The 390,996-nt window shown below is 66.5% G+C and carries 347 protein-coding genes and 3 tRNA genes (1 of these 350 running past the window's edge); 191 read left to right on the top strand and 159 right to left on the bottom strand.

Features of this window, described 5'->3' with window-relative positions; all coding sequences use genetic code 11:
- Window positions 1-266 precede the first annotated feature (266 nt).
- A complete protein-coding gene (locus BMX36_RS13995; RefSeq protein WP_093066295.1) occupies window positions 267-1,733 on the top strand; it encodes a lipopolysaccharide biosynthesis protein in 1,467 nt (488 codons plus the stop codon).
- A 6-nt stretch (window positions 1,734-1,739) separates the two neighbouring features.
- Here BMX36_RS13995 and BMX36_RS13990 read toward each other — a convergent pair whose 3' ends face one another.
- The gene (locus tag BMX36_RS13990; RefSeq protein ID WP_093066293.1) at window positions 1,740-2,168 is read right to left on the bottom strand and encodes a CBS domain-containing protein; all 429 of its coding nucleotides are present in this window, start codon (window positions 2,166-2,168) and stop codon (window positions 1,740-1,742) included.
- A 39-nt stretch (window positions 2,169-2,207) separates the two neighbouring features.
- On the opposite strand from BMX36_RS13990, the gene BMX36_RS13985 reads away from it, so the two are divergent.
- A complete protein-coding gene (locus tag BMX36_RS13985; RefSeq protein ID WP_231731702.1) occupies window positions 2,208-2,549 on the top strand; it encodes a hypothetical protein in 342 nt (113 codons plus the stop codon).
- 337 nt (window positions 2,550-2,886) lie between these two features.
- On the opposite strand, the gene BMX36_RS13980 is transcribed toward BMX36_RS13985, so the two are convergent.
- The 4 genes from BMX36_RS13980 to hisS form a co-directional block, all read right to left on the bottom strand.
- Window positions 2,887-3,720: a DUF4167 domain-containing protein gene (locus tag BMX36_RS13980; protein ID WP_066775944.1), complete on the bottom strand. Its 834-nt coding sequence runs from the start codon at window positions 3,718-3,720 to the stop codon at window positions 2,887-2,889.
- Between the two features lie 277 nt (window positions 3,721-3,997).
- Window positions 3,998-4,840, bottom strand: coding sequence for a peptide chain release factor N(5)-glutamine methyltransferase (gene prmC, locus BMX36_RS13975; RefSeq protein WP_093066291.1), 843 nt, complete (start codon window positions 4,838-4,840; stop codon window positions 3,998-4,000).
- A complete protein-coding gene (gene prfA / locus BMX36_RS13970; RefSeq protein ID WP_093066289.1) occupies window positions 4,833-5,906 on the bottom strand; it encodes a peptide chain release factor 1 in 1,074 nt (357 codons plus the stop codon). Before prfA ends, prmC begins: the two co-directional genes overlap by 8 nt.
- The gene (gene hisS / locus BMX36_RS13965) at window positions 5,903-7,153 is read right to left on the bottom strand and encodes a histidine--tRNA ligase (protein ID WP_093066287.1); all 1,251 of its coding nucleotides are present in this window, start codon (window positions 7,151-7,153) and stop codon (window positions 5,903-5,905) included. Before hisS ends, prfA begins: the two co-directional genes overlap by 4 nt.
- 109 nt (window positions 7,154-7,262) lie before the next feature.
- Between hisS and BMX36_RS13960 the strand changes: the two genes are divergently transcribed.
- Both BMX36_RS13960 and ppa read left to right on the top strand, forming a co-directional pair.
- Window positions 7,263-9,179: a M61 family metallopeptidase gene (locus tag BMX36_RS13960; protein ID WP_093066285.1), complete on the top strand. Its 1,917-nt coding sequence runs from the start codon at window positions 7,263-7,265 to the stop codon at window positions 9,177-9,179.
- A 48-nt stretch (window positions 9,180-9,227) separates the two neighbouring features.
- Window positions 9,228-9,806, top strand: coding sequence for an inorganic diphosphatase (ppa, locus tag BMX36_RS13955; protein WP_066775952.1), 579 nt, complete (start codon window positions 9,228-9,230; stop codon window positions 9,804-9,806).
- 64 nt (window positions 9,807-9,870) lie between these two features.
- Here ppa and BMX36_RS13950 read toward each other — a convergent pair whose 3' ends face one another.
- From BMX36_RS13950 to BMX36_RS13940, 3 genes are all read right to left on the bottom strand, one after another.
- Window positions 9,871-10,188 carry a DMT family transporter gene (locus BMX36_RS13950; protein ID WP_066775957.1) on the bottom strand — a complete coding sequence of 106 codons (318 nt, stop codon included), beginning with the start codon at window positions 10,186-10,188 and terminating at the stop codon, window positions 9,871-9,873.
- Between the two features lie 99 nt (window positions 10,189-10,287).
- Entirely contained in the window at window positions 10,288-10,767 is a 480-nt protein-coding gene (locus BMX36_RS13945) for a GNAT family N-acetyltransferase (RefSeq protein WP_093066283.1), read from the bottom strand.
- Complete coding sequence (locus BMX36_RS13940; RefSeq protein ID WP_066775961.1) at window positions 10,764-11,672, bottom strand: DMT family transporter; 909 nt, start codon at window positions 11,670-11,672, stop codon at window positions 10,764-10,766. The genes BMX36_RS13945 and BMX36_RS13940 overlap by 4 nt, the downstream gene beginning before the upstream one ends.
- Window positions 11,673-11,895: 223 nt before the next feature.
- On the opposite strand from BMX36_RS13940, the gene BMX36_RS13935 reads away from it, so the two are divergent.
- Together BMX36_RS13935 and BMX36_RS13930 are read left to right on the top strand one after the other, a co-directional pair.
- Window positions 11,896-12,402 carry a Ros/MucR family transcriptional regulator gene (locus BMX36_RS13935; RefSeq protein WP_066775963.1) on the top strand — a complete coding sequence of 169 codons (507 nt, stop codon included), beginning with the start codon at window positions 11,896-11,898 and terminating at the stop codon, window positions 12,400-12,402.
- A 5-nt stretch (window positions 12,403-12,407) separates the two neighbouring features.
- On the top strand, window positions 12,408-13,250 hold the full coding sequence (locus BMX36_RS13930) for an oxygenase MpaB family protein (RefSeq protein WP_256210805.1): 843 nt from the start codon (window positions 12,408-12,410) through the stop codon (window positions 13,248-13,250).
- A 27-nt stretch (window positions 13,251-13,277) separates the two neighbouring features.
- On the opposite strand, the gene BMX36_RS13925 is transcribed toward BMX36_RS13930, so the two are convergent.
- Complete coding sequence (locus BMX36_RS13925; RefSeq protein WP_093066281.1) at window positions 13,278-14,546, bottom strand: dicarboxylate/amino acid:cation symporter; 1,269 nt, start codon at window positions 14,544-14,546, stop codon at window positions 13,278-13,280.
- 163 nt (window positions 14,547-14,709) lie between these two features.
- Here BMX36_RS13925 and glmM point away from each other — a divergent pair, with 163 nt between their 5' ends.
- The gene (gene glmM, locus BMX36_RS13920; RefSeq protein WP_093066279.1) at window positions 14,710-16,050 is read left to right on the top strand and encodes a phosphoglucosamine mutase; all 1,341 of its coding nucleotides are present in this window, start codon (window positions 14,710-14,712) and stop codon (window positions 16,048-16,050) included.
- A 76-nt stretch (window positions 16,051-16,126) separates the two neighbouring features.
- Here glmM and nadA read toward each other — a convergent pair whose 3' ends face one another.
- From nadA to BMX36_RS13885, 7 genes are all read right to left on the bottom strand, one after another.
- Window positions 16,127-17,125: a quinolinate synthase NadA gene (nadA, locus tag BMX36_RS13915; protein ID WP_093066465.1), complete on the bottom strand. Its 999-nt coding sequence runs from the start codon at window positions 17,123-17,125 to the stop codon at window positions 16,127-16,129.
- A gap of 32 nt (window positions 17,126-17,157) precedes the next feature.
- Complete coding sequence (locus BMX36_RS13910) at window positions 17,158-17,943, bottom strand: hypothetical protein (protein WP_256210804.1); 786 nt, start codon at window positions 17,941-17,943, stop codon at window positions 17,158-17,160.
- Window positions 17,944-18,255: 312 nt separating this feature from the next.
- Window positions 18,256-18,963 carry a DUF4230 domain-containing protein gene (locus BMX36_RS13905; RefSeq protein ID WP_093066277.1) on the bottom strand — a complete coding sequence of 236 codons (708 nt, stop codon included), beginning with the start codon at window positions 18,961-18,963 and terminating at the stop codon, window positions 18,256-18,258.
- Window positions 18,953-19,816, bottom strand: coding sequence for an MBL fold metallo-hydrolase (locus BMX36_RS13900; protein WP_093066275.1), 864 nt, complete (start codon window positions 19,814-19,816; stop codon window positions 18,953-18,955). Before BMX36_RS13900 ends, BMX36_RS13905 begins: the two co-directional genes overlap by 11 nt.
- A 58-nt stretch (window positions 19,817-19,874) precedes the next feature.
- Entirely contained in the window at window positions 19,875-21,518 is a 1,644-nt protein-coding gene (locus BMX36_RS13895) for a M56 family metallopeptidase (protein WP_093066273.1), read from the bottom strand.
- Window positions 21,515-21,883: a BlaI/MecI/CopY family transcriptional regulator gene (locus BMX36_RS13890; protein ID WP_093066271.1), complete on the bottom strand. Its 369-nt coding sequence runs from the start codon at window positions 21,881-21,883 to the stop codon at window positions 21,515-21,517. Before BMX36_RS13890 ends, BMX36_RS13895 begins: the two co-directional genes overlap by 4 nt.
- Before the next feature lie 210 nt (window positions 21,884-22,093).
- Window positions 22,094-24,403: an FtsK/SpoIIIE family DNA translocase gene (locus BMX36_RS13885; protein WP_066775978.1), complete on the bottom strand. Its 2,310-nt coding sequence runs from the start codon at window positions 24,401-24,403 to the stop codon at window positions 22,094-22,096.
- Between the two features lie 227 nt (window positions 24,404-24,630).
- Here BMX36_RS13885 and BMX36_RS13875 point away from each other — a divergent pair, with 227 nt between their 5' ends.
- From BMX36_RS13875 to BMX36_RS13845, 7 genes are all read left to right on the top strand, one after another.
- A complete protein-coding gene (locus BMX36_RS13875; RefSeq protein WP_093066267.1) occupies window positions 24,631-25,239 on the top strand; it encodes a ribonuclease HII in 609 nt (202 codons plus the stop codon).
- A 177-nt stretch (window positions 25,240-25,416) separates the two neighbouring features.
- Complete coding sequence (locus tag BMX36_RS13870) at window positions 25,417-26,556, top strand: site-specific DNA-methyltransferase (protein ID WP_093066265.1); 1,140 nt, start codon at window positions 25,417-25,419, stop codon at window positions 26,554-26,556.
- A 162-nt stretch (window positions 26,557-26,718) separates the two neighbouring features.
- On the top strand, window positions 26,719-27,765 hold the full coding sequence (gene folP / locus BMX36_RS13865; protein ID WP_093066263.1) for a dihydropteroate synthase: 1,047 nt from the start codon (window positions 26,719-26,721) through the stop codon (window positions 27,763-27,765).
- A 110-nt stretch (window positions 27,766-27,875) separates the two neighbouring features.
- The gene (locus BMX36_RS13860; protein WP_093066261.1) at window positions 27,876-28,580 is read left to right on the top strand and encodes an NRDE family protein; all 705 of its coding nucleotides are present in this window, start codon (window positions 27,876-27,878) and stop codon (window positions 28,578-28,580) included.
- 158 nt (window positions 28,581-28,738) lie between these two features.
- Window positions 28,739-29,314: an alpha/beta hydrolase gene (locus BMX36_RS13855; protein WP_093066259.1), complete on the top strand. Its 576-nt coding sequence runs from the start codon at window positions 28,739-28,741 to the stop codon at window positions 29,312-29,314.
- 151 nt (window positions 29,315-29,465) lie between these two features.
- Window positions 29,466-29,942 (top strand): 5-(carboxyamino)imidazole ribonucleotide mutase, encoded by a 477-nt coding sequence (gene purE / locus BMX36_RS13850; RefSeq protein ID WP_066776003.1) that lies wholly within the window; start codon window positions 29,466-29,468, stop codon window positions 29,940-29,942.
- Window positions 29,939-31,009, top strand: coding sequence for a 5-(carboxyamino)imidazole ribonucleotide synthase (locus BMX36_RS13845; protein ID WP_093066257.1), 1,071 nt, complete (start codon window positions 29,939-29,941; stop codon window positions 31,007-31,009). Before purE ends, BMX36_RS13845 begins: the two co-directional genes overlap by 4 nt.
- 746 nt (window positions 31,010-31,755) lie before the next feature.
- On the opposite strand, the gene BMX36_RS13840 is transcribed toward BMX36_RS13845, so the two are convergent.
- The 18 genes from BMX36_RS13840 to BMX36_RS13755 form a co-directional block, all read right to left on the bottom strand.
- Window positions 31,756-32,874, bottom strand: coding sequence for an OmpA family protein (locus BMX36_RS13840; protein ID WP_093066461.1), 1,119 nt, complete (start codon window positions 32,872-32,874; stop codon window positions 31,756-31,758).
- Between the two features lie 111 nt (window positions 32,875-32,985).
- On the bottom strand, window positions 32,986-33,495 hold the full coding sequence (locus BMX36_RS13835; RefSeq protein ID WP_093066255.1) for a DUF2793 domain-containing protein: 510 nt from the start codon (window positions 33,493-33,495) through the stop codon (window positions 32,986-32,988).
- A gap of 21 nt (window positions 33,496-33,516) precedes the next feature.
- A complete protein-coding gene (locus BMX36_RS13830) occupies window positions 33,517-35,640 on the bottom strand; it encodes a phage tail protein (protein ID WP_093066253.1) in 2,124 nt (707 codons plus the stop codon).
- Window positions 35,640-36,035: a hypothetical protein gene (locus BMX36_RS13825; protein ID WP_093066251.1), complete on the bottom strand. Its 396-nt coding sequence runs from the start codon at window positions 36,033-36,035 to the stop codon at window positions 35,640-35,642. The genes BMX36_RS13830 and BMX36_RS13825 overlap by 1 nt, the downstream gene beginning before the upstream one ends.
- Window positions 36,032-36,832: a DUF2163 domain-containing protein gene (locus BMX36_RS13820; RefSeq protein WP_093066249.1), complete on the bottom strand. Its 801-nt coding sequence runs from the start codon at window positions 36,830-36,832 to the stop codon at window positions 36,032-36,034. Before BMX36_RS13820 ends, BMX36_RS13825 begins: the two co-directional genes overlap by 4 nt.
- Window positions 36,829-39,093, bottom strand: a complete 2,265-nt coding sequence (locus tag BMX36_RS13815; protein WP_093066247.1) for a DUF2460 domain-containing protein — start codon at window positions 39,091-39,093, stop codon at window positions 36,829-36,831. Before BMX36_RS13815 ends, BMX36_RS13820 begins: the two co-directional genes overlap by 4 nt.
- Window position 39,094: 1 nt before the next feature.
- Window positions 39,095-39,661: a tail tape measure protein gene (locus BMX36_RS13810; RefSeq protein ID WP_093066245.1), complete on the bottom strand. Its 567-nt coding sequence runs from the start codon at window positions 39,659-39,661 to the stop codon at window positions 39,095-39,097.
- A complete protein-coding gene (locus BMX36_RS13805) occupies window positions 39,654-39,848 on the bottom strand; it encodes a phage tail assembly chaperone (protein ID WP_093066243.1) in 195 nt (64 codons plus the stop codon). Before BMX36_RS13805 ends, BMX36_RS13810 begins: the two co-directional genes overlap by 8 nt.
- Window positions 39,845-40,168, bottom strand: a complete 324-nt coding sequence (locus BMX36_RS13800) for a gene transfer agent family protein (RefSeq protein ID WP_093066241.1) — start codon at window positions 40,166-40,168, stop codon at window positions 39,845-39,847. Before BMX36_RS13800 ends, BMX36_RS13805 begins: the two co-directional genes overlap by 4 nt.
- A complete protein-coding gene (locus BMX36_RS13795) occupies window positions 40,165-40,572 on the bottom strand; it encodes a phage major tail protein, TP901-1 family (RefSeq protein WP_093066459.1) in 408 nt (135 codons plus the stop codon). Before BMX36_RS13795 ends, BMX36_RS13800 begins: the two co-directional genes overlap by 4 nt.
- Before the next feature lie 2 nt (window positions 40,573-40,574).
- Window positions 40,575-41,003, bottom strand: coding sequence for a tail completion protein gp17 (locus BMX36_RS13790; RefSeq protein WP_177179144.1), 429 nt, complete (start codon window positions 41,001-41,003; stop codon window positions 40,575-40,577).
- A complete protein-coding gene (locus BMX36_RS13785; RefSeq protein ID WP_093066457.1) occupies window positions 41,000-41,569 on the bottom strand; it encodes a head-tail connector protein in 570 nt (189 codons plus the stop codon). The genes BMX36_RS13790 and BMX36_RS13785 overlap by 4 nt, the downstream gene beginning before the upstream one ends.
- 61 nt (window positions 41,570-41,630) lie before the next feature.
- Window positions 41,631-42,647: a phage major capsid protein gene (locus BMX36_RS13780; protein WP_371262900.1), complete on the bottom strand. Its 1,017-nt coding sequence runs from the start codon at window positions 42,645-42,647 to the stop codon at window positions 41,631-41,633.
- Window positions 42,648-42,749: 102 nt separating this feature from the next.
- Window positions 42,750-43,133 (bottom strand): HK97 family phage prohead protease, encoded by a 384-nt coding sequence (locus tag BMX36_RS13775; RefSeq protein ID WP_371262898.1) that lies wholly within the window; start codon window positions 43,131-43,133, stop codon window positions 42,750-42,752.
- Entirely contained in the window at window positions 43,121-43,429 is a 309-nt protein-coding gene (locus tag BMX36_RS13770; protein ID WP_093066237.1) for a DUF6127 family protein, read from the bottom strand. Before BMX36_RS13770 ends, BMX36_RS13775 begins: the two co-directional genes overlap by 13 nt.
- The gene (locus BMX36_RS13765; protein ID WP_093066453.1) at window positions 43,426-44,529 is read right to left on the bottom strand and encodes a phage portal protein; all 1,104 of its coding nucleotides are present in this window, start codon (window positions 44,527-44,529) and stop codon (window positions 43,426-43,428) included. Before BMX36_RS13765 ends, BMX36_RS13770 begins: the two co-directional genes overlap by 4 nt.
- Window positions 44,530-44,699: 170 nt before the next feature.
- Window positions 44,700-46,001 carry a DNA-packaging protein gene (locus tag BMX36_RS13760; RefSeq protein WP_093066235.1) on the bottom strand — a complete coding sequence of 434 codons (1,302 nt, stop codon included), beginning with the start codon at window positions 45,999-46,001 and terminating at the stop codon, window positions 44,700-44,702.
- On the bottom strand, window positions 45,998-46,690 hold the full coding sequence (locus BMX36_RS13755) for a hypothetical protein (protein ID WP_218142171.1): 693 nt from the start codon (window positions 46,688-46,690) through the stop codon (window positions 45,998-46,000). Before BMX36_RS13755 ends, BMX36_RS13760 begins: the two co-directional genes overlap by 4 nt.
- A 219-nt stretch (window positions 46,691-46,909) precedes the next feature.
- Between BMX36_RS13755 and BMX36_RS13750 the strand changes: the two genes are divergently transcribed.
- A complete protein-coding gene (locus BMX36_RS13750; protein ID WP_093066231.1) occupies window positions 46,910-48,136 on the top strand; it encodes an NAD(P)/FAD-dependent oxidoreductase in 1,227 nt (408 codons plus the stop codon).
- A 180-nt stretch (window positions 48,137-48,316) separates the two neighbouring features.
- Here BMX36_RS13750 and lpdA read toward each other — a convergent pair whose 3' ends face one another.
- A complete protein-coding gene (lpdA, locus tag BMX36_RS13745; protein ID WP_093066229.1) occupies window positions 48,317-49,711 on the bottom strand; it encodes a dihydrolipoyl dehydrogenase in 1,395 nt (464 codons plus the stop codon).
- Window positions 49,712-49,804: 93 nt separating this feature from the next.
- Between lpdA and BMX36_RS13740 the strand changes: the two genes are divergently transcribed.
- Window positions 49,805-51,037: an acyl-CoA dehydrogenase family protein gene (locus BMX36_RS13740; protein WP_093066227.1), complete on the top strand. Its 1,233-nt coding sequence runs from the start codon at window positions 49,805-49,807 to the stop codon at window positions 51,035-51,037.
- Between the two features lie 229 nt (window positions 51,038-51,266).
- On the opposite strand, the gene BMX36_RS13735 is transcribed toward BMX36_RS13740, so the two are convergent.
- The 3 genes from BMX36_RS13735 to BMX36_RS13725 all read right to left on the bottom strand — a co-directional run bounded on the left by BMX36_RS13735 (window position 51,267) and on the right by BMX36_RS13725 (window position 53,035).
- Window positions 51,267-51,845, bottom strand: coding sequence for an opacity protein (locus BMX36_RS13735; RefSeq protein ID WP_093066225.1), 579 nt, complete (start codon window positions 51,843-51,845; stop codon window positions 51,267-51,269).
- 147 nt (window positions 51,846-51,992) lie between these two features.
- Entirely contained in the window at window positions 51,993-52,364 is a 372-nt protein-coding gene (locus tag BMX36_RS13730) for a tRNA-binding protein (RefSeq protein ID WP_093066223.1), read from the bottom strand.
- Window positions 52,364-53,035, bottom strand: coding sequence for a glutathione S-transferase family protein (locus BMX36_RS13725; protein ID WP_066778278.1), 672 nt, complete (start codon window positions 53,033-53,035; stop codon window positions 52,364-52,366). The genes BMX36_RS13730 and BMX36_RS13725 overlap by 1 nt, the downstream gene beginning before the upstream one ends.
- Window positions 53,036-53,173: 138 nt before the next feature.
- Here BMX36_RS13725 and BMX36_RS13720 point away from each other — a divergent pair, with 138 nt between their 5' ends.
- Both BMX36_RS13720 and BMX36_RS13715 read left to right on the top strand, forming a co-directional pair.
- Entirely contained in the window at window positions 53,174-54,019 is an 846-nt protein-coding gene (locus BMX36_RS13720; RefSeq protein ID WP_066778280.1) for an enoyl-CoA hydratase-related protein, read from the top strand.
- Between the two features lie 83 nt (window positions 54,020-54,102).
- The gene (locus BMX36_RS13715) at window positions 54,103-55,140 is read left to right on the top strand and encodes a sensor histidine kinase (RefSeq protein ID WP_177179142.1); all 1,038 of its coding nucleotides are present in this window, start codon (window positions 54,103-54,105) and stop codon (window positions 55,138-55,140) included.
- A 55-nt stretch (window positions 55,141-55,195) separates the two neighbouring features.
- On the opposite strand, the gene BMX36_RS13710 is transcribed toward BMX36_RS13715, so the two are convergent.
- Window positions 55,196-55,969 (bottom strand): class II aldolase/adducin family protein, encoded by a 774-nt coding sequence (locus tag BMX36_RS13710; protein ID WP_066775651.1) that lies wholly within the window; start codon window positions 55,967-55,969, stop codon window positions 55,196-55,198.
- Window positions 55,970-56,008: 39 nt separating this feature from the next.
- Window positions 56,009-57,043 (bottom strand): alcohol dehydrogenase family protein, encoded by a 1,035-nt coding sequence (locus tag BMX36_RS13705; protein ID WP_066775649.1) that lies wholly within the window; start codon window positions 57,041-57,043, stop codon window positions 56,009-56,011.
- Window positions 57,044-57,261: 218 nt separating this feature from the next.
- On the opposite strand from BMX36_RS13705, the gene clpB reads away from it, so the two are divergent.
- Window positions 57,262-59,841, top strand: coding sequence for an ATP-dependent chaperone ClpB (clpB, locus tag BMX36_RS13700; RefSeq protein ID WP_093066219.1), 2,580 nt, complete (start codon window positions 57,262-57,264; stop codon window positions 59,839-59,841).
- Between the two features lie 245 nt (window positions 59,842-60,086).
- On the opposite strand, the gene BMX36_RS13695 is transcribed toward clpB, so the two are convergent.
- On the bottom strand, window positions 60,087-60,947 hold the full coding sequence (locus BMX36_RS13695; protein ID WP_093066217.1) for an inositol monophosphatase family protein: 861 nt from the start codon (window positions 60,945-60,947) through the stop codon (window positions 60,087-60,089).
- 64 nt (window positions 60,948-61,011) lie between these two features.
- On the opposite strand from BMX36_RS13695, the gene BMX36_RS13690 reads away from it, so the two are divergent.
- Together BMX36_RS13690 and BMX36_RS13685 are read left to right on the top strand one after the other, a co-directional pair.
- The gene (locus BMX36_RS13690) at window positions 61,012-61,554 is read left to right on the top strand and encodes a peroxiredoxin (protein ID WP_066775645.1); all 543 of its coding nucleotides are present in this window, start codon (window positions 61,012-61,014) and stop codon (window positions 61,552-61,554) included.
- A gap of 104 nt (window positions 61,555-61,658) precedes the next feature.
- Window positions 61,659-62,717, top strand: a complete 1,059-nt coding sequence (locus BMX36_RS13685; RefSeq protein WP_093066451.1) for a GGDEF domain-containing protein — start codon at window positions 61,659-61,661, stop codon at window positions 62,715-62,717.
- A gap of 366 nt (window positions 62,718-63,083) precedes the next feature.
- Here BMX36_RS13685 and BMX36_RS13680 read toward each other — a convergent pair whose 3' ends face one another.
- Window positions 63,084-63,716 (bottom strand): YbhB/YbcL family Raf kinase inhibitor-like protein, encoded by a 633-nt coding sequence (locus BMX36_RS13680; protein ID WP_093066449.1) that lies wholly within the window; start codon window positions 63,714-63,716, stop codon window positions 63,084-63,086.
- A gap of 66 nt (window positions 63,717-63,782) precedes the next feature.
- Here BMX36_RS13680 and BMX36_RS13675 point away from each other — a divergent pair, with 66 nt between their 5' ends.
- Both BMX36_RS13675 and BMX36_RS13670 read left to right on the top strand, forming a co-directional pair.
- Window positions 63,783-64,202 carry a DUF1810 domain-containing protein gene (locus tag BMX36_RS13675; RefSeq protein ID WP_066775642.1) on the top strand — a complete coding sequence of 140 codons (420 nt, stop codon included), beginning with the start codon at window positions 63,783-63,785 and terminating at the stop codon, window positions 64,200-64,202.
- Window positions 64,203-64,277: 75 nt separating this feature from the next.
- Window positions 64,278-65,738, top strand: coding sequence for a S41 family peptidase (locus BMX36_RS13670; RefSeq protein WP_256210803.1), 1,461 nt, complete (start codon window positions 64,278-64,280; stop codon window positions 65,736-65,738).
- Between the two features lie 64 nt (window positions 65,739-65,802).
- Here BMX36_RS13670 and pepN read toward each other — a convergent pair whose 3' ends face one another.
- A complete protein-coding gene (gene pepN / locus BMX36_RS13665; RefSeq protein ID WP_093066215.1) occupies window positions 65,803-68,397 on the bottom strand; it encodes an aminopeptidase N in 2,595 nt (864 codons plus the stop codon).
- Between the two features lie 231 nt (window positions 68,398-68,628).
- On the opposite strand from pepN, the gene BMX36_RS13660 reads away from it, so the two are divergent.
- From BMX36_RS13660 to BMX36_RS13650, 3 genes are read left to right on the top strand one after another with little or no spacing between them, the layout of a single operon-like run.
- A complete protein-coding gene (locus BMX36_RS13660; protein ID WP_093066213.1) occupies window positions 68,629-70,263 on the top strand; it encodes a M28 family metallopeptidase in 1,635 nt (544 codons plus the stop codon).
- Between the two features lie 15 nt (window positions 70,264-70,278).
- Entirely contained in the window at window positions 70,279-71,559 is a 1,281-nt protein-coding gene (locus BMX36_RS13655; protein ID WP_256210802.1) for a M48 family metallopeptidase, read from the top strand.
- A complete protein-coding gene (locus BMX36_RS13650) occupies window positions 71,556-72,374 on the top strand; it encodes a Rossmann-fold NAD(P)-binding domain-containing protein (RefSeq protein ID WP_093066209.1) in 819 nt (272 codons plus the stop codon). The genes BMX36_RS13655 and BMX36_RS13650 overlap by 4 nt, the downstream gene beginning before the upstream one ends.
- Here the strand turns inward: BMX36_RS13650 and BMX36_RS13645 are convergent.
- The 4 genes from BMX36_RS13645 to nadB form a co-directional block, all read right to left on the bottom strand.
- Window positions 72,284-73,204 carry a DMT family transporter gene (locus BMX36_RS13645; RefSeq protein ID WP_093066207.1) on the bottom strand — a complete coding sequence of 307 codons (921 nt, stop codon included), beginning with the start codon at window positions 73,202-73,204 and terminating at the stop codon, window positions 72,284-72,286. The two genes, BMX36_RS13650 and BMX36_RS13645, sit on opposite strands and share 91 nt — an antisense overlap.
- 70 nt (window positions 73,205-73,274) lie before the next feature.
- Window positions 73,275-74,276 carry a threonine aldolase family protein gene (locus BMX36_RS13640; protein WP_066775635.1) on the bottom strand — a complete coding sequence of 334 codons (1,002 nt, stop codon included), beginning with the start codon at window positions 74,274-74,276 and terminating at the stop codon, window positions 73,275-73,277.
- Window positions 74,277-74,322: 46 nt separating this feature from the next.
- Window positions 74,323-75,444, bottom strand: coding sequence for a serine hydrolase (locus BMX36_RS13635; RefSeq protein WP_093066205.1), 1,122 nt, complete (start codon window positions 75,442-75,444; stop codon window positions 74,323-74,325).
- Window positions 75,445-75,565: 121 nt separating this feature from the next.
- On the bottom strand, window positions 75,566-77,146 hold the full coding sequence (gene nadB, locus BMX36_RS13630) for an L-aspartate oxidase (RefSeq protein ID WP_093066445.1): 1,581 nt from the start codon (window positions 77,144-77,146) through the stop codon (window positions 75,566-75,568).
- Window positions 77,147-77,350: 204 nt separating this feature from the next.
- Here nadB and BMX36_RS13625 point away from each other — a divergent pair, with 204 nt between their 5' ends.
- Window positions 77,351-79,153, top strand: a complete 1,803-nt coding sequence (locus BMX36_RS13625; protein WP_093066203.1) for an aminopeptidase P family protein — start codon at window positions 77,351-77,353, stop codon at window positions 79,151-79,153.
- A gap of 59 nt (window positions 79,154-79,212) precedes the next feature.
- Here BMX36_RS13625 and BMX36_RS21730 read toward each other — a convergent pair whose 3' ends face one another.
- Window positions 79,213-79,365, bottom strand: coding sequence for a hypothetical protein (locus BMX36_RS21730; protein ID WP_177179141.1), 153 nt, complete (start codon window positions 79,363-79,365; stop codon window positions 79,213-79,215).
- Between the two features lie 88 nt (window positions 79,366-79,453).
- Here BMX36_RS21730 and BMX36_RS13620 point away from each other — a divergent pair.
- Window positions 79,454-79,528 (top strand) — tRNA-Thr (locus BMX36_RS13620).
- 12 nt (window positions 79,529-79,540) lie between these two features.
- On the opposite strand, the gene BMX36_RS13615 is transcribed toward BMX36_RS13620, so the two are convergent.
- The 5 genes from BMX36_RS13615 to purD form a co-directional block, all read right to left on the bottom strand.
- Entirely contained in the window at window positions 79,541-79,990 is a 450-nt protein-coding gene (locus BMX36_RS13615; protein ID WP_218142170.1) for a PaaI family thioesterase, read from the bottom strand.
- Window positions 79,991-80,152: 162 nt separating this feature from the next.
- Window positions 80,153-81,670 (bottom strand): lipopolysaccharide biosynthesis protein, encoded by a 1,518-nt coding sequence (locus BMX36_RS13610; RefSeq protein WP_256210800.1) that lies wholly within the window; start codon window positions 81,668-81,670, stop codon window positions 80,153-80,155.
- A gap of 299 nt (window positions 81,671-81,969) precedes the next feature.
- Window positions 81,970-84,738 (bottom strand): DNA polymerase I, encoded by a 2,769-nt coding sequence (polA, locus tag BMX36_RS13605; protein ID WP_093066201.1) that lies wholly within the window; start codon window positions 84,736-84,738, stop codon window positions 81,970-81,972.
- A 113-nt stretch (window positions 84,739-84,851) separates the two neighbouring features.
- Entirely contained in the window at window positions 84,852-85,622 is a 771-nt protein-coding gene (locus tag BMX36_RS13600) for a hypothetical protein (RefSeq protein WP_093066199.1), read from the bottom strand.
- Between the two features lie 122 nt (window positions 85,623-85,744).
- The gene (purD, locus tag BMX36_RS13595; protein ID WP_093066197.1) at window positions 85,745-87,010 is read right to left on the bottom strand and encodes a phosphoribosylamine--glycine ligase; all 1,266 of its coding nucleotides are present in this window, start codon (window positions 87,008-87,010) and stop codon (window positions 85,745-85,747) included.
- Here purD and xseA point away from each other — a divergent pair.
- From xseA to BMX36_RS13580, 3 genes are read left to right on the top strand one after another with little or no spacing between them, the layout of a single operon-like run.
- Window positions 87,009-88,376, top strand: coding sequence for an exodeoxyribonuclease VII large subunit (xseA, locus tag BMX36_RS13590; protein WP_066776422.1), 1,368 nt, complete (start codon window positions 87,009-87,011; stop codon window positions 88,374-88,376). The genes purD and xseA overlap by 2 nt on opposite strands.
- Before the next feature lie 11 nt (window positions 88,377-88,387).
- Window positions 88,388-88,588 (top strand): DUF2093 domain-containing protein, encoded by a 201-nt coding sequence (locus tag BMX36_RS13585; protein ID WP_066776425.1) that lies wholly within the window; start codon window positions 88,388-88,390, stop codon window positions 88,586-88,588.
- Window positions 88,585-89,487 (top strand): M23 family metallopeptidase, encoded by a 903-nt coding sequence (locus BMX36_RS13580; protein WP_093066195.1) that lies wholly within the window; start codon window positions 88,585-88,587, stop codon window positions 89,485-89,487. Before BMX36_RS13585 ends, BMX36_RS13580 begins: the two co-directional genes overlap by 4 nt.
- On the opposite strand, the gene BMX36_RS13575 is transcribed toward BMX36_RS13580, so the two are convergent.
- A complete protein-coding gene (locus BMX36_RS13575) occupies window positions 89,488-90,312 on the bottom strand; it encodes an HTD2 family dehydratase (protein WP_093066193.1) in 825 nt (274 codons plus the stop codon).
- 120 nt (window positions 90,313-90,432) lie between these two features.
- Here BMX36_RS13575 and BMX36_RS13570 point away from each other — a divergent pair, with 120 nt between their 5' ends.
- On the top strand, window positions 90,433-90,666 hold the full coding sequence (locus BMX36_RS13570) for a hypothetical protein (RefSeq protein ID WP_093066191.1): 234 nt from the start codon (window positions 90,433-90,435) through the stop codon (window positions 90,664-90,666).
- A 52-nt stretch (window positions 90,667-90,718) separates the two neighbouring features.
- A complete protein-coding gene (locus BMX36_RS13565) occupies window positions 90,719-92,572 on the top strand; it encodes an AMP-binding protein (RefSeq protein WP_066776438.1) in 1,854 nt (617 codons plus the stop codon).
- Window positions 92,573-92,803: 231 nt separating this feature from the next.
- Here BMX36_RS13565 and BMX36_RS13560 read toward each other — a convergent pair whose 3' ends face one another.
- Entirely contained in the window at window positions 92,804-93,631 is an 828-nt protein-coding gene (locus BMX36_RS13560) for an arylamine N-acetyltransferase family protein (RefSeq protein WP_093066189.1), read from the bottom strand.
- Window positions 93,628-95,310, bottom strand: coding sequence for an acyl-CoA dehydrogenase (locus BMX36_RS13555; protein ID WP_093066187.1), 1,683 nt, complete (start codon window positions 95,308-95,310; stop codon window positions 93,628-93,630). The genes BMX36_RS13560 and BMX36_RS13555 overlap by 4 nt, the downstream gene beginning before the upstream one ends.
- Window positions 95,311-95,347: 37 nt before the next feature.
- Between BMX36_RS13555 and BMX36_RS13550 the strand changes: the two genes are divergently transcribed.
- Window positions 95,348-96,277: an L-threonylcarbamoyladenylate synthase gene (locus BMX36_RS13550; protein WP_177179140.1), complete on the top strand. Its 930-nt coding sequence runs from the start codon at window positions 95,348-95,350 to the stop codon at window positions 96,275-96,277.
- Window positions 96,278-96,279: 2 nt separating this feature from the next.
- Here the strand turns inward: BMX36_RS13550 and BMX36_RS13545 are convergent, their stop codons facing one another.
- Entirely contained in the window at window positions 96,280-96,585 is a 306-nt protein-coding gene (locus tag BMX36_RS13545) for a hypothetical protein (RefSeq protein WP_093066183.1), read from the bottom strand.
- A 4-nt stretch (window positions 96,586-96,589) separates the two neighbouring features.
- The gene (gene msrA, locus BMX36_RS13540; protein ID WP_066776447.1) at window positions 96,590-97,135 is read right to left on the bottom strand and encodes a peptide-methionine (S)-S-oxide reductase MsrA; all 546 of its coding nucleotides are present in this window, start codon (window positions 97,133-97,135) and stop codon (window positions 96,590-96,592) included.
- A gap of 63 nt (window positions 97,136-97,198) precedes the next feature.
- On the opposite strand from msrA, the gene galE reads away from it, so the two are divergent.
- The 4 genes from galE to BMX36_RS13520 all read left to right on the top strand — a co-directional run bounded on the left by galE (window position 97,199) and on the right by BMX36_RS13520 (window position 102,200).
- Entirely contained in the window at window positions 97,199-98,200 is a 1,002-nt protein-coding gene (galE, locus tag BMX36_RS13535; protein ID WP_093066181.1) for a UDP-glucose 4-epimerase GalE, read from the top strand.
- Window positions 98,197-99,033 carry an HpcH/HpaI aldolase/citrate lyase family protein gene (locus BMX36_RS13530; protein WP_093066179.1) on the top strand — a complete coding sequence of 279 codons (837 nt, stop codon included), beginning with the start codon at window positions 98,197-98,199 and terminating at the stop codon, window positions 99,031-99,033. Before galE ends, BMX36_RS13530 begins: the two co-directional genes overlap by 4 nt.
- A gap of 249 nt (window positions 99,034-99,282) precedes the next feature.
- Window positions 99,283-100,440 carry an acyl-CoA dehydrogenase family protein gene (locus tag BMX36_RS13525; RefSeq protein ID WP_093066439.1) on the top strand — a complete coding sequence of 386 codons (1,158 nt, stop codon included), beginning with the start codon at window positions 99,283-99,285 and terminating at the stop codon, window positions 100,438-100,440.
- Window positions 100,441-100,568: 128 nt separating this feature from the next.
- Window positions 100,569-102,200: a long-chain-fatty-acid--CoA ligase gene (locus BMX36_RS13520; RefSeq protein WP_093066177.1), complete on the top strand. Its 1,632-nt coding sequence runs from the start codon at window positions 100,569-100,571 to the stop codon at window positions 102,198-102,200.
- A 207-nt stretch (window positions 102,201-102,407) separates the two neighbouring features.
- On the opposite strand, the gene BMX36_RS13515 is transcribed toward BMX36_RS13520, so the two are convergent.
- Window positions 102,408-102,932, bottom strand: a complete 525-nt coding sequence (locus tag BMX36_RS13515) for a helix-turn-helix domain-containing protein (RefSeq protein ID WP_177179139.1) — start codon at window positions 102,930-102,932, stop codon at window positions 102,408-102,410.
- Between the two features lie 185 nt (window positions 102,933-103,117).
- On the opposite strand from BMX36_RS13515, the gene BMX36_RS13510 reads away from it, so the two are divergent.
- From BMX36_RS13510 to phbB, 3 genes are read left to right on the top strand one after another with little or no spacing between them, the layout of a single operon-like run.
- Entirely contained in the window at window positions 103,118-105,328 is a 2,211-nt protein-coding gene (locus tag BMX36_RS13510) for a xanthine dehydrogenase family protein molybdopterin-binding subunit (RefSeq protein ID WP_093066173.1), read from the top strand.
- Window positions 105,325-106,332 carry a ferrochelatase gene (hemH, locus tag BMX36_RS13505; protein WP_093066171.1) on the top strand — a complete coding sequence of 336 codons (1,008 nt, stop codon included), beginning with the start codon at window positions 105,325-105,327 and terminating at the stop codon, window positions 106,330-106,332. Before BMX36_RS13510 ends, hemH begins: the two co-directional genes overlap by 4 nt.
- A gap of 32 nt (window positions 106,333-106,364) precedes the next feature.
- Window positions 106,365-107,087, top strand: a complete 723-nt coding sequence (gene phbB, locus BMX36_RS13500) for an acetoacetyl-CoA reductase (protein ID WP_093066169.1) — start codon at window positions 106,365-106,367, stop codon at window positions 107,085-107,087.
- Between the two features lie 60 nt (window positions 107,088-107,147).
- Here the strand turns inward: phbB and BMX36_RS13495 are convergent, their stop codons facing one another.
- Window positions 107,148-108,341 carry a hypothetical protein gene (locus BMX36_RS13495; RefSeq protein WP_093066167.1) on the bottom strand — a complete coding sequence of 398 codons (1,194 nt, stop codon included), beginning with the start codon at window positions 108,339-108,341 and terminating at the stop codon, window positions 107,148-107,150.
- Complete coding sequence (locus BMX36_RS13490; protein WP_093066165.1) at window positions 108,338-108,640, bottom strand: PadR family transcriptional regulator; 303 nt, start codon at window positions 108,638-108,640, stop codon at window positions 108,338-108,340. The genes BMX36_RS13495 and BMX36_RS13490 overlap by 4 nt, the downstream gene beginning before the upstream one ends.
- Before the next feature lie 264 nt (window positions 108,641-108,904).
- On the opposite strand from BMX36_RS13490, the gene BMX36_RS13485 reads away from it, so the two are divergent.
- The 3 genes from BMX36_RS13485 to BMX36_RS13475 all read left to right on the top strand — a co-directional run bounded on the left by BMX36_RS13485 (window position 108,905) and on the right by BMX36_RS13475 (window position 111,133).
- Window positions 108,905-109,963: an NAD(P)H-dependent flavin oxidoreductase gene (locus tag BMX36_RS13485; RefSeq protein ID WP_093066163.1), complete on the top strand. Its 1,059-nt coding sequence runs from the start codon at window positions 108,905-108,907 to the stop codon at window positions 109,961-109,963.
- A 416-nt stretch (window positions 109,964-110,379) separates the two neighbouring features.
- Window positions 110,380-110,664: a hypothetical protein gene (locus BMX36_RS13480; protein WP_066776532.1), complete on the top strand. Its 285-nt coding sequence runs from the start codon at window positions 110,380-110,382 to the stop codon at window positions 110,662-110,664.
- Between the two features lie 124 nt (window positions 110,665-110,788).
- Window positions 110,789-111,133, top strand: coding sequence for a hypothetical protein (locus BMX36_RS13475; protein ID WP_066776534.1), 345 nt, complete (start codon window positions 110,789-110,791; stop codon window positions 111,131-111,133).
- A gap of 115 nt (window positions 111,134-111,248) precedes the next feature.
- Here BMX36_RS13475 and BMX36_RS13470 read toward each other — a convergent pair whose 3' ends face one another.
- Together BMX36_RS13470 and gmd are read right to left on the bottom strand one after the other, a co-directional pair.
- Window positions 111,249-112,199, bottom strand: coding sequence for a GDP-L-fucose synthase (locus BMX36_RS13470; RefSeq protein WP_093066161.1), 951 nt, complete (start codon window positions 112,197-112,199; stop codon window positions 111,249-111,251).
- Window position 112,200: 1 nt separating this feature from the next.
- Window positions 112,201-113,268, bottom strand: a complete 1,068-nt coding sequence (gene gmd / locus BMX36_RS13465; RefSeq protein WP_093066159.1) for a GDP-mannose 4,6-dehydratase — start codon at window positions 113,266-113,268, stop codon at window positions 112,201-112,203.
- Window positions 113,269-113,567: 299 nt separating this feature from the next.
- Here gmd and ahpC point away from each other — a divergent pair, with 299 nt between their 5' ends.
- The 15 genes from ahpC (at window position 113,568) to topA (ending at window position 130,758) form a co-directional block, all read left to right on the top strand.
- Window positions 113,568-114,131, top strand: a complete 564-nt coding sequence (gene ahpC, locus BMX36_RS13460; protein ID WP_066776277.1) for an alkyl hydroperoxide reductase subunit C — start codon at window positions 113,568-113,570, stop codon at window positions 114,129-114,131.
- Window positions 114,132-114,467: 336 nt separating this feature from the next.
- Window positions 114,468-116,045, top strand: coding sequence for an alkyl hydroperoxide reductase subunit F (gene ahpF / locus BMX36_RS13455; RefSeq protein ID WP_093066157.1), 1,578 nt, complete (start codon window positions 114,468-114,470; stop codon window positions 116,043-116,045).
- 181 nt (window positions 116,046-116,226) lie between these two features.
- On the top strand, window positions 116,227-117,207 hold the full coding sequence (locus BMX36_RS13450; protein ID WP_093066155.1) for an NAD-dependent epimerase/dehydratase family protein: 981 nt from the start codon (window positions 116,227-116,229) through the stop codon (window positions 117,205-117,207).
- Window positions 117,208-117,417: 210 nt separating this feature from the next.
- Complete coding sequence (locus BMX36_RS13445) at window positions 117,418-117,957, top strand: glycoside hydrolase family 108 protein (protein WP_093066437.1); 540 nt, start codon at window positions 117,418-117,420, stop codon at window positions 117,955-117,957.
- Window positions 117,958-117,969: 12 nt separating this feature from the next.
- Complete coding sequence (locus tag BMX36_RS13440; protein ID WP_093066153.1) at window positions 117,970-118,377, top strand: holin family protein; 408 nt, start codon at window positions 117,970-117,972, stop codon at window positions 118,375-118,377.
- A gap of 209 nt (window positions 118,378-118,586) precedes the next feature.
- Window positions 118,587-119,132, top strand: a complete 546-nt coding sequence (gene hslV, locus BMX36_RS13435; RefSeq protein WP_082746191.1) for an ATP-dependent protease subunit HslV — start codon at window positions 118,587-118,589, stop codon at window positions 119,130-119,132.
- Window positions 119,133-119,376: 244 nt separating this feature from the next.
- Entirely contained in the window at window positions 119,377-120,765 is a 1,389-nt protein-coding gene (locus tag BMX36_RS13430) for an amidohydrolase (protein WP_177179151.1), read from the top strand.
- On the top strand, window positions 120,762-122,054 hold the full coding sequence (locus BMX36_RS13425) for an amidohydrolase family protein (RefSeq protein ID WP_093066149.1): 1,293 nt from the start codon (window positions 120,762-120,764) through the stop codon (window positions 122,052-122,054). The genes BMX36_RS13430 and BMX36_RS13425 overlap by 4 nt, the downstream gene beginning before the upstream one ends.
- A 368-nt stretch (window positions 122,055-122,422) precedes the next feature.
- Complete coding sequence (locus BMX36_RS13420; RefSeq protein ID WP_093066147.1) at window positions 122,423-124,381, top strand: heme lyase CcmF/NrfE family subunit; 1,959 nt, start codon at window positions 122,423-122,425, stop codon at window positions 124,379-124,381.
- On the top strand, window positions 124,378-124,905 hold the full coding sequence (locus BMX36_RS13415; RefSeq protein WP_093066145.1) for a DsbE family thiol:disulfide interchange protein: 528 nt from the start codon (window positions 124,378-124,380) through the stop codon (window positions 124,903-124,905). The genes BMX36_RS13420 and BMX36_RS13415 overlap by 4 nt, the downstream gene beginning before the upstream one ends.
- 77 nt (window positions 124,906-124,982) lie before the next feature.
- Window positions 124,983-125,366 (top strand): cytochrome c-type biogenesis protein, encoded by a 384-nt coding sequence (locus BMX36_RS13410; RefSeq protein WP_093066143.1) that lies wholly within the window; start codon window positions 124,983-124,985, stop codon window positions 125,364-125,366.
- 73 nt (window positions 125,367-125,439) lie between these two features.
- Window positions 125,440-126,234, top strand: coding sequence for a glutathione S-transferase family protein (locus tag BMX36_RS13405; protein ID WP_093066141.1), 795 nt, complete (start codon window positions 125,440-125,442; stop codon window positions 126,232-126,234).
- 14 nt (window positions 126,235-126,248) lie between these two features.
- The gene (locus BMX36_RS13400) at window positions 126,249-127,604 is read left to right on the top strand and encodes a cytochrome P450 (protein ID WP_093066139.1); all 1,356 of its coding nucleotides are present in this window, start codon (window positions 126,249-126,251) and stop codon (window positions 127,602-127,604) included.
- Entirely contained in the window at window positions 127,604-127,984 is a 381-nt protein-coding gene (locus tag BMX36_RS13395) for a hypothetical protein (protein ID WP_218142169.1), read from the top strand. The genes BMX36_RS13400 and BMX36_RS13395 overlap by 1 nt, the downstream gene beginning before the upstream one ends.
- A gap of 236 nt (window positions 127,985-128,220) precedes the next feature.
- Complete coding sequence (gene topA, locus BMX36_RS13390; RefSeq protein ID WP_093066137.1) at window positions 128,221-130,758, top strand: type I DNA topoisomerase; 2,538 nt, start codon at window positions 128,221-128,223, stop codon at window positions 130,756-130,758.
- 437 nt (window positions 130,759-131,195) lie between these two features.
- Here the strand turns inward: topA and BMX36_RS13385 are convergent, their stop codons facing one another.
- On the bottom strand, window positions 131,196-132,485 hold the full coding sequence (locus BMX36_RS13385) for a WcaI family glycosyltransferase (RefSeq protein ID WP_093066135.1): 1,290 nt from the start codon (window positions 132,483-132,485) through the stop codon (window positions 131,196-131,198).
- Between the two features lie 271 nt (window positions 132,486-132,756).
- Between BMX36_RS13385 and BMX36_RS13380 the strand changes: the two genes are divergently transcribed.
- The 4 genes from BMX36_RS13380 to BMX36_RS13365 all read left to right on the top strand — a co-directional run bounded on the left by BMX36_RS13380 (window position 132,757) and on the right by BMX36_RS13365 (window position 137,228).
- On the top strand, window positions 132,757-135,015 hold the full coding sequence (locus tag BMX36_RS13380) for a TonB-dependent receptor (protein WP_093066133.1): 2,259 nt from the start codon (window positions 132,757-132,759) through the stop codon (window positions 135,013-135,015).
- A 102-nt stretch (window positions 135,016-135,117) separates the two neighbouring features.
- The gene (locus BMX36_RS13375; RefSeq protein WP_143058571.1) at window positions 135,118-136,191 is read left to right on the top strand and encodes a cellulase family glycosylhydrolase; all 1,074 of its coding nucleotides are present in this window, start codon (window positions 135,118-135,120) and stop codon (window positions 136,189-136,191) included.
- 1 nt (window position 136,192) lies between these two features.
- Window positions 136,193-136,591: a hypothetical protein gene (locus BMX36_RS13370; protein WP_093066128.1), complete on the top strand. Its 399-nt coding sequence runs from the start codon at window positions 136,193-136,195 to the stop codon at window positions 136,589-136,591.
- A 181-nt stretch (window positions 136,592-136,772) separates the two neighbouring features.
- Window positions 136,773-137,228: an Lrp/AsnC ligand binding domain-containing protein gene (locus tag BMX36_RS13365; protein ID WP_066778753.1), complete on the top strand. Its 456-nt coding sequence runs from the start codon at window positions 136,773-136,775 to the stop codon at window positions 137,226-137,228.
- Between the two features lie 46 nt (window positions 137,229-137,274).
- Here the strand turns inward: BMX36_RS13365 and BMX36_RS13360 are convergent, their stop codons facing one another.
- Together BMX36_RS13360 and BMX36_RS13355 are read right to left on the bottom strand one after the other, a co-directional pair.
- A complete protein-coding gene (locus BMX36_RS13360; protein ID WP_093066127.1) occupies window positions 137,275-139,002 on the bottom strand; it encodes an amidohydrolase family protein in 1,728 nt (575 codons plus the stop codon).
- A gap of 41 nt (window positions 139,003-139,043) precedes the next feature.
- Window positions 139,044-141,518 (bottom strand): TonB-dependent receptor, encoded by a 2,475-nt coding sequence (locus tag BMX36_RS13355; RefSeq protein WP_256210799.1) that lies wholly within the window; start codon window positions 141,516-141,518, stop codon window positions 139,044-139,046.
- A gap of 261 nt (window positions 141,519-141,779) precedes the next feature.
- On the opposite strand from BMX36_RS13355, the gene BMX36_RS13350 reads away from it, so the two are divergent.
- Window positions 141,780-142,262 carry a GNAT family N-acetyltransferase gene (locus tag BMX36_RS13350; RefSeq protein ID WP_093066123.1) on the top strand — a complete coding sequence of 161 codons (483 nt, stop codon included), beginning with the start codon at window positions 141,780-141,782 and terminating at the stop codon, window positions 142,260-142,262.
- 39 nt (window positions 142,263-142,301) lie between these two features.
- On the opposite strand, the gene BMX36_RS13345 is transcribed toward BMX36_RS13350, so the two are convergent.
- From BMX36_RS13345 to BMX36_RS13335, 3 genes are all read right to left on the bottom strand, one after another.
- The gene (locus tag BMX36_RS13345) at window positions 142,302-143,021 is read right to left on the bottom strand and encodes a glycosyltransferase family 32 protein (protein ID WP_093066121.1); all 720 of its coding nucleotides are present in this window, start codon (window positions 143,019-143,021) and stop codon (window positions 142,302-142,304) included.
- A gap of 224 nt (window positions 143,022-143,245) precedes the next feature.
- Complete coding sequence (locus BMX36_RS13340) at window positions 143,246-144,451, bottom strand: DmpA family aminopeptidase (protein WP_256210798.1); 1,206 nt, start codon at window positions 144,449-144,451, stop codon at window positions 143,246-143,248.
- Between the two features lie 85 nt (window positions 144,452-144,536).
- Window positions 144,537-145,310, bottom strand: a complete 774-nt coding sequence (locus tag BMX36_RS13335; RefSeq protein ID WP_093066119.1) for an SDR family NAD(P)-dependent oxidoreductase — start codon at window positions 145,308-145,310, stop codon at window positions 144,537-144,539.
- Window positions 145,311-145,540: 230 nt separating this feature from the next.
- Between BMX36_RS13335 and BMX36_RS21335 the strand changes: the two genes are divergently transcribed.
- The 4 genes from BMX36_RS21335 to BMX36_RS13310 all read left to right on the top strand — a co-directional run bounded on the left by BMX36_RS21335 (window position 145,541) and on the right by BMX36_RS13310 (window position 151,940).
- The gene (locus BMX36_RS21335; RefSeq protein ID WP_177179137.1) at window positions 145,541-146,329 is read left to right on the top strand and encodes a DUF1206 domain-containing protein; all 789 of its coding nucleotides are present in this window, start codon (window positions 145,541-145,543) and stop codon (window positions 146,327-146,329) included.
- A 46-nt stretch (window positions 146,330-146,375) separates the two neighbouring features.
- Complete coding sequence (locus BMX36_RS13320) at window positions 146,376-146,843, top strand: YaiI/YqxD family protein (protein ID WP_093066117.1); 468 nt, start codon at window positions 146,376-146,378, stop codon at window positions 146,841-146,843.
- 122 nt (window positions 146,844-146,965) lie between these two features.
- Complete coding sequence (locus tag BMX36_RS13315) at window positions 146,966-149,650, top strand: ATP-binding protein (protein ID WP_371262895.1); 2,685 nt, start codon at window positions 146,966-146,968, stop codon at window positions 149,648-149,650.
- A gap of 325 nt (window positions 149,651-149,975) precedes the next feature.
- Complete coding sequence (locus tag BMX36_RS13310; protein ID WP_093066115.1) at window positions 149,976-151,940, top strand: S9 family peptidase; 1,965 nt, start codon at window positions 149,976-149,978, stop codon at window positions 151,938-151,940.
- A 59-nt stretch (window positions 151,941-151,999) separates the two neighbouring features.
- On the opposite strand, the gene BMX36_RS13305 is transcribed toward BMX36_RS13310, so the two are convergent.
- From BMX36_RS13305 to BMX36_RS13285, 5 genes are all read right to left on the bottom strand, one after another.
- The gene (locus BMX36_RS13305) at window positions 152,000-152,392 is read right to left on the bottom strand and encodes a DUF983 domain-containing protein (RefSeq protein WP_093066427.1); all 393 of its coding nucleotides are present in this window, start codon (window positions 152,390-152,392) and stop codon (window positions 152,000-152,002) included.
- A 199-nt stretch (window positions 152,393-152,591) separates the two neighbouring features.
- Window positions 152,592-159,695: an autotransporter outer membrane beta-barrel domain-containing protein gene (locus BMX36_RS13300; protein ID WP_093066113.1), complete on the bottom strand. Its 7,104-nt coding sequence runs from the start codon at window positions 159,693-159,695 to the stop codon at window positions 152,592-152,594.
- A gap of 286 nt (window positions 159,696-159,981) precedes the next feature.
- Window positions 159,982-160,194 (bottom strand): hypothetical protein, encoded by a 213-nt coding sequence (locus BMX36_RS13295; RefSeq protein ID WP_093066111.1) that lies wholly within the window; start codon window positions 160,192-160,194, stop codon window positions 159,982-159,984.
- Between the two features lie 96 nt (window positions 160,195-160,290).
- The gene (locus BMX36_RS13290) at window positions 160,291-161,016 is read right to left on the bottom strand and encodes a response regulator (protein ID WP_093066109.1); all 726 of its coding nucleotides are present in this window, start codon (window positions 161,014-161,016) and stop codon (window positions 160,291-160,293) included.
- Window positions 161,013-163,661: a hybrid sensor histidine kinase/response regulator gene (locus tag BMX36_RS13285; protein ID WP_218142168.1), complete on the bottom strand. Its 2,649-nt coding sequence runs from the start codon at window positions 163,659-163,661 to the stop codon at window positions 161,013-161,015. Before BMX36_RS13285 ends, BMX36_RS13290 begins: the two co-directional genes overlap by 4 nt.
- Window positions 163,662-163,825: 164 nt before the next feature.
- On the opposite strand from BMX36_RS13285, the gene BMX36_RS13280 reads away from it, so the two are divergent.
- Window positions 163,826-165,049 carry a class I SAM-dependent methyltransferase gene (locus BMX36_RS13280; RefSeq protein WP_256210797.1) on the top strand — a complete coding sequence of 408 codons (1,224 nt, stop codon included), beginning with the start codon at window positions 163,826-163,828 and terminating at the stop codon, window positions 165,047-165,049.
- 204 nt (window positions 165,050-165,253) lie between these two features.
- Here the strand turns inward: BMX36_RS13280 and BMX36_RS13275 are convergent, their stop codons facing one another.
- Window positions 165,254-168,268, bottom strand: a complete 3,015-nt coding sequence (locus BMX36_RS13275; RefSeq protein WP_093066423.1) for a TonB-dependent receptor — start codon at window positions 168,266-168,268, stop codon at window positions 165,254-165,256.
- A 970-nt stretch (window positions 168,269-169,238) separates the two neighbouring features.
- On the opposite strand from BMX36_RS13275, the gene BMX36_RS13270 reads away from it, so the two are divergent.
- From BMX36_RS13270 to BMX36_RS13255, 4 genes are all read left to right on the top strand, one after another.
- Window positions 169,239-171,605 carry a TonB-dependent receptor gene (locus BMX36_RS13270; protein ID WP_256210796.1) on the top strand — a complete coding sequence of 789 codons (2,367 nt, stop codon included), beginning with the start codon at window positions 169,239-169,241 and terminating at the stop codon, window positions 171,603-171,605.
- Between the two features lie 2 nt (window positions 171,606-171,607).
- The gene (locus BMX36_RS13265; protein ID WP_093066105.1) at window positions 171,608-173,011 is read left to right on the top strand and encodes an MFS transporter; all 1,404 of its coding nucleotides are present in this window, start codon (window positions 171,608-171,610) and stop codon (window positions 173,009-173,011) included.
- Window positions 173,012-173,022: 11 nt separating this feature from the next.
- Window positions 173,023-173,961, top strand: coding sequence for a TauD/TfdA dioxygenase family protein (locus tag BMX36_RS13260; RefSeq protein ID WP_066778388.1), 939 nt, complete (start codon window positions 173,023-173,025; stop codon window positions 173,959-173,961).
- A gap of 150 nt (window positions 173,962-174,111) precedes the next feature.
- Window positions 174,112-175,791: an arylsulfatase gene (locus BMX36_RS13255; protein ID WP_305825947.1), complete on the top strand. Its 1,680-nt coding sequence runs from the start codon at window positions 174,112-174,114 to the stop codon at window positions 175,789-175,791.
- Between the two features lie 469 nt (window positions 175,792-176,260).
- On the opposite strand, the gene BMX36_RS13250 is transcribed toward BMX36_RS13255, so the two are convergent.
- From BMX36_RS13250 to BMX36_RS13225, 6 genes are all read right to left on the bottom strand, one after another.
- Window positions 176,261-177,505, bottom strand: coding sequence for an acyl-CoA dehydrogenase family protein (locus BMX36_RS13250; RefSeq protein ID WP_066778387.1), 1,245 nt, complete (start codon window positions 177,503-177,505; stop codon window positions 176,261-176,263).
- Window positions 177,506-177,605: 100 nt separating this feature from the next.
- Window positions 177,606-178,484: a LysR family transcriptional regulator gene (locus BMX36_RS13245; RefSeq protein ID WP_256210814.1), complete on the bottom strand. Its 879-nt coding sequence runs from the start codon at window positions 178,482-178,484 to the stop codon at window positions 177,606-177,608.
- A 26-nt stretch (window positions 178,485-178,510) separates the two neighbouring features.
- Window positions 178,511-179,176, bottom strand: coding sequence for a flavin reductase family protein (locus tag BMX36_RS13240; protein ID WP_093066101.1), 666 nt, complete (start codon window positions 179,174-179,176; stop codon window positions 178,511-178,513).
- A gap of 189 nt (window positions 179,177-179,365) precedes the next feature.
- The gene (locus BMX36_RS13235) at window positions 179,366-180,196 is read right to left on the bottom strand and encodes an alpha/beta fold hydrolase (protein WP_093066417.1); all 831 of its coding nucleotides are present in this window, start codon (window positions 180,194-180,196) and stop codon (window positions 179,366-179,368) included.
- Window positions 180,197-180,468: 272 nt separating this feature from the next.
- Entirely contained in the window at window positions 180,469-180,984 is a 516-nt protein-coding gene (locus BMX36_RS13230) for a hypothetical protein (protein ID WP_093066099.1), read from the bottom strand.
- A complete protein-coding gene (locus BMX36_RS13225; protein WP_093066097.1) occupies window positions 180,981-181,556 on the bottom strand; it encodes a hypothetical protein in 576 nt (191 codons plus the stop codon). Before BMX36_RS13225 ends, BMX36_RS13230 begins: the two co-directional genes overlap by 4 nt.
- Before the next feature lie 459 nt (window positions 181,557-182,015).
- On the opposite strand from BMX36_RS13225, the gene BMX36_RS13220 reads away from it, so the two are divergent.
- A complete protein-coding gene (locus BMX36_RS13220) occupies window positions 182,016-183,215 on the top strand; it encodes an MFS transporter (RefSeq protein WP_371262893.1) in 1,200 nt (399 codons plus the stop codon).
- Here the strand turns inward: BMX36_RS13220 and glpK are convergent.
- The gene (gene glpK / locus BMX36_RS13215) at window positions 183,205-184,701 is read right to left on the bottom strand and encodes a glycerol kinase GlpK (RefSeq protein ID WP_093066095.1); all 1,497 of its coding nucleotides are present in this window, start codon (window positions 184,699-184,701) and stop codon (window positions 183,205-183,207) included. The genes BMX36_RS13220 and glpK overlap by 11 nt on opposite strands.
- Before the next feature lie 95 nt (window positions 184,702-184,796).
- Between glpK and BMX36_RS13210 the strand changes: the two genes are divergently transcribed.
- From BMX36_RS13210 to BMX36_RS13195, 4 genes are all read left to right on the top strand, one after another.
- A complete protein-coding gene (locus BMX36_RS13210; protein WP_256210794.1) occupies window positions 184,797-186,347 on the top strand; it encodes a glycerol-3-phosphate dehydrogenase in 1,551 nt (516 codons plus the stop codon).
- Window positions 186,347-187,126, top strand: a complete 780-nt coding sequence (locus tag BMX36_RS13205; RefSeq protein ID WP_093066091.1) for a DeoR/GlpR family DNA-binding transcription regulator — start codon at window positions 186,347-186,349, stop codon at window positions 187,124-187,126. Before BMX36_RS13210 ends, BMX36_RS13205 begins: the two co-directional genes overlap by 1 nt.
- A gap of 345 nt (window positions 187,127-187,471) precedes the next feature.
- Window positions 187,472-188,707, top strand: coding sequence for a molybdopterin-dependent oxidoreductase (locus tag BMX36_RS13200; RefSeq protein ID WP_093066089.1), 1,236 nt, complete (start codon window positions 187,472-187,474; stop codon window positions 188,705-188,707).
- Complete coding sequence (locus tag BMX36_RS13195) at window positions 188,707-189,099, top strand: hypothetical protein (RefSeq protein ID WP_093066087.1); 393 nt, start codon at window positions 188,707-188,709, stop codon at window positions 189,097-189,099. The genes BMX36_RS13200 and BMX36_RS13195 overlap by 1 nt, the downstream gene beginning before the upstream one ends.
- A gap of 41 nt (window positions 189,100-189,140) precedes the next feature.
- On the opposite strand, the gene BMX36_RS13190 is transcribed toward BMX36_RS13195, so the two are convergent.
- Window positions 189,141-189,404: a cytoplasmic protein gene (locus BMX36_RS13190; protein ID WP_093066085.1), complete on the bottom strand. Its 264-nt coding sequence runs from the start codon at window positions 189,402-189,404 to the stop codon at window positions 189,141-189,143.
- A gap of 261 nt (window positions 189,405-189,665) precedes the next feature.
- Between BMX36_RS13190 and BMX36_RS13185 the strand changes: the two genes are divergently transcribed.
- Together BMX36_RS13185 and BMX36_RS13180 are read left to right on the top strand one after the other, a co-directional pair.
- A complete protein-coding gene (locus BMX36_RS13185) occupies window positions 189,666-190,697 on the top strand; it encodes a LacI family DNA-binding transcriptional regulator (protein ID WP_093066413.1) in 1,032 nt (343 codons plus the stop codon).
- A 40-nt stretch (window positions 190,698-190,737) separates the two neighbouring features.
- On the top strand, window positions 190,738-192,012 hold the full coding sequence (locus BMX36_RS13180) for an MFS transporter (protein ID WP_371262892.1): 1,275 nt from the start codon (window positions 190,738-190,740) through the stop codon (window positions 192,010-192,012).
- 583 nt (window positions 192,013-192,595) lie between these two features.
- Here the strand turns inward: BMX36_RS13180 and BMX36_RS13175 are convergent.
- Window positions 192,596-193,021, bottom strand: coding sequence for a hypothetical protein (locus tag BMX36_RS13175; RefSeq protein WP_093066081.1), 426 nt, complete (start codon window positions 193,019-193,021; stop codon window positions 192,596-192,598).
- Window positions 193,022-193,242: 221 nt separating this feature from the next.
- Window positions 193,243-195,711 carry a TonB-dependent receptor gene (locus BMX36_RS13170; RefSeq protein ID WP_093066079.1) on the bottom strand — a complete coding sequence of 823 codons (2,469 nt, stop codon included), beginning with the start codon at window positions 195,709-195,711 and terminating at the stop codon, window positions 193,243-193,245.
- Between the two features lie 157 nt (window positions 195,712-195,868).
- Here BMX36_RS13170 and BMX36_RS13165 point away from each other — a divergent pair, with 157 nt between their 5' ends.
- The 7 genes from BMX36_RS13165 (at window position 195,869) to BMX36_RS13135 (ending at window position 204,814) form a co-directional block, all read left to right on the top strand.
- The gene (locus BMX36_RS13165) at window positions 195,869-196,777 is read left to right on the top strand and encodes an aldo/keto reductase (RefSeq protein WP_066780886.1); all 909 of its coding nucleotides are present in this window, start codon (window positions 195,869-195,871) and stop codon (window positions 196,775-196,777) included.
- The gene (locus BMX36_RS13160; RefSeq protein WP_093066077.1) at window positions 196,774-197,850 is read left to right on the top strand and encodes an LLM class flavin-dependent oxidoreductase; all 1,077 of its coding nucleotides are present in this window, start codon (window positions 196,774-196,776) and stop codon (window positions 197,848-197,850) included. The genes BMX36_RS13165 and BMX36_RS13160 overlap by 4 nt, the downstream gene beginning before the upstream one ends.
- Window positions 197,851-197,991: 141 nt before the next feature.
- Window positions 197,992-198,576, top strand: a complete 585-nt coding sequence (locus tag BMX36_RS13155) for an NADPH-dependent FMN reductase (protein WP_093066075.1) — start codon at window positions 197,992-197,994, stop codon at window positions 198,574-198,576.
- A complete protein-coding gene (locus BMX36_RS13150; RefSeq protein WP_093066073.1) occupies window positions 198,573-200,567 on the top strand; it encodes an alpha-glucosidase in 1,995 nt (664 codons plus the stop codon). The genes BMX36_RS13155 and BMX36_RS13150 overlap by 4 nt, the downstream gene beginning before the upstream one ends.
- A 56-nt stretch (window positions 200,568-200,623) precedes the next feature.
- Window positions 200,624-201,661 (top strand): YeiH family protein, encoded by a 1,038-nt coding sequence (locus BMX36_RS13145; RefSeq protein WP_256210793.1) that lies wholly within the window; start codon window positions 200,624-200,626, stop codon window positions 201,659-201,661.
- 484 nt (window positions 201,662-202,145) lie between these two features.
- Window positions 202,146-203,246: a helix-turn-helix transcriptional regulator gene (locus BMX36_RS13140; protein ID WP_093066071.1), complete on the top strand. Its 1,101-nt coding sequence runs from the start codon at window positions 202,146-202,148 to the stop codon at window positions 203,244-203,246.
- A gap of 107 nt (window positions 203,247-203,353) precedes the next feature.
- Window positions 203,354-204,814, top strand: coding sequence for a lactonase family protein (locus BMX36_RS13135; protein ID WP_143058569.1), 1,461 nt, complete (start codon window positions 203,354-203,356; stop codon window positions 204,812-204,814).
- 164 nt (window positions 204,815-204,978) lie between these two features.
- On the opposite strand, the gene BMX36_RS13130 is transcribed toward BMX36_RS13135, so the two are convergent.
- The gene (locus BMX36_RS13130) at window positions 204,979-206,034 is read right to left on the bottom strand and encodes an acyltransferase family protein (RefSeq protein WP_177179135.1); all 1,056 of its coding nucleotides are present in this window, start codon (window positions 206,032-206,034) and stop codon (window positions 204,979-204,981) included.
- 541 nt (window positions 206,035-206,575) lie between these two features.
- Between BMX36_RS13130 and BMX36_RS13125 the strand changes: the two genes are divergently transcribed.
- The 6 genes from BMX36_RS13125 to BMX36_RS13100 all read left to right on the top strand — a co-directional run bounded on the left by BMX36_RS13125 (window position 206,576) and on the right by BMX36_RS13100 (window position 214,949).
- Window positions 206,576-208,903 (top strand): TonB-dependent receptor, encoded by a 2,328-nt coding sequence (locus BMX36_RS13125; protein ID WP_177179134.1) that lies wholly within the window; start codon window positions 206,576-206,578, stop codon window positions 208,901-208,903.
- 24 nt (window positions 208,904-208,927) lie between these two features.
- Complete coding sequence (locus tag BMX36_RS13120; RefSeq protein WP_093066063.1) at window positions 208,928-210,472, top strand: acyl-CoA synthetase; 1,545 nt, start codon at window positions 208,928-208,930, stop codon at window positions 210,470-210,472.
- Window positions 210,469-211,893, top strand: a complete 1,425-nt coding sequence (locus tag BMX36_RS13115) for a spinster family MFS transporter (RefSeq protein ID WP_256210792.1) — start codon at window positions 210,469-210,471, stop codon at window positions 211,891-211,893. The genes BMX36_RS13120 and BMX36_RS13115 overlap by 4 nt, the downstream gene beginning before the upstream one ends.
- A 79-nt stretch (window positions 211,894-211,972) precedes the next feature.
- Window positions 211,973-213,361, top strand: coding sequence for an acyl-CoA dehydrogenase family protein (locus BMX36_RS13110; RefSeq protein WP_093066061.1), 1,389 nt, complete (start codon window positions 211,973-211,975; stop codon window positions 213,359-213,361).
- A 159-nt stretch (window positions 213,362-213,520) separates the two neighbouring features.
- Window positions 213,521-214,561: a phosphotransferase family protein gene (locus BMX36_RS13105; RefSeq protein ID WP_218142167.1), complete on the top strand. Its 1,041-nt coding sequence runs from the start codon at window positions 213,521-213,523 to the stop codon at window positions 214,559-214,561.
- Between the two features lie 4 nt (window positions 214,562-214,565).
- Complete coding sequence (locus tag BMX36_RS13100; RefSeq protein WP_093066059.1) at window positions 214,566-214,949, top strand: DUF6285 domain-containing protein; 384 nt, start codon at window positions 214,566-214,568, stop codon at window positions 214,947-214,949.
- Between the two features lie 16 nt (window positions 214,950-214,965).
- On the opposite strand, the gene BMX36_RS13095 is transcribed toward BMX36_RS13100, so the two are convergent.
- Complete coding sequence (locus BMX36_RS13095) at window positions 214,966-215,658, bottom strand: TetR-type transcription factor C-terminal domain-containing protein (protein ID WP_177179133.1); 693 nt, start codon at window positions 215,656-215,658, stop codon at window positions 214,966-214,968.
- A gap of 370 nt (window positions 215,659-216,028) precedes the next feature.
- A tRNA-Ser gene (locus BMX36_RS13090) sits at window positions 216,029-216,118 on the bottom strand.
- 176 nt (window positions 216,119-216,294) lie between these two features.
- Between BMX36_RS13090 and BMX36_RS13085 the strand changes: the two genes are divergently transcribed.
- Together BMX36_RS13085 and BMX36_RS13080 are read left to right on the top strand one after the other, a co-directional pair.
- Window positions 216,295-217,089, top strand: coding sequence for a DUF1134 domain-containing protein (locus tag BMX36_RS13085; RefSeq protein WP_093066057.1), 795 nt, complete (start codon window positions 216,295-216,297; stop codon window positions 217,087-217,089).
- A 143-nt stretch (window positions 217,090-217,232) separates the two neighbouring features.
- Window positions 217,233-218,249: an LLM class flavin-dependent oxidoreductase gene (locus BMX36_RS13080; RefSeq protein WP_093066056.1), complete on the top strand. Its 1,017-nt coding sequence runs from the start codon at window positions 217,233-217,235 to the stop codon at window positions 218,247-218,249.
- A 105-nt stretch (window positions 218,250-218,354) separates the two neighbouring features.
- Here the strand turns inward: BMX36_RS13080 and BMX36_RS13075 are convergent, their stop codons facing one another.
- Window positions 218,355-220,067: a class I adenylate-forming enzyme family protein gene (locus tag BMX36_RS13075; RefSeq protein WP_093066054.1), complete on the bottom strand. Its 1,713-nt coding sequence runs from the start codon at window positions 220,065-220,067 to the stop codon at window positions 218,355-218,357.
- A 65-nt stretch (window positions 220,068-220,132) separates the two neighbouring features.
- On the opposite strand from BMX36_RS13075, the gene lgt reads away from it, so the two are divergent.
- Window positions 220,133-221,014, top strand: a complete 882-nt coding sequence (gene lgt / locus BMX36_RS13070) for a prolipoprotein diacylglyceryl transferase (RefSeq protein WP_371262891.1) — start codon at window positions 220,133-220,135, stop codon at window positions 221,012-221,014.
- 175 nt (window positions 221,015-221,189) lie between these two features.
- Here the strand turns inward: lgt and BMX36_RS13065 are convergent, their stop codons facing one another.
- A complete protein-coding gene (locus BMX36_RS13065) occupies window positions 221,190-222,485 on the bottom strand; it encodes a hemolysin family protein (protein WP_093066052.1) in 1,296 nt (431 codons plus the stop codon).
- Between the two features lie 131 nt (window positions 222,486-222,616).
- Here BMX36_RS13065 and BMX36_RS13060 point away from each other — a divergent pair, with 131 nt between their 5' ends.
- The gene (locus tag BMX36_RS13060) at window positions 222,617-223,303 is read left to right on the top strand and encodes a YiaD family glycine zipper/OmpA-like lipoprotein (RefSeq protein ID WP_066779261.1); all 687 of its coding nucleotides are present in this window, start codon (window positions 222,617-222,619) and stop codon (window positions 223,301-223,303) included.
- Window positions 223,304-223,383: 80 nt separating this feature from the next.
- On the opposite strand, the gene BMX36_RS13055 is transcribed toward BMX36_RS13060, so the two are convergent.
- Together BMX36_RS13055 and BMX36_RS13050 are read right to left on the bottom strand one after the other, a co-directional pair.
- The gene (locus tag BMX36_RS13055) at window positions 223,384-223,812 is read right to left on the bottom strand and encodes a nucleoside deaminase (RefSeq protein ID WP_093066405.1); all 429 of its coding nucleotides are present in this window, start codon (window positions 223,810-223,812) and stop codon (window positions 223,384-223,386) included.
- Between the two features lie 123 nt (window positions 223,813-223,935).
- Window positions 223,936-224,175 carry a hypothetical protein gene (locus BMX36_RS13050; protein ID WP_066779264.1) on the bottom strand — a complete coding sequence of 80 codons (240 nt, stop codon included), beginning with the start codon at window positions 224,173-224,175 and terminating at the stop codon, window positions 223,936-223,938.
- A gap of 141 nt (window positions 224,176-224,316) precedes the next feature.
- Here BMX36_RS13050 and rpmB point away from each other — a divergent pair, with 141 nt between their 5' ends.
- Window positions 224,317-224,622, top strand: a complete 306-nt coding sequence (gene rpmB, locus BMX36_RS13045) for a 50S ribosomal protein L28 (protein WP_066779267.1) — start codon at window positions 224,317-224,319, stop codon at window positions 224,620-224,622.
- Between the two features lie 188 nt (window positions 224,623-224,810).
- On the opposite strand, the gene BMX36_RS13040 is transcribed toward rpmB, so the two are convergent.
- Window positions 224,811-225,767, bottom strand: a complete 957-nt coding sequence (locus BMX36_RS13040; RefSeq protein ID WP_218142166.1) for an esterase-like activity of phytase family protein — start codon at window positions 225,765-225,767, stop codon at window positions 224,811-224,813.
- Between the two features lie 138 nt (window positions 225,768-225,905).
- On the opposite strand from BMX36_RS13040, the gene BMX36_RS13035 reads away from it, so the two are divergent.
- Together BMX36_RS13035 and thrS are read left to right on the top strand one after the other, a co-directional pair.
- Window positions 225,906-226,262: a glycine zipper 2TM domain-containing protein gene (locus tag BMX36_RS13035; protein WP_066779270.1), complete on the top strand. Its 357-nt coding sequence runs from the start codon at window positions 225,906-225,908 to the stop codon at window positions 226,260-226,262.
- 690 nt (window positions 226,263-226,952) lie between these two features.
- Complete coding sequence (gene thrS, locus BMX36_RS13030) at window positions 226,953-228,947, top strand: threonine--tRNA ligase (protein WP_093066403.1); 1,995 nt, start codon at window positions 226,953-226,955, stop codon at window positions 228,945-228,947.
- Window positions 228,948-229,347: 400 nt separating this feature from the next.
- Here thrS and BMX36_RS13025 read toward each other — a convergent pair whose 3' ends face one another.
- Genes BMX36_RS13025 through crtY form a run of 4 tightly spaced genes read right to left on the bottom strand, consistent with a single transcriptional unit; the run spans window position 229,348 to window position 233,552 of the window.
- Complete coding sequence (locus BMX36_RS13025) at window positions 229,348-230,295, bottom strand: phytoene/squalene synthase family protein (protein ID WP_093066048.1); 948 nt, start codon at window positions 230,293-230,295, stop codon at window positions 229,348-229,350.
- Entirely contained in the window at window positions 230,292-230,873 is a 582-nt protein-coding gene (locus BMX36_RS13020; protein WP_066779273.1) for an LOG family protein, read from the bottom strand. Before BMX36_RS13020 ends, BMX36_RS13025 begins: the two co-directional genes overlap by 4 nt.
- A 37-nt stretch (window positions 230,874-230,910) precedes the next feature.
- Window positions 230,911-232,395: a phytoene desaturase gene (locus tag BMX36_RS13015; protein WP_093066046.1), complete on the bottom strand. Its 1,485-nt coding sequence runs from the start codon at window positions 232,393-232,395 to the stop codon at window positions 230,911-230,913.
- Window positions 232,392-233,552, bottom strand: coding sequence for a lycopene beta-cyclase CrtY (crtY, locus tag BMX36_RS13010; protein WP_093066401.1), 1,161 nt, complete (start codon window positions 233,550-233,552; stop codon window positions 232,392-232,394). The genes BMX36_RS13015 and crtY overlap by 4 nt, the downstream gene beginning before the upstream one ends.
- 125 nt (window positions 233,553-233,677) lie before the next feature.
- Between crtY and BMX36_RS13005 the strand changes: the two genes are divergently transcribed.
- The 4 genes from BMX36_RS13005 to pdeM all read left to right on the top strand — a co-directional run bounded on the left by BMX36_RS13005 (window position 233,678) and on the right by pdeM (window position 236,599).
- Entirely contained in the window at window positions 233,678-234,472 is a 795-nt protein-coding gene (locus BMX36_RS13005; protein ID WP_177179131.1) for a sterol desaturase family protein, read from the top strand.
- Window positions 234,411-234,827 carry a DUF2141 domain-containing protein gene (locus tag BMX36_RS13000; RefSeq protein ID WP_066775546.1) on the top strand — a complete coding sequence of 139 codons (417 nt, stop codon included), beginning with the start codon at window positions 234,411-234,413 and terminating at the stop codon, window positions 234,825-234,827. The genes BMX36_RS13005 and BMX36_RS13000 overlap by 62 nt, the downstream gene beginning before the upstream one ends.
- Before the next feature lie 73 nt (window positions 234,828-234,900).
- The gene (locus BMX36_RS12995; protein WP_066775549.1) at window positions 234,901-235,764 is read left to right on the top strand and encodes a MipA/OmpV family protein; all 864 of its coding nucleotides are present in this window, start codon (window positions 234,901-234,903) and stop codon (window positions 235,762-235,764) included.
- A gap of 172 nt (window positions 235,765-235,936) precedes the next feature.
- Window positions 235,937-236,599, top strand: a complete 663-nt coding sequence (pdeM, locus tag BMX36_RS12990) for a ligase-associated DNA damage response endonuclease PdeM (RefSeq protein WP_093066044.1) — start codon at window positions 235,937-235,939, stop codon at window positions 236,597-236,599.
- An 18-nt stretch (window positions 236,600-236,617) separates the two neighbouring features.
- Here pdeM and BMX36_RS12985 read toward each other — a convergent pair whose 3' ends face one another.
- Entirely contained in the window at window positions 236,618-237,577 is a 960-nt protein-coding gene (locus BMX36_RS12985) for a helix-turn-helix transcriptional regulator (protein WP_093066042.1), read from the bottom strand.
- A 75-nt stretch (window positions 237,578-237,652) separates the two neighbouring features.
- Between BMX36_RS12985 and cysD the strand changes: the two genes are divergently transcribed.
- From cysD to BMX36_RS12970, 3 genes are all read left to right on the top strand, one after another.
- The gene (gene cysD / locus BMX36_RS12980; protein ID WP_093066397.1) at window positions 237,653-238,561 is read left to right on the top strand and encodes a sulfate adenylyltransferase subunit CysD; all 909 of its coding nucleotides are present in this window, start codon (window positions 237,653-237,655) and stop codon (window positions 238,559-238,561) included.
- Between the two features lie 166 nt (window positions 238,562-238,727).
- Window positions 238,728-240,641 carry a sulfate adenylyltransferase subunit CysN gene (gene cysN, locus BMX36_RS12975; RefSeq protein ID WP_093066040.1) on the top strand — a complete coding sequence of 638 codons (1,914 nt, stop codon included), beginning with the start codon at window positions 238,728-238,730 and terminating at the stop codon, window positions 240,639-240,641.
- 5 nt (window positions 240,642-240,646) lie between these two features.
- Entirely contained in the window at window positions 240,647-241,387 is a 741-nt protein-coding gene (locus BMX36_RS12970; protein ID WP_093066395.1) for a 3'(2'),5'-bisphosphate nucleotidase CysQ, read from the top strand.
- A gap of 78 nt (window positions 241,388-241,465) precedes the next feature.
- On the opposite strand, the gene BMX36_RS12965 is transcribed toward BMX36_RS12970, so the two are convergent.
- Window positions 241,466-242,167 carry a dienelactone hydrolase family protein gene (locus tag BMX36_RS12965; RefSeq protein ID WP_093066038.1) on the bottom strand — a complete coding sequence of 234 codons (702 nt, stop codon included), beginning with the start codon at window positions 242,165-242,167 and terminating at the stop codon, window positions 241,466-241,468.
- Window positions 242,168-242,289: 122 nt separating this feature from the next.
- Between BMX36_RS12965 and BMX36_RS12960 the strand changes: the two genes are divergently transcribed.
- Genes BMX36_RS12960 through BMX36_RS12935 form a run of 6 tightly spaced genes read left to right on the top strand, consistent with a single transcriptional unit; the run spans window position 242,290 to window position 247,816 of the window.
- Window positions 242,290-242,526: a DUF6489 family protein gene (locus tag BMX36_RS12960; protein ID WP_093066036.1), complete on the top strand. Its 237-nt coding sequence runs from the start codon at window positions 242,290-242,292 to the stop codon at window positions 242,524-242,526.
- On the top strand, window positions 242,526-243,797 hold the full coding sequence (gene mnmE, locus BMX36_RS12955; RefSeq protein ID WP_093066034.1) for a tRNA uridine-5-carboxymethylaminomethyl(34) synthesis GTPase MnmE: 1,272 nt from the start codon (window positions 242,526-242,528) through the stop codon (window positions 243,795-243,797). Before BMX36_RS12960 ends, mnmE begins: the two co-directional genes overlap by 1 nt.
- Window positions 243,798-243,805: 8 nt before the next feature.
- Window positions 243,806-245,521 carry a tRNA uridine-5-carboxymethylaminomethyl(34) synthesis enzyme MnmG gene (gene mnmG, locus BMX36_RS12950; protein ID WP_093066393.1) on the top strand — a complete coding sequence of 572 codons (1,716 nt, stop codon included), beginning with the start codon at window positions 243,806-243,808 and terminating at the stop codon, window positions 245,519-245,521.
- Window positions 245,518-246,138, top strand: a complete 621-nt coding sequence (locus BMX36_RS12945) for a 16S rRNA (guanine(527)-N(7))-methyltransferase RsmG (protein ID WP_093066032.1) — start codon at window positions 245,518-245,520, stop codon at window positions 246,136-246,138. The genes mnmG and BMX36_RS12945 overlap by 4 nt, the downstream gene beginning before the upstream one ends.
- A complete protein-coding gene (locus BMX36_RS12940) occupies window positions 246,135-246,917 on the top strand; it encodes a ParA family protein (RefSeq protein ID WP_066775563.1) in 783 nt (260 codons plus the stop codon). The genes BMX36_RS12945 and BMX36_RS12940 overlap by 4 nt, the downstream gene beginning before the upstream one ends.
- Window positions 246,914-247,816, top strand: a complete 903-nt coding sequence (locus tag BMX36_RS12935; RefSeq protein WP_093066030.1) for a ParB/RepB/Spo0J family partition protein — start codon at window positions 246,914-246,916, stop codon at window positions 247,814-247,816. The genes BMX36_RS12940 and BMX36_RS12935 overlap by 4 nt, the downstream gene beginning before the upstream one ends.
- A 255-nt stretch (window positions 247,817-248,071) precedes the next feature.
- Here the strand turns inward: BMX36_RS12935 and holA are convergent, their stop codons facing one another.
- Genes holA through BMX36_RS12915 form a run of 4 tightly spaced genes read right to left on the bottom strand, consistent with a single transcriptional unit; the run spans window position 248,072 to window position 252,562 of the window.
- A complete protein-coding gene (gene holA, locus BMX36_RS12930; protein WP_093066028.1) occupies window positions 248,072-249,088 on the bottom strand; it encodes a DNA polymerase III subunit delta in 1,017 nt (338 codons plus the stop codon).
- Complete coding sequence (lptE, locus tag BMX36_RS12925) at window positions 249,085-249,597, bottom strand: LPS assembly lipoprotein LptE (protein WP_093066026.1); 513 nt, start codon at window positions 249,595-249,597, stop codon at window positions 249,085-249,087. Before lptE ends, holA begins: the two co-directional genes overlap by 4 nt.
- Window positions 249,594-252,116 carry a leucine--tRNA ligase gene (gene leuS / locus BMX36_RS12920; protein WP_093066024.1) on the bottom strand — a complete coding sequence of 841 codons (2,523 nt, stop codon included), beginning with the start codon at window positions 252,114-252,116 and terminating at the stop codon, window positions 249,594-249,596. The genes lptE and leuS overlap by 4 nt, the downstream gene beginning before the upstream one ends.
- Window positions 252,117-252,124: 8 nt before the next feature.
- On the bottom strand, window positions 252,125-252,562 hold the full coding sequence (locus BMX36_RS12915) for a DUF3576 domain-containing protein (RefSeq protein WP_066775600.1): 438 nt from the start codon (window positions 252,560-252,562) through the stop codon (window positions 252,125-252,127).
- Window positions 252,563-252,790: 228 nt separating this feature from the next.
- Between BMX36_RS12915 and BMX36_RS12910 the strand changes: the two genes are divergently transcribed.
- Window positions 252,791-253,492: a hypothetical protein gene (locus BMX36_RS12910; RefSeq protein WP_066775573.1), complete on the top strand. Its 702-nt coding sequence runs from the start codon at window positions 252,791-252,793 to the stop codon at window positions 253,490-253,492.
- A 55-nt stretch (window positions 253,493-253,547) separates the two neighbouring features.
- Here the strand turns inward: BMX36_RS12910 and BMX36_RS12905 are convergent, their stop codons facing one another.
- Window positions 253,548-254,039, bottom strand: a complete 492-nt coding sequence (locus BMX36_RS12905) for a thiamine phosphate synthase (protein ID WP_256210790.1) — start codon at window positions 254,037-254,039, stop codon at window positions 253,548-253,550.
- A gap of 58 nt (window positions 254,040-254,097) precedes the next feature.
- Between BMX36_RS12905 and BMX36_RS12900 the strand changes: the two genes are divergently transcribed.
- Together BMX36_RS12900 and BMX36_RS12895 are read left to right on the top strand one after the other, a co-directional pair.
- The gene (locus BMX36_RS12900; protein ID WP_093066022.1) at window positions 254,098-254,757 is read left to right on the top strand and encodes a YggS family pyridoxal phosphate-dependent enzyme; all 660 of its coding nucleotides are present in this window, start codon (window positions 254,098-254,100) and stop codon (window positions 254,755-254,757) included.
- The gene (locus BMX36_RS12895; RefSeq protein ID WP_093066020.1) at window positions 254,754-255,419 is read left to right on the top strand and encodes an HAD family hydrolase; all 666 of its coding nucleotides are present in this window, start codon (window positions 254,754-254,756) and stop codon (window positions 255,417-255,419) included. The genes BMX36_RS12900 and BMX36_RS12895 overlap by 4 nt, the downstream gene beginning before the upstream one ends.
- A gap of 90 nt (window positions 255,420-255,509) precedes the next feature.
- Here BMX36_RS12895 and ribA read toward each other — a convergent pair whose 3' ends face one another.
- The 7 genes from ribA to hemE form a co-directional block, all read right to left on the bottom strand.
- Window positions 255,510-256,559 (bottom strand): GTP cyclohydrolase II, encoded by a 1,050-nt coding sequence (gene ribA, locus BMX36_RS22150; RefSeq protein WP_093066018.1) that lies wholly within the window; start codon window positions 256,557-256,559, stop codon window positions 255,510-255,512.
- Window positions 256,556-257,338 carry an exodeoxyribonuclease III gene (locus BMX36_RS12885; RefSeq protein WP_093066016.1) on the bottom strand — a complete coding sequence of 261 codons (783 nt, stop codon included), beginning with the start codon at window positions 257,336-257,338 and terminating at the stop codon, window positions 256,556-256,558. Before BMX36_RS12885 ends, ribA begins: the two co-directional genes overlap by 4 nt.
- A gap of 232 nt (window positions 257,339-257,570) precedes the next feature.
- Window positions 257,571-258,179, bottom strand: a complete 609-nt coding sequence (locus BMX36_RS12880) for a LolA family protein (RefSeq protein ID WP_093066014.1) — start codon at window positions 258,177-258,179, stop codon at window positions 257,571-257,573.
- Between the two features lie 127 nt (window positions 258,180-258,306).
- Window positions 258,307-259,035, bottom strand: coding sequence for a TerC family protein (locus tag BMX36_RS12875; RefSeq protein ID WP_066775602.1), 729 nt, complete (start codon window positions 259,033-259,035; stop codon window positions 258,307-258,309).
- A 217-nt stretch (window positions 259,036-259,252) separates the two neighbouring features.
- Window positions 259,253-260,509, bottom strand: coding sequence for a transcription termination factor Rho (gene rho, locus BMX36_RS12870; protein ID WP_066775586.1), 1,257 nt, complete (start codon window positions 260,507-260,509; stop codon window positions 259,253-259,255).
- A 222-nt stretch (window positions 260,510-260,731) separates the two neighbouring features.
- Window positions 260,732-261,190, bottom strand: coding sequence for a CopD family protein (locus BMX36_RS12865; RefSeq protein ID WP_093066012.1), 459 nt, complete (start codon window positions 261,188-261,190; stop codon window positions 260,732-260,734).
- Complete coding sequence (gene hemE / locus BMX36_RS12860) at window positions 261,190-262,251, bottom strand: uroporphyrinogen decarboxylase (RefSeq protein WP_093066010.1); 1,062 nt, start codon at window positions 262,249-262,251, stop codon at window positions 261,190-261,192. Before hemE ends, BMX36_RS12865 begins: the two co-directional genes overlap by 1 nt.
- Window positions 262,252-262,532: 281 nt before the next feature.
- On the opposite strand from hemE, the gene BMX36_RS12855 reads away from it, so the two are divergent.
- From BMX36_RS12855 to BMX36_RS12750, 22 genes are all read left to right on the top strand, one after another.
- Window positions 262,533-263,375 (top strand): pyruvate, water dikinase regulatory protein, encoded by an 843-nt coding sequence (locus BMX36_RS12855; protein ID WP_066775590.1) that lies wholly within the window; start codon window positions 262,533-262,535, stop codon window positions 263,373-263,375.
- The gene (locus BMX36_RS12850) at window positions 263,372-263,962 is read left to right on the top strand and encodes a Maf family protein (protein ID WP_093066008.1); all 591 of its coding nucleotides are present in this window, start codon (window positions 263,372-263,374) and stop codon (window positions 263,960-263,962) included. The genes BMX36_RS12855 and BMX36_RS12850 overlap by 4 nt, the downstream gene beginning before the upstream one ends.
- A gap of 17 nt (window positions 263,963-263,979) precedes the next feature.
- Complete coding sequence (gene aroE, locus BMX36_RS12845; RefSeq protein WP_256210789.1) at window positions 263,980-264,831, top strand: shikimate dehydrogenase; 852 nt, start codon at window positions 263,980-263,982, stop codon at window positions 264,829-264,831.
- 75 nt (window positions 264,832-264,906) lie between these two features.
- Window positions 264,907-265,500, top strand: a complete 594-nt coding sequence (gene coaE, locus BMX36_RS12840) for a dephospho-CoA kinase (RefSeq protein ID WP_066778405.1) — start codon at window positions 264,907-264,909, stop codon at window positions 265,498-265,500.
- A gap of 8 nt (window positions 265,501-265,508) precedes the next feature.
- Window positions 265,509-266,195, top strand: a complete 687-nt coding sequence (gene dnaQ / locus BMX36_RS12835; RefSeq protein WP_093066004.1) for a DNA polymerase III subunit epsilon — start codon at window positions 265,509-265,511, stop codon at window positions 266,193-266,195.
- 51 nt (window positions 266,196-266,246) lie between these two features.
- A complete protein-coding gene (gene hpf, locus BMX36_RS12830) occupies window positions 266,247-266,843 on the top strand; it encodes a ribosome hibernation-promoting factor, HPF/YfiA family (protein ID WP_066778449.1) in 597 nt (198 codons plus the stop codon).
- A gap of 13 nt (window positions 266,844-266,856) precedes the next feature.
- Window positions 266,857-267,336 (top strand): PTS sugar transporter subunit IIA, encoded by a 480-nt coding sequence (locus tag BMX36_RS12825; protein ID WP_066778409.1) that lies wholly within the window; start codon window positions 266,857-266,859, stop codon window positions 267,334-267,336.
- A complete protein-coding gene (locus BMX36_RS12820) occupies window positions 267,326-267,778 on the top strand; it encodes a PaaI family thioesterase (RefSeq protein ID WP_066778410.1) in 453 nt (150 codons plus the stop codon). Before BMX36_RS12825 ends, BMX36_RS12820 begins: the two co-directional genes overlap by 11 nt.
- Window positions 267,775-268,101 carry a DUF1491 family protein gene (locus BMX36_RS12815; RefSeq protein WP_093066002.1) on the top strand — a complete coding sequence of 109 codons (327 nt, stop codon included), beginning with the start codon at window positions 267,775-267,777 and terminating at the stop codon, window positions 268,099-268,101. Before BMX36_RS12820 ends, BMX36_RS12815 begins: the two co-directional genes overlap by 4 nt.
- A gap of 202 nt (window positions 268,102-268,303) precedes the next feature.
- On the top strand, window positions 268,304-268,885 hold the full coding sequence (locus BMX36_RS12810; protein ID WP_231731780.1) for a cell wall hydrolase: 582 nt from the start codon (window positions 268,304-268,306) through the stop codon (window positions 268,883-268,885).
- A 79-nt stretch (window positions 268,886-268,964) separates the two neighbouring features.
- On the top strand, window positions 268,965-269,456 hold the full coding sequence (locus BMX36_RS12805; protein ID WP_093066389.1) for an MmcB family DNA repair protein: 492 nt from the start codon (window positions 268,965-268,967) through the stop codon (window positions 269,454-269,456).
- 111 nt (window positions 269,457-269,567) lie between these two features.
- Window positions 269,568-271,028 carry a carboxyl transferase domain-containing protein gene (locus BMX36_RS12800; RefSeq protein ID WP_093066000.1) on the top strand — a complete coding sequence of 487 codons (1,461 nt, stop codon included), beginning with the start codon at window positions 269,568-269,570 and terminating at the stop codon, window positions 271,026-271,028.
- Window positions 271,021-271,812, top strand: coding sequence for an enoyl-CoA hydratase-related protein (locus tag BMX36_RS12795; protein WP_066778417.1), 792 nt, complete (start codon window positions 271,021-271,023; stop codon window positions 271,810-271,812). The genes BMX36_RS12800 and BMX36_RS12795 overlap by 8 nt, the downstream gene beginning before the upstream one ends.
- 51 nt (window positions 271,813-271,863) lie before the next feature.
- Complete coding sequence (locus BMX36_RS12790; RefSeq protein ID WP_093065998.1) at window positions 271,864-272,250, top strand: lysozyme inhibitor LprI family protein; 387 nt, start codon at window positions 271,864-271,866, stop codon at window positions 272,248-272,250.
- Entirely contained in the window at window positions 272,187-273,242 is a 1,056-nt protein-coding gene (gene bioB, locus BMX36_RS12785) for a biotin synthase BioB (RefSeq protein ID WP_093065996.1), read from the top strand. Before BMX36_RS12790 ends, bioB begins: the two co-directional genes overlap by 64 nt.
- 41 nt (window positions 273,243-273,283) lie before the next feature.
- The gene (locus BMX36_RS12780; RefSeq protein ID WP_093065994.1) at window positions 273,284-275,263 is read left to right on the top strand and encodes an acetyl-CoA carboxylase biotin carboxylase subunit; all 1,980 of its coding nucleotides are present in this window, start codon (window positions 273,284-273,286) and stop codon (window positions 275,261-275,263) included.
- Window positions 275,264-275,360: 97 nt separating this feature from the next.
- On the top strand, window positions 275,361-276,833 hold the full coding sequence (locus BMX36_RS12775; protein WP_093065992.1) for an efflux transporter outer membrane subunit: 1,473 nt from the start codon (window positions 275,361-275,363) through the stop codon (window positions 276,831-276,833).
- The gene (locus tag BMX36_RS12770) at window positions 276,833-278,200 is read left to right on the top strand and encodes an efflux RND transporter periplasmic adaptor subunit (protein WP_093065990.1); all 1,368 of its coding nucleotides are present in this window, start codon (window positions 276,833-276,835) and stop codon (window positions 278,198-278,200) included. The genes BMX36_RS12775 and BMX36_RS12770 overlap by 1 nt, the downstream gene beginning before the upstream one ends.
- The gene (locus BMX36_RS12765) at window positions 278,197-278,910 is read left to right on the top strand and encodes an ABC transporter ATP-binding protein (RefSeq protein ID WP_066778431.1); all 714 of its coding nucleotides are present in this window, start codon (window positions 278,197-278,199) and stop codon (window positions 278,908-278,910) included. Before BMX36_RS12770 ends, BMX36_RS12765 begins: the two co-directional genes overlap by 4 nt.
- Before the next feature lie 51 nt (window positions 278,911-278,961).
- Window positions 278,962-280,170, top strand: coding sequence for an ABC transporter permease (locus BMX36_RS12760; RefSeq protein WP_093065988.1), 1,209 nt, complete (start codon window positions 278,962-278,964; stop codon window positions 280,168-280,170).
- A 48-nt stretch (window positions 280,171-280,218) separates the two neighbouring features.
- The gene (locus tag BMX36_RS12755; RefSeq protein ID WP_093065986.1) at window positions 280,219-282,966 is read left to right on the top strand and encodes a [protein-PII] uridylyltransferase; all 2,748 of its coding nucleotides are present in this window, start codon (window positions 280,219-280,221) and stop codon (window positions 282,964-282,966) included.
- Between the two features lie 79 nt (window positions 282,967-283,045).
- Window positions 283,046-283,423 (top strand): VOC family protein, encoded by a 378-nt coding sequence (locus BMX36_RS12750; protein WP_093066387.1) that lies wholly within the window; start codon window positions 283,046-283,048, stop codon window positions 283,421-283,423.
- Window positions 283,424-283,544: 121 nt separating this feature from the next.
- Here the strand turns inward: BMX36_RS12750 and BMX36_RS12745 are convergent, their stop codons facing one another.
- Both BMX36_RS12745 and infC read right to left on the bottom strand, forming a co-directional pair.
- Window positions 283,545-286,316, bottom strand: coding sequence for a TonB-dependent receptor (locus BMX36_RS12745; RefSeq protein ID WP_093065984.1), 2,772 nt, complete (start codon window positions 286,314-286,316; stop codon window positions 283,545-283,547).
- 234 nt (window positions 286,317-286,550) lie between these two features.
- Window positions 286,551-287,084: a translation initiation factor IF-3 gene (infC, locus tag BMX36_RS12740; protein WP_066778440.1), complete on the bottom strand. Its 534-nt coding sequence runs from the start codon at window positions 287,082-287,084 to the stop codon at window positions 286,551-286,553.
- A 289-nt stretch (window positions 287,085-287,373) separates the two neighbouring features.
- Between infC and BMX36_RS12735 the strand changes: the two genes are divergently transcribed.
- Window positions 287,374-288,789 (top strand): hypothetical protein, encoded by a 1,416-nt coding sequence (locus tag BMX36_RS12735; protein WP_093065982.1) that lies wholly within the window; start codon window positions 287,374-287,376, stop codon window positions 288,787-288,789.
- Between the two features lie 36 nt (window positions 288,790-288,825).
- On the opposite strand, the gene BMX36_RS12730 is transcribed toward BMX36_RS12735, so the two are convergent.
- The 3 genes from BMX36_RS12730 to BMX36_RS12720 are packed head-to-tail and all read right to left on the bottom strand — an operon-like array spanning window position 288,826 to window position 291,468.
- Window positions 288,826-290,004: a glycosyltransferase gene (locus BMX36_RS12730; RefSeq protein ID WP_093065980.1), complete on the bottom strand. Its 1,179-nt coding sequence runs from the start codon at window positions 290,002-290,004 to the stop codon at window positions 288,826-288,828.
- A gap of 1 nt (window position 290,005) precedes the next feature.
- A complete protein-coding gene (locus BMX36_RS12725; protein ID WP_093065978.1) occupies window positions 290,006-290,551 on the bottom strand; it encodes a DUF2141 domain-containing protein in 546 nt (181 codons plus the stop codon).
- Window positions 290,521-291,468: a hypothetical protein gene (locus tag BMX36_RS12720; protein WP_093065976.1), complete on the bottom strand. Its 948-nt coding sequence runs from the start codon at window positions 291,466-291,468 to the stop codon at window positions 290,521-290,523. Before BMX36_RS12720 ends, BMX36_RS12725 begins: the two co-directional genes overlap by 31 nt.
- Window positions 291,469-291,534: 66 nt before the next feature.
- Between BMX36_RS12720 and BMX36_RS12715 the strand changes: the two genes are divergently transcribed.
- Window positions 291,535-292,641 carry a glycosyltransferase gene (locus BMX36_RS12715; protein WP_256210787.1) on the top strand — a complete coding sequence of 369 codons (1,107 nt, stop codon included), beginning with the start codon at window positions 291,535-291,537 and terminating at the stop codon, window positions 292,639-292,641.
- Here BMX36_RS12715 and maiA read toward each other — a convergent pair.
- The 6 genes from maiA to pyrE are packed head-to-tail and all read right to left on the bottom strand — an operon-like array spanning window position 292,628 to window position 297,028.
- Window positions 292,628-293,257, bottom strand: coding sequence for a maleylacetoacetate isomerase (maiA, locus tag BMX36_RS12710; RefSeq protein WP_093065972.1), 630 nt, complete (start codon window positions 293,255-293,257; stop codon window positions 292,628-292,630). The two genes, BMX36_RS12715 and maiA, sit on opposite strands and share 14 nt — an antisense overlap.
- A complete protein-coding gene (locus tag BMX36_RS12705) occupies window positions 293,254-294,327 on the bottom strand; it encodes an AI-2E family transporter (RefSeq protein WP_256210786.1) in 1,074 nt (357 codons plus the stop codon). Before BMX36_RS12705 ends, maiA begins: the two co-directional genes overlap by 4 nt.
- Window positions 294,324-295,286 (bottom strand): signal peptidase I, encoded by a 963-nt coding sequence (gene lepB / locus BMX36_RS12700; protein WP_082745902.1) that lies wholly within the window; start codon window positions 295,284-295,286, stop codon window positions 294,324-294,326. The genes BMX36_RS12705 and lepB overlap by 4 nt, the downstream gene beginning before the upstream one ends.
- Window positions 295,283-295,687 carry a holo-ACP synthase gene (gene acpS / locus BMX36_RS12695; protein WP_093065970.1) on the bottom strand — a complete coding sequence of 135 codons (405 nt, stop codon included), beginning with the start codon at window positions 295,685-295,687 and terminating at the stop codon, window positions 295,283-295,285. The genes lepB and acpS overlap by 4 nt, the downstream gene beginning before the upstream one ends.
- Window positions 295,684-296,412, bottom strand: a complete 729-nt coding sequence (locus tag BMX36_RS12690; protein WP_093065968.1) for a pyridoxine 5'-phosphate synthase — start codon at window positions 296,410-296,412, stop codon at window positions 295,684-295,686. The genes acpS and BMX36_RS12690 overlap by 4 nt, the downstream gene beginning before the upstream one ends.
- Window positions 296,413-296,443: 31 nt before the next feature.
- Complete coding sequence (pyrE, locus tag BMX36_RS12685; RefSeq protein WP_093066383.1) at window positions 296,444-297,028, bottom strand: orotate phosphoribosyltransferase; 585 nt, start codon at window positions 297,026-297,028, stop codon at window positions 296,444-296,446.
- 197 nt (window positions 297,029-297,225) lie between these two features.
- On the opposite strand from pyrE, the gene coxB reads away from it, so the two are divergent.
- Entirely contained in the window at window positions 297,226-298,386 is a 1,161-nt protein-coding gene (gene coxB / locus BMX36_RS12680; protein WP_093065966.1) for a cytochrome c oxidase subunit II, read from the top strand.
- A 2-nt stretch (window positions 298,387-298,388) separates the two neighbouring features.
- A complete protein-coding gene (gene ctaD, locus BMX36_RS12675; RefSeq protein WP_093065964.1) occupies window positions 298,389-300,071 on the top strand; it encodes a cytochrome c oxidase subunit I in 1,683 nt (560 codons plus the stop codon).
- A gap of 142 nt (window positions 300,072-300,213) precedes the next feature.
- Here the strand turns inward: ctaD and BMX36_RS12670 are convergent, their stop codons facing one another.
- Complete coding sequence (locus tag BMX36_RS12670) at window positions 300,214-300,897, bottom strand: DUF2490 domain-containing protein (RefSeq protein ID WP_093065962.1); 684 nt, start codon at window positions 300,895-300,897, stop codon at window positions 300,214-300,216.
- Between the two features lie 79 nt (window positions 300,898-300,976).
- On the opposite strand from BMX36_RS12670, the gene BMX36_RS12665 reads away from it, so the two are divergent.
- From BMX36_RS12665 to BMX36_RS12655, 3 genes are all read left to right on the top strand, one after another.
- Window positions 300,977-301,942, top strand: coding sequence for an alpha/beta fold hydrolase (locus BMX36_RS12665; RefSeq protein ID WP_093065960.1), 966 nt, complete (start codon window positions 300,977-300,979; stop codon window positions 301,940-301,942).
- Between the two features lie 135 nt (window positions 301,943-302,077).
- Window positions 302,078-303,382: a polysaccharide biosynthesis protein gene (locus BMX36_RS12660; protein ID WP_093065958.1), complete on the top strand. Its 1,305-nt coding sequence runs from the start codon at window positions 302,078-302,080 to the stop codon at window positions 303,380-303,382.
- Window positions 303,372-304,412: a glycosyltransferase family 4 protein gene (locus BMX36_RS12655; protein WP_093065956.1), complete on the top strand. Its 1,041-nt coding sequence runs from the start codon at window positions 303,372-303,374 to the stop codon at window positions 304,410-304,412. Before BMX36_RS12660 ends, BMX36_RS12655 begins: the two co-directional genes overlap by 11 nt.
- Here the strand turns inward: BMX36_RS12655 and BMX36_RS12650 are convergent.
- Window positions 304,379-305,677 carry a hypothetical protein gene (locus tag BMX36_RS12650; RefSeq protein ID WP_093065954.1) on the bottom strand — a complete coding sequence of 433 codons (1,299 nt, stop codon included), beginning with the start codon at window positions 305,675-305,677 and terminating at the stop codon, window positions 304,379-304,381. The two genes, BMX36_RS12655 and BMX36_RS12650, sit on opposite strands and share 34 nt — an antisense overlap.
- Window positions 305,678-305,980: 303 nt before the next feature.
- Here BMX36_RS12650 and BMX36_RS12645 point away from each other — a divergent pair, with 303 nt between their 5' ends.
- Genes BMX36_RS12645 through BMX36_RS12625 form a run of 5 tightly spaced genes read left to right on the top strand, consistent with a single transcriptional unit; the run spans window position 305,981 to window position 310,612 of the window.
- A complete protein-coding gene (locus tag BMX36_RS12645; RefSeq protein ID WP_066775080.1) occupies window positions 305,981-306,559 on the top strand; it encodes a putative colanic acid biosynthesis acetyltransferase in 579 nt (192 codons plus the stop codon).
- Window positions 306,556-307,524 (top strand): glycosyltransferase family 2 protein, encoded by a 969-nt coding sequence (locus BMX36_RS12640; protein ID WP_218142165.1) that lies wholly within the window; start codon window positions 306,556-306,558, stop codon window positions 307,522-307,524. The genes BMX36_RS12645 and BMX36_RS12640 overlap by 4 nt, the downstream gene beginning before the upstream one ends.
- Window positions 307,521-308,693 carry a glycosyltransferase gene (locus BMX36_RS12635; protein ID WP_093065952.1) on the top strand — a complete coding sequence of 391 codons (1,173 nt, stop codon included), beginning with the start codon at window positions 307,521-307,523 and terminating at the stop codon, window positions 308,691-308,693. Before BMX36_RS12640 ends, BMX36_RS12635 begins: the two co-directional genes overlap by 4 nt.
- 57 nt (window positions 308,694-308,750) lie before the next feature.
- Window positions 308,751-309,185 carry a hypothetical protein gene (locus BMX36_RS12630; protein ID WP_143058567.1) on the top strand — a complete coding sequence of 145 codons (435 nt, stop codon included), beginning with the start codon at window positions 308,751-308,753 and terminating at the stop codon, window positions 309,183-309,185.
- The gene (locus tag BMX36_RS12625) at window positions 309,182-310,612 is read left to right on the top strand and encodes a GDSL-type esterase/lipase family protein (protein WP_093065948.1); all 1,431 of its coding nucleotides are present in this window, start codon (window positions 309,182-309,184) and stop codon (window positions 310,610-310,612) included. Before BMX36_RS12630 ends, BMX36_RS12625 begins: the two co-directional genes overlap by 4 nt.
- A 35-nt stretch (window positions 310,613-310,647) precedes the next feature.
- Here BMX36_RS12625 and BMX36_RS12620 read toward each other — a convergent pair whose 3' ends face one another.
- Window positions 310,648-311,190: a hypothetical protein gene (locus BMX36_RS12620; RefSeq protein WP_093065946.1), complete on the bottom strand. Its 543-nt coding sequence runs from the start codon at window positions 311,188-311,190 to the stop codon at window positions 310,648-310,650.
- Between the two features lie 239 nt (window positions 311,191-311,429).
- Here BMX36_RS12620 and BMX36_RS12615 point away from each other — a divergent pair, with 239 nt between their 5' ends.
- Window positions 311,430-314,492, top strand: a complete 3,063-nt coding sequence (locus tag BMX36_RS12615) for a TonB-dependent receptor domain-containing protein (RefSeq protein ID WP_093065944.1) — start codon at window positions 311,430-311,432, stop codon at window positions 314,490-314,492.
- A 306-nt stretch (window positions 314,493-314,798) separates the two neighbouring features.
- Here the strand turns inward: BMX36_RS12615 and BMX36_RS12610 are convergent, their stop codons facing one another.
- A complete protein-coding gene (locus BMX36_RS12610) occupies window positions 314,799-315,809 on the bottom strand; it encodes a hypothetical protein (protein WP_093065942.1) in 1,011 nt (336 codons plus the stop codon).
- Window positions 315,810-315,883: 74 nt separating this feature from the next.
- On the opposite strand from BMX36_RS12610, the gene BMX36_RS12605 reads away from it, so the two are divergent.
- The 3 genes from BMX36_RS12605 to BMX36_RS12595 all read left to right on the top strand — a co-directional run bounded on the left by BMX36_RS12605 (window position 315,884) and on the right by BMX36_RS12595 (window position 317,732).
- Complete coding sequence (locus BMX36_RS12605) at window positions 315,884-317,059, top strand: aspartyl/asparaginyl beta-hydroxylase domain-containing protein (protein WP_093065940.1); 1,176 nt, start codon at window positions 315,884-315,886, stop codon at window positions 317,057-317,059.
- A 27-nt stretch (window positions 317,060-317,086) separates the two neighbouring features.
- Window positions 317,087-317,329: a hypothetical protein gene (locus BMX36_RS12600; protein WP_093065938.1), complete on the top strand. Its 243-nt coding sequence runs from the start codon at window positions 317,087-317,089 to the stop codon at window positions 317,327-317,329.
- Window positions 317,330-317,495: 166 nt separating this feature from the next.
- Window positions 317,496-317,732, top strand: a complete 237-nt coding sequence (locus BMX36_RS12595; RefSeq protein ID WP_066775106.1) for a hypothetical protein — start codon at window positions 317,496-317,498, stop codon at window positions 317,730-317,732.
- Between the two features lie 44 nt (window positions 317,733-317,776).
- Here the strand turns inward: BMX36_RS12595 and BMX36_RS12590 are convergent, their stop codons facing one another.
- Window positions 317,777-319,891, bottom strand: coding sequence for an AsmA family protein (locus tag BMX36_RS12590; RefSeq protein WP_093066379.1), 2,115 nt, complete (start codon window positions 319,889-319,891; stop codon window positions 317,777-317,779).
- Between the two features lie 154 nt (window positions 319,892-320,045).
- Between BMX36_RS12590 and rpmI the strand changes: the two genes are divergently transcribed.
- The 8 genes from rpmI (at window position 320,046) to BMX36_RS12550 (ending at window position 329,261) form a co-directional block, all read left to right on the top strand.
- Window positions 320,046-320,249, top strand: a complete 204-nt coding sequence (gene rpmI / locus BMX36_RS12585; protein WP_066775110.1) for a 50S ribosomal protein L35 — start codon at window positions 320,046-320,048, stop codon at window positions 320,247-320,249.
- Between the two features lie 20 nt (window positions 320,250-320,269).
- Entirely contained in the window at window positions 320,270-320,635 is a 366-nt protein-coding gene (rplT, locus tag BMX36_RS12580) for a 50S ribosomal protein L20 (protein ID WP_066775113.1), read from the top strand.
- Window positions 320,636-320,907: 272 nt separating this feature from the next.
- A complete protein-coding gene (gene pheS / locus BMX36_RS12575) occupies window positions 320,908-322,014 on the top strand; it encodes a phenylalanine--tRNA ligase subunit alpha (protein WP_093065936.1) in 1,107 nt (368 codons plus the stop codon).
- Window positions 322,015-322,232: 218 nt separating this feature from the next.
- Entirely contained in the window at window positions 322,233-324,701 is a 2,469-nt protein-coding gene (gene pheT, locus BMX36_RS12570) for a phenylalanine--tRNA ligase subunit beta (RefSeq protein WP_093065934.1), read from the top strand.
- 125 nt (window positions 324,702-324,826) lie between these two features.
- A complete protein-coding gene (locus BMX36_RS12565; RefSeq protein ID WP_093065932.1) occupies window positions 324,827-325,702 on the top strand; it encodes an aldose 1-epimerase family protein in 876 nt (291 codons plus the stop codon).
- Window positions 325,699-326,583, top strand: coding sequence for an RsmD family RNA methyltransferase (locus BMX36_RS12560; RefSeq protein ID WP_093065930.1), 885 nt, complete (start codon window positions 325,699-325,701; stop codon window positions 326,581-326,583). Before BMX36_RS12565 ends, BMX36_RS12560 begins: the two co-directional genes overlap by 4 nt.
- Before the next feature lie 58 nt (window positions 326,584-326,641).
- Window positions 326,642-327,037 (top strand): peptide-methionine (R)-S-oxide reductase MsrB, encoded by a 396-nt coding sequence (gene msrB, locus BMX36_RS12555; protein WP_093065928.1) that lies wholly within the window; start codon window positions 326,642-326,644, stop codon window positions 327,035-327,037.
- Between the two features lie 91 nt (window positions 327,038-327,128).
- Window positions 327,129-329,261, top strand: coding sequence for a transglycosylase domain-containing protein (locus BMX36_RS12550; RefSeq protein ID WP_093065926.1), 2,133 nt, complete (start codon window positions 327,129-327,131; stop codon window positions 329,259-329,261).
- Here BMX36_RS12550 and BMX36_RS12545 read toward each other — a convergent pair.
- The 3 genes from BMX36_RS12545 to BMX36_RS12535 are packed head-to-tail and all read right to left on the bottom strand — an operon-like array spanning window position 329,219 to window position 330,961.
- Window positions 329,219-329,911, bottom strand: a complete 693-nt coding sequence (locus BMX36_RS12545; protein ID WP_093065924.1) for a M48 family metallopeptidase — start codon at window positions 329,909-329,911, stop codon at window positions 329,219-329,221. The genes BMX36_RS12550 and BMX36_RS12545 overlap by 43 nt on opposite strands.
- Before the next feature lie 40 nt (window positions 329,912-329,951).
- On the bottom strand, window positions 329,952-330,383 hold the full coding sequence (locus BMX36_RS12540) for a YcgN family cysteine cluster protein (RefSeq protein ID WP_177179130.1): 432 nt from the start codon (window positions 330,381-330,383) through the stop codon (window positions 329,952-329,954).
- The gene (locus BMX36_RS12535; RefSeq protein ID WP_066775141.1) at window positions 330,380-330,961 is read right to left on the bottom strand and encodes an SCO family protein; all 582 of its coding nucleotides are present in this window, start codon (window positions 330,959-330,961) and stop codon (window positions 330,380-330,382) included. Before BMX36_RS12535 ends, BMX36_RS12540 begins: the two co-directional genes overlap by 4 nt.
- A gap of 61 nt (window positions 330,962-331,022) precedes the next feature.
- Between BMX36_RS12535 and BMX36_RS12530 the strand changes: the two genes are divergently transcribed.
- Entirely contained in the window at window positions 331,023-331,619 is a 597-nt protein-coding gene (locus BMX36_RS12530) for an ankyrin repeat domain-containing protein (protein ID WP_331710368.1), read from the top strand.
- Between the two features lie 88 nt (window positions 331,620-331,707).
- On the opposite strand, the gene BMX36_RS12525 is transcribed toward BMX36_RS12530, so the two are convergent.
- Window positions 331,708-332,292: a TetR/AcrR family transcriptional regulator gene (locus BMX36_RS12525; RefSeq protein WP_066775145.1), complete on the bottom strand. Its 585-nt coding sequence runs from the start codon at window positions 332,290-332,292 to the stop codon at window positions 331,708-331,710.
- A gap of 244 nt (window positions 332,293-332,536) precedes the next feature.
- Between BMX36_RS12525 and BMX36_RS12520 the strand changes: the two genes are divergently transcribed.
- Window positions 332,537-333,871, top strand: a complete 1,335-nt coding sequence (locus BMX36_RS12520; protein ID WP_093065921.1) for an MFS transporter — start codon at window positions 332,537-332,539, stop codon at window positions 333,869-333,871.
- A gap of 12 nt (window positions 333,872-333,883) precedes the next feature.
- Here the strand turns inward: BMX36_RS12520 and BMX36_RS12515 are convergent, their stop codons facing one another.
- Complete coding sequence (locus BMX36_RS12515) at window positions 333,884-334,213, bottom strand: hypothetical protein (protein ID WP_066775156.1); 330 nt, start codon at window positions 334,211-334,213, stop codon at window positions 333,884-333,886.
- 165 nt (window positions 334,214-334,378) lie between these two features.
- Here BMX36_RS12515 and BMX36_RS12510 point away from each other — a divergent pair, with 165 nt between their 5' ends.
- Genes BMX36_RS12510 through kynU form a run of 3 tightly spaced genes read left to right on the top strand, consistent with a single transcriptional unit; the run spans window position 334,379 to window position 338,633 of the window.
- A complete protein-coding gene (locus tag BMX36_RS12510; RefSeq protein ID WP_177179129.1) occupies window positions 334,379-336,529 on the top strand; it encodes a DUF3857 domain-containing transglutaminase family protein in 2,151 nt (716 codons plus the stop codon).
- Window positions 336,530-336,570: 41 nt separating this feature from the next.
- Window positions 336,571-337,395: a tryptophan 2,3-dioxygenase gene (locus BMX36_RS12505; RefSeq protein WP_066775162.1), complete on the top strand. Its 825-nt coding sequence runs from the start codon at window positions 336,571-336,573 to the stop codon at window positions 337,393-337,395.
- Window positions 337,392-338,633 carry a kynureninase gene (gene kynU / locus BMX36_RS12500; protein WP_371262882.1) on the top strand — a complete coding sequence of 414 codons (1,242 nt, stop codon included), beginning with the start codon at window positions 337,392-337,394 and terminating at the stop codon, window positions 338,631-338,633. The genes BMX36_RS12505 and kynU overlap by 4 nt, the downstream gene beginning before the upstream one ends.
- A 177-nt stretch (window positions 338,634-338,810) precedes the next feature.
- Here kynU and BMX36_RS12495 read toward each other — a convergent pair whose 3' ends face one another.
- From BMX36_RS12495 to BMX36_RS12470, 6 genes are all read right to left on the bottom strand, one after another.
- Window positions 338,811-339,314, bottom strand: a complete 504-nt coding sequence (locus tag BMX36_RS12495; protein ID WP_093065917.1) for a hypothetical protein — start codon at window positions 339,312-339,314, stop codon at window positions 338,811-338,813.
- 11 nt (window positions 339,315-339,325) lie between these two features.
- On the bottom strand, window positions 339,326-340,303 hold the full coding sequence (gene egtD / locus BMX36_RS12490; protein WP_066781442.1) for an L-histidine N(alpha)-methyltransferase: 978 nt from the start codon (window positions 340,301-340,303) through the stop codon (window positions 339,326-339,328).
- Window positions 340,304-340,369: 66 nt separating this feature from the next.
- The gene (egtB, locus tag BMX36_RS12485; RefSeq protein ID WP_093065915.1) at window positions 340,370-341,623 is read right to left on the bottom strand and encodes an ergothioneine biosynthesis protein EgtB; all 1,254 of its coding nucleotides are present in this window, start codon (window positions 341,621-341,623) and stop codon (window positions 340,370-340,372) included.
- 160 nt (window positions 341,624-341,783) lie between these two features.
- Window positions 341,784-342,020, bottom strand: a complete 237-nt coding sequence (locus BMX36_RS12480) for a twin transmembrane helix small protein (protein ID WP_093065914.1) — start codon at window positions 342,018-342,020, stop codon at window positions 341,784-341,786.
- Window positions 342,021-342,029: 9 nt separating this feature from the next.
- Window positions 342,030-342,860 (bottom strand): tRNA glutamyl-Q(34) synthetase GluQRS, encoded by an 831-nt coding sequence (gene gluQRS / locus BMX36_RS12475; protein WP_093065912.1) that lies wholly within the window; start codon window positions 342,858-342,860, stop codon window positions 342,030-342,032.
- Window positions 342,861-343,178: 318 nt separating this feature from the next.
- Window positions 343,179-343,970 (bottom strand): enoyl-CoA hydratase/isomerase family protein, encoded by a 792-nt coding sequence (locus BMX36_RS12470; protein WP_093065910.1) that lies wholly within the window; start codon window positions 343,968-343,970, stop codon window positions 343,179-343,181.
- A gap of 99 nt (window positions 343,971-344,069) precedes the next feature.
- Here BMX36_RS12470 and BMX36_RS12465 point away from each other — a divergent pair, with 99 nt between their 5' ends.
- The 10 genes from BMX36_RS12465 to BMX36_RS12420 all read left to right on the top strand — a co-directional run bounded on the left by BMX36_RS12465 (window position 344,070) and on the right by BMX36_RS12420 (window position 353,601).
- The gene (locus BMX36_RS12465) at window positions 344,070-344,639 is read left to right on the top strand and encodes an HNH endonuclease (protein WP_066781449.1); all 570 of its coding nucleotides are present in this window, start codon (window positions 344,070-344,072) and stop codon (window positions 344,637-344,639) included.
- Between the two features lie 22 nt (window positions 344,640-344,661).
- A complete protein-coding gene (locus BMX36_RS12460) occupies window positions 344,662-345,069 on the top strand; it encodes a penta-EF hand family protein (protein ID WP_066781451.1) in 408 nt (135 codons plus the stop codon).
- 32 nt (window positions 345,070-345,101) lie between these two features.
- Complete coding sequence (ppc, locus tag BMX36_RS12455) at window positions 345,102-347,771, top strand: phosphoenolpyruvate carboxylase (RefSeq protein WP_093066374.1); 2,670 nt, start codon at window positions 345,102-345,104, stop codon at window positions 347,769-347,771.
- 231 nt (window positions 347,772-348,002) lie between these two features.
- Complete coding sequence (locus BMX36_RS12450) at window positions 348,003-348,629, top strand: PepSY-associated TM helix domain-containing protein (RefSeq protein WP_256210813.1); 627 nt, start codon at window positions 348,003-348,005, stop codon at window positions 348,627-348,629.
- A 17-nt stretch (window positions 348,630-348,646) separates the two neighbouring features.
- On the top strand, window positions 348,647-349,117 hold the full coding sequence (locus tag BMX36_RS12445) for a DUF2271 domain-containing protein (protein ID WP_066781453.1): 471 nt from the start codon (window positions 348,647-348,649) through the stop codon (window positions 349,115-349,117).
- An 11-nt stretch (window positions 349,118-349,128) separates the two neighbouring features.
- On the top strand, window positions 349,129-349,977 hold the full coding sequence (locus tag BMX36_RS12440; protein ID WP_093065906.1) for a DUF4198 domain-containing protein: 849 nt from the start codon (window positions 349,129-349,131) through the stop codon (window positions 349,975-349,977).
- A 9-nt stretch (window positions 349,978-349,986) separates the two neighbouring features.
- On the top strand, window positions 349,987-350,982 hold the full coding sequence (locus BMX36_RS12435) for an FAD:protein FMN transferase (protein WP_093065904.1): 996 nt from the start codon (window positions 349,987-349,989) through the stop codon (window positions 350,980-350,982).
- A 69-nt stretch (window positions 350,983-351,051) separates the two neighbouring features.
- On the top strand, window positions 351,052-352,122 hold the full coding sequence (locus BMX36_RS12430; protein WP_093065902.1) for a DHH family phosphoesterase: 1,071 nt from the start codon (window positions 351,052-351,054) through the stop codon (window positions 352,120-352,122).
- On the top strand, window positions 352,119-353,279 hold the full coding sequence (gene uvsE, locus BMX36_RS12425; RefSeq protein ID WP_066781459.1) for a UV DNA damage repair endonuclease UvsE: 1,161 nt from the start codon (window positions 352,119-352,121) through the stop codon (window positions 353,277-353,279). The genes BMX36_RS12430 and uvsE overlap by 4 nt, the downstream gene beginning before the upstream one ends.
- Window positions 353,280-353,319: 40 nt before the next feature.
- A complete protein-coding gene (locus tag BMX36_RS12420) occupies window positions 353,320-353,601 on the top strand; it encodes a hypothetical protein (protein ID WP_143058565.1) in 282 nt (93 codons plus the stop codon).
- Window positions 353,602-353,620: 19 nt separating this feature from the next.
- Here BMX36_RS12420 and BMX36_RS12415 read toward each other — a convergent pair whose 3' ends face one another.
- Window positions 353,621-355,372, bottom strand: a complete 1,752-nt coding sequence (locus BMX36_RS12415) for a PAS domain-containing protein (RefSeq protein WP_256210785.1) — start codon at window positions 355,370-355,372, stop codon at window positions 353,621-353,623.
- Between the two features lie 143 nt (window positions 355,373-355,515).
- Between BMX36_RS12415 and BMX36_RS12410 the strand changes: the two genes are divergently transcribed.
- The gene (locus tag BMX36_RS12410) at window positions 355,516-357,540 is read left to right on the top strand and encodes an amidohydrolase family protein (RefSeq protein WP_093065900.1); all 2,025 of its coding nucleotides are present in this window, start codon (window positions 355,516-355,518) and stop codon (window positions 357,538-357,540) included.
- A gap of 168 nt (window positions 357,541-357,708) precedes the next feature.
- On the opposite strand, the gene BMX36_RS12405 is transcribed toward BMX36_RS12410, so the two are convergent.
- On the bottom strand, window positions 357,709-360,030 hold the full coding sequence (locus tag BMX36_RS12405; RefSeq protein ID WP_093065898.1) for a GH92 family glycosyl hydrolase: 2,322 nt from the start codon (window positions 360,028-360,030) through the stop codon (window positions 357,709-357,711).
- 247 nt (window positions 360,031-360,277) lie between these two features.
- On the opposite strand from BMX36_RS12405, the gene katG reads away from it, so the two are divergent.
- Both katG and BMX36_RS12395 read left to right on the top strand, forming a co-directional pair.
- Window positions 360,278-362,527, top strand: a complete 2,250-nt coding sequence (katG, locus tag BMX36_RS12400; protein WP_093065896.1) for a catalase/peroxidase HPI — start codon at window positions 360,278-360,280, stop codon at window positions 362,525-362,527.
- A 115-nt stretch (window positions 362,528-362,642) separates the two neighbouring features.
- Window positions 362,643-363,236, top strand: coding sequence for an exopolysaccharide biosynthesis protein (locus BMX36_RS12395; protein ID WP_066781471.1), 594 nt, complete (start codon window positions 362,643-362,645; stop codon window positions 363,234-363,236).
- 217 nt (window positions 363,237-363,453) lie between these two features.
- On the opposite strand, the gene BMX36_RS12390 is transcribed toward BMX36_RS12395, so the two are convergent.
- From BMX36_RS12390 to ubiG, 7 genes are all read right to left on the bottom strand, one after another.
- Window positions 363,454-364,149: a peptidylprolyl isomerase gene (locus BMX36_RS12390; RefSeq protein ID WP_093065894.1), complete on the bottom strand. Its 696-nt coding sequence runs from the start codon at window positions 364,147-364,149 to the stop codon at window positions 363,454-363,456.
- A gap of 132 nt (window positions 364,150-364,281) precedes the next feature.
- Window positions 364,282-364,788: a pantetheine-phosphate adenylyltransferase gene (gene coaD, locus BMX36_RS12385; protein WP_066781475.1), complete on the bottom strand. Its 507-nt coding sequence runs from the start codon at window positions 364,786-364,788 to the stop codon at window positions 364,282-364,284.
- A gap of 2 nt (window positions 364,789-364,790) precedes the next feature.
- The gene (locus BMX36_RS12380; protein ID WP_093065892.1) at window positions 364,791-365,687 is read right to left on the bottom strand and encodes a polyprenyl synthetase family protein; all 897 of its coding nucleotides are present in this window, start codon (window positions 365,685-365,687) and stop codon (window positions 364,791-364,793) included.
- Window positions 365,684-365,920, bottom strand: a complete 237-nt coding sequence (locus BMX36_RS12375) for an exodeoxyribonuclease VII small subunit (RefSeq protein WP_066781481.1) — start codon at window positions 365,918-365,920, stop codon at window positions 365,684-365,686. The genes BMX36_RS12380 and BMX36_RS12375 overlap by 4 nt, the downstream gene beginning before the upstream one ends.
- A 127-nt stretch (window positions 365,921-366,047) precedes the next feature.
- The gene (locus BMX36_RS12370) at window positions 366,048-366,254 is read right to left on the bottom strand and encodes a hypothetical protein (protein WP_066781482.1); all 207 of its coding nucleotides are present in this window, start codon (window positions 366,252-366,254) and stop codon (window positions 366,048-366,050) included.
- Window positions 366,255-366,376: 122 nt separating this feature from the next.
- On the bottom strand, window positions 366,377-368,470 hold the full coding sequence (locus BMX36_RS12365) for a S9 family peptidase (RefSeq protein WP_256210784.1): 2,094 nt from the start codon (window positions 368,468-368,470) through the stop codon (window positions 366,377-366,379).
- Window positions 368,471-368,624: 154 nt separating this feature from the next.
- Window positions 368,625-369,386: a bifunctional 2-polyprenyl-6-hydroxyphenol methylase/3-demethylubiquinol 3-O-methyltransferase UbiG gene (ubiG, locus tag BMX36_RS12360; RefSeq protein ID WP_066775746.1), complete on the bottom strand. Its 762-nt coding sequence runs from the start codon at window positions 369,384-369,386 to the stop codon at window positions 368,625-368,627.
- A 54-nt stretch (window positions 369,387-369,440) separates the two neighbouring features.
- Between ubiG and BMX36_RS12355 the strand changes: the two genes are divergently transcribed.
- Window positions 369,441-370,727 (top strand): aspartate kinase, encoded by a 1,287-nt coding sequence (locus BMX36_RS12355; RefSeq protein ID WP_066775747.1) that lies wholly within the window; start codon window positions 369,441-369,443, stop codon window positions 370,725-370,727.
- A gap of 4 nt (window positions 370,728-370,731) precedes the next feature.
- Here the strand turns inward: BMX36_RS12355 and BMX36_RS12350 are convergent, their stop codons facing one another.
- Window positions 370,732-372,213, bottom strand: a complete 1,482-nt coding sequence (locus BMX36_RS12350) for an ABC1 kinase family protein (protein ID WP_093066371.1) — start codon at window positions 372,211-372,213, stop codon at window positions 370,732-370,734.
- Window positions 372,214-372,218: 5 nt separating this feature from the next.
- On the bottom strand, window positions 372,219-372,635 hold the full coding sequence (locus BMX36_RS12345) for a secondary thiamine-phosphate synthase enzyme YjbQ (RefSeq protein ID WP_066775788.1): 417 nt from the start codon (window positions 372,633-372,635) through the stop codon (window positions 372,219-372,221).
- Between the two features lie 119 nt (window positions 372,636-372,754).
- On the opposite strand from BMX36_RS12345, the gene BMX36_RS12340 reads away from it, so the two are divergent.
- Window positions 372,755-373,741 (top strand): NAD(P)H-dependent flavin oxidoreductase, encoded by a 987-nt coding sequence (locus tag BMX36_RS12340; RefSeq protein WP_093065888.1) that lies wholly within the window; start codon window positions 372,755-372,757, stop codon window positions 373,739-373,741.
- A 49-nt stretch (window positions 373,742-373,790) separates the two neighbouring features.
- Here BMX36_RS12340 and glsA read toward each other — a convergent pair whose 3' ends face one another.
- Window positions 373,791-374,747: a glutaminase A gene (gene glsA / locus BMX36_RS12335; protein WP_093065886.1), complete on the bottom strand. Its 957-nt coding sequence runs from the start codon at window positions 374,745-374,747 to the stop codon at window positions 373,791-373,793.
- A 193-nt stretch (window positions 374,748-374,940) separates the two neighbouring features.
- On the opposite strand from glsA, the gene BMX36_RS12330 reads away from it, so the two are divergent.
- From BMX36_RS12330 to pal, 7 genes are all read left to right on the top strand, one after another.
- On the top strand, window positions 374,941-375,861 hold the full coding sequence (locus tag BMX36_RS12330) for a hypothetical protein (RefSeq protein ID WP_093065884.1): 921 nt from the start codon (window positions 374,941-374,943) through the stop codon (window positions 375,859-375,861).
- Window positions 375,862-375,917: 56 nt separating this feature from the next.
- Window positions 375,918-376,385, top strand: coding sequence for a tol-pal system-associated acyl-CoA thioesterase (ybgC, locus tag BMX36_RS12325; protein WP_093065882.1), 468 nt, complete (start codon window positions 375,918-375,920; stop codon window positions 376,383-376,385).
- The gene (gene tolQ, locus BMX36_RS12320) at window positions 376,382-377,074 is read left to right on the top strand and encodes a protein TolQ (protein WP_066775756.1); all 693 of its coding nucleotides are present in this window, start codon (window positions 376,382-376,384) and stop codon (window positions 377,072-377,074) included. Before ybgC ends, tolQ begins: the two co-directional genes overlap by 4 nt.
- A gap of 50 nt (window positions 377,075-377,124) precedes the next feature.
- Window positions 377,125-377,550, top strand: coding sequence for a protein TolR (gene tolR, locus BMX36_RS12315; RefSeq protein ID WP_177179128.1), 426 nt, complete (start codon window positions 377,125-377,127; stop codon window positions 377,548-377,550).
- Window positions 377,551-377,555: 5 nt separating this feature from the next.
- Complete coding sequence (locus tag BMX36_RS12310) at window positions 377,556-378,602, top strand: cell envelope biogenesis protein TolA (RefSeq protein ID WP_093065880.1); 1,047 nt, start codon at window positions 377,556-377,558, stop codon at window positions 378,600-378,602.
- Between the two features lie 147 nt (window positions 378,603-378,749).
- Complete coding sequence (gene tolB / locus BMX36_RS12305; RefSeq protein ID WP_256210783.1) at window positions 378,750-380,168, top strand: Tol-Pal system beta propeller repeat protein TolB; 1,419 nt, start codon at window positions 378,750-378,752, stop codon at window positions 380,166-380,168.
- Between the two features lie 44 nt (window positions 380,169-380,212).
- Window positions 380,213-380,728: a peptidoglycan-associated lipoprotein Pal gene (gene pal / locus BMX36_RS12300; RefSeq protein ID WP_093065878.1), complete on the top strand. Its 516-nt coding sequence runs from the start codon at window positions 380,213-380,215 to the stop codon at window positions 380,726-380,728.
- A gap of 380 nt (window positions 380,729-381,108) precedes the next feature.
- Here pal and BMX36_RS12295 read toward each other — a convergent pair whose 3' ends face one another.
- The 8 genes from BMX36_RS12295 to BMX36_RS12260 all read right to left on the bottom strand — a co-directional run bounded on the left by BMX36_RS12295 (window position 381,109) and on the right by BMX36_RS12260 (window position 388,300).
- A complete protein-coding gene (locus BMX36_RS12295; RefSeq protein WP_093065876.1) occupies window positions 381,109-381,321 on the bottom strand; it encodes a Trm112 family protein in 213 nt (70 codons plus the stop codon).
- The gene (locus BMX36_RS12290; RefSeq protein WP_093065874.1) at window positions 381,318-381,935 is read right to left on the bottom strand and encodes an LON peptidase substrate-binding domain-containing protein; all 618 of its coding nucleotides are present in this window, start codon (window positions 381,933-381,935) and stop codon (window positions 381,318-381,320) included. Before BMX36_RS12290 ends, BMX36_RS12295 begins: the two co-directional genes overlap by 4 nt.
- Window positions 381,932-382,828, bottom strand: a complete 897-nt coding sequence (locus tag BMX36_RS12285) for a tetratricopeptide repeat protein (RefSeq protein ID WP_093065872.1) — start codon at window positions 382,826-382,828, stop codon at window positions 381,932-381,934. Before BMX36_RS12285 ends, BMX36_RS12290 begins: the two co-directional genes overlap by 4 nt.
- A gap of 129 nt (window positions 382,829-382,957) precedes the next feature.
- Window positions 382,958-383,806 (bottom strand): TorF family putative porin, encoded by an 849-nt coding sequence (locus BMX36_RS12280; protein ID WP_093065870.1) that lies wholly within the window; start codon window positions 383,804-383,806, stop codon window positions 382,958-382,960.
- Between the two features lie 157 nt (window positions 383,807-383,963).
- Window positions 383,964-385,493 (bottom strand): SulP family inorganic anion transporter, encoded by a 1,530-nt coding sequence (locus BMX36_RS12275; RefSeq protein WP_066775773.1) that lies wholly within the window; start codon window positions 385,491-385,493, stop codon window positions 383,964-383,966.
- Entirely contained in the window at window positions 385,493-386,191 is a 699-nt protein-coding gene (locus tag BMX36_RS12270) for a carbonic anhydrase (RefSeq protein ID WP_066775775.1), read from the bottom strand. The genes BMX36_RS12275 and BMX36_RS12270 overlap by 1 nt, the downstream gene beginning before the upstream one ends.
- Window positions 386,192-386,258: 67 nt before the next feature.
- The gene (locus BMX36_RS12265) at window positions 386,259-387,593 is read right to left on the bottom strand and encodes an ATP-binding protein (protein WP_093065868.1); all 1,335 of its coding nucleotides are present in this window, start codon (window positions 387,591-387,593) and stop codon (window positions 386,259-386,261) included.
- Window positions 387,590-388,300 (bottom strand): response regulator transcription factor, encoded by a 711-nt coding sequence (locus BMX36_RS12260; protein ID WP_066775790.1) that lies wholly within the window; start codon window positions 388,298-388,300, stop codon window positions 387,590-387,592. The genes BMX36_RS12265 and BMX36_RS12260 overlap by 4 nt, the downstream gene beginning before the upstream one ends.
- Before the next feature lie 139 nt (window positions 388,301-388,439).
- Between BMX36_RS12260 and BMX36_RS12255 the strand changes: the two genes are divergently transcribed.
- Window positions 388,440-388,514, top strand: a tRNA-Gly gene (locus tag BMX36_RS12255).
- Window positions 388,515-388,677: 163 nt separating this feature from the next.
- On the opposite strand, the gene BMX36_RS12250 is transcribed toward BMX36_RS12255, so the two are convergent.
- Window positions 388,678-389,862 carry a TetR family transcriptional regulator gene (locus tag BMX36_RS12250; protein WP_177179127.1) on the bottom strand — a complete coding sequence of 395 codons (1,185 nt, stop codon included), beginning with the start codon at window positions 389,860-389,862 and terminating at the stop codon, window positions 388,678-388,680.
- A gap of 200 nt (window positions 389,863-390,062) precedes the next feature.
- Between BMX36_RS12250 and BMX36_RS12245 the strand changes: the two genes are divergently transcribed.
- Window positions 390,063-390,996, top strand: the 5' portion of a protein-coding gene (locus BMX36_RS12245) for a TonB-dependent receptor (RefSeq protein ID WP_256210782.1). It continues 1,718 nt past the right edge of the window; the window shows 934 of its 2,652 coding nt (coding positions 1-934); its start codon is at window positions 390,063-390,065; the stop codon falls past the right edge of the window.

The following is a 390,996-nucleotide window of genomic DNA, read 5'->3' as shown; positions in this document are numbered from 1 at the left end:
ATGTCCCTTCATCTAAACCAACAATGTCAAAGAGCGACAAAAACCGACGCCCAGTCCAATCCCTCTTTCGTGGGACGACCTCGGCGCCTGGATTTCGATGACCACCGCGGCAACCGTTCCGGCCACCGCTGCGGTGACACCCATCTAGGGCGACCGCCCAATACCGTCAAACACTTTTTGCAACTTTCTTACAGTCCCACCCAAAATGCCCGGATTTCCGCCACTTTTAACTTGTCGTGAAGTCACACACCTGTAGCCCAAACACCATGCCTCCCGCCCCCTCCAACACGAATCAGACCCAGTCCCTCACCCAACAAGTCCGAAACGCCGTCATCTGGCGGTCAGGCTCACAAATCGCCGCCCAGATTGTGCAATGGGCATCCACGTTTCTGGTGATCCGGATCCTCGCGCCGAGCGACTATGGCCTCTTTGCGCTCACCGGCGTGGTGATGGCGTTCCTCAACATGCTGAACGGATATGGGCTGGCGAGCGGGCTGGTTCGCGAGGCGGAGCTTACGACGCATCAGATCCGCCAGGCGTTCGGCATGCTGATCGCGCTGAACGTAGGACTTGGCGCGATTCAGCTGGGCCTGGCTCCCGCCGCTGCCGCTTACTACCGCCAGCCTGAGGTGGCGGCGCTACTTCGCGTCCAAGCGCTGATTTATCTGTTCACGCCCTTCATCGCCCTGCCCCAGGCGCTGCTCAGCCGCAGCATGGACTATCGCCGCCAAGGGCGCATCAACATCATCTCATCGGTTGTTGGCGCCGGCACCGCGCTGGTTGGCGCGTTCTCCGGCTGGGGCGTGTGGACCCTGGTGATCGCCCCCATGGCACTCTTCGCCACACGCGCCGTCGGCATGACCGTGGCGGCAGGGTCGATCATGATGCCCTCGTTCGACTTCAGAGGCGCGGGATCACTCGCGCGATTCGGCGGGGTCATGGCCGCAGGACAGCTCTTCTGGTTCATACAAAGCCAGATCGACGTGTTCATCGCGGGGCGGCATTTGGATCTTCATGATCTTGGTATTTATACGACCAGTCTGTTTCTGGCGCAGATCTTCGTGTCCAAGTTCGTTCCGCCGCTGAACGAAGTGGCCTTCTCGGCCTATGCGAGGATCCAGCACGATCGCGCCGCGACGGCCGCCGCCTTCACGAAAGGCGTGCGGATCGTGATGCTGGCCGCCCTCCCCTTCTATTTCGGACTGGCCGTCACAGCGGACCCGCTAGTGCGGGTCATGCTGGGCGAGCAATGGGCCGATGCCGCGATCATTGTTCGACTGCTGGCGATCGCCATGCCGTTCATGACCCTTCAAGTGCTGTTCTCCCCGGCGTGCGACGCGCTGGGCCGACCAGGCGTGGGCGTTGCGAATGGCGCGGCGGGCTCGGCGATCCTCGCCGCCGGGTTCCTCGTCGGCATCCAATGGGGCCTGATCGGCATCGCCGCCGCCTGGATCGTCTGCTATCCCGTCTACCTGGCCGTAAGCTGCTGGCGCGCCCTACCGGTGATCGGGGCGCGTGCACGCGACGTTGCCGCGGCCGTTGCGCCGTCACTCCTGGCCGCAGCGGCGATGGCGATCGCAGTTACAGCATTGGATCATTCGATGGTTCTCGCGCCGCTTCCCCGCCTCTGCCTGCTCGTCACGGCCGGGGCAGCGGTCTATGCGGGATGGCTGGCGCTATTCGCCCGGGGCGTCGTGCAGGAGACGCTCGCCCTGATCCGCAACCGGCGATAGCTGCGGTCAGACCTGCTGGATGTAATCCCGCATGGCGGCCGCATCGGCCTCCACCCGCTCGATGCGGTATTTGACAAGGTCGCCGATCGAGACGAGCCCGATCATCCGCCCGTCCGCGACCACAGGAAGGTGGCGGATACGACGCCGGGTCATCAGCGACAGCGCCCCCATCACCGGATCATCGGGAGAGACAGTCAGCGCCGGCGCGGTCATGACATCCTGCACGGGGCGGTCGAGGACACCCGTATCCCCAGCCTTCAGGCAGTAGATGAGGTCGCGTTCCGAGAAGACGCCGAGCACCCTTTCTCCGTCGACCACCGGCACCGCCCCGATCCGGCGCTCCGCCAGCAGCGCCACTGCCTGGCGGACCGTATCGCGCGGAGCCACCACGATGGTTTCATGGCCCTTGCCGCGCAGGATTGCCGCGATCGTCATCGCCTCTCTCCTCATTTCAGACCCTGCCGCCGATCAGCCGTGAAGGTCACGGCGGCGTTGTTGCTGGAAGAATGCGCCATTCCACGGCAGATGGAAAGCATGAGCCGGCTCGACGATCCTGAATATGCGCGATTCGCCTGGAAACGCTTCCGGCGCCTGCTCGCATGGAGCGGGCTGGTCGGCCTGGTCGCGTCCGCTCTCGCCGTGTGGCTGGTCGGGCGATCCTATGGCGCTCTGGACTGGGTGGCGACCGTGGCGATGATCGGCGGGGTCACGGGATCGGTGCTGATGGCAGGCGCGCTGATGGGGCTGACGTTTCTGTCCTCCGGTACCGGACATGACGAAGCGGTGGACACCCGGGACTTCGACGACCTTCGCTGAGGCGGCACAGGCGCGGGAAATCCACGCCTCAACATCTTCCAAGTTTTAAGCGACGGCGCTCGCGACAGGCCTTGTTAGAGTCTGATCCAGCTGGATTGATCCGCTTCCCCGGCGAAGGCCGGGGTCCAGCTGCTCAACGAAGCTGGAAGGCACACCCGCTTTTCCAACGCTTTCCCACCTGGACCCCGGCCTTCGCCGGGGAGGTGCTTCAAGGGACCGGGATCAAACCCTGGCCAAGGGAAAAGTAACCCGTCTGCGACAGCGCACAAACGAACGGGCCGGCTTCGCATTTGGCGAAACCGGCCCGTTTCTGTTCAGCCAAAGCTGAAAACGTCTTTTACGCTTCGACCTCTGCCGGTGCAGCAAGGGTGCGACGACGCCGCGGCTTTGGTGCCGCTTCCTCCGCCACAGCCTCACCACCAATCGACGGCGGCAATGCGCTGGCGTCAAAGCCGAGCTGCTCAGCCGCATCCACCGGCGCCTTGCGCGGCCGACCGCGACGCTTCGGAGCGGCGACGTCCACATCGCCATTCATTTCAGGCGAAGGATGTGCCGCAACGGTCTGGGCGGTTTCGACAGGCACCGTTTCGCCGTTCACGGGCGCGGCTGCACGCTCCTCCCGACGATAGTCGCCACGGGCGTTCGAAGAACGCTGCCGGCGATCCTGGCCATCCCGCTGGCGCGGCTCACCACCATCGGCACGCGTGCCTTCCGCCCGAGCACCCTCGTCGCGATCGGACCGGCTACGCCCGCCATCCTGCTGGCGATTGCCGTCATACTGGCGATTGCCGTCGCGTTCCGCACGCTCGTCGCCGCCGCGGCCCTGCTCCTCGGCACGGATCGGCTCACCTTCGTCGCCGTAATCCTCGTCGAGATCGAAATCGTTCTGCGGACGACGCTCCCGCGCCTGATCCTCATAACGGCCGCGCTGATCGGCGAGGACGCGGAAGTAGTGATCGGCGAACTGGAGGTAATATTCCGTGTTGACGCGATCGCCCTGCCGCTGCGCGTCCGACGCCATGTTCTTGTACTTTTCGTAAAGCTGGCTGGCGTTGCCACGTGCCCGGCTGTCGATCCGATTGCCATTGTCACGCTGGCCCTGGCTGCTTCCGCCCTGCGAACGCTGCCCACCACGGCCACGACGGCGACCGTTCTGACGGTTGTTGATCAAAATACTGTCCTCGTCCTCAAACCAAAAACGGCCTTGCTCCCGGAACAATCGGTGCAACAACCCCCGGGCTTCGGCGGGTCGGCGCAGATACGCCTTGCCTCCAAAAGCCTGCCATGACCGCCGGACTGCAGCGGTTGATGACGAAGGGTGGGCAAGCCGCCCAAAACTCAACCAAAAATGTTGATTTTGCGTGCCCCTGCGCTTGCCATAGCCGCTGAAGGGGCATTCTCAAAGAGAAATATTGGGTAAAATTCGCTGATTTCAAGGTGTGACGACTTCAAGATGTCACCACAAGGCACCGGTCCCGTCCGCCAAGATCCCGTCGCACCGTCACGTTCAAGCCCGCCGCCATGAACAGCGCAGCCGCCGATTGCCCCTGTGATGCCCCGATTTCCACGCAAGCCACGCCGCCAGGTGCGATCTGCGACGCGAGGAGGGGTGCGATGGCGCGGTAATCGTCCAATCCGTCGCGGCCGGCGTAAAGGGCACTCTGCGGCTCCCATCGCGCCACCTCATCCGGCACGGCTTCGCCCGTCGCCACATACGGGGGATTGCACAAAATCAGGTCGAACGCCGCGCCGGTACCCGCCCAATCGCCCAAGCGGATCTCGGCCCGTCCCGGCGCGATCCGTTCCGCATTGCGGCGGGCGATCGCCAGGGCCTGCGGCGACGCATCGATCCCGACGCCGCTCGCCCCTGGCCATTGATCCAGCGCAGCCAGCAGCAGGGCGCCAGAACCGGTGCCCAGGTCAAGAATTGTACCTGGGCCAGGACCGGCACCGAAATGGTCGATCGCCGCCTCGATGAGGGTTTCACTGTCGGGGCGGGGGATCAGCACACCAGGGCCCACATCAAGGTCGATCGTCCAGAACGCCCTGCTTCCCGTGAGATAGGCGATCGGTTCATGCCGCTCCCGGCGCGCCACCAGATCGGCAAACGTCGCGGGCACCGGCTGGTCGCCAAGCGTCAGCAACAGTCGTTCACGGCTGATCCCCAGGGCATGGGCAAGAAGCAGCTCGGCATCGAGCCTCGGCGTTTCCGAGAAACCGAACCGCGCCGCCGCCGCGGTCAGCGCCGCACGAGCCACGCCCACCCCGGCGGGTGCCAGGTGATCAGCCATCAAGCGTCGCTAACCGCTCGGCCTCGTCCTCCGCGATCAGCGCGCCGATCAGTTCATCCATGTCACCGGCCAGGATTTCCGGAAGACGATGCAGCGTCAGGTTGATGCGATGATCGGTTACGCGCCCTTGCGGGAAATTGTAGGTCCGGATTCGCTCCGACCGGTCGCCGCTGCCGACCATCGACTTGCGTGCGCCCGCCCGCTCGGCATGGAGACGCTCGCGCTCCATCTCATAGAGGCGGGTGCGCAGGACCTTCAGCGCCTTGGCCTTGTTCTTGTGCTGGGACTTTTCGTCCTGCTGAATCACCGTCAGCCCCGTCGGGATATGAACGATGCGCACGGCGGAATCGGTCGTGTTTACCGATTGCCCGCCCGGACCTGACGAACGGTAGATGTCGATCCGCAGATCCTTGTCGTCGATCTGCACGTCCACATCCTCGGCCTCGGGCAACACCGCCACAGTGGCCGCCGACGTGTGGATCCGGCCACCGCTCTCCGTCACCGGCACGCGCTGCACCCGGTGCACGCCGCTTTCGAACTTCAGCTTGGCGAACACACCCGAGCCGGTGACGGAGGCGACCACTTCCTTGTAGCCGCCCGCATCGCTGTCCGACGCGGAGATCAGCTCCACCCGCCAGCCCTGATTTTCGGCATAGCGCTGATACATGCGGAACAGGTCGCCGGCGAACAGCGCGGCCTCGTCACCCCCGGTGCCGGCGCGCACTTCCAGCATCGCCGAGCGTTCGTCCGCCGCGTCGCGCGGCAACAGCGCCAGCGCGAGCTTGCGGTCGGCCAATTCCAGCGCGGCTTTGTTCTCGCGCAACTCCTCCTCGGCCATGGCGCGAAGCTCGGCATCGGCATCGCCGGTCATGAAGGCGAGACTGTCGGCCTCCTGCCGCAGCCGGCGCACCTCCGCCGCGGCCTGAGCCACGGGCTCAATCTCGGCATATTCCTTCGACACCGCTACGAAGCGATCGCCGGGAAGATCCCCGGTGGCCATCTGCGCGGCAAGCTCGTCCCGCCGCGCCTCGATCTGGCGGATGCGTTCAAGCGAAATGGCGGTCATTGCTGCGCGACGACCATCGGTTCCACGATCGCGCGGACGCGATCAAGCGCATCCTGATCCGCGCCATAAGCCCGCTGGGCATGGGTGAGCGCGCCATCCCGCAACGACAGGCTGTACGTCTGCGACGGCTTGCGCTTCAGCGCCTTGTCGAAGCGCTTGCGCGGGCTGCCCTCGATCGTGGCCTCCGCCGCGATACCGGCGCGGCGCAGCGCCGCCACGGCTGCCGTCGCCGCCAGCTCGAGGCCGGCACTTTCGGCAATGACATTGACCGGCCCATCGAACGCGGGCTCCTCCAGCAGCATGGCGAGCCGCTCCACACCCGCCGCCCAGCCGACGCCGGCCGTGGCAGGCCCGCCCAGGCTTTCGATCAGCCCGTCATAGCGGCCGCCGGCGAGCACGGTGCCCTGCGCGCCCAGCCGATCGGTGACGAACTCGAACGCTGTGTGGCGATAATAATCAAGCCCGCGCACCAGCCGCGCGTTGCGCGTCCAGGCGACGCCGGCGGCCTCCAGTCCCCTTGTGACGCTCTCGAAGAACGCACCGGCATCCGCGGTGAGAAAGTCATCGATTCCCGGCGCCGCATCGGCCACGGGCCGATCGCGCGGGTCCTTGGAATCGAGGATGCGCAGCGGGTTCTTGTCCAGCCGGGCGAGACTGTCCTCGCTCAACTCGCCCCGATGCTGCTCGAAATGCGCGACAAGCGCGGCGCGCCACGCGTCGCGGGTCGCAGCGTCGCCCAGCGTGTTCAGCTGGAGCGTCACGCCCTCGGCAATGCCAAGTTCGTGGAGCAGCTGGTCCGCCAGGGTCAGGAGCTCGACATCCGCCGCCGGTTCGGGCGCGCCCAGGATCTCTGCGTCGATCTGGTGGAACTGACGATAGCGTCCCTTTTGCGGGCGTTCGTAGCGGAAGACCGCGCCGCTGGTGGCAAGCTTCAGGGGCGCAAATTGTTGCCATCCCTCGGTAAGATAGGCGCGCGCCAGGCCGGCGGTGAATTCCGGCCGCAGGGTCAGCGAATCACCGCCACGGTCGGGAAAGGTGTACATCTCCTTGGACACGACATCGGTCGTCTCACCAATGGAGCGCGCGAAGACCTCGGTTGCCTCGAACACTGGGATCTCGACGCGCTGGAAGCAATAAAGCTTGCGCACCCGGTCGAAGGTGTCGAGCACGTGCGCGAAGCGGCGCTGTTCGCTGCCGAAGATGTCCTGCGTGCCGCGCACGCGGTTGGGAGTCTGTATCCGGGCCATTGCGGGCGCATCTAGGCGCCACGTTCGAAAGCGGCAATGCAGTGATGTGGCAGCGATGCGGGCGCCAGGTCATTGAGCTTCGGGCAGACGCTCGCTAGCGGGGCTAGCCATGATCCGTTTTGCCTTTGCGAGCGTCCTGCTCGCTTCCGCCGCCGTCGTCACGGCCCAGGTACCCGCCGGAAACTCCGCGCCGCAGCCCGCGCCCTTCGCGAGCTCCATCCCCGATCCGGTCGATCAGCCCTATCCGGGCACGATCGCGCTCAATGTTGACGCCACCGACGTGGCGCGCGGCATCTTTCGTGTCAGCGAGACGGTTCCGGTCGCCAAGGACGGGCCGCTGGTATTGCTCTATCCGGCCTGGCTGCCGGGCAATCACGCCGCGCGCGGGCAGATCGAGAAGCTGGCGGGGCTGGTGATCAAGGCGAATGGGCGGACGATCCCCTGGACGCGCGACCCGGTGGACGTTCACGCCTTTCACATCGACGTCCCCACCGGCGTGCGCGAGATCGAGGCGAGCTTTCAGTTCATCTCGGCGACGAAGTCGGATCAGGGCCGGATCACGATGACGCCGGAGTTGCTAAGCCTTCAGCCGAACTCGGTCAGCCTCTACCCGGCCGGCTATTTCACCCGCCAGATCCCGGTGAAGATGACGGTGAAATATCCGGCCGGCTGGACAGCAGCGGGCGCGATCCCCGCAACGGTGAGCGGATCCACCTATTCCTATGCGCGGTCGAACTACGAGGTGCTGGTCGATTCACCGATCCTGGCCGGTCGCTATGGCAAGACGTGGCAACTCACGCCGCGGGTGTCGCTCGCGGTTTACGCCGACACGCCCGCCGAACTCGCCGCGACCCCGGCGCAGATCGATGCGCACAAGCGGCTGGTCGAACAGTCAGTGAAGGCGTTCGGCAGCCAGCACTACGACAAATACACCTTCCTGCTGTCGATCAGCGACAATCTTGGCGGCATCGGGCTGGAACATCATCGCTCCAGCGAGAATGGCGTCACGCCGGGCTACTTCACCAAGTGGGACGAGGGACCCGGCCGCCGCAACCTCCTGCCGCATGAGTTCAGCCACAGCTGGAACGGCAAGTTCCGGCGCGGCGCGGATTCGTGGACGCCTGACTTCCGCACGCCGATGCGCAACTCGCTCCTGTGGGTGTATGAAGGGCAGACGCAATTCTGGGGTTATGTGCTTCAGGCGCGATCGGCATTGGTGTCGAAGCAGGACACGCTTGATCAGCTCGCGGCCATTGCCGCACTCTACGACAGCCAGCCGGCACGCCAGTGGCGCGACCTGATCGACACCACCAACGATCCGATCATTTCCGCGCGCCGACCCAAGGGCTGGGCAAGCTGGCAGCGCAGCGAGGATTATTACAACGAGGGCCTGCTCGTCTGGCTCGAGGTCGATTCTCTCCTGCGGCAGCTTTCGGGCGGCAAGAAGTCGATCGATGATTTTGCCCGCGCGTTCTTCGGCGTGCGCGACGGCGACTGGGGCGATCTGACCTACACGTTCGACGATGTGGTCGCGACGCTGAACGCCGTTCAGCCGCATGATTGGCGCGCCTTGCTGACACAACGGCTGACCGAACATGGCAAGGGCGCGCCGCTCTCCGGCTTCGAGCGCAATGGATATCGCCTCGTCTATACCCCGGATGCACCGGCATCCTTCCGGCATGGCGAGAAGACGCGCAAGGTAGCAGACCTTACCTATTCCGGTGGGTTCGTCGTCGGATCGGGCGCTGAGATCACGTCCGTCATCTGGGGATCGCCGGCATTCGACGCGGGCCTGACGGTGGGTACCACGATCGTCTCCGTGGGCGGGATGGCCTATTCGGACGATCGACTGAAGGCAGCGATCGCCGCTGCGAAGGAAAACAAGACCCCGGTTCAAATGTGGGTCAAGAAGGGCGAGCGCTATTGGCAAGTCTCGCTCGACTGGCAGGGCGGCCTGCGCTACCCGCGCCTCGAAAAGATCGGCACGGGAGAGGCCGGTCTCGATCGGTTGCTTGCGCCGCGCTGACCCGCGGCACGAGTCTTCACTTCGTCATACAAAGCAAAGGGACCGAACATGCGCATCGACAAGGTGCCGACGGGTGACAATCCGCCGCACAGCCTGAACGTCATCATTGAAGTGCCCACCGGTGGCGAGCCAGTGAAGTACGAGTTCGACAAGGCCAGCGGCGCGCTGTTTGTCGACCGCATCCTGCACACGCCGATGCGCTACCCGGCGAACTACGGCTTCGTACCGCACACGCTGTCGCCGGATGGCGATCCACTCGACGCGCTGGTCGTCTCGCGCTCGCCCTTCATCCCGGGGTGCGTCGTGCGCGCCCGGCCGATCGCGGTGCTGAACCTGGAAGACGAAGCCGGCGGTGACGAGAAGCTGGTCTGCGTGCCGGTCGACCAGACCTTCCCCTATTATTCCAACGTCGGCGAGAAGGACGACCTGCCCGAGATCGTCTTCCAGCAGATCGAGCACTTCTTCACCCACTATAAGGACCTGGAAAAGAAGAAGTGGGTTCGCATCGGCAAGTGGGGCGGCGCCGACGAAGCGCGGCAGATCACCGTTGAAGCGATCGAACGCTACAATGACGCCAAGGCAAAGGGCGAAGAGCCGCACGACCATGACGTGCCCGGCCGCGACTGAGGGATGATTGCGCCGCCCGTCATTTCCGCCTGATCGGAAATGACGGGCGGCGCCCCTTCGCCCCTCAATGCGCGGTGAGCTTCAGCCCCGCGATGCACAGCACGACACCGAAGATCAGCGCAATGCGCACCGGCGTCGCCGGCTCGCCATAAAGGGCGATGCCCACCAGCACCGTTCCCAAGGCGCCGATGCCGCCCCAGACCGCGTAGGCGGTGCCCATCGATATGGAGCGGGAGGCGAATTCCAAGAGCCCCATCGACAAGGTGACGGACAGCAGGAAGCCCGCCGTCCAGCCAAGGTTGCGGAATCCCTCCACATGGCGAAGACAGGTGGTGAAGCCGACCTCGAACAGACCACCAAGCACGAGCCAGAACCACGCCATCAGTCGCACCCCACGTGCGGACGACAGACAGGTCCAGGCGTTGGCACGGTTCGGCTCAACATCGGCTCATGATCCCTTTCACATTCTGCCCGGCGCCCTTCACCGGCCGGCCAGCATGCGGAGCGCCGTGCCGGTGACGCGCTGGGTCGTCCATTCGTCCTGCGGAAGTGCGCCCTTGGCCCGATAGAATTCAATGGCAGGCGTATTCCAGTCGAGCACCGTCCATTCAAGGCGCGGGCAATCGCGATCGATCGCGATTGCCGCCAATTGCCTCAGGAGCGCCGTCCCCCCACCGGCACCTCGCGCCTCGGGCGTGACGTACAGATCCTCCAGCCACAGGCCGCGCCGCCCCGTCCATGTCGAGAAGGTGTGGAAGAACAAGGCAAAGCCGACGCTCTCCGCCTCGCGTTCCGCGATCAGCGCTTCCGCAGCGGGCTCAGGGCCGAACAGCGCCGCTTGGAGCATCGGCTCCGTCGCCTCAACGGCGTCCGGCTCGCGTTCGTAAGCGGCGAGCTCACGGATGAAGCGCAGGATGGTTGGAACGTCGTTCGGTGTCGCCGGCCGGATGGCAATGGTCATGCAGCTTGCTCCAGCGTCTGCGCCGCGATGTCCCGGCGACGCGCGGCATAGACGCAGGCCGCGACGATGACGATGGCGCCGATCAATGTGTAGCCGGAGACGCGCTCTCCGAAGACCAGGAAGCCGAGCACGGCGGCATAAACAAAGGACGTATATTCCGTCATCGCCAGATAGCCCGCCTCACCATGGGCATAGGCCCAGGACAGGAGCATCATCGAGACAAAGGCCAGCAGCGCCGCGCCGCCCAGCGGCAAAATGGTCGCCGCGGGCGGGATCACCGCAAGCCAGGGAGCAGCCATGCCCAGCAGGCACAGGATGACGAGCGACTGGAGGCAGGCAGTCTCCGCGGGCCGGGCGGCGAGCGACTGAAGCCGAGTAAGGATCAGGTTCACGGCGTAGAGGACGGCCGACGCAAGGATTGCGATTGCGCCATCGAACGCGTCGGGCCCGAGCGCCGCCTGCGCCTGCCCGATGAAAATGGTCATGATGCCGAGGCTCGCCACCAAAACCGCCATGACCGTTCGCAGCGAGACCCGCTCCTTTAGCCACCAGGCGGCCAGGATCAGCGCAAGGATCGGCGCAATATAGGACAGGGCAATTGCCTGCGCCATCGGCACCCGTGCGAGCCCCCAGAAGAACAACAGGGCCATTGCACAAGTTACCGCGCCGCGCGTGAGGTGAAGCACCAGCGCTCGTCGGGTCGGACGGCGGATGCCGATGGTCGCCCATGCGATCCCACCCAGGGCAACATTGCCGAGCGAGCGCCACAGCATCGTGTTGTACACGCCGAGCGCCAGCACCAACCCTTTCATGACGGCGTCCATCACGGAAAAAAGGCCAATGCCGAGCGCGCCGATCAGAAAAGCGACACCGACAGGCACCATCTCACGCGAAGAATTGGTCATTTCAATGCATTAGATCGTTAAAGCTGCGTTGGCGAGCATTGAGCAGCCTTCCGTCAGGTTAATACCGTATGAACAATGGGCATTGGTGTTGACAGGCAAGCAAAGCGATAGATCGAAAAAATCGCAGCGCGACATCGGTTTAATAAACCGTCATAACAACAGGCGCGCCAGTTGACCTGCACAGACGCCACGCTAAAGCAACGGTAAATGTAAGGAGCGTCGCATGACTGAAGATACCGTTGACACCAATGCCGTTGAGCTGGCTACCGAGCTGACCATCGCATGGCTGTCAAATCCCAATACCCGCGCGTCCAGCGATGAGGTACCGGGATTTCTGCATAAAATGCATGAAGCGGTAAATCAGCTGTCGACCAACACCCAGCCAGTCTCGGACGAAGAGCCGGCAGGCGATTACACGCCGGCGGTTTCTGTCCGTAAGTCACTTGCGTCAAAAGATCATATTATCTCGATGATCGACGGCAAGCCTTACAAGACGCTGCGGCGCCATCTCGCCGGCCATGGACTGACGCCGACTGAATATCGTCAGCGTTATGGTTTGAAGCCCGATTATCCGATGGTTGCAGAAAACTATTCGGAAGCGCGCCGTGCCATGGCCAAGAAGATCGGCCTGGGCCGCAAGCCCGGCATGACCCGCAAGGGTTCGGACGAGGCAGCACCGGCCAAGCGCGGCCGCAAGGTCCCGGCGATGGCGGGAGCCGGGGAGGAATAAGTCGCATGGCGCGGGCGGCCCCATCGCTGCCCGATATGCGAAGTGCAATCGGCGGGCGCATTCGTGCGCTCGTCGGTTCCGGATCGGTCGACCTGTCGCGGCCGCCGGGTGATCCGGGCCTGTTCGGTCCCGGATCCATGGCATGGCGGGTCCATGCCGATTTTTCCGCAATGATGATCGGGGGCGTGTCGGCCCTGCTGCTTCAGATGCTCCATCCCCTGGCGCTTGCCGGCGTTTGGGATCACAGTGACTTTCGCCGCGATCGACTTGGCCGTTTGCGCCGCACGGCACAGTTCATCTCCCTAACCACCTTTGGCAGCACCAAGTCCGCCAATGCCGCGATCCACCGGGTGCGCGCGATCCACGAACGGGTGACGGGCACTCTGCCGGACGGCACGCCCTATATGGCGAGCGACCCGGCCCTGCTCACCTGGGTGCATGTAGCGGAGGTGGACAGCTTTCTGCGCGCCTATGTCCGTTATCGCGAGCCGGGCCTGCCGGGCGCGGAGCAGGACCGATATCTTCGCGAGACGGCGATCATCGCCGAGAGGCTTGGCGCACACGAGGTGCCGAAAACGCGCCGGGAACTTGAGAGCTATTTTCGTGATGTCCGACCGCAGCTTTCCTACGACAATCGTACCCGCGATGTCGCCGCGGCGCTTTTGGCGAGCGGCCCCGATGCGCTGACGACCGGCGCGCTGGCAATCGTCACGCCGGCCGCGCTTGAACTGCTGCCGCCGTGGGCCGCGGCGATGCACGGCCGCACACCCAGCGCGATCGGCCGCCCCGCCATCCGACTGGGCGCGCGCGGGATGAGCAATGTGCTGCGCTGGGCACTTCGGCGCTGAGCCGCAGCATCAGCCCCAGCCTCAGCCTCAGCCGGTCAGCCCTTCCGACGGCTCCGCATCGCTCGCAGGATCGACCCGCTCGCGCCGCGACAGCGTGATCGTGGTGGCGAGGTCCCACATCACATTGCCCAGCGTCCGCATGATGTCGGGCAGCGTCTCGACGGCGACCAGCAGCCCCAGCGGCGCGGCCGGCGCGCCGATCGTTGCGCAGACTGGCGCGATCGAACTGACATAGCTCACGGTGCCCGGCAGGCTCACTGCGCCGAGCGAGGTCAGCGCCGCCACCATCGTGCCAACCGCCAGCGTGCCGAAGGACAAAGGCACGCCAAACCAATGCGCAATATAGATGGCCACCGCGAAATTCATCGCCGGCCCCGTCGCGCGCAGCAGCGCCACTGCCAGCGGCAGCGTGACGCCAGCCGTGGCGACCGGCGTTCCAAGCGACCGTGCCCCCGCCAGCATCGCCGGCAGCGATGCCAAGGACGATTGCGTCGATACCGCCACCGCCTGGCTGGGCAAGGCGGCCCGGGAAAAGCGCGCCAGAGACACGCGGCCGCCGATGATCGCCATCGGATAGGCACAAAGCGTGACGATCAAGCCGACACCCGCGACGATCAGGATATAGTGGACAAGCGCGTGGAAGGCTCCGCTCCCGGCCTTCGCCCCAACCACGATGGCGAGTGCAAACACGCCGAGCGGGCCGATCCACAAGACCCAGCCGATCACGACGAGCATGGTATCGCGCACCGCCGTGAAGAGCCGCACCAGCACCTCCCGCAACCCCGCCTCGATCCGCATGAGAGCAAAGGCGAAGATCAGCGCAAAGATGATCATCGACAGGAAATTGCTTTCGGCCGTGGTCCTGACGATGTTGCTGGGGATGATCCCCGCGAGGAACTCACCGAGCGGTGGCACTGGCGGATTGGGGCCGACGCCGGTCAGCGCCGCCCGCAGTGCGGCGGCGGAATCGACCGGCAACGGCGCGAGCTCCAGCAACAATGGTGTCAGGAACGCTGCCGAGACCGCTGAGGCGACCATCACCGCGACATAGAGGCCGACGGCACGACCGGCGAGCCGCCCGGCCTGTGCCGCCGCCGCCGTCGCCGCCACGCCCGTTACCAGAAGCGAAAAGACGAGGGGGACGATCGTCATCTGCAGGGCATTGAGCCACGCCTGGCCGATCGGCTGCGCAATGGCAACCGTCGGCTCCACCGACGCGGGTGCATAGGCAGCGATCAGAATGCCGGCGACCAGCCCCACCACCAGCGCCACCAGAATACGAGTAGATTGGGACATCACGCCTTTCGAACTCTTCGTCACCCCGGACTTGTTCCTAAGTCCGCCAAACGGCAAGAGCTAAGGCAACATGGTTGTGCGGCACCACCGGTGCCTGAGCAAGCCGCCTGCGGCGTATCCGATCGGCGCCGGGCGGGAACATTGAACGATTTGGAGGTTGTCAGTGGCGCGCAAATACTTCGGCACCGATGGCATTCGCGGCCTGACCAATATCGCGCCGATGACGGCCGAGATGGCGATGAAGGTCGGCATGGCCGCCGGCGCCTATTTCGTGCGCGGCGACCATCGCCACCGCGTGGTGATCGGCAAGGATACGAGGCTGTCCGGCTACATGCTGGAAAACGCGCTCGTTGCCGGATTCACGGCAGTGGGGATGGATGTGGTGCTGGTCGGGCCCATGCCGACGCCGGCGGTGGCGATGCTCACCCAATCGATGCGCGCGGACATCGGCGTGATGATCTCCGCCAGTCACAACCCCTTTGCCGACAATGGCATCAAATTGTTCGGCCCCGATGGGTACAAGCTGTCGGATGAGGCGGAACTGGCGATCGAGGCACTGATCGACGGTGAAGTGGCGCTCGCCGCGGCCGGTGACATTGGCCGCGCGCGCCGGGTGGAGGATGCCCGGGGGCGCTACATTCACTTCGCCAAGTCCACCTTCCCCGCCGACCTGCGGCTCGATGGCATGAAGGTGGTGATCGATTGCGCCAATGGCGCAGCCTATCAGGTGGCGCCTTCCGCCCTTTGGGAGCTCGGCGCAGAGGTGGTCGCAATCGGGGTCGAACCCAACGGCAAGAACATCAACGACAAGGTTGGATCCACCGCGCCGCAGACGCTGTCGGAAACAGTGGTCGCCAGCGGCGCCGCGATCGGCATTGCGCTGGACGGGGATGCGGACCGGCTGATCGTGGTGGATGAACTGGGCCGCATTGTCGACGGCGACCAGCTGATGGCCACCATCGCCACCGGCTTCGCGCGGCGCGGGGCGCTGGCCGGCGGCGGGCTGGTGGCGACCGTAATGTCGAATCTGGGACTGGAGCGGCACCTGTCGGCGCAGGGGCTAGGGCTGGTGCGGACCGCCGTTGGCGACCGCTACGTCCTGGAAGCCATGCGCGCGCGTGGCTTCAATGTCGGTGGGGAGCAATCGGGGCACATCATCCTGTCCGACTATGGCACCACCGGCGACGGGCTGGTCGCGGCGTTGCAGATCCTGGCCGAGGTGAAGCGCGCCGGCGCACCGGCAAGCGAGGTACTGCACCGGTTCGAGCCGCTGCCGCAGCTGCTCAAGAACGTGAAATACGCCCGTGGCGGCAAGCCGCTGGAAAGCGACAGCGTGCGCCGGACGATTGCTGCGGCCGAGGCGGAACTGTCAGGCATCGGCCGGCTGGTGATCCGACCGTCCGGCACCGAGCCGGTGATCCGCGTCATGGCAGAGGGCGATGATGCGGCGCAGGTGGAGGCGGTGGTGGACCGCATCTGCGACGCCGTGCGCGCCGCAGCCTGAGGGCAGCACCTCTCGCGACGAGGCCAGGAGGCAGCGCGGGGCTCCGGATCCTATCCGGGGCGCCCGCGTCGGCGGCTCAGTCGCCTGTCACCTTGGCGGGGCCCAGATCGCCCTGCCCTACCGTGCCGCTGGCCATGGCGAGCATGGCATCAAGGCTCTTCTTCGCCTTGATCCGCAGATCCTCGTCCATCTCGATCCTGGGGCTAAGGTCGCGCAGCGCGAGGTAGAGCTTCTCCATCGTGTTGAGCGCCATGTACGGGCAGATATTGCAATTGCAGTTTCCGTCCGCGCCCGGCGCACCGATGAACGTCTTGTTCGGCAGCGCCTTCTCCATCTGGTGGATGATGTGCGGCTCGGTCGCGACGATCAGCGTGTCGCCCGACATCGCCATGGCATATTCCAGGATGCCGCGGGTCGAGCCAACGTAATCGGCATGATCGAGAATCACCGGCGGGCATTCCGGATGCGCGACGATCGGCGCGGAGGGGTGCTGCGCCTTCAGCTTCAGCAGCTCGGTCTCGCTGAACGCCTCATGGACGATGCACACGCCAGGCCACAGGATCAGATCACGCCCGGTCTTGCGCGCGAGATAACCACCCAGGTTACGGTCCGGCCCGAAGATGATCGGCTGATCCTTCGGGATCTGCGACAGGATCTTCTCCGCCGAGGACGAGGTGACGATCACGTCGGAGAGCGCCTTCACCGCGGCGGAACAGTTGATATAGGTCAGCGCGATCGCATCCGGGTGCTGCGCGCGAAAGGCCGCGAACTGCTCCGGCGGGCAGCTGTCTTCCAGCGAACAGCCCGCATCCATATCGGGCAGGATCACCGTCTTCTCAGGAGAGAGGATCTTGGCCGTCTCGGCCATGAAGCGCACGCCGCAGAAGGCGATCACATCGGCGTCGGTCGCCTGCGCCTTTCGGCTGAGATCAAGGCTGTCGCCGACGAAATCGGCCAGATCCTGAATCTCGGGCTTCTGATAATAATGGGCGAGGATCACCGCATTCCGCTCCTTGCGAAGGCGATTGATCTCGGCGCGGATATCAACGCCCGTGAGGTTCTGCGGCTGTTCCATGCCGGTGCAGATGGCCCGGCCCGGCGCTTCGATCAAGGCACCGGTGCAAAGGGCGGCGGAAATGGCGGGTAGGCGAGCGGATCGAGCCGCGCGCCGGGTGACCCCGACGTGACGAAAGCATAGAAACCGGTGCCGAGCGGGCTGATCGTGATCACGTCCATTGCCACCTGCATGGCGACAAGAAGCGCGCTGCCAACCCACCACGCCGGGTGAACCCGCCCATAGCGGCGTGTGTCATGAACCATGCCGGTCAGCGGAAACAACATGGTTGCAGCGAAGATGCCCCAGGCGGCCCAGGGGATCATCAGCGGGCCGGGCAGCAATCGGCCGAAGGCCGGCCCCATGATCGCGGTCATCGCCACCATCACCAGCCGGCGGTGCCAGTGGGTACGCCGCCGCCACGCCACTGCCCACCACAGCACACCGGCAAACACCAGCACGGACAGCGGGTTCATGACCAGAAAATAGCCCGGCATGAAGAAGAACGGGGCGCGCGCGGCGCGAACCATCGCAACCGTGGCGGCGATCCCCAGCACCACCATCAATGCCGCCCAGCCAGCCCCGAGCCAGCCGAGCAGCCGGTGCTGGTTGATCCGGCCGTTCGCCACCAGCCACGACTGGAATACGAAGAAGCCGATCCAGCCCATGAAGGCTAGGGCATGGGCATGGACCAGCGCCGGCGCGCCGAACGTGGAACGTCCCATGGCAAACTGAAGCCCGAAACAGAAGACGTTGGTGAGCGCCATCGCGACTGCAAGACCAAAGAAAAAGCCGCGATCATCACGGATGCCGACACGCGACGGTGCAATGCTGGCCATGGGGACTCCCCTTCCCGATGGAGAGTTATTGTAGCAGAAGCGGGTCCAGCATAGAACAGCGGCGTGCCATTACTGTCGCACGCTGCGTGCCGGCCGAAGATTCAACTACTTGACGACACCGTTCCGAGGCACGGGCCAGCCCACATCAGGCAAATATCTTATGATGTTCGCGGGAGAATTCGCCGGAGACCGGACGCAACAATCATCGGAGCCGGTTCGAGTCGCGAAGCGGCGAAACACGTCGCTCATGCCAACGGTCATCAGCCTTCCGGCGCGCTCGGCTCTCGAAACCAGGCCGGGCAACGCTGCGCCTTAACGCTGGTTGCCCAGCACCTCCTCGAGACTTCGGCTCATGTCCCACCGCTCGCCGTCCGACCCGCCTGGATCGCCGGCGAACCGCACCTCGACGCGCACCGGCAATCCTGCTGCGCCCAACGCGCCTCCAAACAGCCGCTCGATCGCGCGCCGGCCATTGTCGCGTGCCTTGGCCAGATTTTCTGGATCGCGCGCCCGTTCCGCGACGACGTTGCTGGCCGTTCCCGCGACGCGCCGCTGCAGTTCCGCCATGGCATCGCGCGAGACATAGACGCCGGAGGTCTGATCCAGCGTGACCCGCGCGTGATCTATATTGGGCCGGCCGACCACCACGTCAGGCACCTCGACGGAAAGCGTGCGCGCGGCCGGATCATAGCGGAAATCGGCCGTATCGAGCCCGCGGACATCCACGAAATAGTCCACCTCGAAGGGCGCCTTGACCACGCGGCTCGATTTCAGCCAGCCCCACAGGCGGCTCGTCGCCCCCGTGGCCTGCACCGTGCCGGTCAGCCGGCTGACGCGAAGGTCGGCGCTGGTGTGCAACGTCGCCGCAACCACACGCGCCACTGCTAGGCCGCTGTCGTCCGTCTCGACAACATGGCGATCGTTCCACCAGCGGTAAGCCGCAACCGTCGCGACGATGATGGCAAACGCAACAGCGATGCCAATTGCTGCGGTCGCCACCGACCGGCCGTCAGGCCGCATCCATGCTTTCCCACACGTCGCCAATCGGGCGGACCAGCGCCCGCCGCTCCAGATCGATGAGGTGCGCCAGCACCGAGCGCTCGGCGGCGGGATAGAGCCGCGGATCGACACCGACGTACATCTTCTCGACCATCGCGGGGATCACGCCCGTACCCGCACGAAGCAGGCGCAGGATCTGCCCTTCGCGCTGCTTGCGATGGCCGAGCAACCCGCGCACCAGCCGTTGCGGTCGCTCGATCGCTTCGCCATGCCCCGGATAATAGATCCGGTCGTCGCGACCGATCAGCTTCTCAAGGCTGGACATATAGGCCGTCATGTCCCCGTCCGGGGGCGAGACGACGCTGGTTGCCCAGCCCATCACATGATCGCCGGAGAAAAGCGCTTTTGTTTCCGGCAAGGCGAAGGCGAGATGGTTGGACGTATGGCCGGGCGTCGCGATCGCCTCCAGCGTCCAGCCTTCGCCGGCCAGCGTCTCTCCCTCCGCCATCACGCGATCGGGCGCATAATCGTGATCGAAGGATGCGTCGGATTGTGGGCCGTCATCCTCCAGCGCAAATGGCGCTGCGCCGACGATCGGCGCGCCAAGCTCCGACGCAAGCCGGGGCGCGCCCGGGCTGTGATCCCGGTGATGATGGGTGATGACGATCGCGCGCACCGGGCGGCCGGCGACCACCGCCAGCAACGCGGCATGATGCGCCTCGTTCGCCGGGCCGGGGTCAATGATCGCCAGGTCGGCGATACCAACGATATGCGTCTGCGTACCCGTATAGGTGTAGGCCGAGGCATTGGGCGCCAGCACACGTGTGACCAGCGGCTCGAGCTCGATCGGAACTCCGGTGGGCGGTGCCTCCATGCGATGCCAGATGGCCGGTTACTTCCGGGATGGCAAGGGCACCAGGCGCCGCCGCCGATCAGTGCTGGCCGTCATCGTCGATCCGCCTGGCTTCGCGATCGAGCGCCGCCAGGGCGTGTTCGCGCTCGGCGGGCGTGAGATGGTCAATGTCGCGAAGGGCGGCGCGCGCGGAGCGGATGCCGGCGCGGGCGCTCACCATGGCGAGCTGGCGCGTCTTTTCGGCCTGGCGCAGCGCGACCTCGACGCGTGCCTGCGCCTGAGCCTGAGCACGCGCGCTGCGACGCTCGATCCGATCGGTGCAGATCGTGATCCGCCGACGCCCATGATCGGTATCATGCACAACGGTCGGCTCCACCACATCGCCGGTGCAGGTGGCGGACCGGACTTCCGGCACCATGACGGAGACATGGCCATCGTGCGTCCAGGTGGGAGGTGCCGGTGGTGTGGGCGGCGTGGGCGGGGTTGGCACGGCAGCCTCAGCCGAAGGCGCGACCGCGGGGAGAGGGACCGGTGGTGCCGCGGGCGCTTCGGGAGAGGCCGGCTCTGCTGGTAGCGGAGGCTCGGGTGGTTGCGGCGGCTTAGGCAGCGGGTTTGCCTCCACCCAGGCGCGGGCAGCCTCGCCCTCAAGCACCGTGCGCTTGCCATCGCGCTCCACTACGACCCGCACGTCCTTGGCAGCCGGCGCCATGGCCGGAACCACCGCCGGGATCGCCGCCTTGGCCGCCGTCTCGACACTTGCGCGCATCCGTTCCGCCGCCTGTGTGCCCGAAGCGGTTAGGCCGAGCGCGCCCGCACCGGTGGCGAACACGGCGGCAAGCCCCACCAGTGCGCGCGGACGCGAGATCCGCCCCATGCCCAGCATCCGCAAGCGTCCCTTCAGATCATCCACGGTATGCAGGTGGCAGGCGGCCGCGATCGCGCCGCCATGCGCCGCCTTCACGATCGCGCAGGCATAAGCGTGGCGCGCGTCCGCTCCGAGCCGCGCAAGGACACGCGCGTCATTCGCCATCTCCTGATCGGCGCGGAACGCGCGGAAGGCATACCAGGCCAGCGGGTTGAACCAGTGCAGCGCGAGTACCGCCAGCGCGAACCAATTGGCGACGAGGTCCCCGCGGGCATGGTGGCCAAGCTCATGCGCCAGCGCCAGCCGCTGCTCATCGGCATCATAACGCGCGGCGAAATCGCGCGGGAAGGCCACGAAGCGGCGAAGGACGCCAAACGCAAGCGGCCCCGCCGCTGCCGCACTTTCCACGATGGTGACGCCATCGACCTCGTCGACGACGCCCGCCCCCGCCAGCAGGCGATGGCGAAAGCGACGATAGGCAAGCATGTGCCACAGGATGAACGCCGCCGCGCCGATCCCCCACAAAGCGGCAAGGGAAAAACCGAGCGTGAGGAACGACGGCGCGGCAGCGTCGCCAGCGGCAGGCACGATCAACACCGTGACCTGTCGGCCGACCTGGGTGATGGGAGTGGCAAGCGCACCGGAGATGGGCGCTGTCACCTGTTCGCGGACCGTTTCCGGAAGGGGCGGCAGCACCAGTCGGAGCAGCGGCAACGACCACAGCGCATAAGCGACCGGCGCGCCGAACGCCCGCCGGACCGGGGCACGCACCAAAAGGACCAGAAGGATCAGGAGAGCGGAGGCGGCGAGCGCCTCGACCATCCAGGAGACGCCCGTCCACTCACCGCCGGCGCTCATTGTTTCAGCGCCTTCAGTAGCGTTTCGATTTCCGCAATGTCTTGCGCGGACAGCTCATCACGCTCGGCCAGATGCGCGACCAGCGGGGTGAGTTTGCCACCGAACAGGCGATCGATCAGCCGCCGCGATTCACCGGTGACATAATCGCCGCGCTCGACCGCGGGCCGGTAAAGATAGCGGCGCCCATCCTCCTCATGCGTGATCGCATTCTTGGCGAGCAGCCGCCCCAGCAGCGTCTTGACCGTGTTGGTGCTCCAGCCACGCTCGGGATCAACCCGCTCGGCCACGTCCTGAGCGGTGAGCGGGCTATCGTCCCACAGCACCTCCATCACCGCATGTTCGGCATCGCTGATCCGCTCGGCCACGATTCGACTCTCCTGCAACTACACCTGTGGTCGCAATGATTACGAACGTAGTCAATAGCGGTGCGACGAACCGGCGACCTGTTCCGGGCTGAGCTTGCAGAGGATCAATTAGCGAGGCGCCCGGCCGACACCCTCCGACAAGCTCCGGGCGTACTGGTGGTGCGTTCGAGAGGGCGGAAGCCGGGTGAAACCCGGCGTCACGCCAAAGCCTCAGACCGGGTGACCTTCCGTGTCGCGCAACACCTCGCGGCGACCGACGTGATCGGGTCGGCTGACGATGCCGTCCTTTTCCATCCGCTCGATCAGCCGCGCCGCGGAATTGTAGCCGATGCGCAACTGGCGTTGGAGCCAGGAGGTCGACGCCTTCTGGCTCTCGCATACCAACTGGATCGCGGCGCGATATTGCTGGTCCTCGGCCGAATCCTCGCCGGTCGGCGCGCCCTCGATCTCGAAGCTCTGCTCCGGCTCCTCGGTGACGGACGAGATATAGTCCGGCGTACCCTGCGACCGCCAATGGTCGGTGACGCGCTGCACTTCCTCGTCGCTGACAAAGGGGCCGTGGACGCGCACGATGCCCTTGCCGCCGGGCATATAGAGCATGTCGCCCTTGCCCAGCAGCTGCTCGGCGCCCTGTTCGCCCAGGATGGTGCGCGAATCGATCTTCGAGGTAACGTGGAAGCTGATGCGCGTCGGAAGGTTCGCCTTGATGACGCCGGTGATCACGTCCACCGACGGCCGCTGCGTCGCCATGATAAGGTGGATGCCCGCCGCACGCGCCTTTTGCGCAAGGCGCTGGATGAGAAATTCGACTTCCTTGCCAGCGGTCATCATCAGGTCCGCAAGCTCGTCGACGATCACAACGATCTGCGGCAGCACCTGATAGTCGAGCTGCTCCTCCTCATAGACCGGGCGCCCGTTCTCGTCCCAGCCGGACTGGACCTTGCGGCCGAGCGGCGCGCCCTTGGCCTTGGCGGCGCGCACCTTCTCGTTGAAGCCGCCGAGGCTGCGCACGCCGAGCGAGGACATCTGGCGATAGCGATCCTCCATCTGCTCCACCGCCCATTTCAGCGCGCGCACCGCCTTGGCGGGATCGGTGACGACGGGGGAGAGGAGATGCGGAATGTCGTCATACATCGACAGTTCTAGCATCTTGGGATCGATCATGATCATCCGGCACTGGTCGGGCGTCAGCCGGTACAGCAGCGACAGGATCATGCCGTTGAGGCCGACCGACTTGCCCGATCCGGTGGTACCCGCGACCAGCAGGTGCGGCATGGGCGCAAGGTCCGCGATCACCGGATCGCCGGCGATGTTCTTGCCAAGGATCACCGGCAGCTGCGCATTCTGGTCCTCGAATGCCTGACTGCCGATCAGCTCATGCAACGAGACTGTCTCGCGCTTCGCGTTGGGCAGTTCGATGCCGATCACGGTGCGGCCGGGGATGGTGGCGACGCGGGCGGAGATCGCACTCATGTTGCGGGCGATGTCGTCGGCCAGGCTGATGACCCGCGTCGCCTTGATGCCCGGCGCGGGTTCCAGTTCATACATGGTGACCACCGGCCCTGGGCGGACCTCGACGATTGATCCCTTGACGTTGAAGTCGTCCAGCACCGTTTCCAGCAGCCGCGCGTTGCGCTCCAGCGCGGTCTTGTCGATCTGTGCATTCTGGGAAGGCGGCGCTGGCGTCAGCATTTCCAGCGTCGGCAGCTCGTAATCGTCACGCAGGGCAAGCTTTGTCTGGCGCGGTTCCTTCGTGCCGCTGCCGGTGGCCGGCGGCGCGGTGCGATCGTTGATGACGGGGGCCGGGCGATTGTCGGGCGCCGCCACCGCGCGCGGTGGGACCGCCTTGCGCGGCAGATCGGCGGCCGCTTCATCATCTGCCCCGTCCCACTGATCGTCGCTGCCAGCGGGCGCGAGCCTCGGCCGCCGGCGCGGGATCCAGCCGCGTGGCAGATCCACCTCCAGGCTGCGCCCCCAGACGATCGCACCGGCAAGCCCCGCCACCACGCCCAGCGCGACGATGCTCCACCATGTCACTTGTGGATTGTTCGCGAACGAGAGCGCCCAGCGTGCGGCCGCGACGCCACCCAGGCCGATTGCGCCGCCCCAGCCGAACGGCAGCGCCAGCACCGCATCGTCGGACACACAGGCCAGCGCGACCGCCATCAGCGCCACGCCGAGCAGCGCTTGGCGCAGCATCCGCTTCCACGCACCCGCCGGCTGATCGCGCCACAGGCGCAAGCCGATGACCGGGCCGATCGGCAGCAACAGCGCCACTGCGGGACCGAAGATGGTAAGGGCGAGATCGGCGAACCACGCGCCCGGCACGCCGAGAAGATTGCCCGCCACGCCCGACGATGCGGTGTTGAGCGACCCGTCGCCCGGTCGGTAGCTTGCCAGTGCGAGCGCCGTCAGCACGGTGACAGCGAACAGCACCATCGCCGTGGCCAGCGCACCGCTGCGGATTGCTCCCGCCTTCACCGTCTCGCGCCACAAGGACGTTTGCGCCCTGCTCGCCATGCCTACAACGCCCCCGAAAATGTCATGAAATCAGCTGCTGGATAATCTGCCCCGGCGAGTCCGGCGTCAAGCGGCGCGCCCGATGCGCCCGCGCGTTCCCGGCGCAAGTGTGACGGCAAGGGCACGCCATCGCCGATCAGGCGACCGCGTGCCGCGACAATCGGCCATTCTGCCTGGCAGCGCACCTTGCTAAAGGCCGGCATCACCGTTGAGAGCGCCGACCACCAATGCCCGGATTGAAGCACGAACGCCTGTACCTCGCGCCCGTCGTCGGCGTGGACGAGGCAGGTCGTGGCCCGCTTGCCGGCCCGGTCGTGGCGGCGGCGGTGATCCTGCCGGCGCGCGGCGTGCCGCGCGGCATCGACGATTCGAAGAAGCTGCCGGCCGGCGAGCGGGAACGGCTGTGCAGGCGGATCAGGGATTGCGCCATGGTGGGCGTGGGGATCGTGGAAGCGGACGAGATCGACACGCTCAACATTTATTGGGCGACGATGAAGGCGATGACGCTGGCGGTGGATCAGGTCGCGGCCGCGCTTGGCTGCGCTCCCGGCCACGTGCTGGTCGATGGGAATCGCCTGCCCCGCTGGGGCTATGCCGCGACGCCGATCGTCGGCGGTGATGCGCAAAGCCGCTCCATCGCCGCCGCCTCCATCGTCGCCAAGCACACGCGCGACACCATCATGCTGGCGCATCACGAATCATATCCGCACTACGGCTGGGCCTCCAACAAGGGTTATGGCTGTCCCGCGCACCGCCGCGCACTGGCCGAACATGGCCCCTCACCGCTCCATCGGCGTAGCTTCGCACCGGTCGCACAGACGGTTCTTCCGTTCTGAGTCTTTTGCGCCACACCCCACCGATTGAGTCAATGGCCCCGGGCAGACTCAATATCTGGGATGGTGCGCGAAATGTTCCGCCCGGCGAACGAAATGGCTCGCGGCGGTACTATTCACTGAACGCTTGACGGCGAGTCCACCCCGAAGCGACGGTCGCGTGCGAGAAGGGGGAAACGCATGAGTGTCATTGAGAAAACGCGCGTGCGTCGGGCCCGGGCAGCTGCGCCGGAAGAGACGGTCGTGCTGCCGCTGAACGAGATCCTGATGGGGGATTGCATCGCGCAGATGCGCGCGCTTCCGGCGAAGTCGGTGGACATGATCTTTGCCGATCCACCGTACAATCTGCAGCTCGGGGGCGAGCTGTTCCGACCAGACGGCAGCCATGTCGATGCCGTGACGGACGATTGGGACAAGTTCGACACGTTCGCCGCCTATGACGCCTTTACCCGCGCCTGGCTGGCGGAGGCGAATCGCATCCTGAAGGACGACGGCACGATCTGGGTGATCGGCAGCTATCACAACATCTTCCGCGTCGGCGTGGCGGTGCAGGATCTGGGCTTCTGGATCCTCAACGACATCGTTTGGCGCAAGAACAACCCGATGCCCAATTTCCGCGGCACGCGCTTCACCAACGCGCATGAAACGCTGATCTGGGCGTCGAAGGGCGAGAAGGCGAAATACACCTTCAACTATCGCTCGATGAAGACGCTGAACGACGAGTTGCAGATGCGCTCGGACTGGGAATTCCCGATCTGTGGCGGTCAGGAGCGGCTGAAGGGTGCGGACGGGCACAAGGTGCATCCGACGCAGAAGCCGGAGGCCTTGCTGTACCGCATCCTGCTCGCCTGCACGAAGCCGGGCGACGTGGTGCTCGATCCGTTCTTCGGCACCGGCACGACTGGCGCGGTGGCCAAGCGGCTGGGGCGCCGCTGGATAGGGATCGAGCGCGAGAACGTCTATATCGATGCCGCCCGCGCCCGGATCGCGGATGCCCTGCCGCTCGATGAATCGGCGCTCACGACCATGCAGAGCCCGCGACAGCAGCCCAAGGTTGCCTTTGGCGTGCTGGTGGAAAATGCCTTCCTGCCGGCGGGCAGCGTGGTGACCGACGCCAAGCGCCGTTACCGTGCGACGGTGCGCGCCGATGGCAGCCTCGCCAGCGACTGTGGCTCGGTCGGATCGATCCACAAGCTGGGCGCGACCTTGCAGGGCGCGCCGGCCTGCAACGGCTGGAGCTTCTGGCATTACGAGACGGAAGGCGCGCTGAAGCCGATCGATGCCCTGCGGCAGACCTATCTGCTGGCGACGCAGGTCTGAGCAGCTTTGGCGACTCCAGGTCCGGCCGTTCAAGCGAAGCCGGCCGGGCATCATGGGTCGCCAAGGTGCGTCACGATCCTGCACAAGGGCGCACCCTGCCCGCCTTGCGCGGGTGACGCACCTGCGCCACACGCCTGAAGCGTCGCAATCCGAAGGCCCCCCATGCATCTCCGCCCGATCCACTTCGTCGACGCGCCATTTGCCTATCCGGACGGCGCGGTCGCCCGGCTCGCTGGCGGCATGCAGTGGTTCGCCGACTATGAGGTGAGCGAAGGGGGCAGGAGACGCGCCGTTCCGGTCGCCGATGTCACCAGCCTTGGCGCCAGAGCAGCCGAGCTTCACCGGCGGATCACGACGGCACGACCTTCATGGACGCTGGGCTCACGGACGCTCCGGTTCGATCAGCCGGTCGTCGCCGGCATCCTCAACATGACGCCGGACAGCTTTTCCGACGGCGGCGTCCACCGCGACGATCCGGCCGCTGCCGCCTCGGCCGGGATGATCATGGCGGGCGCCGGCGCGGGCCTGATCGACGTGGGTGGTGAGTCCACCCGCCCCGGCGCGGCGACGGTGTGGGAACAGGACGAGGCCGAGCGCGTGGTGCCGGTGATCGAGCGGCTCGCGTCCGCCGGCGCGCTGGTGTCCATCGACACGCGCAAGGCGCTGGTGATGGAGCGCGCGCTAGCGGCCGGAGCGGCCATCGTGAACGATGTTTCCTCGCTGCTGTGGGACAAGCGTGCATTGGACGTCGTGGTGCGCACTGGCGCCCCGGTCATCATCATGCATTCGCCGGATCCGGAGAAAGGCGGTCACGGCAGCGGCGGCTACCGCGATGTCGTGACCGACGTCTTCGACTGGCTGGAGGCGCGCATAGAAGCGCTGGTGGGCGGCGGCGTGGCACGTGACAGGATCTTGGTGGATCCCGGCATCGGCTTCGGCAAGTCACTGCAGGACAATCTGGCGCTCATCAACGGCCTTGCGATGTTCCATGGCCTGGGGTGCCCCATCATGCTCGGCGCCAGTCGCAAGCGCCTGATCGGCGCGCTGTCGAACGAGGCACCCGTTGGCGAACGGCTGGGCGGGTCGGTGGCGCTTGCGCTGAAGGGTGCCGAGGCGGGCGTGCAGCTGTTGCGGGTTCATGACGTGGCCGAAACGGTGCAAGCGGTCCGGGTCTGGCGAGGCCTGCGCGACCGCGCGTTGGTCGGCTGAAGCTGTGGCCGCCTCCATCAGGTGCATGAAGCCCCATCGCGGGAGTTCCCGGAGGCGCGCGAAAGAAGGTAAGGGCGTCGGATGATCCTTTTCCTACCTCGACGCGGCTGATGTGTGTCGTTGCGCTCGCGCTGGCGGCTAGTCCACGCTGGCACCTCGTGGTTGCAGGCAATCGCGACGAGTTTCATGCACGCCCCTCGGCGCCGTTGATGCGGTGGGACGATGCGCCTCACTTCCTGGGCGGGCGCGATCTCGTGTCCGGCGGCGGCTGGATCGGCGTGTCCGAACAAGGCCGTTTCGCTGTGGTGACCAACGTCGCCGGTTATCCCCGCGGTGGAGCAGCCCCATCCCGCGGCGCGCTGGTGGCGGACTATCTGCGCACGGGCGACTTGCCCGATGATGCCGCGCTGGACGCGTTCGGCGGTTTCAGCCTGATGACGATTGGCGATGATGCGGCATTCCGCAGCAACCGCCCCGCCCTGGTGCATCAGCCGCTCGCACCCGGGCTGCACGGCATCTCCAACGGCCCACTCGATCCGCCCTGGCCACGTACGCGGACGCTTACCCAGGCGCTCGGCGCATGGCTTACGCAGGATCGCGCGCCCGAGGACCTGCTCGGTCTGCTTGCCGACGAGCAGGCCACCGTGGAGGGAGAGCGACCAGTCTTCATCCGCGACAGCGTTTACGGAACGCGCTGCAGCACCGTGATTGCCATCGCTGCCGATGGAACAGGCGTGATCATCGAACGGAGCTTTGCTGCGTCGGGGATGGTCGATGGCGACACACGGCTGGATTTCGCCTGGAGCCGCGCCTGACCGCGCATCTCGACCGGGTGATGGCTCAGCCTTGCGGATTTCACGGCTAGCCCGTGCCCGCGCGGCGGCCAACCCCTAAGGGGTGGTCACGCAACCCATTGCCGCGGCCTCACCGTTGATGGCATGATCCGATCACACAGGACTCGGAGAAGGTCGCCATGTCGATCGCCACGGCCATCATGCCTGACCGTTTCTCGATCATCACGATCGGCGCCCCCGGTGTGGAGTCGCCGGCGTGGAATGCCCGCTTGCGCTGGCCGAGCCAGGGTGACGAGCACGTCATCCTCGAGGGCGGCGAACGGCGCAGCATCTGGGCAGCGCAGCTCGATGCAGCAGTGATGCGCGCTGATCGCGCCGTGGTGCTCGTGGCGGAAGGGATCGGGTGTCACGCCGCCTCGTGGTGGGCGCGCTTGTCGCCGGCGTCCTATGTGTCCCGCGTCGCCGGCGCGCTTCTGTTCGATCCGCCCGCCAACCAGGCGGACAAGCCAGACGCCTTTGCCTCTCCTGCGATCGCCCTGCCCTTTCCCTCGCTGGTGCTTGCGCAGGATATTCCGAGCGCCACTGGCCCGGCGATCGAAAGCTGGGGCAGCCGCTTGATCGATGGGCACCGCCGTCGCGATGGCGAGTTGCGCCCGTGGCGCAGCGCGCACCGCTTGATCGAGCGGGTTACCAGCCGCGTCATTGAGCGGGATGTGGCGCGCGTCCTGGCGTTGAACCCAAATTCATACCGCTAGCACCGCCTGACCTCAGCGTCTTCCGCGCGCCAACATAATGCGCGGTGCCCTCAGGCCGGCATGGCGGCAAGTGACAGGTAACCGCCTCTCCTCGCCGCCACGGCGGCAGCTTCCTGTTGCCCTCGCCATTGTCCCTCGCTAACCGCCGGAAATGGCGCACGTCGGCATCATCATGGGCTCGACCTCCGATTGGGAAACGATGCGGCATGCCGCCGAGACGCTGGAGGCGCTCGGCGTGCCGCATGAAACCCGGGTCGTCTCCGCGCATCGCACCCCGCAACGCTTGTATGATTATGCCGCTCAGGCAGCCGATCGCGGCCTGAAGGTGATCATCGCGGGAGCGGGCGGGGCTGCGCACTTGCCCGGCATGACGGCGGCGATGACACATCTGCCGGTGCTCGGCGTGCCGGTAGAATCAAAGGCGCTGAAGGGCATGGATAGCCTGCTGTCGATCGTTCAGATGCCCGGTGGCATTCCGGTCGGCACGCTCGCGATCGGCAAGGCTGGCGCGATCAACGCTGGCCTGCTTGCCGCCGCGATCCTGGCCGTCAGTGACGAAGCACTGGCCGACCGGCTGAAGCAATGGCGCGCGGCGCAGACCAACAGCGTCGCGGAGCTGCCGGCATGACGCCGCTGCCTCCCGGATCGACCATCGGCATCCTGGGCGGCGGCCAGCTCGGGCGGATGATCGCTGCCGCTGCGGCGCAGCTCGGCTATCGCACCCATGTGCTCGCGCCTGATCGGGAAAGCGTGGCCGCCCAGACGGCCTCGTCGCTGACCAGGGCCGATTACCACAACCGCGTGGTGCTGGCCGACTTCGCCGCGCAATGCGATGTGATCACCTACGAGTTCGAGAATGTCGCCGCGGAGCCGGTGGAGTGGCTCGCTGAGCGCAAGCCGGTTCATCCTTCCCCCGCCAGTCTCCGCGTTGCGCAGGATCGGCTGGCGGAGAAGGCGTTCGTGGCCGAGCTGGGCGGCACGCCGGCACGCTGGGCGGCCGTGGCGACGCGTGAGGCACTGGACACCGCCGTTCACGAGATCGGCACGCCTGCCGTGCTCAAGACGACGCGCATGGGCTATGACGGCAAGGGACAGGCGCGGCTGTCGACGCCGGCAGATGCCGATCAGGCATGGGCCACGGTCGGCGGAGCCGCCGTGCTCGAGGCGTTCGTGACCTTCAGCCACGAGTTTTCCATCGTGCTCGTGCGCGGGCAAGACGGCTCCATGGTCAGCTATCCGCCGCCGTGGAACGAGCATGCGGACGGCATCCTGGCCCGATCCACCATCCCCGCACCTTCGCCGATTGCAGCGCAATGGACGCAGGCCGCGGCGTTGACCGGGCGGATCGCAGACGCGCTCGACCATGTCGGCGTGCTGACATGCGAGTTCTTCGCCACGCAGAACGGTCCGGTGTTCAACGAAATGGCGCCGCGGGTCCATAATTCGGGGCATTGGACGATCGAAGGCGCAGTGACTTCGCAGTTCGAGAACCACGTCCGTGCGATCTGCGGCCTGCCGCTCGGGGACACTGGCCTGACTGGTTCGGGCGTGACGATGGAAAATCTGATCGGCCACGACGTGGATCGCTGGGCTGATCTGCTCGGCGAACCCGGCGCGCACGTTCATCTCTATGGCAAGCGCGAGGTGCGGGCTGGCCGCAAGATGGGGCATGTCACCCGGATAACTCGGCCGTAGGTCTCGGGTTCGCCCCTCCAACGACGTAAGAGCGAGCACGGCCGGAGTTACATCGCAATCATGTGCATGAGCTGCGCTGCATAATCCGACGCCTGAAAGCAGAAGCATCCGTCGAACAGCCAAGGGCTGGCTGCTCTGAGCGTCAGCCAGAGCCGGCTGAGGCGCGCCTGAAGCGTATCCACTTGCCCACGCACCCAGACATGAGGTCACACGAGGGCAGTCTGGCCACGGTTCGGACGACCTTCGGCAAGGAAAGCCGGTCTGCGCGCGTTGAAGCACAGGAACGTGACTCGCCGCCATGATCGGCGTGGCGCAGACAGACAGGTTATGAGATGCATTAGCGCGGCCGGTTGCGGGCGGCACGCTCCTGCGCCTCGGGCGCTGCTGGGGCGGGGTGCATCGAGTATCCGCCTGCCGAGAATGACCTGAAGCCGCCTTCGAAGCTCCGAGCCACCCGGCTGAGATCCTGAAGCGCGACCGGCACGGCAGTCGCCGCGGCACGCTGATGCTCCGGCGTCAGGGATGTATGACCGAAGCGTAACGCCAGCGAGGAACAATGCACCGCAGCGCGCGCTGCCTCTGGCCTGTGAACGGACCTAGTCGAAGGCCACCGGCTGACGAGCGCCAGCCACCCGACGGTAATTTGATCCATCCATTCGCCGCGACGGTCGATCGCCCGCGCCCATAAACAAAGAGGGGCCGGAAATATCCGACCCCTCCCAGTTCGTCTGGTGAGACGAAAGGTCTTACATGCCCGAACCCGGACCGTAGGTGACCTCCACGCGACGGTTCTGAACCTCGCGGACGCCGTCTGCCGTGTCGACGCGCGGGCGGCTTTCGCCGAACGCTTCGGTCGAGATCACGGTTTCCGGGATCGCCTTCGAGGTCAGGTAGCCCTTCACCGCGTCGGCACGGCGCTGCGACAGGCCGACGTTGTAGGAGGCCGCACCCGAACGGTCGGCGTGGCCGGCCAGCATTACCTGCGCGTTGCCGCACGACTGGTACTGCGTAACCGCGTTGTCGAGGATCGACGCTGCTTCCGGCGTGATGTCCGACTTGTCCCACTCGAAGAAGACAATGAACGGACCCGGCGAGCACACCACCTCAGGCGGCGGCGGCGGCGGCGGCGGGGGAGGCGGCGGCGGCGGCGGCGGCGGCGGCGGCGGCGGTGCCGGCGGCTCGCCGAAGTTGTAGGTCAGACCGCCGAGGATGCTGTGCGACCGGAACCGGCCTTCGTAGCCGCGGTTCGAGAAGTCGACGAGCTCGACGTTGCTGGCGTTGAAGAAACGATACTTCAGCGTCGCGTCCAGGTTGTCGGTCAGCGGCGCACGAACGCCGGCGATGCCCTGCCATGCGAAGACCGTATCCGAGTCGTTCAAGAAGCTACCGCGCTGGTTGATCGCGATGCGGTTCTTGACGCGCGCCACACCGGCACCACCGCCGATGAAGCCCTGGATGCCGTCATCGTCACCGAAGTCGAGCATACCATTGACCATGAAGCTCAGCGCGGTCGAACGGCCGCCTGCATAGTCGAAGGTACCCGGAGCAACGTTCACGACGCCGCCTGCGGTGCCAACCGGAACGCCAACGGTCGACGTATAGCTGTCGACAGTCGCGGCCTTGTAGGCAACTTCGGCCTCGAGGCGGAAGCCACCGAAGTCATAGCCAGCAACGGCGCCGCCGTCATAGCCATAATCGTGGTCGACCGTGCTGGTGCCAGACGTCACCGACGAGATATCGTAGTCGATGTCCTCGACGATCATACCACCGAACTCGACGCCGACGTACCACGCGTTATCGCGGGCAAGTGCAGGCGAGGCGAGAGCGGTAGAAGCGAGCGCCAGAACTACGGCAAGCTTCCGCATCATATTCCCCTTTCCATGGTGTCACTACGGACAGCGCAAACTCACTATCGAAAGGAAGGTTTCCGTGCAAGGCGACAAAAAGAGGCGACTGTTGCGCAGAAAACACACTTTTTAGCGCCCGATCAGATGGTGATTCCGCAACGTTTCCAACACTGCTTCAAGCACTTCGCGCGCTTCGAGGTCGATCGTGGAACCTCCTGATGCACCGGCGATCGGCGACTGCTGGGCGGCAAGCATCGGCGATCCCGCGATTACGAGGCTGGAGGCGCACAGTTCGCCGATCCGCCACGCCGCATCCTGATAACGGGCAGTCAGGCCATCCTCGATACGCCACACCGTCATTCCCGGATGGGGAGCAAGGAAGCGCCAGCCGCCGGCCGTCCAGCCCGCCAGTGATCGAGCCTGGCCGGCCCATGCGCCCACCGGTGCGTCGCCAACCACCCAGCAGGCGCCCTCAGCGGGCTCAGCCGGCGGCAAATCGGCGCCCATCGCCGTCACCGCCGGCTGCACCGCCATGTCGAGCAGCGCCAACGCTTCATTATGGTCTATTTCCTTCTGCGCCTGCCCTGCATGAAGCAGCGGCAGGCGCCAGCGCGCCGTGGCATTTTCCATCGTGCTCATGATTGTTCTTCTGCCCTTTCGTCAGAGGTGCAGCGTTGCCGCTTCGGATAGGCCGTGGGTCCCGATCTGCTGCACCGCGACATGAACGGGGGCGCCGCCGATTGCCGCCAGCGGCGTTGCGAGATGCGGATCGCCGGTCACCAGCGTGGTGCGCCCGCCCGCCGCGTCGATCGTAACCTGATATCCCTCGCGTTCTTCGATCAGCGCCGCATCGACGCCATCGCGCCAGCGCCAGTCGGCGCGGCTGCGACGCCGCCACGTACAGTGCAGGACATGGTCGATGATGCGGCCGGTCAGGTGCACCGGCGCGGGCGGGACCAGGGAGCGCCCGGTCAGCCGGCATATCGCCTCTGCCGGCTGCGCGTCGCCAACGCCATTCGCCATCACCAGCACCGGCTGCGTCAGGGCGGCGTCGGCCGGAAAGCTTACAACACTGTTACCGTCGAGCAACACGAACGGAGCGTCATCGTGCAACAGGTTTCCCGACGTGCCGAACTTGCCGCGACGCAGCAGCGTGAGGCGCCAGGTTCGCTCCCCTAGTTTGGCCGCCTCGCCGAACTGCAGAAGCTCCTCCCCGACCAACGCTAGATTGGCACCCGCGTCGAGCGCACCTGCATCCGCCGCCCTCAGATGCATGCCCCCATGCGCCAGCTCGACCTCCAGGTTGTGGACGCGGTCGATCAAGGTGCTTGGCGCTGGTCCGCACGGGCTGATGACGCGGCCGATCACGCCAGGCGCAGCGGTGGCGCCGGCGGCGGTCCAGCTCGCCCCGCCATCCAGGCTGTAGTGCAATGCCGCGCGTCGCCAGCCGGGCGATGTTCCAGCGGCGACCACTGCAACCCGCGGGCGCGAGGCGTATTCACCCGAAAGGTCCGGCAATTCGGCCGCGTGAATAACAGTGCTTCCGGCCGGCGCATCCGCTTCGCGCAGCAGCCGTCCGCCACTCGCGCTGGTCGGCAACGGCGGCGGTGCCAGCGCCACCAGATCCAGCGTCACGCCAAAGCGTTCCACCGCGACCGCTACGACGCGCCAGGCGGCGCCTTGCGCCTCGCCCTCGATCGCGATCACGGCCCCCGGCGCGATGTCGATCGCGGATGCGTCGAGCACCAACTGGCAGCGCGTACGCCCGGCCTCAGCCCGCGCCAGCATGGCGGTGGCAATCGTCTTCGCCGCCGATGCGGAGATCGCGGCGGGCAGCTCGATGGTGGCGGCGGCATCGCCCGCGCCGGGCCGCACCGCGCGCTGCGCGCCCGCCTGCCAGTCACGCGCCGGATCATAATGGGAGACGAGCATGGATCGCGGCACGCGCTCGGCCGGTGCCAGGCGGCGCGATCGTCCGTCGTCCGGCACGGTGCGTGTCGGAGCCGTGTCCGCCCGCATCGATACGCCGTGGCCTGCCGGCGCAAACCAGGCGCCTGACACCTCGGCCAGCGTCTCGATCACGCCGCGCGCACTGTCGCCATAGGCCGAAAAGCCGTCGAGAAGCTGCTGCGGCCCCGCGCCCGTCAAGGCACCGCCGCCAAGCGCATGCGCGATGCTGCCGACCGACACCGGCCCTGCATCGGCGATCACCTCGAAGGTGAGCGAGGGAATGCGGTTGCCAAATTGCTCCAGCGGCAGGTTCTCGAACACGGCATAGGCAAGCCCGCGATACGCCGGCGCGAGGTCCAGCCCCTCGGCGCTCGCGATCATCGGGTCGGGCGCCTGTTCCTCGTCGCCGTGGTACAGGCGAAATCCCGTTGCGACCTTCCAGTCGCCGGCCGCTCCGCGCAGCAGGTTTCCATCCGCCCAGATGCGCCCGACATCAAGGATCGGGCGGCTGGAAAGAGCGACGGCGAAGCTTGCGGAATAGGAGAAGCTGGTAAGGCTCGGCTGCCCCTTTCCGCCGCCCTGCTGCTGCCGGTGCTCCACCAGGTCCGCCGCCCAGATCACCTGCCCCGCCACCCGCATCCGCCCGAACAGTTGCGCGATCGGCTGGCCGTAACTCGACGTCTGCACCGACAATTCGGTCAGCCGCGGCCCCTGCCGTCCCTTGGGCTTGAACAGGACGTTTCGGTCGACGGCCTGCCCGATCATGCCGCCAAGTGCGGCGCCGATCGGGCCGCCCACCAGCCCGCCGACGGTTGTCAGCACCAGAGTTGCCATCAGCTTTCCCCTATTCGCCAGGCCATGAGCACGGGCCAGGGCAGCGCCCCCGGTCGCTCCACCACGCGCCTCAGCCCCGCATCGGCATGTACGACGCCGGCAGGCGTGCGGACCGCGAGGTGCAGCTGGCGCGGCCCTGCCAGGCAGAGCAGCACGTCGCCGGGGCGGCTCCCGTCCGCGTCCGCCAGCCCGGCCCAGCATGATCGATAGCGCGCGGCATCGCCGCATCGCAGGCCATAGCCCGCCGGCACCGGCCCTTCATGGCCGCCCGCCGTCAGGGACAGGGCCACCACGCCGACGCAGTCGAGGCCGCTCTCCGGATCGCGCCCCTGCAAGCGGAACGGCACGCCGACGGCCGCCTGCGCCGCCGCCGCCACGCGATCTGCCGGGCTCATGCGCCGGGATATCGCGTCAGCAGGTCGATACCCGGCAGATAAGGCTCGCCGCGAAAATTCGCGACATTGGCGAACCGTGCGCGGCAGGTGGCAACGCTCTTGTCGCAGCCTTCGGTGATCTCCACCAAAGTGCCCGGCGCAACCGGAAACGCGGGGGTCATCCGCAAGGTCAGCATGGCACCGGCCGACTGGCTGATCGCGCCCTCCAGCCCGCGCCCCTCCCCGCTCATCCAGCGCAGCCGTCCGCCGCCATAGGCATCCGGCGTCGGCTCCACGCTATCCAGCGTCAGCGTCATGCCACTCACCTCCTGCACTCGGGCGAGGCGCCGCCGGCCCGCCATCGGCACACGGCACCGCCGATCCCCCAGCGCGGCGCGACACTCCGCGCTGGTTTCCTCCGTAACCGCTCGCTCAAGAGCCGCGGCAGGACCGCGCAATTGCGCCGTGAAGCCGCGATCGTCGATCTCGATCTCGCCAATGGTTCCGCCGCTCAACACGCTCGGCGCGCCGCCCGCGCTCCAGTCAGCCACCGCCACGGTGATGCGGGCGCCGTCCCATCGACCCGCGAGCAGATCGCGCTCGGTGACGGCCGCATGGGTCAACGCCCCGCTCGCCTCGGTCACGGCGGGGTCCAGCCCGTCGCCGCGCTCTATCGCCGCCGGTGTCATCCCGGGCGCCGCGCGATACACGCGCCCGTCGATCACCAGATCGCGATCATGGTCGGTCAGCCCGATCGTCACGCCGTCACGCCGCTCCAGCAACCAGAGCAGCGCCAGAGTCGTCAGCCGGTCGCTCATGCCTCGCGCACCTCGATCAGCGGAACGGAAGGCGCGGCGCCCGCCAGGAACGTGGCGCGCGATACGGTCAGCCGGTCCTCCGCAAAGCGCACCGGCACGTCGAAGGCGAAGCTTGCCGTTACCGCCACGCCCGCTCCAGGCGGCACGTCAAGCACGACGATGCCGAGCGGCTCCAGCGAAAAGCCCTGCGTCGCCGCGCCGTTCAGTCTCACCACCAGCGTGCCGGCGACCGGCCGGGTGATCCGCCGCGCCGCGCCGCCATAATGTTTCACCAGGTCGAACCGGCGGTTGATGCCATCGCCCGCCCCGATCGCCTCGTCGTTCGCTTCGGCGTCAAACGGATCGCGCAGGCGAAATGCCCGCGCCGGGCCTCGTTGTGCGCGAAAGAAGCCGATCAGCGTCGCAATATCCGCCTCGCTGCGCACCCCCGGCCCCGCATCATAACGGGTGCGCGCTTCCGCCCAGCTCGCGTTGCGGCTTTCGTGCCCGCCAGCGCCCGTCATCACCGCCGTGGAAAACTCCGGCGTCACCTCCGCCTCCGCTCCCAGCGCCAGCGGGAACAGCACATCATCGAACGCGTCCACCGCATCCTCCCCCTCTTCCAGCGATCCCCAGTGTACGAAGCCGTCGCGCATCACCTGCGGCAGCGCCCAGACATGAACACCGCGCACCCCGCGCCCCAGCGCCGTCACGGCCGCCGCATCGATCGCGCGCCACTGCGCCCTGTCGCTCGGCCGCAGGACGAAGCCGCTGAGGTAATCCTGCCGCTCCGGCGGATAATTCAGCCGCGCCTCGGCCAGCGCCACCCCATCGCGCGTCGATGCCGTGTCGCCGGCCGTGACCCAGTCGTAATCCTCCAGCTGAAGCACATCGAATGCCGGGCTGGCCCAGCCCAAAGGCATGTTCATCCGCTTGGCCTCGGGCGCGCGTGCGTCGAGCACGGTCGGCAGATAGGTGAGCAGGTGCGTTTCGCAGCCCGGATGATCCTCGCGGACGGCCGCGCACAGCGCCGCCGTCGATGCCGCCAGCATCGCGCCCGCCGCATCCAGCGTGGCACGCTGCTCCCCTGAAAGGACACCTCGGACGGTCGGGATCGGCACCGGGTCGAACGCCGCCACGGCTTGGGCATCATACAGGCACGGCTGCCCGTCCGCCGTCACCCACCACCACGGCTCCCCCACCTGGAACCGGGGCGCAAGGCCCGCCGCGGTGCCGATCGCCACAAAGGCGCGCGCGATCGTCTGGAGATAGGCCATCGCCGCTTCATTGGCGGGGGACAGCAAGGTGGAGGGCGGCTCCCACCCGGTCAGCGCCGGCGCACCGTCCGCCCGCCGCTGCTTCCAATCTTCCGGGCAGTGCGCGTCGAACAACTCGTAGGACAGCGACCAGATCACGTCCTGGCCCAGCGCCTGCGCCTGTTCGGCGAAGGAGCGATGCCACGCCTGACACGGCAGGTTCAGCCCGTCCGCCACCTTGAGCATGCCATTGAGCCGGAAATAATGGCTCATGCCCACATAATGGACGATCGCCCCGCGATAGCCGAGGTGAAGCACGTTGCGCAGCAGCCGTGCCGGCGTCAGGTGATAACTGTCGTCATAGCCGCTCGCGATCTTCAGCGCATGTTCCGGCAGCACCGCATCCCCGATGCCGATCACCGATCCCGGCCCGGTGCACCGGATCTCGCTCAGCTCGGCCCAGCCCTCTGCCAGCGCCTCGAGCATGGCGTCGCTCCCGTCATAGTCCGGCGCCACCAGAGAAATGAACATGCGATCCACGTCGCCCGCCCACACCGGATCCGCCTCGTCCGGCAGCAGGAATCCGCCGGTCACATCGGCGAAATCGATCGTGATCAGCGCATCGTTCGGCGTGCCCAGGGCATAATTCCACAACCGCACATACCAGGATCGCGGCAGGCCGGACGCGTCCCGCCCCTCGATCGTCAGCACCGGGCCATGTCGCGCATCCAGCGCCCGCACACCGGCCGATCGCCAGCGAAACAACAGGCGGCATGTTCGGAAGTCCCGCTCCGTGTCATAGGCGAGCAGCGGATGGTCGTGCCGGTCCTCCGCCTCCCAGATCAGGCCGGCGAGATCGCTCTTGCGGTAAAAGGCGCAGTCCACGCGCAGCGCATCGGGCGCGATGGTCGTCACGGCCGCCATCGTCGGGCGCGGAAAGTTGACCGTCCAGAAACGTGGGTCGAACCGCGAGATCACGTCCGATACGTGATGCGGCTGACGCTGCGGCACCAGGCAATGCGCCATGTCAGTCCTCCATGCCGGCAAGCGCCGCCTTCACCGCACGCGCCACCTGGCGACTGGAGCGTGCCAAAGCGGCCGGGGCCGCGTCGCTCGCGGCATTCACGTTGATCGTCACACGCACGTCGCGGCTGCTGCCGGTGGGCGTCGGCAGCACCGTCCCGCTGGCGGTCGGCACGAACAATTCCGGTCCGCGCTCACCCACCCAGAACGGGCGGCCAGGAGAGACCGGGCCCCCGGTCGCCCTGCCCGGTGCGCCCAGCGCGGCGAGCAGCGCTTGGGTGATGCCGCCGCCAGCCGGCGCCACATTGCCCAGCAGACTGCCGATCCCTGCCCGGAGCGCGTTGCTGGCGATGTCGCCAAGCGCCGACAGTGCGACATTGCGCAGATCCTCGAACCCCAGCTTGCCCGTTCGCACGGCCCGCGCCAGCGTCGTCTCGATCGCTCGTCCGGCGCGCTCCGCTCCCGCACCCAGCGGCCCTTCCAGTGCCGCGCGCATTTCCGCCACGTCACGGGCAAAGCCGGCGGTGTCGGCGCGCACGCTCACCACCGTGCGCTCCCAATCGTCATCCATCAGGAAAAGCCTCCTTCAACCGGGCGATCGTGCCGGCATCCGGCACCGCGATCGGATCTTGCGCGGTAAGCGCGCGGACCAGCGCGCCCAGTTCGGCCGGCGTGGCCCGCCAAAAGGCGTCCGGGGCCCAGCCGAACGCCACGCCGGCGCAGCCTGCCAGCCGCGCGGCACTCTCGGCGAAGGTCATCGCCCCGCCAGTATCTGCCCCAGCAGCACCTTCAGCGCGGGCAGCGCGGCGGTCAGTCCCTGCGCCGCCACCGCATCGCCAAACGCATCGCGCGTCAGCGCCTCCGGCCGATCGCGCAGGCAGTGCCAGAACAGCGCCACCATCTCACCAAGCGCCAACCGCCCCTCGGCGGCCCGCTCGACCAGCGCGAACAGCGGCCCCAGTTCGGTTTCGGCAGCAACCAGCGCCGCGAAGCTCGGCCGCAGCACCAGCGCTTCGCCACCGATCCGTATGGCCGCCTCGCCGCGCGCGGCATTGGCGACATGCTGCGTCCCGCTCATGCCGCCACCACCGGGCCGGAGCTCTCAAGGTTCACCGTGTAGCTGCGCTCACCGTTGAAATCCCCGGCATAGTCCAGCCGCGTCACCAGGAACCGGCCGGTCAGCATCTCCCCGCTCTCGAAGCTCAGCCGGTAATCGTCGATCGTGCCGGCCAGCGCATTGTTCTTCACCCGCGTCTCTGCCGCCGATCCGGTGAACACACCCGCCGCCGACACGCTGACGCTGCGCACGCCCGCGCCGGACAGCAGGTCGCGCCAGCCGCCCGATCCCTTGTGCGTCACCACCACTGCCTCGCCGTTGATGCTCAGCTGCGTCGTGCGCATGCCCGCCACTGTCGCGAATGCCGGCGTCGCCGCGCCGTCGCCTACCTTCAGCAGGAAGGCCGAACCTTTCTCCACCGCCATCGTCATCCCTCCCGATACAATTTGACCGCAAATTCCCGCGTCGCCGTCCAGCGATCCCCGACACCACCGCTGCTGCCGCCGCCGCTGCGTTGTGTCCGGCCGCCAAGCAGCCGCACCGCCACCACGCGCCACCCCTCCCCGATGTCACCCGCCAGCGCCGTCGCGGCGCCTTCAACAGCGGCGCTCGATGCGCGCAGCCGCGCCGGCCGCTCGCCCGCATCGTGCAGCACGATGCGCACGCGCCCCTCGCGCCCGTCGATGCCCGTTCCGCCCCAGCGCGCGAGCACCGCATCCTCCACCACGGCATAAGGCAGCGCCCCGCGCACCGGCGGCGCGTCGAACGCCCTCGCCACCCCCTGAACCGCCGCCAGCAGCGCGGCCTGCAACAACACGGCCGGCTCCCCTGCCCCGCTCATCGCCCCCCCGCTCATTGCCCCCTTCCCCATTGATGGGCCTCTGCCATCAGGCGCATTCGCCGGTACGGCCGCCACAACGCCGCCACCGCCGCCGGCGGCGCGCGGCCTGCGTCACGGTCGTTGAACAGATGCGCGATCAGCATCGCCACGCCCTGCGCCAGCGGCGGCGGCAGCGCGGCCCAGGTCGCCCCCAGACCGGCGGTGTAGCTAACGGCCACCCGCCCCGCCGCGCCGGCCGCAATCACCCGCACCCAGCCGCGCGCATCCGCGTCGACATCCACGGCATAGACGCTCGGGGGCAGCACGAAGGGCGCACCCTCCGCCGGCAGACCGGTCATCCCGCCGATCGCCACCACTGGCGCCGCCGCCAGCAGCTGCCAGCCCTGCGTGGTGGCGGGCAGCACATCCTCCACCGTTCGCGTCACCAGCAATGTGCCGGTGAACGCCTCCGCCAGCGCGATCGCGCTCGCGGCCAGGCGCTCCAGCAGCGCCTGTTCCGCCTCTCCCTCCAGCCGCAGATACGCGCGCGCCTCCCCCACCGCCGCGGCGATCGCGGCGGGCGACACCCCCGAAACCGTCATCATCCTCTCCCTTTCGCGCACCAGACGCCCCTCCCGCTTCGTGGGAGGGGCGAAGGAAGGATCACGACGCGGCGAACTTCATCACCTTGATTGCCTCGCTGTTCGAAACGCAGCCACCCACGCGCTTGGTGGCGTAGAAGCTGACAAACGGTTTGTTGGTGTAGGGATCGCGCAGGATCGCCGTCTCGCTGCGCTCCGCGATCAGATATCCGGCCTTGAAGTTGCCGAAGGCGATTGCCGGCGCGTTGGCCGCGATATCGGGCATGTCCTCCGCCTCGATCACCGGATAGCCGAGCAATGTCGCCGGCTGCCCCGCCGCCAGGCTCGGCTGCCACACAAAGGCGCCGTCGCTGGTCTTGAACTTGCGGATGCGCGCCAGCGTGGCCGCGTTCATCACGAACACCGCGCCCTGGCGATAGGGTGCGCGCAGCGACTGGACCAGGTCGATCAGTCGTTCCTGCGGGTTGCTGCCAAAGTCACCCGCTGCGCCTGACAGGATATGCTGCAGCGTGCCGAACGGGCGCGTCGTATCGCCGGTCGCCGCCGTCGCCTGCTGCAGGAAACCCTTTGGCCGGTTGGTGCCATTGCCGCTCACGAAGGCCGCGCCTTCCGCCTTGGCGAATTCCGCCGCAATCTCGCCTGCCAGCCATTCCTCGACGTCGAAATGGGCGTCGTCCAGCATCGCCTGTGTCGCGGAGGGATTGGCGAACAGCTCGCCCATAGGCGGCGCGATCTCCACCATGATCGGCGTGCCCGTCTCGGCCCGGCCTTCGGTTTCCGCGGCCCAGCCCGATGGCGTGCCGCCCGTCGTCACCAGCTTGCGATAGCCGGCGCTGCCGACCTGCACGACATTGGCGATGCTGCGGATCGGCGACGCGGCCTTCAGCGTCGCGTCGATCACCGCATCAATCTCCTTCGGCACGGCATAGCCGCCCGCATCGCCCGTCACGCCGGAAAACGCCTTCATCTCCAGCACCGCGCCGCTGCGCACGAAGGCGCCGAACGCCGCGTCGCGCCCCGCGCCCACGATTGCCGACGCCCCGTCCAGCACCGGCCGTGCCATCATCATCTCACCCATGTTCTTCTCCCACGCGAAAAATCCTCCCCAAGCTCGCTTGGGGAGAGGGACCATCCGGCACATGCCGGATGATGGAGGGGCAGCGCCGCGCCGCCCGACCCTTCAGATCTCGATCACCGTCTCCACCCGGGCCGCCGCCTGCATCGGCACCGTCACCAGGCTCACCTCCGCCAGCGCGGCGCGCAGCACCTCGCGCCGCGCGCCCTGCCGTGCCGCCAGCGCGCGATAGCCCACCGAAAGACCGCGCAGCGCGCCGCACCGCGCCAGCCGCGCGACCTCCGGGTCCGTCACGCACGCCTCGATCCACAGCCCTCGCGCGTCCTCGCCGATTGCCCAGATCTCCCCCACCGGGCTGCCGCGATGCTGCATCAGCAATGGCACCGGCACGGCGTCGGCGAACACGCCCGCGCGAAACACGTCCCCCGCCCGGTCGACCCGGTCGAAGACCGCCGCATAGCCCTGGATCCGCAGGCTCAATTCACCCACTCCCCGAACCCCAGCTTCACCGCCATCAGCGCCAGGAACAGCGCCGCCGCCCAGCCGGCGAACGCCTTCCACGCGCTGCGCTTCGCATCGCGCCACGCGGTCAGCAGCTCGCGCAATTCCGCCAGGTCGCGCGATGCCGCATCGTCCGACAGGCCCAGCCGCGTGATCGCCCGCGTCGCGCCGAGCTCCCCCGCTTCCTCGGCGATCGCGCGCAGCGTCGCCATGTCCGCTCCCGCTGCCGCGCCCTGCGCGATCAGCTGCGCCAGAACATTTCCCGTTCCCGAAGAACTGGTCATTGCGCCCACCCCACCATCTGCCGCTTCTCGTCGGCGGAAATGAAATCGGCTGCGGACACCATCGCCCACAGCCGCTCACGATCCTCCACCAGGGCCGGCACGCGATCGGGATCGATCTCGATCCGCGCCTCGGGAAACCACGCCCGCAGCCCCGCCGCCAGCGCGCCGAACACCGCATCCGCCAGCGGCAGCACGGTCAGGCGCCACAGCGCCCGGTTCGCCTCGCGATAATTGGCGTAGGTCGCGTCGCCCGGCAGGCCGAGCAGCATCGGCGGCACGCCAAACGCCAGCGCGATCTCCCGCGCCGCCGCCGATTTCAGCCCCACGAAATCCATGTCGGCGGGCGACAGGCTCAGCGCCTGCCACTTTAGCCCGCCTTCCAGCAGCATCGGCCGTCCGGCATTGCCCGAACCGGCAAACCCCGCCTCCATCTCCTCGCGCAATCGGCGGAACTGCTCCGGCGACAGCGCGGAGCCATCGCCCGGGTCATAGACCAGCGCACCCGACGGCCGCGCCGCATTGTCGAGCAGCGCCTTGTTCCACTTGCCCGCCGCATTGTGCACCGCGATCGCGCCAGACGCTGCGCCCAGGCACCCCAGCCCGTAATGATCGTCCAGCGGGTGAAACCCCCGCACATGAATCACCGCGTCAGGCCCGAGGTCGCTCACCCGCCCGCCGACCGTATAGCGATAGCCGGCCGGCCAGCCGCCCGCGTCCAGCACCACGCTCACCCGCTCGGGACGCAGCGGATAGAGTTCCGCCACCGTCCCGTTCTCGTCGCGCAGCACCTGGATGAAGGCGTTGCCGTGCAGCAGCACTTGCGCCGCCACCACTTCCGCCAGCCGCCCGCCGCCGGCCCTGGCCGTGACAAGCGCCAGCAGCGCGGGATCGCTCGCGTCCAGCGGCGCGGATCCCACCGCCTCCGCCACCAGCCGCACCGCCCGCTGCGCCACCGCATTGCCAAGGTAACCGGCGCGCACCTGCGCATCATAACCGACCGGCCATTCGCCCTGCGCCACGCCGGGGCCCCACCGGGCTCCCGATTGCGACAGCGCCGGACGCGACGCGTCGCGCCCGGCCTTTGAGCCGAACCATTTCATGATCATCTCTCCCGAAAAAGCGCGTCCGAAGACGCCAGCTCAGGCGACCCGCCAGCCTCCCCCGAACCGTCATCCCAGCCCCGCGCCGGGCTCCAGCCCGCCCCGCCTGCTGCGCTCAGCCGATCAGGCGGGACACTCGCCACCCACCGGCACCGTCCGCCGCGCGTCCATCACAATGCCCGCACCCCCGCCGGCCCACGCGCGCCCAGCATCAGCTCGGTCATCGCCCACACCAGCGCATCCGCCCGATCCGGCGACCGCCCCGGTCCCTCGTAGCCGCCGCCCGTGATCAGCCCGCACAGCTCGTCCTCCAGCATCGGAAACACGCCCGCATGGCGCACGCGCCCCGCTTCGTAGAGCGCCGCCACCGGCTCCGCCCGGGCGACCTTGCCGCGGCTCGCATGGACCAGCCGCACCGGCAGCCGCATATCGGCCGCGCGAAGCACCGATCCCACCATCTCCCCGCCCTGGTTCGCTTCCGCGACGATCCGGTCAGCGCCATGCCGTGCCGCGCAGCCTGCCACCGCCTGTGCCCAGCCTTCGGGCGTGGCGCCGGTCACGCTGGCATCCTCGATCACATGGCCGACGCCATCCGCGCCCAGCCCCGCCGCCACGATCCCGCAGGCGTCGCCCCCCACGCCCGCCGGCGGATCGACCCCCACCACCACGCGCACCAGCACCGGCGCGGCCGGCACCCGGCAGGCCTCGATCGTCGCGCGCGTCCACAGCGCGCCCGCGACCGTCTCGATCATGTCGCCGTCCAGCTCCTGCCGGCCGAGCGCCGTCCCGCCATAGGTCTCGTTCATCGTGTCGACGAACGCCGCCGGCAGGTGGATATTGTCCCCCGTTCGCCCGGTCGTCTGGTGCAGCCCCGGCAGCGTCATCACCCGCCGCATCAGCGTGGTCGATCGCGGCGTGGTCGTCACCATCACGCGCGGCTGACTGCCCAGCCGCATGGTCATCATCAGATTGTCCCACGCTGCCTCGCCGCGCCGCCACTTGGCCAGCTCGTCACACCAGGCGGCGTGATGCTCTGGTCCGCGCAGCCCCTCGGGCGCATCCGCCGAATAGACCGTCGCCACCGCGCCGCCCGGCCAGCGTACCTCTCCCTTGCTCGCCGTCCAGACCGGCCGCACGTCCAGCCGCGCCGTCGCGATCACGCCGCTCGGCCCCTCCACCATCACGCGCCGCGCCTCTTCCGCCGTGGCGCCGACCAGCGCGATCCGCGCGCCGGGAACCTCGCGCGCGATCTCGTTGACCCACTCGGCTCCCGCACGCGTCTTGCCGAAGCCACGCCCCGCTCGGATCAGCCACACCCGCCAGTCCTTGTCCGGCCGATATTGCCCCCCGTGCGCAAACGTGTGCCAGCGCCCGGCCATCTCGACCTTCATCGGCACCGACATTTTCGCGATCACCCGGTCGCGCTTTTCCGGCGGCAGCAGCGCCAGTTCCAGTAGGAGATCGCGCTTCATGACGACTTCCCCCGCCGGGCCAGCCCGTCCAGCGCGCGCTTCAGCGCGGCGTCGGTTTCCGCCTCGGTCGGCATCTTGATCGGCAGAACCTCCGTCCGGCGCCCGCCACCGGACGCACGATGCCGCTGCAACATGCCGACCGCCAGTTGCAGGTCGCCGTTGCTCAGGCTTGCCCCGGCCGCCGCGCCCGCGATGCCGTCGATCTTGGTCAGCGCATAGACCAGCAGTGCATTCTCGAGCCGGTCGTAACCGATGTTCAGCGCCTCGTCCCACGCCGCGGCGAAGGCGGCATCCACGCTGCGCCAGCGATACACGGTCGCCATGGTTCGCCCCGCCGCCGCTGCCGCCAGCGACACGTTGCACGTTTCCGCCAGCACCTTCGCGAAACGCAGCTGGCGCAGCCGCGTGGTATGACCCGCAATGCGCTCGATCCCCCGCGCGCCGCCGGACAGCGCCGCCGCCATTTGGCTGTCGGTGGATGCCATGTCCTCAAGATCCTGCCCCGCCGACGTGTCCGCCTTTTGCGTGCAACCGTCGCTCGCCCCTGCTCGCCCTGCCCGCCCCGCCGTCCGCGCCGGTCGTCCGCTCGCCGCCTCATCAGCCGCGCGCTCACCCGTCACGCGGCTCTCTGCTCCCGCTGCGCCCTGCTGCATCGCGCCCTCTCCCCCGCTGCCCTGGACGCCCGCCACCGGACAGGCCCCCAAACGCCGACGGGCCGGGAACGACAGGGTTGCCCCCGCGCTCACCGGCCCGTCACCGCATCGAGCCGGCGGCGCTGCCCTCGCGCCTGCACTTCCTCGATGTTCCTGTTTTGTACCTAAAGAGCGTCGCGCTGTCAAGCGCCTTTCGCTTGCCCTTGTGCGCTCGCCTCGTCAGTGATCCCGCCGAACGGTTCTTGGGGAGGATCAATGAGCAGCTACGACGTGGTGATCGTTGGTGCGGGCCATGGCGGGGCGCAGGCTGCGATCGCGCTGCGCCAGGCCAAGTTCGAGGGCTCGATCGCGGTGGTCGGCGCCGAACCCGAACTGCCCTATGAGCGCCCGCCTCTGTCGAAGGAATATCTCGCCGGCGACAAGGCGTTCGACCGTATCCTGATCCGCCCGGCGGCCTTCTGGCAGGAGCGCAATGTCGACATGCTGCTCGGCCGCGAGGTCACCGCCGTCGATCCCGCCGCGCACATTGTCACCACCGCCGATGGCGAGAGGATCGGCTATCGCCACCTGATCTGGGCCACCGGCGGCAGCCCGCGCCGGCTCAGCTGCGCCGGCCATGATCTCGCCGGCGTCCACACCGTACGCACCCGCGCGGATGCCGATCGCATGATGGCGGAGCTTCCCGGCGTCACTCAGGCGGTCGTCATCGGCGGCGGCTATATCGGGCTGGAGGCCGCCGCCGTTCTCGCCAAGTTCGGCAAACAGGTCGTGCTGCTGGAGGCGCTCGACCGCGTCCTCGCCCGGGTCGCCGGTCCTGACCTGTCGCGCTTCTACGAGGCGGAGCACCGCGCGCATGGCGTCGACGTGCGCCTCGGCGTCGCGGTGGACTGCATCATCGGAGAGAACGGGCAGGCCAGCGGCGTGCGCCTCGCCGACGGCAGCGTCATCCCGGCGCAGCTCGTCATCGTCGGCATCGGCATCATTCCCGCGGTCGAGCCGCTGATCGCCGCCGGCGCGGCGGGCGGCAACGGGGTCGCGGTGGACGCGCAATGCCGCACCAGCCTGCCCGACATTTTCGCGATCGGCGACTGCGCGCTCCACGCCAATGCCTTCGCGGACGGTACCGAGATCCGGCTTGAGTCGGTGCAGAACGCCAATGACCAGGCCAACGTCGTCGCGAAGACGATCACTGGCCAGGACGCCGCCTACCACGCCGTTCCATGGTTCTGGTCCAACCAATATGACCTGAAGCTGCAGACGGTCGGCCTCTCGATCGGCCATGATGCCACCGTCCTTCGCGGCGATCCCGCGGCACGCAGCTTCTCGATCATCTACCTCAAGGCCGGCCGCGTCATCGCGCTCGACTGCGTCAACGCGGTCAAGGATTACGTCCAGGGCCGCAAGCTCGTCGAAACCGCCGCCACGCCCGATCCGGCCCGGCTCGCGGATGCGACGATCCCACTGAAGGAACTCACCGCCTGACGAGCAGGCGCGCACCTCACCCGAAAGCACCCGTCATCCCGGACTGATCCGGGATCCAACGTCCCGCACGCACCAACACACCTGGTGCGGCACAACGCCACCGCGGATCTGAAGGCTCGCGCAACAAAAAGGGGCGCCAGCGATGTCCGCCGGCGCCCCCTTTCTCATCCCGATAGTCGATCAGATGTGGATCGGCTTGCCCTGCACTGCCATCGCCGCTTCCTTCACTGCTTCCGAATGCGTCGGGTGCGCGTGGCAGGTGTAGGCAATGTCCTCGCTGGTCGCGCCGAACTCCATCGCCTGCGCCGCCTGGGCGATCATCGTGCCCGCGACGGTGGCGATGCACCATACGCCCAGCACGCGATCGGTCTTGGCGTCGGCGATCACCTTCACGAAGCCGTCGGGCTCATGGTTGGTCTTGGCGCGGCTGTTGGCCATCATCGGGAACTTGCCGACCTTCACCTCGCCCTTTTCCTTCGCGGCCTCCTCGGTCAGGCCGACGCCCGCGACTTCCGGCCAGGTGTAGACCACCGACGGGATCACATCATGGTTCACGATGCCATGCTGCCCGGCGATATTCTCGGCGACGGCAATGCCCTCGTCCTCGGCCTTGTGCGCCAGCATCGGGCCGGGGATCACGTCGCCGATCGCCCATACGCCGGCCACTGACGTACGGAAATCATGATCCGTCCCGATCTGCCCGCGGTTGTTGAGCTCCAGCCCGATCTTCTCCAGCCCGAGCCCCTCGACGTTGGGCTTGCGCCCGATCGACACCAGCACGCAATCCGCATCGATCGTCGACGCTTCGCCGCCCGCGGCCGGCTCGACGGTCAGCGTCGCCTTGCCACCGTCGACGGCAACGCTCGTCACCTTGGTCGACAGCTTGAACTCGATCCCCTGCTTCTTGAAGATCTTGTTGGCTTCCTTGCGCACGTCGCCGTCGAAACCCGGCAGGATCTGGTCGAGGAACTCGACGCACGTCACCTTCGCGCCCAGTCGCCGCCAGACGCTGCCCAGCTCCAGCCCGATTACGCCGCCGCCGATCACGACCATATGTTCCGGCACCTTGGGCAGCTCCAGCGCGCCGGTCGAATCGACCACCACCTGCTGGTCGATCGTCACACCCGGCAGCGGCGTCACGCTCGAACCGGTGGCGATCACCACGTTCTTCGCCGTCACCTTCTGCTCGCCGACGCTGACGGTGTGCGCATCCTCGAAGCTGGCGCGGCCCTTCAGCCACGTCACCTTGTTCTTCTTGAACAGGAATTCGATGCCCCCGGTCAGCCCCTTCACCGAGTCGCGACGCTGCGCATGCATCGCCTCAAGGTCCAGTTCCGGCGTCACCTTGATGCCCATCTTGGCCATCGTGCCGTTCGCTGCCGCATCGAAATATTCGCTCGCGTGCAGCATCGCCTTGGACGGGATGCACCCGACGTTGAGGCAGGTGCCGCCCAGCGTCTCGCGGCTTTCCGCGCACGCCACCTTCAGGCCAAGCTGCGCCGCCCGGATCGCCGCGACATAGCCGCCCGGACCGGCACCGATCACGAGAACGTCATAATCGAATTCGTCAGCCATCGGGTGCACTCGCCTTGCGGATATGGGAAACGGCTGCGACATAGACCCTCATGACGGGGGTGCAACCCCGCGAAGGACATAAGGAGAGGCCGAATGGACCTGAAGTGGAGCCCGGAGGAACAGGCGTTCGAGGCGGAAGTCCGTGATTTCCTGCAAACCAGCCTCACCCCCGATCTTCAGCGCGCCGGTCGCCTCTCCACCAGCGTCTATGCCGATCACCACGCCAGCATGAAGTGGCAGGAGATCCTGGTCGCCAAAGGCTGGGCCGCGCCGCACTGGGCGCCCGAGCACGGCGGCACCGACTGGACGGTCGCGCAGCACTACATCTGGAATCGTGAGCGAATCGCCGCCGGCGCCCCGGGCCTCTCGCCGATGGGCATTTCGATGGTGGCCTATGTCATCATGAAATACGGCACGCCCGAACAGCAGCAGTTCTTCCTCCCCCGCATTCTCTCGGGAGAGATCTTCTTCTGCCAGGGCTATTCCGAGCCTGGCTCCGGCAGCGACCTCGCCAGCCTGCAAACCAGCGCGGTCAAGGACGGCGACGATCTCATCATCAACGGCCAGAAAGTGTGGACCACCCACGCCAGTGAGGCGAACTGGATCTTCGCCCTCGTCCGCACGTCAAAGGAAGGTCGCCCGCAACAGGGCATCACCTTCCTCCTCATCGACATGACGACGCCGGGTGTCGAGGTCCGCCCCTTCACCATGTCTTCGGGCGAGCAGATCCAGAATGCTGTTTTCTTCACCGACGTGCGCGTGCCCAAGGCGAACGTCATGGGAGAGATCGACCGCGGCTGGAGCGTCGCCAAATACCTCCTCGAATTCGAACGCGGCGGCAACGCCTATGCCCCCGCATTAAAGGCGCGCGCCGACGCGATTGCCCGTCACGCCGCGGAGACGATCGGCAGCGACGGCCGGCCACTGATCGACGATCCCGTCTTCGCCACCAAGCTCGCGCGCGCGCGCATCCGCGCCGACGTGCTGGAAATCATGGAACTGCGCCTGCTCTCCGCCGCCGACGGTGACGGCAGCGTCGGCGCTTTGTCGTCGATGATGAAGATCATGGGCACCGAACTCGCCGGCACGCTCACCGAACTGACGATGGAAGCCGCCGGCGACCGCGGCCTCGTCTATCAGCCCCACGCCACCATGCCGGGCGGCCCCGTCCCGCGTCACACACCGCCGGCGGACGGCTACGTGTCGGGCGAGGAATGGCACGCCCTCGCGCCGCTGCGCTACATGAACGAGCGCGCCGGCCCGATCTACGCCGGCTCCAACGAAATCCAGCGCAACATCATCGCGAAACAGGTGCTGGGGCTTTAGGCGACGGCGCCAAACCCACCTCCGTCATTCCCGCGAAGGCGGGAATCCATAGACGCTGCCGCCGCTTGCTCTCACGACGGCCAGCGTTTCTGGATCCCCGCCTCCGCGGGGATGACGGTCGACAAAGAAAGTTGCGCCCGCCGCGTTCGCCAATCGACCTTGCTCGGCCCCAACAAAAAAAAGGCCCCGGCAATCGCCGGAGCCCCTCTCTTTCACCGATCGCAACCGATCAGAAGTGCCCGACGATACCAATCATCGGCCGCACCGATTCAAACTCGCCCTGCGTGGAGACTTCGGCGCGGAAGCGGATGCCTTCCTTCTTGACCAGGCCATCAAGGCCGATCGCCGAAGGACCGAACTCGCCGCCGATGCCGTAGGAGATGTCGCCAAAGTCACGGCTGTCGGGGCCATAGCGGTCGAAGTTCGTCCACATATAGCCCGCCTTGACGTAGATCAGACCGGTTTCGCCGGCACGCGCACCGACCCGGCCGTGCACGCCATATTGCCAGTCGATGTCGCCGGTGAAGCCCTTCGCGGCATTGCCTTCGACGCCCACGAAGAAACCACCGAGCGGCACGTTGACACCCGCGACGCCCTCGACCAGCCCGCCCTTCAGGCGATCGCCGCGCACCGACGGGGGGATGCCGCCGCCCGGGTTGCTCTCGAAACCTTCATATCCGCCCATCACGCCGACATAGGGGTCGATCCCGAACGCACGCGAACCGTCGGTGGTGGTGTCCTGCGCAGATGCGGCGGCGGCGGGGAACACAAACGCGGCGGCAACGGCCGCCATAAGCAACTTCTTCATAACGATACCTTTTACAAGGCCGCGTGTGATGCGCGGTCCGGGGTTCGAACCCGCGTCGCTCCGGCTTGTTGCCCGCCGGGCGAAGTAAAATGATTGTGTTGCGTCGCAGCAACAGTCAGCGGCGGGCTGCCAAGCGGCCCTTGCTGGCTAGAACAGGCGCCCGCCGTCCGGCACTTTCATCACCGGCGCGGCCAGCACCACCTTGCCCGTCTCATCAGGAAATCCCAGCGTCAGTACCTCGCTCATCACCGGCCCGATCTGCCGCGGCGGGAAATTCACCACCGCCATCACCTGCTGGCCGACGAGCTGCTCGACGGCATGATTTTCCGTGATCTGCGCCGACGATTTCTTGCGCCCGATCACCGGCCCGAAATCGATCACCAGCTTCAACGCCGGCTTGCGCGCCTCGGGAAAAGGCTCGGCGGAAACGATGGTGCCGACACGTATGTCAACCTTCAGAAAATCGTCAAAGGCGATCGTTTCGGCGGCCGGGGCGCTGGCGTCAGGCGTGGCGTGCATCAGAAATCCGGGTTCTCGTAATAGTTCGGCGGCTCGATCCCGCTCATCCGCTCGGCCAGAAGCGGGCGGAAGCTGCGACGGCTCTTGAACGCCGAATACCATGCCTTGGCATGGGTATGCCCGGACCAGTCGATCCCACCCAGGTAGTCCGCCACCGAAATATGTGCCGCCGCGGCGAGGTCGGCGAGGCTGATCGTCGCGCCCGCCATCCATTTGCGATGATCCAGCAGGTAATCGATGTAATCGAGGTGCCCGATCGCTGACTTCATTGCTTCGCGCAGCCGCGCCGCATTGGGCGACTGGCGCAGCACCAGCCGCTTCACCATGCGTTCCTCGATCAGCGGCTGGCTGACGTCGCGATAGAATTGCGAATCGAACCACGCGACCAGGCGCCGGATCTCGGCGCGATTCGCCGCCGATCCGTTGATCATCGCCGCGCGATCCACCGTTTCCTCAAAATATTCGCAGATCGCCATCGAATCGATCAGCACGGTGCCGCGCTCGCCATCGACCATCACCGGCGTCTGCCCGGCGGGGTTCATGTCGAGGAACTCGTCCCGCCGCGTCCACGGGATCTCCCGTACCAGCTCATAGCCGACGTCCTTCTCGCCCAGAAGGATGCGAACCTTGCGCGTGAAGGGGCACAAGGGAAATTGGTAGAGCTGCCACATGCCCCCTCGTTAAGCTGCGCGGGCGATAGGGGAAAGCCGCTTTGGCGATGCCGGCGCACCGCATGGCGCATGGCGGCGGGACAGGTTATGCGCTGGAGAAAGCGGACGCATCATGATCCGCGAGCCAAGGAGAGGCAGATGACCTTTGAACAGATCCGCTTCACGATCGACGGGCCGATCGCGACGATCATGCTCGCCCGTCCCGACAAGCTGAACGCCTATACCGCGGTGATGGGCGCCGAACTTGCCGAAGCAGTGCGCAAGGCGGGCAAGGAGGAAAAGGTCCGCGCCATCATCCTGACGGGCGAGGGCCGCGGCTTTTGTGCCGGCGCGGACATCTCGGGCGGCGCCGACAGCTTCGGCAGCGGCGGTCCCAATTTCGCCGCTGAGGGCAAGCCGCGCCAGGACGGCGGCGGCTTCGTGGGCGCCTTGTTCGACAGCCCCAAGCCGGTCATCGCCGCGATCAACGGTGCTGCGGTCGGCGTCGGCGCGACGCTCACCCTGCCGTGCGACATCCGCATCGCTGCGGACAGCGCGCGCTTCGGCTTCGTCTTTGCCCGCCGCGGCCTGGTGCCGGAGGCGGGCAGCGCCTGGTTCCTGCCGCAGATCGTGGGGCTCCCCCAGGCGCTGCGCTGGTGTCTTTCCGGCAAGATCTTCGACGCAGCCGAGGCGCTGTCCGGCGGACTCGTCAGTGAGGTCGTGCCCGCCGACAGGCTGCTGGAGAAGGCGCAGGAAATCGCGCTAGAAATCGCCGAGAACACCGCCCCCGTCTCCATCGCGCTCACCCGGCAGATGCTGTGGCGCTTCGCAGGAGAGGCATCGCCGACCGCCGCGCTGAAGGTGGATGGCGGATTCGCTATGGCACTGGGCGCCGGCCCGGACGTCCGCGAAGGGGTTGCGGCCTTCCTGGAAAAGCGCGCGCCGGCCTTTCCCGGCCGGATCACGCGGGACATGCCGCCCGGCTATCCGTGGTGGGGCCATTGATCGGTCCTGCCGCCTAAGCGCCTGCGAACACGGCGGTCCTCCCTCTCGACCTGAATGGCTTTGCCCTCTAATGCTTGGCGAAGGTGGATCGCCCACCTTCGCTTCAAGGGTCTTTTCTGCCGCTAGATCGCCTTCCGCTCACTGTTCGTCCGCCCGCCGCATGGGCGGCAACAGGTGTCGCTGTCGGCGTCGCGTTCTGGATCCGCCATGCCGCGGATGGCACGCTGCCGCCCGGTTTTCCGTTCCTCACCTTCTTCCCCGCCGTGATCCTGGTGTCGGTGCTGTTCGGCGCGCGCTACGGGTCGGCGGCCGCTGCATTGGGTGGGCTTCTCGCCTGGTATTTCTTCATCCCGCCGAGAAACGCGTTCAATCTCGATCTCGGCTCGCTTTCGGCGATGGGCTTCTACACGCTGGTCGTGGCCACCGATGTGCTGATCATCCACTGGATGCAGCGCGCCAACGGTCACCTGGCGCAGGAACGCGAGCGGAGCGCAGCGCTGGCCCGCACCCGCGCGCTGCTATTCGATGAGCTGCAGCACCGCGTCTCGAACAATCTGCAGGCGGTTGCCGGGCTTCTGGCGCTGCAGCGACGCCGCCTCGCCGATCCCCTGGCTGCGGCCGCGCTGGCCGAGGCCTCCCAGCGGGTCGCGCTGATCGGGCGGATCAGCCGCCGGCTCTACGATGCCGATGAAAGCGGCAAGGATCTTGCCGCCTTCCTGACGGCATTGCTCGACGATGTGGTGGAAGCGAACGGCCGCAGCGACATTGCGCGCCGGGTCGATTGCCCGTCCGACCTGCGCCTCTCGATGGAACAGGCGCTGCCCGTGGCGCTGGTCGTGGCGGAATCGATCGCCAACGCGATCGAGCACGGCCTACCTGATCATCGTGCCCCCGCCATCGCCATTGAAGTGCGTGCCGCTGGCGGGCAGCTCAGCATCAGCGTTGTCGACAACGGCGGCAGGCTGTCCGCCGACTTTTCCGCCGAGGGCATCAGCAGCCTGGGGCTTTCCATCGCGACCATGCTCGCCCGGCAGACGGGCGGAAGCTATGATGTTTTGGGCGGCCCCCAGACCCGAGCCTGCCTCACCCTGCCACAGGTCGAGGCGCGGCGGATCGAATAGCCCCGCCGCCCGCCGCCTGACGAGCGGCGCGGCGGACTGAGCGGGGCCGCCGCGCTCAGTTGCGGAAGCTGGGATCGATCCGGTCGAGCTTGCGCAGCAGCGCCGGCCACGCCAGCTTCTCGGCCAGCTTGCCCATCCCCGCCGGTGCGCTCTGCCCGGCAACCTTCTCCTCCACGCCCTGCGGCGGGTTGTTGAGGTTCTCGCGCCCGGCAGACAGCATCAGCACCTGCGCCTCGCACGCGCGCTCCAGGAAGTAGAGCCGAAGAAAACACGCGCCGACGCTCTCGCCCACCGCCAGCGTGCCATGGTTGCGCAGGATCATCGCGTGCTTCTCGCCGAGATCCTGCACCAGCCGCTCGCGCTCATCCAGGTCGGTCGCGATGCCTTCATAGTCATGATAGGCGACATTGTGCTGCGCGATCATCGCCGTCTGGGTGTGCGGGAGGAGGCCGAACTCCATCGCGCTCACCGCCTGGCCGTGCGGCGTATGGAGGTGCATCACCGCCGCCGCATCCTCGCGCGCCATGTGGATCGCGGAGTGGATCGTGAAGCCCGCCGGGTTCACCGGATGGTCGGTATGGCCGACCGGATTGCCCTCCACGTCGATCTTGACCAGCGACGAGGCGGTGATCTCCTCGAACATCATGTCGTACGGGTTGATGAGGAAATGATGCTCCGGCCCCGGCACGCGGGCCGAAAGATGGGTGAAGATCAGGTCGTCCCAGCCGTACAGCGCGACAAGGCGATAGGCGGCGGCGAGATCGACCCGCGCCTCCCACTCGCCGGGGGCATATTGGTTGGTATTGTCGACCGATGCCAGCGTGGCCATGTCTCTCTCCATTCTCGTGATTTGCCGCCACTCATACCCTCAATCGGGCGTCATCACCACCTTCAGCGCCTCGCGCCGGTCGAGGATGGCATAGGCTTCGGCACCCTGTGACAGCGGCAGGCGGTGAGAGATGTAGCGTTCGGGGTGAAGCTGCCCCTTCTGCACCATCGGGATCAGTTCCTGCCACCAGTGCGGGACCGAGCAGGTGCCGGTGCGGAACGTCAGCCCACTGGCGAACGCGCGCTCCATCGGAAAGGGGAAGCGCCGCGTCTGGTTGACGCCCAGGCATGAAACCGTGCCCCATTTGCCGACAAGCCGCAGCGCCATGTCGATCGTCGCGTCGGCACCGACCGCCTCGATCACGCTGCCGCACATCCGCCCCTTGGTGTCCTCGCGGATCGTCTCCACCGCCATCGCTGGATCTACGCCGATCGCGCCCAGCCCTTCGGCCAATGCGCGCCGTTCAGGGACAAGATCGATCGCATAGACGCGCCCCGCGCCCATCGCGAAACAGCCTTCCACCGCCATCAGCCCGATCGGGCCCAGGCCGACCACCGCGACGCTCGCGCCCGGCTTGATGTCTGCATTGCGCACCGCCATCCAGCTCGTCGGCAACGCATCCGTCAGCATCAGCGCCTGTTCGTCGCTGATGCCGTCCGGGATGCGCCGGGCATTTACGTCGCCGGCGGGCACGCGCACCGCTTCCGCCTGGCTCCCCTGCAAGGCGGCGCTGAGGCCATAGCAGCCCGAACCATTGTTCTCGCATTCGTGGACGCGGCCCATCAGGCAGCCGGGGCAAGCGCCGCAGCCGACCGCGGCGGAGATCATCACCCGGTCGCCCGAGCGCAGGTTGCGCACCGCACGCCCCGTCTCCACCACCTCGCCGACCGCCTCGTGCCCGACGCAGAAGCCGGTGTCCTGCGAAAAGCCGTGGCCATGATAGATATGCAGGTCGCTGCCGCAGATCGCGCAATGCTTCACGCGGACCAGCACGTCCCGATCGTCCTGCAAGGTCGCATCGTCGGTCGATCCGTACTGGATGTCGCGCGCGCCGAAATAGCGCAATGCCTTCATGATCCGCTCCTTTTTTGTTCCCCGGCGGAGGCCGGGGTCCAACTAGGGCCGGCTCAATGCTGGGCCCCGGGCTTTGCCGGGAATGGGATGGGAGCCGATCACGCGATCGCCGTCAACCTCTGGACGGCGCCCTAGGCCATCGCCATCTTTCTCGTGCCAGCACCCTTGTGTTGCCATTTAGCAACACCAAATGATGCTCGAAGGAAACAGGGACACCTATGAACCTCGAGAAATTCACCGATCGCGCCAAGGGCTTCCTCCAGTCGGCGCAAACCGTCGCGATCCGCATGAGCCACCAGCAGATCGCCCCCGAACATCTGCTGAAGGCGCTGCTTGAGGATGAGCAGGGCATGGCGGCAGGCCTCATCCAGGCGGCCGGCGGCGATGCGCGTCGTGCGACGACCTATGTCGATGCGCAGCTTGCCAGGCTGCCCGCCGTCACCGGCTCGGGCGCGCAGTCGACGCCGGGCCTCAACAACGACAGCGTCCGCGTGCTCGATCAGGCGGAGCAGATCGCGCAAAAGGCCGGCGACAGCTTCGTCACCGTCGAACGCCTGCTGCTCGCGCTCGCGCTGGCGACGAACACCCCGGCTGGACAGGCGCTCAGCGCCGCCGGCGTGAAGGCCGACGCGCTTAACAGCGCGATCAACGACCTGCGCGGCGGCCGCACCGCCGATACCGCGTCCGCCGAGGATCGCTATGACGCGCTGAAGAAGTTCGCGCGCGATCTCACCCAGGCGGCGAAGGACGGCAAGCTCGATCCGGTGATCGGCCGCGACGAGGAGATCCGCCGAACCATCCAGGTGCTCGCGCGCCGCACCAAGAACAACCCCGTCCTCATCGGTGAGCCGGGCGTCGGCAAGACCGCGATTGCCGAGGGCCTCGCGCTGCGCATCGCCAATGGCGACGTGCCCGATGGTCTCAAGAACAAGACGCTGATGGCGCTCGACATGGGCGCGCTGATCGCTGGCGCGAAGTATCGCGGCGAGTTCGAGGAGCGGCTGAAAGGCGTCATCGACGAGGTGAAGGCCGCCGAGGGCGACATCATCCTGTTCATCGACGAGATGCACCAGCTGATCGGCGCGGGTAAATCCGAAGGCGCGATGGACGCGGGCAATCTCTTGAAGCCGGCGCTCGCCCGTGGCGAACTGCACTGCGTCGGCGCGACGACGCTCGACGAATATCGCAAGTATGTCGAGAAGGACCCCGCGCTCCAGCGGCGCTTCCAGCCGGTGTTCGTCGGCGAGCCCACCGTCGAGGACACGATCTCGATCCTGCGCGGGCTGAAGGAGAAGTACGAGCTGCACCATGGCGTGCGGATCACCGATGGTGCGCTCGTCTCCGCCGCGACCTTGTCGAACCGCTACATCACCGATCGCTTCCTGCCCGACAAGGCAATCGACCTGATGGATGAGGCCGCGAGCCGCATCCGCATGGAAGTCGAGTCGAAGCCCGAGGAGATTGAGACGCTCGATCGCCGTATCCTGCGCCTCAAGATCGAGCGCGAGGGGCTGAAGCGGGAGACCGACGCGGCCTCGGTCGACCGGCTGGAGAATCTGGAAGGCGAACTCGCCAACCTCGAACAGCAGTCGGCCGAGCTGACGCAGCGCTGGCAGGCCGAGAAGGACAAGCTCGCCGGCGAGGCGAAGCTCAAGGAACAGCTCGACGCCGCCCGGCTCGAGCTGGAACAGGCGCAGCGCCAGGGCGATCTCGCCAAGGCGGGCGAGCTTTCCTACGGCCGCATCCCCGCGCTGGAAAAGCAGCTTGCCGAGGCGCAGGGCGCAACGGCGAACGCGATGCTGCGCGAGGAAGTGACGCCGGAGGACATCGCTGCCGTCGTCGCACGCTGGACCGGCGTGCCGGTCGAGCGGATGATGGAGGGTGAGCGCGACAAGCTGCTCCGCATGGAGGAAGTGATCGGCAAGCGCGTGATCGGCCAGGCCGATGCCGTGCGCGCCGTCTCCACCGCCGTTCGCCGCGCGCGCGCCGGGTTACAGGATCCGAACCGGCCGCTGGGCTCGTTCCTGTTCCTCGGCCCCACGGGCGTCGGCAAGACCGAGCTCACCAAGGCGCTCGCCGAATTCCTGTTCGACGATCCCAACGCGATGGTGCGCATCGACATGAGCGAATTCATGGAGAAGCACGCTGTCGCGCGGCTGATCGGCGCCCCTCCCGGCTATGTCGGCTATGAGGAAGGCGGCGTGCTGACGGAGGCTGTGCGGCGCCGGCCGTACCAGGTCGTGCTGTTCGACGAGGTGGAGAAGGCGCACGGCGACGTATTCAACGTGCTGCTCCAGGTGCTGGACGACGGGCGGCTGACTGACGGTCAGGGCCGCACGGTCGATTTCTCCAACACGCTGATCATCCTGACGTCGAACCTCGGCTCGCAGTTCCTCGCCAATCTCGGCGAGGGCGAGGATGTCGAAACGGTCGAGCCGCAGGTGATGGACGTGGTGCGCGCACACTTCCGCCCCGAGTTCCTGAACCGGCTGGACGAGATCATCCTCTTCCACCGCCTGGGTCAGGCGCACATGGGCCCGATCGTCGACATCCAGGTCGCGCGGGTCGGCAAGCTGCTTGCCGACCGCAAGGTGACCCTCGACCTCACCGACGCCGCGCGCGCATGGCTCGGCCGAGTCGGCTATGATCCGGTCTATGGCGCCCGCCCGCTGAAACGCGCGGTGCAGCGCTACCTGCAGGATCCGCTCGCCGACCTCATCCTGCGCGGCGAGGTAAAGGACGGCGCGACCGTGCGGGTGGACGAGGGCGACGGAAAGCTGGCTCTGTCGGTCGGCTGACACCCAGCCGCTCCCGTCATGCCGGCCTCCGTGCCGGCATCCCGCCATCCGGGCGTTCCAACGCATGTGAGGCCCGCGGCGGCCTGGATGCCGGGACGAGCCCGGCATGACGATTGAAGGCTCCGCCCCTTTACGCCGTTCGTCCTGAGCCTGTCGAAGGACGTGCCACAAGCGCGCCGCGCTTCAGGACACGCACTTCGACAAGCTCAGTGCGAACGGTTCAGGGGATAAGCCCAGCTGGGGCCTCAATGCCCATGCCCATGCCCGTGCCCATGCCCATGCCCATGCCCATGCCCATGATCGTGCCCGCCCGCCACCGCGTGCAGCGCCTCCAGCACCTCATCCATCCGCGCCGGATCGCCGATCGCCAGCACCTGACCCGTGCTCGCTTCGGTCAGCGGATCGCCGTTCCAGTCGCACATCCGCCCGCCGGCACCCTCCACGATCGGCGCCAGCGCGGCAAAATCGTGCAGCGCCAGCCCGCCCTCGCACACGATGTCCAGGTGCCCGCTCGCCAGCAGTCCATAGTTGTAGCAGTCGCCGCCATAGACCGGCCCCTGCCGCGCATGGCCGCCAGAAACCGCCGCGACCAGCGCCAGGAAGTGGGGCACTTCATCGTCGTTGAAGGCATGCGGGCTCGTCGTCGCCAGGATTGCGCCTTCCACTTCGCGGCATGCGCGCGTCCGCGCCGGGGCACCGTTGAACAGCGTCGGGCGGCCGGCGGCGCCGATCCAGCGTTCCCGCACTACCGGCTGGTCGATCACGCCCATCACCGGCCAGCCATCCTCGACCAGCGCGATCAGCGTGCCGAAAATGGCGCGCCCCACGGTGAAGCTGCGCGTGCCGTCGATGGGATCCAGCACCCAGCGGCGGCCGGTCACGCCATCCTTGGCGCCATATTCCTCGCCATGCACCGCATCGCCCGGCGCCTCGGCATCCAGGATCCGCCGCATCGCCGCCTCCGCCGCGCGGTCGGCGAGCGTCACGGGCGAGTGATCGTCCTTCATCTCGGTGCCCAGCTCCCCGCGAAAATAGGGGCGGATCGCCTCCCCCGCGGCATCGGCGAGGCGGTGGGCGAGATCGAGGTCGGCTTGTCGGATCGGCATCCGCCAGCCCTATCGCCCCGGAACGCGCAACGCTAGAATGATGCCTTCTTTCGGGAGAGCCCCCATGCGCCACGTCCTTGCCGCTGCCGCCGCCATCGTCTCGCTTGCCGTTGCCGGGCCGGTCGGCGCCACGCTCCCGGTCGGGGCCAAGGCGCCCGATTTCACCACGCGCGGCGCCGTCGCCGGCAAGGTGGTGACAGTGAGCCTCGGGCAGCAGCTCAAAAAGGGGCCGGTGGTGCTCTATTTCTTCCCCGCCGCCTTTACCGCGGGCTGCAACGCGGAGGCGCGCGCCTTTGCCGAAAACATCGCCGCCTTCCGCGCCGCCGGTGCGACGGTGATCGGCATGTCGGCCGATACGGTGGAGGATTTGACGAAATTTTCGGCCGCCGAATGTGCGGGCAAGTTCCCCGTCGCGAGTGCGGGTCCCCGTGTCGTCGCCGGTTATGACGTGGCGCTTGGCCGGCAGGTCAAGGGGCGCGATGCCACCCGCCGCACCAGCTATGTCATCGATCGCACGGGCCGGATCGCCTATGTTCACGATGACCTTTCCGCGGATCGCCACGTCGCGCTCACGCTGGAAGCGGTGAAGAAGCTGCCCCGTTCCTGAGCTTGGTGACGGACGGCAACGGATTTTTAGCTTCTGCCGCCGACAGTGAGGCTTCAAACGTGCGGCGCCGGGTGAACGCCGGGTCGATACGGGGCGCGGGATGGATGATTGAGTTCCCCAGGCAGAAGGAAGACGAGCTGTTCGCGGCAGTTGGTCAATTCCTGGCCGATCACAGGCTGGGCGTGGAGCCGGCCAATTATGCCTTTGCCTATAGGGTGCTGTCCGATCCTGGCGGGGCGCTGGCGCAATCGGTCGCGACACTGACCGATGGCGGCATCCGCCTGACGGCGCAGGACATTGCGGATCTGGGTGGCCCGACCGTCGGCAGCGTGGCGCCACGACCTGACCTGCCCGATGGGCCCGATGGGCCTGACCCGCAGCAGCCGCCCGAGGCGGCCGAGCTTCACGCCCAGGCTGATGAGATGATTGCGCGTGCGGAAATGCAGATGGCGCAATTCTCCGACGCCGTACGTTCCATTCACGAGGAAACGAGTGGCTTTGGCCGCGATCTCGCCGCCAGCGCGGCCGCCATGCGCCAGGCCGATGCGACAACGGGCATGGACGAGGTGTCCCGCCTGACGGCTGCGATGATCGACCGTGCCCATGTTGCGGAGCGTCGGATGGCGGCGGCAGAGCAGGAGGCGGCCGCGCTGCGCAGCGCGCTGGTCGAGGCACGCGGCACGGCACGGCTCGATCCGCTCACCGAACTGGCGAACCGCCGTGCCTTTGACGAGGCCTATGACGCGCTGCCGCCCGGCACCCCGGTGGCGCTGGCGCTGTGCGATATCGATCACTTCAAGCGCGTGAACGACGAATTCGGACATGCGGTCGGCGATCGCGTGCTGCGTGCCGTTGGCCTGACCATCGCCAGCGAAAGCGGCGGGGCCGTGGTCGCGCGTTATGGCGGGGAGGAGTTCGCCCTCCTGTTCGTCGGGGTCGACATCGACGCCGCCGTTACCCTGGTCGACCGTGCGCGCAGCGCCGTCGCTGCCCGCCGCTTCCGCTCGCGCAAGACGGATGCGCCGATCGGCGTGGTGACGATTTCGGGCGGCGTGGCGGCGGGGACAAGCGATGATCCGCGCGAGGCGCTCTATGCGCGCGCCGATGCCGCGCTGTACCGGGCCAAGGCGGCGGGTCGGAACCGGGCATTTTCCGCCGCTTGATGGCGTGATCTGCCATACGGTTGTGGCGCCACGCGCCGATCTTCACGCCACGCGTCGCTAAGTCGTTCAAATTCCTTGATCCCGCAAAACTGGCACGCCGCCTGCAATGCTTCTGGCATCGGCGGCGGATGGTCCGGCGCCGACATCAAGGAGATCCACCATGGCCTATCGTCTGAACCAGCTTCAACTGCATGTCGCCAGCTTCGTCGGCGCCGTCGCTTTTGCCGCCCTGATGGTCGGCGCAGCCGTTCCGGTCGTGCCGATCGCCTGATCGCCGCCTCACCTCATCAGCCAAGGTCAACCAATCATGATCCGCTCTGCCTTTGCCGCGTTCGGCGCCATCATCGGCGCCTCAGCCCTGCTGGCCTATGTGGATGTTGCCGCCACCGTCGTTTGAGCGTGCCCGGTCAGGGCCTCCTCGCCCCGCGAATAGGTGCCGATCAGCAGCCCGGCAGCCAGCACATGCCCGGCCATAGCCCGCACCAGGGCTGAACGGCCGGGCGACGGGCCCGGATCCTCGGCCGCAGCGTCCAGCGCGAACAGCTGGAACACATAACGATGCTCTCCATGGCCGGTCGGCGGGTCAGGCGGAAGCCACCCTTCGCCCAGATAGGAGTTGCGCCCCACGTCTCCCGTGTCGGCCAGGCCAGCGCCATCGGCAACGATCGCGCCCTCCGGCAATCGCCCCGCATCCGCCGGGATGCCCCAGATCACCGCATGAACCAGCGGCTGCGGCGCGGGCGCATCGGCATCCTCCACCAGCAAGGCGAGCGTGGCCGTCCCGTCCGGCAGCGCGCCCCAGACGAGCGGCGGCGATATGCCTTCCCCATCCGCCGTGAAGCGCGGCGGCAGGCGCGCGTCCTGGGCGAACGCCGGGCTGGAAAGATCGATCGGTTCGAAACGTCCGCCAAGTTCGGGCTGCACGATCGCAAGCTTGCTGGCGCCGGCGCGCACATTGCCCAGGCTGCGCCCCAGCCAGGCGGGGATATGTTCAAGCATGGCCACTCCTTCTGCGCATCCAACGCACCAGCGGCATCTGCGATGCGCCCCATGCGTTGATGGCGTGTGACAGACCCTTTCGATCTCGCCCGCTTCGTGGAAGCGCAGGAACACAGCTATGCCGATGCGCTCGCCGAATTGCGACGCGGGCGAAAGACCAGTCACTGGATGTGGTTCGTCTTTCCCCAGCTGCGCGATCTCGGCCAGAGCCCGACGGCGAAGCATTTCGGCATCGCGTCACTGGCCGAGGCGCGCGCCTATCTCGCGCACCCCCTGCTCGGCCCCCGGCTGATCGCCGCGTGCGAGGCGCTGATCGGCGCCACTGGAGATGCCACGGCCATTCTCGGCGGCGTGGACGCCATGAAGCTCCGCTCCTCCATGACCCTCTTCGCCGCTGCGGCCGATGATCCGGCGCCGTTCACCGCGGTTCTTTCCCGCTTTTTCAACGGCGAAGGCGACAGGCTGACGATCGACCTGCTCGGCTGAGCAATCCCGTTCGGTTCTGCTGGCCTCCATCGCGCAACCTGCTACCTCCATTGCAAACAAGGGGGTCTTGGGTTCGTGACACGTCGCTTTACCGCAGCAATATGCCTCATCGGTCTTCTCGCCGGCTGCGGCGGTGATGGTGGCGGCAGCGGCGGAAGCGCGACGGGCGTCTCGCCCACACCGACCCCAACTCCGACGCCCACACCCACCACGGTGGCGGGCTGCTCGCTTGGCGAGCGCCAGGCCTGGGCAGCGGCCGAGCTTCGCGAATGGTATCTCTTTCCCGATACGCTGCCGGCCAGTCTCGACCCGTCTGGCTATGCCGGGGTCACAGAATATATCGATGCGCTGACCGCGACAGCGCGGGCGCAGAACAAGGACCGTTACTTCACCTATCTGACCTCGATCGCCGAGGAGAATGCCTATTATGCGTCAGGCTCCAGCGCCGGCTATGGCTTTCGCCTGGGGATCAATCCCGGCGCCGGGCGGATGTTCGTCATCGAAGCGTTCGAAGGCACGCCCGCGCTGGAGGCAGGTATCGATCGCGGTAGCGAGATCGTCGCGATCGGTCGCCCGGGCGGCACGCTGCGCACCGTCTCCGCGCTGTTTGCCGAGGGCGGGGCGCAGGCGATCAGCGATGCGCTGGGCGGATCCGTCGCTGGCGACACTCGCGTGCTGCGCGTCCGCGCGCTGAGCGGCAGCGAACGGGACGTGACGATCGCCCCGCGCGAATTCGAGCTCACGCCCGTCTCGTCGCGCTATGGCGTCAGGATCCTGGAGGATAGCGGCCGGCGCGTCGGCTATATCAACCTGCGCACCTTCATCTCCACCGCCGATCAGTCGCTGCGCGACGGCTTCGCCCAGCTGCGCGCCGCCGGCATTACCGAACTGATCGTCGACTTCCGCTACAATGGCGGCGGGCTGGTTTCCACCGCGCGGCTGATGAACAACCTCCTGGGCGGCAATCGCCAGGCCAGCGAGGTGATGGGCTACACCACCTATCGCCGCGAAAAATCGTCCGAGAACGTGACCGACTATTTCTCGCCCCAGCCGCAGTCTGTCTCCCCGACCCGGATCGCCTTCATCGGCAGCGAGGGCACGGCCTCGGCCAGCGAGCTCGTGATCAACGCCATGATCCCCTATCTGCGCGGCAAGGTCGCGCTGATCGGCACCAACACTCATGGCAAGCCGGTCGGCCAGATCGCGCGCGACAAGCCGTCATGCGACGATCGCCTGCGCCTCGTTGCCTTCGCGACGCAGAATGCCGAGCGGCAGGGCGATTACTACAACGGCCTGGCGCCGTTCATGCCGGCGACCTGCCAGGCGACGGACGACATCTCCTATCCGCTCGGCGATCCGCGCGAAGCCTCGGTGCAGCAGGCGCTGGCGTTTCTGAACGGGCGCAGCTGCACGCCGATCGGCGGCGCCAGCGCCTCGGCGTCGGCAGCGCGGGTGAAGGACACGGCGACGAAGCGCACGCTGCTTACGCCCGCTCGGCCCGGCACGTTCCAGCGCGAGGCGCCCGGCGCCTTCTGATCGTGCCGCCCCGCTGCCGTCGCGGCGGCGGGGCGCACATCCCGGCCAGCCAGCCCGGTCGGCCTTATCCCTCCAGGCTCTTGGACGCCTGTTCGAACAGGTCCTTCGACAATCCCGCCGTCCCCACGATCCGCTCCAGCTCGGCCCGCATCAGCGCCGAGCGGGCGGCATCGAACCGGCGCCAGCGGCCCAGCGGTGGCAGCAGCTTGGCCGCCGTCTGCGGGTTCAGCCGGTCCAGCGCGATCAGCTGGTCGGCAAGGAAGCGATAGCCCGCGCCATCGGCCTGGTTGAACGCCCGCTGGTTCACCGCAAAGGCACCGATCAGGCTGCGCGCGCGGTTCGGATTGGCCAGCGTGAAGCTCGGATGCTCCGCCAGCGCCTTGACCGCCGCCAGCGTATCGTCACGGGTCGACAGCGCCTGGGTCTGGAACCATTTGTCGAGCACCAGCGCATTGCCAGAATAACGATTGTAGAAGATGTCCAACGCCGCCTCGCGCAGATCGCTGCTGCCGTTCACCAGCGTGCCGAGCGCGCCCTGCCGGTCGGTCATGTTATCCGCCCGCTCGAACTGGCGGAATGCCAGTTCCGCCGCGTCGCGCGCGCCGGACGCCGCGATATAGCCCAATGCCACGTTGCGGATCCGGCGCGATCCCTTGGCCGCCGGCGTATAGGCATAAGGCGCGCCGCTGCTGTTCACGTCGTAAAGGTCGCGCCAGCGCTCTTCCAGCGCGCGCCCGAGATCGGCGCGCAGCGCCTCGCGCGCGGCATAGATCGCTTCCGGATCGACCACGCTCAGTTGATCGCCGACAAAGCTTTCGGATGGCAGCAGCACCGCTTCGGCGATGAACGCGGGGTCGAGCGCCGGGTCGTCCAGCGTGTCCGCCACTGCGTCGATCACCGCGCGATGGTCCGCGCCGCCCTCCACCGCTCCCGCCACCAACGTATCCAGCATCAGCTGCTGCATCGCCTCGTAGCGTGCGAACGGATCGTCATCGTTTCGCGCCAGAAAGGCGAGGTCTGCCGCCGTCCGATCGCTTTCGATCGTCACCGGGGCCGAAAAGCCGCGGTTGATCGACAGCACCGGCCGCTCCGCGACGCCCTCGAACACGATCGACTCGCTCGCCTCGTCGAGCAGCACAAGCTGTTCGGGCCCGAGCGGCTGGCCCGTTTCCGCGCCGAACAGCCGGATGCGCAGCGGCAGGACCATCGGCTCCTTGCCCGACTGGCCGGGCGTCGGCGGCACATGCTGCGCCAGCCGAAGCGTTGCCCGCCCGCCCTCATGATCCAGGCTTGCCGACACGCGCGGCGTGCCCGCCTGGCTGTACCACAGGCGAAAGCGCGACAGATCGACCCCGCCGCCCTCTTCCATGCACGCCACGAAATCCTCGCAGGTCGCGGCGGTGCCGTCGAAGCGATCGAAATACAGGTCGCACGCCGCCCGGAACCGCTCAGGCCCCAGGATGGTCGCCATCATGCGAATGAGCTCGGCGCCCTTGTTGTAGATGGTCGAGGTGTAGAAGTTGGAGATCTCGATGTAGCTTTCGGGCCGCACCGGATGTGCCAGCGGCCCTGCATCCTCGGGAAATTGGCTGGCGCGAAGCCCGCGCACGTCCTCGATCCGCTTGACGGCGGCGGAGCCCTGATCGGCCGAAAAGCCCTGATCGCGAAAGACGGTGAAGCCTTCCTTCAGCGAAAGCTGGAACCAGTCACGGCAAGTGATCCGGTTGCCGGACCAATTGTGGAAATATTCGTGCGCCACGACCGCGGCGATGGCGTCATAGTCGTAATCGGTCGCGGTGTCGGGATCGGCCAGGATGTAGCGGCTGTTGAAGATGTTCAGCCCCTTGTTCTCCATCGCGCCGAAGTTGAAATCGTCCACCGCGACGATGTTGAACACGTCCAGGTCATATTCGCGGCCATAGACCCGCTCGTCCCATGCCATGGCGGTCTTCAGGGCGTGGAGCGCGTGATCCGTCTTGGCGAGGTCGGTTGCGCGCACCCAGATGCCAAGCTGCACCTCCCGGCCCGATCGCGTGGTGAACGTTCCCGCATTGCAGGCAAGATCGCCCGCCACCAGCGCGAACAGATAGCTCGGCTTGGGGAACGGGTCGTGCCACTCGGCCCAGTGCGTGCCATCGTCATTGTCGCCGCGCGCGATCGGATCGCCATTGGCCAGCAGCACCGGATAGCGCGCCTTGTCCGCCGTCATCCGCACCCGATACGTCGCCAGCACGTCCGGCCGATCCGGGAAGAAGGTGATCCGGCGAAAACCTTCCGCCTCGCACTGCGTGCACAGGTTCCCGCCCGACGAATACAGGCCCATCAGCTGCGTGTTCCGGTCGGGCGCGATCTCCACCTCGGTTTCGATCACATGCGCGTCGCCGGTCAGCGGAATGATCAGCTGGTCATCCTCCATCCGCCAGTCGTTCACCGCCACGCCGTCCACCGTCACGGCCAGCGGCGTCAGCCCGTCGCCGTCCAGCTGCAGCGGCTCGCGCGCCGTTCCGTTGCGCAACACCTCCAGCCGGGCGCGAACCCGCGTCGCGCCCGGGTCCAGCGCAAAGTCGAGCGCCACGTTCGGCACCAGCCAGGCAGGCGGGCGATAGTCCTGGCGGCGCTTGATCGCCGGAGCGGCTGGGGCGGAGAGAACATCGAGCATGAAGAGAGATATAGACGGCGCGGCTTGTGGTTCCATCGCTAATGCTTGCGGCGAAGCTCTTGGCTGCTACGTCTGGTCATCAGGTCCACTCCCCTTCGTTCCTGTCGAGTGCGGTGGAGACGTGTCGCAAGTATCTCGCTTGCCGCGCTTCTTCGGCGATGGCTGCCGTGATCCTGTGGTTCGGCACGCGATCGGCGCCCCGGTGGGAAGGAAGACCAACTGGAAGCACGAATGCGTCGTTTGATCCTGGCCCTTTGCCTCACGTCTCTCCCCGTCGCCGTCATCGCCCAAGACACTGCCCCGCCCGCGACGCCAGCATCGCTGTCGCCCGAGGCCGCTGCCATCAAGTCCCATGTGATGTTCCTCGCCTCCGATGCGATGCGCGGGCGTGAGGCGGGCAGCCCGGAATATGACATCGCCGCCGAATATGTCGCCGCGCAATTCTTCGCCGCCGGTCTGAAGCCGGGCGGGGACAAGGGCGGCTATGCGCAGGCGGTGCCGCTCGTCGCCTACAAGCCGGATGGCCAGGGCACGCTGGCCATCACCGGCCCCGCCGGCCAGAGCGCGCTCACCTTCGGCGCCGATTACATTCCCTCGCCCAATGCCCGCGCCACCGAAACCAAGGTGTCCGCGCCCGTGGTCTTCGTCGGCTACGGCATCGTCGCGCCGCAATATGGGCGGGACGATTACCGCGGTCTGGACGTGAAGGGGAAGATCGTCGCCTTTGTCAGCGGCTCGCCGTCCAGGATGACGGGCGAGGAGCGCGCCTGGCTCGGCTCACCGACTACGAAGGCACGGTTCGCCGCCGAGCGCGGGGCGGTCGGCACGATCACGCTCGTCACGCCGCGCTCGGACAAGCAGCGCCCCTTCGCCCGGCTGGTGGAGGCGAACGGCCACACCCGCATGACCTGGGCGAATCCGGACGGCACCGGCCATGTCGAGGAAGGCGGTGTCCCCACGCTCGCCACGCTCAGCCTCACCGGCGCGCAGAAGCTCTTCGCCGGCGCCCGCACGTCCTGGGCGAAGGTCGCGCGGGAGGCGGAGAAGGCTGACGCCAGCTTCAAGGCGGAGGCGCTGCCAGCCACGTTGTCGGTGGCAACCAAAACCATGTTCGACAAGGCGCGCTCGTCGAACGTCGTCGGCGTGCTGCCGGGCAGCGATCCGGCGCTGTCACGCGAAGTGGTGGTCCTGTCGGCGCACCTCGATCACGTCGGCGTCAGCGGCAAGGCGGAGGACAAGATCCACAATGGCGCGCTCGACAACGCCATTGGCATCGCCAGCCTGATCGAGGAGGCAAAACGCTTTCAGAAGCAGGGCCCGACCAAGCGCACCATCCTCTTCCTCGCCGTCACGGCAGAGGAAAAAGGCCTGATCGGCAGCGACTATTTCGCCAATCATCCGACCGTGCCGGCGAATTCGATCATCGCCAATGTCAATCTCGACATGCCGATCCTCACCTATCGGTTCGAGGACATGGTGGCGTTCGGCGGCGATCGCTCGACGCTCGGCCCGATTATCCGCCGCGCGGTGGAAGGGGCCGGCGTCGCTCTCTCGCCCGATCCGATCCCGGACGAGGGCATCTTCGTGCGCTCCGATCACTTCCGCTTCGTGCAAAAGGGCGTGCCTTCGGTGTTCCTGTGGCCGGGTCAGAAGGGACCGGGCAAGGCGGCGGTCGAGCATTTCCTCTCGACCAATTACCACAAGCCCTCCGATGACCTCTCCCAGCCGATCCAGTGGCAGGAGGGCGTCCGCTTCGTCGACGTGAACTACCGCATCGCCCGCGAAATCGCCGACGCCCCCACGCGCCCGGTGTGGAACAAGGGCGATTATTTCGGCACCTTGTTCAAGGGGCCGATGGCTCCGTAACCGGGGGAACAGGGGATGAGACAAGTTATGGGGGCAGCGCTGCTGGCGGCGGTGGCGCTGGTGCCGGGATTCGCCGAGGCTCAGGTGGCTAACCCGAGCTTTGATGTCGACGCGGCGACCCGCGCCTATCTTGATCTTCTGCAAGGGCCCGCCCGGGCGAAGTCAGACGCCTATTTCGAAGGCGGCTACTGGCTGATCCTGTGGAATGCCGTGGTGGCGGTGCTGGTCTATGGCGCGCTGCTCGCCAGCGGCGTCTCCGCCCGGCTGCGCGATCTGGCGGGGCGGCGCGTCAGGCGCTCCTGGCTCGTCCCCGGCCTCTACGGCGTGCTGTTCACCTTCGTCACCTTTCTCCTGTTCCTGCCGTGGAGCATCTACACCGGCTTCGTGCGCGAGGCGCGATATGACCTGATGAGCCAGACCTTTGCCGCCTGGCTTGTCGACCAGCTCAAGCTGCTGGGCGTGTCGTTGGTAGTGAATGCGCTGCTGTTCACCGCGATCTACGCCGTCATACGCCGCTTTCGTCGCGGCTGGTGGGCGGTGGGAACGGCGGTGTTGATCGGTTTCCTTACCTTTGGACTGCTGCTCGGGCCGGTGTTCATCGAGCCGATGTTCAACCGCTACACCGAAATGCCCGCCGGCCCGCTGCGTGACCGGATCGTGGCAATGGCCGCGGCGCACCATATTCCAGCGGAGCACATCTATGTCTCCGACGCCTCGCGTCAATCGAAGCGGATCTCCGCCAATGTCGCGGGGCTCGGCCCCACGATCCGGATCGCGCTCAACGACAATCTGCTGAACCGCACCTCACCGGACGAGGTCGCCGCGGTGATGGGGCACGAAATGGGCCATTATGTCCTGAACCACATCTGGTGGCTGCTCCTCTGGTTTGGCCTCGCCGTGCTGATCGTCTTCGCGGCCGTCGCGGCGATCGCTCCGCGGCTGATCGCGCGCTTTCCCCGATGGGGTGTTCGCGACGTGGCGGACCCCGCCGGCGCGCCGCTGCTGCTGGCAATCGCCAGCGAGCTGGGCGCGCTCGCCACCCCCTATGTCAGCAGCGTGACACGCTGGGAGGAAAGTGAGGCGGACCGCTTCGGCCTCGATGCCGCGCGGGCGCCCGATGGCTTTGCGGCGGTGGCGATCCGCCTGTCCGAGTATCGCAAGCTCGAACCCGGCCGCCTCGAAGAAGGGCTGTTCTTCGATCACCCTTCCGGCGCGACGCGCGTTCGGATGGCCATGCAGTGGAAGAAAGATAACGTGCCCGGCGCCACCATGATCAAACCAACGCTCGGCAATTGAGCCGCCTCTTCATCTTCGGTCTCGGCTATGCCGCCAGCGCCATCGCCGACGCGAGCGGCTGGCCGGTCCTCGCCACCACCCGTGACGGCCGCGCCGGCACGATCCGCTTCGACGACGACCAGGCGGTGCGCGCAGGCGTCGCCGCCGCGACGCACATCCTCTCGTCCGTGCCGCCGGACGAGGGCGATCCCGTCCTCGCCCGCTACGGCGATGCGCTGGACGGCCGCTGGCTCGGCTATCTTTCCTCCACCGGCGTCTATGGCGACGCTGGCGGCGCATGGGTGGACGAAAGCGCACCGATCCGCGGCCGCCGCCCCGCGCGCAACGCCGCCGACGCCGCCTGGCTCGCGCAGGGCGCCCGTGTCTTCCGCCTGCCCGGCATCTACGGCCCCGGTCGCTCGCCGCTTGACCGGGTGGCCGCCGGCACCGCCCATCGCACCGGCCTTGCCGATCAGGTGTTCAGCCGCATCCATGTGGCCGATATCGCCAGCGGCGTCGTCGCCGGCTTCACCGCGCCCTCCGGCGCGTACAATCTCGCCGATGATCTTCCGACCAGCCAGGATCGCGTGATCGAACATGCCGCCGCGATGCTCGGGCTCCCGCCGCCCCCGGTCGTGGGGCTGGACACGCTGTCCCCCGCCGCGCGCGCCTTTTATGCCGAGAACCGGCGTGTCGCGAACAACAGGGCGAAGCGGGTGCTCGGCTGGCAGCCGCGCTACCCCGACTACCGGTTGGGCCTGCGCGCCGTCAGCGCGATGACCAGCCCAACCGCCGCCAGCAACGCGCCCCCGACCGTCAGCGGCGACCAGCGATAACCCTCGAACACCGTTGAAAGCGCCATGGCGATCACCGGCACGATGACGCTCGAATAGGCCGATTTGGCCGGCCCGATGATGCGGATCACCCCGAAGTACAGCGGGAAAGCCAGCGCCGAGGCAGCGAGCCCGAGGTACAGGATCCCTGCGACATAGCCGATCCGCCACTCCATCACCGGCGGCCCGACGGTGAACCACGCCCACAAGGCATCGAACGCCCCGCCCATCAGCATCGCGATCGCCGTGGTGCGCAGCATCGGATAGCGTTTCGCCGTCGCCGTGCCCTGCATCACATTGGCGCTGGACGCGGACAGGATCGCGCAGAGCGTCAGCCCGATTCCGGTCAGCGCGCGAACCGGCCCGTGTGAATCGCTGCGCACTTCGTGAAGGAACAGCAGCGCCACCCCCGCCATCGCCACCGCGGAGCCGATCACGAGCTGCCGCCCCATCCGCTGGCCGAGGAAGATGCGCCCGAACAGCGAATTGGGAATCAGCAGCAGCGCAAACACCACCGCGACCAGGCCGGAGGTGATGAACTGCTCGGCCCGGTAGACGAAGTTGAAGTTGAGCACGAACTGCGCGAGCCCCAGCGCCGCCGCGAAGGCATAACCGCGCGTGTCGATCCTGCCCGGCTCGCGCCGGATCACCGACCAGGCAAGCAGCGCCACGCCGGCGACCAGGAAGCGATAGCTCACCGACCAGGACGGCGGCACGACGCCAAGCTGGTCGCGGATCACCAGCCACGTCGATCCCCAGATCAGCGTCACGATCCCGAACGGGACCAGCACGCGGGCACGGGTCGATTGCGGCGGCGGCGGCTGGGCGGTCATGATGGTCGCGTAGTGCGGATTTCAACCGCTTACCACCGCCACATATGATCCCGTTCTCGCACGCCTTGCGTCACAGAGCGGCGATCGCCTCCGCCAGCGGCGCGATATCCGCCGCCCGCTGGTTCCACGACACCACCAGCCGCGCCTCGCCGACACCCCAATCGTAGAAGTCGAACCCCTTCGCCCGCAGCGTCGCGGCTTCCTCCGCCGTGACGCGCAGGAACACCTCGTTCGCCTCCACCGGATGGACCAGCCGCCCGCCTGCCGCCGCCGCGATCAGCGCCGCGCCGTCGTTCGCATTGCGCGCATTTGCCAGCCAGCGATCCTCCTCCAGCAGCGCCAGGATCTGCGCCGCAAGATAACGCCCTTTGGAAAACAGCAGCCCCGCCCGCTTGCGGCGATAGCGGCTCGCCTCGATCAGCCCGCGTTTGAAGAAGACCAAGGCCTCCGCGCCCATGCCGCCGTTCTTCACGAAGCCGAAGGAGAGCGCCGTCACGCCCGCGCGCCACGTCATGTCGGCCGGCGAGCAGCCGGCATGGACCAGCGCATTGGCGAAGCGCGCGCCGTCCATGTGCAGCGCCAGACCACGCTCTGCCGCCAGCGCCCCGATCGCGGCGACCTCGGCCGGTTGGTACACCAGACCATATTCGGTCGCGTTGGTGATGGAGATGGCGTGCGGCTGCACCTGGTGAACGGCGACCCGGATCGTTGCCAGCAGGGCGGACAGGCTCTCCGGCGTCAGCTTCGCGCCCTCGCCATCGGCCAGCAGCAGCTTCGCGCCATGGGTGTAGAATTCGGGCGCGCCGCATTCGTCATTCTGGATATGCGCGTCATGGTGACACAGCACCGCGCCATGCGGCGGGCAGAGCGCGGCGAGCGCAAGGCAGTTCGCCGCCGTGCCCGTGGGCACCCACAGGACCTCCACCTCCGTCTCGAACAGCGCGGACAATCGGTCGTCCAGCATCCCGGACCAGCGATCCCCGTCATAAGCCGTGTCGAGCACATCCGCCTCGGCCATGGCCGCGAGGACCGCGGGGTGAACGGGGGCGGCGTTGTCGGAGAAGAAGCGCATGGCCGGCCCCTTGCTGTGGCCGGTTCACCCCGTCAACCGATGCAGATCAGCTTTCCGGCGACTCCTCCTCGCGCGCGGCGATGGAGGGCCCGCGATAGCCGGTGACGGTCGCCGCCACGGCCTGGATCAGCTGCTGCCGGTCACGCATCGGGCGCTGCGTATCGCCGATCATCACCGCCACCGCATAGCGACGGCCATCGGGCGCGGTCAGCAGGCCGACATCGTTGAACCCGGCATTGCGCCGGCCAAGTTCCTGCCCGGTCCCGGTCTTGTGCGCGAGGGTCCAGCCCGGCGCCGCGCCCGCCTTCAGGCGCGCGCGCCCGGTGCGGCTGGATTCCATGGTGGAAATGAGCAGCCGGGTCGATGTCTCGGACAAGAGCTCACCGCGTGCCAGGCGCGCCAGTGCATCGGCAATCGCCAGCGGCGCCGCGCCGTCGGGCGGATTGTCGATATAGGCCTGCATCGCCGCCGCCCGCACCGCCGGGTCGAGCCGGGCGCGCATCACGGCAAAGGTATTGCCGACACTCATCGACTGGTCCCAGGTTAGCCCCGCCGTTTTCGCCTGCAGCAGCCGCTCGCCCGGCCCGAAGCGGATCTCGCCCAGCTGCTTGCGTTCGATAAACGCCCGCACCGCCGATGGCCCGCCGACCAGCGTCAGCAGCCGGTCATTCGCTGTGTTGTCGCTCTGCGTCAGCGCGCGGAACAGAAGGTCGCTGACCGTCGTGTTCCAGATGCCATTCCGCACCAGAAAGGCGCTCGGCTGGTGAAAGAGCGTGAGATCGGCCGGCGTCAGCGAAACGGCGTCCGTCAGCCGCAAGCGGCCGGAATCGCGCTGGTCCAGCACCGTCATGGCCACCCACAGCTTGCTGACGCTTTGTTGCGGCAGCGGGCGGCGGCCGCCGGCCTCCACGGTCCAGCCCTCGTCCACGGCACGAACCGCGACGCCAGCGATGCCGGGAAATTCGCGAACGAGCTGGCTGATCGAGGCTTCCAGCGCGCGCGGCGCGCGATTGATCCGCAGCGGCGTCGGCTTGGGCACCGGAATCGCGACAACATAGGACGGCGCGGCGGCGGCAGCAGCCGGCGCGGCGCTATGTGCGGGCCGCTCGTCCACGCCGCAGCTGCTCAAGGAGAGCAGCGCCACTCCAGCGATCAACCGTCCGATCATCGTCCGCCATGCCCCCGATCAGTCGTCGGCAAACAGGCTATCCCAAAAGACACCATTGAAAACCGGTACTTATCGCCTCTGCGATGAACAGGGCCTTGCGCACGACCAGACGAGTCCGGCGTCAGGGAACCAGCACGGTATCCACCGGCTGCTCTAGCGTCTGCGGCCAGTCGAGCGTATAATGCAGCCCGCGGCTCTCCTGGCGGTGAAGCGCGGAGCGGACGATCAGGTCCGCCGTCTGCAGCAGGTTGCGCAGCTCGATCAGGTCCGGGGTCACGCGGAAATGGCCGTAATAATCCTCGACCTCGGCCGTAAGCATCTTGATGCGGTGTTCCGCGCGCTGCAGCCGCTTGGTGGTCCTGACGATGCCGACGTAGTTCCACATGAAGCGCCGGATCTCGGTCCAGTTCTGCTTGATCACCACCTCTTCATCGGAGTCGGTGACGCGGCTTTCGTCCCACGGGCGGATCGGCGGAACGGGCGACAGGCTGTCCCAATGCGCGGCGATATGGTTCGCCGCCGCCTCGCCAAATACGAAACATTCCAGCAGGGAATTGGACGCCAGGCGATTGGCCCCGTGCAGCCCGCTTTCGGTGCATTCCCCGGCGGCATACAGGTTGGGCAGGTCGGTGCGCCCGTCGCGATCCACGATGATCCCGCCGCAGGTATAATGCTGCGCCGGCACCACCGGGATCGGCTGGGTCGTCATGTCGATGCCCAGGCTCATCAGCTTGTCATAGATGTTGGGAAAATGCCCGCGCACGAAATCGGCCGGCTGGTGGCTGATGTCGAGGTGGACGTAATCGAGGCCGTATCGCTTGATCTCCGCGTCGATCGCGCGCGCCACCACGTCGCGCGGCGCCAGCTCCAGCCGCTCCGCGTCATAATAGGTCATGAAGCGCTTGCCGGTCTGCGGGTTGATCAGCCGCCCGCCCTCGCCGCGCACCGCCTCGGTGATGAGGAAGTTCTTGACGTCCAGATTGTAGAGGCAGGTCGGGTGGAACTGCATCATCTCCATGTTGGAGACGCGCGCGCCCGCCCGCCACGCCATCGCAATGCCGTCCCCCGTCGCGCCGCGCGGCGCGGTGGAGAACAGATAGGTCCGTCCCGCGCCTCCGGTGGCAAGGATCGTCGCTCGCGCGGTGTGGAGGTTCACCCGCCCCGTCTTGCGATCCACGGCATAGACACCCCACACGTTGCCCGCGCCCGAATAGCGCTCCTCGTGCCGGCTGGTGGCAAGGTCGATCGCCACCTGATCGGGCACGAGCGTGATGTTGGGATGCGCCTCCGCCGCCTTCTGCAGCGCCTCCTGCACCGCCCAGCCGGTCGCGTCATCGACATGCACGATGCGGCGGTGCGAATGCCCGCCCTCGCGCGTCAGGTGCAGCGCGCCGCCGTCCTGCGCGAACGGCACGCCCAGCTTCTGCAGCTGGGCGATCGCGGCCGGCGCATTCTCGACCACGAACTCCACGATCTCGCGGTCGTTGAGGCCCGCGCCGGCGACCATCGTGTCCTCGACATGATTCTCGAACGTATCGCCCGGTTCCAGGACGGCGGCGATCCCGCCCTGTGCCCAGGCCGTCGACCCTTCGTTGATCGCTCCCTTGGCAAGCACGGTCACGTTGAAACGATCGGCCAGGTTGAGTGCCGCGGTGAGGCCGGCGGCGCCCGACCCGACGATAAGGACGTCGCTGCTGGTCATGCGCGGCTCTGGGGAGAGAGGATCATCGCGGTTGCATGGCACGAAGCGTTCGCATCTGCCATATCGGCGCGAAATCTCTCCCCCGTTCGACCTGAGCTTGTCGAAGGGCGTGCCAGGAACGCCACCGCCCGTGGCACGTGCTTCGACAAGCTCAGCACGAACGGAAAAGGGGAGATGCGCGGAACCGAAGTTCAAGGGAGTCCCATGTCCACCTACACCGCCCGCCTCGCCGCCCTGCGCGACCAGCTCGCGAGCCAGCAACTCGACGGTTTCGTCGTCCCGCTGACGGACGAGCATATGAGCGAATATGTCGGCGCCTATGCCCAGCGGCTCGCCTGGCTCACCGGCTTTCATGGATCGGCCGGAACGGCGGTCGTCCTGCCCGCCGAAGCCGCGATCTTCACCGATGGCCGGTACACGCTGCAGGTGCGCGAACAGGTTTCGGGCGACGATTGGCAGTTCGTCGGGGTGCCGGAAACCAGCGTTTCGACCTGGCTTGCCGGCCATGCCAAGCAGGGCGCGCGGATCGGCTATGATCCCTGGCTGCACACCCGCGCCTGGGTCGATGAAGCCTCCAAGGCGCTCGCCGCGATCGACGCGACGCTGGTGCCGGTCGATACCAATCCGGTGGATGCCGTCTGGCCCGATCAGCCCGCCCGCTCCGATGCGCAGCTCAGCGTGCACGACGATGCCAATGCCGGCCGCTCCTCCGCCGACAAGCGGGCCGCCGTTGCTGACTGGCTCGCCGGGCAAAAGGCGGAGGCGGTGGTGCTCGCCTCGCTTGAATCGATTGCCTGGCTGCTGAACGTGCGCGGCGGGGACGTATCCCGCACGCCGGTCGCCCTGGCCTATGCTCTGGTGAACGCGGATGGCACGGCCGATCTGTACGTCGCCCCCGAAAAGATGACCGGCGCCGTGGCGCAGCACCTCGGCAATGCCGTGCGCGTGCATGATCGGAGCGAGTTCCAGGCAGCGCTCGGCCGGTTCGCCGGAAAGCGCGTGGCGGTCGATCCCTCGCTGTCGGTGGCCGCCATTCCGCTCGCCATCGAGGCCGCCGGTGGCGAGGTGCTGGCGTTGCGCGATCCCACCGTGATCCCGCGTGCGACCAAGAACGCGGTCGAGCAGGCCGGCCATCGCGCGGCCAGCATCCGCGATGGCGCCGCGCTGTCGCGCTTCCTGCGCTGGATCTCGATCGAGGCGCCCAAGGGTGGCCAGACCGAACTCACCGCCGCGGCGAAGCTGGAGGAGTTCCGCCGCGAGACCGGCGTGCTCAAGGATCTGTCCTTTGACGCCATTTCCGCCACCGGCCCGCATGGCGCGATCCCGCATTACCATGTGACCGAGGAGTCGAGCCTACCGATCGAGCCCGGTCAGCTCTACCTGATCGACTCGGGCGGCCAATATGTCGACGGCACCACAGACGTGACCCGTGTGGTGCCGATCGGGGCGCCGACCGCGGAGATGCGGGATCGCTTCACCCGCGTGCTGAAGGGGCATATCGCGCTCGCCACCGCCGTCTTCCCGCATGGCACGACCGGCGCCCAGCTCGACGCGCTTGCGCGTCTCCCCTTGTGGCAGGCCGGCCTCGATTTCGCCCATGGCACCGGCCATGGCGTCGGCAGCTATCTTTCGGTGCATGAGGGGCCGGCACGCATCGCCAAGCCCAGCTACCCTGGCAGCGGCCCGTCAGAGCCCCTGCTCGCGGGCATGATCCTCTCCAACGAGCCGGGCTATTACAAGGCCGGGGAATACGGCATCCGCATCGAAAACCTGCTGCTGGTGGAGGAGCGGGACATCAAGGGTGGCGAGGCCGCGATGCTGGCGTTCGAAACGCTCACCCTCGCGCCGATCGACCGCGACCTGATCGATCCGGCGCTGCTGACGCGCGACGAACTCGCCTGGCTCAACGACTATCATGCCCGCGTGGCAGAGGCGCTTGCCCCGGTGCTGGAGGGCGACGATCGCGTCTGGCTCCTTGAGCGGTGCGCGCCGATCGACGCGGCCTGAACGCGGCGGGTGCGGTGGCCGGCGCCGCTATCCCGGCCGCCGCACGGTCGGCCCTGCAACTACTCGGTCGGCGCCTCCTGCGGCGCCGGCCGGCCCGGCTCACCTTCACCCGTTGCCGCCTCGGCAGAGCCACGCGCCTGCGCCTTGCGCCGCCGCAGATTGGCGCGCAGCGCGGCGGCCCGGCGCGCGTCCCGTTCGTCCTTGCTTTCCATGAAAGCCGCTATCGCCTCGTCATAACGCCTTGACAATCCGCTCCCGCTCGTCTCTAGGGCGCCCTCGCCTGCGAACAGCGGGCCGAGTGCTGCCGTAGCTCAGTGGTAGAGCGCATCCTTGGTAAGGCTGAGGTCGTGAGTTCAATCCTCACCGGCAGCACCATTTTTCTCCTGGTCAGCCTTGCTGGCCGCTTTCCCGGATCTTGTTGATCTTCTTGATCACGCCGGAAAAGCTCATCACCGCCTCGCCCGCGTCATCGATCGTCCCGCGAACGAAGATCAGGCTGCGGCCGGCCTTCACCACCTCGCCGCGTGCGGTCAGCAGCCGGCCGGGCCGCGCGCCGCCGACGAACTCCGCATTCAGCGTCGCCGTGACTCCGTGGAACTCGGGCAGCACTGCCGATGCGATCATGAACAAGGAGAAGTCGGCAAAGGTCAGCAGCGCGCCGCCATGCACGTTGCCGCCGCCGTTGCGGTTCTTCGCGTCCGGGCGGAAGCCGCACGCGATCGTGCCGTCCGCGTCATAACGGGCGAAGAAGGGCCCGGTGTGATCCTCGAACGGGTCGGTGCCGGGCCAGCGCAGCCAGCCCTGCCATACACCTTCCGTCACCGGCGTCAGCTTCACGCCTTCGGTCGTGGTCGTATCCAGGGTAGGTCTCCTCTGCCGCGCCAATGGGCTCAGCGGGGCAGAAGAGGAAAGCGGCGGGCGCGGTCAAGCCTGCCGCTTGGCCCCAAGGGTCTGCGGGAGGCGGGATCTGCGGGAGGCGGGGTCAGCGGGGAGGCGGGGTCAGCGGGCAGGCGCGCCCACGTTCGGCAGCGTCGCCTCGTCGGCGGACGGCATCTTGCCGAACAACGCCCGGTCCGCCGGTCCGAATGCCCAGCGCCACAGGATGAACAGATACACGCCGGCGATCGCCGGAATGCCGATGACGATCTCCACCCATTCGAACCGGTGAGGGAGTGAGGTGAAGCCGGCGCCCACGATGATCGCCGCCAGCGTCGCCCATACCAGCGGCCAGCGCAGCGGCGACACGGGCGCGGAAAGGATTCGCCCCAGCAGCCAGGCCTTGATCACCGACGTCAGCGCGAGGCTGGCCATCAGAGCGATCGCCGGGCCGGCCGCCTGATAGGCCTCCGGCCAGCCGAGCGCGCGCATCCACAGGATCAGCGCGAAGCTCAGTCCGATCTGGAACGCCAGCATGATGGCCGAGATGATGAGATTGCGGTGCCGCGCCGTATAGACCAGCGCCGTTTCGCAAACCGCGCCGGTGGAGGCGAGCACCTCGGCCGTGAGCAGGAAGACAAGCGCCGCGGTGCCGGCCACGAACTGCGGCCCCACGATCCCCATCACCGCTTCGCCGGGGATCGAGCCCATGAGCGTCAGGCAGCCCTGTGCCGCGATGATCCAGAACGCCACCTGCCGCACCTGCCGCGCGATCGCCGGCAGGTCATTGGCGGCAAGGCTCTGCGTGATAACCGGCCCCAGGATCGGGTCGAACGATGTCTTCAGCTTCTGCGGCAGGCTCGCGACCTGCTGCGCCATGTAATAGATGCCGACGATCTTGGGCTCGAACATCACGCCCAGGATGAACCGGTCGACGTTGCGCGTGCCCCATTCGAACGCATCTGCGCCGGCGAGCGGGATATTGTCGCGGATCATCGCCAAAAGGTCGGTGAGGTGCGGCACCCAGCCCCGCGGCAGGCCATAGCTGCGCACCAGCGGGACGATGGAGGCAATCAGCGCCGCCGTCATGGACGCGACATAGCTCAGCACCAGCCCGTCGCGCGTGGTGAAGAAGGAGAACGCCCAGGCCGCGATCGAGATCGTCCACGGCTCCACCACCGCCCGTGCGGTGACGGCTGCCTTGACGTTCAGCCGATAGGCGAGCGCCGCCAGGCTCACGTCCGACCAGGCGATTGCGAGCACGATCAGCCCCAGCCAGCGATCGAGCCCGACGATCGGCGTATTGGGGTACATGATCTCCGGGAAGGACCAGAGCACCGCGCTCGCTGCCAGCGACAGCAAGGCGGCGACGACCAGCCCGTCGGCGACGACATGGACATGCGGCCGGGTGGTACGCGAAAGCGCCTGCGCCAGCCCTCGCTTCAGCCCCAGCGTGGCGACCAGCGCGGCCAACTCCACCACCACGACGGCGATGGCAAACCGCCCCACGAGGTCCGGCCCGTAGAGCCGCCCGGCGATGAACAGGAACGGGATGCGCGCCGCCAGCCGCAGGATGAACCCCGCAACATTGGTGCGCCCGCCCTTGGCCAGCTGCGCGATGTCCTGCGTGGTTTCAGCCACGGATCGCCGCCACAACAAACATCGTCATGCCGGCCTCGTGCCGGCATCCAACCGTCCGCGAACCCCACGAACGGTGGATGTGCGGACCAGTGGATGCCGGGACAAGCCCGGCATGACGAGGACGGTTCGTCCCAAACCAACTGTCACCCCGGCCCTGCGCCGGGGTCCAACGTGCAGCGAACGCTGACGTGCAAAGTCGAAGCGCAGCGCCCGCGGAGCCTCGGACACCGGCGCAAGCCTGTCCTGAGCACCGCCGAAGGGGCCGGGGTGACGCAGCGAGTAAGTCGAACGGCCACCCACTAGTGCGCCGCCCCCCAGCTCGCACCGGTCCCGATCTCCACCGCCAGCGGCACGTCCAGCTTCACCGCCGGCTCCGCCGCGGTCGCCATCACCCGCTCGATCACCGGCTTCGCGGCCTCGACCTCGCCCTCGGGCACCTCGAACACCAGTTCGTCGTGCACCTGGAGCAGCATCCGCGTCCCCGTCAGCCCGGCTTCGGCGAGCGCCGGCTCCATCCGTGCCATCGCGCGCTTGATGATATCGGCGCTCGTCCCCTGGATCGGTGCATTGATCGCCGCGCGTTCGGCGCCCTGCCGCTCGTGCTGCACCTTCGATTTGATCCGCGCGAAATGCGTCTTGCGGCCGAACAAGGTCTCGGTGAACCCCTGCTCGCGCACCGCCTGGAGCGTCTCGGCGATGTACCGGTTGATCCCCGGGAAGCGCTCGAAATAGCGGTCGATCATCGCCTGCGCCTCGTCCGCGCTCACATCCAGCCGCCCGGCCAGTCCCCAGCGGCTGATGCCGTAAAGGATCGCGAAGTTGATCGTCTTGGCGCGCCCGCGCGTGTCGCGATCGACCGTGCCGAACAGCTCCTGCGCGGTCAGCGAGTGGATGTCGTCCCCCCGCGCGAACGCTTCCTTCAGCGCCGGCACGTCGGCCATGTGCGCCGCCAGCCGAAGCTCGATCTGCGAATAGTCCGCCGCCAGGATCACATTGCCCGGCTCCGCCACGAAGGCATCGCGGATCTGCCGCCCGGTCTCGGTGCGGATCGGGATGTTCTGCAGGTTCGGATCGGTCGAGGACAGCCGCCCGGTCTGCGCGCCGGTCAGCGAGTAGCTGGTATGCACGCGGCCCGTGGCCGGATTGATCTGCTCCTGAAGCGAGTCGGTATAGGTGGACTTCAGCTTCGACAGCTGCCGCCAGTCGAGCACCCGCGCGGCGATCTCCTTGCCAGGCGAATCCTTATCCGCCGCGATCCGCTCCAGCTCGTTGACGTCGGTGGAATAGACCCCGCTCTTGCCCTTGCGTCCGCCCTTGATGCCCATCTTCTCGAACAGCACGTCGCCGAGCTGCTTGGGGCTGCCGATCGTGAACGGCGCGCCCGCGATCGCGTGGATCACGCCCTCCAGCTCGGCCATCTGCCCGGCAAACTCGGTGGAGAGGCCCGCCAGCCGCTCGCGATCGACCTTGATCCCGTGCCGCTCCATCCGCGCGATGACGGACACCAGCGGCCGGTCGACCATCTCATACACCCGCGTCGCGCGCTCCACCGGCAATCGCGCGCGAAACCGCCGCCACAGCCGAAGCGTCACGTCGGCATCCTCGGCGGCGTAGCGGGTCGCGGCCTTCAGATCGACTTCGTGGAAGCCGATCGCCTTCTTCCCCGTCCCCGTCACGTCCTTGTAGGCGATGCAGCTGTGCGACAGATGCGTCGCCGCCAGCTCGTCCATGCCATGCCCGTGCAAGCCGGCATCGAGATCGAAGCTCATCACGATCGTATCGTCATACGGCGCCACCGTGACACCCAGCCGCGCCAGCACGATCAGGTCGTACTTCAGATTATGCCCGATCTTGAGCACCGCCGGGTCCTCCAGCAGCGGCTTCAGCTTCGCCAGCGCCACGTCGCGGTCGATCTGCACCGGCTTTTCGGCGAACATGTCGCTGCCGCCATGCGCCAGCGGCACATAGCATGCGCGGTTCGGCGCCAGCGCCATGGACACGCCGACCAGCTCCGCCAGCATCGGATCCTTGGCGGTCGTCTCCGTATCGATCGCCACCCAGCCCTGGTGCCGCGCCGCCGCGATCCATTCGTCCAGCGCCGCCTCGTCGACCACCGTCTCATAGCCGTCGTGGTTGCACGGCGGCTCTTCCTCCTGCGGCACGCCGGTCGGCTCTGCCGGGGTCGGATCGACCCCCTCGTTCTGCTCCGCGGCAAGCTTGGCGAGCAGCGACTTGAACCCGTGATGCTCCAGGAACGCGCGCAAAGGTGCCTCGGGAATGCCGTCGAGCGCCATTTCCTCCAGCGGCTGGGGCAGCGGCACGTCGCACGCCAGCTCAACTAGCTTGCGCGACAATCGCGCCATCTCGGCATGCTCGATCAGATTGTCGCGCAGCTTGCCCTTCTTCATCTCGGGCGCCGCGGCCAGCACGCCCTCCACGCTGCCATGCTCCAGGATCAGCTTCGCCGCGGTCTTCGGCCCCACGCCCGGCACGCCCGGCACATTGTCCACGCTGTCGCCCATCAGCGCCAACACGTCGCCGAGCTTGTCCGGCCCGACGCCGAACTTCTCCACCACTTCCGGCGGGCCGAAACGCTTGTCCTTCATGGTATCGAGCATGTCGATGCCCGGCTCGGTCAGGAGCTGCATCAGATCCTTGTCGGAGCTGACGATCGTCACCTGCCAGCCCTGCGCCAGCGCGGCCTTGCTGTACGACGCGATCAGGTCATCCGCTTCCCAGCCCAGTTCCTCGATGCACGGCAGCGAAAAGGCGCGAGTCGCATCGCGGATCATCGGGAATTGCGGCTTCAGATCCTCCGGCGCGGGCGGCCGCTGCGCCTTGTACTGGTCGTACATGTCATTGCGGAACGTATGCTCCGACTTGTCGAGGATCACTGCAAGATGCGTCGGCCCATCCGCCTTGTGCAGGTCGTTGGCGAGCTTCCACAACATGGTGGTATAGCCATAAACGGCGCCGGCCGGCTCGCCGTGCTTGTTGGTGAGCTTCGGCAGCACGTGATATGCGCGAAAGATGAAGCTGGAGCCATCGACGAGATAGAGATGCGGCATGGTGGCCGCTTAGCGGATCGTGCGGCGGCTCACAAATTGCGGAAGCACCGGTCCGGCGCGCACGCCGCCGCCGCTGGTCCGTCGGCCATGCGCGGGGCGAACGGCGCGGGTGACTACAGCTTGCCGAAGCGCTCCTCGAAGCCCTTGATGTCGCCGGCGGCCAGCAGCTTGGCCTGTTCCAGCCAGCGGTCGCGGCCCATGCGGCCGGTGAACGGCCCGAGACGCGCATCCAGATCTTCCGCGGCGCGCTGATCCAGCGCGGCAAGCTCGCCCACGGTGACGATGCCCATTTCCGCCAGCATCGAAGCCACTTTCGGGCCCAGGCCCTTGATCTGCGTGACCGGCGCTTCTCCCGGCGCAGGCCCCGCCGGCACGGCTGGCGCGACGGTCGGCGCGGGTGCCGGCGCCGGCGCCTGCTCGGGTGCCGGTTCGGCAGCGGCGCCGGTCGGGCTCGCCGGCATCGGCTGCGCTTCGGCGGCTGGGGACGCCTGCAGCGGCGCGGCGGCGGCCACGGGCTCGTCGGTCAGCGGCGCTGGCGCATCGGCGAGCGGCGCGGCCGGCGCGACCTCGGGCATGTCGGTCAGCGGCGGGGGTGGCGGCGCGACCGGAACGGGCGTGGCGGGCGCTGCGATCGGGGCAGCGGGCGTTGAAGCCGGACGGGCCGGTGCCGACGCGGGCGGCACGTCCGTGGCGTCATCGTCGTTCAGCGGGCGATCGGTGGCGGGGCGCTCCGCCAGCCGGGCGTTCTCCGCCGCATCCGCTTCCCGGCGCGCGTTTCTCTTGCGAACGCCCACCAGAATGGCGACGATCGTCAGCACCGCGGCAATCGCGATGACCACCAGCACGATGCTGGTCATGGTATTGTCCACCGTGGTGGGCTGCATGAAACACTCCGCTACGCCAGGCGCCAAGCCTTAGGCGCGGTGCATGGTTCCCGCAACGGGCGGGAGTTTGCGTAATTCACCGATTGGCGGCGGACGATTGGCCCGCCGCCGCGCCGCCTTCCTTATGCGATCGCGCGCCACCCGATGTCGCGGCGGCAGAAGCCGGTCGGGAAATCCAGCACGTCGACGGCCGCATAGGCACGGCGCTGCGCCTCGGCAACGGTGCTGCCCGTCGCGGTCACCGCCAGCACGCGCCCGCCGGCGGAAACCAGCTGCCCGTTCGCTTCGCGCGTGCCCGCCTGGAATACCACCGCGCCCGTTGCCTCGGCCGCATCCACGCCGCCGATCGCCCCGCCCGTCTCGGGCGTGCCCGGATAGCCGTTCGCTGCCATCACCACCGTCAGCGCGACCGCCTCGGCGAAGGCGGGCGCGGGCGCATCGGCCAGCCGCCCTTCCGCCACCGACAGCAGCGTCTCCAAGAGGTCGCCTTCGAACCGCGCCATCAGCACCTGGCATTCAGGATCGCCGAAGCGGACATTATATTCGATCAGCTTGGGCCCTTCGGTCGTCAGCATCAGCCCTGCGTAGAGAACGCCGATATAGGGCGTGCCCGCTGCCGCCAGCGCATCGATCGTCGGGCGCACGATCTCGCCCAGCGCCCGCTCCTCCAGTTCCGGGGTGAGCACGGCGGCAGGAGAATAGGCGCCCATGCCGCCGGTATTGGGCCCGGTGTCCCCGTCGCCGACGCGCTTGTGATCCTGCGCGCTGCCGAAGCTTGCGATGCTGGTGCCGTCCGACAGGACGAAGAGGCTCGCCTCCTCACCCTCCAGGAACTCCTCGATCACCGCTTCCGCCGGTCCGCCGGTGAACAGCGCGGCGATCGCGGCCTCCGCCTCGGCGCGGGTCATTGCCACCACCACGCCCTTGCCGGCCGCCAGCCCGTCCGCCTTGATGACACAGCGCAGCTGCTCGCCGTCCGCGAAATCGTCCAGGCAGGCAAGCGCCCCGTCCTTGGACGTCACACGGAAATAGCGCGCCGTCGGAATGCCGACGCGCGCGCACAGATCCTTGGTGAAGCCCTTGGATCCCTCCAGCTTCGCCGCCTCGCGCCCGGGTCCGAACACCGGCACGCCGACGGTGCGGATATTGTCGGCCAGTCCTTCGACCAGCGGCGCCTCGGGGCCGACCACGACCAGCCCGATCTGGTGCCGCCGGATGAAGTCGATCACCGCGCGGTGATCCGACACGTTCAGGTCCGGAACCGTCGCATGCTGCGCGATGCCGGGGTTGCCGGGCGCGGCATAGAGCGTATCTATGCGTTCAGATTGCGCGAGTTTCCATGCCAGAGCGTGCTCGCGCCCGCCCGATCCGATCAGCAGGACGTTCATGCCCGACCCCTTTTTCGACGTTTCCGCGCGGCTGGTAGCGGACCCGACCCCCGGGGACAACGCCGCCGCCATGTCGGTGGGCGAGCTTTCGTCCCGGCTCAAGCGGGTGGTGGAGGGCGAATTCAGCCATGTCCGCCTGCGCGGCGAGATTTCCGGCTACAAGCGGGTCGCCTCCGGCCATTGCTATCTCTGCCTGAAGGACGACGCTGCCGTGATCGACGGCGTCATCTGGAAGGGGCAGGCGGCCGGCCTCGCCTTTCGCCCCGAGGACGGGATCGAGGTGGTCGCGACCGGCCGCCTCACCACCTATCCCGGCCGATCCAAATATCAGATCATCATTGAACGCATGGAGCTGGCCGGCGCCGGCGCGCTCATGGCGCTGCTGGAGCGCAACAAGGCCCGCTTCGATGCCGAGGGTCTGTTCGCCAAGTCAAAGGCGCGTGCGCCGCTCCCGTTCATGCCACGCCGCATCGGCGTCGTCACCTCGCCCACCGGCGCCGTGATCCGCGACATCCTCCACCGGCTGGAGGATCGCTGCCCCAGCCATGTGCTGGTCTGGCCGGTGAAGGTGCAGGGCGATGGTGCCGCAAACGAAGTGGCCGCCGCGGTGCGTGGCTTTGACGCCTTGCCCGATCACCTTCGCCCCGATCTCGTCATCGTGGCGCGCGGCGGCGGCTCGATCGAGGATCTCTGGGCGTTCAACGAGGAGGCGGTGGTGCGCGCCGTCGCCGCCTGTTCGATCCCGATCATCTCCGCCGTCGGGCACGAGACCGACACCACCCTTTGCGACCACGCCGCCGACCTGCGCGCGCCGACGCCGACTGCGGCGGCGGAGCTGGCTGTGCCGGTGCTGGCCGATCTGCGCTTCACTGTTGGCGCGCACGGCCAGCGGATCGAGCGCTGTGCGCGGCGCTATGTCGAGCGCGGGCGCGAGCGGCTCGACGCGATGGCGCGGCTGCTGCCCAGCCGGGATCGCCTGCTCGGCCCCCAGCGGCAGCGCGTGGACGATCTTGGCGCGCGGCTTGATCGCGGCCTCGAACGGCGCGTCGTGCGGGCGCGCGGCGAGCTTGACCGCACCGGCGCGGTCCTGCGCCCCGCTTTGCTCCAGCGCCGGCTGGAAGGCGCGCGTCAGCGGCTGGAGGATCTCGGCCGGCTGCTCGCCTCGGTCGATCCCGATGCGCCGCTTGCCCGCGGCTATGCCCGCGTGACCGATCGCGCCGGCGCGACGCTGACCAGCGCGGCGGCTGCCAGGGCGGCGGGCGCGCTGACGCTGAAGTTTGCTGACGGCGCCGTGGAGACAAAGGTTGAGGGCGCCCGTGCGCGCTCCTACTCCCCGGCGAAACCCGAACAGCCGACGCTGCTTTAGGAAGGTTGAATATGTTGATGTCGAAAACCGATCGCCCTGCGCGGATCCACTACATGGCCAATGGCTTTCGTGTGCTCACCCCCGGCGATCATGTGGTCTGCGGCGTGAGCGGCGCGCGCATTGCGATCGAGGATCTGCGCTATTGGGACGTTGCCACGCAGCGCGCCTTTGCCAGCGCGGCCTTGTCGGCGGAGGCGATGGCGCCGCAATGAAGCCGGCCCTGCCGGCAGCATTGCTCCCGCTCGTTCTTGCCGCTTGCGTCGCGCCGGCGGCGAGCGCGCCCGAACCGCTGCCGGCGGTGCGGTCGGCGCCGGTCGCGCCCCCTGCGCCAGCACCCGCTCCGCTCCCGCCCCCGCGTTTCGCGATCAGCGGCACCGCCAGCCAGGGCGGCCTGATGCTCGGCACTGCGCCTGTTGGAACGGTGGAACTGCTGAAGGACGGCACGCCCGTCACGATTGCCGCCGACCGCCGCTTCGTGATCGCCTTCGACCGCGATGCCGGCCCCGCATCGGTGCTGACGGCGCGCCTCAGTGATGGCCGGACCGCGACTCACCATCTGTCGGTGGCCCCGCGCGCGTGGCGCATCGAACGGCTGGATCGTGTCGCCAAATATCCCGTGCCCAGCGCGGACTTTCAGCGCCGCCGTCCGGCCGAACTTGCCCAAATAGAGGCCGCGCGAGGCCGGATGGAGGCCGCGGAAGGCTGGCGTCAGCGCATCATCTGGCCGGTGACGGGCCGGATCTCCGGCCTGTTCGGGGCGCAGCGCATCTATCGGGGGGAGCCCGGCTCCTACCATTCGGGCGTCGACGTGGCGCGTCCCACCGGAACGCCGGTCGTGGCGCCGGCGGACGGCGTGGTGGTTCTCGCCGCCGACGCGCCCTTCACGCTGGAGGGCAATCTGCTGATCATCGACCACGGCATGGGCCTGAACAGCGCCTTTCTTCACCTGTCCCGCATCGACGTGCCGGTCGGCACGCGCGTTCGCCAGGGGCAGGTGGTCGGTGCGATCGGCGCCACCGGCCGGGCCTCGGGGCCGCACCTCCACTGGGCGATGAAGTGGAAGGATGCCCGGATCGACCCGCTGCTGATCGCCGGCCCGATGCCTGATTGATCAGGCCAGCCGCGCCTCCGCTTCCATGCAGGCGCAGCCGTCCTGATCCGTCGTCCACAGCGACACTTGCCCTTCGCCCGCAAGGTTCAGCGCCGCCACGCGATCCACGAACAACGGCCGCGCGCCGCGGAAGGAAAAGTGCGTCAGCCGCGCGCCCGGGCGGCTGCGCAGCAGGTGATCGGCCAGCAGCATCGCCTGATATGGCCCATGCACCACCAGGTCCGGGTACAGTTCCTCCGCCACCGCATAAGGACGGTCGTAATGGATGCGGTGCGCGTTGAAGGTCAGCGCCGAGAAACGGAACAGCGCGGTCGCATCGAACCGCACCTCTCGCCGTACCTCCGCCATGCGCGGATCGGCGGGCGCTGCCGGCGGCGTGCCGTTGCCTGCTCCGCGAAACACCAGATCCTGCTCCTCGACCACCGCGATCGCGCCATCCACGGTAACGTCATGCCGCACCGTCACGAAGGTTAGCTGCCCGGATCGCCCGTCCTTCACCTTCACGTCGGTGACGATGCTGCGCCGCGTGGCCTGCGCGCCGATCGGCAAGGGCGCGTGAAAGCTGAGCCGCCCGCCCGCCCACATGCGGCGCGGTGCCTCGATCGGCGGCAGGGCGGCGCCGCGCGCGGGATGCCCGTCCACGCCGATCGTGGATTGCGGCGCTTCGGGCAGGAAGAACAACCAATGCGCCAGCGGCGGCAGTTCGCCACCGGGCCAATGCGCACCGTCATGATCGAACAGGGCGGCCAGCCGGCGCAGCGGCGCCGCGACCAGATCGTCCTGCTGCTCGGTCGCGACCGGCGACCAGCCCTCGATATGCTCCATTCACCTCGCTCCCGCTTTTTGTCCGGCCTGCCGTAATGCCGAGATCATGGTCCGTCACCCTGCCCGGCTGACGGGCGCGCAGCGGTTGAACCTCCAACCCAGCCGCAGCGTTACCGGCACATGGCTGGCACATTGATCCACCCTGTGTCGCGGGTCGGCGCCGCCGCTCCGATTCATCACCGCGCGCGTGCGACGATCCGGCTGGGCAAGCGCCACCGCCTGGACGCGCGGATCGAGGTGACGAGCGGCGGGCTGCTCGCGATCGGCGGGCTCGTTTCCTCGATTCTCCTGTCCACCGCCGTTCTGGTCCATGTGGCGGTGCGGGACGGCGGTAAGGCGCACAATCAGCGCTAGGCGAACGTAATACGGCTGGCTTATATCGGGACAAACTTCAGGAGAGACCCCGATGGCGACTGCGCCGGCCATGACAAATCCGCCTCCCTTCCGCCGCCTGCCGCAGAAGGGGCCGGACATTTCCGTCGAGCATCGCCCGGATGGCGCCATCCTCGTCAGTTCGAACCACGCCATGGGCACGCCGGCCCGCTCGATCCCGCACGTCATGGCCGAGAAGGCGGCGCTTCATCCCGATCGCCCGTGGCTGATGCAGCGCGCACCGGGCCATGGCCCGTGGCAGGGCGTCACCTATGGCGAGGGAAAGAAGGCCGCGGACAGCGTTGCGCAATGGCTGCTCGATCGCGGGCTCGGCGCCGGCGATGCCGTGATGTGCATCAGCGGCAATTCGGTGGCGCATGGCATCCTGATGCTTGGCTGCTTCACCGCCGGTGTGCCGATCGCACCACTCAGCCCGGCCTACAGCCTGGTCTCCACCGATCACGCGAAGCTGAAGCATTGCTTCAACACCGTGCGCCCGCGCATCGTCTTCGCCGAAAACTCGGAAACGTTTGCCCGCGCGTTCGAAACGCTGCGGGAGCTTGATCCCTCGCTCACCTTTGTCACCATTGACGGCGGCGCTGGCACCATTCCCTTTGCCGAGCTGACCGGCACCGTCGCCACGCCGGCGGTGGATGCGGCGCGTGAGGCGCTGACCCATGACACGGTCGGCAAATACCTTTTCACCTCCGGCTCCACCGGCATGCCAAAGGGCGTGCCGCAGCATCAGGGCATGTTCGTGAACCTGATCGCCGCGTCCGAGGGGCTGCGCGACGATCCCGATCCCGTTGATCACCCGATCTCGCTCGATTGGATGCCGTGGAATCACATCTCAGCCGGGACCATCCACTTCAACGCCAATATCGCCGGCGGCGGCACGCTCTACATCGACGAGGGCAAGCCGGTACCGGGTCTGTTCGAAACGACCATCGCCAACCTGCGCGAGGTATCGCCGATGAGCTTCGGCTCCGCGCCGGTCGCCTTCGCCATGCTGGCCGATGCGATGGAGCGCGATGCGACGCTCAGGCAGGCGTTCTTCAAGAACCTGCGCGGCATGGGCTATGGCGGCGCGACGCTTTCCGATGACCTGTATGATCGCATGCAGGCACTGGCGGTTGCCGAAACGGGCGAGCGCATGCCCTTCACCACCATGTATGGCGCGACCGAGACGCTGGGCGTCACCGTGGTCCACTGGGCGTCCGAGCGCGTCGGCCTGATCGGGCTTCCGCTGCCGGGATCGACGCTGAAGCTGGTGCCCAACGGCGCCAAGCTGGAGGTGCGCGTAAAGGGCCCGACCGTCACCACCGGCTATCACAACGATCCTGAAAAGACCGCCGCTGCCTTCGACGAGGAAGGCTATTACATGCTGGGCGACGCGGCGAAGTTCCTCGATCCCGATCGGCCGGAACTCGGCCTCGTGTTCGACGGGCGCGTCACGGAGGATTTCAAGCTGTCCACCGGTACCTGGGTGTCGGTCGGCACGCTTCGCCCCGATATCTGCGCCGCCTGCTCGCCGTACATCCAGGATGTGGTGATCGCCGGTCAGGACAAGCCGTTCATCGCCGTCCTCGCCTGGCCCTCCCCCGCAGCGTTGCAGACCCTGGCGGAGGCAGCGCCCGGCTCTGATCCGATCCCGGCGCTGGAGGGACTGGTGAAGGAGAGGCTGGAGGCGTTCAACGCCACCGCCGGCGGCTCGTCACGCCGCGTCCGCCGCTTCGCCGTGCTGCGCACGCCGCCGTCGATCGACGCGGGCGAAATCACCGACAAGGGCTATGTGAACCAGCGCGCCACGCTCACCGCCCGAGACGACGTGGTGAAGGCGCTGTTCGCGGACGAGCTCAGCGACGGCGTGATCGAGGTGGAGGCGTAAGGCCAAACCACCCGTTCGCCCTGAGCCTGTCGAAGGGCGTGCCACGCCCATGTGCTTCGACGGGCTCAACACGAACGGGGGAGGACTGCCCCGCTCACCCCTCCAGCCACCGTCATTCCCGCGAAGGCGGAAATCCATAAGCGCTGACGTCGCGAGCCCATCGTACCGACAGCGCCCATGGATCCCCGCCTCCGCGGGGATGACGGACTTGTGTGGGAACGCCTACTTCGCTCAGAACAACCCGAGCGCCGCGACCTCTTCCTTTGACAGGTCGATGCCGAACATCATGCTCAGGCGCATGCGATAGACGCGTGGATCCTCGATCACCGCCGCCGTCTCTTCTTCGCCCGCCCGCCGGCGATATTGCCGGTCGGTCAGCGTGGCGAAACCGTGCGGCAGGACGATGCTCACCACCTTCAGCGTGGTAAAGCGGGTGTCCGGCGCCGTGGAGGTCCAGCGGTTCGACACCTCCAGATCCGCCGTCCACACGGTATCGGTCGTGAAGCTGTATTGCGGCTGGTATCCCTCGCCCCCGCCCCGTCCGTCCGTCGTGGCGCTATGTCCGTCGCGCATCAGCATCCAGCCATGCGCGGCCTCACGCACCAGCCGGAACGTCGCGCCATCGGGCGCCACGGCTTCCGCGCCCTCCACCAGCGGCATGGGCGGCGTATAGCTGCCGCCAAAGCCCGGATCGGCGATCCATTCTTCCCCATCGATCGTGACGAGGCTCAGCGTATGCGTCTTGGGCGGCACGTCGCCGCCGTTGAGCCACACCCGCGCCAACAGCGGCCGCGCCTCGAACCCCAGCGCTGCCAGCGCGTCGAGGAACAGCCGGTTATGCTCGAAGCAATAGCCGCCACGCCCGCCGACGACGAGCTTGCCGAATACCGCATCCGACGAGATGTTGATCCCGCGTCCCAGCGCGACGTCGAGATTCTCGAATGGGATCGCCAGCCGGTGCGCGCGCTGCACGGCGGCAAGCCCGTGATGATCGACCGTCACGCGCGCCGGCAGGCGGATACGCTCCAGATAGGCCGGCAGGTTGAAAGGCACGCTCATGCGGCAAACGCCTCCGCCTCGAGCGCATAGAGCGCCGCCGCGGGCGCTTCGGCTGCGGCGCGCAAGCCCAGCGCCTCCGGCACGATCTGGTCGAGGTAGAAGGTGACCACTGCCTTCTTCGCCCGCCCGAACGCATCGTCGCCAGCCGCCGCTGCCTCGCGCTCCAGCAGCCAGCCGCAGGTCGCGACCGACAGCATGGTCAGGAAGGGATAGCTCGCCGCTAGCCGATCATCCGCGTCCGCCGACTGCAAGCGCCGGCCGACCGAGTCACACGCGGCCACCAGTTCGCCGAGCGCCGGATGCGCCGCCCCACGCAGATCCTCGATCAGCGTCGCGAACGCCGCGCCGTTGGACAACGACAGCTTGCGCCCTACCAGGTCTGCCGCCTGAATGCCGTTGGTGCCTTCATAGATCGGAGTGATCCGCGCATCGCGGAAGAACTGCGCCGCGCCCGTCTCTTCGATATATCCCATGCCGCCGTGCACCTGCACGCCGATGCTGGCGACTTCGTTGCCAAGGTCGGTGCCATGCGCCTTGGCGAGCGGCGTCGCGATCTCCAGCCGGTCGCGCGCCGACGCGTCGCCCATGGTCGCACGATCCACCTGGCCCGCGGCATAATAGACCAAGGCGCGCGCCGCCTGCGTCTGCGCCTTCATCCGCATCAGCATGCGGCGCACGTCGGGATGCTCGATGATGGCCGCGGCCTTGCCCTCGCGCGCGCCCTGCACGCGCTCGCGGGCATATTCCACCGCCTTCTGCGTCGCCGCCTCGGCCACCTGCACGCCCTGAAGCCCGACGTTGAGGCGAGCGTTGTTCATCATCGTGAACATGGCGCGCATCCCGCCGAACTCGGGGCCGATCAGCTCGCCGACGCAATCGTCATGGTCGCCGAAGGAAAGCACGCAGGTCGGCGAGGCATGCAGCCCCATCTTGTGCTCGATCGACACCACGCGAACGTCGTTCGGCGTGCCGTCGCTGCGCACCTTGGGCACCAGGAAAAGCGAGATCCCCTTGGTCCCCTTGGGCGCATCCGGCGTGCGGGCAAGCACGAGGTGGACGATATTGTCGGCGAGGTCATGGTCACCGAACGAGATGAAGATCTTGGTGCCCTTGATCGAGAAGGTGCCATCGCCGCGCGGCGTGGCGGTTGCGCGCAGCGCGCCGACATCGCTGCCCGCCTGCGGCTCGGTGAGGTTCATCGTGCCGGTCCATTCGCCCGTCGCGAGCTTGGGCAGCCAGGTCGCCTGCTGCTCGGGCGTCCCGTGGTGCTGCAGCGCCTCGATCGCGCCCACCGACAGGATCGGCGCCAGCGCGAAGCCCATGTTGGCGCTGCCCAGCGTCTCCAGCACGGCGCACTGCACCGCGAACGGCAGGCCCTGCCCGCCGAACGCCTCGGGCACGCCGATCGTCCCCCAGCCGCCCTCGACATACGTGCGATATGCCTCGCGATACCCTTCCGGCATTACCACGCCGTCCGGCGTCCACTTGGCGCCGACCGTGTCGCCCGCCCGTGCCAGCGGTGCCCATTCACCTTCAGCCAATTGCCCGATTCCCTCAAGCACCGCGTCGATCACGTCGGGGCTGGCGGCGGCGTAGCGATCCGTAGCGGCAAGCTCGTCGATCCGCACGATTTGCTCGAGCACGAACCGCTGCTCGGCGATCGGGGCAGTGTAAGGCATGTTCTTCTCCAGTCTCGCGCCGCTATACCGTCCGGCGATGACGGCTCAAATCCCTCGAATCCTGAACTTCGGCGACGCCGCGATCGCGGAGGCGGCGGCGCTGATCCAGGCAGGCGGGATCGTCGCCGTGCCGACCGAGACGGTATATGGGCTTGCCGCGGACGCGACCAATGCCGATGCGGTCGCGCGCATCTATGCCGCCAAGGGGCGTCCCAGCTTCAACCCGTTGATCGTCCACCTGCCCGATCTCCAGGCGGCGGAGCGAATCGCGCATGTCGACGCTGCCGCGCGCGCCTTGGCGGAGCGCTGGTGGCCCGGCCCGCTCACCCTCGTCCTGCCGCTCCGCCCCGATATGGGCATCGCCGGCCTGGTCACCGCCGGCCTCGATACGATCGCGCTCCGCGTCCCGGCGCACCGCGCGATGCAGGCGCTGCTCAGCGCATCGGGCCGCCCGCTCGCCGCTCCGTCCGCCAACGCCAGCAACGCGATCAGCCCCACGCGCGCGGCGCATGTCGCCGCCAGCCTGGGGACCCGCGTGCCGCTGATCCTGGACGATGGCCCGACCACCGCTGGCCTCGAGTCCACCATTGTGGGCTTCGGGGCCGGAAGTGGCGCGATCCTGCGTCCCGGCCCGATCACCGCCGACCAACTCGGTCTGCCCGCCGCGCCCAAGGACGACCGCATCACCGCGCCCGGCCAGCTCGCCACGCACTATGCGCCCGCCAAGCCGCTTCGCTTGGACGCGCGTGAACGTCAGGGCGACGAATGGCTGATCGGTTTCGGCGCCATCACGGGAGACGACACGCTGTCGGCCGCCGGCGATCCGGTCGAGGCCGCCGCCCGCCTCTTCGATGCGCTCCACCGGGCCGATGCGGCCCAGCCGCCGCGCATCGCCATCGCACCGGTGCCCGGCGAGGGCATCGGCGAAGCGATCAACGACCGCCTGCGCCGCGCCGCACACCGCTAGGTTCAGGCAAGCCGGTACGGCGACGGATCGCCACGCTCGGCCACCAGTTGCGCCCGCGCTTCCGCAGCGCTCTGGCGGTAGTCCAGCTCCAGCGCCTCGAATGCCAGACCCCGTGCCTGTGCCAGTTCCGCGACGATCATGGCGTCATCCGCCCGAACGATGCGTGCGACCAGCGCCTCTGGCTCCGCCCCGATCCGCGCCGCCAGCAAGCGCATCGTCCGCGCCCGCAGCCGGAACTCGAAATCCACCAGCCGCGCGGTCTCGACCTCCGCCTTTTTCAGCAGCGCCGCGCGGAGGTCGAATGTCATGGCGTCAGGCGGCGACCGTCGCCGCCTTGGACCGCGCCGCGAAGCTCTTGCGCAGCTTCTGCAGCTTGGGCGGGATCACCGCCAGGCAATACGGGTTCCGCTGCCCTTCGCCGTCCCAATAATCCTGGTGATAATCCTCCGCCGGATAATATTCGTCGGCCTGCTCGATCGTGGTGACGATCGGCTTGTCATGGTCAGCCTGCGCCCGGGCGATCGCCTGGTTTGCCTGCTCTTCCTGCATCACCGTCATCGGGAAGATGGCCGAGCGATATTGCGTGCCCACGTCATTGCCCTGGCGGTTCAGCTGCGTCGGATCATGCGTGGCAAAGAAGATGTCGAGCAGGTCGGCATAGCTCACCTGCTCCGGATCGAAGCCGACACGGATCGCCTCGGCATGGCCAGTGTCGCCGCCGCAGACCTGCTTGTAGGTCGGATTGGGCACCGTGCCGCCGATATAGATGCTCTCGACGCTCTCGACGCCGATCACGTCCTTGAACACGGCCTCGGTGCACCAGAAGCAGCCACCGGCCAGCGTCGCATATTCGGTCATGGGGAAGGTCTCCTTTGCCGCTTATGTAGGAAGCCGCTAGGGCGCGCGCAAAGGAGCACACGCATGGCAGCATTCGACGGCAAGGTGATGGTAACGGGCGGGGCCGGATACATCGGCAGCCATGCGGTGCTGGCGCTGCTCGATGCCGGTTACCAGGTGGTGGTGATCGACAATCTCGTGACCGGCTTCGATTGGGCCGTCGACCCGCGCGCCGCCTTCGTCAACATCGCCGTCGAGGATGCTGGCGTGCGCGACGTGATCCGCGAACATCGCGTGCAGGCGATCATGCACTTCGCCGGCTCGGTGGTGGTGCCGGAGTCGGTCAGCGACCCGCTCAAATATTATCGCAACAACACCGCCGCGACGCGCAGCCTGATCGAAAGCGCGGTGGCGGAAGGCGTGCCGCACTTCATCTTCTCGTCGACGGCGGCGACCTACGGCAACCCGACCAAGGTTCCGATCACCGAGGGCGATCCGCAGGCGCCGATCAACCCCTATGGCATGTCGAAGCTGATGACCGAGGCGATGCTGCGCGATGTGTCGGCGGCACATCCGATGAACTATGGCGCGCTGCGCTATTTCAATGTCGCCGGCGCCGATCCTAAGGGGCGCAGTGGCCAGTCCACCGTTGGTGCAACGCACCTCATCAAGATCGCGGTCGAGGCGGCGACCGGCAAGCGCCCAGCCGTCGGCGTGTTCGGCACCGATTTCGCCACCCGCGACGGCACCGGCGTGCGCGATTACATCCACGTCTCCGACCTCGCCGACGCGCATGTCGCCGCATTGAAGCAGCTGATCGCCGCGCCCACCGAGAGTTTCACCTTCAACTGCGGCTACGGCCGCGGCTTCTCGGTCCTCGAAGTGCTCGACGCGGTCGATCGCGTCACCAACATGACGATCGAGCGCCGCATCGAGGGCCGCCGCGCCGGCGACCCGGCCGAGCTGGTGGCGGACAATAGCGCGATCCTTGCCGCGCTCGACTGGCAGCCGAAGCGCGCCGATCTCGACGGCATCGTGCGCGATGCGCTCGCCTGGGAACGCAAGCTGGCGGAGATGGGCAAGTGAAGCTGCGCTCGCTCCTGTTCGTCCCCGGCGACCGTCCGGAACGCTTCCCCAAGGCAGTCGCGACCGGCGCCGACGCGCTGATCCTCGATCTCGAGGACGCCGTCGCCCCCAATCGCAAGGCCGAGGCACGCGCCGCCGTCCGCGCCTGGATCGAGGCGCCGCGCGATGGCGGCCCGGCGATCTTCGTGCGCATCAACCCGATCGACAGCGATGAGGTCGCCGCCGATCTGGAGGCGCTCGCCGGCCTCTCGCTCGACGGCATCGTCCTGCCCAAGGCGGAAGGCGCGTCATCCGTCGACACCCTCACCAATCGCCTGCCGGGCGATTACGTCATCCTCCCCGTCGCCAGCGAGACGGCGGCGGCGGTGTTCCAGCTCGGCACCTTCGGCAGCGTCGCCGGCCGCCTCGCCGGCGTCACCTGGGGCGCGGAGGATCTCCCCGCCGCCGTGGGCGCGGCCACCGCGCGTGAGGAGGACGGCAGCTACACCGATCCCTATCGCGTCGTTCGCGCACTCACCCTGTTCGGCGCCCATGCCGCCGGCGTTCCCGCGATCGAGACGGTGTTCCCCGACTTCCGCAACCTCGACGGCCTCGCCGCTTATGCCGCGCGTGGGCGCCGCGACGGCTTCACCGGCATGCTCGCGATCCACCCGACGCAGGTGGCCGTGATCAATCACGCCTTTACCCCCAGCGAAGCCGAACTCGCCCACGCCCGCGCCGTCATCGCCGCCTTTGAGGCCAACCCAGGCGCCGGCGCGCTGCAATTGGACGGCAAGATGATCGACGCCCCGCACCTGAAAAGCGCGCGGCGGCTGCTGGCGCTGGTCGACTAACCCACAACGTCATGCCGGGCTTGTCCCGGCATGACGAAGAAGGGAGCCGCTGCCTCCACTCGCCCCGTCATCCCGGACTTGATCCGGGATCCAACCCTCCTCCCACGCTGCGCTCATGCCTCCAGCGACAGCATCCGCGGCACCTTGGATCCCGGCGCAAGGCCAGGATGACCATCGAATAAAACTGGCGACACACAACGAAACACGACAAAGCCACCCCCATCTGACAACAATCATGCGGGAATGGGGATGACGAGAGGCCAGGAGATCGCCGCCAAGGTCGAGGCGTTCGTGCGCGAGCGGATTGTGCCCTATGAGCGCGATCCGCGCTGCGGGACGCACGGGCCATCCGACGCGCTGGTGCAGGAGATGCGCGGGCTCGCGCGCGAGGCGGGCGTGCTGACGCCGCACATCCTGCCCGACGGCGGCCACCTGACGCATCGCGAGACGGCGGACGTGCTGCGCGCCTCCGGCCTCTCCCCGCTCGGCCCGCTGGCGGTCAACGTCATGGCCCCGGACGAGGGCAACATGTATCTCCTCGGCCAGAGGGCAAGCCCGGAGCTCAAGGAGCGCTTCCTCAAGCCGCTGGTCGCCGGCGAGGCGCGCTCGGCCTTCTTCATGACCGAGCCCGCCACGGATGGCGGCGCCGGCTCCGACCCGTCGATGATGCTGACCACTGCGGTGCGCGATGGCAATCACTGGGTCATCAACGGCCGCAAGACGTTCATCACCGGCGCGGACGGGGCGAAGGTCGGCATCGTCATGGCCAAGGCTGACGAAGGCGCGTCGATGTTCCTGGTCGACCTGCCCGATCCCGCGATCCGCATCGAGCGCGTCCTCGACACGATCGACAGCTCGATGCCCGGCGGGCATTCCGTGGTCACGATCGACAATTTGCGCGTGCCGGCCGACCAGATGCTCGGCGACCCGGGTGATGGCTTCAAGCTCGCGCAGGTCCGCCTCGCGCCCGCCCGCCTCACCCACTGTATGCGCTGGCACGGCGCCTGCGCCCGGGCGCATGAGATCGCGACCGATTACGCCAACCGCCGGCACGCCTTCGGCAAGCCGTTGGTCGACCACGAAGGCGTCGGCTTCATGCTGGCGGAAAACCTCATCGATCTGAAGCAGGCGGAGCTGATGATCGACTGGTGCGCCGACGTGCTCGACACCGGCGTGCTGGGCACGGTGGAGAGCTCGATGGCAAAGGTCGCCGTGTCGGAGGCGCTGATGCGCATCGCCGACCGCTGCGTCCAGGTGATGGGTGCGACCGGCGTCAGCGGCGACACCATCGTGGAACAGGTGTTCCGCGAGGTGCGCGCCTTCCGCATCTACGACGGCCCCACCGAAGTCCACAAATGGAGCCTTGCCAAGAAGGTGAAGCGGGATTGGAAGGCGGCGCAGGGTTGACCCGTCGGCGCACCGTCGTGCCGGGCTTGTTCCGGCATGCCGGGTGCCGCAAACCTGACGGCCGCTGAGTACGCGGATGACTGGATGCCGGGACAAGCCCGGCATGACGGAAGATGGAGAGGATACCAATGCTGGGCCTGATGCAGTCGGGGCAACTGACGGTCGACACGTTCCTTGATCACGCCGCTACCTGGTCGCCGACCCGTGAAATAGTCTCCCGCGACTGGACCGGCGCCGTCACCCGCACCGACTATTCCGCCGTCCACGCCATGGCGAAGCGCGTCTCCGCGGCGCTCGCCCGCGCCGGCATCCGGCAGGGCGACCGCGTCGCGACGATGGGCTGGAACACCCATCGCCACCTCGCCGCCTGGTATGGCGCAACCAACATGAGCGCGGTGCTTCACACGCTGAACCCGCGCCTGTTCCTCGAACAGATCGCCTATATCGCCAATCATGCCGGCGATCGCATCCTGCTCGTCGATCCGAATTGCGCCGACATCGTCGCGCAGCTGCTGCCGCAGGCGCCGGGCATCGAGCGGGTGATCTTCCTGTGCGATGCGGCGTCCATGCCGGCGACGGACTATGCCGCCACCGCCTTCGACGATTGGATCGCGGGCGAGCCGGCGGAATATGCCTGGGGCGGGTTTGACGAGAACCTCGCCTGCGGCCTCTGCTACACCAGCGGCACGACCGGCAATCCGAAGGGCGTGCTCTATTCGCACCGCTCCAACTATCTCCACACGATGCTGACGCTTCAGGCCGATGCACTGGCGCTGTCCGCACGCGATACGGTGCTGCTCGTTGTGCCGATGTACCATGCCAATGCCTGGGGCGTCGTCTATTCCGCCCCGGCGGTCGGCGCGAAGCTGGTGCTGCCCGGACCGCGAATGGACGGCGAGTCCATCTGTGATCTGATCGAATCCGAAGGCGTCACCTACTCGGCCGCGGTGCCCACCGTCTGGCAGGGTTTGCTCCAGTATCTGCGCAGCTCCGGGCGGCGGATCGACTCGCTCCAGCGCGTCACCATTGGCGGTTCTGCGGTGCCGGAAATGCTCGTCCGCGCCTTCCGCGACGAATTCGGCGTGGAGGTCACGCAGGGCTGGGGCATGACGGAGACCTCCCCCCTCGCCACCCTCTCATCGCCCAGCGCGGACGTCGCCGCGATGGATGATGACGCGCAGGTCGCCTACAAGATCAAGCAGGGCCGCCTGATGTGCGGGCTGAAGTTCAAGCTGACCGACGATGATGGCCATGTCCTGCCGCACGACGGCGACACCTTCGGCCATCTGAAAATCAAGGGACCGACGATCGTCTCCTCCTATTTCGGCGGCGAGGGCGGCGACATCCTGGATGAGGAGGGCTTCTTCGATACCGGCGACGTCGCCACCATCGATGCGCGCGGCTATATGCAGATCACCGATCGCGCCAAGGATGTGGTGAAGTCGGGCGGCGAGTGGATCAGTTCGATCGAGATCGAGAATATCGCCATCGGCCACCCGGCCGTGGCGCTCGCGGCGGTGATCGGAGTCGCGCATCCCAAATGGGACGAACGGCCCGTCCTCCTGTGCCAGCTGAAGCCGGGCGCATCCACCACCGGAGAGGATCTGCTCGCCTTCCTGCAAGGCAGGATCGCCAAATGGTGGATGCCCGACGACGTTGTTTTCGTTGAAGAGATCCCGCTCGGCGCCACGGGAAAGATAGACAAGAAACTGATCCGTCAGCGCATGGAAGGCTATGTTCTGCCGGGGTCACCGGGCTGATTAAATAGTTAGGATTGCTAAGGAACAAAATTTCTGGCAATCCGCTATTCCGCCATGGGCGCCCAATTGAAAGAGGTCACGGCGGCCGAATGCACGGCGATGTTGCGCCTTGTGCTCGACTGTCTGGATCGTACCTCGCCGGAAAAAAATGGTCCCGATGCGCAGGCCTTGTCGCTTGCCGCACTTCATGTGCAGCAAGCGATTGACCTAATTGACCATCCGCACGCACTCGATTCCTAGCTGGCGATTGCTCTCGATCGTATCGTCCAGCGCGCGCTCGACCCGCGCGATGGCTTCGGGTGTCAGTTGCGCATAGCTCTTGCGCTTGTCGAATGGATCCGCCTCACGGATCACCAACCCGCGCTTTTCCAGAAGCGCGACCCAGCGCAGTCCGGTGCTGGGCGGCACTTTGGCGGCCAGGCACAATGACGTGATGGACGTGGCGGTGCGCTGCCGGTGGTGGACGTAGAGCTCCAGCAGAATGCTCCACGCCGGATCAAAGAACAGATCGTCCCCGAATGCGCGGTCGCGACAAGCGCGCGATCGGATCCAGCCGATCGCGACATTCAGCCGAGCGGCGGCGATCGACGCGGCAGGGGCTGACGGCGCGGTCGCTTCTATCGCCGCTACCACATCGGCATTGGGAGGGATGGGCGGAGTGGAGATCGTTTTGGAAAGCTCGGCCAACACCTTCTCGATTCGTTCAAGAATAGGATTATCGTCGGCTCCCATGGCCATCTCCGAACTCCCCTTGTGCCGGCGTGTTTCCGCCGGATGCTCCCAGCCCTACGCTTGAACAACATATCCGTTCCGGCAACAACCCGTGTCAAAACAGTTTTTCTGGTCTTATCATAAAGTTAACCACATCGGCCGCGTAGCATCATGACGCAGCGTCCGACGCGCGCTAAGCGGGCGGGATGATTTCGCGCCGATCCTTGCTGGTCACGGGCGGGGCCGGCCTTGGCCTTGCCGTCGCCTGGGCTGCCTGGCCGCGCCGCTATGCCGTAGATCTGGCGCCGCAGCGCGGGGAAACGCCGATCGGGTCGTGGCTGAAGATCGCGGAAAGCGGCCGCATCACGGTTGCCGTGCCACAGGCGGAGCACGGCCAGGGTGTCTACACCACCCTCCCGCAAATCGTGGCGGATGAGCTTGGCGCAGACTGGCGGACGATCGGTGTCGAAGCCGCGCCGCTGAACCCGGTCTATGCCAATCCCCTGGCGGCCAAGGCGCTCTTCGATGGCGGCCTCGCACACGTGCCCGATGCGATCCGGCGCGAACACTGGGTTCGTTCCGCCCTGCTGCTGACCGGCGGCTCCACCTCCGTGCGCATGTTCGAGGATGCGCTTCGAGAGGCAGGCGCCGCCGCGCGCGTGCTGCTGGCCAAGGCGGCGGCGGCGCGCTGGGAAATCGATTGGGAGCAGTGCGAAACCAGCGACGGCATGGTGGTCAGCGGCAATCGCCGCCTGCGCTTCGGGGAGCTGGCGGCCGCAGCGGCCGGTTTCGATCTGCCCGACGAGCTGCCACTGCGCATCGGCGATGAAGGGCGGCTTGCCGGCCAATCGCTGCCGCGGCTGGATGCGCCGGCCAAGGTGGACGGGTCGGCGAACTTCACCGCTGACGTGCGCCTGCCCGACATGGTGTTCGCCAGCATCGCGCAGGGGCCCGCAGGCGGCGCGAGCCGGCTGGTGCGGGTCGACAAGGCGGCGGCGGACCAGGTCCGGGGCGTTCTCGCTGTCGTGGAGAACGAACATTGGGTGGCCGCGGTCGCCAACAATGGCTGGGCCGCGATCCAGGGCGTGGCGGCGCTACGACCGCGCTTCGAGACGCGCGGCATGCTGGCCGATAGCGCGGCGATCGCCCGTGCGCTCGATGCCGCGTTGCAGGTCGAGGGCGATCGGCACGCCGGCGTCGGCGACATTGCGGATGTGCTGCGCGGCGATGTCGCCCGCGTCGATTATTCCGTCGGCATCGGCATGCACGCTGCGCTCGAAACGCCGACCGCCACTGCCTGGTGGCATGGTGATCGGCTGGAACTGTGGATCCCCACCCAGGCGCCGGGCCTGGCGCGTGCCGCAGCGGCGCGGGCGCTCAGCGTGGCCGAAAGCGCCGTGACGATCCATCCGATGCTGGTCGGCGGCTCGTTCGGCCAGTCGCTGGAACATGATGCTGTCGTGCAGGCCGCGATGATCGCGCTGTCCGTCAGGCGCCCGGTCCAGCTCACCTGGTCGCGGCGGGAGGCGATCCTGCATGATCGTGTCGGTGCCCCTGCCAAGGCCCGCATGGCCGCCCGCCTGTCCAGCGATGGGCGCATTCTCGGCTGGCATGCGCGGATCGCCACGCCGGCCACCGGCGCCGCTTTGACAGAACGGCTGCTGCACGCCGATCCGCTCGCCCGCATGACCAGCGCCCTGCCCCGCCGGGCGGATGGTTATGCCATGTCGGGCGCGGTGCCGGCTTACGGGCTTCCGGCGCTCGCCGTGGATCATCACCGCGCGGACATCGCCCTGCCGGTTGGGCATCTTCGCGGCAGCGCCGATCGGGCGAACGCCTTCTTCACCGAATGCTTCATCGATGAACTGGCGCACCGTGCCGGCGCGGAGCCGATGTCGTTCCGTATCGCCATGCTCGGGCACGACGCACGCCTCGCCCGCTGTCTCACCACCGCAGCGTCGCTTGGCGGCTGGGACGGCGGGCGGCCCGGCGGCGGACAGGGGCTTGCCTGCCACGCCATGGCCGGCAGCATGATCGCCGTGCTGGCCGAGGCACATCATGACGCCACCGGTCGTCCGGCGGTATCGCGCGTCGTCGCAGCGGTCGATTGCGGCCGCGCGATCAACCCGGATATCGTGCGTCAGCAGGTCGAGGGCGGCATCATGTTTGCCATCGCGCTCGCCACCGGCCGCTCGCCATCTTTTCAGGCCGGGATCGCCGACGCTCGCACGCTGGGCGATCATCGCCTGCCGCGCTTGGCCGACACGCCCGAGATTACCGTGGAGCTGATCCCGAGCGCCGCCGATCCGGGCGGCGTCAGCGATCTGGGCGTTCCCGCCGTCGCGCCTGCCATTGCCAATGCGCTTGCGTCCGCCACCGGCAACCGGCCGCGCCATCTACCGTTTGGACCTGCATGAAAAAACCAGCCGATCACCCGCCGATACCGCCACGTCGCGTGGGTGTGCTCCTGATCAACCTCGGCACGCCGGACGCGCCCGACGCGCCGGCGGTGCGCCGCTATCTGGCGGAGTTCCTGTCCGATCCGCGCGTGGTGGAATTGCCCAAATTGCTCTGGCAGCCGATCCTGCGCGGCGCGGTGCTGACCACCCGGCCAAAGAAGTCCGCTCACGCCTATCAACAGGTCTGGCGCGAGGATGGATCGCCGCTCGCCGCCATCACCCGCGCCCAGGCCCATGCGCTGGGGGGCGCGTTCGGGCCGGACGTCACGGTCGATTATGCCATGCGCTACGGCCGTCCCGCCATTGGCGATCGCGTCCAGGCGCTGAAGGATGCCGGGTGCGAGCGGATCCTGCTTGCTCCGCTCTATCCGCAATATTCCGGCGCCACGACGGCCACCGCGAATGACAAGGCGTTTGCCCGACTTGCCGTGATGCGCTGGCAGCCGGCGGTGCGCACCCTTCCGCCCTATCACGACGATCCCGCCTATATTGACGCGCTCAAGGCGTCGATCGAGGGCAGCCTCGCCGCGCTCGACTTCACGCCCGACGCGCTGCTGACCAGCTTTCATGGCATGCCGGAGCGTACGTTGCGGCTCGGCGATCCCTACCATTGTCATTGCCACAAGACGGCGCGCCTGGTGCAGGAGGCGCTTGGCCGCGAGGTGATGGTGACGTTCCAGTCCCGCTTCGGCCGCGCCAAGTGGCTGGAGCCCGCGACGGATGTGGTGCTGCAGGAACTGCCCGCCAAAGGCATCCGCAAGGTCGCGATCGTCGCCCCAGGCTTCTCCGCCGACTGCCTAGAAACGCTGGAGGAACTGGCGATCCGCGGGCGTGAAACGTTCATGGAGGCGGGCGGCACACACTTCGCCTATCTCCCCTGCCTCAACGACAGCGCGGTCGGCATGGATTTGTTGCGCACTCTCCTCGCCCGGGAGCTTGAAGGCTGGGTGGCGCTTCCCTAGCCTCGCCGGGCCTGAGCGAGGGAGAACGGAGCATGACACGGGTAGCGATCGTCACCGGCGGCACGCGCGGCATTGGTGAAGCGATCAGCCTCGCGCTGGAGGACTTGGGCCTGACCGTCGCGGCCAATTACGCCGGCAACGACGCGGCGGCTGCCGACTTCACCGAACGCACCGGCATCAAGGCGTATAAATGGGACGTGAGCGACCATGAAGCCTGCCTCTCCGGCGTTGCGCAAGTGGCGGCGGATCTCGGCCCGGTTGATGTGCTGGTCAACAATGCCGGCATCACGCGCGACGGCACGATCCTGAAGATGACCTATCAGATGTGGAAGGAGGTCATGGACACGAACCTTGGCGGCTGTTTCAACATGGCCAAGGCAGTGTTCCCCGGCATGCGCGAGCGCGGCTGGGGCCGGATCGTCAACATCGGCTCGATCAACGGCCAGGCGGGGCAGTACGGCCAGGTAAATTATGCCGCGGCCAAGAGCGGCATCCACGGCTTCACCAAGGCGCTGGCACAGGAGGGCGCGCGCGTCGGCGTGACGGTAAACGCCATCGCGCCTGGCTATATCGACACCGACATGGTGGCTGCGGTGCCCGCCGACGTGCTCGACAAGATCGTCGCACGCATCCCCGTCGGCCGCCTCGGCCAGGCGCATGAGATCGCCCGCGGCGTGGCGTTCCTCTGCTCGGAGGAAGGCGGCTTCGTGACCGGCTCGACGCTCAGCATCAACGGCGGCCAGCATATGTATTGAGCGGCGCAGGCGCGCCGCCGCCGCGAGGACGGGGCCTTTATTGGACCGTCTGCCACCGGGTCAGGCCATTCCGACGCGCAGATGCCGGTCCGGCAGCGTCGCCGCCACCTCCGCGCGCGCCTGGCGGACCGTTTCGGAAGTCGCGCCGCAGCGTCGCGGCAGCCCCACAAGGCTGAGCGCATAGCCGATGATCGCACTGCCCCCGTAACCCACAACCGGCGTCGGATAATTGCCCAGCGCGGCGGCCACGATCGTGGCGAACCAGATTGCGCCGAACACCGCATAGGTCGCCCGATTGTCCGCATCGCGGCGCCACCCGATGATCGCCGGGATCAGAAGCAGCGCCAGCCCAATCCATATCGCCAGGCCCGCACCGGCGTGCACGTCGAACGACGAATAGAGGATCTGGTCGACATACGGGACCGCGATCAGCGTGTCGGCCCGGACCATGGTTGCGCCAAAGGCCGCGACACCGGCGAACAGCGCCACCATGACGTGGCGATCGCGGCTGGTAGCCGCCAGCGCGGCGAGGCCCAGCGCAAGAATTCCCGCCATTGCCCGGTCGGGCTGCAGCGCCACGGCAGCAGCGGCAGCGACGATGCCAGCCGTGGCCAGCACGCTACGGGCGCGCGAGAAGGCGACCAGCATGAGCGGCACCAGGATCGAGCTTGGTTGAACGGCCAATCCACCCAGGCTCACCCAGCGCGCGGCACCATCCGCCCGCGCGCCGAGGAGCGCCGTCGCGAGCAACGCCGCTGCCATCGCCGCAATGGCTGCGCCGATCACCTGCCGCCCGGCCGTCTGGATCTGCCCGAGCAGCGCCAGCATCGTCAGCCCGATCGCCAGCGCCCCGGCGTTGATGCCCAGATAGCGCCCCGGCGCGCCGGCCACCGCCATATAGGCTAGGCCGAGAATGACGGCACCGATCGCACAGGCGATGCCAATCGTACGCGGGCGACGTGTCAGGGCGTCATTGATGTTCATGGCAGTGGAACCTCCGGCGAACGGATCGCCATCGCCGAGCCGCGAGGCGAAAGGCTGGGACAGATGCGATGCGATTGCCTGCGGGATGAGCCCGCACAGGCTGTGGATCGCGAACAGAAGGGCCGTGGTGTCGTTGGCGATGCCCGATGTCTCGCACCGGATCGCCCAGCCCCAGGATTGCAGCGCCGGCGGCAGCATCGCTTGAAGCGCCCGGCAGACGAGATCGGCAAGACGGCGGCGCAGCCCCGCATCGCCAGGCGTGAAACTCATATGATGGCCTCGCGGCGCTTCGCGGCCGGCGTTGTTGCCGGCACCGGCGGATTGGCGCGGGCAAGCTCCACCCCGCTGGCGGTCAGCCGATAGGCATGTCGCGGCGGGCGCCCGCCTTCGCTCGGCTGTTGCCATTCCGCTTCAAGGAAGCCTTGCGCCTCGAGCCGTATCAGGAGCGGGTAAAGCGTGCCGGATTTCACACCGGCAATCCGCGCCAGTTCATAGCCGTGCGACCAGCGGCCGCTGGCATCGAGCAAGACGGCCAGCACCGTTCGCGCATGAGGGGAAAGGGCACGCATACGCAACTTCTCTACCTAGGTAGACTATAAGTCAAATGATGATTTTGCTTCAGCAGGTTGCCGGCTGCGCCAACGTCACGGACGGACGGCAGCTTCCGCGAGCAAATGCCGCCTGCAGGGGCAAAGTAGGCCGGTGGTGGTGCCGCTTGAGACGGGCAGTCGCGTGAACCATTCAGTGCGATCGGCGGCCTGCTCGCTTCCTTGCAAGCACGGGAGCGGCAAGCCCCTTCCAACCGGCGCACTGCAGCGCCTACACCCTAGCCCATGTCGCTTGCCGATCGCTTTCACCTCGCATTGCCGTTGATCCAGGCGCCCATGGCTGGCGTGTCGACGCCGCTGCTCGCGGCCGAGGTGTCGGAGGCGGGCGGGCTGGGGTCGATCGGCGTGGGTGCGACTGACGCGGCCGGTGCGCGCATGATGATCGAGGAGGTTCGCGCGCGCACTGCCCGCGCCTTCAACGTCAACCTGTTCGTTCACGGTCCCGCATTTCCGGATGACGCTCGGGAAGCCGCATGGCTGGCGGCGCTATCGCCACTCTTCGCCGAGTTTGACGCGACCCCGCCCGCGCACCTCCGCACGATCTATCAGAGCTTTGCCGACGATCCGGACATGCTCGCGATGCTGCTCGAGGTGGCGCCGCCCGTTGTCAGCTTCCACTTCGGCCTGCCGCCTGCAGATATGCTCTCGGCGCTGCGCGGGCGCGGCATTTATCTCATGGCCACGGCGACGAGTCTCGCGGAGGCACGCGCGATCGAGGCCGCCGGGCTCCACGCCGTGGTGGCGCAAGGCTTCGAGGCGGGTGGTCATCGCGGTGTCTTCGATCCGTCCGCCCCCGACGATTCGCTCGGCACAATGGTGCTGACACGATTGCTGGCGCGGCAGGCAAGCCTGCCGGTGATCGCGGCGGGAGGGATCATGGACGGCGCCGGCATCGCGGCCGCGCTCGACCTCGGGGCCGCTGCGGCGCAGCTTGGCACCGCCTTTGTGGCCTGCCCCGAATCTGCGGCGGACGAGGGCTATCGCCGCGCCCTGACCGGCCCTGGTGCCTGTCACACGGCGATGACGTCGCTGATTTCGGGTCGACCGGCACGCGCGCTCGCCAACCGGTTTACCGCCTTGGCCGATCGGCTCGCCCACCTTCCGCCCCCCGATTATCCGATCGCCTATGATGCCGGAAAGGCGCTGCACGCGGCCGCCAAGGCCACGGGCGAGTTCGGCTTTGGCGCGCAATGGGCCGGCCAAGGTGCGCCGCTTTGCCGGTCCATGCCCGCCGCAGACCTGGTCCGAACGTTGAAGGAAGAATGGCAACGCGCGCGATCCTGACGGCTGCACCATGCACCGGGGCACCCGCCGGCTGCGACTTGCCCCACCCTGCGAGCAGAAAGTAGCGTGGCAGCCCGCCCGGTCGCGCCGAATGCATCACGCTCGGGGTAGCCGCCCGCTACGCCTTACCCGCGCCGGGCGAGCAGAAGAAGGGGTGGCGGCGCGCGCTGCCCGGACGGATGCATCATGCACCGGGGCACCCGCCGGCTGCGCCTCGCCGCCCGTGGGAGCAGAAGAAGGAGCGGCAGCGCGTGCGGTCGCGCCGAATGCATCACGGCCGAGCTAGCCGCGGCTACGCCTTACCCGCGCCGGGCGAGCAGAACGTAGAACGGCAGCGCGCGCGCCTGACGGATGCACCACGCTCCGAAATTAGCCAAAAGCCGACGTTGCTGATGGGATCGTGCAAAGAGGCTCCTATGGCGAGCATCGGGCAAGAGTTCACCGACACATTGGATGGACAGCTTAGTGGCGATCCGAAGCGGAAATGGATGGATCTCAAGCCGCTCATGGGGCTTCCGCTGTTCCCCGGGTTCGTAATTGTAGCTTGTATGCCAACAGCATCAATCGCGGCGAACACGGCTATGACCATCACCATCATTGTCGATTTGGCGTGGCTGGTACTCATCTTCAAACGATGGAAGGTCAAAGCGGCAGCATTCACTCCGGCCACTCGCTTTTCACATGATCCCGCCGGCTACTAAGCGACAAAGCAGTGTCCGCTAACCACCAGTTTCGGCCGCTCACGATCGCGGTGCAGGCACCCGAAAGCGGACAGGCTGCTCGCGCCCAATTGCAGACGCCGCCCGGTCATGGGATCATGTCCGAATGGAGGCGACCATCTTGAAGGGTGACACGGTGTTGGGAACCGGCGTTATCCAGCATCTTGACCCGCCAATGGGCGTGGCGTTTGGACCGTTCACCCCATCCAGGCGATACAGCGCATACCTTCATGCGAACACGATGGACGGCGAATACCTCGGGGATAAGGCCACCGACTTCAATGCGCTCGTGGATGGTGCCCCCGTTCAGGCAGCCGCCATCGCTATTGAAGATTGGTCGAAATCGCTGGGCGAGTTTCATTTCACGATCTGGTTTCGCGAGGGCAAGGAGTATGATCCTCTCTTCCGGGATCACGCGGACTTCAAAGCCTACTATCCCGACGCTCGATAGGTCCGCTTCCTCCCAATTCCGGCCATCCGCGCTCACGTTGGCGGCACCGGAAAGCGGACTGGCAGCAAACGCCCAATTGCCCGCGCGTTGCCCGCTCAGGGCGAGCAGATCCCCGTCAGCGCCCTTCGCTATTCTCCAGAAACCAGCGGTACGTCGCCGCGATGCCCTCGCGCAGGCTGATCCGCGGCTGCCACCCCATGTTCATCAGCATTCGCGAGTCCATCAGCTTGCGCGGTGTTCCGTCGGGCTTGCTCGTGTCGCGCACGATCTCGCCACCGAAGCCGACCGCCTCGGCCACCATCTGCACCAGTTCAGCTATGGTCACGTCATCGCCGAAGCCAACGTTGACGTGGCTCTCGCCCGAATAGGTGCGCATCAGGAACACGCAGGCATCGGCCAGATCATCGACATGGAGGAACTCGCGCCGCGGCGTGCCCGAGCCCCAGATCTCCATCCCCGTCGCGCCCGCCAGCTTCGCCTCATGCGCCTTGCGGATCAGCGCTGGCAGGACATGGCTGGATTGCAGGTCGAAATTGTCGCCCGGCCCATAAAGGTTGGTCGGCATGGCGGAAATGAAGTCCCGCCCGTGCTGCTTGCGATAGGCCTGCGCCAGCTTGATCCCGGCGATCTTGGCGATCGCATACCATTCGTTGGTCGGCTCCAGCGGCCCCGTCAGCAGCGCATCCTCGCCGATCGGCTGGGGCGCGAACTTGGGGTAGATGCACGAGGAGCCGAGAAACATTAGCTTCTCCACCTCATGAACATGCGCCGCCTCGATGATGTTCGCCTCGATCATGAGGTTGTCGTAAAGGAAGTCGGCCGGATAGCTGTCATTGGCGAGGATGCCGCCGACCTTGGCCGCGGCGAGAAATACGGCCTGGGGTCGGTGAGCGGCGAACCAGGCGCGCACCGCCGCCTGATCCTTGAGGTCGAGCTCCGCGCGGCTGGCCGTCAGAACGTCGCAATTCTCGTCGGCAAGCCGCCGCACGATTGCCGAGCCCACCATGCCACGATGCCCGGCGACGAACACCGTCTTGCCAGCAAGGTCGAAGGGCTGACCGGTCATTTCAGGCGTCCTTTGCGATCGGCGCGGTTTTCATCTCTTCGAGATCGGCCAGCACCATCTCGCGGGCCAGATCGCGCACTGGCGTCTCGTGCGTCCAGCCCAGTTTCGCCTTCGCCTTGGCCGGATCGCCGATCAGCAGGTCCACTTCGGTCGGACGGAAATAGCGCGGGTCGATCTCGACCAGGCAATTGCCCGTTTGCGTGCAATAGCCCTTCTCGTCCACCCCTTCGCCCTCCCAGCGCAAGGAGATGCCGACATCGGCGAACGCCCATTCCACGAAGGTGCGTACCGGCGTCGTCTCGCCGGTCGCCAGCACGTAATCGTCGGGTTCGTCCTGCTGCAGCATCAACCACATGCCGCGGACATATTCGCGCGCATGGCCCCAGTCGCGCCGCGCGTCGAGGTTGCCGAGCCACAGCCGCTCCTGCCGCCCGAGCTTGATCGCCGCCGCCGCGCGGGTGATCTTGCGCGTGACAAACGTCTCCCCGCGCAGCGGGCTTTCGTGATTAAATAGGATGCCGTTCGACGCGTGCATGCCATAGGCCTCGCGATAGTTCACGACGATCCAAAAGCCGTAGAGTTTCGCAACGCCATAAGGCGATCGCGGATAGAAAGGCGTGGTCTCGCGCTGCGGCACCTCCTGCACCAGGCCGTACAGCTCCGAGGTCGACGCCTGATAGAAGCGCGCCGTCTTTTCCATGCCCAGGATGCGAATCGCCTCCAGCAGCCGCAAGGTGCCGACCGCATCGGCATTCGCGGTATATTCCGGCGTCTCGAAACTCACCGCGACATGGCTCTGGGCGGCGAGATTGTAGATCTCGGTCGGCTGCGTCTGCTGGACGAGGCGGATGAGGTTGGTCGAGTCCGTCAGATCGCCGTAATGGAGGTGGAAGCGCGGGTCCTCATCATGCGGGTCCTGATAGATATGCTCGATCCGCCCCGTGTTGAACGACGACGAACGCCGCTTCACGCCATGAACCTGATATCCCTTCGCCAGCAGCAGCTCCGCCAGATACGATCCGTCCTGCCCCGTCACCCCCGTGATCAGCGCGACTTTCCGCTCCGTCATGTCATCCCTCCCCCAGGTGAGACGATGCTAGGGCGTGGCCATGTGGGCAACAAGGCGAGCGGCCATGGGTTTGATCCATAATGGGCCTATGTCGCGCTAGTGCAACGCAGCGGACCTGATGCTCGCAGCGCAGCAACGAAGAACCGCGCGCGGCGTTGACCCTCTCGAAGCGCTGGCGCACAGCGAGCGCCAGATGGATGCAGTGATCGAAGAAATCGATCACACTGACCTAATGTAAACGGTTCAATCGTTTGCTGCGGCGCACTATCTGGAGCCAGCACTTACGCAAGGAGATACGCATGTCGCTTATCGGCACGACCATCAAGCCGTTCGAGACCCAGGCCTATAAGGAAGGCAAGTTCGTGACCGTCACCGACGCGGACACGCGCGGCAAGTGGGCGGTGTTCTTCTTCTATCCGGCCGACTTCACCTTCGTGTGCCCGACCGAACTCGAGGACCTCGCCGATCATTACGAGACGTTCCAGAAGATGGGCGTCGAGATCTATTCGGTGTCGACCGACACGCACTTCAGCCACAAGGCATGGCACGATACCTCGCCGGCGATTGGCAAGATCAAGTTCACCATGCTGGGCGACCAGAACCACACCATCTCGAACAACTTCGACATCCTGCGCGCGGGCCAGGGCCTGGCCGATCGCGGCACGTTCGTGGTTGATCCCGATGGCGTGATCCAGCTGATGGAGATCACCAGCGAGGGCGTCGGCCGCAACGCGGTGGAACTGCTGCGCAAGATCAAGGCGGCGCAGTATATCGCGGCGCACCCGGGTGAGGTCTGCCCGGCGAAGTGGGAAGAGGGTGAAACCACGCTCGCCCCGTCGCTCGACCTCGTCGGCAAGATCTGAGCCTAACCGCTCCGATGACGGACGGGGCAGCGTATCCGCCCCGTCCACACCGCTACGTCATGCCGGGCTCGTCCCGGCATCCAGACCTCCGCAGGCGCATCAAGCGTTGAGTGCGCGGAACCCTGGACCCCGGGACAAGCCTGTCTTGAGCGCCTGCCTTGGCAGGCAGTCGAAAGGCCCGGGGTGACGGCGTGAATGGTGGCAAGCGCCACCCCCCACCAACCACCTACCTTCACACCAGCGGTGCGGCGTCGCCCCCCCCTGCGCTCCCCTCCCCCCCTTGGCGCAGGGCCGCACCGCTGATGTGAAGGCAGCCAGCAATCACAGGAGGGCTAGATGCTCGACAATAATCTGAAGACCCAGCTCAAGGGCTATCTCGCCAACATTCGCCAGCCGATCGAGCTGGTCGCCTCCGCTGACGATCGCGCCAAGTCGCGCGAGATGCTGGAGCTGCTGGACGAGATCGCCGCCCTCTCCGATGACGTCACCGTCATCCGCGCCGATGACGACCAGCGTCGCCCCTCTTTCCTCATCCGCCGCACCGGCACCGACGTCGCCGTGCGCTTCGCCGGCGTGCCGATGGGCCATGAGTTCACGTCGCTCGTCCTCGCCCTGCTCCAGGTCGGCGGCCATCCGTCGAAGCTGTCGCAGGAGGTGATCGCGCAGGTCCAGGCGCTCGACGGCGACTATCAGTTCGAAAGCTATTTCTCCCTTACCTGCCAGAACTGCCCGGACGTGGTGCAGGCGCTGAACCTGATGAGCGTCCTCAATCCCCGCATCCGCCACGTCGCGATTGAGGGCGGCGCGTTCCAGGGCGAGGTCGAGGCGCGGCAGATCATGTCGGTGCCGGCGATCTTCCTCAACGGCGAGCCGTTCGCTCAGGGGCGCATGGATGTGGAGCAGATTCTCGCCAAGCTCGACACCGGCGCTGCCGCGCGTACCGCGGAAAAGATCGCCGCCAAGGAGCCGTTCGAGGTTCTGGTGGTCGGCGGGGGCCCCGCCGGCGCGGCGGCGGCGATCTATTCGGCGCGCAAGGGCATCCGCACCGGTATCGCGACGGAGCGGTTCGGCGGCCAGGTGCTCGACACCATGTCGATCGAGAATTTCATCTCGGTCAGCCACACAGAAGGCCCGAAGCTGGTCGCGCAGCTCGAGCAGCATGTCGGCGACTATGACGTCGACGTGATGAACCTGCAGAAGGCGGCGAAGCTTGTTCCCGCGGCCCGCGAGGGCGGCCTTCACGAGGTGACGCTGGAAAGCGGCGCGACGCTGAAGGCGCGCACGGTGATCCTGTCGACCGGCGCACGCTGGCGTCAGATGAACGTGCCGGGCGAGGACGCCTATCGCAACAAGGGCGTGACCTACTGCCCGCACTGCGACGGCCCGCTGTTCAAGGGCAAGCGCGTCGCGGTGATCGGCGGCGGCAACTCGGGCGTCGAAGCGGCGATCGACCTTGCCGGCATCGTCGCGCACGTCACGCTGATCGAGTTCGATCGCGATCTGCGCGCGGACGCGGTACTCCAGCGCAAGCTTGCCAGCCTGCCGAACGTGAAGGTCATCACCTCCGCGCTCACCACCGAGGTGAAGGGCGACGGCAGCAAGGTGACCGCGCTCTCCTACAAGGATCGCAATCACGACACGGCGCACGAAATCGAGCTGGAAGGCGTGTTCGTCCAGATCGGCCTCGTGCCCAACACCGAATGGCTGAAGGACGCCGTCGCGCTCTCCACGCGCGGCGAGATCGAGGTGGATCATCGCGGCGAGACTTCCCAGCCGGGAATCTTCGCCGCCGGTGACTGCACCACTGTGCCCTACAAGCAGATCGTGATCGCCATGGGCGAAGGCTCCAAGGCGTCGCTCTCTGCCTTCGACTATCTCATCCGCCTGCCGGCCGACCTCGCCGAGGCGGCCTGACCGCTCCGGCCCGATGCCACCACCGGCATCGGGCCACTGCCGGTCCGCCCTTTGCCCCGATATTACCGACGACGGCGCCTGCCAGTCGGTACTTCCGATGCGCCCGTCCCCCATCCTCCCTTGTCATGACGGCGCCGTAATGCTCCTGCCATAAGCGGGGCGACAGAAGGGGAGCGACACCATGACCTATCTCGTCACCGGCGCGGCCGGCTTCATCGGCGCGGCCGTGGCGCACCGGCTGCTGGACCGTGGCGAGACGGTCGTCGGGATCGACAATTGCAACGATTACTACCCCGTGCAGCTCAAGCGGGATCGGCTGGCGCTGCTGACGGCGCGGCCGGGATTCACCTTTGCCGAAGTCGACATCGCCGATAACGCCGCGCTCACCGCCGCGCTGGCGCCGCACCGGATCACCCACATCATCCATCTCGCCGCGCAGGCGGGCGTGCGCTACTCGCTCACCAACCCGCATGCCTATGTGCAGTCGAACCTGGTCGGGCAGGTCAACATGCTCGAATATGCCCGCAGTCTCGATGGCTTGGTGTCGATGAGCTACGCCTCGTCCAGCTCGGTCTATGGCGGCAATACCAAACTGCCCTTTGCGGAAGACGATCGGGTGGACGGCCCCATCTCGCTCTACGCCGCGACCAAGAAGGCGGACGAGCTGATGGGCAATGTCTATGGCCATCTCTACCGCCTGCCGCTGACCGGCCTCAGGTTCTTCACCGTTTATGGCCCGTGGGGGCGGCCGGACATGGCGCTGTGGCTGTTCACCGACGCGATTCTGAAGGGCAAGCCGATCCGGGTGTTCAACAACGGCGACATGAGCCGCGACTTCACCTTCATCGACGATATCGTCTCGGGCGTCGTCGCGGTAACGGACAGCCCGCCCGTCGATGACGGCACCAGCCCGCCGCACCGCGTCTACAATATCGGCAACAACAAGCCCGAACAGCTCCTGCGCATGATCGACGTGCTCGAGGATGCGATCGGCATCAAGGCGGTGCGCAGCCTGGAGCCGATGCAGCCCGGCGACGTGCCCGCGACCTATGCCGACATCACCGCCATTGCCCGCGACCACGGCTTCGCGCCGACCACCCCAATCGAGGTCGGCATCCCGCGCTTCGTGGACTGGTTCAAGGAATATTACGGCCTGAACTGAGCCGGACCAGCCGTATCATCCAAACCGTCATCCCGGACTTGATCCGGGATCCATGGTTCCGCGCACACTGACGCCGAAGCGGTCGCGGCATGTTGGATCCCGGATCAAGTCCGGGATGACGGCCGGCACGTGGCAAACGACCGCTTCTCATCGCTGTCCTACACGCCTCCCACCCATTATGTTCCCCATACGTTCTCACAACGGAGGGGCATCATGATCGACGATCTTATCCACGCCGTGATCGACCGCGAGGGTGGCTACAGCAATCACCCGGCCGACCGCGGCGGCGCGACTCGCTGGGGCATCACGGAAGCGGTCGCCCGCGCCAACGGCTATGCTGGCGAGATGCGCCATTTCGCGCGCGAGGCCGCCGCCGCGATTTACCGCCGCATCTATTGGCAGCGGCCGCGCCTCGACGATGTCGCGGAGCGTGCGCCGCTGATCGCCGCGGAACTGTTCGACACCGGGGTCAACATGGGTCCGGCCGTCGCCACCGGCTTTCTCCAGCGCGCGCTCAATGCGCTCAATCGCGGCGCGCGTGATTACCCCGACGTGCTGCTCGACGGTCGCATTGGCCCGCAGACGCTGGCCGCGCTGGACCGCTTTCTCGTCATCCGCGGCGCGGCCGGCGAAACCGTGCTGCTCAAGGCGATCGAGGCGCTACAGGGCGAACGCTACCTCTCGCTTGCCGAGCGCCGCCCCGCCAATGAGGCATTCCTCTACGGCTGGCTCGCCAACCGCCTCGGCTGAAGGAGAAGGTCCATGGCATTGCTTGATGCGATCATCGGTCCCGTCGCCGGGCTGATCGACAAGATCATTCCCGACCCCGCGGCGCGCGAGGCGGCGAAGCTCGAATTGCTGCGGCTCGAGGGCTCGCAGGAACTCGAACGGATCAAGACCCAGATGGCTGCGGTGCTGGCGGAGGCCGGCTCGCCCGATCCCTGGACCAGCCGCGCCCGACCGAGCTTCCTGTACGTCATGTACGTGCTGCTGCTCTGGTCGATCCCCATGGGGATCATCGCCGCGGTCAGCCCGGTCACCGCGCGGACGATTGCGGGCGGCATGAACGCCTATCTCGCCGGCATCCCCGAGCCACTCTACGCGCTCTTCGGCACCGGCTATCTCGGCTACACGGTCGCGCGAGAATGGGGAAAAGCGAACGGGCGGTAACTTGATCCCTTTTGTGCGCGAGGTTCGTGAAGTTTGACGTGGATTGCCACCACACACCCCGTTCGTCCTGAGCTTGTCGAAGGACGTGTCCCAGACGATGCGCCTGGCTACGCGCACGTCGACAGGCTCAGTGCGAACGGAGGAGAGGGAACGCTGTTGCGCCGCTTACCTGGCACCCTACATCCGCTTCCATGAGTGAACAAAGCAGCATGCCGGTGTGGCACGGCACGACGATCCTTTCGGTGCGGCGCGGTGGCAAGGTGGTCGTCGCGGGAGACGGCCAGGTTTCGATGGGGCAGACGGTGATGAAGCCGAATGCGCGCAAGGTCCGCACGCTCGGTCCGGAGGGAAAGGTGATCGGCGGTTTCGCGGGCGCCACCGCCGACGCCTTCACCCTGTTCGAGCGGCTCGAGGCGAAGCTGGAGCGCCACCAGGGCCATCTGATGCGGGCCGCGGTGGAGCTGGCCAAGGACTGGCGCACGGACAAGTATCTGCGCAACCTGGAGGCGATGATGATCGTCGCCGACAAGGATGTGTCGCTGATCCTCACCGGCAATGGCGACGTGCTGGAGCCGGAGGCGGGCATTGCCGCAATCGGTTCGGGCGGCAATTACGCGCTCGCCGCGGCGCGGGCGCTGGTTGATTACGAACAGGATGCCGAAACGATCTGCCGCAAGGCGATGGGCATCGCGGCCGAGGTCTGCGTCTATACCAATGACCGGCTCGTGGTTGAGACGCTCGACAGCGCGAGCTGAGCCCAGCAGGGCGAACATCCTTCTCCGTTCGCCCTGAGCTTAGCACGACGAGCTTCCTTCTCCGTTCGCCCTGAGCCTGTCGAAGGGCGTGTCCCAAGCGACTCCGCCCGCGGCACGTGCTTCGACCCGCTTGGCACAAACGGACGGGGGCAATTCACGGCAAACGCTAAGCGCTTGTCTTTGCCCCCGTGTCCGTCCAATCACGGCGCCCATGATCCTTCGCACTTCCACCGCCGGGCGCTGGATGGCGGCCGGCGTCGCGGCGCTGTCGCTTGTCGCCTGCTCGCAGGGTGACGCCCGTCCCAAAACGGCCTCTTCCAAGGCACCGCCGCAGCCTTATTCGCGCGATCCCTATCCTTCCACCTACCGCGCCTATCCCGGCGTGCCGACGGTGGTGCGCAACGTCACCATCTTCGATGGCGAGGGCGCGCGGATCGACAATGGGCAGGTGCTGTTCGCCGACGGCAAGATCGTGGCGGTCGGCACGAGCGTGAACGCACCGGCGGACGCACAGGTGATCGACGGCACCGGCAAGTGGGTGACCCCCGGCGTCATCGACATCCACAGCCACCTTGGCGATTACCCCACCCCCAGCGTTCAGGCGCACAGCGACGGCAACGAGGCGACCGGTCCGATCACGGCGGATGTCTGGGCCGAGCATAGCGTATGGCCGCAGGATCCCGGCTTCAGCCGCGCACTGGCGAACGGCGGCGTCACCACGCTGCAGATTCTGCCCGGCTCGGCGAACCTCATGGGCGGTCGCTCGGTCACGTTGAAGAACGTCTATTCGCGCACCATGCAGGGCATGAAGTTCCCCGGCGCGCCTTACGGCCTGAAGATGGCGTGCGGCGAGAATCCGAAGCGCGTCTATGGCTCCAAGAACCGCCAGCCTTCCACCCGGATGGGTAATGTCGCGGTCGACCGCGCGACCTGGGCGAAGGCGCAGGATTATCGCCGCAAGTGGGACAAGTATGAGGCCGATGGCGGTGAGCCGCCGTCGCGCGACATCGCCATGGATACGCTGCGCGGCGTGCTCGCGGGCGAGATCCTGATCCAGAACCACTGCTATCGCGCCGACGAAATGGCGATCGTCGAGGATATGGCGAAGGAGTTCGGCTACAAGGTCACCGCCTTCCACCACGCCGTGGAAGCGTACAAGATCGCCGATATCCTGAAGGCGAACGGTACCTGCGCCGCCGTCTGGGCCGATTGGTACGGTTTCAAGATGGAGAGCTATGACGGGATCGGTGAAAATCTCGCGATCCTGGAAAAGGCCGGCGCCTGCGCCATGATCCATTCGGACGACGAGAACGGCATCCAGCGGCTGAACCAGGAAGTGGCCAAGGTGCTCGCCTCCGGCCGCCGTGTCGGCATCGACATCGCGCCCGAAGTCGCGTGGAAGTGGCTGTCGCTCGGCCCGGCGAAGGCGCTCGGCATCGCCGACCGGACCGGCAGCCTCGTGCCCGGCAAGATGGCGGATGTGGTGCTGTGGAACGGCAATCCGTTCAGCGTCTACACCCGCCCCGACAAGGTCTGGATCGACGGCGCGCTGCTGTACGACGCCCATGATCCCAAGCGTCGCCCGGTGAGCGACTTCGAACTTGGCCAGCCCGGCTCGGGAGACGTCAAGTGAAGCGCGCCCTGCTCCTGCTCGCCACCATGCTGGCGACGCCCGTGGCCGCGCAGACGGTGGCGATCACCAATGCGACCGTCGCGATCGGCGATGGCTCTGCCCCGATCGAGGGCGGCACCGTCGTGTTCCAGAACGGCCGCATCGTCGCCGCCGGCGCCGGCGTCGCGGTGCCTGCGGGCGCTGAAGTGATCGACGGGCGCGGCAAGTGGGTCGCCCCCGGCTTCGTCGCTGGCTTCAGCGACCTTGGCATCACCGATGCCGCGGGCGTGCAGGAAAGCAACGATGCCGGTGCCCGCACCGCGCCGTTCAACGCCGCGATCGATGTGTCGGTGGCGATCAATCCGGCCGAGGTGAAGATCGCCAATGAGCGGCTCGGCGGCGTCACCCGCGCTTTGGTCGCGCCGGAGGCCGCCGGATCGATCTTCGCCGGCCAGGGCGCGGTGATCGACCTGGGTGATGATCCGCAGGCGGTGTTGCGCCCGCGTGCCTTTCAGTTCGTGGAACTGGGCGAGGGCGGCGGGCGGCTCGCCGGCGGCTCCCGCCCGGCGGCCTATGCAGCGCTGCGCGACGCCTTCACCCAGGCGCAGGACTATCGCCGCAACCCCGCCGGCTTTGGCGGGCGCGAGAAGGAATCCCTGGTCAAGCGCGGCGATGCCGAGGCGCTGCTGCGCGTGCTCGACGGCGCCGTGCCGCTGGTCGTCCATGTCGAGCGCGCCAGCGACATCTTCACGGTGCTTGCGCTGCCACGCGACTACCCCAAGCTGAAGCTGGTGCTGACCGGCGTCAGCGAAGGCTGGATGGTCGCGCGCGAGATCGCCGCCGCGCGCGTGCCGGTGATCGCCGCTGCGCTTGCCGATCTGCCCGCGCACTTCGAATCGCTCGGCGCGACGGAATCCAACGTCGGCCGCATGCGCGCCGCCGGCGTTCAGGTGGCGCTCGCCTCGACCGGCAACAACGGCGGTGAGCACAATCTGCGGCAATATGCCGGCAACCTCGTCGCGATCACGCAGATACCCGGCCATACCGGGCTGAACTGGGGCGACGCGCTGGCGTCGATCACCTCCGGCCCGGCGGCGGCGCTTGGCATGGATGGGGAGATCGGCTCGCTGCGCGTCGGCCGCCGCGCCGATGTGGTGCTGTGGGATGGCGATCCGCTGGAGATTTCCTCCGCGCCCACCGCGGTATGGATCGATGGCCGGGCGCAGCCGATGCGCTCGCGCCAGCTTCAGCTGCGCGACCGGTATCTCGTGCCCACCGAGGGCGCACTGCCAAAGGCATATGAGCGCTGAGGATTTGTGACGTTTAGCCGCTCCGTCATGCCGGGCGCGTCCCGGCATCCACCTGACCGTGCATTTGCCGGCGTCGGGCTCGCGGCACGGTGGAGGCCGGCACAAGGCTGGCATGACGTTGTGCGATTGGCTCGCTCCACACCCCTGCGTTATCCCGGACTTGATCCGGCATCCAACGTGCCGCGTAGGCTGTCGCCTCGGCGTTCGCGCAAGCATGGACCCCGGATCAAGTCCGGGATGACGATCTGGATAGGCTTGCATCCCCGGAGTAATGTTCGCCCTGAGCTTGTCGAAGGGCGTGCCCCGGCCGAGCCGCACGGGACACGTGCTACGACACGCTCAGCACGAACATTGATGGGATTGCCCGCGTGACCGCCGAGATCGGCCTCATCGCGCTTTGGCTCGCGGCGGCACTTGCGGCGATGCAGCTCGCGCTGGCCGCCATCGCCGTCCGTCGCGGCGATGACGTGATCGCCACCGCGGTTCGGCCGGTGGCGGTGGTCCAGGGCGGTCTGGCGCTGCTTGCCATGGCAGCGCTGGTCCGCGTGTTCCTGTTGTCGGACATGTCGGTGGCGCTGGTCGTCGCGAACAGCCATTCGGCCAAGCCATGGCTTTACAAGTTCGCCGGCGCGTGGGGAAACCATGAAGGCTCGATGCTGCTGTGGGTCACGATCCTCGGATTGGCGGGCGGCGCGGTGGCGCTGCTGGAACGCCGCTTGGCGGAGCGGACGCTGACGGCAACGCTCGGCGCGCAGGCCGCCATCGCGCTCGGCTTCTACGCCTTTCTGCTCTTTTCCTCGAACCCCTTCGCGCGCCTCGGCGATGCGCCGCCCGACGGACAGGGCCTCAACCCCCTGCTGCAGGATCCCGGCCTCGCCTTCCACCCGCCGACGCTCTACGCCGGCTATGTCGGCCTGTCGGTTGCCTTCTCCTTCGCTGTCGGCGCGCTGGTCACGCGCGACGTTGGGCCCGCCTTCGCCCGCGCAATGCGCCCGTGGGTACTCGCCGCCTGGGTGTTCCTGACCGTTGGCATCACGGCCGGCAGCTATTGGGCCTATTACGAGCTCGGCTGGGGCGGATGGTGGTTCTGGGATCCGGTCGAGAATGCCTCGCTGATGCCCTGGCTCGCCGCCACCGCGCTGCTCCATTCGGTCAGCGTGCTGGCGACGCGCGACGGCCTTCGCGCCTGGACAGTGATGCTGGCAGTGGTCGCCTTTTCCATGTCGATGCTCGGCACCTTCCTGGTCCGCTCGGGCATCCTGACCAGCGTTCACGCCTTTGCCGTGGATCCGGAGCGCGGCACCTTCATCCTCATATTGCTGGCAATCTACATCGGCGGCGCGCTGGCGCTGTTCGCGGCGCGGATTGGCCTGGTACGCGCCGGCAACACATTCGAGCTGGTGAGCCGCGAGGGGAGCCTTGTCGCGAACAACCTGCTCCTGTCCGTGATCCTCGGCATCGTCCTGATCGGCACCTTCTACCCGATCTTCGCCGCCGCCATGGGCACGCAGCTGTCGGTCGGCCCTCCCTTTTTTGAAAAAGCCGCCGGCCCGATCGCTTTGGGGCTGGTCGTGGTCATGGCGGCGGGCCCGCTGCTCCGCTGGCGGCGGGACAGCATGGCGGCGGTGGTGAAGCGCATGGGCTGGCCGATCGCCATCACCGGGGCAAGCGGCGTCGCGCTCGCCCTGCTAGCGGGCTGGTTCGGGCTGTTGCCGATGATTGGCCTCGCCCTCGCCGCAGGCCTCGCGGTGGCCAGCGTCGTGCCGCTCCTCGGGCGCAATCTCCTGCGCACACCTTTGTTCGTTTACGGCATGGTGCTGGCGCATCTCGGCATCGCCGTCAGCCTCGCCGGCATGGCGGCCTCCAGCGCCTTCACCAGCGAAACACTGGTGGCGAAACGCATCGGGGAGAGCGCCGGCGTGGGCCCGTATCGCGTCACCCTGCGCGGCATCCGGCCAGTGATCGGCGACAATTGGACCGCGCTCGAAGCACGGCTGGAGGTGCAGCGTGGTGACGGCGCGCGCGGCGTGCTGGCGCCGCAGTCTCGCTTCTTCTCCAACCCGCCCACTACCACCAGTGAGAGCGCCATTCTCACCGCGCTCGACGGGCAGCTCTACACCGTGCTCGGCCAGTCCGATGGTCAGGGTCGCTGGCAGCTTCGCTTGTGGTGGAAGCCATGGGTCACGCTGATCTGGTTCGGCGGCATGATGATCGCGCTGGGCGGCGCGCTGTCGATCCTTGGACATTGGTTGCGCGACCGGCGACAGAAACGGCGCGCGCAGGATCTAGCGGATCAGCTCGCCGGCGCGGAGGGTTGGGCGGCATGAGGCGCTGGCTGCTCTGGTTGCCGCTCGCGGTCTTCGCGATCGTGATCGTCTTCGCGGTGCGCGAGCTGCGCAAGCCGAGCGACCGGACGGTCTATTCGGCATTGGTCGGCAAGCCGGTCCCCTCGTTCGATCTGCCCCCCGTCGTCGCCGGCAAGCCCGGCCTCTCGGCGGGCGACCTGCGCACCGGCCAGCCGCGCCTGCTCAACATCTTCGCCAGCTGGTGTGTGCCCTGCATCGCAGAGGCGCCGCAGCTGATGAAGCTGAAGGCCATGGGCATCCCGATCCACGCCGTCGCGATCCGCGACAGCGAGGTCGCGATCGCGCAGTTCCTGAAGCGGCACGGCGATCCCTACGCCCGCATCGGCGATGATCGCGACAGCCGCGTCCAGCTGTCGCTAGGCTCGTCGGGCGTCCCCGAGACATTCGTGGTCGACGGACGGGGAATCATCGTGAAGCAGCATGTTGGCGACATCCGAGAGGAGGACGTCGCCGCGCTCGCCCAGGCATGGCGGGACACGCGATGAGCCGCAGGAGCCCGCCCCGCGGCAGGAGCGTGCGTCGCGGTACGGGCGTGCTTCGCGGCAGCGCCTGGCTGTTGTGCATGGCCCTGCTGGCCGTGGCCGCGCCCGCTCCCTCTCAGCGCCCGCCCGCCGATTACGCCAACGTCCAGCTGCCCGATCCCGCCAAGGAAGCGGAGGCGACTGCGCTGATGGCCACGCTGCGCTGCCTCGTCTGCCAGGGACAGGCGATCGTCGACAGCGATGCCGACATGGCCGGCGACATGCGCAGCCTGGTGCGGCAGCGGATCGCCGCCGGTGACAGCGCCGATGAGGTGCGCGACTGGCTGATCGCCCGCTACGGCGATTACGTCACTTATGATCCGCCGGTCAGCGCCGTCACGCTGCCCCTGTGGCTGGCGCCGATCGTCCTACTGGCCTTCGGCCTGTGGATCGCGCGGGCAAGCTTTCGCCGCCGGAACAAGTAGCGAAAAAGGACTGGATTCTGTCGTGAGCCCGGCATAGCTTCCCCAGAACAAAAGTTATGGGGGAGGGTGCGGCATGGCCGTGACGCTTTGGGATCACCCGCTGTCGCCTTATGCGCAGAAGGTGAAGATCGCGCTGCGCGAGAAGGGCGTGGCTTATGAAACCGCGGTGCCGGGCGGGATCGGCGTCGGCGGCGCGGCGGGGGATTTTGTCACCGCCAACCCCCGCGCGGAGGTTCCCGCGCTGATCCATGACGGGTTCGGCATCTTCGATTCCACCATCATCCTCGAATATATCGAGGATGCCTGGCCGGAGCCGTCACTGCTCCCGGCGAGCCCTGTTGATCGCGCCCGCGTCCGCATGATCGAGGAAGTGGTCGACACCCATCTGGAGGCGGTGAACTGGGGCCTGTCGGAATTGCGCTGGTTCCGCCGCGCCGAAGGCCCGCTGGGCGAGGAATTGAGCGCCCGCGCCGGCGGACAGGTGCGTGGCTATTTCGCCTGGCTGGAACGCGAGCTTGGGGATCGCGAATGGTTCAACGGCGACGGCTTCGGCTGGGGTGACCTGTCGGTCGTGCCTTATGTGAACGGGTCCGTCGGCCATGGCATCGCGCCGGAGCCGGGCTCCCGCCTCGCCGCCTGGCTGGCGCGCGCGAATGATCGTCCTTCCGTGCGCGAAACCGTGGCTGAGGCAGCTGCCGTCGCCTCCACCGGCGGCATGGGCGATGTCGCCAAGCTGCTGGAACAGGGCCTGTTCAAGCGGGAATATCGCGATCACCGGCTCGAATGGATGGTGAAGTCCGGCGGGCTGGAGGTCGTGTCGCAGGGCATGGCGCGCGGCAACATCCGCTTCACGCCAGACCTCGCCTGAATTCGGAGCAGCAGATGCATCTCGTCAGCGACCATATCATCGAAGGGCGCGAAGGCCCGACGTTCGACCGCGCCTATCCGATCCTCAAGGATGTCGACCTCACCGACATCCGCCGCTTCACCGCCGGCCAGCCATGGGACGATTACGCCCGCATGCGGGCCGACGCGCCGGTGATGTGGCATCCCATGCCGCGCGATGGCGTCGGCTTCTGGGCCGTCACCAGCTTCGAAGGGGTGAAGCGCGTCAACGGTGATCCGCAGACCTTCAGCAGCGAAAAGGGCGGCATCCTGATGGCATTGGGCCCGCAGGAGACGCGCCACCCGATCCTCTTTTCCGCTTCCACCAATTCCATGATCAACCTGGACGCCCGCCCGCATCGCGAGCTCCGGCGCGAACACATGCCCTATTTCACCGCCACCTATATCAAGGGGCTGCGGGATCGCGTGTCGGCGGAGGTGACCCGCCTGCTCGACACCATGGCGCCGCTCGGCAAATGCGACCTCGTGGAGAAATTTTCGCAGCGGCTGCCGATCTTCACCTTGTGCGAAATGCTGGGCGTGCCGGAGGCGGATCGCGAGAAGTTCATCGGCTGGATCCACTTCCTCGAAATGGCGCAGCAGATCGCCACCGAGCAGGCCGAGCAGATGGCCGGCGGCGGGGAGCTCAATCCGCAGATCGCCGCCTTTATCGAGCTGTTCAACAAGAACGTCGGCGAGATGTTCGAATATGGCCGTTACATGCTGGCCAAGCGCCGCGCCGATCCGCAGCCCGATCTGATGAGCGCCATCGCCAATGCGGTGGTGGAGGGCGAGCCGCTGCCCGATCCGTATCTCGACGGTGCATGGCTGCTGATCGTCTTCGCCGGCAACGACACGACGCGCAATTCCATCTCCGGCGCCATGAAGCTTTTCACCGAAAATCCGGCGCAGAAGCAGAAGCTGCAGGCCGACGGTAGCCTGCTGACCAATGCCGTGCATGAGATCACGCGCATGGTCTCCCCCGTCATCTACATGCGCCGCACCGCCACCGCGGACACCGAGCTGGAGGGACAGCGGATCGCCGAGGGTGAAAAGGTGATCATGTATTATGGCGCGGCCAACCGCGATCCTGCCATGTTCCCCGATCCCGACCGTTTCGACATCACGCGCGCCAATGCCGAACGGAACATCGCCTTCGGCCATGGCCCGCACATCTGCATCGGCCGCATGACGGCGCAGCTTCAGCTCGAGGAAGCCTATCGCCAGATCTTCGCCCGCTTCCCGGACATCCGCTGGACGGGCGAAATGGACATCGCGCCCAACAATTTCGTCCATGCGGTGCGCCGACTGGAGGTGGAGTTCACCCCGGAGCGCGCGGCCCGGGCGGCATGATGGCGGCGATGGGCGCGCCGCGCTGGGTGACGCTGTGGTTCCGCGGCGCGGCGATCTTCGGCCTGCTGGCGCTGCTGCCGCAATATCTGCTGCCGCAACCCGCCGGCGCCGAGCTTGTCGCTTACGGCTTCATCGGGACGGCGGCGGCGTTTCAGCTCGTCTTCTGGGTCATCGGCGGCGATCCCGTTCGCTACCGCGCGTTGATGCTGCCGTCGGTCGCGGAGAAGCTGGCGTTCGGCGTGCCCGCGGTGATCCTGTTCCTGTCGGGCAAGGTTCCCGCGCCCGTCCTGCTGTTCGGCGGGATCGATCTGGCGCTCGGACTGGGTTTCCTGCTCGCCTGGCGCGCGACGCCCGCGGCCCCTGCGCCGCTGGCGGGGTAGCGCGGCCGGAACAGGCTGACGGCGCGCTGGTCGCGGCCGATGATCGCCGCTCATGACCGCAAATGGCGGCCGGATCGCGCCATATCGACACGGCTGCCGGCCGCGCGTGCTCTTGTCCTCGCGGTGAAGCTGAACGACACTATCGGCTGATTGCGACGAGGCGCCGGCGGCTTGACGGCACCTTGCCGTGCCCCTCACCCTCGCGCGTACGTGTGAGACTTCCTAGTTAGGCGCCAATGCAACTCGTCATCGTCGAATCGCCCGCCAAGGCGAAGACCATCGAAAAGTACCTGGGCTCGGACTATCGCGTCCTTGCGAGCTACGGTCACGTTCGCGACCTGCCGGCGAAGGATGGCTCGGTTGATCCCGATGCCGGCTTCACGATGGAATGGGAAAATTACGCTGACAAGGCGAAGCAGCTGAAGGCGATCGCCGATCTCGCCAAGGATGCCGATCGTCTGATCCTGGCCACCGACCCTGATCGTGAGGGCGAGGCGATTTCATGGCACGTGCAGGAGGTTCTGGCGAAGCGCCGCGCGCTGCCCAAGAAGGTCGATCGCGTGACCTTCAACGCCATCACCAAGCCCGCGGTGACGCAGGCGATGGCCAATCCGCGTGAACTCGATACCGACCTGATCGACGCTTATCGCGCCCGCCGCGCGCTCGATTATCTCGTCGGCTTTACCCTCTCGCCGGTGCTGTGGCGCAAGCTGCCCGGCGCCAAGTCGGCGGGGCGCGTGCAGTCGGTCGCGCTTCGCCTGATCGTCGATCGCGAGCGTGAGATCGAGGCGTTCCGCGCACAGGAATATTGGTCCGTCACGGCCGCCATGGAGCAGGACGGCACGCCCTTCACCGCTCGGCTGGTGCAATGGGACGGCAAGAAGCTCGATCGCCTGTCGATCGGCAATGAGGGCGACGCGCTGAAGGCCAAGGCCGCGGTCGAGGCCGGCCGCTTCGCCGTCGAGCGCGTCGAGACCAAGCCCGCAACGCGCAATCCGCCGCCCCCCTTCACCACCTCGACCTTGCAGCAGGAGGCGGCGCGCAAGCTCGGCTTCTCCGCCGATCACACGATGCGGATCGCGCAGCAGCTCTACGAGGATGGCGCGATCACCTATATGCGGACGGACGGCGTGCAGATGGACGGCAGCGCCATCGATGCCGCACGCGGCGCGATCGCCAACCGCTATGACGCGAGCTACGTCCCGGATCGCCCACGCCAATATCAGACCAAGGCGAAGAATGCGCAGGAAGCGCACGAGGCGATCCGCCCGACCGATTTCAGCCGCGATCGCGTCGGCTCGGGCGACCACGCCCGCCTCTATGACCTCGTCTGGAAGCGCGCGCTCGCCAGCCAGATGGCGTCGGCCCGCATGGAACGCACCACGGTCGACATGGCCGACGGCACGGGTCGCAACGTCCTGCGCGCCACCGGTCAGGTCGTGCTCTTCCCCGGCTATCTTGCGCTCTACGAGGAAGGTCAGGACGACAGCGCCGACGAGGACGCAAAGCGCCTGCCGCGCCTGCGCGACGGCGATTCCCCGGCCAAGAAGTCGGTCGACGCCGAACAGCATTTCACCCAGCCGCCGCCGCGCTTCTCCGAAGCCTCGCTGGTCAAGCGGATGGAGGAACTGGGGATCGGTCGCCCGTCGACCTATGCCTCGATCATCAAGACGCTGAAGGATCGCGCCTATGTGCGCGTCGAGAAGAACCGCTTCTTCGCCGAGGAAAGCGGGCGTCTGGTGACGGCGTTCCTCGAACGCTTCTTCGAACGCTATGTCGCTTATGACTATACCGCCGAGCTCGAGGAGGAGCTTGACGACGTGTCCGGCGGCCGCGCGCAATGGCAGGCGGTGCTCGAGGCATTCTGGCGGGATTTCAAGCCGCGCACGGCAGAGGTCATGGACTTCAAGCCGAGCGAAGTGACCGAGCAACTCGACGCCTTTCTCGCGCCCTATCTGTTCCCCGATCGCGCCGATGGCACTGATCCCCGCCTCTGCCCGAGCTGCGCCACCGGCAAGCTCGCGCTGCGCGGCGGCCGGTTTGGCGCGTTCATCGCCTGCTCCAACTATCCGGAATGCAAATACACCCGCCGCTTCGCGCAGGCGGGCGCGGAAGGCGGCGATAGCGGTGAGCCGGAACAGCTTGGCCAGGATCCCGAAACGGGCCTTCCGGTGGAGCGCAAGTCAGGGCGGTTCGGCCCGTACATCCAGCTTGGCGAGGGCAAGGACGCAAAGCGCGCCTCGATCCCGAAGGACGTGGGCGAGCTGGATCTCGAAATGGCGCTGAAGCTTCTCAGCCTGCCGCGCACGATTGGCCAGCACCCGGAAACGGGCAAGGACATCGTCGCTTCGATCGGCCGTTATGGCCCGTACCTTCAGCATGACGGCAAATATGCGCGCTTGCAGAGCACGGCCGACGTGTTCGAAACGGGCATGAACGCCGCCGTCGTGAAGCTCGCCGAGGCAGCCGCCGGTGGCGGGCGCCCGCAGCGGGGCACGCGCGAGCCGCTCAAGGTGCTGGGCAAGCACCCGCGTAGCGAGGCGGAGATCAAGCTGATGGAGGGGCGCTACGGCCCCTATGTCACCGATGGCGAGACTAACGCGACCCTGCCCAAGACGATCGCGCCCGATCAACTGACGCTCGAAGAGGCCGCTCAGCTGATCGACGCGCGGGCGGCGATGCCCAGCAAAGGAAAGACCGCCAAGAAGAAGCCCGCCGCCAAGAAGCCGGCGGCAAAGAAGGCCGTACCGAAGAAAGCGGCGGCAAAGAAGTAACGCTCGCCCCCGCGCGGGACGACGGCGCCAGGCGCCGTTCCCGCGCGGCCGGGCGCCAGCTCGCCATCAACGGAGCAGGCGATCAGCCCTTGTTCCACCTGATCTGGCGCATCTCGCCGGCAAGAGCGGGGAGGCCTTGGCTGAAGCCTGTCGGCACACCACTCGCCCTCCATCACGGCCGCCCGGTGAGACCTCGGGCGAACCGTTACGTCATGCCGGGCTTGTCCCGGCATCCTCCAGGCCGCACACCTCAACCAATCGTATTCGCGGAACGGTGGATCCCGGTAAAATACCGGATGACGAAGCGGGCACATGCCGCAGCGGATCCTGCCGCCCCCGCAAGCCTCGGCTTCGTTGAACGCGTACTCCACCCGACGTCGATCAGGCTGGGGATCAAGCCGACTGCCCCGGTCCCCGCCAACCCCCCACCCCCAAGCTCACGCCCCTGCCCGCCAACCCTTCTGCCCGATGCGATGCGTTCCGGGCGACAGGTCGTGCCCGGTCACAACAGCGCTCAGCTCGCGCTCGAACCCCTCCAGGATCGCCTGCTTGTTCCACCGCGCCGCCGCTCGCTCCTGGGCATTCTCACCCAGTCGCGCGCGCAGCGGTACGTCCTCGATCAGCCGGATGATGGCATCGGCAAAGGCCGGCGCATCATGCGGCGGCACGATCAGCCCGCAGTCGCTGAGTTCGCGGCCAAGATCCGTGTGCGGCGCGACCGTGGCCACCACCGGGCGTCCCGACGCCAGCATGTTCGGCAGTTTGGACGGCAGCACCAGATCGGCCACCCCGGCAATCTGTGGCAGAAGGTGGATCGTCGCCAGTCCCAGGAGATCGCCGAGCCGCTCCGCCGGCTGCAGGTCGAAGAACCTCACGTTGTCACAGTCGCCAATGCTGTCGACCAGTTCCTGGCGCCGCGGGCCATCACCGCAGATCACGAACATAAGGTCGTCGCGGTGCGCCAACAGGCGCGCCGCCTGCGCGATGATCTCCACCCCCTGCTTGGCGGCGATATTGCCCGAATATAGCGCGACGAACGGCCGTTCGATCTGCCATTCCACGCGATAGGAGGACGGCCGCTCGATCGGCGTCACATCGGGCCGCGCCCAGTTGGGAAACTCGACAATGCCCTGCGGCGAAGCGCGCGCCATCGCCAGATGCCGGCACATGGCGGGCGAGATGCTGCTTACCCGATCGCCACGCAGCGCTAGCCGCTGCACGGCCTGCGCCAGGCCCTTCACCCATAGCGATCGGCCGATCTGGCCCGTAGCGATCGCCATTTCCGCTTCAAGGTCCTGCACATGAACCCAGAGCGGGAGCCGGAAAAGCTTGGCACAGATGCTGGCGCCCGCCGCCGCCAGTGCGGATGGAATGATCGCCACCATTGCGTCGGGTCGCCGTCGCACCATCAGTACGCCGACGATCAGCAGGGCCAGTACGGCAAAGCTCAACAAATGAACCACGCGCCGGATGGTTGTTGGTACAGACGGCACATAATAGGGCAGGCGAATAACTCGGACGCCATTTTCGACCGTCCGCCATATTCGCAGTCGTTGATAACGCGACGTGACTTTCCAGTGCGGATATGAAGGTACGCCACACACCACGCGCACCTCATATCCTGCCTGCGCGAGAGTCTCGGCCATGCCGGTGGTACATGGACCGACCCCTATTGGCTCTGGCGCATAGTTCGGCCCGACGATCAATATACGATGCCGTTTCGTCATGGCCTTAGAGCCGGAATTACGTCCGGGTTGATACTTAGATACCCCGTTGAAGCCCCCTTCTTCATCGGTTCTCCCCCCATATTCGCTGTTTTTTATACGAACATCTATCGTTCTTCCTGTTTGCTTAAGACATGTCTATCCGGCATTTACTAATCCAGATCAACAAAAAGCATTGAGGCGGCAGGGATAAAGCTCAGTCGACGCGTGCTGCTTGACCCGGAAACAGGATCTCCATAGCGGCCTGCCGCTTCGTGGGTCGGCAGGGTCGGGGATGATCAGGACGTCAGTGTTGATGATCATGGCATGCGCCGCCAGCGCCCCTGCCTGGGCGCAAAGCCGTGATCCCGCTCCCGATCAGCAGGAGACTGCCGACATTCTGGTCACGGCGGAACGGCGGGAGGAGCGCGCCCAGGACGTGCCGATCGCGCTTTCGGTCGTGACCTCGGACACGCTGGAACAGCAGGGCATGGCCAATCTGGACCGGATCGGCGCGGCGGTGCCCAATCTTTACCTTGCCCGCAACTTCGGCACCAGTTCGGGCGCGCTCGTCTTTCTGCGCGGCGTTGGTGAAGGAGATTCGATCTTCACCAATGATCCGCCGGTCGGAATCTATGTCGACGACGTGATCCTGCCGCGCTCCACCGGCTCGTTGCTCGATCTGGTGGATGTGGAACGGGTGGAGGTGCTGCGCGGCCCGCAAGGTACGCTGTACGGGCGCAACACCAGCGGCGGCGCGATCAGGCTGGTGATGAAGCGGCCATCGCTGGACCGGGCAAGCGCGGTCGCCGACATCGCAGTGGGAAGCTACGGCCGCACCGACGCCAGAACCGCCGCGAACATTCCGGTGACGGATACGATCGCGCTGCGCGTCTCCGCCATCGCGCGCCACCAGCAAGGCTGGGGGCGAAATCTGACGAACGGTGCGCGGGTGAACGGCCAGGATCTTCTGGGCGCGCGCGCCGCGATCCTCTGGGCGCCATCGCCCGCGGCGACGATCTACGCGACGCTTGATCTCACGCGTGATCGATCCGGTCCCCGCTTCCCGCAGCGCTTCGCGCCCGATCCCGAGCGGCCGGGGCGGTACACGAACACCTTCCTGGCGCCGGAGGGCGACATCGACGCCTTCCCGTCCGCCGATACCGATCCGCTCAACAGCACCGACACCGGCGGCGTGTCGCTGCGGGCCGACTATCGCTTCGCCGGCGCGACGCTTACCGCGATTACCGGCTATCGCTGGCTGCAATCGCGCATCGGCTTCGATCAGACCGCCAATCCGCCGGGCAGCGGCGCGAACGTGATCCTGCTGCAGGATCAGGATCAGCACAGCTTCAGCCAGGAGGTGCACCTGGCCGGCGACGCCCTCGCCCACCGGGTCGAATGGCTGGTCGGCGCATATTATTTCAGCGAGCATAACGATCAGCTCACCGGGATCAGCCTTGCCACCCCCACCGGTCCGGACGCGCGCTTCCGCAAAGCGGATTTCTTCAATGCGCCCTCGCGCGGCGCCGGCTCGAGCGGCAATTGGTCGCCCTATGAGCCGCGGCTCGACACCAGCAGCTATGCCCTGTTCGGCTCGGCCACCATGGCGCTGGGCGATCGCACGCGGGTTACCGCCGGCCTGCGCTACACCAACGAGAGCAAGCGCTATGCCGTGTCCTTTCTGTCCGCGCCGGATGTCGTGCTGGCGCTGCCCGATGGCCGCCCGGCGCGGCGCCGCATCGCCAGCCGCTGGACCGATCTGTCGCCCCGCCTGACGGTGGATCATCGCCTTGAGATCGGCGGAGCCGCGGGCGAGGCCATGATCTACGCTCTCGCCTCCAAGGGCTTTCGCAGCGGCAGTTTCGACGGGCGCGCGCGCAACGTAGACTTTGTGATGAACCGTCAGGGCGCGATCGCCCCGGAAACCGTGTGGAATTACGAGGCCGGGGTGAAATCGGATTGGCTGGATCGCCGCCTGCACCTCAACGCCACCTATTTCGTCAACGATTATACCAACATCGCCTTTTCAGCGTCGCGCACCACGGCCGGCCCGCCCGACATCTTTCGCCAGAATGTCGGCGACGCGCGGATTCAGGGTCTGGAAGTGGAATGGAGCGCGCGGCCATTGCCCGGGGTGGAGATCGGCGGCTGGGTGGCCACGCTGGCCGATCGGTTCACCCGCCTCGCTTCCAGCCCCGGCTGCACCGCCTTCGTGCCGGACGAGCGGGATCTGGACCTGCGCTTCACTCCTGCCCTGCGCTATCAGGTGCGGGCAAGCGTCACGCAGCAGGTCGGCGCCGCGCGCCTGCGGGTGGGCGGGGATTATAGCGCATCCTCCCCCTATTCGATCGCATTGTGCAACGAGCCGCAGCACCGCGTTACCAATGCATCGCAGATCAACGTGCAGGTGGACCTCGACTGGCGCGACTGGGGCGTGCAGGTCACCGCCACAAATCTGGCAGACCGTCGCTACAACACTGGAAGTGTCGGATCGATCGGCTATCCGGCCGCGCCCCGCGAATGGATGCTGCGTATCAGCCGCGAATTCTGATCGCAGCCGAAGATCGCTAAACGGCCGTTTGTCAACTCAGGTATAATACCTACGTCGAAAACCGTATGACTCGAGAAACAATCGACTCGTCGCTAAGTGATTGTGACGAATCGCTTCTTTTTCCCTTGCGCGCTGGCCACGAGCAAAGGGGTCAATATGCGCGTTTTAACTTCTGCGGTTTTCTTGCTTCTCGCCACACCGGCAATGGCTGGACCGGTCAAGTCTTCGGCATCTAAGAATATCAGTCTGAGCCGCAGCCCGTTAATGGGCGTTAACCTTTCGGGTTGTGAGTTCGTGGATAATGGGGCGCTTTGCCCCACGGTTTCGGCAATCAACACCTATATCGACAAAGGCTTTAATGCTTTCCGTATTCCGTTCCGCGGAAAGCAGGCCAGTAATCCCGCCGTCATCGCCAGGATCAAGGCTGCCGCCGATGCGGCTGCCGCACGCGGCGCCTATGTCATTCTGGACCGCCACGATTACGGCAACACTTTCGACGCGGCCGGCGCGGCTTGGTGGGCCGGAGTGATGAAGAACTTTCCGGACTATCGCCACGTCATGGTGGACACGATGAACGAGCCGAAGACCGGCCGTTCCTATGAAAAGGACTCCAAGGGCAAGTCCTACGCCACCGACGTGAACGAAGGCATTGCGGCATTCCGCAAGGCCGGCCTCAAGCATGTGCTGCTGATCGAATGGCGGCACTGGGCCGGCATGCAGAACTTCAACAAGAACGAAGCGTCGAACAAGCCGTGCAGCAGCCCGGCCTGCTCGTTCGACCGCGCCGGCGGGCTGAAGGATCCGCTGGGTCGCACGATGATCTCGGGCCACCGCTATCCGGATTCGGACGGCTCGGGCACCAGCGCAACGTGCGTCAACACCACCGCTTCCAAGCTGATCGGCAACACCACGGCGGCGGCCCAGGCGCGTGACCTGAAGGTGTGGGTCGGCGAATTCGCCTTCGGCAACGCGAAGAGCATGAGCTCGACGTGCAAGGCGGTCGGCCAGGACATGGTCCGCTACATGCGCTCCCTGCCCAAGACCTATGTCGGCGTCAGCTGGTGGGGCGGCGGCAACGGTTGGAAGGAAGACTATCACTACAAGGTAGAGCCCAAGAAGGGCACTTTCGCCTCCGCCGCCGACAGCGATTACCTGAAGGTGCTGGTGGGCAAGTAAGGTGGCAATCACCCTGTCCGTCACTGGTCCCGGCGCGCGCGCCGGGGCCAGGTCCGTCCGTCCCAATCTGATACTCGCCGCGCTGGCATCGGCAACATTGCTGGCCGGCTGCGGGAGCCAGAGCGAATTGCCCGAGCGCCAGGGCATTGTCGTGGTGCGCGGCGCAAGCGCGCTGGCGTCCAGCCCGCAAGGGCAGGTCCAGGCCGCGGACGCCGGTACGGCGGCCTTCGCCTTCTCCGATCTCGGCGGCACTGACGTCGCCGAGCCGTTGGTCCCGGATGTGCCGGCGGTCGAGGATGCAGCGCAGGAGGCGGCGGTCGCCGCCGTCCGCGATGCCGATCCCTATCGCATGGAAGCGGTGGATCCGGCGGCGCTGGCGGAGGCCGAGGCGGCGGGGTGAGCCACTGGTGTGCGGGCGGGGCTTATGCTCCGCCCAAACATCGCCCCGGATGGCACGGCGGCGTGGCACGGCGGCGCGGCTGCCATGCCGGATCGCCATGGCGTACAGGACGATCTTTCGTTGTGCGCGCCCGCTATCCCGGTAGCTTCGGTTGGCAGAATAGCCAGCCGGAGAACCGACGATGCTCGATCATATCGACCGGAACATTCTTCGGGCGCTCCAGCGCAATGGCCGCATCACCAATCAAGAGCTAGCGACCCAGGCCGGCATTTCTCCCTCGGCCTGTTTCGATCGCCTGCGCAAGCTGCGCGAGCAGGGATATGTCAGCGACATCGTCGCTTTGCTCGACCCGCAAAAGCTCGACCGCGCGCTTCTCGTCTTCATCGAGGTGATGCTGGATCGCACCACCAGCAACGTGCTGGAGGATTTCGCGGCGGCGGTGCGCGACATGCCGGAGATCCTTGAATGCCACATGGTCGCCGGCGGGTTCGACTATCTGCTGAAGGCGCGGGTGGAGGACATGGCCGCCTATCGCACCTTCCTTGGCAATTCGCTGTTCCACATGACGGGGATCCGCGAAACGCGCACCTTCGCCGTGCTCGAGGAGGTGAAATACACCACCGCGCTGCCGATCTGAGCGCCCCGGTAACGAGGCGCCCGGACCGGGCGCGCCGATGTTGGCGTCAGGGCGCCGTGGACGGCTGGGCCGCGGTGGCGAACGGCGGCTCCTGCGGGATCACCGGCGGGGACACCGGCGTCGGCACCACCTGCTTCTCGCGCTCCACCATCGCTGCCACGTCGGCGAGCAGCTTGGGAGCGTCATACACGATGCCGTCCTTGATCGTGTAGCGCACGCCGCCGATCCGCTCCTGCTTGTTGGTCTGCGAATTCAGCCGGACGTAGCCGGTGCCGTACAGCGTCTTCAGGTTCGCCAGCGGATTTTCCGGCACGATCACCAGATCGGCCAGCATCCCGCGCCGCACCGCGCCAAACTCCGGCTCCAAACCCTTGGGCTCCATCAGCGTCTTGGCGCCATTGACGGTCGCCGCGCGGAAGATTTCCAGCGGCGTCAGCCCGGCTTCCTGGTACAATTCCAGTTCCTCGACATAGGCGAAGCCATATACTTTGTAGATGAAGCCGGAGTCGGTGCCCACTGTCACCCGGCCGCCGATCTGGTTGTAATCGTGGATCAGCTGAAAGAAGTTCTTGTAGAAGCCCTTCCAGTTGGTCTCGATCTGGCTGGTCCAGTCGAAGAAATACGAACCATGATTATCGCGGGTGGACTGGAAATAATTCCACAGCTGCGGCGTGGTATATTTTCCCTGCCAGTCGGCGTTGCGGGCGCGCATCAGATCGCGCGACGCGGCATAGATGTTGAACGTGGGGTCGAAGGTGACGCCGTTTTCCTTCTGCTCCTTCAGGTAATCCCACCATTCGGGGGAGCCGACATCATAGATCTCGTCCTTGATGTCCGCGACCTGTGCGAAACGGTGCAGCTCGTTGTAGAAATTATAGTCGGGCGTGAACTTCTGGATCGTGTGATCCTTCAGCAGCGATTCCATGTGCCCGTAGAAATGGGTGATCGTGTCGAGCCCGGCGCGCCCGGCGATGATGCCGTTGAAGTTCGACACCCCCGTCTGGCTCAGGTGCGCCACGGTGCCCATCTTGTTCTTGTGCGCCTCGTCGATCGCGGCGGTCATCACCGCCGGCGTCTCGTCCTCGCGCCCGAAGAACTTGATGCCGTCGATGTCGTTCTTCGCCGCCCAGCGCACCCATTCGCGCGCCTTTTCGGGGCTGGAGATGCGCCCGCCGGACCAGCCGGCGCCCAGCGTCTGGTAATTGAAGATGCGGGGCGCCGCGATCTCGTTGCGCGCCGACCGTGCCTTTTCGCTGCTGGTGAAGGACGGTGCCGCGAGCGAGACGCCGCGCACCGTGGTCACGCCATGCCCCAGCCACAGCTTATAGGCATAGGAGGCGTCAGGCGCCTTGTCCTTGCCGGGCAGGTGGGTGTGCAGGTCGACGAAGCCCGGCAACACATACATGCCGGTGGCATCGATCTCCTGGTCGAAATCCTGCGGCTCGCGGTTTTGCGCCGCCGGCATGCCCGGCCAGCCGGCCTGGCGGATGTCGGCGATGCGATTGCCTTCGATCACGATGTCGACCGGCCCGCGCGGAACCGATCCGGTCCCGTCGATCAGCGTGACGCCGCGGATAACAAGGCGGCGGAACGGCCCTGCGCCCTCGCCGGCCGCGCGCGCCGGTGCTGCGCCCGGCTGGTTCCCGGCGGGCGCGACGGCGGCGGCGCCGCGCGGCGCCTTTTCCTCATGCGCCAGCGCCGGGCCGGACAGCGCGACGCCGGCGGCGGTGGAAAGCATCAACAGGCGGGTGGTGAATCGGCGGAACAATGCCATGGTCGATCCTTGAGAAATTGGCTGGGTCATGGCGCGGCGCATCAGAAGCGCCGCATCAGGTTGAGCCCATAGGTGCGCGGCGCGAGGCTCACGGCATTGGTGATGCCGCCGGAATTGGCGCTGGAGCTCATCTGGTTGATGGCGGTGTCGTCGAACAGGTTGTTGGCGAACAGATACACCCCCCAGTCACTGTCCACGCCCTCGATGCCGAAGCGCAGGTTGACGATCTCATAGGACGGGATCTTGCGGCGGTACACGTCCGTCGGGCTCAGCGTGCTGTAGAAGGAGCCGACGTGGCTCGCATCGAGGCGGGCGGTGCCGGTCAGCGTGTCGGACAGAGGCCGCTTGTAATCCAGCGAGGCGGATGCGGTGATCCGCGGCACGTTCGGTATACGGTCGCCGCGCCGGCCGGTCGCCACCACGAAGTCGCTGACCTGGTCCTCCGACAGCTTCGCATCGGTATAGCCGAGCGCACCGCTCAGGGAGAGCCCCTGCAGCAGGTTCGCCGAAAGCTCCGCCTCCGCGCCCCAGACGCGCGCCGCGCCGGCGTTGGAGATCAGGCCGAACACCGATCCGGTGCCAGCCGTGCGCGCGGACACCTGCAGATTGTCCCAGTCGATGCGATAGCCGGCAAGGTTCAGGTACACGCCGCGTGCCAGCGTGGTCTTCGCGCCCAGTTCGTAATTCCAGAGGCTGTCGGACGTATAGGCTGCGCGCTCCGCCGGCAAGCCGATCACCTGGTTCACGCCGCCGGGACGGAAGCCCTGCGCCGCCTGCGCATAGAACAGGAGGCGCGTGGTCGGCTGCCACGACACGTTGAACTTGTAGATCAGTCCGTCTTCTTCGTAATTCGCCTCGGTATAGGGCGTCACGCGCGAGCTGTAGTGGATCTGCCCGACGTCGATCCGCCCGCCGACCTTGCGCTCGAAATTGAAATAGCGCGCGCCCGCCGTCAGCGTCAGCTGGTCGGCCAGTTTGTAGCTGAGCTCGACATAAGCGGCCTTCTGGCGCAGCTCGTCATTGATCGTGCGGTCATAGGCGATCGCGCCCGGCGTCGACGTGCCGTACACCGCGCCCGTCTCCGGGCTGGCGACCAGCAACAGCGATCGCACTTCGGTGTCGCGGCTCTCCAGGAAGCCGCCCACCGTCCACTGGAACGGGCTGTCGTTGGTGGAGCTGAGGCGCAGCTCGTGCACCCAGTTGCTCAGCGACTGCGGCTGGTACAGCGCAGATGATTGCAGCGGCACCGTGGCGTTGAAATATCCGGTGAGCTGGTCCGCGCTGCACTGCGTGGTGTTCGCCGCCGAGGTGATGCCCAGCAGGTAGCGGCGGCACCCCTCGCGCGTGCCGGTGGAGTTCAGCACGTTGACGAAGCGGCCGTCGGCATTCTGCACCGTGCCGACGCGGCCGTTGAACGTATCGCTCACGTCATAGGTGCGGATGAAGTCGCGATCGACATAGCTGGTCGATCCCGTGACGCTGAAGGCGCCGAAATCGTAGCGGATCGTGCCGTTGAAGATCCGGTTCTCGTCCTCGTTGATATTATCCGCATGCATGTTGCTGGCGAAGTCGAAGCCATTGGCACGCGAGAAGTCCGGCCGCCACAAGGGGATTGGCGCATCGACATGTTCGTAGCTGGCCGAGAAGTCGACGGTCAGCTCCTCGGTCGGGGTGATGCGCAGCAGCGCCCGCCCGCCATAGCTTTCGCCGTCGTTGATGTTCTTGACGTTGCGCAGGTAGCGCGGGTCCGCGCTGGTATCCACAACATTGCCCGCGTTGGGATCGTCGGTCAGGATGATGTTGTCGACGTATCCGGCGAACTTGTTGTAATTGCCCACCACGCGCAGCGCGATCTTGTCCTCCACGATCGGCAGGTTGATCATGCCGTCGAGCGAGAAGCCCTGGCCGCCACCTTCGACGGTGGTCATGTTGCCGCTGAACGCCGCCTCCAGCCGATCGGCCTTGGGCTTTTCGAAGATGATGCGCAGCGTGCCGCCCATCGATCCCGATCCGAACAGCGTGCCCTGGGGCCCGCGCAACACTTCGGCGCGCTCCACGTCGAACAGGCGGAAGTCGGGCGTGCTGCCGCCGGAATCGGAAGTGGTGCCGACCGATCCGGAGACCGGCGTTTCATCATAATAGACGCCCACCGTCGGTTCGCCGGCGGAAGTGATGCCGCGGATCAGCACGCGCCGGCTGCCCGGCCCGCTATCCACGATGCGCAGCGACGGCGCGGTGCGCGTCAGCTCGGTGAAGCTGGTGGTGCCGGACGCGGCCAGCGCCTCGCCGGACGTCGCCGAAATGGCGATCGGCGTATCCTGGATGCGCGTGTTGCGGCGAAGCGCGGTAACGACGATCTCGCCGTCCGCCCCCGCTTCCTGCGCCGCAGGTGCCGCCGCGGCGGTGTCGGGCGCGTCCTGCGCCGCGGCCAGCGCCGGTGTGAAAGCCATCGCTCCACAAAGCAGGAAAGCGCGCGCGCCCGACAGCCGCCGGGCGGCCCTGTTCGATGCCACCATGTAAACCCCCTTTCCAGCCCCGTCGCACCGGCTTCGCGCCTTGGTTTTCTGCAACGATGCTACGCAGCCTATGCCGAACGCGACCGAAAGTGCTGCGTTTTTACATCCATTCAAACGAATTATTGCGTTTGGCATGTCGTTTCGGCGAAAGAATGTTCGCTTCTGCAATGGCCGACCGGAAAACTGTCGCTCCTTGGGCCCAAGCACGGCAGGATCGCCGGAAAGCCTCGCAGTCGCGCGGCGAGCGAAGGGAATGCAGCCATGTTGATCCGTGATGTCCGGCAGGAGGACGGCCCCGCGATCGCCGCGATCATCATGCCCACCATTGCCGAGGGCGCGACCTATACGCTCGATCGCGACCTCAGCGAGGCGGACGCGCTTTCCTATTGGCTGGGCGCGGACAAGGAGACGTTCGTGCTGGAGGACAATGGCGACGTCATCGGCACCTTCTACATCCGCGCCAACCAGGCGGGCGGCGGGCGGCATGTCTGCAATTGCGGCTATATGACCAGGGGCGATGCCGGGGGCCGGGGCGCCGGCCGGTTCATGTGCGAACAATCCATGATCATCGCCCGCGCGCGCGGCTTCCGCGCCATGCAGTTCAACTTCGTGGTCAGCACCAACGAGGGCGCCGTCCGGCTGTGGCAGCGCCTGGGCTTTGCGGTCGTCGGTCGCCTGCCTGGCGCCTTCGATCACCCGCGCCATGGCTTCGTCGACGCGCTGGTGATGTTCCGCGACCTTTAGCCGCGTCGCCGGGCGGAGCCTGGAGCGGAGCGGGGAGGTTCAGATCAGCGCACCGGCGATCCGCCGCATCCGGTTCCTGATCGTGACCGAAACCCGCTTGTCGCGCCACGATCCCCAGCAAAGATGAATGCCGATGGTCCCTTGGTCGATGTGGTGCAGCAACCCCTTCGCCTTTGCATCGGGAAAGAAGACGGACTGGTCCTTCACCGTCACGTCGGGATAGCGGCCTTCATGATCGCGCAGAAAGCGTGACAGGCCATGCGGGCCGCTGATCTTCATCAGCTCATATTCGGTCATTCGCCCGTCCAGCACCTGGGCGAAGATGTGCCGGATCATGTCGCCGAACAGGGGATAGCCCTGCGCCGCGGCGAAAAAGGCATTGCCGACGCGAAACGGCTGGTCGGCCGTCAGGCGCCCGTCGCGCATCGTCCCGACCTCCAGCCCGAAAAGGCAGCGCGTCTGCATCAGCGCGTCGCCAAGGGGCCGCAGCAGCTTGTAGTCGGTGTCCATGTACACGCCGCCATGCACATGCATGTACGCCAGCCGCGCGATATCGGCCTTCATCACGCCGCGCTTGATCGCGCGATAGGCGTGAGCATGTTCGGGAAAGTGGCGGACGATCAACGCCTCGTTATTGGCATCGTCCCACAGGCGCAGGTCCCATCCGGGCAACAGCCGTGCGGCGCGCCTCACCAGATGGCGTTCCTCCCAGCTGATCTGCCGGGTCCGCGCCGTCTGGTGAAGGATCTTGGGGATCATCACCGTCTCTCCGCGATGAAGTGCCGCGCCTCTCCTGCTGGCGTTGTGCAGCCGGCCTCCGGCGGCGCGCGCACCTTGCCGGTTCGCGTCTTCCGCGCAGCGGGCGCTGGCCCGCCGCCACCGACATGCTGGCCTGATCCTGAAGCGCCGCGCGGCCGGATGGTAGCGCGCAGGAATACCTAGGGTGGCGTATCGCGAAGCCGGGCTGCCGCCGCGCCGGGGCGCTAGCGCTCGGCCCGCCGCGCCTCCCGCCACATCGCCAGCACCTTGTCCACCGGCAGCTGCTCGATCGTGCCGCGATGCCCCTTTACCGTCCGGCCGGCGAACAGCGAATTGACGACGGCTTCCTCCGTCGCCTCCGTCACCGCCTGGAAGAGCGGCGTCATCTGGTCGTTGCCGATATCGGGGTAGCTGCTGGCGGCGGCGCGGCGGGCGGCCGTACGCCGCGCATCGGCATGGGTGGAGAAAGCGATCGCATAATCGCCCGATCCATTGGTCATCGGCGATCCCGTGCGGCCGATGCCGATGAAGGCGCGGGCCGCCAGCCGCTTCAGATTGCGATCGGACAGCGGCGCATCGGTGGCGATCACCACGATCACCGATCCGTCGCCCTGCTTGCGGTCCACCGCACCCTCCAGGAGATAGCCGCCCAGCCGCTGGCCCACGGGCAGGCCTGCGATCGTCAGCACACCGCCGTAATTGCTTTGCACCAGCACGCCGACGCGATAGCCGCCCAGGCTCGTCGGCAGCACGCGGGAACTGGTGCCGATGCCGCCCTTGAAGCCGAAGGCGACGGTGCCGGTGCCCGCGCCAACGGCGCCTTCCGCCACCGCGCCGGGCCGGGCTGCGTCAATCGCCTGCCGCGCCGTGGCAATCGTCACGGTTCGGGCGCGAATGTCGTTCAGGAAGGAATCGTTGGTTTCGCCGACCACCGCATTCACTGATTGCACCTGCTCGTTGCCGGGCTGCTCCAGCGTCCATTCGATCGCGGCGGCGGCGGCTTCGGGGACGGACAAGGTGTTGGTGAGCAGGATCGGCGTCTCTACCTCGCCCAGTTCCTCCACCTGCGTGCTGCCGGCGAACTTGCCGAAGCCGTTGCCGACGCTGAACCCCGCCGGCACCTTGTTCTGGAACAGATTGTCGCCGTGCGGCAGGATCGCCGTCACGCCGGTATGGACGCGCGTTCCGTCGATCAGCGTGGCATGGCCGACGCGAACGCCGGCAACGTCGGTGATCGCGTTCAATGGCCCGGGCGTCAGGATACCGAAGCGAAGCCCGGCCTCGCGTGCGCGCGTTGCTGTCTGCCCTGCCTTGGCCGCCGGCGGCGCCTCTTCGATGCCATCGGCGCGTGATCCGGTGCTGATCGCCATCATCCCCCCGCTCAGCATGGCCCATCCGATCAACCGGGCGATCCGCCCCCGCTTCGCCATTGCTCGCTCCCCACCAATCGTGCCGGCGGGTCTGCGCACATCGGCACTTGCTGTCCAGCGCCGATCCCGCCACGCGCTTGCGCGGTCAGCGATCCTGCCCGCCGTCCACCGGCACGATCGCGCCAGTGACGAAGCTGGCCAGCGGGCTCAGCAGAAAGGCCGCCACGCTGCCGATCTCCTCCGGCTTGCCGAAGCGCTGCAGCGGCACCTCCCGCCGGATCCACCGCCACCAGCTTTCCGCCCGCGCGCCGGTTGACCGTTCTTCCCAGTCGCCGCCCGGGAAGATGATGTTGCCCGGCGCAATGGTGTTGACCCGAACGCCCTTTGGCCCCGCGATCACGGCAAGCTCTTTGGCCAGATGGCCCATCGCCGCCTTGGCCGTGCCATAGGTCAGCGGCGTGCCAAGCGCCGCGAGCCCGGCGATCGAGCCGATCATCAGCAAGGAGCCTTCGCCGCGCGGAATCATGCGGCGCAGCACCGCCCGCGCCAGGAAAAAGGCGGAATCGAGGTTCTGCGCCATGCCGCCGCGCCATGTCGCATCGTCCACCTCGATGCCCGGCGGGCAGGGATGCAACCCCACATTGGCCACCGCGCCCCACAGCGGCCCCATGGTGGTTTCCGCATTGCCGATGATCGCCTCGACCTGTGCGGGATCGGTCATGTCGCCCGCCGCGCTCCAGATCGCATCGGCGCCATGGCGATCCGCCAGCCGGGAATGGGTGGCGGCCAGCGCCTCCGCGCCGCGCGCCGTGATCGCCACGCGCGCGCCCTCGGCGAGGCATGCCTCGACGATGCCAAGGCCGATGCCGCGGCTGCCCCCCGCCACGAAGATCGTCTTTCCGCTCAGCTGCAGGTCCATTCGCCTCTCTCCTGTTCCGCCCTCCTGTCGTCGGGCCGGCCGTGCGGCGCGCCGGATCGCCATGTCCCTTGCGCTGTTCCGCCAGCTCTGGTGATGGCAGGCACGCCGCGGCCGTGCACCGGAAAAATCACCGCGGTCGCGACATTAATCCCCACGCTCCCCGCCGATCCTGCCGCAGCCGGAACGAACCGCGCGATCCGGCGGTTTGCCCGGTCGAGAGGACTATTCGCATGAACGCCAGCGCACGGCTCACCACCCTCACCCGGCTCGGCTTCGCCACGCGCGGCCTGCTGTACCTCGTCATCGCTTTCCTGATCCTGCGCACCGGCCGGGCGGAGGATCCGGCGGGCGCGCTTCGCTACCTTGGCGAAAGCGGGGGGCAGTTGCTGCTTGGCGTGATGGCCGCCGGGCTGATCGGCTATGGCATCTGGCGCTTGTCGGACGCCGCCTTCGATATCGAACGCCACGGCACCGACCGGCACGGCACGCTGGAACGCGTGGGCGCCGCCGCCAGCGGTGTGGTGCACCTGTTCCTGGCGTGGCAGGCGATCCGCCTGATGCAGGGCGCGGCCTCGTCCGGCGACACCACGCAGGAGGGCGCGCAGACCGCGCTGTCGCTTCCGGGTGGCAGCTTTCTGGTCATGCTCGGCGGGCTGGTGCTGGTCAGCGTCGGCATCCTACAACTGGTAAAGGCGGTGAAGGCGAAGTTCCTCGAGTATCTGGACCCCGCCGTGGCGCGTCAGCCCTGGGCGCAGTGGAGCGGGCGGATCGGCTATGCCGCGCGCGGGCTCGTATTCATGATCACCGGTTATTTCCTGCTGCGCGCCGGGTTTGAGGAACAGGGCGAAGCAGCGGGCGGCATGGACAAGGCGCTCGCCTGGCTGTCCAGTCCGTGGGACGTCGTGGTGGCGGTCGGGCTGCTCGGCTTCGGCATCTTCGGCCTTGTCGAGGCCCGCTATCGCCGCCTTCACGATGCGCCGGTCGACGGCATGGTGCGCCGCGCGATGGGCCGCGCCTGACACGGCCTCGATGTGCCATGGCGGCGCGCTGTGCCATGGAAGGGCGATGAACCCGATCAGAATCGTCGTCGACGCGGATGCCTGCCCTGTGAAGGAGGAGATCTACCGCGTCACCTATCGGCTGGAGGTGCCGGTCACGATCGTCAGCAACGCCTATCTGCGCGTGCCGCAGCACCCGCTGATCAGCCGCATCGTCGTGGACGGCGGGTTCGACGCGGCTGACGACTGGATCGCGGCGCATGTGGATGCGGCAAGCGTCGTCGTCACCGCCGACATCCTGCTCGCCGATCGCTGCCTGAAGGCCGATGCCGGCGCGGTGATCGGCCCCAACGGCCGCCCCTTCACCACCAGCTCGATCGGCAATGCGGTGGCCGTGCGCGCGATCATGAGCGATCTGCGCGCGGGCGGCGACCGGGTCGGCGGCCCGCCCCCGTTCGGCAAGGAGGATCGTTCCCGCTTCCTGTCCGCCCTGGACGAGGCGGTCACGCGCCTGCAGCGGCTGCGTCGCGGCTGACGGGCAGGGATCGCGGCAGCGCGCTCGGCCGCGATCGGGCCGGCGTCCGGATCCATCGGGTGTCGCTGGCATTCATGACAGTCGGGCGCTAGGCGCCGGGTTGCGCAGTCGGAGCCAGCATATTGTCGATCGAAGTTTCCGCGAATGAAGCCTTTTCGGACGTCTTCGTCGGCGACAGCGAAATGGCGCAGCTCATGCGCTCGCACGATTGGGCCGCCACCTCGCTGGGAACGCCGGATCGCTGGCCCACCGCGCTCAAGGTCGCGCTTCGCCTCCTGCTCACGTCGCGCTTCGAAATGTGGCTCGGCTGGGGCCCGGACATCAATTTCTTCTACAACGATGCCTATCGCCCGACGCTCGGCACCAAGCATCCCCGCTCGCTCGCCGTTCCGACGCAAACGCTCTGGGCCGAGATCTGGGACGACATCAAGGACCGGCTCGCCACCGTTTACCAGACGGGCGAGTCAACCTGGGATCGCGCCCTGCTCCTGCTGCTGGAGCGCAACGGCTATACCGAGGAATCCTACCACACCTTCTCCTACAGCCCGCTGATCGGCGATACCGGCCGGGTCGAGGGCGTATTCTGCGCCGTGTCGGAGGAAACCAACCGCGTCATCAGCGAACGGCGCCTCGCCGCCCTGCGGGAGCTCGCCTCCGGGCTGGCCGCCGCGCAGGAACAGGCGGAAGTGTTCGCCGCCATCGGCGCCGCTTTGTCGTACAACGACCGCGATCTGCCCTTCAGCCTCGTTTATCTGTTCCAGGACGATGCCGCGCCCGCGCTGGTGGCGTCCGCCGGCATCGCCCCGAATCATCCGCTGGCCGCCGCCGATCACTGGAACCTCGCGCGCGCATCTGCGGGCAAGGGTGCGATCGTGGAGGAGGCGCCCGCCGGCGATCTGCCGCACGGCGCCTGGACCAGGCCGCCCCGCCACGTCGCCATCGTGCCGCTCGCCGGCCGGCGTAATCACCGCCCGCGCGGCGCCATCGTGGTCGGGCTTAATCCCTATCGTCCGGCCGACGACGATTATCTGAGCTTTCTGGAGCTGCTCGCCGGCCAGATCGCCTCCCGCCTCGCCAGCCTCGAGGTGATGGAGCGCCGCACCCGCGAGCGGGACCGGGTGCACGAACTGTTCCGTCAGGCGCCCAGCTTCATGTGCATCCTGGCGGGGCCGGAGCATCGCTTCGAACTGGTCAATGATGCCTATCTGCGGCTCGTCGGGCACCGCGACCTGATCGGGCTGCCCGTCCGCGAGGCGCTTCCGGAGATTGCAGGGCAGGGCTTCTTCGAACTGCTCGACGGCGTGTTCGCCAGCGGGGAGCCGTTTGTCGGGCGGAACTTGCCGGTCGCGCTTCAGCGTACGGCCGGCGATGCGTCGGAGGAGCGGTTCGTCCACCTCGTCTATCAGCCGACCTTTGACTCGAACGGCGCCGTGACCGGCATCTTCGTCGACGGCTATGACGTCACCGACCAGAAAAGCGCCGAGGATCAGCTGCGCCAACTCAACGATACGCTGGAACAGCGCGTCGCCGAGCGGACGGAGGAGCTGCGCATGGCGCTGGAGCAGCTTCACCGCGAGGCGCGCGAGCGCGAAACGGTTGAACAGGCGCTGCGGCAATCGCAGAAGCTGGAGGCGCTGGGCAAGCTCACCGGCGGAGTCGCCCATGATTTCAACAATCTGCTTCAGGTGATCAGCGGCAATCTCCAGCTGCTGACGCGCGATGTGGCGGGCCAGCCGCGCGCGGAAAAGCGCGTGGAAAATGCCATGGCGGGCGTGATGCGCGGTGCGAAGCTCGCCTCGCAGCTCCTCGCCTTCGGCCGGCGCCAGCCGCTCGAGCCCAAGGTGCTGAACCTCGGCCGGCTCGTCGGCAGCATGGACGATCTGCTGCGCCGCTCGCTGGGCGAGGATGTGGAGATCGAGACGATCATCGCCGGCGGACTGTGGAACACGCTGATCGATCCCGGCCAGATCGAGAACGCCATCCTCAATCTCGCGATCAACGCGCGCGATGCGATGGCGGGCGGCGGCCGGCTGACGATCGAGGCCCGCAACGCCTATCTCGACGACGATTATTGCCGCCAGCATGATGATGTGCAGCCGGGGCAATATGTGATGATCGCCGTGACGGACACGGGATCGGGCATCCCGCGCGACATCCTCGATCAGGTGTTCGAACCGTTCTTCAGCACCAAGCCGGAGGGCAAGGGCACCGGGCTCGGCCTGTCCATGGTCCATGGCCTGGTCAAGCAGAGCGGCGGCCATGTGCGGATCTACAGCGAGGTGAACGAAGGCACCACGATCCGCCTGTACCTGCCGCGCGCCGTTCAGGACGAGGATCTGATCACCGATACCAGCGCTGCGCCGGTACGCGGCGGCTCGGAAACCGTGCTGGTGGTGGAGGATGATGACGGGGTGCGCGACACCGCCGTCGCCTTGCTGACGGAACTTGGCTATCGCGTGCTGAAGTCGCGCGACGCGGCGAGCGCGCTCAGCGTGATCGAAAGCGGCATTCCGATCGACCTGCTGTTTACCGATGTGGTGATGCCCGGCCCGCTGCGCAGTCCCGAACTGGCGCGCAGGGCGAAGGAGCGCCTGCCGCAGCTCGCCGTGCTCTTCACCTCCGGCTATACCGAAAACGCCATCGTGCATCACGGCCGCCTCGATCCGGGCGTCGAGCTGTTGTCCAAGCCCTACACGCGCGAGGCACTGGCGCGTAAGGTCCGCCACGTCTTGGGCAAGGATGACGAGGCAGGCGCAACCCCGCTCCGGAGCGATCCGGCGCCCGAACCGCCAGCGCAGCCTTCGTGACCTACCAACAAAGACCGCTGCTCCCCGGCAAAGGCCGGGGCCCAGTCGGGAAAGCGCCAAGCCCTCCTGCACATCCCCGCCTCAGCGAACCGCGCACGAACCTGAAGCCTTCCCCTCGATCCGTTCGCCCCGGGCCAGGGCCACACAAGCTGCGTCATCCCGGCCCTGCGCCGGGATCCATGGCTCCCCGAACGCAACGGCTAGAGATGAGCGCACCCTCCCTGCCGGAAACGCCTGTCCCCTGCCACCGCGGCAAAGAGCGACCCCCACCCACCCCGCGCTTGCCGCTTGACGCGGCAAGCATCCACGGCCGATCAAGACTGCCATGTTCAAGCACTTCGCCACCTCGCTCACCCTGGTCGCGCTTGCCGCCGGGGCCTCTGCTCAGACGACCAGCCCCGAACAGACCAGCCCCGCACCGATCGGCAAACGCCAGGTGGGCACCGCCACCCTCTCCGGCGTGCCTGAGATACCGGCCGACGTGCGTGAGGCGGTGCAGCGGTATCAGAACAGCCGCGCCGCGCAGTTCGAGGATTGGCTGCCCGATGGGTCGATGCTGATCGCCACCCGCTTCGGCGCGACGCAGCAGCTTCATCACGTGGCGAAACCCGGCGCCGCGCGCACCCAGGTCACCTTCGGGGCGGAGCCGATCGCCAGCGCCACAATGATCCCCGGTACCGACCGTTTCGTCATGATGCGCGACACCGGCGGCGACGAATGGTTTCAGCTCTACACGCGCGGCCTGACCGGCACGGCGCAGCAAGTGACTGAGCCCGGCACGCGCAACCAGTCTGCCGTGTTCAGCAAGGATGGCACCCTTCTCGCCTGGGCGCGCGCCACCAAGGGGAGCGCCGCCTATACGATCCTCGGGCTGGATCCCAAGGCCGGCGGCACACCGCGCACGCTGTATCAGGCCGACGGCGCCGTGGGCCCGGCCGACATCGCGCCCGACAAGTCGCGCCTCGTCTTCGTGCGCAGCCTGTCGAACCGCGAGGACCAGCTGTTCGAGCTCGATCTCGCCACCGGCAAGGCGCAGCGCATCGCGCCCAAGGCGGCGGCTGCGGTCTATCAGGAGCCGCGCTACCTGCCCGGCGGCAAGTCGCTGATCGCCATCTCCGATGCCGGCAGCGACACGCGCCAGCTGGTCGAGATCGACATCGCGACGGGTGCGCAGCGCGTGCTGACGCCGGGGCTGAAATGGGATGTGGAAAGCTTCGACCTCACCGATGACGGCCGCGTGCTCGCCTATGCGGTGAACGAGGACGGCTTTTCGCGTGTGGTGGTGCAGGATCGCGTCACCCGCCGCGCGCTGCCGCAGCCGACCGTGCCCAAGGGCGTGCTGACGGCGCTGAAATTCTCGCCCGATGGACAGCAGCTCGCGATCGGCCTCACCTCCGCCACGTCTGCCGGCGACGTATGGAGCTGGGACGTCACGGGCGGCGCGCTGACACGCTGGACCAGCTCGGAGCTGGGCGATCTCGATCCGGCGACGCTCGCCGAACCGGAACTGATCCGCTTCAAATCGTTCGACGGCCTCTCCGTCCCCGCCTTCGTCTATCGTCCGAAGGGCGTGGCGCCGGGCACGCGCACGCCGGTCATCATCGACATTCACGGTGGACCGGAATCGCAGACCCGCCCGATCTGGAATTATGGCGCGCAATATTTCGCCGATGTGCTGAAAGCGACGGTGATCCTGCCCAACGTTCGCGGCAGCGACGGCTATGGAAAGCGCTATCTCAATCTCGACAATGCCGAGAAGCGCGAGGATTCGGTGAAGGACATCGGCGCGCTGCTCGACTGGATCGGCCAGCAGCCGACTCTCGATGCGAAGCGCGTCGCCGTTTATGGCCAATCCTATGGCGGCTACATGAGCCTCGCCGTGATGACGCATTATTCCGATCGCCTGGTCGGCGGCGTTGAGCGCTACGGCATCAGCAACTGGATCACTTTCCTTGAACGGACCGAGGCCTATCGCCGCGACAACCGCCGCGCCGAATATGGCGACGAGCGTGATCCCAAGATGCGCGCGGTGCTGCAGCGCGTGTCGCCGATCGCCAGCGTCGATCGCATCAGCAAGCCGATGCTGGTGATGCAGGGCGCCAACGACCCGCGCGTGCCTCAGCTCGAATCCGATCAGATCGTGGAAAAGCTGCGCGCGAACGGCAATGAGGCCTGGTACGTCCTCTTCGCCGACGAGGGTCATGGCTTCCTGAAAAAGCCCAACAACGATCTGCGCCGCGAGGTCGAGACGGTGTTCCTGCGCCGCCTGTTCGACCAGCAGTCGCGCTGAGCGACACTGCGGCGCGGTTCTCGAACGACCCGCGCCGCTCGTCCGCCATCCCCAAAACTCTATTGGTCGAAGTCGCTTCGGCCCGGATCGGTGCCGTGCAGCTGCGCCCACAGCTTGCGCGTCCCCGCCTCCTGCGCGCGGTTCACATATTGCGACGCGACCAGCCATCCCTTGATCGGCCGCAGCGGCAGCAAGGTGCCGAGCGCCATGAACGGCACCGATGTGAGAAGGTGCACCCAGGCCGGCGGATCGAACGCCACCTGCACCCACACCACGAAGGCGATCAGCGGCAGCGCGCATATGCATAGTGAAAAGAACGCCGGCCCGTCGTCCGGTGCAGCAAAACGATAATCGAGGCCGCACGCGTCGCAGCGATCCACAATCGTCAGCCAGGATCGGAACATCTTCCCCTGCCCGCAACGCGGACAAAGTCCCCTCCAGCCGCATCGCATGATCCAGCGAAACTTGGCGCCATCCGTGTCGTGATCGGGCGGGGCAGAATGATCGTGTTCCACATCGCCGACATAAGCCACCTGTCCCACGACAGAATTGGACAAATTGTCCCTGTGCCGTGCCGGAGCTGACCGGCAGGGCTCACGGCGCAGCAATCATCATGCTGCGCCGTGAGGCCCGATCCGTCGCCGCCTTCGATCAGAAGCGCAGGCGGACGCCGGTGGTGATCGCTTCCTGATGATCGTCCCGGCCGGTCTGGGCGGATGCGGTGCTGAACAGGTCCAGCCCGCTCGTCAGGCGATAGGTCAGCCCCGCCGATACGGTGCCGACCGCGCGTGCACGCGACGCACCATAGGCCGTCAGCGACAGCGGCCCGCCGGCATAGCCCGCCACCGCGTCGCTACGTCGCCCCTCGATCTGATAGCGCACGCCCAGCCCGACGAACGGGCGGAACGCTGCGGTCGAGGCGTCGCTCCGCGCCACCGTCAGCCCACCGTCGATGAAGCCCGCAACATGCCGGTCGCGCGCCACCTGAAGCGCGAATGCGCCGCCATCCTCGTCCACGCCATCGCGCGTGGTGCGCAGATAGGTAACGCCCGCGCGTGGACGCAGCGACCATTCGGCATCCATGTCGATCGCATAGCTGACCGACAGGTCCGCGGCAAAGCTGCGCAGATCATAGCGCCCGCTCGCCCGCGATGCGCCCGGCAGGGCACGCGTGGTCGTGGCCTCGCCCCCGTCATAGAGCAGCGACGCCGTCAGGCCGAGACCGTTTGCCGCATAGCGCGCATGAACGCCGCCGACGAAGCCGTCATTCTCGGTCTGCGCACCCAGCGCGCCGATCGTCTGGCGCGAATCCAGATAGCCGCCAAACACACCGACCGAGAAGTCGGCATTGCCGTAGCCGACGCCGCCGAGGAAACCGTAGCCGCGCGTGCGCGCCGCCGCCGTCCCCTCGTCGGTGTTCGCGCCCAGCGAATGCCATTGCCCGACGATCTGGCCGAAGGTGAAGGGCCCCGCGTCCTCCCGGGCAGTAGCGAACGCCGGCCCGCGTGCGGCACTCGCCAGCGTCAGCGCATTGTCGACGCCGGCCTGCGTTGCAGAGGCATAGGCCTCCGGCGTCAGCTGGGCGAAGGCGCGCGGATCGGATGCGCCACCGGCGGCGAGCAGCGCGGGAAGCGCCGCGAACAGGTCGCTGGTCGCCGGCTGCACCTGCAGCGTGGCGTTGGCATAGTTGATCGATCGCGCCACCTGCGGCGTGAAGCCAGCACCTCCCAGGAACTGTCCGAGCAGCTGGATGCGATCCGCCCGCTGGATGACGAAGCCGAACAGGTTGTCGGGCTTCAGCACATTGCTGTAGCTGCCGGTGATCCCCCCGCTTGCAACGATCAGGTCATAGGAGACGCCGGGGCGGATCGTGCCGCTGGTCGCCAGCTGCAGTGTCGCGCCCGCAGCGATGTTCAGCGATCCGTTCACCTGCAGGCGATCGGCGCTGGTGGACGCGATCTCGAACAGCGAAACCGACCCGGCGGCGAGCGCCACATTGCCGTTGACCGTCATCGTGCCGATGCTGGCGCCTGGGCTGAGCGTGCCGGCAACGGTGACGTTGCCATTGACCGTTCCGGCCGAACCGAAGGTGGCGCCGGGCGCCACCGTGATCTGCCCGGCATTGATCGTCGATCCTGCCAGGCCCGCCAGGCGGCCGCCCGACAGGTCCGCGATGCCGAGCCCGGCGACGCCAGAGATGGTGACGAAGCCGCCCGTCTGGACATAGCGCTCGATGCCGCTGACGCTGCCGAACGCCACCGGCGCAGCCGCGCTGCCGCCCGACACGCTGATCGTGTCGTTCCCTGCGCCGCCATCGACGCTGCCGATGAAGCGACCGGCGATCGTGAACCGATCGTCGCGCGCGCCAAACTGCACGTTGGCCGCGCTGACCATCGCGTCGCTCGCCAGCGTCAGGTCCGTCGCGCTTTCGATGCGCTGATAGGCATGGGTGCCCGCCAGCGTCAGCGTGCCCGTGCCCTCGCTTGCGAGCAGTTCGAAGTCGGTAAGCGTGCCGCCCGCCAGCGTGCGGTCGCCGGCCATCTCAACTGTGGCGATGTCCATGCCGGCACCGCCCGATACGCTGCCCGCCACCAAAGTGCCGACAAGCCGCAGGCGATCGTCGCCCGCGCCCAGATCGATCGCACCGACCAGCCGGCCGCTGGCCGCGAGCGTCAGTTGCTGCGCCCCGTCGCCGAAGGTCAGCGGGCCGCCTTCGGAGCCTGCCAGCGTGCCCGTGACGATCATCGATCCGCCCGTCAGTTCGAGCTGCTCGAAGCCGGTTGCCGTGCCCGCCAGCAGGATCGGCCCGTCGGCCGTGAAGCGCAGCGCGTCGTTCCCTGCGCCGCCCGTGTAGCGCCCCGCGGCTTGCGCGACGCCCAAGGCGAGCCGGTCGTTGCCGCCGCCAAGGTCCACCGCGGCAAGATCGCCGTCGACGGTGAGCGTTTCGGCGAGATCGCTGCCCGTCACCTGCCCGATGCCATAGCCGCCGAGCGTCAGGTTCACCCCGGCTCCGGACAGCGCCAGATCGTCGAACTGCTGATCGAGCGCGAGCGTCAGCGTGCTATTGCCCTCCACGGCCAGCCGTTCGAAGCCGGTGCGCTGGGCAATGCCGCTGCGATCGCCCGAGAGGACGACGCGATAGAGATCGCTTCCAGTGCCCCCGTCAACACTCACGACGCTGCTGCCGGCGTGATCGACATAGACGTCGTTGCCGCCGCCCAGCACCGCCGTGCCCAGGATCGTGCCACGATTGTCGAGCGTTTCGCCCGCATCGCTGCCGGTGATGGTGACCGCGCCGTCGCTTTCCAGCGTCTGGCCCTCGGCGACGGTGATCGTGCCGCCGGACAGGCCGATGGTGTCGAAACGGAACGTCCCGGCATACGTGACGTTGCCGTCGCCCATTTGCGAGAAGCGCTCGAAATTGACGAACTGGTTGCCATTCACGGTGCCACCGCCGGTGGCATCGACGATCAGGCTGTCGCTGCCGACGCCGCCGTCCACCGTGCCCGTCAGGATCGCGCTCGCACGCTGCAGGAAGGTGTCGTCGCCCGCCCCCAGGAACACGTCGCCATCGATCCGGCCGTAATTCTCGATCCGGTCGTCGCCCGCACCAAGTGCAATGGACCCTGTGATCGTGCCGGTGTTGACCACGCGATCACTGCCGGTGCCGGTCGTCTGGATCGCGCCGGCCAGATAGGTATTGCCGGACGACAGCGCGAGACTGTCGTTCGCGGCAAGCACCGTCCCCGCCCCGCCGGTGATCGTGCCGCTGTTGGCAAGGTCAAGCGCCACCTCGCGGCCCATGATCGCGACCGATCGCTCGCCGGTCGACTCGATCGTGCCGGCGTTGGTGATCGTGGCGATCGTTGAGTTTTCGCCCGGCATGCCGATGTACGTTGGAAGCCCGTCAAGCCACAGCGCTGCGGCAGGGCTGGTGTAGCGATAGGTGTCGCCATACCAGTCAACATAGCTGCCCTCGCTACCCCCGCCGTTGGCGCGCATCGTGCCGGCATTGCTGACCTCGATCGCCGCAGTACCGGGCTGGCCGTAATAGTCGGTAAACCCGACATAGGCACCCAGCCCGCCCTGACCCGTGGCCTCGATCGTGCCGCTGTTGTCGAGGACCGCACGGCCAGCAACGCCGTTGGACGCGTCGACACTGATCGACACACCCGCCGCATACAGGCCGTCCGCGGTGATCACGCCGCTGTTGGTCAGCGACGCGGTGCTGGTCGCAATTGGTGATTGTTGGTCGGGGAAGAGATAATTCTGTTGCAGGGCAACGCTGATCCCGCCGGTGATCGTACCGCTGTTGATCGCGTCTACAGCGCTGGCGTAAGAGCCGGTCAGCCCCACTGCCGGCGCGCCGCTGGCAGTATCCGACGCCGCGATCGTGCCGCTATTGTCGAATGCCAGCGTATCGGACGACCACACCGAGACGGCATAATTGTCCGGCACCGTGCCGGTAATCGCGCCCGTGTTGGCGAAGCTGCGCGCACTGCCGTTGAAGCCGCCTTCGATCGTACCTTCGTTGGTAAAGGCGATCGGACCGATCAGGTCAGCGCTGGTGAAATCGTATCCGTAGTAATTGCTCGTGCGTACAACACCCGTGACCGTCGCTGTATTGACGATCATGCCATCGCCCGACAGCGTCAGGTCACCCACAAACGGCGCCTCGGCGCGCACCGTCACCTGCGTATCGCTGCCCAGTGCGCGCACGCCGAGTGCATCGAACGTCGGCACAGTGATCCCGCCCAGGGTGACCGTGCTGCTTTCGCGGCGTGCATGGATCAGGGTGTTTGTTCCCGTCCCCGCATCGATCGTGCCGCTGATCCCCGTCTCGTCACCGAACAGGATCAGCGTGTCGTCACCCATGCCGAAGCGCAGGTCGCCCGTCAGCGTTCCGCCGTCGGCGACGTAGATCATGGAGCCGTAGGAATAGGTGGCCGCCTCAACGTTGCCGATGATCGCGCCACGATTGACCAGCGTTGCCGGGCCGGACATCTGCACCGCCGTCGCGCCGCTGATCGTGCCGCCCGCTTCGTTGGTCACCGTGCTATAATAGCCAGCGACGATGGCCGTCGCGAGCTGGCTCTCGATGGTGCCGCTGTTCGTCACCTGCGTCCGGGAGCCATAGCCGCTCTGCACCGCCACTCCGTCGGCCCGGATCGTGCCGCTGTTCGTCAGGGTGACGAAGTCGCTGACGCCCGTGGCGGTCGCCGCCGTACCAGACGCGGTGATCGTGCCGCTGTTGATCACGTCTTCCGCGCCAGTGATCGCCGCGCCACCGCCCGTCACGCTGATCGTGCCGCTATTGGTGACGCTCGCCCCGCCGAAGATCCCCACGGCGGGATAATAGATGCCCGGCGCGTTGATGACCGTGATCGTGCCGTTGTTGGTCACGTCGGTCGTGCTGCTGGGATAACCCGATCCGGCGAAGATCGCCGCGGTCAGATTGTAGCTGTAGTTCTGCGCACTCGTGGTCAGCGTCAGATCGCCGTTGTTGACGATCGCCAGATCGTCCTCCAGCTCATCTCCCTCACCCGTCAGCTGCGCGGTGCTCAGGATCACGGTGCTGATCAGCGAGCGATCGGTGGTCGAGATCGCGCCGTTCAGCGTCACCGTGCCGACGCCGGTCAAGCCGATCGTGGTGGTGATCGGGTTTGCGGCGGTCAGCGTCAGCTTGGCGTCATCCGCCAGCTCGTACGCCAGCCCCTCGAAACCGCCGGTCAGCGTGAGCGCCGCATCGGCGTCCGCATTCACGCGGTAGCGCAGCGTGTCATAGCCGGCGCCTGCGTCCACGCCGCCGGTCGCGCCGGCCAGCGGCCGCGCCGGATCGGCGCCCATCGTCACGACCAGCTCGTCGTCGCCCCCGCCCAGCCGGATCGCGCCGGTAACGGTTCCGCCATCGTCGACGAAGAGGTCGCCGGTGGAATCATACGGGGTGGTCGCGGCGAAATCGACCGTCCCGTTGATGGTGCCCGCATTGAGGAGGCGCGCCGCGCCGTTGCCGCGAGCGACTGCGGCGGTGCCGCCGGTGATTGTGCCGCTCGCGCTGTTGATCAGCGTTCCGCCCAGCGCGACGCCGACGCTGCCACCTGTGATGGTGCCGTTGTTCGTGAACCTGCCGCCCGACATGGACACGCCGGTCGTCGCCCCGGCGATGTCGCCGTCATTGACCGTTTCATAGCCACCCGAATAGCCGATGCTGACAGCCGTCCCGGCGGTGGAGCGGATCGTGCCGGTGTTCGTCAGCGAGCCGTTGGAATCGAGCAGCACGCCAGTGCCGCTCGCAGTAATGGTGCCGCTGTTCTCGACCGCGCCGTAAGACCGCACCGCGCCGCCGTTGACCGCCGTGATCGCGCCCGTGTTGCGCACCGTCTGCGGCGTGCCCACCGCGAATTGCTCAGCCCCGCCTGCCGCATCGAAGGTTGCGGTGATACTGTTTTCGTTGACGATCGTCTGGCCGTAGGTTGACAGGCTGCGGATCGCCGGCCCGCGCGTCACCAGTGCCGCCTGGTTGATCACGGTTCCCGCGCCCGAGACGGAAAGCCCGCTGCCGCTGGCGAAGCTGGCTGCGATTGTGATCGTCGGATCGTTGGTGAGATCGAGGCCGAGCAATTCGAAGTTCGTCGGCAGCACCGCCGTGGCCAGCGTCGCATCCGCATCGATCCCGATCGACAGCGTGTCGGTGCCGGCGCCGCCATCGATCGCGCCGGTGATCGAGGCAACCTGGCCGGTCGCCGGATCGAATCGCGCGCGCAGCAGGTCGTCGCCCGCACCGAGGCGAAGGTCACCGTTGATCGTGCCCTGACGGGTATCGATCGTGCTGCCCTGGCTGGCCGAGCCAGTGGAGATCACCGCTCCGTTGATCGTGCCCATGTTGGTCAGCACAAGCATGCCGCTGGTGGTGATCGCCACCGCGCTGCCGCCGATCCTCCCGCCGGCATTGTTGGTGACGCCCAGATAACCGGTGCCGCTCAGCGTCGCCGCCGTGCCGCTGGAAACGATCGTGCCGCTGTTCACGATGTTCGCGCCGCTCTGGGTCGTGGCCAGGGCGGAGCGGCGGCCTCCATTAATCCGGCCATCGTTGGTCAGGTAGGAAATCCGGCCGGAGATCCCGCCGCCGATCGTTCCCGATGCGCTGTTTCTGATGGTGATGCCGTCCACGCCGCCACCTTCGGCCAGGATTGCCTCGCCTGCCGTGCCTGTGATCGTGCCGGCATTGTTGATCGATCCCGAGACCGATCCGTCAAGGGCGGACGCACGGCGGAACACGATCGCATTGGCCCCCGTCACCGTACCGCCGCTCTGCACGGAAATTGCGGCGTTGCCGGGCCGGGGATAGGTGACGGTGGTGCCCGGCGTGCAGGTGCCCACCGACGCGCCCGCATAAGGATCGCATGGACCGACGACCGAAAGTCCGCTGGTCACGAGGATGCCGGTCTTCGCCTGCCCGTCGACCAGGCCAGCGATCTGGAGCGCCGTATCGCGGGCCTGGCTGGTGATCGCCGCATCCGCCGCGCCCGGCCGCACCGTGCCGCCGGCCGTCACCAGAACGCGCACATTATCGGTCGCGACGGTCAGGCCGTCGGTATCGGTGCCGGCACAGGTGACAGTGCCGTTCGGGGTTGCCGGATCCGGCACGCATTGCGCCGCCGCCGGCCCGCTGACCATGATCCCCAGCACGATCGCGCTCGTTCCCAGCGCATAAGCACGCACTCGCCGCCGACGCGACGCAACCCCCAGATACATGAATTCCCCCCACTTTACCGCCGCACGGTTAGGGGCACACCAGCAACCTGTCCAGTTGTTGTTCGCGCAGAACTTGAGCATCTCTGATGCGGGTGCAAAAACAACTAACCGAACTATAACGGGACACCTAACGGGGCGCCCCGCGTGGAACAACGAACAGTTCCCGTCGATGCACGCGGCGCCGATCTCGCGTTCGATTATCAAAAATCACATCTGCCCAGCCGAGCGGCGGCTCGCCAACAGCCGGGCCATTCATGACGACCCGGCTGCCCCGGCGCTCCCCCATTCAGGCGATCCCGTCGATCGCCGGAACGGTGGGCCGCTGCGCGGTCAGCGCGCGTTTCGCATCGTTCACGTCATCCGGCGGCGCGACGGCCACCAGCATGCCGCTCGTCATCAGCACGGCCGCCAGCGCGCTGGCGAAGGTGCCGCGGCCGCGCCTGTGTCCGGCCGGTGCCTCGTTCCGGCTGCCGCCGGGTTCTTCGATCAACCTCGTCATCCTGCCTTCTCCCCAGATTGGGCAAGGGCTGGTGTAGCGGCGGCGCGTCACAGCCGAATGTCTCGCCGGCGCCATGTTCGTCAGGATTGTAACAGGTCAGCGCGTCGCACCCGCCGGCACGAAGATATATCCGGCACCGCGCACCGTCTTCAGCGCCTGGGGAAACCGCGGATCCAGCTCCACCTTTCGCCGCAAGCGCGCAACACGCATGTCGATGGAGCGGTCGAACGGTGTCATCTCCGCCTGGTGGGCAAGATCAAGCAAACGGTCGCGCGTCAGTACCCGCCCGGGATGCTCGACAAAGGTTCGCAGCAGATCGAATTCCATGGCGGTGATCGCCACCTCCTCGCCCTGCAGGTCGTACAGCTTGTGGCTGTCCAGGTTGAGCAGGCAGCGGCCGATGCGCACCTCATGCGCCAGCGTCGCCGTTTGCGCCTGCGCCTGCGCGGTACGTCGGAGCACCGCGCGAATGCGGGCGAGCAGTTCGCGCAGGTCGAACGGCTTGGGCACATAATCGTCCGCCCCCACCTCAAGGCCGACCACACGATCCACCGTGTCGCGATTGGCGGTCAGCATGATGATCGCCACCCCGCCCCGGTCGCGCAGATAGCGCGCGATCGACAGGCCGTCCTCGCCCGGCATGTTCACATCGAGCAGAACCAGATCCACCGCGCGTTCGGCCATCAGCGCGCGCAGCGCCGCGCCATCCGCCGCCACGCTGACGGCAAAGCCCTGATCGGCCAGATATTCCCGGACGCCCTCGCGCAGATCGGGCTCGTCATCCACGACGGCGATATGCGCGCCCGGCGTCGCTTCGCTCATGGCGACACTGCCCTGGCGTCCGCCTTTCCGGGCGCGTGCAACGCGTGGAGCAGCCCGCGCAGGCTTTCCATGTCATACGGCTTTTCCAGCACCGGCCTTCCCGCCCGCGCCAGGAAGCTGCGGCTGCTGGCGCCCAGCGTATCGCCGGTCACGAACGCCAGCCGCGCAAGCTGGTCGGGCAATTGATCGGTCATCCAGTCGAACAGCGCGCGGCCGTCCATGTCCGGCATGCGCAGATCGCTCAGCACCGCGTCATAGCGGCGCTGGCACAGGCGGGTCTTCGCCTCCTGTCCGGAACAGGCCAGCTCGACATCATAGCCCTCGTCCGCGAGCAGCTCGGCAAGCGCCTCCCCCACGTCGCGATCGTCATCCACCACCAGCGCGGACGCGCGATCATTCGGCGGCACTATCGGCGACGGCGCTGCGACCTTCGGCATGGCGCCGGTCGCCGCGGGCAGCTCGGCGACGAAGCAGGCGCCCTGCCGCCACGGCGCGTCCTCCACCAGTCGCAGCGTGCCACCATGCGCCTCCACCACGCCCAGGCTGAAGGCGAGCCCGATGCCGGTCCCCACGCCCTGTGGCTTGCTGGTGAAGAACGGTTCGAAGATGCGGTGGCGGATTTCCGCAGGCACGCCCGGGCCGTTGTCCGCAACGGTGATGCGCACCATGCCGCGCCGGCGGTCATTGCCATGGGCACCCACGGCTTCAGTGGAGATAACAAGCGTCCGCGTGCCATCGCTTTCCTCCAGCGCATGCTGTGCATTGACGATGAGGTTCAGCAGCACCTGACTCAGCTGGTCGCTGTCCACGTCGAGCGGCGGCAACGCCGGGTCGAGCCGCTGCACCACCTCGATGCCGGCCGTCCGCAGGCCGTAGCTCGCCAGGTCCAACGCCGCGTGGATAAGCTCGTTGGCATCGACCCGCGTGCGGACCGGCGCCTTCTGGCGCGCCATGGCGAGAAAGCTTTGCACGATCCTGGCGCAGCGGCCCGCCGCCGCCCGGATCTTCGCGGCACGCTCGCCCAGCGGCGTGCCCTGGGCCTGCGCCTCGAGCAATTGCGAAAGGGTGAGGATCACGGACAGCGGGTTGTTCAGCTCATGGCTGACCCCGGCGAGCAGCGATCCCAACGCCGTGAGCTTTTCCGACTGGAACACCATCTCGCGGGACCGGGCGAGTTCGGCTTCCGCGCGCTTGCGTTCTGAAAGGTCGATGTCGAACCCGCCGATGCGCGCCTGTTCCCCTTCGACCAGCACGGGAAAGCGCACCACCAGCGACCAGCCGTAAGCGTCGAGGTCCGGCAGGAATTCCTCCACGCGTTCGGGCATCCTGCGCTCCAGGATGCGGCGATCGTGCGCCGCGATCATCGTCGCCTGCTCCGCGCCGAACAGTTCCGCGGCGGTGCGGCCGATCACCTCGTCGATCGGGCGGCCGAAGACCTTGGCCATTTCGGGGTTGAGCATGAGGTAGCGCCCTTCGGCATCCTTCAGATACATGCCGACTGGCGCGTTCTTCATGAAGCCGGCGAGCAGGGCCTCGCTGGCGCGCAGCCGCTCCTCCGCCGCGTGCCGCTCGGTCACGTCGCGGGTGACGGCGAGTTGCTGCATGGTGCCGTCCGGCGCCGGCAGCGGCACCGCGTGCGTTTCCATGCGGCGGCGATTCCCCTGAAGCCCGACGACATCGAACTCCCAGGCCGCCGCCTCGCCGGCGCAGACCCGCCGGTGCTGCTCCATCCAACGCGCGCGATGGTCCGCCGCCACCAGCGCCGGCACGTGCAGGCCGGACGCCTGCTCCGGCTCGGCATCGATCATGCGCAGGCCGGCGCCGTTCATGTACAGCAGCGTGCCGTCCTCGGCGACGATCTTCACGCATTCGGGGGTCGCCTCCACGATCGCCCGCTGCCGTGCCTCGCTCTCCCGGCGCGCACGTTCCGCCGTCGCGCGCTCCAGCGCCGCCCAGGTCCGCTCCACGGCTTCCTCGATCAGGCGCAACTCGGTTGGCCGCCACGCGCGCGGCGTGCCGGTGCGGATGTGAAAAGTGGCCGCCACCGCCCCGTGCGTGAACAGCGGGATGCGGATGCCGCCGTCGACGCCGGCGCCATCATCCTCCTCGACATCGATGATGGCGATCCCCTCCACACCCAGGTGGCCACGGAGCAGCGCATCCACCGTCTGTTCGATGCGGGCCGCGTCGAGCTCGTCGCGCAGCGCATCGTTCAGCGCGATCAGGATGCGCTGGTCTCGCTCCGCCTCCCGTTGCTCGGTGATGTCGGTCATCGTGCCCAGCCAGCAGGAAATCTCGCCTTCCGGTGTCCGCACTGGCTCCGCCCGGGTCAAAAACGGCCGGAACTCGCCGGAACCGCTCCGAATGGAGATCACGGCGTCGCCGGCAAGGCCGCTTTTCACCGCCTCGTGCCAGCGTTCCCGGATATCGGGCAGGCTGACGGGATCATGGACCTGCGGCCATGCGCGCTCCGGATCGGCGTCGCGCGGCACACCAGTGAAATCGTGCCAGCGGCGATTGCACCACATGATGCGCCCGTCGCGATCGGCGATGAAGCACAAGGTCGGCAAGTGATCGGCAAGCTGCCGGAACGGCGCCTCGCTCAATACTTCCCCGCGCGATCGGCTTTTTTCCCCTGTGGTCATTGCAGCGTTCATGGCCTCCCACAAGCAACGCCATAATACAGCGTCCCGCGCCGCCGCTCCAGCGCTCCGGGCCAGGCTGTTACAATTGTGGCAATAAAGGCCGCGCCGCGACGTCGGACTGATATGCGCCGATCGCATGCTTGCGCTCGGAAGGAGATACTCTCTTGCCCGACTTCGAACAGCCCGGTGGCAATCGGCGGCTCACCCGCTGGGATCGGCGCTTCGCCGAGCTGTTTGATCGTTTCTGGTCCCCCGCCCCCGGCGGGGCGGTCCCGCAACCGCACTTCCATCCTCCGCACAAGGAACAGGTCATGCAACAGGCAACGCCAACCAGCATCAATGAGACCCGGCTGAATGCGCTCATGAATCAACTCGTTATGGACGCCGCCGCAACCGCCACCGCGCCGCTGGTGCTGCTTGGCGACCGGCTCGGGCTCTACAAGGCGATGGCCGGCGCCGGCCCGATCACGTCAGCAGAACTCGCTGATCGGACCGGCACGCACGAACGCTATGTGCGCGAATGGCTCTCCGCGCAGGCCGCCGCCGGCTATGTCAATTTCGACGCGGCATCGGAGCGTTTCACCCTCACCCCCGAACAGGCGATGGCCTTTGCCGACGAGCATGGCCCAGCCTTTTTCGTCGGCGCATTCGAAACGATGGGATCGGTCTTTCTTGACCGGGAAAAGATCGAGCAGGCATTCCGCACCGGCAAGGGCGTCGGCTGGCACGAGCATGATTCCAGCCTGTTCTGCGGCGTGGAGCGCTTCTTCCGCTCGGGCTACACCGCTCATCTGGTGCAGGACTGGCTGCCCGCGCTCGACGGCGTGACGGACAAGCTGCGGGCCGGCGCACGGGTTGCGGATATCGGCTGCGGCCATGGTGCCTCGACCATCCTCATGGCACAGGCCTTTCCGCAATCGCAGATCACCGGCTTCGACTATCACCAGGAATCGATCACCCAGGCGCGCGCGGCGGCCGCACGTTCGGGGCTGGACGGCCGCGCGCGGTTCGAAACGGCTACCGCCAAGGATTTCCCGGGCGATGGCTATGATCTGGTGACGATTTTCGATGCGCTTCACGACATGGGCGATCCGGTCGGCGCGGCGCGTCACGTGCGCGAGGCGCTGGCGCCGGATGGCGCATGGATGATCGTGGAGCCGCTGGCGGGGGACAATCTCGCCGCAAACCTCAATCCGGTGGGCCGCCTATATTATGCCGCGTCCACCATGATCTGCACGCCCGGCTCGCTGGCGCAGGAGGTGGGCCTTGGCCTCGGCGCTCAGGCCGGCGAAGCACGGCTGCGCGATGTGCTGCAGGAAGCGGGCTTCACCCGCGTGCGCCGGGCAACCGAAACCCCCTTCAACATGGTGCTGGAAGCGCGCCCGTAGCGGATCCGACGTCAGCAGAGCGGCGCGACAGCGATCCGTGTCCTGTCGGGAAAAAACTGCATCCGCCCCCGTGCGATACGATTACTGCCGGGAGCGGATGCAAGGAGGGTCAGTTGATCCTCTGGTTCCCCTGCCTCACGCCCGCCGAACCGGGCGCCCGCGCGTGGAACGAAGGGTGGCGCGCGATCGGGCGGGCCTTGTCCATCAGAACTTGAACCCTGCCGCCACGCCGTACCGGCGGGGTTCCAGCGTGAAGATGTTGGTGAACAGGCCGGAGGACTGGTCGGTCAGGTACAGGCCCGTGGTCGCGCTATTGTCGAAGATGTTCTGGATAAAGCCGCGCACGAACCAGCGCTCGTCCGCCCCGTTCAGCTGGATCTGCGCATTGGCCTGTTCGTAACCCTCGATCCGGTTGATCCGGCCGTTGAAGATGTTGCCGTAGCTTTCGCCCGTGTAAGTGAGGTCGAACCGCGGAACGAGGGTCATGCCGTTGGCGAAGTCGAAGGTCTTCTGCACACCGGCGGAGAACTTCACCACCGGTGCCTGGGGCAGCTCATTGCCCTTCAGGCTGACGCCGATGCCTTCGAGCACCGAAATCGCGCCGGCGGTATTTGCCGCCGCGCCGGTCAGCACCGAACACAGGCCGAACGCGCCCGTCGCCGCGCCGACATTGGCGTCCGACGGGAAGGCCTGCGGCCCGCGCAGGCCGAGCGCGGAGTTGACGCCGGCAACAAACGCCTGCGCCGCCGCTGCTCCACCGGTGTTGGCGCGAACAACGCAGTTCGATGCGTTGCCGATGTCCTTGATGATGACCGTATCGGGATTGCCGCCGGACACGTCGCGCTGGTTGATGAACGGGGCATCCGACGTCACCTTGGTGTTCAGGTAGCTAGCCCCGAAGTTCACGACCCAGCCCTCACCCGGGCGCAGCGACGATTCGGCTTCCACACCCCAGATGTCGGCGTCGATATTGTCGTTGATTGACGTGCGCGCGACAATGCGGCTGAGCTGCAACCCCTTGTACTTGTAGTAAAAACCGGTGAGGTTCAGGGTGAATTTGCCATCGGCGAAGGTATTCTTCGAACCAACCTCGAATGCGCTGATGATTTCCGGCTGGAACGCGTCGGGCACCGTCAGGCCCGGCACCTGCACCGGCGGGTTGAAGCCGCCCGATTTGTAGCCGCGCGAGTAGGAGGCATAGAGCAGATTGTCTTCCGTGACCTTGTAGTCGACGACGGCGCGGCCGGTGATCTCGTCAAAGGTACGATTGCGCACGGCATAGTCCTGGATGCCGGGCACGACGGGATCGGCGTCATACAGCGCGGCGCGCGGCGCATCGAACGCGCTGCCCGTCTGCGTATAGGGCACGGCGAAGCTCGCCAGGGTGGAGCGCGAACGGACGAACTTCTTGTCGTTGTTGTACCGCGCGCCGAGCGTCAGCTTCAGGCTGTCCGTGAACTGGAAGTAGGTTTCGCCAAAGATACCATAGGATTTCAGCCGGAACAGATCGGTGTTGCTGCGGAAGAACGGCGTCGCCGAAAATTCCGGCGGTCGGCCGGCGCCGAGCGCGCCGACGCTCCCCAGAATGCCGGTCACATAGTCGATCGCGAACGCGTTCACGTAATAATCGCCGTCGCGGATCTTCCCGTCGACATAGATGCCGCCGAGCAGGAAGTTGAACAGGCCGTCGAAGTCGGACGAGATGATCGCCTCGGCAGACCAGTCGCGCGTCCGCTGGACCGAACGGTCATAAGCGTTGGGGATCGGGCCGCACCGGCCGAACCCGCCATAGACGCCAAGCCCGGACTTTTCCGGCAGCGAGGTACACAGATCGCCCTGCGGCCCATTGGGAATGATCGCCTGCGCGATTGGCTGGAAATAGGCCGCTGGCAGGGTCGGAATACCGCCCGCCGCCGCCGCGGCCAGCGTGTTGAGCGTCGGCTGGAGCAACGCGCGATTGCTGACGCCCAGGTTATAGTCCTGCGACGAATCCACCGACGTTTCATGGTAGAAACCGGTCAGCTGCGCCCTTACCGGCCCGAAATTATGTTCGATCCGCCCCTGCACCGTCAGCTCGTCGGTTTTATAGGTGGGGTTGAACGCGGTATAGACTTCGCGCGGATCGCTCAGCACCGGGTTTCCGGCATAGGCATCCGGCCCGTAGAGGCTGCCTAGCCCCAGGGCATTGCCAAGCGTGGGATTGGCAAAGGCGATCGACAGGAACTCGCGGCTGCCCAGCGTGCCGGTGAAGGTCGAGTTGGTGTTGGTGCGCCCGGCGTCGCGGCGATTGGCGAGGCAGCCCAGAACGCCGGTCGGATCGGTCTGACACAATTGCTTCTGGATGCGCAGGCGATTGTCGTCCTCCCGGAAATAGGAAGCGAGCAGGTCGACCGTCGTATCAACCGAAGGCTCCCAGCGGATCGAGCCGCGTACCGAATACATGTCGCGCCCGTCGATACGGCTGTTGTCGAAGGTGTTGAGCGTATAGCCGTCGCGATTGAGGTAGAATCCGGCGACGCGAACGGCCAAAGTCTCGCCCAGCGGGATGTTCACCATCGCCTTGGCGCGAATGGAATCGTAATTGCCATATTCCGCCTCGGCCGACGCCATGAACTTGTCCGTTCGCGGCTTGGCGCTGATGAAATTGACCACGCCCGATGATGCCGAGCGGCCAAACAGGGTGCCCTGAGGTCCGCGAAGCACCTCGACGCGTTCAAGATCGAAATATTCGGTTTCGAAGATGCGGGTCGCCAGCAGGGGCGAACCGTTGAGGTGGATGGCCGTTGCCTGGTCGCACGAAATGCCCACGCACAGGTCGCCGATGCCGCGGATCGTGAAGCTGGACCCCGAGAAATTGCCTTTCGAGAAGGTGACGTTGGGCAAGGTCAGCTGAAGATCCGAAGCATTGTCGATCTGCTGCGATTCAAGCGCGGCGGCCGAAAAGGCACTCACCGCGATCGGCACCTCCTGCAGGGTCTGGGACTGACGCTGCGCCGTGACGACGATGTCGGCAAGGTAGCCGCTGTCCTGGTCGCGCGCCGATTGCGCCTGTGTGGCCGCCTGCGAAGCCGCCTGTGTTGCCGCCCCTGTTGCCGCCGGCGTTTGCGCTTGCGTCTGCGCCTGCGCCTGCGCCTGCGCCTGCGCCTGCGCCTGCGCTGGCGCTGAATAGCCGAGAACGAGCGCGAGCGCAGTGGCTCCGAACAATTCGAACTTTCTCATCAGCATCCTCCCGGGCCCTCACTGCCGGCTGATGCCGATCTAGATAAGCCCGGATCGGATCTTGTGACGCTTAGTTGCTTGCGTCAAATTGTTTTTGAAACATTCGTGTTTTACGTAGCAATTAAATAAACTGTAACGCGTTCCAGCCAGCGGGCAGCTAGGTGTGATGTGCAGTGACATCGACTACACAGACAAATTAGAACGTAGTTTGCTTTTTGAAGAACGCCGATTTGTTTGATGCTTGTTCAGCGTACCGACGCGTTGCCAATATCCCTCCCCATCGTTGCTAGGGGTGTTGCACATGAAGATGCCAGGGCGCCGATCGAGCGCGCCCGAAATCCCGAAGCCCCGAAATCCCGAAACCCGAAATCCCGAACCGCTAAACGCTCGAACCCTCTCCATCTTCATGTAGCGCCGCTGGCACCGCGCTACGGCCCGCTGCTCGTTCGGCTTGGCACTGCAAGAGCCATGACACGCACGGGCATCGGAACCGTCCGCTCGGCGCGCCGCCCACGACACTCGCGGCCGGAACCGATGCTCCCCGGCTTACGGGTCAAAAGCCTTTGCCTGATCGAACTCGGCACAGCGCGTGGTCGCCAGAAGCATGCCTTCGCCACAAGCAACAATCTCTTCTTTTCTAATTCCCATCGAAAGAGTAGGTATTGAGTCGCAGCGCGCCATGGCGCCTGTTCAACAAAGGGCGAACAGAAGCGCGATGACGAGGAACCACGGTCACGATCCGCCGCCCCCGGGCAGCGCGGCACCTCCGCTGAAAAGAGGCGGTTCAGGCTGATCTGAAGGCTCGGTCGCCGTCCAGGGGACGGAGCCGGCCACAGGCACGTGCTGCTGGTTCGGCAGCGCGGGCGGCGCCGCGCGCCTGCTGAAGGTCGAACGAATCTCGAAGCACCCAGGGCATGGAAAGGACTTCCAGGCAGTGACGACGCACGTCTATCGTTTTCGGAACCTGTTGATGGCCACCGCCGCGGCGGTGAGCATGCCGTTCGCAGCAGCCGCACAGGCGCGGTTTGCCGAGCCGGCCGCCGATGGCATTACAACTGGAAGCACCGTCGCCGCGCCCGAGGCGGATGTCCCGGCCGCCGAAGCCGAAATCGTCGTCACCGCCCGCCGGCGCGAGGAACGCGCGCAGGACGTGCCGATCGCGCTCAGCGTCGTCAGCGGAGAGCAGATCGCGCAGCGCGGCGATTACCGCCTCGATCAGGTGCAGCAGACCGTGCCGTCGCTTCAGGTGTTCAGCTTCAATCCGCGCAACACCAACATCAACATTCGCGGGCTCGGCTCCAACGTCGCGCTGACCAACGACGGCATCGAGAATGGCGTCGGCATGTATATCGACAACGTCTATTACGGGCGTGTCGGGCAGAGCCAGTTCGACCTCGTTGACCTTGATCGGATCGAGGTGCTGCGCGGCCCCCAGGGCACGTTGTTTGGCAAGAATACCACCGCCGGCGCGATCAACATCACCTCGCGCCTGCCCAGCGATGCGCCCGAGTTTCGCGGGGAGGCGACGATCGGCGACTGGGGCTATCACCAGGTGCGCGGATCGGTGAGCGGGCCGATCGGCGATGGCGTCGGCGCGCGGCTCAGCATTGCGGACACCCACCGCGATGGCTTCATCTACAATTACACCACGCGTCGCTGGGTACACGATTACGACAATTTCACCGCACGCGGCCAGGTATATGCCGAATTCGCCCCCGGTCTCACGGTGCGACTGATCGGCGACTATTCCAAGCAGACGCAGGAATGCTGCATCAACCTGCCGGTCAGCGCCTTCGCCAGCTATGACAATGGCGCGCCAATCGCCAACAACTTCATCCAGCGCTTCGCACGGCTCGGCTACACGCCCTTGCCGCTCGATCCATTCGCGCGGCGCACCGATGCCAATTCGCGCTTCCAGGCGAACATGAACACCTGGGGCGTGTCTGGCGAGGTAAATTGGGATCTCGGCCCGGTCACGCTCACCTCGATCACCGCGTCGCGCAAGTGGAACTGGTATCCGGGCAACGACAGCGACTACACCGCGCGCTCAGTCCAGCTGCAAAGCCAGCAGCAGAATTTCCAGCGTCAGTTCAGCCAGGAACTGCGGCTTGGCTCCAACGGGTCGAACGCGGTCGACTGGGTCATCGGCGGCTATTATTTCTGGCAGAAGGTGCTCGGCAAAGGCACCAGCGAATGGGGGTCCGACGCTGCGCTTGCGCTGTATCCGACCGATGCATTCGCCGTGGCGAGCGCCGCGACCGACGGCTTCCTCTCGCGCTCGCAATCCGATCCCCACACCCGCAGCCTCGCCGCGTTCGGCCAGGGCACCTGGCACATCACCCCCGCGCTCGATCTGACGGCGGGCCTACGCTTCACGCATGAGGACAAATGGGGCTCGTATCGCTCGGCGCAGGTCGCCGGCCCCTCGTTTGCGGGGCTGACCGCCGCGCAGGCGGCACGCGCTCAGGCGATCCGCAACGCCCTTGCGCCGCAGCAGAGCTACAGCGTCGAGGCGAAGGACGACAGCTTCTCCTGGCTGCTGACGCTCGGCTGGAAACCGGCCGATGATGTGCTGACCTATGCCACCTGGTCGCGTGGCACCAAGTCGCAGGGGCTGAACCTCACCAACGTACCCGCCGGCGTGGACCCCGCGATCGATCCCGAAAGCGTCGACAATTACGAAATCGGGCTGAAGTCGCAGTGGCTGAACCGGACGGTGACGTTCAACCTCGCCGCTTACTGGACCGATGTCACCGATTACCAGACGACCATCGTCCAGCAGGTGATCGGCACCAACAATTACATCAACTACATCGCCAATATCCCCAGCGTGCGCAGCCGCGGGTTCGAGGGCGATGTGGCGTGGCAGGCGAACGATTACGCCAGCTTCACCGGCGCCCTGTCCTACACCGATGCGACCTATCGCGATTATGCCGGTGGCCCGGCGCCGGTGGAGGAGCTGCCGAACGGCCAGCTGAAGGACCTGACCGGCGCGACGCTGGCTGGCGTGCCGAAATGGTCCGCCTCGCTCGGCACCGACCTTCAGGCACCGGTGAACGACCGGCTCCAGGCCTATGCCCATGCCGATTGGTCGTACCGGTCGGAATATTACACCGCCGCCAGCAACAGCCGCTACGCGCTCGTCCCCGGCTATGGGATCGTCAACGCGCGTCTCGGCGTGAAGGTGGATGACGGGCGGCTCGACCTGTCGGTCTGGGCGCGCAACCTGTTCGACAAGAACTATTTCCAGACGCTGAGCGTGGTCAATTACGGCCTCGTCACCGCGATCCTCGGTGATCCGCGAACGATCGGCGTCACCCTCCGGACGAGGATCTGACGATGGCGACGCTCGCATTCGACGCGTTTGAGCAGGCCCGCGCGACGCGCATCGATCGCGGCCTGCCCGCAGGCAGGCTGATCGCGTTCGGGTCGCTGGCGATCCCGATTGCCGGCGCGGGCCTGCCGCTCGCGCTGTTCGTGCCGCAGCTCTACGCGACGCACTATGGCCTGTCGCTCGCGGCGATCGGGCTGGTGTTCCTGATCGGGCGATTGTGGGACGTGGCGTCCGACCCGATCGTCGGCGCGCTCAGCGATCGCACTCGCACCCGCTGGGGCCGGCGCCGGCCGTGGATCGCGGCGGGCGGGCTCGCCTTCGGGCTGGGCGCCGCCTTGCTGTTCTTCCCCCCGGTCGCGCCGTCGGCGCTGTATCTCGGCCTTGTCCTGTTCGTCTTCTACGCCGGCTGGTCGATGATCGAAGTGCCCTTCTCCGCCTGGGGCGGGGAGTTGTCGGGGCAATATCATGAGCGCACGCGCGTGGTGACCTATCAGGGCACGCTGCGCGCGATCGGGCTGCTGCTGGTTTTGGTCATCCCGACGATCCTGGAACAGTTCCGCCCGGACGACATCGCGCTGAAGATGCAGATCGTCGGCGGCTTTACGCTGCTGACGTTGCTGCCGGCGCTCCTGCTGACGCTCACTGCGCTGCCAGAGCCGCCGCGCCCCGCGCAGGAGCCCGCGTCGGACGGCTTCTGGCGCACCACCACGCTGATCGTGCGCGATCGCCTGCTGCTGCGCGTGCTCGCCTCGGACGCCGCCGTTACCGCCGGGCAGTCGGTGCGCGCCGGGCTGATCGTGTTCTTCGCCGTGCACTATATGGGCCTGCCGACCTGGGCGAGCGGGCTGTACCTGTTGCAGTTCCTGTTCGGCGTGGCTGCGGGGCCGATCTGGCTGGCGATCGGCCGCCGCTGGGGCAAGCGCCGCACCGCCATTGCCGGCGAACTGGCGCAGGCGGCGATCAATCTCGGGCTGCTGTTCGTGTTCCCCGGCATGCTGCCGCTGCTGCTGGCGCTGACGATCGCGCAGGGGCTGACGCAGGGCTCGGGCAATCTGATGCTGCGCGCAATGGTCGCCGACGTGGCCGACGCGCACGAGTTGCGCACCGGGCACAACCGCACCGGGCTGTTCTTCTCCGTCTTCAGCCTGTCCGCCAAGGCCGGGCCGGCGATCGGCGCGGGTATCGCGCTGCCGCTGGTCGCCTGGCTCGGCTTCTCGGCCAGGGGCGGCAATGCGCCCGAGGCACTGGAGGCGCTGAAATACGTCTTCGCGCTCGGCCCCGCGATCGCCCACGTCATCGCCGCATCGATCATCTGGCGCTTCCCGCTCGACGAGGCGCGCCATGCCGACATCCGCCGCGCGCTCGATGCGCGCCGCGCCACCCCCACCGTCCCAACCAACGTTGCATGAGGAGAAGTGAGATGAGTGTAGACCTGAAAGAACGTGTCACCACCGGCATCGAACTCGACATCGCGCCGGTCGGCGGCCGCATCGGCGCGGAAATCCGCGGCGTTCGCCTCGGCGGCGACCTCGACGACCTCACCATTGCGGCAATCCGCGCCGCGCTGGTCGAGCACAAGGTGATCTTCTTCCGGAACCAGGGCCATCTCGACGACGAAAGCCATGAAGCGTTCGCCGGCCGGCTCGGCAAGCCGCTCGCTCACCCGACGGTGCCGGTCGCCGAAGGATCGCAATTCCTGCTGGAGCTGAACTCCAAGGAAGGCGAGGCGGCGTCGTCCTGGCATACCGACATCACCTTCTTGCCGGCTTTCCCCGAAGCCTCGATCCTGCGGTCGATCATCATTCCGCCATCCGGCGGCGACACGACCTGGGCCAACGGCGCCACGGCTTATGATGAACTGCCCGAGCCGCTGAAGGCGCTCGCCGACAATCTGCGCGCCGTCCACACCAATGCCTATGACTATGCCGCCAGCCGGCCGGAGGCGACCTCCGATCAGATCAAGCGGCACCGCGACGTGTTCGCCTCCGTGGTGTACGAAACCGAGCATCCCGTGGTCCACGTCCATCCCGAGACGGGCGAGCGCGTGCTGCTGCTCGGCAATTTCGTGAAATCCTTCGTCGGCATCAACCGCGACGATTTCGCCAGATTGTTCAGCCTGCTGCAGGATCACATCACCAAGCCGGAAAACACCGTGCGCTGGCGCTGGCAGCCCGGCGACGTGGCGATCTGGGACAATCGGGCGACGCAGCATCGCGCGGTGGCGGACTTCGGCAAGCAGCGCCGCCTGCTCCGCCGCGCGACCATCGCCGGCGAGGTGCCGGTGGGGATCGACGGCCGGCCCAGCCGGGTGATCAAGCCGGAGCCGGTCATCCAGGTGCAGCTGGAAGCGGCGGAATAGCAGTTCGCCGCACACACGATCGTCACCCCGGCCTTGCGCCGGGGTTCATGGCGCCGCGCGTGCTGTGCCTCGTTGTGGGCCGAAGCGCGCGGCGCACCATGGATCCCGGGTCAGGTCCGGGGTGACAGGAAGAAACAGGGGACATCACGAATGACGAACTGGATGAAGCTGCTTGCCGCCAGCACCGCGCTGATCACCGCCAACCTTGGCGCTGAGGCCATGGCCCGGCCCCGGGCCGCCCCGGCCGCGCCGGCACCGCAGCCGGCCAGGCAGCCAAACATCCTCGTCATCGTCGCCGACGATCTCGGCTTTTCCGATCTTGGTGCCTTTGGCGGCGAAATCCGCACGCCCAATCTTGACGCCATCGCGCATGAGGGCCTGCGCCTCACCGGCTTCCATACCGCACCGACCTGTTCGCCGACCCGGTCGATGATGTTGTCGGGCACAGACAATCACCTTGCCGGCCATGGCAGCATGGCCGAACTGCTGGCGCCCAATCAGCGTGGCCAGCCCGGCTATGAGGGCCATCTGCCGAACGACGTTGCCACGCTCGCGGATCGGCTGCGCGGGCTTGGCTATGCGACGCTGATGTCGGGCAAGTGGCACCTCGGCACCACCGCCGATCAGCAGCCCGCCCGGCGCGGCTTCGATCGCAGCTTCGATCTGGCGCAGGGCGGCGGCAATCACTTTGGCAAGGACATCGCCAGCAGTCCCGCGGCGAGGGGCACCACCTATTGGCAGGATGGCCAGCAGCTCGCATCGCTGCCGGCAGGATTCTACTCCTCCGATGCCTATGCCGATCACCTCATCGAATTTCTGAAGGCAGGCGACACCGGCCGGCCATTTTTCGGCTACCTCACCTTCACCGCGCCGCACTGGCCGCTGCAGGTGCCCGACGAGGATCTGGACCGTTACAAGGGCCGCTACGCTGCCGGGTTCGAGGCGCTGCGGCAGCAGCGACTTGCGCGTCTGAAGTCGCTCGGGCTCGTGCCGCCGGATACCAGCGCGCACGATCCGCTGTTCAAGCCCGGCCTGTCGTGGCGCGAACTGACCGGCGAGGAGCAGGCGAGGCAGGTGCGCGCCATGGAAATCTATGCCGCAATGGTCGAGCGGATGGACCGCAGCGTCGGGCGCGTGATCGCGCATCTCAAGGCGACCGGCCAATATGATAACACCATCATCCTGTTCACCTCGGACAATGGCGCGGAGGGCACCGATCTCGCCCGCAGCGAGAACCCGGAGTTCAAGGCCCGGGTTTCCGCCGCGGACAACCGGCTGGAGAATTTCGGCAAGGCGACATCGTACATCGGCTACGGCCCCGGCTGGGCACAGGCGGCGACCGCGCCATCCTTTCTTTACAAGGGGCTGACGACGGAGGGCGGCACGCGCGTCGCGGCGTTCATCCGCTGGCCCGGCTCGGCGCGCACGGGCATCAGCAATGTTTATGGCAACGTCATGGACGTGCTGCCGACTCTTGTGGAGGCGGCCGGGGGTGAGTGGCGCGGGGCAAGCCATGACGGGCGTGCCGTACGTGCGGTCCGCGGCGCAAGCTGGAAGCCCTATCTCGACGGCCGCGCCGAGCGCGTCCACGCGCCCGAGGAAGCGATCGGCAGTGAGCTGTTCGGCCGTCGCGCGCTACGTCAGGGCGACTGGAAATTGGTCGACCTCGGGCAAGGCTGGCAATTGTTCAACATTGCAACCGATCCGGGCGAAACGCGCGATCTCGCCGGACAGGAGCCGGGCCGGGTCAAGGCGCTGGTTGCCGCCTGGGACCAGTATAGCAAGGAGACGGGCGTCGTGATGCCCTCAACCGCTCCTCGCTTCCCGTGACCCGCGCCAAGCGAGGCATGAGATAATCCAGTGGCGCCGGACGCCGGACGAAACGTCCGTGGTCACTGGGCTCGTCCCGGCATCGACCGGCTCGCAAACCTTGAGCCATCGCGTGCACAGGCAGGGTCTCGGCGCAGGCCGAGAGCGCCGCAAAACTTTCCGCGTCATGCCGGGCCCGTCCCGGCATCCACCGGGCCGCAAACCTGAAGCCATCGCGTGCGCGGAACGCTGGATACCGGCTCGCGGCCAGTATGACCCAGCCTTTGGGGCAATCAAAAGGCTTCGCAGAGCTCTCGCCCACGCCGGCGCCCATCGGGAAACCGTAGGGTAACCGGCTCCGCCCCCGCCGGCTCGGTTCCGCATCAAGGTGCCGGCTTCGCCAAGAAGGCGACCCGACAACCGGCGGAGCGTGCAGGAACGATCCCTTCCTTACGCCCCGCTTGCGTTGCGCCCGGTCAGGGCCGCGGCGTCAGTGCAGCGCCAGTTCGTTGCGGCCCACCACCATGTGGTGCACCTCGTCCGGCCCGTCGGCGAAGCGCAGGTGGCGCACGTCGGCATATAGCTCTGCAAGCGGGGTGAACTGGCTCATGCCATAGGCGCCGTGGATCTGGATCGCCTGGTCGATGATCTGGCAGGTCTTCTCCGGCACCATCGCCTTCACCATGCTGACCCACACGCGCGCCTCGCGGTTGCCCAGCACGTCCATCGCCTTGGCCGCCTTCAGCACCATGAGGCGCATCGCCTCGATTTCGATCCGGGCGCGGCTGACCAGCTCGATGTTCTTGCCCAGCATGATCAGCGATCGGCCGAACGCCTCGCGCGAGGTGCCGCGCTTCACCATCAGGTCAAGCGCGACCTCCGCCTTGCCGATGGTGCGCATGCAATGGTGGATCCGCCCCGGCCCGAGCCGCACCTGCGAGATCTCGAACCCGCGACCTTCGCCCAGCAGGATGTTCTCGCGCGGCACGCGCACGTTGTTGAACTTGAGGTGCATGTGCCCGCGCGGCGCATGATCCTTGCCGAACACTTCCATCGCGCCGATAATCTCGACACCCGGCGCGTCCATCGGCACCAGGATCTGCGACTGCTGCTGCGACGATGGCGCATCGGGGTTGGTGCGCACCATGGTGATCATCACCTTGCAGCGCGGGTCGCCGGCGCCCGAGATATAATGCTTCTCGCCGTTGATAACCCATTCGTCGCCCTCGAGCCGGGCCGCGCAGCGCACGTTCTTCGCGTCGGACGAGGCGACATCCGGCTCGGTCATCGCATAAGCGGAGCGGATCTCGCCGGCGAGCAGCGGCTCCAGCCACTGCTTCTTCTGCTCGGGCGTGCCGACCCGCTCCAGCACTTCCATGTTGCCGGTATCGGGCGCCGAGCAGTTTAGCGCTTCGGACGCGAGCGGCGACTTGCCGAGTTCGGCGGCGATATAGGCATAATCGAGGTTCGACAGCCCCTCGCCGGTCTCAGCGTTGGGCAGGAAGAAATTCCACAACCCCGCCGCCTTTGCCTTGTCCTTGGCGCCCTGCAGCAGTTCGAGCTGCCCCGGTGCGAAGCTCCAGCGCTCCTTGCGCTCCTCGCCCAGCCGCTCGAACTCGGGATAGATCGGGTCGACATGGTCGCGGATGAAGTGCTTCACCGCTTCGAAAAGCGGGCGCACGCCTTCGGACATGCGCAGGTCGTCAAGTTCGGGGATCGTGAAGATGTTCGACATCGGGGCCCACCCTGGTGCTGGAAAGCCTCATCCTAGATCGTTCGCGATCATCGGCGGTAATGATCATCTGCGATCGCACCCATGAGGATCATGCATGACCTCACGTGCCCTCGACATGCTCCTGCACCAGTCGCCGGAGCCAGACATTGCCGGGATCGCGCTCCGCGGCCGGGTGCCACAGCAGTTGCAGCGGCCGCGGCGCGATTGCGAACGGCACCGGCAGGATCTGGTTGTCCGCGACCGGCAGCAGCGTCGCGGCATGCGTGCCCAGCAACGTCAGCACCAGATCGGATTGCGCCACGACCTGCCACGCGGACCAGATGTTCTGACAGCGGATCGCGACCCGCCGCGCCTTGCCCAGCGCCGCCAGCCCCTCGTCCTCCAGCCCCGGCCCGGACCGGCGCGGCGACGCCTGCACGTGGTCGGCGGCAAGATACGTCTCGAGATCGATCGCACCATGGATGCGCGGATGTCCCCGGCGCGCGGCGACGACCATCGTATCGGTCTGCAGCGGCACCGCATGAAGCCCGGTCGTGGCGTCGCTCGCCACGTCGATCGCAAGGTCGAGGTCGCCCCGCGCCAGTTCCTCCGCCACCTCGCTGCGGCGGAAGTTGACGCTGGCGAGCGTCACGCCGGGGGCCGCGCGCACCATCTGCGCGACGATGCCGGCGAACACCCGCGCCTCGTTCGCCTGGCGCAACCCGATGCGAAACGCGCGCGTCGAGGTCGCCGGGTCGAAGCGTGTCGCGGTGACCAGCGCCTGCTCCACCCCCTGCAACGCATCGCGCACCGGATCGATGATCGAGCGGGCGAGCGCGGTCGGCACGATGGCATTGCCGACCCGCACGAACAGCTCGTCGTCGAACGCCAGGCGAAGCCGCGCCAGCGCATGGCTGACGGCGGATTGCGACAGATACAGATGCCGCGCCGCCGCCGTCACCCCGCCCTGCGAGTAGATCGCCTCGAACGTGCCGAGCAGGTTCAGGTCGATGCGGCTGATCGGCCTTATCGCGCCTCTCCCCCCGCCGGATCCAGCCGCGCCGGGTCCAGCCGCGCCGGGTCGAACGCCGGCCGCGTCATGGTGAAGGTGTCGCTGTTGCGCAGGTATGTCCCCGCGCCGTGCATCCGCCCGATCAGCCGCATCGCCGCGGTGTCGATGTGCAGCTTGTCGGGATCGGCGATGAACTGGTCGCGGATATGCGTCACCAGTATCTCACCCACGGCGATCACCTGCCGCGGCCCGATCTCCAGCAGTTCGCGCTTCACGCATTCGAAGCTCACCGGCGCGGTCGCGATCAGCGGCGGCGCCACGCGCGCCGCCGGCGTGGTGGCGATGCCGGCATAATCAATCTCGCTCACGTCGCGCGGCGCATCGACGCACGACTGGTTCATTGTCTCGGCGTCGCTTTCGGACACAAGGTTCACGACGAACTCGCCTGTTTCGATGATGTTGGTCGCGGTATCCTTGTCCGCGCCATTGGCGTCCTTCAGCAGGCCGAGCACCAGCAGCGGCGGATCATCGCCCATCGCGTTGAAGAAGCTGTACGGCGCCGCATTCACCACGCCGTTGCGCCCCCGCGTCGTCACCCAGGCGATCGGCCGCGGCGTCACGGTGGAAACGAGCAGCTTGTAGCGCTGCCGCGGCGGCAGATCGGCCATCAGGAACTTCATGGCCACTGCCTTTCACCAAATGCGCGCAAAGGGAAGATCGCAGGCGCCGTGGATGGCGGGAAGGTTCAGTCCTGAGCTTCGCTGGAGGGCGCGGCATGGCGAAGGTGGTCGCGCAGAGCTCCCCACCTTCGCAGCAAAGTTCATCCGCGCCGGTTGAACCGCGTTGCGAGACCCGATCGCGCCTGCGGATCAGCTTTTGATGAACGCCAGCAGATCCGCGTTGGCGATATCCGGGTGGGTGGTGCACATGCCGTGCGGCAGGCCGGCATAGGTCTTGAGCGTGCCATGCTTCAGCAGCTTCGCCGAGAGCGGCGCGGAATCGGCATAAGGCACGATCTGATCGTCATCGCCGTGCATCACCAGCACCGGCACGTCGATCGCCGTCAGATCCTCGGTGAAATCCGTCTCGCTGAACGCCTTGATGCAATCGTGATGCGCCTTGGCGCCGCCCATCATGCCCTGGCGCCACCAGTTCCAGATCACGCCCTGGTCGATCTTCGCGCCCGGCCGGTTGTAGCCGTAGAAGGGGCCGGTCGGCACATCGAGGTAGAATTGCGCGCGATTGTCGACCAGCGCCTTGCGGAAGCTGTCGAACACTTCGATCGGCAGCCCGCCGGGGTTCGCATCCGACTGCACCATGATCGGCGGCACCGCGCCGATCAGCACCGCCTTGGCCACCCGCCCGGGCTTCGCGCGTGCGACATAATGCGCCACCTCGCCGCCACCGGTCGAATGGCCGACATGGATCGCACCGCTGAGGTCCAGCGCATCGGTCAGCGCCGCGACGTCGGCGGCATAAGTGTCCATCTCATTGCCGGTATCGGTCTGCGTCGACCTGCCGTGCCCGCGCCGGTCGTGCGCGATGACGCGATAACCCTGCAGCAGGAAGAACATCATCTGATTGTCCCAGTCATCGGCGGACAATGGCCAGCCGTGATGGAAGACGATCGGGGTCGCATCCTTCGCGCCCCAATCCTTGTAGAAGATTTCGGTGCCGTCGCTGGTGGTGATGAAAGCCATGGGTGCAGCCCCTTCGCTCGTGATGACGAAGCCGGCAGCGTCGGTCTCGCCGCCGGTTACGCGGACGCTCACAACAAGGCGCGGCATACAACACAGCGCCGCCGCCTCATCATGTCACAGCCGAACGATTCGCCGTAGGGGCACCGCCGCTTCACCGGATCACTGAGGCGGCTGCTCGAGCGACGCGCGCGGATCGCCATCCACCATCCGGGCAACGCCAGTCAGGACGCGCGCGCCAGCATCGGGAGAGGCCGTGGCCGCCACGCTGTCCGTCAATTGCTCCGGCGGGCCTTGGGGCGAGACTGGGATGGCTTGATCGCGGTCGCTCCTGCCGGGGGCAGCTTCGTGAAAGCTTTTCCGGTCCATCCCCAGCTTTCTGATCCCTCGGTCACGTCGAGGGTGAGAATGGGCCGGCTCTGGCGCATCCGGATGCGCGGCGTCAGGCCGTAGAAATCAACTCCTGAAAGGTAGCCGGCAGCATTGGATATGTAGACTGACTGCATGCATCCCGCCGATCCGCAATATCCTGCGGAGGCCGTGCTGCAGGTCGGCATCCCCCAATCGATGACATAATCCTGTTTGCCGTCCCCGTTGAAGTCTGCCTGCTGCACGAAGCCTTCGTTGAAGGTGACACGGCCGCCAAACGATCGACAGCTTTGCTCGATTTCCGCCAGGATCGTGCGCGCCTCGCCGGGAAGATTGGATGGCGCCTGGGCATAGGCGGGGCACGGACCGATCAACGCCACCATAGCAAAGATGGTCCAGGTGTTTCCCCACCGCTGGCTCATATGGAAGCTCGCGATTTGAAGAGATCCCGGCTCAGATCCTCCAGGAGGTTTTGCGCCGTGACGACGTCGAGCCCGTCAACGACAGTATCTGTCTGGTTCCCATGGTCCAGCTGAACACCCCAGCAGTGTTTTTCTACGGCCGCATGAGACTCAGCTGCCAATTGGGCATGAGCGGCACTATAATCGTAGGCGACTGGCGCCATATCGCTTGCCGTGTTGAAGTATCGCAGTCTGCGGATCGCTGCGCGCGGCACGACAACGGATCGCAAACCCCTTTTGATGCTAACGTCGCCATCACCTATGGTGACAAGCGAAGTCGACCGACTGCCATATCCCCTCGCCGATCGGCGGTACATCAGAAATCCGACCAGACCGACGAGGACATAATAACCTGTCCAGCCCAGATCGTAATGGAAGATCCAAAGACCTACCCACAATGCACCCCCGACGAGCAAGGCTGAGAACCCGATCCCGAATAGCGAAAAGGATCTCCAGCCCAGAAGCGCCACAGGAGAGATGCTATATACGATCTGATCGTCCGCGACATCGCGCCTGAAATGAGCCTTCGCCAATCCGCCCTCCCTAGCGTACCAGCTTCGATTGAGATGGTATTACGCAATCGAAAGCTACTGCGTGCGCTTGGTGTCTGCACGAATCGCGACCTGTCTTAATGTAGATCATTACACTTCAAGTGTTCAATAGAATTTGGCCAGGCTCTCACGAATTAGTGCATACTTGAGTTAACTTCCTACTATCGCCCGACTTTCGCTCGATGATTCCATCCGTTGCTTTGCGGCATGAGTGCCGATCATGCTTAGTCTAGGACGTTCGATCTCCTGTTCAGGCAGGTTCGCAGCTGAAGATCGGTGCCGACTAGGCCCGACCACGCACCGGAGAAAAGCTGCGTTTCCAAATCGATGTGGATCATGGCTGGGCCACCGGCGTTCGTTGTGCAATGCAGCAAAGAGCGTAAAGCTCCTTTTCGAGACGCGAAGGCGCGCTCGGCAGATACCCCGCACGAAAGATTGCCTTTGGCCACTCTCGCCACCACCGCCGCCGGCCGTCCGGTGAACGTCACGCTCGCCTTGCTCGCGCTCTCCATGGGCGGGTTCGCGATCGGCACCACCGAATTCGCCTCAATGAGCCTGTTGCCGCAAATGGCCGCCGGTCTCGGCGTGGACGAGCCGACTGCCGGCCACGTCATCAGCGCTTATGCACTTGGCGTGGTGGTGGGCGCGCCGGTGCTCGCTGTGGCGGGTGCGCGGCTGTCGCGGCGCAAGCTGCTGATCGCGCTGATGGGCTTTTTCGCATTGGCCAACGCGCTGTCGGCGCTCGCCCCGACCCTTGGCTGGATGCTGCTGTTCCGCTTTCTCAGCGGCCTGCCGCATGGGGCCTTTTTCGGCGTCGGCGCGCTGGTTGCCGCCGCGATGGTGCCGCGGGAGCGGCGCAGCCAGGCGGTCGCGCGAATGATGTTGGGGCTGACGATCGCGACCGTCGCGGGCGTGCCGTTTGCCAATGTGGTCGGCCAGGCGCTCGGCTGGCGCTGGGGCTTCGCCATTGTCGCCGTGCTCGCGGTTGCGACCGCGCTGCTACTGCTGCTCTTCGCGCCGCGCACCCCGGCGGACCGGACGGCCAGCCCGTTGCGCGAACTGTCGGCGCTCGCCAACGGCCGCGTCTGGCTGACGCTCGGCATCGGGGCGATCGGCTTTGGCGGGCTGTTCTCCGTCTACACCTATCTTGCCTCAACCATGACGGCGGTGACGGGCACGCCCGAACTGATCCCGGTGGCGCTTGCGCTGTTCGGCGTCGGCATGACGGTGGGCACGCTCGCCTGCGCGCGCGGGGCGGACCGGGCGTTGATGCCGACCGCCGGCGTGACATTGGCGTTCAGCGCTCTGATGCTCGCGCTCTATGCCCCGGCTGCGCAGCAGCCCTGGTCGATGCTGGCGATCATCACGCTGATCGGCACCGGCGGCGGGCTCGGCACCGTGCTACAGGCGCGGCTGATGGACGTCGCGGGCGACGCACAGACCCTCGCCGCGGCGCTGAACCATTCCGCCTTCAACACCGCCAATGCGCTCGGGCCTTGGCTGGGCGGGCTCGCGATCTCGGCCGGCTATGGCTGGGCCTCGACCGGCTGGGTCGGGATGGCACTGGCGCTCGGCGGCCTCGCTATCTGGGCGGTGTCGCTGGTGCTTGACCGGCGCCGCGGAGCAACGGCTAGCCGCTGACATGCTGGCTCAGCGTCCGGCGCACGGCATCGCGCCACCCGGCGACCAGCGGCGCGCGGGCTTCTGCCGCCATTTCCGGCTCGAAACATTGTTCCCGCGACCACAAGGCCGAAAGTGTGCCGAGATCAGGCCAGATCCCGGCCGCAAGGCCTGCGTGGAAGGCCGCTCCGCGCGCGGTTGTCTCCAAATCTGCGGGGCGTTCGACGGCCATGTCGGTAAGGTCGGCGAGAAACCGGCACAGCCAGTCATTGGCCGCCATACCCCCGTCGACCCGCAAGGCGTGCGGTCGGCTGCCGCCGTCGGCCACCATCGCCTCCGCCAGGTCCAGCGTCTGATACGCGACCGCTTCCAGCGCCGCGCGGGCGAGATGCGCTGCGCTCGTGTCCAGCGTCAGGCCGTGGATCGCGCCGCGCGCATCGGGATCCCAGTGCGGCGCGCCCAGGCCAACAAACGCCGGCACCATGTACACGCCGTGGCTGTTCTCCACCTTGGTCGCCATGTCGTTTGTCTGGCTGGCGTGCGTGATGATACCCAGCCCATCGCGCAGCCATTTCACCGCGGCGCCGGCGACGAAGATCGATCCTTCCAGCGCATAAGTGGTCTTGCCGTTCAGCCGGTACGCAGGCGTCGTGAGCAGGCGATGCTTGGATTCGACCGCCTGGTCGCCGGTGTTGAGCAGCATGAAGCAGCCGGTGCCATAGGTCGATTTGGCCGTGCCCCGATCGAAACAGGCCTGCCCGAACAGGGCCGCCTGCTGATCGCCCGCCATGCCGGCGATCGGGATCGCGGCATCGAAGAGCGACGGGTCCGTCGTGCCATAAACATGCGCGTTATCATGCACCTCGGGCAACATGGACGAAGGGACACCGATCAGCCGGCATAGCTCCTCGTCCCAGGCGCCGCGGTGGATGTCGAACAGCATCGTGCGGCTGGCGTTGGTCACGTCGGTGGCGTGAACCGCTCCGCCGGTAAGCCGCCACAGGAGGAAGCTGTCGATCGTGCCGAACGCAAGCTCGCCCCGTTCGGCACGGGTCCGGGCGCTGGCGACATTGTCGAGGATCCAGGCGATCTTGGTGGCGGAGAAATAGGAATCGATCAGCAGGCCGGTGCGTGAACGGATGAGCTCCTCCGCCCCTTGCTCGCGCAGCCGCGCGCATTGCGGTGCGCCGCGCCGGTCCTGCCACACGATCGCGCGGTGGATCGGCTCGCCGCTCGCGCGATCCCACACCACCGCCGTTTCGCGCTGGTTGGTGATGCCGATCGCGGCGATGTCGCGGGGCGGGACACCGCTGTTGGCGATCGCGTCGCGGGCGGTCGCCAGGGTGTCGCGCCAGATATCCTCGGGATCGTGCTCGACCCAGCCGTGCGCCGGGTAGTGCTGCGAAAACTCGACCTGCGCGATCGCCACGCGCCGGGCCTGATCGTCGAAGAGCACGCTGCGCGTCGACGTCGTTCCTTGATCGATCACCAAGATATGCGCCGCCACCACTCTCTCCAAACGAACGTTCGGGCGAACCTTGCCACCTTTCGGGCGAACGTCAAAGACTTTCGTTTGGGTCGATATTGGCGTATGGGGGCGGGATGGTGGAGGTTAGTGACATGGTGGCGGGTACGGCCGGTGACGGGGTGGACCTGTTGGTTGTCGGGGGTGGGATCAACGGCGCGGGGATCGCGCGCGATGCGGCGGGGCGCGGGCTCAGCGTATTGCTGGTCGAGCAGGACGATCTGGCGAGCCATACATCCTCCGCTTCCACCAAGCTGATCCACGGCGGCCTGCGCTACCTTGAATATGGCGAGTTCCGGCTGGTGCGCGAGGCGCTGATCGAGCGCGAGCGGCTGCTGAACATGGCGCCGCACATCATCTGGCCGCTCGAATTCGTCCTGCCGCAGACCCAATCGCCGCGCCCCGCCTGGATGGTTCGCCTGGGCCTGTTCCTGTACGATCACCTCGGCGGGCGCGAGAAGCTGCCGGGCACGCGCACCGTGAAGCTCGCGGACTCGCCCGTCGGCGCGGGTCTAAGCACCAGAGAAGGCAAGGCTTTCATCTATTCGGACTGCTGGGTGGAGGACAGCCGGCTGGTGGTGCTGAACGCGATGGATGCCGCCGCCCGCGGCGCGACGATCGAGACCCGCACACGGCTGGTCGATGCAAGGCGCGTCGGCGGCGGCTGGGAAGCGATCGTCGAGGGGCCGGATGGCCGCCGCACGGTGCGCGCCAGAGCGCTCGTCAACGCCGCTGGGCCGTGGGTTGCCGACGTGCTCGGCCGGGTGCCCGATGCGCGCACCGATCGCGGGGTCAAGCTGGTCAAGGGCAGTCATATCGTAGTGCCGAAGCTCTACGAAGGCGAGCACGCCTTCATGCTGCAGAACCCCGATCGGCGCATTGTCTTCGCCATCCCCTATGAGCGCGACTTCACATTGGTCGGAACCACCGACGAGGTCTGGAGTGCGAAACCGGGCAAGGCCGCGATCAGTTCGGCCGAAACCGGATATCTTCTGGAGACAATTGGCCGGTATTTCGCAACGCCGGTCAGCGAAAACGAAATTCGCTGGTCCTATGCCGGCATCCGGCCGCTGTACGACGACAAATCGTCAAACGCATCGGCGGTGACGCGCGACTATGTGCTCGATCTCGATGCGGGCGAAGGTCGGGCGCCGATGCTGAGCATTTTCGGCGGCAAGATCACCACCTACCGCAAGCTGGCCGAGCACGCGATGAAGGAACTGGCGCCGTTCTTCCCCGGGGCAAGCGGCGCGTGGACCGCCGGTGCCGTGCTGCCCGGCGGTGATATGCCGAACGCCGATTTCGAGGCATTCCTCGGTGCCCTGAGTGCCAGCCGTCCCGACCTTCCCGCGCCGCTGCTGCGCCGGCTCGCGCGTGCCTATGGCACACGGACCGAGCGCGTGCTGGGCGCGGCGCGGACGGTGGCGGAGCTGGGCCGCTGCTTCGGCGGCGATCTGTATCAGGCCGAAGTCGATTATCTGGTCGCAGCCGAATGGGCGCGGACGAGCGAGGACATCCTGTACCGGCGCAGCAAGCTGGGGCTGCACACGCCTGCAGACACTGCCGAGGCGCTGGACGCCTATCTCGCTGCCGCGCCGCATGCGGCGGTGGCGGCCGTCGCAGGCTGATGCAACAGGGTGCGGATGTGGTGGCGCTGCGCCACCGCCAGATCCTGGAGACGGCGCGGCACACCGGCAGCGTCTCGGTCGAGGCGCTCGCCGAAACATTGGGCGTGACGCCGCAGACGATCCGCAAGGACCTGAACCTGCTCGCCAAGAAATCGATGCTGTCGCGCGTCCATGGCGGCGCGGTGGTGACATCGGGCGTCGACAATCTGCGTTATGCCGAGCGGCGACTGGTGGCGGCAGAGACCAAGGACGCGATCGGCGCGGCCGCCGCCGCACTGGTGCCCGACGGATCGAGCCTGTTCATCAACATCGGATCGACCACCGAGGCGATCGCCCGGCATCTGACGAGACATCGCGAGTTGATGGTGATCACCAACAATCTCAACGTCGTCGACATCCTGGCCGATTGCCCCGGCATCGAGGTGATCGCCGCCGGCGGCCGTGTACGCCCGGGCGATCGCGCGGTGATCGGCGCGCTGGCGATGGATTTCATCCGCAGCTTTCGCGTCGATTACGCGCTGATCGGCGCCTCCGCGATCGAGGCGGACGGCACCTTCCTCGACTTCGACGTGGACGAGGTGCGCGTGTCGCAGACGATCATCGCGCAGGCGCGCAAGGTGATCCTGACGCTCGATTCGTCCAAGCTCGGCCGCCCTGCCCCGGTGCGGATCGGCGATCTGGGCGACATCGACTATCTGGTGACCGACGCGGTGGATGACGCGCTGGAGTCGGCGTGCGACGCGTCGGACGTGACGGTCGTGAGAGTGATCGGCGATTGAGATTCGATTATCGAACCCGAAGCGCCTGCCTGGCATCGGAGAAGCTCCTGTGAAAAGCTTTGTCCGCGCCGCAGAGTGCATGACCCCGGCTCCTTCGGCAGAGCTCAGGCCAGGCCTGTGCCGGGGTCCAGGGTTGCGCGGGTTCACCAGCGCCGGATCTGCCGAACCCTGGATGTCGGGACGATCCCGGCCGACGATGTAAAGTGCGCTGGAGGGCCACCTGCGCCGGAGCCGGAGGGGCGCGCTCGGGGCGCGTACTTCGCCAGGCCCAGGACGAACGAATGGGGTGTCCACACTGGTGGACGACTCGCTTTAAGGTGACAGGGAGCAAGGAAGCGGTGGGCGATGGATCGGCTTGATTTCCACGAAGCGCGTGCAGTCTCTCGGCGTCGGCTGCTGGCGGCGGGGATCGCCGGTGGCGGCGCGATGCTGGCGGGGCGAGCGCTGGGCGCGGATGTCGACCTGCGACTGCCCGGTGGACCGTCCCGGCGTGCGATGACGAGCGACTTTCCGCAGAAAGGCGCGATGATCCTGCAGCGCGTGCGGCCGGCGCTGCTGGAGACGCCAATGGAGGTGTTCCAGCAATCGCTCTACACGCCCAATGACCGTTTCTTCGTCCGCTGGCATTGGGGCGACCTGCCGACGAGCGTCGATGTCGAGACCTATCGCATCCGCGTCGGCGGGCATGTTGAACGGCCGCTGTCGATCTCGCTGGCGCAATTGCTCAGGATGCCGCGGATCGAGCTGGCGGCGGTGAACCAATGTTCGGGCAATTCGCGCGGGCTGTTCCAGCCGCGCGTGCCGGGCGCGCAATGGGGCCATGGCGCGATGGGCAATGCCAAATGGATGGGCGTGCCGCTGCGCCATGTGCTCGACCTTGCCGGCGTGCGCGGCGGCGCGGTGGCGGTGCGCGTCGGCGCGATGGACAAGCCGCTGGTGGCGGGCGCGCCCGATTTCGAGAAGTCCCTAGGCGTGGATCATGCGCGCGATGGCGAGGTGATGCTGGCGTTCGCGATGAATGGCGAGCAATTGCCGCTGCTCAACGGCTTTCCCGTGCGGCTGGTCGTCCCGGGCTGGTTCTCGACCTATTGGATGAAGACGGTGGATACGATCGAGGTGCTGCCCGCGCCCGACGAGCGTTACTGGATGGCCAAGGCCTACAAGATCCCCACCGCTCCGCGCGCAAATGTGGTGCCGGGATCGAAGGATTTTCCCAGCGAGCCGATCAACCGGATGATCCCGCGATCGTGGATCACCAGCGTCGCCGATGGCGCGACCTATGGCTATGATCCGGTTCTGCCGATCGAGGGGATCGCGATGGGCGGCGACAGGGGCGTGGCGCGGGTCGACATATCGGCGACCGGCGGCCGGACGTGGGAGCCGGCGACGCTTGGCCGCGAGGATGATCGCTACGGCTTCCGCCGCTTCACCGCGCGGGTGAACGTGCCGCGGCCGGGGCGCGTGAAGGTGATGGCGCGCTGCACCAACACGCAGGGAGAGACTCAGCCGATGGAGGCGAACTGGAACCCGGGCGGCTATATGCGCAACTGCGTCGAGCCCGTGGTCGTGAGGCTCAGCTGATGCGCGCGCCGGGATTTGCGGTGATCGCGCTGGTGCTAATCGGGGCGACGTTGGCCGTGCTGGTGGCGGTGAGCGGGCGCGAGCGCGCCGCGGCACCTGCGGTGGCTGTCTCGGCCGTGCCCGAGGCAGCGTCGGTGGCGGGCGGGGGTGTGACGCTGACGTCGACGGCGGTGGAACTGCCCGATGATGCGGCGGTGTTTCCGGACGGGCCGAACGTCGCGCTGGTCAACCAGCGGTGCGTGGCGTGCCATTCGGCGAGCATGGTGCTGACCCAGCCGAAGATGAAGCGGGAGCAGTGGCAGGCGATCGTGGAGAAGATGCGCGATACGTATCACGCGCCAGTGGCGGAGGGTGAGGTGGCGCCGATCGTGGGGTATCTGGCGGGACGGTAGGGGTGAGCGGCGCGGTTCGCTTTGGAAAGGAAAGCGGATGGTCAGCTAAACCATCGGGTATGCATCGCATGGATGAACCCCGCGTCGTCAACGGGAAAGCCAGATGCGGAGCCGATCACCGAGTCGACGCCACAATAAGGGCAAAGAGCGGTCCCACTCTCATCCTCGACCCATTCTTCTACCTCACGGACTTCAAACGTCTTTTTACAGAAGAAGCAGCCACACACATCGCTGCGTTCTAACTCCGCCCGGTGATTGGCCGAATGCCGGTGGGCGGCGTCGAGCGTGGCATATGGGAGGTCCATTGACGCTGCTTCGGGCAGCTTGGGAATGTCCGCAAGTGGGCGTTAGCGGTCGTTGATCATGCCTCCTGGAGCTTCGCGGAGGCGAGGTTAACCCGAAAACGAGCTCAGGGCGATGGGAGGGTGGGGTGGCGGCCACCGAGCCAGCCATCCGGTTGTCATCCCCGCCTTCGCAGGAATGACGGGCGGGGGATCCGCCGCGATCGCTCGTCGGGCATTATGTCCTATGGGACAGATGCGCAGGCCTCGCTTATGGACGACGGCATGAGCACCGCCTTTCCCGAGACCGCGCGCCCTACCATTCGCGATGTCGCGCGGATTGCGGGGGTATCGATCAAGACCGTGTCGCGCGTCATCAACGACCAGCAATATGTCAGCGCCGACAAGCGCGAGCGGGTGCGTCAGGTGATGACGGAGATCGGCTTCAAGCCCAGTCACGCCGCGCGGGCGCTGGCGGGACACAAATCGCACCAGATCGCGCTGATCTGCGACAATCCCAATCCCTGGTATGTGTACGAGATCCAGTTCGGCGTGCGCGAACGCTGTGCGCGCGACAAGATCCGCATGATCGCGCAGCCTTATGATCGTGCCTCGCCGACGCTGTTCGACGATATCGTGGCGCTGCTCGATCAGGCGAATCCCGATGGGCTGGTGCTGGCTCCGCCGGCATGTGACGACACCCGGGTGCTCGACGAACTGACGCGGCGTGGCACGCCCTTTGTCCGGCTGCAGCCGGGACTGCGGATCGACGAAGGGCCGGCGGCGCTGATCGACAATGAGCGCGCCGCCTTTGACATGACGACGCACCTGCTCGGCCTGGGGCACCGCCGCATCGGCTTCATCGTCGGCGATCGCAGCTATGCGGCATCGGGCCAGCGGCTGGCGGGATATATCGGCGCGCTGGGCGAGCAGGCGGTGGAGATCGACCTTGATCTGATTCGCCAGGGACAGTTCGACGTGGCCTCGGGGGAGGCGGCGGCCGACGCGTTACTGTCGCTGTCGCAGCCGCCGACCGCGATCTTTGCCTCGAGCGACGACATGGCGGCGGGCGTGCTCGCCGCCGCGCATCGCCGCGGCGTGCGCGTGCCCGGCGCATTGTCCGTCGCAGGGTTTGACGACGGGCCGACCGCGACGATCGTCTGGCCCGCACTGACGACGGTGCGCCAGCCGGTGCGCGCGCTGGCCGAAGCGGCGACCGACCTGCTCCTCTCCCCGGCGCAGGGCGAAGGGCCGCAGCGGCGCCTGCTCGCCCATGAAGTGGTGCCACGCGCCTCATCCGCGCCACCAACCGGTTGATTAATGTCGTGTCTTGGGTGACACCGTTGTCTTAAGGTTGATGGAGAGGATGATAGTGGAAGGCATCGGCAATACGCGCCGGCTGTTGATCGTGGGGCTGGCCTTCACGGCGATCATGCTCAACTACGTCGACCGGCAGATCATCGCGCTGTTGAAACCGATGTTGCAGAGCGAGTTCGGCTGGAGCGACCGCGACTACAGCCACATGGCGTCCGCATTCCAATTCTCCGCGGCGGTGGCGTTCCTTGGCACCGGCTGGTTCATCGACCGCATCGGCCTGAGGCGCGGGTTTGCGATCGGCGTGGGCGCGTGGAGCCTTGCCGGCATGGCCCATGCCTTTGTCACGAGCGTCGGCGGATTCGTCGGCGTGCGCGCGGCGCTGGGCGCGGCCGAATCGATCGGCACGCCGGCGCAGGTGAAGACGGCCGCGACCTATTTCCCGCCCGAGCAGCGATCTTTGATGCTCGGCGTCGGTAACATGGCATCGAATTTCGGCGCGGTGGTCGCGCCCTTGACGATCCCGGCGCTGGCGCTGGCGCTCGGCTGGCGCGCGGCGTTCCTGATCGCGGGCGGACTGGGACTCGTGTGGGTCTTGGCGTGGTTCGCCGTCACCCCGCGCACGTCGAAGACACCCGGCGCGGCGGGCAGCGCGGACGGGGACCGCGGCGCATCGGTGCCATGGTCGTCGCTGCTGCGCGACCGGCGGCAATGGGCGGTGATCGCGGCCAAGGCACTGAGCGACCAGGTGTGGTGGTTCCTCCTGTTCTTCATGCCCGACCTGTTCCACCGCATGTTCGGCATGAGCCAGGGAAGCCTCGGCCTGCCGATCGCGACCATCTATTTCCTTGCCGCGCTGGGCAGCCTCAGCGGCGGAATCCTGCCGACATACCTGCTGCGGCGGGGAGTCGACGTGAACCGCGCGCGCAAGGGATCGATGCTGCTCTACGCGCTGCTGATCCTGCCAGTGCCGCTGGTACTGCTGACGGGCGACCCTTGGGTGGCGGCGGGGCTGCTTGGGCTGGGCCTGTTCGCGCACCAGGGCTTCTCCACCAACGTCTTTGCGATGACCGCCGATATCTTTCCATCACGGATGATCGGAACGGCGATCGGCATCGGCGCATTTGCCGGCAATCTCAGCGGCATGGGCATGATCGAGCTGGCCGGCTGGTCGCTCGACAACGGCCATGGCTATACGCCGATGCTGCTGATCTGCGGGGGTTCGTATCTGGTCGCACTGCTGCTGATCCACCTGCTCGTGCCGAAGCTGGTGGTGGCGGAGCCGGGGACGGCGAAGGTGGCGCGGGCGGGACATTGAAAACGGTCGCGACGAGCCACGTGTCCTCACCCTGAGCTGGCTTCAGCATCGAACCGCCCCGTCGACGGGACGTTGCTCAAGTCACGATGGATGCTGAAACAGGTTCGGAAGACTGCTGGCTGAGCGCGACCGCTTCCGCCGAATTGCGGCCATCGCTCCCATGTGACACCTCTGTTCACATGAGGTCTCGACTACTGCTTGCTATGGCGCTTCTGACGGGTTGCGCGTCCAGCGTTCGCTTTGGTCAGCCCTCTGACTCAATCGTCAAAAGTGGCATCTTCCACACTGGCGAGCATGCTCACTTAGAGACATCCAACGGAGATGTATTTGAGCTTCGAGTGCCAGCGGCGCGAGACCGTCAGCGGCTCTATGCACTTGCGCCAATCACGCCCGAAACGATGGAGCCGCAGTGCCTTCACCTGCGCGTCGCTGGAAAGATGAATGGAGCGACAGAGCTAGGACGCCCCATCTTTGTGGTTTCCAAGGTTAATGAAGCCGAGGCGATCGGTTGCGGTGACAACGTCCGCTAACCACCCCAAGCCCGCCGAACTCCGACATTCCGCTCACGCCCCAGAAGCGGACATCAAGCCTTGCGCTGTTGCAACGCCCAGTAGGTCACCGCAGACACACAGCCGTAAATGCTAAAGACTGTCTGCAGGCCTGGAAGGCCGCTCGCCAGCGCAAGACCGATCGCGACACCTGCGAATGCTCCTACCAAACCGAAGACAATGAGGTTGTCGAGGTGAAGGCGACGCAAGAGGAGAGCCGTAGGCGTGCCAACGACCAACAGGGCTGCAAGAATGAAGGGGAACGGAAAAGCGATCGCGAAGGCCGCTCGCGCGAAGACTGGTCCAGCCGCGAAAGCCTCTGGATCAAAGAAGAACTCGTAGAAGCTATTGCCCAGCGCGCCCGCAATCGCCGTCAACGTCGCCGCCATTAGCAATTGGCCTACGAAAGAGCCGATCGCTTTTCCCGGCTGGGAAGTATGCGTGACTGCCGTGTCCGTCATCAACCCTCGATAGCAGAAAAGTCCGCTTCCCACCATTTACGGTCTGACGAATGCAGCACACTGGTGCGTTCTCACGGTTGCAATATTTGCGGAACCATGGATCCCCGCCTTCGCCGGGATGACGGCTTGGAGTGTGGGCGTGGGTGCACCCTCGTTATTCCGCACGAAAAAAGCCCCCGGATTGCTCCGGGGGCTAGGGCTTCTGACTTGGGGAGGGGGCGTCAGAAGTTGATGCGGCCGGTGACGCCGTAATAGCGGTCGGCGTCGCGCGGGATCTGATAGCGGTAGCTGCCTGCAGGACCGCCGTTCTGGATCGCGGCGGCGTAGCTCTGGTCGAACAGGTTGCGGACCTGGAAGGTCAGGCGGAAGCGATCGTCCTGGTCGCCCACCCCGGCCGACAGGTTGACGAGGCCGTAGCCGTCGATCGTGCCCAGCTGACGCTGCACCGCATCCGGCGAGAAGAGCGCGAGCTGCTTCGACTGATAATTGCCCTGCGCACCGAGGAACACGTCCACCGCGCCGCCAGTGCGCCAGCGATAATCCACGCCCAGCGAGCCCTTCCATTCCGGCGCGAAGGGCAGAGAGGTGCCCGCCGGAATTACCGCCGTCACCGGGGCGCCGGGCGCCTGGAAGAAGCGGTCGACATGCGCGTCGGTGTAGGCGAGGCCGCCCGAGATCGACAGGTCGTCGGCCGGCCGCAGCACGATGTCCGCCTCCACGCCGCGGGTCGAGACTTCACCCGCGTTGGTGAAGCGGGTGACCACCACGCCGGCGACGAGATCCGGGTTGTTCGCCTGGAAATTGTCGTACTTGGCGTAGAAGGCCGCAAGGTTCAGCGTCAGCAGGCCGTTGAACAGCGTGTTCTTGAGGCCGATCTCGTAGCTGTCCGACGTTTCCGCGGCGATCACGTTCGTGCCGTTGGCGTTCAGATTGTAGAAGACGTTGAACGCCGGACCCTTGTAGCCGCGCGTCCAGCCGCCGTAGGCGACCACATCACGGCTGACGTCGAATTGCAGCGAGGCCTTGCCCGACCAATTGTCGTTGGTGGTCTTGCCGCGCCACGCGATGCCATTCGAAGCGGCGACCGCCTGGGTCTGTGCGGCGCCCGGCGCCACGCCGGCGGCGAGCAGCTCATTGTAGCGATCAAACACGCCCTGATCGAAGTTCGCATTCACGCCGGGGCCGGCCAGCGTCGTCGCGCGACGGTGCCACACGTTGAGCTGATCGGTGGTGTAGCGCAGCCCGCCAATGAAGCGGAACCGATCAGTGAAGTTGACGGTGAACTGGCTGAACGCGGCGATATTCTGAAACACCGAGCCGAACGTCGCGACACCGAACGGATTGGTGGTCGCCGGTGCGCCAGCGCTGCCGCACGGGATCAGCGTGGTCGGCGTGGTGGCCGCGTTGCAGTTCACCACCGAGCGCGAAAAGGTCCGCTCCGACGCGGCGCGCGAATAATAGAGGCCGACGACATAGGAGATGAACTGCTGCGACGGCGAGGTCAGGCGCAGTTCCTGGCTGAAGGTATCGCCGGTCTGCGGCCCGAGATCGTGAAGCTGCGTAAAGCCGACATAGGGCGCGGCCAGGAAGTCACCATCGCGGATCTCAGTGTTCGAATATTCGCGATAGGCGGTGATGCTGGTGACCGTCTGATTGCCGAGTTCGGTATCGATCTGCAGCGAGGCGCCGTAGCTTTCCTCCTCAGTCCGCGTGATCAGGTTCTGGTTCACCCGGCGCGTCTCATCGCCGCGCGGCGCCGGCAGCACGGCGGAGATCGGGCTGGTGATCGGCTCGCCGGCGCCGTTGAGCGGGCCGGTCCCGATCACCTCGGCGCAGCAATTATCGTCGTTCTTGCGATAATCGGCGATGAAGGCGACGGTGGTCGCATCGCTGGGCATCCACTTCAGCTGGACGCGACCGCCGACATGCTCATAGCCGTTGACGCGGCGGCCATCGAAGGCGTCGTTGCGGATGTTACCGTCATACCGGCTGTAGAAGCCGGTAAAGCGCGACAGCAGGTTGTCGGTGATCGGCACGTTGAGGGCACCGCGGACGCGCGCCTCGTCTCCGCCGGTGAAATAGCTGCCTTCCAGATAGCCGCCGAATTCCCGCTCCGGCTGCTTGGTGACGATGTTGATCACGCCGGCGGAGGCATTCTTGCCGAACAGCGTGCCCTGCGGCCCGCGCAGCACTTCCATCCGCTCCACGTCGACGAGATCGCCGAACGCCTCGCCGGTGCGCGCCAGCACCACACCGTCGACCACCGCCGAAACCGAGGGCTCGCCAGCGATCGAGAAGGTGGTGGTGCCGACACCGCGCAGGAACAGCGATTGATTGAGCGTCGTGCCCGATTTCAGGATGTTGAGTGCGGGCACCAGCGTCGTCGCGCCTTCGAGGCCGGGCGCGCCGGTATTGGCCAGCGCCTCACCGCCCACGACGGAGACGGCCAGTGGCACGTCCTGGAGGCGTTCGCTGCGCTTCTGCGCGGTGACAACGATGTCGCCCATCGAGGCATCAGCCGATTCGGCCGATTCGGCCGCGACACCCGGTGCCGGCGCCGTCTCCTGTGCCGCTGCCGGCTCCCCAGTCTGCGCTTCTGGCGACATCGCCTGCGCCGAGACGCCCTGCGCCGCCACGGCAAACGCAGCGCTCGCGGCAAGCAAAAGCGCCTTGTTAGAGAAACTTACCATTACCCTCTCCTACCCCAAACCAGTCACACGCCGCACAATCCGCGACCGCCATCTTTAATCCCCTTAGTTGATGGGGATTCCCGTGGCGACCCTCCGAATTCGGCAAAGGTCCAATTGACCGCTTTCCTGTACGCGAGATCGCCCATATAAGACAACGGTGTCTTATTTGCCCTCCCCCGCTCGCTCCGTCGCTCTGGGCGACACCGGTCTCACCATCAGCACCATCGCCTGGGGCATGTGGCGCTTCCGCGGCACCGATGTCGCCGCCGCCCGCGCGCTGGTCGAGGCGGCGTTCGATGCCGGCGTGACCCTGTTCGACACCGCCGACATCTATGGCCCTGACAATGATGAGGAATTCGGTGCTGCCGAGGCGCTGCTCGGCCGCGTCTTTGCCGAGGCGCCGGAGCTGCGCGACAAGATGGTGCTCGCGTCTAAGGGCGGGATCCGCATGGGCGTGCCGTATGATTCGAGCGCGACCTATCTGGCGGAGGCGATCGACGCGTCGCTGACCCGACTCGGCTGCGACAAGATCGATCTTTATCAGATCCACCGGCCGGACATGCTGGCGCACCCGCAGGAAGTGGCCCGCGCGCTCGACGATGCGCGCGCCGCCGGCAAGATCACCGCCATTGGCGTGTCAAACCATACGCCAGCGCAGACCGCCGCGCTGGCCGAATATCTGACCGTTCCGGTCGTCAGCCACCAGCCGGAGTTCTCGGCCCTCACGACAAAGCCGCTGTTCGACGGCCTGTTCGATCAGGCGATGCAGCGCGGAATGGCGGTGCTGGCCTGGTCGCCGTTGGGCGGCGGTCGCCTTGCCGATCCGAAGGACGAGCGCGCGCGCGCCGTGTCCGCCCTGCTCGACGTGAAGGCCGAGGTGGCCGGCGTCGATCGTGCGGCGGCCGCCTATAGCTGGATCATGGCGCACCCCGCGCGCCCGATCCCGATCGTCGGCACGCAGAATGCGGCGCGGATCGCCACGATCCCCGACGCCTACAAACCGCAGTGGACGCGCGAGGAGTGGTACGCCGTCCTTCAAGCCAGCATGGGAGAGCGTTTGCCGTGACGGGACCGACCAACAAAGCGTGCGAAGTCAGCTGGTTCTCCGCTCTGTGCGATGACGATTACGAGTTTCTCGGCGTTCCCGACGCCAAGCTGAAGTCAAGCTGGGAGCATTGCCGCGACATCGTGATGCAGGCCGAAAGCGGCGGGTTCGACAATATCCTGCTGCCCTCGGGCTATGCGCTGGGCATCGATACGACGGCGTTTGCGGCGGCGATCGCGACGCTGGTGAAGCGTATCCGGCTGCTGATGGCGGTCCGGATCGGCGAGAGCTGGCCGCCGCAGCTGGCGCGGCAGATCGCGACGATCGACCGCATCCTGGGCGGGCGGCTGACGGTGAACATCATCTCCTCCGACCTGCCGGGCGAGACGCTGGCGTCCGGCCCTCGCTATGCCCGCACGCTGGAGGCGATGCAGATCCTCAAGACCATGCTGAATGGCGAGCCGCTGGATCACCAGGGCGAGTTCTGGAAGCTGAAGCTCGATCCGCCGGCGGTGACGACCGTGTCGGGCAAGTGCCCGCCGCTGTATTTCGGCGGCCTGTCGCCGGATGCGCGCGAGGTCGCGGCGCAGGGCGCGGACGTGTACCTGATGTGGCCGGACAAAAAGGAAGCGGTGCAGGCGATCATCGACGACATGAGCGCGCGCGCCGCCAAGCACGGCCGCACCCTGAAGTTCGGTTATCGCGCGCATGTGATCGTGCGCGAAACCGAGACGGAGGCACGCGCTGCCGCCGATCGCCTGCTCTCGAAGCTGGACGCGGCGCAGGGCGAGGCGATCCGCAACAAGTCGCTCGATACGACCTCTACCGGCGTCGCGGCGCAGGCCGCGCTGCGCGAGGGAGCGACGGACGATGGCTATGCCGAGGAGCATCTGTGGACCGGCGTCGGCCGGGCACGCTCGGGCTGCGGCGCGGCGATCGTCGGTGATCCCGATCAGGTGCTGGCCAAGCTCAGGATGTACCAGGACATGGGGATCGAGGCGTTCATCCTGTCCGGCTATCCGCATGCCGCCGAGGCGGACCTGTTCGCGCGGCACGTGTTGCCGAAGCTCGAACATGGCCCGCTGGTTCTTTGATCGGGTGACCGGCTAGCACCGTTCCCCGGTGAAGGCCGGGGAACGGTCGGGAAGGCCGGCGTAACGAAGCTGCGGCACCCGCCAGTCGGCGTTCCGCAGCTGGACCCCGGCCTGGGCCGGGGAACCACGGGGGAGAGGACGATGACCCACAACAAGCCGCTGATCGTCGGGATCGGTGGAACAACCGTTGCCGGCTCCTCTACCGAGCGCGCGCTGCAGATTGCGCTCTGCGCCGCCGAAGATGCCGGGGCGGACGTCCGGCTGTTCGGCGGCGAAACCCTGGCCGCTTTGCCCCTCTATACCCCCGGCATTGCGCGCACCGCGGGTGAGGAGGCGCTGGTCGAAGCGATCCGCGCCGCATCGGGCGTCATCATCGCATCGCCTGGCTATCACGGCAGCGTCTCCGGCATGGTCAAGAACGCGATCGACCTGCTGGAAGAAACCGCGCGGGATGCGCGGCCGTACCTTGCCGACGTGCCGGTCGGCCTGATCGCCACCGCTTATGGCTGGCAAGCCACGGGATCGACGGTCGCCGCGCTGCGCTCGATCGCGCATGCGCTGCGCGGCTGGCCCACGCCTTTTGCGGCAACAGTGAACAGCGCGCAGGCGAAGCTTGATGCGACAGGCGGGTGCAGCGATCCGGCGGTGATCGACCAGCTCCGCCTGGTCGGGCGTCAGGTCGCGGCGGCGGCGCTGCGCGACCATGCGGCGCGGGTGGCGGCATGAGCATCCGGCTGCAGGCGGTAACGGGCGGGTTCGACGTCCTTGCGGGCGACGTGCTGGTTATACGCCACCGTGTCGAGGCGCCTGCCCTGTTCGTCGGGACGGGCAGGCCGCGCGTCGACATGTATCGCGGCAACTACTTTCTCGAGGACCGGCTTGCTGAGCGGATCGCGCTGCGCGAGGCGGTGATCGAGGGCGGCCGCGTCACGCTCTCTGCGAACGGGCGCGCGCTGCTCGCGCTGACCGTTGAGGGTGGCGCATTGGCGCTCGAGGCGCTCGATCCGAGGCTCAACCGGCTGTGGCTGACGACCGTTGGCGAGGCGGGCGAGCGCTTCTGGGGTGGCGGCGAGCAGATGTCCTATGTCGACATGGCCGGGCGGCGCTTTCCGATGTGGACGTCCGAGCCGGGCGTCGGGCGCGACAAATCGACGCTGATGACGTTCCAGTGCGACCGCGATCATCGGTCGGGCGGGGATTACTGGAACACCAACTATCCGCAGCCGACCTATCTTTCGTCCCGACGCTACGCACTGCACGTCGATACGACGGCGTATAGCTGCTTCGACTTCCGCGATGCGGCCGCGCCCGAGATCGAAATCTGGGAAATTCCCGCACGGATCGAGCTGTTTGCGGGTGACCGCTTTGCGGCGATCGTAGGCCAGCTCTCCCTGCGGTTCGGCCGCCAGCCGCAACTGCCCGCCTGGGCCTATTCGGGCGCGATCCTGGGGCTGAAGGACGGCACGCGCAGCTTCGAGCGAATGGAGGCGATCCTCGACGCGGGCGCCGTCGTGACGGGCCTTTGGTGCGAGGATTGGGTAGGCTTGCGCGTCACCAGCTTCGGCAAGCGGCTGTTCTGGGACTGGAAGGCGAACGAGGCGCGTTATCCCGGCCTGCGCCAGAAGATCGCCGAGCTGAACGACCGCGGCATCCGCTTCATGGGCTATGTGAACCCGTATCTCGCCGTTGACGGGACGCAATATGTCGAAGCGGCGGAGGCGGGATATCTGGCGCTGAAGCTCGACGCGGACGAGCCGTACATCGTCGATTTCGGCGAATTCGATTGCGGGATCGTCGACTTCACCAATCCGGCGGCGGCCGAATGGTTCGCGGATCGGGTGATCGGCCGCGAGATGCTCGACATCGGCCTGTCGGGCTGGATGGCGGACTTTGGCGAGTATCTGCCCACCGACGTGCGTCTGCACGATGGCAGCGACGGTATGCTGGCGCACAATGCCTGGCCGACGCTTTGGGCCGAGGTGAACGCGCACGCCGTTGCCAGCCGCGGCAGGACGGGCGATGCGGTCTTCTTCATGCGTGCCGGCTTCACCGGGGTCGGCGCACACTGCCCCTTGCTCTGGGCGGGCGACCAGTGCGTCGATTTCTCGCGCCATGACGGGATCGGCACGGTGATCCGGGCCGCCTTGTCCTCCGGCTTGGTCGGCAACGCTTATCACCACAGCGATCTTGGCGGGTACACCAGCCTCTACGACAACGTGCGCACGCCCGAACTGCTGATGCGCTGGAGCGAATTGTCCGCCTTTTCGCCCGTCATGCGCAGCCACGAGGGCAACCGGCCCGACAGCAACCTTCAGCTTGACGGCGATGCTGCGGTGCTGGCGCATTTCGTGGCCATGACCAAGGTTCATGCCGCACTGGCGCCCTATGTGGCGAGCCTGTCCGCGGAAGCGGCAACGACGGGCCTTCCGCTGCAGCGCGCCATGTTCCTTGATTATGAGGACGACGCGGCCTGCTGGGGCGTGGAGACGCAATTCGCGTATGGGCGCGACCTGATCGTCGCGCCGGTGATCGAGGCAGGTGCCGAGCGGTGGCGCGCCTATCTGCCCGAAGGCGCCGAATGGCGACATCTGTGGTCCGGAGAAGCGTTCAACGGCGGCACGCGCGTGGAGGTTGCGGCGCCGATCGGCCAGCCCCCGGTATTCTATCGCAGTGACAGCGACTTTGCTTCATTGTTCGCGTCGATCGGTGCTGCCTGAATGAGGCACGACGATCGTTCCTTGGCGGCGCATATCCGGGCGACAGGAGAGCGGCGGTGACCAGATACGCAACGCTGCCGCTCGCGGCCGATCTCTACAATGATCTCGAGCCCTCGCCCAAGTCGAGCTGGCGGGATCTGATGCCGGGGCTGACGGTCGCAGTGCTGGCCACGATGGCGGCGGCGTTCGTCGCCGATCATTACGGCGCACCGCTTACGTTGATGGCGCTGCTGATCGGGCTCGCGCTCAATTTCCTCGGCGCCGACCCGCGCATGGCGCCGGGGCTGGGCTTTGCCTCCAAGTCGCTGCTGCGATGGGGCATCGTGCTCGCCGGGGCGCGCATCACATTGGGGCAGATCGTCGGGCTGGGCCCGGGAACGCTGCTGGCCGTCATCGCGATCCTGCTCGTGACGCTGGCAAGCGGCGTGATCATCGCGCGTGCGCTTGGCCTTGGTAGGGCGTTCGGCACGCTGGCAGGCGGGGCGGTGGCGATCTGCGGCGCATCCGCGGCGATGGCGCTGGCGACGACATTGGGCGAGAAACGCGCCAATCAGGCACAGCTCGCGCTGGTCCTTGTCGTCATTTCGGCGGCGAGCGCGACCGCGATGTTCCTTTACCCCAGCCTCGCGCATCAGCTTGGCCTGACCGACCGGCAAGCGGGCTTCATGCTGGGCGCCTCGATCCACGATGTCGCCCAGGCGCTGGGCGCGGGGTACAGCTATTCGGATGGCGCGGGGCAGATCGCCGCGATCGTGAAGCTGACGCGGGTCGCCCTGCTCGCCCCAGTGCTCGCGCTGGTTGCGGCATTCTTCCGGCCCGAGGACGGCAAGAAAACGGGCATCACTTTGCCGTGGTTCGTGGTGGGGTTCTTCGCCTTTGCCGGGATCAACTCGCTGGGCATCATACCATCGGTGGCGAGCCGCGGTGCGCAGGATATCGCAACCGCCTGCCTCGCCTGCGCCGTCGCGGCGACCGGCATCCGCGCGCCGATGAGCTCGCTGCTGGAGACAGGGATCAAGCCGATCCTGGTGATCGTGACCGCGTCTCTCGTGGCGCTAGCACTGTCGCTGGCAGGAGCGATGGTTCTGCTTTGATGCGGCCGCGGAGGGAGCAGCCGTCCGTGTTCATGTCGGACGGGCGGAAGAGCTCATGTCGAACGCCGGCGGTTCGCTGCATTCGCTAATTCAAGGGGATTGAACACCCTGACCGGGTCGCGCAGCGAGCAACCGTGTCCAGATCGGATCGAGATTGCTGGAGACCTGATGCGCTATGCGCGAACGACAGCTCCTCATCTTCGCGCAGCGCAACAACGTCGAAAGCGAGTGCCCGAAGCGATGTTGCTTCCGAAAAAACGGTGCCAATGGCGAATAGTAACGCGCCGAAAAGTGTCGCCTAAAGCATGCGCCCGTTCGTTGTCGTGTCCGCCACGATTGTTTTGATGATTGCGCGCTCGCAGCAAAGGAATTTCGCTGAGGATCTAAACGCCAGTATCTGCTAATCTGCTGGACAGCTGGATGAGCTTCTAACTGGTGAGCGCTTGCCATGCACCCTCGCCTCGATCCTTCTCATGCAATTGCCATGGCCTATGCGGCAGCTCTGGATCGTGAGCGCTGGCGGGAGGTTCTGGCGGCACTGGTCGACGTCTCCGGCGCCACCGGCGCGCAATTGCTGAGCGGGAAACGCATCAAGGGCGAAAGCCTTGTGTCGATCGGCATCGATCCTGCAGAAGATGCGCGATACAATCAATATTATGGCGCGATTGATCCGCTGCCGCAGATGTTGGGAACCCTTGAAGCAGGCGGCATCCTGTCGTGCAGAGAGGCAATCGCAAGGGACGATACGCGACACAGCCCCTTCTTCATCGAATGGGCTGACCCCAACCATGTTTCCGATGCCGTGTTCCTCAGGTTGTCGAGCAGCTCGGACCCATTGTGCGCACTGGCGCTCGGCCACCCTTATCGCGACACGCCGTTTCTGCGCCCTGCGCTGAGAGCTTACCTTGCCGTGGTTGGGCCGCACCTGGTGAACGCCTTCGATATCTCGCGGCGTTTGGAGCGGGCGAGCTTGGAAGGGCAGGCCTGCCAGGCGTGCTTCGATCAACTGGGTCGCGGCTGGATGCTTGTCTCGGCGACCTGCCACCTACGCGACATCAATCAGACAGGACGCCTGATTTTGGATGAGGAGGATGGGCTTCGCCTCAGGCAAGGTATGATCGAGGCGGTCGATCCTGCAATCAATGCGCATCTGTTGAAATCTGTAGCCGCGGGGACCGGCATGCGCTTTGCCGCGGCTGATTTTGGCCGACCGTTCGAAATCTCTCGTGCATCCGGCGCCTCTCCGTACATGGTGAGGATGATGCCGCATCAAACGCCCGACGGTTGGTTCAACCAGGGATGTGATCACGTCGCAATCATGATCACTGATCCCGCGCGCGAGGAGCAGCACCTGATGCATGCGCTCCGGAACGACTACGGGCTCACGATTGCCGAAGCTCAAGTCGCGCTGCGGGTGCGCGGCTCCCGCGGCTTGCGCCAGGTAGCGCTGGAGCGCGGCGTGAGCCTGTCCACCACGCGTATTCACCTGCAACGTGTATTCGAGAAAACCGCGACACATCGTCAATCAGAGCTCATCATGCTCATGTCTTCGCTTTCCGCTCCGCCGCGGACCGGGAATCTCTGACGTCCCAGCAAGCGGCAGATCCTTGCGTGATCCACTCACTAGTATGAACATACGACGCATCACGACTTGCAAGCGCCTAGAATAGCTTTCTGTGATGGAGGCCGAGCATGTCCCGCATTCAGCTAATGCTGCAGTCTTCATTCACCGCTCTGATGCTGACCTGCGCGGCATGCGGTGGGGAGGATGATGCCGATGGAGGTACGGTGGTTCTTCCCCCAGCGTCGCCAGCGCCGTCACCATCACCTTCACCTTCACCAACGCCCGCTCCCACACCGGCAGGCTTCGTCGGCGCAGTTTATGCCGGTACTGACCATGTGGGAAATAACAGCGGCTTCGACGAACCGGAAAACTTCGTCGTGGCATATGGCCGTGACGTTGCCGGGATGCTGAGGCTGATCGATCATTATCCGACCGGCGGCATAGGAAGCGGCGGTGTTCCTGAAATGGACCGCGCTCGCCGTCTCAATCCACTGATGTCCGAAGACTCCCTGCTTGCGGTTGATGACCGCTATCTTCTGGTCGTTAACGCAGGTAGCAACACCGTCACGTCCTTCCGGATCAACGCCGACTTCACCCTGTCTCGCATCGACGTCGAAGACACTGGCGGCACCTTGCCGATCAGCCTCGCCTATCGAGCTGGCACGGTCTATGTCGCCAATGCGGACGAAGACGGCGCGTTCACGGCTCCTAGCGACCAGAGTGGGAACATCACGGCGCTGCGCCTTGACACAGCGACAGGTGAGCTGACCCGGCTGGATGATTTTTCCCTGAATCTGCGCGGCCGGCCGGCTGACCTTGAGGTGTCTCCGGATGGAGCTTTCTTGATCGCGTCGTCGCTGAACGCGTCGTCGCCGCGACTCCCTCAGCCAACTGCTGCGGAGTTGACGAGCTTTCGGATCCAGGCCGACGGCACACTTGAGAGCAACCCGGCGGGCACCGGTCAGTCGACAGCGATCAACAACGTCGCGGATCGCAACCTGCCTAACGCACTCGGCATCGAAGTATATGCCGCTGGCGGACGTCAGTTCGTGATCGCCGCGGAAGCTCGCACGGTGTCGTCCACCGGCACGCCCGCGGCGACGTTCGCTACCGTTCAGACGGGCTCTATCTCCACCTGGGAGATGAGCGCCGACGGTGCCCTGATCCCCCGCTCTCAAGACGTGCTGCTTGGACCGTCAAAATCTTCGGGCCCGCTTCAGGCCGGCTATCTGGCCTATTCGCCCCATTATTCCAGTTTTTGGGTCGCCGCGACCTCCGGCGCTGTGATTGCCGGCTACGGCCTCAACGCGGATGGCACGATCGCCAGAGGGGAGATTGTTGCCGCCGGCGCCGCGGTCGATCCCGCCTCGCCCACGCCGCTTGCCGGTGCCGACGGCTTTGGCGATCTCGCGCTCAGCCCGGATGGTCGCTGGCTCTATCAGATCGTCGCGCTCAGAGGCCGTATCGACGTGTATGAAGTGGACACGCTGGTCGCGACCAACATAGCCCGCCGCTACCAGGTTGAGCCAAGCATTTTGGCGTCGGACAGCCTGCAGGGGCTCGTGGCGGTGGATCGGCGTCAGCCCTGAGATGGTGTTGGCCGTCACTATCCCAATCTTTCGGGAAGCTGCGGACTCCTGCCTGCCGCCCTTTGATCAGAGCCGATCCAAGGCATGATCCGCACTGGCTGTTTGGGAGCGACGTTCTTCCCGGTGGCGGTGCGTTTCGCCGTCGGCCAGCAAGCCCAAGAGTGTCATGGATTGTTCGTCAGCGCACTCAGACGCCGTTTGGCGAAGGCGGGGGCTGGCGCCGTGCCCAGGAACAGCGCGCCGGTGAGAGTCCAGCGCCGTGCCAGGGACCAGAAGATGGTAGGAACGATCACGCAAATGGCGAAGATCAGCATGTCCGACGTGAGGCCAACGTAGCGAAGCGTGTAGTGGATGAACTGATGCAGAAACATGATGCAGATGGCGGCCTCTGACAGCGGCGTGAAGATCCGGTCGGAGATGGACGCCCTGGACAGGTTCTTCATCGCTTCGAAGAACAGCCATGTAAGGCACGCAGCCAGTGCGATCGACAGAAACGGAACGCCAGGCTTGGTGGTTTTCAGGTCCATGACCAGATCATAGCCAAGGTAATAACACGCAATCGCCCCGAAGATGACGATGGCGCACAGAGCCGATGTCCGGAGCCTGTCCTCCTTTGCTGTCTTGAGGATGTGACCGATCCAGAAAAGTGGCAGACTGTAGGTGATCGCGCCGATCGCCAACGGGGTACCGACGTGCGGGAACAGAAGATTGGCGACATAGCCGCTGGTGGTGATCAACAACACGGCCAGCGCGAACGGCCGCGTCAGCGGACCGTGCAACTTCAATTTGAGGTAATTGTATAGCAACTGAGTCGCGAACAGGCTTGTCACGAACCAGAACACGCCAAATTCTCTGGTCAAATATTCACCGCCGACAATCAGCCGAGCAACGCCTCTGGGCGAAAGATATCCGGATTGCATGCCAAGCGCATAATATCTGCCGACGATCAGCAGGAACACCAGCACGAGATAGCTGACATAGGGTAGCAGGAGCGTTCTCACGCGTTTCTCAGCGAGTGCCCAAGGTCGCGCAGGAGCGAACAGGAACCCTGACACAATAAAGAACATCGGCATTCTGAAAAGTTTCAAGAAATACACGATGTCGTCGCCGTATAGCGCCTTAGACTCAGAGAACACATGCAGGACGACAAGGAGAAGGATACCCACTCCTTTTGCTACATCAAGCCAAAGCTCCCTCGACGCCTTCGGCTTGGTCTGCACGCTGTCCTCCAGCAAGTTGCACGTCAACGGGAGTATGGTGAGTTGCGCTTTGTCGGTAACCCACACGTACTTGGCTGGAGCGGAGGGCACACCTCGGCAACTTTAGCTAAGCGATAGCCGCAGTCGGGGCGCTCTGGCGTGATGAAGTGACGATGATCCTCTGTGAGGGGATTGGGGCCGATGGCTGCCGCGCACGCTTGAGGAGCGCACCCCTAACACGCGGCGCATTCAGATACGGGCATTGGCTTACGTGTTTGCTCCTCCGAGCGGCGGCAAGAGGAGCGCCGGCGAACAGGGCGCTCTCATTCGATGCAGAGTCACAAAGCTGCGGTCTCCAACCCACTGCTACAACGCGCTTTTTCTGTAGTCGCGGTCTTACACGAGAGCTAATCACGGTGAGTAGAAAAGTTTAATTAATTGGATAATTAGTTCTTGACCCTTTGAGCGGCAGGCATACGATCATGATCAGTTCGGGAGACCAGAGACACAGAGCTCGGCTCCCGGCGCCAGGATGGCTCGCCATCCTTTCGGGGAGGATACCATGACGAGAGTCACGTCTCTTGGTCGTGCGCCCTTGTGCGCCAGCCTGCTCCTGACCTTTGCACCGAGCGCCGGCTTGGCGCAGGCGTCGACACCGGCCGAAGATCCACCAACATCTGCCGCTGCGGCGGCGCAAACGTCGGATGGGAGCGCGCAATCATCCAGCGCGATCACCCAGCCGTCGCCTGAAGCGAGTGCCGCCGCGCCGGGAGATATCGTCGTCACCGCGCAGCGGCGGGAGACGAGTCTCCAGGACATTCCGTTCTCGATCATGGCGTTCGGCGCCGAGCAGGTGGAGCAACAGCGCATCACCGATGCCTTCGCCCTGTCGCAGCGCGTGCCGTCGGCCATCTTCAATTCCGCGGCCGACAAGGCGTTTGCCGTGATTGGCCTGAGAGGCGTCCGCGCCTTGTTGTCCGCACCGGCGGCCGACCTTCCCGTCGTGTTCTTCTTCGACGACGTTTACACCTCGGGCGTATCGAGCACGGGCAGCACCTTCTTCGATATCGAGCGGATCGAGGTTCTTCGCGGTCCCCAGGGTACATTGTTCGGACGCAACGTCACCGGCGGTGCGATCTCCGTATCCACTCGCCGACCCACCTTCGACAATGATTGGGGTGGCAGCGCGACGATCGGGAACAAGGGTCAGGTAGCGGCGGAGTGGTTTTCCAACGCCGTGCTGCTGGAGGATAAGCTGGCCGCGCGGATCTCGTACAAGCACAGCCAGAACGACGGACTCATCGAAAACCGCGCTGGTCCGGACCTCAATAAAGAGAATGTCGACGCAATCCGCGGCCAGCTGCTGTTTACGCCGGCGAGCAATCTCAGCCTGCGGATCTCCGCCGATTATATGAACGACAACGGCACGAGCAACCCGGCGAAGGTGACCTGTTTCACACCCGCCGCCGAGGTCTGCACACCACAATTGCTGCCCCCGCTTTCCACGGATCCCTTCACCGTCGACCAGAATGACCCGGCGGGTTACCGCGTGGAATATTATGGCGGGCTGGCGCGCGTCGACTGGGACGTTGGCGACGCGGGATCTCTGACGTCCATCACTGCGATCCGGCGCAACGTGAATTATGCCAACCGCGATCCGGACGCGATCCCGCTCAGCGTCTATTATCTTCGCGCGGAAACCAACGACAAGCAGTTCACACAGGAATTGCGCTTCGCCTCGCCCGCCGAGAAACGCTTCTCCTATGTCGCTGGCTTCTTCTATCTCCGGCAACGCAACGAGCGCAGCGACTTCTACAATGAGCAAGGGCTGCCGGGCACGCCGTTCGGCACCTCCGTTCCGCTGCTGAAATCGACTCAGATCCGGCAATATGCCAACAACAGCAGCATCGCCGTCTTTGGCGAAGGTGCCTTCAAGATCACGCCCGAGCTCACCGCATCGATTGGCGCGCGCTATACCAGCGACCGGAAAAAGGGCTTCGACGAGATCACGGGTACTCCCGGCACCCCGCGCTTCCCGGTCGTTCCGACCTTTGTACGGTTCGGGCCTGAACGCTGGGGCTCGTTCACGCCGCGCGTCTACATCAGGTACGAGCCGACACCGGATCTCAACTTCTACGGGACCGTCGCCAAGGGCTTCAAGGGCGGCGGCTTCTCCTCCAGCCAGAACTCGATCGTCGGGCTGACCACGCCATTTCCTCCAGAAAAGGCGATCAATTACGAGATCGGCACCAAAAGCCGCTTCTTTGATCGAAAGGTTCAGTTCAACCTGACGCTCTTCAGGCAGGAAATCGACAATCTGCAGGCGACCTTTTTCGAGAACGGGCTGAGCTTCACGCGCAGTGTCGGCAAATCGCGGCAGCAGGGCATCGAACTCGAAAGCTCAGCCAATGTGACGCCGGACCTGAACCTCTTCGTCAATTATTCTTACCTGGACGCCGAATACCTGTCGTACAACACGGGCACGGCTGACTATGCGGGCAACCGGATGCCATTCGCGCCCAAGCATTCGCTGAATACCGGCGCGCGTTACACCGCGCGTCTCAGCGACGATTTCGAAATGCAGTTCGCCGGGGATTACAGCTACCATTCCAAGCTGGCGCTGAGCGACGCCAACAACGTCAATCGCGGTGCGATCGACCGGTCGGATTGGAACATCTTCGGCGCCAGCATCGACTTCATCCCTTTGAAGGCGAACTGGAAGGTCAGCGTCTGGGGCAAGAACCTGACGAACAATGCGCCGATCCAAGCGGCTTATGACTTCGGCACCTTCTGGCTGACCCCCGCTGAGCGCTCCGCCGGACGGCAGGCGTATCTCACTTATTACGCCAACCCGCGGACCTTTGGTCTGACCTTCAGCATCAAGAATTGAACTTCTCGAGCGGAGCGAAGCGCCATGACATCGAGGCTGTTTTCCGGCGATCGCCACATCGACCTGAGCATGGTGCGCGAGCATGCCGCACGGGCCGCAACCGGTTTCGCGGCCGCCGGGGTCGGACGCGGCGACACGATCGCGCTGTTTCTGCGCAACGACTTCCCGTTCCTTGAAGCCTCGGTCGCCGCCGGGCTTCTGGGCGCCTATGTCGTGCCGATCAACTGGCACGCGTCGGCCGAAGAGGCGCGCTACATCCTCGAAGACTCCGGCGCCAAGCTCCTGATCTGCCATGCCGATCTGGCGGGCGGTGTCCTCGGCGCCGTGCCCGATCGGGTGGGCGTGATCATCGTGCCGACCCCGGATGAAATCGCCGCCGCTTATCAGATCGGTCCGTCGCCCCCGGGATCCGAGGCGGGACCGCACTGGGCCGAGTGGCTGCAGCAGTTCGCGCCTTACGACGGGCCGCCCGAACCGTCGCCGGGTTCGATGATCTATACCTCCGGCACGACCGGGCGGCCCAAGGGCGTGCGCCGTGCGCCGCGGCCCGAGCATGATGAGGCTGGCCTGGCGATCTCACGGGCGATCTTCGGGCTGCAGGGGTGGGACGATCGGCCAGAGGAGATCGTCCTTCTGCTTCCCGGCCCGCTTTATCATTCGGCGCCAAACGGCTGGGCGATGTATTTCCTCGGCATCGGGGCGAACATCGTGCTTGCGCCCAGGTTCGATCCCGAACAGCTGCTGCGCGATATCGAGCGCCATCGCGTCACGCACCTGCTCGCCGTGCCGACCATGTTCGTTCGCCTGCTGAAGCTTTCGCCCGAGGTGCGCGGGCGCTACGACCTGTCGAGCCTCCGCTACGTCATGCACGGAGCCGCGCCCTGCCCGCCGCATGTCAAACGGGCCATGATCGACTGGTTAGGGCCGATCATCTGGGAGCATTACGGCAGCACCGAAGTAGGCGGACTGACCATCTGCAGCTCGGAGGAGTGGCTGGCCCATCCCGGCACGGTAGGCCGCGTCATGCCGAACTGCACCTTGCGGCTGCTGGACGAAACGGGCGCGGATGTGCCCGTGGGTCAGCCCGGCGACATCGTGGGCTGGCGCGCCGGCTATGCCGACTTCACCTACAACAGGGACGACGAGAAGCGCCGCGGCGCGGAGCGGCGACCGGGGCTCATCGCAACCGGCGACGTGGGCTTCTTCGACCAGGACGGCTTCCTGTATCTGTCGGGCCGATCCTCCGACATGGTGATCTCGGGTGGGGTCAATATCTACCCCGCGGAGATCGAGTCCGCCCTGCTCCAGCTGGAAGGCGTGCGTGATTGCGCGGTGTTCGGCATTCCGGACGCGGAGTTCGGCGAGCAATTATGCGCCGTGGTCGAGCCGGAGGCAGGCGCGCGGATCGACATCGATGACGTGCGCACCTTCGTTCGCAGCCGACTTGCCGGCTTCAAGGTGCCCCGCGTGGTCGAGTTCCGCGACACGTTGCCGCGCGAGGATTCGGGCAAGATCTTCAAGCGCGAGCTGCGCGATCCCTACTGGCAGGATGCGGGGCGCCAGATATGACCGACGCGGGCGGCGCGCATGGCGCGCATGGCTTGGGGGCAAACACGCCGATGCTCGCCGCGGCAGCCCCACCGCCGGGCGATGCGACCCCCGCCGTCGTCGACCCGGCGGCCCCCTCCCCGATCGGTCCGGTGAGCCGCGGCTACCGCCGCTATGCGCTCCTGGTGCTTCTCGCCGTCTACACCTTCAACTTCCTCGATCGGCAGATCCTCGCCATCCTGGCCGAGCCGATCAAGCACGACCTGGATCTGAAGGACTGGCAATTGGGGCTGCTGACAGGCCTCGCCTTTGCGCTGCTATACACGCTGCTGGGCATCCCGATCGCGACCTGGTCCGAACGCGGCAACCGGCCATGGATCATCGGCGGCGCGGTGACGATCTGGAGCGGGTTTACCGCGCTATGCGGCGCGGCGCAGAACTTCGTTCAACTGGTCGCGGCACGCGTCGGTGTCGGCATCGGCGAGGCAGGCTGCACCCCGCCGGCCATGTCGCTCATCACCGATTATACACCCAAGGAAGAGCGTGCCTCGGCGCTTTCCATCTATCTTCTCGGCTCGCCGCTGGGCGCGCTGATCGGCATGGCGGCCGGCGGGCTTGTGGCAGACCAATGGGGCTGGCGATCGGCGTTTCTGCTGGCCGGCGCGCCCGGTCTGCTGCTGGCACTGCTGGTGGTCACGACATTGAAGGAGCCGCGGCGCAGATGGTCGGCCGAGATCCGGCAGCGCACCACCCAGGCCCCGGGGTTCGCCGCCACGTTCGCGATGCTCCGCCGCAGCCGCACCTATTGGCTGGTGGTATCCGCCGTCGCGCTGAAGGCCTTCATCTCCTACGGGACGACGGCCTTTCTCGCCTCGTTCTTCTACCGCAACCATGCCGGCGAACTCTCGGCCATGGCAGCGGCGTTCGGCCTAAAGACCGGCGGCTTTCTTGGCCTCGCGCTCGGTCTGGTGACGGGGGTGACGTCCGGGCTCGGAACGCTGGCGGGCGGCTATGTCGCCGACCTCTTCGTCAAGCGCGATGCCCGCGCCTATGTGCTGCTTCCCGTCGCCGGATCGCTGACCGCACTGCCGTTCAGCATCGTCGCGCTGCACAGCAGCTCCGTCACCGCCGCGTTGATGATCCTGGCCGTGCCGTCGCTGCTCAACGCGCTTTGGCTCGCCCCCTCCTACGCCGCGATCCAGGGGCTGGTGCCAGCCTCCGCACGCGCCACGGCCACCGCGATCCTGCTTTTCGTCGCCAATCTGATCGGCCTTGGCATGGGACCGCTGGGAGTGGGTCTAATCAGCGATCTGGCCGCCGCATCCGTCGGCCCGGCCGAGGGCGTGCGGACATCGCTGACCATCGTGGCGCTTCTTGGCCTGCCGGCAGCGGCGCTGTTCTGGCACGCGCGCCGCTCGATCGTCGCCGAAACCATCAGCTGAGCCATGGCCGCTCCGCTTTCTTCCTCACCACAGGTGCCCTGCCACCCTTGCGGCACTCCCATCGCACGGAGACTGGAACATGGACTTTAGCATTCCCGATGAACTCCTGGCCTTCTTGAAGGAGCTCGACACGTTCATCGAAGCGGAGATCCGGCCGCTGGAGGAGCAGGACGATAATGTTCGCTTCTTCGATCATCGCCGCGAATATGCGCGCACCGATTTCGAGCGCGGCGGGCTGCCGCGCCACGAATGGGAGGAATTGCTGCGCGAGGCCAAGCGTCGCGCCGACAAGGCCGGCTATCTGCGGTTCGCGCTGCCAGCCGAATTCGGCGGAAAGGACGGCAACAACCTCTGGATGACGGTGATCCGCGAATATCTCGCGTCGAAGGGGCTGGGCCTGCACTATGACCAGCAGAACGAGCATTCGGTCGTCGCGAACAACCCGTTCATCGTCATGTTTCGCGACTTCGGCACGCCCGAGCAGAAGGCCGAATTCATCGAAGGCATGCTGCAGTTCAACCGGCGGGTGACCTTCGGCCTGACCGAGCCGTATCACGGGTCAGACGCGACCCATATGGCGACGCGAGCGGTGCGCGAAACGCGGGACGGCGTGGATGGCTGGCTCATCAACGGCGAGAAGATGTGGACGAGCGGCATGAACTCGGCAACGCATTGCGCCCTGTTCGCGCGTACGAGCGGTGAGGACGGCGCGGCGCGCGGGATCACCTGCTTCCTGGTGCCGGCCGACGATCCGGGCGTGAAGGCGGAGGAATATCTCTGGACCTTCAACATGCCGACCGACCACCCGCGCGTGAGCTTCACCAACGTCTGGGTGCCGGATGCCGCGATCTTCGGGCCACCCGAGGGTGGGCTCGCGCTCGCGCAATCATTCGTGCACGAGAACCGGATCAGGCAGGCCGCCGGCTCACTCGGCTCGGCAGTTTACTGCATCGAGGAAGCCATCCGCTACGCGCGGCAACGCAAGCCGTTCGGCGAAGATCTCGCGCGCAACCAGGCAATTCAGTTCCCGCTGGTGGAACTCGCCACGCAATGTGAGATGCTGCGCCTGCTGATCCGCAAGACGGCCTGGGAGATGGACCAGATGCCGCATCCTGAGGTGGAGAAGCGCATCTCCGACAAGGTATCGATGTGCAACTATTGGGCGAACCGCCTTTGCTGTGAGGCGGCTGATCGCGCGATGCAGGTGCATGGCGGCATCGGCTATTCGCGGCACAAGGCGTTCGAGCACATCTACCGCCATCACCGCCGCTATCGCATCACCGAAGGAACCGAGGAGATCCAGATGCGCAAGGTGGCCGCCTTCCTGTTCGGCTATCTTGGTCCGCGCCGGGCGGAGTTCGCCAACCTCACGTATGATGATGTCGACTATCGCAAGCAGAGCCAGATCCGCCCGCGCAGCGGCCGGCAAGCGATCGAGACCGTTCGGGCTCCTTCTGCCGGGAGCTGAGGGCGGGACCGGTGAGGCATGTTTCCGGCCGACGCCCGGGCGTGATGGAGAAGGATCGATGAGGGACCAGAGCATCCGAGCGTGGCCGGTGGCGCGCGGGATAAAGCGCCCGCGCTCGGCGCCCGGCCGTGACGCAGCCGGTTTGGTGGAGAACGCGGCGTGACCATTGCGATGCAGGCAGCGGTGCCGCCGAACGCTTCGGCATCGGCCGGGAGTGGCAGGGAGCAGTTCCTGGCGTCCTTGCTGGCGATGGCGCAGCGCGTCGACCCTTCGGTAACGGCGATCACCGGGCTGGCGCGCGTTTCGGCCGGCGCAACGCTGGAGACTTGGGCGCTTGATGCCGAGCGGCCCGGCGGAGGATTGCCGCTGATCCTGCGCCGCTCGCCCGGCACCCGCGCGGGGACGTCGCTGCCACTCTCCACCGAGGCGGAGGTGCTGCGGGCGGCTGGGCGCCAGGAGCTTGCCGTTCCTGCGGTGTGGCATGTGCTCCGGCCCGAGGACGAACTCGGCGATGGTTTCCTGATGAACCGCATCCCCGGCGAAACACTGGCACGGCGCATCATTCGCGACGCGGCCTATGCCGGCGCGCGTCAGGTGTTTGCCGCGCAGATCGGGACCACGCTCGGCAAGCTGCACGACCTGGCAGCGGACAGGCTGCCGACGCTGCCCTATTCCGATGCGCGCACGCAGCTGGCGCGGATGACGGCCGAGCTGGCCAAACCCGGCGTGCAGCCGCGTCCGGTGTTCGAACTGGCGATCAAGTGGCTGGAGGCGAAGTTGCCCGAGCCGGTCGACCCACGGCTGGTGCATGGCGACTTTCGACTGGGCAACCTGATCGTCGGCGAAAACGGCCTGCGCGCCGTACTGGACTGGGAAGTCGCGCACCTCGGCGACCCCGCCGAAGACCTGGCGTGGCTCCAGATCCCGCCCTGGCGCTTCGGCGTGCTCGGCCGGCCGGTTGGCGGGGTGGGCCGCGCGGAAGACATGTACGCCGCTTATGCTGCGGAAACCGGACGGCCGGTCGATGTCGAACGGGTCCGCTTCTGGCAGGTGCTCGGCAGCTTGCGCTGGGGCGTATCCACCGCGGGCATGGTGAACTGGCTTCGCGGCGGCGACACGACGGTGGAACGGGCGATGATCGCCCGCCGCGCCTCGGAGAACGAACTCGACCTCCTCCGCGCGATCATGGGACGGGATTGACGCCATGCAGGAACAACCGACGCCTTCAGAAATCCTGGCGACGGTCGCCGCCTTTCTGCGCGACGTTGCGATGCCGCAGCTTCAGGGGCACGCAAGCTTCACGGCCCGGGTGGCGATGAACGCTGTTGAGCTTGTCCGGCGGGAGATCGAGCTGAGGCCCGCAGCCGATCATCGCGAATTGGCCCGCCTTGCCGCGTTGCTCGGCCAGGACGGCTCGCTTGAGGCGCTGAACGGAGAATTGGCGTCGCAGATCCGGGACGGACGGATCGACATCCACAGCACCGCGCTGCTCGAACATCTTTGGCAAACAACCATGGACAAGCTGGCGATCGACCAGCCCGCCTATGCATCTTACCAGGACGCGCTGAAGGGATCGGGCGCAGCCTAGTGGCTGCGGCTCATGCTCACCTATCCGCCGCTAGAGCCTTTGAGCGAGCCTCCGCCGCCGACGGGGGAGTGCGCGCGATACCGGCCATGAAGATGTCGATCGTCTGCGCGATGAAGCGCTCCTGCTGGGATCGATCGAACTGTTCCACCTTGAAGACGGTGGGCAGAAGGATTCGCGCGGAAAAGAGCTGTTCGCAGATCCCGACCGCTTGAAAGTAGAGAAACATGGGGTCGAGCGGGCGGAACAGCCCTGCGGCGACGCCCTCGTCGATCAGCTGGCGATAAGCCTCGGTAAGGGGCCGGGTGAAGCGATCGACGATCTCCTGGCGGCGCTCCTGACTTTGATGATGAAGGACCTGGAGCAGGAGCCGGTTGATGTAGGGCCGGTGGAAGTAGGTGCGCAGCATGCCATTCAGGTGGCGCCGCATCTTCTCGGCCGGATCGATGGTCATCGACAATAGGCGGAGGAGCTGCTCGAGCGTGTGCTGCGCGTCTCGCTCGAGAAGGGCGACGAAAAGGCCTTCCTTGTTGCCGAAATAATATTTCACCATCGCCGTATTGGCACCCGCCCGTTCCCCGATGTCGATCAGCGACAGATCAAGCGTGTCGCGCTCCGTCATCAGCGCGCTGGCAGCCTCGAGCAGCTCCTCGCGTACATCGCGGCGCACGAGCGCGGTCGACGGCGCGGACAAGGAAGGTTCACCGTGCATCTTGGCCGGCCTCATAGAGTGAAGCGTATCCGTTCAGATCTCGAAGCGCCATATACGTCGTTCACGGACTTCGTAGACGCTGCGGTGAGTGAGATCTTCAAGAGCCGCTCGCACCCCCTCTTCAGGTTTGAAGCGTGGCCTGGTGAGATCGAGCGTTCTCGGCGCTGCCTTGGCTATCGACATCTCCGGAACGCCACAGCGTGTCACGGGTGAGATGCAGACACCGCGAAATGCAATCCGTTACGCTAAATCCGTTCGACCGCCGCCGAACGCGCGCGGTCGATCGGTCGAGTTGCCCGTTTACCAACACGAAGATGCTGCCAGTCCCACGATCGGGGGAACTGCACATTTTCTTCGGAAGCGAACTGGGTGGCGGAGACGGAGGGATTCGAACCCTCGGTACGGTTTCCCGTACGACGCTTTAGCAAAGCGTTGGTTTCAGCCACTCACCCACGTCTCCGGGCCTGGCGGAAGCGCGGCTATAGCGGGGTGTGCGGGGCTGATCAACCGTTGCCGGCATGGTCGATCGATTCACCCCGGCGCGCGCCTCGCGCTACCCGCCGCACTGTTCATTGTCTTGAAAGCGCGGGTTTGTTTATGGTGGTCCAACGGGGTCTGCCCGGGGGAATTGTACCAATGCGCATGTTCATGATCGCCGTGGCGATGGTCGCCACCTCACTTGCCGGCAGTGCGCCGGCACAGGTCCGGACGATCGATCCCAATCAGTCGATCGACGGCGATCTGTCGGGGCCGCGCGTGCCGCCGCCACCGGCCCGCTCCTCCGCGCAGACCTATCGCGAACCGACGTCGAACACCGATACGCCGGCGGACCAGGATGCGCCGCTCGAGGCACCACTGCCGCAGCAATCCCCCGCCCCGGCTCCATCCGCCCCACCAGCGCCATCCACCGGCGCCGAGGTGCGGGCGGACGCGACGACGCAGGCCGCGACGACCTTCAAGCGCGATGACCTGATCGGGGCTGGCGAAGGCGTGTTCGGCAAGGGCGCGGAGGGCTTCGCGTCCATTATCGAGAAGATCCTGTCGGAGCAGGGCGAGCCCAACGCCTATATCGCCGGTCGCGAGGCGGCTGGCGCATTCGTTGTCGGGCTGCGCTACGGATCGGGCATCATGACCCACAAGGTGGAAGGCCAGATGCCGGTCTATTGGACCGGGCCGTCGGTCGGCTTTGACGTGGGCGGCGATGCCAACAAGGTGTTCGTGCTGGTCTACAACCTTTACGACACGGCCGAACTGTACCGCCGTTTTCCAGCGGCCGAAGGGCGACTTTACTTTGTCGGCGGTTTCGCAGCCACGTATCTTCGTCGCGGCAATATCGTGCTGATCCCGGTGCGGCTGGGCGTCGGATACCGCGCAGGCGTGAACATCGGCTATATGAAATTCACGCAGAAATCGAACTGGCTGCCGTTCTGATCGCCGGCAGCCGGCCGGTCTGAAGCGCCGGCTGCGAAACGGATCGTCTCCGATCCGTGGCTTGGCGGCTGTGGCGGTCGCCCCATATCCTGGTCCAACCTGCCGCGTCGCATGGTGACGACGCGGCGCCAGGATCATCCAGCATGAAGAAGATCGGTTTCCTCTCGTTCGGCCATTGGTCGGACGCTCCTCACTCGGCCACGCGCTCTGCCAGCGATGTGCTGCTGCAATCCATCGACCTTGCAGTGGCGGCCGAGGAGCTGGGCGTCGACGGCGCCTATTTCCGGGTTCACCATTTCGCGCGGCAGCTCGCCTCGCCCTTCCCCCTGCTGGCGGCGGTGGGCGCGCGGACGCGCCGGATCGAGATCGGCACGGGCGTCATCGACATGCGATACGAAAACCCGTTCTACATGGCCGAGGATGCCGGCGCCGCCGATCTGATCAGCGGCGGCCGCCTGCAGCTTGGTATCAGCCGGGGCTCGCCGGAACAGGTGATCGAGGGCTGGCGCCACTTCGGCTATACGCCGGCCGAGGGCACCAGCGATGCCGATATGGGGCGGCGCCATGGTGAGGTGTTCTTCGAATTGCTGAAGGGCGAAGGCTTCGCCCGCCCCAATCCGCGGCCGATGTTCCCCAACCCACCCGGCCTGTTGCGGCTGGAGCCATTCTCGGCCGGGCTGCGCGAGCGCATCTGGTGGGGCTCCGCCTCCAACGCGACCGCGATCTGGGCGGCGCAGCAGGGCATGAACCTGCAGAGCTCGACCTTGAAGGCGGACGAGACCGGCGAGCCATTCCATGTGCAGCAGGCGCGGCAGATCCACGCCTATCGCGCAGCGTGGAAGGAGGCGGGCCATGCACGCGAGCCACGCGTGTCGGTGTCGCGGTCGATCTTCGCGTTGGTGAACGATCAGGACCGACGCTATTTCGGCGCGGGGTCAGACAGCGATCAGGTCGGCGTGATCGACAATATGCGCGCGGTGTTCGGCCGTTCCTACGCGGCGGAGCCCGATCGGCTGGTGGAGCAGCTGCGCGCGGATGAAGCGATCGCGGAAGCGGATACGCTGCTGTTAACGGTGCCGAACCAGCTGGGCGTGGACTATAACGCGCATGTGCTCGAGAGCATCCTGACCCATGTCGCACCGGCCCTCGGCTGGCGCTGACGAACGGCGCCTCGGACGTGTCCCGGGGGCAGGCCCCTCACCGCACGGCTTCGCCATGCCGCCCCGTGGAACGGAGCGACATGGCGTAGACGCTAACAGCGCTTCTTATTCTGAGGTCTGGGTCTGCGCGGCGGCAAGCGCGCGATATTTGTTGCGCAGGCTGACCTTGTCGATCTTCTCGGTGCCAAGGCGCGGCAGCGGGTCGGTGGACAGCCAGATGCGCTGCGGCACCTTGAAGGCGGCGATATGCTGCGTGAGGAAGGCGCAGAGATCGTCCACCGTGACAGCCCCTGGCTGCGCCAAATGCACGACGGCGCCCGGCACCTCGCCATATTTCTCATCCGCCAGACCGAACACCGCCGCTTCGGCAACCTCGGGATGCTGGTAAAGCGCATCCTCGACTTCCTGGCAGCTGATGTTCTCACCGCCACGAATGATGATGTCCTTTTTGCGATCCACGATGAAGAGGTAGCCGTCCTCGTCGAGGTAGCCGATGTCGCCGGTGCGAAAATATCCGTCGGCGGTGTAGCAGGCCTTGGTCGCCTCGGCGTTGCCCCAATATTCCTGGAAGCAGGCGGCCGAGCGGATCGAGATTTCGCCCCGTTCACCCTGTGGCACCGGCGCTCCGGCATCGTCGAGGATGGCAAGATCCACCAGCGGCATGGAGGGGCGGCCGGCCGAGTTCGGCTTGGCCAGATAATTGGTGCGCCAATTACCCGTGCCAACGCCGTTCGTCTCGGTGAGGCCGTAGCCGATCAGCGGCGCGCCCTCCATCTCCTCATTGATCCGCTTCACATGCTCGACCGGGCGCGGCGCGCCGCCCGCCGCGATGTCAGCGACGCTCGACAGATCGTATTTGTGCCGGTTGGGGTGGTTGAGCAATTCGAAGCTCATCAGCGGAACGCCGACGAAATAGGTGATCTTTTCCTGTTCGATCAGGCGCATCGCTTCTTCGGCGTCCCACTTGGGCATCAGCACCAGCTTGCGGCCGATCGCGAAGGATTGAAGAAAGACCGGCACTTCCGCCGTGACGTGGAACAGCGGCACATTGAGCAGCGTGGACGGCTGCAGGCCGCTCGCCGCCTGCCCCTCCTGCGCTGCCAGGGCGAGCATCATGAGGGCAGAGCCGAGGTAGTTGAACACGCCCTGCGTCACCTGCCGGTGGGTGGACAGGGCCCCCTTGGACTGGCCGGTCGAACCGGAGGTGAACAGGATGGTCGCATGATCATCCGGGCCGACCTGCGGCAATGTCGCCTCGCCAGTCGCCTTGGCGACGATCGGGCCCAGCGCGGAGCCGAGCGGCTTCAGATCGTCGAACTCGACCACCTTGGCGGTCAGCTGCGGCAGCGCGGCGAGCCGCTTGCAGCGTGGCGGATCGGCGAAGACCAGCGCGCAGCCAACGTCCTCGACGCCGGCCTGAAGCTCCTCGGACTGCCACCAGCCGTTGAGCAAGGTGGCAACGCCGCCGGCCATGAGGATGCCCATGTAGATGACGATCCACGACGGGGAATTGCGCGCGGCGATTCCCACCCGGTCGCCCTTTTTCACGCCAAATCCGCTGATCAGCGCCGATGCGACTTCCTGCGCCTTCGCATAGACGTCGGCATAGGTCAGCCGCTCTGCGCCCGCGACGAGGAACTCCGTGGCGGCGTGCTGCTGGCTGTAATGCGCGAAATAGGCCGGCAAGGATGGCGGCGCGCCAGCGATCACGGGCAAGGTCTGACCAAAGCGCTCAATCGACCCGAGCGCAAGCGGACCGCCCTCTCCCGTCAACGCGGCCATGGTCGCGTCCATCTTGAGATCTAGTTCGGTCTTCATGCGTCTCTCCGCTTGGTCCTTGTGTCTGGGGCCCTTATGCAGGCGCGACGTTTGAGGGAAAAGCCTTGATCCTGCCCATGTTCGCGGCCACCGCCGGCCACCTTCGTTTCGACGATCTGGGGTTGCACCCGGACGTCTTTTCCATCGGCTTCTTCACGCTGCGCTGGTACAGCCTGGCCTATATCGCTGGCATCGTCATTGGCTGGTGGTACCTGCTACGGCTGCTGGCCCAGCCCGGGGCACCGATGGCGCGCCGGCATGCCGACGATCTCGTCTTCTACGCCACGCTGGGCATCATCCTGGGCGGACGGATCGGCTATGTGCTGTTCTACGCGCCCGACATGATCCTTCACCCGCTGCGCATCCTGCGCCTGTGGGATGGCGGCATGAGCTTCCACGGCGGTGTGATCGGCACCAGCCTGGCGATCATCATTTTCGCGCGCAAGAACGGCCTGAACTGGCTGCGAATCCACGATTATGTCGCCTGCGTCGTGCCGTTCGGCCTCTTTTTCGGCCGGTTGGCAAACTTCGTGAACGGCGAGCTCTGGGGCAAGCCGACCGACGTGCCCTGGGCGATCGTCTTCTCGCGCACCGTGCCAGCCGGTTTTCCGGAACCCGCCCGCCATCCGAGCCAGCTCTATGAGGCGGGGCTTGAGGGCCTGGTGCTGTTCGCGGTGCTGTGGTTCTTCTTCTGGCGCACCAATGCCCGTTACCAACCGGGCAAGCTCGTTGGCGTCTTCCTAACCGGTTATGGCCTCGCGCGGTTTTTCGTGGAGTTCTTCCGCGAGCCGGATTCGCAATTCGCCGGCACGTTCTTCGCCACGACGATTCACATGGGTCAGCTGCTGTGCCTGCCGATGATCGCCGGCGGATTGTACCTGATCGCCACCGCGCAGGGGCGCCGGCAGCGGGTGGAGCCGATCGCCGGCGGGAACAGCGTCGCCTGATCCTTCACGGTCGCTGCGCTTCAGCGTGGCGACCGACTGCTTGCCGGAACGCCGGATACACTCCGGCGCGCCATGGCCGCATCCCGTACTTGCGCGGGCGTGAGTTGGAGCAAATCAGCCGCGCTCGGCGTCATTCCGGCCTGATCAGAATTCCGACCTCGGCAAACCCGTTGCCTCAGGCCTCACTCACCAGCAGCTTGTCGATGCGACGGCCGTCCAGATCGACCACCTCGAACCGCCAGCCCTGCTCGACGAAGCTTTCGCCCTCTGCCGGCAGGTGACGGAACACCGCGAGTGCCAGACCAGCCACGGTCGCGTAATCCCGATCCTCGGGAAGGTCGATGCCCAGCCGCTCGGCGAGGGAATCGGCGGCCATGGTGCCGGACACCAGCAAACTCCCGTCATCGCGCTCCACGATGTTCGGCGCGTCGCCGGGGTCCGCATCCGACGCAAACTCACCCGCGATCGCCGCCAACAGGTTGGCGGGGGTGACGATGCCTTCGAAATGCCCGTATTCGTCGTGGATCAGCGCCATCGGCACTTCGGCGCGGCGCAGCGCGTCCAGCGCGTCCATCGCATCGATCTGGTCGACCACGAAGGGCGCCTTGCGGACCAGCTGGCGCAGGTCCAGCGTCTCGCCGCGAGCCAGCGCCGCCGCGACGTCGCGCGCCTGTACGACGCCGATCACGGCATCGATCGACCCGTCCGCCACGGGCAGCCGGCTGTGCGGCGTGGCGAGCAGCTTGGCACGGATGGCCGTGTCGCTGAGGCCGGCGTCCAGCCAGTCGACTTCCGTGCGAGGGGTCATGACCTCACGCACCGGCCGGTCCGCCAGCCGCACCACGCCGGAAATGATCGAGCGCTCATGCTCCTCGATCACGCCCGACTTCGACGCCTCGGCGACGATCAGGTGCAGTTCCTCCGCGGTGACATGTTCTTCCGATTCGCGGTTGAGGCGCAGCAGCCGGAAGATCAGCGCGCTGGAGGCATCGAGCAGCCAGACCAGCGGCTTGGTGATGCTCGCCAGCCAGGTCATGGGCAGCGCCACCCAGGCCGCGACCGGCTCCGGATTGCGCAACGCAATCTGCTTGGGAACCAGTTCGCCAATGATCAGCGAGGCATAGGTCGTCAGGCCGATGACGATCGCGACGCCCAGATTGTCCGCGATCCGCTCCGGCACGCCGAGCGCCGCCAGCCGCGCGGCCATCGGCGCGCCGAGGCTTGCGCCCGAATAAGCGCCGTTGATGATGCCGATCAGGGTGATCCCGATCTGGACGGTGGAGAGGAATTTGCCCGGATCAGCCGCAAGATCGATGGCCGCACGCGCGCCGCGATGGCCGGCGCGCACCATGGCGTCCAGCCGCGCCTTGCGGGCGGAAACGATAGCAAGCTCGCTCATCGCAAAGACGCCGTTGAGGGCGACCAGCGTGAGGATGATCAGGACGTCGATCCAGGGGAACGGCGGTGGCATGGTGGACGGCCTTCTTGGCGGGATTTCTCGCCCCCGACAACCACCTGCGTCAGCACTGGTTCAGCACGGAAGCGGAACAACCCGCCAAATGCGCGGGTTTTACACGCCAGTTCACGGAGGAAAGAGATACAATGAAGCGGAGATCAGCGTTCACCGCCGCACTTGCCGGCTGCGCGCTTCTGGCGACCGGGGCCTGCACGACCGATCCGGAGACGGGCGAGCGGCGGATCTCCAAGGCTGCGATCGGCGGCATCGGCGGCGCGCTTGGCGGATATCTGCTGGGTGATCTGGTCGGCGGACGGCGCGATCGCACGGAGAAGATCGTCGGGGCGGGCATCGGCGGCATCGCGGGCGCCGGGATCGGCGCCTATATGGACCAGCAGGAGCGCGAGATGCGCGCGCGGACCGCGGGCACGGACGTTGAGGTGATCCGCCAGGGTGACGATCTGCTGCTCAACATTCCGAGCGGGATCAACTTCGCCTATGATTCGGCGACGGTGCAGCCGCAGTTCCAGCGCACGCTGGACGAGGTGGCCAAGGTGCTGAGCGATTACAACCGCACCTATGTGGACGTGTACGGCCACACTGATTCGAACGGCAGCGACGCCTATAACCAGGGTCTTTCGGAGCGCCGGGCGGCGTCCGTCGCCGATTACCTGTCGTCGCGCGGCGTGACCCGCGCCCGCATTGGCACGCGCGGTTTTGGCGAGACCCAGCCGATCGCAACCAACGAGACCGAGGACGGCCGGGCGGCGAACCGCCGGGTGGAGATCAAGATCGTCCCGATCCTCGAAAGCGAAGTCGGCTACCGCAATTGATCGTGGCGGGCGACGCGGGGAGAACAAGCGGCGACCAGCCGCCTGTCACGCCGCGCCGCCCGGGTCCTCTCCGCGACGACCTATCGGCGGGCGGCGAAGAAGCCGCGCAGAAGCGCCGCGGACTCCTCCATGCCGATAGCGGGGTAAAGCTCGGGACGGTGATGACAGGTGGGCTGGGCGAAGAAGCGCGGCCCATGCTCCACCGCCCCGCCCTTTGCGTCGCCGGCCCCATAATATAGCCGGCGCAGCCGTGCATGGGCGATCGCGCCGGCGCACATGGCGCAGGGTTCGAGCGTAACCCACAGGTCGCAATCTTCCAGCCGCTCGCGCCCCAGTGTCCGGGCGGCCGCCCGAATCGCGAGCATTTCGGCATGGGCGGTGGGATCGCACAGACGGCGCGGCGCATTGGCGGCGGTGGCGACCACCTCGTCACCCAGCATGACGACCGCGCCGACCGGCACCTCTCCCTCCGCTGCCGCGGCACGAGCGGCATCCAGCGCGATGCGCATCGGTTTGGGCAAGGGAAACATGACGCGCTTCTAGGCCAGCGTGCGGGGAAACTGAACGTGCCCCGCTCGCCTGTTATGATGGTTCGCCGGAGAAGGCTGGCCTGGTTCCGGGCGTGTTCAGCCTTATTGGGCGGGCGAAGGATCAGCCGCCGGCTTCTGCACCTCGACCTTGGGCACCTCGATCACCTTCTGCTCGGTACCGAGATCGATCTTGCCTACATCGGCCTTGAACTCCGGCGCCTGCCCGCCCTCGATGCGGGGCAGCCTGGCCGTCTGTGTCTGATCGATGTTGATGAAGCCGGTCGCCATGCCCGCCAGAATCACGAGCGCGGCGATGCCAAGAAGGACAAGAAGGGCGCGCATGTTCCGGTCTCCATTCGATTCGCTGACGCAACAACGACCGGGGTTGCTGGTAGGTTGCACGGCCAGCCGCTTGACGATTCGAGAAGGTGGCGCTATCCGCGCCCACTTTCCGGGCCAACCCGAAACTCAGGATCACGAACCATGTCGCGCATCTGCGAGCTGACCGGCAAGGGCCGGCAGGTGGGACACAACGTTTCCCACGCCAACAACAAGACCAAGCGTACGTTTCTGCCGAACCTGCAGAACGTGACGCTGATGTCGGACGTGCTGGAGCGCAGCGTGCGCCTGCGCGTGTCGACCCACGGCCTGCGCTCCGTTGAGCACAACGGCGGCCTCGACAACTGGCTGGTGAAGACGAGCGACGACAAGCTGTCGCTGCGTGCCCGCCGCCTGAAGCGCGACATCGTCAAGAAGCGCGCTACCGTCGACACCGCCGCCGCCGCTTAATCAGCGCGCTGGCCTGTCACAAAAGGTCTGTCGCCCATCGGGCGACGGGCCTTTTGGCGTTTCCGCAAACATCCTGCTGAAGCTGCTGGTCTGCGATCCGGCGGGAGCATGGCGATTCGCCGGCGCGCCCGTGTTCACCAGACCGTCCGTGTTCACCAGACCGCCCCTGTTTACCAGACCGCCTGTATTCAGTTGAGCCGGAACTTCAGCAGATAGGACGGGCGAAAGGGCATGCCGTCATTGTCGGTGACGATCCACACGATCGTCGCGCCGGCTTCCTGCGTAACGGCGATCCCCTCGCAATTCTCACGCATCACCGGCGCCGCCAGCGTCGCGATTACCTTGCCCCGCACGTGCGCGCCGGGCCGCAGCGCCGCTACCGGCACGCGCACCAGCTTGGCGGAGAAGCTGAACGGGTAACGAAACCGGCGGGTGAGGATCAGAAGGTCGCCATCCGGCAGGACCGTCGCATCGCTGGGATCGAATCGGTCCGGCGGCAGGAAGCGGAACGGCGCCGCCCGGGTTTTGGGATTTGTGGGGTCGCCGGAGAACAGCACCGCGTAACGGCTTCGTCGATTCGGCTGGCGCTCGGCAAAGGCAACGAAGCGGCCGTCGTGCAGCCGGACAAAGGCCTCTGCGCCCTGGTTGCGCACCCAGGATCGCATCAGGTCGGGCGCGCGATGCCCCTCGACGCGCTGGAAGTTCGCGCGGTACCGCCAGATCTCATTCTGGTTTTCGAAGCCGACCCATGCCGTTCCGCTTGCGGGATCGAGGATCAGCGATTCGCTGTCACGATCCGCCCGGTCCCAACCGATCGCAGGCCCGTCCGCCAGAACATAGCCGCGGGCACCGATCGCCACATCCTGGCGCAGCGCGAAGCTGACGACATTGGCGCCGTCCGACATCAGGAAGGCGCGGCCGCCGCGCCAGGCGATCGCCGAGAAGCCGCCGAACGCGGGATCGTGGCTGCGCAACGTATAGCCGGCGAGCGGCGTGAGTTGTCCGATCCGGGCCGGCCAACCACCCGGCGGCACATAGCGGGCGACCGTGATCGACGGCGCGGCGCTGATCAGCGGCAGCCGTTCATTGCCGGCATAGCGCGGCACCACCAGCAGCACCGCGACCACGCAAAACATCCAGCGCATCACCCCGCGCGCCGGCTTCATACCTGAACCTTGGATAACGAGCGCATTCAGGGTTGGCTCAACGCGAATCGGCCAGAACCACATTCATCGAGACGGCAAACGCCCTCTCCGACGGAATTTGGAACGGGAGACGCAACCATGTTCAAGAAGCTTTCGCTCGCCGGCGCCGCTCTCGCGATGAGCACGGTGGCCATGATCCCGGCAGAAGCATCGGCGCAGCGCTACTACGGCGACCGCTATGAGCGCCAGTATCGCGGCCATGATAATTACCGCGGCTATCGCGGGTATCGCGGCAACGACCGTCGCTATTACCGCAACCAGCGCTGCAACAACGGCACCACCGGCACCATCGTCGGCGCGATCGCCGGCGGCCTGCTGGGTCGCGCGATCGACAGCCGGGGGGACCGCGCGCTGGGCACCGTGCTCGGCGGCGTGGGCGGCGCGGTGGCCGGTAACGCGATCGAGAAGTCGAACAACCCGCGTTATTGCCGCTGATCCAGGGGCCGGCGGGATCCGCCGGCAACGAGATGGCCTTTGGCCTGCTTATCCCTCGCGTAGCGTATGAGGGCGCGGGCCCGCTTCCAACCGGAGGCGGGCCCGTTGTTTTTGGGCCCGCTGTTTTCGGGTGTGCGGCCTGAGCGAACCTCTCTGTCCGTATTCCCCTATTCCATAGGGTTTCGCTCAACCTCCTAAAGGCGCCTCCCCGGCGAAGGCGGGGGTTCAGTTGGGAAAGCGGTGGTAGAAGCCGGTGTGCCTGCCAGCTGCGTTCCGCACCTGGGCCCCGGCCTTCGCCGGGGAGGCGGATCTGGGTGGCTGCGCCACGCTCTAGTGCCCAGCGACGTCGGGGCATCAGGCGCGAGCGCTGTCGTCCGGGGCAAGTCCCTCGACTTTGCTCGGGACGAACGGATTGGCGGGCGGTGGCGCGGCCCTCACTTCCAGCACCGGTTGCCCGTTGATCGCTCGGACGCTATATCCAAACCCATGTCGCGCAACCGTGCCACGACCACTAGCACTACCCCGGTTCTCCGGGGGCGGTCGCTCACGCGCTGATGCGCTGACGGCCTGCTCACCCGGAACGGGTGGGTTCGGCGTCCTCCACTTCGTTCCTGCCCATCCCGGACGCTCTTTTCGTTGCGGGTCCGCTCGCCTAAGCGCAGTCGCATTGCAGGAAAGCCTCTCATGAACATGCTCTCGATCACGCTTCCGGACGGCTCGGTACGCGAGGTACCGCCGGGATCGACGCCCGCCGACATCGCCGCCGCGATCGGGCCGGGCCTCGCCAAGGCCGCCATCGCCGCGCGGGTCGACGGCGAGCTTCGTGACATTAACCGTCCGTTCGAACGCGACGCGCAGCTTGCGCTGGTGACGAGCCGCGACGAGGCGGACGCGCTGGAACTGGCGCGGCACGATTTCGCGCACATTCTGGCGGAAGCGGTGCAGGAACTGTTTCCCGGCACGCAGATCACCTTCGGCCCGGCGACGGACGATGGCTTTTATTATGATTTCGCCGCCCCGGCGGATCGCGGGCCCTTCACCGAGGAGGACCTGCCGGCGATCGAGGAGCGGATGCGCAAGATCATCGCCGCGGACAAGCCGCTGCGCCGCGAGGTGTGGACGCGTGAGCAGCTGATCGAGCGCTGGCAGCAGCAGGGCGAGACGTTCAAGGCCGAATGGGCGGCCGAGCTTCCCGAGGACGAGGAGCTGACGGTTTACTGGTCCGGCGGCGACTGGCTGGACATGTGCCGCGGGCCGCACCTGGCCTCGACGGGCAAGCTCGATCCGCAGGCGTTCAAGCTGACGCGCGTGTCCGGCGCTTACTGGCGCGGCGACCAGAAGAACGCGATGCTGAGCCGCATCTACGGCACGGGCTGGCTGAACAAGAAGCAGCTCGACGCGCATCTGCACATGCTGGAGGAAGCGGCCAAGCGCGATCATCGCAAGATCGGGCAGGAGATGGACCTGTTCCACCTTCAGGCCGAGGCGCATGGCAGCGTCTTCTGGCACCCCAAGGGCTATATGATCTGGCGGCAGCTGGAGGCGTATATGCGCCGCCGGCTCGACGCGGCCGGCTATGACGAGGTCAAGACGCCGCAGGTGATGGACGCCCGCCAGTGGGAGAAATCCGGCCACTGGGGCAAGTATCGCGAGAACATGTTCGTCATTCCGGACGAGGTGCCCAACGTGTCCGACGAGGGCGCCTTGGTGTCGCCCGATGCGGACTGGATGGCGCTGAAGCCGATGAACTGCCCGGCGCACGTGCTGATCTTCCGCCAGGGGATCAAGTCGTATCGCGACCTGCCGATCCGCATGGCCGAATTCGGCTGCTGCCACCGCAACGAGCCGCATGGCGCGCTGCACGGCATCATGCGTGTGCGTCAATTCACGCAGGATGACGCGCATATCTTCGTGCGCGAGGATCAGCTGGTGGATGAGGTGGCGCGCTTCATCGACCTGCTCGATTCCGTATACCAGGACCTTGGCTTCACCGAATATGCCGTGAAGCTGGCGCTGCGCCCCGAGAAGCGCTTCGGCGACGATGCGATGTGGGACAAGTCCGAGGACGAGCTGCGCCGCGCGGTGTTCGCGTCAAACCTGCCGCAGAAGATCAAGGACGGGTTCGAGGAACTGGAGGGCGAAGGCGCTTTCTATGCGCCGAAGCTGGAATTCCACCTGACCGATGCGATCGGCCGGACGTGGCAGGTCGGCACGATCCAGTCCGATCGCGTGCTGCCCGAGCGGCTCGACGCGAGCTACATCGGCGAGGATGGCGAGCGGCACCGCCCGGTGATGCTGCACCGCGCGATCCTCGGCACGTTCGAGCGCTTCCTCGGCATCCTGATCGAGCATCATGCGGGCCGCTTCCCGCTGTGGCTGTCGCCGGTGCAGGCGGTGGTGGCAACGATCGTGTCCGAAGCCGACGATTATGCGCAGGTGGTGCGGGACAAGCTGGCCGCCGCCGGGCTGCGCGTCGAGACGGACCTTCGCAACGAGAAGATCAACTACAAGGTGCGCGAGCACAGCCTGGCCAAGGTGCCCGCGCTGCTGGTCGTGGGCAAGCGCGAGGCGGAAGAAGGCACCGTCGCCGTTCGCCGGCTGGGCAGCCAGGGGCAGGAGATCGTCTCGCTGGACGAAATCGTCGCACGCCTGGTGGCGGAGGCGAAGGCGCCGGATCTGGTGTAAGCGTAACGAGACGGGACGCCCCTTCGCGTTCGTGCTGAGCCTGTCGAAGCACGTGCCAAGCAGCGAAAGCGCTTGAGACACGCCCTTCGACAGGCTCAGGGCGAACGGGGAAGAGGTTTGCTTTCACCGGCGATCGTCACCCCAGGGGCTAGAGTCTGATCCACTCATCTTGATGCAAAGCGGCCTCCCCGGCGAAGGCCGGGGCCAGCTGGGAAGGCGTCAGCAAAAGCCGGTGTGCCTGCCAGCTTTGTCGCGCAACTGGACCCCGGCCTTCGCCGGGGAGGCGGATCAATCTGGGTGGATCAAATTCTGGAATGCGCGGAACGCTGGATCCTGGGACAGGCCTGTCCTGAGCGCCTGCCTGGACAGGCAGTCGAAGGCCCGGGGTGATGGAGAGGGGTTACCGCGGCCGGGTCCACAACGTCGGGTCACGCGGTGTGTCGCGCACCGGGCGCCGTGCTGCCACCGCCGCTTTCGCCACCCATGCGAGCTTGGCCGACTTGGGCGTCGTCACGCGATGATCCCAGGCGTGCGCCCCGCGCGCCGCCACCTCGCGGGCGATGTCGCCATAGATCCCAGCCGCCGCCAGCACCGCCCAGCGCGAGCGGGGCGGCAGCTTCGCCGCGCCGACGCGCGCACTCGCCTCATGCAGCGCCGCACGCGCCGCGAGCCGCCGCGCGAGCACCACCAGCCGATCGCGGAACGGCGGCTTCATGTGCTGCCCGGGCGGTATATCCATTTCCACCAGCCATTCGTCCGGCAGGTAGCAGCGCCCGATCCGGTCATCTTCCTCGACGTCGCGCGCGATATTGGCGAGCTGAAACGCCATGCCGAGATCGCAGGCACGGTCCAGCGTATCCTCGTCCGCCGGATCGACGCCCATCACCACCGCCATCATGCAGCCGACCGCGCCGGCGACATGGTAGCAATAACGGTACAGGTCAGCCTCGCTGCGCGGCCGCCAGTCCTCCGCATCGAGCCGGAAGCCGGTGACGAGATCATGCGCGAACCGCGGTGGCAGGCCCGTTTCCGCCGCAACGACACGCAGCGCATCGAACGGCATGTCGCCCACCACCCGCCCGACCAGCGCCGCCGTGGTCTTCTCGGCGATGATCGCCACGCGCGCCTCGGCGTCCGACACGGCGGTGGCGCCATGGCCGTGATCCTGCCCGTCGACGATGTCGTCGCAGGCGCGGCACCAGGCATAAAGCAGCCATGCGCGCTCGCGGGTCTCGCGATCGAAGAGGTTGCTCGCGGTTGCGAAGCTCTTGGATCCCCTGGCGATCGATTCGCGCGCGGCGGCGACAAGCGCGGCGCGCTCTTCCGCCGCCGTTCGCGAAGGGCTCACAGGTCGTCCGCGCTCATGCGCACGATCGGCTGCGCCGGCTCATGCGCCGCCATGCGATCGAGCAGATCGCCCAGCGTCTCGGCAACGATCAGCAAGCCGCGATGCTGCGGCCGCAGGAAGCCGACCTCGCCCATCTTGTCCCAGAAGGCGACGAGATGGTCGTAATAGCCGGCGGCATTGAGCAGCCCGACGGGATCGGTGTGGTAGCCGATCTGCGCCCAGCTCAGCGCTTCCCACAACTCGTCCATCGTGCCGGTGCCGCCAGGGATGGTGACGAAGCCGTCCGCCAGATCGGTGAAGGCGCGCTTGCGATCGTGCATCCCCTCCACGACGTGAAGCTCGGTCAGGCCGCGGTGCGCGACCTCCGCATCGACCAGCGCCTGCGGGATGATGCCGATCACCTCACCGCCAGCGGCGAGCGCGCCATCGGCCACGGCGCCCATCAGCCCGAGCCGGCCACCGCCATACACGACGCCAATGCCGCGCTCCGCCAGCGTGCGGCCGACATCCCAGGCGAGTTCCATGTACATGGGATCGCGCGGCGTCGCCGAGCCGCAATATACCGCCAGCCGCTTCATACGCCCTTCCGTTTGCGAAAGGGGGACACATACGAACTCAACGCCTTGCTCCTTCAAGCATCAATGCCGCCGTCGCCTTGGCACTGCCCACGACGCCGGGAATGCCGGCGCCCGGATGCGTGCCCGCGCCGACGAAATACATGTTGCTGATCGCATCGTCGCGATTGTGCACGCGGAACCAGGCGCTTTGCGTCAGGACCGGCTCCAGGCTGAACGCGCTGCCCAGATGCGCGTGGAGATCGCGCGAGAAATCGGCGGGGGTGTAGCTGAACTTGGTGATGATCCGATCGTGGATGTCGGGGATCAGTCGCCGACCGACCTCATCAAGGATGCGCTTTTCCAGGATCGGCGCGACGCGGTCCCAATCCTCCGGGAACTTGCCCTGATGCGGCACCGGCGCCAGCGCGTAGAAGCTCGAGCAGCCCTCCGGCGCGAGGCTCGGATCGGTGACGGTCGGATGGTGCAGGTAGAGCGAGAAATCCTCGCTCAGCACGCCATGGTCATAGATGTCGGATAGCAGGCCTTTGTAGCGCGGGCCGAACAGGATCATGTGGTGCGGGATGCCGGGCCAGGTGCCCTTGATCCCGAAATGCACCACGAACAGCGAGGGCGAGAACTTCTTCCGTTCGAGCCGCGCCGCGGTGCGGGCCGCCGCGCGCGATCCGCTGAGCAGATCGCGATAGGTGTGGACGATATCGCCGTTGGAGGCGACCATGTCCGCCTCCTGCCGCCAGCCGCTTCGCGTGCGCACCGCGGTCACCCGATCACCCAGCGTTTCGATTTCCTCTACGGCGTCGCCCAGCCGCAGCGTGCCGCCGAGCCGCTCGAACAGCGCCACCATGCCGGCCACCAGCCGGTTGGTGCCGCCGCGCGCGAACCACACGCCGCCGTCGCGCTCCAGCTTGTGGATCAGCGCGTAGATGGCGCTGGTCGTCATGGGATTGCCGCCCACCAGCAAGGTGTGGAACGACAGCGCCTCGCGCAGCTTCTCGCTCTTCACGAACGAGGACACCATCGAATAGACCGACCGCCACGCCTGATATTTGGCGAGCGCCGGCGCCGCCTTGATCATGGAGGCGAAGTCGAGAAACGCGACATGGCCGAGCTTTTCATAGCCCTCGCGGTACACGCCCGCCGAATAATCGAGGAACTTGGCATAGCCCTCGACATCGGCCGGATCGAGCTTGGCGATCTCGGCGCGCAACAGCTTGTCATCGTTGGTGTAGTCGAAATTGGTGCCATCGGGCCAGTTCAGCCGGTAGAAGGGCTGCACCGGCTCCAGCGCGACGTCGCGGCTCATGTCGTCACCGCTCAGCGCCCAGAGTTCGGCGAGACAGGCGGGGTCGGTGATGACGGTGGGTCCGGCATCAAAGGTGAAGCCATCCTGCTGCCAGACATAGGCGCGGCCGCCGGGCTTGTCGCGCGCCTCCAAGATGGTCGTGGAAACGCCTGCCGATTGCAGGCGGATGGCGAGCGCCAGCCCGCCGAACCCGGCGCCGATGATGATTGCGCGGCTGCTCATGAAGCGTTCCTGATCACGCGAAGGGCACGGAAGATGGGCACCGGCGGCCGCCCTGCCAGCACGCGGAGCTTGTCCCTGGTGGTCGAACGGGCGGCGTAGAAGCGCGCGATCAGCCGGGGATGCAGTCGATAGAAGCGCTCAAGCACCTTGTAGCGCACGTCCGGATCGGCCGCGCGGAACAGCATGGCATCGAGCATGCGATAAAAGCGCCGCTCGTCCCAGCGCGCGCGGGCATAATCATGCGTCAACGCGTGCAGCCCTTCGCCGCTGAGATCACTGGCCTCCGCGATGCGCACGGCCAGGCGGACGGCATCGGGCAGCGAATACCCGGTGGTGGGATGAAAGAGCCCGGCCCGTGCACCGGCCTTTGCGACCTTCGCCCCGCCCCAGCGCCAATAGCCTTCGAAGTCGCCGCCGATCACCACCGGCAGCGCGCCCTTTTCCTCACGCCCGCCGACCGTCGCGGACCATCCCTTCGACTCGGCATAGACATCGATCCGGCGATTGAGCGCACGCACGTTCAGCGAGGCACTGTCGCTGTAATAGGTATCTTCAACAAACACCTGCGTCGGGGAAAATGGCAGCAGGTAAACGAAGCGATAGCCATCATGTTGCGCGACGGTGGCATCCATCACGACCGGGCGCTCGACCCCGTGACCGGCCGGCACGTCGAGCAGCCGGCCGACGAATTTCTGCCAGCCGACTTCCAGCATCGAAAGGTCCCCGGCGCCGCGCGCGTCGATCACGCCCGTCGCCTCGATCCGCTCGCCATCCGCCAGCACGACGGCGGTCGGGCTGCAGGCCAGTACCTTGCAGCCGGTCATGATCGATTCGGCGGGCAACGCGCCGCGCACCACCTGATCGAAGCGATCGGATTCGATCGAATAATAAGGCTGGGCGATGGTGCGCGCATGCGCCGGGAAGGCGACGTCATAGGTCGGCCAGGCATGGCTGACGAGCGGCGTCAGCAGCCAGCGATCCTCCTTGTCGACATCGCCATCGAAGAAGGACCAGACATGGTTGCCGCCCAGCGTGTCGCCGCCCTCGACCAGGCGGATCTTCACCTCGGGCCGGCGCGCCGCCAGCGCCATCGCGATCAGCCCGCCCGCCAGCCCGCCGCCGACGATGGCGAGATCGCATTCATGGGTAACCGGCATCATTCCCGCCTAGCGGATCGAAAGGGGGGACGGAAGCGGGGATCGGCCGCGGCCAATGGCTTAACAACCGCGGCACGGGGACGCGGCCGCTTCCCCCGCCCCCTCCCAACCCGTACAAGCCCCCCATGTCGATCGCGCTCGCCATCACCCTTTCCGCCATCGCGATGACGCTGATCGTCGGCGTGCGCTACCTCATCACCAGCGGGGCCTTCGCGCTTGCCACGCGGGCGAAACACCCCGGGCTCTACAGCGGCCTCGATCCGCAGATCCGGCGCGAGATCTGGTGGAGCCTCGCGTCGGCCGCGATCTATGGCGTGCCGGCCGGGGTAGTCGCCTGGGGCTGGCAGAACCGCGGCTGGACCCGGATCTATACCGAGGCCTCCGCTTATCCGCTCTGGTACCTGCCGCTATCGGTGCTGCTGTTCCTGTTCGCCCACGACACTTGGTTCTACTGGTCGCATCGCTGGATGCACCGCCCGAAGCCGTTCCGCATCGCCCATGCGGTTCACCATGCCAGCCGGCCGCCGACCGCCTGGGCGGCGATGGCGTTTCACCCGATCGAAGCGTTGACCGGGGCTGTGGTAATTCCGCTACTGGTGTTCATCATTCCGATCCATGTCGCCGCGCTTGGATTGGTGCTGACGATCATGACGGTTATGGGTGTGACCAACCATATGGGCTGGGAAATTTTCCCGCGGTTCATGTGGCGGGGGCCATTGGGGGCGTGGCTGATCACTGCCAGCCATCATCAGCGCCATCACGAGCGGTACGGATGCAATTATGGACTCTATTTCCGGTTCTGGGATCGGCTGTGCCGCACGGATGACGGATTGGGCGATTTCACGCGGGAACGGGCGCGTGCTGCTGCTCGCCGCCAGCGCGGTGGCGCTGATCGGCGCGACGCCGGTCGCGCGGCTTGATGTCGATTTCGACCAGGTCCGTTCCGACAAGGGCATGTTGCGCATCTGTCTGACCGCTGCACCTGACAATTTCCCGACCTGCGTTGACGATCACAATGCGACCAGGCGCTCGGTTTCCGCCGGCACCGGCACGCTGCAGTTCGATGGCCTGCCCCATGGCAGCTATGCCGTGGCGGTGATCCACGACGAGAACGGCAACAAGAAGCTGGATACCTTTGCCGGCATCCCGCGCGAGGGCTTCGGCTTTTCGCGCAACCCGCCGATCCGCTTCGGCCCGCCCCGCTTCGCGGCCGCTCGGTTCAGCATCAACAGTGATGCTGAAAAGCAACACGTAAAGCTGCGTTACATCCTGTAAGCAACGTCGGGGAGCCAAATTGCTGCCGGCGGGTTGGGTGCGCACCGAAGAGGGGACGCATCAAACCGTGACAATGAGGATTCTCGTCGGCCTTGCCGCCGGCATTGCCGCTCTGCCCACCATCGCCAGCGCGCAGGACGCCGCGCCACCCGCCACCGCCGAAGCGATCGCGCAGGAGCTGGGCGGCGACAGCGTGACGGTCGGCGTGGGCGTCGGATATCTCACAGACTACGAAGGCTCCGACGATTATCGCTGGACGCCCGTGCCGGGCGCGATCGGATCGGTTGGCGGCATCAACTTCCAGGTGCTCGGCAATCGCGCCAGCGCCGATCTCATCCCTAACCAGTCCGGCTCCACCTGGGATTTCCAGCTCGGCCCGATCGGCGTGATCAACTTCATGCGCAGCGATCGTTCCAGCATCGACGATCCGCGGGTCAAGGCGCTGGGCGAGCGGGACACCGCAATCGAGCTCGGCGGCTATGCGGGTATCGGCAAGACGGGGATCATCACCAGCCCCTATGACCGGCTGTCGGTGTCCGTGAGTTATCGCCACGATGTGACCAAGGTGCATCGCAGCGGCATCTGGCAGCCGACGATCACCTATTTCACCCCCTTGTCGACCAAGGCGGCGGTGGCGGTGCTCGCGTCGGCGGAGCGGGTGGAGACCAAATATATCCGCACCTATTACGACATCTCGCCCGATGAAGCGGCGGTGTCGGGCCTGCCGGCCTACCGCGGCCGGGGCGGGTGGAAGAGCTGGACGGTGGGCGCGCTCGGCACCTATTCGCTGAGCGGCCATCTGCTGAAGGGATGGAAGATCGTCGGCGGTGCGACCTATCGCAAGCTGATCAACGACATGGCGGACAGCCCCATCGTCAGCGTGGCGGGATCGCGCCATCAGTGGATCGGCGCGGTGGGCCTGGGCTACACCTTCTAAGCGTTTGGAGAGGGGCGCGCGCGTCTGCCGCGCGGCCCGGGAGGTGGGGCTGAACTGATCGCCACCAAGGAGCAGCGCCCCACCTCGTTCCCCCCTTGTCGAAAACGCTTCCCGAGGAGCGCTACGCCGACAAGCGGTTGAACCGTCAGGTGAAACAGGGCATGGCTCCACCATGGTTCCTGTTTCGTTCGGCGGCCAATCGCTGACCCCCCTGCCGCAGGGCGCCCTTTATTGGGCTGCCCGCCGGGCGCTGCTGGTCGCTGATCTTCACCTGGAAAAGGCAAGCTGGTTCGCCCGTGGCGGGCAGATGCTGCCGCCCTATGACTCGCTGGCGACCCTCGCTGATCTCACGACGCTGGTGCGGGACACGGTGGTGCGCGAGGTCTGGTGCCTGGGTGACAGCTTCCATGATCCCGAGGGGTGCAGCCGGCTGCCGGAGGCGGCACAGGACATGCTGCGCGCGCTGACCGAGGCGACCCGCTGGACGTGGATCACGGGCAATCACGATCCACATGGCGTGGACCGCTGCGGCGGCGATGTGATGGACGAAGCCGAAGTGGACGGGCTGGTGCTGCGGCACGAGGCGCAGACGGGCGAGACGCGGCCCGAACTGTCCGGACATTATCACCCCAAGCTGCGTGTCCGGGTGCGCGGCAAGCTCGTGTCGCGGCGGTGTTTCGTGGCGACGGGTGCGAAGCTGATCCTGCCCGCCTTCGGTGCGCTGACCGGCGGCCTAGACGCCACCCATCCCGAGATCGTTCGCGCGGTCGGCCGGCCGGCGCACGCGCTGATCCCGGTCGAGGATCGGCTGCTCCGCTTCCCGCTGGCCGCCTGAGCGGGCGTCGCGGCGCGCTCAGACCAGCGCGGCGACGCTGTTCGCGATCAGGCGCACCAGATCGACCTGACCACGCGTCCGCGTCTTGGCGAACAGGCGTTTGGAATAGTTGCGCGCCGTCTCGAGCGTCAGGCCAAGCTGCGCGGCAGCCTCGCTCAAGCTCGCCCCGCCGGCGATCGCGGCGGCGAGCCGCGCCTCGCTGGGCGGCAGGGCGAAGATCGCCGACAATGCGGCGGCACGCGCCGCCTGATCGCCGTTCCGGGGAATAGCCACCAGGCCGATGACCGCTGCGCCTGAACCGGTCGCCGGTGGTTCCGCCGAACAGGGTATCAACAGCAGCCAGTGCGGCATATCTCCCCGCACCCGCATGACTTTCACGGCATTTTCCTGAAGAGCGGCCGCGACGCTGCTGCTCACTCCGACGGCGAGCCAGCGAGGACCCAGCACCGCCTGCGCGCCAGACGACATGGACAATAGCCGCGCGTCGGCGTCGAATCCGATCCAGCCGACACCGGCGCGGCGCAGCGCCTGTTCGGACAAAGCGAGCTCAACACGTGAGCGGTCGAGCGCCCGGCGGGTGCGCAGGGATATGCCGAGGTGCGGCGCGAGCCGCGTGAGCAAGGCGCCGTCCGCGGCGGTAAAGTCGCGCTCCTGTCGGCGTACAATGAGCCAGGCAGAGGCGCTCCCGACCTCATCCACGCGGACGATGCGGCCAAAGCCTTGGTCCCGATCAAGAACGTAGACGCGGCCCGGCCGCAATTGCCGGCGCCACGCGCGGTCGCCGCTGCCGCCTTGCCCAGCCGATGCCGCAAAGTGCACGTCTGGCGCATCCGGGCCGGCGCTGACGATAATGGCGGCACTGTCGGCGCGCACGCGCTGGCGGAGGCGCGAGAGGAACGTTGCCCAGGGGTGCTGCTCATGAACGCCGTCATGCAACGGGAGCAACAGATCGGTTTCGTCGGCCGGCGCGAGTGCCATGACGCATACTCCCATATGGGAGGTTTGCTGTCATCCCGCTGCTGCCATCTTCCCGACAAACAGATCGGGGATTTCATGACTGCCCGCACCCTCACCCATCTCGAGCGGCTCGAGGCGGAGTCGATCCATATCATGCGAGAGGTGGTCGCCGAGAGCGAACGTCCGGTGATGCTTTATTCGGTCGGCAAAGACTCGGCCGTGATGCTGCACCTCGCTCGCAAGGCCTTTTATCCAGCGCCGCCGCCCTTCCCCCTGCTCCATGTCGATACGACCTGGAAGTTCAAGGCGATGTACGAGCTTCGCGATCGCATGGCGCGCGAGAGCGGCATGGAACTGATCGTCTACAAGAATCCTGAGGCCGAGGCGCGCGGGATCAACCCGTTCGATCATGGGTCGCTCCACACCGACATGTGGAAGACCGAGGGTCTGAAGCAGGCGCTGGACAAATACGGCTTTGATGTCGCCTTTGGCGGAGCACGGCGGGACGAGGAGAAAAGCCGCGCGAAGGAACGCGTCTTTTCCTTCCGCTCGGCCAACCATCGCTGGGATCCGAAGAACCAGCGGCCGGAACTGTGGAACCTCTATAATGCGCGAAAATCCAAGGGTGAATCGATCCGCGTCTTTCCGATCTCCAACTGGACCGAGCTCGACATCTGGCAATATATCCAGCTGAACGACATTCCCATCGTGCCGCTCTATTTCTCCGAGCGGCGGCCGACGGTGGAGCGCGACGGGCTGCTCCTGATGGTGGATGACGAACGCTTTCCGCTGCGCGAGGGCGAGACGCCCGTCGAACGCTCGATCCGCTTCCGTACGCTAGGCTGCTATCCGCTGACCGGCGCCGTGGAAAGCGAGGCGGCGACCCTGTCGGACGTGATTCAGGAGATGCTGCTCACCACCACCAGCGAGCGGCAGGGCCGTGCGATCGACAAGGACGCGGGCTCGGCAAGCATGGAGAAGAAGAAGCAGGAGGGGTATTTCTGATGCTGCAAGGTATCACTTTGCAGCAGGTTGGCGTGAGTGGCGAGGACCGTCGCCCCAGCTCCACCGTCGTCCCCGCAAAGGCGGGGATCCACACGCGCTGCCGTCTCGATCATCACGAACCATCGAGTTCATGGATTCTCACCTGCGCGGGAATGACGAGGTAAGTATGGCCAGCACCGCCCAAGAACCCGTCTATCAGGTCGACGCCCTCGTCGCCGAGGACATCGACGCCTATCTCGATCGTCATCAGCACAAATCGCTGCTGCGCTTCATCACCTGCGGCAGTGTCGACGACGGCAAATCGACGCTGATCGGCCGGCTGCTGTATGATTCGAAGATGATCTTCGAGGACCAGCTCGCCGCACTCGAGAGTGACTCGAAGAAGGTCGGCACGCAGGGTCAGGAGATCGATTTCGCCCTGCTGGTCGACGGCCTCGCCGCCGAGCGGGAGCAGGGCATCACCATCGACGTCGCCTATCGCTTCTTCGCCACCGAGAAACGCAAGTTCATCGTCGCCGATACGCCCGGCCATGAACAATATACGCGCAACATGGTGACGGGAGCGTCGACCGCCGATCTCGCCGTGATCCTGGTTGACGCGCGCAAGGGCGTGCTCACCCAGACCCGGCGGCATTCCTATCTTGCCCATCTGATCGGCATCCGAAACGTGGTGCTGGCGGTGAACAAGATGGACCTGGTCGGTTATGATCAGGCGATCTTCGACGAGATTGTGGCCGATTACCGGACGTTTGCGGGATCGATCGGCCTTGATGCGTTCACCGCCATGCCGATCTCCGGCTTCAAGGGCGACAACATCACTGCCCCTTCGCCCAACACGCCCTGGTACACGGGGCCGAGCCTTGTCGCGCATCTCGAGGCCGTGGAGCTGGACGCGGAGGCCGATCAGGCAAAACCGTTCCGCCTGCCGGTGCAATGGGTCAACCGCCCCAACCTCGACTTTCGCGGCTTTGCCGGTCTGGTTGCGACCGGCACCATCCGGCCCGGTGATCCCGTCCGCATCCTTCCCTCCGGCAAGACGTCCAAGGTCGCCCGCATTGTCACGCTGGACGGCGATCTGGACGAGGCGGTGGCTGGCCAGTCGATAACCCTTACCCTGACCGACGAGGTGGATTGTTCACGCGGAGACGTGATTGCGGTCGCCAGCGCGCCGCCCCAGGTGGCGGATCAGTTCGAGGCCACGATCGTGTGGATGGCCGAGGACGAGATGCTGCCAGGCCGCTCCTATTGGCTCAAGCTGGGCACGCAGACCGCGACCGCGACGGTTCAGGCGCCGAAATATCAGGTCAACGTCAACACGCTGGAGCAGCTGGCGGCCAAGACGCTGGACCTGAACGCCATCGGCGTCGCCAACCTTTCCACCGACAAGCCCTTGGTGTTCGAGCCTTATGCGGACAACCGGGCGCTCGGCGGCTTCATTCTGGTCGACAAGCTGACCAACGCCACTGTGGCGGCGGGCATGCTGCACTTCAGCCTGCGCCGGTCGCAGAACATCCATTGGCAACCGACCGACGTTAGCCGCGACACGCTCGCCAGCCTGAAGAATCAAAAGCCGGTGGTGCTGTGGTTCACCGGCCTGTCCGGCGCGGGCAAATCCACCATTGCCAATGTCGTGGAAAAGAAGCTGGTGCGGATGAACCGCCACACCTTCCTGCTCGACGGCGACAATGTGCGCCACGGGTTGAACAAGGATCTGGGCTTCACCGATGCCGATCGGGTGGAAAACATCCGGCGTGTCGGCGAAGTCGCCAGGCTGATGACCGATGCCGGGCTGATCGTGATCACTGCCTTCATCTCTCCGTTCCGTGCAGAGCGGGAGATGGTGCGCCAGATGATGCAGCCGGGCGAGTTCATCGAGGTTCATATCGACACGCCGCTGGCGGAGGCGGAGAAGCGCGACGTGAAGGGCCTGTATGCCAAGGCACGGTCGGGGCAGCTCGCCAACTTCACGGGTATCGATAGCCCCTATGAACCCCCGGAAGATCCCGAGATCCGCATCGACACCACGGCGATGACGCCCGATGAAGCAGCCGAGCTGATCATCAAGAGGATCATTCCATGACCAACATGACCGATGCGGAGTTGGCCGCGCATCTGGCGGAAACCGCCGGTCGGATCCTGCTGGAAGTGCGGGAGTCCGGCGTGTTTTCGGCCAAGGCGCTGGGCAAGGCCGGCGACCAGACGGCGAACCAGTTCCTGGTTCATGCCATCCGCGAAGCGCGCCCCGACGATGGCCTGCTGTCCGAAGAAATGAAGTGCGATGGCGAGCGGCTCGGCAAATCGCGAGTGTGGATCGTCGATCCGGTGGATGGCACGCGCGAATATGGCGAAGCGCGGCAGGACTGGGCGGTTCACGTCGGGCTGACGATCGATGGCGTTGCAACCGTTGGCGCGGTGGCGCTGCCGGGTGCCGGAATGGTGCTTCGATCCGATCAGCCACAGGCCGTTCCCGCACCGGGAAGCCCGCTTCGTATGTTGGTTAGCCGTACAAGGCCGGCTGCCGAGGCTGTGAGCGTTGCCGAACGGCTGGGCGCGACGCTGGTCCCGATGGGTTCGGCCGGGGCCAAGGCGATGGCAGTGGTGCGCGGCGAGGCCGATATCTACCTTCACTCGGGCGGCCAGTTCGAGTGGGATTCGGCGGCACCGGTCGCGGTGGCGCTGGCGCACGGGCTGCATTGCTCGCGCATCGACGGCAGCCCATTGGTGTACAATCAGGAAGACACTTACCTTCCCGACCTGCTCATCTGCCCCAAGCCGCTTGCCGCGCAGATCCTGTCGCTCATCACGGAAACGAAAGCAGCCGCCTGAGCTGAGCCCGTCCGGAGCCGGACGGCTGCCGATAGCGGATCGCCTTCCCGATCGAGGGAAAGCGATCCGCGGCGATCATCAGGCCAAATGCTCGCGGAAGAAGGCGGCGGTCCGGTCATCCGCTAGCTGGGCGGCCTCTTCCGAACGGCGATCGCCCATCTCAGTCGCGAAGCCGTGGTCCTCACCGGGGTAGTCGTACAAAGTCACCTTCGGATGGTCGTCCAACCCCTCATGCATCTTCTGCTGCGTCGCCTTGTCGACGAAGCCGTCGTCACCGGCGATGTGCAGCAGCACCGGATGCGCGATGGCGTGCTTTTCACCCAGCAGGCCATCAATGCCGACGCCGTAATAGCCGACCGCCGCATTGATGTCCGTCCGGCACGCCGTCATGAACGCCAGGCGACCGCCGAGACAATAGCCGACCGCACCGACCTTGCCGGTGCCGCCGAGCAGCTGGCGCGCCTGATGGATCGTCGCCTCGATGTCGCGGATGCCGGCATCCTGATCGAACTGGCCGAACAGGTCGAGACCGCGCTGCAGCTCGGCCGGGACGTCGGGGTTCAGCTCCACGCCGGGTGCGATCCGCCAGAACAGGTCAGGCGCGATGGCGAGATATCCCTGCTCCGCCAGCCGGTCGCACTTCTGGCGAATGCCAGGGTTCACGCCGAACACCTCCTGGATGACGATGATCGCGGCGGTCGGCGTTCCGCTCGGGTCCGCGCGATAGGCCTTGAACATACCTTCGCCGTTCAATGCCGTGACGTCGATCATCTCACCCATGTGCAATCCTCTCAGTTGATGTCGGCCCGCGATGCGGTTGCGATGAAAGCCGCATAACGGGCATAGATGGCGCGTCAGTGACGCTATCGTCCCTACGGGGACTGCTCAAGGGAGCGTGATCAATGAAGGTCACCATCGAAATCGATTGTTCACCGGAAGAAGCGCGGCGGTTCATGGGCCTGCCCGATCTCGCCCCTTTGCAGGATCGCTATGTCGCGCTGCTGCAAAAGTCGCTGGAACAAAGCACGCAGGCGCCGGAAGCGCTGGAGGCGATCATGAAAAGCTGGGCGCCGATGGGCGAAGCCGGCACCGCGATGTGGCGGCGCATGTTCGAAACCGCGGCCAAGCCCGGCGGTTGATGGACACGATCTACGCGGTGTCCAGCGGCCGCCCGCCCGCCGCCATCGCCGTTTTGCGCATCAGTGGCCCCGATGCGATGGCAGCGGCCACGAAGCTTGCCGGATCGCTCCCCGCGCCCCGCCGCGCTGCGCTGCGGCGGTTGACGGACCATATCGGGGCGGTGCTGGACCAGGCGCTGGTCCTGATCTTTCCCGGCCCCGCTACCGCCACTGGCGAGGATCTCGTCGAGTTTCACCTTCACGGCGGACGTGCGGTTGTGGCGGCGGTGGAGCGGGCGCTGGGATGCCAGCCCGGGCTGCGGCTGGCGGAGCCGGGCGAGTTCACGCGTCGCGCACTTGCCAATGGCCGCATTGATCTGATCCAGGCGCAGGGATTGGCGGACCTGCTCGAGGCGGAGACCGAGCAGCAACGGCGGATGGCGATCGAAAGCGCGGATGGTGCGGTGAGCGTGATGATCACCGGATGGATGGACGCGCTGTCCCGCGTCGCGGCGCTGATCGAGGCAGGCATTGATTTCGATGATGAAGACGACGTCACGCCGATCGACCTCCGGTCGATCGAGGAGGAGGTCGAGGCGCTTGTAGCGGAGTTGGATCGGGTGCTCGCCCGCCCGTCGGTCGAACGATATCGCGACGGGATTCGGGTGGTGCTGGTCGGGCCGCCCAACGCCGGCAAGTCATCGCTGCTGAATGCTCTGATCGGCCGAGAGGCTGCCATCGTCTCTCCGATAGCAGGCACGACGCGGGACCGGGTGGAGGCGAGCGTGGTGCGGCGCGGGAACGTCTACCTCCTCACCGATACGGCCGGGCTGCGCGACGAGACGGACGATCCTATCGAACAGATCGGCATCGTTCGTGCGCGTGAGGCCCTCGCCGCAGCGGATATCATCCTAGATCTGAGTGACGATCCTTCACCTGACCCGCGCGCCATTGCGGTGCACGCTCGTGCTGATCAACGTCCGGCGGTTCCGTCAGCGGCGGTTGGAACATCTACCCTCGACCTCGAGAGCATCGACCGATTGTGGGCTGTCATTGAAAAACGCGGCTCATCGGTGTTGGGTGACGCCAACGGCGCAACGTTTCATGAGACGCAGCGACAAGCGCTAGCGTCGGCGCGGGCTGCACTGGCGCGTTTCAGCGATGACGGTGACTTGTTGTTGCGCGCAGAAGAAGTACGTACAGCGTCTCGCGCGCTCGCCGGCCTGCTCGGCATCGACGCGACGGAAGCGATGCTGGATGCGTTGTTCGGCCGTTTTTGCCTCGGAAAGTAGTGTTTCACGTGGAACAATCGTTTGACGTTATCGTGATCGGTGGCGGTCACGCTGGCACGGAAGCGGCGGCGGCGGCAGCGCGCCGGGGCGCGCACGTTGCCCTTATCAGCCATGATCCCAGCCGCATCGGTGCGATGTCATGTAATCCCTCTATCGGTGGCTTGGGGAAGGGTCATCTGGTGCGCGAGGTGGATGCCTATGACGGCCTGATGGCGCGAGCGGCAGATGCCGCGGCCATTCACCATCGCATGCTCAACCGGAGCAAGGGGCTGGCGGTCCAAGGCCCCAGGATCCAGGCGGATCGCCGGCTGTACGCTGCTGCCATCAGGCGCATGATCGGAGCTGAAGCGGGCATCACGATTATCGCTGGCGAAGCGGTTGCCCTGATCGTGGTTGGGGATCGGGTGGAGGGCGTTGCGCTATCCTCCGGCCAAGAAGTAAGCGGACGTGCCATCGTTCTCGCGACCGGCACGTTCCTCGGCGGCAAGTTGTTTCGCGGTGAAGAGCAGCAGTCAGGCGGACGGGTTGATGAGGCCTCGGCCCTTCCGCTGGCGGCGCAATTGCGCGAACTGAAGCTTCCCATGGGTCGGCTGAAGACCGGCACTCCACCGCGCCTCGACGGCCGCACGATCGACTGGGCGCGACTGGAACCGCAGCCGTCGGACGTGGATCCCTGGACCATGTCGCCGATGACGCGGAAGCGCCTGCTCCCGCAATTGGCCTGTGCGATCACGCGGACCAGCCAAGCCGCCCATACGATCATCGCCGAGAACCTGCATCGCTCGCCGTTGCAGACTGGCGCCATCGAGGGGCAAGGCCCACGTTATTGCCCGTCGATCGAAGACAAGATCCGCCGCTTCGGAGATCGCGACGGGCATCAGATCTTCTTGGAGCCGGAAGGGCTGGACGATCCGATCGTCTACCCAAATGGTATTTCTACCTCCCTACCCGCGGACGTTCAGGAAGCATTCCTGCGCACCATCGTCGGCTTGGAGCAGGTGCGCATCACCATGCACGGCTATGCGGTCGAATATGATCACATCGACCCCCGCGCGCTCGATGCGACACTCGCCCTGCCAAATTTGACGGGACTGTATCTGGCGGGTCAGATCAATGGCACGACGGGCTATGAGGAAGCCGCTGCGCAAGGGCTGGTAGCTGGCGCCAATGCCGCTGGTGCGGCGCTTGGCCTGGCCCCGCTCCTCCCCGACCGCAGTGCCAGCTACATCGGCGTGATGGTCGATGATCTGGTGCTTCAGGGCATCAGCGAACCCTATCGTATGCTGACCGCACGCGCCGAATATCGCTTGGCCCTGAGGGCTGATAATGCCGAGACGCGCCTGTCTGAAAGTGCAGAAGCGCTGGGGCTGCTGTCGGCGGAACGCCGCGCCCATATCGATGATCGAATGGCACAGCGCGCGCGGCTGAAAGCCGGATCGACTGCCGAGGATGTGGATGCTGATCTGATCCGCGAGCATGAAGAAGACGTTCGATACGCGCCCTATCTCGCACGCCAGGCGGCGGAGATCGCGCGGATGAAGCACGATGATCGTGTAACCATCGCAGCGGGCGCCGACCTTGACCGGATCGCCGGCTTGTCGAACGAAATGCGGGAGCGTTTGCGAACGGCAAGGCCGAACACGCTGGGCGAGGCGTCGCGCGTTCGCGGGGTTACACCGGCAGCGCTGACCGCCCTGTGGCTCGATGCAAAGGCGCGGCGATGAGCGAGGACGATGCACGAGCCGCCGTGGAGGCGATCGTCGGCACAGCGTATATGGACCGGCTCGCGCGTTTCGTTGCGCGGGTGACTGAGGAAAGTGAGCGGCAGAATCTGGTCGCCAAGCCAACGCTGGCTGCCATCTGGGAACGACACGTTCTCGATTCCGCGCAGCTCCTCCCGTTGGCTGGTGATCAGCCCGGCCTGTGGGCCGATGTTGGGACGGGTGCCGGCTTCCCCGGCATGATCATCGCCCTCGCCACTGATCGGCCGGTTGGCCTTATCGAGCCGCGGCGGATGCGCGCGGAGTTCCTGGCGTCCACCTTGGCAGACGAAGGTTTGTCGAACCGTGTCACGGTGTACCAGGCGAAGGTAGAGCGGGTTGTGGCGCTCTCAGCCGCGGTGATTTCGGCGCGCGCGGTCGCGTCATTATCGGAATTGTTGCAATCGACCGCGCATATCGCATCCATGGACACGCTTTACTTGCTCCCGAAGGGACAATCGGCCACGACAGAAGTGAACGAGGCGCGCCGCCGCTTTGAGGGATTGTTCCACGTGGAACAAAGCATCACCAGCCCCGAAGCCGGCATCGTCAGCGCCCGTCATGTGAGGCAGCGCCGATGATCCGAATTGCAGTTGCCAATCAGAAGGGCGGCGTGGGCAAGACCACGTCGGCGATCAATCTTGCGACAGCGCTTGCAGCCACCGGCAAGCGCGTCCTGCTGATCGACCTTGATCCGCAAGGCAATGCCTCTACGGGTCTCGGCATTACGCAGGCCCAGCGGCAGGCCTCCAGCTATAACGTACTGGTGGACCAGGCCTCCGTCGATGAGGCGGCCGTGCGAACCGGCGTGCCGCGCCTCGACGTGCTGCCCGCGACGGTCGACCTTTCCGGCGCCGAGATCGAGCTGGTCGAGCTTGAGCACCGCACGCATCGGCTGCACCGTGCGCTTGATGCCGCCTCCCCTCGCTGGGACATTGCCCTGATCGACTGCCCTCCGTCGCTTGGGCTGCTCACCATCAATGCGATGGTGGCCGCAGATTCGCTGTTCGTGCCCCTCCAGTGCGAGTTTTTCGCACTGGAGGGGCTAAGCCAGCTGCTCACCACTGTTGAGCGCATCCGCGCGCGGTTCAACCCGTCGCTGTCTATCATCGGCGTCGCGCTGACCATGTACGATCGCCGGAACCGACTAACGGAACAGGTGTCGGCGGATGTCCGCGCCGTGCTTGGCAAGGTGGTGTTCGACACCGTGATCCCGCGCAATGTGCGCCTGTCGGAGGCGCCAAGCCATGGCTTGCCCGCACTGATCTACGACCACCGCTGCAGCGGATCGCAGGCCTATATAGCGCTCGCGCGGGAGCTGATCGCGCGCCTGCCCCACACCGAAGAGGTTGCAGCATGACTGATACGAAGCGCCGCGGCGGCCTTGGCCGGGGATTGGGCGCGCTGCTGGGCGACATTGCGCGGGACGATTCGCCCGCAGACACCAGCGGCAGCCCGCCTGCCGGCGTTCGCCTGATCCCGGTCAGCGCGATCGCGCCGCATCCGGATCAGCCCCGCCGCCACTTCGACGAGGATGCCCTTAACGAACTCGCCGCCTCCATTGCGGAGCGCGGCATCATCCAGCCCATCGTCGTGCGCCCGCATGGCCACAATTATCAAATTGTCGCCGGCGAGCGGCGTTGGCGCGCGGCACAGCGCGCCCGGCTGCACGAAGTACCGGTCGTCGTTCGCGATTATTCTGATAGCGAAACGCTTCAGATCGCGCTGGTCGAGAACATCCAGCGGCAGGATCTCAACGCGATCGAAGAGGCGGAAGCATATAGCCGGCTGGTCGATGAGTTCGGCCATACGCAGGAGGTACTGGCCAAGACCGTTCACAAGTCGCGCAGCCATGTCGCGAACCTGCTTCGGCTGCTCGACCTGCCCAAGACGGTTCAGGCGCGGGTGGTGGATGGCTCGCTCAGCATGGGCCACGCCCGGGCGATCATCGGCGCGCCTGACGCAGAACAGCTGGCGGAGCAGGTCGTCATCAAGGGTCTGTCCGTTCGCCAGACCGAGAAGCTCGCCCAGACTGCCAAGCCTGGCTCCGTGCGAAAGCCGGCCCGTCAGCGCCCGGACCAAGTGGGTCAGGGCGCGAGCGATGCCGATGTGGCCGCGCTGGAGCGCCAGCTTGGCGACCTACTCGGACTGCGGGTGAAGATCACCTTTGGCGCTGGCGGCGGTGCCGTGACGATCGATTACAGCACGCTGGATCAGCTCGACATGTTGTGTCAGCGGCTGAGCGGTGAGCCGATCTGACCGCACGTCCGGCGGCCTGATCCACGTATCTCGACGATCTTCAGGAGCGTTGGCCGGGGAAGGTAATGGTTTACGCCTTCACAGAACCCTGCCCCGTCCTTTGGCGAGATGCGATTGTCCGCGCACAGGACAGCTTGAGATTTGCGGCCCCCCGCTGCCTGAACCTGTCCGGCGTTACGAAGCAGGATCTCACTTCACGATGCAGAGGCTGACCAGAGGGCGAAATCCGAAGCGCAACCTTGATTGCGCTTCGCCTCAGCGGCGGAGCTTGACGGCGAGCTCCATCATCGCCTGCGCGGCCAGCACGTCGCCTGCGCCCCCTGATCCGGCCATCACATCGCGTTCGGCCGCGCGGACCAGTGCCAGCGCGCGTGACAGCGCCTGTGGCGACCAGCGACGCAGGGCAGCAGATGTCGCGGCCTCTTCCTTGAAGAAGACGCGGTGCCGCTTCATGACGCCGGCGATATCGCCGCCATTCACCACTTCGCCCTTCATCTCAGCGAGCGCTGCCAGCCGCCGAGCGAGCGCGCGCAGCCAGGGCACCGGCGAGGTTCCCGCCTCGTCGAAGCGCCGAAGCGCCTCGCCCAGAACGGCAGGTTCGGCGCCGATGATCGCGTTGATCACGTCACCTGTTTCCGCATCGCCCAGATCCGCGCCGACCGCATCCAGCGCATCGAGATCGCATTCCTTCTGACGATCAACGGCGGCGTCGAGGTACAAGGCCAGCTTCTCGATCTCGCGCGTCATCACCGCGCGATCGCCGCCGCCGGCCTGCGCGAGGCGCCGTGCCACCCCGGCGCCCAGCCGCAGGCCATTCTCACGCGCAATTTCGTTTGCGATGCCTTCAAGCTGATCACCGCCGGGGACATAACAGGCAAGCGCCAGCGCGAGCGGAGAGTCGAGCGCGAGCTTCGCCACCTTGGATGTCGCCTTCAGCGATGGCGCGATCATCACCACCGGATTGCCCGCTTGATCCGCTTCGAGCAACGCAGTCACGGCCGCGAGGCTCTCATCGCCGGCGGCCGTGACCCGGATGTGCCGCGACGTCCCGAACAGTGACAGCGAGGCGGCCTCATCCGCAAGCCGTGCCGGATCCCCGCGCAAGGCAGCGCCTTCCAGATCGACCCTTTCCGCGTCCGTGCCGAGCGCACGAGGCAGACGATCGGCAAGCGCCAAGGCACCGGCTTCGTCAGGGCCGAACAGCAGGTATAGCCGGATATCGGCAGGCGGCCGGTCCAGCGCCGCCTTCAGGCGGGCTTCCGTCGCCTTCATGGGGCGGTGGGCGTACGCCCCAGATAAACCGCGAGGCGCATCAGGATCTGGTCTGCGACGCGCTCTGAGAGCCGCTCCAGCGCGGTGCTTTCGGCCGCGATTGTGGCGTAATCGGACCCGACCACGTCGATTCCCGCATCGGACCCTGCCGTCGCGTCCAGCACCACACCGTTCCGATCCAGCTCGACCAGTTGATAGCGCGCCCGCAACGTCCGCCGCTCGCGCGCCACCGAATCATCGCGCCGGATGGCGAGGCCGGTGATCTCGTCATCCAGCTTGATCTCCAGCCGGTAGCGCGCTGTCTGGCCCGCCGGAACGGCGCCCAGGCGATCGCGAAGCGCATTGGTGACCAGCCACCCCGCCTTGCCCTCGATCGGCGCCACCTCGACCTGGCCAAGCGCGCTGGCGACGGCGCCAGAGCCGCCACCCGAATAGAGCGGCTTCAGCCCGCACCCGCCCAGCGTCAACAGGGCGGCGGCGCCGGCGGCGAGGGCGAGGCGCCGCTTCATGCGACGATGTTCACCAGTCGATCAGGCACCACGATCACCTTCTTGGGGGCCTTGCCCTCCAGCACGCGGATCACCTTGTCCAAGGCCAGCGCCTGCGCTTCGGCGACTTCGCGCGCGACGCCCTTTGGCATCACCAGCGTGTCGCGCAGCTTGCCATTGACCTGCACGGCGACGGTGACTTCGTCGTCCACCAGCATCGCGGGGTCCACGACGGGCCAATCGGCGTCCGCGACCAGCCCCTCATGCCCCTGCGCCGCCCAGGCTTCCTCGGCGAGATGCGGCACCATCGGCGCGACGAGCCGCAGCAACGTACCGAGCGCCGCCGTGCGATCCGCGGACGGCTGCGCCTTCTCGATCGCGTTGGCGAGCGTGTAGATCAGCGCCACGGCCTTGTTGAACTGCAGCCCCTCGATCGCCTCGGCGACGCCCTTGACGGTGCGATGCGCCACCTTGCGCAGAGCAATGTCCTCGCCCTCACCAGTCCTATCGTCGCCGATCAGCCGCCACAGCCGCTGCACGAAGCGCCACGCGCCCTCGATACCGTTCTCGCTCCACTCCAGGTCGCGCTCGGGCGGCGAGTCGGAGAGCATGAACCAGCGCACCGCATCCGCGCCATATTGATCCACGATCGGTTCGGGATCGATCGTGTTCTTCTTCGACTTGGACATCTTCTCGATGCGGCCGACCGTCACTGGCTGGCCGGTTGCCGTCTCGACGCCATCCTCGATCTCGCCCGGCGAGAGCCAGCGACCGTCAGACGATTTGTACGTCTCGTGCGTCACCATGCCCTGCGTGAACAGGCCGGCAAACGGCTCCGCGACATCGATGAGGTCCACCGCCTTCAGCGCGCGCGTCCAGAAACGCGCGTAGAGCAGGTGGAGGATCGCATGCTCCACCCCGCCGATATATTGATTCACCGGCAGCCATTGCTCGGCCACCGCACGATCGAACGGCTTGTCGCTCGGCTGGCTGGCGAAGCGGATGAAATACCAGGACGAATCCGCAAACGTATCGAGCGTGTCGGTCTCGCGCACCGCTGGCTTGCCGCAGGACGGGCAATCGACGTGCTTCCACGTGGGGTGGCGATCGAGCGGGTTGCCCGGCGTCGCAAAGCTCACGTCCTCGGGCAGTTTCACCGGCAGCTGGTCGCCCGGCACCGGCACCGCGCCACAGGCGTCGCAATGGATGATCGGGATCGGCGTGCCCCAGTAACGCTGGCGGCTGACGCCCCAGTCGCGCAGGCGGAACACCGTGGTGCCCTCACCCCAGCCGCCTGCCTCGGCGCGCAGGATCACCTCGCGCTTGGCGTCCTCCACGTCCATCCCGTCGAGGAAGTGCGAATTCACCAGCGTGCCCGGCCCGGTATAGGCCTCGCCCTCGGCGAACTCGGGCGCATCCTTCGGCCCGTCGGAGACGACGCGGCGGATCGGCAGTGCGTATTTCGTAGCGAATTCGAAATCGCGCTGGTCATGCGCCGGCACGCCGAACACCGCGCCGACGCCATAATCCATCAGCACGAAGTTCGCGATGTAGACCGGCAGCTGAAGCGACGGATCGAACGGATGCGTGGCCTTTAGCCCGGTGTCGAACCCCTGCTTCTCCTGCGTCTCCAGCTCGGCCGCAGTCGTGCCGCCGCGACGGCATTCCTCGATGAACGCCTGCGCCGCGGGATCGTCAGCCGCCACGCGCTGCGCCAGCGGATGATCCGCCGCCACCGCGACGAAGCTCGCGCCGAAGATCGTGTCGGGGCGGGTGGTATAGACCTCAACCACGCCCTCGTTCGTGCCGGCCGCATCGCCAAGCGCGAAACGGAAGGTCAGCCCCTGGCTCTTCCCGATCCAGTTTTCCTGCATCAGGCGGACCTTGTCCGGCCAGTTCTTCAACTCGCCCAGCCCCGACAGCAGGTCGTCGGCGAAGGCGGTGATCTTCAGGAACCACTGGTTCAGCTTGCGCTTCTCGACCAAAGCGCCCGAACGCCAGCCACGCCCGTCGATCACCTGCTCATTGGCGAGCACGGTCATGTCGACCGGATCCCAGTTCACCGCGCTTTCGCGGCGATAGACGAGCCCCGCCTCGTAGAATTTCAGGAACAGCGCCTGCTCATGCCCGTAATATTCGGGATCGCAGGTCGCGAATTCGCGCGTCCAGTCCAGCGCGAAGCCCAGCCGCTTCAGCTGCGCCTTCATCGTGGCGATATTGTCGCGCGTCCAGCCGCCGGGGTGGACGCCCTTCTCCATCGCGGCATTCTCGGCCGGCATGCCGAACGCGTCCCACCCCATTGGGTGGAGCACTTCCATGCCATTCATCCGGCGGAAGCGCGCCAGCACGTCGCCCATGGTGTAATTGCGCACATGCCCCATGTGGATGCGCCCCGAGGGATAGGGGAACATCTCGAGCACGTAGCTCTTGGGCTTGGGCGAATGGTCGTCCGCGGCGAAGGTGGCGCGCTCGTCCCATACCCGCTGCCAGCGGGCATCGGCGGCGAGCGCGTTGAAACGTTGGCCGTTGCTGGGGCTCATGCCTGGGCTCAGTTGGAAGCCGACGACGCGCGGCGCAGATCGCGCGCGCGGGTCAGGATGATGTCTTCCATCTTCTGCGTCGTGGCGGCAGCGACCGGCGCGCTCACCCACTGGCCAGCCTGGTTCACCTCACGCAGCGCAGCGACGCGCACGGCGTCGGCGCGCAGATCCTGATCGAGGATCGTAACGGTCACCTTCATCCGCTCGGTCGGCGTCTGCGGGTTCACATACCAGTCGGTGACGATGACGCCGCCGTTGGAATCGGTCTGTAGCAGCGGCATGAAGCTGAGCGTGTCAAGCGAGGCACGCCACAGATAGCTGTTCACCCCGATGGTGGTGATACGGCTGGCGGCGAGATCCGCCTCCGGCCGCTTCTGGCCACCACCACAGGCAGCAACGGCAAGGGCAGCGCTAACGACCAGCGCGGAACGCAACGGGCGGAACATCGGCATCGTCCTGATGGAAAAATCGTGGTCCTGACCTCTATAGAGCATGGCCTATGCTCGCAAGTTCGCGGTGGAGGGCTGCTGCCGCCGGTCCAGTGGAACCGCGAACATGGTTAGCGGCTTCGCTATTGTGGAAAGCATGCAACACCTCCGCCAAAAGCAACACATGCACGTGGCGAGGCGCGAACGAATCGTGCTAGGTGCGTTTCCAAGGGTCGGAGGGATTCTGTGGACGCGGTACGTGCGCTTTTTGGCGGTTCTGTCGTGGCGATTGCCGCGGCGATTGCCATTGCGCCTGCCATTGGCGCCTCCGAGCCGGACCGGGTAGCGACCAAGCGGCCTGTCGCATCGCGGGCGCTGGGCGGATTCACCCCTGCTGCGGCAGATCCGCGGCTGGCGGCGGCATTCGCCCGCAGCGGGCTCGGCGCAAGCGAGTTCCGCTTCACGCCTTCGGAGAATCGCCAGGGCAACCGGCCGGTAACGGTCGCCGTTCGTGCCCGCTCCAGCCAGATCGCCGATGCCGGCCGCGCCGCCGCCGTTGCGCCGACGGTCGGCCTGGTGCCGGTCGCCTACAATCTGGGCGTTTCGGTCGGGTGGAAGCGCTTCGCAGTAACCGGCGACGTGGCGAAGATCGACCTGGCCGGTCAGCCCGGCGGGCGTGAGGCTGCCGATGTCGCGGTCAGCTACTCTCTGCCGCGCTTCACCGGTCGGGTTCAGGCCGGGGCCGATCGCGCACTTCCCGGTGCGCCCAAGCTGGTGGAGGATGGGCCCAGCTATTCGCTGGACGTGGGCGGTTCCTACTCGCTCACCCGGAACATCGATCTGACCGCGGGCATGCGCTACAAGTCCGAACGTGAACGCCTCGCGCGCTTCAGCGACGATCGCCGTGACAGCCAGGCGGTGTACGTAGGAACGGCGTTCCGCTTCTAAGCGGCGCTTTGCGGTGCGCTATCATATGCGCCGCAGAGCTGATCTCCTGATCCCATCACGCGCGGCTGTTCGGTGGAAGCCACGCATCGATGGCTGCCCAGCCGTCAAAGCCCGGCATTGTCCGAAATCGTCGCGCGTCCATGCCGCCTAGCGCGATTCGCGTCATCGGCAGCATCAGCGCCAGCCGCCTTGCTCGGCGTCGCCCCAGGCTGTCGGCACCGGGGTGTGATCGCGTCGCGAAGACGGGCGAGATGAATGCCGTGCTTGCCCTCGCCTGCCGGGCGCGCCGGGCCTCGCGCACGTCATGCACCGGCCAGGTCGTCATTCCCGGTCCGGGCGCGCGATGGACGCCCATTTCCCCCGCCAGCGGTACATCGCCCGCGCGGATCAGGATCAGCCCGCGCGAACGCGCCAAGCGCAGCAATCGGGCGAACAACCGCCGGCGCTCGGGAAGCGCTGTCGCGTGATGCCGGAAGACGATTCCTCCACCCCGCGGCAATCGGCGCACCGCGCGCCACAGATCATCCCCCATGCGCTCGTCCGTCATCAACCATAGCGTCGGGACAGGGTGGCGGCGCGGCATCGCCACCCGTATAGCCCCGCCGATGCAAGCCGACGACCGCCTTGATGCCATCCGCGGGCGCATCGCCCATGCCGCCAAGCTGGCGCGGCGCGATGCTGCCGCCATTACCCTGATCGCCGTATCGAAGACGCACCCTGCCGATGCGATCGAGCCCCTGCTCGCCGCCGGCCACCGCGACTTCGGGGAGAACCGCGTGCAGGAGGCGGAGGCCAAATGGCCTGCCCTGCGTGAGAAATATCCGGACGCGCGGCTGCACCTGATCGGTCAGCTGCAATCCAACAAGGCGAGCGATGCGGTCGCGATGGCCGATGCCATCCACGCGGTGGACCGGTCCTCGCTCATCACCGCGCTGGCCAAGGCGATGGACGCGCAAGATCGTCGCCCCGCCTGCTTCATCCAGGTGAACATTGGTGAGGAAGCGCAGAAGGGCGGCTGCGCGATCGCTGACCTGCCCGCGCTCTTGGCGGAAGCGCGCAGTGCCGACCTGCCGGTGGCGGGGCTGATGTGCCTGCCGCCTGCGGAGGTGGAGGCCGCGCCCTATTTCGCGCTACTGGCGAAGCTCGCGCGTGACGAAGGCATCGGCGGGCTCAGCATGGGCATGTCGGACGATTTCGAGACCGCGGTGATGATCGGCGCCACGCATGTGCGCATCGGCTCAGCGCTGTTCGGAGCCCGCGCATGAAGTTCGACGCGTTGCTGTTCGATTTCGACGGAGTGCTGATCGAAAGCGAGTATCTCGGCAACAAGCACATTGCCGACTTCCTCACCGAGCGCGGGCATCCGATCACGCCGGAGCAGTCCATGGCCAATTTCATGGGTCTGTCCGGCCGCGACTTCCTCGATCGGGTGGAATCCTTCATCGGTGGGCCGCTGCCCGACGACTGGAGCGAGGCGCGCATGGCGGAGAACGAGCGCGTGCTGGCCGAGGGGGTCGAGGAAGTCGCCGGCGCGATCGCCTTTGTCCGCAGCCTGCCCGCCGATCTGCCCAAGGCGGTCGTCTCCTCCAGCTCGACGCGCTGGATCAGCACGCATCTTGCGCATCTCGGCCTGTCGGACGTGTTCGGCGACCACATCTATTCGGGTGCGGAGCATGTCACTCGGGGGAAGCCAGCGCCGGATTTGTACCTGTATGGCGCGCGCCAGCTCGGCGTTTCGATCGAGCGGTGCGCGATCCTCGAGGATTCACCGGTTGGCGCGACTGGCGCGGTGGCGAGCGGCGGGCATGTCATCGGCCTGTGCGCGGGGCTGCACTGCACGCCTGGCCATGACGCGAGGCTGCGCGAGATCGGCGTCCACGCGATCGCGCATGACTTCGATGAGGTCAGGCGGCTGTTGCAGGTCTGACGCCCCGCCGCTGATCGGCGTGAACGATCTTCTTCGTTCGCCTCAAGCCTGCCGAAGAACGTGCGTTCCACAAGCTCAGGACGGACACGCTTATAGCTGATGCCCGGTGCGGTCGCGCTTGGTGGCGAGATATTGTTCGTTGTGCGGGTTTGTCGGCAGGAAGTGCGGCACCCGTTCCGTGACGGTGATGCCACGCGCTTCCAACCCGGCCACCTTGCCCGGATTGTTGGTCAACAGCCGGATCTCGCGCTGCCCGAGCAAATCGAGCATCCGCGCCGCGACGCCGAAATCGCGCGCATCGATTGCGAAGCCGAGCCGCGTATTGGCGTCCACCGTGTCGAAGCCCTGATCCTGGAGCGCATAGGCGCGCAGCTTGTTGACCAGACCAATCCCCCGCCCTTCCTGGCGAAGATACAACAGGATGCCCCACCCCGATTTGGCAATCGCCTTCAGCGCCGCATCCAGCTGTGGCCCGCAATCGCATTTGAGGCTGCCCAGCGCATCCCCGGTCAGGCATTCGCTGTGCAGGCGCACCAGCGGCGGCTCTCCCTGCGGGGTGCCAATCAGCAAGGCGACATGCTCGCCCGGCCCTTCCGGCGTCCGGAACGCCACGATTTCGGCATCTTCGGCATGGGCGACCGGCAACCGCGCACGCGCGGCTATGGTCAGCCGAACAGCATCCTCGTGCGCGTCGATCTCGGCCGATGACAAGGTGACATCGGCGGCACCGCCCTCCAGAACGAAGAAGGCCGGTAACATGCCCGCGATGCGCGCCAGCCGAAGCGCCGCCGCGGCATCATCGCGCGCCGTCACGGCGATGGCGCGAAACGGTCCCTTCAGCGGCGTCGCGAGGTCGAGCTGCGGATCCGCCAGTGCGGTCGCCGTCGCGAAATCGATCCAAGGCGCCCGGTCCACCAGCACCGGCGCGTCGGGCACCGCCGCCTCGAGCTGGTTGGCCAGCTTCAGCGTCTCGGCCCGGCCGGCGGATAGCAGAACCGGCGCCTGCCGCTCGGGATCGAACGCATCCAGCCGCACCGGATCGGCCGTCTCGATCGGCAGCAGCGCCAGCGCGCCGATGCGGATCGGCCAGCCGCGGCGCAATGCGTCGATCGCTCGGGCGGTCTGGCGCGGATCGGTCAAAAGGCGAACTCCGTCATGATCGGGACGTGATCGGATGGCTTCAGCCAGCTGCGGCACGCCTCGTACACATGGTGGGATTGCGCCGCCTTCGCCACATTCCCCGTGGCCCACATGTGATCCAGTCGCCGCCCGCGATCATTCTTCGTCCAGTCCGGCGAGCGATAGCTCCACCAGGTATGGAGCCGTGCGGGCGCTGGGTGAAAATGCCGGCCGAGATCGACCCAGTCGTTGGACGCCTTCAGCCGGTCCAGCGCCTCCACCTCGATCGGCGTATGGCTGACGACCTTCAGCAGCGCCTTGTGGCTCCATACGTCGCTGGGCAGCGGCGCGATGTTGAAGTCGCCGGTCAGGATCGTCGGGCAGTCGAGCGCCTCGGACCATTCGGTCATGCGCTGCACGAAATCGAGCTTCTGCCCAAACTTCGGGTTCGCCTCGCGATCGGGCACGTCGCCGCCGGCCGGAACATAGACATTCTCCAGCCTGACGCCGTTTTCCAGCCGCACGCCGATATGCCGCGCCTCGCGATTGGCCTGCCAATCCAGCCGGTCGTCCTCGGTGATCGGCACGCGGCTGATGATCGCCACGCCATGATGCATCCGCTGGCCATGAAGCAGGATGTGCTGGTAGCCGAGCTGACGAAAGGCCTCGGCCGGGAAGTCGGCGTCGATGACCTTGGTCTCCTGCAGGCACAGGATGTCCGGCTGAGCCTCGCGCAGGAACTGCTCAACGATGGCGATGCGGAAACGGACCGAATTGATGTTCCAGCTGACGATCTTCACCCGCGCGCTTTAGCGGGGGCAACGCGGCAACGGCAATCATCATATGCGCCGGAGAAGGAAAGGCCCTCGCTCCGGGGGCTTGGAGCGAGGGCCGACCTGGCGTTCGTCACGCAGGGGGGAGTGGAACATCGTTCAGGCAACAGGGGGAAAATCCTGAACCGCCCCACATCCGCATTCGGGGCAATAGCGGCCCTTTCCTGTCGCCTGGATGAACAAACCGGTTGTGAACCGTTCAGTTGCGCGTTCCGTTTCTCCGCGGATCGTTCCAACGGAACGTTCCGTCGCTCACCGGCACGTTGAACCGCTGATTGTCGAGCCGGATGGTCGTCCGATTGCCCTGGCTGTCCAGCGTTACCCAGCCCTGCAGCATCAACCCGCCCGGTGCGCCGCCTTCCCGCGCGAACACCATGGTGATGCGACCATATTCGGGATGCTTTGGATCGTAGCCCTCCACCGACAGCACGCGCGAATCGCCGCTGGGGATCACCTTGGCATAGCGGGCGATGTCACGATCCGGGTTGATCAGCACGCCCAGCGGTGAATTGGTGATCGGCCAACGCTGCACCTGGCGCACCGAATAGTCGATAAAGGTCAGCGCCTTGCCATCCCCAACCACCAGGATCGGCACGCCCTTTTCATATTGGAAGCGGATCTTGCCCGGCTTCTTGAGCGACAGCGTTCCCGTCAGCGTCTTTCCGGCGCGATCGGTCTGCGTGAAATCGGCGGTCATCGTGTTGACGGCGCGCAGGTGGTTCTGGACCAGGGCCAGGTCACCCGATTGCGCCGCCGCCGGCGCAGCGATCACGATCGCGGCGGCGATTGGCACGAAACTTCTCAACATGGCTCTCCCGTTGGGCATGGCCTGGCTTCTGGCCAGGACGGGTTGAACGCGTGGTGAACCCTTCCTGGTTCCCCGCCAGCGCTGTCGCGGCAGCGGGGTACGCCAGGCGCACACCGCGCCGTTCACGTCAGAAAAGGGTGTTGAGCCCCACTGTCTCACCAGTGCCGATCCAGCCTTCATAGATCATCTTGAAGGCCACGAAGATGATCACCGCAAGACCGATATAGGCGATCCAGCGATAGCGACCGATCACCCGCGCGATCAGGTTCGCGGCCAGGCCCATCAGCGCCACCGACAGAATGAGGCCGACCACCAGAATGCCGGGGTGCTCGCGCGCCGCGCCAGCCACCGCCAGCACATTGTCGAGGCTCATCGACACGTCCGCGATCGCCACAGCCCAGGCCGCGCCGGCAAAGGAGCGTGCCGGGGAGAGGCCCGACTGCTCGTCGCCGTGGATCTCTTCCGAACCCACGTTCGCATGGGAATGGGCGCGCAATTCGCGCCAGAACTTCCAGCTCACCCAGAGCAGCAGCAGGCCGCCAGCGAAGATCAGGCCGACGATGCCCATCAGCCAGGTGACGATCAGCGCGAAGAAGATCCGCAGCACCAGCGCCGCGATGATGCCGATCAGGATCACCTTCTTGCGCTGATCGGTCGGCAGGCCGGCGGCAAGCGCCCCGACGACCACCGCATTGTCTCCGGCGAGAACCAGATCGATCATCAGCACCTGGCCGAATGCCGCCAGCGCGGCCGGCTCGGACAGGTTGGAGAAATCCGCGACGATATTGTGCCAGATGTCACCCAGCGAGCCGGGGCCCTGGATGGCGGCGGCAGCTTGGGCGAGCAGGGTAAGGATCAACGGTCAACGCTCCTGGGTATCTGGACATCGAACGGCGACAGGGCCGATCCGGTTGCAGGTTCGATACCGAGGTTAGCCGCCCTGCGCCAGCGTGCTGACACACGCCGACGACGGCTCGGCCTTAAGCAAATGTCCTGCCGCGACACGATGACGGCAGACACGTGCAAGACAGGCGGCAGCGGCGCGGGCAAGGCCGCGCCGCCGCCCCACCCGCTTACTGATTCATGCTGGCGAAGAAATCCTCGTTGGTCTTGGAATCCTTCATCTTGCCGAGCAGGAATTCCATCGCATCGACGGTGCCCATCTGCATCAGGATGCGGCGCAGCACCCACATCTTGCTGAGCTTGTCCTTCTCCACCAGCAGCTCTTCCTTGCGCGTGCCGCTCTTGGAAACGTCGATCGCCGGGAAGATGCGCTTGTCCGACACCTTGCGGTCGAGCACGATTTCCGCGTTGCCGGTGCCCTTGAACTCTTCGAAGATCACCTCGTCCATGCGGCTGCCGGTATCGATCAGCGAGGTCGAGATGATCGTGAGGCTGCCGCCTTCCTCGATGTTGCGCGCCGCGCCGAAGAAGCGCTTCGGCCGCTGCAGCGCGTTGGCGTCGACACCGCCGGTCAGCACCTTGCCCGACGAGGGTACGACGGTGTTGTAGGCGCGGCCCAGGCGGGTGATGTTGTCCAGCAGGATCACCACGTCCTTCTTGTGCTCGACGAGGCGCTTGGCCTTTTCGATCACCATCTCGGCCACCTGCACGTGCCGCGTCGCCGGCTCGTCGAAGGTCGAGGAAACGACCTCGCCGTTCACCGTGCGCTGCATGTCGGTGACTTCCTCGGGCCGCTCGTCGATCAGCAGCACCAGCAGGAACACTTCGGGATGGTTGGCAGAGATCGCCCGCGCGATATTCTGCATCATCACCGTCTTGCCGACGCGCGGCGGGGCGACGATCAGGCAGCGCTGGCCCTTGCCGATCGGCGAGACGAGATCGAGCACCCGGCCCGTCTTGTCCTTCGCGGTCGGATCCTCGATCTCCATCTTCAGCCGCTCGTCAGGGTAGAGCGGCGTCAGATTGTCGAAGTTTACACGGTGACGCACGGCGTCGGGATCGTCGAAGTTGACGCGAACCAGCTTGGTCAGCGCGAAATAGCGTTCGCCGTCCTTCGGCCCGCGGATCTCGCCCTCAACCGTATCGCCAGTGCGCAGGCCATGCTTGCGGACCTGGTTCGGCGACACATAGATGTCGTCCGGACCGGCGAGGTAATTCGCCTCGGGAGAGCGCAGGAAGCCGAAGCCGTCGGGCAGGACCTCGATCGTGCCCTCGCCCATGATCTGCTCGCCTTCCTCGGCCTGAACCTTGAGGATGGCGAACATCAGATCCTGCTTGCGCAGCGTGGAGGCGCCCTCGACGCCGAGCTCTTCGGCCAGCTGGACCAGTTCCGCCGGAGCTTTCTTCTTGAGGTCCTTGAGATGCATATCGTGTGTCCGATGAGGATCGGTGGGGGGAGAAGCCCGGTTGGCGGAAGCTATTCGCGCGGCAACGAGACTGACAGGAGGCAGCGCAGCCGAGAGGTCGCGCCGTGAGGGCGACGTAGGAGCGAGGCCGGGGATAGTCAAGCTGCCCGTTGCCGCAAGGCCGATGGCCCGCGCCGGGCGGGGGTGGCGCGGCCCCGACTCAGGACCGGAGCGGCGGCTTGGTTAGAAGGGCTTCACCACCGCCAGGATCACGATGATCGTCACTGCCAGGGCGGGCACTTCGTTGATCATCCGAAGGCCGCGGTTGCTCAGCGTCGCTTGCCCCCTCGCCAGCTTCTTCGAATAGCCGACCGCCCAGCCGTGATAGCCCGAGAGCAGGAACACCACGAAAAGCTTTGCGTGCAGCCACGCCAGGCCCTGAATGCCCGCCAGCAGCCCGGCATTCACCGCCAGCACCAGCCCGATCACCCAGACCGCGATCATCGCCGGCGTCAGGATGATGCGCCGCAGCTTCGCCTCACGCGTGATCCACCGCGCCGCATCGGCGGGATCGCCCAGCCCCTCCTGGTGATGCACCAGATAGCGCGGCAGAATGAACATGCCCGCCATCCAGAAGATCACGAAGATGATGTGCGCGGCCTTCACCCAAAGATAGGCCGCGCCCAGGAACCCGGCGCCCATCACCCCTGCCCTCCCATTGCGGTCACTGGTCCTGAACGGACGCGGGCGATCGCCTGTTCGACATGCGCGATCGGCGTGTGCTGGTCGATGCCGTGGCCGAGATTGAAGACATGCGGCCGCTCGCCAAGAGCGGCAAGAATGCGGTCGATCGCGCCGTCCAGCGCCGCGCCGCCGGCGATCAGCGCCAGCGGATCGAGGTTGCCCTGCACCGGTAGGCCCTTTGGCAGCACGGAATCCGCCCAGACGGGGTCGACCGTCTCGTCCAGCCCAAGCGCATCGACACCGGTTTCGCGGGCATAAGCGGGCAATTTGCCCCCTGCCCCCTTGGGAAAGCCGATCACCGGCACATCGGGGTGCCGTTCTTTCAGCGCGGCCACGATGGCCGCATTGGGGGCGATCACCCAGCGTTCGAACTGCGCCGGCGACAGCGTGCCCGCCCAGCTATCGAACAATTGCACCGCCTCGACCCCGGCCTCGATCTGCCCGGACAGATACTCCACCGTCAGCGTCACGATCGCCTGGATGATTTCGGCAAAGGCAGCCGGATCGCGATAGGCGAGGCCGCGCGTTTCGGCCTGATCACGGCTCCCCTGCCCCGCCACCATATAGGTCGCGACGGTCCAGGGGGAGCCGGCGAACCCCAGGAACGTGGTCTGCGCCGGCAGCGCCGCCGCCACCCGCCGCACCGTGGCATAGACCGGATCGAGCCGCCCGCGCACCGGTTGCAGCCCGGCGAGATGCTGGTCGAGCAGGCGCGGAGCGAGCCGGGGCCCCTCGCCCGGTCCGAAGGTCAGGTCCTGTCCCATCGCCCAAGGCACCATCAGGATGTCGGAAAAGAGGATCGCGCCGTCAAAGCCGAAGCGGCGGATCGGCTGTAGAGTCACTTCCGCTGCGGCCTCCGGATCGGTCGCGAGCGCAAGGAATCCACCCTTTTCGGCCCGGAGCGCGCGATATTCAGGGAGGTACCGCCCCGCCTGCCGCATGAACCACATCGGCGGGCGGGCGCTTTTGCGACCTTTCAGAACGCCCAGCAGTGGTTTTGAATCGGTTGGGGCGTCCATGCTTCTTCTCAAAAGAAAGAGTCTGATGGTTGTGTGATGATGTAGGCGCGTTGGTTGCGGGGCTTATGCGTTCATCCCCGGATTGCCAACAGCTTGACGCTGGCGGAGCCGCAGACTCCCGCGGATTCGATTCACCCATCCACGATTCTCACAGCCTGTGGATAGAATCGCCGCCGGTGGATTTAATTGTGGATGACTGATGAGTTTTCCACGGTGCGCACGGCGGCTTGGCCGCTCGCGCAGGTTACGCTAGCGGTTATCCCCATGTTATCCACAGGTTCATGCCCGTGACGGTGAAGCTGCACCTGCACCTCCTGTCGGACTCCACCGGAGAAACGCTGGAGAACATCGCCAAGGCGGCGCTCGCCCAATATGACAATGTCGAAACGGTGCGGCATTTCTGGCCCATGGTGCGCACGGAGGCGCATCTCGATCGCATTCTCCAGGAGATCGCGCAGAACCCGGGGCTGGTGATCTATACGCTGGTGAATGCCGCCACGCGCGATGCGCTGGAGCAGCGGTGCCAGGCGCTTGGCCTGCCGATGGTGGCGCCGCTCGATCCCGTGAACGACGCTTTGTCCGCGCTGCTGGGGCAGCAGGCAAAGAACAAGCCGGGGCGCCAGCACGTGCTGGACGCCGCCTATTTCGCGCGCGTCGATGCGATCCAGTTCACCATCGCGCATGACGACGGCGTGCTGTGGGAGGAATGGGAAGAGGCGGATATCGTCCTCGCCGGCGTATCGCGCTCATCCAAGACGCCGACGTCCATTTATCTCGCCAATCGCGGCTTCAAGGTCGCGAACATCCCGATCGTGGTGGAAAGCCCGCCCCCGCCGCTGCTCTATTCGCTCCAGAACCCGCTGATCGTGGGCCTCACCACCAGCCCCGACCGGCTGATCCAGATCAGGCGCAATCGCCTCCTGTCGCTCAACCAGGCCCCTGAAACGGACTATGTTGATCAGGAGGCGGTGACGCGCGAACTGCAATATGCCCGGCGGATGTTCGCCGACAATGGCTGGCCGGTGATCGATGTCACCCGCCGCTCGATCGAGGAAACCGCGGCGGCGGTGATCTCGATCGTCAACGAGCGTCGCGGCAATCCCGGCCTGGTGATCGATCAATGAAGCTGATCCTTGCCTCGCAATCCGCCTCGCGCCGCGCCATGCTGGAGGCGGCCGGCGTTCCGTTCGAAGCGCAGCCGGCGATGGTGGACGAGGAAGCCGCCAAGGCGTCGCTCGGCGCGATCGCCCCGCGCGATCTGGCCGATGCCCTGGCCGAGCTGAAGGCGCTGAAGGTATCGCACCGCAATCCCCAGGCGCTTGTTCTTGGATCGGACAGCCTCGCCGTGCTGGAGGACGGGACGATCCTGTCCAAGCCGCGCGACCGAGAAGAGGCAGCGAAACACCTCGAGATGATGTCGGGCAAGCGGCACGATCTCGTCAGCGCGGCGGTGATCGCTGAAGCCGGTCGCCCGGTGTGGCGCCATGTCGATCGGGCGCGGATGTTCGTCCGCCCGCTCTCCGACAGCTTCATCGAGGCGTATCTCGATGCCGAATGGCCGGAGATTTCGGGCTGCGTCGGCTGCTACCGCATCGAAGGGCCGGGGGTGCAATTGTTCAGCCGGGTCGAGGGCAGCCAGTTCACCGTGCTCGGCATGCCATTGCTGCCGCTGCTCGGATATCTGCGCGAACGGCAGGTGCTGGGCGCATGACGATAAACGAGGCACCGGTGTCACACGCTTCTCAACCATCCTTCGCGGGCTCCGCAGCCGGCCGCCCCTATGCTGAGGTGATCGGCGATCCGATCAGCCATTCGAAATCGCCGCTGATCCATGGCTTCTGGCTCGAAAAGCTTGGAATTGCCGCCGATTACCGCGCCACGCATGTCGCGCCGGAGGATCTGCCCGCGTTCATCGAACAGCGCCGTACCGATCCGCATTGGCGCGGGTGCAACGTCACCATCCCGCACAAGGTGGCGATGCTCGATCTTGTCGAGGATCCCGGCGGCGTGCGCGACAGTATCGGGGCGATGAATACGGTAGTCCGCCGCGAGGAAGGCGGCCTCTTCGGCACCAACACCGATGCCGCCGGATTCTATGGCCCGATCGCCGATCTCGACCTGGACGGGGCGCCCGTCGCCATCGTCGGCGCCGGCGGCGCGGCGCGCGCGGTGCTGTTCGCCTTGTCGCGCATGAATGTCGGCAAGGTCACGATCCTCAACCGTTCGCCGCTGAAGGGCGCCGCGCTGCTGAGCCGGTTCGGACTGAAGGGCGAGGCGCTGCCGCTGAATGCGCGGCTTCCCGAGGCGAAGCTGCTGGTAAACACCAGCGCGCTCGGCATGGCGGGGCAACCGCCGCTCGAGCTCGATCTGTTGCCGCTGCCGCCGGGGGCAATGGTGTATGACATCGTCTATGCGCCGCTGCACACGCCGCTGCTCGATGCGGCGGAGGCGCGCGGGCTGGAAACGATCGACGGCCTGGAGATGCTGGTGGGGCAGGCCGCTGCTGCGTTCGAGCTGTTCTTCGGCCAGCCGGCGCCGCGTGAACATGACGGCGACTTGCGGGAACTGCTGATCGCTTGAACGGTCGTCCCGGCCGCGACCGAGAAGCATGGCGGCGGGGAAACTTAGCGACCGGGGAAAAACAAGGGAGGGGCAATGATCAAAGTGGGGCTCACCGGCTCGATCGGCATGGGCAAGTCGACCGTCGCCAAAATGTTCGCCGAGGAAGGCATCCCCGTCTTTGATGCGGACGCCGAGGTGCACAAGCTGCAGGGCCCGGCCGGCCGTGTGGTTGCCGCGATCGAGGCGCGCTTTCCGGGTACCACCGGAGAGGGCGGCGTGAACCGCACCGCGCTAGCCGAGGCTGTGTTGGGCGACGACGTGGCGATGAAAGCGCTGGAAGCGATCGTTCACCCGGCCGTGGGAGAGGAACGGGCCGCCTTTCTCGCGGAACATGCCGCCGCCCCGGTCGTCCTATTCGATGTGCCGTTGTTGTTTGAAACCGGTGGCCAGCGCGCCATGGACAAGGTTGTTGTCGTTTCCGCCGCGCCCGATGTGCAGCGCGCCCGCACGCTTCAGCGGCCGGGCATGAGCGAGGGCAAGTTCGACGCCATCATCGCTCGCCAAGTGCCGGACGCGCAGAAACGCGCGCAGGCGGATTTCGTGGTTCCGACCGATGTGACGCTGGAGGAAACCCGCGCCCATGTCCGCCGGGTGATCGCTTGCCTCGTGCCCGGGGAAAGCCGATAATCCCCCGAATGCGCGAGATCGTTTTCGATACCGAGACCACCGGCTTCACCTTCGGCGACGACCGCATGGTTGAGATCGGCTGTGTCGAGCTGGTGAACCGGGTGGAGACGGGGCGGACGTTTCACGCCTATTTCCATCCGGAACGGACGATGCCGCCGGGCGCTTTCGCGATCCATGGCCTGTCGGACGCGTTCCTCGCCGATAAGCCCTTGTTCCACGCGGTAGCGGAAGAACTGGTCGCTTTCATCGGTGATGCGCCGCTCATCGCGCACAATGCCTCCTTCGACTTTGGCTTCTTGAATGGGGAGCTTGGCCGCTGCGGGCGCGACATCATTTGCATGAGCCGGATGGTCGACACGCTGGCGATCGCCAAGCAGCGGCATCCCGGCGCGAAGCTGACGCTGGACGCGCTGTGCTCGCGCTACGGGATCGATCGGTCGCACCGGGTGCTGCACGGCGCGTTGCTCGACGCGCAATTGCTGGCGCAAGTCTATGTGGAGCTGATGGGCGGCCGCCAGATCGGCCTGTCTCTCGTCAGCGATATTGTGGTGGAAGAGGTGACGGTGGAGGTGGCGGCGCCGCGCGTTGCCCGTCCGCCACGCCATTTCGCACCCAATGACGAGGAACTTAGTGCGCACGCCGCGTTCATGACGAGAGTGAAGAATCCACTGTGGGGGGCCGAGGCGTCCGGTTGACGCCCAACGCTCCGGCGAATGAAGCCGGACCAGCCAATGGAGAATAGGTCGATGGATATCCGCATCTCTGGTCACCAGGTCGAAACGGGCGACGCGCTGAAGGATCATGTCGACAGCCGGCTGCAAGGCATTGCCGACAAGTATTTCAGCCGCGCGATCTCCGCTCAGGTGACCTTCGGCAAGGGGCCGCACGATGCCGGTTTTGGCTGCGACATCGTGGTTCATGTGATGCAGGGATTGGTGCTGAAAGGCCGGCACGAGGCGCATGACGCGCATCTCGCCTTTGATGGAGCGGCCGAGAAGATTGAAAAGCAGCTGCGCCGCTACATGCGCCGGCTGAAGGACCGCAACGCCGGCGAGGTGCAGGCGCTGGCGGAAAGCGCGGCCTATGACAATTTCGACAACGCCGGATACACGCTGTTCGCCGAACGGATCGGCGAGGACGATGAAGCCGTTGATGCGCCGCTGATCATCGCCGAAACGCGCGTCGACATACCGGATGCGACCGTCTCGGATGCGGTGATGATGCTGGATCTGCGCAACACGGCGGCCTTGCTGTTCAAGAATAGCGGGACGGGGGCGTACAACATGGTCTATCGCCGCGGCGACGGGACGATCGGCTGGGTCGAACCGCAGCGCGCGGGGTGAACGCCGGAACGTCATGGCCAGTGATTTGAGTGATCTGCTCCACCCCGACCTGATCGTGGTCGGGGTAACGGCAAGCAACAAGAAGATGCTGTTCCAGCAGCTGGGCGCGCTGGCCGCCCAGACGCTGGATCTGAACGCTGGCGAAGTCGCCACCGCGCTGGCCGATCGCGAAAAGCTCGGCTCCACCGGCTTCGGCGGCGGCGTCGCTTTGCCCCATGCCCGCATTCGTGATCTGCCGCGCATCGTGGTGATGATCGCCCGCCTGGTGCAGCCGGTCGAGTTCCAGGCCGTGGACGACATGCCGGTCGACCTGATCGTCGCCATCCTGTCGCCGTTCAGCGCGGGCGCCGATCATCTGAAAGCGCTGGCGCGCATATCCCATCGGCTGCGTGATCGCGGGTTCGTGGCGAAGCTGCGCGGCGCCGGCTCCCGCGATGCCATCTACGCCTTGTTGACGGCGGACGAACCGGGAAGCACCCGCGATGCGGCCTGAAGGCGCAGAAGCGCATCACCGCGCGCTGGAATCGCTCTATGGCGCCGCGCCGATCAACCAGCTGTTTGCCTCCACGCTGGAGATCCCCGAGCCGGGCGTCGCGCGCATCAGCTTCGAGATCGTACCGGCGCATTTCCATGCCGCCGGCGCAGCGCACGGCACGTCCTATTTCAAGATGCTGGACGACGCGGCCTTTTACGCCTGCAACAGCCTCATCACCGATCGCTTTCTGCTGACCACGCAGTTCAATCTCGTTCTCACCCGTCCGTTGGCGGCGGGGCCGGTGATCGCGGAAGGACGCTGGATCAGCGGCCAGCGGCGGGTGTTCGTCGGCGATGCCCGCCTGATCACCCGCGACGGGGAAGAGGTGGCGCGTGGGACCGGCACATTCATGCGCAGCCGGATCGCGCTGGCTTCCCTGCCCGGATATCGCCCCGCTTGAGCCCACGGCTCCCCTCTCACCTTATCGTATCGGCGCTGATGCGCCGGGTGAACGATGCTGGCGGTATCGCCGTTGTGCGCGCCCGCGGGGACGCCGATTCCGGCGCGATCCTGCTGCTGCTGGAGCGGGAAGAGCATTTCCTGGAACGTGCGATCGGGCTCGACGGTCGTGACTCGCTGGCGAGGAGCGGGCCCCGCCCCGAAAGCGGCGAATCGCTGGATGACTATTGGCAGCGACGCCGCAGGAATGATCCGGATCTCTGGGTGGTTGCTCTGGATATCGCGGACGGCCAACGGTTCGCCGCTGAAACCATCCTGCCTTAATTGACTCAATCGCTGGGGTATGGCGATCGAGCTTTATTGATTTTCGCGTTGTGCCGCGGCGGGTGCGATCCGCATCGGTTACGCAGTCGGGGGGGATCCCGGCCGATCGCTGTTCTTTCCGAACGCCGGATCGTGTCCGCGTACCCACCGCCCTTGATAGTGGACGATGGCTTTTCTCTCGCGGGCTGCGGTTGCCGTAGCCATGACGATTTCTTTCTTCGGCCTGAGTGCGCAGAGCACGGCCGGACTGGCTGCCGAGGTCGAGCAAATGCTCCCTCAGCCTGCCGTACTGGTGTCGGAGCCGACGCCAGCAACCATTTCCGAGCCGACAGGCTTCGATGGTGATGAACTCGCCGAGGGCGATTCGGTTGCATATCCGACGCTGGCGGCGGCAGTTGCCGCGCAGTCGACGCATGATGGCGACGATGATGCCATTCAGTGCCTCGCCGGCGCGATCTTCTATGAATCCAAGGGTGAACCGCTGTCGGGCCAGCTGGCCGTGGCAGACGTGATCATCAACCGTTCCAAGTCGGGCCGCTTCCCGTCGGACATCTGTGAAGTCGTGACCCAGCGCGGTCAGTTCGGCTTCGTTCGCGGTGGCCGCATCCCGACGATCAACGAAGACAGCCGTTCCTATCGCACCGCCGTCGCGGTGGCGAAGGTGGCACTTGCCGACGCCTGGGACAGCGACGCGGATCGCGCGCTTTACTTCAATCGCGGTCGTGCGCCCGCCTCGGGCCTGACCAAGGTCGCCTCGATCGGCAACCACATCTTCTGGCGCTAAGGCCAGCGGCGAACGGCGGCCTTCTTATCGGCCGCTGCGCCACCTTTGCATTGTTCCTGAATTGTTCTATGAAGCGGGCGTGCTGACCACGCCCGCTTCCTGCGTTGATGATCCCTCTTCTCCGTTGTGCGCGGCCGATGTCGCGCGCGGCGTCACCCGGTTGCTGCTGCGGCACGAGCTGGTGGCCATGCCGGAAGTGCCGCTCGACGGTGGCCGCCGCGTCGACCTGATGGCGCTCGATGCCCGCGGCCAGATCACCATCATCGAGATCAAGGTGTCGCGCGCCGATCTGCTGGGCGACAGCAAGTGGCAGGATTATCTGCCGCATTGCGATCGCTTCTTCTGGGCCGTGCCCGCAGGGTTCGATCACACGCCCGTCGCCGGCGAGGCCTTTCTACCGGAGCGTACCGGTCTGATCGTCGCCGATCGCTATGATGCGGCGGTCGTCCGCGAGGCGAAGACCGAAGCGATGAACACCCATGCGCGCAAGAAGTGCACGCTTGCCTTCGCCCGGCGCGCTGCGCGACGACTGCTCGCGCTGTCCGATCCGGAAGCCGTGCAGGGCTGGTGAGCCGTGGCGCGGGCCTCGCGCATTGCCCTGTTCCTGCCGCCACCTGACCGTTTTGGCATTTGCGTCCCGCGTCGCACAGGCGCAGGAAGCCCGCGCGGGCGGGAGAATGCCATGGCGGCGACGGTCGGAGAGCGGGAGGCGAGCGAAGCGCAACATGCGCGCGGCTGCCTGACTGCGCGCGAGCGGCTCGACATCCTGTTCGATCACGAAACACGTCGCGAGATCGGCGGCGCCGGCCAGGGCGTGATCACGGCGCGCGGCCTGGTACGCGGCCGACCGGTCATGGCGTTCAGCCAGGATGTGACTGATGCGGCCGGCGTCATGACCCAGGCGCAGGCCACAGCGATCGCACAACTCGTCGATCAGGCGGTGGCGACTGGCGCGCCCATCGTCGGTATCCACGATTCGCCCGGCGCGGCGCTTGTTGAGGGGCTAGCGTGCCTCACCGCGCAGGCAATGCTGATGCAGGGCCAGGCGCGGGCGCAGGGCAGGGTGCCGCAGCTATCCTTGCTGTTCGGTCCCACCGTCGGAACCGCTGCCCTGTCGCCCGGTCTCGCCGATTTCACCTTCATGCTCGACCGCGCTAGCGCTTTGTATCTGGCGGGGCCGCAGGTGCTGCGACAGGCTTTGGGAGAGATCGCGGGCGTGGACGCGCTCGGCGCGCCGTCCCTTCACGCCGCCGCCAACGGCATGGCCGATGGCGTGTTTTCGGACGAGATCGAGCTGTTGTTCGCCGCCCGCGACCTGCTGGACCTGCTTCCCACCGCCGCCGATCAGCCCGCACCATTGGTGATCACTGCTGACACGTCGGATCGGCTGGAGCCCGGCCTCGATCAGCTCGTGCCGCTCGATCCCGCCGCGCCCTATGACATGCGTGAGCTCGCGCGTGCGCTGGCCGATGAACGCGCGATCTTCGAGCTTCAGCCCGATCATGCCGCAAACATGATCTGTGCCCTTGCCCGGATCGACGGGCGCACCGTCGGTATTCTGGGCAGCCAGCCTCTGGTGCTGGGCGGGGTGATCGATTGTGCGGCGGCGCGCAAGGCAACGCGCTTCGCGCGCTTCTGCGACCGCTTCGCCATTCCCATGCTGGTCCTGCTCGATTCAACCGGCGTCCATCCCGGCGCGGCGGAGCAATCACGCGGGATCGTGCGGGATGTGGCGGATCTGCTGGCGGTGCTGGCGCGTGCAACCGTTCCGCGGATCACCCTTGTCACCCGGCGCGCGATCGGGGCTGCCTGGGCGATCTTCGCGCCGCAGCGCGGGGCGTCGGCCATCTGCTATGCCTGGCCCGGCGCGGAGATCGCCGCCATGGCCGGCGATGCCGCGGCGGCGCTGCTCTTCGAAACGGGCGATGAACAGAAAAAGCGTGACTATGCCGCCGCTATCGCTGATCCCTCTCACGCCGTGACGGCTGGGTTCGTCGATGCGGTGATCCGTCCTGCCACAACCCGGCAGACGATCGCCGCGGCGCTGCGCCACGCAGCGCCTGCGCAGGAATTCGGCAGCATGCTGCCAAAGCCTTCTCCAACCGGAGCGGGACATACGAGGGAGAGAAACCGAAATGGCTGATTACGAAACGATCCTGACCGAGAAGAAGGGCGATGTCCTGGTCGTCACGCTGAACCGGCCGGAGCGGCTGAACGCAGCATCGATCCAGCTCGCCGAGGATCTGACGGTCGCGCTATACGATCTGCAGGGCGCGCGCGCGGTGCTGCTGACGGGTGCCGGCCGGGCATTCTGCTCGGGCGCCGATCTCCAGGCGCGCGGCGGCGGCGATACGCGCGTGAAAGGCGGCGATACGAGCCACCGCGCGCTGATGAACTTCTACAATCCGCTCATGTCGCAGATCATGAACCTGCCGGTGCCGGTGGTGACGGCGGTCAACGGTCCGGCGGCCGGCGTCGGCTGCTCCATGGGCCTGTCCGGCGACTTCGTGTTCGCGGGCAAGAGCGCTTATTTCCTCCAGGCATTCGTCAACATCGGCCTGGTGCCGGATGGCGGCTCCACCTGGCTGCTCGCGAAGGCGATCGGCAAGGCGCGCGCCACGCAGATGATGATGCTGGGTGAGCGGATCGGCGCCGAGCAGGCCGAACAATGGGGCCTGATCTACAAGGCGGTGGATGACGACAAGCTCATGGACGAGGCGCTCGCGCTCGCCACGCGCCTTGCTGCCGGGCCGACCGTTGCTCTGTCGGCAATGCGCAAGAACATCCAGGTCGCGCTGGACGGCACCTTCGATCAGGTGCTGCGCGCCGAAGCCGAGGGCCAGCGGCTGGCCGGCGGATCCGAGGATTCGCGCGAAGGCGGCCTGAGCTTTCTCGAGAAGCGCAAGCCGGCGTTCAAGGGCCGTTGAGCATCCATCCCGTCCCGGTGCGTTGGTGCCGGGACGGATCATGGAGGTACGATGACCAAGGTTTCTGCAACGGCGCTTCTGCTGGCCGTTCTCGCGTCCGCCCAGCCTGCCGGCGCCCAGACCCAGGCGCAAATGAATGCGCAGGCGGCCAATGACCTGCGCCGCGCCGATGCCGCGCTGAACGCGCAATGGAAACAGACCTACGCCGGCATGAAGGATCGCGATGCGCAGAATGCCGCGCGGGGCGGCGGCTTCGGCTACGCGGCGGCCACTCTTGCCAGCCAGCGCGCATGGCTGCAGTTCCGTGATCGGCAGTGTGTGATCGAGGGCGGCCAATATGCCGGCGGCTCACTGCAAGGGTTCGCGCGGGGGCAATGCCTCACGCGATTGACCCGGGAGCGGACCAAACAATTGAAGGATCTGATGTGGACGCGGTGACCCGCAACGATTGGACCCGCGACGAGATCGCGGCGCTGTTCGACCTGCCGTTCGACGAGCTGATGTGGCGGGCGCAGGGCGTGCACCGCGCGCATCATGCGGTGGGCGAGGTGCAGCTCTGCACGTTGCTGTCGATCAAGACCGGCGGCTGCCCGGAGGACTGCGGCTATTGTTCGCAGTCCGCTCATGCCGAAACGGGGGTGAAGGCGACCAAGCTGATGGATGTGCGCGCCGTGCTGCAGCGGGCGGCGGAGGCGCGCGACGCCGGCAGCCAGCGTTTCTGCATGGGCGCGGCGTGGCGCAATCCCAAGGACCGCGACATGGATGCGATCGTTTCCATGATCCAGGGTGTGCGCGCCATGGGCATGGAAACGTGCATGACGCTGGGCATGCTGACGCCCTCGCAGGCGCAGCGGCTCGCCGATGCCGGGCTCGATTACTACAACCACAACATCGATACCTCGCCGGAGCGCTATGGGGAGGTGATCACCACCCGGTCGTTCGGCGAGCGGTTGGAAACGCTGGAGCATGTACGCGAAGCGGGCATCAACGTGTGCTGCGGCGGGATCGTGGGGATGGGGGAGACGCGGGAGGATCGGGTCGGCTTCGTCCATGCGCTCGCCACCATGCCGCGCCATCCCGAAAGCGTGCCGGTCAACGCGCTGGTGCCGGTGAAGGGCACGGTGCTGGGCGACATGCTGGCCGATACGCCGCTCGCCAAGATCGACGATATCGAGTTCGTCCGCACCGTTGCCGTTGCGCGGATCACCATGCCGCTCAGCATGGTGCGCCTGTCCGCCGGTCGTGAATCGATGGGTGAGGCGACCCAGGCGCTGTGCTTCATGGCCGGGGCCAATTCGATCTTCACCGGCGACAAGCTGCTGACCGCCGGTAATCGCGGCGACAGCGCCGATGCCACGTTGTTCGCCAAGCTTGGCGTTCGGCCGATGGTGGCGGAGGAGCCGATGCGCGCCTGCGAGCCAGCGGCGTAACGCCAGCGGGCGGCAAGGTGCGCGGCGGACGGGGACAACGCATGTTCGGCAAGATCCTGATCGCCAATCGCGGCGAGATCGCCTGTCGGATCATTCGCACGGCGCGTCGGATGGGCATCGCGACGGTGGCGGTCTATTCCGATGCCGATGTCCGCGCGCCGCATGTCGCGCTGGCGGACGAAGCGGTGCGGATCGGCCCCGCCGCGGCGAGCGAAAGCTATCTCGACGCCGATCGCATCCTTGCCGCCGCCCGTGCGACAGGCGCGACGGCGATCCACCCGGGCTACGGCTTCCTCTCCGAACGCGCCTCCTTCGCCACGGCATGCGCCGACGCGGGAATCACCTTCATCGGCCCCCCGCCGCAGGCGATCGCCGCCATGGGCGACAAGATCGCCTCCAAGGAGCTTGCCCGCGCCGCCGGCGTCAACGTCGTACCTGGCCATCCCGCTGCGATCGAAAGCGTGGCGGAGGCGGCGGCGGTGGCTGCCGGCATCGGTTATCCGATCATGATGAAGGCGTCGGCGGGCGGCGGCGGCAAGGGGATGCGGCTGGCGCACGACGAGGCCGAGCTTCGCGCGGGCTTTGACGCGACCCGGCGAGAGGCGCTCGCCAGTTTCGGCGATGATCGCGTGCTGATCGAACGGTTCATCGAACACCCGCGCCACATCGAGATTCAGCTGCTCGGCGACCGGCACGGCAACATCGTCTATCTCGGCGAGCGCGAATGCTCGATCCAGCGCCGCCACCAGAAGGTGGCGGAGGAAGCGCCGTCGCCTTTCGTCACCCCGGCGATGCGTCGCGCGATGGGCGAGCAGGCGGTCGCGCTCGCCCGGGCGGTCGGCTATCACAGCGCGGGCACGGTCGAGCTGATCGTGTCGGGCGCCGATCCGAGCGGCGAAAGTTTCTACTTTCTCGAAATGAACACCCGGCTCCAGGTGGAGCATCCCGTCACCGAAGCAGTGACTGGCCTAGATCTGGTGGAGCAGATGATCCGCATCGCCGCAGGTGAGCCGCTTGGCTTTTCGCAGTCGGACGTGCGCCTGAACGGCTGGGCGATCGAGACGCGCGTTTATGCCGAGGATCCCTATCGCGAGTTCCTCCCCAGCACCGGGCGCCTGGTCCGGTATCGCCCGCCCCCGGCCGCGCGCGCTGCGGGTTCGGCGCATACGGATGGCGCTGCCGTCACCCGCATCGACGGTGGCGTGGCGGAAGGCGGCGAGGTCAGTCGCTTCTACGATCCGATGATCGCCAAGCTGATCACCTGGGCCCCGACGCGCGAGGCGGCGGTGGCGGCGCAGGTCGATGCGCTTGATGCGTTCGTCATCGAAGGCCCCGCCACCAACATCGATTTTCTGTCCGCGCTGATGCAGCATCCGCGTTTTCGCAGCGGCGATCTCAGCACCGGCTTCATCGCGGAGGAATATCCGCGCGGGTTCAGCGGCGCGCCTGCCGCAGCTTCCCTGCTGCACGGCCTTGCCGGACTCGCCGCGCTCATGGCGGTGGCGCATGAGCGCACTTCTGCCGAGCAGGACTGGGCCGTGCGGATCGGCGCGCAGGATTTCGACGTCATCCTGTCCGGCCAGTCGGTGACGGTGAACGGCGACACGCTTGCCCTGTCGCACGATTATACCCCCGGGGCGGTGGCATGTCGCCTGCGCCTGGGCGACGAAACGTTGGTGGTGCAGGTGACGCGCACGCGTACTGGATTCCTCCTCCACACGCGCGGCGCGCGCCACGCCGTGCGTGTCCTGCCGCAGCGGATCGCCGGCTATGCGCGTCACCTGATCGCGCCGGCCGCAGCGGATCGGACGCGGACGATCACCGCGCCCATGCCGGGGCTGCTTGTCCGGCTGGACGTCGCGGCTGGTGACGAGGTCATCGCCGGACAGGCGCTCGGCGTGATTGAGGCGATGAAGATGGAAAATGTGCTTCGCGCCGAGATCGACGGGAAGGTGGCGGCGGTGTGCGTCTCGACGGGCGAGAGCGTCACGGTGGATCAGGTGCTGATCGAGCTCGCCTGATTGTCCACTTGGCCCGCGTCGCCCTCTCCCCCCCTTGCGACAAATCGCGACACAAAAGCGCTGGACCCTTCCACGCCGCCCAACCATTTCGGCAGGCATGACGCGTTTGCGGATTTCGCTTCTCCTCTTCGCCGCGCTTGGCGGATGTACCGTCGGTCCCGATTATCGGCCACGCAGCGCCGCCGAGCTGGGCGTGCCGGACAGCTTTTCGGTCACCGCCGCGCCTACGCGCGAGGATCTCACCCGTTGGTGGCGCAGCTTCGACGATCCGGTGCTTGGGCAGCTGGTGGAGCAGGCGGCGGCAAGAAACCTCGACCTGGCGCAGGCCGCCGCCCGGCTGCGGCAGGCGCGCGAGGCGCTGGTGCAGAGCCGCGCCAGCCTGTTGCCCACGGTGAACGGGTCGGCGGGCTACAGCCGGTCTGAAACGCTGCGTGGCGGGCAGACGCTGATCACCCTGCCGGACGGCACGACGCAGAGCATCGGCGGTGGCGGCGGCTCCAATTTCTCGCTCGGGCTGGATGCGCAATATCAGCTCGGCCTGTTCGGCGAGGTGCGCCGCACGGTGGAGGCGAGCCAGGCGCAATATGAGGCGTCCGGCTATGATCAGGCGACGGTGCTCCTGTCGGTCCAGGCCGAGGTCGCGCGCAATTACGTCCTGGCGCGGCTTTATCAGCTGCAACTCGCCAATGCGCGCGACAGCCTGGCGCTGCAGGACGACAATCTGGAGATCGCCGGTTTCCGCGTGCAGGCCGGTCTTGTTTCCAGTCTCGACCAGGAACAGGCGCGGGTGCAGCGGGCGCAGACGGCCGCCTCCGTTCCGCTGATCGAGCAGCAATATAACGCCGCCGTGGCGCGCATCGGCGTGCTCACCGGCGCGGCACCCGGCGCGCTGAAGCCGCTCCTCGCCGCGACCCGGCCGATCCCGCGCGGACCGGAAAGCGCCGGCGTCGGCATCCCCGCCGATGTGCTGCGACAGCGGCCCGACGTGCGCGCGGCCGAACGCAGCCTTGCCGCCGCGACCGCGCAGACCGGCGTCGCCAAGGCGCAGCTCTATCCCGCGCTGGCGATCAGCGGAAATATCAACTCCAGTGCCGGCAATCTCGGCGGCCTGCTGGAAACGGTGACCGGTGGCCTCTTTGCCGGGCTCACGCAGGCGATCTTCAACGGCGGGCGGCTGAGCAGCCAGGTGCGCGGCGCCGAGGCTGCCGCCGATGCGGCGTTCGCCGCCTACAAGCAGACCGTGCTGGTCGCGCTGGAGGATATCGAGAATGCCGTCATAGCGCTCCGCACGGCGGAGGCGCGCGAGCGTGAGTTCGCCGTGGCGCTGGAGGCGGCGAACAATTCCGCGATCCTCAGCCGCAGCCAATATCGCACTGGCCTCACCGATTTCACCACGTTGAGCCAGCAGGAAGCGTCGCTGCTCTCCGCCCGCAACAGCGCCGCCCAGGCGCGCGCCGATCATGCCACCGCGCTGATCCAGCTCTACACCGCGCTGGGCGGCGGCTGGAACTCGGGCGCGGCGCCCCAGGCAATCTTACCCCCGAACAACACGCAGGACGGAACCCGCTGATGGCGACCGAGCAACTTGACGATTTCCTCGGGGTGAAGCCGCAGCCGGCATGGCGTCGTTGGGTGAAATGGGGCGGGATCGCGCTTGGCGTGATCCTGCTGGTGCTGCTTGGCCTGCGATTGTTCGGGTCGAGCGCGGCGGTGGGCTATGCCACGGCGCCGGTGCGGCGCGGCGACCTGACGGTCACCGTGTCGGCGACGGGCAAGCTCGCGCCGACCAATCAGGTGACGGTCGGCTCGCAGCTTTCGGGCCTGGTCACGCGCGTGGTGGTCGACGTGAACGATCGCGTCACGGCGGGGCAGGCGCTGGCGCTCATCGATCCCGAACAGATCGATGATCAGATCCGCGCCGGCCAGGCGCAGCTGAACGCCAATATCGCCAGCGTGAATCAGGCGCGCGCCACTGTTGCCGAGGCGCAGGCGCAGCTTGCCCGGCTGGAGGAAGTGTATCGCCTGTCGAACGGGCGCGTGCCGTCGCAAACCGAGTTGCAGACCGGCCGCGCCAATGCGCAGCGCGCGGTTGCCGCCCAGCGCGTGGCGGAGGCGAATGTCGCCGCCGCGCGCGCGAACCTCGCGCAGAACCAGACGCAGCGGCAACGCGCCATCATCCGCTCGCCCGTCAACGGCGTGGTGCTCGCGCGTCAGGTCGATCCGGGTCAGACCGTCGCCGCGTCGTTCAACACGCCGACGCTGTTCGTGATCGCCGAGGATCTCAGCAAGATGAAGCTGGAGGTCGCCATTGACGAGGCCGACGTGGGATCGGTGAAGGAAGGGCAGGCGGCAAGCTTTACCGTGGATGCGTTCCCCGGGCGCACCTTCCCAGCGACGATCACCCGCGTCGATCTCGGCTCGAACCTGACCGCCAGCACCGCGACCTCGTCCTCCAGCAGCACCTCGTCGGGAACGTCCACCACCGGTCAGGTCGTGTCCTATGCGGCCGATCTCACCGTGGCGAACCCGACCATGGAATTGCGCCCGGGCATGACCGCGACGGCCGATATCGTCACCAGCGACAAGAAAAACGTGCTGCTGGTGCCCAACGCCGCCTTCCGCTTCAAGCCGACCACGGCCGGGGCGAGCGGCGACGGCGGCATCGCCGGATCGCTCACCTTCCGCCCGCGCCGCGATCGGCCGGAGCGCCAGGCGACGCTTGGCCGCGGGGCGCAGCAGACGTTGTATGTGAAGGGTGCCGATGGGCAGCCACAGGCGGTGCAGGTGACCACCGGCGATACCAACGGCTCGGTGACGGAGGTGCTTTCCGGCGGCCTGAAGCCGGGCATGGAAGTGATCACCGGGCAGCTTTCCGGCAGCGAAGGCGGCAGTGGCAGTGGCAGTGGTAGCGGCCAGCAGCGGCAGCGCGCGGGATGACCGATCCGATCATCTCGATGCGCAACGTCACCAAGGTCTATGGCAGCGGGCCAACCGCGTTTCAGGCACTGAAGGGCGTGGACCTCGACATCGCCGCCGGCGATTTCGTCGCCGTGATGGGCCCGTCGGGCTCGGGCAAGTCCACCACCATGAACATCCTCGGCTGCCTGGACGTGCCCAGCGCCGGCACCTTTCTGTTCCGCGGCCATCATGTGGAGACTTTGGACCGCGATCAGCGGGCATTGCTGCGGCGCCGCTATCTCGGCTTCGTGTTTCAGGGCTTCAACCTCTTGAGCCGCACCAGCGCGCTGGAGAATGTCGAGCTGCCGCTGCTGTACCGCGGCGATGATCGCAAGAGCCGGCGCGATGCCGGCATGGCGGCGCTGGACAAGGTGGGTCTCGCCGATTGGTGGGATCATACGCCCGCCGAGCTTTCCGGCGGCCAGCAGCAACGCGTCGCCATCGCGCGCGCGATCGTCACCCGCCCTGACGTGCTGCTCGCGGACGAACCGACCGGCAATCTCGATTCCGAACGCTCGGTCGAGATCATGGAATTGCTCACCGGGCTGAACCGCGACAGCGGGATCACCGTTTTGATGGTGACGCACGAGCCCGACATGGCGGCGTTCGCCCGCACCGTGGTCCACTTCAAGGACGGGCTGGTCGAGCGGGTCGATGCGAACCACCGGATGGGGGAGGGGGTCGCGTGATGCACGGGCACCATCGCCCTTTCACCCGACAGGTGGGAGGACACTGAGGTCATGTTCGGCACCACCTTCGTTCTCGCGATCCGCTCGATCCGCCGCCACTTGCTGCGCTCGTTCCTGACGATCCTCGGCATCGTCATCGGCGTTGCCGCCGTGGTCGCCATGGTGACGCTCGGCAAGGCGACCACCAGCGCCGTGCAGCAACAGATCGCCGCGCTGGGCACCAACGTGCTGCAGATCCGCCCCGGCCAGGGCTTCGGCCGTGGCGGCGGTGGGCCGCGCCCGCCCGATTTCGACCCGGATGACGTGACCGCGATCGCGCAGCAGGTGGCTGGCGTCACCGCCGTCGCCCCGCAGGCGTCGACCACCGCGACGGCCATCTACGAAGGCGCGAACTGGTCCACCACCGTTCAGGGCACCACCAATGCCGTCTTCACCGTCCAGCCCTGGCCACTCGCGCAGGGGCGGTACTGGACGCCGGCGGAGGAACAGGCGGGCAAGGCGGTGTGCGTCATCGGCAATACGGTGCGCCAGAACCTGTTCCGTGGCGGGGAAGCGATCGGCCACCGCATGCGCATCGGCGCGATCAGCTGCGACGTGATCGGCGTGCTCACCGCGCGCGGCCAGGCCGGATTTGGCGGCGATCAGGATGATACGGTGGTGATGCCGATCAAGGCGGTGCAGCGCCGCTTCACCGGCAGCCGCGACGTGCGGCTGATGCTGGTCGGCGTGGATCAGGCCTATTCGACCAGCGCGGTGCAGGCGTCGATCAGCGATCTGCTGCGCGAACGGCGCAACATCTCCGGCGGCAAGCAGGACGATTTCAACATCTTCGATACCAAGCAGATCAGCGACACGCTGACCGGCACGACCACCCTGCTGACCCGCATCGTCGCGGCGGTGGCCGCGATCAGCCTGGTGGTCGGTGGCATCGGCATCATGAACATCATGCTCGTGTCGGTGACGGAACGTACGCGTGAGATCGGCATCCGCCTGGCGATCGGCGCCGTGGCGAACGAGGTATTGCTGCAGTTCCTGGTGGAGGCCGTGGTGCTGTCCATGCTTGGGGGGCTGGTCGGCCTGGTGCTGGCGCAGCTCGTCATCGCGGTTGCCACGCCGCTGATGCAGGTGCCGTGGACGTTCGATCCCAGCATCAATGTCGTGGCCTTTGCCATCGCCGCGGTCATCGGGGTGGTGTTCGGCTACTTCCCGGCGCGGCGCGCGGCGGGGCTGAACCCGATTGATGCCCTGCGGCACGAGTGACGGATAGGGGCATGGCCACGTGCGCATGTGCCGCTTACATCGGGACGCATGAGCACGCGCTTTGACAATCTGACCAACCGTCGCGCGATCATTGATCGGCGCGTGATTGCGGAAGCCTTGGCGGCGCTTGATCCGGGCGATCCGGCGCTGCTCCGCCGCGAGGCGACGACGATGCTGAAGGACGCGCTTGAGGCGGGGCGCGCGGAGATCGCCCGGCGGCTGGGCGAACGGCCCTCCCGCGGGCTGGAGGCCGCCAATGCGCAGGCCTTTCTGGTCGATCAGTTGCTTAAACTACTGTTCGATCTCGTCACGCAGCGGCTCTACCCGCTCAGCAATCCGACGGCGGCGGAGCGGCTGACGCTGGTGGCGGTCGGCGGCTATGGGCGCGGCGAGATGGCGCCCTTTTCGGATGTCGACATCGGCTTTCTGACCCCCTGGAAGCAGACGCCCTGGGCCGAGCAGGTCATTGAATCGATCCTTTATGCGCTATGGGATCTGGGCCTGAAGGTCGGCCATTCCTCCCGCTCGCTCGATGAGATGGTGCGCCAGGCCAAGGGTGACGTCACGATCCGCACCGCGCTGCTCGAAGGGCGGTTCGTCTGCGGTGACGAAGCCTTGTACGAGGAATCGCAGGCGCGCTTCCGCAACGAGGTGACGCGCGGCACCGAGCGTCAGTTCATTGCCGACAAGCTGGCGGAGCGGAATGCGCGCCACGTGAAGATGGGCGATAGCCGCTACGTCGTCGAACCCAATGTGAAGGAAGGAAAGGGCGGCCTGCGCGACATTCACGCGCTCTTCTGGATCGGCAAATATGTCTATGACGTCGATCGCGCCGCCCAGCTGGTGGGCAAGGGGCTGTTCACGCCGGCCGAATACCGGCTGTTCCACCGCGCGGACAATTTCCTCTGGGCGGTGCGCTGCCACCTGCATCTCGTGGCGGGCCGCGCGGAGGACCGGCTGACCTTCGACATGCAGCGCGAGATTGCGGAGCGGATGCGCTACGCCGACCGGCCGGGCAAGGCCGCGGTTGAGCGGTTCATGCAATTCTACTTCCTTCAGGTGAAGACGGTCGGCGCACTGACGGGCGTGTTTCTGGCGCACGTCGATGATCTGTTTGCCGCGCGCGGCCGCCGCTTCGGTTTGCCCCGCCTGCGCCGCCGCCCGGGCAAGCTTCACGGTTTCGTCCTGGATCGCGGTCGCCTCGCCCTGCCGCACGACGGCTTTTTCGCCGAGGATCCGACCCGCCTGATCGAGATCTTCCAGCTGGCGGATCTGCATGGGGTGGAGATCCATCCGCTCGCCATGCGCGCCGCCACGCGCGATGCGAAGCTGGTGGATGAGGTGCGCACCGATCCGCGCGCCAATGCGCTGTTCCTGGATCTGCTGACGTCGCGCCACGATCCCGAAACCGTGCTGCGATGGATGAACGAGGCCGGCGTGTTCGGCCGCTTCGTGCCCGATTTCGGGCGCGTCGTCGCGCAGATGCAGTTCGACATGTATCACCATTACACGGTGGACGAGCACACGATCCGCGCGATCGGCCTGCTCGCGCGGATCGAGCGCGGGGACTTTGTCGTCGAACATCCGCTGGCATCGGAAATCCTGCCGCAGATCGTGTCACGCCGCGTGCTGTATGTCGCCGTGCTGCTGCACGACATCGCCAAGGGGCGGGGCGGCGATCACTCGATCCTGGGCGCGGCGGTGGCGGAGCGGCTCTGCCCGCGTTTCGGCCTGACGCGCGCCGAGACGGAGACGGTGGCGTGGTTGGTCCGTTATCACCTGCTAATGTCGGCCACCGCCTTCAAGCGCGACCTGTCGGATTTCAAGACGATCCTCGACTTCACCGATGTCGTGCAATCGGCGGAGCGGCTGCGGCTGCTGCTGGTGCTCACCATCGTGGACATCCGCGCCGTCGGGCCGGGCACGTGGAACAGCTGGAAGCGGCAGCTGCTCGGAGACCTTTACGAGTCCGCCGAGGAGGTGCTTCGCCTCGGGCACAAGCAGCGCGGGCGGGAGGAGCGGATCGCCGCCAAGCAGGCCGCGCTTGCCGACAGCCTGGGGTGGGACGCGGCCACCATGGCCGCCTATGTCCGCCGCTTTCCGGAGGCATATTGGATCGCGGAGCCCGATGATGTGCTCGCCCATAACGCGCGTTTCGTCGCGGGGGTGGGGCAGGCGCAGCTCGCCATCGATGCGCAGGTCTATGCCCAGCGCGGCGCGACGCTCGTCACCGTCTATGCCGCCGACCATCCCGGCATCTTCTATCGCATCGCCGGCGCGATCCACGTCGCGGGGGGCAACATCATCGACGCGCGCATCCACACCACGCGCGATGGCATGGCGGTGGACAATTTCCTCGTCCAGGATCCCTTCGGCCGGCCGTTTGACGAACCCGAACAGCTGGACCGGCTGCAGACCGCGATCGAGGATGCCCTGGCGAACCGCGGCAAATTGGTCGAGCGGCTGAAGGCGAAGCCGCTGCCCCGGGTGCGCGCCGATGCCTTTCGCATCGAGCCTAATGTGCTGATCGACAACAAGGCCTCCAACCGCTTCACGGTCGTGGAGGTGAATGCGCGCGATCGCCCGGCGCTCCTGAACCAGCTCGCCCATGCGCTGTTCCAGTCCAAGGTGACGATCCATTCCGCCCATGTCTCCACTTATGGTGAGCGGGCGGTGGACACCTTCTACCTCACCGACCTCACCGGCGACAAAATCGCCGGCGGCCCGCGGTTGAAGACGCTGGAGAAACGGCTGCTCGATGCGGCGGTGGGGCGCATGGTGGAGCTTGCGGCCTGACGATCGCCCGACCAGGATCGTCATCCGGCTTTTTGACCGGAACTCGGATCAGGTCCAGGGTGACAAGAGGGAGAGTGACATGCCGGTACTCGGAATGGGCGGGCTGTTTTTCCGCGCGCAGGATCCCGACGCGCTCAGCGCCTGGTATCGTGACCGCCTTGGCGTGGGCGCAGGATGCACCGGTGAGGGCGAGGCCAGCGAATGGTTCTGGCAGGTGCAGGGTGGGCCGATGGTATTCGCGCCGTTCAAGGCGACTACGGACTATTTCCCGCGCGACAAGGCGTTCATGATCAACCTTCGGGTGAGCGGCCTTGCAGACCTGATCCGTGATCTATCCGCCGCCGGCATCGCCGTTGAGACCCGCGCGGAGTGGGATACACCGGAAACCGGCCGCTTCGCCCGCATCCACGATCCCGAGGGCAACGCGATCGAATTGTGGGAACCGCCAGCCGCCTGATCCTTGGCCCGCATCGGCCGTCCCTGAAACGCAAATGCCCCGGCTTCAGCCTGACTGAAGCCGGGGCAAGGATGCGGCATGGGAGGCGGATTGCTCCGCCACCCCCTTTGATCAGAGACGATCAGAAGCGCTTGCGCAGCGTCACGCCATAGGTGCGCGGCTCCGCCAGGAAGGCGGAGAACAGCTGGTTCGCCGGCGTGGTGCCCAGACGGATCGTCTGGCCCAGGCTGCCCGCGCCCTGGAACGGCGCGTTGAACGCGACCTGCTGATAATCCTCGTTGAGGAGGTTCTGCGCCCAGGCCTCGATCGACCAATTCTGGTCCGGCCCGCGCACACCGATACGTGCGTTCATCAGGAAGAAGCCGTCCTGCTCCTTCTCGTAGAACAGGTCCGAACCGGTGTTATAGTCACTGGTCATGCGGCCATCGACGTAGAACAGGCCGGTCAGGCCCGTGCTGCCGAGGTCCGGCGTCCAGCTGACCGAGCCCGTCACCACGTTGCGCGGTGCGTTCGACATCTGGCTGCCGGCGAGCAGGAACAGCGCCGGGTCAAGCGCTTCGCCCGAGGCCGAGCCCACCAGGTTGCGGCGGAACTTGGTGTCAGCCAGCGTGTAGCCCAGGTTCACGGCGAAGTTGCGCGCCGGGTACAGGCCCAGTTCCACTTCGACACCCTGGCTGCGCACGCCGGGCTTCACGTCCGCCGAGCAGGCGCCGGTCGCGGCCGAGCCGTCCTGATCGCCGCCGTTCAGGCTTTCCGAGCACGACCCGATGTTCTGCACGACATAATTGGTGCCGTTGAACGTGTTGAGCTGGAAGTTCTCGAAGTCCGAACGGAACACGGTGACGTTCGCAGTGAACTGGCGCGTCGAATATTTCACGCCCGCTTCGTAGCTGTCGACCTTCTCCGGATCGAAGCGCAGGTTGGTCACGTCGCTCGAGGAGCGCGGGAACAGCGCCGAGCCGAGATCCGACCGGTCGAGATTGTAGCCACCCGCCTTGTAGCCGCGCGAATAGCTTGCGTAGAGCATCAGGTCGCGCGTCGGCTTCCACGAGATCACGCCCGTGCCGGTGAACTCGTCCTCGCTGAAGTCGTCCTGCAGGTCGAGGCCGTTGAGCGCCACGGACGAGTTGCCGGTGCAGCCCAGAGTGATGATGCCGCCGGCAAGCGACGCCAGCGCCGGGTTGGCGAGAAGCCCGCCAAGGCCGCCCTGCGCCGTGCCCGACTGAAGCGCCGGGCAGACGGTGTTGGTGTTCTCGAAGTTGGCGCGGAACGCCTTCGCTTCATGCGTCCAGCGCAGGCCGGCGGTGATCGAGAGCGTATCGGTCAGCTTGAAGATGTTGTGCGTGAAGAACGCGTAATTCTCGCTGTCCTGATAATAACGCGCATTGTTGTCGCCCAGGTTGTTGAGCGTCGAGAGGCGACGAAGGTTGCCGATGATCAGCGGGGCTGCCGCGCCGAGCGCGCCGGTCAGCGCCGCCGTACCCGTCGGGGTGAGACAGCCCGGCTGCGTCGGATCGCGCAGCGCCGCGGCCGGGTTGATCGTCGCAACGATGCGGCACGAGGCGAACGCGCCGTACTGCGAGCCGAACTGGAGGTTGTCGCCAACCACCAGATCCTCGTTCGAATAATAGCCGCCGACGAGCCAGTCGAGGCGATCGTCGAACAGCGAGCCCTGCAGGCGCAGTTCCTGGGTGAAGGTGTGGAACTGACGGAACGCGCGGCCATCGTCGGCGCGATAGCCGATGTCGACATTGCCATAGTCGATGTCGGAAGCGTTGCCGGCGTTATATTCGCGATAGGCGGTGATCGACGTCAGCGAGGCATTGCCGAAGTTATAGTCGATCTGCATCGACCCGCCGTAATCCTTGGTCACGTTCGAATAGGCGCGGCCCGGCGAATTGGCGATCTGGCGGTTGTACGGATCACCCGCGCTCGGGAAGATGCCGCCCATGCTGCGCAGCACGTCGACGATGCGATTGCCGTTCGGGTTGATGGTGAAGTCACCGGGCTGGCCCGGGGTCGGATCCAGCTTCTCGCGCAGGTCGACATATACCGCGCCGCAGCACTTTTCATCGCGCCAGGTGTAATCGCCCAGCAGGCGGATCGTCAGGTCGCTGGTCGGTTCGAACAGCAGCTGGCCGCGCACGAACCAGCGGTTGCGATCGTTATAGTCGGTGTCGTTGACGACATCGTCCAGGAAGCCGTCGCGCTTGTTGAACACGCCATCGAGGCGGAACGACAGCACGTCCTGCACGATCGGGCCCGTGACGGCGCCGGCCAGGCGGATGTTGTCGTAATTGCCGTAGGTGCCCTCGAGATAACCGCCAAACTCGTCGTCCGGCTGCTTGGTGTAGATGTTGATCGCACCTGCCGATGCGTTGCGGCCGGAGAGCGTGCCCTGCGGCCCGCGCAGCACCTCGATCCGGTCCACTTCGCCGATGTCGTTCAGGCCCGAACCGGTGCGGCTGCGATACACGCCGTCGATGAACACCGCGACCGAGCTTTCGAGACCGGGGTTGTCGCCCACAGTGCCGATGCCGCGAACGCGGGCGGTGGCGTTGGCTTCGCTGCCAGTGGAGGACACCTGGAGCGAGGGGGCGAGCTGCGCCACACCGCGAATGTCATTTGCGCCCGAGTTCAAGAGAGCGGCCTGGCTGACGGCGGAAACGGCGATCGGCACGTCGGCAAGGCGCTCGGCGCGGCGGGTGGCGGTGACGACAATGTCGCCTGCGCCCATTTCAGTGGCACCGAGATCGGTATCGCTGGCGGGAGCAGCCTGGGGCTGATCGACCGAGCCGGCGGCGGTGGGATCCTGGCTCGGCTGTTCCTGCGCAAGGGCGGGAAGGGCGGCAAACAGGACGGCGGTGGATAGAAGCGAGGCTACGCGACGCATCGGGCTCTCCGGTTATTTTTTTGGTTCGATGGGAGCGGTTCCTTTAATCCCGCCGCTGCAGGTGCAAACTTTTTTTTGCTGCGCCGCAAAGCTTTTCGATCCCGCTGTCGCGTGGATGCCACGATTGGTCCGCGGCGGCCCTGTCCAAACTGTCAGTTGACGCTACGGCAGACATGAAAAAGGCCGCGACCTTCGATGAAGGCGCGGCCGTTTCGCCGGCGAACCGAAAAAAATTTACTTCGGCGCGAGAACCATCAGCATCTGGCGGCCTTCCATGCGCGGATAGGCTTCCACCTTGGCCACCTCGGCGACCTGCTCGGCCACCCGCTGGAGCACCGCCATGCCAAGCTGGCCGTGGCTCAGTTCGCGTCCGCGGAAGCGCATGGTCACCTTCACCTTGTCGCCATCGCCGATGAACTCCTCCACCTTCTTCATCTTGGTGTCATAGTCGTGATCGTCGATGTTCGGACGCATCTTGATCTCCTTGATCTCCTGCGTCTTCTGGCTCTTGCGGGCGAGGTTCGCCTTCTTCTGCGCCTCGTACTTATACTTGCCGACGTCCAGGAACTTGGCCACGGGCGGATCGGCATTGGGCGACACCTCGACCAGATCGAGCCCGACTTCCTTGGCCTGCTCGATTGCCTGACGGGTGTACATCACGCCGAGATTCTCGCCCTCGTGATCAATCACGCGGACCTTGGGGCTCTGGATCCATTCGTTGAATCGCGGGCCGTTCATCGGCGGCGCCTGCATTGGCCGGCGCATCATGGGCGGACGGATGGTCAATTCTCCTGTTGCTTCAAACTGCCAACATATAATGCGTCCTGCCACGGTTCGAAAGACTTCAATCGGCCACGCCGGCCTAAAGTCGACGCCACTGCCATTCAGCGACCGCTTCCGGCGCGCAGCAAGGGGAGAGCTGAGCCCCTGAGCGGGGCTGGGCGGCAAGCCGAGTGGCGCGCCGAGTGGCGAGAGGGCGGCGAGCCGGGCGGCCCGTCGGACGGCCGGCGCATGGTGGCCGTGACACGGGCTTGGCCGCGCTCTAGGCAACGCGCCGATGATTGCCCGCACCCTCGATCGCCAGCGCCTGCTTGTCCTTGTGATCGTGGCGATTCTGGCGCGTGCGGTCACGTTCGCGAACCCGGTCGTCCATGTCGACGAGGATTTCTACTTCACCGTTGCGCGCGTCATGTGGAACGGTGCCATGCCCTATGTGGATGCCTGGGATCGCAAGCCCTTCGGGCTCTTCCTGATCTACCTGCTGCCGGCCGCGCTGCCGTTCAACTGGGGGATCCTCGCCTATCAGGCGATGGCGCTCGTGGCGGTCGCGATCACCGCCTGGCTGATCGCGCGGCTGGCGGTGCTGGGCGGCTGGTCACGCGGGGCGACGCTCAGCGGCCTGGCCTATATCCTGTGGCTCAATCTCGCGAGCGGGCAGGGCGGGCAGTCCCCGGTCTTCTACAATCCCTTGATGGCGGGCGCGGCGCTTCTGATCGTCACCAACCGGGCGCGCGCGGGCTGGCGCGATGCGGCGGCGCTGCTGCTCGTGGGGCTGGCGATGCAGGTGAAATATTCCGCGCTGTTCGAGGGGGTGTTCTTCGGCATCTGGATCATGCTGCGGGATTGGCGGGCGGGCGATTCGCTGGGCCGGATCGCTGCGCGTGCCGCTTTGCTGGCGGGGCTCGCGCTTCTGCCCACGGTCGCCGTCGCCGCTTATTATGCCGCGATGGGCCAGATCGATGCCTTCACCTTTGCGAACTTCGTATCGATCACCGAACGGCGCACCGATCCGCCGCTCGAACGGCTGGGCAATTTCGCCAAGATCGCGCTGCTGCTCGCCCCGCTGATCGCGATGGCGGTGGATTCGGTGCGTCAGGCACCGGCCGCCGAGGCGCACACGGAGCGCCGCTTCCTCCTGTGGTGGCTGGGGATCGCGATCGCCGGCATCGTCGGGTTCGGCGGCTGGTTCGATCATTATGCGCTGCCCGCGTTCGTGCCGGGCGCGGTCTGCGCGGCGGGGTTCCTTGGCGAACGCCGGCGCGGGCGGATGGTCGCGATCGGGCTGGCGGCGCTGATCGGCACGGTCACGATCGTCGCCGATCGCCTCGGCCGCGGTGGGCCGGACGAGTTTCGCGCCCTCACCCGGGCGATCGGCAGCGGGCCTGGCTGCCTCTGGGTCTATTCCGGCACGCCGAAGATCTACGCCGCCGTCCATCGCTGCCGCGTCACCCCCTATCTCTTCCCCAGCCATCTCTATCGCACGCGCGAGCAGGGGGCGATCGGGGTCGATCAGAAGGCGGAGGTGCGGCGCATCCTGGCGGCGGCGCCGGCGGTGGTGGTGATGCGTCCGCTGTCGATCGGCGAGCGGCCCGAAGTGCGCGCGATCGTTACCGCGATCATGGCGCGCGACTATGTCGTCGCGGCGCGCGAGCGGCTGGGGCGCGAAACGCTGACGATCTATCGCCATCGCTGAAACGAACTGGCCGGATGTCGCCGAGACCAGGCCGATCTAGGCCGCCTTGCGCTGCTTCAGGGCCAGGGCGGCTTCGTAATAGGCCATCAGATCAACGGTATGATCGCGATCGGTGCGCACCCGGCCGGCGGCCGCAACCGCCGCGGCGCGCAGCTGGGCAGGGTCGCGCGCGCGCAGCCGGGCGATCGCGTCGGCGCAGGAAAGCGCATCGCGCGGCCGGTATAGCTCGGCGCACCGCGGATCGGCCACTTCGGCGCACCCGCCCGAATCGGGCACGATCAGCGGCAGCCCGGACGCCATCGCTTCGGATGCCACCAGCCCGAACGGCTCCGCCTCCGATCCATGGATAAGCGCATCGCAACTCGCCATGATCCTGGCCAGTCGCGCGCGATCATAGATCGGCTTGAACAGCCGGATGTGCGGGCTGCCGGCGATCCGACGCTTCATGCGATCGGTGTCCACGCCCTGGCCGAGCAGGATCAGCCCCACCGGCAGCGTCGCGCCGGCGCGCTCGGCCGCATCGATCACCATCGGCCAGCGCTTTTCCGGGTGATGCCGCCCCAGGCCGAGCAGCAGCAGCCCGTCCTCGCCCAGTCCGCATTGCCGCAACAGGGCGCGGCGCACATGCCCATCCCGCAGCGCCGGCGAGAAATGCCCGCGCTCGATGCCCAGCGGCATGGCCGCGTCGATCCTCAGCCCACGCGCGCGCAGCCGCTTGGCGAGCGCCGGCCCGTTGGTGACCACGCAATCATATTTGTCCAGGAAGCGGGCCATGTAGCGGGTGTACCAGCCGAACGCCCGCTCGATCCGCTCATGGCGCGCCACGCCTTCGAACCAGCGCTGGGCATAAGCGGCCATGTTGTCATTGTGCATGAAGAAGGACTTAAGCGCACGGCCCTGCCACTCCCCCACGAACCACGCCGGTCGCCAGGGTGACGAACATTCCACCACATCGGGATCATAATGGTCCAGGAGGGCCGTCACCGCCTCGCGATCCCAAAACAGGCCGTAATTGCTGTCGAACGGCAGTTTCGGCGATCGGACGAAGTGGACGCGGCCGCCACCCGGCCGATCCTCGATCCGCTCTTCCACGCCGGGCGCAAGCAGGATCAGCTCATGCCCCAGATCGTTCATGATCCCGATCTTCCGATCGATGTACGTCCTGACCCCGCCGCCCGTCGGCGAATAGAATTCGTTGACGTCGACGACGCGCATGTCAGTCGCCCACAGGGCCGAAACTGGGGATCAGGCCGCGCAGATACTGGATCTGGATGGTCACTCTCCCCACCCCGCGCGGGATGTTCACGATCGATTGCGACAGCTTCGGGCGCGATCGGCCGATCCGCTGATTGGACGCAATGCCGGCGCCGTCCGTCCACACGTTGAACTTGTTCTTGTTGTCGCGATCATGCGTGACGAACAGCGCGTACCGCCCCGGCGCCGGGGCCTTGATGCACATGGTGATTGCGCCGTTGGCGGGAGTAGGCGCCAGGACGCGGTGGAAGAACCGGCCTTGGGCGGTCAGGTCGCGATCGTCCTTCAGGAAGTCCTCTTCCGTCGCCGGGAACAGCTCCAGCTTCAGGTTGCCGGTGCGGTCCTTCAGGCCCGTGATCGACACCTCGAGGGCGGGCTGATCGCGCTGGACGCACGCCGCCGCGTCGCTCCCGATCACGCGTGCAGCCGCCGCCGGGGTCGTTGGCCCCAGCAGCAGCAGCGGCAGCAGGGCAGCCTTCAGCGTTGCCAAAGCCGTAACCCGGTCCATCCCGCGCCGATCGCAAATGCCAGCATCAGGCAGACGTGCACGACCAGCGTCAGCGCGGCAACAAAGGCGATCATCTCGCTCAGCGCCTCGCCCTGACCGATCAGGAGGATCGCGAAACTGGCGAATAGCAGGTCCTTGTTGGGCACCAGCGGCAAGCGCGACACGAGCAACCGCGCGGCCGACAGGAACAGCCACATCCACAGGGACACGTCCGGCATGGCGTAATGCCAGGCGAGCGCCAGCAGGAGCGAACTCGCCGCGATGCGCGCGCAATGGATCCAGAACACCTGCCAGAGCTGGCGCCGGGGCAGCGAGAAGACCCGCTTGGAAAACAGGATCAGCAGCAGGCTGACGGCCAGGGTGATCACCGCGGACCCGGCGACAGCGTTCAGGACGCTCGGCGGCATCAGTTGATAGCCGACGGGCAGCGCCAGCGCGCACAGCAGAATGGTCGCGCCATTGCCGGCGATCGCCGACAGCAGCGACACATCCTTCACCGCGCCGAACGGCGCGGCCACCAGGTTCGCCCGCGCCCGCGCCCATGCGTAGAAATAGGCCTCGCCCGAATAGCCCAGCACCACATCGTTCGCGATGCGCTTCTTGTGGAGCGCCGCAAAGCCGGACCAGGGGATGCCCCACAGGCGGCGGAAGATGATGAAATCACCGGTCGGCGCCGCCATGTAGAGCCCGAAGAAAGCGACGTAGAACCACGGCGAATCAGGCGCCGCACGACTGAGACCGGCAAGGCCGGTATCCAGCAGCTCGCGGCCGAGCATCACCATCATGGCCACGCTGAGCAGGCTGCCGACGATCCCCGGCCACCGGCGGCGCAGCGTTTCCGCTGGCTGCAGGGCAGCAATATCGGGAAGATCGGCATCGACCACGCCAGCGGGTACGCTGTCGGCTTTGGCGCTCAAGACCTCGGGCTTCCTTTGCACGCATCCCGCATAACAACTTGCGGATGTCAGGCGCATGACGCCCGATTGTGGTTTCTTTTCGGCGGCAATCTGGGCTGTAGAGGGCCGGCAGACAAGATGAACGGCGCCCGGCACATCCTCAGCTACGCTCAGACGCTTCGTGGCGGCGGGGTCGAACGCGCCCTGCTGCGTCTGGCGGGAGCATGGGCGAGGGAAGGCCGGCGCGTGACCCTGGTTATCGGAGACGCGGGGGGGCCTTTGCGAACCGAAGTTCCCGACACGGTCGAGGTCGTCGGGCTGGGGACCAGCCGCTACACCGCCCTGCGAGCGGTCGCTGCCCGTGCCGCGGACCTGCGCCCCGATATGATCTTCTGTCCTGGCAGCCATTATACGAGCATTGCGGCATGGACGAAGTGGCGGCTCGGGAAGGGCTGCCCGCCGATCGTGGGCAAGGTGTCCAATGCGCTGGAGCGGCCTGATTACGGGCCGGTGATGACGGTGGCGCACCGCGCGTGGCTGCGCCAGCACCCCGCCTTTCTCGACCGGGTCGTGGTTATGTCGGAGGCGAGCGCCGAGGCGGCGATCCGCGTCATGCGGCTCCCGCGGCAACGCATCGCCGTCATTCCAAACCCGCCCGCCCCGCGCCTACTGGACGCGCCACTGCCGCCACTGCCGCCGCGCTACATTCTTGGCGTCGGACGGCTGGCGCCGCAAAAACGCTGGGATCGCCTGGTCGAGATCATGCCCCGGCTGGCGCAGCGGATCCCGCTCGTCATCCTGGGGGAGGGCGAGTGTCGCGCGGCGCTGAGGGCGCAGGCAGATGCCCTTGGCGTCGAACTGCTGCTGCCCGGCCATGTCGCGGATCCGCTAGGCGCCATGGCGGGCGCCGCCGTGCTTGCCCTGACGTCCGAGTTCGAAGGCGTGCCCGGCGTGCTGGGCGAGGCGCTTTCCATGGGTACGCCGGTCGTGACGACCGATTGTGCCCCTGCCGTGCGGGAAATCGTCGCGGCGCCATCGCTCGGGTCGATCGTTGCGCGCGGAGACGCGGCCGCATTGGCGACGGCGCTGGATCATTGGCTTGGGTCTCCAGTGCGCCCCCAGCCCGTTCCGCTGCCCGGCGCGGACTCGGCCGCGCGCTATCTCCGGCTGTTCGACGACCTTATTGCGGCATGACCCGGTCAGGCGCTGCCGCCTGCACGGCGGGCAGCGCAAGGCTGGCGGCTTCCGCCGCGCGTAGCTTGGGATAGGCGTCCAGCGGCACGTCGAACCGCCGCGCATTGGCAAGCTGCGGCACGAGGCAGAGGTCGGAAATGTCGGGCGTGTCGCCGCCCAGGAATGGGCCGTCACCGGCCACCTTCTCTACCGCCGTCAGACCCTCCACGATCCAGTGGCGATACCAATCGTTCTTGGCGGCCTGATCCGCGCCGAACTGCGCCTCCAGCCGCTTCAGCACGCGCAGGTTGTTCAGCGGATGAACGTCCGCCGCAATCGCCAGCGCCCGCGCGAGCTGGTCGGATCGCACGAAGGGATCCTTGCTCACCATCGGCGGCTCGGGGAAGTTCGCGTCCAACCAGTCCACGATCGCCAGGCTTTGCGTCAGCGGCCTGCCGTCCACCACCAGGGTGGGCACGAACCCCTGCGGGTTAATCGCACGGTTGGCGTCCTCGGCCTGCTCACCGGCCAGCAGGTTGACCGGCACCGTCTCATACCGGACGCCCTTCAGGTTCAGGCAGATGCGGACCCGATAGGAGGCGGAGGAGCGCCAGTAATCGTGAAGCACGATCCTCATGCGAGCGCCTCTTGCTCGCGCTCGTCCTCCACCGTCTCGCTGCGCCGCTCCATTGCCGCCTTGATCATCGCCGTCATCGGATCGGCCAGCGCGAGGCCCAGAATGCCGAACAATGCGCTCGCCAGGATCTGCGCGCCAAGCGTCAGCGCCGGCGGCATGTCCACCGTACGCTTGGCAACCATCGGGATCAGCACATAGCCGTCGAAGGTCTGCACGATGACATAAGTGCCGATCGCCCAGATGCCGGTGTCCGCGCCCGCGGAGAAGCCGACGGCGATCATCAGCGCACCGGAGATGAACGCGCCGATGTTCGGGATAAAGGCGAGGATGCCCGTCAGGATGCCGAGGATCATCGCCATGGGAACGCCGCCGATCATCAGCGCAATCCAGGTCAGCAAGCCCTCTGCGACCATGCCGATGATGCGGCCGAACAGGAGCCGCCGCAGCGTGAATCCCATGCGCTCCGTCACGATCGCGAATTCTTCGCGCTTCTCCTCCGGGATCATCCACTGGAGGCCGCGTTCATAGACCCGCGGGTCCATGGCGATGAACAGGCCGATCACCAGGATCATGAAGATGGTGGTGAGCGCGCCCACCGCAGTGCCGACCCATGAGGTGAGGCGACCGACCGAACTCATCGCCTGCCGGGCGATGCCGCTGATGTCCGACGCGCCCGGCATCAGGCCATGGCTGGTCAGCCAGCTGCTCAACAGCAGGGCCTGCGCCTCCAGCGTCGCGCGTAGCTCATTGACCTGCTCCGCCACCTGCACGCCGGTGAGCACAAACGTGCCGATCAGGAAGATGACGGTCAGCAGGCAGACGATCAGCAACCGCCAGGCGCGCCCGATCGGCAGCACCCGGCCGAGCAGGCGTACACCGCCGTCCAGCATGGCGGCGAACACCAGGCCGGCAAAGATGATCAGCAACGGCTGCACGAGCAGCACGACCAATGCGATGGCCGATGCCATGCCCAGCCATACGGCGGCGCGCTTTATCTCGCGGCGGGTGGCGGGATCGCGAACCTCATTCGGGCTGGCTCCTTCGACAATCCTGACGCCAGCTTCGCTCACCGTGTTTCCTCCGGGTGCAGCGAAATGCCCGCACGGCCGCTGCGCAGCGAACCAAACCACGTGACCGGGTTGATGGTTGCCGATCCATCGACGGAGAAGGTGATGAATTCGGCGCGCCCGCCGATATTTTCCCACGGCACCGGCCCGCCAAGCCCCTTTTCGCTGCCGCCCAGCGCAAAGCGGCTGTCGGCGGAGCGATCGCGATTGTCACCCATCAGGAACAGGTGGTTTTCCGGGATGCGGATCGGCCCGTAATAGTCGCCCGGGCTGGTGCCCAGCTCGACCGTGTCGAAGCGGCGGCCGTTCGGCAGCGTTTCGGTCACGATCGGCAGGCGGCAGACGGTGGCGCCGTCGGCGCGGGTGATCCGCGCTTCGGGATATTGCCACGGATCGCAGGTGGCGTTCCGGTCGACGGGCAGGTCGCGATAGTGGATCGGCCCGCGCGCCACTGGCCTGCCGTTCAGGATCACGGTGCCCGCGCGCACCTCCAGCGTGTCGCCGGGCAGGCCGATGACCCGCTTGATATAGTCGCTCGTCTGCCCGGGCGGCGTGACGATCACGACGTCGCCGCGCTTCGGCATGGCGCCCCACACGCGCCCGCGCCATTCCGGCAACTGGAACGACCAGCTTTCCACCGGCTCGCGCAGCACCGCTCCCCTGAAGACCGCCGCGGGATTGGGAATGGTCGGCGAGACGAAGGACCACCCGTAGGCAAATTTGGATACGATCAGCCGGTCGCCGACCTCCAGCCCGGGCAGCATGGATTCGCTGGGGATGTAGAAAGGCTTGGCGATGAAGCTGTGAAAGCCCAGCACCGCCAGGATCAGCCAGAACAGGCCCTTCGCCTCACCCCACCAATCAAAGCCGCGCGTGCGGCGTTGTTCGGGCGCTTCGTCAGCCGGGGGCTCGCCCGTCACCGGCAGTTTCTCGGCCAGATCGTTCACGTTCCTGAGGGTCACTCGTCCGGGATGGCCTCGATGATCACAAAGGCCTGCGCCCAGGGATGATCGTCGGTCAATGTCAAATGGATATGCGCGCGGTGGCGCGCGGGAATCATGGCGTCAAGCGCGGCTTTCGCGCCGCCCGCCAGCGCCAGGGTCGGCGCGCCGGAGGGCGCGTTCACCACGCCGATGTCCTTCATGAACACGCCGCGGCGAAAGCCGGTGCCGACCGCCTTGGAGAAGGCCTCCTTGGCGGCGAACCTTTTCGCATAGGTGCCCGCGATGGTGAACGGCCGGCGCTTTGCCTTGGCGCGTTCCACATCGGTGAAGACCCGCGCTTCGAACCGTTCGCCGAACCGGTCGAGCGACGCCTGGATGCGCTCGATGTTGCACAGGTCGGAGCCGAGGCCCACGATCATCGCGCCGCCTCCATCGCCGCGCGCATCCGACGGATGCTTTCGCCCAGCCCCGTAAAGATCGCCTCGCCGATCAAGAAGTGGCCGATGTTCAGCTCCACCACCTGCGGGATCGCCGCGATCGGCGCGACATTGTCGAAGGTCAGGCCGTGTCCGGCGTGAACCTCGATGCCGTTCTTCGCCGCCAGCGCGGCCGCATCGGCGATCCGCCGCAGCTCCTCCGCGCGTGCGCCGCCGTCGAGCTCGCAATAACGGCCGGTGTGCAGCTCCACGACCGGCGCCTTCAGCCGCAGCGCCGCGTCGATCTGGCGCGCGTCCGGCTCGATGAACAGCGACACGCGCGTGCCCGCCTCACCAAGGGCGGCGACCATCGGCAGCAATCGATCGAACTGGCCAGCCGCATCGATCCCGCCCTCGGTGGTGCGCTCCTCGCGCTTTTCGGGAACGATGCACGCGGCGTGCGGACGATGTCGCAGTGCGATCTCCACCATCTCCTGCGTCGCAGCCATTTCCAGGTTGAGCGGAATGGTCAGCGTATCGGAAAGCCGCGCGATATCCTCGTCGGTGATGTGCCGCCGATCCTCGCGCAGATGCGCCGTGATGCCGTCCGCCCCGGCCTCGGCCGCGAGCTGAGCCGCGCGCACCGGATCGGGATAGGCGCCGCCGCGGGCGTTCCGGACGGTTGCGACGTGATCGATGTTGACGCCCAGGCGCAAATATTCGCTCATCTACCCTCCATCCGCCGGGGCGCGGCCCGGTTCACGCTGCCGACCGGCTACCCGGCTTGATGGCGGGAATGGCAGCGAGCTCCGGCGGGAGCGAGTCCGCCTCATAGGTGGGCACATCAAGCCGGATCAGGGGGAAAAAGGGTACGCCAATGTCCGCCGTGCCGTTCGACCGGTCCACCAGCGCCGCGCCGGCGATCACCCGGCCGCCGGCCGCCTCGATTGCCTTGATCGCCTCGCGCGAGGAGAGCCCAGTGGTGACGACATCCTCCATCATCAGCACCTCCTGCCCCTCTTCCAGGCGGAAGCCGCGGCGCAGTTCGAAGGTGCCGGTCGGCCGCTCCACGAACATCGCCTCCACGCCAAGCGCACGCGCCATCTCATGCCCGGCAATCACGCCGCCCATCGCCGGAGAGACCACCGCGGAGATGCGGCTACGCACGTCGGCGGGAATCCGCTCGACCAGCGCCTCGGCCAGCCGCGCACCCCGGCGCGGGTCCATCAGCACGCGGGCGCATTGCAGATAGCGCGAGGACCGGAGCCCCGACGACAGGATGAAATGCCCTTCCAGCAATGCGTCTGCCGCCCGGAATTCCGCCAGAACCTCGTCGTTGGTCACCAAAAGCCCTTTTTTCGTCCGCGCCCCGAAATACGAACGACGCGCCGGCCATGCAACGGACCGGCCGTTGCGGGTGCAAATAAAGCAACATGCGTGCTTGAGGCGCGCGAAACCCCTCCGTATAGGCGGCAGAGTCCAAGGGGTCTGCCGCAGGGGGTGTGCGGGCCTCACACTGGAGAGGCAAGGTTACCGCACGGATGAGAAGCGCGTTCAAGGGATGGATGCTGGCCGCTGGGCTCGCGCTGGCCGGGCTTGCGCCCGCCGCAGCCCAGCCGGCGGCAACGGGGGGCGATGTTGCAAGCGCCCCGGCCGAAGCGGCTGCAATCGGCAATTCGGTCAATGTCGGGGAGCGGACGCCGGATGTGGCTCCCGCTGCACCGGGGGCGGCGGGCGCCGATTCCGCGCCGCTGACGGCAAGCCCGGTCATCGGTCAGCCGACCGATCGGCTCATGTCGATCCAGCCGCAGGTCACCAAGAATGGCCAGCGTGCGATGGATTTCCACAACGGCATCCTGTTCCCGCTGATCGTGGCGACCAGCCTGCTCGTGCTGGCGCTGCTGGTGTGGGTGGTGATCCGGTACCGCCAGGCGGCAAACCCGATCCCGTCCAAAACCAGCCACAACACCATCATCGAAGTGGTGTGGACGCTGGCGCCGGTGCTGATCCTTGTCGCCATTGCGGTGCCGTCGATCGGCCTGCTTTCGGCACAGTTCAAGCCGGCACCCGCCGGTGCCGTGACGCTGAAGGCGATCGGCAACCAATGGTATTGGAGCTATCAGTATCCGGACCATGGCGGAATCGAGATCACCGCCAACATGCTCAAGGAAAAGAACGAGGTTGCCGCTGGTGAGCGCTTCCGTACCGATGCGGATGGCCCCCGCCTGCTCGCAACGGACAATCGTATCGTGCTGCCGGTGGGCGTGCCGATCCGCCTCATCACCACCGCCAATGACGTGATCCACAGCTGGGCGATGCCGGCGTTCTGGATCAAGCTGGATGCGGTGCCGGGTCGCCTGAACGAGACGAGCTTCACCATCGAGAAGCCGGGCATCTATTACGGCCAGTGCTCGGAACTGTGCGGTGCGCGCCATGCGTACATGCCGATCGCCGTTGAAGCGGTGTCGCCGGCGCAGTTCGCAGCGTGGATCCAGTCCAAGGGCGGCAAGATGCCGGGCGCGGCCGAGCCGTCGGCCGCTGCGATCCCGCAGCCTGGCGCGGACAATTCCGCCAGTGCCGCCGCTGAGGCGGCCGCGGCGGACAACCTGACCGGGCCGACGCAGAACGCCACCGTCGAACCTGCCACCTCCCCGCAGGGTGCCACCGCCAATCCGGGCGGCACCGGCGACACGGGACGCTGATCATGACCGATACTGCACTTCACCCGTCCGCCTTCCAGGCGCACGACGACCACGCGCACGACCATCACGACGCGGATCACAAGCCCGCGTTCTTCCAGCGCTGGTTCATGTCCACGAACCACAAGGACATCGGCACCCTCTACCTGATCTTCGCGATCTGCGCCGGCATCATCGGCGGCGCGATTTCGGGTCTGATGCGTGTCGAGCTGCGTGATCCGGGCATTCAGTATCTGCCGACCTGGCTGGCCATGCTGCATGGACCGGGCACGTTCGATGAAGCGCTCCACTTGTGGAACGTGATGATCACTGCCCACGGCCTCATCATGGTGTTCTTCATGGTGATGCCGGCGATGATCGGCGGGTTCGGCAATTGGTTCGTGCCGCTGATGATCGGTGCGCCGGACATGGCCTTCCCGCGCATGAACAACATCAGCTTCTGGCTGCTGGTGCCCTCGTTCCTGCTCTTGCTGGCCTCGCCCTTCTTCGGCGCGGGTGCGGGCACCGGGTGGACGGTCTATGCGCCGCTATCCACTTATGGTGAGCCCGGGCCGTCAGTCGACATGGCGATCCTGTCGCTGCACCTTTCGGGTGCGTCGTCGATCCTCGGCGCGATCAACTTCATCACCACGATCTTCAACATGCGCGCACCGGGCATGACGCTGCACAAGATGCCGCTGTTCGCATGGTCGGTGCTGGTCACCGCGTTCCTGCTGCTGCTGTCGCTGCCGGTTCTCGCCGCTGCGATCACGATGCTGCTGACCGATCGCAACTTCGGCACGACCTTCTTCGATCCGGCCGGTGGTGGCGATCCGGTGCTGTACCAGCACCTGTTCTGGTTCTTCGGTCACCCCGAAGTGTACATCATGATCCTGCCGGGCTTCGGCATCATCAGCCACATCATCTCCACGTTCAGCCGCAAGCCCATCTTCGGCTATCTCGGCATGGCCTATGCCATGGTCGCGATCGGCGTGGTCGGCTTCGTCGTGTGGGCGCACCACATGTTCGCCACCGGCCTGAGCGTGAACACCAAGATGTATTTCACCGCCGCGACGATGGTGATTGCGGTGCCGACCGGCATCAAGATCTTCTCCTGGATCGCGACGATGTGGGGGGGCTCGCTCACCTTCAAGACGCCGATGGTCTGGGCGATCGGCTTCATCTTCATGTTCACCGTGGGCGGCGTGACGGGTGTGGTGCTCGCGAACGGCGGCGTCGACGATTACATGCACGACACCTATTATGTGGTGGCGCACTTTCACTACGTGCTGTCGCTGGGTGCCGTGTTCGCGCTGTTCGCCGGCTTCTATTACTGGTTCCCGAAGATGTCGGGGAAGATGTACAACGAGTTCCTCGGCCAGCTGCACTTCTGGGTGTTCTTTGCCGGCGTGAACGTCCTGTTCTTCCCGATGCACTTCCTGGGTCTTCAGGGCATGCCGCGGCGCTATCCGGATTATCCGGACGCCTATGCCTATTGGAACCAGATCGCGACCCATGGCTATGAGATCATGGCGCTGGGCATGGTGATCTTCTTCATCAACCTGGTTTGGTCGCTGGCCGCCGGCAAGAAGGCGGCCGACAATCCCTGGGGTGAAGGTGCAACGACGCTGGAGTGGACGCTGACCTCGCCGCCGCCGTATCACCAGTTCGAGACGCTGCCGGTGATCGAGGACGAAAAGCACCATTGATCGCCAGCCAATGGCAAAGAAAAAGCGCCTCGCGAGTGTTCTCGCGGGGCGCTTTTTTTTTCCGCTTGCAGCGGCGGAGGGCGCGACGCCGACCAGGGGTCAACCGCACGGCACCGGCGCATCGCCGACGCAGCGTGCCATTCTAAAGCCGGATGAAGAGGTTCAGCGCGGCGGCGTGAACCATGTCGACGCGCCGCCCGGGCGCGTCGCGGGTCTGGTTGAGGTATCCCGCCTCCAGCGTCGACGTGCCCGCCAGCGGGATCTCGACCCCAATGAACGTGCGCACCTGATCGAATCCGGTGACACCGCCCCATTCGGCCGATTTCAGGCCGACAAAGCCCTCTACCGAGCCAAGCGCGGCCAGGCGTTTGCTGCCCGGCGCGAGCGGGTATTCGAATCGCATCATCTGTCGCGCACGCAGCGACATGCCGTCGCCGTCGGAACGCCAGCGCTCTTCCAGCCGGGTGCGCGATTGCACCTCCAGACGGCCGACCGTGCCGACGTTCCACGTCACTTGCTGGAACAGTCGGTCTTCCTGCCGATCGGGCCCGTTCTCCACCGGATCCGTCACATGGGCGTAGCCCTGGTAGACGGTGACTTGCTTCGACAATTGCACGCCCACGGCCGGGCGCAGGAGCAATTGCGAAAGGCGCGAAACGCCGTCGCCGATCCGTGGTTGGACTTCCGCAAAGAAGACGACCGGTCCCTGGATCTGCCCCATCACCGTCCCGTTCACCCACAGCGCCTCGTCATGCGTCGTCTGGGCGGCGGCCGGAACGGCCATGGTCAGGGCGGACAGGAGACAGAGCGGGTTCAGGCGGTGCATGACGCCAACTCTAGCTGCGCGGGAGGTGAGTCGTCATGCTTTCGCGCGGCGGCAGCAACAAAATGTAGGAGAGGAAGACATGCCCGAGTTCCGGATGATCGATACCGGCCCGGTGCGGATCCGCACCGCGGTGGAGGGGGCGGGGCCGCTTGTGCTGATGGTCCATGGCTTTCCCGAAAGCTGGTATTCCTGGCGGCATCAGCTCGGGCCCGTGGCGGCCGCCGGCTTCACCGCCGCCGCGATCGACGTGCGCGGCTATGGCGGATCGGACAAGCCGACCGACGTTGCGGATTATGCCATGGAGCATCTCGTCGCGGATATCGACGCCGTTGCCGAGGCGCTTCAACCAGGCGCACCGGCTATCCTCGTCGGGCATGACTGGGGCGCGCCCCAGGTCTGGAACGCGGCGCTCACCCGCCCCGATCGCTTCCGCGCCGTGGCGGCCATGTCGGTCCCCCACACCGGGGTTCCGAGCCGTCCATTTACCGAGGTGTTCCGGCAGGCCTTCACCAGCAAGGAACGCTTTTTTTATCAAGAATGGTTCCAGGAGGTCGGGCCGGCGGAAGCGGAAGCGGAGCGCGACGTCCGCGATTTCCTGCGCAAATTCTATTACGCCATTTCGGGCGATGCGCCGCCGGGCACATGGCCGACGAAGGCGGCGGGCGCCTCGCTGCTGGAGGGCATGGTCGATCCCGATCCGTTCCCCGCATGGCTGACGGCCGAGGACCTCGATTATTATGTCGCGGAGTTCGAAGCCTCCGGCTTCTTCGGGCCGATCAGTCGCTATCGCAATCACGAGCGCGACTTCGCCTGGCTGCAATCCTTCCGTGATCGCCGCATCGAACAGCCCGCCTTGTTCATCGGCGGGACCAAGGATCCGGCCACCATGGGCTTTGGCGCGATCACCGATCCGATCGGGATCATGCGGCCGCACGTTCCACGGGTGGAGGGTCATCTGCTCGACGGCTGCGGCCACTGGACGCAGCAGGAGCGCCCGGAGGAGGTGAACCGGCTGCTCGTCGACTGGCTCGGCCGCCTCGGCTGACCAATCGGCATAGCGAAGGCGCCACAGCCCTTGGCGAATAGCGGCGCAGCATGAAGCCGCTTGCTCCGGCCGCGTAATAGCCGCAGCTAGTGCGCGGGGATCAAGGGGGCAGGCGGTGTGGCAGCCGGGCGGAACATGATTGGCCGGTCGCTGGACCGCGCCACCACCTTGCGCCTCGGCCGCACCCTTTCTGCCCAGGCTTATGGCCAGATTGTCACGATGCTGGTGCAGATCGCGCTCGTGCCGCTGCTGCTGCACGCCTGGGGCACCCGGCTCTACGGCGCGTGGCTGCTTCTATCCGCCGTGCCCTTTTACCTGACCTTCAGCGATCTCGGCTTCACCAACGTGGCGAAGAACGCGATGGTCATGGCGGTGGCGGCCGGCCGGCGCGATGTGGCGACGCGGGTCTTTCACAGCGTCTTTGCCCTGCTGTGCGCGGCATCACCGTTGCTGATGGTGGCCAGCGCGGCGCTCATCCTGGCCGTTGATCTCCGGCAATGGCTGGCGCTGGATGCGAAAGCGGCCGTCTCGGCCCCCGCCGTACTATTGCTGCTCATCCTCCAGGTTCTCCTCTACCAGTTCTTTCTTCTGGTCTGCGCCGGCATCCGCTCCGGCAACCGCCCGGCGACGGAGGCCGCCTGGGCCGCCACTGCGCGGCTCATGGAGGGGGCGGCTATCGCGATCGCCGCATGGGCCGGCGGCGGATTGGTCGCCGCCGCCGCGGCGATGGTCGTCACCCGGCTGATCGCGCTTTTCGCCGCCTATCGCTCGCTGCGGCGCCTTGCGGACTGGCTGCGGCTGGGTTGGCGACTGGCGGACGGGGCCACGCTGACCCGCCTCTGGCGACCGGCGCTCGCCCATATGCTGCTCCCGCTGGGGCAGGCGCTGCTGATTCATCTCCCCGTCGTGATCATCGGCGGGATCATGGGCGCGGTGGCAACGGTGACCTTCGCCACCACCCGCACCCTGGCGCGCCTAGGCATGGCTGCAACGAACATGATCAGCAACAGCGTCGCCAGCGAATATGCGGCGCTCGCCGGTCAGGGTGATCAGCATTGTGCCGCCAGGCTGCTGCGGCTCCAGGTCGGCGCCACCCTTATCCTGATCGTCGCCTATGGGCTGGCGATACTTGTCGCGGCACCCTTCGTCCTGCCGCTCCTCACGCATGATTCGGTCGGCGCCGTTTACCCGTTCCTGCCGCTGCTCGTCGCCGCCGTGGCGGCGGAGATGCTGTGGTCGGCACTGCTTACGCCGATCGCGGCGGTGAACAGGCACGGCGGCGTCACGGCCGCCTTCCTGATTGTCGCGCTCGCCATCATGGCCGCCGCCGGTGCGGTGACGGAGGCATGGGGCCTGACCGGCATCGCCGCCGCCCTGCTCGCCGCGCACGCCGCGATGATCCCGATCACCATCATCGCTGGACATCGCCGTGCGCGGTGAACGAGCCCGCCGCGTCCTCTTCATCGGCCTGTCCGCGCGGGGCCATGGCGGTATTCAGCGGTTTAATCGCCGGGTGATCGCGTCACTGGCGACCCTTGGCGTTCCCACCGTCACCGCCATGCGAGCCGAAGATGCGCCGATGCGGTTTGCGCGCCGGGTCCTTTCCGGCGTTCTCGGCGCAGAGCCAATCCTGATCGGGCACATCAATCTGCTGCCGCTAGCCCTGCTGATCCGCCTGCTACGGCCGCGCGCCCGGATCATCCTGTTCGCGCATGGGATCGAGTCTTGGGGTGATCCCGCCTACCGCCCGGTGCGTTGGTGGGAGCCAGCGATGCTTCGGCACGTCGTCCATCGGGTGGCAATTGTCAGTAGATACTCGATGAGCAGGATGGCGGGCGCCTTTGCTTTGGACGAGGGCACATTTGTCCTCTTCCCCAATGCCGTCGACCTGCCCGATGCGCCTGTGCGGGCGGAGGGCGAGACAATCCTGACTGTGGCGCGCCTTCAGGCTGGCGAACGCGAGAAGCACGTCGACAAGCTCGTCCGCGCCTTGCCGCTCCTCCCGACGGCGCGTCTCATGGTGATTGGTGACGGGCCATTGCGGGCGGAATATCGCACGCTTGCCGTTCAACTCGGTGTGGAGGCGCGCGTCGCACTCCCTGGCGCCGTTTCCGACATCGCCCTCGCCCGCGCTTATGCGGAAGCCCGCCTCTTTGCCCTTCCATCCTCGAAGGAAGGCTTCGGGATCGTCTATCTGGAGGCGTGGGCGCGCGGGCTGCCGGTGGTCGGGTCCTGCTTCGGCGCGGCGGGGGAGGTGATCAGCGATGGGGTGGACGGCTTCACGATCGATCCCGCCGATGTCGGCGCGTTGGCGCACGCGCTGGGCCGATTGCTGAACGATCGGCGTCTTGCCGATCGCATGGGGGCGGCCGGGCGCCTGAAGGTCGAACGGCATTACACCGGCGCTGCCTTTACGCGAAACCTTGAGGCTCTTCTCTACAGCGACATGCCATTGACCGGGATGACCTGAACCGTACGCGCCCGCCGGGTACGGCCGATCAGCAGCAGCAGCGCGGCCACCAGCAGCAGAAACGGAAAACCGCGGCAGAAGAAGGACAGCATCGTGCTCGCCTCTTTCTCGGCGAGATGGGCCGTGGCGGTCAGCACGAACGCGCCCCAGACATTGCCGGCAAGGCGACCACCCAGCAGATCCAGCGCGACAAAGGTCAGCGTGCTCACCAGCATGGGGAGCAGCAGCACGCCGGCAATCCCGAACGCGGCAAGGCTGCTGGCCACCAGCCCCACCACCGGGCGCGCGATCGAGCCGTTGGCGCGAAAGCCATAATGCCAAGCGATGCGGTCGGGGGCGTTGGCCAGCGACTTGTTCATGAGAAAACCGGGAAGCAGGGTTTCCGCCGGATCGCGCCAAAGGTCCGCGCCGCCCATGGTTCCGCGCTCCGTCAGCCCGCGCGCCACCAGATCGATGGGCTGGATCATGGTGAACCGCTCCGTGTTCCAGGCCAGCGGATAAATGTAGCTGTCCCGCCAGACGAGCTGATGCCCCTGCGCGATCCGGTCCGCCTCGGCGGTCAAGCGTGCGGGATCAAAACCGGCATCGCGCATCACCTGCCACGTGGCGGCGATCCGCCCGGTGCTGCGAACATCGGCCATGGTGCGCACGATCTGGATCGCCGGCATCACCATTGCGAGCAGCAGCACGACACCAGCGACGGCCGGTACGATCCAGCGCAGCCGCAGGCGCTTTCCGTGGACAAGAAAGACGAGGGTGATCGCCAGCAGAAAATCGAACAACGTCCGCTTCGTGTTGTCGGCCAGGGTCAGGGCCAGAACGATCACGGCCATGGCGGCCAGCACGGCGAGATGGCGCTGTTGCCGGGGGTGGCGCGCGACCAGGCCGGCCTGCATGGCGGCGCCGAGCGGTAGCAGTGGATAGAAGGTGCCGAAGCCGCCGAAGCCGCCAGCCTCGAACCCGCCCGCCACGGCAATCGGGCGAAACTGGGTCTGCAGAAACAGAAATGCGCTGCCGAGGAGGAATGTGGGGACGGCCAGCCGCGCAAGGTCGGGCGAATGGCTCGTGATCGCCCGCAGCTCCCCTGTCATGCGCGAGGACCGGCGAACCATGCGGCTCCCCATATAGCCGATGCTGGTCGAAGAAAAACCGAGAAGGAGATAGCCGGCGGAAAGCTCCGGGACATGAAGATTGGTATGAACCGGCTGTCCCGCCATCGTCTTTATCATAAGCGCGCCCGTGCCGAAGTAGACGGTCATGATCATGTAGAGACCGTCAGAAACGCGCCAGGTTTGGACTATAAAAGGTAGTAGCGCGGCGCTGGAGATAAGCAGAAGGACGGCGAGAAGCCACCGGTCAGCGCCTAGGAAAAGTTGCAAAAGCGCCGCCACCGCAAGGCCAGTTAGATATATCCAGCCAAGCGATTTCATGATCGTACGCACATCCTCCCCAATTCACGTCAACGAGCTTCTATCAACCAAGGGTATAAACGTCGATCCACCCAGTTGCGGTAAGTTAATGGATCGCTTAGTCTTGACGGCGGGGGGACAAAGCAATGGCAAATCGCGATGGCGCGGCCGCTTGACGGGCGGATCACGCGTGCGTGGGAGGGGGGACCGAGCTTCGCGCTGAGCAATCGGCTGTACCGGCTCGCCTGGGCGGTGACCTGGTGGCTTCTGATCCGCTGGACGCCGCCGCCGCTGCGCGCGTGGCGACGATTGCTGTTGCGTTTGTTCGGCGCGCGAGTCGCGCCAACGGCGAATGTCTATGGCAGCGTCCGGATCTGGTCGCCCGCCAACCTTTCGATGGGCGATCATGCGGCGATCGGCCCCGGGGCGATCATCTATTCCATGGCGCCGGTGATCATCGGGTCGCATGCGGTGATTTCGCAGCGCGCCCATCTGTGCGCCGGCTCGCATGACGTGGAGGATGCTGCCTTTCAGCTTCTCGCGCGTCCGATCACCGTCGGCGCCCGCGCCTGGGTGGCGGCAGAAGCGTTCGTGGGCCCTGGCGTCACCATCGGTACCGGCGCGGTGCTGGGTGCCCGCGGCTGCGCCATGCGCGATCTGGCGCGATGGACCGTGTACGGCGGTAACCCGGCACGCAAGTTGCGCGAACGGCGCATCCGCTTCGGAAGCGCGGCGTGATCCTGCGGGCGCCTGTGGAGGGCGCTCAACGTTCAGATGCGAAACCCGACCTCACGGTCGTGATCCTCACCTTCAACGAGGCGCATCATGTCGGCCGCGCCATCGCAAGCGTGCGCGGCATCGCGCGCGATGTGCTGGTGGTCGACAGCTTCTCCTCCGATGACACGGTAAAGGTGGCGCAGGAGGCTGGCGCACGGGTGGTGCAGCACCCGTTCACCAGCCATGCCGCGCAGCTGCAATGGGCGCTGGATCACGGCGCGATCGCCACCGGATGGACGCTGCGGCTGGACGCCGACGAGCTGATCGAGCCGGATCTCGCCAGCGCGATCGCGCGCACCCTGCCCATGCTCGACGCCGGCGTCACCGGTATCCTGCTGAACCGAAAGCACATCTTCATGGGTCGCTGGATCCGCCACGGTGGTCGCCATCCCCTGTGGCTGCTGCGGATCTGGCGCACCGGAGCTGGGCGGGTGGAACGCCGCTGGATGGACGAACATGTGGTGGTGGGTCGCGGCAGGACGATCCAATTGGCCGGCGGCTTCGCCGATGCCAATGCAGGCGACCTGACCTTCTTCACCGCCAAGCATAACGGTTACGCCAGCCGCGAGGCGGTGGAGGTGCTGGCGGCCCGCTACGCCTTGTTCGACACGGATGGTGACAGCGGAGCCGGCGCCCTTTCCCCGCCGGCACGGCGCAAGCGGCAGGTGAAAAGGCTCGTGTACGATCGCCTGCCGCTCTGGGCGGCGCCGCTCGGTTATTTCCTGTTTCGCTACGTCGGTCAGGGCGGCTTTCTCGATGGCCGGCCGGGGCTGATCTATCACGTGCTGCAGGGCTTCTGGTACCGCTTCCTGGTCGCGGCCAAGGTGGCGGAATGGGACCGGCAATTGGCCGCCTGCTCCTCCGGCAGCGCGCGTCTCGTGCGTCTCGCCGTGCTCAGCGGCCTGCCGATCGCGCCCTCGGCATGACGCGCATCCTGCGTATCATCGCGAGTGCCGATCCACGCACCGGGGGCCCGATCGAAGGGGCGCGTCGGGTGGGGGAGATCTGGGCCGGGCAGGGGCACCAACAGGATATGCTGACGCTCGATCCGCCGCACGAGCGCCACGTGCCCGATTATCCCGGCACCATCATCGCCCTGGGTCCGGATCGCGGGGCCGGGCCGCTGCGCCGCTATCGCTATGCGCCGCACATGGTGCCCTGGCTTCGCGAACACGCCGGCGCCTATGATGCGATCATCATATCCGGTCTGTGGCGCTATGCCGCCCGCGGCGCAGCGGTTGCGCTTGCGGGCGGGCGCACGCCCTACTTTGTTTTTCCCCATGGAGCGCTTGATCCGTGGTTCCGCCGTGCCGCCCCGCTGAAGCATCTTGCCAAACAGGCGAGCTGGTGGTGGACCGAAGGACGCCTGCTCGCTGGCGCGCGCGCCGTGTTCTTCACCAGCGAGGAGGAGCGATTGCGCGCCCATGGCGCATTCCGGCCCTATCGGCTGCGGAGCGCCGTCGTGAATTACGGCACGGCCGACCTGGGCGACCCTGACCAGGATGTCGTGGCGGCCTTTCGTCGCGTGCTGCCGCCGCTGCGCGGCCGCCCGTTCCTGCTCTTCCTCGGCAGGATTCATCCGAAAAAGGGCTGCGACCTGCTGGTGGAGGCGTTTGCGTCGGTCGCCGCCCGCGACCCAGCGCTCGATCTGGTGATCGCCGGCCCGGACGAAGCGGGCCTTGTGCCGCACCTGCGCACGGTGGCGGCGCGCGCCGGATTGGCGGAGCGGGTTCATTTCCCCGGCATGCTCGATGGCGCGGCAAAGGCCGGCGCGCTGCAGGCCGCCAGCGCCTTCGTTCTGCCTTCGCATCAGGAAAATTTCGGGATCGCCGTGGCAGAGGCGCTTGCCGCCGGCACGCCGGTACTCGTCAGTGATCAGGTCGCCATCTGGCGCGAAGCGGTGGCGGACGGGGCGGGACTGGTGGCTTCCGACACGCAAGAAGGGACGATCGCGCTGTTGACGCGCTTTCTCGATTGTTCCCCGGCCGAGCGCGCGGCCATGCGGCGCAAGGCGCGCGCCTCGTTCCTGACCCGCTTTCACATTTCACAGGCCGCCGACAGCCTGCGGACCCTGATCGAACGCGAGATCGCCTGACGGGGCCTGTCCTACATCCTTTCGCCTGCTGTAGAACATAAGCGGAACACAGCAGGAGTGACGATAGTGGCGGAAGTGGAGATACCCGCGGGGTTCGTACCGCAATATGCAATGGCGTTCGGCGCGGTCGATGCGCCGGCGGTTGCCGTTCACGATGGCAACCCATTGCCCGTGCGGCTGTTGAAGAAGCCGGCCGGGTCGGTGCCACTGGCGGGTTCGCTGGGGGCCAGCGGATTTGCCGGCCCTTTCCTGCCGGAACTGGATCGACCGATCTGGGTCACCCTTTCCGGCGACTGGTCCGGCACGGTGGACCTGCTCCGCTCGGTCGATGGCGGCGTTACCAAGTTCCCGCTGACGGCGGGCGGTGCACGCTGGGCGCGCTTCACAGCCAACGCCAATGAAGCCGCCGCCGAGGAAAGCGAGGTGGGCGCGAGCTATTATCTCTTCGCAACGCTCACAGGCGGCACCCTCACCTATCGGGTGGCGCAATGAGCGCGCGCGATCTGGTGGCGCGCGGCCTCACCGCCCGCGTGCGCGACGCCGTGACGATGGCCGGGCGGCACAACTTGTTATCCCGCGCGGCGGCCGCGGCGGCGGGGCGCAACCCGGTGGTCCTGCAGCCCTGGCTCGCGCCACCGGCCTATGCACCCGGCACGCCCTATGCGGTGGGCCAGATCGTCAGCCACAATGGCGGCTGGTATATGTGCGGCCTTGCCGGCACATCGCCTTCCACGGGCGCCGGCCCTGCCACCACCAGCAGCGGCCAATATGTCGCGGACGGCAACAGTTCGCTTTACTGGACCTATCTTGGCGGCACGTGCGCTGCCGATCCCGCCGATGGCGCGCCCATCGTCTCCTTTGTGACGAGCAATCCTTCCCTGGGCGCGACCTGGGCACCGGCCAGCCATCCCGGCGCCTATACGGTTCGCGGCGCGGCCACCGCGCCGTTGCGGACCAATTTCTGGACGCTGGCGAGCTTCGAGGCAAAGGCCGGCATGCCCATGTGCGCCGGCGCATCCGTGTCCTTCACCTGTGATGGCGACCGGCTGGCGTTGTTCCTTCCCGCAGGATCGGCGCAGATCAGGGTGATCGTCGACGGGCGCTATCTGATGCCGGGCAGCCATGTGGTCGCCGGTCAGGACCAGTGGATGGTGATCGACTGGTCGGGCAGCACGGGACGGCGGCTCCGCCATTATGAGCTCGAAACCGGCAAGAGCGCGTCCTGTTTCGGCGGGGTCCAGGCCGCTCCATCGGCGATCGTCAGCGCTGGCGGCGGCGGCGCGCCGCGCATGGTCGTCATCGGCGACAGCTATAATGCCGGGTCCAGCTATGGTCCGTGGCTGGCAGGCGGATCGATTGCCCAGTTGCTCGCCAAGCGGCTTGGCTGGCGCGATACCTGGAACCTCTCGGTCGGCGGCACCGGCTATTGCAACGCCTCGCCATCCGGGTTCGTGACCTTTGGCCAGCGCGTGCCGCATGCGCTGTCGCTGTCACCTGATGTCATGCTGCTGATGGGATCCAGCAACGACGCCGGCTATGCGCCTGCGCAGGTGCAGGCGGCAACCCTCGCCACGTTGCGTGCGCTGCGCGCGGGCACCGCGGCGCCGGTCATCGTGGTTGGCGTGCCATCCATCAACGTGCCCGGCGCACCGGCGACCGAGGCCGCGATCGCTGCGGCCGTGGCACAGCATGGCGATCCGCTCACCTTCTTCATCCCGATCTGCGGCGCCGTGCCGCCCTGGGTGCTGGGCGCGTGGAACAACGGCACCGGCGTGCCGGCTGGCGTGGCGAACGCCGGCTTCTATGTGGCGGCCGATAACGTCCACCCGCCGGAGATCGGCTTTGACCATTATGCCCAGCGGATCGAACAGGCCATCCGGTCCGAGGTTCTGCCAGCGCTGGCGCTGACACCAGCCTAGGCGAGCGCGCGCGTGCGCTCGCCCCCAGCCGGGGGTCAGCGCACGCGCATGCCGCGCACGCTGCGTCCGCCGACGTTGATGAAATAGCTGCCGATCGCGCCGCGCCGGATGCGGATCTTGTCACCGGCCTTGGGCGGGAAGGTCATCGCCTCGGTCGTCTGCCACACGGCGCCATCATCGCCGTTCAGCCGGATCTCGGCCCGTCCGTTCTGCAGCGAGCGGGCGGATGCCACCGTAGTGTTGATCTCGGTGAACTCCTCCTTCTTCGCCTCTTCCTCATCCTCGTCGAACAGCCCGACACGTGGCAGCGTGAAGCCGAACAGCGATCGACGGGTGCGCCGCACGTCTTCCTTGTCGAGGATGCGCACTTCCTTTGCTTCCACCGCCTGCGCCAGCGATGCTGCTGCCTTGTCGAAGCAGGCGAGGCGCTGGTCCGGTGCCGTGATCGTGCGGCATTGCGAGAATGATTGAAGCACCCGCTCGCCCGCGCCGTCCTGCGCCTGTGCGCCCGCGACACCGGCTGCGGCGAACATTACGGTCGCGGCCGCGCCGACCGCCAGCCTCTGGAACTGCGCCATTTTTTGTCTCCCTGAACTGGCCCCGGCGATAGAGAGTGTCGTGAAAACGGACAAGCCGGACAGGAAAGTGTTGCCTTCCTGTTACACCCGCGCCGCAATGTTGCAGTTGCGTTGGGTGGAGATTGCAGGGGCGTGAATTGCTGATTAGCCCTTTGCGCCATGTGGGTCGTCAATGCCGACCGCACATTAGGGCAAGCCGATAAACCGGGTTCAACCGGGGCATCAAAAGGGAAACACACATGCGCACAACTTTTCGCTCGCGCTTGTTGACGACGACGCTGTTCGTCGGCGCCGTCATGGCCGCCGGCTCGGCATCGGCGCAGCAGGTCGACTCGACCGTCACCCCGGGCACACCCGCACCGGGCGTCGTGACGCAGGAAGGTGCCGATACGTCCGAGACCGCGACCGGCGACATCGTCGTCACCGGTACGCTCATCAAGAACCCGAACCTCGTTCAGGCGACCCCGGTCAAGGTCGTCGGCGCTGACGAAATCGACCTGCAGCAGGCGAACGTCGCCGAAGAGCTGCTGCGCGAACTGCCGGGCATCACCCCGTCGATCGGTTCGGCCGTGAACAACGGCAACGGCGGTGCATCCTTCGCCAACCTCCGCAACCTCGGTTCGAACCGCAACGTCGTCCTGCTCGATGGCGTGCGCCTCGTGCCGGCCGAACTGAACGGCCGCTTCGACCTTAACAACGTGCCGCTCGCTCTGATCGAGCGCGTCGACGTGCTGACCGGCGGTGCTTCGACCACCTATGGTGCGGACGCGGTTTCGGGCGTCATCAACTTCATCACCCGCCGCAACTTTGCCGGTCTGGAAGCGAACGTCTCGCAGCAGATCAGCGAAGAAGGCGACGGCAGCGTGTTCCGTGCCGACCTGACGATCGGTGCGAACTTCGATGACGGTCGCGGCAACGCCGTGTTCAGCATCGGCTACCAGGAATCCGACCCCATCTACCAGGGCGGCCGTGACTTCGGCGTTCTCGCGCTCAGCTCCGCCTCGGGCGGCGGCGGCGGCTCGGGCACGGCGGTTCCGTCGCGCTTCTCGCTGCCGGGTCAGGGCACCCGTCAGGTCAACGCAGACGGCACGGCTTTCCGTCCGGGCACGGCGTTCACGGCGTTCAACTTCAACCCGTACAACGTCTACCAGACGCCGTTCGAGCGCTTCAACATCTACGGTGCAGCCAACTACGAAGTCAGCGATGACGTCGAGGTCTACACCCGCGGCATCTTCTCGAAGAACACCGTCTCGACGATCATCGCGCCGTCGGGCTCGTTCGGTGTCGCCGTCGACATTCCGCTGAACAATCCGTTCCTGACCGATTCGCTGCGCAGCTCCTTCTGCTCCGCGAACGGCATTTCGGCCGCGGCCTGCGCCGCTGCCGCCAATCCGGCTCTGACGCCGGGCGATGCCGGCTATCAGACGGTCACCAGCGCGCTGTTCCGCCGCGCAACCGAGGTCGGGCCCCGCGTCAGCGAATATTCGACCACCTTCTTCGATTACCGCCTCGGCGCACGTGGCGGCATCACCGACACGATCGACTGGGATGTCTTCGGTTCGTACGGTGAGTCGGAGAATCTGCAGGCGATCCAGGGCTACACCCTGAACTCGCGCGTGGCGGACAGCTTCCTCGCCAACAACACCAGCAGCTGCTTCGCCGGCACGGCCTCGGGCTGCGTTCCGATCAACTGGTTCGGCCCGGAGAACAATGCTTCCTGGACCGACGAAGCGATTGACTTCCTGAACGAGACCTCCACCGTTCGCACCCGCACGTCGCTGGCGCAGGCGCGTGCAACGGTCAGCGGCGATTTCGGCGTGGCAAGCCCGCTCTCCGAAAACCCGATCTCCTTCGCGATCGGCGGCGAGTATCGCAGCTACACCGCGTCGCAGCAGTCGGACACGCTGGCTGCTGGTGGTGACCTCGGCGGTGCCGGTGGTCCGGCTCCGAACATCGACGGCGGCTATGACGTGTACGAAGCCATCGGCGAGCTCATCGTTCCGCTGATCCAGAACCGTCCGTTCTTCCAGGATCTGACGGTCGAGGGCGGCGTGCGCTACTCGAGCTACACGATCGACGCAGCGGGCGACCCGGGCTTCAACACCACCACCTGGAAGGTGGCTGGTAGCTGGACTCCGGTCAACGGCCTGAAGATCCGCGGTAACTATGCACGTGCGGTGCGCGCGCCGAACATCGCCGAGCTGTTCTCGCCGGTGTCGACGGGTCTCACCAACCTGCAGGACGATCCGTGCGCGACCTTCGACGACAACGGCCAGCGGATCCGTCCGAACCCGTCGGGCACGCTGCGCGCCATCTGCCTTGCGCAGGGTGCATCGGCCGCCAACGTTGACTCCATCGCGCAGCCGATCTCGGGTCAGGCCAACTCCACCGGCGGCGGCAACCTGCTGCTCGATCCGGAAGTGGGCAAGAGCTGGACGGCCGGTGTCGTCTTCCAGCCGACCTTCGTGCCGCGTCTGTCGATCTCGGTTGACTACTTCAACATCAAGGTCAGCGGCGCAATCACCTCGCCCACCCCGGGCGATGCGATCACCGCCTGCTTTGGTGAAGATGCGAACAACCCGCCGGCCAGCGCTGCCACCAGCGCGGCGTGCACCGCGATCCGTCGTGATCCGCTCACGGGCGGCCTGAACGGCGATCCGAACACCACGCCGGGCCTGTTCCTGACCACGTCGAACCTCGGCCGTCTGGAAACCAGCGGCATCGACGTGACCGCGAACTATGCGCATGACATCGGCTTCGCGAAGCTGAGCCTCGCGGGCTCGATGACCTGGACCGACGAATCAAAGTTCCAGGCCGTGTCCGGCAGCTACAACCGTGACTGCGTCGGCTATTACTCGGCCAACTGCGGTCAGCCGATCCCTGAGTGGCAGTGGTCGGTTCGCGGTACGGCGACGATCGAGGGCGTGGACGTGTCGCTCCTGTGGCGTCACATCGGCGGCACGCGCTACGAAGGCGCGGCTGACGACTTCGCCGATCGTGGCTTCACGGCGACCTCGCGGTTCATCTTCGAAGGCACGCTGCCGGCAAGCGCAGGCGTCCTGGCCGGTGAGGAAGTCAACTTCAACCGCATCAAGGCGAAGGACTATATCGACCTCACCACCCGCATGAACGTGGGCGAGAACCTGACGTTCACCGTCGGCATCCAGAACCTGTTCGACATCGAGCCGCCGCTCGTTGGCGGTGAGGCTGGCTCGACCACCTACAACAGCGGCAACACCTTCCCGTCGACCTATGACGCGATCGGTCGCCGTTACGTGATGGCTGCGAAGATCCGCTTCTAAGCGCGAGCTTCACGACCAAAGAGAAGGGCGGGCCTTGTGCCCGCCCTTTTTTTGTCTGCCGCCGACCGGCAAGGCGGCGCTGCGCCCGATCGATCCAATGCCAAGAAGGCTCTTCGACAGGAGCCGAGCGTCGCATGGCTCCTGACGATACCATGCACTGCTCAACCCGGCGGTGTGCTCGGATCCGAGCTTCGCGACCTCAAGGTCTTAAGATCGGCGGCGTCGTAACTGCCGGGACGCGACCAGCGGGTGACGCACAGGTGTACCGCCCCCGATGCAGGAGGACGCTCGGATCACCCCATGGCGTCAGGTGAGCAGCGGTGCCGGCAGCGACAAGGCGACGCCATTCTGCTCCGCAAGCACCATCGCCCAGGCAAGCACCTTGTCGATCTCGTCGCCATGCGCCGCGACCGCCGCCGCCTGTTCCGCCGCGCGATCGCCGGTCGAGAAGGGCTGCCCCGATTTGCTGTGGCGGCCTAGCGCCGCATGGCGGGCGAAGCGATCGGGCGGCAGGCCGAACCACGCGGCCGCCGCGCCGGTCACGCCATCGGGGTCCGTCAGCAGCGCCTCCGAGCTGAGCGTGCGCACGCGATCGGGAAAGTGCTGCGCCAGCAGCGCGAATTGCCGATGCTGAGCCAGCCAGCCCACCGCCGCCACCTGCAGGTCGCTTAGCCGGAAATAATCGTTCGGCCCGAATCCCAGGTCGACCAGCCCGTCACGAAGCAATCCTTCCAGCAACTCGCGCGCCCACAACCGGCACCACAGCCCCTTGCGCGCGACCGAGGCGAGAAACGTCGCCAGTGGCGCATGGAGCAGGATCGCCTTCGCCGTCGGGCGGAGCGCCAGCATCGGTCGCTGCAACCCGCACAGGATGTTGGACGGCTTCACGACGACGCTCTCGCCCGGTGCCCATCGACGGGCGAGGAGCATCATCGCTTCGTCCAGCAACCGCGCCAGATCGGCGCCGGTGCGCTCACCCCGTCGGCGGATGCCGGTCACGTCATTGAGCAGGACGGGCTCGGACAGGCCCATCGCGACGCCGGGGACGTCAAAGGCGCGCACCAGCATGGTGGAGGCGCAAAACGCCGAGTGGAAGATGAAGTGCAACGGTGCAACATGCCCGCGCGCCGCCGCCACGCCCGCCGCCCTGTCCAGCACCTGGCTCGGCTGTTCGCCGACCAGTTCGTCGGTCAGGAATGGTCCGGCTTGATGCAACTCGCGCGGAACATGCCGGTAGAGAAGTTGATCGCGGACGATTTCATATCGGTGTGCCAGCCAGCGCGCATCGGCAGGATCGAAACTGTTGCCTGAATACATGATCTGTCACTAGCCTATGTTCGCGCGCGCAGCATCTTCTTCCAAAGGGTGCAGTTGCATCATAGGAAGTTGTCATGTCGCTGACCTCTCAGGAAGCCAATGCCCGCGGCCTCGCCGCCCTGCGCAATCGCGACCACGCCGGCGCCCGGCGCTGGTTCGAACAGGCGGTCGCGCTTGATCCGGCGGCAGGCAGCCTGTGGCGCAATCTTGCCCATGCCAGCCGGCTGGCAGGTGACGAGGCCGGCGAGCGCGCGGCGCTTGAAGGGGCCCTGGGCCTGGATGCGCGCGATCTGCCGGCGCTGGTGCGGCTGGCGCAATGGTTCGAGCGTGCGGGCGACCGGCGGGAAGCGATGCTCCGCTGGTCCGGCGTGATCCAGCTCGGCGAGCAGGTCGCCGATCCCAGCGAGGAACTGGTCCGCCTCATCGATCATGCGCGCCGCTATTGCGCCGAGCAGGGTGCGGCGCTCGCCACGCCGATCCGCCAGGCGCTCGCCCCGCAATACGACGGGTTCGGCCAGACGAGCCGGCGCCGCGCCCAGGCCTTCGTCGACCATGCGCTCGGCACCCGTCGCATCTACCCCAATGTCTGCGCCGGCATCCATTATCCTTTCCTGCCGGCGGACGAATTCTTCGACGATCACCACTTTCCCTGGTTCGCGGAGCTGGCCGCCGATACGGCGGCGATCCGGGCGGAGCTGGAGGCGCTGATCGCCGATCCCGGCCCGGCGCTCATACCCTATGTCCGCATGGAAAAAGGCGTGTCGGGCAGCCAATGGGATCCGCTCAACAACAATCTCGATTGGGGCGCCTGCTTCCTGTGGGAATATGGCCGGCCCAACCAGCCGGTGCTGGATCGCTGCCCGCGCACGGCCGCCGCGCTGGATCGCCTGCCGGGCGCGCGCATCCCGGGACGGGCGCCCAGTGCCTTCTTTTCCATGCTGAAGCCGCATACGCGCATCCCGCCGCACACCGGCGTCACCAATACGCGTGCAATCGTCCACTTGCCCTTGATCGTGCCGCCCGGCTGCGGCTTCCGGGTGGGTGGGGAGACCCGCGAATGGGTGATCGGCCAACCCTTCGCCTTTGACGATACGATCGAACATGAAGCGTGGAATGACAGCGATGAATTGCGCGCCGTGCTGATCTTCGATGTTTGGAACCCACATTTGTCGCCGGAAGAACAAACCATTGTCGCTGACTATTGCGGCATGGTAGATGATCTATCCAGTTCCCCGGTCACGGGGCGATGACTCTGCTTACGATTGGGGAGAACGGGCATGGCGAGTGTTTCGGTTGCGTTGGCGATCCTGCTTCAGACATCGATCACGCCCCCTTCTGCCATGCCAGTATCGGCAACTGATGAAACGCCGGTTTGCCGCCGTATCGAGGTGACGGGTTCGCTCGCCCGCAAGGAACGTGTCTGCAAGACCAAAGCAGAGTGGCGCGCCGCCGAAGACAGCGGCAATAGTCGGGCGCGCGCCATTGTAGATTACAGCACCGGGCGTCCAAGCGGTCAGTAAAGATCGGCGCACACGACTGGTCGGGGGCGGCAGTCGTGCGGTACATGGCCAAGTTTGATCCATTGCGCTGGTTTCACCGCACGATGTTTCGAGCCACATGGCTAGGCGCTGGAAACAGGATTGACGCCGGCCTGGTCTTCGGGCGGCGTGTTGCGGGGAAACAACAATGATCGTGTTGTTGGGACATTTGCTTCAGGTCGCGGCGGCGGCCGCTTCGGCGTCATCCCCGGCGACGCCGGCAGAACCGATTTGCCGCAAGATCGAGATCACCGGCTCGCTGGTGCGCAAGGAGCGTGTCTGCAAAACCAAGGCCGAATGGCGTCAGTCAGAGGATTGGGGCAATCGCCGCGCCCGGGCGATCATGGAGCATAGCGCCGGGCGCCCGCTGAGCGATACCATGTAGGCTTTCGGGCGCCGGTCAGCGGACGCGCAGAAAGGGGCGGAGGATCAGAAGATCCCCAGAAACTTCTTCTTCTGCTCTTTGCCCGGCTTGTCCTTGCCCTCTTCGTCCTTCGCCGTCGTGCCACGGCCCACGTCGTCGCGCTTCTCGCCCTTGCTGGTGCGCTGCGCCGCGGCGTTGGCGCCGGCCAGCACCGGGCCGCACGCCGCCGATTTGGCGTCGCCGATGTCCACGAACGCCAGGATGCCCGCCAGCGGCGTGGCGGCGACGGCAAGGCCCAGCCCGGCGCCTGCCCTGCCAACCAGCTGCGGGCTGATCACGTCCAGCGCGGGCGCGGAGAAATAGCCGTTCAGGCCGACGGGCGACTGGCCGGAAAACAGGCTGAACTTCTTGGCATCGGCGCGGATCGCAAGGTCGATCGCCTCCGTGCGGAAGCTGAACCCGCCGCGGCCCAGGATCACGTTCTTGCGCGTGTCGATCAGGATCGGGTCCGCCGCCGCGATCCCGCCCCGCACGGTGAAGCCGACAAGGCCGCAATTGATGCTGACCGGCTCCTTCAGCTGACCGGAGAACATCTTCTGGACGAATGTGCCGATGTCGATCTCGGCCAGCTGCACGTTGCGCGTCCACAAGGTGCCCTGCGGCATGACAAAGGCGATCCGCCCGCTGGAGGTGGCGAGCGAGTCGGCGATCGAATCACCACGTCCGCTCAATTGCACCCGTCCCTTGATCGTGCCGCTGGTGCCCGATTCCTCCACGCCCCAGCCGGCGAACAGCCGCCCCATCGGCGTCGGCGCCAGGCGGATGTCGTATTTCACCGCGCTCGGCCGCTGGCGCGTGTCGAACACGATGTCGGTGGCGACATTGCCGCGCGACATGGCGAAGCTGAACGGTGACAGCGCCAGCCGCCCGCGATCGAGATCGAGCGTCAGTTCCATGTTCGAAATCGGCACGCGCCGCGATTTCACCTGCCGCACCGTCCAGCGAAGGTCGGCGTCAAAGGCGCGCATCTTCTCCACCGGCAGGTCGTTGTCGGGCAGCAACTTCTGCGGGCCCGATCCGGTCGCGGCGGCGGCGGCAACCGCGCCCTTTTCTTCGACGATGTCGGGATTGTAGCCGACCAGGACGGAGGCATCGACGATGTCGAGGCTTCGGGTGGCGATGGTCGAATCAAGGTGCAGCCGCTCGCCATTGGTGACGGTCAGTCGCCCGGCAACGTCGCTCTTGCCGACGATGCCGGCCATGCGGGTGAAGCGATAGACCTCGCCATCCTTCACCATCTGCGCCTTCAGATTGTACGCCCGCGTCTCAGGCAGGACCACGCCGATGATGCCAAGCAGTTCGGATAGGTCGCGCCCGCGTGCGCGGGTCTGCAACGGCACGTTCTCGATCTCGGCGAGCGAGGGGAGGGTGCCCGACACGTCCACCACATTGTTGGCCGCCCAGGCGCGCGCCGTCAGCTTGTTCTCGCCGCGGTTCACCGTTGCGTCGGGCGACAGCAGCTGTCCGGCGACGCGGAACGGCGTGTCGCGGATCCGTCCCTCGCCCGCCACGCGCACCGCCTTGCCGATGCGGGCGTCTTTCGACCGGATGTCCTCGATCCCGAGGTCGGCGAGCAGCCGCATGCGGGGATCGAGATAGCGCACGGTGGTGCCGCGCACCGTGGCCACGTCGATGCGCGGGAATTCCAGCGGCTTGCCGCCCTTCTTCTCGCTGAACGTCCAGGTATTGGTGCTGTGTTCGGCGTTCCACTCCAGGTCCGCCGCGCCATTCTCCAGATCCAGCGAATAGAGCCGCCGCTTGCCGAACAGCAGCGACAAGGGCGCGATGCGCGTGTCGATCCGGTCCGCGCGGAACAGATACGGCCGTGTCGCCCAGGCCGGATTGGCGATGGTGAAGCGCTCGGCGTAGAATTTGATCCGGAGCGGCGCGAAGTAGAGCTGGAAGTCGCCGCCGACGCGCACCTCGCGGTTGGTCATGCGGCCCACGATCGTCTCGAACGGTCCCTTCAGGAACCGCCCCTTGGTGATGAACAGCACCAGCCAGATCAGCGCCGGGATCGCCAGGATCGCGATGATCGTGTTACGCACGATGCGCCGTCGCCGCTCGCGCGTGGCTGCGGGGGCAGGGGGCACTGGCCGGTCGTTACGCTCACTCGCCATGTCCATCCGGGCGAATCGTTCGGGCCGCGCATTGGTTGCATTTGCGCTCTGCCACCGCTATGCGCCCCGCTTCTTCCCAGCGAGGCAAAACGAATCGCCCGGCCATCAGGGCTGCCGCGGCGGTTCCAGTCTCGCTCGATTTGAAAGGACCAAAATGCCCAAGCTCAAGACCAAGAGCGGCGTGAAGAAGCGCTTCAAGCTCACCGCCACCGGCAAGATCAAGCACGGCGTCGCCGGCAAGCGTCACCGCCTCATCAGCCACAACGCCAAGTACATCCGCCAGAACCGCGGCACCTCGGTGCTGTCGAAGGCCGACACCGCCACGGTGAAGGCATGGGCGCCGTACGGCCTGAACTGAGCGACGAGGAGGTTTAAGACATGGCACGCATCAAGCGGGGCGTAACCACTCGCGCCAAGCACAAGAACATTCTGGAACAGGCCAAGGGCTACCGCGGCCGCCGCAAGAACACCATCCGCATCGCGCGGCAGGCGGTTGAGAAGGCCGGCCAGTACGCCTATCGCGATCGCAAGGTGAAGAAGCGCACGTTCCGCGGCCTGTGGATTCAGCGCATCAACGCCGGCGTCCGCGCCGAAGGCCTGACGTACAGCCAGTTCATGCACGGCCTGAAGCTCGCCGGGATCGACCTTGATCGCAAGGTCCTGGCCGACATCGCGATGCACGAGGGCGAGGCGTTTACCGCGCTGGTTGCTCAGGTGAAGGCTGCGCTGCCGGCTGCGGCGTAAGCCACTTCTCCTGAAGCGACACGAAGGGCGTGGGTGGCAACACCCGCGCCCTTTGCGTTTCAAACTCCTTCTCCCCGCGAGGGGAGAAGGGTACGTAGCCTTGGCCCCGAAGGGGCTTAGGCGAAGTTGGAAGAGGGGTGGGCGGCGCCCAGGCGCCGCGCGATCGCAGAGCGACCGCTTACCCCTCTCCCAGCTCCGACTAGGCAGCGAGCTGCCAAGTCTGCGCAACCCTCTCCCCTGCCGGGCAGGGGCGAGGGAGGGAACGGGAAAACATGACCGAGACTGACGACCTGAAAACGCACCTCCTCACCGCGGTCGATGCCGCGGCTGGCCTGGAGGCGCTCGAAATCGTTCGCGTGGAGGCGCTCGGCAAGCAGGGCCGGGTCACCGCGCTCCTGAAGTCGCTCGGCAGCATGAGCCCGGATGAGCGCCAGGTGCAGGGCCCTGCGATCCACGGGCTGCGCGAAGCCGTCACCCAGGCGCTCGCCAACCGCAAGGCCGCGCTCGAATCCGCCGCGCTGGAGGCAAAGCTCGCCGCCGAGCGCATCGACATGACGCTTCCGGTCGACATGCCGCTCGCCGGCACCATCCACCCCGTCAGCCAGGTGATGGACGAGTTGGCGGAGATCTTCGCTGACCTCGGCTTCGCCGTCGCGGCGGGCCCGGAGATGGAGACCGACTGGCACAATTTCACCGCGCTCAACATTCCCGAAAGCCATCCGGCCCGGGCGATGCACGATACGTTTTACCTCGCCGGCGATCATGTGCCCGAGGATCGCGAGCGGCCTCGCTTGCTGCGCACGCACACCTCGCCGGTGCAGATCCGCACGATGCTGGCGAACAAACCGCCGATCCGCATCATCGCGCCCGGCCGCACCTATCGCAGCGACAGCGATGCGACGCACACGCCGATGTTCCACCAGGTCGAGGGCCTCGTGATCGACAAGGGCATCACGCTTGGCCACCTGAAGTGGACGCTGGAAACCTTCCTCAAGGCCTTTTTCGAGCGCGACGACATCGTCCTGCGCCTACGCCCGAGCTACTTCCCCTTTACCGAGCCTTCGGCCGAGGTCGACGTCGGCTACACGCTCCAGAAGGGCAAGCGCGTGATCGGCGGCGGGGGCGATGTGCTCAACGGCGGCTGGATGGAAGTGCTGGGCAGCGGGATGGTGCATCCCAAGGTGATCGCCGCCTGCGGGCTTGATCCCGATGAATGGCAGGGCTTCGCCTTCGGCTGCGGCATCGATCGCCTGGCGATGCTGAAATACGGCATGGACGACCTGCGCGCCTTCTTCGATGGCGATATCCGCTGGCTCAAGCACTACGGCTTCTCCGCCCTCGATGTGCCCACGCTGTCGGGCGGCGTCGGCGCGGCTTGATCGACACGCTTAAGCTTGGACCGCCACGGCGCCCCATTTCACCACGTCATCCCGGACTTGATCCGGGATCCATGGTTCCGCGCATACCGACCCCGATGCGTGCGCGGCACGATGGACCCCGGATCAAGTCCGGGGTGACGGCGTGACCTTGGCGACCACACGACCTACGATAGCTCACAAGACCCCCGCCTCGGCCGGGGCGACGGATTGAGAAAACCATGAAATTCACGCTTTCCTGGCTCAAGGATCACCTCGACACCACGGCATCGCTGGACGAGATCCTCGTCGGCCTGACCCGCATCGGCCTCGAGGTCGAGGGCGTCGACAATCCCGGCGAGAAGCTCGCGGCCTTCCGCATCGCCCGTGTGCTGACGGCGGAGCGCCACCCGCAGGCGGACAAGCTCCAGGTCCTGTCGGTGGATGCGGGCGACGGCCCGTTGCAGGTCGTGTGCGGCGCGCCCAACGCCCGCGCGGATCTGGTCGGCGTGTTCGGCATGCCGGGCGCGACAGTGCCGGCGAACGGCATGGTGCTGAAGGTTGCCGCGATCCGCGGCGTCGAATCGAACGGCATGATGTGCTCCACGCGTGAACTGGAGCTGGGCGACGATCATGACGGCATCATCGAACTGGCCGATGATGCGCCGGTCGGTGAGGTTTATGCCGAATGGGCCGGCCTCAACGATCCGGTGATCGAGGTGTCCATCACGCCCAATCGGCAGGACTGCATGGGCGTGCGCGGCATCGCCCGCGATCTCGCCGCCGCCGGCCTCGGCACGCTGAAGCCGCTGAGCGTTCGTTCCTCTTCCGTCATCCCCGCGGAGGCGGGGATCCATACACGCAGCGGCAGCGATGGCGCCGAGACGTCAGAGGATATGGATTCCCGCCTGCGCGGGAATGACGGGTCGCATGTGGCGCCCGTCGCCGGCGACGGCCCCGGCCCCGACGTGCGCACCGACGATCCTGCCGGCTGCCCGGCCTTCTTCGCGCAGGGCGTGAACGGCGTCACCAACGGCGCATCGCCGGAATGGCTGGCCAAGCGGCTGCACGCGATCGGTCAGAAGCCGATCTCGGTGCTGGTCGACATCACCAATTACGTGACCGTCGATCTCGGCCGACCGCTCCACGTCTATGACAGGGCGAAGCTGTCGGGCGGCCTCGTCGCCCGCCAGGCCCGCCCCGGCGAAACGGTGCTGGCGCTCAACGGCAAGACCTATACGCTCGATGAAACGATGACGGTCATCGCCGACGATGCCCATGTCCATGACATCGGCGGCATCATGGGCGGTGAGGAATCGGGCGTGTCGGAAACGACCACCGACGTGGTCATCGAATGCGCCTATTTCGATCCGGATCATATCGCGCGCACCGGTCAGAAGCTGCTGCTGACCAGCGACGCGCGCCAGCGGTTCGAGCGCGGCGTCGATCCCGCCTTCCTTGAGCAGGGCCTCGCCATCGCGACCCGGCTGGTGCTCGACCTCTGCGGCGGTCAGGCGACCGGCATCACCCGCGCTGGCGAGCCGCCTCTCGGCACGCGCAGCTATGCCTATGATCCGGCCCGCGCCGAAACGCTCGGCGGGCTCGCCGTCGCGCCGGATCGGCAGCGTGCGATTCTCACGTCGCTCGGCTTCACCGTCACCGACGATTGGCAGGTCACCCCGCCGACCTGGCGCCGCGATATCGACGGCCCGGCCGATCTGGTCGAGGAAGTGATCCGCATCGAGGGCATCGACAACGTCCCCTCGGTCCCGCTGCCGCGCGCGCCGGGTGTCGCCACGCCCACCGCGACGCCGGAACAGAAGCTGGAACGCCGCGTCCGCCGCGCCGCCGCCGCCCGCGGCCTCGACGAAGCCGTGACGTGGAGCTTCATTTCGGAAGGTGAGGCCGCGCCCTTCGGCGGCGGCGCCTTCACGCTCGCCAATCCGATCAGCGAGGATCTGAAGGTCATGCGCCCCTCGCTGCTGCCCGGCCTGCTCTCGGCGGCGTCGCGCAACGTGCGTCGCGGCGCTGGCAGCGTGCGGCTGTTCGAAATCGGCCGCCGCTATCTTGCCGACAAGGAACGCGCGACGCTTGGCCTTGTCCTCGCCGGTGAGCGCCGCGCGCGCGGCTGGCAGTCGGGCAAGGCGCAGGCCTATGACGCCTTTGACGCCAAGGCGGAGGCGCTGTCGCTGCTCGCCGCGGCCGGTGCGCCGGTGGACAATCTCCAGGTGTTCGGGGAAGCGGGCGATGCGTGGCATCCCGGCCAGTCGGGCACGCTGCGGCTTGGGCCGAAGACGGTGCTTGCCGCCTTCGGCATCCTCCATCCCCGCGTCACCCAGGCGTTCGATCTCGACGCCGGCGTCGCCGCGGTGGAGCTGTACCTCGATGCGATCCCCGGCAAACGATCGGCCGGCTTCATGCGCCCGGCCTATACGCCGCCCGCGCTTCAGGCTGTTCGCCGCGACTTCGCCTTCCTTGTGCCCGAGGGGCTCGCCGCGGACGCGCTGGCCCGCGCGGTAAAGGGCGCGGACAAGAGCGCGATCGTCTCGGCTCGCGTGTTTGACGTGTTCGCCAAGGACGGCGAGACTTCGATGGCGGTCGAGGTCGTGCTTCAGCCGGGCGACAAGGCGTTCGTCGAGGCGGAGCTGAAGGCGATCGCCGACAAGGTGGTGGCCGCCGCCGCGAAGCTGGGCGCGTCGCTAAGGGGCTGATACCGCCCCCGTTCGCCCTGAGCCTGTCGAAGGGCGTGTCACACAGCGCGGAACGCTGCTTGGCACAGGCTTCGACAAGCTCAGCCCGAACGGGGTAGAAATGGCGACAACACCGTGGAGGTAAAGTGACCGACTGGATCACCATCGCGAACGATCACCTATCCGCCGCCATCAACCCCCTTGGCGCGGAACTCTCCTCGCTGAAGGACGCTGCCGGCCGCGAGCTGATGACCGATGCCGATCCTGCGTTCTGGACGGGCCGTGCACCCTTGCTCTTCCCCGTCGTCGGCAAGCCCGCCGGCGAGGTGATCCGGGTCGACGGCCGCGCCTATCCGATGAAGCAGCACGGCTTCGCCCGCCGCCTGCGGTTCACGCTGATCGACCATGGTCCCGCGCACGCGACCTTCCGCTTGCAGGATAGCGACGAGACGCGCGTCCATTATCCCTTCGCCTTCACGCTCGAGGCGACCTACCGGCTCGAAGGCGCGACGCTCCTGACCGAGATCGTCATCGCCAATCCGAACGCGGCCGATCTGCCGGCGAGTTTCGGTTTTCACCCCGCTTTCGCCTGGCCGCTGCCGGGCGGCGCGGAACGTGGCCAGCACGTCATCACCTTTGGCCAAAATGAGCCGGATGGCGTCCGACCCATTGCCGATGACGGCACGATAAAGGCCGGTTCACTCCCGTCGCCGCTGGACGGGCGCACGCTCCACCTCGCCGACAATCTGTTCGCGCACGATGCCCTGGTGTGGGATAACGTCCGCTCGTCCAGCGTCACCTATGGCGCGCCCGAGGGTCCCGCCCTGCGGATCGACTTTCCCGATACGCCGATGCTCGGCATCTGGACCAAGCCGGGCGCCCGTTACATCTGTGTCGAGCCTTGGCACGGCATCGCCGATCCAACTGGTTATGCGGGGGAACTTGCTGATAAACCCGGCATTTTTCTCGTGCCGCCGGGTGGTTCCAAGTCCATCAGCATGGCGGTAACGCTTCTTCCATGAAACTCGATACGCTCATCGGTGAACCCTGGGGTGATTACGGCCTGGTCGATTGCGGCCATGGCCGGAAGCTGGAACGCTATGGCGACTATCGCTTCATCCGCCCCGAACCGCAGGCGCTCTGGGCCCCCGCGCACGGGAATTGGGATGCGCACGGCGAGTTCATCCCCGGCAGCGACGAGGACGGCGGCGGCCAGTGGCGCTTCAACCGTGCCACCCCGCGCGACGGCTGGCCGCTCGCCTGGGGAGTCGGTCCGGGCACCGTCCGCTTCACCGCGCAAAACACGCCGTTCCGACACCTCGGTTTCTTCCCCGACATGGCGCCGGTCTGGTCATGGCTGCGCGAGCGGCTGGATGGCGTGGCCGAGCCTGAGGCGTTGAATTTGTTCGGTTATACTGGCGTCGGGACGCTCGCGCTGTCGGCGGCGGGCGCCAAGATGGTGCACGTCGATGCCTCCAAGAAATCGGTGGAGGCGGCGCGCGCCAATGCGAAGCTGTCCGGCATGGCGGATCGGCCGGTGCGCTGGATCGTCGACGATGCCGCCAAGTTCGTCGCGCGCGAGGTGCGCCGCGGCCGCCGCTACGATGCGATCCTGCTCGATCCACCCAAATACGGCCGCGGGCCGGATGGTGAGATCTGGCGGCTGGAGGAGCATCTGCCGGGCCTGATTGCCGACTGCCGCCAGCTGCTCGACGGTAATTCGCGGGCCTTGTTCCTCACCGTCTATGCGGTGCGCATGTCGGCGCTGGCGATCGGCGAGATGCTGCGCCAGGCCTTCGCCGATATGCCAGGCACGGTGGAAGCCGGTGAGCTTGGCGTCCGCGAGGAGGCGCGCGGCCTGGTGCTGCCGACCGCGATCTGGGCCCGCTGGTCGAACGACTGACTTGCACCGCGCACCCTGCGGACCCAGATGCAGAGCCAATCACGGAGAGCAGTCGTCCATGGATCAGTTGAACCTGTCGGAAGCCGAATGGAAACAGCGGCTTAGCCCGGAGCAATATCACGTGCTGCGCGAAGCCGGCACGGAGCGGGCGTTTGCCGGCAAGTATAATGACTATAAGGCGGACGGCATCTATCACTGCGCCGCCTGCGCGCTCGAGCTGTTCGACAGCGCCGACAAATATGACTCCGGTTCCGGCTGGCCCAGCTTCACCCAGCCCATTTCTCCGGAGGTCGTTTCCGATCATCGCGACACGAGCCACGGGATGGTGCGGATCGAGACCCGCTGCGCGCGATGCGACAGCCATCTCGGGCACGTCTTTCCCGATGGCCCGCCGCCGACCGGTCTTCGCTACTGCATGAATTCGGTCAGCCTCGATTTCCGCGCCCGCAAGTGACCGCTCCTCCGTCCGCCGGCTCCGTCTGGCGCGGCGGAGGTAGCCCATCTTGTTAAGCACAGCCTAAGCTTCTATCCCACAAGGCGCTTCGATGGCCCGCGCCCCTGCTCCCCGTTCGCCCTGGCGCCGCCGCCTTTCGATCACGATCAAGCTGATGATCGCGCTCGGAGTGCTGGCGCTTGGTGCTCTTGTCACCGCGGTGTACATCGCGCGTGCGCAGCTGCCCTCGTTCGAGGAGCTGAAATCCTCGCCCAACGGCCAGATGATCCGCGTGCACGCGGTGGATGGCACGGTGCTGGTATCGATCGGCCCGAGCTACGGCGAATGGCTGCCTTTTGATCGTATCCCGCGTGTGATGCGCGATGCGACCATCGCGGTAGAGGACAAGCGCTTCTACAGTCATCTGGGCGTTGATCCGATCGGCGTCGCGCGCTCGGTCAAGGTACGCCTCGATCGCGGGCGCTGGGTGCAGGGCGGCTCCACCATCACCCAGCAGCTCGCCCGCAATGTCTTCCTCAACAATCAGAAGAAGTTCGGCCGCAAGTTCCGCGAATGGATCCTTGCGCTGGCGATGGAGCGCAAGTTCACCAAGGATCAGGTGCTCGAGCTGTACCTGAACAAGGTCTATTACGGCGGCGGCGCTTATGGGATAGATGCCGCGTCGCGCAAATTCTTCGGCCATGGCGCCAATCGGCTGTCGCTGAGCGAGGCCGCGATTATCGCCGGGCTGGTCAAGGCGCCGTCCAACTACTCGCCCACCGCGGACGCGCAGGCGGCGGTTGACCGTGCGCAGGTCGTGCTGCGGGTGATGGCCGAAAACGGCGTGATCAGCGCGGGCGAGGCGGCCGATGCGAACCCGGACGCGGTAAAGCTCGCGCCCGAGCCCAAGCAGAACAGCGTTCGTTACTTCACCGATTGGGCGTTGCCGCAGCTCGAATTGCTGATCGATGAAACGGAACGGCCGCTTGAGGTCTGGACGACGCTTGATCTGAACATGCAGCGGGCGGCCGATGCGGCCGTGCGCGCCAATGCCCCCGCCGGCGCGCAGGGCGCCTTGGTGGCGCTGGACCGCGACGGCGCGGTTCGGGCGATGGTCGGCGGCAAGGACTATGTGTCCTCCATCTACAATCGTGCCACTCAGGCGCAGCGCCAGCCTGGCTCCGCGTTCAAGCTCTTCGTCTATCTGGCGGCGCTGGAAGCGGGAATGACGCCCGAATCCACCGTTGTCGACGAGCCGGTGTCGATCGGCGGGTGGAGCCCCAGGAACAGCTCCCGACGTTTCTCCGGACAGGTCACGCTGCGCACGGCGTTCGCCTATTCGCTGAACACCGTGGCGGCGAAGCTTGGGCAGCAGGTCGGCTTCACCACCGTTGCCGACATGGCTCGGCGTTTCGGCATCACATCCACGATCAACACGCATCCGTCGATGGTCCTTGGAACCTCGGACGTCCGCCTGATCGACATGACCCGCGCCTTCGCCAGCGTTGCCAACAAGGGCGTGGCGGTGACGCCGTTTGGCATCACCAAGGTGACGGCGAACAATGAAGTGATCTTCGAGCATGAGGTGGATCGCAGCCGCGTGCTTGTCGCGCCCTATGTCGCGGCGCAGATGACGGATCTGCTTCAGACGGCGGTCAACACCGGTACCGGCCGCGCGGCGCAGATCGGACGGCCGGTGGCTGGCAAGACCGGCACCACCTCTTCATCCAAGGACGGATGGTTTCTTGGCTTCTCGTCCGGGCTCACGACGGGCGTCTGGATGGGGCGTGACGATGCGAAGGCGGTCGGCGGCCTGCAGGGCGGCGCGGCGCCGGCGCGCGCTTTTGCGCAGTTCATGGGCAAGGCGGTGTCGAAGCGGCCGATCGAACAGTTCGAAACCGAAGTGACGCTCCCCGAATGGCAGCTGGAGCCAGATGAAGAGAGCTATTTCGGGGAGCCGGACAATAGCGTCTTCGTGGATGAAACCGGCGCGCCGATCGCGGTGGACGGCGTGCCACTGCCGGATGACGGCTATGGCCGGGGCGTTGAGCGACCCTCGCCGCGTGGCGAACGTCCGGTTCCCGAAGGCTATTATGAGGAACCGCCAGCGCCGGCGGCGCCCGAACAGCGGCTGGATCAGGATTGGATCGACCGCGTGACGGGGCGCGAGCCGCCCCGCGAACCGCGTCGCGATCGACGGGTTCAGCCGCCGCCGCCGCCGGTCGAGGAACGCCCATACCAGTGAAGCGAAGCGCCGTTGGTGCGTAGCCACTGGCGGTGCGGAGTCGGATCTTCGCCATAGATCGCCTCAACCAGGGCGTGAAACGCGGGCGAATGGTTCATGTGGATACGATGGGCGACCTCGTGCGCGGCGGTCGCCTGCCGGACGGCGGCCGGCGCCAACAGGAGGCGCCAGCTATATCGTATCGCTCCGTCGCTGGTGCAGCTTCCCCAGCGGCCGCGCGGGTCACCGATCGACACGCGCGCGACGCGCACACCAGCGCGATCGGCATAGAGGCTGGTGTCAGCCTCCAGCAGCCGCAGCGCTTCCCGCCGCAGCCAGCCTTCGACCCGCCGAGCCACGGTCGCGGACGCGCCGGAGAGTAGCAGCCGATCGCCTTCCCGCCGCACGATGCGTGATGCGCCCTCCCGCCACTCGATCGTCAACCTGTCGTCGGCGACCGGAATGATGGCGCCCGGCGCGAATGGCCTCGCCTGCGGCAGATTGGCACGCTGCGCCGCGATCCACTCGCGGTGGCCCGCGGCCCAGGCAAGCGCCTTGGTGGCGGAGGCCCGCTTGGGGATCGTCAGGCGAATCCGGCCGCTTGCGGGATCGAACGCCAGCTTGACCCGGCGGGCGGTCGGATGGCGGACAATCTCGATGTCTTCGGTCACAGACCGCAGGATATCGCCAGATCGGAGTGCCACGCGGCGATCACAGCCGGCGATCCGTCATGTGATACTCCAGTTCGCCGGCATCATCTTCGCTGATCGTCCATCCGCGAACGGACTCGCCGGCGCGATGCACCGCCTCGCGATCACCGGAGACAAGGTAATGCCATGCCGGCAGCGGCTCGCCATTCAAACGCAGCCGGTAGGCGCAGGTGCTGGGCAGCCACTCGATCGCATCCACGTTGCGCATGGAAAGGCGCACGCATTCCGAGACATAGGCGTGGCGATGGCGGTAATTGGAACATTGGCCGCTGCGGCGGTCGAGCAGGCGACAAGCAACGTTGGTGGCGAACAGCTCGCCTGTTTCCTCATCCTCCAGCTTGTGGAGGCAGCACTTGCCGCAGCCGTCGCACAGCGCCTCCCACTGCGCGCGGTCCAGCTTGTCGAGCGGCGTGTCTTCCCAGAAGCGGTTCATTCGGCCCAGCGTTTGATCTCATCGGCAATCGCCTGAGGTGCGCTGTCCTGCGGGAGCAAGGCGAGCGGCTTTCCCTCTGGCGACATCAGGTAAGCCTGGCGGCTGTGATCCATCAGATAGCCGTCCGGCGTGCCCTTGCCTCGCTGATAGAAGATGGCGAACTCCTTGGCCACCTTGGATATTTCGTCCTGCGTCCCGGTCAGGCCAATCATCCGCGGGTGAAAGGCGGAGACGAACTGCTTCAGAACCGCCGGTGTATCGCGCACCGGGTCGATGGTGACGAACACGGGAACGATCCGCTGGGCCAGCTCCGGATCGCTCTTGTCGAGCAGCTTCAGCGCGGCTGCCAGGTTCTGCACGTCGACGGGGCAGACGTCCGGACAGAAGGTGTAACCGAAATACATGATCCGGTACCGGCCCGCGAGGGACGAGTCGGACAGGCGCTTTCCATCCTGATCGGTCAGCGTGAACGAACCGCCGATCCTCGCCCCTTCCAGCGGCGGGCGGGCCGGCGATTGCGCCGGGGAGCAGGCGACAAGGGCGAGTGGCACTAACCAGGCAAGGGCACGGACATTCATGGCACCGCCAGCCTTGATCTGTTAGGGCGGGCGCCGCAACCATCAGATGGATCGTTTGCCAGTGAAGACGCTTAGCCGCCTGTTCGTCCCCCTGTTCATTCTTGCTGCCTTTCCGGCCGCCGCGCAGCAGCAGTCGCAGGGGTACAAGTTTCTTGAAGCCGTGCGTAAGTCCAAGGGCGATGAAGTCGTGCAGATGCTTGATCAGCCCGGTCAACGCATCGTCAACGCCCGCGATATAACCACGGGTGAAGGGGCGTTGCACATCGTGGTGAAGCGCGGCGACGGAACCTATCTGCGCTTCTTGCTGGCACGCGGGGCCGATCCGAACATGCGTGATGGTCGTGGCGACACCCCGCTGCTGCTGGCGGTGCAATATGGCCAGAATGCGCTGGTCGACATTCTAACGGCAGCGAAGGCGAACCCGAACTTGGGTAATGGCGGTGGTGAAACGCCGCTGATCCGTGCGGTCCAGAAGCGTGATCTCCCGATGGTCCGCAGCCTGTTGGCGGCAGGCGCCAACCCTGACCAGACCGACAACATCGCCGGCATGTCCGCCAGGGACTATGCCAAGGCCGACACGCGCTCTCCCGCCATCGCCAAGCTGATCGACGAAAAGCCCAAGCGTGCGGTCCGTGCCGTCGCCGGTCCGCGGATGTAATAGGGCCAACGGACGGTAAGCGACGGCAAAAGAGCTATGCCGCATCATCTGATCGCCTGCGCGCTAATCGGCGCCGCTGCCCCGGCGGCTAGCGCGGGCGCAGGCCGTCAAACATCAGGCGAAGGGCGCCGCTGACCTGTGCCGCCGCCCGCTCGCGACTTTGCGACGGACGCACGACTGCACTGGCCATGCGGGCGGCCAGAACGATGTCGCGCGGCATGATCGTGTCGGCGATCTCACCGCGCTGCCGCGCCACCGCGACAGCCGGCTCCAGGATACGTTCGAGCCTGCCGGCGAGCGCGTCAAAGGCTGCCCGGTTGCCCTGATCAAGCTGAAGATCGGCTGCGATCCTGGCGAACAGGGATGCCGCGACGGCGCCGTCCAGCACGAAGGCGGAAAGTATCTCGATCAGCGGGCGGGCGGGATCGAGCCCGCTTTCCAGCCGGTCCGCCTCACGCGAGAAGATCGCCAGGACCAGCGCCTCGCGATCCTTGAAGTTGCGGTAAAGCGTCCCGCGACCGACGCCCGCGCGCTCCGCGATCGTGTCGAGCGGTACGCGATAGCCCTCTGCCGTGAAGCACAGAACGGCCGAGGCGATCAGTGCCTCCCGCCGTTCCTGCGCATCCCGTCGCGGCGCTCGGCTCCGCTGCCGTTCTGGTTCGTCGAGCCCCATGCCAGGCTCCCCTATAGGCAGAAATTCGCGATTGTACCGCCCAACCATCGGTTCGGAGGGGAAATTTTTCGGTATGGTCGTGGCCCGAAACGGGATCATCTTGGCCGTGAACGGCCTCCATCCGGCGAAAGCCGGCCATTGGCGCAAACGCCGCTGGGCAAGCGCCGCTGGGCAAGGCAGGCGTGCCGATCTAAGCAACGCGGACGGCGCGGTCCCGTGCAGGTCGGCGCGAAAGGGGAGAGAGATGGACCACGAAGCCAGGGCTGACCTGTCCCATCTGCGCAAGGTGGTCGGCGCGTCGATGGCAGGTACCATCGTCGAATGGTATGAGTTCTTTCTCTACGGTACGGCCGCCACGCTGGTGTTCGGCAAGCTGTTCTTCCCGCAGACCGGCAACAACCTTGACGGCATCATCGCCGCCTTCGCCACTTATGCCGTCGGCTTCATCGCCCGGCCGCTTGGCGGGATAGTGTTCGGCCATGTCGGCGACCGGATCGGGCGCAAGTCGCTGCTGCAGTTCAGCCTGGTGCTGATCGGTGCCTCGACCTTCCTGATGGGCTGCCTGCCCGGCTTCGCGACGATCGGCTATTGGGCGCCCGCGCTGCTAGTGACGCTGCGCTTCATCCAGGGCTTCGCACTGGGCGGCGAATGGGGCGGTGCCATCCTGCTGGTGACCGAGCACAGCCCGAACCGCAGCCGCGCCTTTTGGGGCAGTTTCCCGCAGGCCGGCGTGCCGCTGGGCAACGTGCTCGCCACCGTCGTGCTCCTGCTTCTTTCCACCTTTTTGACGCAGGACGCCTTTCTCGCCTGGGGCTGGCGCGTCGCCTTTTGGCTGTCGGTGATCATCATCGCGATCGGCTATTACATCCGCACGCAGGTGAGCGATTCACCGCTGTTCCACGCTGCGCGCGCGGAGGCGGAACAGCGCAAGGATGCGGGGCATGGCGTTTCGCAGGTGTTCCGGCGCTATCCGCGGGCCGTGTTCAACGCGATGGGCCTGCGCTTCGGCGAGAACATCCTCTACTACATGGTCGTCACCTTCTCGATTACCTATCTGGCGCATCGCGGCATCGCGACCAGCCGCATCCTGGGGCTGCTGTTCCTGAGCCATTTGCTTCACGTGATCGTCATCCCAGCGGCCGGTGCGCTGGCGGACCGGATCGGGCGGCGTCCGGTCTACATCCTGGGTGCCGCGCTGGCGATTGGCTGGCCCTTTGCGGCCTTTCCGATGTTCGACACCGGGGACACGGCGACCATGCTGGCCGCGATCATGGCGGGCCTTGCGGTGCACGGCCTGATGTATGCGCCGCAGCCCGCCATCATGGCGGAAATGTTCCCGACGCGAATGCGCTATTCCGGCGTGTCGCTGGGCTATCAGGTGACGGCCATCGTTGCCGGCTCCTGGGCGCCGCTGATCGGGGCGGCGATGCTGCGTGCCTATGACAGCTGGGTCCCGCTTGCCATTTATGTGGGCCTGAGCGCCGCCGTCAGCCTGGTCGCCGCGCTGTTCATGCGCGAAAGCCGGGGCGTGTCGCTGCGCGCGCTTGATGCGGAAGATCGGCGGCGCATGGCCGGCTGATTGGGGGGCGGCTCAGCTTTCGGCGCTCGCTTCCTCGCGCACCGGGTCGCGCTGACGTCGCAGGCGAAGCCCCACGAAGAGCACGGTCGGCCAGAACAGCGTGTTCAACGTATCGCCGATCGTGTCCGGCCACCGCCATGACCCGTGATTGTACCGATCAATACATTCATTGAGCAGCTGAAGAACCACCACGAACACCAAGGGCACTGGCGTGGCGAGCGAACGGCGCGTGATCAGCCGGGCCAGCATGAGCGCGGCCATCCCGCCATGAACATGCGCGATCGTGTCGCCACCGCTGTTGAACAAGCCGGCAACGAAGTTCTTCAGGGCGACATAGTCCATGGAGCGCGCTTAGCTGTTGCGGCAGGCGCCTGTCATCCGCCGCCTTGCTCCCGATGGTCACTTCGTTCCTCAACAGGACGACCCGTGCGGCCCGTCCGCCAACATTCTGTCTCGCGGGGCGAGCTACGCGCTGATAGGCTGAGCCACGGGGATCCTGGGGGAAACATGCGGTTCGTTGGCTTTTCGATCGTTCTGGCGAGCGCGCTCGCCGGCAATGTGGCGGCGCAGTCGCGCCCTTCCGCAGCGGACGCGGCGGGCAAGCGCGTGGCCAGTGGACGGGAGGTGCGTTACGCGCCCAGTTGGGACTGGGTAATCGCCCCGCCGGCCGCAACCGAGGCACCGCTGCCTCCGGGCGCCCCGCTGCGCTTCGTCTATTCGGACAGCCAGGTGCGCGTCAGCAACGGCGTGCAGGACGAGTACCAGGCGTGGAAGGCGAAGCTTCTCTCGCCCGAGGGCCTGGCCATCGGCAACATCGCCGTCACCTGGTCCCCGGCCAGTGAGGAGATGATCGTTCACCGGCTGGCGATCATTCGTGACGGCAAGAGCATCGACGTGCTCGCGGCACAGAAGTTCGCCGTCATCCAGCGCGAAAATGATCTCGAACAGTCGATGCTTTATGGCGATCTGACCGCCACATTGCAGGCGGCGGGGCTTCAGGTCGGGGACGAGCTGGAGTTCGCGGCGACCAAGCGGCGTCGCGCGATCGGACCAGTCGACCGGGCCGATGGCTTCATGCAATTCCCGCTGATGGGCATGCGCGGCGCGTATCGCTTGCGCGTGCTGTCGCCCAAAGCCACGCCGTTGACGTTCCGCAACGCCGCCGACGTGCCGACCCCGATCGTGCGTGATCTGGGCGGTGAGGTCGAGCATCAATACCTGCTGGTCGATCCTTCATCCGTGACCGTGCCGGAGCAGGCGCCAGTACGGTATATGGTGAAGCGGCTGGTGCAGTTCAGCGACTATGCCGATTGGGCAACCCTCTCGCGGTCGTTCGCCGGCTCCTATGTGCAGGCAGCGGTGCTGGCGCCGGACTCGCCGGTGCGCGCCGAAGCTCGGCGGATCGCGTCGGAAACCAGTGATCCGGCGGGCCGCGTGGCAGCGGCGCTGCGGCTGGTGCAGGATCGCATCCGCTACGTCTATGTGGGGCTGGACGGCGGTAACTACCGGCCCGCCAATGCCGACGAGACGTGGAGCCGCAAGTTCGGCGACTGCAAGGGCAAGACCGCGCTGCTGATCGCCCTGCTTCAGGAGATGGGCATCGCCGCCGAGCCCGTGCTGGTGGCAAGCAAGGGCGGCGATGGCTTGGACGAGCGACTGCCCAGCCCGTCGCTGTTCGACCATGTGGTGGTGCGTGCGACGGTCAATGGCGCACCGGTGTGGCTTGACGGCACGCGGCTGGGCGATCGCTCGCTGGACGCGCTTGACCCGCCCTTGTCCCGCTGGGTCCTGCCGCTGCGCGCCAAAGGTGCGGCGCTGGAAGCGATCGTCTTACCCGCCCCACGCCTGCCGAACCGGGTCGAGGTGGTAGACATCGATGCCACCGCGGGTTTCGACAAGCCCGGCCGTTTCCGCATTCAGCAGACCCTGCGCGGCGACGAAATCTACGGCATCCGCGCGCAGCTGGCCGGGGTGGCCGCCAGCGACGCGGACAAGATGCTGGCCGCCTACTGGCGGCAGCAATATCCCGCGGTGGAGGCGACCCGTACCACCTGGCGCTTCGACGAGGACAATCGCTTGCTCGTGCTTGGCCTGGAGGGCGAGGGCAAGGTCGATTGGGAGGGCGACGCCAAGGAAGGGCATACCCATTATCTCTTCGGCGGCGGCTTTCCGCCCCCGTCCGAGCTGAAGCGGCCCAAGGATCAGCCGCAGGACGCGCCCTATGCCAATGATTATCCTGCCTTCTCCTGCTATGCCACGACGGTGAAGGTGCCACCGGCAGGCAAGGGCTTCCGCTGGTCCTTTTCCTCCAACCCGATGGATCGGACGCTGGGCGGCATCTCCTACTGGCGCATCTCGTCCTTCGACGGGCAGGTCGCGCGCATGGTGAAGAGCCGCCGGGTCGACGCGCCGGAGATCAGCGCGGCGGAGGCGGCGGCGCTGAACGCCGCCATATCAGGGTTCGACAACAACAAGGCTTATGTCTGGGAAGTGAAGGACAAGGGCTCGTCGATTGTGGCGGACGCGACCAACCGGTTCGGCAGTTTCGAGGATTTCGCCGGTGCCGCGCCGCCGTGCCAGAGCCAGGTGCGCACGATCGCCGCCGCCACGCCCGCGAAGGCACCCGCAGACAGGACCGAGAAGAGCGACGCGAACTAACGGGCTGCGCCGGATGGCGCTTTCGCGCTAGGGGCGGCGGCATGGAAAATCGCGCCAACCCTTCCGCCGAGGCACCGTCCGGAGACCTGACCTATACCGGCTATCTCCGGCTGGACGAGCTGCTCGCCTGCCAGACGCCGCTGTCCGACACGCATGATGAAATGCTGTTCATCGTCATCCACCAGGCATCCGAACTGTGGATGAAATTGTGCCTGCACGAACTGACCGCGGCGCGCCGGGCGATTGCGGAGGATCGGCTCGACACCGCGTTCAAGATGATGGCGCGCGTTGCGCGGGTGCAGCAGCAGTTGATCGGCAGCTGGGAGATCCTGGCGACGATCACCCCGGCGGATTATTCCGCGATGCGCGGCAAGCTCGGCTCAAGCTCCGGCTTCCAGTCGCACCAATATCGCGCGATGGAATTCCTGATGGGGAACAAGAACGCCGGAATGATCCGCGTGTTCGGTGATTCCCCGCATCTGCAGGCGCTGCTGCAGGATGCGCTGGAGCAGCCAAGCATCTATGATGAGGCGCTGAGAGCGCTGGCGCGGGCAGGGCTGCCGGTCCCGCAGGAGCAGCTGACGCGGGATGTGACTCAGCCCTATGAGGCGTCGCCCGAGGTGGAGGATTGCTGGCGCACGGTCTATGCCGCGCCCGAGCGTTACTGGAACCTCTATGAACTCGCCGAAAAGCTGGTCGATTTGGAATATCGCTTTCAGCTCTGGCGGTTCGGGCATCTGAAGACGGTGGAGCGGGTGATCGGCTTCAAGCGCGGGACGGGGGGCACGGCGGGAGTGCCCTATCTCGCGCGGGTGATCGATCAGGTGTTCTTCCCCGAACTACTGACGGTGAGGGCGGTCCTGTGACCCGCTGGCCCGATCTCGCCCAGGTCAAAGCCATGGACGCGGCCGATCCGCTGCGCGCCTGTCGCACGCGTTTCGCGTTGCCAGAAGGGCTGATCTACCTCGACGGCAATTCGCTGGGCGCGCTGCCCGTGGACACGCCGACGCGGATCGCCGCCACGGTCGAGGGGCAATGGGGTACGGACCTGATCGCGAGCTGGAACAAACATGGCTGGATAGACGCGCCGGCCAGGCTTGGCGCGCGCATCGCGCCGCTGATCGGCGCGGCGACGGATGAGGTGATCGTGGCCGATTCCACCTCGGCCAACCTGTTCAAGCTGATCACCGCCGCCTGCCTGGCGCAGCCTGGGCGGTCGACGATCCTGACCGAGCCGGGCAATTTCCCCACCGATCTGTATATCGCGCAAGGCGTGGCGGCGGTGCTGCCGGAGCGGCGGGTACGCACGATGCCGGCGGCGGAGATGGCGGCGGCGATCGACGGCGACACGGCCGTCGTGGTGCTGACCCATGTTCACTACAAGACCGGGGCGATGCTCGACATGGCCGGGCTGACGGCGGCGGCGCAGGCGGCGGGCGCGCTGATCCTATGGGACCTCAGCCATAGCGCTGGTGCGGTGGCGGTGGATCTTGGCGGTTGCCACGTCGATCTGGCGGTCGGCTGCGGCTACAAATATCTGAATGGCGGGCCGGGCGCGCCGGCCTTCCTTTATGTCGCGCGGCGATGGCAGGAGCGGCTGCGCTCGCCGATGACCGGCTGGATGGGCCATGATGCGCCGTTCGGCTTTGGCGACGAATATGCGCCGGGCGCGGGCATGAAGCGGTTCCTGTGCGGCACGCCGCCGATCCTTGGCATGGCGGCGCTTGCGGCGGGGCTGGATACCTTCGAGGGCGTGGCCATGACGGACGTGGTTGCGAAGAGCCGGTCGCTTGGCGACCTGTTGATCGCGGGCCTTGAGCAGCGGTGCGCCGGCGCGGGCTTCACGCTGGTCACGCCGCGCGATCCCGATGCGCGGGGCAGCCATGTCAGCGTGGCGCATGACCATGCGTGGGAAATCTCGCAGGCACTGATCGCGCGCGGCGTCGTCGGCGACTTTCGCGCGCCGGACGTGCTGCGGCTCGGCCTGACGCCGCTTTACACCGCGCATGAGGATGTATGGCGCGCGGTGGAGATCCTGGCCGAGGTGATGGAAAGCGAGGCGTGGCGCAACCCGGCCTATGCGGAGCGCGCGGCGGTGACGTGATCGCGCTGAAGGGAAGGCGGCGCTCGGGTTTGACCCAAGCTGCCGGAAGCACCTCCCCGGCGAAGGCCGGGGGCCAGGTGGGAAGGCGTCGTCAAAATCCGGTGTGCCTGCCGGCTCTATCGCGCAACCGCGTACAGCCTTCGCCGGGGAGGCGGATCAAACTGGCCGGATCAAACCCTAAGCCTGCAGCGCCTTGATCAGTGCCGCCTTGTTCATCGTGGAGCGGCCCTTCACACCTTTGGCGCGGGCCATCTCCAACAGCTCCGCCTTGGTGAGGTCGGCGTCGCCATGCCGGAAGGGCGCCGTCTTGCGGGCGACATCCGCCGGCTGCGCCGAATGCTGCTTGCCCTTCCTCGTGTCGCGTCGCTTCTGGGCGGTGGTGCGATCATGGTCGCGGTCGGTCAGCGCCTCGCGCGCCTTCTTGGGCAGATATCGCTCGCCGCTATCCTCGCTCTTCCGGCCCGAGCGGGTGCCCCAATCCTCCTTTGTCCATTGGTGAAGGCTGTTGTCAGCGTCCTTCCTGCCGCGATAGCCGCCGCCCGCCTTCTTATATTCGGCAACGGCAAGCTGCGCCTTGCGCGCTGACCATTCGCCCTTGTGACCGCCCTTGTCGCCGGCGGTCACCTTCGCCTTCACCTTTTCCCAAAGCGCGGGATCGTCGCGGTCGGCGGTGTCGCTCATCACCGGTTCTTTTATGGCGCGAGGCGCTCGGCCTGTGCCTCCGCCAGGATCACGGCGAACAGCCCGTCGGGGTCGGTCCATTCCGTCAGCGGCGTCCACCCGCCGGCGCGCAGGAGGATCCGGGCATCGCGCGGGCCGTATTTGTGGCTGTTCTCGGTATGGATCGTCTCGCCACCCGTGATCGAAAAGGGGCGACCCTCGACCTCGAATGACACGTCGCGCGTCGCCTCCAGATGCATTTCGATGCGCGCGCGATCATCATTCCAGATCGCGCGGTGGCGAAAGGCGTCGAGCGGGATCGTGCCCTCCAGCTCGCGGTTGATGCGGGCCAGCAGGTTGCAGTTGAACGCCGCCGTCACGCCTGCCGCATCGTCATAGGCGCGGATCAGCACGGCTTCGTCCTTGATCCGGTCCATGCCGATCAGCAGCCGTGCTCCTTCGCCAAGCGAACCGCGCATCGCCCGCAGCAGATCCACCGCCGCGCGCGGCATCAGGTTGCCAATGGTGGAGCCGGGAAAAAAGCCGAGCTTGGGCGCATCGGCGATGGTGCGCGGCAGATCGACCAGCCGGGTGAAATCCGCCTCGAACGGCAGCACCAGAAGGCCCGGGTAACGATCCGAGAGAAGACGCGACGATTCGCGCAGCATGTCGCCGGAAATGTCGATCGGAACATAGGCGCTGGGCTGCACGGCATCGAGCACCAGCGGTGTCTTGGTGGAGGAGCCGGAACCGAATTCGACCACCGCGGCGCCCGGCGGAACCTGCGCGGCAAGCGCCGGCGCGATCCGCTCAAGCAATGCGGTTTCGGTGCGCGTCGGATAATATTCCGGCAGGCGGGTGATATCCTCGAACAGGTCCGACCCGCGGCGATCGTAGAACCATCGCGCGGGGATGGCGCGGGGGCGAAGCTCAAGCCCGTTCAGCACATCCGCGCGGAACTGCGGATCGGCGAGGGACGCCTGGCCGTCCTCCATTTCCTGCTTCAGCATTGGCTTCCTTCCTGTTCGTGCCGCATGGACGACGGAGCGATGGGCCCAGCCTCCTGCCGGCTGGTGTCAGCGATCGCGGGCGAGCCGCACGCCGGTGAATTGCCAGCGCTGGTGAGGGTAGAAAAAGTTGCGGTAGGAGGCGCGCGCATGGCCGCGTGGCGTGGCGCAGGATCCCCCGCGCAGCACGAACTGGCCGCTCATGAACTTGCCGTTATATTCGCCCACCGCGCCATCCGCGGCGGCAAAGCCGGGATAAGGGCGATAGGCACTGCCGGTCCATTCCCACACATTGCCGAAGAAAGCCGGGGCATCGATGGCAGGGCGCGGCTCGATCGCGCGCGCCTCGTCAAGCTGATTGCCCCCGGCCGGGTCATGGTCGGCCGCGGCCGCTTCCCACTCCGCCTCGGTCGGGAGGCGGGCGCCTGCCCAGCTTGCATAGGCATCCGCCTCGTAGAAGCTGACATGGGTAACCGGCGCGGCGGGGTCGACCGGGCGGCGACCGTCCAGACCGAAGCGGGTCCAGACGCCGTCGCGCTCCTCCCAGTACAGCGGGGCGGCGATCCGCTCGCGCTGCAACCAGGCCCACCCGTCGGCAAGCCACCAGCGCGGCTCGCGATAGCCGCCATCGGCGATGAAGCTTTGCCATTCGCCGTTGGTAACAGTGCGATCGGCGAGCGAATGCGGCGCCAGCAGGGCGCGATGGCGCGGCCCTTCGCAGTCAAAGGCGAAACCCTGGCCGTCATGCCCGATCTCGACCACGCCTTCGTCACGATTGATCCAGCCGATCGGGCCGGGCATCGCGACCGGCACCTTCGGGGCGGCGGGCCACATGGCGGGCTCGAGCGGGTTTTCCGAAAAGAGGTGGAGAATGTCGGTCAGCAGCAATTCCTGATGCTGCTGCTCATGATGGCAGCCAAGCTCCACCAGATCGCGCACCGCACCGTCGAGGGTTGGCATGGCGGCGATCAGCGCCGCATCCACGGCCGCGCGATAGGTCATGACCTCCGCCAGGGAAGGGCGTGTGATCATGCCCCGGCGGCCGCGCGCGTGGCGGCGCCCCTCCGCCTCGTAATAGCTGTTGAACAGGAACGGGAAGCGCGGATCGTGCAGGCGATAGCCGGGCACGTGATCACGCAGGATAAAGGTTTCGAAGAACCAGCTGGTATGCGCCAGATGCCATTTGGCGGGGGAAGCATCGTCCATCGACTGTACGGTGGCATCGGCATCGCTGAGCGGGGCGACCAACGCCTGGGTCAGCGATCGGACACGGGCGAATTGCGCGGACAGATCATCGTGCGAGGGGGCTTCGCGCGGCTGCATCGCCTGTTGGACCTTCCACCATGATCGCCGGGGCGCCAACGCGCGCAGACGAGGACAGTGGAAAGGTGAACGCCCTTCCCGACCATCCGCTAACCGTGATCAGGGGTTAACCAACAGCCGGCCTTTTGGTTCATCATGCGGCGCGATGCCGCGGGTGAGATCAGGTGCGTCCGGCGGAGAACAGCAGCACGACCACGATGATGACGGCGAGCGCCTGGAACAAGATACGCTGCTGCATCATCTTGTTCGACTTGAGCTGGCTCTGGGTCGGCCCGGTGGGGCCGGTTCCCCGCGCCTCCGCGCTGGCGTTCTGCAGAAAGGCGACGATGCCGCGCACCAGCGCGACGAGCGTCGCAATCAGCGCCGCTACGAGGAGGATGACCAGAAAGGTTTGCATCGTTCCAATTTAGGGATCGCCGGTACCGATGGGAACCCGTCCCGCGCGCAGCTGCGCCGCCAGCGCCAGCCCGTCCGCGCCACGCTCGCGAAGGTCGGCCAGCGCTGGCGCCCCGTGGCGCTTGGCGAGGCGAACACCGTCCGGCCCGGTGAGGAGCGCGTGGTGGTGATAGGCAGGGGTGGGCAGGCCGAGCAGCGCCTGAAGCAGGCGATGGACATGGGTGGCGGCGAACAGATCCTGCCCGCGCACCACGTCCGTCACGCCCTGCCATGCGTCGTCGATCGTGACGGCCAGGTGATAGCTGGCGGGCGCATCCTTGCGCGCGAGCACGACGTCGCCGGCGGACAGCGGGTCCGCAGCGATGGTTTGGCCATGATCCCGCCAGTGAAGCGGCCCCGCCGCCTGCACCGCGCGTACCATGTCGAGGCGCCAGCAGTGCGGCCGATTGGAATGCTGTTCCGCCAGTGACCGGCAGGTGCCCGGATAGAGCGGCTCCGCGCCATGCGGGGCCGACAGGCTGGCCGCGGCGATCTCCGCTCTGGTGCAATAGCAGCGATAGAGGAGGCCCATGTCGCGCAGCCGGTCCAGAGCGGCGGCATAAGCGGGAAGGCGGTACGACTGACGAACCACCTCCCCGTCCCAGCTGAGGCCGAGCCAGGCGAGATCGGCGATGATCGTCTCGACATGCTCCGGGCGGCTGCGCGTGCCATCGATATCTTCGATCCGCAGCAGGAACCGCCCGCCGGCTGCGCGGGCACGGTCATGTGCTAGGATCGCACTGTACGCATGGCCGAGATGGAGGCGGCCGGTGGGTGAGGGGGCGAAGCGGGTGACGATCACGCGCGGGCATGTGTAGAGGCGGCGGCGACGGGGCAAGCCTTTCGGGGCAAGACCAGGGTCCAAGCGACAAGAGGAAGTGGCAGTCGCCACTTTCCTTGTGCCCGGACCTCGGCTTCTACCAAATCGCGCCCGGACGTATGAACCGGGTTCGAGAACGAGATCCAGCTAGTTTGACCCGCCTCCCCGGCGAAGGCCGGGGCCCAGTTGCGGAGCAAAGCCGGCACGCGCAGCGGCTGTTACAAACGCTGTCCATCTGGACCCCGGCCTTCGCCGGGGAGGCTCCTCCAGGAGACTGGATCAAGTCTTGTGCACCGGGATCTAGCGTCCGCTGAAGACCGGTTCGCGCTTCTCCATGAAGGCGGCAACGCCCTCCTTGTGGTCCTCGGTCGCCATCAGCCGGCGGATCGTCTCGATCGCCCATCCGCCAAGCTCACGCGGATCGCCATAAGCGGCGCGGCGCAGGCCTTCCTTCATGTAGCGCAGTGCCAGCGGCGGGTTGGCGGCGATGCGTGCGGCGAGCGCCCGGGCCCGCGCCATCAGCTCGTCATGCGGCACCACCTCGCGCACCAGGCCGATCCGCGCCGCTTCCGCCGCGTCGATCACGTCGCCGGTGAACAACAGCTCAGCGGCCTTGGCCGGCCCGACGATGGAGGGCAGGCGATAGAAGCCGCCGACATCGCACACCAGGCCGCGCTTGATGAACAGCTCGGCGAATTTCGCCTTCTCCGAAGCGAGGCGGATATCGGCATAGAGCGCCAGCTCCATGCCCCAGCCGACCGCAGCGCCATTCACGGCGGCGATCACCGGCTTGTCGCATTCCAGCGCCGCCATGGCGGCTGGTGTCGGCTGGTGGCGCACCACCGGCGGCGCCTTTCGTGCGGTGAAGGAATCGGGGCCGGCCATGATCTCGGCCACGTCGTCGCCCGAGCAGAAGGCGGGATCGGCGCCCGTGACGATCACGCAGCGCACTTCCTCGTCGGTCACCGCGCGCCGGAATTCTGCCTCGAGCCGGGCATAGGCATCCCAGTTCAGCGCGTTGCGTCGTTCCGGGCGATTGAGCGTGATGGTCGCGACATGATCAGCGACCTCGTAGGTAACAGTTTCGGTCAACTATCCTCTCCCCTTGACCCGGTGATTCGCCGGCTGTCATCATGGCGTCATCGCTTGACGCGACATCGCGCCAAGACACGGTATCGAAGGGGGGCTTACTTGTTCCATCCCGATCTGATCCGCCATCCGGACGCGTGCCCGACGCTCGTTCTGAACGCCGACTATACGCCTTTGTCTTATTATCCGCTCAGCATCTGGCCATGGCAAACGGCGGTCAAGGCGGTGTTTCTCGACCGCGTCGATATTGTCGCTCATTATGAGCGAGAGGTGAGAAGTCCCACCCAGGCGATCCGATTGCCATCGGTGATCGCGCTGAAACAATATGTGAAGCCGTCGCAATTCCCGGCCTTCACCCGATTCAACCTGTTCCTGCGCGACCGCTTCGCCTGTCAATATTGCGGCACCCATGTGCGCGACCTGACATTCGACCATGTCGTGCCGCGCGCACAGGGTGGGCGTACGACATGGGAAAATGTCGTTACCTCCTGTTCCCCCTGCAATCTGCGCAAGGGCGGGCGGACGCCCAAACAGGCCGGCATGCCGCTGCATATCGAGCCGATCCGGCCGACCAGCTGGCATTTGCAGGAACATGGCCGCAGCTTTCCGCCAAACTATCTCCACGAAACGTGGCACGATTGGCTCTATTGGGACGTTGAGCTGGAAGCCTGATCTTGAGGGAGGTTAACCGGGGATGCGATCGTTGATGATGCTGGCGGCGGCCGGGACGCTGCTGGCAGCCTGTGGGGCGCGCGAGGAAGAGCAGGATGCCGCCCTTGCCAATAACTACACGCCGCCCACGGTGACTTCGCGGCTGGACTTCGGCGGCGAGATCGAACGCCGCTTCCACCGCGCGGACATGAACGGCGACGATCGCGTCACTGCCGATGAGCTGCCCGAACGCTTGCGCCCGATGATCAAGCGCGGCGACGCCGACAAGGACGGCGGGCTCGGCCCGCAGGAATGGGGCGACATGCTGCTGAACTGGTTCGATCGCAACGACCTGAACAAGGACGGCACGTTGACCAGCGAGGAGCGCGACACCTATCGCGAGCGCCGCCGCGCCGCGCGCCAGGCCCAACCTGGCGAAACTGCGCGTTGACGGCGATGGTCGACGGCATGCAGCATGGCGGCATGAGCGCGCTTCCGTCGATCACCAACAATGATGACATCCGCTATCTCGGGCGCGTCCTGGGGGATGTGATCCGGGCCCTGGGCGGGGAGCGACTGTTCGCCGCGACCGAGGCGATCCGATCGGCGTCGGTGGAGCGGCATCGCGGTGCCGGGATCGCAGTGGATCACCATCTGGAGGCCTTGTCGCTCGACGAGACGCTCGATTTCGTCCGTGGCTTCATGTTGTTCTCCATGCTGGCGAACCTTGCCGAGGATCGGCAGGGCATCACGGCGGAGGAGGGGGCGGATGTCGCCTCCGCGCTTGATCGGCTGGCGGGAGAAGGGGTCGACCGCCATGCGGTGCTGGCGCTGCTCGACCATGCGCTGATCGCGCCGGTGCTGACCGCGCACCCCACCGAGGTGCGGCGCAAGAGCATGATCGACCATCGCAACCGGATCGCGGAGCTGATGGCGCTGCGCGATACGGGCGTGGAGGAAACGCCGGAAGGCGATCGTATCGACGAGGCGATCGTGCGCCAGGTGGCGTTGCTGTGGCAGACTCGCGTGCTGCGCCGCGAGCGGCTGTACGTGACGGACGAGGTGGAAACCGCGCTCAGCTACCTGCGCGACGTGTTCCTGCCCGTCATTCCGGCGCTGTACCAGCGGTGGGACCGCGCAATGGGGCGGCGCCTGCCGAACTTCCTCAAGCCCGGAAGCTGGATCGGCGGCGACCGCGACGGCAACCCCTTCGTTACCGCCGAATCGCTGAAGGTGGCGCTCGCCAAGGCCGCTGGCGCGGTGATCGGCTTCTACCTCGATCAGCTGCACGCATTGGGCGCGGAACTGTCGATCTCCGCCTATCACGCACCCGTGGACGATGCGGTGATCGCGCTGGCCGAGGCGAGCGGCGACGATGCGGAAAGCCGCAGCGATGAGCCTTACCGCCGCGCCTTGTCCGGGATCTATGCCCGGCTCGCCGCCACGTACCGGAAGCTGGTGGGCGCCCGTCCGCCCCGGCCGGCGGCGCGCGAGGCGGAGCCTTATTCCAACCCGACCGCCTTTCGCGCCGATCTGCTCGCCATGGGCCATGCGCTGGCCGAGGCGGGCGGCGGGCTGCTGGCGAGCGGGGGCGTGATCGGTCGCCTGATCCGCGCGGTGGAGGTGTTCGGCTTTCACCTCGCCACGCTCGATCTGCGGCAGAACAGCGCCGTCCACGAACGGGTAGTGGGCGAATTGCTGGCGCGGGCCGGCGTGTGCGACGATTATGCCGCGCTGGACGAGGACGCGCGCGTGTCGCTGCTCAACCGGGAGCTTGCAACCGCGCGGCCGCTGGCCAGCCGCTTCATCACCTATTCCGAAGAGACCGCCAAGGAACTGGCGATCGTCGCCGCGGCGGCCGAGGCGCATGCCACTTACGGCAACGCCTGCATCCGCCAGTATATCGTGTCCATGTGCACCTCGGTCAGCGATTTGCTGGAGGTGCATCTGCTGCTGAAGGAAGTGGGCCTGTACGTGCCCGGCGATCCGCCGCAGGCGCATGTGATGGCGGTGCCCTTGTTCGAGACGATCGGCGACTTGGAAGCAGCGCCGGGCATCATGAAAGCCTGGTTCGCGCTGCCCGAAGTGGCGGCGATCGCGCGGGCGCGCGGGCATCAGGAAGTGATGATCGGCTATTCCGATTCCAACAAGGACGGCGGCTATCTCACCTCCACCTGGCAGCTTTCCAAGGCGTCCACCGCGCTGAAGCCGGTGTTCGAGGCCGCGGGCGTCGGCATGCAGCTGTTCCACGGCCGAGGCGGCGCGGTCGGGCGAGGCGGTGGCTCCAGCTTCGCCGCGATCCGCGCACAGCCGCCCGGCACGGTGCAGGGCCGGATCCGCATCACCGAGCAGGGCGAGGTGATCGCCGGCAAATATGGCACGCGGGAAAGCGCGATCACCAACCTGGAGGCGATGGCCTCGGCCACGTTGCTCGCCAGCCTGTCGCCTGCGCCGCTTTCCAACGCGGAGAACGAAAGTTTCGCGGGTGCGATGGACCGGCTGTCCGATACGGCCTTCCACGCCTATCGCGATCTTGTTTACGGCACCGAAGGCTTCAACACCTTCTTCCGCCAAATGACGCCGATTGCGGAAATCTCCGAACTCAAGATCGGAAGCCGCCCCGCCAGCCGCAAGAAATCCGCCAAGATCGAGGACCTGCGCGCCATTCCTTGGGTGTTCAGCTGGTCACAGGCGCGGGTGATGCTGCCCGGCTGGTATGGCGTCGGCCAGGCCATCGCCGCGTTCGAGGACAAGGCGCTGCTGGCGGAAATGGCCGAGGGCTGGCCATTGTTCGCCGCCACGCTCGCCAACATGGAAATGGTGCTCGCCAAATCCGACATGGGCATTGCCGAGCGGTATGCCAGCCTGATCGAAGACGAGAAGCTTGGGCAGCGCATCTTCTCCCGCCTGCGCGACGATTGGCAGATGACGCATGACGCGCTGCTGGAAGTGACGGGACAATCGCGGTTGCTGGAAAAGCATCCGGCGCTGGACGCCTCCATCCGCCTCCGCCTGCCCTATATCGAGCCGCTCAACCTGCTGCAGATCGAACTGATGCGGCGACACCGCGCCGGTGAGGATGACGCGCGCATCGCGGAGGGCATCCTGCTGTCGATCAACGCCATCGCAACTGCGCTGCGCAACTCGGGCTGATTTCATCGGCCTTGTCGGCGGTTGCACCAACTGTGCAGCCATGCGCGGCTCGTTTTGCTGTTGCGAGTTATTCGCGATTGTTCTAGCCGAACGCCAGAGGGCGGCTGATCTCAGCGCGCATTTGGGATCGGCATGCAGGCCAGCGACGTGGAAGCGACGGGTGAACAGCGGTTGGCGGGGGAGCTGTCCCGCACGGCGCCGGTCGGTCGCGCCGCCACAGCCCGGCCCCAGATGGATAGACCCAAGAAGAAAAAGAAGATCAGCGCCTTCTGGCTGAAGCAATTGCACAGCTGGCACTGGATCAGCGCGGCGGTGTCGCTTGCCGGCATGTTTCTCTTCGCGATCACCGGCATCACGCTGAACCATGCGGCGACGATCGGAGCGGAGCCGCAGGTCACGCGCGCCGAAGCAACGCTGCCGCCGCCCGGCCTTGCGGATCTGCGCGGGGATCACCCGGCGAATGCGCCGCTGCCCGATACCGTTTCCCGCGCGGTCACCGCCGCGGTTGCGCTTGATCCGGCCGGGCGTGCAGGGGAATGGACCGACGAGGAGGTCTATGTCGCCATGCCCGGACCGGGCCGCGACAGCTGGGTCAGCATCGACCGGGAAAGCGGCGCGATCACCGCGGAGACGACGTGGCGCGGATGGATCTCCTACCTCAACGATCTCCACAAGGGCCGCAACACCGGCGATGCCTGGTTCTGGTTCATCGATCTGTTCGCGGTCGCCTGCATCATCTTCACGCTGACGGGCCTGCTGCTCCTGCAGCTTCATGCCCGGCATCGTCCGTCCACCTGGCCGCTGGTCGCCACGAGCGTGCTCGTGCCGTTGCTGCTGGCCCTGTTCCTGATCCATTGAGGAGCCTTCGCGAGCCCATGCGCCCAGCCTATCTGCTTCTTGCCGGCGCGGTCAGCGCGCCTGCCGCCGCCCAGACCGTCAGCGTGACGGTGCCGCGGCTGAAAGTCGCCGAATATCACCGCCCCTATGTCGCCGGCTGGCTGGAACCGGCCGCGGGTGGCCCGGCGCGCACCGTGTTTGTCTGGTATGACGTCAAGAAGGGCGGGGCGGAGCCGGGCACCAAGTGGCTGGCCGATCTGCGCAGCTGGTGGCGCAAGGGCGGGCGCACGATGAAGCTGCCGGCCGATGGCGTCAGCGGCGCGACCCGGGCGCCGGGCACCTATCAGATCCCGCTGCCCAAGGGGCTCACCGCCGGCCAATATGTGCTGAACGTCGAGGCGGCGCGCGAGACCGGCGGCCGAGAGCTGGTGCGGGTGCCGATCACCGTGCCCGGCAAAGGCGGCACCGCCGCCGGCAGCACCGAGCTTGGCTCCGTCACCGTTCGTTGAGGAAGATCACCATGCGCCTGAAGACCATCCTGCTCGCCGCCGTGGGTGCGGCCACGCTCGCCGCTCCCGCCCTGGCGCACCGCCAGTGGCTGCTGCCGTCCACCACCACATTGTCCGACACCAACCAATATGTGACGGTGGACGCCGCGGTGTCGAACGACCTCTTCTACCCGGACCATGTCGCCATGCGGCCCGAGCAGGTGAAGGTGTGGGCGCCGGACGGCAGCCCGGGCGCGATCGAGAATGCAGCGTCGGGGCGGCATCGCACGACCTTCGACGTAAAGGTCGACAAGCCGGGAACGTGGAAGATCGGCACCGAAATGTCGTCGGTCATGGGCAGTTTCCAGCTGAATGGCGAAACGTGGCGTGTCGGCGGCCGGCGCGGTCCGCCGCAGGCGGCGGGCGCACCGCGCGCGCAGAGCGTGGCCACGCCGGCGGAAATTCCGGCCGGCGCGACGGACGTGAAGCTCACTGAAGTCAGCAGCCGCAATGCCATTTATGTCACGGCGGGCGGCCCCAGCGACGGCGTCTTCAAGGCGACGGGCAAGGGGCTGGAGATGCAGCCGATCACCCACCCCAGCGCGCTGGTGTCGGATGAGGAGGCGCAGTTCCGCTTCCTGATCGACGGACAGCCTGCCGCCGGTGTTGCCGTGACGGTGGTACCGGGATCGAAGAAGTTCCGGGAAAGCGAGGCGGTGCAGGAGCTTACCACGGGCGCCGACGGCGTGCTGCGCGTCAAATGGCCGCTTGCGGGCATGTATTGGATGAGCGCCACCAAGACGGACGCCAACGCCAGCACGCCGCGCGCGACCGAGCGCCGCATGACCTTCACCACCACGCTTGAGGTGCCGGCACCCTGACCTGAAGCCATGGCTGCCCCCGACAGGCCGGTTGGGCAGCCAAGGCTGCTGGTACCGGACATCGACCCCACCGCGCTCGTCGGGTGGAGCCCCGACCTCGCCATGGTCGAGCTTGGCGGCGCCACCATGGGTACGCGCTGGCGGACGCTGTTCGCCGCGCCCCCGGCCCTGGATCTCGTCAGCCTGAACCATGCCGTTGAACGGCGGCTGGAACAGCTGGTCGGCGAGATGAGCCACTGGGCGCCGGATTCGGTGATCAGCCGGTTCAATCGCGACGCGCCCGGAAGCTGGGCGACGCTGCCGCCCGACTTCGCGGCCGTGATCGCGGCGGCGCTGCAGGTGGCTGAAGCTTCCGGCGGCGCGTTCGACCCCGCGATCGGTCAGCTCGCCGACCTGTGGGGATATGGGTCAGCGCCCGTCTCCCGTCTTCCCGACGAGCAGGCAGTGGCCGCTGCGCTTGAATGCGGCGGATGGCGTTCCCTGTCCTTTGACCCGGCAGCGCGGCGCCTGCGGCGTGGCCGTGACGTGCGGCTCGATCTGTCCGGTATCGCCAAGGGCTATGCGGTGGATTGCCTGTCCGCCCTGCTGCTGGCGCATGGCGTCGGGCACAGCCTGGTCGAGATCGGCGGCGAGTTCGTCGGGCGAGGGATGCGGCCGGACGGGGACCCGTGGTGGGTGGATCTGGAGGCGCCGGGCGCACTTGCGGCGCCGCTGCGGCTGGCGCTGCACCAGCTGGCGGTCGCCACCTCGGGCGATTACGTGCGCGGCCGACACACGATCGATCCGCGTAGCGGCCAGCCGGTGGCGCATGCCCTGTCGATCAGTGTCGTCCATCGTTCAGCGATCTTCGCCGATGCCTGGGCCACGGCCCTGGGGGTGGCCGGACCGGACGAGATGCACCGGCTGGCGGAGGCGCATGATCTGGCCGTGCGTGCGCTGATCCGGCGGCAGGACGGCATCACCGAATGGTTCAGTCCGGCCCTGTCGCGCATGCTGGTGGACTGACGCGGCGCTCGCGCGGCCGTTCCATCGACGGCACGGACCTTCAATGCCGGTCGCCGCGTTGAACCCGCCATGATCTGCCGGCTCGCATCTGCTTCGGACCCGCGCAGCGCGGCGCGGGAGGCGTTTGCGGCGGCACTTGCCAGCGTCGACCCTGACGGCACGATCGCGATCCTATCCCACTTCGATGCGGATGGCCTGGCCGCCGCCGCCGTGCTCGCGCGGGCGCTGGAGCGCGCTGGCCGGCGCCATGAAGTGCATCTCACCGGAAAGGGCGAGACGCCCTGGGATCCTGCGGTGGCAGCGCGGCTTTCCGCCGGCGACCCCGCCTGGCTGATCGTCGCGGATCTGGGCACGCGCGCAGAGCCGGTGCTGCCCGGCTGTGCCACGGTGATCATCGACCATCATGTGCCGACCGGCGAGCCGGCGGACGCGATTACCATCAGCGGCAACGGCCTCTCGCCCGAGCCGACCAGCGCGCTGCTGGCATGGTGGGCGGCCGGCGCGCTGGGCGATGTGGACGACCTGCTCTGGCTGGCGGCGATCGGCCTGATCGGCGACATGGAGCAGGGCCGCGACTTTATCGAGCTGCAACAGGCGCAGGCGCGCTGGGGCAAGACGGCGCTGCGCGATGCCGTGTCGCTGATCAACGCGCCGCGCCGCACCGCGGCGGCGGATGCCGGGCCGGCCCTGCGCCTGCTGCTGCGCGCGGATGGGCCAAAGGCGATCACCAAGGGAACGGACGCCGATGCCGAGGCACTGCGGCTGGCAAAGGCAGAGGTCCGTGCCGCCATGGACGAAGGTAAGCGCCAGCCGCCGCTGGTGGTGGGCGATGTGGCGCTGATCGCGCTCGACACGCCGTGCCAGATCCATCCCCTGGTGGCGCAGCAATGGCGCGGGCGGTTGAAGGACAAGATCGTCATCGCCGCCAATCGCGGTTATCGGCCCGGCTGGGTCCATTTCGCCGCGCGATCAGCCACCGGGCGCAACCTCATCGATTTTCTCGCCGACCATCGGCCCGCCAACGCGGACGGCCGGTACGGCAATGGTCATGCGCAAGCCACGGGTGGCGCCCTGACGCTGGCCGACTGGAACAGCTTCGTGCGCGGGCTCGGCATTCCTCAGGCACAGGTGCTTTCATGACTGACAACAGCCGCCCGCTCCGCCTCGGCTTTCCCGTCAAGGTGATGGGAAAGCCCGGCCTGAAATCGGGCGATACGCGCCGCTGGCAGAAGAACCCGCATCTCAAATGCTCGCTGGAGCTGCTCGATACGGTGCTGGACTATCTGCATGGCGAGAAGCTCGACATGTACCGCCTGTCGTCGGACATCGCGCCCTACGCGACCCATCCGGACATGCCACAGTTTCACAACATGGTGGCCGAGAGCGATGCCGAACTGCGCGCGTTCGGCGCCAAGGCACGGTCCTATGACATCCGCCTGTCGTTCCACCCGTCGCAATATGTGCTGCTGAACGCGCCCAATCCGGAACTGACGAAGAAGAGCATCTGGGATCTGTCGAGCCAGGCCGAGATGCTCGACCGGATGGAACTGGACGACGAAGCGGTGATGATCACGCATGTCGGCGGCGTCTATGACGATCACGAGGCGAGCCGCGCCCGCTGGATCGAGGGCTGGGAGCAATGTCCCGAGCATGTGAAACGGCGGCTGGTACTGGAGAATGACGACATCCGCTTTTCGGCGGCGGACGTGCTGTGGATTCATGAACGCACGGGCGTGCGCTGCGTCTTCGACTACCAGCACTTCTGGTGCCTCAATCCCGAGCGGCTGGACATGCGCGACACGCTGGAGCGGTTCCTGGCGACATGGCCGGCCGGCGTGCGGCCAAAGATCCACTTTTCCTCGCCGCGCACCGAAATGCGAGAGGTGAAGCAGAAGATCACCGCCAAGCAGCGCGCCGATGCCAAGGCGGGCAAGGGCCGCGCGAAGAAGGGTGAGGTGCTGAAGGCGCCGGTAAAGACGACGGCGCGCGTGAAGACGGTGCTGCGGCCGCCGATCTGGACCGGCCATGCCGATTTCACCAACCCGTTCGAGTTCGCCACCTTCATGCGGATGGCGGACGGGCTGTTCTTCGACGTGATGATGGAGGGAAAGGCAAAGGACCTGAGCCTGCTCCGGCTGCGGCCCGACCTCCTTCGCTTCGCGCCCGACGTGGCGGCACGCTTCGGCATCACGCAGGAGGACGCGGCCGCCTTTGCCGCCGACGAGGCGCGGCTTGATAGCGGCGTCAGCGCCGATGACGAGCCGGACGTAGACGAAGGATTGATGGCAGCGGAATAGCCGGCCCATGCGTTGGCCGATCGGGGATCAGGAGGCGTTGATGGACATCAGGAAACTGCCGCCGGGCGAGCCGGCACCCAGCGATGGTGACTGTATCCGGATCCAGGAGTTGGAGGATGGCCGCTTTCGGTTGAACGGATCCGTGCTGTTTCGCTGCGGCGATACGGACGCGGCGGAGTCGGTGTCGCTGGTCGGCGGCGATCTTTATGCCAGCTATGACGACGCGGAATCGGCCGGTCTTGCCTGGGCCAACGAGCATTGCGCGGAGACGCTGTTCGTCAGTCGCTCCGACGGCAAGGCGCCGCTTCCGGACGTGACCTGACCGGCCACGACGCGCCGGTTCACTCCTCGGCCGAGCCGAAATCCGATGCGTTGCGTCGTGGCCCGCCATCGCCCTTGCGGTTCAGCGCCTGGCGAACGCGGTCGAGGAGATCGGTACGGCGATAGGGTTTGCCCAGCACGTCCAGCCCGCTGCGCAGCGGGCCGTCCGCCACCAGTTCCTCGTTATAGCCGGTCGTCATCAAGACCGGCACGTCGGGTGCGATCTTGGCAATCTCCTGTGCCAGCACGATGCCGTTGATGCCGCCGGGCATGACCAGATCGGTGAAGACAAGGTCGATCGACCCGTGCGCCGCGGCCTGGAACGATGCCAGTCCGTCCTCGCCGGTCTCGGCGGTAGTGACGCGATAGCCGACTTCCTCGAGGATCTCGCGCGCGAGGGCGAGAACTTCGGGACTGTCCTCGACCACCAGAATGTGCGCGCCCGACGTGCCGGAGCCGCTGGTTGGCTGGCCGCTCGGCTGCGGTTCGGATGGCAGGTCGTGTGCGTCGTGCGCCGCAACGGGGAACAGCATCCGAACGGTGGTTCCCTGCTGCGGCGTGCTCTCGATTTCCAGTCGCCCGCGCGATTGCTGCACGAAGCCGCTGGCCATGGCGAGGCCAAGCCCCGTTCCCTTGCCGACCCCCTTTGTCGTGAAGAATGGTTCGATCGCGCGTTCGATTACCTCGGGCGTCATGCCTTCGCCCTCGTCGCGCACCTGCACGGCGACATACTCGCCCGGCGAGAGCCCGCGCGCGGCGGCATCGCCGTTTAGCTTTATGCGGGCTGTCGACAGTTCGATCACCCCGCCGGTCGGCATCGCATCCTTGGCATTGAGGGCGATGTTCAGCACCGCCATCTCGAATTGCTGCGGATCGAGCAGCGCCTTGGGCAAGCCGCGGCGGAGGCTGAAGTGCAGCTCCACCTTTCGGCCCAGCGCGCTTTCCATCACATCGGCGAAGCTGTTGAGACAATCGCTGACGTCCACTGGCCGGGGATCGAGCCGGGTCTTGCGCGCAAAGGCCAGCAACTGGCCGGTCAGCTTCGCACCGCGCTCGGCCGCGCCGCGCGCGCTTTCCAGATAGCGTAGCACGCGTTCGTCCGTGCTGCGCGCCTGCGCGAGCTCGAGATTGCCGTTCACCACCTGCAGCAGATTGTTGAAATCGTGCGCCAGACCGGCGGTCAGCTGGCCCACCGCCTCCATCTTCTGCGCCTGCAGATAGGATCGCTCGGTCTCGCGCCGCCGGGTGACGTCAAGTTGGCTGGCGAAGAAGTAGAGCAGCTTGCCCGAGGTGTCATAGACCGGGCCAATGAACACCGCGTTCCAGAACGGCGTGCCGTCGCGCTTGTAGTTCAGGATCTCGAGCGCGATCGACTGGTTGGCGGCGACGGTATCGCGAAGCGCCGCGACGCTTTCCGGATCGGTGCGCGCGCCCTGAAGGAAGCGGCAGTTGCGGCCGAGGACTTCCGCCTCCTCGTACAGCGTCAGATCCAGGAAGGCCTTGTTGGCAAAGACGATGGGATTGTCGGGCTGATGCGGATCGGTGAGGATCATCGGCATCCGCGTCATCTCGATCGCCGCGAAGAACACGTTGCCGCGGCTGTCGAGACCCGGCTCGGTGATGGTGCTTTCGCGCCAGTGCCGCTTGCCCTCGCTGCTGCTGCCAATCGGCTCGTGCCCGCCCACGTCCATTGCGCCATCGGCCGGAACACCGGCGCTCTGGCCATCGCCTTCAACGTCAATGATGCTGTTCTCGGAGTCCTTGTCCGCCACGTCGTCTTCCGAATGTCTGCAAGTGCCGGCCGTGTACCGGGCGGCGGTTCGCATTAGAAGAGTTTCAGGCCTGCGTTGTTCCGCCGCTTCATGGTTGCGACAGGTTGTTGCGCAGGAGCGACCAGCCACGTAACGCCACCGTCATGAAGCTCCTCTCCTCGGCAGCAATCGCTGCGCTCGCCCTGTCGCTCGCCACCAACGCCGCCGCGGAGATGCAGCGCTACAGCGTGATCTTCGGGGGCAAGAATGTCGGCCATCTGAACGCCGATATCGAGGGTGATCGCACCGCCATCGACTTCGACTATAAGAACAACGGGCGCGGCCCGACGATGAAGGAAGTGCTGCGGCTCGATGCCAAGGGGCTGCCGCTCGCCTGGGACATCAATGGCACCACCACCTTTGGCTCCAAGGTGGAGGAGCATTTCGCGCGGCAGAACGGCAAGGCGACCTGGACGGACGCGACTGGCAAGGGCGCGGCCGACGCCGCCTCGGCCGTCTACGTCGCGCAGAGCGGCAGCCCCTGGGCGACCGGCCTCTACGCCCGCGCGATCATGAAGACTGGCGGCGCGACGATCACGGCGCTCCCCGGCGGCACGCTGACGCTGACCAAGGGCGAAACGGTCGCGGTGAACGGCGCGGGCGGGCCGCTGAAGGTGACGCGCTACGACCTTGGCGGGATCGAGACCACGCCGGACACGGTGCTGCTCGACGACAAGGGCGAGCTGTTCGCCAGCGTGTCGCCGCGGCAGGTGATCGTGCGCGCCGGCTATGAGGATGAGGCCGAGCGGCTGAAGACGCTGGCGGCGCAATGGTCCACCGATCGCTTCGTCGCGATCAACAAGAAGGTGGCGCATCGCTATCCGGGCATGGTGCGGATCCGCAACGTGCGCGTGTTCGACGCCAAGACGGGGACGGTCGGCGCGCCGGCATCGGTGCTGGTGTCGGGCAACAAGATCGTGGGCGTGGAGCCGCTGACGCAGAAGGGTGCGACGGGCGAAGTGGTGATTGACGGCGCCGGCGGCACCGTGATCCCCGGCCTCTATGAGATGCACGCGCATACCGGCCAGGAGGGCGCGCTGCTGAACCTTGTCGCGGGCGTCACCACCATGCGCGACATGGGCAATGACAATGCGGTGCTCGACAAGCTGATCGAGCGGATCGACGGCGGCGTGATCGCCGGCCCGCGCATCGTCCGCGCCGGCTTTATCGAGGGCAAGAGCCAGTTCAGCGCGAACAACGGCATTCTCGTCAACAGCGAGGCGGAGGCCGTTGCCGCCGTCCGCTGGTATGCCGACCATGGCGGCTATTGGGGCGTCAAATCGTACAACAGCATGAACCCGGCGTGGATCCCGGCGCTGGTGAAGGAGGCGCATGCGCGCGGCCTGAAGGTTGCCGGCCACGTCCCCGCCTTCGCCACCGCCGATCAGATGATCGAGGCGGGCTTCGACGAGATGACCCATATCAATCAGTTCATGCTGCAATGGGTGATCAAGCCCACCGAGGACACGCGCACGCTGTTTCGCCTGACCGCGCTGAAGCGGCTGCCGGCGCTCGATCTCAACAGCGAACGGGTACAGCACACCATGGGGCTGGTGACCGCGCGCAAGACGCCGATCGACGTGACGCTCGGCATCCACGAAAACCTGCTGCTCAACCGCGATGGCCAAATGGCGCCGGGCGCAGCGGATTATTTTGATCACCTGCCGATCGGCACACAGCGCGGATTGAAGCAGGCATGGATCGATACCTCCGCGCCGGGTGACGATGCGGCCTATCGCGGCGCCTATGACAAGATCGTCGCGACGGTCCGGATGCTGAATGATCGCGGCGCGATGATCGTGCCGGGTACCGACACGGGCGGGTCCTTTACCTTCCATCGCGAGCTGGAGCTGTATCAGCAGGTCGGCATGACCCCGGCGCAGATCCTGACCCGCGCGACGTGGGACATGGCCAAGTACCTCGGGCAGGACGCGACGCTCGGCTCGGTCGAGACGGGCAAGCTGGCGGACTTCTTCCTGGTGCCGGGCGACCCAACCAAGGACATGAAGGCGATCAAGCGCATCGCCATGGTGGTGAAGGACGGCACCTTCTATTACCCGGCGGAGGTCTATCCCGAGTTCGGAATCAAGCCCTTCGCGCCAGCGCCGGTGGTGAGCGGGGCCCGTTGAAGCTGAGCTCGCCGGCACGCCCGCCGCTCCGGGAGGTTGCGGCGCGCTCGCTTGTTCGCGTCATCCCGAACTTGCTCCGGGATCCACGTTGCCGCGAACGGTGCGCTCCCACGACAAGCGGAAGCGCCTGCGGATAGCTGGATTTCGGAGCAAATCCGGAATGAGGGGCTAGTTCGCGCCTGCCGTGCTCATCGAATAGGGCCGTGCAGCCGGCGCCGCGCCCCACGTGCGGTTCGGCGTCGCCTGCATGGTGAAGCGCAATTCGCCGCCAGCGGCCAGCTCCTCATGGCGCAGATAGGTGCGTTCGAGTGGGCGGCCGTTCAGTGTCACGCGGCCGACATAGCGGTTCGTGTCCGACAGGGCGTCTGCCACGATCGTGAAGCGCTTGCCTCCGGGCAGCGTCATCACGGCGCGGTTCACGAAGGGGCGGCCGATGACATATTCGCTGGACCCCGGCGCGACGGGGTAGAAGCCGAGGGCGGTGAAGACGAGCCAGGCCGACATCTGCCCCAAATCGTCGTTGCCGGACAGGCCATCGGGGGCGGCCTTGTATTGGCTGGCGACGATCTGCGCCAATCGCTCCTGCGTGCGCCAGGGCTGGCCGGCATAGGCATAGAGATAGGCGACATGGTGGCTCGGCTCGTTGCCATGGATGTACTGGCCGATCAGGCCGGCGATATCCTCGGCATGGCTATAATCGAGCTTGCTGTTGTCGAAGGCGAACATCGCGTCGAGCTTCGCCACCGCCGCCGCGTCCCCGCCGAGCAGCTTGAACATCGCCGCCTGATCCTGCGGCACGAACCAGGAATATTGCCACGCATTCCCTTCGGTATAGTCACTGCCATAGTTGATCGCGGTGGGATCGAAGGGCGTGCGGAAGCTCCCGTCGGCGCGGCGCGCGCGCAGAAATCCGGTCTTCGCATCGAAGCTGTTGCGCCAGTTGGTAGCGCGCTTCTCGAACGTTTCGGCCACATCCGCCTTGCCGATCGCGCGCGCCATGCGGGCGATGGTCCAATCGTCATAGGCGTATTCGGCCGTCTTGGACGCGGCCTCCGGTTCCTTGTCGATCGGCACGAAGCCGCGCTTCATATATTCGTCGAGGCCGCCATACGGGCCATAGCTCGCGCTTTTCACCATCGCTGCGAGCGCTGCGTCGGCGTCAAATCCGCGCACGCCTTTCAGATAGGCATCGGCGATGACGGAGACGGCGTGATAGCCGATCATCGTCCACGTCTCGCAGCCGTGAAACTGCCACACGGGCAGGATGCCGAACGGACTCGCCTGCTGACTGGCAAGAAGCGAGCGAACGAAGTCGCGATTGCGCTGCTCGGGCTGGACGAGGAGCAGCAGCGGGTGCTCGGCGCGAAACGTGTCCCACAGCGAAAAGGTCGAGTGGAAGGTGAAGTCTTGCGCCTTGTGGACCTGATCGTCCGGCCCGCGATAGCGGCCGTCGGCATCGGAGAAGACGCTTGGCGCGATCATCGCATGGTATAGCGCGGTGGAGACCATGCGCTTCATCGGCGCAGGTGCGTCGATCTCGATTGCCGACAGCGCCTGCTGCCACGCCGCTCGATTGGCGGCGGCGATCGCATCGAAGCCGCCGGCCTCGCTGTCTAGATTGGCGAGTGCACCATCCTCATCGACGCTGGAGATGGCGACCTTCAGTTCCAGCGGTCGTGTGAGGCGGCCGAAGTCGAGCTGCGCCACCAATGCCTGGCCCTGAAGCTGCGCCACATCCGCGCGGCCACGGCCGGGACCCTGGAACCCCTTGTAGGCGATCTTTTCCTCGCGATTGTGGAAGGCGTGGCCGGTGAGCGGCGCGTTGGCGCGGATCGCGAAGAACAATTTGCGCGCCGGTGCCCAGCCGCGCGTCTCGCGCATGCCGGTGATGGTGCCATCGGCCCGGACGCGGACAGACGACCAGAGGATCTTGCCCGGATAATTGTATAGCGAGGAGCGCAGGTCGAGCACGACATGCGCGTCCTTGCCGGCGGGGAAGGTGTAGCGATGGACGCCAACGCGGGTGCCGGCGGTCAGCTCGGCGCGGACGGCGCTGTCGGCCAATGTGACGGCATAATAGCCCGGCCGCGCTATCTCCTGCGCATGGCTGAAGCGGGAACGGTAGCCGGAGCCGGGCTTCTTCGCATCGCCTGGATCGAGCGAGACAGTATCGCCGGCGACCGGCATCAGCAGGAAATCGCCCAGGTCGGAGTGCCCGGCTCCGGAGAAATGCGTCTGCGAAAACCCCTGAATGGTGGGATCATCATAACGATAGCCCGCCGCATGGCCGTAGCATTCGCGGATCTCGCACGTGGTGTCCGTATCGGGGCTGACCTGCACCATCCCGAAGGGGGCGACCGCGCCCGGGAACGTGTGGCCCTCGCCACCCGTGCCGATGAACGGGTCGACGCCGTCATAGGTCGACTGGGCGGCGAGCGGGGCGGCGATGAGGCTGGCGGAAAGAAGCGCAGCAAGGGCGGAGCGATGCATGAGGCGGCTTAGAGCATGGCCGTGGGGCCGCCGCCAAGCGCCGCGCTCGGTATAAGCCCCAGCTTGTGGAAAGAGACGTTGCAGGCTCACTCCCCACGGCAGTGAAGACCGATGAACGATCGACAGCGGCACTGTGTCGCGGTGGACTGATCGATTTCGCCGCTTGTACTGACGAATTTATGTCGCTTCCGTCATCCCTGCGAAGGTCTAACCTGTTGTAACCAGATCATTGACGAGAGGACGAGTCATGGACGCGACAACGAGTGGTTGCCCGATGGCGGGCGACCCGCTGAGCGACAAGGCCAAGGAACCGGCTGCGCTGCGCCGCCTGCTCGGCCGCACCAACCGCGATTGGTGGCCCAACCAGCTTTCGCTGGAAATCCTGCAGCAGAACGGCTTGTCCGGCGACCCGATGGGCGACGATTTTGATTACGCCGCCGAATTCAAGACGCTCGACCTCGAAGCGGTAAAGGCTGACCTGCGCGCGCTGATGACCGACAGCCAGCCTTGGTGGCCGGCCGATTATGGTCATTACGGCCCGTTCTTCATCCGCATGGCATGGCACTCGGCAGGCACCTATCGCACGGGTGACGGTCGCGGCGGTTCCTCATCCGGATCGCAGCGGTTCGCGCCGCTCAATTCCTGGCCGGACAATGGCAATCTCGACAAGGCACGCCGCCTTCTGTGGCCGATCAAGCAGAAGTACGGCCGCAAGCTTTCCTGGGCGGATCTGTTCATCCTGACCGGCAATGTCGCGATCGAATCCATGGGCGGCCCCATCTTCGGTTTCGGCGGCGGCCGCGCCGATGTGTTCGAACCTGAAAAGGACATCTACTGGGGCACCGAGGAAGAGTGGGTCGGGCATGAGAACAGCCAGACGCGCATTCAGCCCGATCGCGAGATGGTGCTCGAAAGCCCGCTGGCGGCGATCCAGATGGGCCTCATCTACGTCAACCCGGAAGGGCCCGGCGGCGTGCCTGATGCGGCGCAGTCCGCACGCGACATTCGCGAAACCTTCGCGCGCATGGGGATGAATGACGAGGAGACCGCTGCGCTCACCGCTGGCGGCCACACCTTCGGCAAGGCGCATGGCGCGGGCGATGCGAAACTGGTCGGCGCGGAGCCGGAAGGCTCCGACATTGCGCAAATGGGCCTTGGCTGGGCTTCCACCCACGAAAGCGGCATGGGCGATCACACGATCACCAGCGGCATCGAGGGCGCGTGGACGCCGACGCCGACGAAATGGGACATGACCTATTTCGACATGCTGCTCGACCATGAATATGAGTTGGTGAAGAGCCCGGCAGGCGCGAAGCAGTGGCAGCCGGTCGGCAACCCGGAAGAGACGCTCGCACCCAAGGCGCATACGCCGGGCGTCAAGGTGCCGACCATGATGACCACCGCCGACATGGCCATGAAGGTCGATCCCAAGTATCTGGAGATCATGAAGAAGTTCCGGGCCGACCCGGACTATTTCGCCGACCAGTTCGCTCGTGCCTGGTTCAAGCTGACGCATCGCGACATGGGGCCCAAGATCCGTTACCTCGGCCCGGACGTGCCGGCGGAGGATCTGATCTGGCAGGATCCAATCCCCACGGCCGATCACGCGCCGATCGACGATGCTGATGTGGCGACGCTGAAGCAGAAGATTGCGGCGTCGGGGCTGACGGTGAGCCAGCTGGTGAAGACCGCCTGGGCCTCCGCCGCCACTTTCCGCGGTTCGGACAAGCGCGGCGGCGCCAATGGCGCGCGCATCCGGCTGGAGCCGCAGCGCAGCTGGGACGTCAACGAGCCGGAGAAGCTCGCCAAGGTGCTGGAGGTCTATGAAGGCATCAAGGCCGACTTCGACGGCGGCGCCAGCGGCGGCAAGAAGGTGTCGATTGCCGACCTGATCGTGCTCGGCGGCACCGTGGGTGTCGAGCAGGCCGCCAAGGCGGCTGGTCATGACATCGCCGTGCCGTTCACGCCGGGCCGCACGGACGCCAGCGCGGAGCAGACCGATGCCGAGGGCTTTGCGGTGCTGGAGCCCAAGGCGGACGGTTTCCGCAACTACCTCCAGGTGCGCTACAACGTGCCGACCGAGGAGCTGCTGGTTGATCGTGCGCAGCTCTTGGGGCTGAGCTCGCCCGAGATGACGGTGCTGGTCGGTGGCCTGCGCGTGCTCGGTGCAAATCATGGCGACAGCGACCATGGCGTGCTGACCGATCGTCCTGGCCAGCTGACCAACGACTTCTTCGTCAACATCCTCGATATGGGGACGGCGTGGAAGGAAGTGGATGAGACCGGCGACGAACTGTACCTCGGGACCGATCGCGCCAGTGATGAACCGCGGTGGAAGGCGACCCGCACCGACCTAGTGTTCGGCTCCAATTCGCAGCTCCGCGCCCTCTCCGAGGTCTATGCCGCGGCGGATGCGAAGGAGAAGTTCGCGAAGGACTTCGTCGCAGCCTGGACCAAGGTGATGAATGCTGACCGCTTCGATCTGACTTACGCCTGATCGCAGCGCGACGAACGGGAAGGGGCCGCGGCATCCATGGGTGCCGCGGCCCTTGCCTGTTTTGGCACCCGTTACGGCAGCGGAACCGCCTGACCTGGCCTCCGTTCAGCAGCGGATGGCAGATGATCCGCACAGCGTCGGCGACATTCTCGACCGGCTCGATGAACTGGCAGACAAGAAGGACGCAGTGTCGCTCGGTCAGACGATCGAGGCGTTTGGGAACCGGAGCTATGCGCCCTTCCTTGTCATCATCCCGCTGATCGACATTTCACCGGTCGGCTCGATACCCGGGCTGCCGACCCTGCTCGCCTTGGTGATCGTGCTGACGGCAGGGCAGATGCTGTTTGGCCGCAAGCACCTGTGGCTGCCCGGTTTTCTCTCCAACCGCTCGGTGAAGTCCGAGAAGGTGAAAAAGGCGGTGGAGAAGGTGCGTCCGGTCGGCCGATGGATGGATCGCTGGTTCCACGGCCGGCTGCCGGCGCTGACCAAGGGGCCGATGGTCCGGGTGGCGGCCGCCGCGATCCTCGTGCTGACGCTCGCCATCCCGCCGCTGGAGCTGCTGCCGCTCGCCACCACCGCCCCGATGGCGGCGATCGCCGCCTTCGGCATGGCCCTGCTGGTGAAGGACGGATTGCTGATGATCATCGCCTTTGCCGCGGCGGGCGCGGCACTGGCAGTCGCGGCAGGGTTGCTCAGCTCACGCGGCTAGAATCTGATCCACCCCGGTTGAAGCGCCTCCCCGGCGAAGGCCAGGGCCCAGCTGGGCAACGTCAGTAAGAGCAAGTTGCGCTTCGTTACTGCGACCTTCCCAACTGGGCCCCGGCCTCCGCCGGGGAGGCCGCTCTGCATCAAGAGGAGCGGTTAAACTCTAGCACTGGTCACAGCCGCTGTCGGCCCTTGGGGAGGGCCCTCAGTCCCTCAGCCCCTCAGCGTCGGGGCTTGGGTGCCTTCGCCGGCTTCGCGCCCGGAAGCGTGGCTGGCGCATCCAGCGAGGGCGGCGGGGCGACCGGCGCCGCCTGATAGGGCGGGGGATTGTCGGCGGCGATATAGGCGTGGAGGATGCGCGTGGGGTTTGCCGGCGGCTCGCCCTTCTCGATCGCATCGACATATTGCATGCCCTGAAGCACGCGGCCGAACACGGTATATTTCCCGTCCAGGCTGAGGCGCGGCATCAGCATGATGTAGAACTGGCTGTTGGCGCTGTTCTCGTCCTGCGCGCGGGCCGCGGCGACCGCGCCGCGCACGTGCGGGAGGTAATTGAACTCGGCCTTCACGTCCGGCAGGTCCGATCCGCCGGTGCCGTCACCCTGCGGATCGCCGCCCTGCGCCATGAAGCCGTCGATCACGCGGTGAAAGGTCAGGCCGTCGTAGAATTTGCGGCGCGTCAGGTTCTTGATCCGGCGCACCATGTCCGGCGCGACATCGGGGCGCAGCCAGATCGAAACGCGCCCGCCGCTCGACAGATCGAGCAGCCAGGTGTTTTCCAGATCGGTGGTCGGCGGCGGTGTGTAGCGCTGCTTGGAAGCGGTGGCGGTCGCCTGAATTTCAGGAGTCTTTTCCTGGGCCAAGGCCGGCCCCGCCAGCACTGCGGCCAGCATCGCGATCATTCCAACAAACCGCATCGTCTTCCCAACCAGATCGTTTGACCGGCGCCCTAGACCAGATCGCGCCTTGCGCCAAACTGAACTGCGGTGCCGGTCGCTTGCCTGCGGGACAGGATCGCCGTGCCGCCGCCAGACCGCCGCCTGCCGCCGTCAGCGCCCGCGCCGGCCCGTCTCCGCCACCCGCGCGACCACTTCCTCGCGCACCGCGGGTGACACGAACTTGCCGATCTCGCCGCCGAAAATGGCGATTTCCTTGACGAGCCGGCTGGCGATCGGCTGCAGCGCGACGTCTGCCATCAGAAAGACCGTCTCGATCCGGTCGTTCAGCTGCTGGTTCATGCCGGCCATCTGATATTCATATTCGAAATCCGCCACGGCGCGCAGGCCGCGCACGATGACGCTGGCACCCTCGCGCTCGGCAAAGTCCATCAGCAGCAGGTCAAAGCTGACCACGTCGATATTCGCATCCAGACTGGCGCATTCGCGGCGCACCATCATCATGCGTTCTTCCAGGCTGAACATCGGGCTTTTGGACGGATTGGTCGTCACGCCGATCACCAGCCGATCTACCAGCTTCGCGCCGCGGCGGATGATGTCCATGTGCCCGCGCGTGATCGGGTCGAAAGTGCCTGGATAAACGCCGATGCGAGAGGTCATGCTCAATGGTCCCTTTGCAGCACGAAGCGGGCGATGTCGCGGAGCAGATCCGCCTCGGGCCCGTAGTGGCGAAGATGCGCGATGGCCTGGTCGACCAGCAGCCGGCAGCGTTCGCGCGCCGGTTCCACGCCGAGCAGGGAGACAAAGGTCTCCTTGCCGGCGCCCGCGTCCTTGCGCAGCTTCTTGCCCGCCAGCGCCTCGTCCCCTTCCACGTCGAGCAGGTCGTCGACGATCTGGAAGGCGAGGCCGATGTCCCGGGCATAGCCGCGCAGGTGCGTCCGCCCCTCGGGCGGGAGGCGACCTAGGATCGCCCCGGCTTCCACCGCCGCCATGATCAGCGCGCCGGTCTTCATCGCCTGAAGCCGGGTAACGGTGGTGAGGTCGAAACTGGCGCGCTCCGCCTCCAGGTCCATCATCTGGCCGCCCGCCATGCCGGACGGCCCGGCAGCGCGGGCGAGATCGAGCACTAGCTCCGCGCGAACGAACGGATCGGCATGGGTCGCCGGATCGGCCAGCACCTCGAACGCGAGCGCATGAAGGCAATCACCCGCCAGGATCGCGGTCGCCTCGCCGAATGCCTTGTGAACGGTCGGGCGTCCACGGCGCAGATCGTCATCGTCCATCGCCGGCAAATCATCGTGGATCAGCGAATAGACGTGGATCGCCTCCAGCGCGATCGCCACGCGGCCGGCGCAATCCATGTCGCAGTTGAACAGCCGTGCGGTGGCAAAGACCAAGAGCGGCCGCAGCCGCTTGCCGCCGTCGATCGCCGCATGACGCATCGCGCGATACAGATCGGCGCGCGGATCGTCCGGCACGGTCAGGAGTGCGTCGAACCGGGCGTCGATCTCGCGCGCGGTATCGGCCAGCGCCGTGGCAAGCGCAGGGGAGGGGTTCATCCGGCGGTGAAGGGCGTGGTGGTGGCCCGGCCCTCGGCATCCAGCCGGATCGCCTCGATCCGCGCCTGGGCGGCGTCCAGCCGCTCCGCGCAGCGTGCGCGCAGCGCGTTGCCGCGTTCGTAAAGCTCGATTGCGTCCTGCAGCGGGGTTTCCCCGGACTCGAGACGTGCGACGATCGACTCGAGCTCCTTCAGCGCGGCCTCGAACGTCATGCTCTCCACGGGATTGTCCATGGCCGCGCTATGGGCCACGCCACGGCCAAGGGTCAAGGATACGCTCCTGCCGGCAATGGTTTGATGCGGCCGAACCGCGGCTGTGGCGTCAGTTTGCGGGCGCTGTCGCTGCGCTGTTCCGGCCGGATCAGCGCACCAGGCGCTGCGCCGTCCAGGTCACGAGGATGGAAGCGCTGGCAAGGCCGAGGTCGACAGCCGCCTGAAACCGCGCCGGCGAGGCATCGCGGCTGTCGTGCGTGAGGATCTGCACGTTGGCGCTGGGCGGATCCACGGTGGCAAGCGCCGCCAGTGACAGGGCGCCGACGGCGAGGGCGATCTGGCGACGGTTGTGCATGGCGGGCACGCTATCGCACCGGCGAATCGCGTGCAATCCGGCACAACCCTGATCAGGCGCCCTCTGCCTGCCGCCGCACCGGAGAAGTCCGGAACGGCGGCAGGCTTGCCCGGTTGCGGCGATCAGTTGGCCGGCGTCGCCCCGGTGTTGACGGGCGCCGCATTCCGATAGCGATCGAACCAGGCAAGGATCGCGCTCGCCTTTGCCGCCGATTGCGAGGGGCGGCTGGTGAAGCCGCCATGGCTGGCACCCGGCACCTTGACGAGCGCGGTGGGCACGTTGGCAATCTGGAGCGCGGCGTAATATTGTTCGCTCTCGCTGACGGGTGTGCGATAATCCTCGCTGCCGACGACCACCAACGTTGGCGTCTTGACGTTGCCGACAAGGCTCAGCGGCGAGCGATTCCAATAGCTCATGGGATCTTCCCACGGCAGCTTGGAGAACCAGTAGCGCGACGTGAACAGGGTGTTGTCCATGGTCAGCGCCTCGCTGATCCAGTTGATCACCGGCTTCTGCGTCGCCGCCGCCTTGAACCGGTTCGTCTTGCCGACGATCCACGACGTCAGCACGCCGCCGCCCGAGCCGCCGGTCACGAACAGGTTGTTCGGATCCGCCACACCTTCCGCGATCGTGGCGTCGACGGCGGCCATCAGGTCGTCATAGTCCTGGCTGGGATAGTTCTTGTCGATCAGATTGGCGAATTCCGCGCCATAGGAGGTGGAGCCGCGCGGGTTGGTCCACAACACCGCATAGCCGCCGGCGGCATAGAGTTGCACGTCGGTGGCGAAGGTCGGGCCATAGGCCGAATGCGGGCCGCCGTGGATCTCCAGGATCAGCGGCACGCGCGTGCCCGGCTGCCAGCCCGGCGGCGTGGCGAGCCAGGCGTCGATCGGGCGGCCATCGGCCGCGGTGACCGCCACCTTGCGCACCGGGGCCAGCGCCTTGGACGCGGTGAGCACCTGATTGAGGTTGGTCAGCCGGCGCGCCTTGCCGCCGCTGGTGACCCAGACGTCGGCGGGCGCCGAGGCATCGCCGCCGGTATAGGCGATGGTGCCGCTGCGCGAGATGGAGAAATCGCCGCCGGTGTACGGACGATCAAGCCCGCCGCCGGCGAGATTGTCCGCCATGGTCGTCATCCGGCCGTCCATGCCGATGCGGGCGAGCTTGCGCTGGCCCTTGTCGTCATAGCTGGCGTAGAGCGAGCGGCCGTCGCCGGCCCATTGCGCATCCTCGATTGAGCGGTCGAGCGATGCGGTGAGCGAACGCGGCGCGGCGGCATTGGCGTCGCCCACGTAAAGCTCGGCATTGGTGTAAGCGCGCCGCTTGTCGTCGAAGCCGATCCACGCGACCTTGCTGCCGTCGCTGGAGTAGCGCGGCGCCGCGTCGGGGCCGTCACGGCTGGTCAGCGTACGCATGGCGCCTGAATTGGCGTCCACCGCGATCACGTCCGAATTCATCACCTGCCGCTCGGCATCGGGGCCGCGGATGGCGGAGAACAGGATCGTGCGGCCGTCGTCGCTCCAGGACAGCGGGCCGCCGTCGTCGAAATTGCCGAAGGTTAGCTGCTGCGCCGCGCCGCCGTCGGCCCCGACAACGAACAGGTGATCATAGCCGGGCTTGCGATAGCCGGGGCCGTCGTTGCGATAGGTGACCCGGTCGATCACCTCCAGCGGCTCGGCCCATTTCGCGCCCTCGGGCTTCGCGGGTGCCTTGCCGAGCTTGGCCGGTTCGCCGGCGACCGTGGCGATATAGGCGAGGCGGGTGCCATCGGGTGACCAGGATAGGCTGTTGGGATCGCCCGGCAGGCTCGTCACCCGCGCGCTGGCGCCATTGCCGAGCCAGCGGACGAATAGCTGCGAGCGATCGCCGTCGCCTGCGACATAGGCGATGCGGGTGCCGTCGGGCGACCAGCGCGGGCTGGATCCGCTGGTGGCGAAAGGCGTCTGCCGGCCGCTCGCCACGTCGATGAGCCACAAGGAGGATTGCATCCGATCGGTCATGATGTCGCCGGTGCGGCGGACATAGACGATGGTGCGCCCGTCCGGGCTGATCTGCGGGTCGGCGGCGATCGACAGGCCGAACAGGTCGCTGCCGGTGAAGGTGCGGCTGGGCGCTTGCGCCGGGGCGGCATTCGGCTGCTGCTGTGCGGCGGCTGGCAGGGTGACGGCGGGGAGGGCGATGGCGGTGCAGGCGAGAAGACAGGCGAGAAGGCGCATCAAGATACTCCGAAGGACGGATGGCATCTTGAAGCGCGATCAGCCGGTGCTGGCAAGCGGCAGGTGGCTGAAGCGCGAGCAAATCTCTCCGCGCCGGAGAGGTTGGCGACAGCCGCCTCGCGACCTTTGGCTTCTTGGCCGTGCCGTACGCGGATCAGGCGCGCGTGGCAGTCACCAGATAGTTCAGCGTCAGGGTATCAGAGAGGCTGAAGCCGCTGGTGGGCGAATAGCTGATGCCGCGTGTGTCGCGCACTGCCAGGCCCGCATCGGCCAGCATCGCCGTCAGCTCCTCGGGCGTGATGAAGCGATCCCAGTCGTGCGTACCGCGTGGGATGCGGCCAGTGCCTTCCGCCAGCGTGATCATCGCCAGGCGCGACACCGGCGTGCGGTTCGGCGTGGACATGATCAGCAGGCCGCCCTCGGCCAGCGCGCCCGCGAGCCCGGCAACGAACGCCGCGGGATCGGCGACGTGCTCGATCACCTCCATGCACGTGACGAGATCGAATTGCTCGCCGCCCAGCGCCTCGATCCCTCCCGCGCGATAGTCGATTACCAGTCCGCTCGCGGCGGCATGGTCGCGGGCGACCGCGATATTCTCCGCCGCGGCATCGATCGCGGTGACGGACGCGCCCAGCCGCTTGAGCGGCTCCGCCAGCAGCCCGGCGCCGCAGCCGACGTCCAGCGCGCTTCTGTGGCCAAGCGGGGTGAAGCTGTCCGGATCGAGATCGAAATGCCGGTCGGCCTGCTCGCGGATATAGCGCAGCCGCACGGGGTTTAGCCGGTGGAGCATCGCGGAGGACCCGCGCGGGTCCCACCAATCCTTGGCCATGCCGCCGAAATGCGCCGCCTCGCGCGCGATCACGCTGGCATGATTGCCGGACGGAGCGGTATCAGTTGTTACAGTTGCGTCGGCCATGACCGCCTCCTATCAGGCGCGCCTGTTTTCCCCAAGCACTCCGAAAGTAGTCCCGTGGCCCGCATCGTCATGAAATTCGGCGGCACCTCGATGGCGGGGATCGAGCGCATTCGCTCGGTCGCGGCGCGGGTGAAACGCGAGGCGGCGGCGGGCAATGAAGTGGCGGTGGTCGTCTCCGCCATGGCGGGCGAAACCGACCGGCTGGTCAATTTCTGCCGCGAGGCGAGCGCGCTCTACGATCCCAAGGAATATGACGTGGTCGTCTCCGCCGGGGAGCAGATCACCAGCGGGCTGCTGGCGATCGCGCTTCAGGCGATCGGCGTACCGGCGCGTTCGTGGATGGGCTGGCAGCTGCCGGTCAACACGTCCGATGCCTTTGCCAAGGCGCGCATCGAGACGATCGATAGCGCAGCGCTGCTTGCCAGCATGGGCGCGGGCGAAGTGGCGGTGATCCCCGGCTTCCAGGGCGTGCACGCCAAGGAGGGCGAACGGGGCCGCGTCACCACGCTTGGCCGCGGTGGCTCCGACACGTCGGCAGTGGCGGTGGCGGCGGCGATCAAGGCCGATCGCTGCGACATCTACACCGATGTGGACGGCGTCTATACCACCGATCCGCGCATCGTGCCGCGCGCGCGCAAGCTCGCCAAGGTGACGTATGAGGAGATGCTGGAGCTCGCCAGCGTCGGCGCCAAGGTGCTGCAGACGCGATCGGTCGGCCTGGCGATGAAAGAGAATGTCCGCGTCCAGGTGCTGTCGTCGTTCACCGGCGAGGACGCGCCAATGGCGGATACATTGCCCGGAACGATGATCGTGGGCGAACAGGAGGTTGAAGACGTGGAACGCCAGCTGATCACCGGCATCGCGCACGATAAGAACGAGGCGAAGATCACGCTGACCGCGGTGCCCGACAAGCCGGGCTCGGTGTCGGCGATCTTCGAGCCGCTCGCCGCGGCGAACATCAACGTCGACATGATCATCCAGAATATCGCCCACGACCATGGCGCGCGGGGGACGGGGTCGACGGACGTGACCTTTACCGTGCCGTCCGCCGATCTGGCCCGCTCGATCGAGACGCTGAACCAGGCGCGCGAGGCGATCGGCTTCGCCGAACTGGTGCACGACACGCGCGTCGCGAAGATCAGCGTCGTTGGCGTCGGCATGCGCAGCCATGCGGGCGTGGCGAGCACCATGTTCTCGACCCTGGGCGCGCGCGGCATCAACATCCAGGCGATCTCGACCAGCGAGATCAAGGTCAGCGTGCTGATCCACGAGGACGAAACCGAGCTGGCCGTGCGCGTGCTGCACACCGCTTATGGCCTGGACGCCGACGAAGCGGCCTGAGCCGCTAGGTCAGCAGAACCGCCGCCGCAATGATCAGCGCGGCGACGATCAGCGCCGCCGCAATGAGGCGGCTGTCGAACGTCTGAGCCGGCGATGGGGCGGGCGGCGCCTCCGCGCGGCGGGCGAGCGCGCGGATGAGGCGCGGGAGATCGTCGCCGAGGCGGTCCACCTCCATGGCGACGGCAGCGGCGCGGCGCGACCAGCGTTCGGGTGACAGCCGCTCCATCACCAGCCGCCCGCTGGCGCGCCGCATCGCCGCCGCAAGATCGAAGTCCGGCTCGATCGCGCCGAGCACGCCGTCGAGCGTGATCAGCGCCTTGAAGAGCAGCAGCAGATCGGGCGGAAAGGCGAGCTTTTCCTCCCGCAGCGTCCCGAACAGGTCCGCGACGAGATCGGCGAGCACCAGCCGCCGGCCGTGGCGAACCACCAGCCCTTCCGCGATCGGCAGGAAGCGGGATATCTCCGCCTCGCGCTCCGCCCAGCGGGCCAGCGTTTCGGCGAGCAGTGCGGGGTCGTCCGTCACCAGCGCCTGGACGAAGGCGATGAATTCCTCGCGGCGGCGCGGGCTGACATGCCCGATCAGCCCGAAATCGATCATGCCGATGCGATCGCCCGGCAGACACAGGAGGTTGCCGGGATGCGGATCGCCGTGGAAGCGGCCGTTTATCAGGGCCATCTGTAGCACGATGTCGGCGCCCGATGTGGCGATCACCGCCGGATCGATCCCGGCATCGCGCAGCGCCTGCGCATTGCGCGGCGCAATGCCGGCGAGGTGATCCATCACGATCACCGCCTCGGACGTATAGTCCCAATGGACGCGCGGAATGACAACGCGAGGATCGCGGACGAAATCCTCCCGCAGCAGATCGGCGTTGCGGCCTTCATTGGCGAAGTCGAGCTCGCCCAGGATCGCGCTGCCCAGCTGGCGGACGAGCTTGGTCGCACCGAAGCGGCGTGCCTCGGCATTGGATCGCTCCATGACGCGGGCCACCTCGCCCAGCAGACGAAGGTCCGCCTCCATACGCGGACGGATGCCAGGGCGGCGGATCTTGACCACGACATCAGTGCCATCGTGAAGCGTCGCGCGGTGCACCTGCGCCATTGAGGCGGCAGCCAGCGGTTCGGGATCGAAATGGGCAAAGACCGTTTCCGGTGGCTCGCCAAGCGCGGCCTCCACTGCCGGGCGCAGATCATCGAAGGGCAGGCGGGGTGCGGCGCTTTGCAAATGTTCGAATGCCGCGATCCAGTCAGGCGGCAGGATATCCGCGCGGGTCGCCATGATCTGGCCGAGCTTCACCCAGGTCGGGCCAAGCGCCTCCAGCGCGCGGCGGGTGCGATCGGGCAGGTCGAACGGCTCGGGCTGGTCCTGCGCGCTGCCGAGGCCCAGGCGCGCAAGCAGCACGTCGAGGCCAAAGCGTGACATGACGGCGGCGACTTCGCTCAGCCGAGCGCGATCGCGGGCGGCGACCTTCAACGTGGCAAGCATCCCGATCACTCGCCGATCAGGTGAAGCGCGATCTGCCGGCGGTGCGCCGCGCGGCGATGTTCGAAAAGGTAGATGCCCTGCCATGTGCCGAGCACCGGGCGGCCGCCCACGACGGGGATCGACAGGCTGGTGGCGGTTAGCGCCGCGCGGAGGTGCGCGGGCATGTCGTCCGGCCCCTCGTCGTCATGCTCATAGTCGCGCGATTCGGGGGCGATGCGGGCAAGATAGCGTTCGAGATCACGGCGTGCGGCTGGCGCGGCGTTTTCCTGGATCAGCAAGGAGGCGGAGGTGTGGCGGATGAAAAGCGTGAGCAGCCCCTGATCCACGCCGGTGGATGTGACCCAGCCGGTGACATCGCGGGTGAATTCATGAAGGCCTTGGCCGGGCGAAGTGACGATCAATTCGGTGGCGTGCTGCCGCATGTTTGTCTCCGCCGCGCGACCGGTGTAGCGGCGCGGTGATGAACGATACCACGATCGAGCGCCCAGGTTCCCCTCAGGCCGGTTCCCCTCAGGCCGGTTCCGCCCGCCTATCGCGCCGCATGGAGCGGGGCGCTGCATTCCTCGGCAGCGAGGTGGCCATCATGGCCGGCGCGATGAGCTGGGTGAGCGAGCGCAACCTTGTCGCCGCCATGTCCAATGCCGGCGGCTTTGGCGTGATCGCCTGCGGCGCGATGACGGTCGACCTGCTCGATGCCGAAATCGCCGCGACCAAGGCACTGACCGATAAGCCGTTCGGCGTGAACCTGATCACCATGCACCCCGATCTGATGGCGCTGATCGAGGTATGCGCGAAGCATGAGGTCGGTCATGTCGTCCTCGCCGGCGGGCTGCCGCCCAAGGGCTCGCTGGAGGCGATCAAGGCTTCCGGCGCCAAGGTGATCTGCTTTGCCCCCACGCTGGCGCTGGCGAAGAAGCTGATCCGCTCGGGCGCGGACGCGCTGGTGATCGAGGGCTCCGAAGCGGGCGGGCACATCGGGCCGGTTTCCACGAGCGTGCTGGCGCAGGAGATCCTGCCGGCGATCGCCAACGATGTCCCGGTGTTCATCGCCGGCGGGATTGGCCGCGGCGAAGCGATCGCGGGCTATCTCGACATGGGTGCCGCCGGCGTCCAGCTCGGTACGCGCTTTGTCTGCGCAACCGAATCGATCGCGCATCCCCGGTTCAAGCAAGCGTTCATCCGCGCCTCGGCCCGCGATGCGGTGGCAAGCGTGCAGATCGATCCGCGCCTGCCGGTGATCCCCGTTCGCGCGCTGAAGAATGCGGGCGGAGAGCTGTTCACCGCCAAGCAGCGCGAGGTGGCGCAATCGTTGGACGAGGGCGCCGTCGCGATGGCCGAGGCGCAGCTTCAGATCGAACATTATTGGGCCGGCGCGCTGCGCCGCGCGGTGATCGACGGCGATGTCGAGCACGGCAGCGTGATGGCCGGGCAGTCGGTCGGCATGGTGACCAGGGAAGAGCCGATCGCGGACATCATCGCCGCGCTGATGGCGGAAGCGGCGCAGGCGCTGGAGCAGCGCGCAGCCTGAGCCGCTTTTCGCTGGCGTGCCCGCTTGTCCAGGAGGCGGGCACGGCCGTTCACCCGATCATGGGCGGGCCGAAGACGGACCAGCCGGTGCGATGCGCCAGCATCTCCAGTGCGCGCACGCCCAGCATCGAATTGCCATGCTGGTCAAGGTTGGGTGACCAGACGGCGACCGCCGCTGTTTCGGGAACGATCGCCAGAATGCCGCCGCCGACGCCGCTCTTCGCCGGCAGTCCGACGCGCAGCGCAAAATCGCCCGATCCATCATAATGGCCGCACGTCATCATCAGCGCGAGCAGCTTGCGCATGCGGCGCGCGACAGCATCCGCTTCCGCGTCGTCCGGCTGGCGGCGGGTGCGCGCCAGGAACAGCCCGGTCCGGGCCAGCCCCTCGCAGTCCAGCGTGATCGCACATTGATTGACATAGGCCTCCATCACCTCGTCCGGCGGTGAGTGGAGATTGCCGTGATGGCGCATGAAGCTCATCATCGCACGGTTGAGATCGCCGCCTTCCTGCTCGGAGGCGAGGACGTCCGGGTCGAGATCGACCATTTCCAGCCCGCCATGGTGGCGCACGAAATCGACCACTGCGCTTGCCTGTGAATCGTCGCCCAGTTCCTCGACCAATATGTCCACCACGGCCAGGGCGCCGGCGTTGACGAACGGGTTGCGCGGGATGCCCTTTGTTCGCTCCAGATCCACGATCGAGTTGAACGGATCGCCGGACGGCTCGCGCCCGACACGTTCGAAGATGCCGTCGCCCACGGCGCAAAGCGCAAGCTCCAGGGCGAAAACCTTGGCGATGCTCTGCAACGGGAATGGCGTCTGCGCTGCGCCGCCAGACACCAGATCGCCGCTTGTTGTCACAACGGCGATGCCGAAGGGGCCGGGTGCCAGCCCCTCCTCCTTTGCGTCGGCGGCGCGCTCGATCTCTTGTGCCTCGTCGCTGATCTCTCGGGCGATCTGCGTCACGATCGCTTTCAGTTCCTCCACCGCCCGGGTTCGCGTCATGCCTGCTCCGCCATTGATCTGATCGTGTCGCACAACGTCGACCGGCGAAATCGGTGCCCTGCAGGGCTCGGTGCGAAGCCGTGTCCTTGGTGCAACGGCGTGCAAGGAAACGGGATCGGGCAGGGGATCCGGCGCCCTTTACCTTGCATTCACCCAATCACCGGCACAGCATTCCGGGGATAACGGAGCCGCCATGTCACGCGTAACGCAAGCCGTCGTCGCTGTCGCAGCCATTGCTGCGGTTGCAGCCTGCGCCTCCCGGCCGAAGGAAGTGGCGGTGGTCATGCCGCCGCCCGAGCCGGCACCGGTGCCGGTTCATGTCACGCCGCCGATCACGCCGATCAATCGCGGGCTCTCGCCAGCGGCGACCGTGTGGCACATGCGGGTGGCGCTGAACGTCGCGGCCCTCGCCTGTCGCGGCGCGCAGGAGGCGGTGATCGTGCAGCGCTACAATGCGATGCTGGCCAATCACAAGACCATGCTGGCCAGCGCCGAGACTCAACTGTCTGACCAGTATCGCGCCGGTGGCGGGGACTGGCAGGACCGGTACGACGATGCCATGACCAAGCTCTACAACTTCTTCTCCCAGGCGCAGGCGCGCGATGCCTTTTGCACTGCCGCCGCCGCGACGCTGGCGGAAACCGAACGGCTTGGCCCCGGCGAGTTGCAGATGTTCGCCGCCGCCGTCCTGCCGACTCTTGATGCGCCGTTTGCGGAGATGCTGGCGCCCCGGCCGATGATCGCAGTCGCCGCGCCGGTGACAGCGCCTGTGGTTGGCGCTGCGCCGATTGCCGCGGCTCCCGTGGCAACGCGCGTCGCTGCCGTGGCTCCTGCTGCGGTGGTTGACCCGCGGGTGTCATCGCCTGCATCCGGCGCCACGACGCTTGCCGAACGCACCGGGGCCGCCGGCCCGGCGATCGCGGCCGCCGCGGTAATGAAACCGGCCGGAGCCAGGCCGAAACAGCCCGCCGGCGCTGCCTTGTCGCCCGCCGTTGGCACGCCCCGTGCGGCCGTGGCCACGCGTGCGGCGTCACCGGCTGCGGCGGAAGATGCCCCGGCCGTTGCGCAGCGGGTGCCTTGGATCGAGGTCGATACCGCCGTCTTCAAGGACTGACCGGATCGGCTCCATGGGGCTACCCGAGCCCGCAACGTTCGGTTAACAACGGCGAAATGGAAACCGGCCAAGCCGACCAGCCGCTGGAAGGGCGCTTTGCCGGCGTGGAACATCGCCTGCCGGTGCGCGTCTATTTCGAGGACACGGACCTGTCGGGCGTGGTCTATCACGCCAATTACCTCCGCTTCATGGAACGCGCGCGTTCGGACATGCTCCGCCTGGCGGGCGTGGATCAGCGCGCGGCGCATGATGCGGGGCTGGGGGCCTATGCGGTGGCGAGCCTCGCCATCCGTTACATCGCGCCGGCGCGGCTGGACGATGCACTGGTCGTGTTCACCCAGGTGACGGCGGTTCGCGCGGCCAGCGTTTCCATTCATCAAAGAGTCATGCGCGACGCGCTTGTGCTGGCGGAGGCGGATGTCGTGGCGGCGCTGGTGGCGCCGTCGGGGCGGCCGCGCCGGCAACCGCGAGACTGGATCGACCGTTTTGCCGCGCTTGTCGACAAGGGGGAAAAGAGGCCTTGAACCCGTTCTTCAATACCGACGCTGCCACGCTCTCACCTATTGCCCTGTTCCTGCAGGCCGATTGGGTGGTGAAGCTGGTGATGTTCGGCCTGCTCGCCGCAAGCATCTGGACCTGGGCGATCATCTTCATGTTCTGGCGCAAGCTGGGTCGCACGCGGCGCGCCACCGAGACGTTTGAGCGCGATTTCTGGAAGGCGGACGACATCGATGCCTTCTACAAGACGCGAGCTGACGAGGATCTGCCGAGCGCGCGCGTTTTTGCGGCGGGCGTTGCCGAATGGCGCCGCTCCACGCAGGGTGCGGTGATCGATCGCGGCGGCACGCGTGAGCGGTTGGCGACGACGATGGGCGCAGCCGTTGCCAGCGAGATCGACAAGCTGTCGGACCGGCTGAACGTGCTGGCGACCGTCGGATCGGTGGCACCGTTTGTCGGCCTGTTCGGCACGGTGTGGGGCATCATGCGCAGCTTCACCAGCATTGCCAGCCAGCAGAATACCAGCCTGGCCGTGGTGGCGCCCGGCATCGCGGAGGCGCTTTTTGCGACGGCAATCGGCCTGTTCGCGGCGATCCCGGCCGTGATCGCGTACAATCGCTTCAGCCACGCTATTAATCGTATCGAGGCGCGGCTCAATCGCTTCGCCGATGGTTTCCACGCGACGCTCTCGCGTCAGCTGGACCGCGAGCGGTGAGGGGCGTCATGGGCCATCTTGCGCCGGCTCGGGAGCGCTGAGAGGTGGCGATGCAGCTTCCTTCGCAGCGATCGGGCGGCCGCCGTGCACCGATGGCAGACATCAACGTGACGCCGCTTGTCGACGTCATGCTGGTGCTGCTGATCATCTTCATGGTCACCGCGCCGCTGCTGACGGCCGGCGTGCCCGTAAATCTGCCAGACAGCCGCGCCAAGCCGCTGGATCAGGACAAGCAGCCGACCGAAATATCGCTGGACGCCGACGGCCGGATCTTCATCGCCAAGGATGAGGTGTCCGAAGACGCGCTGGCCGAACGGCTCGATGCAATCGCGGCGCAGTCTGGCGAAGGGGATCCGCCGCAAGTGTATCTGCGTGCCGATCGCGCGCTGGATTACGGGCGTGTGATGCGCGTGATGGGTGAACTCAACCGCGCCGGGCTGAATCGCGTCGCTCTGGTGACGATCGGGGACGAGTGACCCGAATGGAGCGGTCGGAAAAGGTCGGGCTTGGAGTAGCAGGCGCAGGGCATCTGATCCTGTTCGGGCTGCTGTCGGTCGGCTTTCTATCGACCCCCAATCCGGAAAAGCTGAAGCAGCAGCCGATCGACGTCAGCCTGGTGAAAGACGTCGGGCTGGAGGCGACCGCACCGCAAGCGGTGGAGGAGCCGGCGCAATCGATCGCGCCCGAGACTGGCGAGCCGGACGATGCCGCGCCGCCCGCTCCCTCGGAGCCAGCACCTGCGCCGGAGCCGGCACCCGTACCGCCGCAACCGCAGCCCAAACCAGCGCCGCCCGAGCCTGCGCCGAAGCCTGCGCCAAAGCCGAAGCCTGCGCCGCCCAAGCCGGCGCCAGCACCCAAACCTGCCGAGAAGCCCAAGCCCCGACCCGATCCGGCCGCCGAGCGCGCCGCGGCCCAGAAAGCCGCCGCCGCGAAGGAAGCAGCGGAAAAGAAGGCAGCTGCGGCCGCCAAGGCCAAAGCGGCTGCCGAGGCGAAGGCCAAGGCCGCAGCCGACGCCAAGGCCAAAGCGGCTGCCGATGCAAAGGCGAAGGCAGCGGCGGCAGCAAAGGCGCGCGGTTCGGGATCGGACAGCGAATCGAAGAGCGCGCGGCCGCGCGGCGGTCGTCTCGGGGATGACTTCCTCAAGGGCCTGACCAGCGAACCATCGAAGAGTCGCAGCCAGACGCCGCGCGCGGCGAAGATCGATGCCACCGCTCTTGCATCGATCGTCCAGGCGATCGCGCGGCAGATCCAGCCCTGCGCCGATCGGCAGGTCGACCCAGGTCCGGGCGCCAATGAAATCGTGACGACGCTGAACCTGCGCCTGAACGAGAATGGCACGCTGGCCGCCACGCCCACCATGGTCCGCCAGACCGGAGTCACCGCCCAGAACGAACGCTATGCCCAGCGCGTCAAGGATCTGGGCATTGCGGCGTTCAAGGGTTGTTCGCCGCTGAAGCTGCCGCCGGAATATTATGACACGCCCAACGGCGGTTGGAACAACATCAACTTCAAATGGAAGCTGCGGTGACGATTGGCTGAGGCGCTTTCGCGGTGCGTAGCCGGCACTTGCTGGTCGGATCGCGGCCGCTACATGCGCCGTTCATCTAAGCCCGTGGATGGGGCAGGATGCGCTCCGATCCGGGAGCCGGGCCCACGTCCGAGTGAGAGGAAGACGATGAAACGCTTTGCCCTGTTGGCCCCGCTCATGCTCGCGATGCCGGTGATCGCGCAGGACGTGCCGCCAACGCCGCTAGTGGTGCCCGGGACAGCTGCCCAGAGTCAGGCGCCGGGCCAGCCCGAGCCCGTAGGGGCGCTGGCGCAGACCGCCGGCGGGCCGCTGGAAGTCGACGTGACCGGTGGCATTTCCGCGCCGATGCCGATCGCCATCCCGGCGATGCCGGCAGCCGCGATCGCGCAGACACCGGCGGGATCGACGGATGCGCTCGGCCGTCAGCTTGCCGAAATCGTGACGAACGACCTGCGCAATTCCGGCCTGTTCAATCCCTTGTCCCCGGCACAGTTGCGCACGGTATCATTCCCTGAGGTGACGGCGCCCGCCTTCGATTACTGGGGCGGCACCGGATCGCAGGCGCTGGTACAAGGCTATATTCGTGCCAATGGCGACGGCACGCTGACGGTTGGCTGCTACCTTTTCGACGTGTCAGCGCAGACCGAACTGATGCGCCAAGGCTTCGTGGTGCCGCCATCGGACTGGCGCCGCGCGGCGCACAAATGCGCCGACATGGTCTACACCCGGCTGACCGGCGAGGGACCGTATTTCGACAGCCGCGTCGTCTATGTTTCCGAGACGGGACCCAAGGGCAAACGCATCAAGCGCCTGTCGATCATGGATCAGGACGGCGCCAATCACCGCTTTCTGACCAATGGCCAGTCGATCGTGCTGACCCCGCGCTTTTCGCCGAACCAGCAATCGATCGTGTACATGAGCTATGTCGGCCGTGTGCCGGCGATCTACGTCTATGAAATCGGCTCCGGGCGGCAGCGGCTGGTGGTGCAAAATGTCGCCACCACCTTCGCCCCGCGCTTCTCGCCGGATGGCCGCTGGATCCTCTTCTCCATGGCGTCGGGTGGCAACACCGATCTCTATCGCGTCGCGGCGGGAGGCGGCACGCCGCAGAAGCTGACGAACTCGCCCGGGATCGACACCGGCGGCAGCTATTCGCCCGATGGAAGCCGGATCGTGTTCGAGAGCGATCGTTCCGGCGGGCAGCAGCTTTACGTGATGAATGCTGACGGATCGAACCAGCAACGCATCAGCTTCGGTGGAGGTCGCTATGGTACGCCGGCGTGGAGCCCGCGTGGCGACATGATCGCGTTCACGCGCATGTCAGGCGGGTTTCGCATCGGCATCATGAGCCCGAACGGCTCGGGTGAGAAGATCCTGACCAACAGCTGGCATGATGAGGGCCCGTCGTGGGCGCCGAACGGCCGGGTGCTGATGTTCTATCGCTCGGCGCAGGGGCGTAGCGGCAAGGCGGATCTCTGGTCGGTCGATCTGACCGGCGTAAACGAGCGCCGCGTGCCGACGCCGCTGGACGGTTCGGATCCTTCATGGGGTCCGATCCGGCCGTGAATTTGATATCGGGGCAAACGGGGACGGAATATGGGAGAAAAAGAATGGCGAGACTGACCACCACCATCCTGCTCGCGACTGCGCTGGTCACCACGGCCGCCTGCTCGAAGAAGCGGCCGGAGGTTCTGCCGCCCGCGCCGGGTGAGGCGCCTGCCGAGACGACCGGTCCGACCGGTCCGACAGAGGGGGCCGTCGTTCCGGGCTCGTCCGAGGACTTCAAGCGTTCGGTGACGAGCGACACGGTGAATTTCGGTCTCGACCAATATGATATCGATGGCACCGCGCGCGGCATCCTCGACAGCCAGGTTGTGTGGCTGCAGCGCTATGCGAACGTGCGCGTGACGATCGAGGGCCATGCCGACGAGCGCGGCACGCGAGAGTATAATCTGGCGCTCGGCGATCGCCGCGCCAACGCTGCGAAGAACTATCTGGTGGCGCGCGGAATCTCACCCAGCCGCATCACCACGATCAGCTACGGCAAGGAACGCCCGCTGGCGCTTGGATCGGACGAAGAAAGCTGGGCACGCAATCGCCGCGCTGTGACGGTGGTCCTGAACTGATCCTGCCTGGAGCCGTGCTGGGCATTGGCCGGCACGGCTTTAACAGATTAGGTAAGCACACCCTCGGTCAACGACCAGCGACGAAAAGAAGCGGGCGTCCGCGCCGTTTCGCGAACGCCCGCACGAGCAGCGGCGGCGATGAGGGAGCGAGACGCGCCGCTGCAAGCGTCAGGCGGCGCCCACGGACGGTGCCAAAGCCCAGATGGTGAGCAGGAAGCCGGCAAACAGCGCCGGGAAAAAGCTCGGACGATGCATTGTTCGTCTCCTTTCCCGAGCGCAGATGGCAGGGTGGAGCCCGGTCGTCAGCGGCGTAGCGACCGGAACGCCGCCAGTGCGACAAGCACGTATCTGTGCGCGACGAAGCTGCGGGGGGCGGCGCCTCAGTCCGGCTCAACGGGGGATATTGCGTCTTTCGCCGTACTGCCGGCAAGCGGGCGCGCTTCCTCGATCAGCAGCACCGGAACGCCACCTCGGATAGGGTAGGCGAGGCCCGCTGCGGTCGATACCAATTCGTTCGACGTGCTGTCGAAGGCGAGCGGCGTCCGCGTGACGGGACAGACAAGCCGCTCAAGCAACCAAGGATCGATCGTCATTGCAGCGTGACGCGATCGTCGCCGTCATGGCGGCCGAAGAACTGCATCAATTGCACGATCAGATCGGCCCTTATTGTGATCCCTTCGGCCTCCAAAAGGGCCTGTTTGGCCGCAACGTCGAACGGCGCAATCTGCGCGATCCCGTTCACGAGGCTCTGGTCGTCCAGTCGGGACACGGCCTCCCAATCCACCGCATAACCTTGGTTCTCGGCGAAGCGGCGCGCCTCCATTTCGAGCGATGCGCGCGCGCCGAGCGAGAGGGTTTCGGGTTCGCCGGCGGGTACAAGCTCCGCCTCCACCTGGCGGAACAGCGTGCTTACATCCAGCTCGCGCAGCACCCGGAAAAGCGACAGACCCTCCAGCACCAGATTGGACCGGCCATCATCCAGCATCTCGATTTCGGCGATGCGACCCACGCAGCCGATGTCGTAGAGTGCCGGCCGGTCGCCGGCCCCTGCCTCCATGATGCGCGGTTGGATCATGCCAATGCGCCGGTCGCGCGCCATCGCGTCCGAAACCATGGCGCGGTAGCGGGGCTCGAAGATGTGCAGCGGGAGGTGCATGCCCGGGAAGAGCAGGGCGCCGGGCAGGGGAAAGATAGATAGGCGCGTCATCCGAACAGAATGGCGGACAGGCGACGACGCTGGGCCGACACCCAGGGATCCTCCAGCCCGACCACTTCAAAGAGCTTCAGCAACTGCTGGCGGGCAGCGCCCTCGTTCCAATCGCGATCCTGCGCGGTGATCGCGAGGAAGCCATCGGCGGCCGCATCCCGGTCGCCAGCCGCCATCTGCGCATTGGCCAGATCGAAGCGCGCCTGGAGATCGCCAGGGTTTGCCGCCACGGCGGCCTCCAGCGGAGCGAGATCGCTCACCTGCGGCGCGGATCGGGCGAGCGCCAGCGCAGAACGGGCCCGTTCGAGATCGGGGCGGCCAGTGACATCCTCGGGCAGATCCTGAAGGGCAGCTTCCGCTTCCTCATGGGCGCCGGCTGCCACCAGCGCCCGGATCCGGCCGGACAGTACCGCCGGATGATCAGGCGCCATTTCAAACAGCTGGTCGAAGATCGACAGCGCGCGCTCCACGTCACCTTCGCCGAGCACCTGCTCGCCCATCGCGATCAGCGGCTCGAGTTCTGCCTCCTGCGCCTGTGCATCGCCTTCAATCGGCAATTGGCGCAGCAATTGATCAAGCGTGGCGCGCAGCTGGGATTCGGTACGGGCGTTGGTCAGGTCGGCAACCAACTGGCCCTGGAACATCGCGTAAACGGTGGGGATCGAGCGGACCTGGAATTGCGACGCGATGAACTGGTTCTTGTCCGTATCGACCTTGGCGAGCACGACGCCCTTGTCGGCGTAAGCGGCCGCGACCTTTTCGAGCACTGGGGCGAGTGCCTTGCACGGGCCACACCATTCGGCCCAGAAATCGATGATGACCAGCTTCGTCATCGACGGTTCGACCACGTCGCGGCGGAACGCCTGAACGGCTTCCTTTTCCGCGGCACTCATTCCCAACGTAGCCAAGGGCTGCTCCCGATTAGTCGTTCGCCCCCTTATGTGGTGACGGGCCGGGGGAAGCAAACCCCCCGGCCCGTCCTGTCCATCAACACAATGGCTGCGCCGGCGCGCAGGCCGGGATCAGAATGCAGCGGTCAACGAGAAGAGGACCGTGCTGTCCGCGATCGAACCCGTGCCATCCTGGCCCTTGCTGAAGCTTGGCTGGATATAGGCCGTATCCCGGCTGCTGAGATTGGTGTCGACATAGGCGACACCCAGCGTCAGCGGCGTGTTGGGGATGGCGAGGTCTGCGCCGATCAGCCAGTCGATATATTCGCCGGTGGGCGACACGCTGGTCGCAAACGGCCCCAGTCCCTCATTGCCGTTGGAGAAGCCGATATGGCCCTTCAGCGTGATCGGCGTGTTCGGCACGGCAGCTGCGCCGTCGACCCAAACGTAGATATTGTCGTTCTTGTCGCCCGGATCGTCATAGATGCCTTCCGCCGCCGATGCGCCGTTCAGATACCAGGCACCGAGCGCCTCCTGCTTTGGCGCATAGGCGAGACCCACCGTCAGCGCAGCCGGGCCGAGCGTGCTGGAAACCTTGACGTAAGGCTCGATGAAGTCGGTGTTGTCGAAACCGCCCGGATACATGTACCAGGTGGCGCCAACGTCGACGGACACATCGTTGAACGTGGCCTTGTAGCCAGCGATCAGATCGAGCTCCATGTTGGCACCGCCGAACGTGCCCCAGCCGGCCAGGTTCGACCCCCAGGTGCCGATATACACGCCGCTTTCATGCGCGATGGTGAGGCCGCCCTGCACGGCAAGGTTCTCGTCAGTTTGGGAGACGCCGCGGAAGCGATAGTCGGATACCAGTCCGACACTGCCGCTCACCGTTACGGCCTTGGGTGGCTCTTCATCCTGTGCGGCGGCGGGAAGCGCCAGCATCGCCAGGGCGAGGGCGGGAAAATATTTCAGTAACGTCATGGAACCTCCTGTTGGCAGAGGCTCCTCCTGCTTCCGATCCGCCCGCGCTCCTCCTCCCCTATGGAGCGGTCGCGGGCTGGCCGAACACTCTGACGCTACCGCAGCAAATCGAATGTAATGTTGCTGGATTGCGTCAAAGTGTTTCGAGCATCATGGTTTATGCGGCGAGTGTGGCAATCCGGCCACGTTGACCACGCAGTTCGACCGGATTGCCGGCTGCCTTGCGACGCTGGAACCAGTCACGCAGCAGTTCCGCAGTAGTGTGATCCACCGCGTCAAGCTTCGACACGTCGAGCCGAACGGGCGCGCCCGCGGGAACGCGGTCCAGCGTCGCGGAAAGCTTCGGGAGTGTCACGAACGTCGCGGCGCCATCAAGCTCGATTGCATGAGCATCGCCGTCACGCTGCTCGCGCACCTTCAGCCTCAAGCGGCGCAGGTTGGGGATGAGTTCCAGGACAGTCAGCGCAATGCCGGTGAGAACGCCCGTCAGCAGATCGGTTGCGACAACCATGATCAGCGTCACGGCCCAGATGGCAACCGGCAGCAGCCCGTAATCCTTGAACAGATGCTTGGCATGCTTGAGGCTGACCAGGCGCCAACCCGTCACCACCAGCACGGCGCCAAGCGACGCCATGGGAATGGCGCGCAGCAGCCAGGGAAGGAGCGCGACGAAGCCGAGGATCCAGATACCGTGCAGGATTGCCGAGGCGCGCGTAACGGCACCGGCCTGGACGTTGGCCGAGCTGCGAACGATCACGCCGGTCATCGGCAAGGAGCCGGCGAACCCGCACAACAGATTGCCCACGCCCTGTGCGCGCAGTTCCTTGTTGTAATCGGTGCGCACGCCATCGTGCATCTTGTCCACCGCTGCGGCAGACAGCAGCGTCTCCGCCGAGGCGATGAAAGCGATGGCCACCGCGGCAGTCAGAACGGCGGGATCCATGAAGCGCGACACAAAGCCGCTTTCCGGCGGGGCGATGGCGGCAACGATCGACTCAGGCACGACCACCTTGGCCACGTCGAAACCAAAGATCAGCGTCAGCACCGTCGCCGCGAGCACACCAACCAGCGCGCCCGGTAGCAGCCGGAGCGATTGCGGGCGGAACTTCTCCCAGCCGACCATGGCGATGATGGTGACGAGCGCGAGCATGAACGCCAGCTCGGTCGCACGGATGTCCGACGACAGCCCAAGCAGGCGGCCCGGCATGGCGGCGAGGTTTTCCGGCCCCGACGACAATGGCCGCGCATCGAACAACACGTGGAACTGGCCGACGACGATCAGCACGCCGATGCCAGCAAGCATTCCGTGGACCACGGCCGGGCTGATCGCCCGAAACCATCCGCCCAGACGAAAAATGCCGGCGGCGACCTGGATCGCGCCGGCAAGGATGAGGATCGGGCCAAGGGCGGAGAGCCCCTGATCGCGAACCAGTTCGAACACGATGACCGCGAGTCCGGCCGCCGGGCCGGAGACCTGCAGCGGCGAGCCGGCGAGGGCGCCGACCACGATGCCGCCGATGATACCCGTGATCAGTCCCTTTTCGGGCGCAACGCCTGATGCGACCGCGATGCCCATGCACAGCGGCATCGCGACCAGGAACACCACGATTGAGGCGGTGAGATCCCGCCCCAGGAACTTGATCGAGGGTATGGAGACGCCGGGGCGCTCTGCCGCTGCCTGGGTCATTATTCCGCTGCCTCTTGCGTGATGAAGTCCGCCGCCAGCCGCTTCGCAGCAGGCAGCGCGACCGGAAGCGGGCGATCCTCGCGGACGGACTCGAAGCGGCCGGTCTCGCCATTCAGGGCGAGCATCTGACCTGCGTGAATGTCCACGAACCAGCCATGAAGCGCGATTTCACCGCGCGCGATGCCAGCAGCGACCGACGGGTGCGTGCGCAAGTGGGCCAGCTGCGCCACGACGTTCTCGAGGCTGACCGCGCGAACGCGCGCACCGTCATCCATATCGGCGTAGCTCGAATCGACAACCTGCCGTGCCGCCGAACCGTGCCGCAGCCAGGCAACGACGTTGGGCATGGATTCGAGTTTGGCGGGATCGCCGGCGAGGCCCTTCATGGCGCCACAATCGGAATGACCGCACACGATGATGTCGCGAATGCCGAGCGCCAACACGGCATATTCGACGGTCGAGGTGACGCCGCCGTTCTGCGTGGCATAGGGAGGCACGATGTTGCCGGCGTTGCGGCACACAAAGAGGTCGCCGGGCTGAGCCTGCATGATCTGTTCGGGGACCACGCGCGAATCAGCACAGCTGATCATCAGCGCCTTGGGCTCCTGACCATGGTTCGCGAGCTTCGAATAGAGCGCGCGGCTGTCCTCATAGACCTTCTTTTCGAAGTCAAAGACACGGCCGATCAGTTCGTTCACGGAAGCTGCTCCTGAAATTGGAACAGCCTACATAATTGCTGCGCCTTTCTGGCCCGCAGCGATCACGTTACGTTTTGTGTCCGGCCGCCAGTTGGGTGATCGGCAAAACAATCGTGGCGACCAGCCCGCCCTCCGGGCGATTGGCAAGTGTGAGGGTTCCCCCTTCCGCCTTGATCGCCTGAACCGCGATCGGAAGACCAAGTCCAAAGCCGATCGTGTCGCGCCCGCGCGCCGGGTCAAGGCGGACGAACGGTTCCAGAACGTGTGCCAGTTGCTCGTCGGGGATGCCGGGGCCCGTATCAAGGACTCGGATGGTGACGACGCCGTCGCCGGGCGCGAGTTCGACCACCGCTGACGCCCCGTATTTCAACGCATTGTCGACCAGGTTGGTCAGGGCGCGCTTCATCGCCAGTCGACGCAGGCGGAGCTCGAGATGGTCGGGACCGACGTAGCGCGCCTCATGGCCGCGATCGGTGGCGTCATCGACCAGTGTGGCGCACAGCACCGCGAGGTCCAGGGCTGAGCTTTTCTCGGGATCATTGTCCCCGCTGAGAAAGGCCAGAAGCGAGGCGATCATCGCCTCCATTTCCGAGATGTCCTGCCCGATCGCTTCGCGTGTGTCAGCGCTCGCGATCGTCTCGGTTCGAAGGCGGAGTCGCGCGAGCGGCGTGCGCAGGTCATGCCCGACCGCCGCGAGCGATTGCGTGCGCGCCTCGATCAGTGCGCCGATCCGTGCCTGCATCCGGTTGAAGGCGCCGACCAGACGGCGAACTTCGCGCGGGCCGCCTTCGGGCACCGCGCCGACCTCGTCATGGCCAACGCGGTCCGCGGCCTCGGCCAGCCGGCGCAAGGGGTGGAGCGCACGACGCAGCATCAGCCCGCCCAGCACCATCAGCGCGACTGCCGGCACCAGCCCCAGCAGGATCCGCTCAAAGGCGAAATCCAGCCGCGCCACCGCGTCCAGCGTGCGAAAGTGCAGCCAAGTGTCGTCCCGCAGGCGCAGCGCGCCGCGCACCTTGGAACTTCGCCCCGGCGAGATGAGCCGTAGCCGCAAGTCGCCCGTGCGCAGCGTCGGCTCCCAATCGACGATCTGCCGACGCATGGGATCAAGCGCCGGCTCAACCGCGGGCGGCACCCCGGCTGCCCCGTCCCACTGCACCTCATAGCGATCGGTGGTCAGCTCATGCGCGAGCGCCGGGCGCTCAGCGGGTGGCCGATCTTCCAGCAGGCGCCGGCTGATGACCAGATGTTCCGCCAGGCGCCGTGCCTCGTCATCGCGGACCGAGAATTCGCTTGCCCGCTCGTAGAGCATGGTCGAGACGCCAAACTCGATCAGCATGGTGAGGAGAAGAATGGCCACGACCTGCCCGAGCAGGCCGACGCTGGGAAGCCAGCGCCTCAACTGCGCTCCACCGGCACGTTGAGCATATAGCCGACGCCGCGCACGGTGACGATCGGCGCCTGTTCGCCGGCGCTCGACAGCTTGCGGCGCAGGCGGCTGACCAGCACGTCGATCGACCGATCGGAACTGTCGCCCAGCCGGGTGCGCGAAAGCTCGATCAGGCGTTCGCGGGCAATGACGCGCTGTGCGTGATCGGCAAGGGCGACGAGAAGATCGAATTCCGCGCCGGTCAGATCCACCGAGGCGCCAGTGGGCGAGGTGAGCTCGCGCCGCGGCAGGTTGACCGTCCATCCTTCGAAGCGCAGCAGCCCCTGATCGCCCTCGCCAGAGCGGCGGTCCAGCGCGGGCCGGCGAAGCACTGCCCGGACCCGCGCGACCAGTTCACGCACGCCAAATGGCTTGGCAATGTAGTCGTCCGCGCCCAGTTCCAGGCCGACGACCCGGTCAGTCTCGCTCGATCGCGCCGAGATAAAGATGATCGGAACATCGCTTTTTTGCCGAAGCGACCGGCACAGATCGATGCCGCTGGTGCCCGGCAGCATGATATCGAGCAGCACCAGATCGACCGGTCCGGCATCCAGCGCCAGCCACATTTCCGGCGCGGCAGAGGCCGGCCGCACGTTGAACCCGTTTTCCTGGAGCGCGCGCGCTGTGAGCGTGCGCAGCGCGGGATCGTCCTCGACGAGCAAGATGGTAGGGGCTGTCATGCCGCAGCGCAGGTAGGCGGGGAGGGCCTCTCCGGTCAATCTTTCTGGAAGAATGTGCATTTGGGGGTTGCAGGGGTTGAATCGCGCTGCTAGTGGCCGCGCCTCACCCAGCCCGGAGGCTTCCGGGACTGACGCCAGAGCGGGCGTAGCTCAGGGGTAGAGCACAACCTTGCCAAGGTTGGGGTCGAGGGTTCGAATCCCTTCGCCCGCTCCAGTTTCTTCAGCGATAGCAGCATATTAGGAACTGCCGCCTCGGCGGATCGGTGCGATGTGTCTTGCAAGCTTCGTGGCGGCGCGCTGCAAAAGCGGCCGACCTGTTACCCGCATCCTTCTTCGACCTTGGCCGGGCCTGCATGTGATCTGCTGGCGCCGCGTCCCTATGGCGTGCTGAGCGGGGCGAGCATGCGCTCGAACACCGATTCGTCGATCTGCTGCCCGCACAGTGTGGCGCGGCTGCGGCCGGCCATGATGCTGGAGAATAGCGCGGTATCGGCCACGGACAGCGAGCGGTCGGGATGCACCCAGGCCTTCAGGTATCGACCGGATGTTCGCCCGCGAAGGTAGCGCAACTGCGCGGCGAAGGGAGCAAAGGTCGGATCGCGCGCGACAACGAGCATCAATTCGAATGACGCTTTCAGCGCGACCTCGTCGGGCAGCGCCATGGTGCCGGACAGCGACATGGCCGGCCGTTCCCCTTCGAGCGGCGTCACGGTGCGTCGGTACGTGCTCTCGAATGCGGCGCGCAAGAGTTCCGCACTGCTCCGGAAGCGACTGGATACCATGCCCAGCGTCACCTCCGCCGCTTTCGCCACGGCCCGGTGAGTGAGGCCGGGAAGCCCGAACTGAGCCACCGTTGCCGCTGCCGCTGTCGCGATATGCTGGGTCATTTGGTCCCATGCCGGCTCAGGCGGCTGGCCGGCAACCGCGGCGGTCCGTGCCATGGTCCGCAAGGGCGCGGCAGCGCCGGAACGACCGAGCGACCATTCCGTCCAGGTCCGGCAGGTTTCCTCGAGCACTGCGCGATCAAGTGGACGCCGCCAACGCAGCAGATGCAGGCTGGATTCACCGTCAAACAGAGCCATCACCGCGCCGATCAGCTCGCCAAAGCCGAAATGGGCGCACAATGGCGTCCAGAAATCCCCCCAAAGGGCGGCCCATTCCTCGGCCGGCCCTCGTTCAGTCGGGTTGCGCATCGCCTGTGCCTGCGCCTCGCGCCAGGCGAAGGCTAGCGACCGCTGCTGTTCACACCAGTCATCGATCAGCGTTGCGAGCAGCGGCGCGAAGAAAGACGGATCTCCGGGGAGTGTATCCAGCGCCGCGAGCTGGCGCATTGCCCATTCGCGCGCCTGTATGCACGCGGCGTGCGAGGCGCGCCGGACCAGCTGATCCATGCCGCCGAAGTGATGATAAATCGATGAGGTTGGAATGTCCGCGTGCAACGCCGCCGCGCGCGCGGACACACCCGCCGCCCCCTCGCATTCCCATAAGGCAATGACGCTTGCTTCCAGCCGATTAACGGTTGTGACGCCGACGTCGCCGGGCTCGGCTGATTGCTGTTTCATCCGCTCCATCTAGCTTTCTGAAATCGTTCGGTCACCCGCACACAAGCCCTGATACATCTGTTCTACAAGGTGTGTTCTGGATTAGGCGAGTAATAGCAGTCTGGTAGAATACGACCTGTCACGACCACGTAACCAGCCAGACCCTTGCGAGTCATACAACCGTTCTAATGGCGCCCCGAGGGACAAGGGAAGGGGCGTTAATGACTATCGGAAAGGGCCATCAGCTAACCGCGGTGTCCATGCTTGCACTGCTGACGGCGACGCCGGCTTTCGGACAGGCGCTCGCCAGCAACGCGGCGGCGGTGCCGGTCGCCCCCGTCGACGCACCAGGCGACAATGCTGCCGACGGCGACATCGTTGTGATGGGGTCGATCCTCCAGGCGCAGCGCTCTTCGATCGAGCAGAAGCGAAATGCAGACAATCTGATCGATGTCGCCGCGGCGGACGCGGTGGGGCGTTTCCCTGACCAGAACAGCGCCGCTGCGCTGGCCCGCCTGCCCGCGGTCGCGGTTCAGCGCGATCAGGGGCAGGAACGCTATATTCAGGTGCGCGGCGCGCCGAACCGCTGGACCTCCGTCAGCATTGATGGCGTGCCTGTGGTGGGGGTGGATGAAGGCGGCACAACGCGCGCCTATCGCTTCGATGCCATTCCGGCGGTGCTGCTGAGCGGCCTTGCCATCAACAAGTCGCTCACGTCGGACATTCAGGCCGAAGCGATCGTCGCAAGCATCGACCTGCGCACCTATTCGCCCATGTCGGAGAAGGGGCTCAACGTTCAGGGCGACCTTGGATACGGCTTCATGGAGCTGGGCGGGGGCGAGCAGCGCCAGGGCTCGCTGCGCGCCAGCTGGTCCAATGACGTGGTCGGCGTGGTGATTGGCGGGTCGCACTACCGCCGCAAGCAGGTAACCGACAATCGCGAGGTCGGCCTGTACGACGCCAGCGGCCCGACCGAGTTCGACATCCGCAGCTATCGCCTGATGCGCGAGAATAACGGCCTGTTCGCCGGGGTGGAATTTGCCCCCGCCGATGGCCAGCGGCTGTGGGCGAAGGCGATCTACACCAGCTTCAACGACGACGAGCAGCGCAACCAATATGAGTTCCGGCTGGATCGCGCCGTTGGTGGGACCCGCG

It is taken from the genome of Sphingomonas sp. OV641 (genome assembly GCF_900109205.1).
Taxonomy (GTDB): Bacteria; Pseudomonadota; Alphaproteobacteria; order Sphingomonadales; family Sphingomonadaceae; genus Sphingomonas.
The sequence above is the reverse complement of the archived record's forward strand: the minus strand, read 5'-3'. Positions and strand labels throughout refer to the sequence as shown.

Bases quoted from the DNA above. Each gene is read 5' to 3' on its own strand.
- BMX36_RS13995 (WP_093066295.1), top strand. From the start codon at position 267: ATGCCTCCCGCCCCCTCCAACACGAATCAGACCCAGTCCCTCACCCAA.
- BMX36_RS13990 (WP_093066293.1), bottom strand. From the start codon at position 2,168: ATGACGATCGCGGCAATCCTGCGCGGCAAGGGCCATGAAACCATCGTG.
- prmC (WP_093066291.1), bottom strand. From the start codon at position 4,840: ATGGCTGATCACCTGGCACCCGCCGGGGTGGGCGTGGCTCGTGCGGCG.
- prfA (WP_093066289.1), bottom strand. From the start codon at position 5,906: ATGACCGCCATTTCGCTTGAACGCATCCGCCAGATCGAGGCGCGGCGG.
- hisS (WP_093066287.1), bottom strand. From the start codon at position 7,153: ATGGCCCGGATACAGACTCCCAACCGCGTGCGCGGCACGCAGGACATC.
- BMX36_RS13960 (WP_093066285.1), top strand. From the start codon at position 7,263: ATGATCCGTTTTGCCTTTGCGAGCGTCCTGCTCGCTTCCGCCGCCGTC.
- ppa (WP_066775952.1), top strand. From the start codon at position 9,228: ATGCGCATCGACAAGGTGCCGACGGGTGACAATCCGCCGCACAGCCTG.
- BMX36_RS13950 (WP_066775957.1), bottom strand. From the start codon at position 10,188: ATGGCGTGGTTCTGGCTCGTGCTTGGTGGTCTGTTCGAGGTCGGCTTC.
- BMX36_RS13945 (WP_093066283.1), bottom strand. From the start codon at position 10,767: ATGACCATTGCCATCCGGCCGGCGACACCGAACGACGTTCCAACCATC.
- BMX36_RS13940 (WP_066775961.1), bottom strand. From the start codon at position 11,672: ATGACCAATTCTTCGCGTGAGATGGTGCCTGTCGGTGTCGCTTTTCTG.
- BMX36_RS13935 (WP_066775963.1), top strand. From the start codon at position 11,896: ATGACTGAAGATACCGTTGACACCAATGCCGTTGAGCTGGCTACCGAG.
- BMX36_RS13930 (WP_256210805.1), top strand. From the start codon at position 12,408: ATGGCGCGGGCGGCCCCATCGCTGCCCGATATGCGAAGTGCAATCGGC.
- BMX36_RS13925 (WP_093066281.1), bottom strand. From the start codon at position 14,546: ATGTCCCAATCTACTCGTATTCTGGTGGCGCTGGTGGTGGGGCTGGTC.
- nadA (WP_093066465.1), bottom strand. From the start codon at position 17,125: ATGGAACAGCCGCAGAACCTCACGGGCGTTGATATCCGCGCCGAGATC.
- BMX36_RS13910 (WP_256210804.1), bottom strand. From the start codon at position 17,943: ATGGCCAGCATTGCACCGTCGCGTGTCGGCATCCGTGATGATCGCGGC.
- BMX36_RS13905 (WP_093066277.1), bottom strand. From the start codon at position 18,963: ATGCGGCCTGACGGCCGGTCGGTGGCGACCGCAGCAATTGGCATCGCT.
- BMX36_RS13900 (WP_093066275.1), bottom strand. From the start codon at position 19,816: ATGGAGGCACCGCCCACCGGAGTTCCGATCGAGCTCGAGCCGCTGGTC.
- BMX36_RS13895 (WP_093066273.1), bottom strand. From the start codon at position 21,518: ATGAGCGCCGGCGGTGAGTGGACGGGCGTCTCCTGGATGGTCGAGGCG.
- BMX36_RS13885 (WP_066775978.1), bottom strand. From the start codon at position 24,403: ATGGCGAGCAGGGCGCAAACGTCCTTGTGGCGCGAGACGGTGAAGGCG.
- BMX36_RS13875 (WP_093066267.1), top strand. From the start codon at position 24,631: ATGCCCGGATTGAAGCACGAACGCCTGTACCTCGCGCCCGTCGTCGGC.
- BMX36_RS13870 (WP_093066265.1), top strand. From the start codon at position 25,417: ATGAGTGTCATTGAGAAAACGCGCGTGCGTCGGGCCCGGGCAGCTGCG.
- folP (WP_093066263.1), top strand. From the start codon at position 26,719: ATGCATCTCCGCCCGATCCACTTCGTCGACGCGCCATTTGCCTATCCG.
- BMX36_RS13860 (WP_093066261.1), top strand. From the start codon at position 27,876: ATGTGTGTCGTTGCGCTCGCGCTGGCGGCTAGTCCACGCTGGCACCTC.
- BMX36_RS13855 (WP_093066259.1), top strand. From the start codon at position 28,739: ATGTCGATCGCCACGGCCATCATGCCTGACCGTTTCTCGATCATCACG.
- purE (WP_066776003.1), top strand. From the start codon at position 29,466: ATGGCGCACGTCGGCATCATCATGGGCTCGACCTCCGATTGGGAAACG.
- BMX36_RS13845 (WP_093066257.1), top strand. From the start codon at position 29,939: ATGACGCCGCTGCCTCCCGGATCGACCATCGGCATCCTGGGCGGCGGC.
- BMX36_RS13840 (WP_093066461.1), bottom strand. From the start codon at position 32,874: ATGCGGAAGCTTGCCGTAGTTCTGGCGCTCGCTTCTACCGCTCTCGCC.
- BMX36_RS13835 (WP_093066255.1), bottom strand. From the start codon at position 33,495: ATGAGCACGATGGAAAATGCCACGGCGCGCTGGCGCCTGCCGCTGCTT.
- BMX36_RS13830 (WP_093066253.1), bottom strand. From the start codon at position 35,640: ATGGCAACTCTGGTGCTGACAACCGTCGGCGGGCTGGTGGGCGGCCCG.
- BMX36_RS13825 (WP_093066251.1), bottom strand. From the start codon at position 36,035: ATGAGCCCGGCAGATCGCGTGGCGGCGGCGGCGCAGGCGGCCGTCGGC.
- BMX36_RS13820 (WP_093066249.1), bottom strand. From the start codon at position 36,832: ATGAGCGACCGGCTGACGACTCTGGCGCTGCTCTGGTTGCTGGAGCGG.
- BMX36_RS13815 (WP_093066247.1), bottom strand. From the start codon at position 39,093: ATGGCGCATTGCCTGGTGCCGCAGCGTCAGCCGCATCACGTATCGGAC.
- BMX36_RS13810 (WP_093066245.1), bottom strand. From the start codon at position 39,661: ATGGATGACGATTGGGAGCGCACGGTGGTGAGCGTGCGCGCCGACACC.
- BMX36_RS13805 (WP_093066243.1), bottom strand. From the start codon at position 39,848: ATGACCTTCGCCGAGAGTGCCGCGCGGCTGGCAGGCTGCGCCGGCGTG.
- BMX36_RS13800 (WP_093066241.1), bottom strand. From the start codon at position 40,168: ATGAGCGGGACGCAGCATGTCGCCAATGCCGCGCGCGGCGAGGCGGCC.
- BMX36_RS13795 (WP_093066459.1), bottom strand. From the start codon at position 40,572: ATGGCGGTGGAGAAAGGTTCGGCCTTCCTGCTGAAGGTAGGCGACGGC.
- BMX36_RS13790 (WP_177179144.1), bottom strand. From the start codon at position 41,003: ATGAGCGGGGGGGCGATGAGCGGGGCAGGGGAGCCGGCCGTGTTGTTG.
- BMX36_RS13785 (WP_093066457.1), bottom strand. From the start codon at position 41,569: ATGACGGTTTCGGGGGTGTCGCCCGCCGCGATCGCCGCGGCGGTGGGG.
- BMX36_RS13780 (WP_371262900.1), bottom strand. From the start codon at position 42,647: ATGGGTGAGATGATGATGGCACGGCCGGTGCTGGACGGGGCGTCGGCA.
- BMX36_RS13770 (WP_093066237.1), bottom strand. From the start codon at position 43,429: ATGACCAGTTCTTCGGGAACGGGAAATGTTCTGGCGCAGCTGATCGCG.
- BMX36_RS13765 (WP_093066453.1), bottom strand. From the start codon at position 44,529: ATGAAATGGTTCGGCTCAAAGGCCGGGCGCGACGCGTCGCGTCCGGCG.
- BMX36_RS13760 (WP_093066235.1), bottom strand. From the start codon at position 46,001: ATGAAGCGCGATCTCCTACTGGAACTGGCGCTGCTGCCGCCGGAAAAG.
- BMX36_RS13750 (WP_093066231.1), top strand. From the start codon at position 46,910: ATGAGCAGCTACGACGTGGTGATCGTTGGTGCGGGCCATGGCGGGGCG.
- lpdA (WP_093066229.1), bottom strand. From the start codon at position 49,711: ATGGCTGACGAATTCGATTATGACGTTCTCGTGATCGGTGCCGGTCCG.
- BMX36_RS13740 (WP_093066227.1), top strand. From the start codon at position 49,805: ATGGACCTGAAGTGGAGCCCGGAGGAACAGGCGTTCGAGGCGGAAGTC.
- BMX36_RS13735 (WP_093066225.1), bottom strand. From the start codon at position 51,845: ATGAAGAAGTTGCTTATGGCGGCCGTTGCCGCCGCGTTTGTGTTCCCC.
- BMX36_RS13730 (WP_093066223.1), bottom strand. From the start codon at position 52,364: ATGCACGCCACGCCTGACGCCAGCGCCCCGGCCGCCGAAACGATCGCC.
- BMX36_RS13725 (WP_066778278.1), bottom strand. From the start codon at position 53,035: ATGTGGCAGCTCTACCAATTTCCCTTGTGCCCCTTCACGCGCAAGGTT.
- BMX36_RS13720 (WP_066778280.1), top strand. From the start codon at position 53,174: ATGACCTTTGAACAGATCCGCTTCACGATCGACGGGCCGATCGCGACG.
- BMX36_RS13710 (WP_066775651.1), bottom strand. From the start codon at position 55,969: ATGGCCACGCTGGCATCGGTCGACAATACCAACCAATATGCCCCCGGC.
- BMX36_RS13705 (WP_066775649.1), bottom strand. From the start codon at position 57,043: ATGAAGGCATTGCGCTATTTCGGCGCGCGCGACATCCAGTACGGATCG.
- clpB (WP_093066219.1), top strand. From the start codon at position 57,262: ATGAACCTCGAGAAATTCACCGATCGCGCCAAGGGCTTCCTCCAGTCG.
- BMX36_RS13695 (WP_093066217.1), bottom strand. From the start codon at position 60,947: ATGCCGATCCGACAAGCCGACCTCGATCTCGCCCACCGCCTCGCCGAT.
- BMX36_RS13690 (WP_066775645.1), top strand. From the start codon at position 61,012: ATGCGCCACGTCCTTGCCGCTGCCGCCGCCATCGTCTCGCTTGCCGTT.
- BMX36_RS13685 (WP_093066451.1), top strand. From the start codon at position 61,659: ATGATTGAGTTCCCCAGGCAGAAGGAAGACGAGCTGTTCGCGGCAGTT.
- BMX36_RS13680 (WP_093066449.1), bottom strand. From the start codon at position 63,716: ATGCTTGAACATATCCCCGCCTGGCTGGGGCGCAGCCTGGGCAATGTG.
- pepN (WP_093066215.1), bottom strand. From the start codon at position 68,397: ATGCTCGATGTTCTCTCCGCCCCAGCCGCTCCGGCGATCAAGCGCCGC.
- BMX36_RS13660 (WP_093066213.1), top strand. From the start codon at position 68,629: ATGCGTCGTTTGATCCTGGCCCTTTGCCTCACGTCTCTCCCCGTCGCC.
- BMX36_RS13655 (WP_256210802.1), top strand. From the start codon at position 70,279: ATGAGACAAGTTATGGGGGCAGCGCTGCTGGCGGCGGTGGCGCTGGTG.
- BMX36_RS13645 (WP_093066207.1), bottom strand. From the start codon at position 73,204: ATGACCGCCCAGCCGCCGCCGCCGCAATCGACCCGTGCCCGCGTGCTG.
- BMX36_RS13640 (WP_066775635.1), bottom strand. From the start codon at position 74,276: ATGCGCTTCTTCTCCGACAACGCCGCCCCCGTTCACCCCGCGGTCCTC.
- BMX36_RS13635 (WP_093066205.1), bottom strand. From the start codon at position 75,444: ATGATCGGACGGTTGATCGCTGGAGTGGCGCTGCTCTCCTTGAGCAGC.
- nadB (WP_093066445.1), bottom strand. From the start codon at position 77,146: ATGACCAGCAGCGACGTCCTTATCGTCGGGTCGGGCGCCGCCGGCCTC.
- BMX36_RS13625 (WP_093066203.1), top strand. From the start codon at position 77,351: ATGTCCACCTACACCGCCCGCCTCGCCGCCCTGCGCGACCAGCTCGCG.
- BMX36_RS21730 (WP_177179141.1), bottom strand. From the start codon at position 79,365: ATGGAAAGCAAGGACGAACGGGACGCGCGCCGGGCCGCCGCGCTGCGC.
- polA (WP_093066201.1), bottom strand. From the start codon at position 84,738: ATGCCGCATCTCTATCTCGTCGATGGCTCCAGCTTCATCTTTCGCGCA.
- BMX36_RS13600 (WP_093066199.1), bottom strand. From the start codon at position 85,622: ATGCAGCCCACCACGGTGGACAATACCATGACCAGCATCGTGCTGGTG.
- xseA (WP_066776422.1), top strand. From the start codon at position 87,009: ATGCCCGACCCCTTTTTCGACGTTTCCGCGCGGCTGGTAGCGGACCCG.
- purD (WP_093066197.1), bottom strand. From the start codon at position 87,010: ATGAACGTCCTGCTGATCGGATCGGGCGGGCGCGAGCACGCTCTGGCA.
- BMX36_RS13585 (WP_066776425.1), top strand. From the start codon at position 88,388: ATGTTGATGTCGAAAACCGATCGCCCTGCGCGGATCCACTACATGGCC.
- BMX36_RS13580 (WP_093066195.1), top strand. From the start codon at position 88,585: ATGAAGCCGGCCCTGCCGGCAGCATTGCTCCCGCTCGTTCTTGCCGCT.
- BMX36_RS13575 (WP_093066193.1), bottom strand. From the start codon at position 90,312: ATGGAGCATATCGAGGGCTGGTCGCCGGTCGCGACCGAGCAGCAGGAC.
- BMX36_RS13570 (WP_093066191.1), top strand. From the start codon at position 90,433: ATGGCTGGCACATTGATCCACCCTGTGTCGCGGGTCGGCGCCGCCGCT.
- BMX36_RS13565 (WP_066776438.1), top strand. From the start codon at position 90,719: ATGGCGACTGCGCCGGCCATGACAAATCCGCCTCCCTTCCGCCGCCTG.
- BMX36_RS13560 (WP_093066189.1), bottom strand. From the start codon at position 93,631: ATGAGCGTGCCTTTCAACCTGCCGGCCTATCTGGAGCGTATCCGCCTG.
- BMX36_RS13555 (WP_093066187.1), bottom strand. From the start codon at position 95,310: ATGCCTTACACTGCCCCGATCGCCGAGCAGCGGTTCGTGCTCGAGCAA.
- BMX36_RS13550 (WP_177179140.1), top strand. From the start codon at position 95,348: ATGACGGCTCAAATCCCTCGAATCCTGAACTTCGGCGACGCCGCGATC.
- BMX36_RS13545 (WP_093066183.1), bottom strand. From the start codon at position 96,585: ATGACATTCGACCTCCGCGCGGCGCTGCTGAAAAAGGCGGAGGTCGAG.
- msrA (WP_066776447.1), bottom strand. From the start codon at position 97,135: ATGACCGAATATGCGACGCTGGCCGGTGGCTGCTTCTGGTGCACCGAG.
- galE (WP_093066181.1), top strand. From the start codon at position 97,199: ATGGCAGCATTCGACGGCAAGGTGATGGTAACGGGCGGGGCCGGATAC.
- BMX36_RS13525 (WP_093066439.1), top strand. From the start codon at position 99,283: ATGACGAGAGGCCAGGAGATCGCCGCCAAGGTCGAGGCGTTCGTGCGC.
- BMX36_RS13520 (WP_093066177.1), top strand. From the start codon at position 100,569: ATGCTGGGCCTGATGCAGTCGGGGCAACTGACGGTCGACACGTTCCTT.
- BMX36_RS13515 (WP_177179139.1), bottom strand. From the start codon at position 102,932: ATGGGAGCCGACGATAATCCTATTCTTGAACGAATCGAGAAGGTGTTG.
- BMX36_RS13510 (WP_093066173.1), top strand. From the start codon at position 103,118: ATGATTTCGCGCCGATCCTTGCTGGTCACGGGCGGGGCCGGCCTTGGC.
- hemH (WP_093066171.1), top strand. From the start codon at position 105,325: ATGAAAAAACCAGCCGATCACCCGCCGATACCGCCACGTCGCGTGGGT.
- phbB (WP_093066169.1), top strand. From the start codon at position 106,365: ATGACACGGGTAGCGATCGTCACCGGCGGCACGCGCGGCATTGGTGAA.
- BMX36_RS13495 (WP_093066167.1), bottom strand. From the start codon at position 108,341: ATGAGTTTCACGCCTGGCGATGCGGGGCTGCGCCGCCGTCTTGCCGAT.
- BMX36_RS13490 (WP_093066165.1), bottom strand. From the start codon at position 108,640: ATGCGTGCCCTTTCCCCTCATGCGCGAACGGTGCTGGCCGTCTTGCTC.
- BMX36_RS13485 (WP_093066163.1), top strand. From the start codon at position 108,905: ATGTCGCTTGCCGATCGCTTTCACCTCGCATTGCCGTTGATCCAGGCG.
- BMX36_RS13480 (WP_066776532.1), top strand. From the start codon at position 110,380: ATGGCGAGCATCGGGCAAGAGTTCACCGACACATTGGATGGACAGCTT.
- BMX36_RS13475 (WP_066776534.1), top strand. From the start codon at position 110,789: ATGGAGGCGACCATCTTGAAGGGTGACACGGTGTTGGGAACCGGCGTT.
- BMX36_RS13470 (WP_093066161.1), bottom strand. From the start codon at position 112,199: ATGACCGGTCAGCCCTTCGACCTTGCTGGCAAGACGGTGTTCGTCGCC.
- gmd (WP_093066159.1), bottom strand. From the start codon at position 113,268: ATGACGGAGCGGAAAGTCGCGCTGATCACGGGGGTGACGGGGCAGGAC.
- ahpC (WP_066776277.1), top strand. From the start codon at position 113,568: ATGTCGCTTATCGGCACGACCATCAAGCCGTTCGAGACCCAGGCCTAT.
- ahpF (WP_093066157.1), top strand. From the start codon at position 114,468: ATGCTCGACAATAATCTGAAGACCCAGCTCAAGGGCTATCTCGCCAAC.
- BMX36_RS13450 (WP_093066155.1), top strand. From the start codon at position 116,227: ATGACCTATCTCGTCACCGGCGCGGCCGGCTTCATCGGCGCGGCCGTG.
- BMX36_RS13440 (WP_093066153.1), top strand. From the start codon at position 117,970: ATGGCATTGCTTGATGCGATCATCGGTCCCGTCGCCGGGCTGATCGAC.
- hslV (WP_082746191.1), top strand. From the start codon at position 118,587: ATGCCGGTGTGGCACGGCACGACGATCCTTTCGGTGCGGCGCGGTGGC.
- BMX36_RS13430 (WP_177179151.1), top strand. From the start codon at position 119,377: ATGGCGGCCGGCGTCGCGGCGCTGTCGCTTGTCGCCTGCTCGCAGGGT.
- BMX36_RS13415 (WP_093066145.1), top strand. From the start codon at position 124,378: ATGAGGCGCTGGCTGCTCTGGTTGCCGCTCGCGGTCTTCGCGATCGTG.
- BMX36_RS13410 (WP_093066143.1), top strand. From the start codon at position 124,983: ATGGCCCTGCTGGCCGTGGCCGCGCCCGCTCCCTCTCAGCGCCCGCCC.
- BMX36_RS13405 (WP_093066141.1), top strand. From the start codon at position 125,440: ATGGCCGTGACGCTTTGGGATCACCCGCTGTCGCCTTATGCGCAGAAG.
- BMX36_RS13400 (WP_093066139.1), top strand. From the start codon at position 126,249: ATGCATCTCGTCAGCGACCATATCATCGAAGGGCGCGAAGGCCCGACG.
- BMX36_RS13395 (WP_218142169.1), top strand. From the start codon at position 127,604: ATGGCGGCGATGGGCGCGCCGCGCTGGGTGACGCTGTGGTTCCGCGGC.
- topA (WP_093066137.1), top strand. From the start codon at position 128,221: ATGCAACTCGTCATCGTCGAATCGCCCGCCAAGGCGAAGACCATCGAA.
- BMX36_RS13385 (WP_093066135.1), bottom strand. From the start codon at position 132,485: ATGACGAAACGGCATCGTATATTGATCGTCGGGCCGAACTATGCGCCA.
- BMX36_RS13380 (WP_093066133.1), top strand. From the start codon at position 132,757: ATGATCAGGACGTCAGTGTTGATGATCATGGCATGCGCCGCCAGCGCC.
- BMX36_RS13365 (WP_066778753.1), top strand. From the start codon at position 136,773: ATGCTCGATCATATCGACCGGAACATTCTTCGGGCGCTCCAGCGCAAT.
- BMX36_RS13360 (WP_093066127.1), bottom strand. From the start codon at position 139,002: ATGGCATTGTTCCGCCGATTCACCACCCGCCTGTTGATGCTTTCCACC.
- BMX36_RS13355 (WP_256210799.1), bottom strand. From the start codon at position 141,518: ATGGTGGCATCGAACAGGGCCGCCCGGCGGCTGTCGGGCGCGCGCGCT.
- BMX36_RS13350 (WP_093066123.1), top strand. From the start codon at position 141,780: ATGTTGATCCGTGATGTCCGGCAGGAGGACGGCCCCGCGATCGCCGCG.
- BMX36_RS13345 (WP_093066121.1), bottom strand. From the start codon at position 143,021: ATGATCCCCAAGATCCTTCACCAGACGGCGCGGACCCGGCAGATCAGC.
- BMX36_RS13340 (WP_256210798.1), bottom strand. From the start codon at position 144,451: ATGGCGAAGCGGGGGCGGATCGCCCGGTTGATCGGATGGGCCATGCTG.
- BMX36_RS13335 (WP_093066119.1), bottom strand. From the start codon at position 145,310: ATGGACCTGCAGCTGAGCGGAAAGACGATCTTCGTGGCGGGGGGCAGC.
- BMX36_RS21335 (WP_177179137.1), top strand. From the start codon at position 145,541: ATGAACGCCAGCGCACGGCTCACCACCCTCACCCGGCTCGGCTTCGCC.
- BMX36_RS13320 (WP_093066117.1), top strand. From the start codon at position 146,376: ATGAACCCGATCAGAATCGTCGTCGACGCGGATGCCTGCCCTGTGAAG.
- BMX36_RS13310 (WP_093066115.1), top strand. From the start codon at position 149,976: ATGTTCAAGCACTTCGCCACCTCGCTCACCCTGGTCGCGCTTGCCGCC.
- BMX36_RS13305 (WP_093066427.1), bottom strand. From the start codon at position 152,392: ATGCGATGCGGCTGGAGGGGACTTTGTCCGCGTTGCGGGCAGGGGAAG.
- BMX36_RS13300 (WP_093066113.1), bottom strand. From the start codon at position 159,695: ATGTATCTGGGGGTTGCGTCGCGTCGGCGGCGAGTGCGTGCTTATGCG.
- BMX36_RS13295 (WP_093066111.1), bottom strand. From the start codon at position 160,194: ATGACGAGGTTGATCGAAGAACCCGGCGGCAGCCGGAACGAGGCACCG.
- BMX36_RS13290 (WP_093066109.1), bottom strand. From the start codon at position 161,016: ATGAGCGAAGCGACGCCGGGCGCGCATATCGCCGTCGTGGATGACGAG.
- BMX36_RS13285 (WP_218142168.1), bottom strand. From the start codon at position 163,661: ATGACCACAGGGGAAAAAAGCCGATCGCGCGGGGAAGTATTGAGCGAG.
- BMX36_RS13275 (WP_093066423.1), bottom strand. From the start codon at position 168,268: ATGAGAAAGTTCGAATTGTTCGGAGCCACTGCGCTCGCGCTCGTTCTC.
- BMX36_RS13270 (WP_256210796.1), top strand. From the start codon at position 169,239: ATGGCCACCGCCGCGGCGGTGAGCATGCCGTTCGCAGCAGCCGCACAG.
- BMX36_RS13265 (WP_093066105.1), top strand. From the start codon at position 171,608: ATGGCGACGCTCGCATTCGACGCGTTTGAGCAGGCCCGCGCGACGCGC.
- BMX36_RS13260 (WP_066778388.1), top strand. From the start codon at position 173,023: ATGAGTGTAGACCTGAAAGAACGTGTCACCACCGGCATCGAACTCGAC.
- BMX36_RS13255 (WP_305825947.1), top strand. From the start codon at position 174,112: ATGACGAACTGGATGAAGCTGCTTGCCGCCAGCACCGCGCTGATCACC.
- BMX36_RS13250 (WP_066778387.1), bottom strand. From the start codon at position 177,505: ATGTCGAACATCTTCACGATCCCCGAACTTGACGACCTGCGCATGTCC.
- BMX36_RS13240 (WP_093066101.1), bottom strand. From the start codon at position 179,176: ATGAAGTTCCTGATGGCCGATCTGCCGCCGCGGCAGCGCTACAAGCTG.
- BMX36_RS13235 (WP_093066417.1), bottom strand. From the start codon at position 180,196: ATGGCTTTCATCACCACCAGCGACGGCACCGAAATCTTCTACAAGGAT.
- BMX36_RS13230 (WP_093066099.1), bottom strand. From the start codon at position 180,984: ATGAGCCAGCGGTGGGGAAACACCTGGACCATCTTTGCTATGGTGGCG.
- BMX36_RS13210 (WP_256210794.1), top strand. From the start codon at position 184,797: ATGGTGGAGGTTAGTGACATGGTGGCGGGTACGGCCGGTGACGGGGTG.
- BMX36_RS13205 (WP_093066091.1), top strand. From the start codon at position 186,347: ATGCAACAGGGTGCGGATGTGGTGGCGCTGCGCCACCGCCAGATCCTG.
- BMX36_RS13200 (WP_093066089.1), top strand. From the start codon at position 187,472: ATGGATCGGCTTGATTTCCACGAAGCGCGTGCAGTCTCTCGGCGTCGG.
- BMX36_RS13195 (WP_093066087.1), top strand. From the start codon at position 188,707: ATGCGCGCGCCGGGATTTGCGGTGATCGCGCTGGTGCTAATCGGGGCG.
- BMX36_RS13190 (WP_093066085.1), bottom strand. From the start codon at position 189,404: ATGGACCTCCCATATGCCACGCTCGACGCCGCCCACCGGCATTCGGCC.
- BMX36_RS13185 (WP_093066413.1), top strand. From the start codon at position 189,666: ATGAGCACCGCCTTTCCCGAGACCGCGCGCCCTACCATTCGCGATGTC.
- BMX36_RS13180 (WP_371262892.1), top strand. From the start codon at position 190,738: ATGGAGAGGATGATAGTGGAAGGCATCGGCAATACGCGCCGGCTGTTG.
- BMX36_RS13175 (WP_093066081.1), bottom strand. From the start codon at position 193,021: ATGACGGACACGGCAGTCACGCATACTTCCCAGCCGGGAAAAGCGATC.
- BMX36_RS13170 (WP_093066079.1), bottom strand. From the start codon at position 195,711: ATGGTAAGTTTCTCTAACAAGGCGCTTTTGCTTGCCGCGAGCGCTGCG.
- BMX36_RS13155 (WP_093066075.1), top strand. From the start codon at position 197,992: ATGACCCACAACAAGCCGCTGATCGTCGGGATCGGTGGAACAACCGTT.
- BMX36_RS13150 (WP_093066073.1), top strand. From the start codon at position 198,573: ATGAGCATCCGGCTGCAGGCGGTAACGGGCGGGTTCGACGTCCTTGCG.
- BMX36_RS13140 (WP_093066071.1), top strand. From the start codon at position 202,146: ATGGCCTATGCGGCAGCTCTGGATCGTGAGCGCTGGCGGGAGGTTCTG.
- BMX36_RS13135 (WP_143058569.1), top strand. From the start codon at position 203,354: ATGTCCCGCATTCAGCTAATGCTGCAGTCTTCATTCACCGCTCTGATG.
- BMX36_RS13125 (WP_177179134.1), top strand. From the start codon at position 206,576: ATGACGAGAGTCACGTCTCTTGGTCGTGCGCCCTTGTGCGCCAGCCTG.
- BMX36_RS13120 (WP_093066063.1), top strand. From the start codon at position 208,928: ATGACATCGAGGCTGTTTTCCGGCGATCGCCACATCGACCTGAGCATG.
- BMX36_RS13115 (WP_256210792.1), top strand. From the start codon at position 210,469: ATGACCGACGCGGGCGGCGCGCATGGCGCGCATGGCTTGGGGGCAAAC.
- BMX36_RS13110 (WP_093066061.1), top strand. From the start codon at position 211,973: ATGGACTTTAGCATTCCCGATGAACTCCTGGCCTTCTTGAAGGAGCTC.
- BMX36_RS13100 (WP_093066059.1), top strand. From the start codon at position 214,566: ATGCAGGAACAACCGACGCCTTCAGAAATCCTGGCGACGGTCGCCGCC.
- BMX36_RS13095 (WP_177179133.1), bottom strand. From the start codon at position 215,658: ATGCACGGTGAACCTTCCTTGTCCGCGCCGTCGACCGCGCTCGTGCGC.
- BMX36_RS13085 (WP_093066057.1), top strand. From the start codon at position 216,295: ATGCGCATGTTCATGATCGCCGTGGCGATGGTCGCCACCTCACTTGCC.
- BMX36_RS13080 (WP_093066056.1), top strand. From the start codon at position 217,233: ATGAAGAAGATCGGTTTCCTCTCGTTCGGCCATTGGTCGGACGCTCCT.
- BMX36_RS13075 (WP_093066054.1), bottom strand. From the start codon at position 220,067: ATGAAGACCGAACTAGATCTCAAGATGGACGCGACCATGGCCGCGTTG.
- BMX36_RS13065 (WP_093066052.1), bottom strand. From the start codon at position 222,485: ATGCCACCGCCGTTCCCCTGGATCGACGTCCTGATCATCCTCACGCTG.
- BMX36_RS13060 (WP_066779261.1), top strand. From the start codon at position 222,617: ATGAAGCGGAGATCAGCGTTCACCGCCGCACTTGCCGGCTGCGCGCTT.
- BMX36_RS13055 (WP_093066405.1), bottom strand. From the start codon at position 223,812: ATGCGCATCGCGCTGGATGCCGCTCGTGCCGCGGCAGCGGAGGGAGAG.
- BMX36_RS13050 (WP_066779264.1), bottom strand. From the start codon at position 224,175: ATGCGCGCCCTTCTTGTCCTTCTTGGCATCGCCGCGCTCGTGATTCTG.
- rpmB (WP_066779267.1), top strand. From the start codon at position 224,317: ATGTCGCGCATCTGCGAGCTGACCGGCAAGGGCCGGCAGGTGGGACAC.
- BMX36_RS13040 (WP_218142166.1), bottom strand. From the start codon at position 225,767: ATGCGCTGGATGTTTTGCGTGGTCGCGGTGCTGCTGGTGGTGCCGCGC.
- BMX36_RS13035 (WP_066779270.1), top strand. From the start codon at position 225,906: ATGTTCAAGAAGCTTTCGCTCGCCGGCGCCGCTCTCGCGATGAGCACG.
- thrS (WP_093066403.1), top strand. From the start codon at position 226,953: ATGCTCTCGATCACGCTTCCGGACGGCTCGGTACGCGAGGTACCGCCG.
- BMX36_RS13020 (WP_066779273.1), bottom strand. From the start codon at position 230,873: ATGAAGCGGCTGGCGGTATATTGCGGCTCGGCGACGCCGCGCGATCCC.
- BMX36_RS13015 (WP_093066046.1), bottom strand. From the start codon at position 232,395: ATGAGCAGCCGCGCAATCATCATCGGCGCCGGGTTCGGCGGGCTGGCG.
- crtY (WP_093066401.1), bottom strand. From the start codon at position 233,552: ATGCCGGTTACCCATGAATGCGATCTCGCCATCGTCGGCGGCGGGCTG.
- BMX36_RS13005 (WP_177179131.1), top strand. From the start codon at position 233,678: ATGTCGATCGCGCTCGCCATCACCCTTTCCGCCATCGCGATGACGCTG.
- BMX36_RS12995 (WP_066775549.1), top strand. From the start codon at position 234,901: ATGAGGATTCTCGTCGGCCTTGCCGCCGGCATTGCCGCTCTGCCCACC.
- pdeM (WP_093066044.1), top strand. From the start codon at position 235,937: ATGGTTCCTGTTTCGTTCGGCGGCCAATCGCTGACCCCCCTGCCGCAG.
- BMX36_RS12985 (WP_093066042.1), bottom strand. From the start codon at position 237,577: ATGGCACTCGCGCCGGCCGACGAAACCGATCTGTTGCTCCCGTTGCAT.
- cysD (WP_093066397.1), top strand. From the start codon at position 237,653: ATGACTGCCCGCACCCTCACCCATCTCGAGCGGCTCGAGGCGGAGTCG.
- cysN (WP_093066040.1), top strand. From the start codon at position 238,728: ATGGCCAGCACCGCCCAAGAACCCGTCTATCAGGTCGACGCCCTCGTC.
- BMX36_RS12970 (WP_093066395.1), top strand. From the start codon at position 240,647: ATGACCGATGCGGAGTTGGCCGCGCATCTGGCGGAAACCGCCGGTCGG.
- BMX36_RS12965 (WP_093066038.1), bottom strand. From the start codon at position 242,167: ATGGGTGAGATGATCGACGTCACGGCATTGAACGGCGAAGGTATGTTC.
- BMX36_RS12960 (WP_093066036.1), top strand. From the start codon at position 242,290: ATGAAGGTCACCATCGAAATCGATTGTTCACCGGAAGAAGCGCGGCGG.
- mnmE (WP_093066034.1), top strand. From the start codon at position 242,526: ATGGACACGATCTACGCGGTGTCCAGCGGCCGCCCGCCCGCCGCCATC.
- BMX36_RS12945 (WP_093066032.1), top strand. From the start codon at position 245,518: ATGAGCGAGGACGATGCACGAGCCGCCGTGGAGGCGATCGTCGGCACA.
- BMX36_RS12940 (WP_066775563.1), top strand. From the start codon at position 246,135: ATGATCCGAATTGCAGTTGCCAATCAGAAGGGCGGCGTGGGCAAGACC.
- BMX36_RS12935 (WP_093066030.1), top strand. From the start codon at position 246,914: ATGACTGATACGAAGCGCCGCGGCGGCCTTGGCCGGGGATTGGGCGCG.
- holA (WP_093066028.1), bottom strand. From the start codon at position 249,088: ATGAAGGCGACGGAAGCCCGCCTGAAGGCGGCGCTGGACCGGCCGCCT.
- lptE (WP_093066026.1), bottom strand. From the start codon at position 249,597: ATGAAGCGGCGCCTCGCCCTCGCCGCCGGCGCCGCCGCCCTGTTGACG.
- leuS (WP_093066024.1), bottom strand. From the start codon at position 252,116: ATGAGCCCCAGCAACGGCCAACGTTTCAACGCGCTCGCCGCCGATGCC.
- BMX36_RS12915 (WP_066775600.1), bottom strand. From the start codon at position 252,562: ATGTTCCGCCCGTTGCGTTCCGCGCTGGTCGTTAGCGCTGCCCTTGCC.
- BMX36_RS12905 (WP_256210790.1), bottom strand. From the start codon at position 254,039: ATGACGGACGAGCGCATGGGGGATGATCTGTGGCGCGCGGTGCGCCGA.
- BMX36_RS12900 (WP_093066022.1), top strand. From the start codon at position 254,098: ATGCAAGCCGACGACCGCCTTGATGCCATCCGCGGGCGCATCGCCCAT.
- BMX36_RS12895 (WP_093066020.1), top strand. From the start codon at position 254,754: ATGAAGTTCGACGCGTTGCTGTTCGATTTCGACGGAGTGCTGATCGAA.
- BMX36_RS12880 (WP_093066014.1), bottom strand. From the start codon at position 258,179: ATGTTGAGAAGTTTCGTGCCAATCGCCGCCGCGATCGTGATCGCTGCG.
- rho (WP_066775586.1), bottom strand. From the start codon at position 260,509: ATGCATCTCAAGGACCTCAAGAAGAAAGCTCCGGCGGAACTGGTCCAG.
- BMX36_RS12865 (WP_093066012.1), bottom strand. From the start codon at position 261,190: ATGGGCGCCGGGTTCCTGGGCGCGGCCTATCTTTGGGTGAAGGCCGCG.
- hemE (WP_093066010.1), bottom strand. From the start codon at position 262,251: ATGGACGCCCCAACCGATTCAAAACCACTGCTGGGCGTTCTGAAAGGT.
- BMX36_RS12855 (WP_066775590.1), top strand. From the start codon at position 262,533: ATGCCCGTGACGGTGAAGCTGCACCTGCACCTCCTGTCGGACTCCACC.
- BMX36_RS12850 (WP_093066008.1), top strand. From the start codon at position 263,372: ATGAAGCTGATCCTTGCCTCGCAATCCGCCTCGCGCCGCGCCATGCTG.
- coaE (WP_066778405.1), top strand. From the start codon at position 264,907: ATGATCAAAGTGGGGCTCACCGGCTCGATCGGCATGGGCAAGTCGACC.
- dnaQ (WP_093066004.1), top strand. From the start codon at position 265,509: ATGCGCGAGATCGTTTTCGATACCGAGACCACCGGCTTCACCTTCGGC.
- hpf (WP_066778449.1), top strand. From the start codon at position 266,247: ATGGATATCCGCATCTCTGGTCACCAGGTCGAAACGGGCGACGCGCTG.
- BMX36_RS12825 (WP_066778409.1), top strand. From the start codon at position 266,857: ATGGCCAGTGATTTGAGTGATCTGCTCCACCCCGACCTGATCGTGGTC.
- BMX36_RS12820 (WP_066778410.1), top strand. From the start codon at position 267,326: ATGCGGCCTGAAGGCGCAGAAGCGCATCACCGCGCGCTGGAATCGCTC.
- BMX36_RS12810 (WP_231731780.1), top strand. From the start codon at position 268,304: ATGACGATTTCTTTCTTCGGCCTGAGTGCGCAGAGCACGGCCGGACTG.
- BMX36_RS12800 (WP_093066000.1), top strand. From the start codon at position 269,568: ATGGCGGCGACGGTCGGAGAGCGGGAGGCGAGCGAAGCGCAACATGCG.
- BMX36_RS12795 (WP_066778417.1), top strand. From the start codon at position 271,021: ATGGCTGATTACGAAACGATCCTGACCGAGAAGAAGGGCGATGTCCTG.
- BMX36_RS12790 (WP_093065998.1), top strand. From the start codon at position 271,864: ATGACCAAGGTTTCTGCAACGGCGCTTCTGCTGGCCGTTCTCGCGTCC.
- bioB (WP_093065996.1), top strand. From the start codon at position 272,187: ATGCCTCACGCGATTGACCCGGGAGCGGACCAAACAATTGAAGGATCT.
- BMX36_RS12780 (WP_093065994.1), top strand. From the start codon at position 273,284: ATGTTCGGCAAGATCCTGATCGCCAATCGCGGCGAGATCGCCTGTCGG.
- BMX36_RS12775 (WP_093065992.1), top strand. From the start codon at position 275,361: ATGACGCGTTTGCGGATTTCGCTTCTCCTCTTCGCCGCGCTTGGCGGA.
- BMX36_RS12770 (WP_093065990.1), top strand. From the start codon at position 276,833: ATGGCGACCGAGCAACTTGACGATTTCCTCGGGGTGAAGCCGCAGCCG.
- BMX36_RS12765 (WP_066778431.1), top strand. From the start codon at position 278,197: ATGACCGATCCGATCATCTCGATGCGCAACGTCACCAAGGTCTATGGC.
- BMX36_RS12760 (WP_093065988.1), top strand. From the start codon at position 278,962: ATGTTCGGCACCACCTTCGTTCTCGCGATCCGCTCGATCCGCCGCCAC.
- BMX36_RS12755 (WP_093065986.1), top strand. From the start codon at position 280,219: ATGAGCACGCGCTTTGACAATCTGACCAACCGTCGCGCGATCATTGAT.
- BMX36_RS12750 (WP_093066387.1), top strand. From the start codon at position 283,046: ATGCCGGTACTCGGAATGGGCGGGCTGTTTTTCCGCGCGCAGGATCCC.
- BMX36_RS12745 (WP_093065984.1), bottom strand. From the start codon at position 286,316: ATGCGTCGCGTAGCCTCGCTTCTATCCACCGCCGTCCTGTTTGCCGCC.
- infC (WP_066778440.1), bottom strand. From the start codon at position 287,084: ATGATGCGCCGGCCAATGCAGGCGCCGCCGATGAACGGCCCGCGATTC.
- BMX36_RS12735 (WP_093065982.1), top strand. From the start codon at position 287,374: ATGATTGCCCGCACCCTCGATCGCCAGCGCCTGCTTGTCCTTGTGATC.
- BMX36_RS12730 (WP_093065980.1), bottom strand. From the start codon at position 290,004: ATGCGCGTCGTCGACGTCAACGAATTCTATTCGCCGACGGGCGGCGGG.
- BMX36_RS12725 (WP_093065978.1), bottom strand. From the start codon at position 290,551: ATGGACCGGGTTACGGCTTTGGCAACGCTGAAGGCTGCCCTGCTGCCG.
- maiA (WP_093065972.1), bottom strand. From the start codon at position 293,257: ATGAGGATCGTGCTTCACGATTACTGGCGCTCCTCCGCCTCCTATCGG.
- acpS (WP_093065970.1), bottom strand. From the start codon at position 295,687: ATGATCGTGGGCCTCGGCTCCGACCTGTGCAACATCGAGCGCATCCAG.
- BMX36_RS12690 (WP_093065968.1), bottom strand. From the start codon at position 296,412: ATGAGCGAATATTTGCGCCTGGGCGTCAACATCGATCACGTCGCAACC.
- coxB (WP_093065966.1), top strand. From the start codon at position 297,226: ATGAGAAGCGCGTTCAAGGGATGGATGCTGGCCGCTGGGCTCGCGCTG.
- ctaD (WP_093065964.1), top strand. From the start codon at position 298,389: ATGACCGATACTGCACTTCACCCGTCCGCCTTCCAGGCGCACGACGAC.
- BMX36_RS12670 (WP_093065962.1), bottom strand. From the start codon at position 300,897: ATGCACCGCCTGAACCCGCTCTGTCTCCTGTCCGCCCTGACCATGGCC.
- BMX36_RS12665 (WP_093065960.1), top strand. From the start codon at position 300,977: ATGCCCGAGTTCCGGATGATCGATACCGGCCCGGTGCGGATCCGCACC.
- BMX36_RS12660 (WP_093065958.1), top strand. From the start codon at position 302,078: ATGATTGGCCGGTCGCTGGACCGCGCCACCACCTTGCGCCTCGGCCGC.
- BMX36_RS12650 (WP_093065954.1), bottom strand. From the start codon at position 305,677: ATGATCATGACCGTCTACTTCGGCACGGGCGCGCTTATGATAAAGACG.
- BMX36_RS12645 (WP_066775080.1), top strand. From the start codon at position 305,981: ATGGCGCGGCCGCTTGACGGGCGGATCACGCGTGCGTGGGAGGGGGGA.
- BMX36_RS12635 (WP_093065952.1), top strand. From the start codon at position 307,521: ATGACGCGCATCCTGCGTATCATCGCGAGTGCCGATCCACGCACCGGG.
- BMX36_RS12625 (WP_093065948.1), top strand. From the start codon at position 309,182: ATGAGCGCGCGCGATCTGGTGGCGCGCGGCCTCACCGCCCGCGTGCGC.
- BMX36_RS12620 (WP_093065946.1), bottom strand. From the start codon at position 311,190: ATGGCGCAGTTCCAGAGGCTGGCGGTCGGCGCGGCCGCGACCGTAATG.
- BMX36_RS12615 (WP_093065944.1), top strand. From the start codon at position 311,430: ATGCGCACAACTTTTCGCTCGCGCTTGTTGACGACGACGCTGTTCGTC.
- BMX36_RS12610 (WP_093065942.1), bottom strand. From the start codon at position 315,809: ATGTATTCAGGCAACAGTTTCGATCCTGCCGATGCGCGCTGGCTGGCA.
- BMX36_RS12605 (WP_093065940.1), top strand. From the start codon at position 315,884: ATGTCGCTGACCTCTCAGGAAGCCAATGCCCGCGGCCTCGCCGCCCTG.
- BMX36_RS12600 (WP_093065938.1), top strand. From the start codon at position 317,087: ATGGCGAGTGTTTCGGTTGCGTTGGCGATCCTGCTTCAGACATCGATC.
- BMX36_RS12595 (WP_066775106.1), top strand. From the start codon at position 317,496: ATGATCGTGTTGTTGGGACATTTGCTTCAGGTCGCGGCGGCGGCCGCT.
- BMX36_RS12590 (WP_093066379.1), bottom strand. From the start codon at position 319,891: ATGGCGAGTGAGCGTAACGACCGGCCAGTGCCCCCTGCCCCCGCAGCC.
- rpmI (WP_066775110.1), top strand. From the start codon at position 320,046: ATGCCCAAGCTCAAGACCAAGAGCGGCGTGAAGAAGCGCTTCAAGCTC.
- rplT (WP_066775113.1), top strand. From the start codon at position 320,270: ATGGCACGCATCAAGCGGGGCGTAACCACTCGCGCCAAGCACAAGAAC.
- pheS (WP_093065936.1), top strand. From the start codon at position 320,908: ATGACCGAGACTGACGACCTGAAAACGCACCTCCTCACCGCGGTCGAT.
- pheT (WP_093065934.1), top strand. From the start codon at position 322,233: ATGAAATTCACGCTTTCCTGGCTCAAGGATCACCTCGACACCACGGCA.
- BMX36_RS12560 (WP_093065930.1), top strand. From the start codon at position 325,699: ATGAAACTCGATACGCTCATCGGTGAACCCTGGGGTGATTACGGCCTG.
- msrB (WP_093065928.1), top strand. From the start codon at position 326,642: ATGGATCAGTTGAACCTGTCGGAAGCCGAATGGAAACAGCGGCTTAGC.
- BMX36_RS12550 (WP_093065926.1), top strand. From the start codon at position 327,129: ATGGCCCGCGCCCCTGCTCCCCGTTCGCCCTGGCGCCGCCGCCTTTCG.
- BMX36_RS12540 (WP_177179130.1), bottom strand. From the start codon at position 330,383: ATGAACCGCTTCTGGGAAGACACGCCGCTCGACAAGCTGGACCGCGCG.
- BMX36_RS12535 (WP_066775141.1), bottom strand. From the start codon at position 330,961: ATGAATGTCCGTGCCCTTGCCTGGTTAGTGCCACTCGCCCTTGTCGCC.
- BMX36_RS12525 (WP_066775145.1), bottom strand. From the start codon at position 332,292: ATGGGGCTCGACGAACCAGAACGGCAGCGGAGCCGAGCGCCGCGACGG.
- BMX36_RS12520 (WP_093065921.1), top strand. From the start codon at position 332,537: ATGGACCACGAAGCCAGGGCTGACCTGTCCCATCTGCGCAAGGTGGTC.
- BMX36_RS12515 (WP_066775156.1), bottom strand. From the start codon at position 334,213: ATGGACTATGTCGCCCTGAAGAACTTCGTTGCCGGCTTGTTCAACAGC.
- BMX36_RS12510 (WP_177179129.1), top strand. From the start codon at position 334,379: ATGCGGTTCGTTGGCTTTTCGATCGTTCTGGCGAGCGCGCTCGCCGGC.
- BMX36_RS12505 (WP_066775162.1), top strand. From the start codon at position 336,571: ATGGAAAATCGCGCCAACCCTTCCGCCGAGGCACCGTCCGGAGACCTG.
- BMX36_RS12495 (WP_093065917.1), bottom strand. From the start codon at position 339,314: ATGAGCGACACCGCCGACCGCGACGATCCCGCGCTTTGGGAAAAGGTG.
- egtD (WP_066781442.1), bottom strand. From the start codon at position 340,303: ATGCTGAAGCAGGAAATGGAGGACGGCCAGGCGTCCCTCGCCGATCCG.
- egtB (WP_093065915.1), bottom strand. From the start codon at position 341,623: ATGCAGCCGCGCGAAGCCCCCTCGCACGATGATCTGTCCGCGCAATTC.
- BMX36_RS12480 (WP_093065914.1), bottom strand. From the start codon at position 342,020: ATGCAAACCTTTCTGGTCATCCTCCTCGTAGCGGCGCTGATTGCGACG.
- BMX36_RS12460 (WP_066781451.1), top strand. From the start codon at position 344,662: ATGCGATCGTTGATGATGCTGGCGGCGGCCGGGACGCTGCTGGCAGCC.
- ppc (WP_093066374.1), top strand. From the start codon at position 345,102: ATGAGCGCGCTTCCGTCGATCACCAACAATGATGACATCCGCTATCTC.
- BMX36_RS12450 (WP_256210813.1), top strand. From the start codon at position 348,003: ATGGATAGACCCAAGAAGAAAAAGAAGATCAGCGCCTTCTGGCTGAAG.
- BMX36_RS12445 (WP_066781453.1), top strand. From the start codon at position 348,647: ATGCGCCCAGCCTATCTGCTTCTTGCCGGCGCGGTCAGCGCGCCTGCC.
- BMX36_RS12440 (WP_093065906.1), top strand. From the start codon at position 349,129: ATGCGCCTGAAGACCATCCTGCTCGCCGCCGTGGGTGCGGCCACGCTC.
- BMX36_RS12435 (WP_093065904.1), top strand. From the start codon at position 349,987: ATGGCTGCCCCCGACAGGCCGGTTGGGCAGCCAAGGCTGCTGGTACCG.
- BMX36_RS12430 (WP_093065902.1), top strand. From the start codon at position 351,052: ATGATCTGCCGGCTCGCATCTGCTTCGGACCCGCGCAGCGCGGCGCGG.
- uvsE (WP_066781459.1), top strand. From the start codon at position 352,119: ATGACTGACAACAGCCGCCCGCTCCGCCTCGGCTTTCCCGTCAAGGTG.
- BMX36_RS12420 (WP_143058565.1), top strand. From the start codon at position 353,320: ATGGACATCAGGAAACTGCCGCCGGGCGAGCCGGCACCCAGCGATGGT.
- BMX36_RS12410 (WP_093065900.1), top strand. From the start codon at position 355,516: ATGAAGCTCCTCTCCTCGGCAGCAATCGCTGCGCTCGCCCTGTCGCTC.
- BMX36_RS12405 (WP_093065898.1), bottom strand. From the start codon at position 360,030: ATGCATCGCTCCGCCCTTGCTGCGCTTCTTTCCGCCAGCCTCATCGCC.
- katG (WP_093065896.1), top strand. From the start codon at position 360,278: ATGGACGCGACAACGAGTGGTTGCCCGATGGCGGGCGACCCGCTGAGC.
- BMX36_RS12395 (WP_066781471.1), top strand. From the start codon at position 362,643: ATGGCAGATGATCCGCACAGCGTCGGCGACATTCTCGACCGGCTCGAT.
- BMX36_RS12390 (WP_093065894.1), bottom strand. From the start codon at position 364,149: ATGCGGTTTGTTGGAATGATCGCGATGCTGGCCGCAGTGCTGGCGGGG.
- coaD (WP_066781475.1), bottom strand. From the start codon at position 364,788: ATGACCTCTCGCATCGGCGTTTATCCAGGCACTTTCGACCCGATCACG.
- BMX36_RS12380 (WP_093065892.1), bottom strand. From the start codon at position 365,687: ATGAACCCCTCCCCTGCGCTTGCCACGGCGCTGGCCGATACCGCGCGC.
- BMX36_RS12375 (WP_066781481.1), bottom strand. From the start codon at position 365,920: ATGGACAATCCCGTGGAGAGCATGACGTTCGAGGCCGCGCTGAAGGAG.
- BMX36_RS12370 (WP_066781482.1), bottom strand. From the start codon at position 366,254: ATGCACAACCGTCGCCAGATCGCCCTCGCCGTCGGCGCCCTGTCACTG.
- BMX36_RS12365 (WP_256210784.1), bottom strand. From the start codon at position 368,470: ATGCGCCTTCTCGCCTGTCTTCTCGCCTGCACCGCCATCGCCCTCCCC.
- ubiG (WP_066775746.1), bottom strand. From the start codon at position 369,386: ATGGCCGACGCAACTGTAACAACTGATACCGCTCCGTCCGGCAATCAT.
- BMX36_RS12350 (WP_093066371.1), bottom strand. From the start codon at position 372,213: ATGCTTGCCACGTTGAAGGTCGCCGCCCGCGATCGCGCTCGGCTGAGC.
- BMX36_RS12345 (WP_066775788.1), bottom strand. From the start codon at position 372,635: ATGCGGCAGCACGCCACCGAATTGATCGTCACTTCGCCCGGCCAAGGC.
- BMX36_RS12340 (WP_093065888.1), top strand. From the start codon at position 372,755: ATGGAGCGGGGCGCTGCATTCCTCGGCAGCGAGGTGGCCATCATGGCC.
- glsA (WP_093065886.1), bottom strand. From the start codon at position 374,747: ATGACGCGAACCCGGGCGGTGGAGGAACTGAAAGCGATCGTGACGCAG.
- BMX36_RS12330 (WP_093065884.1), top strand. From the start codon at position 374,941: ATGTCACGCGTAACGCAAGCCGTCGTCGCTGTCGCAGCCATTGCTGCG.
- ybgC (WP_093065882.1), top strand. From the start codon at position 375,918: ATGGAAACCGGCCAAGCCGACCAGCCGCTGGAAGGGCGCTTTGCCGGC.
- tolR (WP_177179128.1), top strand. From the start codon at position 377,125: ATGCAGCTTCCTTCGCAGCGATCGGGCGGCCGCCGTGCACCGATGGCA.
- BMX36_RS12310 (WP_093065880.1), top strand. From the start codon at position 377,556: ATGGAGCGGTCGGAAAAGGTCGGGCTTGGAGTAGCAGGCGCAGGGCAT.
- tolB (WP_256210783.1), top strand. From the start codon at position 378,750: ATGAAACGCTTTGCCCTGTTGGCCCCGCTCATGCTCGCGATGCCGGTG.
- pal (WP_093065878.1), top strand. From the start codon at position 380,213: ATGGCGAGACTGACCACCACCATCCTGCTCGCGACTGCGCTGGTCACC.
- BMX36_RS12295 (WP_093065876.1), bottom strand. From the start codon at position 381,321: ATGACGATCGATCCTTGGTTGCTTGAGCGGCTTGTCTGTCCCGTCACG.
- BMX36_RS12290 (WP_093065874.1), bottom strand. From the start codon at position 381,935: ATGACGCGCCTATCTATCTTTCCCCTGCCCGGCGCCCTGCTCTTCCCG.
- BMX36_RS12285 (WP_093065872.1), bottom strand. From the start codon at position 382,828: ATGAGTGCCGCGGAAAAGGAAGCCGTTCAGGCGTTCCGCCGCGACGTG.
- BMX36_RS12280 (WP_093065870.1), bottom strand. From the start codon at position 383,806: ATGACGTTACTGAAATATTTTCCCGCCCTCGCCCTGGCGATGCTGGCG.
- BMX36_RS12275 (WP_066775773.1), bottom strand. From the start codon at position 385,493: ATGACCCAGGCAGCGGCAGAGCGCCCCGGCGTCTCCATACCCTCGATC.
- BMX36_RS12260 (WP_066775790.1), bottom strand. From the start codon at position 388,300: ATGACAGCCCCTACCATCTTGCTCGTCGAGGACGATCCCGCGCTGCGC.
- BMX36_RS12250 (WP_177179127.1), bottom strand. From the start codon at position 389,862: ATGAAACAGCAATCAGCCGAGCCCGGCGACGTCGGCGTCACAACCGTT.